The sequence below is a fragment of the Macrococcus sp. 19Msa1099 genome (assembly GCA_019357535.2).
In the GTDB taxonomy this organism is placed as follows: Bacteria; Bacillota; Bacilli; order Staphylococcales; family Staphylococcaceae; genus Macrococcoides; species Macrococcoides psychrotolerans.
This window is the reverse complement of record CP079955.1, coordinates 1,323,061-1,784,433: the sequence shown is the minus strand read 5'-3', so window position 1 is coordinate 1,784,433 and position 461,373 is coordinate 1,323,061. Positions and strand designations below refer to the sequence as shown.

Here is a 461,373-nt window from a genome sequence, read left to right as displayed (position 1 = left end):
CTCTATTTAATTCCATACTTCACTGCCTTTTTATTCTTACTGATTCACACGATTGCACATGTTAAAGTAAGTGCAGAGTGGATTGAAGTCAGAAAGATTAAACATAAAGTAACGTATACGTATCTATTGATTTCCAAAACGCTAATATGGCGTATTAAGTGTCTGTCCAGACAGTCCGATGAGGTAGCGGCATCTCCTATATATTAATTTCACATTAATATATAGGAGGACATAAATTGAAAAAATTCACAGTTTTACTCACAGCATTATTATTACTACTTACAGGGTGCGCGCCAAAAGAGGATGGTCTATTTCATCAGTCACTGGTGGAGCCATTTGCGCAGTTGATAAAATATTTTGCGAGTTTCTTTGATGGAAGCTACGGTATGGGGATTGTACTTGTTACGGTCTGTGTACGGCTTGTACTCATGCCGATGATGCTGAACGCAACGAAACGTCAGAAGGTTATGCAAGGCAATATGAAGCTTGCTCAGCCTGAGATTAAAAAATTGCAGGATCAGATCAAAGTTGCAAAAGATGAAGAGGAGAAAGCACGACTATCACAAGAACTTTTAAAAGTTTACAGCAAATATAATGTAAATCCATTAAACATGGGCTGTCTTCCGGTCATCGTACAGATGCCGATATTGATGGCGTTATATTTTGCGATAACGCATAGTAAGGATATTGCAACTCAAAGTTTTCTCTGGTTTAATCTGGGGAGTCCAGATATCATGATGATGGTGATTGCAGGCGCATTATATTTCTTGCAGTCTTGGATATCATTGCAATATATGCCGGAAGCAACGCGTAAACAAATGCGACCGATGATACTGATGAGTCCGATGATGATTATCTTCGTCAGCTTCCATTCACCAGCAGCACTGCCATTATATTGGTCTGTCGGTGCAGTCATCTTAATCACCCAGCAATATATATCGAATAAACTTTATAACTAAGTAACTTAAACGTCGTCTGATTCCATTTCTGGCGACGTGTCTCTTTGCTCAAAAAAGCATTTATATAATGGATGATGTATAATGAAATTATATTATGAGAATCAGGTGAGCGTATGAACAGTGCTATGACAATCAGTTATCAATTACAGTCAGAGCGGTTGATAATTGATGCTTTATGTGCACAAAATTTAGAAGAAGTGCTGTCGAACTATAAGTACGGTAGCAAATATATTCAAGAAGTTTACAAACAGCATATGATGCCAGGACGTATTGGTTATGGGACGTGGTTATTGAAGCTGGAGGATACTTTCATTGGTGAAATCTCCCTCAGTGGACCACCGAGCTGGCATCATGAGATAGAAATCGGCTACCACATACGCTGTAACTATAGACGTAACGGCTATGCTTATGAAGCGATAAGCTGTCTTATAGCGCATTTAACACAACATCATGACAAACTGACGATTAAAGCATCGGCACTAATCGATAATACAGCATCTCAGCGTTTACTTGAGACGTTAGACTTTATATGTACGAATATAGATGATAGCTATTATTATTATGAATATGAATTTAATGGAGTGATGACATGCGTATAGGAATCATTGGTGCGGGTATCGGTGGTTTAACCGCAGCGATATTACTAGAACGTCTTGGACATAGCGTAGAAGTACTAGAAAAGAGACACGTATTAAAACAAGAAGGTGTAGGTCTTGGTATCGGTGAAAACGCGATACGTGCACTTGAACGTTATGATATTGCTGAAGATATAAAAAGAGACGGCAATATTTTGATTGAAGCTCAGCTAAGAGATGCGAACGATACATATTTAAATCGTGTGATCTTTAATAAAGCTGGAGAAGATAATATTACGATACAGCGCAGTTCACTGCATAATATACTACGTTATCATTATAAAGGGAATGTAAGGTTGATTAAAGAGGTCGTCAAGATTACAGACTTTGATGCAGGAACAATTAAAGTGAATGATGGTACTAGCAACCAGTATGATCTCATTATTGCAGCGGACGGGCTGCACTCTCAAGTGCGCAGACAGATGTTTCCAGGTAGTGAGGCGAAGTATCAAGGATATACATGCTTTAGAGGAACGAGCGTGAATCCAGGGCTGAACGACAAGACAGCGTTAGAATACTGGGATGCGCGTGGCAGATTCGGGATTGTTCCTCTGGGAGATAATGAAGTCTACTGGTTTTTATGCATTAATGCCCTTGAACGGGATACAGAATTCAGAAACTATAATCTGAAGAAGTTAAAGCGATACTTTAAAGAATTTCCTCATGCAGTGACTAATGTTTTAGACAACACAGTCGGAGATCCATTACATCATGATATATATGATATTGAACCGCTTAAGACATTTGTAAAAGGACGTGTCGTATTACTAGGGGATGCAGCACATGCAGCGACACCTAATATGGGACAAGGTGCATCGCAGGCCATTGAAGATGCAGTATGTCTCGTCAACCAGTTAGAACAATACCCATTGAAAGAAGCACTTGCAAATTATGACCGATTAAGTGTTCCGCATACGAAGAAAGTCATACTGAAGTCCCGTAAGATAGGGAAAGCTGCTCAAAGTGAATCGCAGCTGTTTATTCAATTACGTAATAAAGTCGTAAAAAATATTCCTGAATATGTCTTGAATAAGCAGACAGAATTTCTGAATAGAAGACCATTAAATTGAAATAAGAACGTCGTGTTACAAAGATGTGAGCAACACTCCAGAAGTTAGATTTGAAAATCTTAACTCTGGAGTGTTTTGTTTGTAATCACACGTTATTTGTATAATAAATAAGGCTAATTAAACGATTACCGATTGAAATCTAAAAAATGATAACAGTTAATAATTTAGAAGATATTTTGAAATATTATATGTTTGAAAATATATCTGATGTAAGGACAGTATATCCTCTATCTATTTTGACTGAGCAAATAGTATTGAATTCCATGACATGGTTGGTAGCGTTTATTATTTTCATTTCAATTATATTGAAGGTGCAAATTATAATCTTTTCAAATTACATATAATTTTTTCAAGATTTTCTGTAGTTTTATTTTCACCTTTTTTTATGCTGAAAAATAAGGCCGTCTCTATCTCTTTCATATCTACGAGTGATAACAAATTAAGTTTCATTAAAGCAAAATATTTATAGAAAACTAGTTGAGGATAACAATAGGTATTATTATTCACGAAGACAAATTCTATAGCTGTGCATGAAATATCATACATCTCTTTGTATTCTTCAAGCTGAAAGAGAAGCCTTAGGTAATTATATGCAACCTTGAATAACAAATCCTCATATACATTACTTGTTATCGCAATTCTATAACCTTTCAAGAAATACTCTTTAGCTTTCTCTGGTTGATTATTTTCCATTGACATAATACCCAAGCTATTTAGAGTTCTTATCTTAAGATTATCCTCCATAGTGTCACTGTGTTCAGAGTAAAAAATATTTAATTTTTCTAATGAATTACTATTTCGTGTATAGTTTTCTGTTACTAATGATATATACATAATATATATAGAGTCATTAAAGCTTAATTTTTCTTTATCTATCACGCTAATAAGATTTTGTATTTTACCATATTCTCTAATTTTCAATAAATAGTCTATACGTTCCTTATCTATTAAAAATTCATTTTCTATTCTTTTTGTTCTATTTTCATAGACTAGATCATCTAAAGAAACTTCCAATTTCTCAGCAATCTTCACTAGAAGACTTGCTAAAGGTATAATCTCGTCTTTCTCTATCTTGCTGATTTGACTTTGAGTGCATATCCCATCTGATAGCTCATGTTGAGTCATATTAAGTTGTTGACGGCGATTTTTAATTCTTTTTCCTATTTTCATAAATTAACCCTTTCTTATTATATAGATATACATTATATTATATATTATATGAATATATACAATATTACTTAGAATTTTACTTTAAAATATTAGAAAGGAGAATAAAAATGAAAAAAGTCTTTAAAAATACAAGTTCTTTACTTATATTTGCAAGCAGCGTAATAATTTTAAACTTTGATAACCTTCCTGAGTGGCATCTTTGGTAGGAACCCTTTGGAAGAACTCTCTAATAATCTATTAGTTCTATTATAGAATTAATAGATTATTTTTTATATTCAAAAAATATATTGAAATATTCAAGTTTGAATATATAATAAAGTTAGTAATAAATTTTATAATTTAAAGAAGAGGTGTTTTTAATGAAAAAGAGTAAACTAGGTACTATTGTTCTTTCAACAGCAATAATTTCATCTGCTCTAGGCATCGCTGATACACATGAGGCTCAAGCTAAGAATCAAAGTTTTAAGCAACTTGACGTAAATGGAAATATTCAATCAAAGAAAGAAGTAAAAACAATTCTCAAAGATCTTCCGGGTTATAAAAATTTGAAGAAGAATTATAAACAATATGAAGTAACAAATGTAGAAAAAGATAATTTAGGTTATGTACATTACACTTTACATCCCAAATCAAAAGGAAGATTTGCTACAGACCAAGAGATTAAAGTACATACAAATGACAAAGGTGAGGTTGTACTTGTCAATGGTGCTATAGACGCTAAGACTATTGCACCTACAAATAATGTTAATATCGACAGTAAGACTGCTATCTCTGAAGCATTTAAATCACTTTCTATCAATGAAGATAAAGCAGATAACCTTGGAGATAAAGTCATTAAAAGCTCCAATGTTGTTATTGATGGAGATAAAAATAAACTAGTATATGATATAGAAATTACTACTGTATCTCCTAAAGTTGGACATTGGAAAGTGAAAATCGATGCAGATAACGGACAAGTATTAGAGAAGCTGAATCTAATTCAAGAAGCTGCTGCTGTAGGAACTGGTCGTGGCGTACTAGGAGATACTAAAAGTATCAATATCAATAGTATCAGTAAGGGTTATGCTTTACAGGATGTGACAAATAAAGGACAAATATCTGCTTATAGTCTGAATCAGTATAATGGTAGTGCCAATCTTATTACAGACTATGACAAGGTTTTCGATAGCAATAATCAGCGTGCGGGAGTAGATGCTAACTATTATGCTGCTCAGACCTATAAATTCTACAAAAATAGATTTAATCGTGAATCTTATGATAATAATGGTAGTCCAATTAATTCTATTGTCCATGTGAATAATTATGGTGGCCGAGATAATACAAATAATGCCGCTTGGATTGGCGATAAGATGATTTACGGTGATGGGGATGGTAGAACTTTCACAGCCTTATCAGGAGCAAACGATGTTGTTGCACATGAGATTACGCATGGTGTTACTCAACAAACTGCGAACCTTGAATATTATGGTCAGTCAGGTGCATTGAATGAAAGTTTCTCTGATATCTTTGGTTATTTTGTAGATCCTAACGACTGGTTGATGGGAGAAGACGTATATACTCCAGGACAATCAGGAGATGCATTGAGAAGTCTGTCAAATCCAGGTGCCTTTGGACAACCTGAAAATATGAGTCAATATGTCAATACGCAGTCAGATAATGGTGGTGTCCATATCAATTCAGGAATTCCAAATAAAATTGCATATAACACCATCCGACAACTAGGGAATCAAAAATCTGAACAAATATATTATCGTGCACTCACACAATACCTAACATCTAATTCTAATTTCTCTGATGCTAAAAATGCACTTGCACAGTCTGCATATGATCTTTATGGTCAGAATGATGCTGATATCGTTTGGAATGAGTGGAGTAAAGCTGGAGTACAGTAGGATAACAGTATTTTATCGAGTAGAAAAACACTTCATTTTTTTAAATAAAGTGTTTTTTTAGTTTAATTTTTCTAAACGTTGATTGTAAATTAAGCTAGATAACTAAAAAATCCTCTGTGCTAAACTCATTGTGTATTTCTGACCAAAGAAAACATAAGGAGTGAGTACAGAATGACCTCTAACCATCTTAACACGGATGAACTCGTGTTCATAGAATCATATTATCATCAAAATCTTTCGGCAAAAGAATTTGCAAATAGATTGAAACGCTCAAGACAGACGATTCATAGTATTGAAAATTATACAAAAATCACTTCAAAATTTTATAATCCCCCAAATTTTATTTGGGGGATTATTAGTTTCATTATTTCAACACTTCAAAGAATATCATCAGAAACTTAATCTTACCGCGATACTCATAGTCGTTAAAGATATAAGGCATCACTGTTTCTGGAGGCACTGGGTTTTGTTCGATTGCATAATCAATATTATCGAAATAGTTCTCGATATCGATAATGTTCAGTTTGGGTCCGTTCTCTTTAAATAAGTCATAATCACCAATCTGGTCCTTATATTGATCCAGTCCTTCGTGATATGCATATGCGATTTGCAGTAAGTTATATTTAATGCTCTTGAATTTGCTGCCGAAGTTATAGTTAAGTTCAGATGTACTAAGCTGTTTAGCTTGTTCTAATAGTTCGTTTCGTGAGTTTCTTACTTCATCATATAAATTATTCATAGCTTCACCTCTTTTAATATATATCTATATTCCTATATACCCTCGAATTCAGTATTTATTACACAAAAAAACAGTTTGAGTATTATTTTCTCAAACTGTTGTCGTGATTATAGATGAATGAGGCGTTCTACGATAGAGTTGTAGATTTCCTCCCAGAATTCTGGTGTGTTTTTATATTTTTCGTGGATTGTGTGGTGCACTGCTTTTTGTTTCTCTTCAAAGTCTGGTGCATCTTTACTAGGTAGGTCCTGGCGTACTTCTGTGACATAGTCCTGGACAACTTGTGCTCGTGGACCCCACACAGCATATTGATGGTCTGTAGCGTCAAGGAATACGAAGATTGGAATCGAACGTGCAGTGCCATTTGTTAAGTATTGATCCATGAGCTCAAGATTATCATCTCGTAATGAGAAACGCAGATCAATACTTGCTGCTTCAGCGATGCGCATGAGTACTGGAATATTGACCATTGCATCCCCGCACCAGTCTTCTGTAATGACGATTGCCTTTAAATCTTTATCTTTAATTTCTTGTAGACGTGCATCATCTGGTACTTGAAAAGCATTATATATCTCAAGCATTTCATCTTTATTGACCTGCATATGCGCTAAGTATTGTTCAAGTGTTAAACTATTATCGTAATGCGTTTTAAGTGTTGTCATGACGTTCATCCCCTTTAGTTATTATAATTGTATTATAACAATATAAGAATTGTCAGACAAAACTAACGCTCTAGAAGTCGAAAGAATAAACTAATATTTTATGTTATTATAAAGAAAATAAATGAGGAAAGTGGGCGCTCATGAAGAAATATATATTTACAATTATTGGACTGTTTATTATCTTCGTTTCCGGCATGCTCGTTTATAATTATTGCACGACTCCAGATAATGATCTAAGTCAGGAACGCATCGGAAACTATATGTTACATCAGCATCGTAATGTACTACTAGAAAGTTTTAAAGAAGATGATAATGCGAAAGTGGAAGGTAAATCATTTTATCGATCAGATGCATTGCCTGGTCTGATTATTAGCGTATCGAATAAGAAGCAGCAGATAAGTGCGCTTATCTTATATCGCAATGATAAATTGTACACGGAACGTAATATTGGCATCGGTGACTCGAAAGCACAAGTGATTGAGGCTTACGGTGCGACATATAAGAAATCAATACTGAATAACCGTCAAACACAGTATCATTATATGGATAAAGAAAATCACATAGGTATGAAGTTTATCTTTAAAGATAATAAGGTGAAACGTATCGAATTATTTGATGCTTAATATAAGTATACCGGAACAGCGGTTGGTGAAAAAACTCATAGTTGTTCCGGTATTTTTGTTAATGATCGATACTTTTCTTTTTTGTTTATCTTTCATTCGGAAACCGATATAATGGAAATAATAGAATGGAGGAGACAGGTTATGAATTATATTGAAACAGTAGAGAAATATGCACAGACCGTTGTGACAGTAGGTCTGAATGTACAACCAGGGCAGACATTGGTCATCAATTCAGATATCGATGCGATCGACTTTGTCAGAGCAGTAACGAAAGCGGCATATGAACGTGGGGCGCATAATGTTATTCAAAAGCTGACAGATGGACCATCACGTCAGCTAGACTTTGAATATGCACCTGTAGAAGTATTCGAAACGGTGAAGCAGTATAAGATAGACGAAGTAAACGACTTTATCGAGCAGAAGGTCGCACATCTACGTATTTATTCACAGACCCCTGAGTTATTGAAAGATGCAGCACCTGATAAGATTGCAGCACTTGCTAAAGCGAGTGGTGAGATGAACAAAGACTTCGCACGTGCAGTAGGGCGTTATGATTTCTCATGGTGTATCGTGGCATTCCCGAATGACAAGTGGGGAGAACTTGTATTTCCAAAAGAAAAAGGAGAGGCAGCAAAACTTAAGCTGCTTGATGCGATGATTAAAGCGGTACGTGTGGACAAAGAAGACCCTGTTCAGGCATGGAAAGAACATAATGATAATTTGAATGCACGTGCAGAAAGGTTAAATGAACTGAACTTCGATAAGCTTCATTATTATTCTGAACGTACGGATGTTGAAATTGGTTTGACGAAAGGACATCGATGGTTAGGTGCGAGCACGAAAAATGCAGATGGTGTTGAAATTCAAGTGAATATGCCGACAGAAGAAGTATTTACATCGCCGGATTATCGCCGTGTTAACGGGGTTATCGGAAATACTAGACCTCTTGCATATCAAGGTGCAATTATTGATGATTTTAAATTAACGTTTAAAGACGGTGTCGTGACAGACTTCGAAGCTGGACAAGGTTATGAAGTGCTGAAGAACTTATTGAATAACGATGAAGGTGCCAGACGATTAGGAGAAATTGCGCTTGTGCCAGATGATTCTCCAATCTCAAATTCTGGAATTCTGTATTATAATACGTTATATGATGAAAATGCATCGTGCCATGTTGCATTAGGACGATCATTTCCGAATGCGATAGAAGGCGGAAAAGATTTATCAAAAGATGAGTTATTTGATAAAGGATTGAATCACTCACTCGTACATGTAGACTTTATGATGGGCAGCAGTGATCTGAATATCGATGGTGTCTATGAAGATGGATCAACAATTCCTGTCTTTAAAGATGGGAACTGGGTTATCTAATACGAAGAACCCGAACATTGCATTATGCAGTGTTCGGGTTCTTTTTGGAATAACATTATTTAGTTTAGAGAAGCACATCCAGCAAGTAATCCACCGTTGCAATTGTGTGTGTTGGCTTTGCCGCCTTTATTTCTTCTGCACTCCCATAACCATAGAGGACACCGATACTATCGATATTATTTTGATGAGCACCATTGATATCATACATACGGTCACCAATCATCACCGTCTTATCTGGATTTAACTGATGGGTATTCATAACTGTCGCAATCACTTCTGCTTTATTCGTGCGTGTGCCATCCATATTGCTGCCGACAATTTCATTAAAGTAACCATCAAGTTTGAAGTGCTGTAATATCGGAATTGCGAAATCAGTCGGTTTACTTGTCGCGATGAAGAGTTGCTTCCCTTGTGCTTTAAGTGCCTGCAGCACAATTTCAATTCCTGCATATACTTCATTTTCGTACATGCCTTTATCGCTGAAATAAGTTCTATAATGCTTAATTGCAGTAGCGTTATCTTCATCTTGCAGGTTATAGACCGTTCTATAGCTTTCATGTAGAGGTGGTCCGATGAATGGGATAAGCGCACTGTTATCTGGCGCTTCAATATTCATCTGTTGTAAAGAATAGATGATGCTGTTCGTAATTCCGATATAAGGATCGGTTAATGTACCATCCAGATCAAAGAGTACATAATCGTACATTAATGAATCCCTCGTTCGTATTGTTTTGGAATTTCGACATCATCTCTTAAAGATTTCACCGCATGAATTGCCCAATAAGGATCATTTAGCATGCCACGTCCGATGGCAACCATATCGATATCATCATTGTTCAGCACCATTTCAGCAGTTTCTGCATTATCCAGCATGCCTACTGCGATGACAGGTATGTTGAATCTTTCTTTAAATGCACGTGCGAATGGCACTTGATATCCTGGATAGTTGCCTGGCTTTTCTTTGCCAGCGGGTGCCTCTCCACCTGTTGAAATATGGAAAACATCGACACCTGCTGCTTGATAAGCTTCAGAAATGTGCAGTGCATGTTCTAAGTCATAACCGCCATCCATATATTCACGAGCAGAAATTCTGAAGATGAGCGGCATTCCTTCAGGCATAACAGACTTAACCGCTTGTATTACTTCGCATCCGAATAGAGATAAGTCTTTACCGTATTCATCCGTTCGCTTGTTAATTGAAGGTGAGTGAAACTGGTGAATGAGGTATCCGTGTGCACCGTGAACCTCAATCGCATCAAATCCCGCTTCAACCGCACGTCTCGCACTTTCTTTATACTTATCCACCATAACCTTTACTTCTTCCGTTGAAAGCGCGCGAGGGTAACGTATTGGACCGAACTTTGTCGGTTCATCGAGCGGTGTTTCTGAGCTTGAGACAGGTGTCTCTATATGTGTCGCTTTACGTCCTGCATGTGCGATTTGAATTGCGGCTTTAGCACCATTATCATGAATTCCCTGGACGATACGTTGATAAGCTGGAATTTGAGCATCATCCCATAATCCAAGACAGTGATCGGTAATTCTGCCGTCGGGTTCAACATTTGTCATTTCCACAATAATCAGTCCTGTGCCTCCAACAGCACGAGAAGCATAATGTATATGGTGCCAATCTGTCGGTGTGCCATCTTTCTTTTCAACAGAATATTGGCACATCGGAGGCATAACGATACGATTTTTAAGTGTCAGATCTTTTATTTTTATATTTGTATTTAATTTTGTGTTCATTTGAATCACTCCTTATATGTGTATTTTATACTGAATAAATATAGAATTCGAATATTTGAACTGTTAAATATATATTTGATGCCGTAAAAATTTCACTTGTGAAATGAAATTTTATATGGATTAATGTATGATAATGGTAAACGAAGAAGCAGGTTAGGAAGTGTAGCGATGTTTGAAGTAAAGACTGAAATTAGAATTATTCCTGATGGTTATGAATCTACGAATGCTTATTTTCATAACCACGTACTTAACAATTATCTAGAACTCGGTGTCAAACTGATCGGTAGATGGGTGAATGATGATTATACTGTAATCACCGAAATATGGGGTTATATTGATGAGCAGCACTACCGTGAATTCTTTGAAATGCGCAAGAAAACAGTGCACTACAAAAACAGTCTTCCAGAAAAGCTTGCAAACGATAAGTGGATCATCTCTAAGAAGGAAATGATCATCCATCCTACAGGAGATTACAAACAAGATTTACATCTCGTATCAACCAATGTTTATGTAACAAATGATAAGAATGAAGTACTCCTTGTAAGAAGCTTACATCGTAGTGATACATTAGAATTACCAGGGGGACGTCTGGATAAGGGTGAAGATGTAATCCAAGGTGCAATACGGGAAGTCAAAGAAGAAACGGGACTCGATGTAGAGATTACAGCGTTGCTTTACACATCACATAACAAAACAACAGGTGTAATCAATTTTACATTTCAAGGGCGAGTGACAGGAGGCGTACTAAAAGACGCACCAGAAGAGACGGTAGACGTCGCGTTTTATCCTGTGACAGCAGCCAATATCGATCAGTATGTCACACTTCCATTTCAGAAGCAGCGTCTGCTGAAGGCGATGGACTTACGCCAGCAGCAATTTGATCTATTTGAGAATAGACCATTTAAGGTGCTTACAGCCTTTCAATAAAATCAAAAAGACACCCGGAAACAAACCCCGTTTCCTAGTGTCTTTTCATGATTTTATTCGTGTCTAAGCGCTCGTGTCACGACCTATTGACGGCGTTCCACGAGTAGACACTTCTAAAAATCAAAAAGACACCCGGAAACAAAAACCATTTCCTAGTGTCTTTTCATGATTTTATTTGTGTCTGAGCGCTCGTGTCACGACCTGTTGACGGCGTTCCACGAGCAGACACTTCTAAAAATCAAAAAGAACCCCGGAAACAAACCCCGTTTCCTAGTGTCTTTTCATGATTTTATTCGTGTCTAAGCGCTCGTGTCACGACCTATTATTCACTTGCGAATGTTAAATGCGTATCGATTTGTCCAGTTATCTCGTAGTGAGGTAACGGTTTGCCATCTAGCCAATCTTGCAAGTTAAGGGTCACGGGGGTTCCGTTACTGCCAAGCGTGATGTCGCATGCCATATCTTTCGGGTGATAACAGCTCGTATGAATCGTACCACTCCAGCTAGAATAGAGGTTGCTGAAGACACCTTGGCTGGGATCATTCATTAAGCGAAAGGCAGTGTGCGCATCAATGTGAGAAGTGAGCTGCTTCAAGTGCTTCATACGCATATGTGAATCATCAAGCACTCGTCTATTCTCGTGGGTGAGTACTTCGAAATGATTTGTGCAGTAATGATGATTACGCACCGTTTTTTCTCTCGGTGTTGCTTCGACAATCTTAGTGATACCTGATTTATCCAGCAATATGTAGCTGAAGCTGGAACGATGTGGAATTTCTTTCAAGAAGGCGACTGCTTCTTCAATGTCTTTACAATATTCTAAAATCATACGTCCGATCATATAGCAGACGAAGCCATCTCCAGGTGCCTTACGATGCATAAAGTTATAGCCCATTACAAGACCATGCTCATTCATTCCATCCATACGACCTGTAATACGTGAAACAGGTGCCATCGTTGCATAGCCGATATCACTCGGCTGATAGAACGTAAATCTACCATCATATGTTGCAGGATGATAATCATAGTTCCTTACCATATAATCTTCTGTTGTAAACACGCTGCATCCACTTGGCTTCGCATACACTCTATAGTGGCCGAAATTAAGCAGCACCTGTGTCATATCCATGTGGAGTCCATCCTGTAATCCGATGAGTTCCTCCCATATACCGGGTGCATACTTCATGAATGCATCCATTGATTCCTCGATATTAATATCAAATCGGGGACGACGAAGACGCCACTCTCTCGCTCTGTTTTCCATCATGAGTGTCGTCTTCAGCCATTCAGCCTGATGCCGCCCGAAGTCATAATGGTTACCTCTAAACTCCGTGATCATACTTTTAACTTGTTGCATGATTTCCCAGCTTTCCTAATTGTTTGTTACATTATCTTCAATATATGCATGAATAAGCCTTCTTGCATCACCATCATCATCAAATGTTAATATACATAACCTGGCTTTTTCTGATGATTCGAAGTTACCGCTACTCATAGAAATTTTTATCACAACAATATTCTCAGATCCACGTTCCGTTTTATGCATTACGTCAAACTGCCAGTCCCAGTCGTTTTTTTTAGCGACTTCAATTGCTTGTTGCATTAAGGCGATCAGTGTCTCATAATTCATTTCAATTGTTACACCATTTTCTTTAGTTAAGAAAACGTGCACACGTTTAGATATAAGCTGTTTTATTTTATCGATGTCGTTATGCTGCCAGGCAGCAAGTAAATGTACATGAGCCATCCTGTTCATCCTTTAAATGTATTTGTTTTATTATATATATAATCGTTTTAATTTGAAATAGTTAATGTCAAATATTTTTATGATGAAATTATTTATGATAAACTAAGGACAAAAGTAAACTTAGGAGTGGATATGGATGGAATTGATCAAAGGATTATTTAAAGCAGTATTTATCTTTGCCTTAGTATTAAGCGTTATTTTGACAGCAGGCGCTGCATTATTTTTCATCAGCTTTAAGAAAGATTTTGAAGATATCGAACGTCGTACGAAAGAAATCGTTTCACAAATTGAATCAGAACACGCGTAGAACTCAATTTTTTGAGTTCTTTTCTTTTTGAATAAATTAATAGACGAGGTGCTTATTTGAATACAGTTCAGCATGTTTTAGACATTAATCCGAGATTAGAATCCGAGATGCTTACATTGATTGCTTTAATGAAACAGAATAAACCTGCTATCCGCGATATTGTAATCGGGTGTAGCAGGCATGACTCTCATATCCGTACAGCATATCAGTTTAAAACATTATGGGAAGCATACGGCGGACCATTTGGTGATGGAGGACAAGTACTCGCTGTTGTGGACTGGAATGAACGCGCTAAGTCATTTAATAAATACATAAGAAGGATAAATAGACATAACCCTGATGCCTTTGTAGCGCTAGGTGCAACAGAAGGCTTTGAACAGGTGATGCGCAGATTACATCGTCTGACGGATATAAAGGCGCACCGCACATACGTCATGTCGACACTTGCTTCCCAAAGCATGATTAGTAGTGGTGGTATGTTTATATTTGAAGGGATGCGTGGCATAACACCTTTTGGTCATGACTTTGTTGTAGAAAGTGGCATGTTGCAGGTAAATGGTCATAGTCGTGCCGTATAGACGCTGTGATTCAAATTAATCGGCTGATATAAAGAATACAGCCGCCATACGCGGTAAATAATACAGATAATAATAGTGGATTAGTATATGCATCTCCTGTATCGGGCAGTGTTTTATCCACGGTCTGTTTTACTTTATATTCGGAGTCAATATGGTCTTCAGGGTGCATAGAGGTTGTTTCTTGAGTCGTTATTTCTTTCGTACCGCTTTCTTTTTGAATAGGTGATTCATATTGTTCTGCAACATTATAGGAAGAACTTTCGTCATCTTTTACAGGTGACACCGGAATCTGTGGCATTACGCCCTTATACGCTTTATTGTTGTTTTCTTGTGAGGTGACTGAGCGTTTCGTATACGTATATTTCTTTTGCACCTGCTGCTCTTTGTTTGATTGTTCCTCATCTGCCTCGTCGTTCAGCTTAATATTGAGCTTCTGTTTCTCAGGTGCGTTTTGTGGCATTACACGTGCTGCTCTTACTTTCGGAGGCGGGTCGTCTGTCTGCACTGTAATACGACGTGTTTCTCCTTGCTTGATACGAATGGGTTCTACTGCTTCGTCAGTAGTCGCCGTATATACCGTGTCACGCTTTAAGTTATCGAAATGAGCGGTCCCGTCTTTTGCTTCACTTGTCGCGATACGTTTATGTCCTTCGTTAAGATATACATGGACAGCTTCAGATGGAGTAAATGCAGGTGTGAATACTCTAACGGTTGTGTCGTTATTTGACGGTTGTTCGGTCTCATCATCATGTGGACGAGGGACTTCTTCAAGGATGCCATCTACCGGTTCATCTACATGAATGATATGCTTATGACCTACTTTAATAGGGATAATCTGCCCATCCACTTCAATTTCATTGACAGTATTATTGAAAATATAGTAACCATCGTCGTCTGTTTCGTAGTAGAGGTCATCATTTACTGTAAAGTGATATTTCAGCGGCTGGGCATGTTCATTTTCAAAGTACAAGATTGTAGGGGGTAACTCGTTAGCATATAGTGGCAATGGAATGATCAGCAACAATAATAGTATTATAATTGTTCGCATTATAGACTCCTTTAGTTGATTTGCTTATATTATGCCATGTGCTACGCGTTTGCTGTGATGAATTACCGAATCTTATCATTCATTTAGCTTCAGTTCACAATGCTTGTTTGAACTTTAATAAATTGTAATAAATCCATTACTTTATCAATATTATTATGCAAATTCTGGATATTAATTGTTAAATGATTTCTGTAATAATCTCAAGATTTACAATATCTAAAAATGACACAAAATACGTGTGCCCTTCGTTTACCGTCGTGCCGATAATAATGGCAGCCCACTGATCAACCTTCTCGATATACATCATTGTATGCTGAATTGTGCCGTCGATGTAATAATCAATGTAAACTGGCTGCTGCTTACTGAGTGCGCTATGTAGTATCTCATTAATTTCCTGTAAGCGGTCTTCTAATAGTTCTGGACGTTCAATCTTCGTTTGTGCATCAATCTGGCGCTTAACATCTAGAAATTGTTCGGGCATCGTCGCAAAGGGTGCCCACTTAATCATGCCACGTCCTTTCGGAATATTTCTGTTCAATTGTGCAGGATCGATTTTACGGTAATCTGTTTCACCATAGATCGGATGAATCATTTTTATCCCTACTTTCAAGCTTTTCTTTCATTATACGAACATACGTTCTGTTTTTCAACAAAAAAATAATCTGAAGTTGTGAAACCTTCAGATTATAAAATATTTTACTTCGTAATCGCAAGCATCAGTTCACGTGCAACTTTCGCTGCAACTGCATTAGAAACGCCACTATGGTCGTATGGTGGTGACAATTCTACGATATCTGCTGCAACAACGTTCAGTTGTTCGAATACTCTAAATGCGGGTTCAAGTTCTCTATAAGTTAATCCGCCGGGTTCAGGTGTTCCTGTACCAGGGAAGATAGATGGATCTAGGCAATCCAGGTCAATTGTGACATATACAGGCGTATTACCGATAATACCGGGTAAATTCTTTAATGTATCAATTGAAAACTTCTCAAGAATTGTATGTGTATCGCTCCAGTCAAACTCTTCTTTCGTACCTGAACGAATACCGTATTGATAGATTCTGTTATCACCAATAAGGTCATGTATGCGGCGTACGACTGTTGCGTGAGACAATGGTTCTCCCATATAGTCATCACGTAAGTCTGTATGTGCATCAAGCTGCACAAGCATCGCATCCGGATACTTTTCTAGGACGGCACGCATAGGGCCGAGCGTCACTAAATGTTCGCCACCGATCATAAACGGCAGTTTGCCTGCATTTAAGATTGTACGCGCAGTCTCTTCAAGTTCTTCTAATACTTTCACCTTATTACCGATTGTAATATCGACGTCGCCTGAATCCATAATGCGGACGTCTTCTAAGTCTTTGTTTAAGAATGGGCTATACGTTTCAAGGCCATATGATTCAGAACGAATAGCATCAGCTGCAAAGCGTGTACCAGGACGATTTGAAACCGTACCGTCAAATGGCGCACCGTATATCACTGTCGTGGCTTCTTCAAATGAAGATTCGCAGCTCATATACACATGTTTATTCGGTTGCATCATCGAGCATCTCCTTAACGAATGTTGGAAGGGCGAATGCACCTGTATGAATATCTGTGTTATAGTATTTAGTTTTTAAGCCAAGTTTGTTCCATGCATCTAAGTCGGCATCTTTTAATGGGTCGAATTTCTTAGAAGCAAATCCAAATAACCAGTGTCCTGATGGATAAGTCGGCATATGGAACTGATACACACGCGTAATCGGGAATAATCCTTTGATTTTAGAGTGTGCACGCTTCATTTCATGTGCGTAGCTTGGATAATAAGGAGATTCATGCTGATTGATTAATATACCGTCATCTGTTAACACACGGAAACAGTTGTTATAGAAATCATGTGAGAATAACCCTTCACCAGGACCGATTGGGTCAGTAGAGTCTACTAAGATAAGGTCATAGTAACCATCTTCTTTGTTCTTCACGTATGCCAAACCGTCTTCGAATAATAAAGTAACACGTGGATCTGAGAGCTTTCCTGCTGTAATCGGAAGATATTCTTGAGATAAACGTACAACGCGCTCATCAATTTCTACCATATCAATTTGTTCGATTGATGCATAACGTGTTAACTCACGTACAGTACCCCCATCACCACCACCGATAACGAGTACTTTCTTAATATTAGGGTTTGTTGCCATAGCAACATGCGTAATCATATCGTGATACACGAATTCATCTTTTTCGTTAACCATCATTAAACCATCTAAAGTAAAGAACGTACCAAATTCTTCAGACTTGAAGAAATCAATTTGCTGGAATGGTGTTTTTTCGGTTAAGATATGTTCCGTTGTTTTAATAGAAAATTTTACGTTATCCGTGTGATTCTCTGTATACCATAAGTCTAACATGTACAATTCCTCCTTATTTAGCTGCTACTTCCACAGGTTTGAATGATTCTACGACGATTTCACCATTAGAATATTTGTGGATCTTATCAGCCATACCACGACCGATTTCATATGAATCTGAAAGTTCAGCTTTCAATGCTTTTTGGAGATAATCTTCAGCACGCCAAGGGTCAACTGTATCTCCGCAAGTGAATACATCAACTGATGCATAGCCATATTCAGGCCATGTATGAATTGTTAAATGTGACTCTGAGATGATAACAGCACCACTTACACCGTACGGATTGAATGTATGGAAACAGCTTTCAACGATTGTCGCACCACTTACGCGGGCAGCTTCATTCATGATTGCTTCTACCTTATCATGGTCTTTTAAAATATCTTTGTCACAGTTATAGTATTCGATTAAAACGTGTCTTCCAAGTGTTGTTAACTTCATTATTAAGTATCTCCCTTATGATCAATTATAAATACTTCATTTTTGTTTTCTGCGCCAATCTTGATGATGGGCTGATCGTTAATAAATTTCCAGTAGTCGATGACTTCCTGGGTAATCATTTCACCGGCCATCAGGATTGGAATACCTGGTGGATAGATCATTAAACTTTCTGCACATATTTCATTAAGGGCATCTTCAATCTGGACAACTCTAGTCTCTGAATAGAAGACATCTCTTAAACCCATCTTCTGCATCGGAATCGACATCTGCTTCAGAATCGGTGGAACGAAAGGTTTGTCAGGATTAAAGTGTTTAATGCTGATGTGTGCGAGTGCATCATAGAGCTTATTGAGTTCAGCTTCATTATCCATAAATGAAACAATCCCCATCACTATATTAGGTTCTGCAAGTTCCATCTGAATATCGTAAACGCTACGCAGCGTGTGATACACTTCAAAACCTGATAAATCAAGACGATGATCAATATAGATTGTGAGTTTAGTTTCGTCTAACTGCTGCTGATATTTGTTGCTAAATTTCTCTGGTTCTAACATGTAGAATCCGGGAATTTTATTGATTCTTTCTCTGAATGACTGAACAAGTGACAATACATTGTTGATCTTCTCTGCACCGTGCAGCGCTAAATGCTGACGTGCAATATCAAGTGATGACATGAGCAGGAATGACGCCGATGTTGACGTCAGCATATTGATGATGCTCTTTACTTTATGCTTATCAATCAGCTGGCTGTTAAATAATAATGCGCTCGTCTGAGTGAACGAACCGCCTGTCTTATGTAAGCTCGTTGCTGCCATATCTGCACCAGCTTCCATACTGGACAATGGTAAGTGTTCTGAGAAGCGGTAATGTGCGCCATGTGCCTCATCCACAAGAACAGGTATCCCAGCGCTATGCGCAATAAAGACAATCTCCTTCAAGTCGCTTACTGCACCGAAATAAGTCGGATTCATAATGAATAGTGCCTTTGCATCAGGATGCGCAGCAATCGTTTTGCGTACTGTATCAACACTGATGTTGTGTGCAATCCCGTATTCTGTATCGAACTCAGGCACCATATATACAGGTGTGACATCAGCAAGTGCCATCGCATTCAGCACAGATTTATGAACGTTTCTAGGAAGTAGCAATTTATCTTTGGGTTTGAGTGCTGACAGAATCATCGCCTGAATGCCAGACGTTGTACCATTTAATAAAAAGTGTGCTTCATCTGCTAGAAACAGATCAGCCATTAAGGCTTGCGCATCATGTATCACGCTTGTCGGATGATCAAAGTTATCTAAAGTCGGCATAGAATTCACGTCATGACGTAAGGTGCGCATGCCATAATAGTTGAGTGCATAATCAGAATCGATGCCACGCTTATGACCAGGTACATCAAAGCTTGTGACGTTTTGTGCTTCATATTCTTTTAAGGCAGTAAATAAAGGCGTAACGTTATGTTTGCCTTTGTCGATACTGTGTAAAACCTTTTGGGAATGTGTATGAATCATTGGACACTCCTTAAAATTGGGAAAGATTTAAATATTAGTTTTACTTAACAAATAGTTATGTAAGACTGTCATTTATTAATACCAAACAAATTGTAATGTATTACTAAACTTAACGCAACAAAAATTTTTAGATTTTTGAAAGTTTTTTGTGTGTTCTCATGAGCAATGTTATATAGGATTTGTTAATATGACTATGAGGAGGCGTTAACATGACTAAAATTAAAGGGTTATTAGGTTCTTATACAAAAAATGATGGCAAAGGGATTTATACCTTTGAAATAGATACTGACCTGAAAAAGATTACATCAGTAGAAACAGGCTATGAAGTAGGGGCATCGACTTACATCCAAAAGCATGGTGATAAGTTATATGGCATTAAAAAAGACGAGCAAGGTGCAGGGATTCAAAGCTATCAGATCGGTGAAGAACTTACAGTAATCAATGATTTACTGGAATCTACAGACAGTGGTTGTCACTTATGGATCAGCCGTGATGGGAAGTATCTATTAGAAGCGGTGTATGGATCAGGAATAGTGAGACTTTATGCATTAGATGACAATGGAGCAGTAGTACAACTTATCGATACACATCAGCAGCAAGGTAGTGGACCGAACGAAGAACGTCAAGATAATGCACATACGCACTATATTCAGGAAACACCGGATGGATATGCAGTTGCTGTAGATTTAGGAACAGACGAAGTGATTACATTTACGTTCGGTGATGAAGGATTTAAGCAAGTCGGCGTATTAGATGTAGAACCGGGCATGGGGCCAAGACATTTAATCTTCCATGAGAACGGGAAGTATGCGTACTTATTCACTGAGTTAAGCAATGAAGTTGTGGTGTTGTCTTATAATGACGGCAAGTTTGAAATGAAAGAGAAATATTCGGCGTTACCTGAAGACTTTACAGGCCACTCACAAGGTGCAGCAATAAGAATGAGCCACGATCAGCAATTTGTTTACGCATCAAACCGCGGACATCAGTCTATTGCAGTGTATAAAGTACAAGGTGAAGGTGAAGCGCTAGAACTGGTTGAAATTATATCTACACAAGGCGATTGGCCACGTGACTTCAATATTGATAACAGCGATAAATATTTAGTATGTGCACATGAAAGAGACGGTGTGTTAAGTTTGTTCGAGCGTGACGAGCAGACAGGACGCTTAACATTATTGGATGATAGTGCACGTGCACCAGAAGCAGTATGCGTGCAATTTTTATAAGGAAGATGATACCGGATGAGAATGTCCGGTATTTTTTGCAGATGAAATTGGCATGGCGCCAACTTCGTGAGGGAAAAAGCAGATGAAATTGGCATGGCGCCAACTTCGTGAGGGAAAAAGCAGATGAAATTGGCACGGCGCCAAATTCGTGAGAGAAAAAGCAGATGAAATTGGCACGGCGCCAAATTCGCGAGAGAAAAAGCAGATGAAATTGGCACGGCGCCAAATTCGCGAGAGAAAAAGCAGATGAAATTGGCATGGCGCCAAATTCGCGAGGGAAAAAGCAGATGAAATTGGCATGGCGCCAAATTCGCGAGGGAAAAAGCAGATGAAATTGGCACGGCGCCAAATTCGCGAGAGAAAAAGCAGATGAAATTGGCATGGCGCCAATTTCACTCATAATAAATGATGCTTCCTAGCTGATGACGTCTATATCGCTTGTTTAAGAATAAGCGAATCTTCTCACGACTCACTAAACCTTTAGTCCACGCTTTTAATATATGTGTCGTGATACGTTCGTCAGGAAATATTAATTTAATCTCTTGAATCGCACTATCCAATAAGTGATCACAATCAATGATTTTATTACACGATGAGCATTTATATTTTCTGTTAGAATGTTTTGTGTAAAATGATTTCATACATTCGCACAAGACTCCTTTTTTAAAATTGTGAAAGTTGTGAGGAGTTCTGAAATTAAAGGGATCTGAAGTATCTTGTAAACTTAGTAGTTTTTCACAACACTCTATATCGTATGCACCAACAGGCATTTGACTGTTCTCGCTAATAAATTTACATATTCTAGCTTGTTCTAAAATCTTATCTGTTGCGTGATAGCCATATACTTTATGTGTGGGATTGATGAAAGCGTGATAATAGTGGAAGTTATAATGCAGTTGAGAATTTTTTAAAAGGAGAGTAAATAATTTAGGTGTTCGTTCCATCTGGTTATTGATTCGCTCACAAGGTGATTGATCTGCATAATAATATTGTCCATCAACATAGTATAAATCTGATGTAAAATCTTTAACTTCAAATATATATAAATCACCATTCATTAAAATTAAGCTGTCTATCTGAAATGTTTTATTGTTGACAATGTAATTCAAGTTCCTTAATGTGATGCCCTTATTCAAGGATTTATCCGATAATTTATCAAACGCCACTTCACCAAAATAACCTCTAAGGCTATATTCTAATTCTTTAAGTTTATTGTTGCTAACTTGAGTTCGACGAGCAATCTGTAATTTGTAGACAAGTTTGTTATCCATTTTGCGATGTTGTAATATCATTGTCTGCTCCTTGTATTGTGATATTTATATTATAATTGCTAAGTGTAAATGTGGTGTAAAAGGTAAATTTAGAACTGTAAAAATTAGTATTAATTATTTTTTATACATGGAATTACATAAAAAACGAGAGGAGTTTTAAGATGAAGTGTGCAATCTATCAAATGGAGATTATTCCTGGAAATCCTGATGAAAACATTGCAAAGATAAGAAAATGGATCAGCGCACTGGATGAAAGTATAGAGATTGTCATTCTTCCTGAGATGTGGAATACTTCTTATGTGCTGGATGAATTAAATGAGCTTGCGGATGAAGATGGAACTCGCGAGATTCGTGTGTTACAAGAGATGGCGAAGGTGCATCATGTGCATATTGTCGGGGGTTCAATAGCTGTAAAGTCTCACGGCCGTATCTTCAATAGGAGTGTTGTTATTGATCACGATGGCGAAATTGTGCACCAATATGATAAAGTGCATCTCGTACCGATGCTGGATGAACCGAAATATTTAACAGCGGGGAATCATATTCAAACCTTCACATTAGACGAGATAAAGATGGGTGTTATCATCTGTTATGACCTGCGTTTCCCTGAGATTTCAAGGAAGCTTGCTTTAGAAGGTATAGAAGTCCTCTTTGTCGTCGCCGAATGGCCAGCTTCACGCATTGATGCTTTCAATAAGCTGCTCTATGCACGTGCGATTGAGAATCAGGTCTATGTTATCGCGTGTAATAATGTCGGTTACTGTAGGGAAGAAAAGTTTGGTGGACAGTCGAAAGTAATCAATCCACTTGGCACGTTAGTAGAAACACTTGAAACAGCAGAGGCAACGTTAAAGGTATCTGTTGACCTGGATTATAGTAAAGAAGTGAAGTCGTCTATACCAGTGATGAACTCAAGACGTCCGGAACTATATTAAAAGCAGTCGGGAATTGATGTCCCGACTGCTTTTTATTTAAACAATTGTTTTACATATTTGAATTTTCCTTTGTAGGGTGGGAAGAGTAAACCAGATTCAAGCTTTGTACTCTTTGTAATATAGCTCTTTTCATGGCTGAATAATTCAAATGAATATTTCCCGTGATAGCTTCCGATACCTGAGTGCCCAACACCACCAAAAGGAAGGTTTGGATTTGCAAGATGCAAGATTGTGTCATTAACGCATCCTCCGCCAAATGACAGACGATTAAATACTGCTGTTATTTGATCACTGTCTTCAGTGAAGAGATAAAGTGCAAGCGGCTTCTCATACTGCTCAACGATATCATACACTTCATTGAACGTATCATAGCCGATAATCGGTAATATTGGACCGAAGATTTCCTGCTGCATCACGCTGTTGCTGAGCTCAGGATCAAGAATAATGGTAGGCGCAACAAACAGTTCATCAGCATTGCTCTCTCCACCATAAATGACTTGTTGACGACTGTCTTCTATTATATTGACTAAGCGGTTGAAGTGATTATCATTAACGATGCGACCGAAGTCTTCACTCTGTTCTATTTGAGCACCATAAAACTCCTGGATTGTTGTCTGTAATGCCTTCACGAACTTCATCTTCACTGTGTTATCTATTATAACGTAGTCTGGAGCGACGCACGTCTGACCCGCATTCATAAACTTACCGAATGCGATGCGTTCAGCAGCCACTTTAAGATTAGCAGTATCATCGATAATGACGGGGCTCTTGCCACCAAGTTCTAGTGTTACTGGTGTTAAATGTTTACTCGCTTTCTCATAGACGATTTGTCCGACTTTGGTGCTGCCTGTAAAGAAAATATAGTCGAAGCGCTCATCGAGTAACTGTGACGTTACTTCTTTCTCGCCTTGGACAACTTTTACGTAATCTTCAGGGAATACTTCTTCTAATATTTCCTGAACGACCATGCTTGTCTGTGGTGTCATTTCTGAAGGTTTCACGACTGCACAGTTCCCCGCAGCAAGTGCACCGATAAGCGGTGACATCACGAGCTGAAATGGATAGTTAAATGGACCGATAATAAGCACGGTGCCGTATGGTTCATATTTGATAAAGCTCTTTGCTGGAAACTGCATCATCGGGGTTGTAACAGACTTTGTCTTTGCCCAGTTTTTAAGTTCTTTAATAATATATGATAACTCTTTCATAACGAATCCAACTTCTGTTGCATATGCCTCCACCTTATTCTTTCCAAGGTCACTTTTCAGTGCGTCTAGAATATCAGGTTCATGTTTCTTTATAGATTTCTTCAAAGCTTTCAAATATTTCTTTCTGAATTTTATATCTTTTGTCGATTGTGTTTGAAAGAAATCGCGTACATTTTGAATTTCTGAATTTAACATAAATTTAGCCTCCATCTATTTAGAAATAGGGTATACTATAAAAAAACTTAATTACGAGGTGTTACTATGAAATTTGGAATTATCGGAACGAACTGGATAACGGATCGTTTTATCGAAGCGGGCAAAGTAACGGATGAATTCGAACTCCATAGCGTGTATTCTAGAACACTGGATAAAGCAGAGATGTTTAGCGAGCGCCACCATATTCCGAACTTTACTGATAACTTTGATGCATTTCTAGAAGATGAAGCACTCGATGCCGTATATATCGCTACCCCCAATATACTCCATCATCAACAGGCGATTCAAGCAATGAATCATAAAAAGCATGTGCTATGCGAAAAGCCAATAACAACTTCTTTAAAGAACTTCAATCTAATGGTGCAGGCACAAGAGAATAATGGCGTATACTTTATGGAAGCCATGAAAAGTATCTATTCTCCTGCCTATTTAAAACTAAAATCATGGATTGAAGAGATTGGCACGATTAGACGTGTTAACTTTCATTATAACCAATATTCATCACGATATGATAAGTACAAGGAAGGAATCATCGAAAATGCCTTTAAACCCGAACTTGGAAATGGTGCATTGATGGACCTTGGTGTGTACACAATCAGCCCACTCGTTGATTTATTTGGCTATCCTAAAAGCGTGCAGTCAACTGGGAAAATTTTATCGACTGGTGCAGATTGTCAAGGAACCGTAATTTGTAACTATCATGATATGACAGCGTTATTAAGCTTCTCAAAGATTATCGACAGCCACCAGCCTTCAGAAATCATAGGAGAAGAAGGTATTATTACTATAGATAAAATCTCCGCACCCTCTCAAATCGTAAAAATGAAGCGCAGTGGCGAAGTCATAGAGACATTTAGCTGTGATGGTCAGCCGATGCAATATGAGATTGAGCATTTTATTAAATGTGTCACTGCGCAGCAGGATGATATGAACAATAAGACATCACGTATGACGATGCAGTTAATTGATGAACTAAAAGCACAGATGGATTTATTATTTTAATAAAGATACAAAAATAATATTGATTATTCAGATAATTCAGTTTATAATAAATGCATACCATTTTTTCATTCTTTCAAATCGAAAGCGCGATTCGTATTTACGAATCGCGCTTTTGTGTTATTTAATGAGTGACTGCATCTCAGGGTCTCTTTCCATTACAACACGTGCATAAGGGCAGAGTGGTACAATCTTCAAGTTATGCTCGCGCGCGTAATCTACTGCACGTTCAACAAGCTGTTTCGCGATACCTTGTCCACGCAACTTAGGGTCTGTATATGTGTGATCAATTACAATCGCATCGCCTGAGGGCTGGAACGTAATTTCAGCGTCAGGTGATGCTTCATTACCAACATAGAACTTATTGTTTCCTTGTAATATTTCCATCATTATCACTCCTTATTCAGTAAGTGCTGCAGTTAATTGTGGTACAACTTGTTTCTTACGAGACACAACGCCTTCTAATAATGCTGTGTTTTGATCAAGTGCTACGTTAAACGCTTTCTCTACTGCAGGCTGTTGTTGTCCTAGTGCTAAAACTTTAGAGTTTGAGTTTAAGATATCAGTGACTACAAGAACGAATAATGCATAGCCTTCTTGTGCAGTTTCAGCGTTGATTGCTTGTTCTAATTCATCCTGACGTGCGAGTACTTCGTCGATATCAACAGTGTTAACTTGTGCTACGCGTACTTCGTGATTTCCCATCGCAAATGACTTCGCATCGATGTTTAATAATTCCTCAGCAGTTTTGTCTTTCGTAGATGCACCTGCTTTTAACATTTCAAGGCCGTATGACTGGAGGTCGATATTCGCGATCTCTGCTAACGCTTCAGCTGCTTTTACATCTTCATCTGTACAAGTTGGAGACTTGAATAATAAAGTATCTGAGATGATTGCAGAAAGCATTAAACCAGCGATTTCAGGTTTGATTTCTACATCGCTTTCTTTATACATCTTACGTAAGATCGTTGCAGTGCATCCTACGGGCTCAGCACGGTAGTGAAGTGGACCAGCAGTTTCAAAGTTCGCAATACGGTGGTGGTCTACTACCATTAAGATTGTTGCTTCTTCAATTCCCGGTGCTGATTGCTGGAATTCGTTATGGTCAACTAAAATAACTTCTTCTTTGTCTAGACTCTCGATTAATCTTGGTGCTTCTACGCCGAATTTGTTTAATGCATATTCAGTTTCACCGTTGATATCACCTAAACGTACAGCTTCGATATCTTTACCTAAAGCTTTTTGCAAATCAGCCATTACTAAAGCTGAAGTAATAGTATCTGTATCTGGATTTTGATGTCCGAATGTTAAAATTGTCATAGTTCTTCTCCTTTAATCATGTTTGTTATTAGTTTATCACGATTGTTATTCGCTATCTACAGTCATGCCCAGTACATTTTTGAAATGTTCCAGCGCATACGTATGACCGACGGGGTTAAACGACGCAACTGCACGTTCGTCAACGTACATTTCATAACCTAAGTTATAACCGTCCATTGCAGTATGTAATACACAAATATCTGTACATACGCCAGCGAGCTCAATATTGTTAATATGACGTTCTGTAAGCAGCTGATGTAATGGTGTACCACTGAATGCGCTATAACGACGTTTGTCTAACCAGTAGACATTGTCCTTCTCTTCATCTCTTTGATATAACGCATCAAGCTTTCCATATAGCTTTCTGCCATCCGTACCTTCAATGTTATGTGGCGGGAAGAGTTTCGATTCGGGGTGATGTATATCATTTTCAAAATGTAAATCCATCAGCACATATACCGGTTTTCCGGCATTCACATAGTGTTCCCACTTAGAAGCAAGTGATGATTCTAAAGTGATTGCGGGCTCACCACAAGTCAATTTACCATTAAGCGCAACGAAGTCATACGAATAATCTACAATAATTAAAGCATCCTCCAAAACAATCACTCCTTAACATAATTTACGTAAAACGGGTATACTCAACATTATAATATAAAAGAGATGTAGGTGGAATTATTGAAAAAAGTAAACGTGTTAAATTATGGCGCAAAAGGTAAAAATATTATCTTTGATACGATAGGATTTCAGCGCGCACTTAATATAGCAAAGCAACATCCCGTAAAAATATATGTTCCAGAAGGTAAGTATTACATATCAAAGGAACTTGTTATTTACAAACATACGCACTTACATCTGCATAAAGATGCAGAAATTATCAGGATGAGTCCGTTTGCACTGCTTAAGAATGGGAATAAAGGCGATCAGTTTAAAGGATATGATGGCAACAGTTTCATTACAATTGAAGGAGGCACATTCAACCAGAACGGCCACGTGCTGAACTTTAACAACACGATTATGTCGCTTGGGCATGCGCGAGAAATAACGATTAAAGATGTTACATTCAAAAACGTTGTACAAGGACATGCCATCGATGCGTGCGGCTTAGATGGATTTAAAGTAACAGGATGTAAGTTTCTCGGATTTCGCGATGACAGTGGAGCGCGTGCATTCAGTGAAGCGATTCAGATTGACCTGCAGCTGAAAGATTCGTTTCCAAAGTTTGGTGCATACGATGCAACGCCGACGAAAAATGTTATTATCGAAAATTGCTATTTCGGAAACTCTGGAGATCCCTTAATGAAACCATGGAACCGTGCGATCGGCTCACATGCGAGTCATCACGAAGTTTACTATGAAAACATAACAGTGCGAAATAATATATTCGAAGGTATGGGCGACTATGCACTGACATTCCTAAAATCAAAAGTACTGCATATTCACGACAATGAATTTATCGACTGTGCAGGCGGTATTCGATACCGTTCAACAAAAAGTGGTAAGTATACGACAGACTTAACCGGTCATGTGCATAAAGGAGCAGCGGGAGAGCTTACAGTTATTAGACGAAACACATTTAAAGGCATTAAAGAAAAACATGCAATACTCTTCCAAAGCTATGAAGGAACTAAAAATAAAGATATCTATATCGTCGACAATGACTTTGAAAACGACGCATGCTCTGTGAAAATAGGACACGCAACCCACGTTGTCTGTGCACAAAATAAGAATCTGAATAATATTAAGAAAGAAGCGGTAGATGACTTCTTTGATGTGATTGAAGTCGCATCAGAGAATGTAGGGGAGAAGTAATTATTATCTCGTTAGAAGTTTTAAAATACTTCAAATTTTCTTCTGCAAATAAGGCATTTTTATAGCTTTATAATGAAAGTCAAACGATCCCTCATTTGATTTATCCTTTAAATAATTTTTTAATTAATAAATATGATTGTTTTAATTACTTCGATTAAGTTTTTTAATATTGTATTCTTTAAAAATGTATAAGACAACTAAGAAAAATAAAGCAAATGGAATAACATTATGTGAAACTTCAGACCATTCCCATATTGAATTAGTTGTTATGTAGCTCATAAAGAATTGAACTAATAATGCACCTATAAATATACTTAAACTGATTAAAATAACATCTTTATTTGTTTTCATATTTAAGATCATCCTTTAAAAATTAAATTTTTAATTATATATAAATGTCGAAATAAAACAATTTATTTTTATAATTAACATTGATCTAGTCTATTGAAGATAAAAGAAAAAGGCAATTAAATTAGCGGTTAGATTGTTTGTGTGAATTATTGTTATTACCCAAGTTAAAAAGAATTAATAAATATAGTAGGAAATATGATATGAACCAAGTATCTAAATGATCTTGTTGAATTTGCATTGTTGCAAAAACTAACATAAGAATTCCGAAAATTAATTTTATTATCTGTTTTAAAGAATTTTTTAACATAATTATAGAATACCTCTTATTATTTATTTATAATTAATTATAAACATAAATGTAAAAAACATTACAATTACTATTAAATAATTTAATTATAGTTGTAATAGTCTTATAATATCCTGAGATATTTAATAAGGGTGGTGTCCAGAATGTTTGAAAAAGAAATTAGATATACAGATACAGGTGAAAGGATAAAACCAGGAGATAAAGTGATTATTGAATTTGTATATCCTGAAAAACTCAATTATGTCGGAAGAACTGATAAAGTACTAAAGCAAATAATTGAAGAAAACAATGGGACGATTAAAAAGAAGTAATGCAAAATGGATATGCTAAGATATCCTTAACAACTATATAAGGGGGTCCATATAATGAAACTAGATAAATTAATCAATTTATTATTTATTATATTTGTTATTGTTATCTTTATGCATATACCTAATAACATTTTTGATTGGCATATTAAAACTCAAATAAGAACAATACAAATTATTATCGCAATTGTTATCTTCATTTTATATTTTATTAATATATTTATTAAATATAATAAAGAGAAAAATCGTTAATTAAGGTATCTGTATGATATATAACTTCGATTAAAGGAGAGAGAACAATGAATTAGCACTGATGCTAATTCTTTTTCCGGTATTTGTGGCAATTTTATATATGAATAAGAAGAAAAAGGAGAAATGAATAATTCTGACATTATATAATAATATGTTAGAATTATATTAACGAATATAATAAATATCATCATAACATCAGAAAACCCCACGTTGGCCGTGTAGTGAACCCAAAAAGTTGAACTTTTTATTAAGCTACTTTCATTAAAGCAAGATTTCTGTATTCTACAGGAGTCTTGCTTTTTAATTTTCTCTTCTTTCTGACTAAATTATAATACTCCATATAGTCAATAATCTCCTCTTCTAGTTCATCATAAGAATCAAATGTTTCTCCATAAAACATTTCTTGTTTTAAAATACCAAAGAAATTCTCCATCGGAGAATTATCAAGACAATTACCTTTTCTAGACATGCTTTGAATAATTCTATTCTTTTTCAAAGATTGTACCCAAGATTTATGCTGATATTGCCACCCTTGATCGGAATGGATTGTAGTTCTATAGGGAAGGTCTGGAATTACATTAATTGCTTTTAACAATGATTCCATAACGAATTCCAATGTTGGACGCTTACTAATTGAATAAGAAATAATCTCTTTCGAACATACATCAAAAATTGTTGACAGATATAGCTTAGTTCCATTTTTAATGTTGAATTGTGTTACATCAGTAAGTAATTTTTGATATGGGCGATTAGTTACGAATCTGCGATTCAATTTATTCTTAGCTGTTTTGCCAACTTTCCCTTTGTACGACTTATATGTTCTATTTCTATGCTTAAACTTTGTACAAAGTAAATTATTTTCTCTCATTATTCTAAGAACTTTTTTATGGTTAACTACAAAACCTAACTCTCTTAGTTCGTCGGTTACTGTACGATAACCTATCCTATTTTTATGTTTGTTAATGATTTCTTTAATCAAAGTAATTAAATAATTGTCTTTATGTTTAGTGACACTAAGTCGTAATTTCCAATAATGGTATACACTTTTCGCTATCATAGCTACTGATAATATTTCTTTTAACTTATAGTTAGATTCATTCCTTAACTCAATAATAGCAGCTACTATTTCTTTGTTTGATTTTTTCGAGCTAAGGATTGTAACTTTTTTTCGAGAGCAATTGCGATTTCTAATCTCCTGTTTTCCTCACGTAAGCGTATTAATTCTTGTCGTTCACTTTCGTTTAAACTAGTGTTATCAACCTTTTTATTTTTCATAGTTTTAGACGCACGACCCTTCGGTTTTGATTCTAAACCTAGGATACCATATTGATTGTATTTCATCTGCCACTGAGCTATTAAAGTAGGATTAGTAATATCAAAGATTCTAGCAGTTTCTTTATATGAAAGTTGATTAGTAATTCTATACTGAATGATTCTTAATTTTTCATCTGTTGAATATTTCTTTCTGGTCATACTGGATATAAGACCGTCAATACCGAAGGTATCAAATTGGTAAGTCCATGTTTTTAGTTGTGAAGGATCGATATCATATTTGTTACTTAATGAATCATAACCAATATTTCCTTCTTTATATTCTTTGATTAGTTTTAATTTAAAATCAAGATCATGCTTTTTATTTAAAATAAACACCCCTAAAGTTGAATTTTAAGGTTCAACTTTAGGGGTGCACTTCAAAAGAAGGCACTCTCTTCGGGTTTTCGGTCTGTACTGAAATCAAGGTATTATTGGGAATCCCAGCTTAAATCATAGATACCGTAAGGGATTTTATTCTTTATTTAAAACTTTGCAACAGAACCTTTTTGTTTATATTATTTTATTTTTAAATTTGCTATTATTAAATGGAATTTAAAAACTCCAGGTAGAGAAGTAGAGGATGTTGTTATTTCTGGTACTGTTGAAAATACTACAGATTCTAAAGAGCTTTTAGAAGCGATCATTGTTGCTGTCGGTGGTAAAGATAATATTGAAAAAGTAGATGCTTGTTTTACACGTTTGAGAATAACTTTAAAAGAGCCAAGTAAAATTGAATCAAGTACTCATTTCACGGAAAAACTAGGGGCAAATGGTGTTGTTAATGTTCCATCTGGTATTCAAATTATTTATGGTAATAAAGCAGCAGTCTATAAGACAGAAATGAGAGAATTACTAGAAATGGAGTAATTGTTTCTTTGAAGGGAAGATAAAGTGTGAATTTATTTTAAAAATTTAAAAAGAAGACGAACCAATTAACCCTACATAGCATAAATACAGGGGTATTTGTTCCAATTACAGAGGTGAAAGATGATGTGTTTTCTCAGAAAATGTTAGGGGATGGTTTTGCTATTAGACCTAATATAAAAGAGGTATATTCACCGATTAGTGGTAGAAGCATTTAGAGGGTCAGGATACCCTGATATGCCAGAGTTAGAACTGGCTCCTCATTTAGATTGGTATAAAGATGTAGATATACGTAAAGAATACAATTGAGTTATATAATATCTGTAGAATCGAATAAACTAAAACGCATTTTAAGACTGTTTCGTGGAGAGTCATCCACTCGGAGATTCGAAACTGCCTTAAAATGCTTTTTTTTTTACTATTTTAAATATCGATAGAGTGTAGCTTTACTAATACCAGTCATTTCCGTAATTTCTTTTACACTATATTCCTGACTGTCATATAGTTTCACTGCTCTTTCAATATCTCGTTGATTAACGCGTGGGCGACCACCTTTTCTACCTCTAGCCCGCGCGCTTTTTAAACCTTCTTTCGTACGCTCTACAATCAAATCACGCTCAAACTGACTGAATGCTTGGAAAACGGTCATCATTAAGCGTCCTTGGGGTGTACTAGTATCGAAGTTTTCTTTCAGACTTACAAGCTTCACTTTATGCTCTTCAAAGTAAGTAACGAGATCAATTAAATCTTTAGTACTACGACCTAGACGCGAGAAACTTTCCACTATAACTGTGTCTCCAGGGCGTATCTTATCTTTTAGTCGGTTCAGCTGAGGCCGATCGGATTTTGTTCCAGTCATTTTTTCAGTAAGGATCTCATTGCAATTTTGTTCATTGAGTAAATCTAGTTGTCGGTTTAACTCTTGTGATCGTGTACTCACTCTAGCATAGCCATATATATATCCATTCATAAAACTCATCCTTTTTTTGATTTTATTGTATCATAAATGGTGGTTAAAGATTCATACATAAAGAAAAAAGTTTTGATACTGAAAAGGACTACTTTTTTAGTAAAAAAACAGTCCTTAAAAATCGTATCATAATCGATTATTTTTGAGACAAAGTAATTTATAAAAAATATGCCTCTAACGTTTTTAGAACGTTAAAGGCATATTAACTTCAGACAGTTATTACTATACCCTAGCTTTATGGGTTTTGATAGAATTAATTAGATTTTAATAAACGAAGTCCATTCAGAATAACGACCAACGTACTTCCTTCATGAAGGAAGACACTAATTGCAATATCCGTCAAACCTAAGAAACTAGCAATAATTAAAAAGACAACAACGGCCATTGAGAAAAAAATATTTTGCCAAATGACACGATTCATTTTGGTTGCAATATTATGAGATTGTACCAATTTGGATAAATTATTCTGCATTAAAACCAAATCAGACACTTCTACTGCTACATCTGTTCCTTCCCCCATGGCAATACCTACATCTGCATTAACAAGGGCAGGGGCATCATTTACACCATCACCCACCATTGCTGTTACGCCGTATTTCTCTTTTTGCTCGTCAATAATTCGAGATTTATCTTCTGGCATGACATTCGCGATTACTTCATCTATTCCTAATTGTTCTGCAACTGCTTTTCCTGTCATTTCTGAGTCACCAGTAATTAAAGTGGTGTGTATGCCGTGTTCTTTAAAGTAATTAATAGTTTCTTTTGCATGTTCACTTGGAATGTCCATGAGAGCTATAAGTCCAATGACATTCTCATCTTCTGCTACGTATACGACTGTCTTACCTTCTGATGCCCATTCCTTATTTAAACGAATATATTCATTTTCAACATTGTCAAACGAAGTTGGTTTTCCAATCCGATAATTTCTTCCGTTATAATCTCCCGTCAACCCTTTACCAATCTGATTTTCTACTTCAATGGTAAGCTTATTTTTTTGTTCAAACTTTCTTAGAATGGCATCTGCTAAAGGGTGATTGGATTCTTTTTCAAGAGCCACTACGATATCAATAATATTTTCTTCATTCACAGAATCGGCAAAATAATAATTGGTTACTTCTGGTTTTCCTTTGGTCAAAGTTCCCGTCTTATCAAACGCAATTGCTTGAGTATCAGCTAATTGAGACAGATAAGAACTACCTTTTGAAAGGACACCTTTTTTGGCCAGGTTAGAGGTTGTTGATAAGGTTACCGATACGGTAGCTGCTGCTAAAGCACAGGGTGAAGCTGCAACTAAAAGAACCAATCCCCTATAAATACTTTGTGACCATGTCCAATCAAGTAGAACAGGAGCCAATAACACGAACAGGGGAATGGCAATTAAAACAACTGTGACGTATTTCGGTTCGAATTTTTGGATAATACTCGCAGCTTTTGTTTGATTATCTTGGTTCTGGTTCACTAATTGTAAAATTTTTGAAAATACTGTATCTTCGTTTTCTTTGGTGACTTCCATTGTAAATGTGCCTGTCCCATTAATCGTACTCCCAAAAACGGTATCTCCTTTTGTTTTTTCATTGGGTATACTTTCACCATTAATAGACGATTCATCAATGGAAGTAGAGCCAGATAAAATGACTCCATCAATGGGTACTTGGTCACCGTTTAGTACTTGAAGTTGGTCCCCAACTGTTAATTCACTGACGTCAACAATCTTTGTATTCCCATCAGGCAAAATTAACCGAGCAGTTGTTGGGTTCATTTCGAGTAATTTCGTTATTTCTCGTCTACTTCTTCCTTCAGCGTAATCTTCCAGGAAATGTGCGCCTGAAAAAATGAGAATCAACAACGTTCCTTCCCAAAAATTCCCTATCGCTGAAGCTCCTATAGCCGCTAATCCCATTAAAATATGAGAATTAGGCGTAAACTTATTATTTGCTTTTGTATTCTCAATTGTCTCTCCAAGACCTTCCAGAACAATGACATGATAGCCCGCACTAATTGTGGCGAGTGAGAACATGATGTTTTTAGTTAATTGATATTCTCCACTTAAGAACAATGCAACAATTGCCAATGCCAAACCAATAAAGTATAGAATAATAGGCATCTTCCCGTGATTGTGATCATGGTCGTGGTTATGTTTCTCTTTTTCCTGTGAATGTTGCTCTTTGGTAGTTTCCATTTCTATCACCTTTCTATTAAATTTCTTTGATTTTTGTTGACTTTTTTGTGCCTTGCAAATTCTGAGCTCGTTTGTTTGCTTAAGTAAGGCAAGGATTCATATGGTTTGGGCTTATCCAGTCTCCATCTCCTTTTATTTGTAAATCGGAATGATTATGATAAAGATATGAAGTTACATTCATATGTTTACAAAATCATATTAACTCACTGTATGAGTTTTGTCAAGACAAGATGCTTCTTATTCAAATGGACTACTATTGCTGATACAAAAGTCTTAATTTTGTCTATAAACAAAAAACTAGCATCGTTTTACTCATGTGGTATTATATATATATGAATGGAAAATCATGTGAGAGGAATAAGATCATATGGATACATCAACAACTTCGCCAATCAATAAAGAGAAGATCCAATCAATAAGCAAAGTATTCAAAGTGATTAGTGACCCTACACGCTTGTCAATTCTCTTTCTTTTACAGAAAGAAGAGCTCAGTGTTGGAAACATTGTGCTTGCATTGGATATGGAACAGTCCGCGATTTCACACCAACTAAAAATATTGAAAGATTCACGTTTAGTGAAGGCAAGAAGAGAAGGGAAAAGCATGGTTTACAGTCTTGATGATCTTCATGTTTTCAGTATTCTCGAACAAGTCTTAACTCATATCAATGAACAAGAACAATAAAAGCTAATAAGGTATAAAAGGTTCTGTTGCAAAGTTTTAAATAAAGAATAAAATCCCTTACGGTATCTATGATTTAAGCTGGGATTCCCAATAATACCTTGATTTCAGTACAGACCGAAAACCCGAAGAGAGTGCCTTCTTTTGTAGTGAACCCAAAAAGTTGAACTTTTTATTAAGCTACTTTCATTAAAGCAAGATTTCTGTATTCTACAGGAGTCTTGCTTTTTAATTTTCTCTTCTTTCTGACTAAATTATAATACTCCATATAGTCAATAATCTCCTCTTCTAGTTCATCATAAGAATCAAATGTTTCTCCATAAAACATTTCTTGTTTTAAAATACCAAAGAAATTCTCCATCGGAGAATTATCAAGACAATTACCTTTTCTAGACATGCTTTGAATAATTCTATTCTTTTTCAAAGATTGTACCCAAGATTTATGCTGATATTGCCACCCTTGATCGGAATGGATTGTAGTTCTATAGGGAAGGTCTGGAATTACATTAATTGCTTTTAACAATGATTCCATAACGAATTCCAATGTTGGACGCTTACTAATTGAATAAGAAATAATCTCTTTCGAACATACATCAAAAATTGTTGACAGATATAGCTTAGTTCCATTTTTAATGTTGAATTGTGTTACATCAGTAAGTAATTTTTGATATGGGCGATTAGTTACGAATCTGCGATTCAATTTATTCTTAGCTGTTTTGCCAACTTTCCCTTTGTACGACTTATATGTTCTATTTCTATGCTTAAACTTTGTACAAAGTAAATTATTTTCTCTCATTATTCTAAGAACTTTTTTATGGTTAACTACAAAACCTAACTCTCTTAGTTCGTCGGTTACTGTACGATAACCTATCCTATTTTTATGTTTGTTAATGATTTCTTTAATCAAAGTAATTAAATAATTGTCTTTATGTTTAGTGACACTAAGTCGTAATTTCCAATAATGGTATACACTTTTCGCTATCATAGCTACTGATAATATTTCTTTTAACTTATAGTTAGATTCATTCCTTAACTCAATAATAGCAGCTACTATTTCTTTGTTTGATTTTTTCGAGCTAAGGATTGTAACTTTTTTTCGAGAGCAATTGCGATTTCTAATCTCCTGTTTTCCTCACGTAAGCGTATTAATTCTTGTCGTTCACTTTCGTTTAAACTAGTGTTATCAACCTTTTTATTTTTCATAGTTTTAGACGCACGACCCTTCGGTTTTGATTCTAAACCTAGGATACCATATTGATTGTATTTCATCTGCCACTGAGCTATTAAAGTAGGATTAGTAATATCAAAGATTCTAGCAGTTTCTTTATATGAAAGTTGATTAGTAATTCTATACTGAATGATTCTTAATTTTTCATCTGTTGAATATTTCTTTCTGGTCATACTGGATATAAGACCGTCAATACCGAAGGTATCAAATTGGTAAGTCCATGTTTTTAGTTGTGAAAGATCGATATCATATTTGTTACTTAATGAATCATAACCAATATTTCCTTCTTTATATTCTTTGATTAGTTTTAATTTAAAATCAAGATCATGCTTTTTATTCAAAATAAACACCCCTAAAGTTGAATTTTAAGGTTCAACTTTAGGGGTGCACTTCACCGACGTGGGGTTTTTGTCTATCCTTTTATCTTATCATAGATGTAGTTTACTGCTAGTCCTGTGATAATAGGACAGATCAGTGCTGTAAAACGAATATAACAACTTCAAACATGACACTAGCACCTTCTTTGCATATGAAAGGTGTGGTGCTTAAATAGACTATCACATATCTATTGATAAATTTATAAAGTTACAATGATTAAAACATAGAATAAACATAAATAGTGCTACGCATTGAGTATGTTGAGACACTAAATTTATATTCAAATCTCACATAAACGGGCATTTGCCAACCTTTTTCTTGTAATAGAAATTCGGGGTGTTGTATATATTCTTATAACCTTTATGGAAGTTGTGCACGATTGATGGAGAGATCGGTGGTATGAGCCAAGTCCAGTCTCCCGTTACACTTCTGCCTTCGTCCGCTTCATTTTGTTCGAAGCGTGCGAATTGTCTACTTGCGGTATAGTGATCCACAATTGAGACACCTTGCTGTTTGAATGAGTGATATACCGCATAGTTCATCTCTACAACGGTTCTGTCTCTCCAGTAACTTGTTGTTGTCGTCGTATCGAATCCGAATGCTTCTGCGATTTCTTTCATCTTGTCATAACGGTAGTCATCGAGGAAGTTCCTGCTTGCGATTTCGCTTTCCATATACCAACCATTAAATGGAACTAGCGGGTATGTGATTCCGCCAATTTTTAAGTCCATACTTGAAATAATCGGTACCGCATACCATGCGAGATTTAATTGATTGAATGCTTCGTGTTCCGGGTGTGTGATAGTAACTTCTTTAATGATGTCCGGGTTGATTTCATATGTCTTAAATGTGCCATCAATCGAATACAGAAGAGGTAAGAACTTACCGAAATTTGTATACCCTGTATGTTCGATGAGTGCTTTCGTCTCACGCACAATCGGGTCATCACTATAACGGATGAGCTGGTCGTTATAGAGGTTTATTCGCTGTTTATTTGCATCAGCAAATATTGTAATTGTCGGTATGATCATTCCATCGTTCGTTGCGCTATCAATATGATGTTCGATTGCTTCGATAAATGCTGCTTCACTTTCAATATGTCTGTTATCTATAACTTTCAACTTATCCCAGAATAGTCTGCCGATACAGCGATTGCTGTTACGCCATGCAACGCGTGCGCCGTATTCCAGTTCTTCAAATGTATGTGTATATGTACCTGTTTCTTCTATTTCTCTTTCTACTTCTTTAATACGTGCTTTCATTAATTGTTCGCTGAAGCACTGTTCTTTATAGAATTGTGTAATGAAAGCTTTTGCTTCATTGATGACCATGTCATCCCTCATTTCTAATTGTCAGTCGTTTTCTGTAATCATAAATTGTAGCCATACTGATGAGTAGGAGTATGACAGCAATAAAGCTGAAAAATTGTGTGTTGTGCGAGAACTGAATCGTCATCCCGCCGATAATCGGTCCTGTAATACTACCGACACTGAATATGAGCCCGCACATTAAATTTCCTGCTGGCAAGAGTACTTTCGGTGTGATTTCTGTCATCAATGTCACGCCTAGTGAATAAAGTGACCCGATAAAAATTCCGGCGATAAAGAAAAGAGCGAGTAATACATAACCATTACTTGTAAAGAATTGACATAATATAAAGATACACGCACCGATAAATGTCACGATGGATAACAGCACATTACGATTTACTTTATCTGAAATCATACCTAAGGGTATTTGAAACAGAATTGCACCTAAACTATACGCAGGAATGATTAAGATGATTAAGTTTACATCGACGCCATTTTTCATGGCGAACACCGGGAAATTGCTGTTTAAACATGCTTCCAGCACACCATACATCATAGGAAATAAGAATGCGACCCAGCTCGTCTTCATCACCTTGCCGAAGTTTGCAGTTGTGTTCTTTAGTGAAATGTTCGAGGTCTGAACTTCAGGATACTGGTTTTTCAGTAATAGTATTAAACTGCAGGCACATAACGTGAGTAAACTGCTTGCTACAAAAGGCAGTGCTTCATGTATGTCATACAGTTTAGATAATAACGGTCCGACCATAAAACCTGCTGAAAAACTAAGACCATAAATTGAAATGATACGTCCGAGTTTATGTCTCGGTGTTGATTCTGTAAGCCATGATTGCGTTGAGAAGTGCAGCATATTATCCCCCACCCCGACAAGCAATCTTAATATGAACCAGATCGTCATATTCTTAAGTATCGGAAAGAGTCCGAGCGACAAGAATATGATGGCTCCTCCTATAATAATAAGGTTCTTATAACCGAACTTTCTGAGTAATCCTTCTAAGAATAATGAGGCTAAAAAGACGCCGATGTATATGGATGAGGCATGAAGTCCGTTGACGAATGTCGATACATTATCGTGCTCGAAGATAATCGCGATGAGTGGCAACAGCATCCCTTGAGTCATGCCGGAAATTGATACGATGATAGATAAAATGATGAAATTTTTCTTGAACATATGATGCCTCCTTGCATTAATTGTAACAGAATGTTAAAGCGATGCCTAAATGAATTCACTATGGTAATATGAAATTAATATGAGCTTATTGAATAGGGGAGAAGAGGATGTACAACTACCAAGATGATAGCTTGATGTTACACACAGATCTATACCAGATTAATATGGGAGAAACATACTGGAATGATGGTATTCATGAGCAGACTGCAGTATTTGATGTCTATTTTCGTAGCATGCCGTTTGATAATGGATATGCAGTGTTTGCAGGTCTTGAACGCGTGATAGAGTATGTGAAAGGTTTCAAGTTCTCAGAAACAGATATCGCATATTTGAAGACTCTCGGCTACAAAGAGGACTATTTGTCTTATTTGAAGGATTTGAAGTTTACAGGTAATATCCGTGCGATGCAGGAAGGGGAAGTATGTTTCAACAATGAGCCGTTATTACGAATAGAAGCACCTTTAATTCAGGCGCAGCTACTTGAGACAGCGATATTGAACATCGTCAACTTCCAAGTATTGATTGCAACGAAGGCAAGCCGTATTAAACAGGTTGTTGGCGATGAAATCGTCATGGAGTTCGGAACACGCCGTGCTCAGGAATTAGATGCAGCAATCTGGGGAACACGTGCAGCGTATATCGCGGGGTTTGACTCAACAAGTAATGTGCGTGCGGGCAAATTGTTCGGTATTCCGGTTGCCGGAACACACGCACATGCGATGGTTCAAGCCTATGATGATGAGTATGTGGCGTTTAAGAAATATGCAGAACGTCATAAAAACTGTGTGTTCCTGGTGGATACTTTCCATACACTGAAATCAGGTATGCCGAATGCTATTCGTGTTGCTAAAGAGTTAGGCGATAAGATTAATTTCGTCGGAATTCGCCTTGACTCAGGTGACTTAGCATATCTTTCAAAGGAAGCACGTCGCATGCTCGATGAAGCAGGTTTTCCTGATGCTAAAATATTTGCATCTAATGATCTAGACGAAGAAACGATTATTGCACTCAAACAGCAAGGGGCTAAGATTACAGCGTGGGGTATCGGTACGAAACTCATTACAGCATTCGATCAGCCGGCACTTGGTGCAGTATACAAACTTGTTGCAATAGAGAATAAAGCAGGGCAACTAGAAGATCGTATCAAAATTTCAAATAATGCAGAAAAGGTGACGACTCCTGGTAAGAAGAAGGTATATCGTATTATCAACAATCAGACAAATAAGTCTGAAGGAGATTATATTACACTGGACTTTGAAGATCCCTCTAAAGAGAAACCATTAAAGATGTTCCATCCGATTCATACGTATAAGCAAAAGTGGATCAATGATTTTACTGCGAGAGACTTGCATCAGGACATCTTTGTAGGTGGAAAACTTGTATATGAAGTGCCATCACTGGAAGTGTCACGTAAGTACTTACAGGATAATTTGAATCTTCTGTGGGAAGAGGCGATTCGTTATTTGAATCCCGAAGAGTATCCAGTAGATCTGAGCTTATTATGCTGGGAAAATAAAAATCAGGAAATTTATGAAGTTTCCAATAAGGTGAAAGAAGTGAAATAGATGCTCCAACAACAAATTATTGAAATATTAAAGACAAAGCCATCCATTGATGCCGGAGAAGAAACGCGTGAAATCATTAACTTTATCAAGACATATGTTCAGCGCTATCCTTTTATAAAATCACTAGTGCTTGGAATTTCAGGAGGACAGGATTCAACACTTTGCGGTAAGCTTTGCCAGATGGCGGTGGATGAACTCAAGTCAGAGCGCGATATCGAATTTATTGCAGTGCGATTACCATACGGTGTTCAAAAAGACGAACAGGATTGCGAAGATGCAATAGCTTTTATTCAACCTGACAAAGTAATTACGATTAATATTAAAAAAGCTGTAGATGCTAGTATTGAAACATTGAAAAGAGCAGAAATTACGTTAACAGATTTCCAAAAAGGTAATGAAAAAGCACGTGAACGTATGAAGGCACAGTACTCGATCGCCGCTGCAACGGAAGGCATAGTTATCGGAACAGATCATGCGGCAGAAAGTATTACAGGGTTCTACACGAAATTTGGAGATGGCGGAGCCGACATATTCCCCCTTGCCGGCTTAAATAAGCGTCAAGGTAAATCTATCCTGAAGTATCTAGGTTGTCCGGTTCATCTATATGAAAAAGTTCCGACAGCTGACCTGGAAGAAGATAAACCACAATTGCCTGACGAAGTCGCACTCGGTGTGACTTATGAAGCAATCGATGACTACCTTGAAGGTAAGACAGTAGATGCTGAGTCTCGAGAAAAGATAGAAAGTCATTATATAAAAACTCAGCATAAGCGTATGCTTCCGATCACACGTTATTCAATCGAGGAACTCATAAAATAAATTACCATTGCAAACCCTTATCTTCAGTAGTAGAATTTAAGAATGATTTTTTATAGGGGGGATTACAGTGCCGGCAATAGATAACCCATGGATTACCGTGCTATTAATATTTGTTATCAATATTTTTTATGTATCGTTCTTAACGATGCGTATGATTCTGACACTTAAAGGTTATAGATATCTCGCAGCCTTTGTTTCAGTATTAGAAGTACTTGTCTATATCGTAGGATTAGGTATGGTAATGAATGGTCTAGATAAGATAGAAAACATCATCGCTTATGCATTAGGATTTGGTGCAGGGATTATTGTAGGGATGAAGATTGAAGAAATGATTGCATTAGGCTATATCGTTATCAATGTGACGACTGCGGAATATGACAAGGAAATTCCGAAAACTTTGCGTGACCTAGGTTACGGTGTAACGCACTATGCAGCACATGGTCGTGATGGTGATCGTCTTGTAATGCAAATTTTAACTCCACGTCGTTTTGAACTTAAATTAATGGACACAGTGAAGCAGCTTGATCCGAAAGCATTTATCATTGCATATGAGCCTAAGAATATTCATGGTGGATTCTGGGTTAAAGGTGTGCGCAGTAAAAAGTTAAAGGCGTATGATACAGATGAAGTTTGAAGTTAAAGACAATGAAACAATTACACAATGTTTAGAACGCATGAAGCAAGCAGGTTATGCACCAGTAAAAAGATTTCAAAAGCCAATTTTTCGTGAAAATGAAAAAGGTGAAATAGAAGTGTATAAAGAACAGATTATTTTTACTGGTAAAAAGATTCAATAATGAAAATCGGTCCGTTCAGGGCCGTTTTTTTTAATGAGAATTTTATCTCATCGAAATATCTGTTAAAATAGAAGGTGTAGCATAAAATACACGAACTTTATAAATGAATAAATAAAAAATGTACGGAATTTTAAAAGTTTGTTATACTGATTAAGATAAAACATTTACGGAGGAATCTATTCATGATTGAACGTTATTCAAGAGAAGAGATGTCAAACATCTGGACGGAACAAAACAGATTTGAGGCTTGGTTAGAAGTTGAGATACTTGCAAGTGAAGCTTGGGCAGAATTAGGATATATCCCTAAAGAAGATGTGAAGTTAATCCGTCAGAATGCTCGTGTTGATGTTGAACGCGCAAAAGAAATTGAGATGGAAACACGTCATGACGTTGTTGCTTTTACACGTCAAGTATCTGAAACATTAGGAGAAGAGAAGAAATGGGTGCACTACGGTTTAACGAGTACAGATGTAGTGGATACAGCGTTAAGCTATGTGATTAAACAAGCGAATGACATTATCGAGAAAGATCTTGAAAGGTTCATCGAAGTATTAAAACAAAAAGCATTAAAGCATAAAACAACACTCATGATGGGTAGAACGCACGGTGTACATGCTGAACCGACAACATTCGGTTTAAAGATGGCGTTATGGTACATGGAAATGCAGCGTAACTTAAAGCGTTTTAAAGAAGTGCGTAAAGAAATCGAAGTTGGTAAGATGAGTGGCGCAGTAGGTACGTTTGCAAACATTCCACCTGAAATTGAAAGCTATGTTTGTGAGAAATTAGGATTAGGATATGCTGAAATTTCAACACAGACGCTGCAACGTGACCGTCATGCTTACTACATTGCTACATTAAGCTTAATTGCTACATCAATTGAGAAGTTTGCAGTAGAAGTACGTGGTCTCCAAAAGACTGAAACACGTGAAGTTGAAGAAGCATTTGCTAAAGGTCAAAAAGGATCTTCTGCAATGCCGCATAAGCGTAATCCAATCGGTTCAGAGAATGTTACAGGTATCGCACGTGTTATTCGTGGCTACTTAACAACAGCTTACGAAAATGTACCATTATGGCATGAACGTGATATTTCACATTCATCTGCTGAACGTATTATGTTACCGGACGTAACGATTGCGTTAGACTACATGTTAAATCGTTTCACGAACATCATCGATAACTTAACAGTTTACGAAGATAACATGAAAGCAAATATGGAGAAGACATTCGGCTTAATCTACTCACAACGCGTCATGCTTACGTTAATCGATAAAGGTATGGTTCGTGAAGAAGCGTACGATACTGTTCAACCGAAAGCGATGGAATCATGGGCAACGAAGACGCCATTCCGTGAGCTAGTTGAGCAAGATAGCAAGATTACTGACTTATTATCGAAAGAAGAACTTGATGAGTGTTTCAACGAGAATCACCATTTAAATCAAATCGATACATTGTTCCGCCGCGCTGGATTAGAATAAATCACACTTTATTAAACCGCTTACGATTGTAGGCGGTTTTTTACTTTAAAGAATTAAAGTTTCGTGGTTTAATAAAGGTATATTGAAATACAATAGGATGTACGGCAATGTATAAGGAACTTGATTATATTAAAGATTGGATAATCGTATAAAAGGAATCGAAATCAATGATCAGTTTCGGAAAGCTAAATGTTTTATCTGTACTTCTATATATTGCTGATATAAAATTATACTATGAAAGAGTTTGAAGGGAGCTGAGTATTTTGCAAATTGACAAACTTAGAGGGAAGCAACTGGATGACTTATTTGATGCTATACTGACACTTAAGACACGCGAAGAATGTTATTTGTTCTTTGATGATTTATGTACAGTGAATGAATTACAGTCGTTATCCCAACGTCTGCTTGTTGCGAAAATGATTAAGCAAGGACATACGTATGCTTCTATTGAAAAGGAATCAGGTGCATCTACCGCTACTATTTCACGCGTGAAACGTTCACTTCAATGGGGGAACGATGCATATACGCTCGTCTTAAATCGATTGGATGAAGAAGAATAACGTAGACAATTAATATTTACAGGTACTGGGTCTTTATTGATTCGGTACTTTTTTCATCATATAATAGAAAAATGAAAAGAGGAGAATCTGTGAGAAAATTATTTGTAATACTGTTGTCGGCAATGCTGCTTACTGCTTGCCAAGAGGGTAAAGCACCTGTTGAAACTAAAGACAAGACTCAAAACAATAAAAAAGAAACGGTACAAGTTAAAGAAAAGCAAGGAGCAACGACACATCACAAAGAAATAAAAGACGGAATCACCTATATCGATGGAATTCTCATCGTAAATAAAGATATAGCACTTCCAAAAACGTATCATCCAGATGTGAGTCAGGTGGCAAATCAGCATTTAAATGAGTTGATCGCTGCAGGGAACGAAGACGGATTAAACTTCGTACTCCGTAGTGCCTTTAGAAGTTATGAGACGCAAGCATCACTATATAACCAGTATGTTACAAGAGATGGACAGAAGAAGGCAGACACCTATAGTGCACGCCCTGGTCATTCTGAACATCAGACGGGACTTGCATTTGATTTAGGTAATATTGAAGGCACAGACGATTTTATGGAATCTTTTGAGGATACAAAAGAAGGTAAGTGGCTGAAAAGTCATGCCCATGAATATGGGTTCATCATACGATATCCGAAAGGAAAAACTGATATTACGGGGTACCAGTATGAACCGTGGCATTTAAGATATCTAGGGCAACCTACAGCGGAGAAGGTATATGAAAGTGGCCTCACATTAGAAGAATATCTCGGTCTAAAATAAGGGGTTAAACAGCATGAAGAAATTACTCATCATCATTATTGTGTGTTTAGCTGCCTGTTCAAATGAACAAGTTGTCACACAGAAAGACACATATGTAGCATCACCGAAATATGAACGCATAACGCGTAATGGCGTTACATATATTAATGATATACTCATCGTTAATAAGAAAATTAGATTGCCTGCTGATTTCAATCCTGGAGAGAATCGATACGCGCGTATGAAATTAGATCAGATGATTAAAGATGCCAAGAAAGATAAAGAATATCTCGTTGTAAGAAGTGGCTATCGTTCTTATCAGATGCAGGAAAAACTATATAAAGAGTTTAAAGCACGAGATGCGAATGCAGACACTTATAGTGCACGCCCTGGTTACTCTGAACATCAGACAGGACTTTCCTTTGATATTGGCTCTGTTGACTCTGCGAAAGATTTAACGATTTCATTTGGTGATACGACTGAAGGAGAATGGCTGGCACAAAATGCACATAAATATGGATTTATCATCAGGTATCCTGAAGGTAAGTCAAATATTACAGGGTATCAGTATGAGTCATGGCATGTGCGATATGTTGGCACAAAGATTGCAAAAGATATATTTACTAAGAACATAACACTTGAAGAATATCTTGGATTATACCCGAAAGATCAGACAGTACAATAATAGAGAGCATGAGAAGAAATTGTAAAATCTCATCCTCTCTTTTTTTAATGTTATGAATGATAAATGATATAATATACAATAATAATATTTAAAGGAGAGACATTATGTACGAAGTGAAAGATTGGCAACATGTATTTAAGTTAGATCCAGCGAAAGAAATTAGCGATGCACACCTGGAGCTTATTTGCGAGTCAGGAACAGATGCCATCTTTATCGGTGGATCTGATAATGTAACGGTAGATAATGTACTCGATTTAATGAGCCGTGTAAGGAGATATACAGTCCCTTGCGTACTAGAATTATCGACTTTGGAAAGTGCGATACCAGGATTTGATCATTATATGATTCCTTCTGTACTTAATAGTTCGGATGTAGCGTTTCACAATGGAATACTGCACGAAGCAATTAAACAGTTCGGTCATATGATTGATTATGACCTGTTTACATTAGAGGGCTATATTGTACTTAACAAAGAGAGTAAAGTGGCGCAGCTAACGAAGGCGAATACAGTATTATCGACAGAGGATATTGAAGCCTATGCTGAGATGATTGAGGAAGTATATAAGCTGAAGACAATGTATATAGAATATAGCGGAACCTATGGTGATGTGGAAATGGTTAAGGCTGCAAAACGAAAACTGAAATCTACGCGTCTGATATATGGTGGAGGTATTGATTCACGCGCACGCGCACAAGAGATGCTTGAAGTCGCAGATACAATTGTCGTTGGGAACGTCATCTATACAGATATTAAGGCAGCATTACAAACAGTAAAGGTAGGATTATAATGAATGATTTATTAAAACATATGAATGAAGAGCAGCGTCAGGCAGTGATGACGACAGAAGGCCCACTTCTTATAATGGCAGGAGCAGGTTCTGGTAAGACACGCGTGCTGACACATCGCATCGCTTATTTAATTGACGAGAAAGATGTTTCACCTTATAAGATTCTAGCAATCACATTTACGAATAAAGCGGCGAAAGAAATGAAAGAACGTGTCAAGAAGATTATCGGTGACGAGAGTGATGTTATCTGGATATCAACATTCCACTCGATGTGTGTCCGTATATTAAGACGTGATATTGACCGTATCGGTATTGAGCGTAACTTTACGATATTAGACCCAACAGATCAGCGTTCTGTCGTTAAGGATATATTAAAGCGTGAGAATATCGATCCGAAGAAGTATGATCCACGTATGTTCGTTGCAGAAATTTCGAACTTAAAGAATGAAATGAAATCACCTGATGATGCGATTGAGGCAGCGAGTGACTTTATGAGTATGATGATCAGCAAAGTTTATGCAGAGTACCAGCGCGTGCTGCTTAAGAATCATGCACTGGACTTTGACGACCTCATTATGACGACGATTCAACTGTTTGAACGTGTCCCTGAAGTTCTGGATTATTACCAGTCGAAGTTTCAGTATATCCATGTCGACGAGTATCAGGATACAAATAGAGCGCAGTATCTGCTCGTGAAGATGCTTGCCGATAAATTTAAGAATATTTGTGTCGTCGGTGACTCGGATCAGTCGATATACGGATGGCGTGGGGCAGATATTTATAACATCTTAAGCTTTGAAGATGATTATAAAGATGCTAAGACGATCTTTTTAGAACGTAATTATCGCTCGACGAAAAATATTCTGTTTGCTGCAAATGAAGTGATCAAAAATAATACAGAACGCAAACCGAAAGCACTTTGGACAGACAACGACCATGGCTCTAAGATCAACTACTATAAAGCGATGTCAGAACGTGCAGAAGCGGAGTATATCGTTTCAGAGATATTGAAGAAAAAGCGTGAAAACTATGCGCTTAGTGATATGGCAATACTGTATCGAACGAATGCACAGTCTCGTGTTATCGAGGAAACGCTGATGAAATCAAACATCAGCTATACGATGGTCGGAGGCACAAAGTTCTATGACAGAAAAGAAATTAAAGACCTGCTTAGTTATCTTCGCCTTGTTGCTAATAGCAACGAAGATATCAGTTTTACGCGAATTATCAATACACCAAAACGCGGTATAGGGCCTGGTGCACTGGATAAGATTATCGCTTATGCAGAGCATAATGGTCTGAGTTACTTTGATGCACTAGCTGAAGTAGATTTTATCGGACTGCCGAAGAAGACGACAGAGAAACTCGTTGAATTCTATACAATGATGGACAACTTAATGAAGCAGCAGGAATTCTTATCTATTACGGAATTAACCCAGACACTGCTCGATAAATCGGGTTATATGAAGATGCTTGAAGCAGAGAATACTTTAGAATCACAGTCACGTATTGAGAACATTCAGGAGTTTATGAATGTGCCGAAAGATTATGAAAAGGACACGCCAGTTGAAGAACAGTCCTTAATTAATTTCCTGACAGATTTACAACTCGTTGCAGATGTTGACAATGCAGATTTAGAAGCGGGAGTTACGCTGATGACGATGCACTCAGCAAAGGGCTTAGAGTTTAAAGTCGTCTTTGTTGCAGGTCTTGAAGAGTCGATATTCCCGCATAGCCGTAGCTTGAATAGTGATAGCGAGATGGAAGAGGAACGTCGTTTAATGTACGTTGCAATTACAAGGGCAGAAGAACATCTTTATTTATCTCATGCTGAGATGCGTAACTTATTCGGCCGAACACAAGCGAATAAGAAGTCGAGATTTATCTCTGAAATTCCAGAGGATATTCTGGATATACCAGTAGCGAGAAAGTTTCCAGCAGGTGTTAAACGCGGACCAGCACGTAGAATGACGCAAGCGGCTTCTGCTGCTCAAGCTCAAGCTACCTATAAAGTTGGTGACAAAGTAATGCATAAATCATGGGGAGAAGGATTAATCAGCAATGTGACGGATAAAGGTGGTTCAACAGAACTGGATATCATCTTCAAATCTGTAGGGATGAAGCGACTGTTAAGCCAGTTTGCCCCAATTGAAAAGAAGGAGTAATGTATGAATATTGAACAGAGAGTAACAGAACTGCATCAGTTGCTACACCAGTATAACTATGAATACCATGTACAGGATAATCCTTCTGTACCTGATAGTGAATATGATAAGTTACTGCACGAACTGATTGATATTGAACGTGAGCATCCAGAACTGAAGACGGATGATTCTCCGACTGTGCGTGTAGGTGGGACACCGGTCTCTGCATTTGAGAAAGTTGATCATGATACACCGATGTTAAGTCTTGGCAACGCCTTCAGCGAAGAAGATTTGCTGGCATTTGATAAGCGTGTTAAAGATGAAGTCGGCGAAGTGGAATATATGGTTGAACTGAAAATTGATGGTCTTGCAGTATCACTGAAGTATGTCGATGGTGTATTCGTTCAAGGTTTAACGCGTGGTGATGGTACAACGGGTGAGAACATCACGCAGAATTTAAAGACCATTCATGCGATACCATTGACGTTATCTGTACCGCTCACTTTTGAAGTGCGTGGTGAAGCCTATATGCCTAGAAAGTCATTCCTTGCGCTTAATGCATATCGGGAAAAGGTTGGAGAACAGCTAGCTGCAAATCCACGAAATGCTGCAGCAGGTTCATTAAGACAGCTGGACTCTAAGCTTACTGCGAAACGTAAGTTAGATATCTTCCTATACAGTGTGAACGATTTAAGAGAGCTTGATGCACAAAGTCAAAGTGAAGCTTTAGACAAGTTAGACGAAATCGGCTTTAAAACGAATCATGAACGAAAGCTTTGTCGTAATATGAAAGAAGTGTTCGAGTATATTAAATACTGGACAGAAGCGCGCAATGATCTAGCCTATGATATTGACGGTATCGTCATTAAGGTAAACGATTTAAGTAAGCAGGATGAGCTCGGTTTTACGGCGAAAAGTCCGAAGTGGGCGATTGCCTATAAATTTCCTGCTGAAGAAGTCATAACGACATTAAAGGATATCGAGCTGTCTATCGGGCGTACTGGTGTTGTAACACCGACTGCAATTTTAGAGCCGGTGAAAGTAGCGGGTACTACTGTAGGACGTGCGTCGCTGCATAATGAGGATTTAATTCACGAGAAAGATATACGCATCGGTGATTCGGTCGTTATAAGAAAAGCAGGAGAGATTATACCTGAAGTAGTGCGCGTCGTATTGGACAGAAGACCTGACGATACTGAGCCGTACCATATGCCTGAAATTTGCCCGTCGTGTGGTCATGAACTGGTACGCATTGAAGGGGAAGTGGCTTTGCGCTGCATCAATCCGAAATGTGATGCGAAACTTGTAGAAGGTGTGATCCATTTCGTTTCCAGAACGGCGATGAACATTGATGGTTTAGGGGAACGTATCGTCGAAGTCTTATACAATGAAAATATTATAAATGACGTTGCAGATCTATATACGTTACAACGTGAACGACTCTTATCTTTAGAACGTATGGGAGAGAAGAAAGTCGATAAATTACTGGCAGCGATAGAAGCTTCTAAGGCCAATTCACTGGAACGGCTGCTCTTTGGATTAGGTATCAGACATCTAGGTGCAAAGGCGAGTATGGTGCTTGCACAGGAATTTGGAACGATGGATAATTTAAAGAATGCCACAGTTGAAACATTGACACAAATTGATGATATTGGTGAGAAGATGGCACAGTCTTTAGTCACTTACTTGCAAAATGAAGACATCATTCATCTGCTTGAAAAACTAGAACAATATGGTGTAAATATGCGCTATACTGGGGTTACGAAAGATGATATCGAAATTCATCCGGTATTCGGCGAGAAGACGATTGTTTTAACAGGTAAACTTACTATCATGTCTCGTAGCGAAGCAACGAAAGCATTAACGAACCTTGGTGCAAAGGTGACAAGTTCTGTAACGAAGAAGACAGATATTGTTATTGCAGGTAGTGATGCCGGTAGCAAGAGAGAAAAAGCAGAGTCACTCGGAATTCCTGTATGGACGGAGCAAATGATGGTGGATGCATTACGAAATTAAGAGGGGAAATCTATGAAGCGAATAGGGATATTAATGTTGTCTACAATTATTCTGGCAAGCTGTTCAAATGGTACACCAGAAAGTAACAACAAAGAGAAGGATAAACAAATTTCAACAGACGTACAGATATCAAATGATTATTATAGAACATTGTTACCATTCAAAGAGAGCCAGGCACGTGGACTTACAAGTTCGAATATGGTAAGCAGCTACAATGGCGAAGCATTTGAGGACGGTTTATTAAATATCAGCAAGAAAGTGTACACACCAGATAAATATTTATACCGTGATGGGCAATTATTATCGAAGAGTGCTGTTGAGAGCTATCTTGAACCGGAATATACAAAGCAGGAAATCGATAATATGGATAAAGACGAGCGAATCGAAAAAAACGCTTATGCCAATTTCGGTCTCAATCCATCACATAAAGGAGAAACAGATGGGGAAAAAATTGCCCGACAATCTCCAGCGTATTTGTCGCATCTATTAGAACAGAATTTCTATACTGAAGAAGATGCAAAAAAACAGAAACTTTCAGGTATGACAATTGGTCTTGCAATGAATAGTGTATACTATTATCAAAAAGAAGCGTTTGGAACTACTTATAATGTGAAACTCGATAAAAAAGAAATCGAGAAGCAAGCTAAGCAGATGTCTGATGAAATACTTTCTAGATTACGTGTAAAGCAGGAACTTAAAAATATTCCGATTACGTTTGCTGTGTTTGTACAGTCATCGGCCGAAAGCATCACACCTGGATCGTTTACTTCATATGGTACGAGTAAAGCTGGAAGCAGTAAGATTGATGATTGGAAGAAAATAAATGAAGATTACATCTTAGTGCCATCGGACGAAGTGGGAGAACTGGATGAAAAACTGAATAATGGATTTAAGCAGTTCAACGATCAGCTACAGAACTACTTCCCGAACTTTACACAGGCAATTGGAACAGGTTATTTCGTTGATGATAAGATACAGTCACTGAAAATTAATGTGCCATTAGATTACTATGGAAAAGCAGAAGTTATCGGTGTAACCCAATATATCGCAGACTTATCAATGAAAAGCTTTGCGCATGTCGATCGCTTTGAAATCTCCATCGTAGACAACACTAGACCTCGCGCATTAATAGTGAAAGAAAAAGGTGATAAAGCACCGTACATTCATGTATATGAATAGCGAACTTAGATATTAATCTGCACGCAAGAACATGCAACCGTGGAGAAAGAGTAAAAGGTCGAGACACGTTGTCTCGACCTTTTTATTATGAATTCACAATTTGTTTCATTTCATCGAACTCGTCAATAATACGTTGTTCAGGTTTCGGTGTAACCATACTTACAAGTACAGTTGACACAAAACTGATAAAGAACCCTGGAACAATTTCATATAACTCAAAGATACCACCGTGTGATTTCATCACAATCCAGAAGATTACTGTAATTGATCCAAGTACCATACCTGTAATCGCACCATGCTTCGTTAAACCTTTCCAATAAAGCGATAACAATACGAGCGGTCCGAATGCCGCACCGAATCCTGCCCATGCGTTACCAACTAAGTTTAAGATTGTATCGTTTGGGCTCCATGCAATTGCCATTGAAACAATTGCAACGAGTAATACTGATAGACGTCCAATCATAACGAACTCTTTCTCACGACTTGTGTCCTGAATGTTCGTTTTACGTAATAACATGTAGAAGTCTTGCGTTAAAGCACTGCTTGTAACAAGTAACTGTGAAGAAATCGTACTCATAATAGCTGCTAAGATTGCTGCTAGGAAGAATCCTGCAATTAGTGGATGGAATAACACTTGACTCATCATTACGAAGATTGTTTCAGGATTGTCTAACTTAGCATCTGATTTATTTACAAATGCAATACCAACAAGTCCTGTAACACAGGCACCGATTAATGAGATTGTCATCCATGAGATGCCGATGCGTCTTGCTGCAGGTAACTGTTTGTGTGACTTAATAGACATAAAGCGCACGATAATATGTGGTTGTCCAAAGTAACCTAAGCCCCATGCCAGTAAAGAGATAATACCAACTGTAGTCGTACCTTTGAAGAAGTCTAAGTTCGTCGGTTTAAGTTCAACGACAGTATCGAAAGCTTCCATACCATTTAATTTCATCAATGCTACGATTGGTACTAACACTAATGCGATTAACATGATTACCCCTTGGAAGAAGTCCGTAAGCGATACGGCAAGATATCCACCAAACAACGTGTAGATAATTACGATACTTGCAGTAAGTATAAGCCCGTAGTGATAATTTAATCCAAAGGAACTTTCGAATAATACGCCACCAGAAACCATTCCGGCATGCGTATATAATGTGAAGAACACGACGATAACAAGACCAGAGATAATCTTCAGTATACGTGTATGATCACTAACACGTTTCTCGAAGAAGTCAGGGATTGTAATGGCGTTATCTGCAAGCTCCGTATAAACACGTAATCTTGGTGCAACTAAGATATAGTTTAACCAAGCTCCTATCGTTAATCCGACTGCAATCCAAGTGGCAGAGAGTCCTGTAGCGTACACTGAACCTGGTAATCCCATCAGCATCCAGCCACTCATATCCGCTGCTCCAGCAGAAAGTGCTGTTACTAATGGTCCAAGGTTACGACCGCCAAGCATATATTCATCTAATGTACTTGTTGATTGTTTATATGCATAATAACCGATCCCTAACAGGATTAAGAAATATACAGCAATCATGACATACGTCATCCATGTTGCTTCAATTTTTACGTTTTGAAACGTATGACCTAATATCAAGCCCATTTGTTTATCCTCCTTTATTTTTACAATTAACGCTGAATTTTATTGTACTAGAGTGACAATATATCTATTATAATAGGGATTTAAGCGTTTTCATAGAATTATTTTTAGTATGCTTAGATTTTTTCGTTAAAATTTGATAAAATTTAAAGATGTTATATGTACATAAGGAGGACTCACATGTCAAAGATTACAAATGAGCAAGTTAAACACGTTGCACATTTAGCACGATTAGAAATTACTGAAGAAGAAGCAACAAAATTCAGTGCACAACTTGAAGCAATTCTTAACTTTGCGGATCAATTAGAAGAAGTGGATACTGAAGGTGTAGAACCGACATTCCACGTATTAGATTTGCAGAATGTATTGCGTGAAGATGTGGCAGAGACGAGCTTAACACAGGAAGAAATCTTAAAGAATGCTGCACATACAGAAGATGGACAATTTAAAGTGCCATCTATTTTAGGCGGAGGAGAATAATATGTCATTAAGATACGAATCAATCGAAAGCTTATCTCAAATGATTCAGAATAAAACGATTAAACCTTCTGAATTAGTTGAAGATACTTTTGTGAACATCGAAAAAGATGATACAGTCATCAATTCATTTTTAGCTTTAGATAAAGAAGCTGCGTTAGAGAAAGCAAAGACTATGGATAACGAAACACCATCAGGTAAATTATTTGGAATTCCGATGGGGATTAAAGATAACATCGTAACGAAAGATGTTGAAACAACTTGTGCGTCTAAAATTTTAGGTGGCTTTAATTCTGTATATGACGCTACTGTAATGAATAAATTAAATGCAGAAAATGGTATTCTTGTCGGTAAACTGAACATGGATGAGTTTGCGATGGGTGGTTCAACTGAAAATTCATTCTACAAGAAAACAGTTAATCCATTTGATCACACTGCAGTACCTGGTGGATCATCTGGTGGTTCTGCAGCTGCAGTTGCTGCAAGCTTAGTACCTTTCTCACTCGGTAGTGACACGGGTGGTTCTATTCGTCAACCAGCATCATACTGTGGTGTAGTAGGAATGAAGCCAACTTACGGTCGTGTATCACGTTTCGGTTTAGTTGCATTTGCATCGTCACTTGACCAAATTGGACCAATTACGCGTAACGTTAAAGATAACGCAACTGTATTAGAAGTGATTTCAGGACTTGATCCACATGACTCAACAAGTGCACCAGTCGATAATGTAGACTTCACTTCACAAATTGACAAGGATATTAAAGGTCTTCGCGTAGCAGTACCGAAAGAATATTTAGGTGAAGGTGTATCTGAAGAAGTTAAGGCAAGTGTACAGGCAGCGATTAAAGCATTAGAGAAGATGGGTGCAACAGTTGATGAAGTATCACTCCCTAATTCTAAATACGGTGTTGCAACGTATTACATTCTTTCTTCAAGTGAAGCAAGTGCGAACTTAGCACGTTTTGACGGTATTCGTTACGGATATCAGGCAGAAGGGGCACAAAACTTAGAAGAACTTTATAAGAAGACACGCCAGGAAGGTTTCGGTGACGAAGTGAAACGTCGTATTATGTTAGGAACTTATGCGCTGAGCTCTGGTTATTACGATGCATATTACAAAAAAGCACAAAAAGTACGTACATTAATTAAACAAGATTTTGAACGTGTATTTGAAAACTATGACATTATTGTTGGACCGACTGCACCAACTACAGCATTTGACATCGGTGCTCAAATTAATGATCCATTAACAATGTATGCGAATGACATCTTAACAATTCCAATCAACCTAGCAGGGTTACCATCGATGTCTATTCCATGCGGAGAGTCAAACGGCCGTCCAATCGGTTTACAGTTAATCGGTAAACCATTCGACGAGAAAACTTTATACAACGTTGCATATAACTATGAACAAAGCTTTAACATGCACGAACGTTATCAATCATTATAAGGAGACTTAAACTATGCATTTTGAAACAGTAATCGGACTAGAAGTCCACGTAGAATTAAAGACAGAATCGAAAATGTTCTCAGCTTCTCCTGCACATTTTGGCGCAGAGCCAAATACGAATGTTAACGTTGTAGATCTTGGATACCCTGGTGTATTACCGGTCGTAAACAAGACTGCCGTTGACTGGGCAATGCGTGCAGCGATGGCACTAAATATGGATATTCGAACTGAAACGAAGTTTGACCGTAAAAACTATTTCTATCCGGATAACCCGAAAGCTTACCAAATTTCACAGTTTGATGAGCCGATTGGTGAGAATGGTTATATCGATATTGAAGTGAATGGCGAAACGAAACGTATCGGTATTACGCGTCTTCATATGGAAGAAGATGCAGGGAAATTAACGCATAAAGATGGCTATTCATTAGTAGACTTAAACCGTCAAGGTACGCCATTAGTTGAGATTGTATCTGAACCAGATATTCGTACACCTGAAGAAGCGTATGCGTATTTAGAGAAGTTAAAAGCAATCATTCAGTACACAGGCGTATCTGACGTCCGTATGGAAGAAGGATCACTGCGTTGTGATGCGAACATCTCATTACGTCCTGTAGGTCAAGAGAAGTTTGGTACGAAAGCAGAACTTAAAAACTTAAACTCTTTCTCATTCGTTAAGAAAGGTTTAGAGCACGAAGTAAAACGCCAGGAAGAAGTACTATTAAATGGTGGAAAAATCTTACAGGAGACACGTCGCTTTGACGAGTCGACAGGTAAGACGATCCTTATGCGTGTTAAAGAAGGGTCTGACGACTACAGATACTTCCCAGAACCAGACTTAGTACCTTTATATATTGACGAAGCATGGAAAGAACGTGTGCGTGCATCAATTCCTGAACTTCCGGATGTACGTAAAGCGAAGTATGTATCAGAGTATGGATTACCTGAATACGATGCGCACGTATTAACATTAACGAAAGAAATGTCTGATTTCTTCGAAGCGATGATCGCACTTGACGCAGATGCAAAACTTTCATCAAACTGGTTGATGGGTGGCGTAAACGAATACTTAAACAAGAACCAGAAGGAGTTACATGAAACTGCATTAACGCCTGAGAACTTAAGTGAAATGGTGAAGTTGCTTGCAGATGGTACAATCTCTTCTAAAATTGCGAAAAAAGTGTTTGCTGATACAGTAGAAACAGGTAAAGCACCGAAAGTGATTATGGAAGAACAAGGTCTTGTTCAAATTTCTGATCCTGAACAACTGAAAGCGTTCGTAACTGAAGCGTTAGATAATAATCCTCAATCTATTGAAGACTTCAAGAACGGTAAAGGTAAAGCTACAGGCTTCTTAGTAGGTCAGATTATGAAGATTTCTAAAGGACAGGCAAATCCACAGCTTGTTAATAAAATTTTGCGTGAAGAATTAGAAAAAAGATAAATAAAACAGGAGCCTGGATGAGTATTCAGGCTCTTTGTCCTATACAGAGGTGAAAGTATGATAGATATTCATAACCATATATTGTACGGTGTCGATGATGGTGCTCAGACAGAAACAGAAACTCTTGATATGGCACGACAAGCCGTTGCAGAAGGGATTACAGATATTATTGCAACACCGCATCATAAAATTCAGTTATATGACAATTTCGGTCCGAAGATTAAAGAACTAACAGACAAGGTAAATCAGCTTATTAAAGAGAATAACATTCCACTTAATGTGCATGCCAGTCAGGAAATTAGGATCTACGGTGATGTCATCACAGATTTGAACAGTGGTAAAGCATTACCGCTTGCAGGGCCTTACGTATTAATAGAATTTCCATCTAATGAAGTGCCGATTTATACGGAGCAGTTATTTACACAACTTGCAATGGAAGGGTATGTTCCAATCATCGCTCATCCAGAACGTAATACTGAGCTTCAGAAGAACCCTAAGAAACTCGCTGAACTGATTGAACTCGGTGCACTCGCACAAGTTACAGCTGGGGTAGTTGTTGGCAATTTAGGTCATCATGCACAATCTATTGCAGACCTTATGATTGAACATCAATTGATTCATTTCGTCGCAAGTGATGCCCACAATGTAAATAACCGTAATTTCCATATGAAAGCAGCATACGAAACGATTGAACATAAGTTTGGCAGTGAAGTTGCTGATCGTTTCAAAGATAATGCGAAGAAAGTGCTGCTTAGTGAACAGATACCATATTTAAGCCCGAAAGAAATCATTAAGACTGAGAGTTCATCAGAGAGACACGCAAAGAAGAAGAAAGAAAAGAAAAAGAAATTTCTAGGCTTATTCTAAATTGACATAAGTGCAAAGTGATACGTTCATAAAAAAGACTATCGAGACAAAGTCCCGATAGTCTTATTTTAATATTTCGTCTGTAATGGCTTTACTCCATTTCGTCACGCCATCTTTCGTAAGGAGCTCTGTATCATTGTCATATTTATCTTTGACAGCTTCACTTACTGGGATGAAATACACGTCCTGGTTTTGCAGGAAGTTTGCTTCTTTTTGCTGGTAAGTATTAAATTCATCATCATTTATCCTACGTGTACCAGTAACGTAAATTTTTCGGTGTTCATTTTTAATGTTATTAAGGATTGCTTCAAGATTATTCAAATGGTCTTCGATAGTTACGCCTTCGATATAGTCATTAAGTGTAAGCGCATCTAAAATAACGACATCTGGATTTTTTTATTAATATCATCACTGTTTAATGTGTTAGAACTTGCATCAACATCAACAATATTATAATTTACATCTTCTTGTAAATTTGAAATAAATGTATTTGCGACATTCGTATCTTTATTTGATGTTTGATACGGTGTGCTTACAAACGTCAGCTGCATCCTTTTATTATCTTTCTTTTGTTCTTCATAAATCTTTTGGATTGCAGGTTCTTTGAAGACGTGTGGTAGAGATATTTTTTCTGATTCTTGCTCTTCTGATTGATGAGCAGCGCTTTTTAATTGTGCTTCCTTTGTTTCTCCGCCTTCAGTTACTTTACCTTGCCAGTATTTATAGCCGGCACCAATCAGTAGAATCGCTGCTAATATATATATCCAGAATAATATATTTTTCATTAATTTAACCTCCAGTTTCATAGATATTATTATTTTATCAAATAACAGATATAAATAATATATGATGATGAAAACTATTTTTGTGAAGAATGGGTAAAGTATATGAATAAATATTTTATTATTCTAAATATTATTAATATTCATAGATATATTACATTTAATATGATAAACTACTTTAAATTAGCACGAAATACGAAGTAACTTGCGGGGGATGGGGGAATTCTATGTTAGATTATAAATTATATAGTGATCTTGACTATCATCAAATATATATCAACGCTTCTAAGGAACTAATAGAAGTCTTTCGGAATGAAATTGTTGAATTACATCACATTGGTAGTACCTCCATTGAAGGTGTAAGTGTCATACCGTCAGTAGAAATATTACCGGTAGTCAAGGACTTAAACAAGCTTGATGGTTATGTCGCTCAGATGGAACGAATTGGTTATTCATTAACTCAAACGTCACTAGATAGAAATAACAAGTATCTACTGTTTACTGCACATAAGAACGATATAGAGATATGTGTACTTATTATTGAACGTACAGACTGTAATAGTCTTGAGAGAAAACTAGCAGTTAGAGATTATTTAAGGACACATCATAAAGAGCGTATCGCATACAGGCTGTTTAAGCAGGAGTTAAATCGCTTAACAAAAGCATCTCAAGAATTGCAACGTGCAGAAGATGAATATTTAAAAGAGATTGAAGCAAAAGCGATATACTGGTACCGATTAAATAATTAAGAGGAGTGGTCTCCACCCTCTATTTTTTTGTGTCAAAATTGCATATTCGTGCTGTTCATGTAAAATAAAAGTATTCAATAATACAAAATGAGGGGTAACAAATGATGAATAATATAAAGATAGCTAAAGCAGCTGATCATAACATATATTTAGATCTTCCTATGGCAAACCGTCATGGTTTGATAGCAGGTGCAACAGGTACGGGTAAGACTATCACACTAAAAGTTATGGCTGAACAGTTTTCTAAAGCCGGGGTGCCTGTATTCCTGGCTGATGTTAAGGGGGATCTGGCGAGCATTGCAGAAGCGATGACGATTAATGATAAGATTCAAGAACGATTAAACAACCTACAGATTGATGATTATACACCTCAAACCTTTCCTGTAAGGTTATGGGATATATTTGGAGAACAAGGCACACCTGTCAGAGCGACAATTACAGATATGGGGCCTATGCTTTTAGGTCGTCTGCTAGAATTGAATGATACACAGTCTGGCATATTAGATATTGCGTTTAAAATCAGTGATGAGCAAGGTCTGCTTCTACTGGACCTGAAAGATTTACAGGCATTATTAAAGGAAATGTATGAAAATACGACCGAATATAGTGGTGTTTATGGTAATATCACGAAGCAATCGATAGGTGCAATTCAACGTAAGTTATTATCATTAGAAACACAAGGTGCTGATCAGTTTTTCGGGGAGCCGGCATTAAAGTTATCGGACTTTATGGAAACAACGGAAGATAAGGGTGTCATCAACATCCTGATGGCCAACAATTTATATACAAAACCAGTATTGTACTCTACATTTCTACTTTGGTTATTAACAGAACTCTTTGAAACATTACCGGAAGTCGGAGATATAGAACAGCCGAAGCTTGTATTCTTTTTCGATGAAGCACATCTACTGTTTAAAGGTGCACCGAAGTCATTTGTGACACAAGTGGAGCAAGTAGTACGTCTCGTGCGTTCTAAAGGTGTCGGGGTATATTTTATTACTCAAAATCCAATCGACTTACCTGATGAAGTATTAGGTCAGCTTGGAAACCGTGTTCAACATGCTTTACGCTCATTTACACCACGTGATCAAAAAGCTGTTGCCAGTGCAGCTGAAACGTTCCGACAAAACCCTGAAATTGATGTCGCGTCCGTTATTGGAGAATTGAAGACAGGAGAAGCACTCATTTCCTGTTTGAATGAAGACGGACAGCCGAGTATTGTAGAACGTGCATTTATCCGTCCGCCGGAAAGTAAGATTGGCGTGATTGATGAACAAGTGAAAGTTAAGGTTATAGAAGGCAACCCATATCATGCACAGTATAATGAAACGGTTGATCGTGAGAGTGCGTATGAAATACTGCAGAAGAAAGTAGAAGCATCGAAAACAAAAGCACAAACTAAAGAAGCGAAAGCTGAAAAAGCAGCGCCTAAAAGAAAGCAAAAATCTGATTTCGAAAAGATTGCTTCAAGCGTACTTACAAGTGTGGGAAGACAAATTGGGCGTGAAATTGTAAGGAATATATTTGGAACGAGAAGACGTTAGGAGGAGTGTACGTGAGAAAACGTGCCAGAATTATCTATAATCCAACATCCGGTAGAGAGCTATTCAAAAAAGCATTACCCGATGTATTAATTAAGTTAGAAGATGCAGGATATGAAACAAGCGCTTATGCAACAAAGAGTGCAGGTGATGCAACAGCTGCTGCAGAACGTGCAGTGGAAGATAAGTTTGACTTGGTAATTGCAGCAGGTGGAGACGGTACGATTAATGAGGTGATTAACGGTATCGCAGAAAAAGACTATCGACCAGACATCGGTATTATACCGATGGGAACCGTGAATGACTTTGGTCGTGCGTTACTCATCCCAAAAGATATCGATGAAGCGGTTGATGTGATTGTCAGTGGGCAGACAGTATCAGTAGATGTCGGTAAAATGAATAATCGCTATTTTATTAATATCGCTGGAGGCGGAAAGATTACGGAAGTGAGCTATGAGGCGCCGAGCCGACTGAAGACAGTACTGGGACCGCTTGCTTATTATGTTAAAGGATTAGAGATGCTCCCAGAAATTAAAGCAAGTGATGTACGTATCGAATATGATGGTGAAGTATACAGCGGAGAAGCGATGATGTTTCTTATAGGCCTTACAAATTCGGTAGGTGGCTTTGAGAAGCTCGTGCCGGATGCATCGATTAATGATGGCTACTTTACGTTATTAATATTAGAGAAAGTGAACTTTGCGGAGTTCGGACATATATTTACGCTTGCTTCAAGAGGTGAACATATTAAGCATCCTAAAGTACGTTATGTTAAAGCTAAAGACATAAAAGTATCGTCATTTGATAAGGTGCAGTTAAATGTCGATGGCGAATTTGGAGGTATATTACCAGCTCACTTTATTAATCTTGAACGTCATATTAATGTCTTTAGTTTATTAGAACAGCTGAATACAGAGAAGAAGATTGAGATAGAAGAAGAATATCGTGAAATGACGAAAGTAGTACGTGATTAAAATGGAGAGGCAGAACACTTTTGTTCCGCCGTTTAGATAGTTATCGATATAGGATTAAATATTATCTTGTAATCATTTTATTTTGTCTTCACATTAATCTCATCAGTAAATTCATCGAGCAGTGCATCATGTTCAAAGTTTCGATGAGATGGATATAGACTCAGACCACCATCTGCTACAATCGTCTGGCCGGTAATATATTTACTTTCCTTACTTGCTAGAAATGCAGCGACACTTGCGATTTCTTCAGGTTCTGCAACATACCCCATCGGCACAAATAAATCTGCATCTTTCTTATCTTGTTCTGTCTTGAAATTCTCTGCATTAATTGGTGTATTGATACTGCCAGGTGCAATGTTATTAACGCGGATCTGTACACGTGCATATTCGAGAGCGAGACTTTGTGTAAGTAGTTTTACACCGCCTTTACTTGCACAGTAATGCGCATAATGTGGCCATGGTATAATTTCATGGACGCTTGATATATTGATGATCGTACCTTTATATTTATTTTCCATAAAGTGACGTAAGGCTAATTGACACCCAATGAAAGTTCCGCGTAAATTCACATCGATTACTTTATCGAATGTTTCTATCGACATCGTATGACTTGGAACGTCGGACTGGATGCCTGCATTATTAACAAAGATATGGAATTCACCGAAGTGTTTGATTGTCTCCTTTACGAGATGTTCCATATCATTCTTACTGGTTGTGTCTCCTTGAATCATCAGTGCCTCAACACCATATGACTGAAGTGCTTCGATTAATGCTTGTGCTTCACCTTCTCTAGAATGATAATTGATAACAACATTGATGCCTTCTTGTGCATAACGTAAAGCTGTAGCGCGTCCTATACCTGATGCTCCACCAGTGACTATTGCGACCTTACCTTTTAGATCAAGATACATAACAAAACTCCTTCAAATATGATGGTTTATATTACCCTCATTATGTTATATATAACCTTTTACGCACATCAAATTTTCCTATAAGATAACAGTGGAGTAGAAAAGTACTCAAGAAATGGGGCGAATGGAGTGTCTCTTATTTTAATAAGATAGACAAACCGTTCATATTGAAGGATAATAAGGCTACTGCCTCTGGATTCCCGAGCTATAATATGGATTTACTCTATGAACTGGCGTATAGCATCGATCTTATACAAGAAACGAGATATGGAACTACCAGGGAAGCAATCAATAACAGTCACTTTGTACAAATAAACTATAGGAGCAATTATGAAACAAATTAAATTTAACAAGAATGAAATACTTACTGGAACAGTCGTAGATTTAACACATGAAGGTGCGGGCGTTGTAAAGATTGACGATTATCCGTTCTTCGTTGAAGGGGCATTACCTGGCGAAGAAGTTTCGATCAAAGTTATGAAAGTCGGTAAAACATTTGGATTTGCAAGACTTGAGAATGTATTAACAAAAAGCACTGACCGTGTTGAAGAGAAAGATATTATCGGTAGACAAGTAGGTACGATGACGCTGCAGCACATGTCATATGATGCACAGCTTAAGTTTAAGCAGCATCTCGTTGAAAGTGCATTTATACGATTAGGGAAATTTAAAAAAGTAAAAGTATGGGAAACAGTCGGAATGGATTACCCATACGAATACCGTAATAAAGCGCAAATCCCAGTACGTTCAGTAAACGGCAATGTTGAAACTGGATTCTTCAGAAAGAACAGTCATCAGCTCGTCCCTGTAGAGAATTTCTATATTCAGCATAAAGCAATCGATGAAGCGATTGTGAAAGTAAGAGATATTCTGCGCAAATACGATATCGTACCTTATAACGAGCGCAACCATAACGGAGAAATCCGCCATATCGTCGTGAAACGAGGTCATTATACAGGTCAACTAATGATCATATTAGTAACGAATAAAAAACGTCTGCAAAACATTGAATCGATTACACATGATATCGTGAACACAATCGATAACGTTGAAAGCGTTGTATTAAACTTCAACAATCAAGAAGGTAACGTAATTCTTGGACGTAACAATACAGTATTACACGGAACGCCGTATTATACAGATAAGATGTTAGGACTAGAATTCAGAGTATCACCGAACTCATTCTTCCAGGTGAATACACCACAAGCAGAAGCATTATATAACCTTGCCCTTGAAGCGGCAAACTTAAAAGGACATGAAACGGTACTCGATGCATATTGTGGTATAGGAACAATCTCGCTCGCACTCGCACAGCATGCAGAACAAGTCTATGCGATGGAAATCGTGCATGAATCGATTAAAATGGCGAAGCAGAACGCGAAGATGAACGGTATTGATAACGTTCACTTTGAAACAGGTTCAGCAGATGAAATCTTACCGAAGTGGAGCGAACAAGGCGTGAAGTTTGACGTCGCAGTCGTAGATCCACCACGTAAAGGATTAGATGATGACTTTATTCAGACATTAATTAATCAAAGCCCTAAAACAATCGTCTATGTCAGCTGTAATCCAGGAACATGCGCACGTGACTGCCGTAAGTTTGCAGATGCAGGCTATAAATTAGAATACGTAAAGCCGGTGGACTTATTCCCGCAAACACCGCACGTTGAGACGGTAGTATTGATGTCAAGGGTGGATTAATAAGAGTGTAATAAGATAAGTAAATAAAGGCTTTCCGTGGTTTGAGGTCCGGTTTTGAAACGGAAGGATAATCACGGATTTTTGCTTTGAGGGAAGTTATCCAAGAATGATGAAATAAAAAAATATCAGCCGAAATAATTGTTGATGTGGTGAGTTGATAAGATGATTGGCAAAACAATGGTGAGTTGATAGAATTGCTGTCAAAAAGTCAGAAAATATTTACACTCTTCCACGGTTGGGAGCCTGTATCCATTAATGGTGGTGCGGAAAAGTACAGTGTATCCGTCCTTATTCCAAAGGAAGATAAGGAAACCATTAATGCCATCCATGCAGCGGTTGATGCAGCTATTGAGGAAGGTATCGCAAAGTTTGGTGGTAAGAAACCCAATAAGGCAGCCATTAAACTACCGTTGCGTGATGGAGATGTAGAGCGTGATGATGAGGCTTATAAAGGCCATTACTTCATCAATGCAAATAGCAAGACAGCGCCACAGATTGTAGACAAAAGTGTTAAGCCGATCATGGATCGCAGTGAAGTGTACAGCGGTTGTTATGGCAGGGTTTCACTTAACTTCTATGCCTTCAACTCAAATGGTAATAAAGGTGTAGCTTGTGGTCTTGGTAACATTCAAAAAATTAGAGACGGAGAACCTCTGGGTGGTAAGTCTTCTGCAGTAGATGATTTTACGACTCTTGTCGATGATGACTTCCTTGCCTAAAAGGAATAGAAAACTTGACGGTGGTGGAGGTCTTCCCTCTGTCACCTTTTTTCATTTAGGAAGGAGACCACTATGAAGAACTTAGAAATTGATATTGAAACCTATTCATCTACCAACCTACAAAAGAGTGGTGTTTATCGTTACGTACAAGCAGATGATTTTGAGGTGATGCTGTTTGGTTATGCGGTTGATGGTGGTGAAGTTAAGGTCGTTGATTTGATGAATGGAGAAAAGATTCCAAAAGAAATCCTAGATGCATTAACCGATGAAACCATTACGAAGTGGGCATTTAATGCTCAGTTTGAACGAGTATGCCTTTCACGTTATTTGGGCAATTCTACTGGAACTTATCTAAATCCTCACTCATGGAAATGCTCCATGGTTTGGTCTGCCTATATGGGGCTTCCTCTTTCTTTAGAAGGTGTAGGTGCAGTGCTAGGACTTGAGAAACAGAAGCTAACGGAGGGTAAAGACCTGATACGATATTTTTGTCTTCCATGTACTCCAACAAAAATAAATGGTGGTAGAACCCGTAACCTATCCACTGATGAAATCGATAAATGGCAGCAGTTTAAAGTATATAACAAACGTGATGTGGAGGCAGAAATACAGATACAACAAAGATTGATTAAGTTTCCAGTGCCAGAAGATATCTGGGAAGAGTATCATCTCGACCAAGAAATCAACGACCGTGGTATAAAGGTGGATATGGATTTTGTAAATCAAGCAATTGCTATGGATGAGATTTCTCGCAACAAACTGATGTCCGATATAAAGGAAATCACAGAACTCGATAACCCAAACTCCGTACAACAGATGAAAGGCTGGCTTTCGGATAACTGTCTAGAGATGGAGACTCTCGGTAAAAAAGCTGTCGCTGAGAAACTTAAGGAAACCGATGGTGAACTAAATGAAGTTCTTTCACTTCGTCAGCAACTGGCAAAATCCTCGGTAAAGAAATATACAGCAATGGAAAATGCGGTCTGTAGTGATTCTCGTGCCAGAGGGATGTTTCAATTTTATGGTGCTAACAGGACCGGACGCTTTGCCGGAAGGCTTGTGCAATTGCAAAACCTCCCTCAAAACCATATGCCAGACTTAAAAGAGGCACGAAACATCGTCAGAAATGGTAATGTTGAAACACTAGAACTGCTCTATGAAGATATACCAGATACCCTCTCACAACTGATTCGTACAGCCTTTGTACCTAGAGTTGGTCATAAGTTTATTGTCGCAGACTTCTCAGCAATTGAGGCTCGTGTGCTTTCATGGCTTGCAGGCGAAGCATGGCGAACAAAGGTATTTGCTAGTGGTGGCGATATCTACTGTGCATCTGCCTCTCAGATGTTTAAAGTTCCCGTTGAAAAGCATGGTGTGAACGGTCACTTGAGACAGAAGGGTAAAATTGCGGAACTGGCACTTGGATATGGTGGTTCTGTTGGTGCGCTAAAAGCCATGGGTGCATTAGAAATGGGACTTGAAGAGGAAGAGTTAAAACCGCTTGTGAATGCCTGGAGAATGTCTAATCCCAACATCACACAGTTCTGGTGGGATGTAGATCGGGCGGCTAAACAATGCGTGAAGGAAAACAAATCACAAGAAACCCATGGCATCGAGTTTCATTGTTTTAGTGGCATGCTTTTTATCGTTCTTCCCTCTGGCAGAAGGCTCGCCTATGTAAAACCTCGAATTGGTGAGAATCAGTTTGGTGGTGAGTCTGTTACCTATGAAGGAGTAGGTGGAACAAAGAAATGGGAGCGTCTTGAAAGTTACGGTCCTAAGTTTGTAGAGAATATTGTTCAAGCCATCTCCCGTGATATTTTGATGTATTCAATGAAGATGCTTAGTACTTATCGTATTGTGGCTCATGTCCATGATGAAGTCATTATTGAAGCCGATCCTCAAATATCTGTTACTGAAGTATGTAAACAGATGAGTCAAGTGCCACCTTGGGCAAAAGGGCTGCTCCTTGATGCCGATGGCTATGAATGTGACTTTTATCAAAAAGATTAAAGAAATCATCAGATTTCACCTCCTGCCATGGCTACTAGGTAGGAGGTGTTTTTCTATGAACATTTATGAAGTAAAAGACGGCTGTCCTTTAAAGGGCAAGACCGAGCAGATGACAGAGGAAGAATTACAAAAGGAATATGACTTTCATATAGCAGAGAGCATTGTCGCAAACCTATATAAAGAAGGCAAAATCACAGTGGATGAATTACACAAAATATCAGCCCTAAACAGGCAGAAATTCTCTCCCCGTTTAGCCGATATTATGTCCTAAAAAGCTTGCTATTAATAGCTTTTAGAGTGATGTATGTAATGGGCGAAAGCGAGGTGAGATGATGAAAAAGATAACAAAAATAGATGAACTGCCCCAGGGACAACTACCTACTACGAAACTTAGGGTCGCCGCTTATGCGAGGGTATCAACCGATAGTGATGAACAGCTTGAAAGCCTTAAGGCACAGCGAGAACACTATGAGCGATATATTAAGTCTAATCCAGAATGGGCGTTTGCTGGTCTTTATTATGACGAAGGGATCTCCGGCACCAAGATGGAGAAACGGACTGAACTGCTCCGCATGATACGAGATTGTAAGCAAGGTCGGATAGATTTTATTATCACCAAATCAATCAGCCGCTTTGCTCGTAATACAGTAGATTGCCTAGAGTTAGTAAGAAAGCTGATTGATATCGGTATTTACATTTATTTTGAAAAAGAGAATCTAAATACGGGTGATATGGAAAGTGAGCTGATGCTTTCTATCCTTTCTGGATTTGCTGCAGAAGAGTCTGCATCTATTTCACAAAATAGCCAATGGTCTATTCAAAAGAGATTTCAAAATGGCAGTTATGTCGGTACGCCACCTTTTGGATATTCCAAGGTGGATGGTGAGATGTTTATAGTTCCAGAGGAGGCTGAAATCATAAGACGTATTTTTTCCCAGTTCCTATCTGGCAAAGGTAGCAGTACTATAGCCAGAGGCTTGAACAAAGACAAAATCCCTGCAAGAAGAGGTAATCACTGGAGTGCAGGCACGGTGATAGACATGCTTCGAAACGAAAAATATATGGGTGATGTCCTACTACAAAAGACTTACACCGATAGTAACTACAATCGCCATCCGAATACAGGGGGAAAAGATCAGTATCACTACAAGGACGATCATGAACCTATTATAAGTAGAGAAGACTTTGCTAAGGTGCAAGACATCATTGATGAGAGAGCTAAGACGAGAAATAAAGGTATGAAAAAGAACGTTTATCTTAATCGATATGCTTTAAGTGGCAAGATTGTCTGTGGAGAGTGTGGTCGCAATTTTAGGAGAAAGACAAACTACTCAGCTGGTAGGAGTTACATTGCTTGGAGTTGCATTGGTCATATCGAAGACAAAGAGAGCTGTTCCATGTTGTTTCTGCGAGATGGGGAAATCAAAGCCACATTTACCACCATGATGAATAAACTTGCTTTCAGTAACAAACTAATCCTAGAACCACTTTTCAAATCAATTAGCCACATTGATGAGCAAAGCGACCGTGAAAGAATGGTTGCTATTGATAAGCGAATGGAGCAACTCATGGAAGAACGCAACACCCTTATTACACTGATGGCCAAAGGTTTCCTTGAGCCAGCTCTTTTTAATCAGGAACGAAATGTTTTAGATAGTGAGATGAAAAATCTTTCAACTGAAAAAACAAACCTTGTATCAAATTCCGCGAGTGGGGTTTTGCGAGCAAACGATATAAAGGACCTCATTGATTACGTGTCAGCAGATAATTTTAATGGTGATTACACGGAAGAATTATTTGAAGAATTTGTAGAGAACATCATTATAAACTCCAGGGATGAGCTGACATTCAATTTGAAATGCGGTCTTTCCCTGAAAGAAAAGGTGGTGAGATAAATGGCATATATTCCATATGGATACAAAATTCAAGACGGAGTGGTTACTGTCGATGAAAAGGCAGCAGGTCAAGTAAAGGTATTCTTTGAGAAATACATATCAGGACTATCCCTTACAGTGGCTGGCGAACAAGCAGGTATAGATAAGACACACTCTGTGATGGGACGCATTTTGAAAAACGTCAACTACCTTGGAAATGATACGTATCCAGCAATCATTGATAAAGAGATATTTGATAAAGCTGAAGAAGTTAGAGATAAGCGTGCAAAGGATTTAGGACGAGTGGTAGAGCTTGCCGCTTTCACCTCTCCCCCTCCCAAAGAACGATTTAAAATGAGAAAGGCAGATAATAAGATGCCAGTGGATCCTTTTGAACGAGCAGAATACTTATACAGTCTGATAGAAAGCGAGGAATAAAGTGACAGAGAAAAATATAATGGTTATTCCTGCTCGTAAAAGAGTAGGAAGTACAGCCGCAAAAGAAAAGATAAAGAAACTTCGTGTTGCTGCCTATTGCCGTGTTTCTACAGAAGCAGAAGAACAAAATTCTAGCTATGAGGTTCAGGTCGCACACTATACAGAGTTTATAAAGAAAAATAATGAATGGGAGTTTGCTGGCATCTTTGCAGATGATGGTATCTCCGGTACAAACACTAAAAAGCGTGACGAATTTAATCGTATGATTGCAGAGTGTATGGATGGTAACATCGACATGGTTATTACTAAATCCATCAGCCGATTTGCACGTAACACCCTAGACTGCCTTCAATATATTAGACAGCTCAAGGATAAGAACATATCCGTTTATTTTGAAAAAGAGAACATCAACACCATGGATGCCAAAGGTGAGGTTTTGCTGACTATTATGGCATCTTTGGCACAACAGGAAAGCCAAAGCCTTTCACAAAACGTTAAACTTGGGCTACAGTACCGATACCAACAAGGAAAGGTGCAGGTCAACCATAAGCGATTTATGGGCTACACCAAAGATGAAGATGGAAATTTAATCATTGTTCCCGAAGAAGCTGAGATTATCAAACGCATCTACCGAGAATACCTTGAAGGTCAGAGTCTAGTGGGCATTGGTCGAGCCCTTGAAAAGGATGGTATTTTAACAGCAGCGGGAAAACCAAGATGGCGACCAGAATCAGTTAAGAAGATCCTTCAAAACGAAAAATACATCGGAGATGCCCTTCTGCAAAAGACTGTCACAGTAGATTTTCTGACCAAAAAACGAGTGAAAAATGAAGGGCATGTTCCCCAATATTATGTTGAAAATAGCCATGAATCGATCATTCCCAAAGAATTATACTTGCAAGTTCAGGAGGAAATTCATCGAAGAAGCAATATCTACACGGGAGCAGGCAAGAACAAACGAATTTATAGTAGCAAGTACGCTTTAAGTGCCATCACCTTCTGTGGAGATTGTGGCGATATTTATAGGAGAACCTATTGGAATATTCATGGCAGAAAAGAATTTGTCTGGCGATGTGTGACTAGAATCGAGCAGGGTCCTGAGATATGTAAGAACCGAACCGTAAAAGAAGATGAACTCTATGATGCTGTAATGACTGCAATTAATAAACTGCTTGCAGGTGGCAACAATATAATAAAGACACTGGAAGAAAATATTCATGCGGTGATTGGTGAAACGACAGAATACCAAATTTCAGAGATTAACAACTTACTGGAGGAAAAGCAAAAAGAACTCATCAAGCTGGCTAATAAGGGTCAAGATTATGAACATCTAGCAGATGAGATTGATGAGCTGAGAGACAAGCGACAGCTCCTTTTAGTAGAAGATGCCTCCCTCAGTGGCGAGAACGAGCGAATCAATGAGCTGATTGAATTTATCCGCAAGAACAAATTCCGTACCTTAGAGTACGATGATAAGCTTGTAAGGAAGATAATCGAGAATGTCACAGTCTATGAAGAACACTTCGTCATATCCTTTAAATCTGGTATTGAAATTGAAATATGAAAACCAGAAGTAAATAGCCCATGACTCTGAAGTAGAGTTGTGGGTTTTCTTTTGCTTGCTGATTATAATAATATTTTAATAACTATTGTATTTATCAACCAAACGGTTTATAATATTCTTAGCGTAAACTTGGAGGTGCTGTATGACTACGGCAGAAATGATTAAAGAACTGTGTGAGCAAATGAATATAAGTGTTTCCGAACTTGCTAGACGTATTGGTCAGACTCCACAGAATTTTAATAAGAAATTAAAACGTGAAACTGTAACCTTGGATGAATTGAAAACCATAGCTGATGTTTTGGATATTAAATTTGAGCAGACTTTCATTCTGCCCGATGGCAATGAAATAAAGACAGGTAATGAGTAAAGGAACAATTATACCAAATACTACTAAATGAAGAGGAGCTGTGATATGAAACCAATTAGTCTGACAGAGCAACTAATGTTTAATACTGTAAGGATAGAAGCTCATGATGGTTCCTCAGGAACTGGATTTTTCTTTAATTTTAAGGAGGGTGAACTTACTATACCTGTTCTTATTACAAATAAACATGTTGTAAATTGCAATAGAAATGAAACCGTAAAGTTCTTTTTACATTTGAGTGAAGAAGATGGGACAACCACGGAAAACTATGCTATTACATTACAAACAGAGTGGTTTTTTCATTCTGAAAAAGATATGTGCTTCACATTTATTAACCCAATATTTGAGGAAGTAAGGAAGCGAACAGGAAAACAAGTATTTTATGTAGCTAATGAAGAAAGCTTGATTCCTAATAAAGTAAAACTAATGGAATTGAGTGCTTTAGAAGAAATTGTAATGATTGGATATCCTATTGGGTTATGGGACAGTAAAAACAATTATCCGATTTTTAGAAAAGGATATACAGCGTCTCACCCAGCGTACGATTTTAACACAAAAGGAATAGGACTAGCAGACATTGCCGCTTTTCCAGGATCATCTGGATCACCAATTTACATCTTAAATGAAAATGGCTATTCTGATAAAAAAGGTAATACTTATTTAGGTGCTAGAAGAATAATATTTTTAGGTATTTTATATGCTGGCCCAACGATGAATGCTAATGGAGAGATATCGGTTGTTGATATACCTACACAACAAAAGGTAATTAGCAGAACATCTGTAATGACTAATTTAGGTTATTATATTAAGTCAGAAGAATTATTTGAGTTTAAAAATCTAATTAGAGAAAAGATCAAGCAACAGAATGCCAATTAGAGATTGATGCCCTATTTCAGAAATAAGAATAGTATGCATTAGGAACCAGTTACCCCACTCTCATATGATTTTGTGCATGACGTATATTTACATATAAATCCAATGTTGGTGCATAGATAAGAATTTTATGTTTGGATCAAGCAAAGATGTTTAAAATTCTATTTAGAAGATGTAAGTTTGAACATTTTTTATGGTATGCGAATAGGTAGATTTTAAGTCAATACTGGTTCTTTTAGTGGCTTAATATATAAAAACAAATTTATGAGGAGATGACTTATGAAATTATACTCTGAAAGACATGGTATAAGAGCACCACAGGAAAAGACATATTCTATTAATAGAGATATGTATTCGTTGCTTTTAGATTGCTGCAAAAGATATCAAAAAAATTTAACACATATTTTCACTCTAAATTGTCATCACGACTTTACAGATAGCGACTATGTTGCATTTGATGAAAAAGGATTTACAACTAGAATTAAAATAAGAATACCATCTCTCTTTCGGGATGATTATGACAGGATTTGCACACCGCAATATGAAGATGAATACGACCAGTATGCACTTTTGGACCTTATTGAATTTTTTGCACAAAATATTGAGGATATCTCAGAACGATGGAATAATGACAGATACCGAAACTACCAAACGATAGATTGTCTTAATTCTTCAGATGTATTTGCAAATTTTCAAGAGACAATAAATGAAATATTCTCTGAGTCTGGGCTGCTATATGAACTTACGGACGAAAAGATTATTGAAAGAATTGTTGAGAACAGCCCACTTACAACAGAAATAGAAAATTCTTTTACATCGGTACATGAGCAAGGCACAAGAGAGTTGTTGAAAGATGCCGTTGCATTATATAAAACACCAAACCCTGCAGCTCGGCAAGATTCAGTCGAAAAGATATGGGATGCATTAGAACGCTTAAAAACTTATTATACAACATTAGATAAGAAACGTTCATCAGAAAAAATAGTGAATGATATGGCAAACGGGAATGATGGTTTTGTAGATTTATTTAGTGCTGAATTTAAGGCCTTGACGGACATTGGAAATAAATATCGCATACGTCATCATGAAACTAATAAAATTGATATCACTGATATCCGTTATTACGACTATCTTTTTAATCGGTGCTTATCATTAATTGCTTTAGCTATACAATATCTGTCACGAGAACAGTGCTGACATAAGTGCATTGCGTTTACTAAATTATTAGTATGTTCCACTAACTAGAGCCAACCTTCGATATGTTTCTCTGTATGGCTTCTAATAAAAAATAGACTGCAAGAATCTTGAAATAATAGAGTATTTATAAGGGATGATAAAAACTTAGGGAGGAATCGTAGAGAATGGAAGTTAAAATAATGGAGTGGAATATAAACCAAAGGGGTAGAACAGGGAAAACAATACCCTTATGGATATTAGATAAGGTTCCGGATGATATTAATATTATTATCCTAACAGAATTTAACTGCCGTGCAGAAAATATTAATGAATTTTATACAAGAATGGAATGCATGGGATTTTATTACGTCACTACTAATTATTCTTTTAAATACGCAAATGATATTTTTATTGCCATTAGGGATAAAGGAATTAGGGTAGAATCTATATCTTATTTCAAAGCATATCCAGACGAACCAAATAGCACTTGTTGTATAGACTGGGATAGTATTCCGGAAAATTTAAGAATTGATGTTATCATTGACAATAACCTCGTAACTATCCTAGGTATTAGAATTAAAGAGTTAAAAGTTGATTATGATTCCCGTCGAATCGAAATGGAAACCGTAATGAAATGGGTCAAAGAAATCTCAAATCCTATAGTTATATTAGGTGATTTCAATAACCTACGTGATAATACCCCAATAGCAGAGTGGAATTTAAATGTCTTGGATAATTTATTGGGTAGCGATTTTATTCGTACAACACCTACTAATCATTCGTGGGGATTGGCATATTTTAATGGACAATTTGATGGGTACATTAAAAACGATCATATAATCTGTAAAAATATTAGTCGATGCACAGTTGAACAATATGACTCGAATTTTGCTAAGCATTATCGACTAGACGTTATTGATAAATTTGGCAAACAAGAATTAATAATACCTGTTGGTGAGCCCGATCATGGAATTCTGTTTGCCAAAATAGAACTTTAGTTTAAGTTTATTGATATGTTCCCACAAACGACAGCCAATCTTGGATATGTTTCCAAGTACGAGCCTCAATAAAAAAAGAGATTTAAACGATAAGGTTGATAGCTATCAATTCAACTCCAAGCATGTTGAGTGTGTTGTGAAATTAACGAAATAATATAAAACGTATAGTCATTTGACTATACGTTTTATATTGATTGAAAGAATTAAATAAATATTTGAATGCACTAGTGATAAAGAAAAATATATATTCAAAGCATTTGTCATATAGATACTTTAACGAATATAATAAATATATTAGTAGATTAAAGAGTTGATATTATGAAAAGAATCATTCACATCGATATGGATGCGTTCTATGCGCAGGTGGAACAGCGGGATAATCCTGAACTTAAAGGTAAGCCTGTTATCGTTGGTGGTAAGAGTCGTAATCGTGGCGTTGTGGCGACAGCGAGTTATGAGGCGAGGAAGTTTGGTGTGCATAGCGCGATGCCGACGTCTCGCGCATATCAGTTATGTCCAGATGGTTATTATGTGAGTCCTCGGTTTGATGTGTACAAGTCTGTGTCACAGCAAATTATGAATGTCTTCAAGAGTTACACGGATATTGTGCAGCCGTTATCGTTAGATGAGGCATACCTCGATATCACGCATCTCGTACGTCCGGATCTTGGTGCCAGCCAAATTGCCGCGTCTATTAAACGTGATGTATATGAGGCAACACATTTGACGTGCAGTGCGGGTGTTTCTTATAATAAGTTTCTGGCTAAAATCGCTTCCGGTATGAATAAGCCGAACGGATTAACCGTCATCCATTATAATAACGTGCAGCAAATATTAGATGCGTTGCCGATTGGTGAGTTTCCGGGTGTCGGTAAAGTGACTGAACAGAAGATGCATAAGCTAAAGATAGCAACTGGCAAAGACTTACGTCAGTTATCCGAGATTGAACTTATTGAACAGTTCGGCAAGAAAGGGTCAAGCTTATATAACAAAGCACGTGGTATTGGCACTGATATTATAGAGGTCGAACGTGAACGCAAGTCAATCGGTAAGGAGACAACATTTGCGCATGATAAGAATGATGAATCCTATATTTTACGCGTAATGAATGAGCAGACGGAGAAAGTCGCAGCGAAGCTTCAAAGCATGAATAAAGTGACTGATACGATAACGGTAAAGATTAAGACAAGCGACTTTGAAAGCCATACGAAGCAGACGAAGCTGCTCGATTTTACTGATCAGGCAGATAAGATATATGCAACAGCTGTTTTGCTCTATACAGATTTAAAGCTAGAAAATGAAGAAATCCGTTTAGTCGGGGTTCAGGTAGGGAATATAAAAAATAAAGTGTACGAAAATCTAACGATATATGATTTTCTCTAGAAATGAGGAACAATTATGAAATTCAAATTTGCGATTATTGGAATAACCGCACTGCTTATCGTGATGTATGTGATGCATGTCATTGAAAGTGGTTTTGATATATTACCGTTACTCGGCATTATTGCTGTAGCGGTATTTTTATTCTGGGTCGACCACAAATTAGAGCGTCCTGTAACGAAGCAGAGTATTAAGAAATCAATTAAAGAAACAACGAAAAAGTAGCATTCGAACATGAATGCTACTTTTTATATGTCATAAAAGGCAATTAAGCTTTTCAGTTTATCATCATCGATGAGCATAATTTCTTTACCGAGCGCAATTTTATTACGTACGATGCCCTCTTTTTTTGAAACCCCTTGCTTAGATTTACCCATAATAAAGATATCTATTGTATCTATTTCTTCTGTATATATACCGCCGTTATTCACGATATACTGTACGATGTCTTTACGTTTCTTGTGCAGTGTACCTGTTATTGCGATGCGCTTGCTATAGAAGAGATGATCTTTATTTACTTTAGATGTATCAGGCGTGATATGATTTAAATCTGTCTGATAACGTGACATTTGTGCACGCTTTGACGTAAGCGACACGTTGCTAATGTATTTCTTGCGTCGCTTATAAGTTAAATATTGATTGAGTGACTCATAATTCTTCAACAATCGCACTGTAATCATGGCACATGCTTTTGCATCGTTTAATGCGTGATGATGACCGTGGAAATTCAGGTTATAATAGGCCATCATATTTTTTAAGCTGTAGCTGTGGTTTGTAATCGTATCTCTCGCCATAATGCAAGAACAGAAGTAGGGTAGCGTCGGCATTTCAAAGTGATAACGTTTGATCGATGCATGGAGGACTTTCATATCAAACTGTGCAAAGTGACACACGACTGGTAAGTCTCCGATGAATGACAGCATGTGAGGATAGACGGTTTCAAATGTAGGTGATGTAGCAACATCTTCAGGTTTTATATTATGGACGTTTATATTTGAAGTATTAAAGTTTGTTTCGGGATTTACGAGCGTATAGAAAGTTTCTGTCATCATATTATCTATAACTTTTACCATACCAACACTACAAATTGATGCAGCATTATGGTTTGCAGTCTCGAAATCTAATGCAATAAAAGAATTCATGTATACTCCTTTGAACTTATATTTTATTTATTCAGAGAATAAAGAGTTATCTTTATAATAAAAGGGAATAGATTAATGGATATGAAAGTAATATTACATGATTTCTGCTGGAATCTGTAATCATTTGACTTGTGAATAAACTGGGAGGATATTATGAAGAAGATTTTTTTAATCAGTAGTGCCTTTGTTGGTGTTATTGTAGGCGCTGGATTTGCATCAGGGCAAGAGATACTGCAGTACTTTACAAGCTTTGGAGCAATGGGGATATTCGGTGCGATTGTATCAACCATATTATTCGCGTACATCGGGATGATTCTCGTCTGGGCAGGTAGCAAGACAGAAGCAGATGACCATCAAATTGTGATTCAAAGATTGACAGATTATCCTGGAATCGGAAAAGTGTTAGCTTGGATAATAGATGTTGTACTGATTATTACGTTATTTAGTTTCGGTGTTGTGATGCTTGCCGGTGCTGGTTCTAACTTAGAACAGCAATTTGGCATACCGACAGCTTATGGAACAGCATTAATGGCATTAGTCGTAATTATCGCTGGAATGCTTAAAATTGACCATATCGTAAAGGTTATCGGTAACATTACACCATTTCTAGTTATTATGATTGTTATTATTTCGATTTATTGTATCGTGACATTAGACACACCCTATGCAGAACTAGATTACATTTCAAATACGGTAACTTCACCATTCCCACATTGGATTATTGCAGGTGTGAACTACGTATCGATGAACATAGGACTGGGTGCTGCAATGGCAATTGTTATCGGGGGTTCTGAAGGCAATAAACGTGCCGCTGCACTTGGAGGGTTAGTCGGAGGACTTGTATTAGGTTTACTGATTATACTTAGTCATCTTGCAATATTCTCTAAAATCGAAACTGTTAAAGACTTACCGTTACCGATGCTCGGTATTGTAAATGAAATCTCACCAATACTTGGTATTGCAATGTCGGTTATCGTGTTTACGATGATCTTTAACACGGCTCTTAGTATGTTCTATGCTTTCTCAGCACGTTTTACGACAGTAGGTACAGTGAAGTTTAGAGTGTTCTATATATTAGCAACACTTACAGGTTTCGGATTAAGTTTCGTAGGATTTACGAAACTTGTGAACAAAGTATATCCGATACTCGGCAACATGAACTATTTATTGATTATCATCATAATGCTCGCTCCGCTGAAATTAAGGATGAATAACAAGAATAAGCAGCAGGCTTAATAAGCTTGAAATGCACCCCAAAAGTCAGATCTAAAATCTAACGTTTGGGGTGCATTTCGTTGTTTACTGGTCGCTATATTATTCAGCCTGAAATTCTCGTTTACCAAGTTCCTTCTCATATAGATAAAGTGCATTTGCATCATCTTTAATACGACGAATATAGTCAATATGCTTCTTGAACATCGCTTCTTCTTCAACTTGCTCATCTAAGAACCAGTTTAAGAATGAAATTGTTGCATACTCATTATCATTTTTTGCGAGCTCAGCTAGGTTATAGAAATTCTTTGTCACTTGCTGCTCTTGTACAAGCCCTGCCTCAAAGGTATCAAGAATTGTAGCAAAGTCATTCTTTGGTGCTTTGATTTCTGAGAAGATGGCATGCTGATCACGGTCGTTTAAATAGTTATAAATCTTAGTTCCATGGAAACGCTCTTCTTCAGCTTGTTGTTCATAGAAGTTGGCAAATCCATCATAACTTTCTTTAGCACAGTATGCAGCCATTGCCATATAAGCATGTGCAGCCTGGAATTCTTCGTTCATCTGTTTGTTTAAAGCATCTGTTAATGTTTGAGATAACATAGTATGACCTCCTTTAGTTGTTACAGTTATTATAATATAGTTTAAATGGTAAATATAATAATATGGTATAACATTAATAATTATAAATACAAATGTAAATTGATATGCGAATAATTTGTATGATGATATAATAAAGTGTTGAATAAGGAGGTACGTATGAAAAAATTTGTTGCTATAAATGTTGCGAAAGTCGCAAGGAAATTAAGTATCATGGCGGGGAAGCGTGGTACGGATTTACCTGGTCAAGTCGCACGTAAAATTGACTCAGATATATTAAGAAAATTAAGTGCACAAGTTGACGAAGTTGTGTTCATTTCAGGTACGAATGGTAAGACGACGACGAGTAATCTGATTGGGCATACGCTAAAGACGAATGGTATACGCATTATACATAATACAGAAGGTGCCAATATGGCAGCAGGTATCACGTCGAGCTTTATCGTACAGTCTTCTAAAGATACGAAGTTAGCAATAATAGAAATTGATGAAGGTTCTATTCCACGCGTCTTAAATGAAATGACGCCGACGAAGATGGTGTTCACAAACTTCTTCCGCGATCAGATGGATCGTTTCGGTGAGATTGATATATTAGTAGATCGTATTGCTGACAATATTAAAGGTAAAGGCATTGAACTGATACTCAATGCAGATGATCCATTTGTATCACGGTTAAAGATTGCAAGTGACGACGTTGTATATTATGGCATGAAGAGTCATGCCCATACATTTGAAGAAAGTTCTATGATCGAAAGTAAGTACTGCCCGAACTGTGGAAAGATGCTGATATACGACTGGATTCATTACAACCAGATCGGACACTATCATTGTTCATGTGGTTTTAAACGTGAACAACCGAAATATGAAGTAGAATCATTGAATGAGAATCCATTTTTAAATCCTGTCATTAACGGCTATACATTTAATATGCAGATTGCCGGAGACTTTAATGTATTCAATATTATTGCAGCATACAGTGTGCTGCGTGAACTAGGATTAAATGATGAGTCGATTGATAAAGGATTTAGCACATATCAATCTGACAATGGTCGTATGCAGCGCTTTAATACAGGGAGTAAATCTGCAATTATCAATCTAGCGAAGAATCCGGCAGGACTTAATGCCAGCCTTTCTGTAGGTGAGAAGATAGAAGGCGCTAAAAGTTACATTATCAGCTTAAATGACAATGGTGCAGATGGCAGAGATATATCATGGATCTGGGATGCGGATTTCGAGAAGCTTGCGCGTCAGGACATTCCTTATATTATGTGTACAGGAAACCGTGCTGAAGAAATTGCATTAAGACTGAAATATGCAGAAGTGGATGCACAGATTGAAGTCGATCAAGATATTAGACGCGCAACAAAGACAATACTTGAACGACCGGAGTATACAGTATGTATTCCGAACTATACCTCTTTAGAACCGATGCATCAGACACTTACAGCATACTTTGAAGGAGGGCATAAATAATGAGTAAAGCGATAGAAATATTTCATTTTATGCCGGATAAACTCAATTTATATGGCGATATCGGAAATATTATTGCACTTAAAAAACGTGCAGCGTGGCATGGCATTGATGTAAATGTCACGGATATTAATACGACAGCAGGAATTAAGATCAGCGATGCAGATCTACTATTTATTGGTGGCGGAAGTGACCGCGAACAGAAAATTGCAACGGATGATCTATTCCGTGTGAAAGATGACTTTAAAGCAGCGATAGAAGATGGTATGCCCGCACTTACGATATGTGGGGGATATCAGTTCCTTGGTGAGAAGTATATCACACCAGACGGCCAGGAATTACGTGGACTGAATATATTAGATTTCTATACAGAATCTAAACCAGAACGTTTAGTAGGCGATATTGTTATTGAGTCTGAAACATTCGGACAGATTGTAGGATTTGAGAATCATGGCGGCAGAACATATCATAATTATGGAACACTAGGACATGTCGTCAGTGGATTTGGAAACAACGATGAAGATAAAGAAGAGGGTCTCCATTATAAGAATCTATTAGGGACGTATCTGCACGGACCAATATTACCGAAGAACCACGAAATTACTGATTATTTATTGCGCACAGCATGTGAACGTAAAAATATGCAGTTCCCTGAAATCAAGCTGGATAATACACGTGAAGAAGCAGCGAAGCAAGTCATTGTAAGAAGGTTACTCGAAGAAAAATAACTGAGATTAAGTAGTAGTGAGATGCTACTAATACACGCACGATGTGGAAATTATTATTTTCTGCATCGTGTTATTTATTTAAATTGAAATATCACTAACGAAGTGATTTTTGTGACAAATTAAAGAAGAATCTTAAAGATGTATTTTAAATATATCTTAAGGGTGTATAATAAAGGTGTATTAAATAATAAACCGGAGTGATGATCATGATTACAGCAAATATGAAAGTATCAGATATCGTTAAACAATTACCTAAAGCTGCGGACATATTCAGAAAAAATCGAATTGACTTTTGTTGCGGAGGTGATATTTCGCTGAGTGAAGCAATACATGAAAAGAGCGCGCCGATTGAAACATTACTTGAAGAAATTAACCAATTAGACAACGAATCAAGTGACGGATTAGGATTAGATGTACAATATTTAGATAACAGAAGTTTGATTAACTATATCCAGAATAAATATCATAAACCGCTCGAAGAAGAGTTCAGAAACTTAATGCCGTACATTACGAAAGTGGCGAAAGTACATGGGGAGCGTCATCCACATTTAATTGAAATGAAGACTTTAGTGATGAAGTTAAGAGATGAACTCATTGAACATACGAAAGACGAAGATGATACTGTATTCCCATTAATTATCGAATACAGTGACAATCCCACAGAAGAGTTGCGCGCTCAGCTAAAACCACATATTGATGAGCTTGAAAGTGAACATGACGGTGCAGGGGGTATGCTTAAACGACTACGTGAAATTACGAATGACTTTACACCGCCATTGGATGCATGTGGTACGTACAGAGTTGTTTATCAACGATTAGCCATGCTTGAACGAGAGACATTCCAGCATGTACACCTTGAGAATAATGTATTATTTGAAAGACTTTAGATTTGGTGCGTGTGCGAGTATGCGTGAGTGTCCGAAAAAGTGACACCCGCACATGAAGATAATGCCGAGTGTCCGAAAAAGTGACACCCGCACATGAAGATAATGCCGAGTGTCCGAAAAAGTGACACCCGCACATAAAAATAATGCCGAGTGTCCCAAAGAGTGACACCCGCACATAAAAATAATGCCGAGTGTCCCAAAGAGTGACACCCGCACATAAAAATAATGCCGAGTGTCCCAAAGAGTGACACCCACATATAAAAGTATCCGTGAGTGGCCAATCCTCGGCCATTCATATAATATTCTCCCAATAAAAATACGGAACGTCTACAACGAGACGTTCCGTGTTTTTATTTCACTCTATTTGGATGATCCATCAGTAATCTGTTAATCATCAATATTTCATAGATGTAATGGCTGCGCATTTGATTATCATCAAACTCTGTCAAATGCTTCACGCTCATCTTAAGCAGACTGAGTGCTTTTCTGTCTGGTGTGTACGTACGATTCTCTCCAAACTGTTTGAACGCATTAACTAAATGATTCAGCGCTTCTTTTTCCTGAACAGTTAACGTAAAATATGTCCCATCCGGTAATAAAATCATTTGATTCACATGAAGCTGAATGAGTCTATTAACATCAAGACGATGTTTCAACTGTGTAATTTCATATTTAATCGCTTTATCTTCATGAAATTGAAGTTCTTCTTTTTGATATTGCAGCAACGTATCGATTTTATTAATCAGTTTATTTGATTCTTCTACAAGTGGGGTAGCACTACTTAGATCAGACAATCCAGAATTAATTTCAGTTGCACGTAAAGATAGCATCTTCATTAGCTTGGACTCCAATGCATCGAGGAGTTGAGCGATTTGTATATGATATTTCGGTGGCATCACAAAGAAGTTAACGATACCCGCTGTCGTTAGACCGATTGTCGTTGTAGCAAGCCTGGAGAAGAAATTAAACGCAAAGTCCTGATGAATGTTTGGTACCATCGCTACAGCCGTAAGACTTGCTACAAGGAGACCGTCATAGAGTTTCAGTTTATAGCATACGAATATGGTTGCGGTTGCAGCGATACTATAGCTTAAAGGTGAATCGCCTAAGAAATATGTACTTGTAACTGCGATGAATGCTCCGAGTATTGATGCAGGAAATCTGACGAATGCCTTTTTCAATGAAGCGCGGGCAGTCGGTTCAATGGAAACGATAGATGTAATAACTGCAAAGATCGCAGGTAAATTTAATAATTGACATATTGATGCAGTCAAAAATGTCGCAAGTCCTGTCTTGATTGTTCTTGCGCCGATTAATTTCTTGAACCAGTTAATTTTCATTGTAATCATTCCAATTGTGTAATAGTTTGAGTCTGTTATAATAAACAGTGATGAATATATGATATTGAATTTATACATTATAATCAATACATATCCTTAAATTAAACTGAAAGAAGAGATTATTATGATCGTAAAATCAAAGCAAGACTTAGAAGGCTTACAAGCAATAGGTAAGATCTGTGCGGAAATCCGTGAAACATTGAAAGCGGCCGCAAAGCCTGGTATGACAACGAAAGAACTTGATAATATCGCAAAGGAATTATTTGAAAAGCATGATGCGAAGAGTGCTCCGATTACTGAATATGACTTCCCGGGATATACTTGTATCAGTGTGAATGAAGAAGTAGCACACGGCATACCAGGGACACGTATTATTAACGAAGGAGATCTTGTGAACGTCGATGTTTCAGGATGTAAAGATGGTTATTATGCGGACACAGGTATTTCATTCGTAGTTGGTGAATCTTCAGAGCCAATGAAACAAAAGGTGATTGATGTTGCAGAGATGGCATTTAATGAGGCGATGAAGAAGATTAAACCAGGAGCGAAGTTAAGTAATATAGGTCGTGCGGTGAATGCCACTGCACGTAAGAATGGTGTAACAGTGATTAAAAACTTAACAGGTCATGGCATTGGTAAGAGCTTGCACGAAGAACCACAGCACATTATGAATTACTATGATCCAATGGATAAAGTACTACTTAAAGAAGGAATGGTACTAGCGGTTGAGCCGTTCATTTCTTCTAAAGCGACAATCGTGACAGACGGTAAGGATGAATGGGCGTTTGAGACGAAAGATAAAAGTTTTGTCGCACAAATCGAACATACAATTGTCGTTACAGCTGAAGGCCCATTGTTTTTAACTAAATTAGAAGACTAGTCCTAAAGTCTGAGAAAAGAATCGTTCCAGAGCCGCTTTTTATGGCTTTGGAACTTTTTTATAATTAGAGTACTAACCGTAGGAGGAAGTACTATGCGAAAGATTAAAATGCATCTCAATAGAACTGTCAAACGATGTATAGAAAATACCTTTTACATACAAATTGCCGCGAGCTATAAGAAGATTTCAGATATTAACTTACTTAAAAGTATGAAGCTGAGTGAAGTTGTTAAGTTATCGTGTGAGAAAATACATGTACAAGAGGAACTTGACGCGCTTGAGTCCGCTGTTTCTAATAAGCTATTACACAATCGCACGCCACTAGTTCAGAGAATTAACGACCTTGATCATGATATTGATGAAATTGAACAATTGCTTGCAAATTTAGAGATTGAAAAGCAAAATATACAGTATGAAATATTATTGTTATCGAACGTAAAACCATAAGGATGTGACGCTTTGAAGCAAATTGTAAATTCTGAAATGTTAATCGCATTCTTCACATTAATACTGCTTTCAAATATTTATTATATCTTCTTCGTAAAAATCGGGATGCTGCTTGTTATCGTAGCAGGTTTGCTCATGATATACTTTAGCACGATGATGAAAGAGAATCTAAGGGGGCTCATCATACTTTGGATTGGCGTTATTATGCTGTTATTCGGCATGTTATCCAATCCATATACTTTAATTGTAATCTTTCTGTTTATCGTTATTGTAGCAATCCGTTATATCATCTATAAGAAACAACCGATGGAAGTTATCCAGACGAAGGATGACAGTATGTCGATTCATAAGCAGTCACTACTAAGCTTTCAATCGACACCTGATAAAGTATACAAGTTTGAAGATATGAACTTACAGCATTTTGTCGGAGATATGGACATCGATCTTACACAAGCTGCTAACTTAAAACAGTCGAATATCATTGTGATTCGCAACGCAATCGGAAAGACGACGATTACAGTACCACATCGTTATCAAGTGAAGGTGGATTACACAACGCTATACGGACAGCTCAACTTTAAAGAGCATTATGTGAAAAAAGCGCGTAACGAACGTGTAGTATACGAAACTGAGAAGTACCCAAATGGCATTGAAATTAAACTATTCGTATCGTCAATTGTAGGAGATCTCGAGGTGCAGTACCGATGAATAATTATACGAAGATGATCGGAACGATGCTCATACTTGTCTATAGTTTAGCGGTTGTGTTCTTTATTCTAGACCGAATATTCGTCAACATCATATACTTTCAAGGAATGCTATATACACAAATTGTCGGTGTACCCGCCTTTTTATTTTTAAATGTAACGGTTATACTTGCATGTATTATTATGGGCTCCATCGTTGCATATCGCCAGAACGAACAACTTATGCGTATTAAAAATGAAATTGAACAAATTGAAGACGGGATTCAAATTAATACCGCAATTAATCAGAATGTGGAAGTCATTGACGTACTGCATGCAATTAATGAAGTAAGCCTATCGATGGCTAATATTAAACGACAGAATCAGCTTGTTACTAACGATGTACATAAGATAAACGAAGAGACAGTGAAACAAATCGTTGAAGAAGAACGGCAGAGGCTCGCACGAGAGTTACACGATTCTGTGAGTCAGCAACTGTTCGCCGCATCTATGATGTTATCTGCCCTAAAAGCAGGCACGCATGAAGAGAAAGTGAAATCGCAGCTCGAATTACTGGATAAAATGTTACGAGAAACACAGCTTGAAATGCGTGCGTTGTTGCTACACTTACGACCAATCGGACTGAGGAACAGAACGCTCGAAGAAGGCATTCAGCAACTACTAAAAGAATTAAAACAGAAGATACCACTACATATCACATCAGATATCGAAGACATACAGCTCGAAAAAGGTGTGGAAGATCATCTGTTTAGGATTGCTCAGGAATCCATTTCTAATACATTAAGGCACGCTGAGGCGACGCAGATTGTTATCGAACTATTCAAAACGGGGAATAAAGTAATACTCAGGTTAAGCGACGATGGCAAAGGGTTCGATATTGAGCGTGTTGACGATTCAAGATACGGACTTAATACGATGAAAGAACGAGCGCTCGAAATTGGCGGCACATTTCAAATTATATCTGCACCACAGTCAGGCACTCGTATTGAAGTGAAAGTGCCATTAGAGGAGGCATAACATGCGCGTAATATTTGTAGACGATCATGAGATGGTCAGAATCGGAATATCAAGTTATTTATCGATGCAAGAAGGCATTGAAATTGTTGGAGAAGCATCAAACGGTAAAGAAGGGATAGAGAAGACGTTAAATCTTAAACCGGACGTTGTACTTATGGATATGGTAATGAATGAGATGGACGGGATTGAGGCGACAGCAAAAATTAAATGTCAAATGCCAAAGGTGAAGGTTGTAATGCTTACGAGCTTTATAGAAGATAAAGAAGTGTATCGAGCGCTAGATGCGGGTGTGGACAGTTACATATTAAAGACGAGCAGCGCTGAAGAAATAAGAGATGCGATTATTAAAACATATCAAGGTGAGTCTGTATTTGAAAAAGAAGTAATGATGAAAATGCGCGCACGTATGAACCAGAAGGCAGAACTACATGATATGTTGACAGAACGCGAGAAAGAGATATTATTACTGATTGCAAAAGGATATTCTAACCAGGAAATTGCAGATGCAAGCCATATTACGATTAAAACGGTGAAGACACATGTGAGCAATATACTGAGTAAACTTGAAGTACAGGATAGAACACAAGCAGTCATCTATGCATTTCAACATGATTTAATAGAATGAAAAAGAGTGAAATGCGGACATCCGCATTTCACTCTTTTCATTGTACATTATCATAACCATTAATCAGTAACTCTACTTCACCTGTAAGCGGTTCGATGACGAGCCCGTGTACCGGTACTGAACGATCGAATAATGGATGATTATAAACCATTTTAACGTTTTCACGTACGTTCTCGTTCACATCATTAAAGCCGCTTAAGAAATGGTCTACGTCGATACCAGAGTGAATAATCGTATCCATCACTTCTTGTTTGATACCGCGATTAATCATGGTTGATTTAACTTTATCAACATCAAGACCACCCATCCCACAATCTTTATGACCCATAATAATAATTTCTTCAGCTCCTAATGCATAAATGCCAACAAGTAAGCTACGCATCGTAGAACCATAAGGGTGTGTAATTGTAGCTCCAGCATTCTTAACGGTTTTCACATCGCCGTTTTTAAGCCCAAGTGCTTTCGTTGATAATTCTTGTAACCTTGTATCCATACATGTTAATAGTACAGCCTTCATGTCTGGCACTTTAGACGTTTCATATTGTGTGTAGTCTTTGTTTTCTACAAACTTTTTATTAAATTCAAGCATGTTTGATAATAAAGTCAACGTTATCCCTCTTTCACTATTATTGATTAGAACTTAGTTTCTTTTCATGAATTATAGCATTAATCTGTGAACCAATAATAATGATAAAACCTGTTAAATATAACCATAACATTAAGACGATGATTCCTCCGATACTACCGTAAGTCTTAGAGTAGTTACCAAAGTTACTTACATAGTATCCAAATAGGAAGCTTGCACCAATCCAGACAATCGTTGCAAACAAAGCACCTGGTATAACAGATTTAAATTGAAGTTTAATATTCGGGGCAATCGCATATAATGTCGTAAATACTATAAACGTAATAATCAGTGGAAGTGCGACTTTAACAAGCGAGAAGATCCATTTAAATTGTGATTCTAGCCCGAACTGACCAAATAAATAATTGCCAATTTGTTCACCGAATACAGGTAATGCTAATGCAACACCAAATACAAGCACCATCACCACTGTAAATAACACACTAAGTAACTTTGATACGATAGGATTACGGGCATCTTCAACTTCATAAGATACATTAAATGCATTCATTAGTGCTGTCATGCCGTTAGATGCTGACCAAAGTGCTGCGATTAAACCGAATGATAGTAATCCACCGTTTGCGTTGTTCATCACATCAGAGATTACATCGGTAATCATATTCGCTGCATCTCCAGGGGCATTCTTTGCAATCATATTCGTGATTGTTTCAGGGGACACTTTAAACAATGGGACTAATGTCAATAGGAAAATCAGCATTGGGAATAAAGACAGTAAGAAGTAATATGCGAGCTGCGCAGATAATCCTGCAGCATCGTCTTTACCGATTCTAAATAGTAACTTGTTAAAAAAATTACCGTTATGTTTATACTTTGCCGGTTTGTTAATCTTAGAAACGTATAATGTTTCGTCATCTTTCTTAGCTTGCTTTGATTTAAACCTTTGATTGCTTACATACTGCTCATTTTTATTAGATAGTTTATCTTTGTTTTCTACCTCTAAATTATGAGACTCAGGACCTTTTGCAGCCTGAGTCAGAAATTTAGAGGTACTCTTATTGTCCTTTGACATAATTTCACCTCTAAGTATATTAAGTTAACCGTTTGGTCCTGAGATTTTCTTTTGATTTTTCTTTTCGATGAAAGTATCTTTAGCATCTAATATTGCGCGTTCTAGTTCTGGATTGTTACGACGGATTTCATCGATTGTTTCTTTCCAGTATAATAATTCATCTTTTAAATTTGATACTTTGTTTTTTGTAGAACCTTGTGAAGTGATACCGTTTTGTTTCGATTTTGAAACTGAGGTTTTAACAGAGTTACGTGTCTTTCTATCAGCCATTGATACTGCAGCACCGATGACTGCACCGGCGATGACTGCTGGGACTAATTTGTTGTTCATAATATAATCTCCTCTCAAATATAAGAAATGTGCTATCTGCACTTATTAATTATTATATAGCCAAAATGTAGATAGAATAAACAATTAAGAGTAAGTTTTTGAAAATAATTAATTTTAAAGTTAAGAATAGTTTGATAAAATGTTTAGAGAATAAAAAAATTGAAGAGGTGTCCTATGAATAAAGCAGAAATGATCGATGAAATTGTTAAGAAATTAAAGCTCGTAAATATCGGAGTGATCAAGCCAGAATCTATAGATGATAACAAGGTGGATGAGCTGACAGAGATTTATGAGATGGTAAAGAAACGTGATACATTTTCACCGAGCGAAATGTCTGCGCTCACAGATGCACTAGGAAGTTTACGTAAATAAGGGGGATTACAATGTATAAAGAAGAACAATTAAAGCAGTATGCAGCATTACTCGTCAAGGTAGGTATGAACGTTCAACCTGAGCAACGCGTTTATATTCGCGCGACGGTGGACGCGCAAGATTTCGTTCATCTTGTTGTTGAAGCGGCTTATGAAGCGGGTGCCAGCGATGTTAAAGTGAATTATAGTGACGATAAGCTGGCGCAGTTAAACTTCAAGTATCGTAAACAGGAAAGTTTCGAAAGCGTACCACAATATTTAGTGGATGAGCGTATGGATTATGCGAATGACTATGCAGCTCAGCTTGCACTTATTTCATCAAGTCCAGAAAACTTAAAGGATGCCGATCCTAAGAAAGTCTCAGCGAATATGAAAGCATACGGTACTGCTTTTAAAGATTATATGAAGATGATGCAATCAGATCAGTTCAGCTGGACTGTTGCGGCCTATCCATCAATTGCATGGGCGAAGCTTGTATTCCCAGAACTTGATGAAACAGCAGCATTTGAAAAGTTATTAGATGCAATTTTAGATAGCGTACGTATGAATAGCGAGGATCCAGAAGCTGCATGGGCTACGCATAATCATAATCTTCATAGCAAAGCTGATTATTTAAACAATAAGAAGTATGTAGCACTGCGCTATAAAGCACCAGGGACAGACCTTGAAATTGGATTGCCAGAAGGTCATATTTGGTGTGGTGCATCAAGTATTAATAAAGACGGTATAGAGTTCATGGCGAATATGCCAACAGAAGAAGTATTTACTGTACCGCATAAAGATAGAGTAAATGGCTATGTTTCTAGCACTTTGCCACTGAGTTACGGCGGAAATATTATCGATAACTTTAAATTAACGTTTAAGGATGGGCAAGTAGTCGACTTTGAAGCGCAAACGGGTCAAGATATACTAGAAGGACTGCTAAATACAGATGACGCCGCGAAGTATTTAGGAGAAGTCGCGCTGGTACCACATGATTCACCAATCTCTAATTCTAAGATCTTATACTATAACACATTGTTTGATGAGAACGCATCATGTCATTTAGCATTAGGTTCAGCATACCCATTCTGTCTTGAAGGTGGTAAGGAGCTGGATGATGAAGGACTTGAAGCTGCAGGACTGAACAACTCGATTACACACGAAGACTTTATGATTGGCTCAGCACAAATGAACATTTATGGTGTAACATCTGAAGGAAACGAAGAAGAGATTTTCTTAAATGGAAATTGGGCATTTTAATTTAGAGAATTAAATGATAGAATAGGATTACTAATGGGTTAAGAGGAGGATGGACATGTCAGTAGCTATGATGTGGTTTGTACTTATTGCGTTTATCTTCGCAATCTTTGTATTTGGTGGCGTACTAATGATGTTTTTAATTAAAGCTTTTGATTCTAAAGAAGCAGATATCATCGACACACCAGAAGAAGCGTTAGAAAAGAAAGTCTTTGCTGATAACGTTCACTAATAATAATTGAGAGGATACGGATTAAGAATCCGCATCCTCTTTCTTTTTTTTTGATATAATATTGTCAACTATATATGATTGGGGAATAAATATGAGCGAACGATCAAAAAAATCAATGAGTGCATCAAGAACTGTGAAAACACAGCAGATCTTCCCATCGGATACGAATCATCATAATACATTGTTTGGTGGAAAGCTGATGGCGATGATTGATGACGTGGCGAGCATTGCAGCAACGAGACATTGTGGAAGATCCGTCGTCACTGCAAGTACAGATTCTGTAGATTTTCTGCAGCCGATAAGACCTGGAGAAATTGTGTCAATGGTTGCACTTGTGACCTATACCGGGACATCTTCATTAGAAGTTTGTGTGAAAATAGTTGCTGAAAATATATTGGAACAAAGAAAGCATCTGGCGGCGATCAGTTTCTTAACGTTTGTTGCATTGGATGAGCATAATCAGCCGGTTATGGTGCCAGAAGTTATAGCTGAGACTGAAGACCAGGTATGGCTGAATGAAACCGGGAAAGAACGTGCAAAAGTACGTAAAGAACGTCGAAGTAAGAGTAAGGATCTGCATCAGTTTTTCTCGAATAATTTGACGATATAGTATGGAGTGAGTGTCTAAAAAAGTGGCACTCGCGTATAAAAATAAGGCTGAGTGTCCAAAAAAGTGACACTCGCGTATAAAAATAAGGCTGGGTGTCCAAAAAAGTGACACTCGCGCATAAAAATAAGGCTGAGCGTCCAAAAAAGTGACACTCGCGCATAAAAATAAGGCTGAGTGTCCAAAAAAGTGACACTCGCGCAGAAATAACATCACGAGTGTCCGCCAAATGGACACTCATCAAAACAAGCTCAACAAAAAATCACGTAAGGCAGTTATAGCCTCGCGTGATATTTTTTATTTATTATTCATGCGTTTTTCGTTTACTTTAAAGTCGACATCTGGATAATACATGTTCTTCACGAGTAGATTCGGACCGAGACATTTCACTTTCGGGCAGTGACAGTTAATCGTCTGATTGAGAGCACTCTGCTTCCACTTATCGTATACATCCTGGAGTGGTGTATCAATAATATTCTCGATTGTGCCTGTTTCATCTCCAAAGTCTGTAACGATCACATCTCCAGTAAATACATTGACATTCAGTCGTGAACGTCCATCTGGATCATTACGAACTGTAACGTTCTTTGCACTATGGACCTCATCTAAAAATGATAAGTCATCTGCATTCATAGAACATGGTAATATCGGTAACGTACCAAATAACATCCATGTATCCTCATCTCTGAATGATAGTAATTGTCTGATTGCAGTTTTCGTTTCTTCTATTGTTAGCACATTCAAATCACTTGCAAAGTCTGATGGATACATCGGATGTACTTCGTGACGCGCACATTTCATATCGTTGACGATTTCCTTATGAATCTTCTCTAGGTGAGGTAACGTGCTTTTATTGAGCATTGTTTCTGCTGAGACAAACATTCCTGCCTCAGATAAGCGTCGTGCGTTCTCTACAATTTGTTCATATAATTTATAGCGTGCTTTAAGTGGTGGTTTCTTATCCATCACGTGAAAACCGACTTCCGCAAATTCATCGATCGTTCCCCAGTTATGAGAAATATGCATCACATCTATTAAATCTATTAGTGGTTCATAACGGTCGTAGTTTATCGTTAAGTTTGAGTTCATCTGTGTATAGATACCACGTGACTTAGCATATTCAAGTATAGGCGTTACCGTTTCTTTAATCGATTTTTTAGAGAACATCGGTTCTCCGCCTGTGATGCTTAATGTTGATAAGTGTTCTACTTCATCTAAACGTTTAAGTATCGTCGTCATATCAATTGTATCTGGATCCTTGAGTTGCAATGTATAACCGACAGCACAATGTGCACAACGCATATTACATAGTGTTGTCGTCGTAAATTCTATATTAGATAACTTCGTCTCACCAAATTTCTCCACTTCCTTGTATGCTTCCCATGGATCGTTGTGAATTGAAATTTTATCTTTTAAAGCGATCATAATTTGCCTTCTTTCCATTTATTGTCCGTTTACTATTATGAACGTGTAAGGAGTGTTGTCAATAAATACATTGAAAGTTTAAGAAATCTGTTACATAATGAATACATTCATAGAATAAAAAGGAGCACATTATGACTAAAGATTCTTTAGAAGAAATTAAAGTAAAATTAAATGATTTTATGGAGACGATTGATTCGGTAAATCCTGAAACAACAGACATCCATGATATTGATGAATGGTTAGCGTTGCTTGATCAGTTAGAACAGAAAGTAAAATCAATTAAACATTAAGGAGATTATATATGACAGATATACAAGTAAAAGTCGGTCAGCAGTTTCCTTTAACAATTAAGAGACTCGGTATCAACGGAGAAGGTATTGGTTATTTTAAACGCAAGATTACTTTTGTAAAAGGGGCATTGCCTGGAGAAGTCATCGTCGCACAAGTAACAGATATTAACCCGAAATACTTGCAGGCAAAGATGGTTAAGATTCGTGAAAAATCAAATGAACGTGTAAAACCGAAATGTAATGTATTCGATTTATGTGGAGGGTGTCAACTACAGCATCTTTCTTATCGTGGACAGTTAAAGTATAAGAAACAAATTGTTGAAGATGCGCTGACAAAATATGCACCGCACGTGAAGCTCGACAAAATTAAAGATGTTAAAGGTATGCATAATCCTTATACGTATAGAAACAAAAATCAATTCCCTGTAGAAAAGACCGGACGTAAAGTGCGTGCGGGGTTATATAAAGAGCATTCTAATACGTTAATTGATCTGCATGAATGTATCGTGCAGGATAACCGTACAATGCATACGACGAATGAAGTGAAGAAGATTATGAGCGAGCTTAATATCGATGCTTGTAAGAATCCGATGCGCGAAAAAGGTGTGCGCCATATCGTTACCCGTGTGGCACTTGCAACAGGTGAAATTCAAGTTGTGTTCGTCACAAATACAAGACACCTAAAAAAACAAGATCTATTAGCAGAACGTGTGATGCGTCTAGCTGGCGTGAAAAGTGTTGCATTAAACATTAACACGGAGAAAACATCTATTGTTATGGGTGATGAAACAATCGTTATCGCGGGTGAGGAAACAATTCGTGAACAACTACAAGATCATATTTATGACTTATCAGCGGAAAGCTTCTTCCAGCTTAATCCGAGACAGACTGTTGTACTTTATAATGAAGTACGCGATGCAGCAGCACTTACAGGTAAGGAGCATGTAGTAGACGCATTCTGTGGAACAGGTACGATTGGTATATGGCTAGCGGATAATGCAGGTGAAGTACGCGGTATGGATACGAATGAAGATGGTATCGTGAATGCAATATATAATGCTACATTAAATGGTGCAGATAACTGTAAGTTTGAAGTTGGCGATGCATCAGAGAAATTAAATGAATGGATTGAAGAAGGCTTCTATCCAGATGTAATAACAGTGGATCCACCAAGAACAGGATTATCTGAAGAAACGATTAAATTAATCAATGAAATCAAACCGAAGACATTCGTCTATACGAGCTGTAATCCTTCGACATTGGCGAAAGACTTAGCGCATTTAACGAAAGCATTTCAGGTGGAGTATATTCAGCCAGTAGATATGTTCCCCCAAACAGCGCAAGTGGAAGCGGTAGTGAAGCTTACACGTAAAAGAAAACTAGGGAAATAATAAATACATTCGTAATAATTCAATGTGGATGTTTTATCATTTCAAAGTGGGGTAAACAATACTATAACGATTTTAGGAGGAGTTTATCTTATGAGTAAGAAAATCGCAGTAGTACTAGATAATTTATTTGAAGACGTAGAATATACGAGCCCGGTTGAGGCCCTTAAGAACGAAGGACATGAAATTACTGTAATCGGTAAGGAAACAGGTATTGTAAAAGGTAAATCTGAAGATACAGAAGTTCAAGTCGACAAAGCAATCAGCGATGTAAAACCTGAAGACTTCGATGCGTTACTTATCCCTGGTGGCTTCTCACCTGATATGTTACGTGGAGATGAGCAAGGTCGTTTCGGTGAATTTACGAAACATTTCGTTCAAGCTGAAAAACCTGTATTTGCTATCTGTCATGGACCGCAATTATTAATCGATACAGATTTATTAAAAGGTAAGAAATTAACAAGTTTCTTATCAGTGCGTAAAGACCTCGAAAATGCAGGGGCTACAGTTGTAGATGAATCAGTAGTTGTGGATTCTAATATCGTAACATCTCGTACACCTGATGATTTAGAGGACTTCAATAGAGAATCATTAAATTTACTTAAATAATGGCATTATTAAAAGGTATCTCGTTAGAGATGCCTTTTTTGTTACGATTATCAGACCTATTTTACAGTTTTTAATCGAAGATTAACACTCAGGAGATATCCTTTCTCGGTCTTAAGATTGATTTTAACCTCTATTTATCAATAATAATTCCTATTCAATATGCGTGATGATATGATATTGACTAAGAGGTGACTGCATGAAAAGAAAAGGTTGTGGATGTTTATCCATTTTATTTATTCCGTTTTTATTATTAACATTTTATATTGGCTTTAATATATTTCAGGGCTATCGTGTTAATATTGATGATCTGCAATCAATTGAACAAAAACAGACGTTCGTTGCGGCAAATAATATGCCAAAACATTTAACGGGTGCATTTGTCGCATTAGAAGACAAAAGATTTTACAAACATACTGGCGTAGACTGGTTAGGTACGACGCGTGCAATAGTTGTCTCATTGAAAAATGGTGAAGCATCTCAAGGTGGCAGTACGATTACACAGCAGTTGGCGAAGACCTATTTCTTTAACAATGAGAAATCGATTTCCAGAAAGATTAAAGAAGTGGTAGTAGCTAAACGCATTGAGAACAATTATTCAAAGGATCAGATATTAAGTTATTATTTAAATACGATTTACTTTGGTGATAATCTGTACTCAGCTGAAGATGCTGCAAATTATTATTTTAATAGGAGTACACATGTGAGTAATGCGTACTATCCACCAGTAACCGTTCTGCAAAGTGCGCTGCTTGCAAGTGCAATTAATGCACCGTCTATTTATCAGATCGATGATTACCACAATGATGCAGCGCTCAAATCCAGAACAGAGTTCACGTTAAATAAAATGTTAGAGCAGAATGTAATAACTGAAATGCAATATAATGAAGCATTAACGGGTTTATAATATAATGAAATACGAGATACTGTCTCGTATTTTTTATTTTTGAGGGCGGTATGATGGAGGGTTATGATGGAACATAAGATTACGAAGATTGAAGTTCAAAAACATAACAAGGATAGATTTAACCTATACATAAACGGCAATTTCTTTGCCGGTATTGATGCAGCGACGTATGTCTATTTTAATTTGAGGAAAGATCTCATATTATCAGATGAAGATCTACGTAATATCGGTGAATATGATGGTTACCGAGTTGCGATTAACAATGCTTTAAACTATTTATCATATAAGAAACGCACAGAATCAGAAGTGAGAAATTATCTCGCAGGCGATGAAGTGCGTAGTGAAGTAATCGAGCGGGTCATTCAGTATTGTAAAGAAAATAAGTATATCGACCATGATGATTATGCGAAGAGTTATATGAATACATTGCTGAACACAACAGATAAAGGTCCTGCAATATTCGTGCAAAACTTAAAGCAGCTCGGCGTTGAACAAGCGATTATAGATAAATATAATGTACAGTTTGAAGGTCTGATCACTTCAGAGCGTATCGATAAGATTGCACAGAAAGTTATGAGAAAATATGAAAAGAAACAATCCGCTAAAATGATTGAACAGAAAATTATTCAAACTCTTATTCAAAAAGGGTATAATTTGGATATTGCAAATGATGTGATGAAAAATGTTAAACTTGAGACAAGTGACCTGGCATTAGATAAAGCATTCGAAAAAACGGTGACCAGACTCGCAAGAAAACATGAAGGTTTCATGCTTAATCAGAAAATTATTCAAAGTTTAATGCAAAAAGGATTTCAGTATGATGATATTATGACAAAGATAAAGGATAGTGGATTAAGTGGAAGAGAAGAAATTGATTGAAATGACGCCGCATGAGTTACAACAGATTACAGCAGATTACAGAGAGCAAGCACGTAAAGCTGAAATGATGGGTATTGTGAATGAATACGAAGTATGGATGCGTAAAGCACTTATTGCAGAAAGCTATTTAGTCGATGCACAGAAAGTACAGCCTGGCAAGGTATATGCGCTCGTAGGAAACGAGCCGGAATACTTTAAGGTAGACCGCGTTAAAGGTGTGTTTGCCTGGGGGTTCAGACTGGGTGGAACACTTGATGAAGAAGGTATCCCGCTTGCATTGCTACAATTATAAGGAGATTGAAAGATGACGAGTGAAATTTTGGTGAGGTTGCTTAATGTTACAAAGTATTTCAGACAAGTCAGTGGTTTTCAGAAGTTCAGAGATTTGATGCTGCCTGAATCAAAGAACCATGTTGTTGAAGTTAAGGATGTAACAATTCATCTCTATCGCGGGGAAATACTTGCTTTAGTCGGCTTACCGAATTCTGGTAAATCCATTATCGGAAAACTTATGGCTAAAGTTGTTGAACCTAACAGTGGTCGTGTTAAGAATGAATATTTAACATTTCTTGCAAGTCATAATCATATATTTGAAGGCAGTACTTCAGTCAGACAACTGATCGAGTCCGTTTTCCTTACGTACAATATGCCGCTTCAATCATACAATGAAAAGCGTAAACATGTGCTCGACTTTGCTGAGCTTGGTGGCAAGGAGAAGTGTTCGATCCAGCAATTAACGATAGAAGAACGTACGAAGCTGCTCGTAAGCCTTGCATATTTTATAAAGCCCGATGTGATTATCTTTGATGAACTTTATCAGTATATGGATAGGGACTTTAAGAAGAAGTTTCATATGGTCATCGATATGTTTAAGAAAGAAAGACGTGCTATCGTGCTGATTGATTCAAATATGGAATTGATTCGAACACGTGCAAACTACATTACATGGATGAGTCATGGGCAAGTAAAGCAATCGGGGGCTCCTGATGAAGTGCTGCCCTTATATCAATCTTATGTAAGTGATTATTATAGTTGCCGTACAGATGAAGAGCGTGAATTGTTTGATCTTCAGATGCGTATGTCACGTAGCCTTAATCACGACAAAGATGAACGGTTAAGTCGTATAAAAAAGTATGGCGGCGCAATCTTTGATGAAAAACTACAGCGTACATTAATATCGACATTGATGTTAATCGCAGGTATTGCAATGATGTTCCTATTGATGATCAATGACATCGGTATGAAGAAAACAGAAGTTGCAGCTGATGAAAAAGGGATTGTAGAGAAAACTGTGGATGAATTTCGTGAAAAGTATGCAATTGGTGTTACGAATAAACCGACCGAACTTCAAGGCGGACAAAAGGTGAAATTACCAGCTGGTAATACTATGACGATTTCTAGTATTGGTGATGAAACATATAAAGTGGATTATCAGAAGAGGACTATGGAAGTTAAGCAGCAGGACATTATATATATTAATCCGGCAGCACTGTATGATGAGTATACAATAAGTGAGCTTGAAGATTATATGTATGACAACTATTCGAACTTCAGGGAATTCTTCAATGGCTACCTCGGGAAGCATCATAGTGTTATCAATAAAGAACTGTACCCTGAAACCAACGATCGATTTAAAATTAAACTCACTAAAAATGAAATCTATCTTCACTTTAATGACTACGATATTATGAATGGCATTAGTTTTCCGATAGTCAATGAAGAAAAGCTGAGACAGAAATTCAATATTAGTACAGAACAATGGATTATTAAATTAGATGATGGCTACGCTATTGCTGACTTCAGCAAAGGCGAATGGCTGATTATACAGATGTAGGTGTTTACATGAATGAAATTTATCTTTCAATAAAATATATTCCGCACACATTAAAAAATGCGTTGCTTGAATTTTATTATAACCAGAAGCTCTATTTATCCTGGCTTGCCTTAAATATTTTTGTAATAGCTGCAACTTTCTTCTATATGAATGTTACGGAGAGTCTTCCGTTAGAACGTATCACAAAAATATGGCAGGTCAGTGGTTATTTAATGTTTATGTGTATCGGTTGCTCGATTTATTATGCGATGAAGATTCTACATACGAGAGGCTATGTACTTAATATAACGAATCTACCGAGTTATGTGCTTATTACAGTACAAATCATGAATTTTATTTTTATATTCATAATTTCTTATATCGTACTGCAGCTTGTTGCATTAGGAAATAAAATTGAATTAACGACAAATATATTTTGTATTCTTTACTTTGTACTGATGACCATTATTTTACTGATGCCTATCTGTACTATAGTCGCACTAGGAGGTCATTTAACCCGTAATATAAAATCGATGATTGTATTGCTCCTGCTTATTATTCTTATCACGTCGCCGATTCTCTGGGTTCCAGGAAACTTGCCAGACTTACTGATGAATATACTGAAACTCAACCCATTCAACTTTGTGATCAATGGAGTACAGGAATCTACGGTGTTTGGCACAAATGCATTTTTTAATCTGCCTTCACAAGTTATTTTTATTTTTGAACTTGTTATGCTCTATACGTGGTTTGATTATTTATTTACGATCTTGAAGGATGAAATTAATATTAATAAAAAAGTCAGTAAAAAAATTGAATCATAGAAAAACCCGAATATCGACGTGTTATTAATAACACGTCGATATTCGGGTTAAATTTTGCTCTTAACGAGCTTACGCTGTAATTTTTCTTCTGAGAATACCCATCCCGTGTAGCTATGTGTGACGCGGTATGCGCTATCCAGGCTGAGAATTGCAACGAATGAATAATGTCCGTTCTTTAAGTAACGTAAATCGATAAAGCGAAGTTCATATCCTGTACCCGTCTCTGTGATTGTATAGCGATATATAGAACTAAAGCTTAAGAATGCACGTAAGTTTCTGTCATGCTTTGCGTGCTGCATCACTACTTTATCTGGTAGTTTCTTACGTACGAACTTATCACTGAAGTGAACACTTCCCTTATAGCTTCTACCGATATAGTCATACTTATCAGTCTGGACAGCAATACGCCATTCAAAGAATCTTATTGTTGGAGCAACAAATGATTTAATGACTGTCTCATCTTTAGGAATACGTAACAGGACGTTCTTCTTAATCATTTGTTGCAGCATACGTCGAATGATATAGTAGACGATAAGGAGTAAGTAGAGACTACCAAACGTAGAGATGGGATTAAAGCCGATATACCATAACAATATTGCAATGATATGTGACATAAATATAATCGGATCAAATGTATTGATAATACCGATTTGTATCCATTTCTTAGTAAGTGGTCGTAACGCCTGAGTCCCATATGAATTAAAGATATCTACAAAGACATGCAGCAATACAGCAATTTGTGCCCACATCCATAGATGGAACGGGGCATCCACTTTAAAAATGAGCATCGCCATAACAGTAAGCACAATTGGCCAGAATAATGTAAATGGTATTGAGTGTGTTATCCCGCGGTGATGAGTGATATATACTGCATTATTACGTAACTTCAGTACGGTATCGATATCAGGTATTTGTGAACCGACCATAACAGTGGTCACAACCGCAGGATACATAGAAGTTACTGCAGGATCGATTGTTGCAAGGCCAGCAAGTGCAACGCCCATAACGACATGAGTGGCAGTATCCATAGTATCATTCCTTTCAAGTTTTATTATAGAACAAATAGAATATAATGATAAATTATTCATGCTTAGAATTTAAATTTTTTTAGAAAGAGGAAAGCAATGTTAAACAAACAGCAATTTTCGCAGCATCTCCTGGATTGGTTTTATAAAAATAAACGAGAGATGCCTTGGAGAGAAACGAAAGATCCATATAAAATCTGGTTATCAGAAGTGATGCTGCAGCAGACACAGGTCAATACGGTTAAACCTTATTATTTGAAGTTTACAGAACGATTTCCTGATATACGGACGCTGGCATCTGCAGAGATTGATGAAGTATCGAAATATTGGGAAGGGCTTGGGTATTATTCTCGTGTACGCAATTTCCATAGTGCAGTAAAAGAAGTACAGGAAAGCTATGATGGCGTGGTACCGAATAATCCTGAAGACTTCTTAAAGTTGAAAGGGGTTGGCCCTTATACGCAAGGTGCGGTAATGAGCATTGCATTTAATCATCAAATACCAGCAGTTGATGGCAATGTCTATCGTGTGTTCTCTAGATTGGATAATGATGATTTTGATATATCGAGCTCATCAGCACGACGTCATTTTGAAGACAAGGTGATGGATGTCATGCCAAAAGCAGCAGGTGACTTTAATGAAGCTTTGATGGAACTTGGCGCGACTGTATGTACACCTAAGGCACCATTATGTATGTTCTGTCCAGTTCAACAACATTGTGAAAGTTATAATGCAGGTACTGTACAGTTAAGACCTGTCAAACTAAAGAAGATTAAAAAGAAGATAGAACATTGGAAAGTGCTTGTGATTATGCATGACGATAAGATATATATTGAGCAGCGACCATCGACTGGATTACTGCAGTCGATGTGGCAGTTTCCGATGTTTAATATCGACACGCATCAAGACACGATTGAAGAACAGCTGAATATGTCGTTATATGTTGAAGATGATCCTTTTATGTCACTTAAGCATCAGTTTACGCATGTGACATGGGATATGGAAGTTTATCGTGCCGTGGCATTAGGTCGTGTAGATGACGCAAAATTTATAGATATAGAGGAGAAGGAACGTTTCAATTTCCCTGTATCGATGACAAAAATATTCAAAAAATATATTGATGAGTTGAAATAGGTTAAATGTGAAAAAAGTTATGTTATAATTTAAAATGCAAATACTAAATATAGGTGGTGTGGAACATGGTCAAAGAATCCATACCAAAAGAAGGCCAGAATGTGCAGATTCAAAGCTATAAACATAATGGGAAAATTCACAGAATCTGGTCCGAAACAACGATTTTAAAAGGAACAAATCATGTCATTATCGGAGGGAATAATCGTACTCTTGTAACTGAGAGTGATGGTCGAACTTGGGTTACACGTGAACCTGCAATCGTCTATTTTCATGCAGAATACTGGTTCAATGTCATCTGTATGTTCCGTGAAGATGGCGTTTATTATTACTGTAACTTATCCTCACCGTTCGTATGTGATAGTGAGGCTATTAAGTACATTGATTACGACCTGGATATTAAAGTATATCCAAATGGTAAGTATCATCTGCTTGATGAAGATGAATATCAGCAGCACATGAAACAGATGAACTATCCCGAAGAGATCGATTTGATCCTAAGGCGAAACGTTGACATTTTGCAACAATGGATTGAAAGAAAGAAAGGACCATTTGCTCCGGACTTTATCAAAGTCTGGCAGGAAAGATTTCATTTTCAAAAGAGAATCAAGGAAGATTAAGGATACGGGGCAGTAATCCTCTTTGTTAAATCCGGACAGTGTGAAGAAAATGTATGTCGTTTTCTGCATTGTTCGGTTTTTTGATTCATTAACAAACAAGAATAATATTGAAGGAGAATAATATGTTAAAGCGCTATATGCAATTTGTAAAACCCTATACGATGCTGATTATCTTGACGATTATTATAGGGATATTAAAGTTTGGAATTCCGTTATTAATTCCATTATTGATTAAATATGTTATCGATGATGTCATCAATAATACATCGATGTCAGTCGCAGAGAAAAAAGAAGCATTACTACAAGCCTTACTCTTATTCGGATTTATCTTCACGGTTATCCGTCCGCCTGTTGAGTATTTCAGACAGTATCTTGCTCAATGGACAAGCAACAAAATACTATACGATATTAGAAAGAAGCTCTATAAGCATCTTCAGGCACTGAGCGTGAGGTTTTATGCTAACAATAAAGTTGGAGAAGTCATCTCACGTGTTATCAATGATGTTGAATCGACGAAAGATTTCATCATCACAGGTCTGATGAATGTATGGCTGGACTTAGTTACGATTATTATTGCACTTGCTATTATGTTTACGATGGATGTCAAGCTGACGCTTGTGTCATTGATTGTCTTTCCATTTTATATGTTCAGCGTCTATTATTTCTTCGGCAACCTGCGTAAACTTACGCGTGAACGCAGTCAGTCGCTGGCAGAAGTGCAAGGATTCCTGCATGAACGTGTTCAAGGTATGACATTGATCAAGACATTTGCTATAGAAGAAGAGGAAAATAAGCGGTTCGATAGACGCAACAAGAATTTTTTGAATAAGGCGATGAATCATACGAGATGGAATGCCAAAAGTTTTGCTGTAATCAATACGATTACAGATGTCGGACCATTGCTTGTAGTAGGCTTTGGTGCATGGCAGGTCATTGGTGGCCACCTTTCAGTCGGTGCATTAGCGGCATTTATCGCGTATCTTGACAGATTGTATGGCCCTTTAAGAAGACTGGTCAGCTCATCAACGACATTAACACAAAGCATGGCGTCGATGGACCGAATGTTCCAGCTCTTTGATGAACCTTATGATATTAAAGATACGAAGAACGCACGTGATATTCAGATCCACCGAGGAGATATTTCATTTAACAATGTTGGATTTAAGTATAACGAAGATGATACAGAAGTATTGCACAATATTAATCTGGATATTAAAAGTGGTGAAACTATAGCGTTTGTTGGAATGAGCGGTGGGGGTAAATCGACGATGATCAGTCTGATACCGAGATTCTACGATGTTACGCAAGGTGAAATCATCGTAGATCATCATCCGATTAAAGATTATACACTGGAAAGCTTACGTACACAGATAGGCATGGTCATGCAGGATAATATTCTCTTCTCTGAATCGATTCGTAATAATATCTTGTTAGGAAAACCTGGTGCCACAGAAGAAGAGATGATTCAGGCTGCGAAACTCGCGAATGCCCACGACTTTATTATGAGTTTACCTGACGGCTACGATACAGAAGTAGGCGAACGTGGCGTTAAGTTATCAGGTGGTCAGAAGCAGCGTGTTGCAATTTCTCGTGTATTCCTGAAGAATCCACCGATTCTTATACTGGATGAAGCGACAAGTGCACTGGACCTTGAAAGTGAAGCGGTGATACAGGAAGCACTAGAGTCTCTATCTCAAGATAGAACAACAGTAATCGTCGCACATAGATTGTCGACAATTACACATGCAGATAAGATTGTAGTGGTTCAAGATGGTGAAATTGTTGAAATGGGTACACACCACGAATTGATGCAAAAGCACGAACATTATTATAATCTCTATTCTATTCAAAACTTAGAAAGTGTTGATTAAGAATTATTTATTTAAATCTATAGTGATTTCAACAAGGTCTATCTGCAAAATTCATTGTTTCCAAAAGAAATGAGTGAGCTGGAAATTGAACGGTCTCTAGTTATGGCAAAGTGATATAGAGTTCCGGAGGAGGCGATTTAATTGGATTTGTCATTTTTGGCATATGATACATTAACAGCAGCACAAGCCTTGCTCGGAAAGTATATCTACACTGAGCAGGATGGTGCTGTTACCGGTGGATATATTACTGAAGTAGAAGCATATCTTGGGGAACATGATAAAGCAGCACATGCATATCAGCTGCGTCGGACTAAGAAGAACGAAATGATGTATCGCGACTTTGGTACGATTTATGTATATACGATGCATGGACATCATTGTATGAACTTTATAACGAAAGATACAGCGCATCCTGAAGGGGTGCTTATCCGTGGAATCGAACCGGTAACAGGAATAGATACGATGATAAAGAGGCGAGGTCGTGAAAATCATCTGACAGACGGACCAGGAAAACTGACACAAAGTTTAGGAATTAAACGAGAACATTACAACGGAACGCGTCTAAATGACGACGGCGTATGTATAAGAGAAGGCAGAACACCGAGAGTAATTACAGCATCAAAGCGTATCGGAATCGATAATAAAGAAGAAGCGGTGGATTATCTCTATCGATTTACTGTAAAAGGAAATCCACACGTATCAAAAGATAAAGTCGTGGTAGAAGAGAATAATGGTTGGCAATGATAAAAGGGAGTGCGATTTCGCACTCCCTTTTATGTTGAACAAATTATAACTCTTCACTATGTTCGATTCTGAATTTCTTATCCTCTTTATGAAACTTATAGAAGCTATGTGTAATACGATCAAGGTGTTCGAGTTTATCACGATAATCAAATAGTGTCCCGATAATTACAAATATATGTTCCTTGCTATATGCATCACTTGGTGTCGTGTTGATCTCTTCAAGAAATGCATCCATGATATTGAGCTTATAAGGTTCGGTTATCCCGGTTTGACAGTCATGTTTTGTAGCGGGCACTTTCTTTGATATCCGCATAAGCAGCTCTTCATGTAGTGTCATTAATTCATCGAGTTCAAATTTAATCTGAACTTTTAGTTCTTCCGGCAAATTAATGACATCATTTTCGTATCTATGCATTTTGCGCAGTACATCATAGGCGCGACGCGTTGCCAGTACAGTCTCTTTAAAGATGATCTTTTTGCGTAGATTCCGAATACTGCCTTTTTTCGTGTATGCACGTTCTTCTTTGTACAAGTTATACTGTTCTTCAAGTTTCTCGATACGACTGCGGATGTTATCTATATCTCTTTTTACTGCATGGAATTCTGTTGAGCCATTAATTTCTAGACGAATCCACTTGAAAATATCACTCGAGATACTCAAACATTGATAATAAATCTTACTTTCGAATTTAGGTGGCAAAAATAATGTGTTCACGACAAACGCACTGATTACTCCAATCATAACGAACGTAAATCTTAAAACAGCAGATTCCAGGAACGCACCGTCCTGGTGGTCCATAATAATGAGCTGAGTGACTACAGCAAGACCTGTAACATGTGAAAGGTTGACTTTCTGTAATATTGAAATCAGCATGATAGAAGTAATGCCGATAATGACGATATGAAAACCAAATAAAGAAGCCATGATTATTGCAAGTACAGCACCTATTAAGTTTCCTTGAAATTGTTCAATAATCGTTTTAAATGATCTGTACACATTGGGTTGCATTGCAAATAATGCTGAGATGCCAGCAACGATAGCGCCTTGCCCATTGATTTGATGTGCGATTAACAAGGCAACGATAATAGCAATTCCAGTTTTGAATATACGTGCACCTAATTTCATATTTTGACCTCATTTATTTATTCGTTAGTACACTTATACATGACATTGCATATTTTTTCAAGCTACATTTGTTTGAAACTGTTTTCAACTGCGATTAGTGTATCTTGAATATCTTGCTCGGTATGCGCGATAGTAATGAACCATGCCTCGTATTTAGAAGGTGCAAGGTTGATTCCTTGATGCAGCATCAGTTTGAAGAATTTGGCGAAAGCTTCTCCATCGGTAGCTTCAGCTTGTTCATAATTCTCTACTTTTTCATCTGTAAAATAAATTGTCATTGCACCTTTAAGACGATTAATATTGGCTTTGATACTATATTTTTCAATCAGTTCATTCATGCCTGTCTCGAGCATCTCACCAAGCTTATCCAGATAATCATAAGTGCCTTCAGCCTTGATCACTTCAAGTAGAGCGATACCTGCCTGCATACTTAATGGATTGCCTGCCATCGTACCTGCCTGATAAGTTGGACCAAGAGGCGCAATATGTTCCATGATATCCTGACGTCCACCGTATGCCCCAATCGGTAAGCCGCCACCAATAACTTTACCGAAAGCTGTCAAGTCAGGTTTTACACCAAGCATGTCTTGTGCACCACCATAGCAGAAACGGAATGCAGTGATAACTTCATCATAGATAACAAGCGCCCCGTGACTATGTACCACTTCATTCACTGCTTCAAGAAATCCAGCGTATGGTTCTACAATACCGAAATTACCGACGATTGGCTCAACTAATACACCTGCAATCTGATCGCCGAAGTGATGGAATGCTTCTTTGAATTGTTCTATATCATTAAATGGAACCGTAATTACTTCTTGTGCCACACTCTTTGGTACGCCTGCCGAGTCCGGAGTACCAAGTTGTGATGGGCCACTGCCTGCTGCCACAAGTACTAAGTCTGAATGGCCATGATAGCATCCTGCAAATTTAATAATCTTATCTCTGCCAGTATATGCACGCGCAACACGAATCGTTGTCATCACAGCTTCCGTACCTGAGTTAACGAAGCGTACTTTTTCTAATGATGGGATTGCTTCTTGCAGCATTTCAGCAAACACAACTTCGTGTTCTGTTGGAGTACCATATAATACACCACTTTCAGCTGCACGCTTAATGGCTTCAGTAATGTGAGGATGCGCATGACCTGTAATAATTGGGCCATAAGCTGCAAGATAATCAATATATTTATTACCGTCCACATCATAGAAGTAAGCACCTTCACCACGCGCCATCACTACAGGCGCACCGCCACCAACTGCCTTATAAGAACGAGAAGGTGAGTTAACACCTCCAAGGATTGCCGCATTCGCACGATTTTGTATTGCTTCTGAATTACTAAAGTTCATTTTATCGACCTCTTTTGTTTTGTATTTTCGTCTACTATACTATCATATACTTATACAATATTTGAGGATGGAGTGTTATTTATGTTAGAAAAGGGAATGTTATTACCTGATTTTAAGATGGAGAATCAAGATGGGGAAATCATTACAAATCAAGATCTGTTCGGTAAAAAGACAGTTTTATACTTCTATCCGAGAGATAATACACCAACATGTACAACTCAAGCGTGTGATTTCAATGATAATCTAGATGTACTTAATGCACTGGATGCACAAGTATATGGTATAAGTGGAGATAGTAAAGTAAAGCATACGAATTTTATTAATAAGCATAATCTGAAATTCGATTTGCTAGTAGATGAAGACTATGGTTTTTCAAAGCAGCTAAGTATATATAGGCTCAAGAAGTCGTTCGGTAAGGAATCAATGGGCATTGTCAGAACAACGATTATTCTTGATGACGATACACGAATCATTGAAGTCTTTGACGGTGTTAAAGTGAAGACTCAGATGGAAGATATCAAAAAAGTATTGCAAGGAGAAAAATAGATGAACATTATTTCGAATGTAAAACTTGGAGAATTATTGAATAATCTTATAGCACAGTACCCTGAGCATTCATTTAAATCAATAGCGCTAAAAGATATGACTGACGAAGATAAGAAAAGTATGGATATATTAATCTCACATGACAGACAAGTGGATGAAGCATTTCTCTCACAATGCCCGAATTTAAAATGGATAGCATGGTATGCAGCTGGAGTTAACAAGCTGCCACTTAAAACAATTAAAGAGAGAAATATGATATTAACGAATGCACGTGGCGTTCATAAAGTACAAATCTCAGAGTATATATTCAGCTATATTATGACGGACTACAAAAATGTATTAGAATATTACAAATTACAACAGGATAAAGGCTTTAAAACAGACATTAGACACAAAGAACTGTTCGAGCAGACCATCTGCTTTATCGGTACAGGAGAAATCCCGTCGTATGCTGCACGTATTGCACAAGCATTCAATATGAAAGTAATTGGTATCAATACAACAGGGCAAGATATAGCGTATTTTGATGAAGTATATGCGATTGATGAACGCCTACACGCATTTGAACAATCAGATATAATTGTCAATGTATTACCGGAAACAGAAAGTACGATAGATCTACTTAAACAAGAAGATTTCCAGGCGATGGGGAGTGACGCACTGTTTATTAATGTAGGTAGAGGTACAGTAGTTAAAGAAGATATACTGATTCAGGCATTGACAGATAAAGTCATTAGATTCGCATGCCTAGATGTCTTTTATAACGAACCCCTTGAAGCGGAGCATCCACTATATAAATTAGACAACGTGATTATGACACCACATATAACTGGACTGAGTACCCATTACAATCAACGTGCTACAAATATCTTTGTTGATAATATGAATATGGGAATTGATAATAAACGTAACTTCAAGAATCTGGTAGACTTAGACAAAGGGTACTAAACTAGGTATTTGACAATAAGGAAAATTAAGATGTAAAATAGAATTACTATAAAGTAAAAAGAGGTGATCAAATGTCAGTTCATACGCAGAAAGACTTTCTGCAAGAAGCAATTAGCACGTTAAGAAAGACTGGCGTAAGGATTACACCTCAACGACAAGCTATTTTACAGTACCTTATTGCAACAGATAGTCACCCGTCAGCTGATGAAATTTATAAAGCGCTATCCCCGAATTTCCCTAATATGAGTGTGGCTACTGTCTATAATAACTTAAAGGTCTTCAAAGAGAGCGGTCTTGTAAAGGAACTCACATATGGTGATGCAGCGAGCAGATTTGATTTTGATACGCAGAATCATTACCACATTATCTGTACAGCTTGTGGTAAGATTAAAGATTTTCACTACCCGAGATTAGATGAAGTAGAGAATATTGCAGAACATATTACAGGTTATGCTGTTACCCATCATCGTATGGAGATTTATGGTGTATGTCCAGAATGTCAAAATAAAAACGGAAACTAATTAAAATTAGTTTCCGTTTTTATTTTGTTCTTCAAGTGCCTTGCTCTTTCTCTTATTATTGTAATCTTGATTGAACGCTTTACCTTCTAATGAAGGGTCAAGTGTCAATGGCTGGTTGCAGTTAGCACATATATCCGCTCTGCCAAGCATCTTTGTATAATGCTCACAGTTTGGACAGCGTACCTGTACAGTTCTTGTCGATAGCATACCAATCCAGAAATACATTACGAAACTAAATAAGAATAATAATGTACCAATCAATAAAAACAATGAAAACAGCAGTTTACTATGAGAGAAATAGAATATTGCCGCACCTATATACATTACAATCATTGCAATAAATATAATAGAAAGTGCCCAAGTGCGCATTCTGTTGATCTTACTCGTAGGTTTTCTATTGAATAACTTCAAATCATCATCTCCTATATATACTGACAAGAATTATAACATATTCTTTATATACTGTTATAATAACGCGCTATAATTAAAATGAGTGTTATAATATAAAGGATAATTATCAATAGAACTATAATATATAGAAGAAAGAATAATAAATAAAAAATAATTATAAAAAGGCTTGACGAATATGGGTTCACTTGTTAAGATATAAAAGTCGCAAAAACAAGCGACGCCAACGATTAAGCGTTTGAAAAACAAATTGAAAAAGTGTAAAAAAGACTATTGAAACTTTGTTCTCAAACATTTAATATTAATTGAGTAAGAACGGCGCACAAAACATTTCAAATAAGAAATCGTGAGTGTAAAACTTCTTCAAAATAAAGCTTGCAAACAAGAAAGAAACGTGTTAAACTTTTATCTTGTAGAAACAAAAATGAACATTGAAAACTGAATGACAATATGTCAACGTTAATTCCAATAATTTGAGTGATTAAGTTCACTCCCAAGAGTGATTGCCTCAAGCAATCAAAGAGCTTTATCAAGCAATCTATTATGGAGAGTTTGATCCTGGCTCAGGATGAACGCTGGCGGCGTGCCTAATACATGCAAGTCGAGCGAACGGACGAGAGTGCTTGCACTCTCTGATGTTAGCGGCGGACGGGTGAGTAACACGTGGGTAACCTACCTATAAGACTGGGATAACTTCGGGAAACCGGAGCTAATACCGGATAATATCTAGCTTCGCATGAAGCGATAGTGAAAGACGGTTCTGCTGTCACTTATAGATGGACCCGCGGTGTATTAGCTAGTTGGTGAGGTAACGGCTCACCAAGGCAACGATACATAGCCGACCTGAGAGGGTGATCGGCCACACTGGGACTGAGACACGGCCCAGACTCCTACGGGAGGCAGCAGTAGGGAATCTTCCGCAATGGACGAAAGTCTGACGGAGCAACGCCGCGTGAGTGAAGAAGGTTTTCGGATCGTAAAACTCTGTTGTAAGGGAAGAACAAGTACGTTAGTAACTGAACGTACCTTGACGGTACCTTACCAGAAAGCCACGGCTAACTACGTGCCAGCAGCCGCGGTAATACGTAGGTGGCAAGCGTTATCCGGAATTATTGGGCGTAAAGCGCGCGTAGGCGGTCTCTTAAGTCTGATGTGAAAGCCCCCGGCTCAACCGGGGAGGGTCATTGGAAACTGGGAGACTTGAGTGCAGAAGAGGAGAGTGGAATTCCATGTGTAGCGGTGAAATGCGCAGAGATATGGAGGAACACCAGTGGCGAAGGCGGCTCTCTGGTCTGTAACTGACGCTGAGGTGCGAAAGCGTGGGGATCAAACAGGATTAGATACCCTGGTAGTCCACGCCGTAAACGATGAGTGCTAAGTGTTGGGGGGTTTCCGCCCCTCAGTGCTGCAGCTAACGCATTAAGCACTCCGCCTGGGGAGTACGGTCGCAAGACTGAAACTCAAAGGAATTGACGGGGACCCGCACAAGCGGTGGAGCATGTGGTTTAATTCGAAGCAACGCGAAGAACCTTACCAAATCTTGACATCCTTTGACAACTCTAGAGATAGAGCTTTCCCCTTCGGGGGACAAAGTGACAGGTGGTGCATGGTTGTCGTCAGCTCGTGTCGTGAGATGTTGGGTTAAGTCCCGCAACGAGCGCAACCCTTATCTTTAGTTGCCATCATTAAGTTGGGCACTCTAGAGAGACTGCCGGTGACAAACCGGAGGAAGGTGGGGATGACGTCAAATCATCATGCCCCTTATGATTTGGGCTACACACGTGCTACAATGGATGGTACAAAGGGCAGCAAAACCGCGAGGTCAAGCAAATCCCATAAAACCATTCTCAGTTCGGATTGTAGTCTGCAACTCGACTACATGAAGCTGGAATCGCTAGTAATCGTAGATCAGCATGCTACGGTGAATACGTTCCCGGGTCTTGTACACACCGCCCGTCACACCACGAGAGTTTGTAACACCCGAAGCCGGTGGAGTAACCTTTTAGGAGCTAGCCGTCGAAGGTGGGACAGATGATTGGGGTGAAGTCGTAACAAGGTAGCCGTATCGGAAGGTGCGGCTGGATCACCTCCTTTCTAAGGATAATTACGGAAACAGACCCTCAGGTCTGTAGGAATTGACATTGACATATTGTATTCAGTTTTGAATGTTTATACATTCAGATTGTACTTTGAAAACTAGATAAAGTAAGAAGATATAAAGATTTTACCAAGCAAAACCGAGTGAGTTCATATTTGAATTCTTGAAAAAATCGCGCGTCTGCATTTATGCAGACATCACAATATTAATAACAGATTAAGTTATTAAGGGCGCACGGTGGATGCCTTGGCACTAGAAGCCGAAGAAGGACGTTACTAACGACGATATGCTCTGGGGAGCTGTAAGTAAGCTTTGATCCAGAGATTTCCGAATGGGGAAACCCAGCATGAGTTATGTCATGTTATCCATATGTGAATACATAGCATATGAGAAGGCACACCCGGAGAACTGAAACATCTAAGTACCCGGAGGAAGAGAAAGAAAATTCGATTCCCTTAGTAGCGGCGAGCGAAACGGGAAGAGCCCAAACCAGAGTGCTTGCACTCTGGGGTTGTAGGACACTCAACACGGAGTTACAAAGGAATAGTTTAGACGAATGACTTTGGAAAAGTCAGCCATAGAAGGTAAAGGCCCTGTAGTCGAAAAGTTATTCTCTCCTGAGTGGATCCTGAGTACGGCGGAACACGTGGAATTCCGTCGGAATCCGGGAGGACCATCTCCCAAGGCTAAATACTCTCTAGTGACCGATAGTGAACCAGTACCGTGAGGGAAAGGTGAAAAGCACCCCGGAAGGGGAGTGAAATAGAACCTGAAACCGTGTGCTTACAAGTAGTCAGAGCCCGTTAATGGGTGATGGCGTGCCTTTTGTAGAATGAACCGGCGAGTTACGATTTGATGCAAGGTTAAGCAGTATATGTGGAGCCGTAGCGAAAGCGAGTCTGAATAGGGCGAATGAGTATCAGGTCGTAGACCCGAAACCAGGTGATCTACCCATGTCCAGGTTGAAGTTCAGGTAACACTGAATGGAGGACCGAACCGACTTACGTTGAAAAGTGAGCGGATGAGGTGTGGGTAGCGGAGAAATTCCAATCGAACCTGGAGATAGCTGGTTCTCTCCGAAATAGCTTTAGGGCTAGCCTCGCATGATGATTACTGGAGGTAGAGCACTGTTTGGACTAGGGGCCCCCCTCGGGTTACCGAATTCAGACAAACTCCGAATGCCAGATAATTTAATGCGGGAGTCAGACTGCGGGTGATAAGGTCCGTAGTCGAGAGGGAAACAGCCCAGACCACCAGCTAAGGTCCCAAAATATATGTTAAGTGGAAAAGGATGTGGCGTTGCCCAGACAACTAGGATGTTGGCTTAGAAGCAGCCATCATTTAAAGAGTGCGTAATAGCTCACTAGTCGAGTGACGCTGCGCCGAAAATGTACCGGGGCTAAACATATTACCGAAGCTGTGGATTGTCCGTAGGACAATGGTAGGAGAGCGTTCTAAGGGCGTCGAAGCATGATCGTAAGGACATGTGGAGCGCTTAGAAGTGAGAATGCCGGTGTGAGTAGCGAAAGACGGGTGAGAATCCCGTCCACCGATTGACTAAGGTTTCCAGAGGAAGGCTCGTCCGCTCTGGGTTAGTCGGGACCTAAGCCGAGGCCGAATGGCGTAGGCGATGGACAACAGGTAGATATTCCTGTACCACCTAAGATTGTTTGAACGATGGGGGGACGCAGTAGGATAGGCGAAGCGTACTGTTGGTTATGTACGTCCAAGCACTGAGATTGAGTATCAGGCAAATCCGGTACTCACCAAGATCAAGGTGTGATGGGGAGCGAAATTATAGTAGCGAAGTCGTTGATTTCACACTGCCAAGAAAAGCCTCTAGTTAGAAATTAGGTGCCCGTACCGCAAACCGACACAGGTAGTCAAGATGAGAATTCTAAGGTGAGCGAGCGAACTCTCGTTAAGGAACTCGGCAAAATGACCCCGTAACTTCGGGAGAAGGGGTGCTTTTTAGGGTGCAAGCCTTGAAGAGCCGCAGTGAATAGGCCCAAGCGACTGTTTATCAAAAACACAGGTCTCTGCAAAACCGTAAGGTGAAGTATAGGGGCTGACGCCTGCCCGGTGCTGGAAGGTTAAAAGGAGTGGTTAGCGTATGCGAAGCTACGAATTGAAGCCCCAGTAAACGGCGGCCGTAACTATAACGGTCCTAAGGTAGCGAAATTCCTTGTCGGGTAAGTTCCGACCCGCACGAAAGGCGTAACGATTTGGGCACTGTCTCAACGAGAGACTCGGTGAAATCATAGTACCTGTGAAGATGCAGGTTACCCGCGACAGGACGGAAAGACCCCGTGGAGCTTTACTGCAGCCTGATATTGAAATTCGGCACAGCTTGTACAGGATAGGTAGGAGCCTTTGAAGCGTGAGCGTCAGCTTACGTGGAGGCGCTGGTGGGATACTACCCTGGCTGTGTTGACTTTCTAACCCGCGCCACTTATCGTGGCGGGAGACAGTGTCAGGCGGGCAGTTTGACTGGGGCGGTCGCCTCCTAAAGAGTAACGGAGGCGCTCAAAGGTTCCCTCAGAATGGTTGGAAATCATTCGCAGAGTGTAAAGGCACAAGGGAGCTTGACTGCGAGACCTACAAGTCGAGCAGGGTCGAAAGACGGACTTAGTGATCCGGTGGTTCCGCATGGAAGGGCCATCGCTCAACGGATAAAAGCTACCCCGGGGATAACAGGCTTATCTCCCCCAAGAGTTCACATCGACGGGGAGGTTTGGCACCTCGATGTCGGCTCATCGCATCCTGGGGCTGTAGTCGGTCCCAAGGGTTGGGCTGTTCGCCCATTAAAGCGGTACGCGAGCTGGGTTCAGAACGTCGTGAGACAGTTCGGTCCCTATCCGTCGTGGGCGTAGGAAATTTGAGAGGAGCTGTCCTTAGTACGAGAGGACCGGGATGGACATACCTCTGGTGTACCAGTTGTCGCGCCAGCGGCATAGCTGGGTAGCTATGTATGGACGGGATAAGTGCTGAAAGCATCTAAGCATGAAGCCCCCCTCAAGATGAGATTTCCCAACTTCGGTTATAAGATCCCTCAAAGATGATGAGGTTAATAGGTTCGAGGTGGAAGTACAGTGATGTATGGAGCTGACGAATACTAATCGATCGAAGACTTAATCAATTTTATAGATTTTTTATTCGGGATTGCCGGGTAGAATCTAATATATCTTACTTACTTTATCTAGTTTTGAAAGTATAAACTATTTATTCTTTCATTTGTCTGGTGACGATGGCAGAGAGGTCACACCTGTTCCCATACCGAACACAGAAGTTAAGCTCTCTAGCGCCGATGGTAGTTGGTCTTACGATCCGCGAGAGTAGGACGTTGCCGGGCAATATACCCAGGAGGATTAGCTCAGCTGGGAGAGCATCTGCCTTACAAGCAGAGGGTCGGCGGTTCGAGCCCGTCATCCTCCACCATTTAATATTATGCCGGAATAGCTCAACTGGTAGAGCAACTGACTTGTAATCAGTAGGTTGAGGGTTCAAGTCCTTTTTCCGGCACCATTTCTAGAGCCATTAGCTCAGTTGGTAGAGCATTTGACTTTTAATCAAAGGGTCAGAGGTTCGAATCCTCTATGGCTCACCATTTTAATAATTTTATATGCGGGTGTGGCGGAATTGGCAGACGCACTAGACTTAGGATCTAGCGCCTTTGGCGTGGGGGTTCGACTCCCTTCACCCGCACCATTTTTGCGAAAGTAGTTCAGTGGTAGAATACAACCTTGCCAAGGTTGGGGTCGCGGGTTCGAATCCCGTCTTTCGCTCCATTATTAAATTTTGAATGCCGGGGTGGCGGAACTGGCAGACGCACAGGACTTAAAATCCTGCGGTAAGTGATTACCGTACCGGTTCGATTCCGGTCCTCGGCACCATTTAATTTTTAATATGCGCCCGTAGCTCAATTGGATAGAGCGTTTGACTACGGATCAAAAGGTTAGGGGTTCGACTCCTCTCGGGCGCGCCATTTTTATTAGCTACGGGAAGTAGCTCAGCTTGGTAGAGCACTTGGTTTGGGACCAAGGGGTCGCAGGTTCGAATCCTGTCTTCCCGACTCGCTTTACATATATGGGGGCTTAGCTCAGCTGGGAGAGCGCCTGCTTTGCACGCAGGAGGTCAGCGGTTCGATCCCGCTAGTCTCCACCATAAACTTAATTATTATTTCGGCGGCGTAGCTCAGCTGGCTAGAGCGTACGGTTCATACCCGTGAGGTCGGGGGTTCGATCCCCTCTGCCGCCACTATTTATTTTAATAAGTGTTTACCTTTGGATTTAGGACCTTTAGCTCAGTTGGTTAGAGCAAACGGCTCATAACCGTTTGGTCGCAGGTTCGAGTCCTGCAAGGTCCACTTTATATATGGAGGAATACCCAAGTCCGGCTGAAGGGATCGGTCTTGAAAACCGACAGGGGCTTAACGGCTCGCGGGGGTTCGAATCCCTCTTCCTCCGCCATTATTTTTTACTTCAGCACTCAATAAAATATGGTTTTCAATTTATTTATTATTATCGCGGGATGGAGCAGTCTGGTAGCTCGTCGGGCTCATAACCCGAAGGTCGGTGGTTCAAATCCGCCTCCCGCAATTATTAGTGGTCCCGTGGTGTAGCGGTTAACATGCCTGCCTGTCACGCAGGAGATCGCGGGTTCGATTCCCGTCGGGACCGCCATGTATGGCTCAGTAGCTCAGTCGGTAGAGCAAAGGATTGAAAATCCTTGTGTCGGCGGTTCGATTCCGTCCTGAGCCATCTTTTTATTTTGTATTATGCCGGAATAGCTCAACTGGTAGAGCAACTGACTTGTAATCAGTAGGTTGAGGGTTCAAGTCCTTTTTCCGGCACCATTCCATCTGGAGGGGTAGCGAAGTGGCTAAACGCGGCGGACTGTAAATCCGCTCCTTCGGGTTCGGCAGTTCGAATCTGCCCCCCTCCACCATTTGATTCATACATATGCTATAATATTAATATAGGGGCATAGTTCAACGGTAGAATAGAGGTCTCCAAAACCTTTGGTGTGGGTTCGATTCCTACTGCCCCTGCCATGGCGATTGTGGCGAAGTGGTTAACGCATCGGATTGTGGTTCCGACATTCGTGGGTTCGATTCCCATCAGTCGCCCTTTATTATTAATGGGCTATAGCCAAGCGGTAAGGCAACGGACTTTGACTCCGTCACTCGTTGGTTCGAATCCAGCTAGCCCAGTTAAAGGCGCCATAGCCAAGTGGTAAGGCCGAGGTCTGCAAAACCTCTATCACCGGTTCAAATCCGGTTGGCGCCTCCATCTTTACTAATTTTATATTGCGGGAGTATTTCAACTTTTAGAATACAGATCTTCCTGATCTGAGGTGTAGGTGTAAGTCCTACCTTCCGCTCCATTTATAGTTACCATAGGGTAGCTTATTTTTTTCTTACACACTGTCATTGACTATCCTGGTAATTAGCACTATACTTAGTTTGCTACAATTAATTTAATATTTAGCCACCGTGGCGGAATTGGCAGACGCGCCGGACTCAAAATCCGGTTCCTCACGGAGTGTCGGTTCGACCCCGACCGGTGGTATACTAAAGCCTCTAAACATTGCGTTTAGAGGCTTTTATTTATGATACGTTCATATGTCTGTTCGGTTATTTGAGTGAAGTGATTCGATGGGATTGATTCAATCATATCCATCGCCTTAATAATGTAATCACATGCGCTTTTATCATTACCTAATCGCTCTTCATTTAAAGCAAGATATGTGTATTTCTGTGCATGTATACTTACGTCCGCAAGCGCCATAAATTTTGTATCAGCGTCATCGCTTTTCAAAATGGAAATTGCGCTGTCGTATTGTTGTAAGTTATAAAGTGCAATTGCTTTATATAAGCTCCAGAAGTCCTCGAAGTTATCGCTTACTTGCTGCTGATACTGATCGTGCTTTAACAGTGTATCTCTTTGATCCAGTAGGTATAACAGCTTATGATATTCCTCGTTAAAGAAGTAATAGATGATATCTGTTGTAAATATATCGAAGTTTGTCTGAAAATCATCTGGATTTAACAGCTTTATATTATCAAATTTTTTATATGTGTCTCTATAGTGTGTTTCATCCTGATTCAATATATACATGACGCACAATGATTTATATATTGGTGTCAGATGTTTGTAAGTCTTGTTCTCTATACATTTTTCTTCAGCAAGCTTAAAGTATTTAATACAGTCATCAATATCGTAGTTCTGATAGCAGAACGTTCCGATTGATACGAGTAAGTTAGGGATGATATTTGGATTTGTAACAGATAGGTCATCTTTATAAGTTTCATAAGTTGTAATCGCATGCTGCAATGCTTTATCGTAATCCCTTACAAGATAATATATGCTTGCGTAATCTTTTTCAACCTCTATTAATTCATTTATATCATCATTATCAGCATAGATTGATTTCGCTTTATTCATATATTTCACAGCATTATCAATATCATTAATGCGTGCTTTCGTATATGCATAATGCTTAAATATGAAGGCACCCTTTCTGTTATGCTGTATGTCATTAATAACAGGGGATAGGATTCCATCAATTTCTTTCTGATAAGAAATATTCGGTACTTTTAATATCTGTTGAATTTCGTTATAAATTAGGAGCTTTAATAAGAAAGTAAATATGCAGCATTAATAAGCTAGAGGTCATTACTTCACTAAATATTTGTTGCTTCTTTAATTCCAAAAAAATCTCAATGCAACGTAATGTGCATTGAGATTTTTTTAGATTTCTTTTTGGTTTTCAATAATTTTATTTACGATACCGTATTCTTTTGCTTCTTCTGTATTTAACCAGTAGTCACGGCCTGTATGCTGCTCGACTTCTTCTACAGATTTACCAGTTTCACGTGCGATTAATTCATTTAACTTTTGGCGTGTACGGATAATTTCTTTCGCTGTAATCTCCATATTTGACGCTTGTCCTTGAGTGCCCCCACTTGGCTGATGGATCATAAAGCGTGTATTTGGTAATGCGTAACGATTTTCTTTCTTACCTGATAAGTAAATTAATACGCCCGCACTCACTACCCAACCTGCACCAATAATCTTCACTTCTGATTCGACGAAATTAATCATATCGTGAATTAGATAACCAGAGTCTACATGTCCACCAGGAGATGAGATGATTAATTTAATTGGTTCATGATTGATTGAATCTAAAAGTAATAATTGATTGACAACTTCTTTCGCTGATTTGTCATCAATACCTCCAGAGATTAGGATTGTTCTTGATTCTATCATTTTTTCTAACATTAGATCTTTGTTTTCGTTTGTCATAATAAGCCTCCTATATGCTTGTTATTTTTATTTTATTGGTTTGGTCAATTTAAGTCAAACATAATACTCACGGATTTATAAGATTATAATTGCGTTATATTTTTCAAAAATTTATTGCTTTTAAGTAATGAAGTATGTTAAAAATATAATCAATACGAAAAAGGGTAGGTGTAACAATGAGGTTAACTCCAAAACAGTTTTTTATGAATATTCTTAATGGTATGGCGGCAGGTATTGTCGTTGCACTTGTACCGAATGCGATGCTTGGTGAATTGTTTAAGTATCTCGCACAATATAATGATATTTTTATAAATTTAGGGCACTTGCTGATGGTGTTCCAGTTTACGCTAAGCTTACTTGCTGGTATTACAATTGGTGCTCAGTTTAAGTTTAGTGCACTGCAGACAGCGATACTCTCAGGAGCATCGATGCTCGGTTCTGGTGCTGTTCAGTTTAATGGCAAAGGTTTTCAGTTCGTCGGTATTGGTGACTTGATTAATATGATGCTGACGATTGCTATCAGTGCAGCGATATTAATCTATGCCGGCAACAAGATGGGTAGTTTAAATATTGTATTTTTACCGTTACTTGCTGGAATTCTGCCTGGCTTCATTGGTACGCTGACTTTACCTTACGTAAAGCACGTTACGGGAGCGATTGGTCAGATGATTGAACGCTTCACAGAACTGAATCCATTGATGATGTGTATATTGATCGGTATTACATTCAGTTTACTGATGGCAACACCTATTTCTCTTGTGGCTATTGCTACTGTGATTAGTCTTTCAGGACTAGGAAGCGGGGCAGCGAATCTCGGAATTGTAGCATGTTGCTACACGTTTATCTTTGGTTCATTAAAGGTGAATGATCGCGGAACGGTACTGACTTTAATTATTGGTGCTGCGAAGATGATGATGCCTGTATACTTCAAGAACCCTTTAATTGCTTTACCGCTCTTTATTAACGGGATTGTGGCTGGACTATGTGCATATTTCTTTAATGTTCAAGGTACGCCGATGAGTGCAGGTTTCGGATATACAGGGCTCGTTGGTCCAATTAATGCGCTGAAGTTCATGGAAGGAAGTTTCGCTGCAAATATACTCAGCCTGCTTCTCGCATACGTGATCATTCCATTGCCGATCGCATTTGTTACACATATCGTTCTAAAGAAAGTTATGCCGAAATATCAGGATAGCTTGTATAAGTTTACGCCACAGCAGTAGTTTGTTTTAGATATTGATATCATGACAAAGAAATAACCCATGTGCAATGAAGATATGCAATCTTCGTAGCGCATGGGTTTATTTTTATATAAATTTATTTCGGTTGTTTTGGATAATTATTCAGGAATCGTTCAAGTCTTACACAGGCTTCTTTAATTTCTTCCATTGTTGATGCGAAAGACAGACGGATATGACCTTCTCCGTATTTAGAGAAAGCACTGCCAGGAACAACTGCAAGACGTTCGGATTCTAGTAAGTCTGTAGCAAACTGATATGAGTCTGAATTATAGGCAGAGATATCCGGGAAGATATAGAAAGCACCTTGAGGTTTTTCTACGGGTAATCCCATCTGGGTTAATTTGTCATAAAGATAGTCTCTACGCTCTTTATATGCTTTATTCATTGATATGATCTCTTTATTATCATGTGTGAACGCGCTAAGCGCCCCGTACTGACTTGGTGTTGCTACACAGATAGAGTTGTATAGATGAACGCTTGTAACGTGTGTAATGAGTTCAGGCGTAGATACAACATAGCCGACACGTGCGCCAGTGATTGCATGTGATTTCGATAACCCATTGATAACAAATAATCGATCACGAACACTGTCAAATTCGATAAATGAATGATGTTCTACATCATATATATTCTCTGAATAAATTTCATCTGTCACGATAAAGATATCTTCATCTTTCAGCACATCTACAAGACCTTTAATCTGGTCATACGTCAATGTCTTTCCGGTTGGATTTGTCGGATAGTTAAAAAGAATCGCTTTCGTATCTTTAGTGATTGCTCTTTTGACCGCTTCTGGTGTCGGAATTAAATGTGTATCGCGCGTGTCAATGTTCACGACTTTAGCACCGAGCAACTTCAGAATTGGTTCATATCCAAGATAACTTGGAGAAGGAATAATCACCTCATCTCCTGGATTAATGATGCTTCTAAAAATATCATCTATTGCTTCTGATCCTCCGTTTGTTACGACAATCTGATGCTCAGCATCATAGTCAACGTTGAAGTCAAGTTTTAACTTATCACTGATAGCCTGACGCAGTTCAATAAGACCACGGTTATGTGTATAGCGCAGTTTATTGTCATTGATTGCTTCAATCATCGCATCTTTAATATATTGTGGTGCGTCGAAACCGGACTGACCGAGCGTTAAATCAACAGCATCGTGTAGACCTGCTACTTTATTTGCGAATTCTCTTGTCCCTGGAATGGTTACTTCTAAGATATTGTTGTTTAATGTTGGCATATGTTTCACTCTTTCGTTAGTTTGTTCTATAAATTGTACAGTAATGATTATAAAGAATCAAAAAAATAAAAATTATTAGAACATTTGTAAAAATAAAAATCTTGTATAATTATTCTATATAATGTATAATTCGATTATAACAGAAAGGGGTACTCATATGAAAATAAGAAATGTCATGCAATTAACATTCGTGTTTATAGTATTACTATCCGTTTTTCCTTTTTCTACAGCGCGTAGTGCGACAGACCAATATGATGTGGTTAAGAAGAATGGAGTACTACGTGTGGGTCTGTCAGCAGATTACGCACCCTATGAATTCGAAAAGACAAAGAATGGTAAGCGAGTATATGCAGGGATTGATATAGAGCTCTCCAAAAAACTTGCCAAAGATTTAGGTGTGGAGCTCAAAATCGTCAATATGCAGTTTGATAGCTTGCTAGGGGCACTTAAAACAGGAAAGATTGATATGATTGCTTCGGGTATGAGTCCAACGCCTGAGCGTAAGAAAGAAGTAGATTTTACAGACTACTATATGCATGTACAGCAACGTATGATTATACAAAAGAAAGATAAAGATAAATTAAAGGCGATAGAAGATTTTACTGGTAAAGCGATCGGTGTACAGAAACAGACGACACAAGAAGAGCTAGCTAAGAAAGAAATACCAGAAGCAGAGGTGCAGTCATTAACACGTGTTCCAGAAATAATCATGTCGCTCAATACAGGAAAGATTGATGGTGTGATATTAGAAGGCCCAGTAGGAGAGGCGTATCTTTCTCAAAATAAAACCTTAGCATTCTCAGAGTTGCAGTTTGCAGATGCTGAAAAAGGAACAGCGATTGCTATTCCCAAAAATTCACCGAAACTGTTAAGTGAATTAAATAAACATATAAAGGAAGTAAATGATAAGAATTTAATTCAGGATTATAAAGATAAAGCAAATCAGGAGATGTTTGATGATGGCTCATTCTTTAGTAAATATGGAACATTCTTTATCCAGGGGATTGGTGGAACGATTGTTATTTCATTAATTGGTGTACTTCTTGGTTCATTATTTGGAGGTATCCTGGCATTTATGAAACTAAGCAAGAATATTATTGCCAGAACGATATCATGGATCTATATCGAGTTTATTCGTGGAACACCGTTACTCGTCCAAGTATTCTTGGTGTACTTCGGTACGACAGCAGTACTCGGCATCGATCTTTCAGCATTCATCTGCGGTGCGATTGCACTTGTGATCAACTGTGCAGCATATATAGCTGAGATTATTCGTGCAGGGATTAAAGCAGTGGACAAAGGACAGATGGAAGCGGCACGTTCACTTGGATTAAGCAATTCGCAGGCGATGAACAAAGTCATTATGCCACAAGCAATCAAGAAGATATTGCCAGCACTTGGTAATGAATTTATTACTGTGATTAAAGAGTCATCTATCGTTTCGGTGATCGGGGTATCTGAACTGATGTTCAATGCTCAAGTGGTGCAAGGTGCATCGTTTGATCCATTTACACCGTTATTGATAGCAGCAGTTGTGTACTTTATACTGACATTCGGATTGTCGCGTGTGATGAATGTCTTTGAAAGGAGGATGAGTGTAAGTGATTAGTGTGAATAAGCTATATAAAAGTTTTGGAGAAGTTGAAGTGTTAAAAGGCATTGACCTTGAAGTAAGTACCGGTGAGGTTGTTGCAATCATCGGACCTTCTGGAAGCGGAAAGTCAACATTATTACGTTGTTTGAACTTGCTTGAAACCCCAACGAGCGGAGAAATTATCTTCGAAGGCAATCAGCTTACAGCGAAAGGGACAAACATCAATAAACTAAGGCAGAAGATGGGGATGGTATTTCAGAGCTTTAACCTTTTTCCCCATAAGACGGTTATTGAGAATCTAATGCTTGCACCTTCCTTGCTTAATAAAGGAGATAAATCTGGGTTAAAGGCAACAGCTCTGGAATTGCTTGATAAAGTTGGATTACAGGATAGAGCAGAATATTATCCGTCGCAGCTTTCAGGTGGGCAGAAGCAGCGTGTTGCAATTGCACGTGCACTGGCGATGAACCCTGATGTGATGCTCTTTGATGAACCAACATCAGCACTGGATCCAGAAGTAGTAGGAGATGTACTGCAAGTTATGAAGAAGCTTGCACTTGAAGGGATGACGATGGTCGTTGTAACACATGAGATGGGTTTTGCCAGAGAAGTAGCAGATCGTGTCATCTTTATGGATAAAGGAGTGGTGCAAGAGGAAGGACCGCCTTCTGAACTTTTTACAAACCCTAAGCATGAAAGAACAAAGAGCTTTTTATCTAAAGTATTGTAAGCGTGTGGGATATCCACATGCTTTTTTGTGTTAAACTATAAATGTTTAGGAGGTGTACGATGAACGAACAGTTAAAACAGGAGATTATCGCATATAGTAAGACGGTCGGCATTGATGCGATTGGCTTTACGACGGCAGATCCTTTCCATGAGCTGCGACCGAAACTAGAATCTTATTACAACTCAGGCTATGCATCAGGATTTGAGAAAGGTTCTATTGAAGAGCGCATTGACCCGAAGCTATCATTACCAGAGGCACAGTCCATCATCGCGATTGCAGTAGGTTATCCGAATAAGTTACCGAACACTCCTAAAAGCATGCGCGGGGCGCGTCGTGGGATATTCGCACGGGCGTCGTGGGGTATAGATTATCATACACTTCTAAATCGACGCTTATCATTGCTTGAATCATTTATATTAGAACGTGTGCCCGATGCAAAAGTAATGAATATGGTGGATACAGGTGTGCTAAGTGATCGTGCGGTAGCAGAGCGTGCAGGACTTGGGTACGCAGCGAAGAATGGCTTTATATTAAATAAGACACTTGGGACTTGGACCTATTTAGGAGAGATGCTGATCTCTATTCCGTTTACACCTGACCATCCAGTTATCGATTCATGTCTCGACTGTACGATATGTATCGATCGATGCCCTACAGGTGCGCTGCTTGGTGATGGACAACTCGATTCCAATAAATGTATCAGTTTCTTAACGCAGACGAAAGGATTTATGCCGGATGAATACCGGGGGAAGATTGGTAACAGGTTATACGGTTGTGATACATGTCAGCAAGTATGTCCTAAAAATCGTGGCATCAATACGACGCACGATGATATTGAACTGGAACCACAAACTTTAAAGCCATTACTTGTGCCGCTTTTAAAGATGAATAACAAACAGTTTAAGAATGAATATGGTCATCTTGCTGGTGCATGGCGTGGTAAGAAGCCGATTCAGCGTAATGCTATCTTAGCGCTTGCGCACTTCAAGGAAATAGATGCCATTGATGACCTGAAAGAGGTCGCGGAAAATGATGTGCGACCAGAAATTAAAGGGACCGCATACTGGGCACTTGGAAAAATTAGTATGTCTACCCATGATTATTTAAGAGAAAGATATACGCAGGAAACAGATAATGATGTTAAAATAGAAATATTAAAAAGTTTAGGAAGTGTAGAATAGATGTCATCAATCAATATCGTATTATATCAACCAGAAATACCAGCAAATACAGGAAATATCGCGCGTAGTTGCGCAGCTACAGATACAGATCTGCATTTAATTCGACCGTTAGGGTTCTCGACCGACGACAAGATGTTGCGTCGCGCAGGTTTAGATTACTGGAAATTTGTCAATATTACGTACTATGACAGTATCGAAGAATTCTTTGAGAAGAATAAAGGACATTACTATTTACTGACGAAGTTCGGTAAGAAACCACATACAACATTTGATTACAGCAACACAGATGAGAAACATTACTTTATATTTGGTAAAGAAACGACAGGACTCCCTGACTGGGTAAAGGAAAAATATATGGATACAGCGCTTCGTATACCGATGAACGATAATGTACGTTCACTTAATCTGTCGAATACAGCAGCGATTTTAATATATGAGGCATTGCGTCAGCAGAACTATCCAGGATTAAAATAATTCGGAGGTGCACTATGGATACAATCGATTTACTACTCAATCATCGTTCAATACGCAAATTTAAGGATGAACCTTTATCCCAAGAACAAATTAAGACATTAGTAACTGCAGCACAGCATGCATCGACTTCAAGCTACGTTCAAAGCTACTCAATTATAGGAGTAACAGACCCTGAGCTAAAGGCACAGCTAAGGGCAGTTAGCACTCAGAGCTATGTCGAACATAACGGTCACCTGTTTGTGTTTGTCGTAGACTTTAATCGTCATCATCATCTTGGACAGCATTTTAATACGAGCGTCGATGATTACTTTGGAACAACGGAATCATTAATTGTAGGGACGGTAGATGCCGCACTTGCAGCTCAGAATATGGCAGTAGCAGCAGAAAGTATGGGTTTAGGGATATGTTATATCGGTTCATTAAGAAACGATATAGCGCGTGTGAGTGAATTGCTGAATTTACCGGAGTATACGTATCCGTTATTTGGTATGGTAGCAGGGGTGCCGGATCAGGCAGGTAGCCAGAAAGAACGTCTACCATTTGACGTCGTTTATCACGAAAACAAATATCAGCCATTTGATTTCAATGATTATAAAGATTATGATGCGCGTGTGAGTGCGTATTATAAAGAAAGAACGAACGGTGAGAGAGATGATGCCTGGAGTGCGCAAGTCATTGGTATGTTAAAGGGTAAACCGAGACTTGATGTCGATGAGGTATTAAAGTCAAAAGGGTTTTTAAAACAATAAAAAAAGCAGCCGAAGCTGCTTTTTACTTGTCTAGATCTTCTTCTTTTAAACCGTAACTAGATTCACGGCCAGCTGTTAAGATAGCAGTTAAGAACGCGATACATACCATACCGATTAATAAAGTATTCATTGGTACTCCCCCTAAATAACATTAATATACACATTATAACCTAAAGTTCGAATAAATTAAACATTATTTCTAACCGCCCTTTATAAATTATAAGGTTATGTATGCTAATTTTAGGGTAAGAGTAAAAGTAATCATGTATAATGAAAAAGAGATTAATTAGGAGGAAAACATCATGGCAATGAACTTTAAAGTATTTGAAGATAAATCAACAGCAGCAAATTATGTGGCAGACTTATTCCGTAAACAGATGAACAATAACCCAACTTCTATTATTGCAACAGCATTAGGCAATGAGGCTGATGCTGTACTTGCAGAACTTTCTGCGGATGTGGCAAAGACACCAGTAGATATGAGCCAGATTCACATCTTTGATTATGACAAGAAACAAGCAGAATATTTAAATATCGGTATTGTGGAAAGTCAGTATCATAAAGGTGGTAAAGGAAGTATTATGTCTTTGATCGATGAAGAAGCAAAGACTAAAGAGAATAAAGGAAAACTGACAACCTTATTTGCATCTGTAACAAGCAGTGGAGCAGTAGGCTATAAGGAGCTGGATCAAGACGATGACAAAGGTTTACGTGCCGCACGTGAAGTTGTTCTTATCTTAACAGGTCGTGATAAAGCGGATATAGTTCGTAATCTTTATAAAACTGAAGCGGGTGGACGCTTCGAAGCGGCTAATCTTAAGACGCATCGAATGGTTAACGTTATTATGGATAAAGAAGCAGCACAAGGTTTGCCAGAAGACGTGCGTGAATATTTCTATCAAATGTATAGCTAATTGAAGTAAAGGCCCGGATGAGGGTCTTTTTTTGTTGAGTGATGTTGAAGGAGTAGATGTGAATGTCCGAATAGTAGCCATTCGCAGGTGAAATTTAGTCCGGGTGTCCAAAAAAGTGACACTCGCGGGTGAAAATTGGTACGAGTGACCGAAAAAGTGACACTCTCGGGTGAAATTTAGTCCGAGTGACCAAAAAAGTGACGCTCATTATTTTTCTCTTTTAATGCTTAACTGAAATGGCTGCTTAATCTCTTGTTTATCCCAATACCTCCTTAAATTTCGTTCGCTCATCAGTCCACCGAACCAGTCATAGAGTAGTGCTGTCGTTATTACTATATTCGGAAACAGTATTGGCAGATCTTCGAAGCTTGCCCCGATAATCTCACGACTTGAAAATGTCGTCTTACAATACGTACATTGAAACTTCCGAGAAGATTGTTTGATTAATTCGTGATAACAACTCGGACAGTATGCTCCTTTGTCAACTTCGTGATATCGTATTTCTAATGGTCTATCAAAGTCATTTGGTTTTCTCATTTGAATAAGCTCAGCCGCAACGACCTGATTATAAAACTTTGGTCTCTCTATAGAATTAAAGAATGCTTTATAATTATGCATCGTTAAATAGTGATCGTGATGTTTAGAATAAATCATCTGATTTTTATTCGTAAAAAACGGCATGACAATAATGTTGTCGACTTTAAATTCAAATACAGAGCACATAAGCTTCTTTATCTTCTCAATCTGATTATTCAAGGAATGAAACACTTCGCCATTAGCGAGATAATAAAGCGCACCATCATAGGTCAAATCAAAGTTAAAGTATTTCACTTCAAAAATATATAAAGTATTTTCGATAATTAAGATAGAATCAATCTGAAATTGGGTATAATTAATAGTATAGTTTAAATCAGTTAAATAAATACATGAGTCATTACTGAAGTGTTCATGTATCAATTCATCAGCTATTACTTCACCGATATAGCCGAGTTCCTTCTTTTCAAGGTCGCGTACATTGGTGTCACTGAAATGATATCTGTGTTTAAGGTGCATAAAGCTGTAGACTTGTTGTGAGGGGATTCTTACGATGTATTGCATGAGGATTCTCCTTATAGTTTGGTATCAGATTATATTATAGTTAACAAATATTAACTTTTAGTTAAAGGAGTGTTAAATTATGTCAACTCATCGCTATGAAGATCAGGAAAATGAAATGGTTACTAACTTTGAAGATGTCGTAGAGCTCGGTAAAGAGATGGAACAAATATCAGAACAGAACGCCGAAGATCATGAAGAAAAGCAAGATGACGAAGCGTAATTAAGAATCAGAATACATGATATGTATTCTGATTTTTTTGTTAATTATTAATGAATGAAAGCGTTATTTAATGTAAAATATAAGTATAAAAGAGATAAGGGGAGAATAACATGTCATTTAGAATTGAACACGATACATTTGGAGAAATTGAAGTACCTGCAGATAAGTTCTGGGGTGCCCAGACACAGCGTAGTAAACAGAACTTTCCAGTAGGTAAAGAACAGATGCCAATTGAAGTGGTATATGGCTTTGCACATTTAAAGAAAGCGGCAGCAATTGTAAACAAAGGATTAGGGAAATTATCAGATGCTAAGAGTGACGCTATCGTTAAAGCATGTGATGATGTATTGAGCGGGAAATTAGATGCACACTTCCCATTAGTTGTCTGGCAGACAGGTAGTGGTACACAAAGCAATATGAACGTTAACGAGGTTGTAGCATTTGTTGCGAACAATTATTTAAAGGAAGCTAGAAGCGATGAAACAGTTCATCCGAACGATGATGTTAATAAATCACAAAGCTCTAATGACACGTATCCGACAGCGATGCATGTTGCATTATTCCACGAAATTGAAGCTAAATTATTACCTTCTTTAAATACATTGCGTAACACTTTAAAAGAAAAAGAAGAAAAGTTCGCGTCAATTATCAAGATTGGTCGTACGCATTTACAAGATGCAACACCTTTAACATTAGGACAAGAAGTTTCAGGTTGGCGCTTTATGTTAGATAAATGTGAGGAGCTACTCAATACTTCTAAGAAAGAATTATTAAACCTTGCGATTGGTGGCACTGCAGTTGGTACAGGAATTAATGCTCACCCTGAATTTGGTGACCGTGTTGCAAAACAAATTGGTGAACAAACAGGATATGACTTTATTTCATCTCCAAATAAGTTCCACGCACTAACTGCACATGATGAAGTAACGTTTGTTCACGGCGCATTAAAGGCGTTAGCAGCTGATTTAATGAAGATTGCAAATGACGTACGCTGGCTGTCATCAGGACCTCGTGCTGGTTTAGCTGAAATTTCTATTCCTGAAAACGAGCCAGGTTCTTCAATTATGCCAGGTAAAGTAAACCCGACGCAGTCTGAGATGTTAACGATGGTTGCGGTGCAAGTTATGGGGAACGATGCAGCGGTTGGTATTGCGGCAAGTCAAGGGAACTTCGAACTTAATGTATTTAAACCTGTGATTATGTATAACACGTTACAATCGATCTACTTATTAACGGATGGTATGCAATCATTTAATGATAATTGTGCTGTAGGCATCGAGCCGATTGAAGAGAATATTACGAAATATTTAAACGAATCTTTAATGTTAGTAACAGCATTGAACCCGCATATCGGATATGAGAAAGCAGCATATATTGCGAAGACTGCACATAAAGAAGGCCTAACATTAAAAGCATCTGCACTTAAGAGTGGTTATCTAACAGAAGAACAGTTTAACGAATGGATTAAACCAGAGGAAATGATTCATCCGAAATAAGAAGTGAAGGGCAGGTAATCATGAAGAGAATTGGATTAGTAGATATAGGATCAAATACAATCAGACTTGTAATCTTTGATTATTCAGTTGAAGCAGGATTACAGGAATTACAGAATATCAAGACGCCTGCACGACTGTATCAATATCTTGATGCAGATAAGGTAATGTCGGATAAAGGAATCGCTGTACTTTGTGATACGTTACAAAGCTTTCAGAAAGTTGCTGATAAGTTTAAAGTAGATGCACTTTACCCAGTAGCGACAGCAGCTGTACGTCAATCGTCTAATATTGAGGCAATTAGCGCACGCGTGAAGGAAGAAACTGCAATAGATGTGCGCATTATTACTGAACAGGAAGAAGCATTCTATGGCTACTATGCAGTGATTAATACACTGGACTATGCAGATGGTGTAACTGTAGATATCGGTGGGGGAAGTACAGAAGTAACTTATTTTGAAGATAAGGAACTTAAGTTTTCACATAGTTTTCCATTCGGTGTCGTAACGTTACAGAAACTGTTCTTTGACGGCAAGGAACATAATGATAAAGAAGCGATTAAAGCAGCGGGTGAATATATTAAGAATGAAATAGAAAGCTTAAAGTGGCTCGAAAAACGTAAATGTCCAATTATTGCAATTGGTGGTTCTGCGCGAAATATCGCACGTATTCACCAATCATTAACTGAATATCCGATTGCGGGTGTACATGGTTATGGTATGAAAGAGAAAGATCTTGAACTCGTATTTAAGACGTTAATTCATACCCCTAAAGACGAACTTGAAGACCTGGATGGCTTGAGTCGCGATCGTCAAGATATTATCGTACCATCTTGTGTGTTATTTAATACGCTGTTCGACGAAGTAGATGCGACGGAATTCATCTTTTCCCGTAAAGGATTACGTGAAGGTGTCATTATGAAAGTTCTTGAAAAAGAATACGTACTACCGTTTGATAAAGATAATGTATTTAAAGATTCATTACGTAACTTAGCGAGTGATTACAATATCAAGCACGATGAAGCAATGCAGCGTACCATGATTGCAGAGACGCTATATTACGAAATGGAAAAGCATGACTTGATCAAAGGAAATAAAAAGGACAAGACTTTCTTAAAGCATGCTGCGTACCTTTACTATTTAGGAAGCTATATCGATTCTGATGCAGCGAGCCAGCACACATATTATATTCTTTCAAACTCAAGTTTAAATGGTATCAGTCACAAAAATCGCGTGAAACTCGCTTTACTCTCCAGTTATAAGAATAAATCTTTACTGAAGTTCTATGAAGATGAAACGAAATGGTTTAACAGTGATGAGAAAGATGTCATCCAGATGCTTGGCAGCATTCTGAAGTTTTCACATGCATTAAATATCAGCAATACCAATATCGTCGAATCACTTTATTTTGAGAAGAATGACGATAAATATAATCTAATCATCGAATACAACGGAGATCCAATAGCTGAAGAATATCAGACAGAGAGACAGAAGAAACATATCGAAAAAATAATTAAATCTAAAATTAACCTCATATTTACAAAAGCTTTACATTAATTCGGTACAGTAGAATAGGCAGAATTATGAAAACATGAAAGTGGACGTGATGATGATGAAACAGAATTTAGATTTAGGGAATAAAGCATATTATAATAATCGCGAAGTGAGCTGGGTTGATTTTAACCGTAGAGTCATAGAAGAGGCATTTGATCAGAAGAACCCATTACTTGAACGTATTAAATTTTTAGCAATCGCCAGTTCAAACTTAGATGAATTTTTTATGGTTCGTGTGGGTGGCCTAAAAGATCAGGTAACGATGGGATTCAGTGAACCAGAGAATAAGACGCAGATGACACCGACAGAACAGCTGATTGCGATTGATAAGGCAAATAGAGATAATGTGAAGATGCAGTATGATCAATATCATGCGTTAATTCGTGATCTTGAAGGGTACAATGTGTACTTCAAATCGGTGGATGAATTATCACCAGAAAGTTATAGCATCATTGAAAAGAAGTTCAACTTCGAGATTCTTCCGACATTAACGCCGCTTGGAATTGATGCATACCGACCATTTCCAAAGTTATCTAATAAATCGTTAAACATATTTGTCGATGTAGTGACGGATAGTGGTGAGAAGAAATCAGCGATCGTCCAGATTCCAGCTTTACTTAACCGAATTATTGAATTGACAAATGGTGAAAAAACAGTATATGTTCTATTGGAAGATGTTATCACACATTTTATTCATAAGCTGTTTCACGGCTATCAAGTAACGCGTACATTTGCTTTCCGTATTACGCGTAACGCAGATCTAACAATTCATGAAGATGGAGCAGAGGATCTTCTGATTGAAATAGAGAAATTTCTTAAGAAGCGTAAAAGTGGTGCGGCTGTGCGTCTTGAGATTGATACGCGACAGGATATGTCAATCAATGCGTCATTTTTAAAGGATGAACTTGAAATTGAGGATCGTGATGTATATAAACTTGAAGGGCCACTAGATTTAACGATGTTATTCCAATTATCAGGAATGATAGAGAAACGCTACCCTCAACTTGCCTTTAAGCCATTTGAACCATGTCCGCCGAAGTATCTTGGAAATGGTGAGCTTTATGCTGAAGCTTTAAAGCGTGATATATTCTTTCATCATCCATATGAATCTTTCCAGCCGATTGTGGATTTTATTAAAGAAGCGTCTGAAGACCCGAATACATTGGCGATTAAACAGACGCTATACCGTGTATCAAGCGACTCACCGATTATTGATGCACTGAAAAATGCAGCTGAGGCGGGTAAACAAGTGACGGTGCTTGTTGAGCTGAAGGCACGTTTTGACGAAGAGAATAACGTACACTGGGCACGTATGCTTGAAGAAGCGGGATGTCACGTTATTTACGGTATGACACACCTTAAAACACACAGTAAAATTACGTTAGTCGTTAAGAAAGTAAATGATGAAATGGTATCATATGTTCATTTAGGAACAGGGAACTATAACGATAAAACAGCTAAAATCTATACAGATATGGGTATCATTACGACGAATAAAGAAATTGGAGAAGATGCGATGAACTTCTTCAATTACTTAAGTGGTTACTCTGAGAAACCGACTTATAAGCGATTACATGTTGCACCATTTGAGATTCGTGATGAATTTATTGAACATATCGATCGGGAGATTGAGTGTCAGAAACAGCACGGAAATGGACTGATCATTGCGAAGATGAACTCGTTAACGGATAAGACGGTAATTAAGAAGTTATATGAAGCGAGTAACGCCGGTGTTCAAGTAAAACTGATTATTCGAGGAATATGCTGCTTGAAACCAGGAATTCCTGGTGTAAGTGAGAACATTCGTGTCATCAGCATTGTAGGACGATTCCTTGAGCATTCAAGAATTTATTACTTCTATCATAATGGGGAAGAGAAGATGTACTTATCCTCAGCAGATATGATGACACGCAATATGATTAAACGTGTAGAAATCTTATTCCCAATTATTGATAGCAAGATTGTAGAGGAATTAAAAGATATATTAAATCTGCAGCTAGAAGATAATCAAAAAGCACGTGAGCAAGATTCAAATGGTATATATCATTATGTAAGGAATGATGCACGTGCGATTAATTCACAAGATGAATTGATATATCGAGCAGAGGAATTTAAACGTTCGTTTATCAGACCGAAAGAAGTCATGCATAAACCGATGATGAGTAAACGTGCAAAATTATTAGGGTTTGTGAAGAATAAACTAAAACGTAACTAAAGGTCGTGACAGAAGTGTTCTGCCACAAGCAAAACCAGAACGGTGCAAAGAAAATGTTCTTTGTTTTCTGCATTGTTCGGGTTTTGTCGTAGTGGCAACTTTTGGAACGCCGTCAAAAGGTCGTGACACGAGCGTTTAAGCATGAAAAATAGGCAGGAAACTTATAAGTTTCCTGCCTATTTTTTCGTGTCTTTTCTTTTTAATGAAATTCTGTAATAGTCTGTACGTCTCTTCTGTCTGTTTCACGCGGGGTCTTAATAGACTTTCCAACAGTGATTAGCATTGTTGGAACATAGCGCTCGTCGATATTGAACGATTCAATTAATTGTGTACGGTTGAATCCACCGATGGCACATGAGCCTAGATCGCGTAACGTTGCAAAGTTCATAATCTGCATTGCAGGGAATGTAGAGTTCATTACTGCTGCCTCATAAGCATAATGTTCATTTTGATACACATTGTTCACCTGACTTGCGAGACGTTCTTTAATCTCACTAGTCATGCGTCCTTTTTGGATATCTGGTGCGCAAATTTCATCGATATTCTTATTTGCCTCTTTATCACCTAAAATTACGATAACCGCACTTGCATCAACAATTTGTTGCTGGTTAAAGGCGATAGGAAGTAACTTCTGTTTACCTTCATCTGAGTGAACAACCATAAACTTCCAATGTTGTAGATTCCATGCTGACGGTGCTTTATTTGCAGCGTCGAGTAAGTTTAGTATTTCATCCTGAGAAAGTTTGAACGCTGGATCGTATTGTTTCACTGCGCGGCGTGTCAGTAATTTCTCTTGTATATCTGTGGCTATCATTTTGATCCTCCTAAATATTGATATCTATATCATAGTGAATCACTATACATTATGCAAAACTATTGCTCTAATGTTGCTGCAACAGTCTCTCCGGTAAATGGATGTACAAACTCTAGTTTATAGCTTTCTAGCGCGAGTTGACGTAGGTGTGAATCACTGTATAGTGGGTCTCCGATAACGGGATGTCCGATTTCAGCAAGATGTACTCTAATCTGGTGTGTACGTCCTGTTTCAAGCTGCAGTTCGACATCTGCAGTACCGTCGCCATTCGCTTTAGAGCTTACGATATGTGTAACTGCTCGGTCGCCTGTTTGCGAAACACGGCGTTTATTTGGATGGAACTTGTCTTTACCGATTGGCATATCGATCGTCTGATTCTTCAATGGTAGGTGACTCTTAACTTTCGCACGATATGTACGCTTGATTAATCGTTCTTCTAGCATACGGTCTAGTATCTTTTTGATAAATGGATTTTTAGCGACAAGTAATAAGCCGACAGTTTCCTGGTCGAGACGATGTATCGGTTCCACATATTCTGAATCGAGTGTATAAATTGCATGGTTTAACAACGTATTTGACTCACTCATATCATTTGGATGTGTCTTAACACCCTTTGGTTTAACGAGTATCGCTAAATAATCATCTTCATATTTCACTTCGCACATGCGATAGCTTGATTTATAATTGCTCTTTTCTTCTGCAACAGGTAAGTAGAGTTCATCTCCAGTACTTAACGTATCGCGAAATGTAGCAGCTGCACCATTTATCGTAATTGCTTTAGACATACGTAGCTCATGTGTCGGCTTCTTTGGTATTTGTAAATGTTTAAGCAATGCCTCAATCGTCATATTATTCCATTCTTCTATTACACGTAATTTCATATATTTTCTCCTATTCACTTTTATCGTCTATAATAATAGGGTATAAATTATAGACTAATAAAATGATTTGTCTATTTATTATTATAGAGCAAATAGAGGAGAATATACATGACAGAAGAAATAAATTTAGATAAGTTTAATAAATCAATCGAGGCGCGACAGATGACCAAAGATGATATCGACGAGATTATCGCCTTACAAAACATATGCTTCCCGGGGATGGAACCGTGGAAGAAAGAACATCTTGAGTCCCATATTAATTTATTTCCACGCGGACAGATGGTTATTGAGTATGATGGTAAAATTATCGGAAGTTGTTCAAGTTTAATCATTAATTTCGATGAGTATGATGACCGTCATACGTGGGATAGTATTACAGATAATGGTTATATTACGAACCACAATGACCACGGGCATAACTTATATGGTATAGAAGTGATGGTTCATCCTGATTATCGTGGGATGAGAGTAGGTCAACGTCTTTATGAGGCACGTCGAGAAATCGCTTATGAATTGAATTTAAAATCAATCATTATTGGTGGACGCATTCCAAATTATCATAAATATCAGGATGAACTCACACCAAGAGAATATGTTAACGATGTGATGAAGCATAAGATTAAAGACCCAGTATTGACATTCCAGTATATGAATGGATTTACTTTAATGCGTATCAACCCAAATTATCTAAAGGATGATGTGAATTCAAGTAAGTATGCAACATTAATGGAATGGAACAACCCGGATTACGTTGCTAAATCAAACATTCACTTTAAGACAAGTGACCCTGTCCGTATTTGTACGGTTAACTATATGATGCGTAAAATTGATTCGTTTGAAGAGTTTGCAAACCAGATTGAATACTTTGTTGATGTGGCATATGATGCTGAAAGTGACTTCGTTGTATTCCCTGAATTACTTACGACACAACTGATGAGTTTTGATGAGAAACGTAATCCAGCAGAATCCATTCGTCAACTTACGAAATATACTGAACAGTATATTGAGATGTTTAATGAATTTGCCGTACGTTACAATATTAATATTATTGGTGGTAGTCACTTCGTTGAAGAAGAGGATGAAATCTACAACATTTCATACTTATTCCGTCGTGACGGTTCAATCGAGAAACAGTACAAGATTCACGTTACACCAAATGAACGTAGATGGTGGGGGATTTCTCCAGGCAATGACGTAGAAGTATTTGATACAGATTGTGGTAAGATTGCGATTCAGATTTGTTATGATTCTGAGTTTCCTGAGATGGCGCGTATTGCTACAGAGAAAGGTGCTAAGATTATCTTCACTCCATTCTCAACTGAAGACAGACAAAGTTATTTACGCGTGAAGTATTGTTCGATGGCACGCGCGATTGAAAATCAGATCTACACAGTAACAAGTGGAACGTGCGGGAATTTACCACAAACTGAAAACATGGATATCCAGTATTCAGGTTCGGGTATTTATTCACCAAGTGACTTTGGCTTTGCAAGAGATGGTATTGTAGGTGAAACAGGTGAGAACGTAGAAATGGTTGTTATTGGTGATATTGACCTTGAAGTATTACGCCGTGGACGAGAGAATGGAACAGTAAGACAATTACGCGATAGACGACATGATTTATACAACGTTGAATATAAAAAATAGGTGATATGATGCAGAACAGTACAGCTTTACTGAAAGAAATCGCAGAATTTTTAAATGAAGAGACAGATATATATTCAATGATGAATGGTGCCTTGAACAGACTTGTTCAAGGGACCAATTTTTCTACTGGATGGATATTTTTCATCGATGATGATGGCAAACATACACTCGTATCTGATTATAAGCTCCCACAAGCACTGAAGATGGAGTCATGTCGCTATATGACAGAAGGCCCATGCTGGTGCGTATCACGTTATCATCAGAAGAAATTAACGAAAGCTTCGAACATCATCACTTGTTCTCGAATTGTAAAAGCAAATAAAAAATATAGTGATATGACAGATGATATTACACACCACGCGACCGTTCCTTTACAATCTGGAGAAGAACGTTTCGGATTGCTTAACGTTGCCACGCCTTTTACAAAAGTATATTCAGATGAAGACTTAGCATTGCTTGAATCCGTGGCTTTTCAAATCGGTAGCGCGATTAAGCGTATCTATCTTACAGCAAGAGAACGAGAGAATGCACTACAGGAAGAAAGAACTCGACTTGCACGAGACTTGCATGACTCAGTGAATCAAATGCTCTTTTCACTGAAACTTACAGCACATGCAGCTGAAAGTATGACTGATGATGAACGTGCAAAGACAGCATTTCAGATTATCGAGAAGACAAGCCAGGATGCAGTAAGTGAGATGCGCGCATTAATCTGGCAGTTGAAACCTTTAGGGCTTGAGCATGGATTTGTTGAAGCAGTGCAGAACTATGGCAACATACTCGGCCTCGATGTAACGATTGAAGTGGAAGGGTTCATCAATTTAGAGAATAAAATTGAAAACAGTGCATTTCGAATCGTTCAAGAAGCGCTGAATAACGTGAAGAAGCACGCAGAAACAGAAGAAGTAATGATATCAATGAAGCAGGATGATAAGCATTTTGTTCTGAGGATTAAAGATAACGGTAAAGGTTATAACAATGCACTGACGACAACGCTTCCGACACATGGGGTGAGGAATATGCAGCAACGTGCACAGGAGATTGGTGGTATACTTGAAATAAACAGTACATTAATGCATGGAACGACGGTACAATTCACCTACCCGAAAGGATGAAAGTCATGGATATTATACTCGTGGATGACCACCATATCGTAAGACAAGGGATGAAATTTCTACTATCAACTGAAGAAAGCTTTAATGTAATTGCTGATTTCAATAACGGCAGAGAGCTGCTTGAACATCTAGATGAAATGCAATTACCCAATCTCATAATTATGGACCTTGTGATGCCTGAGCTTAACGGCATTGAAGCGACGCGCCAAGTGAAAGCGAAATTCCCTGATGTGAAGGTGCTCGTACTATCCAGCTTTATCGATGAAGAACATGTCCTTGGCGTGATGGATGCAGGTGCAGACGGTTATGAAATGAAAGATAGTGAACCGAAAGCGCTGATCAATACGATAAAACAGATAGCAGCAGGTGAGCAGATATTTCATCCGGATGTTATGGAAGTCAGAAAAAGTGGCATGAATCTCGCACATTTAAGAAACCCATTATCAAAGAGAGAACTTGAAGTGTTAAAGGCGATGAGCGAAGGCTTAACCAACAAAGAAATCGCTGAACAACTCTTTGTCTCAGAAAAAACGGTGAAAACTCATGTTAGCCATATATTTGCGAAGCTAGAAGTCGGGGACCGTACACAAGCATCGATGTACGGCGTGAAATATAAGCTGATTTAATGCAGCATACACCTCATGTTTTTGTTATAATATGGTAAATGAGGTGAGACGATGATTGAAAAATGGTGGAATAATAGTTGGATAATCGCATTTGCGACAATTGCGATTACTGAACTGTTTAAATATATTTTTGGAGAGCATAAAGGTATCGTTTATTTTATGACACTCCTGATTGTATTTACAGTTATTAGAGTATGTATATCGATGTACAATCTTAAGCACGATATTGAAAGAATGGATTTAAGGCAGAGTCAATTTTATCGTGGCTATTATTTTGATAAATATTACGTAGTCTCCAGACCTTTTTTTATGCTGCTTATATTTTTATTATTTTATTATTGTCTGATGTATGTAATTTTTCCGTATAAATTTATAGGAATTGGGGTAACAGTGCTGATTGTCTGGATCCTGATTAAATTTGATAATCGATTTAATGAACAATCCGATATCGCTAAAATGATTGTAAAAGATGAAGAATGAAGAGAAAGTGGCACACCCTAACATGAGGGTGTGCCACTTTTTATTTAACTATTCCGGGTTCAAGGTGAACGATTGTTTCAACAGCGCCATATTCTTCTTTAATCGCATATTCAATGTGTTCTGTTATATCGTGGCTCTCAGCAACAGTGAAACTAGGGTTCACAGTAACGGTCACATCTACAAATGTCATAACTCCGTGATTTCTTCCTTTGATATCAACACAGCTTTCTACATTTTCTACCGACGACACGATACGTTTCATATGATCCAGTGTATCTGCATCGAATCCATCCGTTAATGTAATTGCTGTTTCAAAGAATATCTCAATAGCGGTCTTCATTATGAGTAAGCCGACGACAATCGCAGCAACGGTATCTAGAAATGTCAATCCGAAGAATACACCGATGATCCCTATAAATGCGCCAAGCGATACGAGCGCATCTGATAAATTATCTGCTGCTGCTGCTTTGAGTGCACTGGAATCCAGTTTCTTCGCAAGATTGCGATTATAAATGTATACGGCGAGCATCGCAAATGCTGATAGTATTGCTACAACTGCAGTCTCAATAGAAGGACTTGAATATTCCTGACGGATATAATTTTTAATTCCTTGCAATATAACTTGAACACTCACAGCAAACATAATAAATGATGCAATCAATGAACCGATATATTCTGAACGGTAATGGCCGTAGTTGTGGTTTTTGTCGGCAGGTTTCATGCTGATCGCAAGCCCAATAAGCAGTGCTACTGAGCTTACAATATCGGTGGCGTTATTAAGACCGTCTGCGACAAGTGCCTGAGATCCGTGAATGTAACCGAATAATAATTTGAAAGTTGTGAGCAGTACATACATGATGATACTCACCTTAGCTCCTTTTTGAGCTTGCTGTAACTGGTCTTTAACCTGCATCTTGTTCATCCTTTAAATAATTATTATCTCCATTATTAATCAAATGTCGATGAATGTATAGCAGTAGAAACGTATTTCTACTTTTTAGAAAATTAGGGGAACCTTATTTACTTATAGTGAATCTTTATTTATAATTATAGATATATTTATTAGAAAATTCAGTTAAAGAGGTGGGTTATGAAAATTAAAGGAAATATGACGCTTAAAATCATCATTGCATTGGTGGTCGGTATTATTGTAGGTTCTATCTTTAATTTATATCAGGATGCATCATGGGTGAAATGGTTTAATCAATACGTATTTAATGTTATCGGACAAATCTTCCTGAATCTAATCTTTATGCTTGTAGTACCAGTTGTATTTGTATCAATTGTACTTGGTGTCGTAGGCGTGGGGGATCCGAAGCATCTTGGGTCGATTGGTCTAAAGACACTTGGATTCTTTATAGTAACGACGGCACTCGCAATTACACTTGCGATGTGTTTAGCCCTTGTGTTTAAACCTGGTGCAGGCAAGGCAGATTTAATGAATAGTGACGACGTGAAGAAATATGCTTTAGAACAAAAACAAAAAGAAGAAGCAGCAAAAGCGGAAGGAACCTCTGTGAATCAGACTTTCGATCAGACTTTGATTAACTTGATTCCAAAAAATCCAGTACTTGCGATGAGTGAAACAAACATGCTGCAAGTAATTACTTTCGCCATTTTTATCGGTATCGGCATGATTGCACTGAGGGAGAAAGTAAGCGGAGTAAAGCTGCTCTTTGAACAGACGAACGATATATTGATGTTTATCGTTACAGCAATCATGCAATACTTTGCGCCAATTGGTACATTTGGTTTAGTTGCAACAGCATTTACTAATGCCGGGTTTGGTGCGATTAAACAGCTTGGAATGTATTTCTTTGTCGTATTACTAGCGCTTTTCCTACATATGATTTTAGTATATGGTGGGGCTATTAAGTTTTTAGCGAAACGTAGTCCGATATGGTTCTTTAAAGGTTTCGCACCTGCAATGACTGTAGGATTTAGCTCTTCGAGTTCCAATGCAACATTGCCAATCTCGTTAGAATGCGCTCAAGATAATTTAGGTGTACGTAAAGAAATCTCATCTTTCGTTCAACCACTTGGCGCCACGATTAATATGGACGGTACAGCCATTATGCAAGGGGTTGCAACCATCTTTATCGCTCAAATATCTGGTGTAGATTTAACTATTATGCAGATGGTCATGGTTGTCGCAATCGCTGTAATTGCCTCTATCGGTACAGCCGGTGTACCGGGTGTGGGACTTGTAATGCTTGCGATGGTCCTGACTTCAGTCGGGCTTAATCCAGCAGCAATCGGTATTATTCTAGGTATCGACCGATTACTTGATATGACACGTACCGCTATAAATATCTCTGGAGATGCTGCTTGTGCGGTCGTGATTAATGAGAGAGAAAAGCAAAAACTTGCTAAAAATGTTGCATAAATTTGTCTAAGAAATAAAATTTATAAGAAAAGAGGAAAATCATGAGGTTTTCCTCTTTTAATTTTTTGTAAATTATATTAAGATGGTAAAGTCCCTTAAATGAATAGTGTATTATTTCTATTTTATTAAATGAACAATCTAAAAATAATAATATATACAAGAAAGGTCGTAGAAGCATGGATAAGCAACAATTCACAGATTTATTACAAACAAAGTTTAAAATGGTTCGTATAGAAGCAGGATATACTCAAGATACAATGGCACAAACTATCGGACTATCTAAGAAAACATTAGTTCAGATTGAAAAAGAGCGTGTACTTCCAAACTGGACAACTTGCGTGTCACTATGTGCATTATTCAGAGATTCTGAAGTGCTGCAGAATACTTTAGGTGGAGATCCTTTAGAAGTCATTCAAGTAATCTCAAGAGGTGCGTGTGCATACCCTGACCAAGATAATAAAAATGAATTATGGTGGTCAACGATTGAAGCAGATCGTGATATCATTCTTCAGCAGAATAAAATTTCGAACCTTTATCGTGTATTAGATGGTTCTATGCAACCGTTATATGGTTCTAATAAAGCGCGTGAAGCAGAGATGTTCTATAATAAGAAGAGAAATGAACAGCTGATCACTGTATAATTAATTTATAGGCGAGACAAGGTGGCTTAATGACCCTTGTCTCGCTATTTTATTAGAACGATGTCTCTCGGTTTGTTTTTGGAACAGAGTGGTATAAACTATTGTAATGAAACATTATAGAAAAAGGTGATGAATTGTACGCATTAGGAATAATATTATTTATGGGCTTTATTGGCTCGTTGATTGGTGGATTTACGAATTTTATTGCGATTAAGATGTTGTTCAGACCGTTTGAACCGAAATTTCTGTTTGGGAAACAGCTCCCGTTTACACCAGGATTGATACCGAAACGACGTAATGAACTCTCGCTGAAGATTGGAGAGATGGTCACACATCATCTACTCACACCTGAAGTGTTTAAAGAGAAATTAATGACAAGGCAGACTGAAGCGCTGTTAAAAAGTATGCTGAATAAACAAGTTCAGGCTTTAAAAGAAGGACAGTACAGCATCGATGACTTTGCGCAGCGCTTTAATATTGATATTACAAATGTTGCTGAGAAAAAAGTTCACGATAAGGTGAATGAACTGCTTGAAGAGAAGATTCAGACATATCAGTCCCAATCAATCGATGCATTACTGCCACAAGATTTAAAGGATAAGATAGACAGTAAGGTTGAAGCAGCACCTACAATGATCATTGAAAAGCTTAGAGCTTACGTTAATAGCGAATCAGGTTACAACGATATTATGCAGATGATCGACCGCTTTTTTATGGAGAAAGGAAGATTTGTCAGCATGATTCAAATGTTTATGACACAGGAGATGATTGCAGACCGTGTTATAAAAGAAGCGAATGCTTTAAGTGAAGAGCCTAAAATCAAATCAATCATTGAAACTGAGCTTAAAAAAGAGTACGCACGTATAATGGCGATGACACCAGAAACTTTAGTTGCTGCACATGATATCGCTCATTTCAAAGGGGAGTTAAATACAAATATTGTGCGTGCAATGCATATAGATTATTATATGAAGACACCACTTTATACGCTTGTACCGAAGTTGTTTCATTACATTGAAACTGAAGGTGGAGATCGTTTAATCCATTATATAATGACGAAGACAGCTGACAATGTTGCAGTCATCTTAGAGAAGATTCGTATTGCTGAAATTATTAAGGACCAGATTGATAATTTTGAACTTTCATTCCTTGAACAGCTCGTTATTGAAATCTCGAATAAAGAATTGAAGTTAATCACAATGCTTGGCTTTATCTTAGGCGGTATCATCGGTATCTTGCAAGGGATAATCGCGATTTTTGTATAATGCCTGTATTCGTGGTATATTGATTAGGAACATTAAACATAAAGGAGAATGAATATGTCTGTTAATATTTATGATGAAGCGAATAAATTAGAAAGTTCATTACGTCAGAGTGATGAATATAATGCGATTAAGAATCATTATGAAGCAGTTAACAATAACCCTGAATCAAAGAAAATCTTCGATGAATTCAGAGAAATTCAATTAACACTTCAAGAAAAACAAATGTCAGGTCAAGAAATTACTGAAGAAGATTTAAATAAAGCACAAGCTTCAGCTGAATTAATCGAAAAAGATGAAAATATCTCAAAATTAATGGAAGCTGAACAACGTATGAGCTTTATTATTCAAGAATTAAACCGTATCATCATGAAACCTTTAGAAGAATTATATGGTGTTAAAGCTGAAGATTAATTCTTTATAGGGATAACAATATTTAATATATCCGAACAGTGCAGATATTTCGCACTGTTCGGTTTTTGCATAATGTAAGAGAGGTAGATTATGAAATTTTATTTAGAACACGATCAGTTTGAACAGCTGCAGCTCTATATTCGCAATATACTAAATCTCTATTTCGAGGATGCGTATTTATTCGAAGGTCAAGGGGATAACTGCATTACGATAAATATCAATCAGGAGCGCTGCACCATCGTGACAACAACGTTGACGATAGATGGCAATACTTATACACAGCGTGCCGAACGCAAACAGACAGACAAACGTGCAATGAAGCAGGCACTCGGTGAGACGTTGATTGAGATATTAACGGCACATACCGGTATAACACAGAGCTGGGGTACATTGACAGGAATCAGACCACTTAAGCTATATCATAAATATTTAAAACAAGGGCACTCAGACAATGCTATTAAACAAAGATTAAAGCGTGACTATTTGATTGCAGATGATAAGCTTGAACTGATGGAACGTATTACGAAGACGCAGCTCAATGCGATTCCAGACTTACATCAGCTAGAGCAGGAAGTCAGCATCTATATCGGCATTCCATTCTGTCCGACGAAGTGTGCATATTGTACGTTTCCGGCGTATGCAATTCAAGTCCATAAAAATGACGTGCCAGAGTTCCTCGTTGGATTATTATATGAAATTGAACATATCGGCGAGTGGCTTAAAGCACGTAATATTAAAGTGACGTCTATCTATTTCGGTGGAGGTACCCCCACTTCTATCAGTGCACAGGATTTAAAGTTGTTGCTTGAAGCAGTGTATATAAACTTTGACATGACACATGTGCGTGAGCTTACTGTTGAAGCAGGGCGTCCGGATACAATTGATGCAGCGACATTAGAAGTACTTAATACATTCGGTATCGATCGCATCAGTATAAATCCACAAAGCTTTACCGATGAAACTTTAAAGGCAATCGGCCGCCATCATAGCGTGCAGGAAACAATCGATAAATTCAAGTTATCTCGCGAATACCATATGAATAACATCAATATGGATCTGATTATCGGCTTACCGAATGAAACGCGTGAAGAAGTAATCCATTCGCTGAATGAAACGAAGAAGCTGAACCCTGAATCGCTTACAGTGCATACGTTAAGTTTTAAGACAGCGAGCGAGATGACACGTAATAAATCAAAGTATCCGGTTGCAGCACGAGATGAAATTATCTATATGATGAACTTGACAAAAACTTTCGCCGAACAGCATGACTATATTCCTTATTATTTATACCGTCAGAAGAATATTCTCGGTAATCTTGAGAACATCGGATATTCTAAAGCGGGAGAAGCGTCACTGTATAACATCTTGATTATGGAAGAAGTACAGACAATCATAGGATTAGGGTGCGGGGCATCTAGCAAGCTGATTCATCCTGAGACTGGTAAGATTGAAAACTATTTAAACCCTAAAGATCCAAAGAGCTATAATAAGACATATAAAGATTATACACATCAGAAAATTGATAAACTGAACCTTCTTTATGATCAAAAAGACAAATAAACAATATTTGAAACTCATCCGTAAGATATGGCGATAATGCATAATCTTACGGATGAGTTTTTTTATGAATAAAGATTATAAATATAGATGATTTTGTAGTTTCATTACATATATATACGATTTTGTTGTAAAATTAGAGTATCAATTAAAGTGAGGGTTATGATGATCAAATTTATACATTGCTCAGACATACGATTAGATGAACCGTTTCAGTTAGTTGGAGATGTTCCTGAATATATAATGAAGTCGATTCGTAATTCAAGCTTTCAAAGTTTAAAACGCGTTGTCGATGATGCGATTGAAAAACAAGTGGACTTTATTATTATAAGTGGAAATTTATTTTCAAGTAAAAATCGCAACATTAAGGCAGATGACTACGTAGTAAAGCAATTCGCACGATTAAAGGAAGAGAATATTTACGTTTATTATATACACGGTATAGAGGACAATATGTCCGTACAATCATTTTATAAGTTTCCTGATAATGTAATTGTTTTCTCTGATGAAGTTCAGACTTATGAACTTGTTACGAAAAACAAATCAAGTGTGTTCTTTCATGGGTTCAGTTATAAAGAACATTCTCACTATGAGTACAAGCTTGATCAGTATCCCGTAAATGAAGTTAATCAGACCATTCATATTGGCATACTGAATGGTTTACATCATAAGTTAAAAGGGGAAGACACACATACAGAATTCCATATCGAGGAATTAAACCGTAAATTATATCATTACTGGGCACTTGGCGGTTTTAATAGGCATATGACCTTAAACGAACTGCCACATATGCATTACCCCGGTACGCTTCAGGCTACAAACTTTATGGAAGGCGGAGATAGTGGATATATGTATGTTGAAGGGGACAGCAGTCAGCTGAATGCGACCTTTGTGCCAGTAAATATGATTACATTCCACGAGACAGTATTAAACTTAAAGAGTATTGAGCGTCACGCAATCTATCAGGATATCGAAGCATTTAAACAATCCGTGCGCCCAAACGGTAGACAACTTTATCGATTAACACTACAAAATGATGGTGAGACTTTAATAGATCAGCAAATGTTATCGCAAATAAAGGACCAGATCCAAATTGGCGAAATGGCAGAAGAACAGTTTGTATGGATCGATGATATTTACACAAATGAAAAGTACGCACCGCATACATTAAAAGATGAGTTCAGTGATGTCCTTCATGATTTGTCTTATTTAACAACATCGAAAGAACCTGTACAACAATCCTATATCCAGAAGTTTATCTCTTTTGATGAGGTTAATACAGAGCGGTTGATAGATTATGGAGAAGCGCATCTCAAAATGTTGATGAAAGGTGACCGCCATGAAGATTAAATCTTTAGAAATATACGGATATGGAAGATTGGAACATCGCAAGTTTCAGTTTAATCACGATTTCGTTCAGATATTTGGAGAAAATGAAGCAGGTAAATCTACAATGCAGGCGTTTATTCATGCGTTACTCTTCGGTTTTCCGAAAGATGGTGAGTACGAACCGCGTCTAGAACCGAGATTCGCACCACAATATGGCGGTAATATAGAACTCGAACATATAGATGGTACAACGATTATGATTGAACGTGTATTTGTTCATGGTAAAGAAAAAGTAAAAGTCATTCACGAGGGTGTAGAGAAATCGATTGAATGGCTCAACCAGTTGATGAATTATATGAAAAAAGATACATATAAATCAATATTTTCATTTGATGTACTCGGTTTGCAGGAAGTACATCGTAAACTGACACAAGAAAAGCTTGAAGCTTACTTACTTCAGGCAGGCTCATTCGGTTCGACGGAATTTACAGATTTACAAAGGACGATAAATGAGGAGCAGGTACGTTTATTTAATACAGATGAAGATACTGGTATCATTTTTGAGAAAGCAAGAGAATTGCAGCAGCTAGAAGCGGATATAAGAGCGCAGGATGATGTAAAAGCACATTATGCACAAATATATGATACGTATCAGAAGGATTCAAGAAGAGTTGAACATATTAAATTACAGATTAAAGAACTTGAAGAAGTTAAAGGACATAAAGAAAGAGAAATTAAATATCAGAGTCAAGCACAGGAATGGAAAGCATTAGAACTACAATTAAACATAGAGCCGCCGCAATTTCCTGAGCAAGGGATTAATCGATTTGAGGCGTTGAAGCATCAGGTCCAGAAATTAAGTAAAGATCTTGAACTACGTGAAGAGAAGTTAAGCCAGATAACATCAGAGATGGATAATATTCAACTATTGCCTGACCACTTAATTGAAGCCTCAAGAGACATTATCAAAAGAGAACATCCGATTAAACAGCTGCATGGTGATGTTCGAAGTGTAACACAGCAACGCGATGCACTGACGACTGAAATGAATACTTTAATGCAGGATATCGGATGGCAGAAGTTTGAAACCGTTGAACTGAATCAGAAAGTTCAATCTGATATCACTGAAGCACTCAACGAGCTTGAGAAACAAGAACTCGAACGTACACAAATTAACAGAGAGCTGCAATTTGTAACACTAAACGTAGATAGATTATCTGATGAATCTAAAGTATTGAATAAAGAAAAAGTGCATGACGAACGTTTTAATAAAGCACAGGAACTTCAAGAACAGCGCAAGGAACTTGAAAGTAAATCAAAGCTCTTTCATAAATTGAGTGAAGAAGCAACTGCTTATGAAGCGCGTGAGCTCAAGAAACATAAGCTGCAGCAGACAATCTATGCGATAACGGTAGTCATTAGTCTTGTAGCACTTGTCTATAGTTTTATGAATGCGCTATGGATTTCAGGTAGTATATTCTCATTCGTAAGCATCATTGTACTACTGATGCTTATTTTAAATAAGAAGCCGGATGTACGATTTAATGATGAATTAGCGGATGGAGTAAAACAATTAGAGGGTAATATTTATAAACTTGAACATGACTTTGATTTGTCGTTTGATTTGAATGAACAAAAGTTATTACGCCATAAATTATCAAATGTTATCACTCAGTTAAATCGTGAGCAATCTCAAAAAGAAGCTTTAAAGCAACATTTAGACATTTCACATAAAGAAATTGAAGCGACACACCAATTGCTCAAGCAATACAAAACAGCGCTTAAAATAGAGAGTAATTATCCGAATAACCGATTAGCTTCTGCATATCGTACGATACATAAATTAGTGCGCATCCATGATGAAATCTTAAAGTGTAATGCTAAAATCGAGGAAATGAAAGAGCGTCTTGCTACATTCGATCAGAGCATATTAACGCTTATTCCGAAATTACCTGTGAAAACAGAGGCATCATCGATATTCCATGATTTAAAGAATATGTTAACGACCGATGAGAAAGAGAAATTCCAGTACAGTAAAAATGCAAATCAACGAGATTTATTAAAGAAAGAAATCAAAATTATTAATGCATCGTTGCAGCAGAATATTGATGAGCAGCATGCTTTGTTTGAAGAAGCAGGGGTGGAGGATACTTCAAGTTATTATGCTAAAGAGGCTGAATATGCGAGTTATAACACAAACTTAGAGCGTTTTAATGTGTTAAGTGAACTGCTTAGAAATCAAGCATTCACGTACGAGGATAATACGCATCTTGCTGAAGTGCCAGAAGCCATACTGAATGAGCAGTTGATAGATATTAATGTACATATTAAATCGTTGGTTGATGAACGCAGTAATGTGCAGCAACAGTTAAGAGAACTAGAACATGCTATGCATCAAATATGTGACGATGATACGTTATCAAGACTGAAGTTTGAATATGAAATAAAGAAAAATCAATTTAACAAACTTGCGGAAACATATTTATCTGTAAATTATATCGATACTTTAATTCAGGCACATATTAAAGAGGTACGTGAAGAACGAATGCCATTCGTTATTGATGATGCGACAGAAATCTTTAACTATCTAACTGAAGGACGTTACACGAAGATTGTTTATGATGAACATCTGACAACTGTAGCTGCGGATGGACAAGTATATCATCCGACAGAATTGTCACAATCAACGAAAGAATTATTATATATTGCATTAAGACTGAGTTTAATTCATTCATTAAGAAGATATTACCCATTCCCGATCATTGTCGATGATGCGTTTGTTCACTTTGACAAAAACAGGCGTGAGCGTATACTTGAATATATGCTTAAACAACAGCATAATCAAATTATCTATTACACTTGCAACCGTTCTTCTACAATTAACAGTAAGCAGACAATTGTACTGGAACGCAATAAGAAGGAGGTTAAATAAGTGAGAACGATAGAAACATTAAAACCCGGATCTCAAGTGGATCATTACTTTTTAATTCATAAATCAATTCAAGGGGTAACAGGACAAGGTAAGCCATATTTAACACTTTATCTTAAAGATAAAAGTGGAGAAATCGAAGCAAAAGTATGGACGGTCTCTGAAGAAGATATAAAATTGTTACAACCTGAACAATTAATTCGTGTTAAAGGTGATGTGATTGATTACCGCGGTCGTAAACAGATGAAAGTAAATCAATTCAGACTTGTTACACCAGAAGACGGTGTGAAACTAGAAAATTTCTTAGAAAGTGCACCGGTGAATGAAGATGATATGATGGAGCAGCTGATGGATTATGTCATCGAAATCGAAAATGCAAATTTACAGCGTATTATTCGTCTGTTACTTAAGAAATATGCACATCAATTTATGGTATACCCTGCTGCCAGCAGCAACCATCATAACTTCGTCTCGGGATTATTATTCCATGTATTAACGATGTTGAAACAAGCGAAAGCATTATGTGATATTTATCCGACATTAAATCGAAGTCTGCTCTACGCAGGTATCATTGCACATGATATGGGGAAGGTTAAAGAATTATCCGGGCCTGTTGCAACAACGTATACAGTAGAAGGAAACTTACTCGGCCATATTTCGATTATGAGCGATGAAGTTGCGAGTATTGCACGTGAACATAATATTGAAGGGGAAGAAGTAATGTTACTGCGCCATATGATATTAAGTCATCATGGAAAGTATGAGTATGGATCACCGAAATTACCGATGTTAAAAGAAGCAGAGATGCTTCACTTTATTGATAATATTGATGCACGTATGCAGATGTTTGATAAGCATATGAAGAAAGTGGAGAAAGGACAATATACAGAGCGTATTTTTGCGTTAGAAAATCGTCAGTTTTATAAGCCGATTTCTCTGGACTAAAAAAAGAAATGAAGCAAAGGCTTCATTTCTTTTTTATTTTACTTTTAAGATTTGATCATCAACATACTTTTTGATGTCTTTATCTTTAAAGTCTACATCATATTCCTTGAATAATTTTTGTACTGCTTGTACGTATAGTTTCGGATTATCTTGTAACTTGTTCTGACGAATCGTCTGAGCGAGTTTGTCTTTTTCTTTAGCGATGTCTTTATCGTCTTCAGCCATAATGATGTGGTAACCAAATTCAGTTTTTACGATATCTGAAATTTCACCCGGCTTTAGTTTGAATAATGCCTTTTCGAATGCTTCAACAGTTTGACCTTTAACTACGTAGCCGAGCTCACCATTATTTTTCGCCGATTGTGTATCATCTGACTCTTTTTTAGCAATTTTCTTGAAATCATCTTTATTAGCTTTAACTTGTTTTAAGATATCTTCAGCTTTCGCTTTCGCTTCTTTGTCGCTTAATCCATCTTTATTAGACTCAGATTTCACTGCAACTAATATATGTGAAGCTTTCTTAGCGTTATCTTTAATATCTTTATCTGAAATTTTGATTGTGTCATTTAGAAACTGCTTCTGATATTCATCAGTAACGCGCTTTTTCTTATACTGTTCAACTGTCATTCCAGAACTTTGCTGCTGCAGAATTTGTTCGAATGTTTTCTCATCGCCATATTTCTTAATTTCTTTGTCTGTTTCTTTATTGATTTTATCTTCATCGATTTTCTTACCATATTTCTCTTTAAGAACGTCATTGAAAATTAATTGGAATGACGTTTTAGCGATTTGTTCATTACCGATCTCTTTCATGATGTCTGATTGTTTTATGTCACCAGCTTTAGATGAAACAAGTGTTTCTCCGCCACTATTTCCACATGCCGTTAATCCTAAGATTGATACAGAAAGTGCTGCTGGCATCATAATTTTCTTTAAGTTTGTCATAATACTACTCCTTTTAAGTGCACTGTTTAGTAAATGTTCTAACTAATGATAAATTCTAACATAAAATGATTTAGAATACATTTATCTTACATCTGAATGATAAAAGTCTGCTGGTAGATCGTGTTTGCTCAGGACTTCAAAGCCGTATTTACGTTCTTCAACATAGGAACACTGCGGAGTGTTGAACATATAACGTAAATATACAAAATCTATAAATGATAACCCGATATTCACCGCGAATATAAATAAGAAGTAATGGGCGAACATAGGGTGTGTAACTGCGCATATAAGTGTTGCCACTGTAATGATGACAACTGGGCAGACTAATGCAATTGCAAAATGTAGTTTATGAACCGGATGATTCACTCGTGTATTAATAAGTGGAAAGAATCTGGATTTCGTTGTTTTCTGTATGATTAATGATTTCGTATCATGTATAAATGGCAACATATGCAATAATTTATGAATAGGGTAGAGACAAATCAGACTGATCAAGAATAATAAAAAATTGTCATCTGAGAATTTTTTTCCGAATAAAGAGGAGAAAATTTCAAAGCTGACAATGTAAACGATAATTCCAAGTAATGCTGAAATGAGCATGATTCTCTGGATTCCGTATGTCGATCTGATATTAAAATTTTTGTTACATAAATACATGGCAATCTCCTTACTCGGTTAATTTACCTAGCAATTATGCATTATCTTTATTGTTTTCGTCAAGTAATATTTTTAATAGGTCGTCGTGACTCTTTTCAAGGTGCGTAATGAAGTCTGCTCCATAGATTTGTGCAACGATAAATTTCAGTTCAGTAAATGGCGGAAGATCAAACATTAATTCCTGGTAGTTGCTCGCAGCATCATAAATACGGTCATCAGACTCTTTGTATCCTTTGTATGTTTCATAGAGCACTTCTTTTCCTTTTTCAGTAAGTTCAAGATATGTATTACGTTTATCAAATTTACTCTTTGGCATCGTCAAATAGCCGCGCTTCTCTAGATTCTTTGCAAAGTTGAACACTGTAGATACGTGCATCACACCGTACTGGCTTACTTCTGAGATGGTTGCCTTCTCCAAGTTCCTTATAATGACTAGAATGTGATGTTCATTGATATTTAAATCGTATGGTTTAATCCAGTTCTGCCAGTCTTTTTCTACTGTTTTCCAAAGTGCTTTACTTAATTGAGACACTTTGTGCGTAAATAACATTTTATCGATAATTTCTTTTTCGCGTTCACGTTTCATGTCGGTTCCACCTTCCAGAATATTCATGCATTTTACATAATAATTATCATTTAACAATATACTAATAGTAATATAAAAAAAGTATGATGGTAACATCATACTCTAGTGATTAATAATATTATTTTAGCATAGTACAAAAACTTTATGAATATTTATTCTGAATTTTTAATATATTATTTTTCAGAGAGTTCCTGCGTAATTTCGTTCTTTCGATTGTTCAGGTTTTCTACATTATTCTTAATGTTATCGATATTCGGCGAGATATCTGCTTTGTAGTTGCTGATCATCGTTTTAATCTCATCAACCATGGTAGACATTGCCTCTTGAGAAGTATTTTTCGTGTTTAAGATTGAATCCTTCACTTCATTCGTTTCAGCCTTCAGTTGGTTGACTTGCGCTTTCGTATTATAAGCAGTGGATTTGAATCCTTGCTGAAGTTCTTTCCCTGACTTTGGTGCGTTCAGTATCGCAGTGGCACCTCCAGCAACGATGCCGACACCGAAACCAAGTACAATTCTAGATAATTTCATAATTATAGCCTCCTGTCTTTTTTATAGTATACCCATATTAATAAATATTATGTAGGGAAAGTTATTCGATTGCATCTTGAATATCGGTTTTTAATGATTCCATATCAAGTGCATCTGGATGCGTCTCCCAAACGTAACCGAAGCCATCTATATCATCTTTATAACGTGGGATGACATGGAAGTGCAGATGAAATACAGATTGATCTGCATAAGCTCTATTATTCTGGATGACATTGATTCCGTCTGGCTGGAATGCTTTATCGACGGCCTTGGCAACCTTCTGTACTGATGTGATGACATGCTGTAAGTCTGAAGGTGCAATTGACAGCATATCTGGTGCAGCATTTTTAGGTATAACAAGCGTGTGTCCTTTAGATACTTGCGAAATATCGAGGAATGCATACGTATATTCATCCTCGTAGACTTTGTATGATGGAATCTCACCTTTTAATATTTTACTGAATACTGTTTCTGACATTGTATGGCCTCCTATGCAATTTTCTCTATTATATAAGATTTTATTAAAATGTTCACAACATACGTTATAATTGTAGCAACAATCATACATTTGATACAATGATGAAAATAGTTTGTAGAATGGAGAATGAACGTGACAGTGAAAGTGACGAACTTGACAGGCGGCTATGGCAATCAGCCTGTCATACATGATATCGATTTTGAACTTCAAAATGGTGAGATCATCGGACTTATCGGACTTAACGGAGCGGGTAAGAGTACGACAATCAAACATATGCTTGGGTTACTGAGACCCATCTCAGGAACACTACAAATTGATGGTGTATCGTTAGCAGAACATCCTTATGAATATAGAAATAAGCTTTCTTATATTCCAGAATCTCCTGTCTTATACGAGGAACTGACATTAGCAGAGCATATAGATATGACTGCAATGGCTTATCATATCCCACTGGATGAAGCGATGGAACGCGCACGACCATTATTGAAAGTCTTTAGATTAGAAGATAAATTGAAAGCTTTTCCAGCACATTTCTCTAAAGGAATGAAGCAGAAAGTGATGATCATATGTGCATTTATCGTTCAGCCTGAACTATATATTATCGATGAGCCATTTCTCGGCCTCGATCCACTCGGTATTCAAACGATGCTGGAACTTATGGTTGAAGCACGTCAGAACAATCGGACTGTATTGATGAGTACACATATTCTTGCAACAGCTGAGAAATATTGTGACCGCTTCTTACTGATGCATCACGGCAGACTTATTGCTTATGGGACCCTTAATAATCTGCAAGGTCAGTTTGATATGCCGCATGCATCACTGGATGACATCTATATTCATGTGACAGGTGACGCACATGAATAAGGCACGCCAATTATTTTATGACAGGAAGGCAAGAAACGACAAAGAGGTCGCTTATTATAGTAAATTTATCTTTAATGGCCATTTTATTGTTTTCTTGACGATTGCATTTGGTGCATTGATGCTGCAATATTCTCAGCTGCTCAACAATCTTCCAGAGAATGTCAACTATAATCTGATCATCGCTGTAATACTTGCAGCGTTTACAGTTACCCCGCTCAGAACTTTTATGAAATCTGCAGATAGCATATTTCTGCTCAATTTCGAACGCGATATGGACCCTTACTTTAAACAGGCCATCATTAGGAGCGGTATATTACGCACACTATTATTTATCGTAATGGGTGGCCTATTAGCACCATTATATATGGAAAGAACAGCATCGGTGACAGGGTATGTATGCGCGATTGTTCTGGGGGTGTGGATGATCTATAGCGGACTTATTATGCGCCATTTGATGATGAAGCTAGGCATTATGAATGGCTATATCAGCTTCCTCATCTTTTTAATGGCGCTGTCTGGCATCTATACTGCACTGGAAGGATTACCGGTTACGATTATTTCTATTATTATGTTTACGTTAGGGTTAATCTATCTATTTAATAAGAATGCAGCACACCGTCTTCTCAACTTTGGACAGTATATAGATTATGAGCATCAGCTGTATCAAGCACAGAATAAGCTGATCAATATGTTTACAGATGTAAAAGGGATGAAGGATAAAGCAGTACGCAGACGATACTTTGATGCACTGCTTCCGAGAAAGTCTCACTATACAGAAGAGCATATGTTTGAATATTTATTCGTCAGAAATTTTGTGAGAAGTAATGATAGTATGTGGATTGTAGTGCGTCTGATTGTTGTCGGCTGCGTTCTTATGTGGCTCGTGCACCAATATATAGTAGGGCTTATCATCGGTTTATTCTTTAGCTATGCGATTATTATGCAAGCTTCACAGTTCTATAAGATGCAGGCGTTCAGTCTGTGGCCGAAAGTATGGCCGACACCTGAAGCGCTCGTTCTTCAAGGATTTAGAAAGTTTATGCGTAAACTTTCGATTGTAACGACGACAGTGATTGCTGTTTGTTATATCCTTATCTATCCAGCACACTTTTATTTCGCTATCATCCTTTATGTGATGATGTTCTTTGCATTGAATAGTGTTTCAGCGAAGATTGAGAAGCGTATGAATCTCTTAAGGGACTGATATATCCATATAAAAACCATCCTCTCCAACGTTCTGGAAAGGATGGTTTTATTGATATTCTAGTCTTCAAGCGGAAACAGATGCTTCGTATAATAAATATTATTGATAAAGTCCGCAGACTGATATTGTTTTAATGCTTCTTCGCTTAAATATTTACGGAAGAAACTACTTTTCTTAAAGTCTGTCATATGTGCTTTTGAATCAAATTGCAGCACGTAAGCGTAAGTTTCACCACGTACGGGTTTAAGTAATCGCAAAGCATGATAGCCTTCATATCGGTATAAGTCTTCAAGAGGTAGTTCATGAGTATCGAATACGTCTTGTCTTGCGTTACTGACAACAAAGTATATCATTAACATCGGCAGCTCAAGCAACACTGCATCTTGACGAATAACATCGAATGTCTGTGGTGCACTGAATAACGTTTCTTGATCTGTTTCTTCATATAAATACGTGTTATCTTCTTCAACAAAAGTAAAGATATCACGTGTTTTATTGTTATTAACAATTTGTTTAAGAAAATATTCTGTTCCATACGTAATATACGTTTTCATCACAATTCCTCCTTTATATACATTACCCGATTTTAAAGGATATATGTCAGTTTTATGACATTGTTTAATAATAGTTATTCTAATCTGTTTGTATGATAAAATCGAGTATATATTAATAGTAGGGGGAAATACGCTTGAATCAATTTAATGACACTATCTTAAGAACTGCACGTGGAGAGAAGACGGAGCATACACCGGTATGGTTTATGCGTCAGGCCGGGCGTAGTCAGCCGGAATACCGAAAGATTAAAGAGACGCATAGCTTATTTGAAATTACGCACGATCCGGAGCTGTGTGCTTATGTAACAAAACTTCCGGTTGATCAATATAATACAGATGCTGCAATTTTATATAAGGATATAATGAGTCCGCTTGGTGCTATTGGTGTGGATGTTGAAATCAAATCGGGTATCGGTCCTGTTATCGATAACCCAATCCGTTCAAAGAAGGATGTAGAAAAGTTAGGTGAAATACATCCAGAACAGGATGTGCCTTACATTCTTGATACGATTAAATTATTAACGACTGAACAGCTAAATGTTCCTTTGATCGGTTTTACAGGCGCACCGTTTACATTAGCGAGCTATATGATTGAAGGTGGCCCTTCTAAAAACTATAATAAGACGAAGGCAATGATGTATGAAGCACCTGAAGCATGGCATTTACTGATGGAGAAACTCGCAGATATGTGTATTACATATACACATGCACAAATTGATGCAGGATGTAAGATGATCCAAGTATTTGATTCATGGGTAGGTGCATTAAATCGCGCGGATTATCATACATTTATTGCACCACATATGGAACGCATATTTAAAGAAATTAAAGCGAAAGGTGTACCGGGCACAACGTTCGGAGTTGGTGCAAGTCACTTAATCCAAGAGTGGAACGCATTACCTGTAGATGTATTAGGGCTCGACTGGAGATTACAGATTGAAGAGGCACGTCAATTAGGTATTACAAAGACACTTCAAGGTAACTTAGATCCCGCGATCCTTATGGCGCCATGGGAAGTAATTGAGTCTCATCTTAAGCGTATTCTAGATCAAGGACTACAATCAGATAGCTACATCTTTAACTTAGGTCACGGCGTATTTCCAGAAGTACAACCAGATACGTTAAGACGTGTAAGTGCGTTTGTACATGATTATTCACGCGCTTATAAATCAAAATCATAAAGGGGAATTGACTTATGACAAAAAAAGGGCTACTTGTAATGGCATATGGTACGCCATATACAGAAGAAGATATTGAACCATACTATACACATATACGACGCGGTAGAAAGCCTAGTGAAGAAGCGCTGCAGGATTTAAAAGATCGTTACAAAGCAATCGGTGGAATCTCTCCTCTTGCAGGAACGACTGAACGTCAGGCTGAAGCACTTGTGCAGGCTTTAAATGAAAGAACAGGTGAAAATTATCAACTGTATATCGGTTTAAAGCATATCGCACCATTTATCGAGGATGCAGTGAACCAAATGGCGAAAGACGGAATTACAGAAGCGGTAACGATAGTACTTGCACCACATTATTCGAACTTTTCAGTCGGCAGCTACAATAAACGTGCACGTGAGATTGCAGAAACGAAAGATATTAAACTGTATCATGTAGACGCATTCTACAAACAGGAGAAGTTTATTCAGTACTGGACAGAACAAGTAAATCAGACGCTTTCACATATCCCTGAATCTGAGCAGGATGATACAGTACTTATCGTAAGTGCGCACAGTCTTCCAGAGAAGATTAAAGAGATGGGAGATCCTTACCCAGCTCAGCTAGAAGAAACGGCACAGCTGATTGAACAACAATCAGACATTAAACATGTAGAAACAGGCTGGCAGTCTGAAGGGAATACGCCTGATCCTTGGCTCGGTCCGGATGTTCAGGATTTAACCAGAGCAATCTATGAAGAGAAGCATTATCAGCATTTTATCTATACACCAGTGGGATTCGTATGTGAGCATCTGGAAGTGCTCTATGATAATGACTATGAATGTAAAGTCGTATGCGATGAACTCGGTGTCAAGTATCATAGGCCACATATGCCAGACACGCATCCATTATTTATCGGTGCGATGGTAGACGAAATAGTATCAGTAATTAATTCATAGAAAAGAGCTGTTATATTATGAAGAAGTGTGCAATTATCGGAGCGGGTATCACTGGACTGTCAGCTGCATATTATCTTGGACAGGAATCACCCGATTTTGAGATTGATATTATTGAAGCAAGTGATGTTCCAGGCGGTAAGATTAAAACATATCGCAAAGATGGTTATACGATTGAATTAGGACCAGAATCTTATTTAGGTCGAAAGAAAATCATGACAGAACTTGCCGCAGATATTGGAATGAAAGATGATCTTGTTGTCAACAATACAGGCCAGTCTTATATATATGCAAAGAATAAGCTCCATCCGATACCAGGAGGTGCTATTCTCGGCATCCCTACTGAACTGCGCCCTTTTATTACAACAAGATTGATTTCACCAATTGGGAAAGTTCGAGCAGCAATGGATTATATCATCAAACCGAAACCGATGAATCCGGATGTTTCAGTCGGAGCATTCTTTAGACGTCGTCTCGGCAATGAAACACTTGAGAATCTTATTGAACCCCTGATGTCCGGTATATACGGAGCGGATATTGATAAACTGAGCTTGAAGTCAACATTTCCGGACTTCAAGAAGACAGAAGAACGTCATGGCAGTTTAATAAAAGGGATGCGCCGTAATCGTAGAGAGACGAAATCAGCACCAAAACAAGGGCAGTTTCGTCAGTTCAAAAACGGCTTGCAAAGTTTTATAGAGCGTCTTGCTGAAGTGCTTGTCGACAAAGGGGTTACAATTAAATATAACCACAAAGTTGAAGCGATTAATAAGACTTCACAAGGCTATGAGATCACAATGAATGGTGAAACTCATTTTTATGACAGTGTTATTGTAACTGTACCACATACAGTGTTTAAAAACTGGTTTAAGGATGGACCGCTAGATTATTTCCAGACGATGAAAACGACAAGCGTAGCAACAGTCGTAATGGCCTTCGATGAATCACAGGTAAATAATAAGGAGAACGGCACTGGATTTGTTATCGCACGTAATTCAGATACAGTTATTACTGCATGTACTTGGACAGATAAGAAATGGTCTCATGCAGCACCTAAAGGTAAGACGTTACTGCGCGCCTATGTAGGGAGACCGGGAGACACTGTCGTTCAAGATCATGATGACGCAGCTATTGTTAAGCTTGCCCGTCAAGATCTAGACAAGATGATGGAAATTACTGGAGAACCAGAGTTCTCTATCGTTACGAGACTCTATAACAGTATGCCGCAATACGAAGTAGGACATATCGATAAGATCCATGCGATTCAGCACTACGTATCGACACATTATCCTGATTTAGTGATTACGGGTGCATCATTTGAAGCAGTTGGATTACCTGACTGTATCTCACAGGCACAAAAAGCGGCATTAAAGATTGCACATCGTTAAGAGGAGGGCAATATGAAATTCATTCATAACAACAATATAACAGACCCAACAATCAATCTTGCAATGGAAGAGTATGTATTAAAGCATCTGCCAAAAGATGACTCATATTTCTTATTCTATGTGAATGAACCTTCTATTATTATTGGTAAGAATCAGAATACATTTGCAGAGATTAATCAATCCTATGTCGATGAACACAACATTCATGTAGTACGCCGTATATCTGGCGGTGGTGCAGTGTATCATGACCTTGGTAATCTTAACTTTAGTTTCGTCACTAAAGCAGATGAAGATAGTTTCCATAACTTTAAGAAGTTTACGATACCAATCGTAGAAGCGTTAAACGGTCTAGGAATTGACGCTGAAATGAGTGGTCGTAATGACCTGCAAGTCGGTGAACGTAAAATATCCGGAAATGCAATGTTTCAGTCAGGAGATCGCATGTTCAGCCACGGAACGTTAATGCTGGATAGTGATATTGAAGAAGTTGTCAAGAGCTTGTCAGTTAACGAGAAGAAGCTGATTACAAAAGGTATTAAATCTATTCGTTCACGTGTGGCTAATATTCAGGAGTTTCTTGATGAACCAATGGATATGGAAACGTTTAAGAAGACGTTACTCCATTCAATATTCAAAGGTGAATCAGTAGAGCAATATTTTCTGACAGATGAAGACTGGAAGCAGATTGAAACACTCAGTAACGAAAAGTATCGTAACTTCGACTGGAATTATGGTAAGAATCCGAAATATAATTATGAAGTTAAACAGAAGTTTCCAGGCGGAATGCTGGAGCTTAAAATAGATGTAAGAAATGGTATTATGCAAGATGTTAAAATTTACGGAGATTTCTTCGGTGTCGGAGAGATTGCAGACGTAGAAGCGATGTTAAAAGGATTGCCGCACCAAAAGCAGGCTGTCGAAGCACAAATCGAGCAGATAGATTTTACTCATTATTTTGGCAGAGTGACAGCGGAAGAGTTTTTAAGTTTAATCGCAATATAATATAAGAGCGTATGTTCACATAATAACAGTGAATATACGCTCAATTTATTATTACGGTGTTCAATTATAGTTCCTCCAGCGCCTTTAGTTCATTTGTATAATTAAAGAAAGCTTCCTTGTCATCATGTATCAGCGCCTCATCAATCTTTACTTTCAGTTCTTTAATATGATGTGATTTCACTGCATCATCGATAATTAATTCAATGTAAAGTGAATTTAGATTTGATACGAATGTTTCCAGACCGCTTAGCTGTGCTTGATATTGGTTCATGTTAATGACCTCCTTAAGTGATTATAAATGAGTATAAAGTAGTAAAAACAAAATTGCAATATAATTCTGAAAATTTAAATTATTATATATAACACTATAGCCTGCTCGCAATAAATTTAAACGTTAACAATGATATATTTAAAAAAAATATAAGAAAAATAAAAAAATGTAAAGTTCTTTAAATTTTTTGACAATTTAACAAATGTTAAAAAAATTCACGTATAATAAAGCTAACATTCGTGAGATAAGGAGATTAATGATGGCGAAATATATTATTACAGAACGTACAATGTATATTAAAAGTCATTTTGAAAAGAAGAAGCATCTGTCGCTCGTCGGAGAATTTAATGAAACTCCATTTATCGTAGAAGAACGACCGCTCTCAATTATAGAGTCCTCATGTGTTTTCTACCATTCATCTTATAATAACCGTAAGCTTGCGACAAAGCTCATTGCCAATATTACGACGAAACCCCCTGTAGTTGTTGACCCCGTATGTAATGCCTATTTCTTCCCGACCCATAGCGATCGTTCTAAAGAACAAAGCTGGATTAACTTGCAATATGTCGATTATTATAAAGAAGGGGAGTTTCTAGATACAATCGTCTACTTTGATGATAAGTCGAATATCTCTGTACCAATCAGTAAGTATGTGTTTAATTCACAGTTCATCAATACCATTAAGCTGGAATACTCACTTAGGACAAAGCTTAAGAAACAAGATCGACTACATAAACTCAATATAGATGAACAAATGAACCCAAAACTCATCGAAATACTATCGATGTATTCATTACTGAGTTAATAGTGTAAAAGTAGCATAAAAAAATTTGCTAAAACTATTGACCAATTGCTTTGAATTGATATAATAGTATTTGTTGATTAATTAATCCACAGTAGCTCAGTGGTAGAGCTATCGGCTGTTAACCGATCGGTCGTAGGTTCGAGTCCTACCTGTGGAGCCATGGAGATGTACTCAAGTGGCTGAAGAGGCGCCCCTGCTAAGGGTGTAGGTCGGGTAACCGGCGCGAGAGTTCAAATCTCTCCATCTCCGTTATGAAGAACAAGGCGTTCGCCTTGTTCTTATTTTTATGTTTCGATGCATCTCACATTTAAAGATGCAGAAGAATATATTATTGTTTATAAAGATTTTATTATATTAATGCAAAATAAGAGGTTATTTACACTTTTTTAATATTGCATTCACAAAACTAAAGTGCTATATTATATAAGTACTCGTTTTTGAGACATTATTTATTATTATCGCGGGATGGAGCAGTCTGGTAGCTCGTCGGGCTCATAACCCGAAGGTCGGTGGTTCAAATCCGCCTCCCGCAATTATTAGTGGTCCCGTGGTGTAGCGGTTAACATGCCTGCCTGTCACGCAGGAGATCGCGGGTTCGATTCCCGTCGGGACCGCCATGTTTGGCTCAGTAGCTCAGTCGGTAGAGCAAAGGATTGAAAATCCTTGTGTCGGCGGTTCGATTCCGTCCTGAGCCATATTTTAATTTTATTATACAAGGCGATTGTGGCGAAGTGGTTAACGCATCGGATTGTGGTTCCGACATTCGTGGGTTCGATTCCCATCAGTCGCCCCATTGTTAAGCGGGTGTAGTTAAATGGTATAACCTCAGCCTTCCAAGCTGATGTTGTCGGTTCGATTCCGATCACCCGCTCCATTGATCCACAGTAGCTCAGTGGTAGAGCTATCGGCTGTTAACCGATCGGTCGTAGGTTCGAGTCCTACCTGTGGAGCCATAAGGCCCCTTGGTCAAGCGGTTAAGACACCGCCCTTTCACGGCGGTAACACGGGTTCGAATCCCGTAGGGGTCATATAATCAGAAGTGAAATATCGCTTCTGATTTTTTTATTAGGAAGGTTGTCCGAGCTGGCCGAAGGAGCACGCCTGGAAAGTGTGTAAACGCTAACCGCGTTTCAAGGGTTCGAATCCCTTACCTTCCGCTAACTGAGATTCTTTTTGCGAAAAGAGTCTCTTTTTTACTATAATTATTTAATGTGCAATACATTTAATGGATGTATAAATTATGAATAAACTAACGATAAAAGGTGGGCGTCATGCAAGATAAATTCTCAACACGAAAGGTTCTCGCGAATCTTACATATCCAGTACGATATAAAAGATTCTCTAAGATCTTTAAACGAATTAAAAAATCTGAACGTAGATTCTTTATAAAGTTGCTGAAAGTAATTTGTAAGGATATAAAGAATAAAGAAATGATCTATTTCGCTTCTTATAGTCAGATCAACTTAAATCAATCAGGATTAATTCTATTGCTTAATGACAGAATCGTGCTCATTCATAGTAAACCAAAATCAAAGCGTAAGTATTATGATATTATTCCATATCATAATGTCGAAGATGTAGATTTCGAGAAACAAGAAGATAGTTTTGGGAATTTATTCTTAAAGGTCAATCGTGAACATTTAAGTGATAAGTCTTATACGATTCGTATGATTAAGAACGATGACTTGCCTGAAATGACACAGTTTATTAGAATAAAAATATCAGAAACTAATTTTGGAGGATAATATGACAAATATCGATAAACTTGTATCATATGCAGAATTAAAATTAGGTCAAATTGGCATGGATTATAGAGAACATCATGGTGAAGAAGAAGCACATGAGATTGAGCCTTCTTCATACGAAGTGAGTGGAACAAACATTATTGTGCATTATCACTCAGATCAATATACAATCGATTTAAATCAAGCAGGTTTAAAAGATGCGGTAACAGAAAGCGATACACAAGAAGTTGTGGATCGTTTAAACGAATTCTTTGACCATGCGTAAAATGTTATTATAAGAAAGAGCGATGTTAGAAAAGAAATTTTCTAACATCGCTCTTTTTATTGATAATATTAAATTGCTGTCAGGCCGGCCAGGTAAAGACCAAGTGCAAACAGCAGACCAAATACTGTATTGAACTGTCCAGTTACTTTCATCGCTGGCATCAGTTCAATCGGTGTATTACCGTGTAAGAATCGACGTACTGCCTTAATCGGTAAGTTAAAGCTCAGAAGTACAAGTAACATAAATAGCGAACCGTATGGCTTCGTAAATACTAAGTAGAAGACTGCGAGAAAACTGACAAGGTAAAGTGCAGCCATCGTATAGATTGCAAGCGTCTTACCGACAAGAATAACGAATGTCTTTCTACCGCTTACTTTATCTTTCACGCGGTCACGAATGTTGTTTGCCATATTGATCATACCGATATTAATAGATACAGGGATGCTGGCGATTGCAGGATAGGCATGTAAGTGACCTGTCTGAATATAGAACGTAATCATAATGATGACATATCCCATAAAGAAGCCTGCGAAGATTTCTCCGAACGGTGTCCATGAAATTGGTACTGGTCCTCCTGTATAGAAGTAACCGACAGCCATACATAATATTCCGACAAACAGAATGAGCCATGATGAGTTTGCACAGATGTAGATACCGATGATTGCTGCAATAATATAGAATGCTACTGCGAGATTGTAGACCGATTTCGGAGACATTCCGTTACGTACAATCGCGCCTCCGATACCGACCGATGTATGATCATCTAAACCACGTTTATAATCAAAGTATTCATTGAACATATTTGTTGCTGCCTGAATTAAGAGACATGCGATGAGCATCAATATCAGCATATCCATGCGTATTTCTGTAAAATATCTGGCACAGGCCGTCCCCACTAATACAGGAACGAAGCTTGCAGTTAACGTGTGTGGACGCATAAGGTGATAGTACTTTTTTAGCCCGCTATGGGTTTGAAGATGTTCCGACATTTTATATACCTCATTTATTATGTGATGATTAAATTTTATGCATAAAATACGTTTCAGTCAATAAGTATATAAATTGTCATAAGTCTATAGAATAATGGTAAAATAGGAATTATATTATTTCGTTTAGAAAGAAGTGTTTTTTTGTGCCAGTAGATCTAACTTTGAAGGCGATATATCAATACCCTTATGAAGGTGTGACTCACGAAGCTGCAATCTTCCGTCACTTTGCCGAATATAAAGGGGAAAGATATCTATATATTAATAAAGAGAAATCATTAAAGATTATCGGTATCGGGGTTCAGTCATTGATTGCCCGCAGTACGATTGATCCAGTAGGTGTAGAAGCGGCGTTTCATAAACAAACCGCGGATGCGCAGCTTCACGGGGATTCCAAACTGCATTTGAAGCTGTTCGGAGGATTTTATTTCGATGAAGCAGAGAGTCCGCACTTCGATACGTTCTCTAAAAGCCATTTCGTAATCCCGAAGATACAGATTATCATAGAAGAAGCGGCGTCATGGATCATCTTTACGGACCCTGCACTTGACCGTGAGCGCATATGCAGTGATCTCATGTCGCTCCCTTCAGTGGATATTCAGCACAATGCGCTTGTTCACAGTGAAGATGTGGAATTAGACAAATTCCGATTGAATGCGATAGAGGCGATTCAAAAGATGCAGCAAAGTGCATTCGATAAAGTAGTGCTATCCCGTAAGCGACAACTGACGATGACGTCACCGATTGAAGTTGAGACGTTAATTGATGCAGCGTCACGTAATCACGAGCTGAGCTATACGATGGTGATGGAGTCAGGGAGTAAGACATTTATCTCTAAGACGCCAGAGCAGCTCGTCGCAGTTAAGGACGGTGTCATCTATACGAATGCAATCGCTGGAACGATGCCGAAGACAGTAAGTGATGCTAAAGATTTACTTCAGAGCGATGAGAAGAATCTTCATGAACATCGTATCGTCGTACAAAGTATTGAGCAGGACTTAGCGCCTTTTAGTCAGAATATTATCATGAAAGATTATCCTGAAATTCTCGAGAATCAATTTCTCTATCATCTTTATACTCCGATCAAAGCAAAGCTGAATAACGGCAGTACGCTACGTGTCACACGTGCACTGCATCCGACACCTGCGCTAGGCGGTTATCCGAAAATTGAGGCGATGGCATTTCTAGAAAAAGCAGGAGAGCACCGCGGTCTATATGGTGCACCAGTCGGCTATGTGGATGCTCAAGGTGACGGTGAGTTTATCGTTGCGATTCGTTCGATGGTTATTGAGGACAATCGTGCGATACTGTTTGCTGGATGTGGGATTGTTGAAGATAGTGAAGTTGAGAGTGAAGTGTATGAGACAGAGATTAAATTTAAACCGATGTTACAAATGTTAGGAGTGCCACATCATGAATGATGCATTGACGCAACAAGTATTTCATTTAGTTAAACGTATGCGTGATTACGGGATTGAAGAGGTTGTGATTTCACCGGGATCGCGTTCGACACCATTAGCCATCGCCTGTGAACTGCATGAGCAAATGACGACCTATATTCATCCGGATGAACGTAGTGCCGCTTTCTTTGCTCTTGGGCTGATTAAGGCAACAAATAAGCCTGTTGCGATATTATGCACTTCTGGTACTGCTGCAAGCAACTACGTACCGGCAGTTACAGAAGCGTTTATCAGTCATCTGCCGCTTGTTGTGCTGACGAGCGATCGTCCGCATGAACTGCGCAATGTCGGTGCACCACAAGCAATCAATCAAGTCGGAATGTTCCAGAACTTCATCATGTATGAACGTGACTTTCCAATCGCAGATGATACGACAGGCACTGTAAACTTCATCGAACACGTGATGCAGCAGGCAAGTGCACATTTCAAAGGGCCGATGCGTGGGCCTGTGCATTTTAATATACCTTTTAGAGAGCCACTGCTGCCAGACATAAAACAGAAGCATCTGCTCAGCTATATGCCTGTCCCAGAAGTGCTCTACCAAAAGTCCTTTAATGTACACCTCATGCGTCCAGTACTTTCGTTAGGTAATGGATTAATTATCGCAGGAGATGCACAGCAGGAAGATTTGACGCAGCTGCTTATCTTCTCGACGATACATCATATTCCGATAATTGCAGATCCGCTTAGTCAACTGCGTGATACACGACATCCGAACGTAATAACAACCGGTGATAGCGCGTTTAAAGCATTGGCCAATGTTCAGCCAGGCTACGTCATTCGTGTGGGGCACGCTGTCGTATCAAAGCCGATCAATCAGTGGCTGGCAGCGCTTGATGTCCCGCAAGTACTGGTGCAATCACGCACGACACCGGATACTTTCCCGAAAGTGCCGGATCTCTTTATTGAGATGACTGCTAATGATTTCTTCAGACAGCTGGCAGAGGAGCAGCCTGTTGATAACCGAGAATGGCTTAAATACTGGCAGACGCTGAATGACTTCATTACCAATCAGATTCATCAGCATACCCAGGTTGTGACGGACGAAGGTCGTGCCATCTATCATATCTTCAGTCAGATAGAAGACAATGAAGTGCTCTTTCTCGGCAACAGTATGCCGATACGTGACTGTGATACATTCTTTACCCAGTTTAACGGCAAACCCTTCTGTAATCGCGGTGCGAACGGTATTGATGGTGTTGTCAGTACGGCGATGGGGATGGCAGTTCACAAAAAGGTCACGCTCATTATCGGTGATATATCGTTCTACCATGATCTAAACGGCCTCATTATGAAGAAGCTTGAAGGCATCAATATTAATATCGTCGTGTTCAATAATAATGGTGGTGGCATCTTCAGCTACTTGCCACAAAAAGAGGACGGCACGTATTTCGAGCGATTGTTTGGTACACCGCTCGACATCGACTTTAAACATGCAGCGGCACTCTATGAATTTAACTACTATAAATATAATGTGTTCGATAACATTACACTGCCAAAAAGCGGGGCAAATATTATCGAAGTCATTACCGACCGAGAAGAGAACTTAAATGCACATAGACAGCTGCAGCATACCTTAAAGGAAAAGCTCAATGCTGAATTATAAACGCATTACGCATAACCACTCCGATGTCCTTGTCATGATTCATGGGTTTCTCGGTAATGTACATACCTTTGAACCTTACATTGACAAGCTTGAAGAACATGTTGATATCATACTGGTTGAATGTCCAGGGCATGGAGAAGGAAGTGACTTTAAAGCAACGTGGGACTTTCCATATATCAGTCAGGCGCTCATTGAAACTATCGCGCAGTTTCACTATAGCAACGTCTACTTATATGGTTACTCGATGGGTGGACGCATTGCACTGTATACAGCCATCCATTATAGAGACTATATTCATAAGCTCATATTAGAATCATCGACACCAGGACTGGAAACAACAGACGCACAAATAGCGCGCATTAAACAAGACTTACAGCAGTCAGCATCAATGATAACGGATTACGCAGCTTTCGTTAAACGCTGGGAACAGTTACCGCTGTTCAAGACATACCATCCATTATCACACGTTGCTGAAGTAAGACAGCGCAATACACGACTCAATCATGAACCATTAGCTGTCGCGAAAGCACTGATAGATTACGGAACAGGGAAGCAGCCAAATCTCTGGCCACATTTACCTGAGCTTAAACAACCCGTACTATTACTGACCGGTAGTCTTGACACGAAGTTCTGCACTATCGCAAAGCGCATGCATACAATGCTGCCAAACAGCACACATACAATAATTGACGCAGGTCATACAATTCATGTGGAGAATTCACAAATATTTGATACAATAATAGTATCGTTTATCAAGGAGGAAAATCATGACTAGAGTTTGGGAAACAATTAAAGAATATAACGAAATTAAATACGAATATTTCGAAGGAATCGGTAAGATTACAATTAACCGTCCTCATGTACGTAATGCATTTACACCGAACACAGTAATGGAAATGATCGATGCATTCTCACGTGCACGTGACGACCAAAGAATTGGTGCTATCATCTTAACAGGTGAAGGCGATATGGCATTCTGTTCAGGTGGAGACCAGAAAGTACGCGGACACGGCGGATACGTAGGAGACGACAACATTCCACGTCTAAACGTTTTAGATCTTCAACGTTTAATCCGAGTTATTCCTAAACCAGTTATTGCGATGGTACGTGGCTATGCAATTGGTGGTGGACACGTATTACACATCGTTTGTGACTTAACAATTGCAGCAGATAATGCACGCTTCGGACAAACTGGACCGAAAGTAGGATCATTTGATGCAGGATACGGTTCAGGTTACTTAGCACGTATTGTCGGACATAAGAAAGCACGTGAAATCTGGTACTTATGCCGTCAATATGATGCGCAAGAAGCACTAGATATGGGACTTGTGAATACAGTTGTACCATTAGCTGAAGTAGAAGATGAAACAGTGAAATGGTGTAAAGAAATCTTACAGCACTCACCAACAGCATTACGCTTCTTAAAAGCAGCGATGAACGCGGATACTGACGGATTAGCTGGACTTCAGCAGTTCGCAGGAGATGCGACATTACTTTACTACACAAGTGATGAAGCGAAAGAAGGCCGTGACGCATTCAAAGAAAAACGCGAGCCAAACTTCGATCAGTTCCCGAAATTCCCATAAAGAGAGGTTGGAACTAATGTGTTCTGACCCGAAGCAAAACCCGGATAATGCTAAGAAAATGCTTTTTGTTTTCTGCGTTATCCGGGTTTTGCCGCATGGGGCAACATTTGTTCCACCGTTTATTGGATTGCAAGTTTATATTTTAATCTTTATACAAAAGGATGATGGTCATGGAGTGGCTAAAGGATAGTGCGACTAAAGTGCCGCATAAGACAGCGATAATCTATAACGACGATACAATTACATATGCAATGTTATATAGACATGCACTGAAAGTTGCACATGCGCTACATCATTATAACCGTATCGCGTTAATTGCAGAGAATACACTGGTTAATGTCTATATGATTCACGGTGCGATGCTTGCCGGGACTGAAATTGTGATGATCAACAAACATCTGACTGCAGCTGAAGTTGTGCGACAAATGAAGTCGGTGCAAGTCGATACGTTGTTTACGACTAAAGAAATGAATATAGACGCTATAAATACGAATACTTTTGTAAACGATGCGCTGCGTGCACATACGACTTATACACCAGTTCAGAATAATAAAGATGATATATTATCGATTATGTTCACGTCCGGTACGACAGGGGTACAAAAAGCAGTGCCTCAAACTTACGGTAACCACGAGGCAAGTGCTGCACTATGCAAGCAGACGTTTACGTATTCTAGTCAGTCCGTATGGCTTGATACACTGCCACTCTTCCATATTAGTGGGCTCAGCATATTGCTGCGCGCGGTAATGGATCATTGTACGGTCGTACTGCATGATGGATTTCATGAGGCTCAGATCATAGACGATCTGAATACATATAAGGTGACTCATCTATCGCTCGTCCCTCAGACACTTGAACGATTATTACATCATGGCCTTGAGCCATCCTATTTACAAGGAATTCTGGTAGGGGGCGCGAAACTGGATGAACGTATATTAACACAATCGCTTAAACGCAATCTTCCAATCTATACGTCGTTTGGAATGACTGAAACATGCTCTCAAATGATCACAGCAACGCCTGATGATATCGCACAAGCCCGTAATAGTGTCGGACGCATCAATGATAACTTTAAACTGTTTGACTGTGTAGATGGCATCGGTGAAATTGGCGTGCGTGGTGAGCATGTGATGCACGGTTATTTATATCCTGAACAAGCAAACGTTCACGCCTTTCGTGACGGATTCTTTATGACAGGTGATATTGGCTATATTCAGGACGACTACTTATATATATTAGACCGCAGGAAAGATCTGATTATATCAGGTGGGGAGAATATATACCCGAGTGAGATAGAGCAAGTCATATTAAACAATACAGAAATTCATGCAATAGCTGTTATCCCAAAAAGTGATGCACAGTGGGGACAAGTACCGGTCTGTGTATATGAAGCGGATGACGATCTGGATGAGAAGATTATAAATGTCCTATGTGACCGTCTTGCGAAATATAAACATCCGAAACAATTTATCAGAACAGATTCACTCATACGCACATCAAACGGTAAAGTATCACGTCATAAAGTGAAGGAATGGTTTGATGGAATGTACTGAGCTTAATTTATATACATATGAAGCACCATTCAAAGTACCGATTAAGACAAATCTCGTTCAGATGAATGAACGTAAAGTGCTTGTAGTAGGCATTGTTATCGACGGTGTGGAATATTTTGCTGAAGTAAACAGCTTTGAGACACCATGGTATCATTACGAGACGATTGCAACATCGATTGATAACTGTAGAGATATCTTTAATAGCATAAAGCATATTGATATACCCTCGATCGAAGCATTGCAGCCTTACTTAAAAGTGGATGCCCCGAACGCAAGCAGTGCATTTGATGTCATTGCCTATCAATATTTCAATCCGTTAAAGAGTGTTACTGTACCAATCGGTGAGACACTGCATCAAGGGGTTTCTTCATTTAATCATGATTCAAAGCGCATAAAACTAAAGATGCATCATAATATTGCCGAACAGGTGCAAACGATACGTGAGTCCAGCAATATACCGATTGTAATCGATGCGAACGGACTGTTACAGGAAGATCACTTCGAATTACTTAATACACTATCACAATACGACATATCATATATCGAACAGCCGTTTAAGCACATTAAACTGTACGATGCATTACTGAAACGTCACCCGCATATTCCACTGGCCATCGACGAAAGTGCAACAGATCGTCAAACGATTCAAGCATTTAGAGATATCGGTGTGACGACAGCAGTCGTTAAATATAGTCGTATTGGCGGTATTACGAAAGTACAGTCATTACCGAAGCAAATGACTTACGTATCAGGAGGGATGTATGAATTTGGTCTCAGCAAATATGTTACAGCGATGCTTGGAGAACAGTTTGGCACAGTGCCTGACGTTACAAAGAGAGGCACTTATTTTGAGCATGATTTTACAACGTACGATGAAGCAGTATCAGACGGCTGTTTAACAATGACACCGCCCGTAGTACAGAAAGAACAATTAACACAACTATAAGAAACGCTCACTACAATGATGTAGTGAGCGTTTTACTCTAACGTTCTTTCTTCGGCGGTACCGGATCAAATCCTCCTGGATGGAAGGGATGACATTTGAGAATGCGCTTCACGGTTAAGTAGCCGCCTTTCATTGCACCATGTGTTTCTATTGCTTCTAATCCATATTGAGAACATGTTGGATGGAAGCGACACGCAGGGGGTGTCATCGGCGATATAAACTTACGATAAAACTTAATCAAGGTTAATAATAGTTGTTTCATAACATTCCTCTATTCTTCACTGTACATCTGCACATTCGTTTCATTAAGTTTCGAATATTCTGTCGTCTGCTCCATTATGATCTCAATAGGTTTATTCCCATGCTTGCCACTCACTTTCAATTTGAAGTTGAGGGTCTCTGGATCATATTGTGCATTATACGTTATGTCATAGCTGCCGCTCTCAACAGTCAAGTCAGTAATATCATTAAATACTTTAATCTGGTTCATACTTGATTGATGAAACCCATATTGATAAAGGGCTAACAGTGCTTTAGACTTACCCTTATAGGTTAATCTATTGTCCTCTTGCTTTACATTATCAATCGTTGGTTTTATGACATCCTGTAGTAGGTGCGTAATATTTACAATTTGTGACTGCACACCTGAGAAGTAATCATTATCTGCCTGACGTGCACGATAATTCAAATACTTCGCTTTCGGATATGTTGTAACATCTCCATTATCTAAATTAAAGATAACAGATTTCACATCATATTTCGCATGATTAGACTTAGCGTCTATCTTGAGCGCACTTTCATTGATGGAATCATATTCAGAGTCAGTCGTCTGTGTAAACTTTGTCGTGAACTTATCATACATCGCAATCGTTTCATTCTCAGAATGAAGTGTTAAGCTTTCTGTATTCTTAACACGCTGCTGAAGCTTTGTTAATAGTTCATCGTTCGTCAGCTTCTTTTCTTGTTCTTTCGTTGAACAACTTGCGAGAATTAATGCTAAAATAAATATAACTACAGAAAATTTCTTCATCAAATAACCTCTTAATAATAATAGATTGGAGACTGCTATGGAATTTCATGACCATGCCGGAAATAAAGTCTTACTGACTTTAAATGATCAGCCGGATAGCGATAATAAACATGTACTTATCATAACAAATTATAACGGGAAATACTTACTTACGCATAATAAATTTCGTGGTGTGGAGTTTCCAGGTGGCAAAGTTGAACAAGAGGAGACGTCACTAGAAGCGGCAAAGCGCGAACTGTATGAAGAGACAGGCGGAATAATCGATACGATACGCTATATTGGGACATACACTGTTTATGCAGGGAAGCCATTTAAGAAAGACGTGTACTATGCACAAATTAAACATATAGAAGAACAAGACGATTATATGGAAACGAACGGGCCAGTGATCGTGGCAAAACTTGATGAAGTGGCAGAGAGCGATAAAAGCTTTATATTAAAAGACGACTGCGTCAACTATATCGTAGGGGTATTACAGAAAGATGGGGAATATGATGTTCAATAGAACGAAGATTAACGCACAACTCGGTGGCATTCCTTTTGAGACGTTTGACTATCAATCAGATGACTATATCGTTAAAGCAATGATCTATGAACCGAAACACGTGAAACGCATCGTCATCTACTTAAGAGGCGGGAAAGGTGCAGTCGGAACGGTTAGACCAGCGAGACTGATGCAGTTTGCGTATAAGGACACACTGGTTGCAGCACCTTATTATCGCGGTACACACCAGAATGGTCAAGATGAATTCGCAGGTGCAGATAGAGAAGACGTCTATGCACTTGTAAGACTGTTAAGAGCACAGTACGACGTACCGATACACTTCGTTGGATTTTCGAGAGGCGGAATACAAGGGTTAGTAACGTATCAGGAAGCTGACGTGACATCCTTTATCACATGGGGAGGAGTGTCGAGTATCTACTATATGTATGATGAACGACAAGATCTTCGCAGTATGCTGAAACGCCTCGTCGGACCAATCAGTAACAAAGCGGCGTATGACCGACGAGAAGGGATTAATCTCGTAACGAAAGATAGCCCGCCAATCATGATTGTACATGGTACAGAAGACAAACTTGTCAGTATAGAGCATGCATATATGCTGATCGATAAATTAAAACAGCTCGGAATTAAGCATAAAGTGTTATTTATTGAAGGGGAGCAGCATGTGATGCGTCCAGACAATGAACGCTATGTATTACAGGAAATTGAAAAGTGGATGGAAGAAGTGGAAAGGGAAATAAAATCATAATATAGTAGATGAAAAAAACGCCACTTTAAAAAAAGCGACGTTTTTTTGTGCTATCCTCTAAAATTAAATCCACCTTTAGTTTCGATTTCAGCGGACTTCTCACCAAACTTCTTAAAGTTCTCCTGGAAGCGTAATGCCAAGTCTTTTGCTTTCTCATCATAAGCATCTTTGGATACCCATGCATGACGGGGATACAGAATCTCTGCCGGTACACCTGGTACATGCTTCGGAATATTAAGTCCGAAGATTTCATCCTGATGATACTCAACTGTCTTCAGTTCGCCGCTAATCGCACGTCGAATCATAGAACGTGTATGCGTTAAGTTCATGCGGCTACCGACACCATACTCTCCGCCAGTCCATCCTGTATTCACAAGATAAACTGCTGCATCATGTTTATCGATTAGATCCCCTAACATGTTCGCATATACTGTCGCATGTAACGGTAAGAACGGTGAGCCGAAGCATGTAGAGAATACCGGTTGTGGGCTTGTTACGCCACGTTCAGTTCCTGCTAATTTAGATGTAAATCCACTTAAGAAGTGATACATCGCTTGTTCTTTCGTTAATTTAGAGATTGGAGGTAACACACCGAACGCATCAGCAGTTAAGAAGATGATTGTATTCGCGTGTCCTGCAATTGATGGTAGAACGATATTATCGATATTATCGATTGGATAAGCTGCGCGAGTATTTTCAGTTAAAGATTTATCCGTGTAGTCCGGCACACCTTTTTCATCGACCTTAACGTTCTCGAGGATGGCACCGTAACGAATTGCGTCGTAGATCTGAGGTTCTTTCTCACGAGATAAGTCGATCGTCTTCGCATAGCAACCGCCTTCGATATTAAACACACCGTTGTCATTCCATCCGTGCTCATCATCACCGATAAGTTTACGCTGTGGATCTGCAGATAGTGTCGTCTTACCAGTACCAGATAATCCAAAGAATAACGCAACGTCCTTATTCTCACCGACGTTTGCTGAACAGTGCATGCTCATAATGCCTTGTGTCGGTAATAAGTAGTTCATCACACCGAAGATACCTTTTTTCATTTCGCCGGCGTATTCTGTACCACCAATTAAGATGATCTTATGACGGAAACTTGTAATGATGAATGTTTCAGATTTCGTTCCATCAACTGATGGATCAGCCTTAAAGTGTGGTGCAGAGATAATTGTGAAGTCAGGTGTAATGTTTAGTCCTTCTTCCGTTGTTTCAGGACGGATAAACATTGTACGTGCAAATAGGTTATGCCAAGCAAGTTCGTTCACAACGCGTAGTTGTAGTTGGGATGATTTATCAGCACCTGCATAGCCTTGGAATTCATAGATCTTTTCTTTTTTGCTTAAGTAGTCTGTCACTTTATCCAGTAAGTTTAAGAATACTTCTTCTTCGATAGGCTGGTTGATTGTACCCCAGTCGATGTTATCTTCAGTTTCAGCTTCACGCACGATGAACTTATCTTTCGGTGAGCGTCCAGTATATTTACCGGTTTCGCTGCGTACCGCACCGGATTCTGTTAACACACCTTCACCGTTGAATAGAATTTCCGTAATCAATTGTGTTCTTGATAATTGACGTTCTAGATTTCCAGTGTTTAATTTGCTCAGTTGCTCAATTACTTGAGTATTTTCCCCCATGGTCAGCCTCCAAAAAGTTATTGTTCTGCTTTTGTAAGCAGTTTCATGAAATAGTATAACATATCAATTTGAAGGTTTCATATAAATTATGTATAATCTTTATATTCGAAATTATTCAGAAAATTTCTGATATATGCGGTATTGTTGACAGTGAACATAAAGTTTAGTAATATCTAACTTGCGGATTCTCTTATCCAGAGTGGTGGAGGGACATGGACCCTTTGAAGCCCAGCAACCCTTAACAATGTGTTAAGTAAGGTGCCAAACCGTTTGCAGATTAATTTCTGAACGATAAGAGTAGAATGGTCGTTTATTGTGCCTTCTCTCTTACTAGGAGAGAAGGCTATTTTTTTTATAGTCCCGTAATTAAATTCAAGGAGTGTAATATATATGACAGACCGTAAATTATTTACATCAGAATCAGTAACAGAAGGACATCCGGATAAGATTGCTGACCAGATTAGTGATGCTATCTTAGACGAAATCCTAAAAGGAGATCCTAAAGCACGTGTTGCTTGTGAAACATCTGTAACAACAGGTATGGCGTTAATCGCAGGTGAAATCACAACGTCAACGTATGTTGATATTCCTAAAGTCGTGCGTGAAACAGTTAAAGAAATCGGTTATACACGTGCAAAGTTTGGTTATGACTTCCAGACGATGGCAGTGCTGACGGCAATCGATGAGCAGTCACCAGATATCGCTCAAGGTGTGGATAAAGCGTTAGAAGATCGTGATTCATTAACGGATTCTGATATTGAATCAATCGGTGCAGGTGACCAAGGTTTAATGTTCGGATTTGCTTGTAACGAAACAGAAAGCTTAATGCCATTACCAATTTCTTTATCACATGAACTTGCACGTCGTTTAACAGAAGTACGCAAAGACGGTACGTTAGATTATCTACGTCCAGACGGTAAGACACAAGTTACTGTTGAGTATGATGAAGCAGGGAAACCGAAACGTATCGATACGATCGTTATCTCATCTCAACACCATGAGAAGATTGAACTTGAACAAATTCAGGAAGATATTAAAGAACACGTGATCAAGCCGGTTGTTCCAGCGGATTTAATTGACGATGAAACAAAATACTTCATTAATCCAACGGGTCGTTTCGTAATCGGTGGTCCTCAAGGGGATGCGGGTCTTACAGGTCGTAAGATTATTGTAGATACGTACGGTGGTTATGCACGTCACGGTGGCGGTGCATTCAGTGGTAAGGATGCTACTAAAGTAGACCGTAGTGGTGCATATGCAGCACGTTACGTTGCGAAGAATATCGTAGCAGCAGGTCTTGCGGATAAGTGTGAAGTACAGTTAGCTTACGCTATCGGTGTAGCACAGCCTGTATCTATCTCTGTTGAAACTTATGGTACTTCAGACTACACGGAGCAGCAGCTTGTTGAAGCGGTACGTAAAACATTTGATTTACGTCCAGCAGGAATTATCCAGATGTTAGACTTACGTCGTCCAATCTACAAACAGACAGCAGCGTATGGTCACTTCGGTCGTACTGATGTTGACTTACCGTGGGAAGCGACAGATCGCGTCGATACATTAAAAGCCAATTTATCATAATAATAAAAGCTGTAAACCAATGAGGTTTACAGCTTTTATTATTATTCTTCGGTTGTCTCTTCTTCAGTAGATTCTTCAGTGCTTTCCTCTTTTGCTGCATCTTCAGTTTTAGCATCATCTGATTTCTCTTCATTACCACAAGCTCCTAGTAGTAGAGTTGACGCGAATGATCCTGCCAGTAACATTTGTTTGTACTTTGCCATTATCAAAACCTCCAATGTAGTTTGTCCGAGTATAGGTATGGACACTGCAAGTATTCCATTTAGATATTAAGGTATTGTTAATCTATTATAAAATAGTGTGAAATTTCTATTAAGATGTGAAAAGCAGTTTTATTTTTAAATTAATTTATCTAAAACAATGAAGTTGTGTCTCTTTTTCTTTATAATGAAACTATTAAACATTAGAAAGGTGAGAGCTATGTCTTTATCAAATTTACAACCCATGCATTATATCGCACTTGGATTAGCAGTAGCACTGTTGTTATTCATCGTGCTCTTTATATATGCACTATCGAGCAAGAAGAAAGCAATACGTGCAAAGGAAGAAGCACTGAACAAAGAACGTTCAGAAATGAAAAGTAACTACGAGGAATCTAGTGAAAAATCAAGATTAACGTTTAAGAAGGAACTTGCTGAACAGAAAGATACATACGAAGCACAGTTATCGACACAAAATGCACAGATTGATTCACTGAAATTATTTTCTAGAGATAAGGGAGAATATTTAACGGATTTAACATTGATTAACCTTAAAGATAATCTTGTCGCACAAGAACGCATCCGTCCAGAAGATATGCACGTATTAGCGAATATCTATATTCCAGGAAAACGTGTGAAAAGTACAGATAAGCTAGATCACGTTATTTTAACACGTACAGGAATTTACGTAATCGATTCTAACTACTGGACAGGACATCTATACCACGGTATTAGTGAGATGCAGTTTGATGGGGAACCGATATTTGAAACAGTATTCAACATATTAGAACTAGATTCGAAATCTGAACAGACAATCTGTCTCGATAAGGGAGAAGACGGTTCAGCACAGTTCAGGTCATACAAACATTCGATAGAAGAACTGAAGCTAAAGGCAGAACGATTAGAGAAAGTATTCGAATTACCGTATCCGGTTACACCGATTGCTTACTACAATGCAGAAGGAGTAGGAAGCGAGCATATTACGAACTACTCTCGCGATAATAGTGTGAAGGTAATTGTCGGTGAGAAAGAATTGGAACATTTCTTCGAGAAGTTTGTCTTCCACGGCAGATTCCAGTATAAAGTTGAAGAATTAGAAGAAGTACGTGCAGCAATTGAACATTTGAATCCGTAGAGTGAATTCAGATGCGCAAGTACCAGATTATTGCGTTTTCTGGTGCTTACGTAAAGAAACTTATAAAAAATAAAAGAAAGTACCAGATTATCGATTAATCTGGTACTTTCTTTCGTCAATGCTTCTATCATGTTTACTACTGTCTTCACAAAAAATTACAATTTTGTAATATGTATTAAAACATAGCCGACTGTAAACAGTAAGGGTCCGAATATATAGCTTGAAAGCGCATAAGTAAGACACTTTCGTTTATGCGACTGCCACAGTGCAACAAGTTCAAGATTAAGTGTAGAAAATGTCGTGAAACTGCCGAAAATACCGACACATATCCATAAACTCCAGCTATCGCTTAATGCCGCACATAGTCCGAGCAGCAATGACCCGAGCAGGTTCGCAATGAGCGTCCCTGTGGGATATGCATCGTTATATTTGCTGAGTAATAATCTTAAATAAGCCCCGATTGGAGCACCAAGCATTACAAGGATCATCGCGCACCTGCCTTTACACCGAGAAGGCAGAGCAGAAATCCACCAATGATGGTAAGCACTAGATAAAGCATTAGCATCCTATACGCGCCTGTTGACAATAATACATACGTCTCTTTACTCATCGTGGAAAATGTTGTGAAGCTGCCAAGGAACCCAGTCGTAATTGCTTTATAATGATGGGGCTCTAAGCGTGTTTTTAACGCAGTGGAACTATAACCCATTAAGAAAGCACCGATAACATTGACAATCAGTGTAGCCCATATATTTTCGAATATTAAGCTGAGCCCATATCTGCTCGCGGCACCGAGCATGCTCATCACGATAAATAGCATATTTCAACCTCCTATAATAAAAGGACAGGACCTCAGTCCTATCCTAGAATGCCGAATAATATCAAAATACTTAATAATTGTAATAAAATAACGATCAGTATGACAAATGGCCATACTTTTGCAACTTTACGAATGCCTGAAGAGAGTTCACTTTTTAACCCTTTATCAATCATTATGATACTGATGATCAGCATAATGCAGTTGGAGATACCTGTGAACAAGACGATAGACTTTAAAGAACCAAATAGCATAGACATCAAAGGATTGTAGCCATTGCAGATAATGCTTAAAAGGACGAAGAATATGGACAGATAGACGTATTTGTTCCCTTTCATAATAAACCTCCATATTTTAATTCTTATATTTTATCATATTTATATTGTTCCGTATTGTTTTTTTATAAGTTGTCAATGTAGCGTACACGAAAGAAATTGTTATAATAAAGATATCAATTAAGAGGAGGTCAATTATGACTAAGTTAAATGTTCAAGTATTCGCAGATGGTGCCGATATCAATCAGATGAAAGAGGCGTATCAGAACAAGACGGTAGATGGGTTTACGACAAACCCATCATTAATGGCTAAAGCAGGTGTAGAAGATTATAATTCATTTGCAAAGGCTGCAGTAGAAGCAATTCCTGATGCATCGATTTCATTTGAAGTGTTCGGTGATGATATGGAGATGATGGAGAAAGAAGCAGCCATCATCCAGTCATTCGGCGAAAATGTATTTGTTAAGATTCCTGTAGTGAACACAAAGGGAGAGTCAATGATTCCGCTTATCAAACGCTTATCTGAACAAGATATTAAACTGAATATCACTGCAGTATATACGATTGAACAAGTAGAAGCGATTGTGGATGCGATTAAACCGGGCGTTGAGTCATACGTATCAGTATTTGCTGGACGTATCGCGGATACAGGTGTAGATCCGATGCCTTTAATGAAACAGTCGGTTGAAGTTTGTCACAGTAAAGACGGCGTGAAGTTATTATGGGCAAGCTGTCGTGAGTTATACAATGTTATTCAGGCAGATGAAATCGGCTGTGATATTATTACGTGTCCGGCAGATGTTGTAAACAAGATCCCGAACATCGGGCGTGACATTAATGAACTTTCAGTAGATACTGTAAAAGGATTCGAAAAAGATATTAAAGCGAGCGGCTTGAGTATTTTATAATTGATTTGTGATGAGTAGGTGATGTGGTGAGTGTCCAAAAAACGGCCACTCGCACACCCAAATACATCTGAGTGTCCAAAAAACGGCCACTCGCACAAAATAACAGTAGTCTGAGACATTCTCCGTCTCAGACTTTTTTTACAAGTGAGGTGATTTTATGAAATATTTAGTGCAGCTCCATCCTGACGCACAAGACTCTTTTTTTGAAGAAGCACATATAGACGTCATTCGTCATTACGAAATGATGCAGCAATATTTAGTAGAGTTGAATGAGGAAGACCATAGCCTCCTTATTCAAAATCCTTATGTTCTGCATATTGAACGTGATCATGATGACAACACAATTTTATAAAATAAAAAAAAGGTATTGCTTTCTTTCGAAAATCGATATAATATAATAAACATACAAAATTTTCAGACTATTATATGATTCGGAGGAATTTCATTGACCAAGAAGTTTAAGCTAAAAGCGGCATTATTATCGATCGGACTTGTAACAACACTGGTGTCACCTGTTCAAGGTGCAGAATTTGACACCAAGAAACCTCGAGCACCAAAGTTAAATAGTACAAGCATTGCCCAAAATAAAGCGATTGACAGTCAGCTGAAAGTATTGAGCCAACAAGGGGCAATTGATAATGACTTAAAGGGGATTTCCGGACAAGTCAATGTTATCGTACACTATGATGAACCCTCTGTCGGACTGGAACGAGGGTTAAAACAGACCAAGAGCAAGAAATGGTCAAAGCTCTCAGATGAAAAGGTTAAAGAAAAGATTGCAAAACAGCAGCAGAAGGCAAACAGCAAGATGCAGAATAAAGGCATCAAATATAAGAAGAATCATTCATATCAAACGGTAATTAACGCTGAGGCAATGACGGTTGATGCTAAAGATATTGAAAAGATTGCTCAAATTGAAGATGTCGCACTCGTCGAAAAAGATGATGTCATCCAAATCGATCCTTCTGAAATGCAGGCTTCAAAACAACAAGATGTGGCCAAAGATACGATGGGAGATGAGCTGAACTTAAAGCTGATTCCGAGTATCACACATTTGAAGGTAGATAAAGTATGGGAGCTAGGTAATAAAGGTAAGGGTGTTAAAGTCGGAGTAATTGATACAGGAATCGACTATAACCATCCAGATTTAAAGGATGTCTATAAGGGTGGCCGCAACTATGTTGGTGGTGGTGACTACAATACGAAGCGTAATGCAGATGACCCTTATGAAACGAAACCGGAAGAACGTCCAGGCCACCTGCCGGAAGTCAATGAAAGTGGCAGCGAATATTATACAACTCATGGAACACACGTTGCAGGGACGATTGCTGCACAAGGTAAGAATGAATTCGGAATGTATGGTATCGCACCGAATGTCGATTTATATGCATATCGTGTGCTTGGAGCGTACGGTCGTGGAAGTACGTCATGGATTGTTGGTGGCATTGAAGATGCGGTGAAGGATGATATGGATGTCATCAACTTATCGCTAGGTAATTCAAGTCCAGAAGAAAATCAAGCGAACTCGATGGCAGTGAACAATGCGATGCTCCTTGGTGTAACGGCGAACGTTGCAACAGGAAACTCCGGACCAGAGCGTTCAACAATTGGTGGACCGGCAACGAGTCCGTTAGGAATCGGCGTAGGTAATACAACACTACCTGAAGAACGTATAGATGTTGATTTAAAGCTAGGTGAAGAAACAAAGAATTACAAGTTGATGGCGTATGAGTTTGGAAATAATCCAGAAACAACGTTAAAGGATCAATATGAACTTGTAAATATACCAGGACTTGGAAAGAAAGAAGATTTTGCGCAAGTGAATGTGAAAGATAAAGTTGCACTTGTAGAACGTGGTGAAATTGCATTTGTAGAGAAGATTAAAAATGCAAAAGATGCAGGTGCAAAGGCGGTTATTGTTTACAATTCAGAGACAGGGTCAAATAGCCCAGGACCGGCAGATATTTTCGTGGGTGCTTCATTCGATTATATCCCGACTGTTGATATGGACCGCACACAAGGTTTAGCACTGAAAGCGAAGCTTGAAAAAGAGAAGGTGATGATTGATTTCACTAAATTCAACGTTACGACGACACCAGGAGATGACGTGAATGACTCATCTTCTCGTGGACCATCATTGCCAAACTTTGATATTAAGCCTGACGTGAGTGCACCTGGAACAAATATTTTGTCGACAATTCCTTCGTTTGCAGTAGGCGATAACTATAGTAAGGCATACGCACAATACACAGGAACATCGATGGCTACACCACATATCTCTGGGGTGAGTGCCCTATTGAAAGAATTACATCCAGAATGGACACCATTTGATATTAAGAGTGCACTGAGCAATACAGCGAAACATCTTGATAAATCTAAATTTGACGTCTTCAGTCAAGGTGCGGGTCTAGTTCAGCCACTTGAAGCTGCAACTGCAACATCACTTTTCAAAGTGGCGCATGAAACAGAAGTAAATGGCGTGAAACAAACACATACACGTGGAACGATTGCATTTGGCAACCAAGTTCCGACAAGTAAAGCACAAGTAATTACGAAGACTATTGATGTACAGAAATTATCATCTGATGATAACTATGCAATTGAAGTTGAAACAACACGACCTTCAAAATCTGGTGCAACAGTAACTACAGATGTGCAATCAATCCAGTCAGGTAAGGTTACTGTAAACTTAAATATTCCAGCAGGCACACCTGTTCAAGGTGACGAAATTCAAGGATATATTCACTTTAAAGGCAATCGTTCCTATGCTCTGCCATTTGCAGCGAACTTATCTGAAGTGAAGAAGAAAGGCTTTGAAAAATTTGCCCTGACAAACTACCATATGTCACCAAACGGTGATGGTAATAATGACGCTTCTTCAGTACACATGAAAGTATATAATAAACAAAACTTAACGCTGTTAAAATATTATGATTTACTGAATGAGAAGAGTGGACCAGCAGGTGACGGTTACGTAGGAAGTATTGATCTATTCCCTGGTTTAGATGGAGAGAAAGAAGTTGTGCTGGATGGTAAGCTGTACAATATTGAAGGCTCAAATCGCGTTGAAGGGAAGCTTGCAGACGGTGTATATGCAGTAGATGCTATTACGACGAGTGATAATGGAAATGCCACAGCAGATGACTATCCATTATTTGTTAAGACGAAACCAGCAGAAATAAAATCATTAGCTTTAAATAATGGAAAGCTATCATTTAAACTTGATGACCTGTACATCAATGCTAAAGAAACACTTGCAAGTTATGATATTAACTATAATGTTTCTGAATTTCTAAAAGCTAGCTATGAACTAAGCAATAATAAAACAGGTGAAGTCGTAATATCTGATGGTGGTGAAGGAACGATCGATATCAACGATAAAGGTGAATATCATCTCACATTAAACGTTGAGGATGTTGCAGGAAATAAAGCCAGCTTTAAGTATACGGTGAACACGAATACGAATGAGGTCTCAGAAGGACACAAAGACATCAAAGATAACACTGGGACACCAGTTGATGAAGCTAAGACGTTAACAGACAGCGAAGTCAATCAATTTGTTAACGGAAAGCAAAAAGTATTAACAGTGGAAGGTGACAAAGCTGTAACCTTTACTAAATCACAGCTTGCTAAACTTTCACAGATGAAGAAGAATAAAAGTATCGTATTAAATACATCGCTGCACGCTGTCAGTTTAAATTCAGCAAACATGAATGAACTGAGCAAATATGGAGATGTAACGATACAGATTAAAAAAGTAGACAGCACATATCAGAATGCAGTTCAAGTACTGGTTAAAGCTGGAGATTCAGAAGTGAAATCATTAGTACGACCTTATGCATTATATATTAAAGGAAACAGAGGACTGAATGTATATAATGCAGACGCTAACCAACGCGTCGCAAGTAAGTACGATAAGAAGCTTGGACAATATGGTATCCAGGTTACACAATTTAATACATTTGGATTGAAGTAATATGAGCTCTCCCGAATTTATGTCGGGAGGGTTTTTTGTTTTAAAGGGGAGAGAATTGATGTATGAAATTGGCATGGTGCCAAATTCGCATTCCCCTTGTGCCTCTATATAGTCGCCTTAACGCGTTAAATGATAGAAAATAGTTTCTAATAATCAGAAAATTATGGTAACATATTAATGTTGTAAAGAAAGGGGTTACATGATGAAATTTTTCGATGTTAGTGAAAATTGTATTAGCTGCGTATTTAACGAAAAAATCGCACCTGATATTAACACATCTGTGATTGCTCTAAGTCGAGCGATCGAACAGGCACAGATTGAAGGGATAACTGAACTGGTCAATTCATATAATACTTTAGTAATATATTTTAATGATGATATAACAACACATGATGAACTAAAGAAGCACATTTCAGAATTAAAGATAGCTGACAGTAATACTGAAAAGAAGCGTACGTTTGTAATACCTGTATGTTATGACAAAAAGTATGCGCTTGATCTAGAAGAACTTGCAGCAGCACATGAATTAACGACAGAAGAAGTGATTCAGATTCATTCTGAAAATGAATACTTAGTCTATATGCTAGGATTTATGCCGGGGTTCCCGTATCTTGGTGGTCTGGATGAGCGTATCGCGACGCCGCGTAGGTCATCTCCTAGAAAAGCGATTCCAGCAGGTTCTGTCGGTATCGCTGCGAATCAGACAGGAATGTATCCACTTCAGTCACCAGGAGGCTGGAATATTATCGGGCAGACACCACTGAAGCTCTATGACCCAAATAGAAATCCTGTCGTTTATTATGAAGCGGGTGATTATATTAAGTACGAACCGATTACGCTTGAACAGTTTGACGAGATTAAGCGTCAAGTTGAAGCGGGTACGTATGAGATACAAGTGAAGGAGGAGAAATGATGGGATTACAGGTTATTAATCCAGGGTTGTTCACGACCATTCAAGATCTCGGTCGATTCGGCTATCAGAATATCGGTCTTAGTCCTTCTGGCGGAATGGATTATCGTGCAGTCATGCTTGGTAATTTACTCCTAGGCAATGATGAATTTATGAGTATCGAGATGACGATGCAAGGGGGGATATTTAAGTTTGAAGAAGCATGTGCATTTGTGATTACAGGAGGTAATATGCTTGCGGAACTTAATGATACACCTGTAGAAAATCGTGCTGTACATAACGCTGAAGCCGGAGATATCTTAACATTCAAAGCAGTGAAGAACGGCTATAGAACGTATTTAACAGTAAAGAATGGCTTTAAGCTGGACAAGGTGAATAATAGTTATGCAACACACACTAAGATTGGTATCGGTGGTGTTGAAGGGCGTACATTACGTAAAGATGATATTCTCGAGTTCAATAAGCCTGAGCATAGCAAGACGCAGCGCTTAGCGACACATTTTATCGATAAGGTGAGTACGATCCGTTTTATACCTGGTCGTCAGTATAAACGTTTTAAAGATGTTCATGAAACATTGCTGAACACTTATGAAATTTCAAATACATCTGACCGTATGGGTATGCGTCTAGAAGGTGAACCGCTTCAAGTGAAGACGAACTATGACATTATTTCAGAACCTGTCCAATTGGGTAGCATACAAGTTGCATCTGACGGGCAGCCGATTATTTTATTGAATGATCGTCAGACTGTCGGTGGTTATGCGAAGATTGGGACGGTATACTTTGCAGATATCCCGACACTTGTACAAAAAGCACCTGGCAGTGAAGTACGCCTTGTAGAAGGAACGCTTGAAGAAGCGATTGAAGAGAAGAAGAAAATGATGAGCATTATTAATGAAGTTGGCCTACATGCGTATGATGTAAGACATACGAGTGGCAGAATCCAAAAATTAATACAAAGGGCGGAGTAAAATGAATTCAGAAAAGTTACAGCAGTTAATCGATATGATGAACGACAATGATTTAAAGATCATTAAAGTAAAGTCAGGGAAAGATGAGTATTACGTAGAAAAAGCGGTGCAAGAAGTACAATACGTACCACAAGCACCTGTTGCAGGAGTACCACAATCACAAGTTCAAGCTGAACGAGAAACGCCAGGCGATCATGTACAAAAATCTCAGCTTGTCGGAACATACTATAATATGCAGGATGAAACATCGAAGGAACCTTTTATTCGTGTAGGAGATAAAGTGGAAAAAGGTGATCGCATCGGTATTATTGAAGCAATGAAAGTGATGAATGATGTCTTTGCAGATGTTGACGGTACAATCGAAGAAATCTTCGTACAAAATGGTACTGCTGTTGCATATGACGAGCCACTTGTACGTATTAAAGAGAAGTAAGGGGGAAATACGTTGAAGAAAGTTCTTATCGCGAATCGCGGGGAAATCGCGATTCGTATTATCAGATCATGTAAGAAACTCGGCATCAAGACGGTTGCAGTTTATTCTAATACCGACGCTGACAGCTTACATGTTGCACTTGCAGATGAAGCAGTTTGTATAGGCCCTGCGAGTTCAACAGAAAGTTATCTTAATATGAATAATATTATTGCCGCTGCAGAAATTACACATGCAGATGCCATCCATCCAGGATATGGATTCTTAGCGGAAAACTCTAGGTTTGCACGCCTTTGTGCTGAGCATGACATCGTCTTTATCGGACCGACGCCTGAGACTATCGACAAGATGGGTGATAAAGCAGAGGCACGTAAGACAATGATTGTTGCAGGTGTCCCAGTTATTCCAGGTTCTAAAGATGTCATTCCAACGATCGAAGAAGCCCGTGAAAAAGCGCGTGAAATCGGAGTGCCACTTGTGATTAAAGCGGTTGCCGGTGGTGGTGGTAAAGGGATGCGTATCGTGAGTCGTGAAGAAGATTTCGATAACTTATTCCATGCTGCAAAGAACGAAGCAAAGAAAGCATTCGGTGATGACCGTGTATATATCGAGAAATTCATTCGTACAGCACGTCATATCGAAGTTCAGGTCATTGGTGACGGCCATGGAGATGCTGTACATCTCTATGATCGTGACTGTTCGATTCAGCGTAACAACCAGAAGCTAATTGAAGAAGCACCTGCTGTTATCGTGCCGGACGAAGTACGCGTACGCATGACGACAGATGCTGTTAACGCTGCGAAAAATATTAGCTATCGCGGCGCAGGTACGCTTGAATTCTTATATGTAGAAGAAATACAAGAATACTACTTCCTTGAGATGAATACGCGTGTTCAAGTAGAACATACCGTAACGGAAATGGTCACTGGCGTTGATATCATTGAGGCACAGCTCAAGATTGCATTATATGATGAATTTGATCTGAAACAAGAAGACATTCAAATCATGGGCTTTAGTATGGAATGCCGTATCAATGCCGAAGATCCGAATCATGGCTTTAGACCGAGTCCAGGGAAAGTAACTGCATTACATCTTCCTGCAGGACCAGGGGTACGTATCGATACATTCTTATATCCTGACTGTATGGTATCTCCATTTTATGATTCGATGATCGGTAAATTCATTACATTCGATAAGACACGTGACCGCGCAATCAAGAAGATGCTTGCCGCACTTGATGAAACAGTTATTGCGGGATTCGAGACAAATTTAGATTACCAGTATCGTATCGTACAGCATCCAAGATATCATGAAAACTTAGTTGATATTAAATTCTTAGAGAAAAATCACTTCCTGGAGGGATAATATGTTCATTGACTTAAATGCGGATTTAGGCGAAAGTTTCGGTAACTATAAGATAGGCAATGATGAAGCGATTATTCCGTTGATTACTTCAGCAAATATTGCTTGTGGGATGCATGCAGGTGACTTTAATGTATTAAATCAGACGATAGAACGTTGTAAAGCACATGGTACAGGTATCGGTGCACATCCAGGATATCCAGACCTGCAAGGGTTCGGTCGACGTAACCTAGATATGACGTATGATGAAGTAGAAAACTTAATCACCTATCAACTCGGTGCCATCGACGCATTCTGTAAGAAACATGGTGTTACTATTAACCATGTTAAACCCCATGGTGCACTCTATAATGCGACAAGTGGTGATGAAGGACTGGCAAATGCTATCGTCAATGCCATCTACAACTTTAACCCGGAACTTAAGGTCATGGGCATCTCAGGTGGTACGCTCGTTAAAGCAGCAGAAAAGAAAGACATGACTGCAATCAATGAAGTATTCGCAGATCGTAATTATACAGATAAAGGGACATTAGTTTCACGCAAACAAGATAATGCGATGATTCATGAGCAATCTGAAGCGGTGGCACATGTATTACGTATGGTACGTGATAAACAAGTCAAAACAGTATCAGGTAAACTTATTGACCTTAAAGCAGATTCTATTTGTGTGCATGGTGACGGACCAGAAGCATTAGCCTTCGTAAAGGCAATTATCGAAGCATTACAGACCGAAGGAATCAAGATTCAAACCATATAACATAATCAAAGGGGAAATACTATGGAAAAACAAAAAATGACAGCAGCACAGAAGCGTCTGCTCTTCGGTGCAATCTTCCTGATGGCAACATCAGCAATCGGGCCGGCATTCTTAACGCAGACAACTGTATTTACTGAAAAGCATCTTGCAAGCTTTGCCTTTGCCATCTTGATCAGTATTGTCATTGACATCGGTGCGCAGCTTAACATTTGGCGCGTCTTAACTGTGACAGGGAAACGTGGCCAGGATATTGCAAACGAAGTATTTAAAGGACTCGGAAGTTTCATTGCAATCTTGATTGTGATGGGTGGACTTGCGTTCAACATCGGGAATGTCGCTGGAGCAGGTCTTGGGTTCAATGCTTTATTTGGCATTGATGTACGTCTCGGTGCAGTGATTACGGCAATCCTTGCAATTATCATCTTCTCAAGTAAGAGTGGCGCTAAAATCATGGACGTCATCACTCAAATTCTGGGTGTACTCATGTTACTGACAGTAGCATTCGTAATGATTAAGACACAACCGCCATATGGAGAAGCAGTGACAAAGATGGTGATGCCGGATAATCCAGCAGCACTTATTATGCCGATCATTACAATCGTTGGTGGAACAGTAGGAGGATATATTACATTCGCCGGTGCCCATCGCCTGATTGATGATGGCATGGTGGGACAGAAGAACTTACCATTCGTATCACGTGCAGCAAACTTAGGGATTATTACAACAGGTGTGATGCGTTTCTTCTTATTCTTAGCAGTATTAGGTGTAGTGGCAACAGGTGTATCATTAAACCCTGATAACCCACTGGCATCAGCATTCCAGCATGCATTAGGACCAATTGGACCACGTATATTCGGATTAGTATTATTAGCAGCCGCATTAACATCGGTAATTGGTGCTGCTTATACGAGTGCATCATTCTTGAAAGGATTTCATCCGGTATTCTCGAAATATAACAATATTGTAATCATTATCTTTATCGTATTCTCGACAATCGTATTTGTAACAATCGGTAAACCTGTTAAATTATTAATCTTAGCAGGCGCATTCAATGGACTAATCTTACCGATTACATTATCAGCAATCTTGATTGCATCTAAAAATAAACGTATCGTTGGTGATTACAAACATCCAACGTGGCTACTTGTCCTCGGTGTAATTGCAGTACTTGCAACAATCGGCGCTGGGTTCTTCTCAATCCAGGCATTGATTGATCTATGGAATAGCTAATACTTACACCTCACATCAGTGAGGTGTTTTTTTGTCGTACGAAATGGACGCTATACCAATCTTGTAGGGTACAAATTCAAAAAATAGACTAACCTAAGAAAATAACATAACAACTATAAACTTACAAGAATATAATTTTGTTGACTCAGACTGTTGTGGCGAAAAAAATATACATGTATAATCTCAAATCTAAGACTTATTATTTCGAAATTAAAGGAGATGACCATGGAAAAAAGAAAAAAGCAAAAAATGACAGCAGCTCAAAGAAGATTACTATTAGGCGCAATTTTCCTGATGGCAACTTCAGCGATTGGGCCTGCTTTCTTAACACAAACCACAATATTTACAGAAAAATATTTAGCAAGCTTTGCGTTTGCGATTTTAGTAAGTATCATCATTGATATTGGTGCACAGTTAAATGTATGGCGTGTACTGACGGTAACCGGAAAACGAGGACAGGTGATTGCCAATGAAGTAATGCCAGGACTCGGAACTGTAATTTCAATACTCATTGTTCTTGGTGGTCTTGCATTTAATATCGGAAATGTCGCAGGTGCAGGACTCGGGTTTAATGCCTTACTTGGCATGGATGTGAAGGTTGGCGCGATCATTACAGGGATTGTAGCAATTCTTGTATTCTCTAGTCGACATGCACAAAAAGCAATGGATATTGTGACACAAGTATTAGGGATTTCTATGATATTGATTGTTGCCTTCGTTATGTTTAAAGTGAATCCACCATATGCTGAAGCAGCAACAAAAATGGTCTTGCCTGATAATCCATTTGCACTTGTGATGCCGATCATTACAATCGTAGGTGGTACAGTCGGTGGATATATAACATTTGCAGGAGCGCATAGATTGATTCATGCTGGAATGACAGGAAAAGAGAACCTACCGTTTATCACAAAAGCAGCAAACACGGGTATTGTGACAACAGGTGTGATGCGTATGTTACTATTTCTAGCTGTGTTAGGCGTAGTATCCACAGGGGTTAAATTGAATCCGGATAATCCACCAGCATCGGTATTCTATCATGCGCTTGGTGATATTGGCCCACGCATATTTGGATTAGTGTTACTAGCGGCTGCAATGTCTTCTGTAATCGGAGCAGCGTATACAAGTGCATCATTCTTAAAAGGATTCCACCCATGGTTTCTAAAGCATAACAATATCGTCGTCATATTATTTATCGTGATATCTACAACAATATTTTCATTTGTAGGGAAACCTGTTGAGCTACTGGTACTTGCAGGTGCGTTCAATGGACTCATCTTACCGGTGTCACTGACAGCGATACTCATTGCATCAAGAAAGAAATCGATTGTTGGGGACTATGAACATCCGAAATGGATATTCTGGCTCGGTGTATTTGCAGTCATCGTAACGATATTCGCAGGACTTTTCTCAATCCAAAGCATGGCTGAATATTTTGGATAATATAGATATGAACACAAGTAGTTGATTTTGCTACTTGTGTTTTTATAATGATTAAATCACTAAAGTTGATAGAAAAAAGAATTCAATAGATTCATTTTTATCTATTGAATTCTATATATTAAATATAATTTTCTATAAACATTTTGCAAGGGAAGTTTAGATATAAAATGACTGTGCTTGTAACAAGCACAGTCATTTTGCTATCTTAATTTAAATTGTTCGATTGCGTGACCAATCTCATCTCTGACACGTTGGAATTCTGACCATGCTTTACCAGCAGGGTCATCAAATCCCCAGTGTTCTTTCTTTACATTCGGTGGCAGAACTGGACAATTATTATCCGCATCACTACATAAAGTAACGACGAGGTCTGAGTTGTTTAGAATATCCTGATCGATCAAGTCTGATGTATGATGAGAGATATCAATTCCCACCTCTTTCATTGCTTCAATGGCTTTAGGATTCACACCATGTGTTTCAATTCCTGCTGAATAAACGTTCCATGTATCTCCTAGAATGTGCTTTCCCCATCCTTCAGCCATCTGACTGCGACAGGAGTTTCCTGTACAAATAAAATAAAGTGTCTTCTTCTCCATAAAAATCCCTCAAATCTTTAAAATAATATTAATGTTAAATAAAGTCCGAACAATGTAACGAATAAAACTGGAATCGTGATGACAATCCCTGTTTTAAAATATGTTCCCCATGAAATCTTCACACCTTTTTGTGAGAGTACATGTAGCCATAACAGTGTGGCAAGTGAGCCAATCGGTGTAATCTTAGGACCTAGATCTGAACCGATAATGTTCGCATAGATCATACCTTCCTTTAATAATCCAGTTGCATCGGACTGACCAATTGCAATGGCATCAATTAACACAGTGGGCATATTGTTCATCACAGATGATAGGAATGCAGCGATAAAGCCCATACCCATGATGCTGCTGAACAAGCCATATGTAGAAATCGTAGAAAGCACATCTGCTAGCACGGTCGTGATACCGACGTTCTTAAGACCGAAGACGACGAGATACATCCCGATAGAGAAGAAGACGATGTTCCACGGTGCCCCTTTAATAACTTGTCTCGTGTCAACAGCAGGGGATTTGCTTGCTAATACAATAAAGATAATTGTAATGACTCCTGCAATCAGTGAAACAGGGATATTGATAAATTCACTGCTTAAGTAACCGATGAAGAGAATAAATAGCACGATCCATGACATCTTGAAGAGTTTCATATCTTTGATCGCACTTTCAGGTGTCCCAATATTATCCGTATTAAATGTACGTGGTATCGATTGCCTGAAATATAACCACAGAACAACGATGCTTGCAACAAGCGAGAAGAGATTCGGAATAATCATACGGCTGACATATTCAACAAATCCGATGTTAAAGTAATCCGCAGAGACGATATTCACGAGATTGCTGACGATTAAAGGCAGTGATGTCGTATCTGCGATAAAACCACTCGCAATAATAAACGGGAAGATAACCTTCTGATTGAACCCGAGACGTCTCACCATGGCCAGAACAATCGGTGTTAATATCAGTGCCGCACCATCATTAGCAAAGAATGCAGCAACAATAGCACCAAGCAGCATAATATAGACGAACATCTTGAAACCATTACCGTGTGAGGCGCGGACCATATGGATGGCTGCCCATTCAAAGAAACCAATCTCATCTAATATAAGCGAGATGATGATCACTGCGATAAACGTAAGCGTAGCATTCCACACGATTCCTGTGACCTCAAGTACGTCAGAGAAACTGACGACACCTGTAATAATTGCAATAATCGCACCGACAACTGCTGTAATACCGATGTCTAGACCTTTCGGCTGCCAGATAATAAAGACTAACGTAATAAGAAATATAGCAATTGCGACTGCTGTCATCACTGGCACGCACCTCTTTTCATCGTGTTACAAATACATGCTTCTTGCGATACACTCAGTGAAGATAAGTGATCGTTAATATCCTTCAGCTTATCGTGGTTCAGCTGATACATGCGTTTGTTACCATCTTTAAATGTCGTTACGAAACCTTGATCCACGAGTGTTTTCATATGATGGCTGAGTGTGGGTTGTGAAAACTGGAAGTGTTCGAGTAGATCACAAGCACAACGTTCACCACAAGAAAGTATATCCAATATTTCAAGACGACTCGCGTCAGACAATACTTTCAGTGTTGCTGCTAAAGCTTTATAAGTCATAATAAACCTCCTTGATTTAATACAAACATAGATTAACATCTATATAGATGAATGTCTATACAAATCTAGAAAATTGTTCGTATGACTAGGGATTAGCTGTGAACGGCGCTAATTTCAAAAACTCTTTATTAAATTTGAAATATTCTGAAAACTAAAGTAAACTAAAAGTGTAATTTTAAAAATTAAGGGGGATTTTGTATGGCGAAAAAGGTTTTTGAAATTGACTTGAAGAAGAAGATGCATGAGCAAAAACATCCGGGGCATAACAGATGGCATCCTGATATTCCGGCAGCATTCTCGGTAGAGCCTGGTGAGGTCTTCAAGATGGAATGTCTGGACTGGACAGATGGACAGATAAGCAATAACGATGATCCATCTGATATCGAAAAGGTAAACTTAAAGCGTGTCCATGTATTGAGTGGACCTGTTCATGTCAATGGGGTGGAGCCTGGCGACTTACTTGTCGTAGATATCCTGGACATTGGAACATTCAGTGCACATGAGTGGGGATTCAATGGAATATTCGCGAAAGAAAATGGGGGAAGCTTCTTAGTCGAACACTATCCGAAAGCTGCAAAGTCTATCTGGGATTTTGAAGGTATCTATGCAACGAGTCGTCACGTACCGAACGTTAAGTTCGCAGGAATTATACATCCAGGATTAATGGGTGTTGCACCAAGTCAGGAGATGCTAGATGAATGGAATCGCCGTGAAAAAGCATTAGTAGACACTAACCCGAATCGTGTACCAGCGCTTGCAGAGCTGCCAGATCCAGATTCATGTGTGCTCGGAACACTTAAAGGAGCGGACTTCGATCGCGTAGCAAAAGAAGGTGCGAGAACAGTGCCGCCTCGTGAAAACGGTGGGAACTGTGATATTAAGAACTTATCAAAAGGTTCACGCGTCTATTTCCCAGTATTCGTTGATGGGGCTAAGCTATCAGTAGGAGATCTACATTTCTCACAAGGTGATGGAGAGATTACATTCTGTGGAGGAATTGAAATTCCTGGATGGATTGAACTTAAAGTCCATGTGATTAAAGGTGGCATGGAGAAATATAAGATTAAGAAGAACCCGGCATTCCAACCAGGGCCAGTAATGCCGCATTATAATGAATATCTCGTATTCGAAGGGATCTCTGTTAATGAATTCTCTGGAGACCAGCTTTACCTTGATGCCAACACTGCATACCGTAATGCCTGCTTAAATGCGATTGAATTCTTGAAGACATGCGGCTATACAGGAGAACAAGCATATATGTTACTCGGGTCAGCACCTGTACAAGGGAATATTGGTGGCATAGTAGATATTCCAAATGCATGCTGTACGTTATCTCTACCTAAGGAAATCTTTACAAATAATATTATTCCAAAGATTGATGAATAATGCCGAAGTATACATTTGAGTGTCCAGCATGCGGACAATATGATACGTGGAAATCAATGAACAGTAACTTAAAAGAGGATGAATGTCCGGAATGCTCACGAGTGACATCGAGAGTATTCAAGAGTTTCAGAACAAACCATATGGACCCGAAGTTATATAATCGAATTAACGCAGGCATGACACCGAAAGTCGTTAAAAGAGAAAACTTACCGACGAGTAATATTAAAAGTTTGAATAAGAATAAGAATCCAATGTCTTGGACAGTATAATTGTGACACCTCACACATGTGGGGTGTTTTTTTGGTAAGGAATTAAGGTGTGAATTTGGCACGACGCTAATTTCAAGATAGAAAACAATTTCAACCGATCTTCCATTAATTCCTAGTGTTGTTCTAAGTTTTACAAATGTCCATAGACAAATCATGAATTTACACGCGATGATTTTAATTTTTAAAATTTTGACTTACTTTCATCATGATTTATTCACATTTATATACAAATAAGGCATCTCCCTTCCTATAAAATTATCATTGTAATTATTGATTAGGGGGAATACAGATGAAAAAGACAACAGTGCTACTTGCAACATCATTACTACTTGCGGCGTGTGGTAATGCAGAAACGAAACAATCGGAACAGACGAAAGAGAAGACGGCGGCTAAGACTGAGCAGATTAAAGCGGACCAGCAGACGACTAAAGTAGACGGCTATTCTTTAAAAGAGCCGAAAGAAGATACAAAATGTGCTGCGTGTGATATGAAAGTCTATCAAAAGTCTGATGCTATGGGTAAATATTCAGCACAAGCGATAGGAGAAGATGGTAAGAACTATTTCTTCGATGACCTGTTCTGTCTCTTAAACTATGAGCGTAAGTCGGACAAGAAGATGAAAGCGAAGTTTGTACGTGACCACAAGACATCAGAATGGATCAATGTCAGCGATGCGAAGTTTGTTAAAGGTGAGATTAAGACACCGATGAATGTGGGTATCGCGAGCTTTAAAGAAGATAAGGATGCACAGGCATTCGCACATGAGCATCATACTGAAGTAGAGCAGCTTGCTGCTGTTGATCAGAAAGCGATGATGCGCTTTATGGAGAAGCACAAAAAGATGAAAGATATGAATGAAAGTCACGAAAGTCATGAACATCACAGTGAATAGAACAACGAAGGGACAGATAATCTTTATTTGTCTCTTTCTTGCGATTATTCTGTGTCATATGGATGCACATGCGAACGTGCATAGCGAGAAAATTGTGACAGAACCAATTCATATTACTAAGGATCATACGACGATTAAAGATGTAACGATACGTTATTCTGGTTCTGCACCACCGATCACCATTTCGAATAGCCGCGACGTTACACTAAAAAATATTAAGATAATCGGCAATGGAAAAGCAAATGGAATTCATATTGAGAATTCATCACAAATAAAACTGGATAATATAGATATCTCTCATACAAAGGATGGCGTCTACCTTGAACATGTTGAACGCGTTAATATGCGCAATATATCTTCTAGAAATAATCGGTATGGCATCCATTTCATGTATGTAAATCATGGTGAACTAGAGCGCAGTGTCGTACGCAATAACGTTACAGGTATTATGCTGATGGTATCTGACAACATTAAGATTACACATAATAAGATTGTGGATCAGCAAGTATTGAACGCAACAGGGATGACGCTCTATAAGAGTACGGATATACACGTAAAGAACAATCAGTTCATTCAAAACAGTACGGCTCTGAGCGTACAAGAGATGACAAAGAGTCATATTACTAAAAATGATTTCGAACGTAATCTCAATAGTATCGAAATTTATCAGTCGGATATCCCGATACAGGACAATCGTTTCAGCAATAATATATCGATTGCGAATATCGATGAACAGCAGCATCAGTTCCGCAATAATATGTATGACGACCCATCCATAATGGATCTGGATGGTGATGGCATAGGAGATACACCGAAGCGTTTCAGCAACTTATTAGGAGAGGCGATGGTGAAGGATACAACATTAAATTTCTTTCAGAATGGCCCGCTTCACATTCTGCTGCAATGGATAGAAGATAAGAGTATTACGTTAGAATCCGGCTATCAGGATACAAGTCCACAAATGCTATCTCGCAATATACAACTTAACATTTGGCTCCCCATTCTATTATGCAGCTTAGCAATCATTCTATTAACATTAAGGAGGATACGATGAAATATATCATTACATTATTGATTACAGCAATTCTGCTCGCAGGTTGTGGCAAACCTGACTTAAGTCCACGTGACATCAATCAGAAGACAGATAAATGTGTCGTATGCAATATGATGATCGATCATCCGGAGCAGGCAGCGCAGATGATCTACAACAACGAAGATCATCTGATCTTTGATGATATCGGCTGTATGATGGAACATTATAATAAAGAGAATAAAGACGATATCGGTATGATGTATGTGAAAGACTACAAGAAAGATAAATGGATAGACGCAACGAAAGCATTCTATATCTACAATAAAGATATCTGGACTCCGATGAACTATGGTGTAGCAGCATTTGAAACAGAAGCGAATAGAAATACTTTTATGAAAAAGTATAAAAATAGCAAACAGCTGCAATTCAATGATCTGAAATCATTTAAGTGGGGCATTCACGCATGATCTGGATGGAACTGAAACAAAGTCTGCGTAATCCGGTGTTCTATATCACAGCAATCATCTATATCATTACATTTATACTCGCAAGCTTATTTCAAACAGGGACAGAGCACTCCAATCTATTTCAGATGAACTATGCGCTCAGTATTGAACTGCTGATCGTCCCATTATTCATTCTATCTATCGGCAGTATGACCGTAGCACATCATAATGAAACAGGATGGCTGAAGTTACTAAAGACTTATCCGATGCGTTATAGAAGCTATATATTCGGCCACTATATTACTATCGTACTGCTCTATACAATGATGCTCGCCATCAGTATCGTGATGGGTATCATTATCGGTGTACATATGGAATTCGTCTTCATATTACTATCATTCATCATGATTCTCATATTCTCAAGTATCGCAGTATGGATTGGCATCATCTCAAGAAATCGACTCAGTGCAATTGGTATTGCACTCTGTTTCTGGACGCTGTGGCTACTCATCATCCCATTTACAATCATTGCATTGAATGATCAATTGAACCGACAGATGCTCTTTCAAGCATTAGTAGCAAATATTCATCTCAATCCAGTCGACCTTATCCGCATGCTGTACTATTACTGGACAGAGCAACTCGCATTACTTGGACCAGGATTCTACAATTACAGTAACTGGCTGAAAGGCATTGGTCACTACATCCTATATATCAATATTATGTTATTTATCGGTGTACCGCTCGTATTGAGCTATATTACGATGTTAAGGGTGAGGAGAAGTAAATGATAGACATACAGCAATTACAATTCAAATATAATAAACAGAAGACATTCGGGCCAGTCACAATGCATCTTGACGCAGGGAAAGTGCACGTGATGATAGGAGAGAATGGTGCTGGAAAGAGTACACTCATCAAACTCATGCTCGGTGAACTAAAAGCGAAGGCAGGCTCATTGCAAGCACCAGAACAAATCAACTATATGCCTGATGACCTGCAGTTTCCACCATACTTGAAAATCAGCGAAATCATTAAGATGCTTCAAAGAATTAAAGGAAGCACATCAAATGATGCATTAGCACAAGTTGGACTAGATGATAATCGAGAACAATTTGTTAAATCATTATCTAAAGGCATGCGACAACGCCTCAACCTCGCACAAAGCTTAATTGGAGACGCAACATTTATTATTATGGATGAACCGACAAATGGTTTAGATCCATTATGGATATTCAAGCTGCAGGATATAATTCGTGAGCAAAAGGCACAAGGGAAGACGCTATTCATAACGACACATCAACTCAATTTTGCGCAGGCAATCGCAGATGAACTGTATGTTCTGAGAGATGGACTGATTGTCCATCAATCTGAGAATCACTTTGAGGATGTCGAATCGCTGATTAAGCTCTATCGTGGCATATGATAGGGGAGCGAAATTGACATGGCGCCAATTTCGAGGCGGAAAATGAGCGTGAATTTGGCATGGGGACAATTTCGAAGCGGAAAATGAGCGTGAAATTGGCACGGCGCCAATTTCAAGGCGGAAAATGAGCATGAATTTGGCACGGCGCCAATTTCAAGGCAGAAAACATACGCGAATTTGGCACGACGCCAATTTCAAAAATAGAGAAACCCACCACAATTAGTGATGAGTTTCTCTTATTTTAATACAACAATTCACTTTCTTTAATATCCGTGATAAACATATATCCTGGTGCATGAGTAATCATCATTTCAGGCTTAACATTCAGACACACTGACTGAGGTGTTACGCCGCATCCCCAGAATACAGGAACCTCGCCGTCGCGTATCTCTACAGCTTCCCCGAAGTCAGGGTTATTAATATCTTTGATGCCGATTGCAGCAGGATCGCCGATATGAAGCGGAGCACCATGTGCACCTTTGAAATGCGTTGTAATCTCAGACGCTCGAATCGCCTGAGCCATTGTCATCGGACGCATGCTCACTGTTGTAGGTCCGTGGAAGACACCACTTTGTTCAGTAGGAATATTCGTAATATACATCGGCACATTATGACCTTCCTCTATATGACGCACGGGAATATCAGCATCAAGCAATGCATGTTCAAATGTAAAGCTACAGCCAATAATGAAAGCTACCATATCGTCGCGATATAAATCTTTAATATCATGACGCGTCTCAACATGCACGCCATCACGGTAGACATAGTATTCACCCACATCCGTACGAATATCCGCACCAGGACCATACTTCGGAAAAGAAAATTCCCCAACCTCAGTAATATCAAGTAAAGGACAAGACTTTGGATTACGGTAACAGAACTTAAGGAAATCATAAGCATAACGTTCAGGCAATATCACAACATTCGCCTGGATGTACCCCTTAGCCATGCCAGACGTATGCTGGATGAGTTTGTTGTCGCGAATCAAAGCGCGAATTTCAGATGGTAGAGCAGATTGTAAATTCATAGTAAAATCCCCTTTGTGAATAGTTTATAATAAGTGTATAAAAACTTTTAATATCTGAAAAATTAAATAACTTATTTAAATTATATTAAAATATTAGTATCTATTCATCAAGGGGGATAAAATGAAATATTTAAATAACAGTAATCACACATATATTTATGAAAGTTTAGAAAATTATAATTTATTTTCAAAAGACGTATTACTACATAAAAATAATCTTTCTAAAGAAGATTCGGTTAAGTATTTTTTAAATAAAAATGAATTAGAAATGTATAGAGATTTAAGTGAAGAACTTAAAATTAACTATAATAATTTTTCTAAATATATAACAAAGATATCAAATACTAAGTATGATAGGTTTCCATTTCAAATTTCTTTAATCGGAGATAAGAAATTAGAAAAATATAAATATGAAATTCGAAAAAACTTTTCATTATTAGAAACAAAACTAATTACCAACGATCATAACACTTATAATTATATGATAGATCAGTTAAAGAATGAGTTACTTACATGTGACAGTTTTGATATAATTGTTAGTTTTATTAGAGGTTCAGGTCTTAATATGTTAGTTAATACGCTTAATATTTTAAGAGAATTAGGAATAAAAGGGAGAATAATAACATCAACATATATGAATGTTACACAGCCAGAAGCTTTAAGAAAATTATTAGAGTATAAAAATATCGATGTGAAAATTTATCAAAGTTCAAAAATTGATGATAGTTTCCATACGAAAGCTTATTTATTTCATAGAAAGAATAATATGAACTCAGTGATAGTAGGTTCATCTAACATTACAAAAGCTGCTTTAAAAACAGGTGAGGAATGGAATATTAGAACTTATGAGAAAGCTAGTGATTCTGTGTATATAAGCACTCAAGAAAGATATGATATTTTATGGAATTCAGATAAAGTTGTTAAGTTAAGTGATGAATTGATTTCAAAATATGAAAACTTTATTGAAGTAAACAAAGTAATATATCCAATTAGCCAGTCATTCAACATAAAGAAAACGAATAATAATATAATTCAACCAAACTCTATGCAGAAAGAAGCCATTAAAAATCTACTAATATCAATTGATAAAGGTCATAAACGTGGAATTGCTATTGCTGCTACAGGGACAGGAAAAACTTATTTATCCGCAATGGCTGCACAAAAACTTAATCCAAGAAATGTACTATTTATTGCTCATCGTAATGAGTTATTAGAAAGTGGTATGAAAACTTTTAAAAAAATATTTAATGATCAAAAAGATGATGAGTTTGCCAAATATAAAGGTGAGCAAAGAATAATCAAAAAATATACCTTCGCTTCTATAAAAACACTTGTCAAAGATATTGGAAAAATGGAACCTGAGACTTTTGACATAATAATAATTGATGAGTTTCATCATGCAACAGCTAGTAACTATATGAAAGTTATCAATCATTTTTCACCACGATTTTTATTAGGTTTAACTGCTACTCCTGAAAGAACAGATGGTGGAGATGTTTACGAACTAGCAGAATACAACGTTATTAGTGATGTTAGATTGAAACACGCCTTAGAAAGTGAATTACTAGTTCCGTTTCAATACTACGGTATAAGTGATGATACAGTCGATTTGGCAGATAGAGATGGAATTAGTGTAGAAGAAATCACGAAAAAGCTAAGTACTAATAAACGTGTAGAATTTATTATTAAGAAAATGAATCAATTTACTTTAAGCGGTCCGATGAAAGCAATAGGATTTTGTCAAAATATAGTACATGCACAATATATGAATGAGGAATTTAAAAAAAGAGGATATTATTCAACTATATTAACTGGTAATAATACTGATGAAGAACGTCAAGAAGCAATAAATGATTTACAGTCTAATAAAAATTCATTGGAAATCATTTTTACAGTTGATCTATTTAATGAAGGTGTAGATATCCCTCAAATTAATTTAATTCTATTCTTGAGACCAACTGAATCTTCAATAATATTTACGCAACAATTAGGAAGAGGCTTGAGAACATATGCAAATAAAGAATATTTAACTGTACTTGATTTTGTTACAAATGATCGAAAGAATTATCTCGTACCGATAGCATTATCTGGTGATCCTACTTTTATGGGAAGAGGTAAGTTGAAATCTATAGTTGAAAACAATTTTAATAACTTATCGAACCAAGTGCATATTGAATTAGATTATAAATCTAAAGAAGACATTTTAAAAAATATAGATAATACAACATTTTATAGTGCAGAAAATATTAAAAGGATAGTTAAATCATTTCTTGAAGAAGTAAGAATAATTCAAAGAGATAATGACTACACATTAAATATATTAGATTTTTATAATTTTGAGAATGCGCCCGATCTGTTTACTGTTTTTAGCGGAAGCTATAATAACTTGTCACAATTAAATAAATCAATAAAATCTCAATCTGTAATTGATGATAAAATAAATAATGATAGCTTTTATACATTTATATTTAATGAAGTAACGAAAATATTACCTTTAAGAAGAATTTTTGATTATATAATTTTATTAGATGTACTTATAAATAATAAATCATCTACAAAAAATATAAAATATTTATTTAAAGAAATGCTTTCAATTGAATTAGATAAATCATCTATTGAAAAGATAGAATATTCTATCGAAAGGTTAACAAAATTAAAGTATAAAAAACAACCTTTTTTACATTTAACAAATTACGAAATAACTCTAGATAAAAATTTTAAAGTTGATGATGATGTAAGGTTGATATTAAAAGATTATCTACAATATGGATTTTTTACATACAAGAAAGAATTTGAGCCTAAATTAATTAATAGAGAAATAGATTTATATTTGTATGAGCAGTATAAGAGGACAGATGTTCTAGCTTTAATTGGATATAATAAGGCAATTGATTCATTACGTGAAGGAGTTCTGCAGTATAAAGGTAACTATTATTTATTTGTTAATTTATTTAAGGATGAAGAAGCGAAAGAAAATAAGTTAAACTATCAAGATTATTTTATTAATAATTCTAAGTTTCATTGGCAATCTCAAAATCAAACAAGTCAGAGTTCTCCAACAGGACAAAATTTAATACATCATGTAAAAAATAATAAGAAAGTTCATTTGTTTGTTAGAAGAGAAAAGAAAGAAGAAGGAGTAGTAATGCCATTTTACTACGTAGGGGAATTAGAATTTGTAAGTGCGTCAGGGAATAAGCCCATTTCTATCGAATGGAACTTAAAAAAAGAAATTCCAATGAAATTACTTAATGAATTCACTGTAAATAATGAAGTACGCTATTAAGCGTTCTTCATTATTTTTTTCACTGCTTCAACATCAGCAGGCGCCCATTTAATTGTATCTAATTCACTTGGCGTTAACCATTTCATATCAACGTGTTCTTCTAATACAATCTGGTCATTTAACATTTCAGCATAGAATGTTGTTAATTCTATAGTTGCAAAGTCATATTCGTGCACAGTTGTTACAATTTTCTTACCAACAGAGATCTCACATTGCATTTCTTCCATCAATTCACGTATCAATGCCTCTTCTGATGTTTCATTCCCTTCAATTTTTCCACCTGGGAATTCCCACATTAGAGGTAGCGATGTATGTTCATTTCTTTGAGCACATAAGATTTTACCGTCTTTTACAATTACAGCGCCGACAACTTTAATATACTTTTTCATTAATATCATCCAATCCTAGTTATTTATTAATATTTTAACAAAAATAAAGTGAAATATTAACTATGGTAATTATTACGAAGGGGAGAGGGTGTTATGCAATTAATTTCAACTTTATTTATGCATATCATTGACTTTTTCGTTTTAATTTTTGAGAAAAAACGTAAAAGATAAACTCATTTTTGAAAGTAGGTGTGTATATGAAGAAAATTCTATTATTCATGGTTTCAGCATTTATTATAATAGCTATAGGTATTGGTGGATATATCGCATATGAACGTTTCACTTTACATCAAACAGTAGATAAATTCCTTGAAAAAAAGAGAAGCAATAGAAGAAGTGAAAACACGAGAAACGCATTATGATTTGAAATTGAATAAATTTTACGAAGAGATTGTCTTTAAAGATGAACCAGGTTTAGAATATGAAATGTGAATGAGAGATGTGAAGGATAAAGTTTTATCTATTGCATATGGTAAACATAGTGAAGAACGAGGTAAGTATTCGAAGTGATATCGAAAATTAAGAAGAGACAGTCCTAATCAAGGCTGTCTCTTTGTCATTTCTATCTCAATCTTTCATCTAATCCATATTGATACGGGATGTCCATATTCTCGCGTAATGTCGCGCCTTCATAGTCTTTATGGAAGACGTCACGTGCTTGGAGGATTGGTACGACTTCGTCTACGAATCGTTTGAAGTCTGTCTCATAGGCATCAGGTAGTATCCAGAAGCCATCTGCTGCGCCTGATTCAAACCATTCAGTTAAGAAGTCAGCTGTCTCTTTGGCATCGCCTAGCGTTGCTGGGTGATAGTCGATAACGGAATGATAGATGATATCGCGTAATGTCCATCCTTCTCGTGCGACTTTCAGTACGTTCTCGATACGTGGGTCAGAGTAGCTATCGATCACAACTGTGTCTAATAGTTCTTTAGAGATTGGTCTTTCTAGGTCAGCTGGTGTTAATCTGATTCCTAACACCATTCCGATATGGTAAGCACGTTGCTGCACGATATTTTCATCCATGAAGCTAGCGTGTCTATCCAGTGCTTCACGTCTAGAGTCTGCGATGACGGGCATGAGTCCTGCGATGAATTTAATTTCATCTGGATTTCTTCCGGCATCTATCGCCGCTTGTCTTAGCGCATTGCGCGTTGCCACACCTTGCTCGATTGTCCACACTTCACCAATCATTGCGCTTGCATATCGTCCAGCAAAAGCAATGCTGTCTGGTGATCCTCCAGAGTGGAAGATCACCGGTTGTCCTTGTGGAGAAGGGGGGATGGCGAGGGCACCATTTGCTTGTACATGTTTTCCTGAAATATAAGCAGGGTTTACTTTTCTGTAATCTGCAAACACGCCTGAAGCTTTATCTGCTTTCAGTGCATCTTCACCCCAAGTTCCCCAGAATTGTTGAACGGCTTCAACGAATTCATAATGATTTTCGTATCTTGATTTTCTGTCCATCAAGTTTACGCCGAAGTTATCTGCAACATCCTGACTAGAACCTGTCACGGCATTCCATGCTATACGACCCCCGCTCATCAGATCGATTCCTTTAAACTGACGTGCTACTGTATATGGATAATTCCACTGGGTATGGACTGTAGATGCCACCCCGATATGCTTTGTCTGTTGTAAGATTGCTGTAGATGTGATGATAGGTTCTAATGACATTGAAGGGACTTGTGCATGATCATTTGGCACAGCTCCTGGGAAATCTCCGACGAAGATAAATTGAAACTTTCCTTGCTCGGCCATTTGGGCATAGCGAATATCGGCTTGAATATCGGGATATGTGTGAATATCAACACCTTCGCTTTTCCAGGCTTTCGCGTTTGCTCCGAAAGCACCTGTAAATCCTAAACCTAATAGCATTTGTTTATTTGTATTTTTCATCGTAAGCTCCTTAATATTTTTATATATCGTCATTTGACGATATGTTGATTAAAAAAATATAGACATGCTATATTTCTTTTGAGACAAAATCAGCGAACTGCTGGATTATCGTTTCATTCCTTTTAAAGTAAGTATATTTCCCGATCTTTGTTGAAGTTAAGAGGCCGGCATCGTGCAATATTGAAAGGTGCTGTGATGTCGTCGACTGAGAAATATTTAAAACGATTGTCATTTCTTGCACACAGATGCCCACTGCATCTTTATCTAGATTGTTACAAGCAGTAAATGACTGCGCTGGCGATTTTAAGAGCGACAAGATGTGTAGGCGCGTAGGGTGAGCTAGCGCTTTTAATATTTTTACATTTTCCATAGTGTTATTATATCGTGAATTCACGATGCGTCAATTTATAGGCTCAAAAAAAGAGATAGGGAACCTATCTCTTCTTTCTGCTTGGTATTACACATAGTTCTTCCATCGTCATGCCAAACAATTCTGCTATACGCTTAAACTCTGGGACCGTCACGAGGCGATTGCCGCTTTCAATCTTCGAATAGATCGACGGGGTCACATTGATATGCGCGGCAACTTCCTTCGCACTATAGTCTAGGTTCTCTCTATGCCACCTTAGTGCCTCAGCAACTGTAATATTGTCCATCTGATCACCTTCACTTTACGTGAAAGTATCAATATTTGTTATGTGTTTGGGGATAGTTGCGATGTTGGCAATAAATGACGCAATACATTTCATTTGTTATATAATATAAGGTTTATTATGTGTATGTTTTTTATTCACAATAAATCATTATATCGTGCATACATATGATTTAGTGAAAACTTTCCAAATTCGCAACTTCTTACTTATATTTCAACAACCGAAATATTATAAAATTACACCACGGCATAGGGAGGACATCCATGGACGATACGCTGCATCACATACATATGCTATTAATTGAAATGAAATCCAATGTACACCGTAATTACTTCAACGCACAGATGGATATTGAGCTTATTAGTCTCCTTGTTGAACTGTGTATGATCGAACTGCACATCGATTATTTCATCGGTACAGAACTATCTCCGTCTATGCGCATCTCTGTTACGCGCAAAGGGGAGCTGTTTGTCACTGCTTTCCTGGATGGTACGGCTTAGTTTTAAGCAGGGTGGGAGACTAAGTGAATTCGCTAAGCAGAAGTTACTATTTATCCTTAACTATAGCCACAAGAGGAATGCAGTTATCTAGAAATTGTATACAAAAAAACATCACCGAGAATTATGTTCTCAGTGATGTTTACATGTTATTTTAACTAAACTTCCTTTAAAAACTATCCTTCTTTAATTTCAATTGACTTTTTAATAGTCTTTTCTATCTTAGGTAATGTTATTTTTAAGACACCGTCTTTAAAGGAAGCTTGGATATTGTCGCTATCGACATTACTTAGTGCATACGCACGTTGCATGTTGCTGTATGATCTTTCTTTCTGGATCATCTTACCTTCTTCATCTGTTGATTCATTTATAATGTTATTTTCTGCTTTGATTGTTAGATAACCATTATTATACGAAATATCAAGTGAGTCCTTTGTATAACCAGGTAATTCGACTGTCATTTCATATTGATCATCTTTTTCTTCGATGTCAGTCTTCATACTTTGCATATCTGGTAGAGTATTAAAGAATTGCTTGCTAAAATCTCTGAATAATGAGCTTGGTGTCATATCTAATAAACTGTTATTAAAACGATCTAATTCATAAGCCATAGAAAACCACTCCTTGTAATTTTTTATTTTACTTTTAAATTAATTGATTTAATCAGTTCCAAAGATTTGAGGTACTCATTCCAGCTATTATGTGTTTCAAACTCAACAAAATTCATAGGGTCATTCAATGCATGTTTAAAACTAACACCGTTTGTGCGTTTGTGCACCGCCTTGATGATTAATTTGATTAAGATTTAATGTCATATAATCGCCTCCTAAACAAACTATATATCTTACACTTATATTTATATCAAATTGGTCAAAAAAGGTCAATAGTTTTTGTGTAATTTTTATTCATAATTTTAGTGTGTTTATATCACACTAAAATTATGTTATATGACAAACTCCAAAACCAATGGGAATAACTCTATAGAATTTAGTCAATTAACTATGGATTAAATTCTTTTTTTCATTAGTATTGTCCTCATTGATATCTGCTAATATATCTCCTATATAAATATTTTTGTAATATTCTTTTAATAGATCGTATTCTTTTACAGAAAAATTATACATTGTTGTTCTCATACTTCTTGATATTTTACAGTCACTATCTTCTTTTCCAGTAAAAATACGAGTGTCATTATCTACATCTCTAAATATCATGAATAATTTAGCTAAGGATATATTTAAACAATCATCTATAGCTCTATACCCACCTTTTTTACCGTATCTTGTTTCTACTAATTTGTTAAAACTTAATAAACGCATCACCTTGCGTAACTGAACAGGATGTACACAGACTGATTCACATAGCTCCAGGCTCGAGAACTGTTCATTACTATGTTTACCTAGAAATACTAATACATGAATAGCTATATTAAACTGTTGATTGATAAAAGCCACCTCTTTTTTTCATTTAACGCTATCTACATTCAAATAATATATTTCCACGGGAAAATCCTGTGATTAAGCGTAGAGGATTCATCATAACACTTGTTCAGGAAATGGGAATTTTTGATGCTATTGATTTGATAATCAATTATAAATTAAACATTGAATAGATCATTAAACGACTCAATCATGGTTGGGTGAGTATATATATTATCTCTTAAAACTGAATAATCAAGGTTTTGATCAATTGCTAACTTTATTATATTAATGATCTCCTCGGATTGAGAACCATATAATGTAGCGCCAAGTATTTTATTAGTTGTTTCATCTATCACAACTTTGAATAAACCTCTAGCATCATCGTTAACTTTATGGCGCGGTATACTATTTACTGGAAGTCTGCCTACTTTAATATTATAGCCTCTATCCTTTGCTTCTTTAGCAGTCAATCCCACACGAGATAGAGGTGGATCTATAAATACAGTATAGGGTACAGCACCTCTATTTTCAGTAGTACGGGTACCTGTACCGTATAATTTATCTTTAACAATTCTAAAATCATCTAGTGAAATATAAGTGAATTGCATTCCACCTTTAACATCTCCAATAGCATAGATATCTTCAACAGATGTTTGTAACTGACTGTTAACTTTTATTTCTCCGCGTTCTCCTAATGTAATATCTGTATTTTCTAAATTTAAATCTGTGTTTGGTGTTCTGCCAACTGCAAGCAGTACCGCATCAGCTTCAAAGTCTCCTTTGTTTGTTTTGACGACTGTATAATTATCTTTATCTTCAAATTTTTTGGTTTGAACACTAAGCTCGAATTTTATACCCTTATCCTCTAAATCTTTAATTACATGTGATACGATTTCCTCATCTTCTTTTACCATTAGTTTGTCACTAGCTTCTAACACGGTAACTTCTGTGCCGAAATTAGAAAACATAGAAGCAAATTCCAATGAAATATAGCCGCCACCGATAATGATTAGTCGTTTCGGTTGTTTGCTTAGATTCATAATTCCTGTGGAATCATATAAGTATTTCGATTCTTTAATCCCCTGAATATCAGGAATAACAGGAGTTGCACCGGTATTTATGACAATTTTGTCTGCTGTTAATGTATCTACAACGTTATCTTGATTATCTAATAAATATACTTCAGTATTGGATTTAAATTTAGCCGTGTAATCTAATATTGTTATATTTTCATCATCTGCTAAATTATGATAATTTTTTTCATTAAGGGCAGATACAACTTCGTCCTTGCGCTCAAATGCCTGATTGAATGATTTATGATGTAAACCTTCGTGTACCAATGTTTTAGATGGTATACATCCGATATTGATACATGTGCCACCATACATTTTTTTTGACTGCTCAACAACTGCCACTTTTTTTCCTAGAGATGAAGCTGCTTTTGCGAGTGTTTTACCACCTTTACCAAAACCTAAAATTAATAAATCATAATTTTTCATTTTATCCCTCCGTCAATAAGTAAGTTCATGTAAATCAAAAATAAATATTTTGATGATAATCCATTGTTTAAATGTAACTTTAATGGTTACATTTAAACATATAAGTTCTTTAAATTCAACTAAAAACTCATCTCTGTGAATTGCCTGCACTTTCTAATTCCAGTGTATTTTAATAAAAATGATAAATTAGATGATAATTGTAATTTAGCTTCTATTCAAATTTTTACATTGTATAGGGAGGATAGAAGTTTAAAGTATAAGGAACATATATAGGCATTGGCAGAAGCTTTTATAGAACATAGAGAAGTAATGTAAGAGGAGTTAATATTCAAAAAATAAAATTGTGATATTTTAACAAATGTGTTTATAATTATATATAAAAATATAAAGGAATGTTTATTAAGTATGAAAACAAATAAAGATGTTGTTTACACTGGTTTAGGAGGATTTTTCAGTATTATACTCATTCAATTTTTAATGAGCTATTTAACTACAGGAAATGTGTGGGAATGGTATGAAATATCTAATAATGTTATTCCCTTTTTAGTGTTTTTCATAATAGTTTTAATTATTATTAAAGAATATAATGTTAGGAAAATAAATCGATAGAAAAGTTTAATTCATTAGCTAATGCATATAGTATATATAATAGTTTTACTTTTATTCTAGGATATTATGTCTCGTCAGAATTATACGGGACAACCTCTAGTTTGCGCATAGGAAATCTCCAACTTAAAATTGATTCAAATTAATATATATGTAATAACATAACAGGCATTGGAGGCTTTATGGATTACTATCAACTTATGTCCAGAGATATTATCGAACAAAATTTAGATTTCGAACATATTGAACTCGTAAAAAATCAAAGTCGTTTTATAGATAATGATAAACTCAATCACGCTGTATTTGAACAGGTAAGATTTGAAATGGCGGATTATTTTCATGTTTTATTCAAAGATGTTGAACAGATAAAGATAATATTTTGTGTTGCATATAAAGATAGGTATTATCGTTTAAATTTAATAAAGTATTTTAAGCAATTTGAACGATTTAATTTTAGTCTCTATCATAATGAACTAAGTGATAATTGTCATCAATATGCATATATTATTAACAAACGTGATTTGAATTTACAAAAATTAGTTAAAGATATTTGTTATCAAGATTTTGCGTATGAATCTCAAACCTTTAGAAAAGCATCTGTTTTAACAATAATTACAAATTTAGATGAAGATATATTTTACTACCCCTATGATGATCGGGGCGTTGTCATATATAAGAAATGAAAAGAAGGTATCTGAAAATTACTCAGATACCTTCTTTTCATTGACAATAATATCACCAGGCTGACAATCAAGATAGTCGCATATTGCTTCTAAAGTGCTAAAACGAACTGCCTTTGCTTTTCCAGTCTTTAATATGGATAGATTTGCGATTGTAACATCAACCGCCTTTGATAATTCAGTTAAAGAAACACCTCGCTCTTTTAATACTTCATCTAACTTTATTTTGATCATAGTATACACCTATATTGTTAAGTCGTTTTCTTCTTTAATTTTTTTTGATTCTTCGTATATAAATAGTGAAGAAAGAATTACTATACCTAAAATAAATAATAACAGATTTGTTTCTACTGTAGTATTTAATAATGTTGAATATTCTACAGATGCATTAAGATATTTCTTAGCTAAGTTAAGACCTCCATAGCCAATCGTTAATATCGCAATGAGCATTAATTTATCATGATTGATTGTATTAAAATAATCTGCAATATCCACTTTTTGCATAAGTTGAAAAGTGAATATTAAAATCATTAATAAAATTATGCATTGAATAATATAGATTCCAAAGTAATATAAACCTCGATTTGAAAAATGCCATAGATCATTACTAATTGAATTTGAGAAGAATTCTGAAATCGTCACTATAGAAGTAAGTAGTGTGACAATAAATGCTAAAATTACAAAGTACTTTGTGAACTTTAAAGATGTGATACTTTTATTCATTAAAATCTCTCCTTTATCGTTTATCAATAAAAATATAACATTATATTTATCGAAAAACAATAAATTTATTGTTTTTCGATAAAAAATTATATATGTGATATCGAAAGCGGGAATATTTTTATGGGACTATCTATTTAGGTGGACTGTACAAATGGCTGATAAATCATTGTTGTAGATTGAAAATTATCGTATAATATGAAATTTATTTTAATGTAATAAATATAGGATAGTTACAATTTGTGTTTTAATTTTTACTTTCAATACAATATATGAAATTTAAATTTTAAATGCAAAGGAGAAAATATTATGACCGAGAGAAATAATAACTGGCCACCAAAGCACCATGGTGAACATAATCCTGCTGGCCGCACGGGTAATACTGATTTTGATGCACCGGGTCTAAAGGGGAGAGAAGACGAAACTTATGAAAAAGCGGCCTTTGGTGGAGCGGATTTTAATGATGCTAGGAATTTAAAGAAATAAAGATATTATGATAGTAACAGTAATCCTTACTTTTAAATTTTCTTACTTACTCCGCCACCGTCTCTCTTCTATTGTATGCTTGCTTAGGCATACACTTTCATAAAATACATGTTTTGAAATATGTAAAAGAGGTATATAGTAACAGATTCAAAATTTGTACTAGATGGGGGTTTCTATATATGAAAGCAGTAACTTATCAAGGACACAAGAAGATGGTAACGAAAGAAGTCGAAGATGCTAAGATTATCGAATCCACTGATGCGATTATTAAGATAACAGCTTCAGGTATTTGTGGATCAGATTTACATTTATATCACCAAGGTGACTTATTCATGGAACCTGGTTTTGTTATCGGACATGAACCTATGGGGATTGTCGAAGAAGTAGGTAAGGATGTAAAGAACCTGAAGAAGGGTGATCGTGTCGTTATTCCTTTTAATATTGGCTGTGGTGAATGTTTCTACTGTCAGCATGACATGGAATCTCAATGTGATAATTCTAATGAGACGCCTGCTAACTGGAAGTTAGATAACGGCGGATTATTTGGTTTCGGTAACCTTCATGGCAATCATTGGGGTGGACAGGCAGAGTATTTAAGAGTACCACATGCTGACTTCTCTTCATTTAAGGTACCAGATAATAACTTAAAGGATGAGCAGGTATTATTCTTATCAGACGTTGCACCTACTGCATACTGGAGTGTAGAACATGCAGGCGTTAAACCAGGAGACACTGTAATTGTGTTAGGTTGTGGTCCTATTGGATTAATGGCACAGAAGTTCGCAAAATTAAAAGGTGCTGAAAGAGTTATTGCAATCGATAATGTACAACACCGTCTTGATCATGCGAAAAAGTATAACGGTGCTGAAGTGTATAACTTTGATGAAGAGAAAGAAATTGGAAAGTTGCTTAAAGAAAAGACACAAGGTGGCGCAGATGTTGTCATTGACTGTGTAGGTATGGACGGGCAACAATCAAGTCCAGAACCGAAGTTATCAAGACGTTCTCAGCAACGTGGCACAATTAGCCCGATCATTACAGCTGCTGAATCTGTAAGAAAATTTGGTACAATCCAGCTTACCGGAATCTACGGTACTCCTGCAGATAATTTCCCGCTTGATCTGATCTTTAACCGTAACGTTAGGGTGACAAGTGGACAAGCACCTGTAATTCACTTGATGCCTAAACTCTATCAGATGATTAAAGACGAAGTATTTGATCCTACAGAGATCATCACCCATACTTTCCCGCTAGAAAAAGCTGATGAAGCTTATAAAGTATTCGATAAGAAGAAAGACAACAATATCAAAGTTATACTTAAGCCTGAATAGATGATAGCAAGCGTTTAAATATAGAAGGAAATCTCAGTGATGATCAATCACTGAGATTTCCTTTTTCTATATATGCTCTATCGTAATCTTTAGGCCCTCTACGACAAACTCTATTTTCTTCTCTCGTTCTTTACTGACGGAAGGAAGCTGGTGCTCTGTTTCGATTTCTCTAAGTTCACGTTCCAGCTCATTGATCTTGCCGACCTTATGCATATTAGAAGCATAGGAATTCGGCTTTCTCTTTCTTACCTCATACAATTCTGCTAATACATCTGCTCTTGTTCTCATACAAAACACTCCTTATAAAATGATTACAATAAAAATAAGCTCATCTTAAAGTAAGAAGAGCTTTGTTAAGAACTTCTTATCTTTCAAGATTACATCTTGTTGGAATTAGCACAGTGCATAAGCCTGCTGCTGAGGTTTCATAGGGCCAAGTCCCTCCACCTACTCTAAATAAGATACGAGCTATTTTTTTGTATATTTATTATAACATACTTTGCTAAAGTTGAAAAATATATATATTATTAAAATATGGATTATAGTGGAAGGAGTGACACCATGTCATCTATTATTAGTGCTGGATATGATATTTTAAATAAACAGTTGTCGCCATTCATGCAGTTTAAGAATCAACATCGCGTGAGGTTTTACGAATCGCGTTTAACGTATTTTAAATATCGAAGATTAGTGGGTCATATCTTTGGTGGAGATGTTAATTTATTATATTTATCAAGTGCCTACAATAAATGTAATTTCAGGTTATGGACAGTATTGAATATTTCAAATTATCAGGAATATAAGATAGAACAGAAGCACTATGATCTAGTAGTGATGATGGCGAATATTAATCATCTGAGTCAATCAGATGCGGTAAACTATATCAAATATACGAAAGTTAAAGAAAACCATCCATTTATCAGTTATTTGTATAACGAGCAGACTTTCATTAGACTCAGTCCATTCTATATTGATATCATCTCTGAAGATACATCAGTCATTGAATGGATCAAGCGTGAGTTTGAACGAGAATATGCACACGACTTCGATATAAATGAAGTGATATCGGAAGCAGAGTGGTATGGTAAGTAACGAATAAGACAATTAAAATTATAATCGCATAGAGTATAATTGTACTCTATATCGTGTCTGGCATTATTGCGTGGATATATGTGAAAAATAACCATCCCATAAATAATTTATGGGATGGTTATTTTAATTCATACGTTGTGTAAATATTAATATAAATATTAAAAGTAACAGCAATGAATATAAAAAGGCTTTACCTGTATGTTTTTCCAGCGTTGCTTTATAAAGCAGTGTAGTCACTAAACCAACTGCTGCAATGTCCATAACATATTCAAATACAGGGATAAATATTTTAATTATTAAACCAAGTCCTAATAACCCTAGGAATATATTTTGTACCATTTCAATTTTATTTTTCTTTTGCTCTTCAATCATTCCGGAACCTTCTTTCTAATATAGAATATATATACAAACACGCTTAAGAAGAAGTAGTAAAATGCACATACACCGAGCCCATCGACATATGCTTCTGATAAACTTCTATTTCCTATCGCTGCAAATATCAAGCTGCCAGCGACCCAAACGATGGGTATGATAATAAAGTTGAACAAGAATAAGACTTTAATCGCCATTATGAAGCCTCCTAACAGTATTTTCTATATTTTAACAAAAAAATAAAAAATATTAAATTTTAGTCTATCTTTTTCGTACAAGTTGATTATAATAATAGTAAAATAAATTATTCTGGAGGAAAAAATGAAGCGTATTAAAATTTTTACTATTTTATTATTATTGTTTTCTTTTTACCCAGCTACTCAATCACACGCCATTTAAAAGAAAATTCCGGTGAAGTTTGTATCAGTAGTTGATGGTGATACTGTACGCGTTAAGCAAGGTAATAAAGCAATCACACTTCGTTTGTTGCTTATTGATACACCTGAATCGAAGGATCCAAAGAAACCTGTCCAGCCATATGCGGTAGAAGCGGGGAAGTATTTGGATAGCTACTTACGTTATGCGAATCTTTCGATGCAGTATGATAACAATCAAAAGACAGACCGTTATGGCCGTCATCTTGTATATCTATATGCCAACAATCGTTTAGTCAATGATGAAATGGTACGTTCAGGATATGCACGTATAGGCTACGTCTATTCTCAGAAGTATTATCTAAATGCACTTAAGAAAACCGAGTCGGTTGCGAAGGCTAAGAAACTTCGTATCTGGTCGATTCCTGGGTATGTGAATACACGTGGTGAAGGATTTATCTATAATCCGAAGAAGCCCGTCGTTAAACAAGCACCAAAACCAGCACCAAAGCCAGCTGCAAAACCAGTTGCGAAACAGCCTACAACAAAAGCTGGTTATCCAACTTCAAAATATCGTAAAGGTGCACCGAAGACATTTAAAAATTGTACGGCAATGAAAAAATACTATCCATATGGCGTGACAATTCATCATATCTCTTATAACAAGAAACATGATCGTGATAAAGACAAACTCGCTTGTGAAGCATCAAACGTAGCATACCAGCCATGGATGAAGAATAACTAAAAGCAATCCTGATGGGATTGCTTTTTTTGTACAATCAGAATTGAAGAATATTATAGAATGTGAGCTACTACAGGAAATTCTTCCGCTTTTTTAGTAGGTCGTAGACGAAGCGCGCCATATCTTTGTTTTATAACAATACTAATAAACTACGTCTTACAGGAAATCTGTAAGACGTTTTAAGTTTAGTTAATCATTTGTGACTTCGACTTCTATATAGAAACAATGTGTTATAAGTATAATTGTTCTATTTATACAATGTGTTTTTAGAGAATAAAAAAGACAATATACTCTCGAAAGTTTCATTATAAAAATTCACCGTATGAAAACATTCACAAAATACAGTGATTTATGTCACAAAATAGCAAAATTTTTAGAGTATAATTACATATATTTTTATTATGTGAATATAACAAAAATATATGTAAAAAACCTATTATAAACCCTTATTAAAGAGTTTTATTAGATTTTAAAGAGTTTGAAGTTTTATTATATAATAACTTCCTTTTTGTAATAATTAAAAATAGGTAAAGTATATTTCTATATTTTGTGAATTTTTTCTTGTTTTTATTTATTTTTTTTGTATAATTCAAATAGTGTTCAAAAAATGAGTAGGGGAAGATTTAAAATGAAAAAAATATTGTTTATTTTTGTTGTATTGTCCATGATTATATCTTTGGCAACTCCAAATGTAACGTTAGCTCAAGATTTAACTCAAAATATAATAAAAGATATCAAGATAGAAAATGAAAAAACTACATTCACAAATCGAGATCGTGTTAAAATTACAGTGGATTTTGATGCGTCAGGTAGAAAGATTGAACCAGGAGATATGATGCTTGTTCAGTTGCCGGATGAACTGAAAGGATTTGAAACGAGTATGAACCTTTCAAACGCTGATGGTAAAGTTCTAGGAAATTGTAATGTCACTACAAATAATATTTCATGCACATTCAATGAAAACGTAAAGGATCTCACAAACATTAAAGGCCAGTTCTATTTCACGACTGAATTTAATGATGATGAGCAAGGCACGAAACAAAAGAACTTAAACTTTGGTAACACTGCAATTACAAAGTCAATCACAGTTGACAATCCAGTATATGGAGAAGCAGGCGTCTCCAACGAAACTTTCTTTAAAGGCGGCCAGATTCTGCCCGATGCTCCTAATCAAGTGAGCTGGGCGATTCGCTTCAACAATAAGCAGGATTATTTCCGTCAAGGGGATCCTGCTATGATAACAGATAAGTTAGGCGAAGGTCAGGCATATGATGTAGATTCGTTTCAGTTCACAGTAACCACGAAGGGTCAGTCAACTATCTCTTTGTCAAAAGCAGATTTTGAGGCTCAATACGGAGAAGTGTATATCAATAAAGATAGCTTCAATATTCGCTTCAATCAGCCGAATTACACGCAGCTGATGGTATATTACAATACAAAGATTGTTGATAGCTCATTAGACGAATTTAGTAATGGAGCTACAACCAATTACATTGATAAGAATGGCGTGCAACAAAATGAAGTAAGTAATGCCACTGTTAAAAATATTAGCGCCGGAGGAAATATTGAAGGAGAGCTAGCGAAATATAATGGTAAGCTGACGATCAACAAAGTTGGAGTAGATAAAGAAGGCAATAAGACTCCCTTAGCAGGTGCAAAGTTCTCGCTTACGAACAAAGCAGAGGAGGTTGTTGCTGAAGGTACGACGGATGACAACGGACAACTCTCGTTTAACGAAATTAAAGGTGGCACATATTCAGTTAAAGAGATTGTATTTCCAGATGGATATAAAGCAGACGTAAGTGGGGATACGCAGGAAATTGTGCTCGACTTCAGAAATCAAGCAGAAGTTATACATGAGATTACAAATATTAAAGAAGAACTAGAACCAACAACTGAAGAACCAACAACGGAAGCACCAACAACAGAAGCGCCAACGACAGAAATACCGACAACAGAAGCACCAACGACAGAAGCACCGACAACGGAAGCACCAACGACAGAAGTACCAACGACAGAAGCGCCGACAACAGAAGCGCCGACAACAGAAGCACCGACGACAGAAGTACCAACAACGGAAGCGCCGACGACAGAAGCACCGACAACGGAAGCGCCGACAACGGAAGCACCGACGACAGAAGCACCGACGACAGAAGCACCGACGACAGAAGCACCGACGACAGAAGCACCGACGACAGAAGCACCGACGACAGAAGCACCAACAACAGAAGCACCAACAACAGAAGCACCAACAACAGAAGCGCCGACAACAGAAGCGCCGACAACAGAAGTACCAACAACAGAAGTACCGACAACGGAAGCGCCGACAACGGAAGTACCGACGACAGAAGCACCGACGACAGAAGCACCGACGACAGAAGCACCAACAACAGAAGCACCAACGACAGAAGTACCAACAAATGATAATCAGATTCCACAAATTCCTGTTCCTGAGGAGGACACAGCATCAGTAATCGAATCTGATGAACCTCTTGTACCAGAAGAAGTTTTAACACCGAAAGAGGATATAGATACTGATAATCAGATTCCACAAATTCCTGTTCCTGAGGAGGACACAGCATCAGTAATCGAACCTGATGAACCTCTTGTATCAGAAGAAGTTTTAACACCGAAAGAGGAGACAGCAGAGCAAGTAACACCGTCTGTTGATCAGAAGTTTCTTGTATTTAATCCTGAACCTGCTCTGGGTGTGAGCATTACTGGACAAAAGAAAGATCTTATTATCAATACAGATTCTGTTGCTAAGGATAATGAGACTAAAGCGCTACCTTTAACAGGTGAAGATCAAGATTATAAAAAAGAGTTTTTATCACTATTAATGATGATTCTTGGTTTATTCTTAATCAAACGTAAAACAAAATAAAAAAGATTTAATATACTTTCGATTAAGGGACAGATAAGTATATAAGGTAGATAACTTTGAGTTATCTACCTTTTTCATTGTAGGAGGACTAGAATAAGAAAGTGAACTTGAAGCTGACGAAGTGATTACAGGAGTGTGTTGAGTTTTTTATGAGTTATATTAATGAATGCTAAAGTTTTTGTATATTGATCCAGTAACGGTCTACATCAATATCATCATGTGTATCATGTATGCTATTCTCACAGATGCCACCACAAGCTAGAATGGTGTTCTTACTGGCAATATTATTATGGTCACAAGTCACAAGGGCCTTTTTCACACCTTTAGTTTCAAGGAATAACAGTGCTTGATGCAACATCCATTTTGCAATACCTTGTCGTCTTTCATCAGGTCTTACTGAATAACCGATATGCCCCCCGACATTATTTAAATAGTCATTTAAATAATGTCTGATATGAATCATACCCACAATCTTCTGATCTTCATTGATACATAGAAATTGTGTAGAAGGTACAAATCCTTCTGGGAGTCGATCTAGAATCTCCTCATCTTGAAGACGTTCAAACCAGTGATCAAAGGTATCAAAATTATGAAGTGACGATGAACCATGAATGATCTCATTATTTACTACGAAATCTGCACGATATCGCATGATGTCTGTCTTGTATTCAATTGACGGTTTTACGAGCTGAAGTTCTGGCAATTGACATCCCTCCTTCTTTTTTATGATTATACATTAACAGAAAGGAAGAAGTAAATTTGTAATCACATAAGAGATTTTATAGCTACAGTGTCGCTGTTAAATGTTATTCTATCCTTTAAGAGGGTAATCTAAAGTAATTAAATATTAAAGGGTGATTTATATGTTTGGGAATAAAGAGGAAAAACGATTTACTAACTATAACGCTGCATCTGGTAAACCATCTAAGATGATGTCTAATTATATTGTCGTCGATGAACAAACAGGTGTACAATATCTATTTTCGGCGATGGGAGGTATGACAGTATTGGTCGACAAAGACGGGAAGCCGCTACTTGCTGATGGTTATAAATAGATGAATGATAAGAATAAATCATTAGTTGGACTGGGGTTATGCGCTACGATTATTTTAGGGTTTATCGCGCTTATGATCAGTGAGAAGACAGAAGACAATGCACTTAAAAATTGTCACATTGATGTGTCGCATACTTATAAAGAAGCACTTGATAAACAGATGAAAGCACAGGCGATGTATTCAAATGGAGTCGTATGGAAAGCTGCTACACGTAAACAGATTGACACGTATATGAATATCGATAAATTAAAAGACGACAGCGCCCAGCAATATCAGTTCTTAAATCTGAGTAAGACGCAGAAGATTCATCCCGCCACATTGGATAAGCTGTTAAAAGGCAAGGAGATTCTTAATAACGAAGGAACAAGTTTCGCAAGAGCTTCCAGGCTGCATGATGTTAACGAGATCTATCTGATCAACCATGCACTACTGGAAACAGGTAAGGGTAAGAGTAAGCTTGCCAAAGGTGTCGCTGTTGACGCCAAAGGAAGGGTTGGTAAAGGGAATAAGAAATATTATAATTTCTTTGGTATCGGAGCCTACGACCATGATCCTGTGAATGAAGCGGCTAAATATGCATTTAGACATGGTTGGGACACACCAGAAAAAGCAATAGTCGGTGGGGCAAAGTTTATCAAGACAGAGTTCTTAAATGATGAAGCACAGGCCACATTATATGGTATGCGCTTTAACCCTGTAAATCCAGGACATCACCAGTATGCAACAGACGTCAGATGGGCACATCATAATGCACGCAGCATTGCAGACGATTATAAGAAGCTGAAGCTTAAAGGAAAATACTTTACAACTTATGAATATAAAGAATAATCCAGACGATTAATCGTCTGGATTATCTTTATGATGCTTTTTCAGTTGAAGTTTCTTCAGATTTTTGTAGTTCTTCGATAGATTGTGCATTCTTCGCACCTTCTGGAATTTCAATTGCTTTTACTTGATTGTACTTATCATATGTTGCTGTTGTCTTCGTGTTCATCTTCTTATCTTTCACTGTCATATTAATATCAGTAATTGTCTTAGTCATCATCAAGTCTCTATCAAATGTGATAGTTGCTTTCCCATCAATATCCTTTAACTGACCTTCAAGTGCTTTAACGGCATCCTCTGAATCCGTTGCTTCACTGAGTTTTTTATATTCATCGAGACCTTTAAATGACTTAGTGATTTCGTAGCCATTGTCTACTGATTTGAACTCACCATCTTTATAGGCGTCTAGTGTTTTAAGCGCTGAGTTATAATCAAGCTGATCAAGCTGATTCTTTACTTGATCTTCCATTACACTCGTAGCATCGATATAGTTCTGACCATCTTGCGTAATAATGACTTTCTTATCGAATATATACATATCCATCGATCGATTCTGCATATCTGTACTGATCTTAGTCTTGTTTGCATCATCTACAGACATTTCCATCTTTACATTGCTTGTATCACTACCTGATTTTAACTGTGTATCAAGGTTTGCATGGTAACTTTTTATAGTTTTCCCTTTTTCCTGAGCCTTTATAACTAATGCTTCTGCATCTTTAACTTCGGTTGCTTTATTTTCAGATGCTGTTTCAGAAGATTTAGATTCAGTAGAGGTTTCAGCTTTCTTTTCTTCAGATTTAGTATCTTCTGTTTTCTTTGTATCTTGTCCGCAAGCAGTAAAGATCAAGGTAGAACCGAGTAATAGTGATAATAACTGTTTAGATTTCATAAAATTCCTCCGATTGATTTAATTAACCTTAGAGTACCATAATTATATTGGGGTTCATAATAACTACTCGTTCTCTGCACTCGGTGCAGTCTGACTTAATTTCTTGCGTTTTGTCGGGTCCAGTCTACGTTCGATAAGACCCAGTATAATGTCTGCAAGCACAGCCATCAGCGCAGTCGGTAACGCACCGGCCAGGATGATTGATGTACCATCTGTGGCGTTTGTTCCGCGGATGATGATGTCACCTAAGCTTTGTGCCCCGATAAATGAGCCGATAGCAGTGACTCCGATTGCGATAACGAGCGCGATACGGATACCTGCGATGATGACTGAGAGGCTGAGGGGTAACTCTACCATGGTCAGCAGTTGGCGTTTTGTCATCCCCATGCCACGGCCAGCATCAACGATATGTTCGTCAACCGCTTTGAGACCTGTATATGTGTTCTTAATAATAGGCAATAAGGCATAGAGGAATACGGCCATGATCACAGTCTTCTTACCAAGCCCCATCGCCAGCATGAGTAGTGCAAGTAAAGCGATGGCAGGGATTGTTTGTATGATATTCGCAATCGAGATTACAGGTGTTACAAGACGTCTATGTCTGGCGATCCATATACCGATCGGTATTCCTACTATAGCTGCTAGCAGTACACCGTATATACTGATTAGAAAGTGCCCAAGGAAAAGCTGGAAGACGTATCCTGCATTATCCTGGAAGTAATGGATGAACTGTTCGAATGTATTAAGATTCTCCATTATTTCGCACCTCCTTTGAAGTAATTATGTGATTTTAAGTAGGCTTCTGCTACTACTGCAGGTTCTTTCAGGTTATTATCAACTTCATAGTTGAGCTTTTGCATTTGTTCTGTTGAAATCTGATCTTTCATCGATTCTAGCAGCTTTTTAATCTTTGGATCTTTCTTAAGTAGTTCATTAGTCGCCACTGGATTCGCATCATAAGGGGGGAAGAACTGCAGGTCATCTTTTAGTACGACAAGGTTATAACTCTGGATACGTCCATCCGTTGTATATCCAAGGACGACGTCCATCTTGCCTGCATTCACTGCCTCATAGACAAGTCCAATCTGCATCGGCTTAGTGTCTTTAAAGTCAAAGCCGTAAGTTTTTTTGAATGCATCAAACCCATCACCTTTACGTTTCATCCACGATGAATCTACGCCAGCACGTAAGTTTTGTGCAACTTTTTTCATATCACTGACTGTCTTCAGGTTATACTTCTTCGCTGTCTCTTTTGTCACCATGAAAGCGTATGTATTCTCGAAGCCGTAAGAATCAAAGTAGTGCTGGTCAAACATTTCTTCGAACCCTTTGACGACAACACTTCTTGCTTTGTCTGGATCTGTGATCGGCTCTTTACCGAGTGGACCTGTTAAATCTGTGCCGGTATAACGGGCAGAAGAGACGTTTGCATCGCCACGCATCATCGCCTGGTGTACTACTGTTCCTGAACCGAGGTTATTGATCAGTTCTACAGGATGATCGGTCTCTTTTTCTATAAGAAGCTTGATCATGTTCGCAAGGATCTGACTTTCGGTCGTATATACTGAGGCGATCTTGACAGTTTCTTTTTGGGTGTTCTGTCCACAGCCGCTAAGCACGAGTAGACAGGATAATAGTATGAGTAATTTCTTCATTTATTTTTCCCCCTTCGACACAACTAATCCACGTGGGGTCGTAATCTTTTCTATATATGCTAATGCGAAGTCTGTAACGAGCGCGAGAAGTGTTACAACGACAGCACCCGCGATAATCAGTTTCGGCTGGTAGAGATTGAGCCCATTAAAGATAAAGTCTCCAAGTCCCCCGGCGCCAATATATGAAGCAAGCGTCGCCCAACTAATGGCATAGACAGCAGAAAGTCTGATACCGCTCATAATGACCGGGACTGCAAGCGGTAGCTCAACCATACGTAATAGCTGGTTCTGAGTCATGCCCATTGCACGACCTGCTTCTCGTGCATTTTTGTTAACAGACTGTATGCCGAGATAAGTGTTATTGAGTATCGGAAGCAGCACATAGAGAAACAGTGCGATAACAGCGGGTAGTGTACCTATCCCAAAGAAGGGGATCATCATCGCAAGTATCGCTAGCGAAGGTACGGTTTGTAGCACGCTCGTTATAGAGAGTACAACCTTTGCTAGCTTATCAGATTTTGTCAGCACAATGCCGAGCGGTACTGCAACGATGATTGCTGCAAGTAGGCTGAGCAGTGAAATGGAGATATGCTCCCACGTCTTCTCGAGTAGTTCGGCCTGGTTTTCCTGTAAGAATGCTAACATATTATACCTCCTCTAACTCTTCGCCCCAGATAGTGTCATAGACGATATCTACTAAGTTGGCACGAGTAATGACGCCGAGCAGTCTATCGTGCTTATCAAGCACTGGGATAAGACGAATATTACGCTTAAGGATGGTACGCACTGTATCTTGAAGATACACACCAGAACGCACGAAATAGACATTATGGTTCATGATGCGAGACAGGCTTAATGATTTCTTTGCTGCTTCAGATAAGTCTTCAATGTCGACGTAGCCGACTAAGACATTATCATTGTCTGTGATGAGCAATGTATCTACACGACGCTCACGCATAATCTGTATCGCTTCACCTATTGACTTCTCAGCTGTAACAGAGATGGGTTTGACCATTGCTTCATCAACTGTTTTAACGTTAGGCGTCGTCTGGATCAGACGGTTTTCGCCGATGAAATCGCGCACAAAATCATTTGCTGGACGTCTTAATATATTGTTCGGTGTATCAAGCTGTACGACTTCACCATTACTCATAATGACGATGCGATCTGCTAATTTGATAGCCTCGTCCATATCATGCGTGACCATGATGAAAGTCTTATTGAATTTGACCTGTAGCTCTTTCACTAGATCCTGCAAAGTATCACGTGTAAGTGGATCCAGTGCACCAAAAGGTTCGTCCATCAGAATGATATCCTGATCTGCAGCAAGTGCACGTACGACACCGATACGTTGCTGTTGTCCACCTGAGAGCTGAGAGGGATAGAGGTCAAGATAGGATAATGGAAGATCGACGAGCTGAATCAGTTCTTCAGCTTTCTTGTTCTTGTCCACTTCTGACCATTTCAGCAATTTCGGTACAAGCGTGATGTTGTCACGAATAGTCATATGAGGCAGTAATCCAATCTGCTGGATGACGTAGCCGATTTTACGGCGAAGCTGTACGGGGTTCAGTTCTTTGATATTCTTCCCGTCCAGAGTGATCGTCCCGCTAGTTGGCTCAATCATACGGTTGATCATACGCATCGCAGTTGTCTTACCAGAGCCGCTCGTACCGATGAACGCGATAAACTCTCCTTGCTTGATTGAAATATTTAAATCTGATACTGCTTTTTTACCGCCTTTATAAACTTTCGAGACGTTATTCATTTCTAACATGTCTTCACCTCATAAAATATTTTTTGTGAATAAGTCTTATATAAATATAAAAATTATATACTATAAGTTTGTTTACCCAATTTTTTGATAATATATAGGTAAGGGAGTGGATATAATGAGAATTGCAATTATAGGTGCAGGCGTTGGTGGCATATCTGTGTTGAAGTATCTGCATAAAGAAAAAAAACTGAAAGCTGAGATTACAGTTTTTGATGATAAGAAGTATATGGGGAGTGGACGTGCATTTCAGTACGACGACCCCGAACTGCTGATGAATTATCCTGGAAATCTCATCAGTATGAAACCTAATAAGCAACAAGACTTCATCGACTGGATTCAAAAAAGCAACGTAAACAAAGAGATTCATCTCGATGAAGCGGAGAATACTTCAGCCAATCGTTATTATTCTCGACAATTATTCGGTAAATACATGCAAGAACACTTTGAGAAATTTGCGAACAAGAAGAACGTATCTATTATAACAGACCATGCACGAAATGTTGAGTTTATTAGTCAGGAATATGTCGTTTCCACTCAGCATGAGAAATATTATTTTGATGCTATATTTTTATCTCCAGGCCAGTTTGGACCGATGGATCCTTATCAGCTTGAAGGAACAACGGGCTATTATAAATGGCCGTATCCACTGCATGAGAAGAGCATTGAAGCGAACAAAGATTATGCGGTTATTGGGACAGGCCTTTCGAGTCTCGATATTGTGCGTTACTTTATCGCACATAGCACGAACAAGTTAGCACTTATCAGCCGTGATGGTAAGGTACAGTCGGTCCGTGGTAAGATGCAGAAGGTCAAGTTTAAATATATAACGCATAAGAAACTTGAGAAAATTAAAATGGCGCATCATGGTTATATTCCATTGGAGGAATTGGTAGAAAGGTTCAAAAAAGAGCTTGATGGACTCGGCTTAGATGTAGAGAAGCTACGTATTAATCGTTCAAATCCAGTACGAGCATTAAAATTTGACTTGAGTCATCCAGAAGAGGTCGGGCTGATGCAGTCATTCGTCCTTGAAATAGTCCATATCGCATCTTATATATGGCCATTTATGACACGAGAAGATAAAGCAGCATATCGCAAACACTATGCACCGATACTAGATGATTATGCGAATCCAATGCCTGAAGGAACGGCAGAGGAACTGCTCGATGCCCTTTCTAGTGGACGCGTAGAGATCTATAGCGGAATAACAGACATTGAGTATAAATATAATAAGTTCCGCATTCACACAAAGGATAAAGAGCTACGTGTACATTATGTGTTTAATGCGACAGGCCCAGCAAAAGCTTACAAGGATGCAACTGAACCTAATCCTTTGATTGAAAACCTTGTGAATCAGGACTTGCTGATTGAGCATCCAGATGGAGGTTTCTATGTAACGCCGATCCGCAATCAGGTTATTATGAGAGATGGTGTCATGTCACGCTTCTTTATGCTTGGACAGAAGACATCTGGTGTCAACTACTTAGATAACGGTATAATGGAACTGATTGATGAAGCAAAACGAACAGTTAAAGCTCTAGCTGAAGAGGAGGGATTGGATGTATAGTAAAGCAGATGCTGCATTATGGAGTGGCAGAATAGATGATAATGATAATCGTGCACATTTTAGAAATTTTCAAGTAGCACAAGTAGTAGATGCAGAAGGTGAGCTTACAGAACGATTTGATGTTGGTATACTCGGGTATGCGGTTGATCGTGGTGTCTATCTGAATCAAGGCAGGGTGGGTACGAAGCAAGGGCCTGATGCGATACGTACAAAGTTTGGTAACCTGCCACTGATACATGATTTATCAATTGCTGACTTCGGGAATGTGACGACTGAAGAGAAGTTTGTTGAGAATGTGCAGCATGAATATGCTGAACTCATTGATAAGACGAATGACTATGCTAAGTTCCACCTGTTAATCGGTGGAGGACACGATATTTCTTATGCGCATTTTAAAGGATTGAAAGCTTTATATCCGGAGCAGTCAATCGGTGTCATCAATATTGATGCGCATTTCGATCTGCGCGATAGTGAAAGTGCAACGAGCGGTACAGGATTTAAACAGATACTTGATGAAGATGCAGATGCCGGCTACCTCGTGCTTGGGCTGCAGGAAGCGGGGAACACACAGCATTTATTTGAAGTGGCGGAACAGTATGACGTGAAATATGTGCTCGCTGAAGATATCGACTATGATACGACAGATGAAATCATCCAGTCATTTATCGAGCAGTATGACATTATTATGCTGACGCTATGTCTCGATGTGATTGACAGTGCATATGCACCAGGTGTCAGTGCACCGTGCAGCTTCGGACTTACACCTCAGCAAGTAGAGCGTCTTATAAGAGAAATACTCTCATATGGCAAGACGCGTCACCTAAGCATTGCTGAGATGAATCCAGAATATGATATAGATGGCCGCACTGCAAAGCTTGTCGGCAACATCATGTTTTTTGCAGTGCACCGAAATCCCAATATTTTATAAAGCCATCTATTAAAGAAAGTACTCTCGTGGAGTGCTTTCTTTTTTTGTGGTAATTGATATAGATTGTGCGACTGATGTTCGGACGAATCGTAATCGCATTAAGATGAGATGCATTATGAGACTGATAGTATATTTTAGGGATGACTGCATAACCGATACGCTCATGCACATAGTTAAGCGCCGTTTCAAAACGATCCACTTCAAGCACGATATGGGGCCTGATATTATGCCTTAAGAAATAATCATTTAGATGTTTACGGACTTGAAAGGAGTCATTCGGCAGAATCAGCGGCAGATCGCCTAGATTGACGCTTCTTTTATTATTAAATGTATCGTTTGGTGCAGTGAGGATATAGTCCTCTGAATATAACGGCAGTGAAATAATGTCATCATGGATAAGCTGTTCATTTGATAATGCGATATGGACATCATAATTGGTGATGGCCTGTGTGATCGCATCTGTCGTCAATATTTCTCTGATCATATAATGCTGATCTGTATCATGCTCTTTATGCTGCGCGATAACAGTGCTTACCCATTTACTTGCAGACTCTAATATACCGATTTTAATTTTAGGGTTATTGCTGTAATTTAAGTCATACATCTGTTCGACCGTCTGCTGATATTTATGTACAATATCTTTTGCATACTGATAGAACAGAATACCACGCTCCGTAATCTTGATTTCCTTCGTACTTCTCGTCAATAGCTTGTATCCTATTTCCGCTTCCAGCTTCTTGATTGCAGCCGTTAACGATGGCTGACTAATATGCAGATACGCACTCGCTTTCGTGAAACTTTGATGTTCAACAACCGCAATATAATATTCGAAATGTAGAATTTTCACAGTTCACGCTCCTTTTATAGTTAAATTCTATTAATAATTAGTTTATTTATATTAGATAACTATATAATAGCAGATTATAATAAGTAACGAGTACAATAAACTGAAAATTTAAATAAATGGAGGCGATTATAATGAGAAATATTAGAGCAAAGAAAGGTTTAGAAATCGAATGTAAAGGCTGGGAGCAAGAAGCGGTATTACGTATGCTCTATAACAACCTAGATCCAGAAGTTGCAGAGCACCCTGAAGACTTAGTTGTCTATGGGGGTATCGGTAAAGCAGCACGTAACTGGGAAAGCTTCGATGCGATTGTTGAAAGCTTGCGTAATTTAGAAAAGGATGAAACGTTACTTGTTCAGTCTGGTAAACCCGTCGCAGTGTTTAAGACGCACGACCAGGCACCACGTGTATTATTATCTAACTCTGTATTAGTTCCGAAATGGGCAAACTGGGAGCATTTCAATGAATTAGATAAAAAAGGCTTGATGATGTACGGGCAGATGACTGCAGGAAGCTGGATCTATATCGGTTCCCAAGGGATTGTGCAAGGAACGTACGAAACATTCGGAGAACTTGCAAATCAGCATTTCAATGGAGACTTAGCAGGTACGATTACATTAACTGCAGGACTTGGTGGTATGGGCGGAGCTCAACCGCTTGCTGTCACGATGAATGGTGGGGTAGTTATCGGTATAGATGTCGATGAAAGCCGTATCGATAAACGTATTGAAACGTGTTACTGTGATGTGAAGACGCATAGTGTAGACGAAGCGATTCGCCTGGCGACTGAAGCGAAAGACAAGAAGGAGGCATTATCAATCGGACTTGTTGGTAATGCTGTCGATGTCTATAAAGAACTATTAGATAAAGACTTTAAAGTTGATATCGTAACAGATCAGACAAGTGCCCATGACCCATTAAACGGTTATGTACCAGTTGAATACACGTTCGAAGAAACAGTGAGGATGCGTAAGGAAAATCCTGAAGAAGTTGTTCGTCTAGCGAAGAAATCGATGGCGAAACACGTTGAATACATGCTTGAGTACAAAAAACGTGGCGCAGTTGCATTCGATTACGGAAATAATATCCGTCAAGTTGCATTTGACGAAGGTGTTACAGATGCATTCAGCTTCCCAGGATTCGTACCAGCATACATTCGTCCGCTATTCTGCGAAGGAAAAGGACCGTTCCGCTTTGCAGCATTAAGCGGGGATCCAAAAGATATTGAACGCGCAGATGAAGAGATGCGTAAATTATTCCCTGATAATAAGAAATTAATGCGCTGGTTAGACTTAGCAAGTGAGAAGATTGCATTCCAGGGATTACCATCTCGTATCGCTTGGCTCGGATACGGTGAACGCGCTAAGATGGGGTTAGCACTAAATAAACTTGTTGAAACTGGAGAGATTTCTGCGCCTATCGTTATCGGTCGTGATCACTTAGATGCAGGAAGTGTTGCAAGTCCGAACCGTGAAACAGAAAGCATGCAAGATGGCAGTGATGCAGTGGGAGACTGGGCAGTATTGAACGCACTGATCAACACTGCAGCTGGTGGATCATGGATTTCATTTCACCACGGTGGCGGCGTAGGTATGGGATATTCATTACATGCTGGCATGGTTGTTGTAGCAGATGGCACGAAAAACGCTGAAGAACGATTACAACGTGTGCTCACAACGGACCCAGGTATGGGTGTAGTGCGTCATGTTGACGCGGGATATGATATTGCGGTTAATGTTGCGAAAGAAAAAGGCATCAATGTACCAATGCTTGACAAATAATAGATGGGGATGGTTATGATGAATGATTTAATAATTCAGAACATTAGTGAACTAATCTTACCGAAGAAGACAGACAAACCTTTGAAGGGTGCGGAACTTGCAGACCTTAAAATTATAGAGAACGGAACGGTCGTTATTAAAGATGGCAAGATTGTTTATGCCGGAGAATTTAATGATGAGTATGTAGCAAGTGAAACGATTGATGCGAAAGGAAAGACAGTATCACCAGCACTCGTCGATGCGCATACACATTTAGTGCACGGCGGCTCACGTGAACACGAAATGAGCTTGAAACGCCAAGGTGTGTCATATCTTGAAATTCTTGAGCAAGGTGGGGGCATTCACTCTACAGTGAAAGCAACACGTGAAGCGAGTGAAGATGAGTTGTTCGAAAAAGCAGAGCATGAATTACTGCGCATGATTCATCACGGTGTACTCAGTGTTGAAAGTAAAAGTGGATATGGTTTAAGTTTAGAGCATGAGTTAAAACAGTTACGCGTTTCAAAAAGATTACAGGAAAAGTACGGCATCAACATGAAACATACGTACCTTGGACCACACGCTGTACCGAAAGATAAAGACAGCGACGTGTTTATTAAAGAATGTATCAATGATTTAGAGCAAGTGAACGATTTAGCAGACTTTGCGGATATCTTCTGTGAAACAGGCGTGTTCACAATCGATCAGTCTCGTGAATACATGCAGGCAGCGAAAGAGCATGGCTTACCAGTGAAAATCCATGCCGATGAAATCGACCCGCTTGGTGGATTAGAACTTGCTATCGAAGAGAATGCCATCAGTGCGGACCACTTAGTAGCAGCAAGTGAAAAAGGAAAAGAGATGCTAAAAGATAGCGATACAGTCGCAGTATTATTACCGGGAACAACGTTCTACCTCGATAAAAATGAATACGCAGACGCACGTGGTATGTTAGACAATAACGGTGCCATTGCAATTGCGACGGACTACAATCCAGGAAGCTGCGTAACGAGTAACTTACAGATGGTGATGAGCATTGCTGCACTGAAACTCAAGTTATCACCGAAAGAAATCTGGAATGCCGTTACAGTCAATGCTGCGAAAGCTATTGGGTTAGACGCTGGAACAATCGATGTAGGTGATGAAGCGAATATAGTGGTGTGGCATGCGAAGAACCATGAGTATATACCATATCAATATGGTGTTAACCATGCCGAGAAAGTGATTCATAAAGGGAAAGTCATTGTTGAGAATGAATTTAAGTTGAAATAGTACGATGTATCACCCTCAATTTTAAGTTGAGGGTGATTTTTTTATAGGGAGTATCGGATAGGGGAGCGAATTGAGTTGGCTCACAAAAAATAAACATGAGCCAAGATGCTGCTCACTGCGTATAGAGAACCACCAAGTTGGCTCACAAAAAATAAACATGAGCCAAGATGACGTTCACCGCGTATAGAGAACCGCCAAGTTGGCTCATAAAAAATAAACATGAGCCAAGATGCTGCTCACTGCGTATAGAGAACCACCAAGTTGGCTCACAAAAAATAAACATGAGCCAAGATGCTGCTCACTGCGTATAGAGAACCACCAAGTTGGCTCATAAAAAATAAACATGAGCCAAGATGACGTTCACTGCGTATAGAGAACCACCAAGTTGGCTCATAAAAAATAAACATGAGCCAAGATGACGTTCACCGCGTATAGAGAACCGCCAAGTTGGCTCATAAAAAATAAACATGAGCCAAGATGACGTTCACTGCGTATAGAGAACCACCAAGTTGGCTCATAAAAAATAAACATGAGCCAAGATGACGTTCACTGCGTATAGAGAACCACCAAGTTGGCTCATAAAAAATAAACATGAGCCAAGATGACGTTCACCGCGTATAGAGAACCGCCAAGTTGGCTCATAAAAAATAAACATGAGCCAAGATGACGTTCACTGCGTATCAAGGACACTTCTCAGCTATCACACCTCAGCATCGCCACCTAAAACATCCGAAATCTTTCCATTGATTTTTCGGTCAAACTTCGATACGATTAACTTGTCGTAATTGACAGACAAGTTAATAACATTCTTTCGGGGCAGGGTGAAATTCCCAACCGGCGGTGATAGCCCGCGACCCTTATGCACTGCATAAGGCTGACTCTTTGAAAATCAGAGGCCGACAGTTAAAGTCTGGATGGGAGAAAGAATAAGGATACCATTAATCGATGGTTTATTTGTTGATAACTTAAAACTCGACGATATCCATTTTATGGTCTTATTTGTTGAACCTAAATTTCCAATCTCCCGAGCATATTTTGTTCGGGAGATTTTTTTATAGGAGGAACAGATGTATATTAACAAAGCATTTGAATTAGTGAAATGGACAGAAGGACAGACAGGTATGAATCCGACAGTCGGCTGTGTCATCGTGAAAGATGATCGCATTGTTGGCATCGGTGCGCATCTGACTGAAGGTGAGGCACATGCTGAAGTGAATGCGATTCATATGGCAGGGACTCATGCGCAAGGTGCGACACTTTATTGCACGCTTGAGCCGTGCAGTCATCATGGGAAGACGCCACCTTGTACTGAAAAGATCGTCGCTGCTGGCATAAGCAAGGTTGTCTATGCAGCGTCAGATGTAACGTTATCATCAGGTGTAAGCTATATGCAGTCTAAAGGCATTGAAGTTGAAAAGGTAGAAGATGACGCAATCGCTGCGTTTTACGCGCCATTTTTCACGAGTAAAACATCTTCACTACCATATGTCACAATTAAGATGGCAACAACGATTGATGGTAAAACTGCCGATGATGAAAGTATAAGCAAATGGATTACGAACGATAAATCTCGTGCACATGCGCATCAAGTGCGCTACGGGATGGATGCGATTATGGTTGGGTACAATACATATAAAAAGGATACGCCGACCCTTGATGCGAGACTTTACAAAGATAAACGCATTAAAAAAGTCATCGTTACAAATGGTCCGTTTGTATTAAATACACAAGACGATAACGATTATGATAGGTCGCGTTTAATCATCGTTTCAGCCATCGATCAGCATATCGATGGTATTACGGTCATCCATGTCCCGCGCTTAAGTCCAGAAGATATATTAAAAGCGCTTTATAATGAGCGCATCCGTAATTTATTAATTGAAGGCGGAATGCAGACCATCCGCACATTTATAGAAGCAAAGTGTTATAACGAAATACACCACTACATTGCCCCGAAACTGTTAGGTGGAACTTCAAAACATCAGTTTTTAACGACTGATACTCTTTCCTCAATGCGTGATATGACGCATTTTAATCTTGTCTCTGTAAATCAGTTCGACGACGACGTACTCCTTATTTACAGAAAGGCGTGATCTCTTGTTTACAGGTATCGTAGAAGAAGTCGGTACAATTTCTCAGATAAAGCAGCAAAGTGATACGACAGTGATGATGATTAACTGTCAGGAAATATTATCCGATATACATATCGGTGATTCAATCAGCGTGAACGGTGTATGTTTAACGGTAACGTCATTTAATGCGCAATCGTTTACCGTAGACATCGTGCGTGGAACTAGTGCGATTACGCTTTTTCATACGATGAAAGCCGGCACTCAAGTAAATCTTGAACGTGCATTACTGCCGACGACGCGTCTTGGTGGCCACTTCGTCAGTGGACATATCGACACTAGTGTCTCAGTAAAACGTATCCAGCATAATGAAAAGACATATATTATCGAACTGGAACTACCACCACAGTTTAAGAACAACGTCATTCCGAAAGGTTCTATTGCAGTGAACGGCGTTTCACTCACGATCTTTGAACTGACGAATTCAATCACATTAAATATTATTCCTGAAACGGTACGCAGCACGATGCTTAATACACTTAAGACTGGCGATAAAGTGCATATCGAATTTGATATGCTTGGCAAATATATTCTAAATCAGACGAAGTCGAGTGATACACTCACTTTATCTAAACTGGAGATGATGATGTAATGTTTGATTCCATTGAAGAAGCACTGCAAGATTTGAAACTTGGTAAACCTATAATCGTAGTTGACGATGAAGACCGTGAAAACGAAGGGGATTTGATTGCAATCACAGACTTTATGTCTGAAGAGACGATTAACTTTATGATCACACATGCGAGAGGTCTTGTCTGTGCGCCGATTTCTCACGCACTTAACGACACACTAGGACTGCTACCGATGACCATGAACAACCAGGATCCGAATAAGACGGCATTCACAATCAGTATCGATCATAAAGATACGACGACAGGTATCAGTGCGAAGGAACGTTTTATGACAGTGAAAGCACTGGCAGATAATAATGTCACGTTAGCTCAATTTAACCAGCCGGGTCATATCTTCCCGCTCATTGCACAGCAAGGTGGCGTACTTAAACGAAAAGGTCATACAGAAGCTTGTGTGGATCTGGCAAAGCTCTCTGGTGCAAGCGAGACGGGCGTCATCTGTGAAATTATTAAAGATGATGGGACGATGGCAAGACGTGATGACTTAGTCATTTACAAAGAAAATCATGACCTGAAGATGATTACAATCGATGCCATCATTGACTATATTAAGTCAACGAAGCCACTTGTCACACGAGAAGCGAAAGTACGTATGCCGACAGATTTCGGTACATTTCAGATGTATGGCTATAAAGAAATTTACTCGGATAAAGAACATGTCGCTTATGTGAAACCTTACAAAGGCATCCCTCATATACGCATCCATTCAGAATGCTTAACAGGTGATGTCTTCCATAGTAAACGTTGTGATTGCGGCAAGCAGCTTGAAGAAGCGATGCAGCATATTGATAAGCACGGCGGTATACTACTTTATTTAAGACAGGAAGGCCGCGGTATCGGACTTATTAATAAATTGAAAGCATATGAAAAAATAGAAGCGGGCATGGATACGGTAGAAGCAAATCACGCGCTAGGATTTGGGAGCGACTTGCGCGACTATGCAGTTGCAGCATCAATGTTACGTGATCTCGGTGTTCATAAAGTGGAGTTACTGACGAATAATCCACGCAAAATTGATGGATTAAAACGCTATGGCATTGAAGTGATTGAACGTATTCCCCATCAATTTCAAAGTGTTGATGAAAATAAAGATTATCTAGAAACAAAAAAACAAAAACTAGGACATTTACTAAAGGAGAATTTAATATGAACTATAGTGCAAAGTTAACAGGTGAAGGTTTAAAGATTGCAGTCATTACATCACGTTTTAATCATTTTATTACAGACCGCCTGACTGAAGGTGCAATCGATACTTTAGAACGACACGGTGTAGTTAAAGAGGATATCGATACATTTTTAGTGCCAGGTGCCTTTGAACTTCCTTTTGTAGCGTCTAAGCTTGCACAAAAGAAAAAGTACGATGCAGTTATAACGTTAGGTTGTGTTATACGCGGGGCAACGACACATTATGATTATGTATGTAATGAAGCGGCAAAAGGTATTGCAAAAGCCGGAGAATACGGTACACCGGTCATCTTCGGAGTAGTAACAACTGAAAGTATTGAACAGGCGATTGAAAGAGCAGGAACAAAAGCAGGGAATAAAGGTGGAGATGCTGCAATCAGTGCGATTGAAATGGCAAACTTGAATAAGATGATGGATGAATTATAAAACGAACCCCATGTGATATTTCACATGGGGTCTATTTTATTTTCTTTTTAATAATTTCGATAATGCGATGATACCAACTGCAGCACCTGCTGCAATACCAGCATTCTTCTTCACTTCAGGTGTTGCGACGGATTTGTACACAAGCTGTAAGTTTTGCGGACGCTCAGCTAAGCGACGCATGAAGTAACCGTACCAGTCTTGTCCGTAAGGTACGTATGTACAGAAATTATATCCTGAATTTGCTATCTCTACTTGAAGCTCAGAGCGGAAACCATACAGCATCTGGAATTCGATTAAGTCTTTGTTTAAGTTATGCTGTGCAATAAATTTCTTCACGTGATCGATAATGTTATGATCATGTGTTGCGATTGAAGTCATTGCTTTCGCATTTAATAGACGTTGCTCGATGATCTTGATATAGTTCGCATCGATCTCTTCTTTTGATTGGTATGCTATTGATGCATCTTCTTTATATGCACCTTTTACAAGGCGTAGACGTACGTCCTGATATTTATCAATTTCTTCAGAAGCACGGAAAAGGTAAGCCTGAATGACAGTACCGACATTTTTAAATTCACCTTTTAAACGATCTAACATTTCGAATGTCTGTACAGTGTGACTGTAATCTTCAGTGTCCATATTCACATGCATATTGCCGCATTCATAAGCTTTCATTAAGATCTCACGAACGTTTTCATAGCAGAACTCAGGGTCAACATCCAATCCAATCTGTGTTAACTTAATCGACATATGTGCATCAACACCTGTGTCATAAATCGCCTGGATCATTTCTAGAATATTATTCTTAGCAGCTGTCGCTTCTTCTTTTGAGAAGACGAATTCTCCTAAGTTATCCACCGTAGCAGAGATATTTTTTGCGTTTAATGCGCGGATAGATTCGATTGTCGTCTCAATATCTGTTCCGGCAACAACTTTATGTGCCCCTAATGCTAAACCATATTTCTTAGCTGCTGTATTCAATGTTTCGTTCTCACTTAGTTTGATGAAAAAATCTCTTGTTAAACCCATTTTACATCCTCCTTGTAGTCTTTCATTATTTTAATAATAATGAAAACGCTTTAAAAGGTCAAAAGAATTTTGTGGATTATTTATTAATTTGTGTAAAAATTCCTTTAATAAATATTGTGAATTATTGAAAATATTATTAACTCGTGTAAAATGAGTATTGCTATGAACCACAAGCGGTGCCTATTGTGCTGAGATGATACGCTTGAACCTGTAAGGTAATGCTTGCGCAGGAATGTGGCTTCTGGTTCATAAGCAATGAAAGGAGATTGGTTATGAACAGAGAGAGAACGGTCATATTGCTAGAAATTGCCATGATGGCAGCATTTGCAATGGTGCTGGACTTTATTGATTCACAGATTAAAGGGATATTCTTCGGGTTAAGCTTGAGCTTCTCGATGGTACCCGTGTTATTACTGTCATTCAGAAGAGGTGTTAAAGCAGGGATGACGGCAGGATTCTTATGGGGATTACTGCAGATTGCAGTTGGAGATGCAGCAGGTAGTATCGTACATCCCCTACAGGGCTTTCTTGATTATGCGTTCGCATTTACATTGATTGGACTCGCAGGACTTGCTGGACAGCCAGTCAATAAAATGAAGATTGTAATCTTTACGGCACTTGCAGTTTTCGCGCGCTACTTCATTCATTTCTTGTCGGGATGGGTATATTTTGGAGCTTATGCGCCAAAAGGGCAGCCGGCATGGTTGTATTCATTGCTCTATAACGGACAAATTGCACTTATTAACGGTATCACATGTATTATTATTCTGGTAATCCTGTTCACTGTAGCCCCGAGATTATTTAGTGTGGCAAATTATAACAAATATTAAGCTCTAGTCTTCGGACGGAGCTTTTTTATGTTCCGTGATAAAATCAGATTGGACAGGTTCAGAGCTTATTTCTATAAAGAATGGTAATGAGATAATTGTTAAAAATGCGATAACAACCTTTTTCAGTAGTTTCATCATGAGCCCCCTCTTAAATTAATTTAATTGTAGCGAAATATTGTAAATATCCGTTAAAAGAAAGATTAATTTATTGTATAGGATTGTAAATCTTCTTTATTGAGTACAATCTAAAGTGAAATTGTTATAATAAGTAGAAATAAATTAAAGGAGTATTGGGATGAGAGATCTAGGGGTATATTTCGGAACATTTGCACCATGTCATGTAGGACATCTTGAACAGATTATTCGCGCAAAACGTGAGAATAAAAATGCACTTGTCATCGTTTCTGGTTATGATGATGACAGAGGAGATAAAGTAGGAATGAGCTTGATGAATCGTGTGAAGGCAATGCGTGAACTGCTAAAGGACGATGAAAATGTAACCGTGGTCACACTCGATGAAACGAATATTCCAAGGTATCCGGCTGGATGGGCACCATGACTTGATTTATTACGAGATAAGATTCAGTCACAAGCAGTAAGCCTGGATTTACCGATGGAATCTGTAACGTTTTATGTGGGAGAAGAGGAGTATATTGAACCACTGGATACATATTTCACGGAAGCGTTTCTAGAAAGTGAGATACAAATTACAAAGGTAGATCGCAGAATTACCGGTATCAGCGGAACGTCGATACGTGAGAATCCGATTTTAAACTGGGATTTTGTAACACGCCCTTTCCGAAGATTCTTCGTTAAAAATATATTGATAATCGGAACGGCAAGTACAGGAAAGACAACGCTCGTGAGAGACTTAGCAAGACGCTATTCAACCTCATATTCTTTGGAATATTCAAGAGAGTATCAGACAACAAGACAAGTCCGCGATGATGAACTGGATATAAAGGACTTACACACAATTGGAATTGGTCAGTTTGAGTTGAATCGTAAACACATTCATTCTCCAGGAACGCGTAAAGTATTCTTCGCAGATACAGATGTGATGACGACGAAGCTTTATACGAAACTCTATGCACCTAAAGAAGATTATGAGAAGATTGCACCCGTATTTGATTACTATATCTCACTTCAGACATGGGCGCTCATTATCGTATTACCACCAACAACGAATTATGTAGATGACGGTTTCAGAGATATGTCGATGGCAGACGAAAAGGCACGCCTTGATATGCATCAAATGTTTCTGGATGAAATTAAATATCATGGTCTGGAAGATAAGATGGTCGTATTAAAAGGGGACAGTTTCCAGGAGAAGTACGAAGAAGCACACTGTCTTGTTGACGCAATACTTGCAGATGGCAAAGATAACTAAGGAGATGGGATATGTTTTTAGTTAAGGACTTTAGAGGTTTCACAACTTATGAGAAAGTGTTCTTCGGTTTATTCATGCTCGTACAAGTAGCGATACTGGTTTACTTCAGAATCGTAGATGGTACGACAGACTGGCTGAATGTAGTAGCGAGTGTGACATTGGTACTATGTCTTATCATGAGCGCAAAAGGAAGATTATCAACATTCGTATATGGTTTAATCAGTGTCTCTTTGTATGGATGGATTAGTTACCAACATGGTCTATATGGAGAAGTTGGATTACAAGTTGTCTTTATTGTGTTTCAATTCTTAGGTTTCGCAACTTGGGTTAAAAATAGACACTCAGATCACATTACCGACGATCCGGAAGTAATGGATGTCGATACTAAAGGACTTGATTCTAAAGGATGGATATCAACAGCAATTTTTACAGTAATATTGTATGCAGCAATATCAACAGTGTTAACGATGATACATGCAAAACAGCCATATTTAGATAGTCTGAATGTAAGTTTAAACATTATTGGACAAACATTGATGACATTAAGATTTAAAGAGCAATGGTTCTTCTGGATGGCAGTTAATGTAGTATCTATTTCATTATGGGTTAGAGCAATGATGTTAAATGGTGAAGTAGATGCAACGAGTGTAACTATGGCAGTTATGTGGCTTGCTTCATTAATTAACAGTGTGTATGGATATTACAACTGGAAAAAATTACAGAACATTCATGTTGTATCTTAAAAATGAAACCGGCAGATGCCGGTTTTTTTATTTTGCTGGGAATTTGAGTGAGTTGGCTCATAAAAAATAAACATGAGCCAAGATGGCAGTGCAAGGAGCAGGAAGCACTTCAAGTTGGCTCATAAAAAATAAACATGAGCCAAGATGGCAGTGGGAGGAGCAGGAAGCACTTCAAGTTGGCTCATAAAAAATAAACATGAGCCAAGATGGCAGTGGGAGGAGCAGGAAGCACTTCAAGTTGGCTCATAAAAAATAAACATGGGCCAAGATGGCAGTGGGAGGAGCAGGAAGCACTTCAAGTTGGCTCATAAAAAATAAACATGAGCCAAGATGACAGGAATATCATATAAGTTATTACGAACCTTAAGAAAGTTCGCCGGACCGTGAAGAGAAATAAGGTATACGAATATGTTACAATATCAACAATTACGTTTACTATTTTGAACATCTTTATTGGAACGATCGCAATTTTATATTTCAAGATAATATTCGACAAGGAGAAAAAGAATGCAGATCATTAATAATCCAAAACAGTTGGAAATTCTTAATATTTTATTTTCAAAAGGTAAATCATTAAAAGTAAAATTTCAAGAGATTATGAACGTTATCTCACAATAAAGTCAATCAGGAGTTTACAATGTACAAATATATTTTATGTGATTTAGATAATACGATCCTCGATTTCAAAAAAGGTGAAGAAACTGCGATTAGGCGTGTGTTTGAGTCGGAAGGTGTGACTTTTTCTGATGAATTATACGCACGTTATCATGATATTAATGTCGGGCTTTGGCGTGAGCTTGAAGCGGGTAGAGTTGATAAGCGTCATGTACTGACACATCGCTTTAAAGTTTTCTTTAAGACGCTTGGTATTGATGTGGACGGTGCAGTGAAGGAACAGATTTTTAGAGAGCATATTAATAACAGCCATGATCTTGTGGATGGCGCATTGCAGTTTCTGGATTATTTGAAGCGTAAGGGCTACATCCTTTGTACTGCAACCAATGGGGTGTTCTATACCCAGATGAAGCGCATGAAAGATGCTGGTATTCTGGAATATTTCACGCATCACTTTATATCTGAGGAGATTGGCTATGAAAAGCCTCATCACAATTTCTTTAAACATTGTATCGAAACACTTGAAGTCAGAGATTTATCGGAAGTTCTGATGATTGGAGATACATATACGTCAGATATCATCGGGGCACATCAATTCGGGATAGATAGCTGCTACTATGGCGTAAAACAAGTAGATGCCACGTATCGCATTGAAGAATTAGAAGAAATTAAGAGTATCTTATAAGGGGAGATAGCGATGTTTGAGATTAGAAGTGTCAATATTAATGATGCTGAAGGGATTCTTGAGTATTGCAAGATTGTTGGCGGGGAAACAGATAATCTATTGTTCGGCAGTGAAGGACTAGGTTTCTCGGTTGAAACAGAACGTACGATTATAGCGAATATTGCAGCGAAAGAGAAGGATATTATGCTTGTTGCAATGGATGAGGATAACGTTGTAGGTATTGGAAATATAATGGGAAATGGTCGTATGAGAATAGAACATCAAGCACGACTTGCAATATCGGTGCGTAAAGATTACTGGGGACAAGGCGTTGGAAGTCGAATAATGCAGTCATTGATTGATTTTGCAAAAGAAAGGTCAATCGAAGTTATTACACTTGAAGTTTATCATGCCAATGAATCAGCGATAAACTTGTATCAGAAGTTCGGTTTTAAAGAAATCGGTTATTTTAAGAATTATTCTAAAGTGAATGATGAATATAAAGATGCTGTATTGATGAATCTATATCTTTAAATTACTGTAGTTTGTGAATGTCCACATAGCGGTCACTCATACAAACTTAAACTTCATCCTCGAGTTCATTCTGCTTTACATCAAGCGCTATATTCCCTATTATCTAATTGAAAGAAGGGATAATATGAATAAAGAACAATTAAAAGCACAGATTTTAGAAGCGCATAACTTTCGCTTCGCTACGAAAGTATTCGATAAGGATAAACCTGTTGACGAAAGTGATATGAAATTTATCTTAGAAGTGGGTCGATTAAGTCCATCTTCTATCGGATTAGAGCCGTGGCGCTTCGTAATTCTAGAAAATGAAGCGGTGAAAGAAGAGATTAAACAGGTGGGCTGGGGCGCAGCGAAAGGTCAGTTAGATACTGCAAGTCACTTTGTTTTAATTTTGGCGAAACGTAATGCACGATATGATTCAGAACTGTTTAAAAATCATTTCGGGCCACGTGTAAACAATGATGAGATCCTACAGAAGATGATCCGCATTTACGAAAGTTTCCAGACGACAGATATTGATGTTGCAAATGATGAACGTACATTATTTGACTGGGCAGGTAAACAGACATATATCGCATTAGGTAATATGATGACAGCAGCAGCAGAAATCGGTATCGATTCATGTCCGATTGAAGGATTTAACTATGAAGCGGTTAACGATATATTAGCTAAACATGGCGTGATGAACCCTGAAGAAGAGGGGATCTCAGTTATGGTGGCTTTCGGTTATCGTGCACAAGGTCCAAAACGTCCGAAAGCACGTCGTCCATACGATGATGTAGTTAGTCGTTTTTAATTGTTAATTTAATGTAAATAAATACGTCAATCTTTAAGAAATCTTAACATCGCACTGCGTATATTGATGTTAAGATATAGATGTCTTAGATTTATTAATGAAGAGGTGTCTATATGTTTAGAGATATGGCGTTTTATATTTTCGGTGGTACACTTGACCCATTTTTTCAATTGTTCGTGTTTGAGCCGATTGTCATCACGATTATCGCTTTAATTGCTGCAATAATTACAAAGAAAGCATGGACGATGGCGCTTGTTATTATTGTGCTGAACATTATCGACAATGCAATCGATGTGAATTACTTGTATGGTGCTGAAGGTATCGGTTCGATTTTATATCATAATGTAACATTCTTCTTTATGAACTTCTTCTCGATGTTCTATGAATTTCTATTAAGCTTTATTATTGCGGGCTTACCGTTTATGCATAAAAGGTTCGGAATCGCATAATAAAAATGGGTGAGAGATATTTCTCTCGCCCATTTTTATTGTTCATGCATCTTTTTGTACTGTTTTCCTTTGGAGATATAACGTTCAATATTCGCGGCCATTTCCGCTTTATCTTCTTCTGTCAGCTCTCGAATGACTTTAGCCGGGCGTCCGAATGCTAATGTATTCGGTGGAATCTTCTTCCCGGGCGGAACAAGAGAACCAGCACCAATAAATGCGTTTTCGCCAATTTCAGCCCCATCAAGAATGGTAGAGTCCATCCCGATCAATGCATTTTTACGAATAATTGGTGAATGAAGAGTGACGCGGTGACCGATTGTTACGTTGTCTTCGATAATAAGTGGTTTTCCACCTGACTGGTGTAAACAACATAAATCCTGTACATTTGTTCCGTTACCGATAGATACAGGTGCTACATCTCCTCGAATTACTGTGCCATACCATATTGTAGCGTCACGCCCGACTGTAACATCTCCTGTAACTACAGCATTTGGAGCTACAAACGCTGAGTCATCGAGTTGAGGAAGCTTACCATCATATTCATATAACATACATTTCCCTCCATGAAATAAAATTATTTGGTATAATAATTTTATCATTAATAACAAGTAGTATGAAATATAAAGGAGCATCATTATGTGGAAGTGGGAAACAGAGGGAACACCAAAAGGGGTTGTCGTCATCGTACATAATTTACTTGAACATCATGGACGTTACGCATGGTTTATAACGAGGTTGCGTAGAGATGGGTATCATGTGATTATGGGAGACCTTCCTGGCCAGGGACAGACATCGCGTGTGAACCGTGGGCATATCGAATCGTTCGATGTTTATGGTGAAAAAGTATTGGAATGGATAGAGGTCGCAGAAGAATATCATATGCCGGTGTTCTTGATAGGTGTGGGTTTAGGCGGACTCATCGTAACAAATCTTCTGGAGAACGTTGATTTAAAATTAGAAGGCGTAGTATTATTATCTCCATTATTTGGCTTTCAAAATACAGTGACGACACGTAAGAATTTCCTGGTATCTGGTCTGAGTTCAATTTCGAAGGAAGCAAAGTTCGATATGAATATCCCGCTTGAGGACTTGACGCGTGTACAGGCGAATATTGATGAACTGAAAAAAGATACATTAATGGTACAGAAAGTAAGCTTTAATCTATATAAATCGATTATCGAATCTATGAAAGCAACAATGGAACATATTCATAAGATCGGGGATGTACCGTTGATGATTATGTTCAGTGATGCAGATAGGGTTGCAGATGTTGATCAAATTAAATTGTTTACTAAAGAGGTTAAGACATCAGAAATCTACATTAAAAACTGGCGTACGCTATACCATGAACTGCATAACGAACCAGAACGTGATAACGTCTTATACTATGTCGAATCATTTATGAATAACAGGATGAATTATGTAGGATTGATTACAGAAGATTCGGGTATACAGTAAGATATGTTTGATGTGAGGTGGGAATATGTCTAAATATAAACATGAAGTGAGTGATATGGTATTACTGAACGAACTTCAGCAGGAGATTGATGAAATATTTGATCTCATCAGTGATAATTTTAATTTATCGAAAGAAGAATATATTGTTATGGTTACATTATGGGAGAAAGGTCCAATGCCGATGAAGGCTCTGGATGAATACTTAAATATTAAACCCTATAAACGCACGCGCTTTTATAATACGTTAGTTGAAAATGGCTGGATAAAAAAGGTGCGTCCAGCAGACGATGAACGTACGGTCATGATTTATTATAACGAAGAAAAACTTCCGATAAAGGAAGAGATTGTCAACTGTGCGTGTGAGTCTCTTAAAGGAAAAAAAGAACAGATGAAGGCACACTTTGATGCAATTATGGAAATATGCGGATAAAAAAACGCTGATCAGAAGATCAGCGTTTTTCTATTGCGCATATAAATGGCGGATTGTTTTTCTGATTAATAAATTCATACTTAAAGATATGAGCATCTTCTTGATTGAATTGTTGCAGATAGTTTAATACAACCTCTTTTTCAATCTGACCTTCAGCATGCCCTGGATATATGACTAATATGATGATGCCTTCTTTTTCCAGTATAGAAAATATGCGCTCAATGGCCTGAATTGTTGTCTGTGGCAATGTTACGATCGATTTATCTCCTTTAGGTAGGTAGCCTAAGTTGAAGATTGAAAGACGCACAGGAGAATCGACGTAATCCAGAACGTTTTGATGACCATCCAAGTGGTATTCAATATTATTGAATGCTGCTGTTTTATCCTTTGTATTATTAATCGCTGACTGCTGTATATCAAATGCATGGATAACGCCAGTGCCCTGGAGCTGCTGTGCTAGATAGAGCGTATCGTTGCCATTACCGCACGTCGCATCGATTACTGTTGCGCCTTGTTCGATATATGTGTCGATAAGTTTTCTTGCAAATGGAAGGATGCCGAGTGCTTTCATTGTTCAATCCCAAAATATTTACCTTGATAACTGTCACGTTTTTTCAGTTCGTCATCAATGCCGTTTAACACTTCCCACTTGTTTACGCTCCACATTGGTCCAATCATTAAATCGATTGGCCCATCCCCTGTTATGCGATGGATAATCATTTCCTCTGGGAGTATTTCAAGCTGATCCGCAACGAGTTTTACGTATGTTTCCTGATCCATAAATTCAAGCATTCCTTTTTCATACTGCTTGACCATCGGCGTCCCTTTTAATAGATGAAGCAGGTGAATCTTAATACCTTGAACATCCATCTGTGAAACAACGCGTGCCGTTTCCATCATCATATCATAATCTTCAAGCGGCAGACCGTTAATAATGTGCGTACAAATGTTAATATTATGTTTACGTAGTTTAGCGACGCCGTCATAGTAACATTGCATATCGTGGGCGCGATTGATAATATTAGAAGTCTTCTCATGAACGGTCTGCAGTCCAAGTTCGACCCAAAGGTAAGTACGCTCATTCAGTTCTGCTAAATATTCAACAACATCATCCGGCAGGCAGTCTGGTCGTGTAGCGATTGACAAGCCGACAACACCGGGAATTGCAAGCGCTGCTTCGTATTTTTCCTTTAACACTTCAAGTGGTGCGTGTGTATTGGTAAATGCCTGGAAGTAAGCGATATATTCACCATCCTGCCATTTCTCGTGCATCTTATTCTTAATCTTTTCAAACTGAACTGGAATTGGATCTACGCGATCTCCAGCAAAATCACCGCTTCCAGCAGCAGAGCAGAACGTACAACCGCCAAATGCGACAGTGCCGTCTCTATTCGGACAGTCAAAGCCACCTTCCAGCGCAACTTTAAATATTTTCTTGCCAAATTTATTGCGGAGATGGTAGTTCCATGTATGGTATCTTTTTTCATCAAATGCATATTTAAATGGTTTCATAATCTTCCCTCTTTCTTAATATATGGATTTTAACATATAATAGAGTTGTTTGGGATAAATTAATATAGAAGGTGAGGTAAATTAATGAAAATGCCAAAAATTGTGTGGCTGCTTGTTATCGGTATGGCCGTGAACGTTACAGGAGCAAGCTTAATCTGGCCACTGAATACAATTTATCTACATAATGAACTCGGTAAAAGCTTAAGTCTTGCAGGATTTGTCTTGATGCTTAATTCTGGTGCATCCGTTCTTGGTAATTTATTAGGGGGCACATTGTTCGATAAGATAGGAGGATACCGCTCAATCTTGATTGGTATCGTTATTTCAGCAATCAGCCTTCTCGGCATTATATTCTTACATGGCTGGCCTTGGTACGCGGTATGGCTCGTTATACTTGGCTTTGGCTCAGGTATCGTCTTTCCTTCCATCTATGCGATGGCAGGTAGCGCATGGCCTGAAGGGGGGCGCAAAACATTTAATGCAATCTATATCTCTCAAAACCTTGGTGTGGCGCTTGGAGCGGCATTAGGTGGATTTATCGCTGACCTTAGTTTCACGTATATCTTCATTCTGAACTTCTTGATGTATGCGGTCTTCTTCTTTATCGCATTCTTCGGTTATCGTTCAGCTGAACCGATTGCCGCGGGTAGCAATGTGATGCGTGACGTCGGAAACATTAAAGACAAAACTAAATTCAACGCACTGTTAATGGTCTGTACAGCCTACTGTTTGTGCTGGATTGGATACGTGCAATGGCAGTCGACGATTTCAAGTTATACGCAGGACTTAGGCATACCGCTTAAAGCATATAGCTCATTATGGGCAATGAATGGTGTGCTGATTATTGCTGGCCAGCCACTGATTGCTCCTATTATCAATCGACTGTCAACACGTATAAAAACGCAGATTGCTATTGGATTTGTCATCTTTATCGTATCGTATATTGTGACAAGCTTTGCCGATACATTTCTTATGTTTATGCTTGGAATGGTGATATTAACAATCGGTGAGATGTTTGTGTGGCCGGCAGTTCCGACTATTGCGAATATGCTTGCACCGAAAGGACGAACAGGCGTCTATCAAGGCATCGTCAATTCAACTGCAACATTAGGTCGTGCAATTGGGCCGTTGCTTGGTGGGTTCTTAGTCGATGCATATAATATGGATATTATGTTTACAGCGATGATCTTCTTTATCGCAATCGGCTTTTTCTTTCTCTTCGTATTTGACCGCAAGATCAATCTCTATGAATAAGAGTAAAGATACACTGATTTTTTAAAATATTTGCATAATTCAAAATAATGGTGTGAAATTAAAAAATGTAACTTTTTCTGAAAGGGTTGCGCAAATATAAAATAACCCTTATTATAGATTTAACTAGAGTAGTAACGTGAATCGTTTTCAAGGAAGCCAGTGGGTGCTGTGAACTGGTAAACGTGAAATGTGAACTTGCTGGGGTTTAAACTGAATCAACTAAAGCTGCACTATTAAAGTGAATTGCGGGTGGTACCGCGGTTGTCTATATGACAGTCGTCCCTATTTTTGGGATGACTGTCTTTTTATTTTAAAGGAGGAATCATAATGAGCTTTAATCATCAAACAATTGAGAAGAAATGGCAGAAGTACTGGTTAGATAACCATACATTTAAAACGACTGAAGACAAGGATAAGAATTTCTATGCATTGGATATGTTCCCATATCCATCAGGTGCTGGTCTTCACGTTGGACATCCTGAAGGTTATACAGCAACGGATATCATTTCTCGTTTTAAGCGTATGCAAGGTTATAACGTATTACATCCAATGGGATGGGACGCGTTCGGACTGCCAGCAGAGCAATATGCAATCGATACAGGGAATGATCCGGCAGAATTCACCGAGAAGAATATTGCGACATTCAAACGTCAAATTCAAGAACTTGGCTTCAGCTATGACTGGGAGCGTGAAATTAATACGACAGACCCAGAATATTATAAATGGACACAGTGGATCTTCATACAGCTGTATAAAAAAGGTTTAGCATATGTGGATGAAGTAGCAGTAAACTGGTGCCCTGCACTCGGTACCGTATTATCAAATGAAGAGGTAATCGATGGTGTATCAGAGCGTGGTGGACATCCTGTTATTCGTAAACCGATGCGTCAGTGGGTCCTTAAAATCACTGAATATGCAGATCGCTTACTAGAAGATCTAGAAGAGCTGGACTGGCCGGAATCTCTAAAAGATATGCAGCGTAATTGGATTGGTCGTTCAGAAGGTGCCGAAGTTGCTTTCGAAGTTGAAGATTCAGAACATACATTTAAAGTATTTACAACACGTCCAGACACAATTTACGGTGCGACATATGCCGTATTATCACCTGAGCATGAATTAGTTGCGGCAATTACATCAGAAGAACAAGCAGAAGCGGTAAAAGCATATCAGGAACAGGCAGCAAGAAAATCTGACCTGGAACGTACGGATCTTGCGAAAGACAAGACTGGGGTCTTTACAGGACGTTATGCAGTCAATCCATTCAACGGTGAACGTATGCCAATCTGGATTTCTGATTACGTATTAGCATCATATGGAACAGGTGCTATTATGGCAGTACCCGCACACGATGAGCGTGACTTTGAGTTTGCAAATCAGTTCGGATTAGACATTAAACCAGTGATTGAAGGTGGCGATAACACGTCAGCTTACACAGGTGATGGTGTTCATATCAACTCAGGTGAACTTGATGGCCTGAACAAAGAGGAAGGAATCAGACGTGCAATCGAGCTATTAGAAGCTAAAGGTATCGGTGAAAAGAAAGTATCTTACAAACTACGTGACTGGTTATTCTCTCGTCAACGTTACTGGGGTGAACCAATTCCTGTAATTACATGGGAAGATGGTTCAATGACGACTGTACCTGAAGAAGAATTGCCACTCATGCTGCCGAAGACAGAACACATCAAGCCATCAGGGACAGGGGAATCACCACTTGCCAATATTGATGAATTTGTCAATGTCACAGATCCTGTAACAGGGATGAAAGGACGCCGTGAGACGAACACGATGCCACAATGGGCGGGTAGCTGCTGGTATTACTTGCGTTATATCGATCCGAAAAATTCTGACATGATTGCAGATCCTGAGCTTCTTAAGAAATGGTTGCCAGTAGATTTATATATCGGTGGTGCAGAACACGCCGTGCTTCATTTACTCTATGCACGTTTCTGGCATAAGGTGTTGTACGATCTAGGCGTTGTACACACGAAAGAACCATTCCAGAAACTATTCAACCAAGGGATGATTCTCGGTGAAGGAAACGAGAAGATGAGTAAATCAAAAGGAAATGTCGTGAATCCGGATGACGTCGTTGCAAGTCACGGAGCAGACACACTGCGTCTATACGAAATGTTCATGGGACCACTAGATGCATCAATTGCCTGGAGTACAAATGGGTTAGACGGTGCAAGACGATTCTTAGACCGTGTGTATCGCCTGCTTGTAAATGAAGATGGCACACTCACTGAGAAGATTACAGAACAACCAGTAGAAGCTATGGATAAAGTGTATCATCAAACTGTGAAGAAAGTGACAGATGACTATGAAACATTAGGCTTCAATACAGCAATCTCACAGATGATGGTATTTATCAATGAAGGATACAAAGCAGAGCAATTAAACATCGACCATATCCGTGGATTCGTGAAGTTATTGAATCCGATTGCACCACACATCACAGAAGAACTTTGGGAAAAACTTGGCGGTACGGAATCAATAACGTATGAAGCATGGCCGGTATATGACGAAAGTAAGCTTGTGGACAGCGAAGTTGAGATCGTAATTCAAGTGAACGGTAAGCTTAAACAAAAAGCAACAATCGCGAAAGATATGGATAAAGCAGAAATGGAGACATTCGCGTTATCACTTGAAGCGGTACAGACAGCGATTGAAGGCAAAACAGTAAGAAAAGTAATCGCCGTTCCAAATAAACTTGTCAATATCGTGGCGAACTAGGAGGACCTATGCTAGAAATCAGTAGTAAAGCATTTATCGACAAACTGCAGCATGAGCCGCTGAACATCATCGATATACGAGAAGACTTCGAAGTACAGATGGGAATGCTGGAAGGTGCATTGCATATCCCGATGAATACAATACCTGAACATCTGAACGAACTTGATAGTGATAAAACGTATTATATCGTCTGTGCACATGGTGTTAGAAGTGAACATGTCACACAGTATTTATCAGAACAAAATTATAAAGTGGTGAATGTTCAAGGTGGCATGGCGGAAATAGAACAATTAATCGAAAGAAGCTAGAGACATAAGTCTCTAGCTTCTTTCGATTAATAGACTAAACACACATGTGACAACTTGATAGACGGTGTCACATGCACAGTCACTTCGATAAAATCAAAAAGATGCCAGAAACAAAGAACGTTTCTTAGGCATCTTTTCGTGATTTTACTCGTGACTAAACACACATGTGACAACCTTATCTGCAACTCAATCCTGCGATATACCCAGTTACGAGAGCGCTCGTAATGTTATAGCCGCCTGTATATCCATGAATATCTAATACTTCACCGCAGAAATACAGGTTGTCGTGCAGCTTCGACTGCATCGTTGCAGGACCGACCTCTTTTACGGATACGCCGCCGCCTGTGACGAATGCTTTTTCTATTGATTGTGTACCGTTTACTGGGAACTTAAATCCTTTCAGTAGTTCGCAAAACTGTTCTACCGCTTCTTTCTTTAAGTGATGGCCGTTATCTTCCAGGTTCAGTCCAGCTTGTTCCAGTAAGAATAATAAATAGCGTTCAGATACGAGTCCTTTTAAGCTGTTTTTAATAGCTTTATCTTTATTCGTATCGATCATTTTTGTAATTCTGTTTTTCAGCGTGCCGATACTTTCTTGTGGAAAACAGTCGATCATCATTGTAATGTCCTGTTTCTTCTGGCTCTTTTGTTCTTTATATACAAACTGTGAGCAGCGTAATGCCGCAGGACCGGAGATACCGAAATGTGTAAATATCATATCCATCTGATGTGTGATGCGTGGTTTGCCGTTCTTACGCAGGACGCTGAGTGCAACATCACGCAAGCTTAATCCTTGCAGCGTCTTTGCTTTAATGAATGGCGCGTTCGAAATTATGGGTACTTCAGTAGGGAAGAGTTCTGTAATGGTATGTCCTGCCTGTTTCGCAAATTCATAGCCGTCTCCTGTTGATCCCGTATGCGGTACGCTTTTTCCTCCTGTTGCGATAATAACATTATCAGCATAGATTTCAGTGTCGTCTTCAAGCCTGACCCCTTTAACCGTGTCCTGCACGAGAAGAGACGCGACCTTCTGGTTCGTGCGGATATCGACGTTATTTTTGGCGAGCTGTTGTTTCAGTGCGTTAACTACGTCCTTCGCATTATCAGACACTGGGAACATGCGGCCGTGATCTTCTTCCTTTAAGTGGACGCCGAGGTTCTCAAAGTAATCGATAATGGCGAAGTTATCAAATGTATTGAATGCACTATAGAGAAACTTTCCGTTTCCTGGTAAGTGCTGTATCAGCTCTTCGTGAGAAACGCGGTTTGTAACGTTACAGCGTCCGCCACCAGAAATCTGGAGTTTACGTCCTAATTTATCTTTCTTATCAATTAAAAGAACGGATTTCCCATTTTCTGATGCGCTGATTGCAGCCATCAGGCCACTTGGTCCGCCTCCGATAACTATGGTATTAAACATATTTGACCTCCTATTTCTAAATATTATACATTTATTTTATGGTAAAATATATGAATTCAGTAGTTAATATTTTTGAATGGTGTTATGATAATAAACATTCAAATAATAGAAAATATATAAAGATAGGGATGAACATATGTCACAAGGGAATTCGCTTGTCAGAAGTACTTTCATATTGACAGCAAGCATTTTTATTACGAAGATTTTAGGGATTCTTTACATTATTCCGTTCTATGCAATTATCGGTGGTGAAGCGAACTTATCACCATATAATATGGCATACCCCCCATATACGGTAATGCTTGTCATTTCAGCAGGTGGGGTGCCACTAGCCGTTGCGAAGTATGTATCAAAATATAATGCAGTAGGGGCGTATAAGGTCAGCTATAAATTATATAAGTCATCACTTGTCGTGATGGGAATCACCGGATTACTTGGTTTTTTAATATTGTATATGATCAGTCCGCTGATTGCTGAGGCTTCTGTATCAAAGGCTGATGGTACGTGGAGTGTGGAACAGATTACGGAGATTATCCGCGTTGTATCATTCGCGGTCATCTTTATTCCATTTCTAGCGACGTGGCGCGGCATCTTTCAAGGATATGATTCCATGGGACCGACCGCTGTTTCTACAGTAATAGAACAGATTGCACGTATCGCATTCTTATTGATCGGCTCTTATCTTGTATTAAATGTTATGCATAAATCTGTGCTGCTTGCAAATGAGATTGCTGTATTTGCTGCAGCAGTAGGTGCATTCAGTGCAATTTTAACGTTATGGTATTATTGGAGAAAGCGTCGTCCTTTCATTTCTGAGATGGTGAATAACGATACGACAGAAACAGATGTATCATATAAAGCAATGTATAAGGAGATTCTTCTATATAGTATTCCGTTTGTTATCGTCAGTCTCTGTATTCCGCTCTACCAGATTATTGATCAGTTTACGCATAACCGTGCATTAACAGCTGCTGGTGTGCCAGGTGAAACGCATGATATGCTGTTAACGATGCTTAATACGACGACAAATAAGCTCGTTATGATACCGACGTCACTTGCAGCAGGGTTTGCAATTAGTCTTGTTCCTTCGATTACGAGAACGCATGCGTCTGGACAGATACGTGAGATGCATCATCAGATTAAGACTTCTCTCGGTGTGCTGATGTTTTTAACAGTGCCTGCTTCGCTAGGTATCATGATTCTTGCAACACCGTTATACACGGTATTCTATAGCTACAATGTAGTGGCGAGTCATCTGCTGTTCTATTATGCACCTGTTGCTATCCTGCTTGCATTGGTCAGTGTGTCATCTGCGATGCTTCAAGGTATCGATAAACAAGCGTTGACTGTATATATCGTTGTTGCATCACTCTTAGTAAAGCTTGCCATCAATTTTCCGCTCATCTATCTGTTCCATACAGAGGGTGCTGTCCTTGCGACTGCAATTGCACTGACGGTCAATATATTATGTAATTTCTATGTCATTAAGAAACATGCTGGATTTAAGTTCAGAACGACTTATAAGCAGATGCTGCAGATCTTGCTTTACAGCTTGATCATGGTCGTTATCGTAGAGATTGCTGTATTGATTATGATCCAATTTCTTGATGTGAGCCAGAAATTTGATGCATTAATCATTTTGGTTATCGGTGCTCTGATCGGTGGCATGGTCTATGCATATCTATCGATGAAATCTCGTTTAGCAGATGCGTTCTTTGGTTCACGCATACAAATTTTGAGAGAGAAGTTCGGGCGATGAGATTAGATAAATTTCTCGGGAACCATGGATTTGGTACACGTAAGGAAGTGAAGCTACTTGTCAAACGTGGTGCAGTGAAGATAAATGACGTTTTAGTCAAGAAGGCGGATATCAAAATTGTACCGGAGAATGACACTGTTACAGTTTATGATGAAGCAGTTGTGTATGAACCTTTTGTCTATATTATGCTGAACAAGCCGGCAGGGTATATTTCAAGTACGAAAGATTACAAAGATGAAACCGTACTTGAACTCATTGACGGATTGGAACATTACGATCTGCATCCGGTCGGCAGGCTGGATAAAGATACAGAAGGCTTATTGATACTAACGAATGACGGTCAATTTTCTCATGATGTACTGAGCCCTAGAAAGCATGTGAATAAGACGTATTTTGCACGTGTTGACGGCTATGTAACAGATGAGACCGTAGAGTTATTTAAAGCAGGTGTTACCTTGGACGATGGCTATAAAGCGATGCCTGCTGAACTTCAGATTGTAAGAGCAGGAGAGATTTCAGAAATCGAGCTTGTCATTCAGGAGGGAAAGTTTCATCAAGTAAAACGAATGTTTAAAGCTGTAGATATGACCGTAATCTATTTGAAGCGTATTAAGATGGGCGGATTACCTTTAGATGAAAGTTTAGCGCCAGGTGCATATCGTAAACTGACACTTGAAGAAATAAATTTCGTGAAAATGTAAGTCATATGTTTAACATGTTTCTGCTAGGGTATAGATAAAGTACAAATTAAACGAAGAGGTGTTATGATTATGGCTAACAACAATAAAGCAGGTTTATTAAGAGCAGCATTAGTTATCGGGGGAACTGCAGTAGCAGCAGTCCTATCAAAGAAAGAAAATAGAGACAAATTATTAGATGAGTATAATAAAGCGAAGCAAGACCCGAAAAGTTACGCAGATACTGCCAAAGAAAAAGCAACGAACTTACAGCAAGTAGCGAAAGAAGAAATTAACAAAGTAAAAGAAGATCCAGAAAGCTACAAAGCAAACTTAACACAAAAAGTTCAGGAAAAAGCAGCACCTTTAGCTGATAAGCTTTCAAAAAAAGATAGCGTCGAAGAAGAAAAGCAGAACTTCGATGACGAAGGTGGCGCAAACAATATCCATATCGTAACGGATAAAGATGTCGCTGATCAAAACCCTAATGCAGTAAGCAAAAATGATCTAAAATAATTTTGTTGTGAGAACACATCACTTGTGATGTGTTCTTTTTTTCAATATTCTGTATAATAGAACTGTTAATATGATAGGAGGAATTATTATGTGGAGAGAAAAAGTAGCACAATATGAAGACAAGATAATTGAAGACTTAACAGGACTTCTCAATATTCGCAGTGTTCGCGATGATAGTCTGGCAGATGAAGAGCATCCTGTTGGTCCGGGACCACGTGAGGCGCTGGATTACATGTACAAATTAGCACAGCGCGATGGATTCAATACGCATGATGTTGATCATATCGCTGGACGTATTGAAGCGGGTAAAGGAGAAAGAATCTTCGGTATCTTAGGGCATGTCGATGTTGTACCTGAAGGCAGTGGCTGGGATACAGATCCATTTAATGCAACGGTTACTGAAGACCGAATCATTGCACGTGGAACTTTAGATGATAAAGGACCGACAATTGCTGCTTACTATGCAGTGAAGATCTTAGAAGATATGCAAGTAGACTGGAAGAAACGTATACATATCATTATCGGTACGGATGAAGAATCAGAGTGGAAATGTACAGATCGCTATTTTGAAACTGAGCCGATGCCTGATTTAGGTATCGCACCTGACGCGGACTTTCCGTTAATCCATGGTGAAAAAGGGTTCTCATCATTTGATATCATTCAGACAAGTGATGAGGAAAGTGAAAAGACACCAGAAGTCGTATTGAAAGCTTTAAAATCAGGTGAACGTTACAATATGGTACCTGATCATGCTGAGGCGCAGTTAAGTGTCAATGAACAGATGGCATATGTTATACAGAGCTTCGAAGGATTCCTAAAGGACTACAGCCTTGAAGGAAAGCATTATGTAGATAATGGTCAGCTGAAATTAGAAATAGAAGGGAAATCTGTGCATGGTATGGAGCCGTTCAAAGGTATCAATGCAGGATTGTATTTAATCCACTTCTTAAATACGCTGGATCTGGATAAGAAAGCGAAAGCATTCGTGGCATTAGGTGATGATAAATTATTTGATTCTCACTTTGGAGAAAAGCTGGATGTTGCAATCGAGACAGAAGAATTAGGGAAGTTAACAACGAATATCGGTATCATCAGCTATACTGATGTGGATGGTGGTGTATATGGTGTCAACTTACGCTATCCTAATGGTTTTGAATTCGACCAAGAGATTGATAAACTTTCACAGACATTGGCACCATACTTTGAAATTGAAGTGACAAAACATCAAGTACCGCATTATGTCGATAAAAACGATCCATTTGTAATGAAGCTACTACAAGCTTATCGCAATCAGACAGGGGATATGACAGAACCTTATACGATTGGTGGCGGAACGTATGCCCGTACAATGGAAAAAGGTGTTGCGTTTGGTGCTATGTTTAAAGATTCAGAAGATCTGATGCACCAGAAAAATGAATACATCACTAAAAAGCAATTATTCGATGCTACAGCAATTTATCTGGAAGCAATACATTCAGTTTGTGTAGAAGAGGCATAGTCAGCTTAAGTAAAAGTTCATCATATGACTTAAAGTAATACTTGAATTAATAGAGAAAAGGATATAAAATTTAAGTAAGACATTAATTTGATCGGAATGAATAAGGCAAGAGATTTTTTCTCGTGCCTTTTCTTTTTTCTTGAAACAGGAGGTGAAACACGTTGGAACATTTCTATCAGCTAGGTTGGACATTAGATTCCGCTGGCGGCGCATCTGGAGAAGCATACATGGCAGAACAAGACGGCAGAAAGCTTTTCTTAAAGCGTAACTCCTCTCCGTTTCTTGCTGCACTTTCTGCTGAAGGTATCGTACCGAAACTTGTATGGACGAAGAGAATAGAGACAGGTGAAGTCGTAACAGCACAGCACTGGAAGAATGGGCGAAGTCTGACGCACATGGAAATGAAATCCGAACGTGTTGCACTACTGCTGAAGAAGATTCATCGTTCGAAACCATTACTTAATATGCTCAAGCGACTTGAGATGAAACCGATGGATCCAGAGCTATTGCTTAATAAGATCAATTCCTCATTATCTCGCAACGTATTAACACATCATACTGTCCGTAAAGCGCTGATCTATCTGGAAGAGCATATGCCGCAGCTAGAGCGCAAGTTCTATACAGTATGTCATGGGGATGTCAATCATAATAACTGGCTCTTATCAGATCAGGATGAACTCTTTCTTGTTGACTGGGAAGGTGCGATGATTGCAGATCCGGCGATAGATATCGGTATGATTCTTTATACTTATGGTGATACCATCGACTGGCAATCTTGGCTTGCAACTTATGGTATTGAATACACACTGGATCTGGAAAAGCGCATGAAGTGGTATACCATCATTCAGGCGATTGCAATGATTGAATGGTACGAAGAGAAGAGTCGCTATCATGATTTGAATGACTGGCTGAAATTTTTAGATGATGTATTAAATTTGAATCGTTTTATTTAAAGGAGTAGCACTATGAGAATGAGAAATAAACCGTGGGCTGAAGATTTTCTTCTGCAGCACGAGGATATTGTAAGTATCGACCTTGCTCGAAAAGATCACATCGTTGACTGGTTTGAACAAGTGCAGCCGATACATATCGAAGTCGGAAGCGGTATGGGCCGTTTTATTACGGAGATGGCTAAAGCGCACCCGGAGATTAATTATATTGGTATCGAACGTGATAAGAATGTCATGATTCGTATCGTAGAAAAAGCAGTGGAACAAAATATTAGAAACTTACGCCTGTTAACAGTAGATGCCGAAAAGCTGACAGAAATCTTTAATGCGGGTGAGATTGATAGAATCTATCTTAACTTCTCAGATCCATGGCCTAAAGTACGTCACGCAAAGCGCAGACTGACGCATGAGAATTTTCTTAAAGTTTATGAAACTATTTTAAATAAAGATGGTGAAATTCATTTCAAGACTGATAATCAGGCGTTATTTGAATATTCGATCGAGAGTATGAGCCATTACGGCATGAAGCTGAAAAATATTAATTTGAATCTGCATGATAATGAACCTGTTGATAATATTCGTACGGAATATGAAGATAAGTTCTCGAATAAAGGATTTAGAATTAATCGATTAGAAGCTCGATTTTAAGAAGCATTAGTAAGATGACTTTATAGCGCATCTTACTAATGTTTCTTTTTTTATTGTTACATTTCATGTAGACTATTATTAAGGAATTCGAATTAACAGGAGGAGATGTTATGGATTTTAATAGAGTGATTGACCGTAGTACAACGAATGCAGTTGCTCATGAAATGCTGTCTAAAGTTTATCAGCGTAAAGATTTAATGCCGTTTTGGATAGCGGATATGGATATTGCTGTTCCAGAAACAATAATACATGCGTTACAGGAGCGATTAAGTCATCCGATATACGGCTATACAAACTGGAATAACGATCAGTTCTATCAGCCGGTTCGTCATTGGTACAAGACACGTTTTGATCTCAATGTATTAAAGCAGGATCTCGCATATGCCCCAAGCGTGTTATTCACAGTTACTGAAGTGATTCGCAGTGTAACAAATGAAGGGGATGGTGTTATCGTTAACATCCCCTCATATAATAACTTCTTAAATTTAATCAATGGAAATAAACGTATGATCGTTGGCTGTGATCTGTATGATGATGAAGATCAATATTCGATGGATTTTGTTCAGTTTGAATATTTATGTCAGATGCCTCAGAACAAAGTGTTCCTGTTCTGTAATCCACATAATCCGACAGGTAAGGTGTTTACCGAAGAAGAGATTTTAAAGATCATCGAGATTTGTGAGAAGCATAATGTCTATATTATATCTGACGAAATTCATATGGACTTCGTTCGTCATGGTAAACATCAGTCACTGGTTAAGTATATGTCTCAGTATGACAAGATGGTTGTTACAACGTGTCTCGGGAAGACATTTAATATTTCAGGCATTCCTCATGCCTATTATATAACGAAGGACAGCTATATGCGTGAATTGCTGCAGACGAAGATAGGAAGTGTCTATGGTATAAGTTCTCCGAATATACTAGGGCTCACTGCAATTCGTACAGCTTATATGGAATGTGGCCCGTGGGTAGATGCACTTAATGAACATATTGAATCAAATATGATTAAAGTAGAGACATTCATTAACGAGCGATTGAGTGACGTCCTTGTATTCCGTAGACCACATAGTACGTTTCTTGCATGGATTAACTTTGAAGCGAGTGGGTTCAGTGAAATGGACGTTCAGGATGCGCTGCAGAATATCGGGCGTATCGCTGTAGGTATCGGGAACACCTATGAACTGACCGAGAGCACGCACTTCAGACTAAATGTTGCGTGTAGCGAAGAGAAGCTTGAACAGGGGTTAGCAGCAATAGAAAAAGCATTCTCATATTTAAAGGAGAATGCTGTAGATTAAAGCGACTGAATTTCAAACACATCTATGAGTTCACCACTATAACAATCAGCGATAAATTCATAAGTCGTGGTCTTCGTATTGATCATCCCCCGATAGACGTGTGTGATAGATCCAAACTTATGAATCTTTTCAGGGGTATAGTTGATTGCTGAACCTGTCACATCCTTATATGCATGTTTCGTCTGGTCGAGTACCTTTTTAGGATGCTTCATTGTCATACGATCTTTCGACATATAAAGTAAAGCGATGATTACAGGAATGATAAGCAGATAACGTTTTTTCATAATATCCCTCCATTTATAAAATATTTTAACATAAAGGAGAACAATCATGACAAAGATAATGGAAACGATCAAAACATTAACAGAATTACATGGGGCACCTGGACATGAATATCAAGTGCGCGACTATTTAAAGGAAAGACTGACAGCATATGCAGATGAAGTACTGCAGGACGGGCTCGGTGGTGTGTATTTCTTAAAGAAGAGTGCAAATCCAGATGCTAAGAAAGTAATGATTGCTGCACATATGGATGAAGTTGGATTTATGGTGACACATATTACCGATAATGGCATGCTTAAGTTCACACCGCTTGGCGGATGGCCTGAAGATGTACTGCAGGCACAGCGTATGAAAGTATTAGCTCGAGATGGGAAAGAATATACTGGAATCATTGGAAGCCTGCCGAAACACTTCAGAACAGGAAATGAAGGGACACCACAAATTTCAGATATGATGCTGGATATCGGTGCTGAGAATAAAGAGATGGTCAATGAAATGGGGATAGCGCCCGGGGATACGATTGTACCTGAAGTTGAATTTAAGCAGTTAACGGATCACCGTTTCTTATGTAAAGCGTGGGATAATCGTTATGGATGTACCATAATTATAGATGTGATGGAACGGTTGAAGGACGTTGCGCTTCCTTTTGATCTATATATCGGGGCGAATGTGCAGGAAGAAGTAGGTTTACGTGGCGCAGGACCTGCAGCAAATATGATTCAGCCGGATGTTGCATTTGTTGTAGACTGTTCGCCCGCAAATGATATGGCTGGAAGTAGCAGCGATAATGGACGACTTGGAGCTGGCACGTTACTGAGAATCATCGACCGCACAATGATATTAAAGCCATCATTCAAGACATTGATGCAAGAAACATATGAAGCACATAATATCAATTACCAATATTATCAGTCTCCGGGTGGAACAGACGGGGGTCAGATTCATATTTCGAATGAAGGTGTGCCGACAGCGGTAGTAGGAGTCCCTGCACGTTATATTCATTCCAATCATACGATATTTGATATTCGTGATTATGAAGCGGCGCGCGATGGTATGCTTGCGCTACTGAGTAGACTTGATGATGAAACGATTCAGTGTTTAAAACAGAATTAATCCGAGTAGTTCGGTAGCTATTTGTTGACTTAAATTATAAATAGTATAAAATAAAATTTATTCTGAGTAAATTGATATGAATAGGAGGATGGAAATGAAAAAATTATTTATAGTATTGACGGCGTTGTTATTTGTGCTTGCCGCATGTGGCAGCAGTGAAGAGGGTTCAAAGAAAGATGGTAAGACACTGACAGTGGGCACTGAAGGAACATATGCACCATTTACATACCATGACAAAGATGGAAAGTTAACGGGATATGATGTAGAAGTTACTGAAGCAGTAGCGAAAAAAGCGGGTTATAAGGTTAAGTTCGTTGAAACACAGTGGGATTCAATGTTCTCGGGATTAAATTCAGGGCGTTTTGATACGATAGCAAACCAAGTCGGAATCAATGCAGAACGTAAAGATAAATACAACTTCTCTAAACCATATACGTATTCTGAGGGCGTATTAGTCGTTCGTAAAAATAACGATTCAATCCAGTCATTTGATGACGTTAAAGGAAAGAAACTTGCTCAGACGTTGACTTCAAACTACGGTAAGCTAGCGAAAGATAAAGGCGCTGAAATTACTTCAGTAGAAGGATTTAACCAGGCGATAGAAATGGTATTATCAAATCGTGTGGAAGGAACTTTCAATGATAAATTATCAGTCCTTGATTATCAGCAACAAAAGAAAACAGCTGATATTAAGCTGATTACGGGTGATGCTGAGAAGAGCCAGTCAGGATTTGTATTCACTAAGAAGACAGATAAGACAGTAATAGAGGATGTTAATAAAGCATTAGATGAATTGCATAAAGATGGTACATTAACAAAAATAAGTAAGAAATGGTTTGGTGAAGATGTTTCTAAAGCTTAATGAAGAACAGCTCCACGCATTAGATGCAGCGAAACAAGCTTTCGAACCGATGTTATGGGGATTGATAAAATACTCAATCCCTATTACTATTGCAACGTTTATAATCGGGCTAATCATAGCGATCATCACTGCATTGATGCGTGTGTCACGTAACAAGTTCGCGCGAAGTATTTCCAGAATCTATGTCTCGATTATTCGTGGTACACCTATGCTTGTACAGTTGTTCATTATCTTCTATGGTATTCCAGAAGTTGGACGACTTATTACGGGAAATCCTGATATTAAGCTGAATATTGCACCTGTTGTTGCTGCAATAATTGGACTCAGTTTAAACGTTGGAGCTTATGCCTCTGAAATTATTCGGGGTGGTATTCTATCGATTCCAGAGGGTCAAAAAGAAGCTGCATATTCTATCGGTATGAGTGAATGGATGACGATGAAACGCATCGTTTTACCACAGGCGATACGTGTATCTATTCCTGCACTTGGTAATACATTTTTAAGTCTGATTAAAGATACATCGCTGCTAGGGTTCATTCTTGTCGCAGAGATGTTTCGTAAGGCACAGGAAGTTGCTGCGACAACGTATGAGTTCCTTTCAATCTACGTGCTTGTCGGCTTAATGTACTGGGTTGTATGTTTCATTATCTCTGTTGTACAAGGGCAGTATGAGTCTCGTATAGAAAGGAAGTATCAGCGATGATCTCAGTGAAGAATGTGGTAAAGAAGTTCGGCGATAAGACAGTGCTTAAAGATGTAGATCTAGAAGTGCAAGATGGTGAAGTGGTCGTACTGATTGGTCGAAGCGGTTCAGGTAAGACGACGCTGCTACGTATGATGAATGCATTGGAACTGCCGACATCAGGCACGGTAACAGTAGACGGTTTAACATATGATAGTAACAACCGCAAATCACAGATTGAAGTCCGTAAAAAGTCAGGTATGGTGTTCCAGAACTTTCAATTGTTCCCGCATATGACAGCGCTAGAAAATGTGATGGAAGGTCTTGTACAAGTCAAGAAGATGAAACAGTCAGATGCGCGAGAAACCGCATTGAACCTGCTTGAAAAAGTGGATTTAACGCATGTCAAGGAGCAGTATCCGATATCATTAAGTGGGGGACAGCAGCAACGTGTCGGTATCGCACGTGCGCTTGCAATGAATCCAAAGGTGATGCTCTTTGATGAACCAACATCTGCACTTGACCCAGAACTTGTACAGGATGTGCTACGTGTTATTAAAGATCTGCGTGATGAAGGCATGACGATGGTCATAGTGACACACGAGATGAACTTTGCGCGCAATGTTGCAGATAAAGTCGCTTTTGTTCATGATGGACGTATCGAGGAAATCGAAACGCCAGAACAACTATTCAATGCACCTCAATCAGAACATTTAAGACGCTTCTTGAATGTGATTGCAGAATAAATTATAAGCACTATATCATTCGATAGCATCAATAGGTAATAAATTTTCCGGATAAATATATCCGGAAAATTTTTATATGAAAATACGTCTATGTAATAAGTAATATGCTATTATAATTGTAATATGTGGGATTATAAATAGAGGGTAAGGGGATAGTATATTGAAGAATCTACTTAAGAGGTGGTTCATAGATGGCATGAGTTACATGGCACTCGGACTATTTTGTTCATTGATTATCGGATTGATATTAGAAACACTGGGGACAGAATTGAAACCGTTCTTCGATACATCATTACTCATTGAAATCGGCCAGCTTGCAAAGAATTGTACGGGTGCAGCAGTTGGTGTTGCGGTAGCATATGGACTTGGAGCTAAACCGATGGTCATCTTTGCTAGTGCAGTGACTGGGATGTATGGTTATGAACTTGGAGGCGCAGCAGGTACATATATTGTGAGTCTGGCAACAAGTGAAGCGGGACGTTTCTATAGTGGGAAGACGAAGATTGATATCATTCTGACGCCGCTTCTAACGCTACTTATCGGCGGCAGTATCGCAAAGCTTATAGGACCGTTGATACAGCAGCTGATGCTATCGCTCGGAGAATTTATTTCATTTTCGACAGGACAGCAGCCGTTATTGATGGGCGTTCTCGTGTCACTCGTGTTCGGTTTGACACTTTCTAGCCCTGTTTCTAGTGCTGCGCTCGCTTTAATGCTTAACATCGATGGAACAGCGGCAGCTGCTGCAACAATTGGCTGCTGCTGTCATATGATTGGATTTGCTGTCACTGCTTATCGTGATAATGGGATTCAAAGTCTCGTAGCCCATGGTATTGGAACTAGTAAAATACAGATTCCTAACTATATGTTAAGACCAATGATCTTAATTCCGCCTGTGATTGCGAGTATCATTATCGCACCGATAATGACCACACTATGGCCAATGCAAAATGTAGCAGCAGGTGCAGGTATGGGAACAAGTGGATTTGTCGGGCAGATAATGACAATTAAGACGATGGGTTCCTCGCTTGAAACATGGTTGCAAGTTGGAGTGTTTCATTTCATATTACCAGGTATTATCAGTTATATTATATATATGATGTTGTTACGAGCGAATATCATTAAACCAGGAGATCAGAAGATCTCGACAGGAGGAGAACGATGAAGGAAATCACATCAGTAGAAATGTTTAGAGAAAGTATCGAACAGCCGACGATAGCTATGTTTACTGCAGGATGGTGCCCAGACTGTCATTTTATTGCACCATTATTGCCGGAAATAGAAAGTGAAAATGAAGCGTATCATTTTGTTTCCATCGACAGAGATGAATTTATTGACCTTGCTGTAGAATATGATGTGATGGGGATACCAAGCTTTATCGCATTTGATAAAGGTACTGAAATTGGAAGATTCGTATCAAAAGACAGAAAGACAAAAGATGAAATCAACGCATTTATAAAAGGATTGTAGTTTAATATCTATTAGTCCGTAGCTCTAAACTGATTACCTTTTAATATAACCTTAGTAACCACTGCTTTTATATGCGGTGGTTTTATTGTACAATGAAAGTTATGTGAGGAGTGTTACAAGTGAATGTTTTTGAAATTAGAGATTACTTAAAAGATGCAATGAAAGAGGAAGCAGTAACCTTTCATTTCGATCGTAAAGAAGAGACTTTAAGGATTGAGCGAAATGATAATCATAAAGGGTTAACGATAAAGCTAGCACCCGTTGCAGCAAAATATAAAGAGAAGAAAGAGAAAATTCTTGACGAAGTACTGTATTATATCAAAGAGACGATTCAAGCGTTTGGGGATGCACAACCTTTTGATGGCCAACCGATAATAATGCCTGTTGTTCGTGCGACGAGTTTCCAGAAAGAACAAAATGGAGTTCCTTTTTTAATTACAGAACATACTGCTGAGACGAATATTTATTACGCAGTGGATCTCGGCAACACTTATCGTCTAATTGATACTGAAGTACAGGAAGCGTTGAATCTATCTGAAGCGCATATTAAGGAGCAGGCTTTATTTAATTTAAATGGTCTGAATAACCCTTATAAAACTGATGTAGTGAATGACAATACATATTATTTCTTTAACTCAAATGATGGATATGATGCAAGTCGTCTGTTAAATAAACAACTGTTGAAGTCGTTTCGTGAGAAGATTACAGGGGAGATGCTTGTCGCTGTACCACATGGCGATGTTTTGATTATTGCTGATATTCAGAACGAGACAGGGTATGATGTGCTCGCTCAGCTGACGATGCAATTTTTCGCAAATGGTCTTGTACCGATTACTTCTTTATCGTTCCAATATGAAGAAGGTAACTTAACACCTGTGTTTATACTAGGTAAGAATAATGCAAAGCGTAATCAAGAAGCAATTCAGCGTATTGAAGCAAACCGCAAAAAATTTGAACAAGAAAAAAACAATAAGGAGTAATCATATGAATCTATTTTATAACGAAATTGTTGGAGATTATTTATTTATCACATTGGAACCTATCGATGGTCCGTTTACGTATGAAACAAACGGGGATATTATCACGATAAAAAAAGACGACCGTGTCGTTGGATATAATGTTAAGGGTGTACAATCATTAAACCTTAAATCTCAAGGTGAGGTTAAATTAACAGAAAGTCTTGTAGATGAAATCAACGCATTACTTAGAGAGAAGGGGCTTGAAACGCCACTCGAAGTTGATTTATCACCGAAGTTTGTTGTTGGCTATGTAGAATCATGTGAGAAGCATCCAGATGCAGATAAATTAAACATTACAAAAGTGGATGTTGGAACAGAAAAATTACAGATTGTTTGTGGTGCAAAAAATATTGCACAAGGGCAAAAGGTAGTAGTAGCTAAAGTAGGTGCGGTGATGCCGAGTGGAATGATGATCAAAGATGCAGAGTTACGCGGTGTGCCATCAAAAGGAATGATATGTTCTGAACGTGAACTTGGTCTGACTGACTCTGAAGAGAAAAAAGGTATTCTAGTGCTAGATGATCACTATACAATCGGCGAAGATTTCTTCAAAGAGAAGTAGGGTGATAAGATGAGCTGGTTTGATAAATTATTCGGAGAATCAAAAGAAAATACTGAAGATATCAGAACAGAAAGACTGGATACCTCAGAAAATGACGTATATAGGCGCCCTCGTGGAAAGTTTCGTTTTCCGGTTGATGTGGACACTGTTAAGACGAAAGATAGTGATCATAAGACGAGCAAGACAAAACTTGAAAAAAATGATGACCCCTTTATCCCTGTACAAGCGCAGTATGATCATCAAAAGACTTCGTTTGATGAAACATACGTTTCTAGAAGACAGAGAAAAGCAGCTCGTAACCAACACCCAGGCTATAAGGTTGAAACCTCTCCATTAGGAAAGAAACAAGGAGATGATGCTCAAATAGAAAAAGCATCTCGTGTGCATCAGCCCAAGTTTAAAGCTTCAGAAGTACCTTCGGCAATATATGGAACAAAAAGTCGTAAAGATCCTTCAATGTTAAAGGGTCGAGCATCTATTGTCCCTAAGAAAAGTACAGCTACACGTCCTGCGACACCGACACATCGCAAAGAAGATAATACGGTCAATATTGAGAATGTATATGCCTCTCAAATAGTTGCTGAAATCAGAAAAGAGCGTGACAAGAAAATTCAGCGTCAAAAAGATTTTCAGGAAGAGCGTAGAAAACTTGCTGACCAGCAAGAAGCGTTAAAATCTATGATTAACCACGAAACGGTTGAACAAGAAGCTGAAGAGAAGAATGTTTTAGAGGATAATGTGCTTGCAGTTGATGATGTCGTGCAATTATCAGAGGATGTTATAACGTTATCTGAAGAAGCATTAGTCACTGATATTGAGGTTCAAGCGCTTAGTGAGACGCCAATTAAAGTGAATATCAGCGATGAGGACACAGAGGTTAAACTGAACTCCGGTGAATCGTATACTTTCAGTTCACGTGAAGATGAGACTTTCATGGAAGAAAATATTACTTTTGAAAGTACTGAAGAGGCAGCAGAGGCTATACAGGTAGATGAGGAAGTATTTGACGATGTATCTTTTGAGACGGAAGATGAGATGACTGAAACGATTGAAGTTGAAGATGAAACCGATAGCGAAACAGATGAAACTGTTGAAATATCAGAAGAGGATGAAGGTCCTGTTTCGTTAGAACCTGTGCTATCACCTGACACTAAGAAAGAGAAAGTCACTCCATTTAATGTAGTCATGACACCAAGTGATAAGAAGCGTTTAATGCAGCAACGAGAAGAATCGAAATTATCGCCAGCAGAAGTAAAAATCAAAAGCAATGAACCGCTAGAAGAAGTACTAGAGGAGCATCCTGAGACACCTGCTGAGCTACAGGAAGCTGAGGATGAAAGGAAGCTAAGACAGTTCAAGCGCAAAGGACCAAAGTATCTTCTTCCACCTGTCAGCTTACTGAATCCTGCAGATAATATGGAACGAGATGAATCATGGGTTGAAGAACATAAAGCGCAGCTTGATGATGCGTTCTATCATTTTAATGTGCCGGCAAAAGTAGAGAATGTCGTCGTCGGTCCTTCGGTTACACGATTTGAACTTTCGGTAGAGAAAGGTGTAAAGGTTTCGCGCATCACGAATCTTCAGGACGATATTAAAATGGCGTTAGCAGCCAAAGATATCCGAATAGAGGCACCGATTCCTGGTACTTCGCTTGTCGGTGTTGAAGTACCGAATGTTGAAACGCGTAGCGTCAACTTAAGTGAAATTGTCTTCAGCAAGAAGATGAAATTCTCTGATAGTAATCTGTCTGTCGCGCTCGGAGCTAGAATTAATAACGAACCGATGATTATGGATCTTGCGAAGATGCCGCATGGTTTAATTGCCGGTGCTACAGGCTCTGGTAAATCTGTGTGTATCAACTCAATTCTTATTTCACTGCTATATCGTAATAATCCTAATGAATTGAAATTATTACTGATTGATCCTAAAATGGTCGAGCTTGCGCCATATAATGATTTGCCGCACTTAATTGCACCTGTTATTACTGATGTTAAAGCAGCTACAGAGAGCTTAAAATGGGTTGTCGGTGAGATGGAACGCAGATATCAGATGTTTGCAGATGTCCATGTACGTAACATTACTGCTTATAACCAGAAAGTAGTCTATCAGGAGAGAATTCCGAAGATCGTTGTCGTGATTGATGAATTAGCAGACTTAATGATGATGGCGCCACAAGATGTGGAGCATTCCATTGCACGAATTGCTCAAAAAGCACGTGCAGCAGGTATTCATCTGATACTTGCTACACAACGTCCTTCAGTCAACGTAATCACAGGATTAATCAAAGCGAATGTGCCGACACGCATCGCATTTATGGTATCTTCTTCTGTTGACTCCAGAACAATACTTGATTCTGGTGGCGCTGAGAAATTGTTAGGAAACGGTGATATGCTGTATCTTGGGAATGGGATGAATAAGCCGATTCGAATACAGGGAAGCTATATTTCCGATAGTGAGATTGATGAAGTTGTAGGCTATATTAAGTCTCAAGGGAAACCAAACTATCTCTTCCATGAGAAGACTTTGCTGAAGAAGTTATCAGAGCAGCCGAAAGATGAACTGTTCAATGATATTTGCAACTTTATGGTCGAAGAAGGGCATATTTCGACTTCTCAAATACAAAGACGCTTCCAGATAGGCTATAATAGAGCAGCGCGAATTATCGATCAACTGGAAGAAATGGGTTATGTCAGTGGTCAGAATGGCTCTAAACCAAGAGATGTGCTGATAACAGAAAAACAAGAAGAATATTAGGAGATGAATTTATGACTTTATATCATTTTGTTGGTATTAAAGGTTCAGGAATGAGTGCGTTAGCTCAAATACTATTTGATATGGGTGAAACGGTACAAGGATCAGATATCGAGAAAGAATTTTTTACAGAGAAATCTTTAAGAGAAAAAGGAATAACAATACTGCCATTTAATCAGGAGAATATTAAAGAAGGTATGACAATCATTGCCGGTAACGCATTTAATGATGACCATGAAGAAATTGTGCGTGCACATGAACTTGGACTTACTGTAACTCGTTATCATGACTTTCTAGGCAACTTCATGGGTCAATATACATCTGTGGCAGTTACTGGTTCTCACGGTAAGACGTCGACAACTGGACTGTTATCTCATGTGATGAATGGTGACAAGAAGACTTCTTACCTTATTGGTGATGGTACAGGGATGGGGATGCCTGGTAGTGAGTATTTTGCATTTGAAGCCTGCGAATATCGCAGACATTTCTTAAGCTATTCACCGGATTATGCGATTATTACAAATATCGACTTTGATCATCCCGACTACTTTGCATCGATGAGCGATGTGTTCAATGCATTCCAGGAGATGACGAAGAAGGTTAAGAAAGCAATTGTAGCTTGTGGTGACGATGAGAATTTAAGAGATATCGTAGCAGATATCCCGATTTATTACTATGGCTTTAAAGAAGATAATAAAGTCGTTGCAAAGAATATGAAGACGACCCCACAAGGGACACAGTTTGAAGTGTATATTGACGGAGAATTGTTTGATACGTTTGTTACTCCAATGTATGGAGATCATCAAGTACTGAATGCACTTGCTGTCATAACAATCTGTCACCTAGAAGGACTGGATAACGCAGCTGTAAAACATGCTTTAAGCACATTTGGTGGCGTTAAACGTCGTTTTAGTGAAAAGGTACAGGACGAACAGATTCTTATCGATGATTATGCACATCATCCAACTGAGATTAAAGCGACGCTACAATCTGCACATCTGAAATATCCTGAGCGTAAAGTCATCGCAGTATTTCAGCCGCATACATTTTCACGTACAAGTGCATTTCTTGAAGATTTCGCAAATAGTTTAAAGCTTGCAGATAAAGTATATCTCTGTGATATCTTCGGTTCAGCACGTGAAGATAGTGGGGAGCTGACAATCGGTGACTTGCAAATATTGATTCCAGGTGCTGAACTGATAAACGAATCCAACGTCAATCTGCTGAAACAATATAAAGATGCAGTGGTTATCTTTATGGGTGCAGGAGATATACAGAAAATTCAAGTCGCATATGAAAATTTAAAATAGTATGATATGATGTTTATTAATAAGGTATAAGGGTAATTTAGAGTATAACAAGTTAATAATTTTAGGAGGCGTTTTTATGGAATGGATTTTACCGATTGCAGGTCTAATCGCTGCGATTGCATTTTTAATTCTATGTGTATTCATCGGAATCACTTTATTATCAGTGAAGAAGAATTTAGATCATGTAGCTAAAACTTTAGATGGTGTTGAAGGACAAATTCAAGGAATCACTCGTGAATCAACAGATTTACTTCACAAAACTAATCGTTTAGCAGAAGATGTTCAGGATAAATCTCAACGTTTAAATTCAGTTGTAGATGCAGTGAAAGGTATTGGTGATTCAGTACAGAACTTAAACAGTTCAGTTAATAATGTTACATCATCAATTACGCATAACATCTCGCAGAACGAAGATAAGATTTCTCAAGTTGTTCAGTGGTCAAACGTTGCAATGGAAGTTGCTGATAAATGGCAGATGAGAAAGCAACGTCGTGGTACTGTAAATTTTAATGATGATATTTATCGTACACCACAAAATAACTTTAATGAAACACATACAACAGGTGATCATTTAGATCAGGATAAAATTAATGCAGGTTTAAAGTAAACCGCTAAGGGAATGTACATTATGTACATTCTTTTTTTAGGAGGGAATAAGATGGAAACTTATAATAGAGATTTACATACACATACAGTTAAAGAATACGAAGTGAAAAAGGATACAACAGCACGTGACTTTTCATTAGGACTTGTCGCAGGACTTGCAGTGGGGTCATTTATCGGTTTACTCGTTGCTCCAAAATCAGGTAAAGTACTGCAAGAAGAACTTGGAGAAAAGGTAGAAGTATTAAAATCAAAATCTATACAATCATATACTGATCAAATTAAAAATGCTGAAAGCTTTAAAGAGAAAGCTGTTACATTTAACGCAGATCTTTCTAAGGAGAATCAAAGCGATCTAGAGCTTCAGAAGAGAGCGATTAAAGCTGAGGTGAACGATGATACTTTGAAGCAGCCAGATGCAGTTGTGGATAAAGCATTAACGCCAAACAAGGACGAAGCATTGTTAGAAAACAAAAAAACTAAGCATATTGCTGACAATCTATCCCCTAAAAACAAATAATCACAAAATATCTTTGTAATATGATAAAATAGTAGGCCTAAAGTCTACTATTTTTTTAATTTTAAAATAAAAGAGGTCAAACGATGAACGATTTAAATGCATTACGCGAAAACATTGAAACATTAAACATTGAAATATTAAAGCTGTTAAGCGAACGTGGTGAAATTGCAAAGCAGATCGGACAAGAAAAACGTAAGCAAGGCACTGCAATCTATGATCCCGAACGCGAAAAACAAATGATTAATAAATTGCTGGATTTAAATGATGGTCCATTTGATGACAATGTTATCAAGCAGTTATTTAAGGAAATATTTAAAGCTTCAACAGAATTACAGAAGTCTGAAAGTGAGAAGCATCTTTTAGTCTCACGTAAGTTAAAACAAGAAGATACTATTGTTACATTCGATAACGGGGGCATCATCGGTGCAGGTACAAAGTCATATGTATTTGGACCATGTTCGGTAGAATCTGCAGAACAAGTTGAAGCAGTCGCTAAAAATCTCCATGACAAAGGTGAAAAATTTATTCGTGGTGGCGCATTTAAGCCAAGAACTTCTCCGTATGATTTCCAAGGACTAGGAGAAGAAGGATTACAAATTCTTCACGATGCGGGTAAGAAATATAACCTCAACGTTGTCAGTGAAATTGTCAATCCAGCGCATTTTGAACTTGCAGACCAGTATGTTGATGTATTCCAGATCGGTGCGCGAAATATGCAGAACTTTGAACTCCTTAAAGAAGCAGGACGTACAAATAAACCCGTACTTCTTAAGCGTGGACTGAGCGCAACGATAGAAGAGTTTGTCTATGCAGCCGAATACATCTATGCACAAGGCAATTCAAAGATTATTTTATGTGAGCGTGGTATTCGCACGTATGAAAAAGCAACAAGAAATACATTAGATATTTCTGCCGTACCAATATTAAAGCAAGGTACACACCTTCCTGTATTGGTAGATGTTACACATTCAACGGGACGTAAGGATATTATGCTGCCGGTAGCTCGTGCTGCACTCGCAGTTGGTGCAGATGGGGTGATGGCTGAAGTACATCCAAATCCAGCCGTTGCATTAAGTGATGCCGGTCAGCAGATGGATTTTGAAGAGTTCGAAAATTTCTATAAAGCGTTAAATGAATTTAAAAGTAAATTTTAACAATAAAAAATTTGCTTAAAATAATCATTTAGAATGAAAAGTCTTTGAAAACGTGTTAGAATAATAAATAAAACGTTTTCAGGAGGAAAAAATGACCGTAACAATATATGACGTAGCACGCGAAGCGAAAGTATCTATGGCCACTGTATCTCGTGTCGTAAATGGCAATCCAAATGTGAAGCCTGCGACAAGAGATCGCGTAAATGAAGTGATTGAACGTCTGAACTATCGTCCAAATGCAGTCGCACGTGGGCTAGCAAGCAAGAAGACTACAACAGTTGGGGTAATCATCCCGGATATTTCTAATATGTATTATTCAGAACTTGCACGTGGATTAGAAGATATCGCTAAGATGTATAAATATCAGACAATCATTTCAAATTCTGATAATGATGCATTAAAAGAACAAGAAATCTTTAATAACTTACTGTCAAAGCAAGTTGATGGCATCATATTCTTAGGGGGGACACTCTCTGAGAAGACAGCAGAGATGATACGTAAATCGAGTGTACCTGTGGTATTATCAGGGACACTCGATCAAGATGAAAGCTTACCTTCAGTGAATATCGATTATGTGGATGCGAGTAGAAAAATTACCCATAAATTCATAGAAGCAGGTGTGAAACGATTTGCATTTGTTGGTGGAGGATATTCTGAAAAAGCACAGATCGATGTATTAAGTGGAATGAAATCATTGCTCGGCGAACATGCGATTGAATTACCGGAATCAGCTCAATATATAGGGGCTGAACAATATTTAGATGGTGAGAAGGCATATAGAGTGATTAAAGAGACGAATCCTGAAGTTATACTATGCATTAGTGATGAGCAGGCGATTGGTATCGTACATGCAGCACAGGATGACGGAAGAGTTATACCTGATGATTTACAGGTCATCAGTTTTAACAATACTCGATTAGTGAAAATGGTACGCCCGAAGCTTTCAAGTGTAATGCAGCCATTATATGATATTGGTGCTGTGGGGATGCGTCTTTTGACTAAATATATGAACGATGAGCCGATTGAAGATCAGAAAGTCGTTCTACCTTATAGAATAGAATATCGTGGAACGACGAAATAGAAATTAAGGACCTTGCGTATGCGAGGTCCTTAATTTATGGGTTGGTAAAGTGGCTCGTAAAATAAAAACACGAGCACCTAGTAATGCTGTACGATACGTGCCATCATCATTTTATTTTTTTCTTCGATATCGCGTCTTCTAGGTATGACTCGATACCCTTGTAGATCTTCATTCCATGTTTTTGGCATCTTTACTTGTGTTTTACTTTGCCACATCGTAATCCAGTCATCTGGTATTGCACCTTCTAAATAACTGCGTCCGAGCATCGCATTATATACTTGTGCCCAGGCGAGTGGTGCGACTTGAAAGATATTATAACCGCCACCTCCGACAGCAATCCACTTTCCATTTGTATATTCATTTGCTAATCGAAGGACGATTTGTGGGATGTGCTGATATGTCCTGTGTGTACAAGAGAGGTGTGTCAATGGATCAAGATAATGTGCATCCGCACCATTTTGACTTAATATAATATCCGGTTTAAAGAATTCACATGCTGCGCGTAAACTTTCTTCAAAACATTCTAGAAATGAATCATCTTCAGTATAGGCATCAACAGGTATATTCATACTGTATAAATAACCATCACCTTCACCTTTTTCAGTAATGGCACCAGTTCCTGGGAACAAGTACCGACCTGTCTCATGAATAGAGTAGGTCATCACCTGATTATCGCTGTAGAAAGCAAACTGTACGCCATCACCATGATGTGCGTCGGTATCGATATAGAGCACACGTTGTTTATATTTACGTTTCATATATTCTATAGCGACTGCAGAATCATTATAGATACAAAATCCTGAAGCACGTCCAGTGAAGCCGTGATGGAGCCCACCACCAAAGTTACATGCGGTATGATCGATACCAGTCATAACAATATCGCATGCAGTAAGCGTTGCGCCTACTAACAACGCGCTCATTTCATGCATATCTTTAAAGTTCGGTGTATCATTTGAGTTAAGTCCAAATTTATCACAATCACCGGCACTCAGTTCTCCGCGTCCTGCCTTTTTTACAGCTTCAATGTATTCTGGCTGATGAATGAGCATCAGTTCTTCATCTGTTGCAGTACGGGGCTCAACGATATCTTCTGCGCGCAGCAGTGATAAGCTTTCAAGCAGTGATTTCGTAAGTAACAGGCGCATCTGATTAAACGGGTGATCATCACGAAAGCGGTATTTCAGCAAGTTCTTTGAGTAGACGAATTTTGTCATAGGCCGCTTTCGAAAGGATCAAGTACTGTGAATCCTTTCTTCTCCAGATCAAATATCGCAATATTTGGATTCATTGCAAGCATGCGTAACGTCACAATTTTCTTACCGACCTGTGCTGTATCCCGGAATACGAGAATACTCTCGATACTGATCTTATGTCTATGAAATACTTCCGTGACTTCGTGCATAATACCCGGTTCATCAGGAATGCTAATCTGTATTGTTGTACCTGGACGTGTTACACCGGTAAGCTCAATAAATGTATTGAGCATATCTTTACTGGTTACAATGCCCACAACTTTCTCGTTTTGTACAACTGGAATGCTGGCGATAGATGCATCATAAAAATCAACTGCAATATCTGCCACAAAATCAAGAGGGTGGCATGTAATCACATTTTTTTTCATAATCTGTGAAATCGGGACATTATAATCAATTGCTTCATCATGTTTTAATAGTGACGGCAATACTTCTTTTATTTCACGATCTGAAATAATACCTTGCAAATGCTGTTCATCGTCTACAACCGGTAAATGGCGAATGTTCTTATCATTCATCAATGCGATGGCCTGAGCGATAGAACCTTCTGTATTGAATGTAATACATGGTGATGTCATAATGCGTTCTACTAACATAATTACCCTCCTATAAGAAAAAGCGATTCTGGAATCTAATATTATCGAATGTCTGTATCTGATCATTTGTAATGCGTTTGCCTATTCTTGCCATCAAGCAGTTGGCCGGATGACTTGTAATTTCAGGATCATCTGTAGAGAATACTTCCATGCCACCAGCAGCCATCATCTTCTGCATAATTTTTTTATATTCGAATACATCCAGGCCACTGTTCTTTAAATCCCAATGCCAATAATATTCGGTCGTAATAATGATATAATCTTCCATCGCATCATCTTGCATTGACAGTTCAAGCATGGCCTTACCAAGGCCCATTGCACGATACTGTTCACTAATTTCTATCGCGCCAAGCTCTAATAGATAAGGTAAGTTTCCATCACTCCATCGTTCTAATGGATCTGGATATAGATAAGTTGTATATCCGATAATATTGTCACCATCTCGGCATATAATGATACGTCCTTCCTCGAGGTCTGCAATTTCCTGAATTGCTACAAATTGTTCTTTCGGAATTCTGAATGCAACGAGACCCTCATCAAATGTATATTTCTTTAAGGTATCACTGTCTATTGGGCCTTCGACGATAATTGATTTTCCGTTAGCTTCAACTGTGCGTTTATAGTAAGTTTTAGTATGCTCCATAGTCACTCCTTGAGAAATAATTTTATATTTTGAAAAATCAGTCAACTTTATTATATAATATAAGAGTAATAATGAAAACGATTACATAGGGGGATTTTAAAATGAAGACAGAAATTTTTGAAGCAGTTCAAGGTGATCACAATCTATCTAACTACGAGGAAGTGTATAACAACTTTGACTGGAAGGAAGTTGAGAAGAACTTCTCATGGCATAATACAGGAAAAGTTAATATGGCTTATGAATGCATTGATAAACATGTCGATAATGGTAAAGGGGATAAAGTAGCGTTACACTACAAAGATGCAAATCGCGAGGAATCATATACTTTTGAAGAGATGCAGCGCAATTCAAATAAGGCTGCGAATGTGCTCGTTCAGGAAGCGGGTGTTAAAAAAGGAGACCGTGTATTTATCTTTATGCCACGCTCTCCCGAACTTTACTTTGCCTTTTTAGGCGTTCTTAAGATTGGTGCTATCGTAGGGCCATTATTTGAAGCATTCATGGAGAAAGCAGTACGTGACCGTTTAGAGAATAGTGAAGCGAGTGTCATCATTACAACGAAAAGTCTACTCGGGCGTATACCAAAAGACGAATTACCACACTTAAAACATATTGTTGTAGTAGATAAAGATGTAGAGGAAGGATATATCGATTTCAATGCTAAGTTTGAGTCTGCATCAGATGAATTTGAAATTGAATGGCTGACACTGGATGATGGTTTAATTCTTCATTATACTTCTGGTTCAACTGGACAGCCAAAAGGAGTGCTTCATGTACAGAATGCAATGATCCAGCACTATATTTCTGGATACTACGTATTAGACTTAAAAGAAGATGACATCTACTGGTGTACAGCAGATCCAGGATGGGTTACAGGGACGAGCTACGGTATATTTGCACCATGGTTGAACGGTGTGACAAATGTAATCGCAGGTGGAAGGTTCTCTCCAGAAGGATGGTATAAGACGATACAGCAATTTAAAGTGACAGTGTGGTATTCTGCACCGACAGCATTCCGTATGTTAATGGGTGCAGGGGATGAAGTGATTAACAAATTTGACCTTTCGAGCTTACGTCATATACTGTCTGTCGGTGAACCTTTGAATCCTGAAGTAATTAAATGGGGGCACAATGTATTTAAACTGCGTATTCATGATACGTGGTGGATGACAGAAACAGGAGGTCATATGATTGTGAACTATCCTGCGATGGATATTAAATCTGGTTCGATGGGTAAACCATTACCTGGCGTTATTGCAGCAATCGTTGATAATGAAGGAAACGAGCTTCCGCCAAACCGTATGGGAAACTTAGCGATGAAATCAGGATGGCCATCGATGATGAAAGAAATTTGGAATAATGAAGCGAAGTATAAATCATATTTCTTACCAGGAGACTGGTATATTTCAGGTGATTCTGCATATATGGATGAAGATGGCTACTTCTGGTTCCAGGGACGTGTAGATGATGTTATTATGACGGCGGGAGAACGTGTAGGCCCATTTGAAGTAGAATCTAAGCTTGTAGAACATCCAGCGGTACAAGAGGCGGGTGTTATCGGAAAGCCGGATCCGGTTCGCGGAGAAATCATTAAGGCATTTATTGCACTTCGTGAAGGGTATGAAGCAACAGATGAACTGAAAGAAGAAATTCGCGTGTTTGTAAAAGAAGGACTTGCAGCACATGCCGCACCTAGAGAAATCGAGTTTAAAGATAAGCTGCCGAAGACACGTTCAGGTAAGATTATGAGACGTGTACTTAAGGCATGGGAACTAGATTTGCCGACGGGTGATTTAAGTACGATGGAAGATTAATATTTGAAGGTCAGAACGATGATGTTCTGACCTTTTTTAGTGTGGTAACACAGACACAGAACGCGTGCGGTATTTTATTATAATTTTAAGAATTAATAATAGAAAACATTCGACAATGTGAAAGCGTTATCTTATTATTAGGATGTAAAGACACTTTAAATGATTAGGAGAATGTTAAAATGACGAAATATTTATCAGATTTAGAAATTGCTAATCAGGCAACGATTAAACCGATTGCTGAAATCGCTGAAGCTGCAGGTATTCCTGATGATGCGGTTGAGCAATACGGGCATTATAAAGCAAAGATTGACACTTCTAAAGTGACTACAGATAAGCAAGGTAAAGTAGTACTTGTGACTGCGATGAGTCCAACACCGGCTGGTGAAGGTAAATCAACAGTCACTGTAGGTATTTCAGATGCATTTAAAGCGTTAGGTAAGAACGTTATGGTAGCTTTGCGTGAGCCGAGTTTAGGTCCGGTATTTGGTATGAAAGGTGGAGCGACTGGTGGGGGTCGTGCACAAGTCTTACCGATGGAAGAAATTAATCTGCACTTCAATGGAGATTTACACGCCATCACAACAGCAAATAATGCATTAGCAGCATTTATCGATAATCATATTTATCAAGGGAATAGATTAAATATTGATCCACGTCGCGTTGAGTGGAAGCGTGTCATCGATATGAATGACCGTGCATTACGTCAAGTGGTTGTTGGTCTTGGTGGTCCTTTCAAAGGAGTACCCCGTGAAGATGGTTTCGATATCACGGTAGCAAGTGAAATCATGGCTGTATTCTGTCTTTCAAACAATATTGAAGATCTAAAAGAAAACCTAGGAAAAATGACAATCGGTTATACTTATGACCGCAAACCAGTTACTGTTAAAGAATTAGGAGTAGAAGGTGCCTTAGCATTAATCCTTAAAGATGCATTAAAACCAAACTTAGTACAAACAATCGAAGGTACACCTGCGCTTATTCACGGTGGACCGTTCGCTAATATTGCTCACGGATGTAACTCAATCATCGCAACGAAGACTGCACGTAAATTAGCAGATATCGTTGTTACTGAATCAGGATTTGGTTCAGATTTAGGTGCTGAGAAGTTCATGGATATTAAAGCGCGTAAAGCAGGTATACAACCAGATGCAATCGTTGTAGTTGCTACTATCCGTGCGCTTAAGATGCATGGTGAAGTTGCAAAGAATGAGCTTGGAGCTGAAAATGTAGAAGCATTAAAATCCGGTATTCAGAACCTAGAGAAACATATCGAAAACTTAAATCAATTTGGTGTTGAACCAGTTATCGCTTTAAATAATTTCGTTACGGATACAGATGCTGAACGTGAATTTGTTATTAACTGGGCAAAAGAACATGGTGTGAAATTAGCATTAACTGAAGTATGGGAACATGGTGGTGAAGGTGGTAAAGATTTGGCGAACTTAGTATTAGAAGTGCTGGAACAACCACAAAACTTTAAACCATTATATGACCTATCGTTACCAGTTGAAGAGAAAATCCGTACAATCGTTCAAAAGATCTACGGTGCAGATGATGTAGTATTCACTGATAAAGCGAAGAAACAATTAAAAACAATCGCTGACAATGGCTGGAATGAATATCCAGTATGTATGGCGAAGACGCAATACTCATTCTCTGATGATCCTAAGAAACTAGGTCGTCCATCTGGATTTGAAATTACAATCCGTGAATTAATTCCTAAGACAGGTGCAGGATTCATCGTTGCATTAACAGGGGACATTATGACCATGCCTGGTCTTCCAAAAGAACCGGCAGCACTGCGTATGGATGTAGATAAAGAGGGTAATGCAGTAGGTTTATTCTAATAGAATATTACTCAAGTGATGATAAATAATAAGAAGAACCGATCAGTATAGAAAGCAATACGTTTCTATACCGACCGGTTCTTTTTTAGTTTCTCTTTTTCTTTTGCGTATTTTGTTTCGATTTCGTAAAGATCTTACTTTTTGTTGCAGGGTCTAGCTTAATACCAAGTCTATTCAATACATCAGGAGTATCTAGTGTTTTCTGAGTTAAATCAGTTTTGTCAGATACGAGACTTTCTTTTGTAGATTCACCAGATACACAGCCGGATGTGCTATTCGTAAATTGACAGATGCTTTGTTTTGTTACGCTCTTTGGCTGGTTAAATCGTTCACCGACACCCATCTGGGATTGATCGATTGATGAAATCTGATTGGCGATATCACGCCATAACTTGAGCTGGTAATGATTTTCTTCATCAAATGTAGTTGGAACATCATAGCCCATCCAGATACCCATTGTTACTTTAGGGTTATAAGCAACAAACAGACTGTCTTTTGCATCTTGAGTCGTACCTGTCTTGCCGGCCCAGTCCTGATTATATAGGAAGGTACCTTTCAATGAATAAGCACTACCAGTATCGAGTACGCCACGTAACATATCAGTCGTCATATAAGCGGTAGATGCACTATAAATACGCTCTGGTTTTGCTTCATGCTGATAGATGACTTTGCCATCTTTAGCTTTAATACGTTCGATCATATAGCTTTCTTGATAGTTTCCTCCATTGGCTAAAGTCGAGAAACCATCCACATTATTTTTAAGCGTGATATCTGTCGCACCGAGTGCTAATGATAAGTTTTCCTGTTCAGATCCTGGAATATTAAAGTCCATCTTGTTTAATAATTCCCATGGCTTCTTATCCTGAATACTAGAATATAGTCTTAAAGTACTTAAGTTTAAAGAATTCTCTAACGCATAACGTGTTGTCACATTCCCGTATTCCATACGAGCATAGTTTTCTGGTTCATAACCATTGTAATTAAACTTTTTATCGAGCAGCATCGTCTCTGGCGCCGTAATGCCATACTCCATTGCAGGAGCATAGGTTAATAATGGTTTGATTGTAGATCCTGGAGAACGTTTCGTTTTCATTGCGTGGTTATTTTGTGACTTATCGTGATCTCGGCCACCAATAAACGCGATAATTTTACCTGTCTTATTTTCTTTTAAAAGGACACCGACTTCTTGGCTCAATGTCTTTGTTTTTCCGCCTGCCTCTACTTGTCGGTCATAAGAATAATAGTTAGGATTATCTTTAACTGCATTCATTGCATCGAAAATGGGTTTATTAATTGTAGTTTCTACGATATACCCATCGTTACGTACAGCACGTTCTGCGATACCCTTATACTTTTCTTGAAGAACGGGTGTTTCATCAAGTTCTGTCTTTGAAACATTATCCTTTGAAGCAAAGTGGTATTTCAGAATATCTATAGCTTCATCTTCAACTTCTTGGGTCAGGAAAGGATATTTTTCGTTTGGCGTCTCTACATCTTTCGTAAATGACTTAACGATGTTAAATGATTTTGCTTTATCATATTCTGTTTTACTGATCTTATTTTCCTGATACATACGTGACAGAACATATTGCTGTCTTGTCAGCCCATATGCAAGATCATCTTTAGACTTGACTGAACCGTCCTGCAAAAAGGGTGTATATGTATAAGGATTTTGTGGAAGGCCTGCGATATATGCAGCTTGAGCGATGTTAAGCTCGTTTGCTTTAACACCGAAAATCCCTTGAGCAGCCGCTTCGATTCCAGCGATGTTCTGACCATTCGTGTTGCGACCAAAACTGACGACATTTAAATAAGCTTCAATAATTTCATCTTTCGTCAGTGCTTTTTCTACTTTAAAAGAAAGCATCATTTCTTTGGCTTTTCTTTGGAAGGAAGTTTCATTTGTTAACAGCTGATTCTTGATAAGCTGCTGTGTTAAAGTACTGCCGCCACTCGTCGCGCCAGTGTTAAGAAATTCTTGAGCAGTTGCTCGTATAAAAGCTTTCGGTACGATACCTCTATGGCGATAGAAACTTTCATCTTCAGTAGCGATCAATGCATCTTTCACATGAGGGCTCATATCTTTAAGCTTAATAACTTGTCGCTGTGTATCAGCGTTTAAATTACCAAGTGATTCTCCCGAACCGAAATATACAGTTGTACTTTGTGTCATCTCATAAAGTGATTTCTTCAGTTCACTGTTAGACTTTACCGGCTCATCTTTTACTAGTGCCAGGAAATAGCCGCTACCGATCCCAAGCATGAGCGTAGCGAATAAAATGCCTGCTGTGATTAGAAAGAGCAGTGTTTTTGAAACAGTTTCATAAAGGCCATTAAAGATAACGTAGGGGGTAAATTTAATGTTTTTGAATCCTTCCTTATAGCCTATAAGCTGACGCTTAAATTTATCTTTGTATGAAGTTTTGTTTGCCATATTTTTTCCTCCTGAATATTTTTTTAGTATATCATAATTTCAGGTTCTTGACTTCACTCATCCAATTTTATACACTAGTATCATAATTGATTTGAAACTAAATATAAAGACTTTTCGGGACAAGTAATGATTGAACTTGAATTTAGAGACTTAGTGGGTGGTGAAAACTAAGCATGTTCTTTGATGAATACACCTGATATGTGGAGTCTACGTCATAATGAGCGTTTTCATTAATAAAGTGATGAGTAATCATAAGTTTGGTGGTACCGTGCATTCAAGCACCCTTACATTTGTAGGGGGGCTTTTTTATTTTAATTAAGAGGAGGAAATTAATATGACAAGTGCATTATTAGAAGATTTAAGATGGAGAGGTTTAATCTATCAGGAGACGAATCCTGAAGAAATGGAAGCTTTGCTGAATAAGGAATCGGTAAGCGTATACTGTGGAACGGACCCGACTGCAGATAGCCTGCATATCGGCCATCTCCTTCCTTTCATGACTTTAAAACGATTCCAGGCACATGGACATCGCCCTGTCGTTCTCATTGGGGGCGCTACAGGAATGATTGGCGATCCATCTGGGAGAACAGATGAGCGTACACTGCAGACATTAGCGCAAGTTCAGCATAATGTCGACGGTATCAGCAAACAGATGGAGCAGTTATTTGATTTCGGTACTGAAAATGGTGCAATTCGTGTAGACAATAAAGACTGGCTTGGTGAAATTGATCTGTTGACGTTCTTAAGAGATTACGGAAAGCATGTCGGTGTAAACTATTTATTAAATAAAGACAGTATCGCATCTCGTCTTGAAACAGGGATTTCTTTCACAGAGTTTACTTATACAATTCTGCAGGCCATTGACTTTGGACATTTAAATAAAACATTGAACGTTAAGCTCCAGATCGGTGGCAGTGACCAGTGGGGTAATATCACAAGTGGGATGGAACTCATGCGACGTATGTATGGCGAAGTTGAAGCTTATGGTATGACAGTTCCTTTAGTTGTAAAATCTGACGGCAAGAAGTTTGGTAAATCGGAAGGAGGGGCCATTTGGTTAGATCGCACGAAGACGACACCTTATGAGTTCTACCAGTTCTGGATCAATACACCAGATAGCGATGTTATCAAGTTTTTAAAATACTTTACCTTCTTAAGTAAAGAAGAGATAGATGCTTTAGAAGCATCCGTTGAAAACGAACCGCACTTGCGTCTTGCACAAAAACGATTAGCCGAAGAGGTAACGAAATATGTCCATGATGAATCTGCATTAGAAGAAGCAGTTAATATTACAAACGCTTTATTCAAAGGGGATTTAAAGGCTTTAACAGCGGATCAGTTACGCACAAGCTTTAAAGATGTGCCACAGGCAAAAGTTACAACAACAAATCTCGTTGAATTATTAATAGAAGCGGGCATCTCTCCAAGTAAACGTCAGGCAAGAGAAGATATTACAAACGGTGCGATATCGATTAACGGAGAGAAGGTTCAGGATGTTGCGTATGAAATCGTAGCGACTGACAAGATTGAGGGTGAGTTTACGATTATTAGACGTGGCAAAAAGAAATACTTTATGATTATTCACTAATACACTGACTATGTTTACAGTCCATGTATTTAGGGTAAAATTAAGTAATTTAAGGTAAAGGAGAAATGCAATGAAAAAGTTATTAGTACCGGTGATCGGTCTCATCGTATTATTATTAGTAATCGGTAGTATGTTGATCGGTCCCTATAATAAACTTGTTGATTTAGATACAGAAGTTGAAAAATCTCAAGCGAAGATTGATACGCAGTTACAACGTCGTCTTGATTTAATTCCTAATTTAGTTGAAACAGTTAAAGGTTACGCAAAACATGAGGAAAAAGTATTCAAAGATGTCTCTGATGCACGTGCGAAATTAGCAGGTGCAAATACAATGGAAGAAAAAGCAGAAGCGAACGCACAAGTAAGCTCAGCTTTAAGTCGACTAATCGCAATTCAGGAGAACTATCCAGAACTTAAAGCAGATACACAGTTCACAGGGCTTCGTGATGAACTTGCAGGTACAGAAAATCGTATCGCAGTAGCACGTAATGACTATAATGATATTGTTACGGAATATAACAAAGTCGTTAAACGTTTCCCAGGTAGTGTCGTTGCCGGATTATTTGGATTTGAAAAGAAAGAGTTCTTTAAAGCTGATAGTGCTGCAAAAGATGCACCAAATGTAGATTTTAATTCTGATAAGGATTCTGAGTAATGAAGAGATTCACGATATTTTTCGCGAGTCTTATAATCTTTCTTACAGCACTTCCGGTTAGTGCAGCTGAACCATTACCGAAACTTGAGCAGCCGAGGTTCGTGCAGGATCATATCGGTATTTTTAAGCAGCAGGAAAAAGATGCATTAAACCAAAAAGGTGAGACGCTTCACAGTGGTACGACTGCTGAAATCTTGCTGATGACAATGCCAAGTATCGGACAGGAAGTTAAAGAAGATTATGCACTACGCGCAGGTCGTGAATATGGGGTAGGAGATAAGGATAAAGATAATGGTATCGTTATTTTGCTGAATCTCGACAATAATAATGAAAATAACAATCGTGGTATAGAAGTGATGGTAGGCCCCGGCCTACAAGGTGTGCTGAACGACGCTAAAGTAGGACGTATGATTGATACATATGCGATGCCTGATATTCAAAAAGCGATGCAGGCAGACCCAGATGCTAGCAATGAAACGTCTCGACGCTATTATGCGCAGGCGATGACTAAACTTTATAATGCAATATTTGATGAAATCAGTAAGAGCTACGGCTTTGATGGTGAAAAGTATACACGTGATACACCCATTGCTACACAAGACGATAGTGTTGGTGATATCAGTGTGTTTGAAATTATCATCGCAATATTCTTCTTATACTTGATTCTCTCTATGTTCTTCGGTGGTGGAGGACGTGGCGGTGGTGGCGGTGGACGTCGATCCACTGGCCCTGTCATCTTCTTTCCGACTGGTGGAGGTTTCTCATCTGGAGGCTTCTCTGGTGGAGGTTTCTCAGGCGGAGGATTTGGCGGTGGCGGTTTTGACGGCGGTGGCGCTGGTCGAAACTTCTAAATAAAAAATTCGGAAATGTTATGAACCCTAAAAAATTCAACTTTAGGGATACACTACATTTCCGGATTTTTTTATTTGCTATTTGTACTTCTTAAAGTCATCGTAACTTCTGTTTTCTTATCTTCTCTATAAACAGTAAATTTCACTTTGTCGCCTGCTTTATGATGTGTATAAATATAATTTCTAACGTCGCTATCACTTTCAACCTTATGTCCATCGATAGCAGTGATGACATCGCCTTTATTGAACTTTGTACGAGAAACGCTGTCAGTTTGTGCTACAACAACACCTTCAGTTTGTGTTATTTTAAGTTCTTTCAGATACTCAGCTGGAACATCATTGATTCCTACCAGTCCAAGCCCCATATATGGACGTTCAACTTTACCGTTCTTAACAAGCTGTTCAATAATCGTCTTAGTGTCATTTGATGGAATAGCAAATCCAATCCCTTCCACTTGATTGGCAGATATCTTCATGCTGTTGATACCGATCAGCTGACCACTTGTATTAATTAAAGCACCACCAGAATTCCCGGGATTAATTGCTGCATCCGTCTGAATAACTTTGACGCTAGCGTTACCGGCAGAAGTTTCTACTTTCATTGTACGTTCCTTTGAGCTCACGATACCTTCTGTTACTGTACCAGCAAGTTCAAGACCTAATGGATTACCAATCGCATAGACAGGTTCGCCAATTCGAATCTTAGAAGAGTCGGCAAAGGCCACGGGTTTAATATTTAGCTGACCTGTTACTTTGAGTACAGCGATATCGGTCAAAGCGTCTGTACCCATTAGTTCAGCATCTATCGTTTTCCCGTTTGATAATTTAACCTTCAATTCTTTAGCGCCTTCAACAACGTGGTTGTTTGTAACAATATATGTATTGTTCCCATCAACTTGATATATTACACCTGAACCTGTTCCTGCAGGTGTAATATCGGTAGATCGATTGCCTGATAGGATATCATAGATACTGCTAGGTGCCTGCTGCATATTGATAACGCCGACAATTGCAGGAGAAACTTGTTCCAGCATTTGAGAGAGATTTGAAGTTGATTTGGAAGTTGTTGTATTATCAACTGTGACTGGAGAAATTGTTTCTGTTTCATCGTGTGAGAAATACTCTGGTAATTCAGTCACACCAAGCGTGAGTACAGATCCAACGACACCAGCAAGCACCATCTTTAAGAAGCCGGCTTTTTGTTTCTTTGGGTGTTGTGTTTGTAGATGAGAGTTTTCATTGTAATATTCATGATTTTGTTCCATAGCTACCTCCATTTGCTGCGATACAAAAAGTATAATCCCATTAAAATCAGAGTTCAAGCAAATGCACTCTTCAAAATATATTAGGTTATGATAAAATATAAATATTCTATGTAAAAGGAGTGCCATATGTATCAATTCATTTCTCGTATCATCTTCTTCTTTGTTAAAATATTAAACAAGTTAAAGGTTTCAGACAAACATCATCTTCCTGAAGATGAAGCATTTATCGTGACATGTAACCATGAGAGTATGGTGGAGATTATAATGCTCGCGATGAGTCTATATCCGTTAGAAGTTCATTATATGGCGAAGCAGGAACTATTTAAGACACCGCTATTAAATCGATTTTTTAGATCAGTTAATGCATTTCCTGTGAATAGAGAAAACCCAGGACCATCTACGTTAAAGATACCTGTTAAGCTGATAAAAGAAGGTAAGGTTGTTGGTATCTTCCCGAGTGGACAACGCAATAATGCAGCACCGATGAAAAAAGGAGCGGCGACGATTGCTGTACTATCAAAAAGTAAGATTGTTCCTGCGGCTTATACAGGACCACTTAAATTTCGTGATGTTATATTTAAGAGAAGAAAGTGCTGGATTAAGTTTGGAGCACCCATTGATAGCACTACATATTTATCCCAGTACAATAAAACTGAAGCAATAGAAAAGATTACTCAGCAACTTGAAAACAGCACAAAATCGATTATAGCAACAATGAAATAACACAAAAGCGGAATGATCTATAGATCATTCCGCTTTTGTGTTACGACCTAAGCTTTATAATAATAAGTTTCAACATCATCTGGATAAATAAATTCTAGCTTAATCACCTGTTCGTCATCTGATCTATGCATTCGTTTATAGAATTCATTTCTCGCTTGATTGATATAACGAACCTTCTCACACTCGTTCTGGATTATTTTATATTCTGCATGTTCTTGAGATGTGTCAGGATAAGAAGTTTTAAGCAATATAACTCCCATGATTCACACCTTCTTCCTTTTTGTATCTATAATAAGAACATACCCGTTAAACAAAATAATCAAACAAAAAAAGAAACAAGCTATGCAGTTGTTTCTCCTGTTCTATGGTCGTTATTGAAAAGTTCATCTTCTAATTGTTTTAATGTAAGATATGTGGCTTCATCCAATGATGAAACAGCTGCTTCATCTTCAAAAAGGGATTCAATCGTTGCAATATCAATATCTGTTGCCGTAGAAATCTGATACGCAGTTAATTTACCTTTAAAAAGTTGTGGCAATATTTGCATAAAATCACCCTCATTGTTTATATTAATTCATTATATAATACTTTTGCATATAAATAAAGATGTTTTAGAGTATTCAAATATAATTGGCGTCGTTACTTTATTTATTTAAAGAGATAACATATTAAATTGGTAGCTTGATACCTAAGCATAACTTTCAGAAAATCTATTGTGCTCCTAATGTTTATTGGATATAATTCATTTGTTAGAATTATTAGAAAATTATAACAAAGGGGATGGTGTAATGAATTTAGTTTTAAATGGCCGAAATCTAACGATTGAATCAATTAAGGCTTTAATTGCTGGAAATCAGAATGTTGAAATTTGTGAAGAAGCGTTATCACGCGTTAAACAAAGCAGGAAAATTGTTGATGATATTATTGCCAATGAAGAGACGATCTATGGTATTACTACGGGGTTTGGATTGTTTAGCGATGTTCTTATTGATCAGGATAAATACGAGGATTTACAGCTAAATTTAATACGGTCACATGCATGTGGGGTAGGGGAACCGTTTAATGACGACGTAGCGCTCGTGATGATGATCTTAAGATTAAATACGATGTTAAAAGGGCATTCCGGAGTAAGCACTGAACTTGTCGAACAGCTTGTCTTTTTCATCAATCAACGTATTATCCCAGTTATACCAGCACAAGGTTCTTTAGGAGCTTCGGGAGACTTAGCCCCCTTATCACATTTAGCATTAGCATTAGTCGGTGAAGGAGAAGTAATCTATAAAGGGGTAAGACAAGAAAGTAGTAAAGTCTTACAATCATTGAATCGTGCACCGCATACATTACGAGCGAAAGAAGGTCTTGCACTGATTAATGGGACACAGGCGATGACGAGCCAAGGCGTGATTAGTTATATTGAAGCGGAACAATTAGCGTATGATGCTGAATGGATTGCTGCTCTCACGCACCAAGCATTGAATGGCATTGTCGATGCATATAATGAACACGTGCATATCGTTAGAAATTCAGAAGAACAGTTAGGTGTTGCAAATAGAATGCTAGACTGGCTGGAAGGCTCATCATTAACAACGCGTCAAGGCGAATTAAGAGTCCAGGATGCCTATTCGTTAAGGTGTATCCCTCAAATCCATGGTGCGAGTTTTCAAGTACTGAACTATGCTAAAGAAAAGCTGGAATGTGAAATGAATGCTGCGAATGATAATCCGCTCATCTTTGATAAAGGTGATGAAACGCTTGTTATTTCAGGAGGGAACTTCCACGGTCAGCCCGTTGCATTTGCACTAGATTTCTTGAAAATAGGTGTAAGTGAGCTCTCAAATGTATCAGAACGTCGTATAGAAAGGCTTGTTAATCCACAGTTAAATGGCGATCTTCCTGCATTTTTAAGTCCACAGCCAGGTCTGCAGAGTGGTGCGATGATTATGCAATATGCTGCTGCAAGTTTAGTTTCTGAAAATAAGACATTGGCGCATCCTGCAAGTGTAGATTCTATTCCTTCATCTGCCAATCAGGAGGATCATGTGTCAATGGGTACGATTGCTTCACGCCATGGGTATCAGATTGTAGAGAATGTCAGGAATGTACTTGCCATAGAATGTGTGATTGCACTGCAGGCAGTAGAATTAAAAGGTGTAGACAAGCTATCACCGAAAACGAAGAAGAAATACGAAGAATATCGAGAGTTTGTACCATCGATAACAGAAGATAGACAGTTCCATAAAGATATCAAAGTCGTGTCCGATTACTTGAAACAATCAGCATATAAAAAATAGTTCAAGAGTACCTTGAACTATTTTTTATATAATTAGACTTTATTTATTTAAATATGTTTCGTAATATTTACGGCCTTTTTCATAATCAAGACGATTTTCCCATCTTGCAATGACAAGTGTTGATAAAGAGTTGCCGACTACGTTAACAACTGTACGCATCATATCTAAGATACGGTCAATACCAATGATAAGTGCTAGGCCCTCAGGGTGAATATTCATTGCTGTTAAAGTCGTAATCAAAACGACGATTGATGTACCTGGTACAGCAGCCATACCTTTAGATGTCAGCATCAATGTTAATAATAATACAAGTTGCTCAGTCACCGATAAATGAACACCGTACATTTGAGCGATTGTAAGTGCTGCAATAGATTGATACAATGCTGAACCATCAAGGTTGAATGTATAACCTGTCGGTATAACAAAAGATACGATTTCTTTCGGTGCACCAAATTTCTCCATCTTGTCCATGATGGTAGGTAATACAGTCTCTGAACTTGACGTTGAGAATGCAAGCAGTAACTCGTCCTTTAATATGCGCAATAGGTGGAAGATATTGATCTTACACATTGCTGCAACAGCACCGAGCACGACAATAATGAAGAATACCATTGATCCTGCAACAACAAGTGCTAACTTCCCAAGTGGAATCAATGCACCTAACCCTAAATTGATGATTGTTACTGCCATAAATGCAAATACACCAATTGGTGCATATTTCATGATTTGATTCGTCATCCAGAAGATAACATCTAAGAAGCCGTCAAAGAAAGCGCGTACTGGATCACCTTTTTTACCAATTGCAGCTAACCCAAGACCGAAGAATACCGAGAAGAAGATAACCGGTAATAATTGACCTTGTGCCATAGAATCAATAATATTCGTCGGAATAATATTAACGATTGTATCAATCATATGATTACCATATGTGGACTCTGCAGCAGCTTCTGCATTTGTCGTATACTTTGTTACATCACCTTTAGGTAATAGATCTTTGTTGATACCGGCACCTGGTTTAAAGACATTTGCAAATATAATTCCGAGACCAATGGCTAATGTCGTAATAATTTCAAAGTACAGTAACGTCTTCCAGCCGTAACGGCCAACAGTTTTCATATCGCCTGTACCAGCAATAGAAATTACGAGTGAACAGAATACAATCGGTACAACAATCATTTTAATAAGATGTAAGAAGACATCACCTAGTGGCTGAAAGTAGTTAACGTATTCTTTCTGACCATTAAGTAGGGCGCCGACGACAACGCCTAATATTAATGCAAGTAATATTTGCATCGGTAAACTTATAAACTTTTTCTTTTTTGTTTTTTTAATTTCTGTAACTGAACTCATATCATACCTCTTTTCTTTCGTACTCATGTATTTTATTTGTTATTGATAAGTCTGTCAATTTAATTATTTACAAATTGTCAGAAAAATTAAGTAGTCATTATGTTTTAATAATGATGTAATTGCGTGCTCTGTGAATTTTAAGGATATTCGCTGAAAGTAGAGTACATATACATTTGACAATGTTTTTGAAAAAACCTGTAAACGATATCATAAATTATATTATTTGTTTAATATAATTTATCTTAGATTAAATGCTATAAAAAACTATTCCGGCTACCGAAATAGTTTTATACGTAAATTATTATATTACTATATTATTATTTAAATAAATATTTTCAATTGAAACTTCAACATTACCTTTTAGAGCACGTGTAATCATACAAGTTTCTTCGGATTTATTAACATATCTTACTATTCTTTGCTCATCCATTTGTGCTGTGCTGATCAAATAGACATTGTAAGTAATGCTTTCATATGTTAATACTTGTTTTTCACTATTGATCGTCGCGCTAGCATGCACATAATCTATTTCAACCGGAATATTATTACGTTCAAACATAGAACTTAATGTTATTGTAAAGCATGTAACTGCAGATGATAAAAGCATCTCATCTGGATTGGTACCGATATCAGGTCCATTCATTTCTTTCGGTATTGATATTTCAGTCTTAAGATTTCTGTTTTCTATCGTACCCACACCGTGATAGCCGCCGTTAAATTTAGCAGTACAGTTAAATGTATGTTTCATTTTATATTCTCCTTATCTATCCATATAAAACAAAAAACGAACACTTCAGAAACAATGATTCTGAAGTGTTCGGAATAATAGAAAGACGAAAGTCTTTCAAAGCACTTATTAACGTGAGTAGTACTCAACGTCTGTATAATATCCTTATTTATCAAGGCTTAGTGCTTATTTAATCCGAATGTTCCACCAAAAGTTCCACCACTTTTAGTTTTTCATCAAAAACTTCTACAAGTTGAGTCTCCATTTCTTCAGTTACATGTGCATAATTACTAATCACCACTTCAGGAGTATTCCCTAATCTTTTCGCGATAGTCATGAATGACATATTTTCTCCAGCAAGAATAGTAGCATGTGTATGTCTGAACCCATGGGGAGTTATACTTATACCAGTTCTTTTTTTAACTCGCTTAAGAAGATATGTGATGGTTGTGTGCCCTATACGAGTACCTTTCTGATCACTGATGAATACATAATCATTATTATTAAGTGCTTTACCGTTATTAAATAATCTCTGTATGCACCATGATCTATACTTCTTTAAATCTGAAATAACTTGTTCTGATATAGGAATTCTTCTCATCTTCTTATTTTTGGTGGACGAAATCTTACTGTGTTTTCTAGATGCCTTAATTGTAATCATTCTGTTTTCAAAGTCTATATCATTCCAGGTTAAAGCGAGTAGTTCACCAACTCGACAACCTGTAAAAGATAAGAACAGAATTATGATATAATTTGATATAGGTTCATTAGCATGAACATCTTCTATAATTCTATTCAGATCATTGAGGGTAACATATTTGACTCGTTTATCCTCGATGATTGGTAGATTAGCATCTACAATCTTATTAGATGGTATTAATGCACGTTTAACGGCTGCATTTATACAAACATTCATATAAGTATGATATAAACCAATTGTTGACGGCTGCATGAAGCGGTCTTTAGATATATATGTCTTCTCAAGTTGCTTAATAAAAAGTATTTCATACTTCATTAAGTCTAAATCCTTAAGCTTGATGTGTCCAATTAATGGTTTAATATAATCTCTTCCAGCTGAAATCCTACTAGTTTTTGTATTGTCGCTCCATTGAGTATTAATTTCAATCCACTTATCATACCATTGTCCGACCGTTAAATTTGTGGGATTAATCTTTGATAGTTCATTATCATCAATATTTATTAACATCTCCAATGATTTTCTATAAGCTGTTTTTTCATCTTTAAATCCAGATTCACTTTTTTCTTTTCTCTTGCCTGATTCATCATAGTATCTAATCTTATACATATAAAACAAACCTTTTTTCGTCTTATATGAATAGACATTTTCATAACGTTTAGATTTGATATATTGATATTTACTCATTGTTATTCCTCCTGTGTTTGCGGGCACAGTAGAATATAGCAGTAATATCATTGCAATACCTTACTTATATCACCACCTTTCAAAGGAACATATGTTCTGATATAATTAAAAATAAAATGGCATAAAGCCGAGGAGGTAAAATGGATATTAAAATATTATTATCTGTTATAGCAGCAGGAATACCTGGTTTATTTTCATATTCTATATTAGATAAATTTAGTCTAGTAAATTATACAGACAAAAATAATTATGAAAAAACATTATTAGTAACATCTTTATCAGGATTCAATGTAGTAATGAGTTTTATCACGTTATTATATTTGAAAATAAATTTATCTTTAATATCTCCAGAGAATTTACTAAAGATATTAGTTATCTCATTTTTTATAACTATTATTTTAAGTATTATTGTATATCCATTGATATTTTGGCTTTTACGTTTTTTTACCAAAAAATTAGAAAATAGAATTAATATGCAATCAAACTTAAAAACATTCCCTAGATTATTAGAAAATGCACCAGAGGATACAAAAAATATTTATGTATATATCTATGATTTAAACGATAAATATATTTCATCTGGTGCAATAGGTATTTACAGTAAATTTGATTTAGAATTTAGTTTAATAGGTCAACCAGATAGAAAAGAATTACAAGAAGTTTTAAGTTTATATACAGAGTACGAATACAAATATAGACACAATTATATAAATTTAGAAAAAAACTTTAATATGTTTATTTTTTATCAGGTTTAGGACTAGGTGGGGTAGGTTCAATTTGTGGATTAAACCTACCTGTTTCACCACTTCTAAATTCTTTTTTGGGTTTATTTTCTGCCATAACTTCCTCCTTTGCACATAGCGCTTGCTATGTGTTCTTTTTATTTTTTTATACTATTAATCAAACTTTGCTAATTCTGCTTCCATCTCTTCTTCAGTCATTAAACCTGAATCAACCCATGATTGATAACGTTGTGCCATTTGTTCTTTTTTACCGACTCCGTTTTGAATAGCTACTGAGCTTTCATATGCTGCAATTGCTGGGCCTTCCATTACTGTACCTTGTGGTATTACGCCATTACGTACAGCGCTATTGTATGCTGCTACTTTATCAACTTCTGAAATTGAAGGGCTGTATATAATAGTTTCAAGTTGTGTTTGGGAAGTTATGTTATTATAATTTGCTGCTACTGGAGCTTCAGTTGTCACTATTTCTGTAGTAGGAGCTTCTGTTATAGGTTTTTCTGTAGTAGGAGCTTCTGTAGTAGGGGCTTCTGTAGTAGGTGTTTCTGTAGTAGGAGCCTCAGTTGTTGGTTTTTCTTTTACTTTGTTTGTTTCTTCAGTTTTATTTTCTTTCTTTTCTTCGCCATTTCCACATGCAGCAAGTAATACGCTAGAAGCTAATAGTGTACCTGTTAATAATTTATAATTCATAATTATCTCTCCTTAAAGAATTTTTATTTCCATAGCTTATTCAACTCAGGATTCTTAAAATCTAACGTAAGTTCCTCTTTTTTATGATCTGCATCAAGTTTCCAGGCATAATCATCACTAGATTTTGTGATTAAATTACCATCAGAAGTATATTTATATTCAATTAATCCAAGAGTAATAAATGTATTGTCACTAGAATGTCTGCATATAATTATTGTTTTATCGTCTGAGTACAATGCAATGTTAGGTGAGTTGAAATTTTTAAGGTCCCATTCTTTTATATGCTTCATAGTATTAACCGTCCTTTACGTTATTACAATACAAAGTATTCCTTATTAAATTTATGAGGATGTGTTATATTTTTTGTATAGGATATCGGGCGCTCGTGGTCAGGTTATTGCTCTCATACTCACTGACTATGCGTTGCACTTTCTGACTACTTAAATGAGTTCGTCAGCTTAGCTCAAAGTTACCATATCATATGACTTAGGTTTCCTTTGAATTCACCCGATTCACTCCATACATTACTGTATAGAGGGGCAATTTATTACCTGATAATTTAAACGGCTCAGTAGCTTTTAGCGTTGTTAAAGGTCTGTCGAACGAGATAGATGAACCTAGTTTCATATTCTTAATAGAGTCTTCCATCCCTTCAAAATTAATTAATGTTGATTTACCCTTATCATTGCCAAGTGGGTTAGATAACTTATCTATTCCCATAGTAGCTGAGTCGGCGATTGTTCCAAGATCCAATTTTGTTAACGCTACGGTTTTTTATCCGTAGCTTCTTTATGTTTCCATAAAGTTCAGCATATGTTTTTATCCTATTTTTTATTTACTATTTTTGGTGGAAATTCATTATTTTCAGATTGTAATATTATCTGCTTATCTTGTTTAAATACTCTTTTAAGAAGTGTTTCACCATTTAAAAAAACATCTCCTAATTCGTTTATATAATAAAAAAGGCTGTATATATTATCTATGCACTATCCCATAGATTACTTTGCATTAATTGTTCAACTCTTTTTAAGGCGAATTCCTCTGAAACTTTAAATTTTCTACTCAAGTGTTTATAGTCAACATCCAATTCATCAACCATAAATTCTGGAATAGCCAACTCATACATTAGCTTATTTGCTTGTCCCTCACAATAACGTCTATAGTGATTATTTATATGAGTGTGTCCATGTCTTAAAACATGTGCTAATTCATGAAAAAACTTCTCATTTAATGTATAAGGATCATGTTCTCTTAGCATGATGATATCTATATCATTTGACTTTATACGAACATCAGCATCCCAATTTTTAAATAAAGCAACGTTAAATGCTTCAGCAACATTATCAATATTGAGATCTTCAGGAGTTTTTATTCCACGTTCGTAATACATTTCTTTGATCTCCATTAAACAAAACTCCTTACTTACCTTGGTTACGTTTAAATAACTCGAATTGGACTGCTTCTTCAATTTTCTTTTGGAACTCTAATTTTTCTTCGTCAGAAAGTTTTTCAAATCCCTCGTAATCTGCAAAGTTTATGATTATTCCTTGTTCTTCTAAATTTTTAACTATATCGATTGACTGTGAAGTCTCTTTATCGTCCCAACCCATTAAAAAAGAAGGGCTAATATTTAATGCTTTTGCGATTGATTCGATAGTATCATTTTTTAAGTTTTTAATATTACCACTTTCATAACGTTGAACTGTTGCTTCAGTTTTATTAATAAGCTTTCCTAATTCTGCTAGTGTGATACCTTTATTTTCTCTAGCCATTTTTAATCGCTTTGAAAAAGTCATAATCTCATCTCCTATTAATTGTATTATAATGAATACTTTCAGCATACGCAACTAATTAATTAAGTTTTATACGGAAAAACTTACGTAAAATGCTTGCTAATTTTTTAGTGTTTATATATACTTAACTTACGTATTGAGAAAGGTGTGGTGAAAATGACTATAAATACGAATTTACTTAAATCTAAAATGGCTTTACATGGTATGACAATAAATGACTTATCAAATGAGACAGGATTGCATCGTGACACAGTTTCTAATATTATTAACAACAAAACAGCGCCCTCATATCCAGCTATTAATGCATTATATTATGCATTGAATTTATCTCCTGAAGATGGAAAAGATATTTTTTTTGGATCAGACTTACGTAATAAGAAAGTTTAATTACATACAGTTGCTTGTTAATAGTTATCAAATGAGTTTGAAAAATAATGGAGGTGTATTGCATGGCTAGAAGTGAATTAACGGAAAAGTTTTATAAAGTAACCTTCCTCATCACAATTGCAGTTGTGACATGGAAGGTTAGCAAGATAGCTAGAGTTTTAGAAAAAATGCAATCAGACTATTCTTCGACTATGCCATCATTAGATTTTTTGAAGCTATAAGCATACTTTAAAGTTTTTAAGTATTCGTGAAAATACATGCTGCGTCTATCATCTAAATATTTTTCAAACGCTTCATCGTTTTCAAATTCTTCAGCTTTCATAGCATGTGGAAGCGTTTGGATATATGCAGCTGCAAATTCACTAGGGTTATAACGAAGACCTTCGAACATTTTATTCCTCCTCTCTATATGAGATGAGTAAATTATAACCTAAAAACAAAGGAAGTGTATTGCATGGCTAGAGGCGATTTCTTTCTAGATAAAAAAGAGATATGTAACAAGCTATGCATATCTCCTGAATTCTTCGATTTGCATTTCAAAAAGGATCCACGTTTAAGAGTTATAGAAGTTAAAAGAAAAAGAAAATCTTGGTGGGAAACAGAAAAAGCAAAAAGTGTATTAACAGAAATAATGTATGAATTAAGTGAATAAAATATGCGGGCACAGTAGAAAAATGAGGAGTGAGGATATGAGACTTTTAACAGTATTAGCATTACAGGGATTAATTACTTTAGCAGCCCTAGTAATTAGCTTAATCTATTGCATGGCTGTTAACTCATCGATAGATCCATTGACTTTAACGATTACAATCATATTTTTATTAATGCTAATCATCTATGGAGGTACTGATGCAGGCAAGCTATTACAAGACAAATAAAAAACCGCATCTAAATTCTCAGTTTAGAAGCGGTTTAAGAAAAACGGTTATGAAAATGAACAACTTAATTATAACACATGGAGGTTATGAAAATGAACGAAATTAAAGTGATTAGTAATGAAAATATTTTAGGCAATGATTTTCAAATATACGGAACGAATGAAGAACCATTATTTTTAGCGAAAGATGTGGCTAATTGGATTGAGCATTCAAAAGTTAATATGATGCTTCAATCTATAGATGAAGATGAAAAGCTGATGGAAACATTGTTTACTTCAGGTCAGAAACGTCAAATGTGGTTTTTAACTGAAGACGGACTTTATGAAATTTTAATGCAATCAAGAAAACCTATCGCAAAGCAATTTAAAAAACAAGTGAAGCATATTCTTAAGGAATTAAGAAAAAAAGGCGAATACAAAGTACCATCTAATCCGATGGAAGCACTTGAATTGATGTTTCAGGAACAAAAAAACACAAATGAAGAAGTAGCAAATATTAAAAGTGAAGTCATTGATTTAAAAGAAAATCAGAAGCTTGCATCTGATGAATATGATCATCTACGTAGAACGATTAATAAACGTGTGATGTCAGTGATTGATATTCAAAAGTTATATGGACAGACGAAAGAAGAAAATAAGCAGATTAAAGATTTGCTATATAAAGACATCAACAACGAAGTAAATAGTTCATGCTATGTAACTACAAGAACACAAATACGTCAGAAATACTCAGATAGAGCGTTACAGACGGCATTTAATTGGCATCCTAATCAATCTACTCTGAATAGAATCAAAGACATTCAAGACGGTTCTGTAGAAGTGAGAGGTGTATCGAATGGCTACTAGATTCGGAGATGTAGACTTATTAAAACTAGAAGGGTTCCAGGAATCAACTTCACATAATCTTGAATGGATTAAATCATTCGATAATTACAAAGCATTTATATATTTAAAAGACTCATGCTGGTATCTGCAAGTTGCTAAGTACGGTGTAGATGGAGTAGGTAAAACAAAAATGACAGTACATAAGCAGTTTGCAGATCTAGAAGGATTACTTAATTACTTTAGAAAGATTGAGGGTGAATTTAATGTCAGAACAAATAATTGAATCAAATATACAAGGATATGGCCTTGTATTTAAAAGTGTAATGAAAGATACAAGTATCGACATAGAGGCGAAAGCACTCTATGCATACTTGTCATCATATGCAGGATCATCTAGTACAGCTTTTCCTGGTGTTGAATTAATATGTGGTGAGTTAAATATAAGTGAAAGAAGATTCAAGAAATACAGAAAGCAATTAGAAGATGCAGGATATCTTACTGTAACTAGAAAGAGAACATCAAATGGATTCAGCAACAATATCTATCACATTAATCATGCATTAGTATCAGGTCAAAATAGTATCGGTACAAAACAACACGATAACAATATCGTATCGGGTCAAAACGTAACCTTACAAAATGTACCGGTACAAAACGTATCGACACAAAACGTATCGGAACAAAATGTAGGGACTAAGAATAACAGTCTTAAGAATAACAGTCTTAAGAATAACAATATAACAAATAACAGTACCACCAATGATAAAGATGTGAATATCGATAAAGAAGAGCAAGTGGTGGTGGAGCAAGATGATAAAGAATTTGCATCGGTTTATAAATTCTACACAGAAAATATTAATCCGATTGTTAACAATACAACTGTAACTTTCATGTCAGATGATCTAAAAGAGTTTGGAATGGATTTAGTAATGTATGCCATGGAACAAGCAGCATTAAATAACATCACAAGATATGCCTACATCCAAAGCATATTAAAACGCTGTAAAGCAGAAAATATTAAGACAAGAGAGCAAGCAGAATTCAAAGCATTAGAAAAGGCTCGACAACGTGGAAATTACAAGAATAATAACCAATCCAAAGAAATGACACCTGAATGGATTAACAAACCATCTGATGAAGTACCAGCACACAACAACTCAAATGAACTGAGCGATGATGAGCTTGAAAAGGAACGTGAGAAGTTAAGAAAAGAACTCGAAGAAAGTGCAAGAGAGTTCGAAGGTGAAGGTGGTATCGAACGTCATGCATAAAGAAGTGATATTCACTAAAAAACAGTTACTAGATATCATAGACGGTCATGTAATCGAAGAAAGAGATATAGACGGTGTAGTGCACCGCTTCATGATTGATAAGTCCTCCAGGTCCACAAAGTACTTCAAAGTGTATTACGACTTGCTGAGCAAAAGGAAAAATACAGTAATTACAAACTTAAGTCAGATTGTTAAAGCTGAATCAGTTGAAAAAGCAGTCGAAGAAGTAAAGAAGAAGTATGAAGGTCAGACATTGAGTATAGCAGTTAATAAAATTAGCGAAAGGAGAATGTGATATGAGAAAGTTACAAGCATTAAAAATAGCCCTCTTAATCGTCATCTTGGCGGAGGAGATTAAGAGAGCAAAAGAGTCCAAAAAAGTGTTAGTAGAAAGAGATGGATTTAAGCAAAATTATGTTGATTTAGTGACTAAAGAATTATCTAAACAGTATGACATTCGTTAGAGCAATGATAACAACCATCATATTCTAAGAAAGGATAAAGAGCCTTCGCTTCTTTTATAGCATCTTTACAGTTACTAAAATGACCTAAATAAATTTTATTTAAAGGAAGATATGAACATGATGCTGTATGGACTTCATGCTTGTTATTCTTATCGGAAAACTTATTGAAATAATATTGTTGGGACATAATTTCACCACCTTTCTTAATTGGATTAAGAAAATTATACAGTAAAAAGTTACAAAACATAATAAATTATAAAACGAAAAGAGGAGAACCAATGAATAAAACTATTGAAGCGGCATTAAAAAACCAAAAAGAAGCATACAGCAATAATGTAGAGAAAGCCTTTGCTGTAGTTGAACAAAAGATTATAACATCCTCAAAAGAAGGCGCGTCATCTACATTGATTGCGTTTGATGATCTTTTAAGCGTGGATGTAAGTCTTAAATATATTATTACGCACAACTCAAATAGTTTTATCGACGATCTCGCTGAACATTTAGAAATTGATAAAGAGTTAATCAAGAGAGTGCACTCACCTAAGTCACCTAACGATAATCTCATTACTGGCATTTATATTAACTGGGGTGAATCAGATGTTGAATAGAGTAGTCCTAGTAGGCCGTTTAACAAAGGATCCAGAATATAGGGTTACACAGTCAGGAGTTGCTATTGCAAGTTTTACTCTAGCTGTAAACAGAACATTTACAAATGCCAATGGTGAAAGACAAGCAGACTTTATAAACTGTATCGTCTTTCGCAAGCAAGCAGAAAACGTAAATACTTATCTACACAAAGGAAGTTTAGCTGGAGTCGATGGAAGATTACAATCACGTAGCTATGACAATCAAGAAGGTAGACGAGTATATGTAACTGAAGTTGTATGTGAATCAGTTCAATTCCTAGAACCGAAGAATTCAAGAAATGGTACAGACCACTATGATGATTATCCGCAAGCACAAAAAACAAATGATTATGCAGAACGAGAGAAAAAGGCGCAGGAAACAATGCCAGGTAATAACCCCTTTGCTAATGCCGATGGGCCAATAGATATTAGCGATGACGATTTACCGTTTTAAAGAGGTGATTTAAATGTCTAGAGTATATCAAATCGTTTACGACAGACAATATTTTAAATATTTAGAAGTAGCAAAGGCAAACGGAATTAGTGAAATAAAGTATAGGCAAAGATTAAGAAGTGGCCATACACATGAAAATGCAGCAAGTCAATGGGATGGTACAGTACCGCAAAAGAGAGATAGCAAAGAAACTGATATCAGAAATTACTTTAGATATAATATGCCGATGAAAAGAGAGTATCTCGAATATTTAAATCAAAATCAAGAATTCTATCAAGACATGGTCGAAATATTCGGATATACAGACCAGATTAAAGGCATCTTAAATAAAACATATATTTCAGCAGGATATTGAGGTGTGAACAATGAATAAAATAATCAGCAGAGTATCAACAAACAACAAAAGTTTAGAAATTGGAGTAAACAACGTTGCAGTCATTGAGTTTAGACAAAGTGAAAAGGGCGGAACTACGGGACCTTTCGATATATATAACGCTTACGATAGCAAAGGAAAATTACTAGCAGTTGAAGGCTTTTTCCTAAAAGACGGATTGCACATTGAATACAAGAACGTAAGGCCTGAAAGACAACCTACATTATTCGATTATATGTGAAGGAGATAAGTTATGGACAGATATGCGAAAGCTATAATCAGTCAATTCACTGGATTGATTGATAGCAAAGTAGTGACAGAGGATGAAATGACAAAAGAGTTACGTTGCGTGATTAGAGACAAAAGCGGTAGAGAAAGCAGAAAGTATTTTAGGGGACATACCTGGAACGCAGTAGCATATGAAGTAAATGGATTTATGAATACGAAGGAATTTAAAGAGGTCTATGTATGGCCACTTCAACCAATATATAACTAAGGTGGGGAAAACATGATTTACAAAATTACTTTCGAAATAATGCAAGGAGCAGTCTTCTTTCATCCGTTCTGTGTTGTTGAGGCGCAGGATATAGAACATGCTAAAGATAGAGCTATGCAAGTGATAAATAGCCATCCTAACAACGTAAAAATTAAAAAAGAAATAGTGGACGTTCAAGAAGTGAGTAAAGAAGAATATCCAAGCTATATAAGAATAAATGAAGTAATGCCATGGCAACCTGAAAAAGAAATAAAGGAGAATGAATAATGACAAATGAATTAATTAAATATGCAGAACTGATTAGAGAGTGGTCTACAGAACGAGGACTACATGATAAAGATCCACGTAAGCAGATATTGAAGCTTGGTGAAGAAGCGGGAGAATTATTTGCTGGTATTGCTAAAAAGAAGATTGATTTAGTGAAGGATGCAGTTGGTGATGTGTTTGTTGTAATCATCATCTACTGTCAGCAAAAAGGAATAAAAATTGATGAAGTACTAGAAGCATTTAATGTTACTCAAAGAAGTTATGAAGAAAATGACAACGATTCAACGCTATACAGTATAAAGCTGATGCAGAAAATTGGAATGTTAGCAGCAGACACTATATACAGCGATAACAACAGTAATATTCGCCTACAAGTGACATGGGTGCTGGAAGACCTGCTTACAGTATGCCAGGTTAAAAACTTAGATTTTATCGAGTGCATAGAAATGGCATATAACGAAATCAAAGACAGAAAGGGCGAGATGAAAGATGGAACATTTGTTAAAGCATCAGATCTCGAAAACCACCATTAAGTCTAAGAAGTATTTGAAACAGTTTCAGAGGACAGTTAAGCAATCAGTAAAATTAATTGAAAGTAGAAATAAGGATGAACAAGAACAACGATAAAGAAAAGAAGGACATTTTAGAACGAGTAAGAGAACTACTAAATAAATGATTTGAAGCGGTTGGCCGCTTCTTATCTTTATTTACATACAAGAGGTGTTAAATGGTAGCACATTATAACAAGCAAGGTTTCAGAGGGCGATGGTTAGAAGATAGAATCGTTCAGACTAATAATATATATCGACATAGAAATATAGCATTAGTGACTAAAGTTCCTACACCAACAGCAGTAACGAGAAAAGGTGGCCAACTTGTAGGCGCTAAATATACAGAGAAGTCCATAGTCGATTTTGTAGGCATATATCATACGGGACAGTTTATAGCATTCGATACTAAAGAATGTCAGCAGACGAGCTTTCCTTTCAAGAACGTTAAGAAGCACCAGGAAGACTATTTGAACGATGTGAAGCGGTTGAATGGCATAGCATTCATTCTCATACTCTTTCGTAACTTTAATGAGATGTACCTAGTCCATATTGATGAATATATGACTTTAAAAGAATCGTTAGGGCGTAAGAGTATTCCTTATCAGTGGTTTAAAGAAAATAAAGTAAAAGTGAAGGCACAGAATGGTTATTATTTTGATTACTTGAATGCGAAAGGCACAAACATATAGGAGTGATCATATGTTTAAGGAAGGTAAGTATATAAAATGCAAATCTACAGGTAATTTATATGTAATCACAGGATGCAGTAAATCTCACGTTTATTTTAAAGGTTGGGGTATTTCAGGTGGAATACCTAAAACTGCATTTAGTGATGATTTTACATTGATTTAGGAGGAGAGAGTATGACACCGAAGTATAGAATGTGGCTTAAATGTGCTGAATTAATGCAACGAGTACACGCAATTAATTTTTACCAAGAAACTGCAGAATGGATATTTCATGATTTGGTAAATCAGAAGGAAGTAATCGAAGAAGAACTATTTGAGAACATCATCCTTATGCAATCAACGGGAATGATTGACGAAAATAAAGCAGAAGTATTCCAAGATGACATTGTATGGCATGACCAAAACGAAGATTATGGAGTTGTTGAAATTGATGAAGCAAAGTTTGTAATCAGATGGCAAGATGGCTACGTCGAAGATTTATTTGAACGTATCGATTTATTAGAAGTGGTTGGCAACATTCACGAGCATTCTGGATTACTAAAGGAGAATGGCGAATGAAGTCAAGAAGACATAGAGCAAAAACAGACACTTGAAGCAGTCATGAAAAAAGAGCCTTCATGGCTCTGAGATAATATACTCGACACCTATATTATATCAGAATCATGGAGGTTACTAAATGACTTTATTATTAGAGATTAAGAACCTGGACTTTATCAAAACAAGAAAGAATGTATACAAGCTATTTAACAAATACAACAGATTACTTTGTCTAATGCCAGTAAGAAGTTATCCATCTGTTACTCAGTCATTTAGTTTAGAACCACCAACGACAGTTAAGGATCTAAATAAGATTGAGTTGAGTGTATCGAAAAATATTGAGCGTGAGCAGATGATGTTAGAAAGACAGCAATTAATGGATAATCTTCACAATGCTATCGATAATCTAAAGCCTGATGAAAAGTATATTATCGTTAATAAGTATCTACAGGAAGAGCGAGGTATAGATATTGATATTTATACAGAATTAGGTATAGGGAAGACGAAGTACTATGAGATTAAGAATGATGCTATTATACGACTTGCTTTTTATTTAGGGATGGAAGAGTATTCGGAGGTGACAGAGTAATGAACTTTGTAGAACCTATTCGTAATCCAGATATGATAAAAGCGATTGAGAGACATTTAAAAGAGAAGAATGAACGTAACTATATACTATTCCTTATCGGGATATATTGCGGGCTAAGAATATCAGACATTCTACAATTAAGGGTTTCATCAGTGCAAGGCAACACAATAAGGTTAAGAGAACAAAAGACAGGTAAGCAAAGAAAGATAGTAATCCATAAAAATTTAAAAGGACCGCTCAATGATTTTATAAAAGGGAAACCACCTGAAGAATTTATTATAAAGTCACGTCAGGGATTTAATAAACCAATATCAAGAGATATGGCATATAAGATATTAAGAGATCTAACAGATTATTTTGACCTGGAATCAATCGGTACTCACTCGATGCGAAAAACATTTGGATATCATTATTACAAAGGAACGAAAGATGTAGCTACGCTGCAGAAGATATTTAATCATAGCAGTGAAGCAATCACATTGAAGTACATAGGAATAACACAAGATAGCATTGATGAAGCTATGACTAACTTTGAATTTGTATATTAAATAAACCCACAGTTTAAACTGTGGGTTTATGCATTATTACGCAATAAATCTATGTTTTTATTAAGATCTTTAAACTTAATAAATGAAACTCCTGAATCCTCTAAAAGATTTTCAGATGAGCTTGATATTTCTTTTTCTTTATCATTTAATATAGCGATAATTTTATTCGGCTTTTCTCTTTTAACTAATTTAGCTTGATTGACATCAGTTACAAGAGCTTTGATAACCATAGAGTTATTCGGACTTGATATAGTTTTTATAAACTTTTCAGGTTTGTTCTTTGTTGAAGATATCAAGAAATCAAATTTATGAGTCATACCTGATCTACCAATGATACTTAAATCTTTAGTATAAATTATTTCGTTATTATCTAGTACTCTTTCAACATCTTCAGCGAAAATATGCTTAACATTACCCTCACTTAATAAATACATATCATTCACAAAAATTAAACATTGCAGGAATCTATGTTTAACTTCGCTAAATTCTTTTATTTTACAAGTAGTATATATTTCTTCGGTTTTTTGATTAAAGTTTACACCATAAGAACTTAGATTATCAAAGAAGATTTTCTTTCTTCTTTTGCTGCCTTTTATATTTAAGCCTGAAGATTCTAAGTTGAATAATGTATAGCCATCATCAGTTAATATAATAGTGTCTGTATTGCTATCTAGTTCAGCATAAAAAACTATATCATCATTCATGTTGTCTTGGAAAGGTACGTCAATTCTAACTAAGTTCTCTTCAAGATTTTTAAATTCAATTTTCTTTGAAAACCATTCAATATAATCTTTCTTTAATACATCTGCTTTTAGCATTGACGTACCTCCTTTCAAATGAATTATTTAATATTAGTATACTTTAAAAAACTCTTATACACATCAAAAAGATTATCGACCACCGGAAAATTTTTTATATCGATAGGTATACCAACAGAATCTTTTTTTTCATATCTATTATCGTATATATGCATATGAGATTTGGGTGCTAGACTACCATCTGGATTCACATGTCTGCCTGCTTGTGTATCGATTCTTACTAAGCAATGTTTAGTTTCTTTAAAAAAAATGTAGACGGTAAATCTTTCTGGCTCTCTATTGCCTCTGTAAATTTTTAAAGTATATTCTATTTTGTTATTATCACTTAAAATAGAACACCTTTCATCAACACGACCAAAGTGAGATTGAAGTATATTAGGATCAATTATATTATTTCTATCTTTCAATTCTTTAATTAAGTTATGGATTGTTAAGTCATCTAAATCATTTAAATCTAAGTTATGTGGCATAACATTACCTCACAGATTTTTACTTTATTATAGTACAGAGTTATACATAAATAAACCATGTATAACTAATTTTCAGAAAACTTGTGGAAGTATTGATATATAAAGGGTTATAATATGTTTGTGAGTTATACACAATATTAGATATGAATAACTGAAAGGTGAATAATTTATATGGAAAATGATAGCGAAAAAAATATTAAAGAAGAGAAGTCTGACGAGAAAATTTCAAATAATCATATTCTAATATTGATAGTCTTGATTGTGGCAATACTGTTTCCTTTATTCGTAGTCGTTTTAATGAAAGTCATTCCTAGTCCTTTATCAGGAACAGGAAATATAGAATGGTTATCATTCTGGGCTTCTTATGGTGGAAATATTATAGGATTGCTAGGTTTAATATCGGTTACCTGGTTTCAATATAAATACCAAGAGAAGCAATTGCAAAACCAAATGGAAAAACAACATATACAATTTATGAAAGATATGAAACAACAAAAGGAATTTTTTAAAAATCAGAATAAATTAGATGATGATAGAATGAAGGTAGAATTAGTTACAAATACTTTGAAGGAAAATAATATTTATCTTAGAAAAGAAATAGAGGACTTATATCAAACAATAAGAAAAATAGATTTACAGTTTAACGATAATAAAATAGTGGCTGCTAAATTATTGGATGTAATAGACAATATAATAAGTAATACAAAAAATATTAAGGAAGCAATACATATATCTGATAATATAAATAAAGTTGATAACTCAAATGAAATAATTGAAGGATTAGATATTTTGATTATGCTACTTTACAAATTATATGATTACGAAAAAAATCATAGAACTTCTGATCAGATAGAGGTAGATAATATTCATTTAATAGTTGGTACTACAAATACAGTAAAAAGTAAAATAGATAAACATGTTAATCATCAAACAAAGTATTATATTTCTTTAATTAAGTTAAACTAAATATATTTTAACGAACTTTTCGCGAACTTTTCACGAACAAAAAATGAACACTTTTATGATTAGAACGTGGTAATATTATATTGTAGAGAAATATATCAAGGGCGCGGGCTATATGCTTGTGTCCTTTTTATTTGGTGGTGAAGCAATGGCGAGCAAGTCTGAGAGTGTATGTGCTTATCCTGGATGCAGTAGAACTACGAGTGGGAGATACTGTGAGGTACATAGTGATACTGCTAAACAGAAACATAAGGATTATGATCGTGAACGTACAGACCAGCAAGAGGTAAGCTTCTATAACTCGAAGCAATGGAAAGATGTTAGAGCTGCTGTACTTCAACGTGACTTCTATTTATGTCAGCAATGTAAACGTCAGGGCATTACAACCTTTGGCAACATAGTGCATCACATAGTAGAGCTTAAGGATGACTGGTCACTGAGACTAGACATGAACAACCTAGAGACTGTGTGCAGTGCATGTCACAACCAAGAGCATACCAAGACAAAGAAGGGCCTTCATACAAGTACTAAGAATCATGTAATAGTCGTTGTTGGATTGCCTGGAAGTGGTAAGAGTACCTTTGTTTATAATAACTGTGATAAAGAGAAAGACATAGTTATAGATATGGACGAAATAATCTCAACAATGACATTTAAACCAATTCATGATAGAACTCTAAATGCATATGATTCAATCGAAATGGTAAACGATATGATTAAAGCTGTTATAGATAATCTAACATTAGAAAAATACAAGTTCAAAAGGATTTGGTTGATTAGATCAACACTAAGCACATCAGAATCGAATAAGCTTAAACGTATCAACTGTAAATTTGTACACATTATCAGACAAAGAAGTTTGTGTGAACATACAGTAGAAGTTGCAGGCAGAACGATTCAAAGCAATGTATTTACTCAGATTGAAGACAACATAAACAAAATGAAACAGATTTTAAAAGTGGAAGAGTATGAAGCTTATGAAAAAATAAAATTTTAATTCACACCCCCCACCTTAAATCTCTGAGAAAAACCGTCAAAACAACGGCGCCCCAGTCAAACGCACACAAAATTCGCTCAAAAAAATCTCAGTATAGCAAAAAAGGGAGGTGCATTACATGGGAAATCAAGCACAACCAATCGATTTACAATTAATACATGGCAATAAGAATCGAAGAACTAAAGCAGAAATAGAAAAGCGTAAAAAAGCTGAAGAAGCATTGAAAGCTGCAAAAGATAAACTGAAACCTCCTACCTGGTTAGATAAGTTGGCCAAGAAAGAATTCAAATATATTGTGGATCAGATGTCAGAGCTAGACGTATTAAATAATCTTGATGCTCATGCATTGTCAATGTACTGTGATGCATACTCTAACTATGTTGAGATAACTAAGCTTATTAATGAAACAGGTTTAGCTAGACGTGTCGTTGTTGATTACACAGAGGACAATGAGCCTATCTATGAATTGGTGATGGATAAAGAAGCGATACTAAGGAAAAAGCAATTCTATGATCAGGTAAGACAGTTAGGTATTCAGTTTGGTTTTACACCTTCTGCAAGAGCAAAAATGGCACTTGCACAAGCAAAGGCAGAAATTGAAAAAGAAGATGATGACTTTGAGGATGTGTAATGATGGAATTAAAAAACTATCTTATTAAATACTCAAATGATGTATTAAGCGGAGATATAATCGCTTGTGAAAAACACAAGTGGGCATGTCTTCGCTTTTTAAGTGACCTAGAAAGAGAAAAACTTAAGCAATTTCCATATGTATTTAACGAAGAAAAGGCATTGAGATTTTTAAAGTGGATGACAAAGTTCAAGCATACTAAAGGCCCATTACGTGGGACACCAATCGTACCTAATCCAATTCAAATATTCATATTTTCAAATATATATGGCTGGGTTCATTATCAGACTGGATATAGACGATTTTCGTTAGCATACTGGCAAGTCGCCCGTAAAAATGCAAAATCACAATCATTATCTTGTGTAGGATCATATGAAGCTAGTGCGCTTGGTGAAGGTATGTCGGAAGTATATATCGGTGCTACGAAAAAAGAGCAAGCAAACATTATTTATAATGAGCTATCTAAACAAATAAAGCAATCTGAATTCAGAGATAAGTTTGAAGCTAAATATGGCCGTATTGTTCATTTAAAATCAGACTCAACAATAAAATCATTATCAAAAGAGGATAATAAAAAAGGTGATGGATTTAACCCGCAATGTGGATTGATAGATGAGTATCATCTTCACGATACGACAGAAGTATATGACGTAATCCTAACTGGTATGGGAGCTCGTTCTCAACCTTTAATGTTTATCATTACAACTGCTGGTAATGATTTGAATAAACCATGTTATACAGTTGAATATGATTATGTCTCAAAAATATTAAATCCTAATATCCCTATAGAAAATGATAACTACTTTGTGATGATAAACGAGTTAGATAAAGGTGACGATATACGTGATGAAAAGAATTGGCCAAAAGCGAATCCGATTGCAGCATCTCACGAAGAAGGTATGAACTACTTAAGAAAAATGTTGAAGCGGGCATTAGATGTACCTTCATACATGAAGACATATCTTACTAAGAATATGAATATATGGGTAGATGCAAAAGATAACGGATATATGAAGATGGATAAGTGGAACGCTTGTGGCCAAGAAGTGCCGAATAATTTAGAAGGAAGAGAATGTTATGTCGGTGTCGATTTATCGAAGAAAATTGACTTAACCTCTGTTAGCTTTGTATTTCCTAATCCAGACGGGACATATGACGTTAGATCACATTCATTCTTACCTGAAGAAGCGTTAAAAGAAAGAGAAAATACTGATAAAGTACCTTATTCAATGTGGGTAGAAGATGGTTATTTGACAGCGACACCAGGGGACGTAGTCGATTATAACTATATAGAACACTATGTAGATATAATTGCTAAAGAAAATGGTTGGAAAGTATTAGAGATAGATTTTGACCCATACAATGCAACGCATTTCTCCTCTAATATGCAATATAAAGGCTATAAGACGGTTGAAATATCTCAGACTATGAAAGTGTTAAGCGAGCCGACTTCGTTCTTTAGGGAGTGTGTTTTTGAAAGAAAAGTAAGACATGATAATAACCCAGTTTTAACTTGGGCTGTTTCAAATGCGATTGAAAAATCAGATGCACAAGGAAATATTATGTTGGATAAACAGAAGTCAAAAGACAGAATTGATCCGATTGCTTCAACAATATTCGCATTTGTCAGAGCAATGGTTGATGAGGGACCTTCAATTAATGATCATATCGCTAGTCAGGAATTTACCTTTTAGGTGGTGGCCAGATGTTAGAAAAATTATTAAGAATTATATTGCTATTTTTAGATGACATGTTGCTTATTGCAGGCATGTCATTAATTGTTTCTGCTGCATTTATTATTGGAATCGTATATGGATTAGTTATTGCTGGAGTAATGCTGATTACTCTAGCTTATTTGATAGGTAGAAAGAGGTGAGTAAATGTTATTTAGCAGTAGAAAATCATTAAATGTAAATAATGAAATATATACTGGCAGTCAAAATTGGTTCAATACAATGTTTAATTCTGATATATCTTCAAAGATTACTGAAGATACAGCAATTAAAACAAGTGAAGTTTATACATGTATTAAAGTTCTTGCTGATGATATTGCAAAATATCCCATATCAGTTAAGCAAAAAGCGAATAATAAGTTAACAACAGAATATACGCATCCAGTTCATATTTGCTTGAATAAGCAACCGAATAAGAATATGACACCATTTGTATGGAAACGTCTTATGATTTTTCACATGATGTTATATGGTAACGCATATAACGTGATCATGAGAAATAATAAAGGTGAAGTGACTGAGATATTACCTCTAAGCCCATTAACGACTTCTAAACAATACGATAGAGATAATGCGAAATACGTATATTTCACAACGTTAAATGGTAAGCATTACAAAATAGATACGGATGATGTGCTGCACTTTTTAGAACTTAGTTTTGATGGTCATGTTGGTCTCTCACCTATAGAGGTCATTAGAGAGAATTTAGCAACGAATATTGGCGGAAATAAGCACCAAGCAAAATTTTATCAAAAGAGTGCTATTCCAAGAGGTATCTTAAAAAGTACTGAAATTGTTAGCCCTGAAAACAAAAAGAAATTACGTGAAGCCTGGTACGAAGTAAACAATGAAGAAGATGTTGCGATTGTTGATGGTGGATTAGATTTCAGTACAATCACAATTCCACAAAAAGATGCACAATTCATTGAGTCAATGAAATTTAACAAGCTACAGATTGCTGGTATCTATAAAGTGCCACCGCATAAAATTGGTGAGTTAGATCGTGCGACATTCTCTAATATTGAACAACAGTCATTACAATACGTTATTAATACGATTCTTCCTATAGTAACCAACTTTGAACAGGAATGTAACGTTAAATTGCTGAATATCGTTGATGAAACAGAAAATCGTTACTGTAAGTTCAATCTTGAAGCGGAACTACGTGGAGACAGTGAGTCAAGAGCGAAGATGTATGAAACAATGCAACGCATTGGAGCCTATAATATAAATAACATATTAGATCTTGAAGATATGCCTTTACTTGAAGATGAATTAGGTGACATGCATTTTGGTAACTTGAACTTAGTTCCACTAGATATTATGCGAGAGTACCAGTTATCTAAAGCTAAAGGCAGCAAATCTGATAGTAAAGGAGGTGATAATCAAAATGCCGACTAAATTCTATTCGATGAAAGTATTAAACGAAAGTACAGCAGAAATTGATATTTATGGTGCGATTGAGTCTGAAGGATGGTTTAGTGAAAGTTCAGCAAAAAGATTCAACAACGAATTAAAGGAACTTGGAGATGTAAGTAAGATTTACTTAAACATTAACAGTCCAGGTGGTGACGTATTTGAGGGACAAGCGATTTATTCAATGCTTAAAAGACATAAAGCTCATATTGTTGCTCGTATTGATGGATGCGCTGCCTCCATAGCAAGCGTAATCGCAATGGCTGGTGATACTGTTTCGATGCCGAACAACGCAATGTTAATGATTCATGATCCTTGGACGTTTGCGATTGGGAACAGTCGTGAAATGCGAAAAGTTGCAGATGACTTAGATAAGATTAATGAATCTATCGTGAATACTTATCTAAACAAGACAGATGGTAAAACAACTGAAAGTAATATCAGAACGATGATGCAAGAAGAAACGTGGTTAAGTGCGGATGATGCACTTAAATATGGATTTATCGATGAAATTACAGAAGAAGTTAAAGTTGCTGCATCTATTGATAAATCATTTGCAGAGCGTTATAAGAATGTCCCTAAAAACCTAATGAGAAACGATGAATTAGAATCTGAAAAAGCTAAGGCATACGCTCAAATTATTGAGTTAGCCAAACGATAGCTACGAGGTGATCTAAATATCTCGACACAAGTTACGTCGTTAAATAATTACTCAATGGCATGTCATTTTTGACGATGCTTATTTTTTATGCAATTTACATCAAAAAACAATATAAATTGGAGGAAAAGAGATGAAATTAAAAGATTTACAAGCATTACGTGCTAAAGCTTTAGATGAAGCAACTGAAGCAGTAGACAGTGGAGATATGGAAACTTATAAAGCGAAGTATGAAGAAGCAGAGAGTTATTTAGCGCAAATTAATGCTTTAAACGATTTAGAACAAGCTAAAAATATTAATACAGTAGTAGATTTCAATGTGATGCCGGGTTCTGAATCAAAAAAAGAAGTACAAAATGAACTTAAAGCATTTGCTAACTATATGAGATCTGGAGAAGTTTCTGCCGCAATGGTAGAAAAGACTGATGAAGATGGTGGATATATCGTACCTGAAGACATCAGCATGAAGATTAATGAATATAAACGTAACTTCGAGTCTTTAGAAAACTTGGTTAATGTAGAACCGGTAAGACGTCCTAAAGGTTCACGTTTATATGAAAAGTTAGGAGACATGACTCCATTTGTTGCGGTTGAAGAAATGGGTGAGATCCCTGAAATTGATGGTCCTAAATTTGAACGTATCGTGTATGACATCAAAAACTACGCTGGTATCTTACCGATGTCGAACGACTTAATCCAAGATAGCGATGAAAATGTTATTGATTATGCTGCTCGTTGGGGTGCACGTAAATCTGTAGTGACTCGTAACTCACTTATCTTAAATGTTATTAAGACTTTAAGTGCAGTAACACTTAAAACAACAGATGATATTAAGAAAGCAATGAATGTAACGTTAGATCCTTTATTCTTAACAACTTCTGTTATCGTTACAAACCAAGACGGTTTTAATTATTTAGACACTTTGAAAGATAAAGATGGAAAATACTTAATGCAACCACTTGTTACTGATCCAAGTAAACAACAAATCTTTGGTAAAGAAGTGAAAGTAATCGGTAATAAATTCTTACCTTCAGAAGGTACTGTAGCACCTTTAATTATCGGTGACCTTAAAGAAGCGGTAACGTTATTTGACCGTCAGCAACAGTCTATTTTAACAACAAATGTCGGTGGTAAAGCATTCACTCGTAACTCTACGGATATGCGATTCATCGAACGTGAAGACGTTAAATTAGTAGATAAAGCAGCTGTTGTATACGGTAAGCTTGATACTGCTGTAATTGAAACAGTTTAGGAGTGAATAATTATGGAAGTGACATTGCTTGAAGAAGTTAAAGAATTTTGCAAAATTGACGGAGATGAAGAGGATGTCACTCTCAATTCATTGATTGAAGCGGCTAAACTCTTCATCTTGTCAAAAACAAATTATCGTTTCGGATTTTTCAAAGATGTTATGGAACAACCTATGGAAAATCAACAAGCTATACTTGCTTTAAAAATGTTAGTGATGCACTGGTATGAGAATAGGGAGCCTACAGGACAAGCAGAATTAATTACTTATTCGCTCAATGCTTTAATCATTCATTTATCCATTGAATATGGTGGGTTTAAATATGAAACCATATAGAAAAGTAAATGAAAAAGTAGGTAGATTAGATAAAAGAATTACTATCATCACTACTAACGATGTATCAGAAGATGGTTGGAATAATAACGAAGAAACTGTATTTCACAAGTGCTGGGCGCAATTAGTCGATATTCGAACGAGAGATTATAATTCTGCAGTTCAAGTTGGTACTGAAAATCAAATCTATTTTAGGATTAGGTTTAAAGAAGGTATCACAACTGATATGAGTATTCGTTACAAAGATGAACATTACTCAATCGTTGATATGTTAGATAAGGATGAACGATTATCATACATGTATATCGTTGCAAAGCGTACAACGTTATGAGTTTAAAGACATCTGGCTTTGATAATGCTAACTTGAATAAGTTGCTAATGAATATCAATGGCGCACGTAACAAAGTGGTTCAAGCAGGCGCAGAAGTACAGTTTAAAGCTATTAAGAAAGATATCTTTGTCGATACAGGTAAAGCGAGAGATAGACTTGTAATAGGTAAACCACATCAAAGAAATGGTGAAACGATAATTAAAATTGGTTGGCCAGAAGGTAGTAAGGTTGAATATAGGGCTCATTTTGTCGAATGGGGTACAGTTCATCAGAAACCACAAATGAAAATAACGAATGCAGTAAAAATCTCAATGGAAGATAAAAAAAGAGCAATGAATACTGTTATGAGAAGGGAGTATGGTTTGAATGGATGATCCATATAAATTTATTAGGGATATTATCGTTTCCAATAGTGAAATCATTAAAATGATTCCGTCAAGTAATATCAGAAATGTAGATATTCCTGAAACTTTGAAAAGTTCTCCGCCATACATCAGAATAACATTATTAGATGCTCCTGATTTATCTTTCGGAGATGGTGAAATTAGAGCAGCAGGATATTATTTTCAAGTTGATATATGGCAAAAAACAGGTTTATTAACTTTAGGTAATAAGATTAAGAAATTGCTTAAGCAAAATGACTTTAGTTGTGTTGATTTTTTAGAAGCACACACAGAAAAGGTATCAGATAACGTCACGCTATATAGAGATGCGAGACGTTATTTTTATGCATACGAATTAAAAGAAGAAGAAATTTATTAAAAAATAGGAGGATTTATATATGCCATTAGTAAAAATTACAGAAACATTAGGTTCAACAGTAAACATTAGCGGTTTTCACTTTGCAGAATTAACGACAGATGAAGCAGGTAAAGCACCAGTATATGGTGAAATTAACCATATTCGCGGAGCACAAGATATCAAAGTAAACCCTAGTGAAGATATGATTGAGAACTGGGGAGATGGAGAAGTTCAAGAGTCTGCAGTATCTCAAGGTAAGACTAAAGTAGATTTACAAGCATTTGCGATTCCGTTGGAAACACGTGCATTTCTTGCAGGTTTAGAAGTAGATGAAGATGGATTGGTTACAAAACATGGTGGTGTTTTGAATCCACCTACAGTTGGAGCAGTATTCTATAAAGAACGTAAAAACAAAGACATCGAATGTGTTGCGCTATTGCGTGGAGTATTCCAAGTAGAAGGAGACCAAGGAAAAACTGCTGACGATAAGATTGAATTTGGTAATCAATCAATCACAGGTGAGTTCTCTGGACGTATTTCAGATGGTTTAGTTGAACATCGTAAATATATCAAGAAAGATGATTACGAAAAATTAGACGCATTCTTTACTAAAATATTTGGAAAAGCTGCACCAGTTACAGCAACGCCTAAGGGTTGGAAAGCACGTACTATTTAATAGTTAGGAGGAAAATTTTATGACGACTAAGAAAACTGAAACAGAATCGACAACAACTAAAACTGAAAAGAAAGATGAATATGTTGTTGTTATTCCATTTTACGATGCTGAAGACAAACGTAAGGAATATTTAATTAATGATCCATATCCTAAACCAGCAAGTAAAAAAGCAACTCAAAAACGCATTGATCAATTATTAAAGCATGAAAATGGTAAATCATATATTCGTAAGAAGTAAAACATCAGGGGACTTGTTCCCCTTTTATTTTGGCCAAAATAAAAGGAAAAGAGGAATTTATAATGACAGAAGAATTAAATTTAGAACAAGAAGTAGAAAAGGACTTTTTAAAGGAGATTACATTAGTTAATTCAGCAGGTGCAGAGCGTACAATTACAGCACCTAAAGTTATCCCAGGGCGCGTGTATCGTAAAGCAATTTCACTAGGATATAAAGAACGTAAATTAACTTATAAGAATGATGGAAAAGGGAAATACGAATTAGACGAAGAAGGTAACTTTATTCCAGAACGATTCACTGAAGAAAAAGAACTTGAATTACTAAATATTTACGAAGAATTTATTGTTGAATACTTTAACAATCAATTCACTGTAGAAGATTTACAAGATGGATTAGATGCACGTGTTTATCAAGAAACATTGTTACATGCATATCATAGTGCGTTGGGAAACCGTACGGTACCAGTGAAGAAATAAGCGATGAAGATATTGAAGATGTAAATCTTGATGATGTTGTGAGGATGTTTGATAAAAATATTGCAGTCATTGCTAAATATTTTAACACTTCTCCATTAGAGATTATGAATGGTGATTATCATTACTACATGTATCAATATAATCTAGCGATAGAAGATGAAGTTAATGCTTCAACTTCAAATAATAAAAAAGTCGAAAGCCTATTCGATGCATTCTAGTGAGTGCATTGAATAGGTTTATTTTTTTGAGAAAGGAGGATAAATATGAGCGTAATTGGTGAACCAATTGGTAAATCGGTTGTTGAAGTTGGTCTTGATGATAGTAAGTTAGTCAAAGGATTATCAAATTTAAATGCTCAAATGCGTTTAGCAGATAATACCTGGAAACAATCACTTTCAACATTTAAACAATCAGATAGATCAATTGAAAAATTATCTGTAAGTGTTAAAGGTATGAGTGATAAGTTAAAGGCACAATCTCAGATTGTTGAAGCACATAAGCAGAAAGTTGCTAAATTAACGAGTGAGTATGGCGAAACACATACTAAAGTAATTAAAGCGAATGCTGAATTAAAAAAACAAGAGGCGACATTTGGTAATTTAAAACGTTCTATCAGTGAAGTTACTAGTGAGATTGAGCAACTAAAGAAAGCAGAACAAATCAATAGTTCTCCATGGGGAAAAAGAAGTCAAGAACTACAACTTTATAGTGATAGACTTTCTGCTGTTGGAGATAAGATGACGAGTATCGGACAAAATATGTCTATGACTGTAACTGCTCCGATTGCTGCTGGATTTGGTGCAGCTGTTAAAACATCTATGGACTTTGAAGCACAGATGGATAGAGTTGGTGCTATTTCAGATACTACAGGTAGTAAATTTAATAATATGACAAAACTTGCTATGGAACTTGGTGCAAGTACTACGAAGTCAGCATCTGAAGTAGCAAAAGGTATGGAAGAAATGGCTGCAAAAGGCTATAATGCTAACCAAATTATGCAAGCTATGCCTGGTATTATTTCTGCTGCTGAAGCTTCTGGAAGTGATATGGCGCAAACTGCAGAAGTAATGGCTAGTGCTATGAATGCTTTTGGTATTGAAGCAGGGAAATCAGGACATGTTGCTGACGTTCTCGCTCAAACTGCAAATCAATCAGCAGCCGATATCACAGACATGCAATATGCACTTAAATATGCTGCAGCACCTGCACATTCTTTAGGCATGAGTTTAGAAGAAACAAGTGCATCTATTGGAATGATGGTCGATGCAGGTCTTAAGGGTGAGCAAGCAGGTACTACATTGCGTGGTGCGTTATTAGGTCTATTAGATCCGTCTGAGCAAAACTCAAAGACGATGGATAAAATGGGAATTGCAATCACTGATAATGAAGGTAACTTCGTTGGAATGTCTAAGCTTATTGGTAATTTACAAGAATCAATGGAAGGTATGACAGATACTCAAAAAGCAGCGACTTTATCTCAGCTCGTTGGAAAAGAAGCAGTTTCAGGTATGTTGGTCATGATGCAAAAGAGTCCTGAACAAATCGACAAAATGACAAATGCTTTAGAACAGTCAGATGGAGCATCTAAGAAAGCTGCAGATGCAATGATGGACAACTTAAAAGGCGCAGTCGAAGAGATGAAGGGTGCCTTTGAAACGTTAGGTATTCAAGTTGGCCAAGATTTAACTCCCATGATTAAAGGCCTTGCAGACGGTTTACAACGGGCAGCAACTAACTTCTCTGAAATGCCTAGTTGGGCTCGTAAAACTGCAGTTGGAATTGGCCTAGTTGCAGGTGCAACAGGTCCAGTTATATTAGGACTAGGAATTGTTGCAAAATCTGCAAGTACTGCAGCATCTGGTTTATCAAGGTTAACAGGAACATTTGCAAAGAATACTGTAGCAGCAGAAGTTAATGCAGCGGCAAATTTAGCAGCTGGAGCATCTATTGAAAAACAGGGTGGAAAACTTGGGAAGGTTACAGGATTATTCACTAATCTTAGTAAAGGTGCAACTGGTGCAGCAGGTTCTGTTGGTTTATTAGGTAGAGCAGGAAGTATTGCATCTAAAGGTATAGGGTTATTTGCTTCTGGTCCAGTGGGTATTGCAATTGGAGTTGTTGCAACTTTAGGAACAACCTTTAAATTTGCTTATGATCATATTGGATGGTTCCATGATGGTGTTGAAAATACAAAGAAATTGCTTGATGAAGTCGCATCAACAACAGACTTTGGTTGGGTTGGTGACTTAGGTAATGGTATAAAAGACGCAGGTAAATGGTTAGCTGATTCTACAGGTAAATTAGCTCGTTTTGGGTTTGAAATCAGTCCTATAGGCATGATTTCGAAAAATACTTTTAAAGTAGTAGATGAATCTGTAAAGAAAGCGACGGATACAGTAGATATTTATGGTAAAGGTGTAAGCAAGTCAACAAAGAAAGTGCTACAAGAATATACAGATCTCTCAATGAAAGCTTCTAAAAAACTTGAAGACCTTAAGATTAATCACAAGACAATCGGTGATCAACAATATAAAGAAGTTGTTTCTATTTATTCAAAGATTAATGATGATGTTACAAAAAAACTTGGTGAACGTCATAAAAGAGAAACTGATGGACTTAGAAAACTTTTGGTTGATACTAAAGGTATCTCTAATCAAGAAAAGCAAAGAATTGTTATTGAAGCGCAATCTGGGAATGCTGCAGAAGTTAAAGCTGCTAAAACGATAAATAAACAGATAATGGATATCTACAAAAAAGCTAAAACTGAAAAGCGTGCATTAACTCGTACTGAAGAAAATAAGATAGCTAACTTACAGAAACAAATGGATCAGAAAGTTGTTGCTTCATTAAGTAATAGTGAGAAAGAGCAAAGAATTATATTAGGAAGATTAAAGAGCAATAAGAAAACTCTTTCTATTCAAGCTGCATCTGAAGTGATTAAAGCGTCAGCTAAAGAACGTGATGAATCTATTAAGAATGCACGTAAAAAACGTGATAAAACGATAGATGAAGCAATATATCAACGAGATATTACAAAAAATATATCTAAAGAGCAGGCAGATAAAATTATTAAGGATGCTGAAAGACAGTATTCAGGTTCAAAGAAGAATGCAGAAAAGCAACATAAAAGTGTCGTAGATGAAGCTAAAAAGCAAAATAAAGGTGTTAGAACAGAAATTGATTCTCAAACTGGACGTGTATTAACTCAGTGGGAAAAAACAAAGAAAAATGTAAGTTTATCAGCTTCGTTTTTGACATCATATGTGAATAAGCAATTCAAGAAGTCTTATGAGAACACTTCGAAATGGATGTCTGAAACTAAGAATTCAATTGGTAAAAAGTGGTCAGAGATTAAGACGAATGTGTCAAACTTTGCAGAAGATACAAAAAAAGCTGCAGTAGATAAATTTGAATCTATGTATGATGGAGCAACAAAATGGGTAAGTAACATCGGTAAATTTATTACAGATTCAAAAAAGGGGATCACTGATAAAGCGTCTAGCATGGGTAAAAGTGTTGCGAATGGAGCGATCGGTGGACTTAATGGCATGATTGATGGAATTAACTCAATTTCATCAAAGATTATGGACAAAAACTTATTAAGTAAAATTCCAAAACTATCAACAGGAACAGTTAAAGATGGTGCTATTGCCAAACCAACACTCGCAGTTGTGGGAGATAGAGGGCCTGGAAATGGTCCTGGTGGATTTAAGAGAGAAATCATACATCGTGCTAACGGTGATATGGAACTCACACCTGCAACTGATACATTAGTACATCTTAATAAAGGTGATAAAGTTTATAACGGAACACAGACGCATAGCTTAATGCAAAAAGGTTTGATTCCAAGATTTAGTATCGGTACTGCTATTAAAAGTGGATGGGAAAATACTATGGAGTTCGGTTCCACAGTAAAAGAATCTGTAGTAGATGCATCAAAAATGGTAGGAAAGATTGCTGGAGACGTTTTCGAATATATCGAGAATCCAAGTAAACTCGTAGATATAGTATTAGGTAAGTTAGGAAGCGTTTTTGATAACGTGGGGGGTATAACTGGAGATCTCGGAAAGTCTGCATTTACATCAATTAAAAATTCATTAGTTAGTAAAGTTAAAGAATGGCTTGAAGAATTTAGTGGCGGGGATGTAGATGGTAGTGAGATTCTTAATTGGCCGAAAACAACACCGTATAGTCCGAATAGTCCAGTGCCAGGATATCCTGCATCTTTTAACGGAGGACGACATTACGGTATCGACTTAGGTATACCATCAGGAACAACAATTCATGCGCCGACAAGTGGTACTGTTTCACAACAATATAACTACGGTGGTGGTATTGTAGCACGCCTGATATCTGGTAAAATCGCTCAATACTTTCTGCATTTAAGTAAAGTATTGAAAAAAGGGCCAGTTAAACAAGGTGATGCAATCGCTAAGTCTGGTAACTCAGGAGCATGGACAACTGGTGATCACTTGCACTATCAAGTAGAAAATCCAGCTTCTTCAGAACTGACGAATAGAAATACTATGGATCCAGTAGCATTCCTAAAATCAAAAGTTTCTAGTGGAAAAGATACTGCGAGTAAAAGTTGGGCAAGCGAGATAAGAAGAGCAGCAAGTCAGATGAAAGTTAAAATAACAGATGGTGATGTTCGAAATATTTCAGCTCAAATTAATAGAGAGTCAAGTGGTAATCAGAATATTGTTCAATCATCATCAGTGTGGGATAAAAATACTGCAAGTGGTAATCCTGCTCAAGGTTTATTACAGTATATCCCTCAAACATTTAGAGCATACGCTGTACCAGGTCACACCAACATTAGAAGTGGTTATGATCAATTATTAGCATTCTTCAATAATTCAAATTGGAAAAGTGATAATCCTGGAGGAAGAAGTGGATGGAGCCCAAGTGGTGTAAAGCGTTTTGCAAATGGTGGATTTGTAAAAGATGAAAGTTATATTGCAGGTGAAGAGTATGAAGAAGCTATCATACCAATGGACCCAAAGAGAAGAAATAGAGCTAATCAACTATTAGCAGAAGCTAATTATAAAGTGAATGGACCTATTAAGCTTTCAAAAGGTACTTCCAATAAAACGCATAGAGTTAAGTGGGGAGACACACTTTGGGATATATCGCGTAAGAATGGTACGACTGTTAAAGCGTTACAGCTTTTAAATGGAATTAAAAATCATTTGATTTATCCTGGCCAAATCATCAAACTAACGGGTTCTATTACTAATTTAAGTAACAATGTATCTAAACAGACTAAAGCACAAACGAAGTCGAAAGTTTCAACTTCTTATATCAGTAGAGCACAAGCACTTTATAATACCGGTAGATTTATTCTTAATAGAGGTAAATCAAGTAATAAAGTTACTGGTAAAGATGATGTTAATCTTGGTACTTTGATAATGAATAACACTAAGAATTTAGGTTCATTATCGCTTGAAGCTGCACAAAAGAATATAGATACCATTGTTAAAAAGATAAATTCTATGATTACTTCAAGCACCGGTAAGATTTCTAGTTTAAATAATAAGATTAGTAAATCTACAAACAAGAAGACGATCGCTAATGCTAGAAATGATATACAGTCATATAAAGCGCAGATTGCTAGTCTTAAAAAATTAAAGCAGAATGAAGTATTAAAAACGAATTATCTTAAAAATTTAATTAAAGAAAAATCAAGTTTAACTGCTAAACTTAATCAACGAACAGAAGAAGGAAAGGCATTACAAGAAGAAAAAACAAATTATCGTTCTTCTATAGCGAGTAACTTACAAAACTATGCAGGGTTCGGTGTTGCAAAAGGGCATACATCAAGGGACTTTGTTTCTTTCATGAAGTACAGATTAAGTAAGATGAAAGAATACGCTTCTAATGTTCGCAAACTTAAAAGTATGGGATTAGATCCAATTCTTTTAAGAGAGTTATTAGCTGGTGGTATCGAGAACTCTATGCCTCGTGTATCAGCATTAGTAAAAGGTGGCAAAGGATATATTGGTCAGATTAATACATTACAAAAATCTATTAATACTGAAGTAAATAAAATATCTAGTGAGCAAGCTAACTTTGGATATAACAGTGATGTTAATGCTAATAATAAACAAATTCAAACATTGAAGAATCAACAAAAGAAAATCGACAAAAAGAAAGTCGTTTATCTGAATGAGCGTAAACGTATTACTAAGTCTAATGTAAAAGCTAATCCGAAGAAACCTATAGGTAATACTTCACGTACTGTAACTACAATGCGAACACATAATATCAAGTGGGGAGATACTTTGGGGCATATTGCTCAAAGGTATGGCACTACAGTAAATGAACTTAAGAAAGCTAATAACCTTAAGTCAGATATGATTTATGCAGGCAGAACGCTTAAAGTACCAACGAAAAAAGTAGTTCAGTTACCGAAAACGCAAACGGCATTAGATAAATCTACTAAATATATCATGGACACTGCAAAGCGTTATCAGTTAGTTAATAACTCTAGCAAGCTGAATAATCTGCAGAAACAACTCAACAAGATTAAGTCAGATAAAGATAAGAAAAATGATGTAGTGATTACGAAGTTAGAAAAAACGCTGCGAGACTTAACTAAAAAATATGACAAGCAAGACGATGTAGTTAAATTACTTCAACAACTTGTCAATAAAAACCCTGATATCCTTTTAAATGGTGTCAAGCTTACGAAAGAAATGGATAAATTGTTAGCAACTAATTCAAAGATTAATGCAAGGAGGAAAGCACGATGAGAATAAAATCAACAGGATTCACTTATAATAATAAACATTCATCAGCATTTGATATCCGTATTACGGATATCAATCTTCCTTTGCCTGAATCTAAAGAAATAAGAGAGACAGTTCCTCATATGGATGGAGATTATGATTTCACTAATGCATATGGTCCTACAAAGTTTAATAATCGTAAAATCACAATTGATGGTTTTGTAATACCTGAAATCAATCAACGTATGATGCAATTGAAACGTGAAATTGAAACCTGGCTTTATAATGTTGGATGGCTAGAACTAACCGTTGATTATGATGAAGAGCATTACTATATTGCAAAATGTAATTCTTGTACATGTAAACTGAATGTTAAAGAAAAACGTTTAGATATAAACATCGACTTTGAAGCTAAACCAAAAGCGATAAGTAAGTTAGATGGTAAGGCGGTGCTTTAATGTATACTGTGAATTTAAAACGATTTGATAATACGGATAAAGTGACAATTTGGGACTATAGAAGAGATGATAATATTATGAAGTCTGGAACGCTTGATAAAAGTGTGGATCAGATAGATGAGTTTAAATTTGAGCTTATTAATGATAGTCGTCAATTCGAGTCATTTTTAACACTCGTTGAAATAAAGAATGAATTAAAGAATAACATCGTATTCCGAGGGAGAATTTTAATACCGTCTCAGCATATGGCTGAGGATGGTATTTTTAATTCTGATTATACGGTTGAAGGTGCTGCTGCTTATATGCATGACAGTTATCCCTCTTATAAGTTTTTTGAGAGTGCGACTCCAAAATCATATATCACGTTTTTAGTTAATGAACATAATAAGCAAGTTGAATCATATAAACAGATAAAACTTGGTGCTGTAAATTTTACTATGAAAGAGCAGGTATCAGAAGCTGTAGAGTATGATACAACAAAATATGCATTCACTTATCTAGAGAAGACGATATGGCAGCATATTGTTGATGATTGTATTGGGCGCTGGGGTGGTGAAATATTAGTAAGATATGAAGCGGATGGAACTTATATTGATTGGTTAGATCCATTAGGCACAAAGAAAGATGCTGCTTTAAGAATTGGAAAGAATATTAAATCATTCTCTAAATCTATTGATCCAACAAATGTTGTGACACGTTTAATCCCATTGGGACCCGCAGAAGAAAGTGCTGCTGGGCAGTCGCAAAGATTAACCATAGTTGAAGACTCGCGAAGCGGCGGTAAGAATTACATTGATATACCTGAATTACAGAAGATATATGGTATTCAAAATGGTATAGAGATATTTGAAGACGAGTATACGCCAGACACATTATATAATGCTGCAAAAAGGAAGGTTGATGATATAAAGAAGAATTTAGTAAAGCAGCAAATGCAGATTAACTTACTTGATTTATCATATATCGGTATAGATCCAGATGAGTATGAACGAGGTCATCAATATGAAGTTTTCTTTGAACCTTTTGATGTTAAAGAGTGGGTGCGAATTATATCAACAAATGAAGATATCACCAATCCACATAATAAGTCAGTCGTTATAGGTGAAAAACCATTATCTATTGACGATGTGCAGAAATCTATAGCAGAACAAAGAACAAAGTTGTTACAAAGAAAACTCGATAACTTTAATCAGAAGTTAAATGACAGTATTTCAAATGTAAATACGATTGTACAAGACACATTAGACACTGAGTTACAGTATTATGAGAAAAAGATAATTAAAGGCGACATACCACCAACTAATGCAGTTAATGATGTATTTTGGTTAGATACCTCTAATCCTAACGTGCCTATTTTGAAAAGATACTGGGAAGGACAATGGATAAAAGCATCTGTAGATAATGTTGAGGATATTGGTGGTATCACAAGAGAGAAAGCCTTATTTAGTGAGTTAAGTAATACATTCATCAACTTAACAATTCAACATAGTAAGTTACTTAATGAAATGCACGAAGTAATGAACAGTGAGTATTTAGTTGATGAGGATATAAAGACATTATTAAACAGTAATCTTGATAAGACGGTAACAGTGTTCAATAACATCAAGACTAATCTTGAAAGTATGAATGAAGACACTGCAACAATCGGTAAATTGATAGATACACAAGCATTATTCTTAAAATATCGTGAACAGTTGCAGGCACTGTACAAAGTGATTGAACAGGCTAAACTATCAATCGATGCTAGATTCAAGTTATTACAGACACAATACACTGAAGAAAAATGGAACGATGCTTTAGATCAGTTAGTATCAATTGCTGCTGGATTAGAGCGTGATGAAAATGGTCGTGTCATAGGCAAGATTGATACGACAGAACAAATCAACAAAGTATTACAAGACGTAAAAGAAGACTATCTCAAAGACACTGTTCAACGTACAGAATACACATCTGACAAAGAAGGCATCGTTAATAAGATAGATGAAACCAAGTCTGAAGTGCTGAAAGAGAGTAATCAGATAGCTCAATCTGTATCAAAGAAAGTCTATGATAATGAAAGTAAGACGTTGAATCAAACATTATCACAATACATCAACAGTATCTCGACAGGGCATCAATTTACGTATGATGAAAACGGAAATATATCAGACTTCACAGTAGGTTCAAGTGGGATTAAGTTGAACGGTAGAGTAATCGACATGAACGATGGAGATGTCATTATCAAAAACGGTGTAACTACAATCACTGATGCCTATATTCCTAAGCTATTTAGTAAGAAAGCAACTATTGAATATCTTGATGCAATCGGAATTACAGCGAGAACGCTACAAGCTAGGGATAAACAGGCTAGTGTCAATATCGAGAACGGATCAATCACAATGAATCGTGATAATGGTGCCAGAATGGATGTTGGTTTAGATGGCATCCAAAGCTTTAACAGTGGCGGGTCGTTGCGTTTTAGTTTAACGCAAACATTAGTAACAACTTCCGCTGTAGGGACATCTGTAAGCAATGTCTATTTAGGTACAGCACCTACAGGAGAAGCTCGTGTTGTTGATATGAATGGCATACCGGGCGATGGTGCTATCGGAAGTTATGCTTACAGACCAATACGAACTTTAGCGATTAAATTCCCTTTGAAAGCGAATGGATATATAGGGCTTGATGGTGATGAATTAAGGGTAATGTCTGACGGTTTATTAGACGGTGGATATAAAGACGTAAGGGCTGCTGGTTTCTTTGGGAATACTTTAGATGTAAATACCTATGCAAATGGTACGCATTTGTATTTGAGACCAACCAGAGATGGTGAGGTTAAATTTACAAATATAGGAACGACTGATGTTTATACTAATACAAGAGCAGGTGGTACTTATACTACATTTGTAGATTTCAATGGACATGCTACAGGTGGACATTTATATTTAAGACCAAAAGGTGGTCATGAAGTTAAATTAACTTATACAGGAACGACTGATCAATTCGCTAGTCTACGCTCGAATGGTATTTACGTACCATGGATAGACTTCAATGGTCAAATTCCAGGATCACATTTGTATATTAGACCAGGTTCGGGTGGGGAAGTGAGATTCACCAGGACCGGAACGACTGACCAATTTATTAATATTAAGGCAAATGATGGTGACTTCAACCAGATTTCCTATAATAAATGGGTGCAAAAATCTAGAGAAGAATGGAAAACAGGCATTCGTAAGTGGGAAGTGAATGCTTCTGAAGTTCTTACTAATGAAGTAGATATTTATGAATTCTATTATAAGAATGACCTAGACTACCTTACTAGAGGTTCGGTTATTGGTGATGGTTATAAAGTTCCTGATTTCTGGCTCTCAAAAAGTAAGAACGGAATAGACAACACTTCTGTGATCTGGACATTAGCAAAAGCGTTACAGGAACAGATTGAAAAGAATAATAAACTAGAGAATAAAATAAATATTATTATGGAGATGATATAAGATGGAAATCAATGAAGTAAAACTAATAGCTAAGATTAATATACAATATGATAATCATAAGGAGAATAAATATTTATATAAATCAGCAGACCTAATATTCATATCTAATAACCTGGATGATTCATTATCTCTAACTGACTTGAAGACTGATTTTAATGGTTATGGGGAATTCGATGCAACGATAAAAACGATATATAGTATGCCTAAAAAAGATAGCTATAAAAATGAGAGTATTATCATCTTTTCTGTTGATGAACTTAATATCGAGTTCTATTTTTACTATGAAAGCAGGGAGTATCCTTTTGGAGAGGAAGAAAAATATTTTAGTTTAAAAAGTGAATACCATATAAACGCTAATAAATTAAATTCGGGAGGACAAAATAATGAATCAACAAAATAAAAAACCACAACGTAATTTAGAAAAAGAAGTGTCATTACTACAACAACAGCTTATGATAGCGTTATCTGATAAAGTAATGATTCAAGCAATGTTGGACGATGCTTTAGAAGAATTAGATCAAATTAAAAACGGTAATCAAGAAGTTGCAGAATAATCTGTAGCTTCTTTTTTATAAATAAAAACAGGAGGTCAAGTGGTAGAGGAAATGACAGAAGAAACATTATAAGAGGTGGTAAAAATGTGGATAACAATCGGAGGAATGGATTTGGAAAATATAGAGATGCTTAAAATTTATTTATATGGAGGGGATATCAGATTACTACACTTCTTATGTATATTGATGCTAGTAGACATCGTGACAGGTATCGCTAAAGCGGTGTATAACAAGAACTTATGGTCGAGAAAGTCATTATTCGGCTTTGCTAGAAAATTGATGGTATTCTGTATCATCGTATTAGCTAACGTGATTGATCAGATACTTCAATTGAATGGTGGATTGGTCATCGTCACGATTATGTTCTATATCGCAAATGAGGGACTATCTATTGTTGAAAACTGTGCACAGATGGGCGTATTGATCCCGACCAATATTTCGGAGAAGTTAGCCGTTATATTAAGCAATAACGATAAACAGTCAATCACAACTGAAGTGAAAGAAGAATTTACAGCTAAACATTCTAAAGACTTGCCAGGTGGACAGGTTGACGTAAGTGTTAAGGTTCAAGCTGAGAAGAACGAAGAAATACATTAAGGACAGCTCACTATGGGTTGTCTTTTTTAATACGAAATTAGAGGGAGAGATAATTATGGCTAAAACATATAATCAGATGAGAGAACGTTTAAATTGGTACGTAGGACGTAAGATTGACTTCGATGGCTATTACGGTATGCAGTGCATGGACTTGGCAGTAGACTTCGTTTATTGGGCGACAGGTATCAGAATGTGGGGAGATGCTAAAGATGCGCCTAATAACGCATTTAATGGCAAAGCTACAGTATATAGAAACACACCCGATTTTCAACAAGAAGTAGGAGACGTTGCGGTGTTTACTAGAGGGCGTTTCGATAATAGGTACGGTCACATTGGTATCGTGTATGATAAAGGCAATCTTAACGGATGTACTATCCTAGAGCAAAATTGGGACGGTATGGCGAATACAGGTGCAGCGTTACGTTGGGACGATTGCTCAGGTATCGGTTACTTCATCAGAATTAATTTCGATGGTACATGTATCAAACAAACAGCAGCAGTTACTGTTAATCAAACATCAGTTAATTCAGCACCATTACTAAAAGTTGGTAGCATTCCACCTAAAAATCTTAAATGGTCAACAGGCGCTTATTACATGGCAACTATCGATGATTTAGGAGCAACGTCAGCACGTCGAACAGGTCCCGCAGGAAAGTATAAATTCCACCTTAACAATTATAGTTATGGAGCAGGGGAACAAGTCTATGTATTTGAATCAATCGATGGTTGGTGTCGTATCTATTGGAATAACCATAACGAATGGATCTGGCACGAACGATTAAGAGTAAGAGAAATTTATAAGTAAGAAATCAACCCTGCACTCAAATTATCGAGTACAGGGCTTTTTATTTGCAATAATTGTTGACAATCGTCTACAAAGATGATATATTATATATATGGAGGTGATACAAATGCAATCTCGTAATTCTCGCAGAAAAGAGCGAGAACAAGAAAAAAGAGATAAAACAAACACGTTACTCGCCTGGACAGCGCTATTAGTAGCAGTGCTTGATTATCTCAAAGGTTAAAGGCCTTCCCGAAAGGGAACCTTTACCTCATTATATATGGAGGTGTTGATAATGACAAGAAGACAAACATCAACAGTTATAAGTTTATTATTAATTACGTTTATTATTATTAAATTATTAAGCTTACTATCATAATAAAATACGAGATTGCATTTGATTAAATATGCGAGAAAAAATAGAATGGTTATTAAAAAGTGACATAAAGGGAACAACCATTGAAAAAAATACAGGAGTAAGTCGAGCAGTGATTAGTAAGTTGAGAAAAGAGCAGCGTGATATTGGTGGACTCACATTAGACACTTGTGAAAAGTTATATAATTATGTAATTGCACTTGAGCAAAAGAAGTAGTTTATATCCCTACACTCATATCGAGTGTGGGGGTTTTTTTAATCCGGTCATATACCCGAATATTTGATAATTCGGTTATATAGACGAAAGCACCTATCATTTAAGATAAGGTGCTTTCTACTGTGCCCGCATTATTAAAAAGTTCCACCAAAGTTCCACCAGTTTGGCATGATAATATACGATAATATACGAATTGTGTTTAAGAATAAATCAAACAAAAAACGCTGAAACCCTTTGATAATAAAGGATTTACAGCGTTTTAGTTTTAATAAGTTGTTAAACAACTTATTAACGTGAGTAGTACTCAACGATTAATTGTTCGTTAATTTCAGCAGATAATTCGCTACGTTCTGGAACGCGTACAAATGTACCTTCTAATTTTTCAGCGTCGAATGTTAAGTATTCAGGAACGTGGTTTGATAACTCAACTGATTCAGCGATGATGTTTAATTTTTGTGATTTTTCACGAACTGAAATTACTTGACCAGGTTTTAATTGGTATGATGGGATGTCTACGCGAGCGCCATCTACCATGATGTGACCGTGGTTAACTAATTGACGTGCTTGACGACGTGTACGTGCTAAACCTAATTGGTATACTACTGCATCTAAACGAGATGCTAAAAGTGCCATGAAGTTAGCACCGTGGATACCTTTCATTTTACCAGCACGATCAAAGATTGTGCGGAATTGACGTTCGTTGATTCCGTACATATAACGTAATTTTTGTTTCTCTTGTAATTGTAAACCATACTCAGATAATTTTTTACGTTGGTTAGGACCGTGTTGTCCTGGTGCGTAAGGGCGTCTTTCTAATTCTTTACCAGTGCCGCTTAAAGAAATTCCTAAACGACGAGATTTTTTCCAAGTTGAACCTGTAAAACGAGCCATAATGTGACTCCTCCTCTGTTTTTGTTTTTTATGTAAAAAACAAAAATATGATAAATGCCTAATACGATATAGTATCATTCCGTGCCTTCGCCTTATAGCTTCAGTTACACAACACGCCAACATAGGGGATACTATAGCGCGTATTAATATTTATCTGCTATCTTCGTTTATTCACATAGATTTCATTATAGTGACTTTAGTGTAAGAAGTCAATATTAATATAAATGTTTTTCGAGAATCTTTACGAATTGTTCGATACCTGCTTGATCTTCTTCTGTAAATCTAGATTTAATCGGCGCATCGATATCGAGCACACCGAATATTTCTCCATCTTTAATAATAGGTACGACAATTTCTGATTGAGAATTTGCATCACATGCAATATGACCAGGGAACTGATGTACGTCAGAGACAACCATCGTTTTGCGCTCGCTGACTGCACTCCCGCATACACCTTTTCCAACCGGAATTTGAACACATGCCGGTAATCCCTGGAAAGGTCCTAACTGTAATTGGCCATCTTTCATCAAATAGAACCCAACCCAGTTTACTTCCTGTAGAAATGTATTAAGAAGTGCACTTGCATTGGCAAGATTGCTGATATTATCCTGTTCATCAGTGAGTAATCCGTCCAGCATTTGTGCGAGCATCGTATAATCTTTAATCGGTGTTTGATCGAACATAGTATTCCCTCCGTAGTTATCAATTTTTATGAATAAAAATAGTTTAACTGATTTGATAAAGAATTAACAAGAAATTGTTTTTGAAAAGTACATTTTACGTTATAATGATGAGTAGTACTTTGGAGGGAATGAATTTACATAATGATATATATCATAGTTGGAATCATTGTAGTGATATTGATTGCTGTCGGTGTGCTGTTTTATATGAGAAATCAAAGACGCACACATATCGAAAGCATTGAAGCAAGAAAGAATGAAGTGAAACATTTACCGTTTCAAGATGAACTTGTAAAAGTAAAATCATTAAACTTAAAAGGTCAGGCTGCGCTGCACTTCGAGAAGTGGAAGAAAGAGTGGCAGACTGTATTAAATGAAGATATTAAGACTTGTGAGCTTATTATAAATGATGCGGATGAAGCGCTTGATAAATTTAAATTTAAAGAAAGTGAAACTAAGGTTCAAGAAGCGGACCACTTGCTTGATCATATAGAGAAAAAGTATGGACAGTCTGTAGAAGAGATTAAAGCGTTTATGAATAAGACTGAAGATGATAAGCGCAAGTATGATGCATGTAAGGTTATCTATAGAGAGTCAAAGCGCGACGTTCTTGCTAACCGTCATCAGTATGGTGAATCGGCTGAGCCGCTTGAAGCACAGATCGAAACGTACGAACCTCAAATTAATGTATATCAGACGCTCATTGATGAGGGGAATTATGACGATGCACATACGCATATTAATAGTTTACATGAAGAAATGTCGCTACTGAAAGAAGATATGGAAGAAATTCCAGAACTTATTCGTGATGTACAAAAAGAATTACCTGCACAATTTCAGGATATTAAGTTCGGATGCAGAGACCTTAAGATTGAAGGTTATAACATTGAACATGTTAAAGTAGACAGTACGCTTCAGACGTTAAAAGGGAAGCTGAACCTAGTTGAGCCCTTGATTGCAAGACTGGAACTTGACAAAGCAGAAGAGATTATCGATGAAATTAATGATGCTATCGATGAAATGGTTGAACTCGTTGAACTTGAAGTGAAAGCGAAGAACAATGTAGAATTAACAAAAGAAGAGATAACAGATCATCTGTTTCACGCAAAAGATACGAACTATATAATTCGTACAGAGATAGAATATGTTAAAGATACCTATTATATTGATGAAGAAGCGGTGCAGAATGTGCGTAGCTACGACAATGAGATTCAAAGTTTGATAACAGTGTATGATGAAATATTGATGGAAACTGCGAAATCAAGCATTCGTTATACAGAGGTTGAGGACAATCTAAAATATATTGAATCCCATGTTAAGGTGATCAATGAAAAACAAGAGAAGATACAGAACTACTTGATGAATTTACGTGAAGATGAGCAGGAAGCGCAGCATAATGTATTGCATATTCAATGTAAGAAAGAAGAAGTGTACAGAAAACTGCTTGCTTCAAATCTGTCAAGTGTACCTGAACGCTTTATTATTATGAAAAATGAAATTGATGTTGAGATGCGTGAAGTGCATCAACTTTTTAATAAGCGTCCAATGAATGTAACGCAAGTAAGAGATAAAGTGAATAAAGTACTGACAACCATGAATACATTTGAGTCAGAAGCGATGGAAGTACTGGAGCATGCGCTTTATGCAGAAAAACTGATACAATATGGAAACCGTTATCGCAAAGATTCTTCAGAGGTTAATAAAGAGTTAATTGAAGCAGAACGCCTGTTTAGTAACAATAGATATAAACGCGCAGTAGAAGTTGCTGAGGCGGCGATTGAACGTGTAGAACCAGGAGTGACTGAGCGTATCGAGCAAAATATTCTTCATACAAAGCGCAGATAGAGTATAATGAAACGAATGATAAACCCGAGCCAACTTCAATGTGAAGTTTGCCGGGTTTTGCTTATTGAGGTGAAAGAATGATCTATTTAGATAATTGTGCAACAACAAAGCCGGATCCAGAAGTGTTAAAGACATTTCATACGGTAAATGAAAAGTATTATTTTAATCCATCAAGTCCACATCATAAAGGGCTTGAAACAAATAAATTATTAGAACAGGCGAGAAGTCAGATAAGAGATATATTGAAGCTTAAGAATCAATCTATTATTTTTACGAGTGGTGCCACTGAATCGAACAACCTACTTATTACAGGTATGGCAAGAAGTAAGAAACCGTTCGGACAGACGATTATTACTTCGCATCTAGAGCATCCTTCAGTACTAGAAACAGTACGTGCGCTAGAAAGTGAGGGATTCACAGTTAAGTATGTAGAGTTTAAGGACGGGCGATTAGATTTAGAACACTTTAAATCTCTATTAAACAGTGATGTGACTTTAGTCTGTTTAATGCATGTGAATAATGTCATGGGTGCAATATTACCGATCACATCTATCAAAGAAGTATTAAAGAATTATCCGAAAGTGCATTTTCATGTTGATTGTGTACAATCTTTTGGGAAGCTCGAACTTCCAGTTGATGCGATGGATAGCTTTGTACTTAGTGGTCATAAGTTCAATGGTCTGAAAGGTCAGGGTTTACTGGTCTTCAATCAACTGAAGACCATCACACATACTGTATTTGGCGGGGGTCAGGAGTATGGATTTAGAAGCGGAACGGTGAATGTTGCGAATGATGTTGCTTTAAGTCGCGCAGTACGTATTGCCGAAAGTGAGAGGACAGAATTATACTCACGCACGCAGCATTTTAAAGAACAGCTAGAACATGCAGTGCAGCAACTTCCGGGATTATATGTGAATTCACTTGAAGAGGGTGTGCCGCATATAGTAAATATCGGTTTCCCTGGCGTAAAAGGGGAGGTCATCGTGAATGCCTTTTCGAAAGAAGATATCTGCGTTTCGACGACGAGTGCCTGTTCGTCAAAGCGAGCAAAGTTCAATGAAGCACTGAATGCGCTCCATGTACCTGAAACTGTCATAGCGGGTAGTGTCAGAGTATCATTTGATAAATATACAACACAAAGTGATATCAATCGATTCATCACAGTACTACAACAAATCTATCGTGAAATGAAGGAGTTAATCAAAGATGCAGTATGATCATATATTAGTCAGATATGGAGAATTAACATTAAAATCGGGTAATCGTAATACATTTGTAAATCAGCTTAAATCCAATATTAAATACGCGCTAATTCCGCTAACAGGTTATAAAGTAAATGCCAATAGAGACAGAATGTACGTAGAAGTCACTGAAGATGCTGATGTAGAAGAGATTATGAAACGAATTAGCAAAGTATTCGGTGTACATTCAGTGAGTCCGGTAGTGAAAGTAGAGAAAGATATCGACCAGATAAAATCGAGTGCAGTGAAGCTTGCGCGTGATATTGACGCACCGGGTGTTACATTTAAGGTAGATGCGAAACGTTCGGATAAAGGATTCCCTTATGATACATTCGCCTTACAGCAAGAGCTCGGGGGAGAAATCTTATCGAATATCGAACATTTAACGGTAGACGTTAAAAAACCAGGTTATAAATTGCTCGTGGAAATTAGAAGTGATGCAGCATATCTATATTCTCGCGTGATTAAAGGCGCTGGAGGCCTACCGGTTGGAACGGGAGGAAAGACGCTCTTGATGCTATCAGGTGGTATTGATTCACCTGTCGCTGGAATTGAAGTGATGAAGCGCGGGGTTACGATTGAAGCGATTCATTTCCATTCACCACCCTTTACAAGTGAAGAAGCGAAACAGAAGGTCATTGATCTCACAAGGATTATGGCAGAAACTACTGGAGAGATTAAACTGCATCTTGTTCCGTTTACAGACATCCAGAAGATGATTCATAAGAAAGTGCCTGAAAACTTAACGATGACGTCGACACGTCGAATGATGCTTAAGATTGCAGATAAATTTGCTCGTCAAATTGATGCTAAAGCACTTGTCAACGGAGAAAATTTAGGACAAGTTGCGAGTCAGACACTTGGAAGCATGTATGCGATAAATGCAGTTACAAATTTACCAATATTACGTCCGTTACTAACATTGGACAAAGATGAGATTATTATTAAAGCAAAGGAAATCGGAACATTTGAAACGTCGATTCAACCGTTTGAGGACTGCTGCACAATCTTCACACCGAAAAATCCAAAGACCAATCCTAGACTTGATAAGGTTGAGAGCTTCGAAGCGGGCACTGATTTTGATGCGATGATTGAAGAGGCAATCGCGAATATTGAGACATTAACAATTTCTAAGCATACAGATACGAAACAAGAATTCGACGAGCTGTTATAGGAGGCGTTCTTATGCTTGATAAAAATGTCGTTATAGCGCATCGTGGAGCGAGTGGTTATGCGCCTGAACATACTTTTGCATCGTACGATAAAAGTCATTACGATATGCATGCAGACTATATTGAGCTCGATGTTCATATGACATTAGATGGAGAAATCATTGTCATGCATGATGAATCAATCGAACGCACTGCACTGACGCCAGGGATTATTAAAGAGATGACCCTTCAAGAAATTAAACAGCTGACAATTGGGAAATGGTTCAATGAAAAGTTCCCTGAATTAAAGGCAGACTATTATGCTGAACAGATTGTACCGACACTGAAAGACATATTTGAACGTTATAAAGATGCAAATTATTATATAGAAACGAAATCCCCGGACATCTATCCGGGGATGGAATCAATATTAATCGATACGCTAGATGCATACGGCCTGATCAGTGACACGCGCCTAAAGAATCGTCAGACGGTTATACAGTCATTTAGTTTAGAAAGTTTAATCAAAGTGAATCAGCTCGTTCCCGATATGCCGCTCTTACTGCTCGCTAAAAAAGGTGTGCTGCGTGAAATGCCGGATGAAGATTTAAAGCAGATTCATGCATTCGTATATGCTGTCGGACCGAGTATCGCCGATCTGGATGAAACATTAATCAGCAGAATGCATGACCTTGGATATTTAGTCTTTCCATATACGCTCAATAAAGAAGCGGATATGGAACGCTTAATCAATGCAGGTATTGACGGAGCATTTACAAATTTCCCTGATCTGCTTCGTAAGCAGTTTAGAATAGATAACGGAGAAATATTTGAATAACTAATTATAGGACACCACAAAGTGTATCATAGCAACTTATAAGGAGGGCAACATGGATTTAAATATATTACTCATTTTAATATTTTTCGGATTCTTAGCGGCATTTATAGATTCAGTTGTTGGTGGTGGCGGACTCATCAGTATTCCCGCTCTACTTGCAACTGGTATGCCGCCATCCATCGCGCTTGGAACGAATAAGCTTGCTTCTTCTTTCGGATCATTTACATCAACGTTATCATTTTTACGTTCGAAGAAAGTCGATTTAAATATTGTTGGTAAATTATTTCCGTTATCATTTTTCGGTTCGATTCTCGGTGCATTTATTGCCACGAAGATGCCGCCTGAATATCTGAAGCCTATTGCGATCATCTGTCTGAGTCTGGTACTTGTGTATACGCTATTTAAGAAAGACTGGGGAAGCATTTCGACCTATAAGAAGTTAGATAAGAAAAAGTCGGCATTATTTATTTTTGCGATTACATTTATCGGCTTTTACGATGGGTTCTTAGGGGGAGGGACAGGAAGTTTCCTGCTATTCACCTTACTTATCATCGGTTTTGATTTCTTAAGAGCAGCAGGTAATGCAAAATTTCTTAACTTTGCAAGCAACTTAGGAGCTCTGCTCTTATTCATGGCACTCGGACAAGTAAATTATATGTATGGGCTGAGTATGGGAGCGGCAATGATAGCGGGAAGTTACACTGGTAGCCAATTTGCGATTAAGCATGGTGTATCATATGTGCGTATACTCTTTATCGTAGTGACGGTGCTGTTGATTGGAAAAAATATTGTGGACTACGTTCAGAATTATTTTATGAAATAGTCTGAACGATCAAATGATTTTAAATATGTGAAATGACCTGAAAAAGAACTGCACCGTAGTTATACGGTGCAGTTCTTTATATCTTATAGAAATGTGCGCTCAACTTTATTCCAGAATGAGTTTTCTTTCACTTTGACAGTTTTAATGATCTGTTTACTTAATGTAATATCGATTGTATCTGTATTCTGTATGGATAATGCCTCGTTATCTAGTCCCATTATCGGATAATAGTCTTCTAATTTATCTAGTATTAAAGAAAGCTTACGACCTTCATTTAAAATAATCGCATTACCAATAGTTCTGTAGTTGTTGTTGTTGAAAGATGCGATTTCAGTCATCTGGAAGCAACGTGTAAGCGGATCGATAATGGCGCCATCCAGTGATTTGCTATATCCAGTTGATCCGGTTGGTGTAGAAATCAGCATACCATCGCCGCGGAATGTCTCGAATTTCTGATCATCGATTAATACGTCCAGAGACATCGATTTAATAATTGAAGATTTAATATAGAAATCATTTAAACATAAGTAGCGCATCTCGTTATTAATATTTACATCTAACAAAGGATATTTGCGTACTTCGATGGAATCATCCTCGCTATTTAAAGCTTTATTTAGCAGTTCTGGATTATCAATATGGAAATCAGTATAGAAGTGTTTCTTATTATCTGTCGCAATGCCAACATATATTGCATCTTGACGAAATTTTGTTTTACGTACTGCTTGGAGAAACTCCCCGTCACCACCGATAGAAGCGATGATATTTGCAGTTTGGTGATTATCAGTTACTTCAAAGTCATAATGTTGAATTAACGTTTCAATTTGTGCCTTAGAGTTTAATCCAGCAGGTTCTCTGTTTGTGAAAAAGTAAATTTTATTTCTTTTTTCCATTTTCTTACCCCTCCTTATTGTTCACTGATAGATATTTTTGATACTATATATTATAAGGTCTAACTATTATATTTGAAAGGAAGATACGATGAGTAAAAGAGTGATAGCAATATTATTGGCTTTAGGATTATTTATTGTTGGGTCTACATTAAGCTTCTTCACAAACGTGTTATCTACAGATTTCGCTTCAAGCATGAAGGCACTAGACGAAGAAGGACTTACTTCATCTACTGTTGATGGCAGCGACACGACAAATCAAATTGCACGTATTGAAATAGACGGAACAATTATGGACACGGGGACGCCTTCGCCCTTCTCGGGTGAAAGTTACAATCACCAGCTGATACTGGATTCATTAGATGAGGTGAAAGACAACGGTAATATTAAAGCATTGATGTTAGTTGTGAATTCGCCGGGTGGTGGTGTTTATGAGAGTGCAGAAATTCACGATAAGATTGAAGCGGTCAAAAAAGCAGGTAAAAAAGTTTTTGTAACGATGAAAAATACGGCGGCTTCTGGAGGTTATTATATTTCAGCACCAGCTGATAAAATTTATGCTTCTAAAGAAACGTTGACGGGATCATTAGGCGTAATCATGCAATCTATGAATTATAAAGAGCTTGCGGATAAGTACGGGGTTAAATTCAACACAATTAAGAGTGGACCCCATAAAGACATTATGAGCCCTACAAAAGAGATGGATGAAACAGAACGTGCAATCTTGCAAAAGTTTGTCGATGAAAGCTATGAAGGTTTTGTAAATGTGATTAGTAATGGAAGACATATGGATAAAGCTCAAGTGAAAAAGATTGCTGACGGTAGAATCTATTCGGGTCAACAAGCGCAAAAATTGGATCTTGTAGATGAGATAGGCACTGAGGCAGATGCGATGAATGCACTGAAGAAAGAAATTAAAGCAAAAAACGCTGAAGTCATTGAATTTTCAGTGACAGATGACTTCTTTAATTCTAAATTCTTTGCAGCAGATTCTTTTGTAGGTCACTTAATGGGCAAGAACGATGTAGCTGCAATAAAAGAATTATTGAGTAAACGTCAAGGCATTCAACCAATGTACTTGTATGGGGAGTAGGTGGATGTAATGTATGAAGAAAAATATGATCAACATATTGAAAGTGACTTAGCTGTTCCAATGAATTCGCACAATGTGAATGATAAACTTACACAGCAGTTAATTCATGCGACAGAAGCTGGATTTGGTATTCGGTTTGTAGCATTTATCATTGATTTAATCGTTATTGGTTCGATTAAAAACATTGCATTAAATCCATTTGATGCATCATACGGTTTAAGTGATATGTATATTATGACACCGCTCTTTTCGGTCTATAATGTACTTAGTGCATTAATCTACTTTGGCTATTTTATTTTACTTACGTATTTCTTTAATGCAACACTTGGTAAGATGATCTTAAAATTAAAAGTAGTTCATGAAGATGGCCGCAAACTTTCTATAGGAACGGTTATTACCCGAGAATTCTTTGGACGATATATTTCTAACTTCTTCGCTTATTTACTTTATCTCGTTATACTATTTAATCCAAATAAGCGTGGTATACATGATCTGTTAAGTGATACACTCGTTGTTAAGGAAGAGAGTGCGTTATTAAGAGAAAAGCTTGTGAAGCAAGAAATCAGAATTTAATCAGTCAAATTAATTCGTTTTCTCTTATAAACATGTTAAATTAATAGTGTAAAACAATTTAGGAGGTATCATAATGGCACAAGTTACATTTAAGAACAATCCAATGAAATTATCAGGCGAGCCTGTCACAGTTGGGACGGCAGCTCCGGATTTTTCCGTATTAGCAAATGATTTAACGGTAAGAACATTAGCCGATTACGAAGGTAAGAAGAAATTAATCAGCGTTGTTCCATCTATTGATACAGGTGTATGTAGTACACAAACACGTAAATTTAATGAAGAAGCAGCAGGTATTGATAATGCTGTTGTTCTAACTATCTCTGCTGATTTACCATTTGCTCAGGCAAAATGGTGTGCAGCAGAAGGATTAGAGAACGTGATTACTTTAAGTGATCATAAAGACCTATCATTTGGTACGAACTATGGTGTCGTAATGGAAGACCTACGTTTACTTGCACGTTCGGTATTTGTTCTCAGCGATACAAACGAAGTAGTCTATACTGAAGTTGTTCCAGAAGGTACAGATCATCCCGATTATGATAAAGCGATTGAAGCATTAAAATCAATTTAATTACACGTATTAACTACTGCCCTTAATTTGGGGCAGTTTTTATTTGAAAGGATCATATATGATAGAAGAATTATTTAAAGTTATTGATAGTAAGGCGAAAGCACTCCAAAAAGAAAATGGACATAGTTTTATTGAGAATTTAGGATTAAGTCTTGAAGATATTTATATCAACCAAAGAGATCTACTTGAAAGAAGTACGAGTATTGATCGCAGAAAGGCATTCCAGTTCAGTTATTTAAGCTTATTGAAAGAAGAGATGATACAGCCGAATCACCAGATGACACCAGATAGTATTGGATATATGACTGCGTATGTAATGAATTTGTTTGTTCAAGATGAACAGCTTAAGATATTAGATCTTACGAGTGGTACAGGACATCTCTCGGCTACAATACATGAACAGAATCCAGGCAAGACTTTTGACCATGTACTTGTAGAAGTCGATCCTGTATTATCAAGACTCAGCATCCATTTAGCAAACTTTTTAGAGATACCCTTTGATGTCTTTCCTCAAGATGCAATTATGCCATTACCAGAAGGCGATTTCGATGTTGTTACTGGTGATTTTCCGGTAGGCTACTATCCAAATGATGTAAGAAGTCACGAAATGAAACTCGGATTTAAAGAAGGACATAGTTTTAGTCATCATTTATTAATTGAACAAGCGATAAATAGCCTAAAGCCAGGAGGTCTCGCATTTTTAATTGTTCCGACCCAACTCTTTGAAGGTGACAATGTGGAACAGTTACAAAAATTTGTTGCTACAGAAACAATAATGCAAGCCTTTTTGAATTTCCCTTCAAGTTTGTTCAAGACTGAAGCACGTCGAAAAAGCTTACTCGTATTAGAGCGAAAAAATGGTTCAAAATCCAAAGCAGTTGAAGTTTTACTTGCAAATATTCCCGATTTCAAAGATGAGAGAAATATGAAGACATTTATCGATGAATTAGAAGTGTGGCATTCAGAAAATCGTAACAAATAATTCTGTATTATTCTTGATAATAATCTGTAATAATGATTAAATATAAGTATTCAATTACTTAGGAGGAAGACCATGAAAAAAATTATGGCAATTAATGCAGGTAGTTCATCTTTAAAATTTCAGTTATTTGAAATGCCTGAAGAGAAAGTATTGACTAAAGGATTAGTAGAAAGAATTGGATTACCGAATTCAATCTTTACAATTTCAGTCAATGGTGAGAAGATTACTCAAACTTTAGATATTAAAAATCATGAGCAAGCGGTTGATATGATGCTTGATGAAATGAAAAAACACGGTATCATCCAAGATATTAATGATTTAGATGGTACAGGTCACCGTGTCGTACAAGGTGGAGACATCTTTGAAACAAGCGCGCTTGTAACAGATGAAGTAGAAAAGCAAATTGAAGAATTATGTGAGTTAGCACCATTACATAACCCTGCAAACTTAATGGGTATCCGTGCATTCCGTAAGATGCTACCAAATATTCCGCACGTAGCAATCTTTGATACTTCATTCCATACAACAATGCCTGAAGAAGCATTTCTTTACAGCTTACCTTACAAATATTATCAAGATTATGGTATTCGTAAATATGGTGCACACGGTACGAGCCATAAATTCGTAGCAGAACGTGCTGCAGAATTATTAGATCGTCCTATTGAACAATTACGTATTATTACTTGCCATATCGGTAATGGGGCTTCAATCGCTGCAGTAGAAGGTGGTAAATCTGTAGATACATCTATGGGGTTCACACCACTTGCTGGTGTTACGATGGGAACACGTTCAGGTAACCTTGATCCTGCAATCATTCCGTTCCTGATGGAGAAGACAGGTAAGACAGCTCAGGAAGTTATTAATGTATTAAATAAAGAATCTGGATTATTAGGAATTTCAGGGATTTCTAGTGACTTACGTGACATTGAACAAAAAGCTGAAGAAGGTGACGAACGTGCCATCTTAGCACTAGATGTATTTGCAAGTCGTATCCATAAATACATCGGGTCATATGCAACACGTATGAAAGGTCTGGATGCAATCGTGTTCACTGCAGGTGTTGGTGAAAACTCTGACGTCGTGCGTGCACGTGTATTAGAAGGATTAGAATTCATGGGCGTTTACTGGGATCCAAAATTAAATGCGGGTCTTCGTGGAAAAGAAGCATTTATCAACTATCCACATTCACCAGTTAAAGTTATGGTAATACCAACTGATGAAGAAGTTATGATCGCACGTGATACGATGACTTTCGGTAACTTAAAATAATATGAAAAAAAGGTCGGAACTATTGTTCTGACCTTTTTCCTTTTCAATAATAAATTACCTTATCGAGTATGATATGAACTCCCGGGTTTCTCTACTGTTTATGTTCTTCTAGCAGTTCTTTCGTAGCAACTTCTGGCTGGAAGTTATGTGGCATTGTTTCAGTTCTGACAACTAATACGTCACATTCTGCATGACGTACGATGGCCTCTGATACTGATCCGATGATGAAACGTTCAACCGCATTAAGCCCAGTTGAACCACACATGATTAAGTCTGCACCTAATTTTTGTGCGATTTTCTTAGGAATAATCGTCTTAGGTGAACCGTATTCAATTAAAGTATCCACGTTTGATACACCACGACTTTGTGCTACTCTTTTGTAGCCATCAAGCAATGACTCTGCAAACTGTGTTGCGCGTTCTGAAATAGAGCGGTCATACGCTTCGACGCTTGCATAGCTTCTTGTATCGATAACATTGATGATTGAGAGTGTTGCATTATTACGCTTAGCAACTTCGACTGCCTTATTGAAGGCCCATTCCGCTTCACTTGATCCATCGACTGCGATTAAGATATTTTTATACACTAACATAAAAATCCCTCCATTTACGATCTTTATTACACTTTTATTATATCACTAATGTTTAGAATGTAATAATAGAATTGTAAACATTTTATATATTCTGAATACTCTTACTAAATTAAATGATTGCGTTTTCATTTGTAAATGTTACTATATTCTTGTAAGGATAAATTAAGGGGAGTGTATGACATGTTAATAGGTATTCCAAAAGAAATTAAAAACAACGAGAATCGTGTCGCATTGACACCTGGTGGGGTTCATGCATTAGTTGATAACGGACATGAGGTTATCGTCGAAAAAGGTGCAGGACTTGGTTCTTACTTCACAGATGAGGATTACATCGAAGTAGGCGGACGCATTGGTTCAGTTGAAGAAGCATGGAATGTAGATATGGTAATGAAGGTTAAAGAACCTTTAGCGCCTGAATTTAAATATTTTAAAGAAGGCTTAATTTTATTCACATATTTACATTTAGCTCCAGAACCAGCATTAACGAAAGCTTTATTAGATAATAAAGTGGTAGGGATAGCGTATGAAACAGTTCAGTTACCGACAGGTGGGCTACCATTATTATCTCCGATGAGTGAGGTTGCAGGTCGTATGGCAACACAAATCGGTGCACAGTTCTTACAGAAGATTCATGGTGGTAAAGGAATCTTATTAGCAGGTGTACCCGGCGTTCAAAAAGGTCGTGTAACAATTATCGGTGGAGGACAAGCTGGAACAAACGCTGCGAAAATGGCAGTCGGTCTAGGTGCTGAAGTTACAATCTTAGACTTAAGCCCAGTACGTTTACAGCAGTTAGATGATTTATTCGGAAATCAAGTTCAGACTTTAATGTCTACACCATTAAACATTGCTGACAGTGTACGTGAAAGTGATCTTGTGATTGGCGCAGTATTAATTCCAGGTGCGAAAGCTCCAAAACTTGTAACTGAAGAAATGATCAAGTCAATGAGCCCAGGTTCAGTAGTCATTGATATTGCAATTGACCAAGGTGGTATTTTCGAAACTTCAGACCGTATCACAACGCATGATGAACCAACATTCGTGAAACATGATGTTGTGCATTATTCAGTTGCGAATATGCCAGGTGCTGTACCACGCACATCAACGATGGCATTATCAAATGCAACGATTCCTTATGCAATCCAGATTGCAAATAAAGGGTATAAGCAAGCAGCTTTAGATAACGAAGCAATCCTAAAAGGTTTCAATACGCTTGATGGACATGTTACTTTTGAGGCTGTAGCACAGGACCAAGGCTTAGAATACTTTGATGCAAAATCATTGTTGAATAATTAATGAAAGAATAAAATCGAGGCCCGCATATTGATGGGGGCCTCGATTTTTGTATATTAATGATAGATTTCTCTGCCATATGCATGCTGAAATGGAATCCATTTTTTCAGCTCAGTGAATTCATTGCTGTCTGCTACTTCCGGAATAATCTCAATTTTACCTTTGGAATGTCGTAACAGACGACCAAGCTGCTGCGTATTATCAACGATAGGTTTCAAGTAAGAAACATCCCCATGTGTGATGATTGCTGATACATTTATCTCAATTAATGCATCCATCGCTTTTAGTTGTGTGCGGAGCGGAATCTTATCAAATTGAGAATGCATGATCACTGGTGTTGATTCAGCAGCTTGAATTAATGTCCGCATCACTGGAATATCAAGGTTATTATCAGAGTCCAGTGCACCGAATATAAAGCCATCTATCTTCAACCGATTCAACTGTCTAATATCTTCCCGCATGATTTCGACATCAAATAAAGTGTAACGATAACTTTGGAATGATGGATTGATGAGTGCGTATACTCTGACGTTTAGGGGATGGCAGTATTCTATCGCTATTTTTGCGAATCCGTAACTTGCTGTCATCCCGGTCTGATTGATAACAATATGTGTTCCTCCATGATTTACTGCTTCGTATAGATCATGGAAAGTTTCGACGACATTATATGTGGTCATTTTACATAGCTCGTGAGTACTTCGTATCCATCTTCTGTTACTAGAATATCGTCTTCAACGCGAACGCCGACTGTTTCAGGATAGTAAATACCGGGTTCGATTGTAAATACCATACCAGCTTGTAATGTGTTTTCATTTGATGAAGAGATATCTGGGAATTCATGTACACTGATGCCGAGACCGTGACCTAGACGGTGTGGGAAATAGTCTCCATAACCTTTAGAGGTGATATAATCACGTGCAGCTGCGTCGATGTCTTTAATAGGTACACCGGGCTTTACAAGTGCTATCGCACGTTTATTTGCTTCTGTAACGATACTGTGAATATCTTGATGGAGTTGAGGAGGCGTACCGAATGCTACTGTACGTGTAATATCAGAACAATAACCTTTGTATATAACACCAAGATCAAAGAGTACATATTCGTCCTCATTCAACGTTCTTCCTCCAGGTGTGCCGTGTGGACTTGCTGCGTGATCACCAAAGAGTACCATCGTACTGAAACTCATATCAGAAATACCTTCAATACGTTTCATTTCATTTTCAATAATCTGCACAACTTCCGCTTCAGTAATACCGATTTTTAATGCTGCTACTCCGGTTTCAACTGCTTGGTCTGCGTAGCGTGCAGCTTGTTTTAATAAAGCGATCTCATCTTCTGATTTAATGTTTCGCATGTCTTTAATGATCTGATCGATTGACTGTAATGCACTTGGTTTGAAGTGCAGCTGAATTGCTTTCTCACGCTTTACTGTTACATGTTCCTCTTCGATAAACATCACAGCTCCATCTGGAATCTCAAGCTGATGTTTCGCTACTTGAAAGGCATCTTCTGTATCTGAATAGCCAATTGTATTTAAGTTTGACGCATTTATCGCATCGTTCACTTCCATTGCAGGCACGATTAATGATGCTTCGTGCTGCGTTACGTATAAAGCCGTAAGTCGTTCGTGTGGGTCAGAAAGGAAGCCACTGAAGTAATTAATATTTTCTGGTGTTGTAATAAAAGCATGTGTAATATTCTGTTCAGTCATATAAGCTGTCAATTTTTCTAGATTTTTCATATCATTGCTCCTTTTTCATAGTACTACTAGTGTAAATTAGATTAATTGATTATTCAATTTTCATGTGTCGGCTTTTTAAATACACTTTAATTCATGTATAATAGAACCTAACAATAGGAGAGAGGTGTTATAATGGAAATCTTTTTTCACGGTCAATCTTGTATTACATTCGAACATAATGGAAAGAAAATCATTGTAGATCCTTTTATTAATGGGAATAATCTGTCAGACTTAGATAGTGAAACACTTGAAGTGGATTATATTGTACTTACACATGGACATGGCGACCATCTAGGAGATACTGAAGCAATTGCAAAGCGCACAGGAGCAAAGGTAATTGGAACACCAGAACTTTGTGATTATTTAGCAGGTAAAGGTGTTGAAAATACACATCCGATGAATATCGGTGGGAACGTAGCATTTGATTTTGGTAAGGTAAAATATGTGCAGGCATTCCATAGTAATTCTATTACTGAAGCGGGTGACATCATTTATTTAGGTATGCCTTGCGGTCTGGTCTTTACACTAGGAGAAAAGGTTATTTACCATTGTGGTGACACTGGATTATTCTCTGATATGAAATTAATCGCAGAGCGTCATCCTGCTGATGTCTGCTTTGTTCCGATCGGCGATAATTTTACGATGGGTATTGACGATGCAGCTTATGCTATTAATGAATTGATCAAACCGACTATTGCTGTTCCAATTCATTACAATACATTTCCGTATATTGAAGTTGATGTGAATGCGTTTGCTGATAAGGTACATACGAAGGTTAAAATATTGCAGAGCGGTCAATCTGTTTCAATTTAATAATAAGTAAGAGAATGGGTGGAACATTGACAAAACATGAACAAATCATAGAACATATCACCAATTTACCCGTGGGGTCAAAGATATCTGTAAGACAAATCGCAAAGATACTCCGTGTATCTGAAGGTACTGCATATCGTGCAATTAAAGAGGCTGAGAATAATGGTATCGTTTCAACGATTGAACGTGTTGGAACGATTCGTATCGAAAAGAAGAAGCGCAATGCAATAGATAATCTGACGTTTGCAGAGATTGTTAATATTATTGACGGTCATGTTATTGGTGGGCGTGAGGGCCTGCATAAATCATTGACCAAGTTTGCAATTGGTGCCATGGAACTAAACGAAGTGGAGAAGTATATCGGTGAGAATACCTTGCTTATTGTCGGTAACCGTTCAGAAGTACAGAAGCTTGCCTTGTCAAAAGGCTCTGCCGTACTCGTTACAGGTGGTTTTGATACTACTGAGGAAGTTAAAAAAATGGCAGACAGCTTAGAATTGCCGATTATCTCTTCTAATTTTGATACCTTTGCTGTCGCAAACATGATCAATCGCGCTATCTATGATCAGCTGATAAAAAAAGAAGTGCTCACAGCACAAGATATATTGATAAAGATAGAGAATACAATCTGTTTAAGAGAAAACGATACTGTCAGTGAATGGAATCATCTTTCAGAATCATCGAAGCACACGAGATTTCCAGTGCTGGATGATAATAATAAACTGAGTGGAATCGTAACAAGTAAAGATGTACTAGGGAAGAATCCTAATGAGAAGATTAAAAAGGTGATGACGAAAAATCCCGTATCAGTGAACTTAAATTCTACTGTCGCAAGTTGTGCGCATATTATGATCTGGGAAAGCATTGAACTGCTGCCAGTTGTTTCTAGATACAATAATCTACTTGGTATCGTATCGCGAGAAGATGTGTTGAAGGCGATGCAGGTTGTCGATCGTCAGCCTCATATTGGTGATACGATTAATGATCAGGTGCTTAAGAAGATGACATTTAAAGAAGGTGAAATTTCAGTGAAAATCTCACCTCAAATGTCCAATCAGTTTGGCATGCTGAGTAAATCTGTTTATTTAGCGATTATAGAAGAGACAATAAATCATGAAATGAAAAAGCATATTAAAGGCGATATACTAATAGATAATATCGATATTATATTTATTAAGATCGTACAGATGGACAGTGAAGTGAATGTGACATTTACGTTGCTCGATCTTGGTAGAAAAGCAGCGAAAGTAGAGGTGGCGTTATCTGTCCGCAATCAAACCGTTGCCAAATCACTTTGTGCGGTACAGGTGATTGAACATTTCTATTAAATAACAAAACCCATACGTGTATATGCGTACGGGTTTTGTTATTAATGAAGCTATCGTTGGCGCTGTTTCTTTTCAAGTTCAGCCCATGCAGCGTCTTCATCTGCAAAGTGAGACTCAAAATGATGCTTTGCTCTAATCGCATATTGATAGTTAACTACTGCAAAGACGATCAGTATCGCGCATACTACAAAAGTAAACCACTGTGGAAATAACAGCATCTGGTTCAAAGCGAAGGCAAACATAAAGATAGCGAAACATTGACGTGCTCGAGCGCGATACCAGGCGCGACGAACGTCTTTCACTGTTCTGAAGTACTTAGCGATATTAAATATAGTAAATATAAATGAAAACAACATAACAGCAACAAGTGCTGATATAATATAAGGAAAAATAACTTCCATTTGAATTAACCTCCAGTCTTATCGATTATATCAACGAAATGAATTTTAGTAAATAAAGGAGAATATATGAATAAACAAGAAATAAATGCACTGATTAATGAAATCAATGCTTACGAGACAATTATTATTTTTAGACATGTCCGACCGGATCCAGATGCATTAGGTTCACAAATAGGATTAAAACATGCAATTAAGCGTTTATATCCCAATAAACGTGTATATGCGGTGGGTACTGAAGTTGAAAATTTAAAGTTTATCGGTGACATGGATACTTTAACTGATAAACAGTTTGAAAGGGCGTTAGCGCTCGTTTTGGATACTGCAAATGCACCGCGTATTGATGATAGCAGATACACGCTTTGTGATAAGGTAATAAAAATCGATCATCATCCCCCTGAAGATCAATATGGAGAACTTAACATTGTGGATACGACTGCATCGTCAACAAGTGAAATCATCTATGAAATATTGACTTCTCTAGGATATGGAAGTGATTATATCGATACCGCAGCAGCAAAGTGTCTTTATATCGGGATTGTTGGAGATACTGGAAGATTTCTCTTCAATAATACAACATCGCGAACGATGGAAGTTGCTGCTGAACTACTTAAGTTTGATATAGATCATACGAAGATGATTAATCAAATGCAGCAACGAGAGGCTTCAAGTATGAAGTTTCAAGGCTTTGTGCTGCAAAACTTTAACTTTGATAATGGAGTCGGCAATATTTTCATTTCTAAGGAAATACTAGAAAGATTTAATATTACCGCTTCAGAGGCTTCGTTATTTGTCAATGCCTTTTCCGATATGAAAGGAATCAAAGCATGGGCTTATGCTGTAGATGAAGGCGATGCTATTCGCGTGAGACTTAGAAGTAAAGAAGTTGTGATTAACACGCTCGCTGCTAAATATAATGGCGGAGGTCATCCATTGGCAAGTGGTGCTTCTGTATATAGCATATCGGAATACGAGCAGTTGTTAAGTGAACTAAAGAAACTTGTAAATGGGTAGGTGAAACGAATGGTTGTTCATTTAAATGTGCATTCGGCATATGATCTTTTACATTCTACAGTTGAAATCGATAAGTTAGTGACACGTGTCACAGAATTAAAAGAACATGCAGTTGCCCTGACGGACTTTAATGTATTATTTGGTGTGCAATCATTTTATAAGGCATGTATTGCTGCTGATATTAAACCGATAATTGGAATGGAGATACGTGTGACGGATGGCCTGAAACAAATTCATGCCGTATGTCTTGCACGCAACAATACAGGATATGTGAACCTGATCAAACTTTCATCGAGAATACAGCTTAAAGGTGTAACGCTCACACCTTTAAAATGGCTGACACAATATCAATCTGGACTAATCGTAATCTTCAAGTCGATTACGGAGTCAGAATCACATTTTACACAGGGTATCGAATCTTATTATATTTGCCATAACAGTTCTCTTGCTGCAAAAAAAGTATATATAGAAGATGTACTTTATCTAGAATCCAGTGGTGTACAGCATCTGGAAGTACTCAATGCGATAGAGGAGAATAAGAAGCTGCCATTAGAAATGGTACAAATCAAAGCGGGCACAGCGTATATGAAGGGTGAAGCGCAACTCGTTGATTTGAAGATTCCGCAGGACTATATAGACCGCACGCATGAAATTGCAGAACAATGTAATGTAGATATTACAAAGCATCATGCATCTATGCCGAAATTTCCTATCGATGGTTATTCGAGTGATGCATATCTAATGAAGCTGCTTCAAGATAAAAAGAAAGAGATTCCACATTTTGATGAACGCTATGAGCAACGTCTGCGTTATGAATATGATGTCATAACGCAGATGGGGTATGCCGATTACTTTCTGATTGTCGGTGATTTAATTCAGTATGCAAAGGAAAATGATATTCTTGTTGGCCCGGGGCGTGGTTCTTCAGGTGGCTCACTAATCAGCTATGTGCTTGGAATCACTGAAGTAGATCCTGTTCAATACAATCTGCTCTTCGAACGGTTCTTAAATCCAGAACGTGTGACGATGCCAGATATTGATATTGATTTTGAAGATACGAAGCGTGATCAGGTGATTCAGTATGCGGTTGACAAATACGGTAAATACAATGTCAGTGGCATCGTGACATTCGGACATTTAAATGCCCGTGCTGTAATGCGTGATACAGGGCGTATATTACAGTTTTCAGATGCCGAATTAAAAGAAATCAGTACTTTGATTCCAAAACGTGTCGGTATCACACTTGATGATATGAAGACGGATGAGGATTTTGTGCGGTTCATCAATAAGAGTGATCGTCGAAAGCAATGGTTTGACATTGCTTATGCGCTCGAAGGACTCCCGCGTAACACATCGACACATGCTGCTGGCGTAATTATTCATGATCAGCTACTGACAGATTACGTGCCGATTATAGAAGGAGATTCAGTGTCACTTACGCAGTGGACGATGACAGAAGTTGAATCTATCGGTTTACTGAAAATCGACTTTTTAGGACTAAGGAATCTGTCAATCATACATAATGTGATGGATCAGGTTAAGATACAGTTTAATCAGCAGCTTGACCTGAATACATTGCCGCTTGATGACCCTAAAGTCTATGCATTACTGGCGCAAGGTGACACCACTGGTATATTCCAGCTCGAATCGGATGGTATTCGAAATGTACTGCGTAATCTGAAACCCAGTCATTTCAACGACATTGTTGCCGTGCTGGCACTTTATCGACCAGGCCCTATGGAACAGATTCCAGTCTATATTGAAAGAAGGCACGGTGCTCAATCTGTAGATTATATTCATGACGATCTAAAAGCGATATTGAAAGATACATTTGGTGTCATCATTTATCAAGAACAAATTATGCAGATTGCAAATCAATTTGCAGGATTCAGTTACGGAGAAGCGGATATATTAAGGCGAGCCATGAGCAAGAAGGACATGTCGGTGCTACTGACGGAAAAAGAACATTTTATTTTAGGAAGCGTCAATAAAGGTTATGATAAACAAACCGCAGAAGCGATATATGAATTAATACTGAAGTTCGCGAACTATGGATTTCCGAAAGCGCATGCAGTTGCATATGCGAAAATCGCTTACTGTATGTTATACCTGAAAGTACATTATCCAAATATCTTCTATACAGCTATCCTGAGTAATCAAATCGGCAGTGAGCACAAGACTAAAGAGATTATCGATGAAGTCAAGAAACGTGGTATACCGATATATGCTGCCGATATCAATAAGGCACATTGGTATTATCGCACATATAAGGACGGTATATTAAACGCTCTAGGTGTCATTAAAGGACTCGGCTACAAAAGTGTTCAGGATATTATTGATGCAAGAAAACAAGGTTCATTTAAAGATATCTATGATTTCTGTGCACGTATCCCCTCACGAATTGTTAGTAAACCTTTATTAGAAGCTCTAATCCATGCCGGCAGTTTTGATTCCTTTGGACACACGCGCGCAACATTACTTGCATCACTTGATATGATAATCGATGTTGAAAGGACAAACGAAGGAGAAGGAAGCTTTCTAGAGTCGCTTGGTTTAAATAAGAAGAAAGATTATATCATTCACGAAGAAATGTCAGATATGAAAAAAGCAGAATATGAAAAAGCATATCTTGGCTTTTATTTAACGAATCATCCGGTCGAATCACGTTTTAAAGCACTTCAATATTTGCCGTTATATAAAATTGCGCAACGACTGAATCAGCATTACATGCTGATATTCATTGATGAAGTGAGAAGGATTAGAACAAAGAAAGGTCAACCGATGGCATTTATCAAAGGCTTTGATGGTACAGATAATATCGATATCGTATGTTTTCCAGATACTTATCGTAAGTTTGAGACAGCGATTCAATCTCATCAAATGGTTGTGATCAATGGGAAATTTGATAATAACAGAGGGAAAGATAACTATATCGCTGAAACGATTGAAACTGTCGAATCATTTATAAAAAGAATATACGAGCAAGCTCGATTTATTTATATACGCGAACCGTTGCCAGAGACTTTTATTCTAGATGAAGGGGAGATACAGGTCATCTATTTTGATCGTGCACAACATGTAATTGGCACAGTGTCCAAAGATAAAATTAAAGAACTGGTTGAATATTTCAATCCTGAAGACATTCGCATAATATAAACTTTATTAAAAATTAAACATGTGATATATTAATCCTTAGTGGTCAGACCACTAAGGATTCTTTTGGAGGTGCAACTGTGAATACCCCGCATAAAGGTTTTAATCATGTTTTAGATGAAATCGACCGTATGATAAAGAATGATGGACTGAAGTCTGGTGATAAACTTCCATCTGAAAGACATTTGAGCGAATTACTCAATATTAGTCGCTCAAGCATAAGAGAAGCATTACGCGCACTTGAGATTCTTGGCGTTATCGAGACAAGACGGGGCGAAGGAACTTATTTATCTGATATGGATAATAACCAGTTCTTCGAGCTGATAGGTGGATATTTGATCACGTCAAGGGCACAAACAGGTGAAATAAAGGATTTTATACATATGATTGAAAGCAGTATAACAATTGAAGAGAACAAGACGATTGAAGAATGTATCAATACAAGCAACACAATCATGTTTAGAGTTTGGAAATTATTAAAGCGCTATGAAGCGACTTATGATGAGAAGGCGTGAGCATATGTTTAAGGATATCTTTAAAAAGAATAAGAAGAAAAAATATGTAACCGTTAAAAATATGACAGATACAGAAGTACCTGAAGGTATAATGGCGAAATGTCCAAAATGTCAAAAAATCATGTATACAAAAGAGCTGCAAGAAAATCTAAATGTCTGTTTTAACTGTGATCATCACATGGCGATGAACGCCTATGACCGCATTGATGCTTTGATGGATAAAGATACATTTAAGGAACTGGATAAACATGTTGAACCAGTCAATCCGCTTAACTTTCCGAATTATGAAGAGAAAATAGAGAAAGATAGAATGAAGACGGAGATTGATGAAGCAGTCGTAACCGGATGGGGTACTATCAACGGCTATGAAACGGGTATCGCTGTAATGGATTCAAGGTTTCGTATGGGCTCTATGGGAACGGTTGTTGGAGAGAAGATTACACGTGTAATTGAATATGCGACGAAACAGCAGATGCCTTTTATTATCTTTACAGCAAGTGGTGGTGCGAGAATGCAGGAAGGAATACTATCGCTGATGCAAATGGCCAAAGTGAGTGTGGCTTTGAACCGACATCGTGAAGCAGGGTTATTATACATTGCATTCATGACACATCCTACGACAGGTGGTGTATCTGCAAGTTTTGCATCTGTCGGAGATATTAATCTTGCGGAACCAGAAAGTTTGATTGGATTTGCAGGACGACGTATCATCGAACAGACGATTAATGAGAAATTACCTGATGATTTCCAGACCGCTGAATTTCTACTGGATCATGGACAGCTTGATAAAGTTGTCCATCGTAATGAGATGAAAGAGGTCCTTACTACAATCTTGAAATTACATCAAAGGGGTGAAAATTAATGGTGCTGGATTTTGAACAACCTATTAGAGATATCGAAAAGAAAATTCAAGATATAGAGCAGTATATGAAAGCATCTGATGTTGATTTAACACATGAGGTAGAATTACTGAAGGCAAAGAAAGAAAACCTATTTAAATCAATCTATGCCGATCTGTCCCCTTGGCAAAGAGTGCAGATTGCACGTCTAGGTGAAAGACCGACAACTTTAGATTATATTGCGCATCTATTTGATGAGTTTATGGAATTTCATGGAGATAGAAACTTTAGAGATGATCCTGCAATCGTCGGAGGTATTGCTTCTTTCCAAGGCCGTCCTGTTACTGTCATTGGTCACCAAAGAGGAAAAGAGACGAAAGATAATATATACAGAAATTTCGGTATGGCGCATCCAGAAGGTTATCGTAAAGCGATGCGATTGATGAAGCAAGCTGAAAAGTTCAACCGTCCGATTATATGCTTTATCGATACGAAAGGAGCATATCCTGGTAAAGCAGCTGAAGAACGCGGGCAGAGTGAATCGATTGCACGCAATCTAGTAGAGATGGCTGCACTTAAAGTACCGGTTATCTCGATTGTCATCGGGGAAGGTGGGAGTGGTGGAGCACTTGGTTTAGGTGTATGTAATACATTGTTAATGTTAGAAAATGCAACGTATTCCGTCATTTCTCCAGAAGGTGCGGCAGCGTTACTGTGGAAAGATAGTACACTGGCCCAGTTGTCGGCAGAAACGATGAAGATTACTGCACCTGACTTACTTGAACTTGGCGTCGTAGATGAAGTGATTCATGAAATACCTGGTGGTGCACATCGAGATATCGCACAACAAAGTCAGTTGATCAATAAAGCATTAACTCCGTATATTCGTGAACTTTCACAACGCTCTGCAGAGGACATTGTGCAGCAACGTTATGATAAGTTTAGAGCAATCGGTGAAATCAAATAAAAAGATATTAACATAATATGAAAAGATAGTTGAAAACGTTGTCTAAATAATGAGTTGGCGACGTTTTTTTTTGAATGTTTTTTTAAAACGTTTTCATTGTTACGAACATGTGATATTGATGGATAATGTGAAAGTAATGTGTTAATTTAAAGATAAAGAATACACAAAGTGAGGAATTGATATGAAAAAGATAGCTGTATTAACGAGTGGTGGCGATGCACCTGGAATGAATGCTGCTGTTCGTGCTGTTGTGCGTAAAGCAATGTATTATGGCATAGAAGTTTATGGCGTATATCAAGGGTATCAAGGATTAATCAATAATAATATTAAGAAGATGGAACGTGGTACTGTAGGGGATAAGATACAGCGTGGGGGGACGTTTCTGCAGTCGGCACGTTGTCCAGAATTTAAAGATCCAGAAGTACGTAAGCAGGCGATTGCCAATTTAAATAATCTTGGTATCGAAGGTCTAGTGGTTATTGGTGGCGATGGAAGTTATCGTGGTGCTCAAAGACTGAATGAAGAAGGCATAAAGACAATCGGTATTCCAGGAACAATCGATAATGATATCAACGGCACAGACTTTACGATAGGATTTGATACGGCTTTAAATACGATTGTAGAAGCAATTGATAAGATTAGAGATACAGCGTCGAGTCATGAACGTACATTCATCGTAGAAGTCATGGGGAGAGATGCCGGAGACTTAGCGCTATGGTCTGGTCTTGCAGGAGGTGCTGAGACAGTATTGTGTCCAGAGCACCGTAAAGATGTCAAGGTCATTGCAGATAAAATTCAACAAGGGATCGAACGTGGCAAGAAACATTCTATCATCGTTGTTGCTGAAGGCGTTATGACCGGTGAAGAATGTGGTCAGGAACTAAAGAAATATATTAATGTTGATACTCGTATCTCGGTACTTGGTCATATGCAGCGTGGAGGCTCACCTTCTGGAATGGATAGAGTACTTGCAAGTCGTCTAGGTGGCTATGCTGTAGAACTGCTGATGAATAATGAAACTGGTCTTGCAGTTGGCATTCAGAATAATAGTTTATCTAAGACTAAGTTTGAAGATATCTTCACATCTGTCCATCATTTAGATGAGAAGATGTATGATTTATCTAATGAATTATCGATATAATGCAATAAGTGTCGCAACAAATATAATGGAGGCTCATAAAATGAGAAAAACTAAAATAGTATGTACAATCGGACCGGCTTCAGAATCTCCTGAAATGTTAGAGAAATTGATGAATGCGGGTATGAACGTTGCTCGACTTAATTTCTCGCATGGTTCACACGAGGAACATCAGGCACGTATCGAGACAATTCGCTCTGTAGCGCAACGTTTAAATAAGACGGTAGCAATCTTGCTTGATACGAAAGGTCCTGAAATTAGAACACATAATATGGGAAACGATAAGATTGAACTTGTCAAAGGTTCAACTGTTACAGTCAATATGGAACAAGTATTGGGCACGCCTGCAGAGTTCTCGGTCACGTATCCTGAACTAATCAATGATATTCATATAGGTTCTACAATTTTGTTAGACGATGGATTGATCGAACTTAAGGTCAAAGATATCCTGCATGACGAAGGTAAGATTGTATGTGACGTCATCAATGCAGGTGAACTAAAGAATAAGAAAGGTGTAAATTTACCTGGTGTCAAAGTAAACTTGCCTGGAATTACAGATAAAGATGCTTCAGATATTCTATTCGGTATCGAACAGAAAGTAGACTTCATTGCGGCATCATTTGTACGTCGTGCGAGTGATGTATTAGAAATTCGTGAAATATTAGAGAAAAATCAATGCGACTTTATTCATATTATCCCTAAAATTGAAAATGAAGAAGGGATAGAGAATATCGATCAGATTCTGGAAGTTTCTGATGGACTGATGATTGCACGTGGAGATATGGGGGTTGAAATACCCGCTGAGCAAGTACCGCTAGTACAGAAAGAATTGATTCAGAAGTGTAATATTCTCGGAAAACCTGTAATCACTGCCACACAGATGCTCGATTCTATGCAGCGTAACCCACGTTGTACACGTGCAGAAGCAAGTGACGTTGCCAACGCCATCTATGATGGAAGTGACGCAGTGATGTTATCAGGTGAAACGGCTGCAGGATTATATCCGGAAGAATCGGTTAAGACGATGCACAATATTGCATTTGCTGCAGAAGAAGCACAAGATTATAAGCGCATGCTTTCAGACCGTACGAAATTAAATCAGCCATCTATGGTAAATGCGATTGGTGTGTCTGTAGCTCATACTGCTTTAAATTTAGACGTACAGACGATTGTCGCTGCAACTGAAAGTGGTACAACAGCACAGATAATCTCTAAATATCGCCCACATGCACATATTATCGCAGTAACACCTTATGAAGAAACAGCGAGACATCTTTCTTTAGTATGGGGCGTAATACCTATAGTGAAGACTGGTAAATCTACAACAGATGAATTATTAGATAAATCTGTACAGGCAGCAATTGAAATAGGAACTGTCGAAAATGGAGATTTAATCATTATTACAGCAGGTATCCCAACAGGTGAAGCAGGAACTACGAACTTAATGAAGATTCATCTGATTGGTGATGTGATTGCAGCAGGAACAGGTATAGGTAGAACTGCAGCACACGGCAAGGTCATTAAAGCAAATAGTGCAGAAGAACTACAAGGTATTGATATGACGGACAAAGTTGTCGTATCACCGCAGACAGATGCAGATATGGTACCTTATCTTGAACAGGCAGTTGCGATTGTAACTGAAGAAGGTGGATTAACATCACATGCGGCAGTCGTTGGGCTTAATCTCGGTAAACCGACAATCGTAGGTGTCCAGGATGTGATGAATACATTAGAAAACGGTACACTTGTAACAGTAGATGCACAGCATAATAAAGTATATATCGGGCACGCAAAAGTAAACTAAAATAAGGATGAGCATTTGCTCATCCTTATTTTTGATTTCTGTAAACTTTTTTGATTATAATTGAAGCTAAATGCCCTTGATACTTTCTTTATCTATAATTATGTTTTTCGAAGTTGTCTTTCTTAAATCCACCCTGCACATAATACATAACTGCTAATAGGATAAACCATAATGGTGAAACGAATAATCCCAAACGTGTGTCTTCTGCTATAAATAAGAGCATGAACACAAAGGCAAAGAATGCAAGTACAATGTAGGCTGCTATTTTTCCGCCAGGCATTTTATAAGTACTATGTTCATGAAGTTCTGGTCGTGTTTTTAAATATTTCAAATAAGCGAACATAATAATTGACCATACAACGATAAAGAATACAGTAGCAACTGTAGTTACGAGTGTAAATACAGCATTTGCATTCGGAATAATATAGTTCAATAATACGGATATTAATAGAAGTACACTTGAGAACACAACTGCATTCGCTGGTACGCCAGCTTTATTCGTTCTTTGAAAGAAGCTGTCATCTCCCTTTGAGAAGTTTTTACTTAATCCGAATAGCATACGGCTGTTTGAAAAGATTCCGCTGTTACATGAAGATGATGCGGATGTGATAACTACAAAATTGATTAAACTTGCTGCAAATCCGATACCGATCAGTCCAAAGAACTTAACGAATGGACTTTCGTTCGGATCGATTTTGTCCCATGGTGTAACACTCATGATGATGATTAAAGAACCAATATAAAATAAAACGATACGAATAGGTACACTGTTTATTGCACGAGGTAATGTTTTCTCTGGATCTTGAGCTTCGCCCGCTGTAACACCGATAAGCTCGATTCCTACGAAACTAAATATTGCCATCTGGAAGCTCAGCAGAAAACCATTCATTCCATTCGGGAAAAAACCGTTATGTGACCATAGATTAGTAAGTGATGCATGTCCAAACTTCGTTTCAAACCCGATTACAATTAGGATAATACCAACAAGTATAAGTGCGATGATTGTAATTACTTTAATGATAGCAAACCAGAATTCAAGTTCTCCGAAGAGTTTGGCTGTAAGTAAATTCAGTCCCATCAATACAACGATACAGATTAAAGAAGATGCCCATGTCGGGAAGTCCGGCCACCAAAATTGAACGTACTTCGCAACGGCAGTCACTTCTGCCATTCCAGTTACAACCCAGCAGAACCAATATGTCCAGCCTGTAATATACCCCATGAAATCTCCAAGATAATCTCTTGCAATATCAGTAAATGAATGATAATTCGTATTGGATAATAATAATTCTCCAAGCCCTCGCATAAATAAGAATAAGAACAATCCTATAACGAGGTATGTCAATAATATCGAAGGTCCTGCGAAATTGATAGATTTACCAGCTCCTAAAAATAGTCCGGTACCTATAGCTCCACCAATTGCAATAAGCTGAATATGTCTGTTTGAAAGCGCACGCTGTAAACCATTTTGACTGTTACTATTTGATTGAGTATTCACATTTTTTCCTTCTTTCCTTAGTATTTTTCTATTATGTTATGAATTATCAAAAACTTCAAACTTTTTTTGAAATATATCTATAACTAAAACTTATGACCCTCAATAATAAACTACTATAATTCATAATCATTCACAAAATAAAGACAATTAGCTATAATATGAAGTGTGAAAGCCGTTACATTGGGCATAGCAAAATTTTGTTGTAAAGGGGAAATAGAAATGGCAGAATTAGTTAAAGGGCTTGAAGGTATTATAGCTTCGAACACAAAAGTGAGTTCGATTGTTGGGGATCAACTGACATATGCAGGTTATGAAATTGATGACTTAACTGAAAATGCATCGTTTGAAGAAGTAATCTTCTTACTTTGGAATTTCAGATTACCGAATAAAGAAGAACTAGAAAATTTAAAATCTCAGCTTATCGAATATATGAATCTACACCCAAGAATGTATAGTCATTTCGAAGATTATACTGCGGATGCTGTGCATCCAATGACAGGACTTCGTACTTCATTGTCATACCTTGCTCATTTCGATCCACGTGCTGATGAGTTCAATGAAGATGCACATATGGATAAAGCGATTCGTATTCAGGCAAAAGTAGCATCGCTTGTTGCTGCATTTGCACGAGTTCGTCAAGGAAAAGAAGTGGTTAAACCAAAGAAAGAATTAAGCTATGCAGCGAACTTCCTTTATATGTTATTTGGTGAGGAACCAACAGCAATTCAGGAGGAAGGCTTCAACAAAGCATTGATTCTTCATGCCGATCATGAACTGAATGCGTCTACGTTTACGGCACGTGTCGCTGTATCTACATTATCTGATATGTATTCAGGTGTCGTTGCTGCAGCTGGTGCACTAAAGGGGCCGCTTCACGGTGGTGCAAACGAACAAGTTATGAAGATGTTGAGTGAAATCGGTTCAATCGATAATGTTGAAGACTATATCAATAAAAAAATTGAGAATAAAGAAAAGATTATGGGATTTGGTCACCGTGTGTATAAAAACGGAGATCCACGTGCTAAATATTTAAAAGAGATGTCTTGTAAGATTACAGACGAAACTGGGCATAAAGAACTTTTCGAAATGTCAGTTAAAATTGCTGATTTATTAAAGGAGAAAAAAGGGTTATTACCAAACGTTGATTTCTACTCAGCAACGGTTTATCACTCAATGGGTATCGAACATGATCTATTTACACCAATCTTTGCAGTAAGTCGTACATCTGGCTGGATTGCTCATATTCTTGAGCAATATAATGATAACCGTATCATTCGTCCGCGTGCAAACTATATCGGTGAAGTTGGCCGTAAGTATGTACCAGTTGAGGAACGATAAAATACAAATATGGAGGAATATATAATGGCAGATAAAATTACAAATTCTAATGGAGTATTAAACGTACCAAATCATCCTGTAGTTCCATTTATCATTGGTGATGGAACAGGTCCAGATATATGGAATGCAGCGAGCCGCGTGTTAGATGCAGCAGTTGAAAAAGCATACAACGGAGAAAAGAAGATTGAATGGAAAGAAGTACTTGCTGGTCAAAAAGCATTTGATGCAACGGGTGAATGGTTACCACAAGAAACGTTAGATGTGATTGATGAGTACTTAATTGCAATTAAAGGGCCTTTAACAACGCCAATCGGCGGAGGTATTCGTTCTTTAAATGTTGCTTTACGTCAAGAGCTTGATCTTTTCACTTGTCTTCGTCCGGTGCGTTACTTTGAAGGTGTACCTTCACCAGTTAAGCGTCCAGAAGATACAGATATGGTTATCTTCCGTGAAAACACTGAAGATATCTATGCAGGTATTGAATTCAAGGAAGGTTCAGAAGAAGTTAAGAAAGTTATTGATTTCTTACAAAATGAAATGGGTGCGAAAAATATTCGTTTCCCAGAAACATCAGGTATTGGTATTAAACCTGTTTCTAAAGAAGGTACAGAACGTCTAGTACGTGCTGCAATCAATTATGCAATTACTGAAGGACGTAAGTCTGTAACATTAGTCCATAAAGGGAATATCATGAAATTTACTGAAGGTGCGTTTAAACAGTGGGGTTATGATTTAGCAGAGCGTGAATTCGGTGATAAAGTATTTACTTGGTCTGAATATGACAAGATTAAAGAAGCAGATGGTACAGAAGCGGCTGATAAAGCACAGGAAGCGGCTTTAGATGCAGGTAAAATATTAATTAAAGATTCTATCGCTGATATCTTCTTACAACAAATTTTAACGCGCCCAGCGGAATTTGATGTTGTTGCAACGATGAACTTAAACGGTGATTATATTTCTGATGCGCTTGCTGCTCAAGTAGGTGGTATCGGAATTGCACCTGGTGCGAATATTAACTATGAATCAGGACATGCAATATTTGAAGCTACGCACGGAACAGCACCTAAGTATGCTGGATTAGATAAAGTTAATCCATCGTCTGTGATTTTAAGCGGAGTATTGATGCTTGAGCATTTAGGATGGAAAGAAGCAGGAGACCTCATTACGAAATCTATGGAGAAAACGATTGCTTCTAAAGTAGTTACTTATGACTTTGCGCGATTAATGGAAGGTGCAACAGAAGTTAAATGTGGTGCCTTTGCAGACGAACTGATTAAAAATATGTAATCAACAGAAGCAGTTATTTGAATTTATTCATTTAACTGCTTTTTTTAGGAGGACATCATATGAGAAAGAAAATCAGCATAATTGGAAGTGGATTCACCGGAGCTACAGCAGCATTTATCGTAGCACAAAAAGGATTTGCAGATGTTATGCTTGTAGATCTTGCACGTAATCTGGATAAAGGAAAAGGGAAAGCGCTAGATATACTTCAGTCAGCTGCCATTTTCAACAGTAGTATTTCAGTCTCTGCAACAAGTCATTACGAAGATATTAAAGACTCGGATATCATTATGGTTACTGCAGGGGTCGCACGTAAGCCAGGTATGACACGTGATGACCTTGTACAGACTAATCAGCAGGTGATGACAGAGGTTGGAGAGCAGATAAAAGTATATGCCCCTAATGCAATTGTTATCGTGCTCACAAATCCAGTAGATGCGATGACTTACACAGTACAACAAGTGACTGGCTTTCCGCATGAACGTGTCATAGGCCAGTCTGGTGTCCTTGATACTGCAAGATTCAGAACATTTGTTGCTTCTGAACTTAACATTTCAATAGAAGACGTGCATGGCGTCGTACTCGGAGGTCACGGAGATACGATGGTTCCTTTAATATAGCATGCTGATGCAGGTGGAGTTCCGCTTACTGAAATTATGGATAAGGTTACAATTGATTCTATTGTCGATAGAACACGCAAAGGAGGAGCTGAAATTGTTCAGCTTTTAGGCGATGGTTCAGCATATTATGCTCCTGCAGCTGCTATGGTTGAAATGGCTGAGGCAATAATTCTTGATAAGAAACGCATTCTGCCTGCGATTGCATATTTAAACGGCGAGTACAATGAAAGTGATGTGTATATCGGAGTGCCTGTATTACTTGGGGAGAATGGTGTTGAACGCATCGTAACGTTTGAATTAACTGCTGAAGAACAGTCCGCATTTCATCAGTCTGCTGAGGCAGTGAGAGATGTCATGCGCGTCTTGAAGTGATTTATTAATTTATTGTAAACTTTTATACGAGTTTGTGAAGTTTGTTGATCAGGTGTAGCCATATATATTTACTGTAATATATAATATAGTTGTATATATGGTCTTGGAGGGATAGGATGAGTCAGAAAGTATTAGTAGTAGATGATGAACAGTCGATTGTGATGTTATTACAATATAATCTTGAGCAATCAGGTTTTGAAGTGATAACAGCTTTCGATGGGGAAGAAGGTTTAAGTAAAATATTTTCTGAAGATCCGGATATTGTTGTTCTTGATCTTATGTTACCTAAGATGGACGGTGTAGAAGTCTGTAAAGCAGTCCGTAGTGAAAAGAATCAAGTGCCTATTCTGATGCTTACAGCAAAGGATGATGAATTTGATAAGGTACTTGGTTTAGAGCTTGGCGCGGATGATTATATGACGAAACCATTTTCTCCTAGGGAAGTCACAGCAAGGTTAAAGGCAATTTTGAGACGATCTCAGGCATTAAGACAACACGAGTCTGAAAAAGAAAACAAAGAAATAATCATTGGTAAGCTTAAAATATTGCCAGAACATTTTGAAGCGTATCGTAATGGCGAACTGATTGATCTGACGCCAAAGGAATTCGAATTATTAATCTATTTGATAGAACGACAAGGGCGTGTGATTACACGTGAACATATGCTGAATTCAGTATGGAACTATGAATTTGCTGGTGATTCACGTATCGTTGATGTTCATATCAGTCATTTGAGAGAGAAAATAGAAGAAAATCCAAAGCAGCCACAATACATTAAAACTGTACGTGGTCTAGGCTATAAACTGGATTACCCGAAACGAAATGATTAGTTTTCAAAGAAAGTTACTCATCATGCTTACAACAATGATTGTTGTAAGCTTTCTTTTAGTCGGCATGTTTATTACGACCTCTATCTCAAATGATATGAAAGTATCGATGAAACGTACGATGGCACAAGATGCAAAAATAATACAGTCTTTGGCTGAACATCAAGATTTCAACATGATCGCAGCCACTTTTGATGACGAGCGAAGTTATCAAATATTAGTCATGCAAGGTAATAAACCGCTGTATGTTACACAAGGTTTTTCTCCCGACCACTTTGAAGCTGCACTATCGAGATATACGACAGGTGAAAGTGAAGCGAATGAGTTTCGATACGATTCTGAAGATAAACAGAGCATCCTTAAAACGACAACAAAAGATACTGTCATCTATTTAATACAGGAAAACCGAATTCTGACCATTTTAAACAGAAGTATATGGAAATATATCGGGTTAATGTTATTGATGTTGCTTCCTATTCTCTATTTTATCGTGAGGTACATCAATAAAAGCTATATTCAACCAATAAAAGAAGTGACTTACGCTTCTAAATTACTGGCAAGCGGAAACTACAAAGTACGTGTTCCAGAGAGTAATGTCACTGAGACTAAGGACCTGTTTATCAGTATGAATATATTGGCTAGAACATTGCAAGACTTTATGAATGAACAGAAGCTTCAGCGTAATCGTCTGGAGACGACATTACAGAATATTCCTTCCGCTACTTTGCTTGTCAATAGCTACGGTGAAGTTGTTATAGCCAATGAAACATTTTTAAATTTCTTTAATCGTGGTAATAAAATAAAGAAAGCTCATTATGACACTGTAATAGAGCATAAAGATGTAAAACGTATGATTAAAGAAGCGATTGCAACAGAGAAACCCATCAATGAAACAATTGAACATAATGTGAACGTCCATAAAAAATATTTTGACGCGGCAGTTGTGCCTGTATTATCCAAGAAACGTAAAAGGATTGAAGGGATTGTCATTGTGCTGCATGATATTACACAGTTAAAGACACTAGAACAGATGAGGAAGGATTTCGTTGCAAATGTTTCGCATGAACTAAAAACACCGATTACGAGTATAAAAGGATTTACAGAGACATTACTAGACGGTGCAAAAGAAGATAAGAATACGCTCGAGATGTTTTTAGATATTATTCTGAAAGAATCTAATCGAATCCAGGTGCTTGTAAGTGAGCTGCTCGAACTGTCTAAAATTGAGCAGGCAAATCACTTTAATATGGTGAAAGTAAATTTACCTCAGAAAGTATTTAATAGTGTGGAAGTTGTATATCCGCTTGCTGAGAAGAAGAATATTAAATTTAATCTCGAGCTTGAAAAAAATCTTTTTGTCCTGGCAGAACCGAGCAAGCTTAAGCAGGTTATGATCAATCTACTTTCAAATGCAATCAATTACTCGCCAGAGGATGCAGAAATTACAGTAAAGGTATATCTCAAGGCGGATGAATGTATCGTTGAAATTATTGATCAGGGGATTGGTATTGCACCTGAGGAAATAACAAGAATATTTGAGAGGTTCTATCGCGTAGATAAAGCAAGAAGCAGGGACTCTGGCGGAACAGGGTTAGGTCTTGCAATTGTTAAACATATCATTGAAGTGTTTAATGGTGAAATCGATGTAGAAAGCGAGCTTGGAAAAGGTTCGACTTTCAGAATAAAATTAAAGCAGTTTATTTATTAATATAAGATTTATTTTTGTTTACTCTAGTTTAACTATTATCACATATAATATAAAAAGACGCTTTCATTTTGAAGCTTGAACGCTTGGTACATATGTGTCGGGCGTTTTTGTGCGTGATTTATGTTAAACTATGATTACTACAGTTCAGGAGGATATTATGGCTGATAAACTAATATTGATTGATGGTAACAGCATTGCTTTTCGTGCATTCTATGCCTTACCTCTATTAAAAAATCAATCCAATTTACATACGAATGCAATATATGGTTTCACGCTTATTTTAGATAAGTTGATTAAGGAAGAACAACCTACACATTTTTTAATCGCATTTGATGCGGGTAAGACAACGTTTCGCCATGAGATGTATAAAGACTATAAAGGAGGACGTCAAAAGACACCTTCAGAATTAAGTGAACAGTTTCCTTATATTCGTAAACTCGCAGAGGCTTATCAAATCAAGCATTATGAGCAGGATATGTATGAAGCAGACGATATTATCGGAACGCTTGCAAAACAAGCAACAGAAAATAAGTTAGAGACAGTCATCGTTACTGGGGACCGAGATCTAACGCAGCTTGCAAGTGATTATGTGACAGTCTACTATACAAAAAAAGGAGTTACAGATATTGATAAATATACACCGCAGTTTATTCAGGAGCTATATGGATTTGAACCAGAGAAAATAATCGATTTAAAAGGGTTGATGGGGGATAAGTCAGATAACATTCCCGGTGTCCCTGGCGTAGGAGAAAAGACTGCACTTAAATTACTACATGAATATGGTACGGTTGAAGCGGTGCTTGATAATCTGGAACATATTAAAGGTAAGAAATTAAATGAGAACTTAACAAATCATAAAGATGACGCATTAATGAGTAAGCAGCTGGCGACGATTAATACTGATGCACCGATTGCAGTAAATTTAAATGATACACTGCTCCCTGAAAAAGATGACAGTAAGAAGATCGCACTATTTCAGGAGCTAGACTTTAAGCAAAAGTTAGATAATATTGACGCTGAAACTCAAATTACTGAAGAGAAAACAATTGAAATAAGCAATCAGTTTAGTACATTTGATTTCTCGAATGTTGAATCTATGGATATTCGTATTCGATGTTTTCAGGATAATTATTTAAAGAATGAAATTATTGGGGTAGGGATATTGGTAGAAGGACATACATTTGTTATTCACCCTGATGAAATCACCCAAAATGAAACATTCATCAATGCACTGCAAAATGAAGCTACAAAAAAATATGTCTATGATGCAAAGGAAACAAAAGTTTTATTCAATAGACTGGATATAGAGATTAAAGGGATTGAGCACTGTGTGATGCTCGCATCTTATTTACTCGATCCAGCTTTGAAAATAATAGATGTTGCTCAAAGTGCGCAAATGCAAGGTATTAATTATGTGGAATCAGATGAAATGATCTTCGGAAAAGGTGCTAAGATGCACATACCTGAACGCATGGATTTATTTAAACATATTGCATCTGAAGTAAATGCAATCCATGAGGTATCAGCGCTTCAGATTAGAAAATTAAATGAACTTAAGCAGCTTGAACTGTTAACAACGCTCGAACTGCCACTTTCACTTGTTCTCGCAGATATGGAGATGCAGGGAATTAAAGTAAATAAGCAGACACTTCAGGAGATGCAGCAGGAAATTCAAAGCCGCTTAGATGAACTGATCACGCGTATTCATGAACATGCAGGCAGCACATTTAATATCAATTCTCCAAAGCAGCTTGGTGTCGTATTATTTGAAGATTTAAAGCTAGATTCACCGAAGAAGAAAAAGACGAAGACAGGATATTCTACAGCTGTGGATGTTCTTGAGTCATTAGCAGGAAAACATCCGATCATTGAAGATATATTACTCTATAGAACGCTATCTAAACTGCAGTCAACTTATGTAGAAGGATTGCAGAAGTTGATTGGAGACGACGATAAGATCCATACACGCTTCAACCAGGTTATTGCTCAAACTGGACGTCTGTCATCTATTGACCCTAACTTGCAGAACATTCCTGTAAGACTAGATGAAGGTAGAAAAATAAGAAAAGCATTCGTACCAAGTGAACCGAACTCTGTAATATTTGCTGCAGACTATTCTCAGATTGAACTTCGAGTACTCGCACATATTACTGGAGATAAAGGTATGCTTGAAGCTTTCAATCAAGGCATTGATATTCATACGAAGACTGCGATGAAAGTCTTTAATGTTGAAAAAGAAGAAGTAACAAGCGATATGAGGCGTCAGGCAAAAGCTGTAAACTTCGGGATTGTGTATGGAATCAGTGATTATGGACTAAGTCAAAGTTTAGGTATTACTCGAAAAGACGCACAAGCATTTATTGATAACTATCTTGAAAGTTTTCCGGAAGTTAAAGCGTATATGCATGATATTATTCAGGAAGCTAAGCAGCAGGGTTACGTTACGACATTGCTTAATCGACGTCGCTATATCCCAGATATTACGAGCAGAAACTTTAATTTAAGAGGATTTGCTGAACGTACTGCGATGAATACACCGATTCAAGGAAGTGCAGCAGATATCATTAAACTCGCAATGGTACATTATAACGAACAAGTGAAAGAAACTGACTTTAAAGCTAAATTGTTACTACAAGTACACGATGAGCTTATTTTTGAAGTGCCAAAAGATGAGCTTGATGCTTTCAGCTTATTTGTAAAACATGTAATGGAAAATGCATTGGAATTAAAAGTACCGCTTGAAGTTGAATATGATTCAGGTGAAAGCTGGTACGAAGCAAAGTAGGAGGAGTTATGCCGGAATTACCAGAAGTTGAACATGTGAAGCGTGGTATTGAACCACATATCACAGGAGAACAAATTATTGATGTCCACTTTTCAGATGCTGTATTAAATGGAAAGACACAGGGTAAAGAGACGATTATTAAAGGGCTTTCCCTAGATGCATTTAAGGAACGATGTATTGACACTCATATCGAAAGTGTGATGCGTCGCAGTAAATATATTATCTTCAAGTTAAAAGGAAAGGATGGGAACCGTTATATGGTCGGTCATCTTGGAATGACCGGCGCATACTTTGTCGTACCGTCTATCGATGACATTACGGTACCGAACTACAAAAAACATTGGCATGTCACTTTTACATTGAGCAGTTCGATGAAGCTGGTATATTCAGATATTAGAAGGTTTGGTGAACTGAGAATGTTAGATGAATCACAGTTTGCACACTTCGATGCAGCGATTGCACCAGAACCATTTAATGAAGAAGGTCGAGCACATTATATCAGTGCACTGCACTTGCAGAAATATCAGGATAAACCGATTAAGCAAGTCATCATGCTGCATTCGGTTGTCAGTGGATGTGGAAATATCTATGCATGTGAAGCACTGCGTAATGCACGGATTAATCCGAATATAAAAGTGAAATCATTAAGCGAAAAAAGACGTACATTACTGTATGAACATATTGTCGATGTGCTGAATGAAGGCATTCTATATGGGGGCTCGACCATCTCAGATTACCGAAATGCACAAGGTGAAAGTGGAATGATGCAAAATAGGTTTAAAGTTTATGGTAAAAAAATTTGTGGAACATGCGGTAATGAAATTAAGACGAAAGTGATAGCTACACGTAATACACATTATTGTACACATTGCCAGAAATAGGAGGAGCTATGACAGTTATAGGTTTAACAGGTGGTATTGCCAGTGGTAAGTCAACAGTAGCAAATTATCTGAAAGAGAATGGATTCGCTGTAATTGATGCAGATATTGCGGCAAGGCAGGCTGTAGAAAAAGGAACCGAAGGATTAAGAAGAGTTGCTGAAACATTTCCAGGAGTGCTGAATGAAGATGGGACATTAAATCGTAAAGCACTAGGTACGATCATCTTTAACGATAAGGCACAGCGTGATAATTTAAATCAAATTGTTCACCCAATCGTACGACGTCTGATGGATGAAGAGAAAGCTGCCGCACTTTCCGAAGGCAAGGTGGTAGTTATGGATATACCACTTTTATATGAAAATAAGCTCGAACATACTATCGATGAAGTATGGGTTGTATATGTGTCATACGATATACAAAAAATGCGTCTGATGAAACGAAATGAACTTTCAGAGTCAGAAGCAGATGCACGTATCAGTAGTCAGATGTCGATGGATGAAAAGCGAAATAAAGCGGATATCGTCATTGATAATTGTCGTGATTTAGAGGCACTATATCAACAGTTAGATACGTTAATCAAACACTATAAATAGATATAAATTTTCGAAAAATTCAAATTTTTTAATTTGCAGAAAATGCTCTTCACAAGCGCTTTCATTGTGTTATACTATTTCTAAGTATTAGTATAACACTTTGAAGGGGAGATTATTTAATGAAAACAAGAGTAGCGATTAATGGGCTAGGAAGAATTGGCAGAATGGTATTTCGTGCAGCATTATTAGATGATAATTTAGAGGTAGTAGCAATCAATGCGAGCTACCCGCCTGAAACATTAGCTCATTTAACGAAATATGATACTACTCATGGTAAGTTTGAACTTGATATTGAACCAACTGAAAATGGTTTACTTGTGGATGGTAAGAAGATTGAACTCGTATCTGAACGTAATCCGGAATTATTACCATGGAAAGATATGAATATTGATATCGTTATCGAAGCGACTGGTAAGTTTAACGATGCAGAGAAAGCTGCTGCACATATTAAAGCTGGCGCTAAGAAAGTACTACTTACTGCTCCGGGTAAAGGTAATGTTCAGACCATCGTGCGTGGAGTGAACTGTGCACAGTTAGATGTTGAGAAATATGATGTTATTTCGAACGCTTCATGTACAACAAACTGTCTAGCACCAGTTGCTAAAGTATTGAATGATAAATTCGGTATTAAGAATGGTTTAATGACGACAGTTCATGCATATACGAATGACCAGAAGAATTTAGATAACCCACATAAAGATTTACGTCGTGCCCGTGCATGTGCCCAAAGTATTATTCCAACTTCTACAGGGGCTGCAAAAGCATTGTCTCTAGTATTACCGGAACTACAAGGTAAACTTCATGGAATGGCGTTACGTGTACCAACAACGAATGTTTCGTTAGTCGACTTAGTTGTAGATTTAGAAAAAGAAGTCACAGTCGAAGAATTAAATAAAGCATTTAAAGATGCAGCTGATAATGAACTTAAAGGCATCTTAGATGTAACATACGAGCCGTTAGTATCAGTGGATTTCAATACGAATCCACATAGCTCTATCGTAGATGGGCTCTCAACGATCGTTATGGAAGGTTCAAAGGTTAAAGTATTATCATGGTATGACAACGAATGGGGTTACTCTACTCGCGTTGTAGAACTTGCAGGATTAATGGGTGAACAGTTAAATAAATAGTTTCCTTGAATAACGCCGTCCAATTTAATTGGGCGGCGTTTTATGTTATGTTAGGTAGGTGTTGAATCAAGGAGGTATTTATGAACTGGATAAAATTAATAATTGCAGCACTGTTTGAGACAGGATGGGTTATAGGACTTGCACACGCAGACAGTGCGGTCGAATGGATACTCACTCTAGTGAGTGTGACATGCAGTTTTTATTTATTGCTAAATGCAACTAAATATTTACCTGTGGGCACAGCTTATGCGATATTCGTCGGACTTGGTGCGACGCTTGTCACGATTGTTGATGTAGCGGTGTATGAAGTGCCATTTGGCTGGCCGAAAGTAGTGCTGATTACAATGCTTATCATAGGTGTTATCGGCTTAAAGGTTGCTACTGAGGAGGAGAGCGTATGATGTACTGGATATTTCTTATCATTGCAGGATTGTGTGAGATGCTCGGCGTATTATGGATGAATATGTACAGTAAGTCTGGTAAGCGTCTCTATATTTTATTGCTGGTTATTACGTTTGGAATTAGTCTTTACTTCCTGTCCTTATCTTTAGCAGGGATTACGATGAGTACAGCATACGCGATATGGACTGGTATCGGTGCTGTTGGCGGGACATTGCTCGGCATTATCTTTTACAATGAATCAAGACATCCGCTTAGAATATTATGTATCGCGATTATACTAGGGTGTACCATTGGACTTAAATTATTAAATTAAGGAGAAACAGGTATGATACCTATTTCTCCTTTTTATTAGTTTTCAATTGTATTGGATATGGCAATGTCTTTACGAGCGTGTCCGCCATCCTATCATAACCGAGTACGTGAGGGTGGAGACCGTCATCAGTAAGTTCATTGCGTAAGTAGTCGATACCTTCTTTAGTTTCAGTCATCATTGTGTAGTAATCAATAAATTGTGCATCATGTTTTATGCACAGCCGAACTATTTCCAGGTTGATTGCCTTAACAAGTTTAGAACGCGTAATAAATCCGTCGAGCTGTGGACGATTCGTTGAAGTGAGTGTTGCTACAGCAATATTAATATTCTTGGCTTTAGCCATAATAACCATTGCTTCAATATCTTCTAAAATACGTGTCTTGATGTGTATCTGGTTGGCTTCAGTTTGATCATCATCAAGTTCTTTCGTGTTATTGATACCGATGGCTAATACAATCCAGTTAGGTTTCAGCTGAATGGCATCCGCAACAAAACGTTCGCGTACCCACTGAGAACGATCATTACCGATACCGCGGTTAATAATACGTTTACCATTATGTAACGCGAAATAGCTATCAAGGTCCCAGTAATCTGTAATGGAATCTCCGATGAATACAATGCCGACCGGATCTTTAAGGTAAAGAATCGTTTCATTTCTGTGGTTGAAACTTTCTCTCAGCTTATTTACAGGGTTTCCTTCTTCTCGTTTTGACAGATGAATATAATGAGGTCTCATTTGTTCATTCCTTTCTTTGGTTTATTGGTAGATTATCCAATTGTAGCAAGTGTAAACTTAAATGTTTAGTAAATAAACATGATAATGTATAATTGAGAAATAAATATAAATGAGGTGAGTGTCTTGAAATGTCCAAAATGCAGCTTTAATCAATCGAAGGTCGTTGATTCAAGACATGCAGACGATATGAATGCGATCAGAAGACGTCGTGAATGTGAACAGTGTGGTACACGTTTCACAACGTTTGAACGCATAGAACTACAGCCTTTGATTGTCGTGAAAAAAGATGGAACAAGACAAGCCTTTAATCGTGATAAAATTGTACATGGTCTTGTGCGTGCATGTGAAAAGCGTCCTGTTCCGTACGAATCTCTCGAACAGATTACGGATGCAGTGGAGAATGCATTAAGAGAAAAAGGGCAGTCTGAAATTTCATCTGTCGATATCGGTGAAATTGTAATGGAGCACCTGATGCAACTGGATCAAGTGTCTTACGTACGCTTTGCCTCTGTCTACAAAGAATTTAAAGACGTCGATCAGTTGCTCCGTACGATGAGTGATATACTCAATGAAAAGAATAAAAAGTAGGTGCAAAGATGGAGCGTTATTTTACTGAATTGAATGGAACCGATGAGTTTATCGTTATCAGCAACTATGTTGCAACACAAGTTACTGAAGATGTACTAACTACATTATATACACCCCTAATCGGAGTTGAATGTATTGGCGTCTATCAGTTTATGCGTCAGTTTCTCACAGGTTATGATCAGACAAGCGACGTCATCAATCATTATGTTATTTTAAGTGAATTAAAGATGAACTTAGCGCACTTTGAAGTAATACGTAAACGTTTAGAAGCAATTGGACTACTGAAAACATATATGCGTATTGAAGATAATCAGAAGTTTGTCTATAAACTCATTGCACCCGTCATGCCATCTCAGTTCTTTAATGATCCAATGCTCTCTGTATTCTTGTTCCAGCAAGTAGGTAAGCCGAGATATCAGCAGCTAAAGTCAAGGTTCTGTAATGAAACGTTAAATCTGGACGGTTATCAAGATGTGTCAAGTAAGTACATGGATGTATTTGGTACACCGAAATCTCCGGAAAAGGCTATTTTTGAAGGAAATGAATATCTGGTAAAGCAGCATGAATCGCTCGGAATACCCGTTCACCAGCATACGTTTGATTTTGATTTACTGGAGATGCTGCTCGCACAGAATTTAATCACGAAAAGTCAACTGCCGAAAGCGACGCGTAACTTAATTGTTCAGCTAGCGACACTGTACGATATCGCAGCACATGATATGCGCGGCATCATTTTGAAATCACTGACGAGTGACCAGCAAATTTCACATGAAGATTTACGTAAGAATGCCCGGGACTTCTATCAGATTGAACATGACGGCCAATTACCGCAGTTAACACCTCAGCAGGTAAAAGATGACGCGCCAGAAACGAAACTGACCTGGTTTGAATTGATGGACACGACAAGTCCGATAGATATGCTTACTTCATTTAGTAAGTCTGAACCGACAATTAAACAAAAGCGTATGATTGAATCAATATTAGAACGCGAGCAACTGCCATTTGGTGTAATGAATATATTATTGCAGTATGTCATGTTTACAAATGATATGAAACTGCCGCAGAGTTATATCGAAGAGATTGCTTCAAACTGGAAGAAACAGAAGCTATCGAACAGTGAAGCAGCCTACAAGTATGTGAAGTCATTTGAACAGAAGAAGCAGGAGAAATTGTATAATAAAGCAAATCACTATAAAAAGAATAATACGGTGCAAAGAGAACTGACACCGAAATGGCTGCTTGAAGAACAACAGCCAGCAGTTAAAGAGGATACAGATAATATTGACCTGGAAAAGGAAAGACAGAAGTTATTAGAAGAATTAAATCAATCATGGGAGGAGGATAAATGATGAAACATATGGGTTCGATACTGCATACGAACAGCGATATATTTAAACGTATTGAGGCAATAAAAGAAGAAACGATTAAAGAACCTGATATTAAGCAGTTTATTAAAGAGAATCACATAACAGATAAGATGATCGATAATGATTTATCTGTACTACAAGAATATAAAGATTCTTCAAAGATGTGCGATGCATGCGAATCTTACAGTAAGTGTAAGAACTTTGTACCAGGACATACGCCTGAACTGTATGTTGAAAACAATAAAATTAAGATTAAGCACCTCCCTTGTCCATCTAAACTCGCTCATGATGAAGCTCAGAAGATGAAACAGTTTATTACTGCAATCCACATGCCGAAGGACGTACTAAATGCAAAGCTTGCACAGATACATTTAGATGATAAAACGCGTATCGATATCGTGCGTCAAGCAAACATCATTTGTCGTGATATCGCAAGAGGTAATGATACGAAAGGGATGTATATTCACGGTCCTTTCGGCACAGGTAAGTCGTTTATACTGGGTGCGATTGCCAACGAACTGAAGGAACGCTATATTTATACGACGCTCCTGTATTTTCCTGAGTTTATTCGAGAACTTAAAAATGGCTTCAGTGATGGTACATATAACGAACGGCTTAACCGTGTGAAAAATACGCCTGTACTTATGCTGGATGATATCGGTGCAGAAGATTTGACGCCATGGGTACGTGATGAAGTGCTTGGACCTATTCTCAACCACCGTATGATGAACAATATGCCGACATTCTTTAGTTCAAATTTCGATTTCAAAGAATTATCTCATCATTTATCAATGACAAAGCATGGTGCTGAACAGACGAAAGCAATGCGTATTATGGAGCGCATCGAGACATTAAGTGATGCTTATATGTTATCAGGTAAAAACTATAGACGTGAAAAATAAAATTTGAAAATCCCGACAATATGTGTATAATATTAGGTAACAAACAACAGAAATGTTCGTCTATATGAATAACATCATAAGGATAAGACGATGATTCCTTAATTTATAGAGAGCTGATGGTGGTGAGAATCAGCATTTAAGATCATTTGTTACTCCCTTATGTTCATGATAGTTAATCGCTATCCGGCTCAAGACCGTTATCTTATGTAGAGTTGCTGAGCAATCAGTAATTAGGGTGGTACCGCGAATAGACTTCGTCCCTTTTGGGATGGGGTCTTTTTGTTGTTTAAAATAAAATAAAAAAGTGAGGCGTTTTGAATGAGTGAAATTAATATTAAATTTCCAGATGGTAATGTAAAAAGTTTTGAGGCTGGCGTTACAACTGAAGATATTGCAGGTTCAATCAGTCCTGGTTTAAAGAAGAAAGCTTTAGCAGGAAAATTTAATGGACAAATGGTTGATTTATCAACAGCACTTGAAACAGATGGAGACATCGAAATCATCACGCCTGAGTCTCCTGAAGGTATTGAAGTATTACGTCATTCAACTGCCCATTTAATGGCTCAAGCGCTAAAGCGTATGTATGGTAATGTGCATTTCGGTGTAGGTCCTGTTATTGAAGAAGGTTTCTACTATGATATCGATACAGAGCATAAGATCTCTAGTGAAGACCTACTTGAAATTGAAAAGACGATGCGACAAATTGTCGGAGAGAATATCAAGATTGAGAGACGTGTTGTCAGTCGTGAAGAAGCGAAGAAGATTTTCGCTGATGATCCATACAAACAGGAACTAATCGATGCAATCCCTGAAGATGAGAATGTCACTATCTATTCGCAAGGAGAGTTTACAGATCTTTGTCGAGGTGTGCATGTGCCTTCAACTGCTAAGATAAAAGAATTCAAGCTATTATCAACTGCTGGTGCGTATTGGAGAGGTGATGCAGATAACAAGATGCTGCAGCGTATTTATGGTACTGCATTCTTCGATAAAAAAGCGCTGAAAGCACATCTGAAGATTCTTGAAGAACGCAAAGAACGTGATCATCGTAAAATCGGTAAGGAGCTGGAGCTCTTTACAACAAATCAGCTTGTAGGTGCAGGTTTACCGTTATGGTTACCAAATGGTGCAACAATTCGACGTGAATTAGAGCGTTATATCGTGGATAAAGAAGTTGCACTTGGTTATGATCATGTATACACACCGATTATGGGATCGGTTGATCTGTATAAGACGAGTGGTCACTGGGATCATTATCAAGAAGATATGTTCCCTCCGATGGAAATGGACAACGAAGCGCTTGTACTACGCCCGATGAACTGTCCACACCATATGATGGTATACAAGAATAAACCACATTCATATCGTGAATTACCAATACGTATCGCAGAACTTGGTATGATGCATCGCTATGAAGCGAGTGGAGCGGTAAGCGGGTTACAGCGTGTGCGTGGTATGACATTGAATGATGCGCATATATTCGTTCGTCCTGACCAGATTAAAGAAGAATTTATTCGCGTCGTTCAGCTTGTTATCGATGTGTATAAAGACTTTAAGTTCCAAGACTATAAGTTCCGTCTAAGTTATCGTGATCCAGAAGATACTGAAAAGTACTTCCAGGATGATGAAATGTGGGAACGTGCACAATTGATGCTTAAAGAAGCGGTAGATGAAATGGGACTGGATTATGAGGAGGCGCCAGGAGAAGCCGCATTCTATGGTCCTAAATTAGATGTACAGGTTAAAACAGCTTTAGGTAAAGAGGAGACACTTTCAACTGTACAGCTGGATTTCTTATTACCAGAACGATTTGATCTGGAATATATCGGTAGTGATGGTGAGAAACATCGTCCAGTAGTAATCCACCGTGGTGTGATCTCTACGATGGAGCGCTTCGTTGCTTTCTTAACTGAGGAGTATAAAGGAGCCTATCCATTATGGTTAGCGCCTAATCAGCTTGAGATTATCCCAGTTTCAAATGAGGTACATTATGACTACGCGCGTAAACTCTATGATGAACTGAAATCACAAGGTGTCCGTTGTCATATCGATGACCGCGAAGAAAAGATGGGATACAAGATTCGTGAAGCTCAGATGCATAAAGTTCCTTATCAGATTGTTGTAGGAGATAAAGAAATTGAGCATAATGAAGTGAACGTTCGTCAATATGGTAAGAAAGAATCTAAGACAATCGATCGTGATGATTTCATCTGGTCTATTGTAGATGAGATTCGTCTAAAAAAATAAGCTTGAAAAATTATGATAAGTAATGTATATTTATCATTAACTTAATATTCCTCGTTGAGGTAGAGGTCGCATTGTTTAAGAGTATACTGATGGATACGTCATACACGTAATTGAAACCAGTAGAAAGGAAACGATGCCGAAGAAGCTAAGTGTATGAGCTTAAATTCTGGGCTGTTACTGAATAAGTAACAGACTGTCACACATATTGTGATGCGCTACTAAATGGTAAGAAGAATCATTTATGGATGCATACAATTGTGTGCATCCATTTTTATTTATAGAAGGGAAGTTATTACTTTGTCAGAAAGTACAAATCAAGTACAAAGAAAATTGAAGCAGCGTCATATATCTATGATTGCCATCGGTGGATGTATTGGTACAGGATTATTTATGACCAGTGGAGGAGCTATCCGTGATGCTGGACCCGGTGGGGCGTTACTTGCATTTACAATTATCGGAATTATGGTCTTCTTCTTAATGACATCACTTGGAGAAATGGCAACGTATCTTCCGATTTCAGGAAGTTTTTCAACTTATGCAACACGATTCGTTGATCCGTCACTTGGATTTGCATTAGGCTGGAACTATTGGTTTAACTGGGTGATTACTGTAGCGGCGGATGTGAGTATTGCTGCAAGTGTAATTAAATACTGGGCACCGATGGACTTCTTACCAGGCTGGGCATGGAGTTTAGTCTTTTTAGCCATCATTTTATTTTTGAACACATTATCAGTGCGCGTATATGGTGAAAGTGAGTATTGGTTCGCGATTGTTAAAGTAGTAACAGTTATCTTATTTTTAGGGATTGGTGTACTGACAATCTTCGGAATAATCGGAGGAGAGTATTTAGGGTTCAAAAATTTCACGACTGGTGAAGCACCGTTTCTAGGTCATGGATTAACCGGAAGCTTCTTAACGATTCTTGGTGTATTTTTAGTTGCAGGCTTTAGTTTCCAAGGTACAGAGCTTGTAGGAATTACTGCAGGTGAGTCTGAAGAACCAGAAAAAACGATTCCAAAAGCAATCAAACAAGTATTCTGGAGAATATTAATTTTCTATGTTTTATCTATTCTAGTCATTGGTTTAATCATTCCTTACACAAATCCGAACTTAATGGGAGGAGACAGTGTTGCGAAGTCGCCATTTACATTAGTTTTTGAAAATGCTGGACTTGCGTTTGCAGCGTCATTTATGAATGCTGTTATCTTAACGTCAATTCTCTCAGCGGGTAACAGTGGTATGTATGCTTCAACACGTATGTTATACGCGATGGGTAAAGACGGATTAGCATCCCGTAAATTTTCTGAGACCAATCAGAAAGGGGTTCCGATTCCGAGTTTATTAGCGACCTTCATAGTTGTGCTGATTATCTTCTTAGTTGAACGTGTGGCCAGTGGTGCATATGAATATATCGTTGCGGCAAGTGGATTAACTGGCTTTATCGCCTGGCTCGGTATCGCTATTAGTCATTATAGATTCCGTCGTGCATTTTATGCGCAGAACAAAGATTTATCAGTATTGAAGTATAAAGCAATGTGGTTCCCATTCGGTCCAATCTTTGCATTCATACTATGTCTCTTTGTAATTATTGGTCAGGATACGGACCTGATTATAAATAGAAACTTTGACATGAATGGCTTTATGATTACATATATGGGAATTCCTATTTTCTTAGTATTTTTCTTCTATCATAAACTGAGATATAAAACAAAGAAGATCCCATTAGAAAAAGTTGATTTATCACAAGATACAGATATGAGTAAATATGAAAAAATAGATGTTGACATTGATGCATAACCCTGTTATTATTAAGTCTGTTGAATACGAAACGGACAAGTAGAAGCATCCCGCTTCTCGCCCTGAAGACGCAATAGCAGTTACAGGGTTAAATAACATGGTTAGACATGTCTATTTTTTAGCGGGTGCATAATGCATTCGCTTTTTTGTTTGTCTTCGTAAATCATATAGGAGGTGTCAACCATAGCTAAAGATCAAACTCAAATCAATGACAAAATTCGCGCGAAGGAATTACGTTTAATTGGACATGATGGTGAACAACTCGGTGTTAAAACTAAGTTTGAAGCAATCGAAATTGCAGAACGCGTAAATCTTGATGTTGTTCTTGTTGCACCAAACGCTAAACCACCCGTTGCCAAAATTATGGATTACGGTAAGTTCAAGTTTGAGCAGCAGAAGAAAGATAAAGAAGCACGCAAAAAGCAGAAAGTTGTTACGGTTAAAGAAATTCGTTTAAGTCCTACAATCGAAGATCATGACTTTAATACGAAACTTAAGAATGCACGTAAGTTCTTAGAGAAAGAAGATAAAGTCAAAGTATCTATTCGTTTCCGTGGACGTGCCATTACGCACAAAGAATTCGGTCAGCGTGTATTAGAGAAATTTGCAGAAGAATGTAAAGATCTTGCGACTGTTGAACAAAAACCAAAGATGGATGGACGCTCAATGTTCTTAATGTTAGCGCCTATCGTCGATAAAAAACAAAACTAGGAGGATAAAAACATGCCTAAAATGAAAACTCACCGTGGTGGAGCAAAACGTGTTAAAAGAACTGGTTCAGGGAAATTAAAACGTTCAAGAGCTTACACTTCACATTTATTTGCTAACAAATCAACAAAACAAAAACGTGGATTACGTAAAGCATCTTTAGTTTCTAAAGGTGACCAAAAACGCGTAGCACAAATGTTAACGTACGTAAAATAATAATAGGAATTTTAAGGAGGAATTATAATGCCACGAGTTAAAGGTGGAACAGTAACACGCGCCCGTCGTAAAAAAACGATCAAATTAGCTAAAGGTTACTTTGGTTCTAAACATACATTATATAAAGTAGCAAAACAACAAGTAATGAAGTCAGGTCAATATGCATACCGTGACCGTCGTCAAAAGAAACGTGAATTCCGTAAATTATGGATCGCACGTATCAATGCAGCAGCACGTCAACACGATATCAGCTACAGCCGTTTAATGAACGGATTAAAAGTTGCTGGCATTGATGTTAACCGTAAAATGTTATCAGAGATCGCTATCTCTGACGAAAAAGCATTTGCTGAGATAGTAAACCAAGCGAAAGCAGCTTTAAAATAATAGTAATTAAAACCGTTCAATGATGATATTTCATCATTGAACGGTTTTTTTGTTTTTTCTTGCAAAATAAATTATATAGGGAAATCCCTATTCATCTACTTATGTGAACATATTCACAACTAATTAAGCTATAATAAAAATATATCTAATAAAGAGGTGGACACCTATGAAAGGAATCATATATATTGCACATGGATCAAAGATGCCGGATAAAAATGAGCGCTTTAGAGCATTTATTGACCATATTATTTCTAAGCGTCCCGAGAGAGTGCAACAGCTAGCTTTTCTGGAAAAAGATGCTGAGAATGTACCCATTGTTACACGTCGTATGATAGCACTTGGTGTTACAGAATTATTGGTGATGCCGATGCTCTTATTTCCGGCGATGCATGCAAGAGAAGATATTCCAGAACAGCTTGATGAAGTGTTGAAGGACTTTCCTTACATAACATATCGCATTGCCGACTGTTTCGGTGATGAACCGAGCGTGTACCAGGTGTGTGAGCGCATCCTCTCTGAGTTTAGCGACGAAACAATTTTGATTACAGCCCATGGTAACAAAAGATTTACTGAACCCGATGAGCGTCTTACTGCTATGGTACAAGTAATGCAGCAATCGACAGACCAGACGCTAGTTCCGGCAATGTTATATGGTAATTTAAGTCTTGAAGAAAAACTAAAGACGATGGATAAGCATCAGAAGATTGTAATTATGCCGTATTTCTTATTCGATGGTCATCTCGTGCACAAGATTAAAAGACTAAGTCAGCCATTCATTGAAGCGGGATATGATATTTCTTTTACTGAAACATTAGATTTAGATTTTAATATGGCTCAAGGCGTATTAAATAAGCTCAAAGCGCTTGAGGAGTGTACCCATGTATCCGGTCATGCTTAATTTAGAAGGGAAAAATATTCTTATTGTTGGTGGAGGCAGAATTGCAAAGCGCAAAGTAAATGGTTTACAAGGTGAAGGGGCACATATCACTGTCATAGCACCAGAGATAGATGCTGAAATAGAGCGCATGGATGTTGCATGCATCCAACATCCATTTATAAAGCAGGACATCAGTCAATATGACATCGTGTTTATTACAACAAATGATGACGATGTCAATAAGCAGGTGATGGAATGTGTATATGATAATCAGCTTGTTAATGATTGCTCAAATAAGAGTAACTCAAACTTCTTTAATGTAGCGTCTTTCAAGCATGAGGATATGCGTATTATGATTTCAAGCGAAGGTGTAAGTCCAGAGAAAAGTAAAGCACTTAAACATAAAATTAAAGCGTTATTAAAATAAACCATTGAATTGAAGAGGAGAAAAAATATGAAACAAAAATTAGTGATGATTGGTAATGGTATGGCAGGAATACGTACGATCGAAGAAATTTTGGAGCGTAATCCAGATCTATTTGAAATTACAGTTATCGGTGAAGAACCATATCCGAACTATAATCGTATTATGCTGTCAAATATTTTACAGAAGAAGATGGATGTTCAGGAAACAATTCTAAATGATTATGAATGGTATAAAGAACAAGGCATCACATTAATCAATGATGATAAAGCTGAATCAATCGACAGAACAAATAAGAGAGTAACAACGAAAAAGGGAATTACAGTTTCATATGATAAACTCATCATTGCAACAGGTTCTACTGCCTTCATGTTACCGATTGATGGTGTGAAACTTGAAGGTGTAATCGGCTGGAGAACGATTAAAGATACAGAATACATCATTGAGCAGGCGCGTCATTACAAAAAAGCTGTCGTAATCGGTGGTGGATTGCTTGGATTAGAATGTGCGCGTGGATTGCTTGACCAGGGCATGGATGTTACTGTTGTACATTTAGGCGAATGGTTAATGGAAATGCAGCTAGACCGTAAAGCTGGAGAAATGTTGAAAGCAGATTTAGAGAAACAAGGTATGAAATTTAAATTACAAGGGAATACACAGGAAATTATCGGTAAAGAACGCGTTGAAGCAATCCGTTTAAGTGACGGTTCAGTAATTGAAACGGATTTAGTTGTTATGGCTGTTGGTATTCGTCCCGTAACAAAGCAAGCACGTGCCGCTGAACTTGAAATCGGTCGTGGTATCGTTGTTAATGACTTTATGCAGACAAGTGACCCAGATATATACGCAGTTGGTGAATGTGTTGAGCATAACGCAAAAGTTTATGGCTTAGTAGCGCCACTTTACGAACAAGGGAAAGTATTAGCTGACCACATTACTGGCAATCCAACAGATGGATATCACGGTTCAACTACATTTACTTCACTTAAAGTATCTGGTTGTGACTTATTCTCTGCGGGTAAGATTTATGAAGGTGAAAAGACACGCGGTATTGAAGTGTACAACGGTTTAGATAATGTCTATAAAAAAGTGTATGTAGAAGAAGGTAAAGTTGTAGGAGCAGTACTGTACGGTGATACCGAAGAAGGTAACCGCTTCTACAATATGATGAAAAAAGAAGAAGCAATCGAAGAATTTACATTAGTGTCATTACTGCATAAAGCTGGTGAAGTTGATGCAATCAGTGTGGAAACGATGGCAGACGATGAAACAATTTGTGGATGTAACGGTATATCTAAAGGGCAGATCGTTAAAGCTGTACATGAAAAAGGATTGACGACGGTTGGTGAAGTTACAGCGCATACTAAAGCGGGTGGATCATGTGGTAAATGTAAAGGTCAAATCGCTGATTTACTTAGCTTTACTTTAGGAGATAAATTTGAAGCAGGGGGACCGGCTGGAATATGTGGTTGTACTGATCTTTCGCGTGATCAGATTGTGACACAAATTCGTGCAAAAGGATTAAAGACATCTAAAGAAGTTCGTCACGTATTAGGATTTAAAAACTTAGGTGGATGTCCGAAATGTCGTCCTGCAGTCAACTACTACTTAAATATGTGCTGGCCACATGAACATGAAGATGAAAAAGACTCGCGCTATGCAAATGAACGTTTCCATGCAAACATTCAAAATGATGGTACTTTCTCAGTTATTCCACAGATGCAGGGTGGAGTAACGAATCCTGATCAGTTAATTAAATTAGGTGAAGTGGCGAAGAAATATGATGTGCCATTAGTGAAGATCACTGGTGCACAACGCATCGGTCTATATGGTATTAAGAAAGAGGAATTGCCTCAAGTATGGGAAGATCTAGGTATGCGTTCGGCATCTGCATACGGTAAAAAACTACGTTCTGTTAAATCATGTGTCGGTAAAGAATTCTGTCGATTCGGTACACAGTTAACGACGCAACTTGCAATTCGTCTCGAGTCAACATTTGAATATATTGATACACCGCATAAATTTAAGATTGGGGTATCAGGCTGTCCACGTAGCTGTGTAGAATCTGGTGTGAAAGATTTCGGTGTTATCGGTGTCGAGAATGGCTTCCAGATCTTTGTTGGTGGTAATGGTGGTACAGAAGTTAAAGCTGCAACGTTACTTACGACAGTAGCAACTGAAGATGAAGTTGTACGTTTATGTGGCGCGATGATGCAATACTACCGTGAAACAGGAATTTACGCTGAACGTACTGCACCGTGGATGGAGCGCTTAGGTTTCGACAAGGTGAAAGAAGTACTGCTGGATGAAGCGAAACAACAGGAATTATACGATCGTTTGATGGATGCTAATAAAGCACGTCAGGAAGAACCATGGAAAGCAATTGCATCAGATGAAGAGAAACGAAAAATGTATGAAGTGGAGCGCGTATAGTCATGGAAAAAATTAAACTATTCAATGTATCTGAATTAGAACCTCAAATTGGTAAAAAAGTATTTGTGAAAGACGAAGAGATTGGTATATTCTTATTAGAATCTGGAGATATTAGAGCGATCGGTAATCGCTGTCCTCATAAAAATGGTCCTTTATCAGAAGGTACGGTAAGTGAGCATTACGTATTCTGTCCGCTGCATGATCGAAAGATTAATTTAAACGATGGACAAATTCAGGCACCAGATGAAGCAGACGGATGTGTTGAGACTTATAAAACAGAAGTCGAAGATGGTGTACTTTATATATGGATCTAGGTAAAGTTTACTTTATCGGTGCAGGACCAGGTGACCCAGGTCTTGTTACTTATAAGGCAATACGTAAAATCGAGCAGGCAGATGTGATTATATATGATCGTCTTGTAAATCCAATATTACTGCAGCTCAGCAAGCGCGAATGCAAACTGATATACGTTGGTAAGAATCCTGACGTAAAATATAAGAAGCAGGATGAAATCAATACAATCATTAATCATTGTGCGCAGCAGTATAAGACTATTGTCCGTCTAAAAGGTGGGGACCCAGGTATATTCGGTCGCCTGACTGAAGAAGTAGAAAGTCTGGACGACCATACGCCATACGAGATTGTTCCAGGGATTACAAGCGCATCGGCTGCAGCGCTCTATTCAGGCTTCCCACTGACGGACCGTGCATATTCACCGCATGTTACGTTTTCAACGGGTCATCTGCAAAAAGACAGCGTCAGAGAAATTGATTTTGAAGCACTCGCGAAAGGTGGAACACTTGCACTGTATATGGGGATGAAAGCATTACCTGAAATCGTAGAAGTATTATCTAAAAATGAAGCTCATCTAAAAATAGCAGTAATTGGACATGCAAGTTATGGCTTCCAGAAGACGGTTACAGGAGATTTAACAAATATTATCCAGAAAGTTCAGGAAGAAGAGGTTACACATCCGGCAATGATTATTATTGGTGACGTTGTGAACTGCAGAAAAGGGGTATCATGGTTTGAATCCCTACCTGAATTTAATGAAGCCCATCTCTATATAAGTACAGATGAAATCAATAAGCATGAACTTATCGAACGATTTGAGCAAGGTGGATTTTATTACGCAATCGACCAGATGAATGACGCATTAGTACAGGAAAAGTACAGAAACGTACATGTTGATGTATTAAGCGAAAGAACTTTTACGCAAGTATTTGCATTCAGTACTCAAGCGCTACAATTATTTGAAGAAACGTATGGCATACAATTTAATCGCAATATCATTAATATTAAAGGCTGAAGTAGTTCAGCCTTTTTATAGATAGGAGCAATATATGACAATTACTAAATCAATAATTCACCAAGTGATTCCAAATTTAAATGAAACAGAGCACCTCTATTTAACATTGCTCGCCGCAAACGGCAACCGTATCAATAAAGATAGTATACAGACGGAATATGTATTACCTAACTTAGTTGAAGCAGGACTGATTGAAGCAAGTAGCGGTAAAATCTTTGAAATTCCAAATGAAATGATCAACTATTATAATGAACTGCACCTAAATAGTGAACATGAATGGATTGAAGCACCGACTGATGAAGAAACTGCATATGAAAGCGATGTGCTAAAAGCCAATCTCGAACAATATCAATCACAGCTTGAAATTGAAACAAACATTCATACGATGATTGATAACTGGTCGAACAAAGATTTGAAGACACATTTACAAACATTAAGTGATGAAGATATCATCGGGATTGTACGCTTTTATCAGTTAGAAGAAAAATCAGATAAAAATTCAAATATTAACATGATTCATCAGGCATTCTTTAAAGACTTCACGATGATTCAGAAGATGATGAAGTATATGGACTTTGAGCTGCAACTGAATATTGAGAATGCATTGCAGTTCGGCTATGACAATTTCACATATATGAAAGGGGCAACGAGAGAAATCTTTGCGTTCAGTCATGATTTTAATGAAATCCTCTTCGTACCGAAAGATGTGCTTGAACATTTTAAAAAATTGAAAGCATCAGGCATAATTAATCCGGAAATCGAGAAGATTAAGTTTTACTGTGGAATGATGAACCTATACGGATTTGTACGTCTGGATTTTATGCAGCAAGTGTATAAGAAAGTATATCGCAAGGATATTACGAGTGATGACATCAAGCAGGATATAACGACCTACTTTCCAAATCTCGTACCGAATATTAAAGGCAACTGGGTGAAACATGAAATATATTCACATCAGCAGATGGATTTAGATGTAATGTTCAGCAATATGGAATACTATACACCAGTGAACGCTCAGCAAATCTATAAATATGTACAGAACTCACATGTAGAGAATAATAAATTAAAAGAAGACTTAAAGACAGAATTGAAGCACAATATGAAAGGTGAACATATTTATCCACAGCAAGTAGAAGCACTGTTCAACGAAATTATAGAGACATTTCGTGTGACAGATAGCTTTGAAACAGCATTTGAATTTGTCGCAGATCTTGGTGCAAGACAGATGATCTCTATAGTACCGACAGAGAACTTAACGAAGTTGTTAAAGACGATGTACACAGAAGTAAGGTTATGGCGTATCGGTGGACATAAAGTTATCGAAATGCCGGAATATCGTCAGCAGAAGAAGTCACGCGTTGTGTCATATAAGAAACGTAATAAGAAAAGATAGTTAACGATAGAAACCGAAACATAAAGATATTATTATGTTTCGGTTTTATGTTGATTTATTATTGAACTAAAGCTTGCGCATTACTTTGATCTTTTTAATTATACCGTGTTCAGTAAAAAGAAATTAAATTTATATCAGCAGCTGCTCATTTGAGTAGCTGATTTTTAATTTACTTATTTAATCGATAATAATACACTTGAAATAACACAATTGAAGAGGTGAGGACATGCAGTATGAAGTGAAAAGAATTTGTATCGGTAGTATAGAAAAGATTAATGTAAAAGGTAAAGAGAAGAAAACTGCTTATTATAAATATCCTGTTGAGAATGCAGTACAACTCACTTTTATGGGGTTTGTAGGAGATCAACATGTCTATAAAGGGCATGGCGGTATAAATAAAGCGGTTTGCTTATATGATCTTAATGATTATGATTTATGGTCAGATTACATAGAGATTGACACGGAATTTAGTTTGTTCGGTGAGAATATAACAACCGTCGGATTAGATAAAGATACAATTAGCATTGGTGACATTTATAAACTTGGAGAGGCGCTTATTCAAGTGACTGAAGGACGTGGACCATGTAATACAATCGCCCAGATACACAATGTACCAAATATCGTAAAGATGATGGCCGCAAGTCGAGCAACAGGGTGTTACTTTAGAGTACTTGCTGAAGGTATGGTAGCACCTGATTGTCAGTTAGAACTTGTGAAAAAAGATGAAACAGGGTTTACATTACATGAGTTTAATGAATTAGTATACGGTGATAAGAAGAATAAAGCATTGATTGATAAAGCATTGAAGGTGGAGGCTTTACCTGCTGAACATAAAGAAAAGTTTGCAAAGCGCTTATGAGATGTGAGTGGTTCATCAATATTATAAAGCATTCTGATAAATAAGAAATATAATGTTTATTGATGAGATTAACAATGAAGCCACTTTTTGCAGGGCAGGAGGATTATATTAGTAGAAAAGAAATCTCGTTGCTCGAACTTGTGTTAAATTTTGATGCAGAGTTCTTTATTATGGCTGTATCATTTAGAAGCTCAGTATCTAAGACTGATATATTACCGAAAGCTGGAGGGAATATTATTTTCAAGTAATGCAAATATAGGATGACCGAAGACTGCTGCATTAGCAATTGCTAAAGGATGGCATAAATTAATTGGACCAGCGATGGTATATTTTTGGAACAATATATGTAATAATATCCTATAATAACATAAAATATAAGTTTACGGTGGAATAGGAGATGTATTTATGGACAAGCAACTAGCACTACTTAAACAAATGACCGACTGTAATGCACCGGCTGGATTTGAACTGCCGATGACAAAGCTGATGCAGGAACTATTTGATGAAGAAAGTATAGAAACGGTGCACGATAATACAGGAGGCATCTTTGGGGTTAAAAAGATGGCTTCAAACCATTCAATAATGTTACTGGGCCACCTAGATGAAATTGGCTTCATGGTAACAGAAGTTACTGAAGATGGATTTATTAAATTTACGAATTTAGGCAGCTGGTCTGGAACTGTAATGACAAGTCAGAAGGTTACGATTTTAACGCAACAAGGGGAAGTGCGAGGTGTCATCGGTAGTAAACCACCGCATGTCTTACCACAAGCAGAACGTAATAAAGTTGATCCAGATGCGATGTTTATCGATATCGGTACAGATAATCGTGAAGAGACATTGGATGCAGGTGTACGTGTTGGCGATCCAATCACCCCGTATTCAGAGTTTGAAGTGATGGCTAATCCTAATTATTTACTTGCTAAAGCATTTGATAACCGCTTTGGATGTGCTGCAGCATACGAAGTTATTAAAGCAGTTGATAATCATGTTACTTTGTATGCAGGCGCTGTTACGCAGGAAGAGACTTTATCTCGTGGTGCAATCACTGCAGCAAATAAGATACGTCCGAGCCTGGCAATAGCTATTGATGTATGTATATGTTCAAAGACACCGGGTATGGAGAACGCCGGACAAACTAAGATGGGAGATGGCCCTGTAATTTTGTTATCAGACGCCTGGAATATTGGACATGTATCCTTTAGACGATATGTTGAACAGGTGGCAGAGGAGAATGGTATTAAATATCAAATTGATCATCTTACAGGAGGATATACGGACGCAGGGCACGTTGCAGTGAGTAATAACGGTGTACCAGCGATTACAATATCTGTGCCAACACGTTATATCCATAGTAATGTTTCGATGATGCATCGTGAAGATTATAATGGTGCAGTGAAATTGCTTAAGAAAGTTGTAGAAAGTATTGATGATGAAGCGGTGGAACGAATTATTAAGCAGGAGATTTAGGAATGGTTTTGTAGATGGCGAATTATTGGAAAGTACGCCACCTAAAGCGTTGAGATAGTGAGATTCGAGATGTATGTGTCGAACTATGTTGAAGTACGCCACCTAAAGCGTTGAGATAGTGAGATTCGAGATGTATGTGTCGAACTATGTTGAAGTACGCCACCTAGAGCGTTGAGATAGTGAAATTTGAGATGTATGTGTCGAACTATATTGAAGTACGCCACCTAGAACGTTGAGATATTGAAATTTGAGATGTATGTGTCGAACTATCTTAAAGTACGCCACCTAGAGCGTTGAGATAGTGAGATTCGAGAATGTATGTGTCGAACTATCTTAAAGTACGCCACCTATGAAACGTACTGTATTCCTTACACTAAGAGGAGAATCCATATGCACAACATTTATGATAACCACGACTTCTTTAATCGTTATAAAGAAGTCAGATTAAATCCAACGAGTTATAACGAAATGATAGAAGTACCGAGAATCAAAGAACTTCTGCCGAATCTGTATAATAAGACAATACTCGATATCGGTTGTGGAATGGGACAGCTCGTCCAGTATATGCTTGAGCAGTCTCCGATTCAGATCACGGGCATCGATATTTCTAGCAACATGATACAGGAAGCAAAGGAAAATATACAGGATCAGCATGTTACTTTCTTGAATACTGATTTTATGGAATTTGATTCTGTCGCGGATTATGATGTTATCGTTTCATCCCTTGCATTTCACTATATTGAAGATTATAAAGGTGCTGTTCAAAAGGTTTATAATCATTTGAAAAATACTGGTGTGTTTATCTTCTCAATTGAGCATCCTGTCGCAACTGCAACACGTTCAGACGATTTATGGTCACATGTGCCTGATATGTATGATCATTATAAGCTGGATCATTACTTCGAGAGTGGTATGCGTAGTACAAGATGGTTGCAACAAGACGTAATAAAATATCATCGAACGATGGAGGAGCTGCTGAATACATTACTTGAAGCAGGATTTAAATTAGAGCGTATCATCGAAACCGGAAATACCGAGTTATCCAATGAATATATGAGCCATGTCGATATCGAAAAAATTAATCATCGCCCGTCATTTGTCATCTTTAAAGCTGTGAAGGAATAATAAAACGCCTTGTCTATTTGACAGGGCGTTCTTTTTTCGCTTTTAATTTCGCAAGTTCTTTCTGAATGCTCAGATGTAGTTTCTTACTTGCGATGATATATAATATGTCGTTTGTCTGTATCTCAAAATTACCATCAGGCACGTACAACTTGTCGTCTCTTACAACCGCATTAATATTGGATTGTCTCGGTAGACCAAGTTCATGTATTTTTTTATTTGCCCATGGTGATCCTAATTTTACAAGGTATTCACGTATATCAACTTCTGTAACTTCGCTTGCAACCATATCAAAGTGGTAAGGACTTGTATGTGCCTCTCCTTTATTAAGTCCGAGTTTATTCGCAAGAGGGACAAGTGTCATACCTTGCAGTAATGCGCTTAGTAACACGACAAAGAAGACGACGTTAAAGATAATTTCTGAATTTTCAACTTCTGCTAACAGTGCATATGTTGCAAGAATAATTGGTACTGCACCCCGTAATCCTGCCCATGAGATAAAGGTAAGTTCTTTCTTCGATAGATCCGTCCAGAAGAGTGTTAGCCAGACACTTATAGGCCTTGCCACGAACATCAGGACGATTGCGATGAGTAATCCTTGAATCATTATGCCTGGCAGCTGACTAGGGAATACGAGTAATCCTAATAGTATAAACATTGTCATCTGAGCCATCCATGCAAAGCTTTCGCCGAATCTGATGATATTTGCACGGTAGCTGAGCGGATGGTTACCTAAATATAATGCAAAGACATATACAGCAAGGAGTCCACTGACTTTCAGTGGAGAAGATAGTCCGTATGTAAGAAAGGCTAAAGTAAGTGCAAGGATAGGATAGAGTCCAGTCGCTTCAAGCTCTACAAAGTTTATGAGTTTAACTGTAATATATCCGATGAGCAGGCCTAGTAATGCGCCGCCTACCATTTGCCATACAAATAGTAATGCACTTGTTAGAAGTGATGCATCTGGCATTGTTAGTAGATTGATCATCGTAACAGTTAAAAATAACGCCATAGGGTCATTTGTTCCAGATTCAACCTCAAGTATGCTTTTAATCTTCTGTTTAATTTGCTTGTTACCAAGAATACTGAATACAGCAGCAGCATCCGTAGATCCGACAATGGCTCCAAATAACAGCCCCTGTTTCCAGGATAAATCTAATATAAAAACTGTGGCTACACCTACAATGAAACTTGTAATGAGAACACCGATTGTTGCTAGTATAGATGCATAAGAGATTGCATTTTTCACCGTTAATTTAGTTGTTTGAATACCACCATCGAACAGAATGATGACAAGTGCGATTGTTCCAATAAGTTGTGCGAGGAAAGCATTATCAAACATAATGAATGAATTCAGTGCCATACCTACAGCGAGAAAGACGATTAATGAGGGAAGTCCGAGTTTACTGGATAATGTTGTGGTCATGACTGCAGTAAAAAGTAGCAAACCAAGAATTAAAATAATAATTTCAGTATTAATGAGATCACTCCTAAATGATATTTCATAATAATTATATCAAAAATTCAAATTATTATGAAATATCATTCACTATAAAAGAGCCAGGAACAACGTAATGTGTCCTGGCTACAATAAATATACTATTTATTCGCATCAGAGAAAGCTTTTGCGATATCGATTAATTTCTTCGGAGCATCTTCTACAGCCATATGTACTTCAATAAAGTGCATGTGGTCTTTGTCTGCTTTAACGCTGTCCATAACTGTCTTTAATTCATTTGAAGTCTTAGCATCGTGGACTTTAACGGTGTCTTTACCACCAAATACTTCTGGTAACTGTTTGTAGTTCCACATCTGGATGTCATTGTATGGTTCTTCCATACCATGTATCAGACGTTCAACAGTATAGCCATCGTTATTGATTACGAAGATAATCGGCTTAATGTCTTTTCTGATCATCGTAGATAGGGCCTGAACAGTTAATTGTAATGAACCGTCACCGATGAGCAGAATATTACGTCTATTCACATCAGCAAGCTGGGAACCTAATAGAGATGGGAATGTATAGCCGATAGATCCCCATAACGGCTGACCGATAAATTGATTCCCTTTATATAAAGATAGATCATAAGCACCAAAGAATGATGTGCCTTGCTCTGCAAGTAAAATATCATCTTTTTCTAAGAATGCATTCATCATTTTGAAGTAGTTGCTTTGTGTTAAAGGTGCGTCGTTCAACTCATACTTCATATCCGAACGTTGATATGATGGGTAGTGTGTTTCATTCTTGTAGTCGATGCTGTTCAATCCGTTTACTAGATCAATCAGCGAGACATTATCGCTTATCACATCCTCAGCTTTAAAGTCATTATGGTTAATATAGATAATATTATTAGTATCGAATTTGTATGAGAAACCTGCTGTTGCAGAGTCTGTCAGTTTTGCACCGATATTTAAGATGACATCTGCATTATCCACATACTCACGCACATTTTCTTTCGCAATCTTACCGTCATAAATCCCTAGGTAATGCTCATTTTCTTCATTAAATGCAGATTTACCAAGAGAAAGCTGTGCAACAGGTATATTTGTTTGATTTACGAACTGCTCTAGCTGTTCATGTAGTTTAAAGCTGTTGATCTCATGTCCCGCTATAATTACAGGTTGTTTTGCAGACATGAGCTTCTCCTCTACCGCCTGGATATATGCATCAACATTTTGTGACTTATGTGTATATACTTTAGGTGCATGGGGAATCTCAATTTCTGTCAAAGCAACATCTATTGGTAGGTGTATGTGTACAGGACGCTTTTCTTTGAGCGCGCTATGAATGACGCGGTCAATCTCACCCACTGCATTGTCGACAGAAAGTATTGTTGTCGTCGCAGTGATATGTGCATACATTTTCGAATAGGAATCGAAAATACCTTCACCAAGTGAATGATGGACGTAGCGTCCCTCTTGTTGAGCGACAGATGAAGGACCGCCCGAAATTTTTATGACAGGCACACGTTCAGCATAACTTCCAGCAATTCCGTTTACGGCACTTAGTTCTCCTACGCCAAATGTTGTACTTACTGCTGCAAGTCCGTTAACTCTCGCATAGCCGTCAGCAGCATAGGCTGCATTGAGTTCATTTGTATTGCCTATCCATTCGACACTGTCATGACGAATGACATCGTCAAGGAATGCTAACGTAAAGTCACCTGGTACTCCAAAAATTTTATCGACACCGTTAACATGAAGTGCATCGATTAAGTATTGACCGATTCTTTGTTTCATATCTCTCATCCTTTCTTTAGTAACAATTTAAATATATAGCTAAAATAATATTAAGTCAACTGCATTGACCTATTTGTTGTAATCTTAATTTTTCACTGTATAATATAAGTAATACGTTGAAGGGATAGAGACAATGTATATGGATAAAGACTATGAACATATGTTATTTTACTTTGCATATAAGACGTTCATTGGAGCAGCAGATGAAATTATTGAACAACACGGTATGTTAAGACAGCATCATCGATTTCTGTTTTTTATTTGTAAGAAACCAGGGATAACTATGAAAGAATTGCTGACAGTACTTGAGATTTCTAAGCAAGGTTCACAAAGTACACTGAAAGTATTAAAAGAAAAAGTGCTGATTACTGAACAACCATCACCCCAGGATAAACGTCTGAAAGAACTCTATCCTACTGATCAAGGGATACAGCTGATAGATACGTTAAACGAAGCACAGCGTCATCTATTTGAAACAACTTTTAAAGAGGCTGGTAACCAGTGGATTGATGTGATGGAGTCATTAGCAGAAATGAGACCAGGATTCTCATTGATAAAGGAAGAGGGACAATAATGGAAATAATTGAATCAATACAAAATCAGAAGATCAAACAGATAGCTAAACTGCATAACAGGAAAGATAGAAAGAAAATGCAGCAGTTTATAATTGAAGGAGAACATCTCGTTGAAGAGGCAGTAAACAGTAATGTTGATATTGAAATAATCCTTACTGTTAATCCGGATAAATTGACAGAAGCTATGGTTGCAGGTAGCAAACAACAGTATGAAATCACTTTTAAAGTTGCTGAGAAGTTATCTCAGACAGAAGCACCTCAAGGAATATACGCCGTATGCAATATGAAAGATGGGAAAGACGCTGAACTGAACCGTGTTATTTATTTAGACCGTATTCAGGATCCTGGGAACGTTGGAACGATTATTCGTACAGCTGATGCAGCAGGGTTGGACGCCGTTATTATAGCAAAAGGGACTGTTGATATTTATAACGACAAAGTTCTGCGTGCATCTCAAGGTAGTGTGTTTCATATACCGGTCATTGAGATGGATTTTGATGAAGCAAGCTCAAAGTCTAACGGTACAATCTATGGTACGAGTTTAGAGAAGGCACGTGATTATAAAGAAGTCATACCAAGTGATAATTTTATGATTGTATTAGGAAATGAAGGGCAAGGTGTGAACCCTGAAATACTATCCGCTACAGATGAAAATTTATATATACCCATTTATGGTAGGGCTGAAAGTCTGAACGTTGCCGTTTGTGCAGGAATATTGATGTATCATTTTGTGAAGTAGAACCGGGTAATCGGTTCTACTTTTTTATTGCAATTAAATGGGTCGTAAAGTAATTTTTGAAGTGATTAACAAACGGAGAAAACGTAATAGTGAGATTGTCATAGTAAAAGTTTCTCGTAAAAATGCTTTCGTTTTTTTTACAGTAATAAAACACATCAATTTAATGATGTGTTTTATTATTTGAGTTATTTTCTTTTACGTGAACGATATAGTATCAATGCACCAACAATGAGTACAACAATTGCAGCTACCATCAAGGGTTTGCTAGCTGCTTCACCTGATTCAGGTAGCGTGTTTGTGCTTGATTTCATGCTCATAGGTTCTGCTTTTACAGGAGCTGATAAGTTGTCGACAAATCCGCTAGCAAGCGAGTCCTTAATATCATTAGTTCCAATTTTATTATTGAGTGTGGCGAGTTTTTGATTTCCTTCCTGAAGATGGTCGTGAAGGAGGTCGAAAACTTTTCCGTTATATTCATGCTGTGTAAATTGGCCGGCATCTTTTAAAGATGAGAGATCATTTAATCTTGATTGATATTTCTGAGTAAGCTCATCTGTGTTAAAATCATGTGCCAGCAGGTCGTCAAAGTTAAAATGTAAGCGATCTGTCTGATTCAGATAGTTGCTTAGTGTCTCATTAAGTATTTTAAGTACTTTGGTTTTATATTCTAACTCGCTGATTTCCTGTTTATACTTTAAAGTTTCTAATTTTAATAGTGTATCGATATTTTCTCTATTCAGCCATTTATCAGAAAGAGAGATTGCTTTCCCGTCTATTTCAGGTGAAATATTATTTAGATTGATGTGTTGTTTCTCGGCGCTGCTCTTTTCGGTATCATCTAAAGGTGCTGTTACACTATTTTTAGGCACTTCATTAAAGTTTACTGCACTTTCTGATGATTTAACTTCCTGAAGTTGAGTTGAAATTGTATCACGCACTTTTGCTGAGTCATCTCTTAAGGTTTGAATCTCTTCTTTTTTTATTTTAGTTTTCTCAGTCACTTTATCACGTACTTCTGCTGCATCATCTCTTAAGGTTTGGATCTCTTCTTTTTTTATTTTAGCTTCCTCAGTTATTGTATTAACATTCTCCTTAATTTCGCTTTTGCTTGATTCGATTTGAGGCTTAATTAAATCGATTTTTGAAGTTTCGGATGTATTAGCAAATGCTTGTGCAGGAACGATAAAGAAGGAAGTTGCAAATACCATCGTCAAAATTTTTTTATTTTTCATGATAAGACTCCTTAGTTAATATATTTTAGTATAATAAATAATAATAAGGTACTTAATTTAAATGATAATACATATGACAATTTTTATCTATATTTTTACTTAAAGTTTTTCTGATATATTGATTTATGTATATACACACTATGATCTATGGACTTGAATAACGTGCATACATTCTATATAATTAAAATAATGAAATACATCGCCGTTTATCAGCCGGGATATGTATGTGTTGTCAAGAGAGTTTCACATTGGTGAGAGTGAAATCTTCAGATACCTATCTTTTCAGCTGACAGGCAGTCTAATAAGAAGTTAGACCGGTTGTTCCGTTATCGCTTAATGAGCTGTGTGCATATGCACAAATTTGGGTGGTACCGCGGAGTCTTTCGTCCCTTGTATAGGGAATGAAGGCTTTTTTTATTGTTTAAAATTAAGGAGGAAGAACATGGAACTTAAAGAAAGATTACAGGCGTTAAAGTCTGAGGCAGTAGACAAAGTAAGTCAGATTACAGATAAGAAAGCATTACAAGATATCAAAGTTTCTTACATCGGTAAAAAAGGTGTGATCACTGGTCTGATGAAAGAGATGAAATCTCTGCCAAACGAAGAGAAACCGATGTTTGGTCAGCTTGTTAATGATGCCAAACAAACCGTAGAAAGTGCAATTGCAGAAGTTGAAGTTCGTATTGAAGCGGAACTTGTGAACAAACGACTTGAAAGTGAAACAATAGATATTACTTTACCAGGTAAAAAGTTAAGTTCAGGGAGCAGTCATCCGCTCGACCGTATCGTTGAGGATATTGAAGATTTATTCATCGGTTTGGGCTATGAAATTGTAGAAGGATTCGAAGTAGAAAGCGATCATTATAACTTTGAAGCGTTAAATCTTCCAAAATCTCATCCTGCACGTGATATGCAGGATAGTTTCTACATTTCTGAAGAAGTATTAATGCGTACGCATACATCTCCTGTTCAAGCTCGTACGTTGGAATCACGTAAAGGTGAAGGACCTGTAAAAATTATTTGTCCAGGTAAAGTCTACCGTCGTGATTCTGATGATGCGACGCATTCACATCAGTTTACACAAATCGAAGGATTAGTTGTTGATGAGAATATTAAAATGAGCGACCTTAAAGGAACGCTTGAATACTTTGCGAAGAAGATGTTCGGTGAAGATCGTGAGATTCGTCTGCGTCCAAGTTTCTTCCCGTTTACTGAGCCTTCTGTAGAAGTGGATATTTCATGCTTCAAATGTAAAGGTAAAGGCTGCAACGTTTGTAAAGGGACAGGATGGATTGAAATTCTCGGTGCCGGTATGGTACATCCGAATGTTTTAGAGATGGCTGGTTTTGATTCTAATAAATATTCTGGATTCGCATTCGGTATGGGACCAGATCGTATTGCGATGTTAAAGTATGGTATTGAAGATATTCGTCATTTCTATACGAACGATCTAAGATTTATTCGTCAGTTTTTACGTTTAGAAGATGGAGGAGAACCGAATGTTAGTAAGTAAAGAATGGTTAGATGAATATGTAAAAGTTGATGTTTCGGTAGAAGCGCTTGCTGAGAAGATTACAAGAAGCGGAATTGAGATTGAAGAAATTATCGATTATACAAAAGATATTAAGAACTTAGTGGTTGGACATGTAGAATCGATCGAGAAGCATCCTGATGCAGATAAATTAAATGTCTGCCAGGTGAATGTTGGCGAAGAAGTGAAACAAATTGTCTGTGGTGCACCGAACGTCGCAGCTGGTCAGACAGTAATCGTCTGCTTACCTGGTGGACGTCTGCCTGGTGGTGTTAAGATAAAAAAAGCGAAACTACGCGGAGTAGAATCTAACGGTATGATTTGTTCGTTAGGTGAACTAGGTATCTCTTCAAACTTGATTCCAGAAGCGTACGAAAAAGGGATATACGTATTTGAAGAAGCTATCGCGCCAGGTACAGATGCACTTGCTGCATTATCGCTAGATGATGCCGTGATGGAATTCGGTCTAACACCTAATCGAAGCGACTGTATGAGCATGATTGGTTCTGCATTTGAGACAAGTGCATTATATGAAGAACCATTGAAGCTACCTGCAACGCATATTAATGAAACGAGTGAACAAGTATCAGACTTAATCAGTATTGAAATTGAAGAAGCGACGTTATCACCGTATTATGCTGCACGTATCGTGAAGAACGTAAAGATCGGACCTTCACCTGCACATATTCAAGGCCGCTTAATTAAAGCGGGTATCCGCCCGATTAATAACGTTGTTGACGTATCGAATTACGTTATGCTGGAATATGGACAGCCGCTGCATATGTTTGACTATGATAAGATTGGCAGCACAACGATTAAAGTTCGTCCAGCAACTGATGGCGAAAAGATGACAACATTAGACGATAAAGAGCGCACATTAACTGCAGAAGATATCGTGATTACAAACGGTACAACACCAGTAGCGCTTGCTGGGGTGATGGGAGGAGATTTCTCTGAAGTAACGGATAGTACAGTGAATGTACTGATTGAGTCTGCGATGTTTGCGCCGCTAAACATACGTAAAACTGCGAACCGTCTGAACTTGCGCTCTGAATCATCAAGTCGCTTTGAAAAAGGTGTTGCAGCAGAATTTGTACTTGATGCATTAGACCGTGCAGCGTATCTCCTGCAGGAAAATGCGCAAGGAGAAGTATTAAGTGGTGTTGCTTCAGCTGGAGCATTACCAGAGTTTACAACGAACGTTCAAATTACAACGGATGATATTAATCGATTGATTGGATTTGATATCTCTAATACAGAAATTAAAAACATATTCGAACGTCTTGGCTTTGAAACGAAGATAGATGGTGATTCATTCAACGTCATCGTACCATCTCGTCGTGGTGACATTACTATTAAAGAAGATTTAGTCGAAGAAGTTGCGCGTATTTATGGTTATGATGCACTACCTGCGACATTACCAGAAACGAAGACGAACAAACAAGTAGGACTGACTGATTATCAGGCGAAACGTCGTGCAGTGAAGGCGTTGCTTCAAGGGTTAGGATTAAATCAGGCAATCACCTATGCACTTGTCTCAAATGAAAAATCGAAACAGTTCGCACTAAAAGAAGCTGAAACGACAGCGCTCTTAATGCCGATGAGTGAAGATCATGCAGTGCTACGTCAATCATTATTGCCTCACTTAATTGATGTCGTAAGCTATAATAATGCACGTCAAATGAAAGATGTCGCGTTCTATGAAATTGGAAATACATTCTTTAAACAAGAAGACTTATTACCTTCAGAAGAAGAACATGTTGCTGGGATTATTACTGGACTTGTCACACCAACGATGCATCAAGGGAAAAAGGAGCAAGTTGACTTTTTCCATGTGAAAGGGATAGTGGAGGCGTTAAGTGAAAGATTAGGTCTAGTGTTCCGATATGTTAGAAGTGATGAGCCGATGTTGCATCCTGGTCGCAGTGCAGATATCTATGTGAATGAAACGAAGATCGGCATCATTGGTCAATTGCACCCGACAGTAGAGAAAGCAAATGACTTAAAGGAAACGTATGTGTTTGAATTAGATTTAAAAGTCTTGCTTTCAATTCAGCAAGGTCAGATTATCTACAATATGATTCCGAAGTTCCCTGGAACTAGCCGTGATATCGCACTTGAAGTTGAACGTAAACAGGATACGGGCGAACTGATTGCAGAAATTCTTAAAGTGGATTCTAAGTACTTGAAGTCAGCTGAAGTATTCGACGTATACGAAGGTGAGCATATTGCACAGGATAAGAAATCGGTAGCGATTCGAATGGAATTCCTGAATCCGGAACAGACGCTGACAGATGAAGAGATTAAACCGATATACGATGCGGTTATTGAAAGATTAGAGTCAATTGGCGCTAAACTTAGAGGTTAAAAAATAAGCTGACAATCGTCAGCTTATTTTTTTATGAGCTTCAATGCTTTTTCTCTGTTTTTAAAGTCTTTTTTCGTTATCGTATCTAAATAATCAAGGCCTCTAAGTTTAATAATTTTTGCAGCTTCAGCATCTACTTTAGCGCCTGCTCCTTTTGTGATTGAGATGCCGGTTTCTTTAATTATTTGTTCGAAATGTTTTACAAACGCATATCTTGCAATAATGGAGCTTGCGGCGATGGCAATCGCTTTGGATTCGCCTTTCGTTTCGAACTTAGTTTTATTGCGCTCAGGTATTGCGCTGAGTGCATAATTTTCATATACACCTTGAACTGCAAACTGGTCGATTACAATGTAATCCACAGGTTCATCTATTTTGTTCAGCACGTTTTTAATCGCTTCATTATGCAGCACCGCCTTCATCTTAACTTGTGACCAGCCCATCTGTTTACGTTCATTATATTTGATGTTATCTAGGACGAGTAGTGAATGTGGGATTATCGGGATGATTTGTTCTGCAAGTTCTATAATTTGTCTGTCTTTGAGATTCTTAGAGTCCATGACACCAAGCACTTTCAGAATTTCAGCATTTTTCTTTGATACATAGCTCGCGACAACGGTCATCGGTCCGAAGTAATCCCCAGAACCTGCTTCATCGCTACCGATACAGTTGAAATGATCATACTGGATACTTTCAATGGATACGTTATGCTTAGAGGTAGAATTACTGTCTGGAAGTTGCTGAGTGAGTTGAATACCAGCTTTAGAAAGAATTTGTTCACCGATTACTTCACTATTTGAACCTTGAATCATCAACTTATTGGAGTTGTAGAGTGTTACTGTATGACCGGATAGTTTTGTTCGATATTTTGTACCTTGTGGAAGGCTTGTAGTACTGGGTACAGGTAATATATCTTCTATTCTTTTTGCTTGTTCAGCATTTAATAGGTATACTTTATTGCTCATTTTTGCCTGCTTTCTTACATGATAGTATGTTTTTATTGTTAATTATCCTATAAAAATGGTAACATAAACTAAAATAAATGACGATGTCGGAGTGTTGATATGGGAGAGTTTAAGAATCGTATTACTGTAAACATATATGATCAGTTCTATACTATTCTCGGCGAAGAAGAGCCGAGCCATATCCGTCACGTTGCGAGTCTTGTTGATGAACGTATTCGGGAGATTGCGAAGTACAATGCAGGTCTCGACACTTCACGAAAGGCTGTGCTTGCAGCAGTTAACGTGATGGATGATTATGTGAAACTAAAGAAAGAACACGATTTACTGTTAGATAAGTTGAATCGTCTAGAGGGTAATAACAGTCATGATTAATATTTTATTGATATTCTTTTTGTGTCTAGGAACGATTATCGGTTTTAGAAGAGGATTGATCTTACAATCACTACATTTGATCGGTACACTCGGATCGTTCATTATTGCACAGCTATTTTATAAGGACCTGGCACAAAAGCTCGTGCTTATGATTCCGTTTCCATCGACAGAAGGAAATTATGAGTCGAAGTTTTTGAATATGATCACTAATGAAATGACATTTTATAACGTTGTAAGTTTTGTAATATTATTTTTATTGAGTAAGGTAATCCTTCAATTTATTGCAACTGTTTTTGATTATATTGCACAGTTACCATTACTGAAACAGTTCAATCGTTTGTTTGGAGCGATATTAGGATTTATTGAGTCGCATCTTCTCATATTTATCGTGCTATTTCTATTGTCAATGATTCCGATAACAGCAATACAAACGAAATTAGAAGGAAGCATTATTGCAAATTTAATTGCGAACCATACCCCGGTATTAAGTAATTTTGCGAAACATCTGTTTGAATATGCAGGGTTTATCATTTAATAAAGTCATAGGCTACTTGTCTATGGCTTTTATTTTGGAGGGTATTATGAGTATTACAAAAAAAGATTATATAAAGCAGTTAGAACGTATTGCGACATTACTTGAACTTTCAGCTGAGAATCCATTCAAAGTTTCTGCATATCGTAAAGCAGCAGCGAATCTAGAGACATTCGAAGACGACATCAACGCAGTATCTGATTTCACACAAATTAAAGGCATCGGTAAAGGTGTTGCTGAAGTGCTGGAAGATATTAGAGCTCATCATGAATCATCGCTACTTAAAACGTTAAAGGAACAAGTTCCTGAAGGATTTATACAGATGCTGAAGATTCGTAATCTAGGTGCTAAAAAGATTGTGAAGATTAATGATGCTCTTGGAATTACAACTGTCGATGAATTAAAAGCGGCGTGTCTGAATAATGAAATCAGTGCCCTTGCGGGATTTGGTAAAAAGTCTGAAGAGAATATACTGTCAGGTATAGAAGAAATGTTAACGATGACAGAGAAACTCAGTATTTATCAAGTGCATCAGTTTACGCAGATGATTGATGCAGCGCTCGCTCAAATTGAGGAAATCAACCGTTTCAGTGTAGCTGGCAGCTTTAGACGCCGCAATGAATTTTCGAAGGATATTGACTATATTGTTGAAACAAGTGATCGTGAAACTGTAAAAGCACAGTTAACAGCACTACCTTTTATCAAGAAAGTTGAACTTGCTGGTGATGAGAAAGTTACGATACAGGCTGAAAGAGAAGATTTAATTACGACGGTTGATTTCAGGTTTACAGATTCCGACGGCTATGCGCATATGTTACAGCATTTCACTGGGAGTAAGGAACATAACATTAGAATTCGTCAGCTTGCAAAAGAAAGAAATGAGAAGATAAGTGAATATGGCATTACAACTGATGATGGAAATCTGATTCAGATGCAATCAGAAGCTGAAATTTATCAACATTTTGATCAAACATTTATTCCTCCTGAAATGCGCCAGGACGGTTCCGAATTTGAATTTAAAGAATTTGGTGAGATTATTCAGCCTGAAGACATTCGTGGTGATATACATATGCATACTACATATAGTGATGGTGCGCATACGTTAGAACAGATGATCGAAGCATGTATCGCTAAAGGATACGAATATATGATGATTACGGATCACTCGAAAAGTTTACATGTCGCAAATGGATTGTCAGAAGAACGTTTGTTAGAACAGCATGCACGTATTAAAGCCTTGAATGAACAATATTCAGAAATTGATATTTATTCAGGCGTTGAGATGGATATACTAGCAGATGGTGAAATGGATTACAGCAATGATGTACTAGCACAGCTTGACTATTGTATCGGTGCTATTCATCAGTCGTTGAATCAAAGTGAAGATGAGATTATGAAACGCCTGATCAATGCCTGTAACAACCCATACGTCAGACATATTGCTCATCCAACGGGCAGGTTGATTGGTCGCCGTAATGGTTATCATGTAAACATGTCAAAGCTCATCGAAACTGCACAGAAGACAAATACCATCCTTGAAATTAACGCGCATCCGATGCGTCTTGACTTATCGAGTGACGTATTAAAGCAATACTCAGATATTAAACTTGTGATCAATACAGACGCGCATGCAATCGATCAGCTTGATTTAATGAAATATGGTGTGAGTACAGCAATAAAAGGCTATGTGAAAAAAGAACAGGTAATAAATACTTTGCCACGTGAAGCCTTTAAATCTTGGATACAGAATGGGAAGTAATCATATGAATAAAAAAGCATTAAATATATTAGAATATAACAAAATTATTGAGCGTGTTGACGCATTTACTCAAAATGAACTTTCAAGCCAAAAAGTGAGGATGACACAACCTATCAGCGACAAAGCTGAAATAGATAGCATGCTTGCACATCTTGAAGAAGCACGTCTAATAGAAATGACACAAACAGAACCTGGCATGAGTATGCTGAGCGATATTCAGTCGCTCGTACGCCGTGCAGTAATCGGATCAGTACTTTCGGTTGTTGAATTAAATAAAATTAAGAACAATATTAAAGTCGTCAATCGTTATAAAACATATATCGCGAACTTATATGAAGAGCGTGAACTGGAAATTCCGGTGACATATCATAAGTTCCAAAAGTTACCTCAAGTGACGGAACTTGCTGAAAGTATACAGTCTAAGTGTGATGAAACGACATTGTTTGACCATGCGTCTCCAAAACTCTCGGAGATACGTCAAGAGATGAACCGTATCAACCGTCGTATAAAAGAGCGATTAGAAAGCATCGTTCGCAGCTCGAATAACCAGAAGAAGTTATCAGATGCGATTGTGACGATTCGTAATGGACGACAAGTAATTCCGGTGCGCAGTGAATATAAACAGGATTTTCCTGGTATCGTTCATGATACATCGAGTAGCGGCCAGACATTTTACATTGAACCTAACAGTATTGTACAGTTATCAACAGAACTGAGTGCAGTAACGCATCGTGAACAAGAAGAAGTTGAGCGTATTCTGTATGAACTGATGAATGAAGTCGCAGAATATGATAATGCACTGACATATTCGATGGATGTGTTATCTGATTTAGACGTACTTATGGCTAAAGCGAAATATGGAAACCGTAACAAGATGGTCATGCCGAATGTTGTAAAAGCACGTACTGTAGATTTACCAGGGGCATGGCATCCATTATTACCAGCTCATACGGTCGTAAAAAATAATATTAGTTTTATCGGTGACACACAGACCGTCATCATTACTGGACCAAATACAGGTGGTAAGACAGTAACATTAAAAACAACTGGGCTGATTATCTTGATGACACAAAGTGGTATGATGATACCTGCTGCTGAAGGTGCAGCGATCAGTATCTTTGATGAAGTATTCTGTGATATCGGAGATGAACAGTCAATTGAGCAGTCACTGTCAACGTTCTCAAGCCATATGACAAATATTGTATCGATATTAACAGATATGACAAGTAACAGTTTCGTTATGTTTGATGAACTTGGTGCAGGAACAGATCCGAGTGAAGGTGCAGCACTGGCGATGAGTATATTAGATAAGTGTCTCGAGCAGAACATTATGACGATGGCGACAACGCATTATCCAGAACTCAAAGCTTATAGTTATAATCGTGATCGTGTTATGAATGCGAGCGTGGAGTTTGACATTGAAACATTAAGTCCAACTTATCGCTTGCTGATGGGAGTACCAGGTAAAAGTAATGCGTTTGATATCGCGAAGAAGTTAGGACTGAGTCCTTCGATCATAAAGCATGCACGACAAATGATTCAAATGGATGATGTTGAGATAGATAATATGATCAAAAGCTTAGAAAGTAATGCAAAGCAGATGGAAGATGATCGCATCTTCACAGAACAGCTGAAGTTAGAAGTTCAGTCATTGCATAGTGACTTAAAGAAGAACTTTGATAGTTATTTAGCACAAAAAGAAAACTTAATTGAACGTGCGAAACAAGATGCGAATAAGATTGTTAAAGATGCTGAAAAAGAAGCGGATGAACTATTAAAAACATTACGTAACTTAAAATCAAATGCAGATATAAAAGAAAACGAATTGATTGAAAAACGTTCAAAACTCGGTAAAATGTATCATGAAACAAAGATTAAAGCAGATAAAAAATCAACGAAGAATGAAGTGATAGAAAAAGGTGACCACGTAAAAGTGTTAAGCTACGGTCAAAAAGGAGTCATTCTTGACGTAGATGGCAAGGAAGCAATTGTACAGATGGGAATTATCAAGATGAAATTACCGCTTGATGAACTCGAAAAAGAAGCACCGCCTAAAGAGGATAAGATTCGTGTAGTACCGCGAAGTAATCGTCAGACAATTAAGATGGAACTGGACCTGCGCGGTGAACGCTATGAAGATGCACTAATAAAACTAGAGCAATATCTGGATCAGGCGCTTCTCAGTAATTATGAACAGGTGACAATCATTCACGGTAAAGGGACCGGTGCCCTTCAAAAAGGAGTGCAACAATATTTAAGACGTTCAAAAGCTGTATCAAGTTTCCGTGGAGGTACACCTTCAGAAGGTGGATTTGGCGTTACAGTTGCTGAACTGAAGTAAGGAGGAGCTATGGATAATTTCGATATGTATAAGCTCGCAAAGGTGCTGATTGTAATTTCAGTACTGATGCTTTTAGGTGGCATCATTTATTTATTTGTAGTTTAATAAATGAGCAAAAGGAATGACCATCAGATATTTATTTGATATACTCCTTTTATAAATGAAATAGATATGGAGGAATAAATTATGGCTTTAATTAATGCAACTGATAGTAACTTTGAAGATAATATTAAAGAAGGTGTGACTTTAGTAGACTTCTGGGCACCTTGGTGTGGGCCTTGTAAAATGATTGCACCTGTATTAGAAGATTTAGCAAAAGACATCGAAGGTAAAGCAAACATCGTTAAAGTTGATGTTGATGAAAACCAGGCAACAGCAGCTAAATTTGAAGTGATGAGCATCCCAACTTTAATCGTATTTAAAGATGGTCAAGCAGTAGACAAAGTTGTAGGGTTCCAACCTAAAGAACAATTACAAGCTGTGCTTGCGAAACATTACTAATCAATAATACTTGCGGGCGGGACTCTAGTCTCTGCCCTTTTTTTTATGACTGAATGAATGTGTGGTGAATGTCGTGGAAGATTATGAAATACAAATAAAGAATAAATTATCCGTGTTACCATCTGAACCTGGATGTTACTTGATGAAAGACAGGAATAACCAAGTCATCTATGTCGGCAAGGCAAAGAACTTAAGAAACCGTGTACGCAGTTATTTTACGGGGAGTCACGATGAGAAGACGACGCGTCTTGTAATGGAAATACGTGATTTTGAATATATTGTGACTAGTACAGAGATTGAGTCATTATTGCTCGAACTGACACTCATTAAAAAGCACTATCCAAGATATAATATCTTACTGAAAGATGATAAGAGTTATCCATTTATCAAGATTACAAATGAAAAGCATCCGAGACTTCTTGTTACAAGAACAGTAAAGAAAAATAGCGGAAAATATTTCGGTCCGTATCCAAATGCGTATGCTGCTCATGAAACGAAGAAGCTGCTGGATAGAATTATTCCGTTTAGAAAATGCACGCACCTGCCTGATAAATTGTGTCTATATTACCATATCGGTCAGTGCCTCGGTCCGTGCGTGTATGATGTTGATCAAGCAGAATATCAGAGATACATACAGATTGTTACTAATTTTTTAAACGGACAGGATACGACCATTGTCGAAGAACTTAAAGAGAAGATGAATGAGAAAGCAGAAAATCTTGAGTTTGAAGAGGCAAAAGAATATCGGGATCTCATACAGCATGTAGAATCATTGATGTTTAAACAGAAGATGATGACCAGTGATATGACGACACGTGATATATTCGGTTTCAATGTAGATAAAGGCTGGATGTGTGTACAAGTATTCTTTATCCGTCAAGGAAACTTAATTGAGCGTAAGGTGCAGATGATTCCGTTGATGGATGACGCGAAGAGTCACTTTTATAATTTTATTGGACAGTTCTACCAATTAGAAGAGAATATATTGCCAGGTGAAGTGCATATACCCCTGGGATTGGATATAGAGATGGTCCGCTCAGTTGTAGACACCAAAGTGATTCAGCCTAAAAAAGGCAAGAAAAAAGAGATGGTCGACCTGGCAGTGAAAAATGCGACAATTGCATTGGCAAATAAATTTGACATAATCGAGCGTGACGAATCTAGAACGATAAAAGCGATAGAAGAGCTTGGGAATGCAATGGGTATTGAAACACCGATTAGAATTGAAGCTTTCGATAACTCAAATATTCAAGGTGTGGATCCCGTTGCGGCGATGATTACTTTTGTTGATGGCAGACCAAGTAAACGTGATTATCGTAAGTATAAGATTAAGACGGTGTCCGGACCAGATGATTATGCAAGTATGCGAGAAGTTGTCCGACGTCGTTACACGAGGGTGCTTAAAGAAAATCTGCCGTTACCAGACTTGATTATCGTCGATGGCGGGAAAGGCCATATGACAAGTGTTCAGGATGTTCTTATCAATGAGCTTAATCTTGATATTCCAGTTGCAGGTCTTAAGAAGAATGATAAACATATGACAAGTGAACTCATCTATGGTGATGATTTTAATATCATTCCACTGAATAAGAAGAGTCAGAGCTTCTATTTACTACAGCGTATTCAAGATGAAGTGCATCGTTTTGCAATCAGTTTTCATCGCAATACTAGACGTAAGACAGGCCTATCTTCACAGCTCGATCAAATAGAAGGTATGGGTCCAAAACGCAAGCAGAAGCTGATGAAACATTTCGGTTCTGTTAAGCGCATCAAAGAAGCTTCGGTTGAAGAAATTAGTGCTGCTGGATTGCCGGAGAAGCTTGCAATTGAAGTAAAGACAAAATTAAATCTTGAATAAATCGTTTTAAATGTTTGTGAAATCATATAATTGAGAATCATTTTCATATCCCAAAACGTATGAATAAATGATACAATAAGAACAACAATTGATTTCACAAACTTTTTTTTAATATTAAATGTAATCGGTTTCTTGATTTCGATACATAAGAGGCGTATTATTGAATTTGTGAAATTACTAATAGTTTATAGGGGGGACCTCACTTGGCAAGTTCAGACAAATCTTTTGCACTACGCAGACTACATTCATTACTTGGTGTAATTCCGCTCGGTGTCTTTTTGATTCAGCATTTAGTCATCAACCATTTTGCAGTAGCAGGGCCGGAAAGTTTCAATAAAGCTTCTGACTTTATGTGGAATTTACCATTTAAGATTGTATTAGAAACTTTGGTAATCTATTTACCGATTCTATTCCATGCAATTTATGGTGTTTTCATTGCTTTTACTGCGAAAAATAATGTACAGCGTTATTCAACATTCCGTAATTGGATGTTTTTATTGCAGCGTGTAACGGGGGTTATTGCATTTATCTTTATCGCGGTACACGTTTGGCAGACGCGTGTTCAGGCAGCACTTGGACATCATGTTAATTATGATATGATGGCGGATTTATTTAGTAATCCGATTACGTTAATCTTATATGTAATTGGAATTGTAAGCGTAATCTTCCACTTTGCTAATGGACTATGGTCGTTTGCAGTGAGCTGGGGTATTACACAATCTCAGAAGTCACAGAACGTTATGGCATACGTGTCATTATTAGTGTTTATCGTCGTTACGTTTATCGGTTTAAGAGCGTTATTCGCATTCGTATAATTTATAGATATTTAGGGGAGTGACATATCAATGGCAAAAAGTAACGTTATCGTTGTCGGTGGGGGACTAGCCGGTCTTATGGCAACAATTAAAGCGGCAGAATCAGGTACACCGGTTGATCTATTCTCACTTGTACCGGTGAAGCGTTCACACTCTGTTTGTGCACAAGGCGGTATTAATGGGGCAGTTAATACAAAAGGTGAAGGTGACTCACCATATATTCACTTTGACGATACAGTTTACGGAGGGGATTTCTTAGCGAATCAACCTCCAGTTAAAGCAATGACAGAAGCGGCACCTGGAATCATTCATTTATTAGACCGTATGGGTGTGATGTTCAACAGAACACCTGAAGGCCTACTTGATTTCCGTCGTTTCGGTGGCACTTTACACCACCGTACTGCATATGCAGGTGCGACAACTGGTCAGCAATTATTATATGCATTAGATGAACAAGTACGTAAATTTGAAGTAGAAGGTTTAGTTACGAAGTATGAAGGATGGGAATTCCTTGGTGCGGTTATTGATGATGAAGGTGCTGCGCGTGGTATCATTGCACAGAACTTAACAACATCTGAAATTAAGTCATTCAAATCTGATGCTGTAATTATGGCGACAGGTGGTCCTGGAATTATCTTCGGTAAATCAACAAACTCTATGATCAACACAGGTTCAGCGGCGTCTGTTGTTTATCAGCAAGGTGCAATCTACGCAAATGGCGAATTCATCCAGATTCATCCAACAGCGATTCCTGGAGACGATAAACTACGTCTGATGAGTGAATCAGCTCGTGGTGAAGGTGGACGTGTATGGACGTATAAAGATGGTAAACCTTGGTACTTCTTAGAAGAAAAATATCCTGACTATGGCAACTTAGTACCTCGTGATATCGCAACGCGTGAAATCTTCGACGTATGTGTCAACCAGAAGCTTGGTATTAACGGAGAAAATATGGTGTACCTTGATCTATCACATAAGGATGCTCATGAACTTGATGTTAAACTTGGTGGTATTATTGAGATTTATGAGAAATTTACAGGGGATGATCCACGCAAAGTGCCAATGAAGATCTTCCCGGCAGTACATTACTCAATGGGTGGATTATGGGTCGACTACGATCAGATGACCAACATTCCTGGATTATTTGCAGCTGGTGAATGTGATTACTCACAGCACGGGGGTAACCGTTTAGGTGCGAACTCATTACTATCTGCAATTTACGGCGGTATGGTTGCCGGACCTAACGCAATTAAATATATTAAAGGTCTAGAAAAATCATATGAAGACGTATCAGAAGAAATTTATACGCAGCATGTTGAAAAAGAACAGAAACGCTTTGATGCATTGCTGAATATGAAAGGAACTGAAAATGCGTATAAACTGCACAAAGAACTTGGAGAAATCATGACGGCCAACGTTACTGTAGTGCGTCATAACGATCGTCTGCTTGAAACAGATAAGAAGATCGTTGAGCTTATGGGACGTTATCATGATATTGATATGGAGGATACAGCATTGTGGAGCAACCAGGCTGTCTTCTTTACGCGCCAGCTTTGGAATATGTTAGTGTTAGCACGTGTCATGACCATTGGTGCATACAATCGTAATGAATCTCGTGGCGCCCATTATAAACCGGAATTCCCTGAGCGTAACGATGAAGAGTGGTTAAAGACAACGATGGCGAAGTACAGGGGTCCGAAAGAGGCACCCGAATTTTCATATGAGCCAGTGGACGTATCTTTAATCCCGCCACGTGTTCGTGACTACTCTAAATCAAGTAAAGGAGGTAAATAATCATGGCAGAAAAATCAATCAAACTGATTATTAAACGTCAAAAAGATGCAAATAGTGCACCTTATGATGAAACTTTCGTGATTCCTTATCGCCCGAATATGAATGTGATTGCTGCATTAATGGAAATTCAGCGTAATCCAATCAATGACAAAGGTGAAAAGACAACGCCGGTAACCTGGGATATGAATTGTCTTGAGGAAGTGTGTGGCGCATGCTCTATGGTGATTAATGGGAAAGCACGTCAATCATGTTCAGCGATTATTGATACGCTGGAGCAGCCAATTCGTTTAGAACCAATGGCTACATTCCCGATTATTCGTGACTTACAGGTTGACCGTACAAAGATGTTCGACAACTTGAAACGTGTAAAAGCTTGGGTACCGATTGACGGCACATACGACTTAGGTGCTGGGCCGCGTATGCCAGAAAAGAAACGTCAAACTGCATATGAATTATCGAAATGTATGACGTGTGGTGTCTGCTTAGAAGTATGTCCTAATGTGAACAAAAATTCTAAGTTTATGGGTGCTCAGCCAATTTCTCAGGTGCGTTTGTTTAACTTACATCCAACAGGAAGTATGAACAAGGATGAGAGACTCCATGCACTGATGGGAGAAGGTGGTCTTGCTGAATGTGGAAACTCACAAAACTGTGTGACAGCATGCCCTAAAGGTATTCCTTTAACAACATCTATCGCGGCAATGAACCGTGAAACAACATTCCAGATGTTCAAATCATTCTTTGGTTCTGACCACCAAGTTCAATAATTTGTAAGATGATAGCTTTCAGAAATTTAAATTTCTGAAAGCTATTTTTTTAAAATAATATATTTGAATTATATATTTACTGAAACTTAGGGTAATTATTTGTTATGATAAGAGTATATATGTAAAAGGAGACGCCTATGAACCAGGATATTATTGCTTTAGAATATGAACTTAGGAGACTTGCAGATATCATCAAGAATGAAGGTCGGCAAGAATTGATAGCGTATAACATCTCTGATGTCCAGTTTATAGCTGTTCAGTGGATTAAAGAGACGGACGCGATGACGATTGGCGCATTGTCTAAACATCTGAATCTCGCTATATCTTCTACATCAGAACTAGTGGATCAGCTTGTTCAGAAAGAGTTTGCTGTGCGCAGAAAGGATGATGAGGATAAACGTAAAGTGAATATTCATCTAACGGAGCGTGGACAGCAGCTTATTGATGATGTCATTATTAAACGCCAGCGTTATCTGCAGTCACTCGTTAAAGCGTCCGAATACAGTGTTAAAGATTACTACAAGCATACCCATGCTTTATATAAAGGAACAGAAGAAGGTGAACGTATTGAATCAAGCGATAGGAGTAATTGATTCAGGCGTTGGTGGATTAACTGTAGCGAAAGAAATTATGCGACAGCTTCCAAATGAAACAATCTACTATCTTGGCGATGAGGCGCGTTGTCCTTATGGTCCGCGTACACAAGAGGAAGTAAGACGATTCACAATACAGCTGGCAGAATTCCTTATTAATAAACATATAAAGATGCTTGTCATTGCTTGTAACACTGCAACTGCCGCCGCGCTTGAGTCTCTGCGTGCGACATTTGACATACCGATTATCGGTGTAATCGAACCCGGAGCCAGAACAGCGATTATGACGACTGAAAATAATCACGTGCTTGTGCTGGGAACAGAAGGAACAATACGCTCGCATGCATATAAAGAGAAGATACATATGATCAATCCTCATATTGAAGTTGCTGGGAAAAGTTGTCCGGAATTCGTACCATTAGTAGAAAGCAGAAGATATAAGGATGAAGCAGAAAGTATGCGAATCATCTCTCAGGCTTTGCAGGAATTCAAGACGCATAAAAGTGATACTGTAATTCTCGGTTGCACACATTATCCGTTATTACAGGAATATATCAATCGATTTTTCGATGATCAGAAGAAAGTGATTTCATCAGGACTAGAAACGGCACGTGAGGTGAGTGCGCTTCTTACGTTTAGAAATGATCATGTGACACAGCCTGCTGCTACGGCACACCGTTTCTTTGTTAATGGTGATGCAGAACATTTTACTGAGATTGCAAGAGAATGGTTAAAAGACCCAGATATACATGTCGAATCAATTCAACTGGAGGATATATGAAAGAAATCGTAATCGCTACTGGAAACAAAGGAAAGATCAATGACTTTAAGCATATTTTTAAATCACATAAAGTGATTGGAATTAAAGAATTAATAAAAGATTTTGATGTTGAAGAGACCGGAACGACATTTGAAGAGAATGCAGCATTAAAGTCAGAACATGCCTGTCAATTACTGAACAAGATCGTGATAAGTGATGACTCTGGATTAGAAGTAGAGGCACTGAATAATGCACCGGGAATATATTCAGCACGTTATTCTGGAGAAGATGCTACTGATGAATCAAATCTGGATCTTGTTCTGCAGCAGATGGAAGGTCAGAACAATCGAAAGGCACGTTTTGTATGCGTGATTGCAGTGAGTATCCCTGGAGAAAAGACGAAAACTTTCAGAGGTGAAGTTGAAGGTGAATTACTGACTGAACGTCGTGGAAATAAGGGCTTTGGATATGATCCAATCTTCTATGTTCCAGAACTCGGGAAAACAACAGCTGAGCTTACAGATGAAGAAAAAGCAAGAATCTCACATCGTGGTAAAGCAATTGAACAATTACTTGATTCACAAATTATATAAGGGGTGTTCTTATGAAGTGGGTAATCGTAAGTGATAATCATCGTATGAAAGGCATTTTGACGGATATTGTATCTGTTCATGACGATGCAGATATATTTATCCATCTCGGTGATTCTGAATTTGATTATAGTGACCCTGAATTAAAGCCGTATATCAGAGTCGCAGGCAACTGTGATTATGGTCATCAATTCCAATCTTCTACACGAATACAGATGCATCATATAAATGCCTTTGTAACACACGGGCATTTATATGATGTTGGTAGAAGTCTTGTGAAACTTGCAGAAGCAGCAGCTGAAGCAAATTGTAACCTTGCTTTCTATGGACATACTCACGTCAAGCATATTGAAACAGTGCAAGGTGTCGTATGTATCAACCCTGGATCGATTGCTCAGTCAAGAAGTGAGGACGTGGAGACCTATGCAGTATTAACGGTTGAAGAAGAGAATCAGATGATAACGTATTATAATCAGAATCATGAAATTACAGATAAAGAAATCATTTTATTGTAGAACAGTAAGGCAGAGTACTTGGATAGGACTCTGCTTTATAATGTATTTATCTTTTTATTGTGTAATTAGAAATTATTGATGTGATTATTAGTCAATTTATTTTCCGATTGTTGTTGACTTTACCTCTTAAAGTTGATTATAATTAATCTTGTGTTAAATATTGTCCTGGTAGCTCAGCTGGATAGAGCAACGGCCTTCTAAGCCGTCGGTCGGGGGTTCGAATCCCTCCCAGGACGCTAATGAGATGAGAACTTAAATGTTCTCTCAAAATCAAAAAGAACGCTATAGAAAATTTCTTTATTTTCTATAGCGTTCTTTTTATAATTTTATAGCATTGAGGACTTCTCCAATATAATCTTCAAAGATTAATGCATCGCTGCGTACTGTTCGTAGCGATGTTTTGTTGATTACTGCAAGTGTTTCACCATTAAAGAAATCTACAAAGGTTGATGCAGGATATACGACTAGCGATGTCCCGGCGATAATCATCATATCAGCATTCTGTATGGCAGTGATTGCTTCTGTAATTACCGATGAATTAAGTGCTTCTCCATACATCACGATATCAGGTCGTACGATATGATCATCGTGTGGACATCTGGGTATACCGTCTTTATCCATTGAAAGTTCTTCTAATTGAAATACTTTCTTGCAGTGTGTGCAATAATTTGTCTGAACGTTGCCGTGCAATTCTAGTACTTTACTGTTGCCGGCTGATTGGTGTAGTCCATCGATATTTTGTGTTACGACGGTCACATCTTTGCCTTGTTGTTCGAGTTTCGTGATAAAACGATGAGCAATATTCGGCTGTGCATGTGGATACACGAGTTTATCAAAGTGAAACTTGAAATATTGTTTTGGATATTTGTTAAAGAAATCAATAGAAATAATTTCTTCTGGTGAATGTTCAATGCTAGTTTCCTGCATGAAGATTCCATCAGCGCTTCTAAAGTCAGGGATACCGCTTTCAGTTGATACTCCTGCACCTCCGAAAAATACTATTTTTTCGCTCTTTTTTATTGCTTTTTCAAGCATACTAATTTTCTCCATTGTCAATTACTCCTTGTTATCCGTCGTTCTTCTATTTTAACATGTTCGAATACGGATATTAAAATATTGTTTTACCTCCTTTGCACAATAAATGAATTTAGATTATAATCATCACTTGTACAGAAAATATCGATTGAAAGCATTGTCTGATTTCGATAAAATCAAAGTAACCTATAAATCTGTTGTGAGGAGAAATACTATGAATAAATTGGATGAGCAAATAATCGTCGTTGATCGTGAAACGATATTTAGTCATGAGAAGAATCATTTCAATGGTTTTATCTCGATGGAAGATCAACGTGCGCTTGAAATATATGAGACACTAACGAAGTATGAAGTGAAACGCCGCGGAGATATGGAAGAAGATGAACGATATAAACAGTTGATTTCATATTGTATCCTGGAAAATGAAAACGATGAAATTTTAGTGTATGAACGTCTTGCTGGTGGGGGCGAAGGGAGACTCCACGGTCTATCTTCTATCGGAATCGGCGGCCATATGAATCGTATCGATAACGCACAAATTGAAGATGTTCTACTTGAGAACGCAGGTCGTGAACTGGAGGAAGAAGTAGGTGTTCGTGATGTTTCAGCAAATGTATTGCAGCTCATTGGATTTATTAATGATGATGACACAGAAGTTGGCCGTGTGCATATCGGGCTTGTGTTCAAATTGAAAGTTGCTTCTTCTGATGTATTTGTAAATGAAACAGATACCCTTAAAATTGACTGGAAGAAAGAACATACACTGATGCAGAACGCAGAATATGAATCATGGTCCAGGTTAATTATCGAGTCTATTTATAACGTAGGTCATTAATATGTCAGATATCATAATCTTCCCGAAACTAAAGGAAAATTTAAGCCGTCAAATTCGTCATGCAATGAAAAGTAGTCGCTATGAAGATGCATACGATGTGTTTATGACATTCGAAAGGCACTTTGAACTGAGTGCTGATGAGCAGTTGTTAAAGCTTGAATGTCTCTATCAGCTTGAAAGCTTCCTTGAGCTTAAAGAAGAATCAAGTATTCTTCTGAACCAAGGGCATCAGGCGTATAACGAGATTATTCCTTATTTTTTGGAAAGTTTAATGTATTATAAGCAATATCAGACAGTTGTAGAATTAATAGAGAGGCTCCGTCAAGAAAATGTCGATCAGAAATTATTGATAACGCTTATGCCATTGTATGATGAAGCAGCCCAAGCTTTAGAAATGAAAAGACGTGTGAGCAGAAATTTTATCGTGACGTTCCAAAGTTCTGATAGTAATGCACAATGTGAATTAATCTTAAAGTTGATTGATGAAGGCGACTTCGCCTATCAGATGTCGTTTATACATATATTAGAATCGAATACATTACATCCAAAAGTCATTTCATTTATTCTGCAGTATTTGCTGATGGCGCAGTGCGATAAGCATGTGACGATAACGAAATTTAACCTCACCATGCAAATAGAGGTATCAAAACTACCGCGTCTTGAAACATCAGAATTTCAAGAAGTAATCGATGGAGTTTATTCTTATCTGCAGCGTGAAATGCCATCAGCTGCAGATCATGCAGTGTTATTAATGAAGCAGCACCATCTTTTACTATACCCACTGGAATTCGAATATTTTGATAAACAGCAGCTGGATTTAATTATACAGACGTATGCGCATTATTTTCTGCAGTTGTTTACAGACAATAAGACGGATGATTTGGGTAATCAACATACAATTGATATAATGAACAAAATAAATCAACTTGAAAAGTATAACCGATAAAAAATAATAGTTGTAGATTGTTGAAGCTATCATGTATTATGTTATAATGAGAGAGTTGAAAAAATTAGAAATTCGTGGAGGAATATCACATGTCAGTAAAATGGGAAAAACAAGAAGGTAACGAAGGTGTATTAACAGTAACAGTTCCAGCTGAAGAAGTTAATGCAGGATTAGATAAAGCATTTAAGAAAGTTGTTAAACAAGTAAACGTACCAGGTTTCCGTAAAGGGAAAATGCCACGTCCAATGTTCGAACAACGTTTCGGTGCAGAAGCATTATACCAGGATGCATTAGATTTCATCTTACCAGATGCATATGCTGCAGCTGTTGAAGAAGCTGGAATCAACCCGGTTGATCGCCCAGAAATCGATATCGAGCAAATGGAAAAGGGTAAAGAATTAATCTTTACTGCTAAAGTTACAGTTGAACCTGAAGTAGAACTTGGAGATTACAAAGGTCTTGAAGTGGAAAAAGAAGATACAGAAGTAACTGAAGAAGATTTAAATAAAGCAATCGAAGCTGATTTAGCACGTAAAGCTGAATTAGTCGTTAAAGAAGATGGCGAAGTTGCTGAAGGCGACGTTGTTAACTTAGACTTTGATGGTTATGTTAATGATGAAGCATTTGAAGGTGGAAAAGCTGAAGGATACGATCTTGAAATCGGATCAGGTCAATTCATCCCTGGGTTTGAAGAACAATTAGCAGGAACTAAAGTTGGTGACGAAAAAGATGTTACAGTAACGTTCCCTGAAGAATACCACGCTGAAGAATTAGCTGGTAAAGAAGCAGTATTTAAAGTGAAAATCAACGAAGTAAAATCTAAAGAAGTACCTGAATTAGATGATGAAATGGCGAAAGAACTAGATGAGTCAGTTGATTCAGTAGATGCTTACAAAGAGAAATACAAAAAAGATCTTCAAGAACAAAAAACATTACAAGCAGAAAACAACATGAAAGAGAGTTTAATTGCTCAAGCTGTTGAAAATGCTAAAGTTGATATTCCTGAAGCGATGATCAATACAGAATTAGACCGTATGATGCAGGAGTTTGAACAACGTATTGCGCAACAAGGTTTAAACTTAGAACTTTACTATCAATTCTCAGGTCAAACTGAAGAGCAACTTAAAGAAAGCATGAAAGCTGATGCTGAAGCACGTGTTAAAACTAACTTAACATTAGCAGCAATTGCTAAGGCTGAAAACATCGAAATATCTGATGCAGATGTAGATGCTGAACTTTCTAAGATGAGCGAACAGTTCGGATTATCAGTAGATGACATTAAAGCTGCTCTTGGTAACGGTGAAGTTTTAAAAGACGACTTACGTATCCAAAAAGCAATCGATGTTCTTGTTAAAGAATCAAAAGAGAAATAAATTGTAAAGTGATACATTACCGTTAAAAGACACGGCGACTCCTGCTTTTAAGGAATTTCGTCCGTGTTTTTTAATTTTAGTTTAATCATTTGCAATCATTGTAAATGTTTAGTATATTCTTTTAAGAATAGGGGTGTTAAGAGTGTATAATAATGAAGAAGAAAACTTAAAATGTTCTTTCTGCGGAAAAGATCAAGATCAGGTTAAGAAATTAGTCGCAGGAAGTGGCGTATATATATGTAATGAATGTATTGAATTATGCTCAGAGATTGTAGCTGAAGAGCTAAAGACTGTTGAACACGAAGAGATTACTGAAATTCCAAAACCACACGAAATGATGGCGTTACTGGATGCTTATGTTATTGGACAAGACAAAGCGAAAAAAGCCCTGGCAGTGGCGGTTTATAATCATTACAAACGTATATTTAATCCATTGAATGATGAAGATGGTGTGGAAATACAAAAGAGTAATATCGCATTAATCGGACCAACAGGTAGCGGAAAGACTTTACTTGCTCAAACGCTAGCACGTTCTCTTAATGTACCATTTGCAATTGCAGATGCAACCAGTCTTACAGAAGCAGGTTATGTAGGTGAAGATGTAGAGAACATCTTACTGCGCTTAATTCAGGCAGCTGACTTTGATGTTGAACGCGCAGAAAAAGGTATTATCTATGTCGATGAGATCGATAAGATTGCCCGTAAATCTGAAAATACATCCATCACACGTGATGTCAGTGGTGAAGGGGTACAACAAGCATTGCTGAAAATTTTAGAAGGTACTGTTGCAAGTGTACCGCCACAAGGTGGAAGAAAGCATCCAAATCAGGAGTTCATACAAATTGATACAACGAATATTCTGTTTATTTTAGGTGGCGCATTTGATGGTATCGACGAAGTGATTAAGCGTCGCTTAGGGGAAAAAGTAATTGGTTTTACTGGTATTAAAGAACAAGGTATTGACGAGGCGACGCTGTTATCACAGATAAAACCTGAAGACTTACAAAGCTATGGTCTTATTCCGGAGTTCATTGGTCGTATACCAGTTGTTGCGAATCTAGAGCAGTTAGATGTTGATGCACTGAAGAATATATTGACTCAGCCTAAAAATGCATTAGTCAAACAATATAAGAAGATGCTTGAAATTGATGGGGTTTCCCTGGAGTTTACAGATGAAGCATTAACTGCAATCAGCGAACTTGCAATCGAGCGTAAGACTGGTGCACGTGGTTTAAGATCGATTATCGAAGAAAGTATGCTTGAAGTTATGTTCAGTATTCCGTCAAGAACAGATGTCAAAAAAGTAGTTATTACTAAAGAGACAATAGAAGATGGCGCGTCTCCAGAACTTTATAATACTGAAGATGAACTTATAAATATCGAAGTTACGTCAGCATAAACAATGAAGAGAATGTAAACAGTACATTCTCTTTTTTGTATGATTTCATGTATAATAGATGAGATGAAAGAAGAGGAGACGACAATGAATATAAATCCAAATAATGTAGAAATAATTATTAGTGCGGTGAAACCTGACCAATATCCTGATACAGGATTGAAAGAGGTTGCATTAGCGGGACGCTCAAATGTTGGGAAGTCATCGTTTATCAATACGATGATCGGTCGAAAGAGTATGGCGAGAATTTCTTCAAAGCCTGGTAAGACTCAGACGTTAAACTTCTTTAATATTGATGAACAACTTGTTTTTGTAGATGTACCAGGGTATGGTTATGCCAAAGTTTCTAAAACGGAAAGAGAACGCTGGGGCAAGATGATCGAGACGTATATTACTACTCGTGATAATCTTGCATGTGTGATACAGCTTGTGGATATACGTCATAATCCTACTGAAGATGATCGTTTGATGTATGACTTTTTGAAGCATTATGATATACCGACAATCGTCATTGCGACTAAAGAAGATAAAATACCTAAAGGTAAAATTCAAAAACACCTAAAGGTAATCAAACAGGATCTCGATATGGATCCATCAGATACGTTAATCAGCTATACAGCTTTAAGTAAAGATAAAAATCCGATGATTTTTAATGCAATCGAGAAATATCTATAAATGTGAATTTTTTATGAAATCGGGCAGAATTAAAGCATAAAGGGAACGAAATGTTATAATAGTAACAATGGCAAAAATGGGGGCGTTAATATGCATATTGTTGTTGTGAGTGTTAATCACAAGACAGCAGATGTCAGCTTGAGGGAGAAGCTGGCATTTAGTGAATCATCAATTCAGCAGGCATTATCTGCTTTGATTAATCAAAAATCAATACTAGAAGGTGTCATTCTTTCTACATGTAACCGCACAGAAATCTATGCTGTTACTGACCAGGTTCATACAGGTAGATACTACGTAAAATCATTTATGTCTGAATGGTTTGATGTTGATATCGAAACGATTAAGTCTGTGACGGATGTAAAGGTTGGCAATGAAGCAATCCATCACCTTTTCAAAGTGATCACAGGACTGGATTCAATTGTACTTGGTGAAACACAGATTCTTGGACAAATTCGAGATAGTTTTCTGCTTGCACAAAGTGAAGGTACGACCGGAACTGTTTTTAATAAGTTATTTAAAGATGCAATTACGCTTGCAAAGCGTGCACATGCTGAGACAGATATTTCTTCAAAAGCAGTATCGGTAAGTTATGCAGCTGTGGAATTAAGTAAGAAAATATTAGGTAAGCTTGAAAATAAGAAAATATTGATTGTTGGTGCGGGTGAAATGGCTGAGCTGGCACTACAAAACTTAGTCGGCTCGGGAGCAACAGATATTACGGTCATCAACCGTACAGCTGAGAAAGCGAAATCACTTGCAGATCAGTATGGCGGTCGTCAAGTATCGTTGCAAGAACTTCAATGTGCGCTTATTGAAAGTGATATCGTCATCTCTTCAACGAGTTCACAGGAATTTATTATCACGAAACCGATGATGCAGGATATTATGAAGTTACGTAAGAATAAGTCGCTCGTCTTAATTGATATCGCAGTACCACGTGATATTGATCCTAAAGTAAATGATATCGATCTTATCTTTAATTATGATGTAGATGACCTAAAGGGTCTAGTCGATGCCAATCTAGCAGAACGTGAACGTGCAGCGCAAGTAATCTATACGATGATTGATAAACAAGTGATGTCTTTTGTAGACTGGATCAATATGCTGGGTGTCGTACCTGTTATTACTGCTTTACGTGAGAAAGCATTAAGAATTCAGGAAACAACGATGGAGAGTATCGACCGTAAGATGCCTGACCTTTCTGAGCGCGATCGTAAGGTAATCTCAAAGCATATGAAGAGTATAATTAACCAGATTCTTAAAGATCCAATTTCACAGGCAAAAGAAGTGAGTGGTTCTGAGAACAGAGCAGCGGAACTGCAGTTCTTCCAGGAGATTTTCAATATTACGAATGAAGTTGAAAGTATAAAGAACAATGAACCGGAAGTTCGTCGTTCAAAAAACAGTTTTGTCTTTAATCCCGAGCAATAGGTGATGGAATGAGTGAATTACTATTAATGCGTATGCACGAAGCAATACTTATCATCTATATGATAAGTATTGCTTGTTATTTCCTTGATTTCGTCCAGAAATCAAATCGGATTAAACAAATAGGCTACATACTTTTATGGCTAGTATTCGTCCTGCAAACAGGCTCAATTTTATTGTTTAGAGTCGTCGTAGGGCGGATGCCTTTTGAAACTTTAACAGAAGGTTTTTATTTTTACACGTGGCTGATTATATTACTTTCTATCATACTTTCACGTTTCATCAAAACGGAATTTTTTGTGTTTATGATGAACTTAATTGGTTTTATCTTTATGATGATCCATACGTTTCATCCAGCTGAATTCTATCAAGATACGACGGTCTCACATATGATGAATGAACTCTTATGGATACATGTCACGCTTGCAATTATCAGCTATGTAATGTTTTTAGTTTCATCTTTACATGCAGTACTATATATTGTGCAGATGAACTATTTAAAGAAGAAGAAGTTTAATCAGAAATTCTTTAGAATTAGTGATCTTTCAAGCCTAAGCCAACTGGCGTTTTTGTTTGCAATTATTGGTTCGGTCCTTTTGCTGATTTCTTTAATATTAGGCATCTACTGGGGGTTATCCTTTGAAGGTAATGCCATATGGTATGATTCGAAAGTGATCGGCTCTCTTATATTACTGACTGGATACTTTATCTATATTTATCTCCATCAGCAAACACTCCTGCAGATGCGCTTGCTGATGGACATCAATGTTATGCTTTTTTTGATGTTGCTAATCAATTATATGGTCGCTTCAAGATTTTCTGGTTTTCATCAGCTATTCTATTAGGAGGCAGTTATGAGAAAAATTATTGTGGGTTCAAGAAGAAGTAAACTAGCACTGACACAAAGTCAGCAATTTATTGATCAGTTAAAGCGCAAGCATCCGAATCTTGAAATAGAGATTAAGGAGATTGTGACTAAAGGAGATCAGATTGTGAATGTTCAGCTCTCTAAAGTTGGAGGTAAAGGTTTGTTCGTTAAAGAAATTGAACAGGCACTTTATGATGGTACAATCGATTTTGCGATTCATTCACTGAAAGATGTTCCAAGTGTGTTACCTGAAGGGTTAACACTAGGCTGTATTCCAGTACGAGAAGATGCGCGTGATGCATATATTGCAAAGAACCATATTCCGTTACATGAATTAAAGCCGGGAAGTATTGTAGGGACATCTTCTTTAAGACGTGGTGCCCAATTGTTAGATCAATATCCACATCTAGAAATTAAATGGATAAGAGGCAATATTGATACACGCCTTGCAAAACTTCGTGATGAAGACTATGATGCAATTATTTTAGCTGCAGCAGGACTTAACCGAATGGGATGGGATAAGTCGATTGTTACTGAATATCTAAATCCTGAACTGATGTTACCTGCGATTGGCCAAGGTGCATTAGGTATTGAATGCAGAAGTGATGATGCAGAAGTTTTAGCATTATTAAAATCAGTGCATGATGAAGAGACTGAAATCTGCACAGAAGCTGAAAGAACATTCTTGAGATTGATGGATGGTAGTTGCCAAGTACCAATTGCAGGTCATGCAACGATGGTTGGCGAGTCAATTGAATTTACAGGTCTTATCATGAGTCCAGACGGGAAAGAAAAATACAAAGTTACACATAGTGGCAGTAATCCGGTAGAAATCGGTACCCAGGTGGCAAAAGCGATGGAACAAAACGGAGCAAAAGCAATTATTGAAACTTTGAATCAAGACGTATAAAAAGGATTGATTAAAATGAAGCCGGTTGTATTGAACACAGGAAGTCGTAATGAAACATATAAAGGATTGACAGTACTGCATAAACCATTGATTAAAATTTGTGCGCTGCCTTTAGATGAAACGATCCGTGCACAATATGACTGGCTTATTTTTACGAGTAAAAATGCGGTTACTTTATTCTTTGAAATGTATCCATATATAAAATATAAACAAGTTGCAGCGATAGGGACGAAAACAGAAGAGGCTCTTTCCAATCTGAATATTAAGGTAGATTATGTTCCGAGTCGCTTTCAGCAGGAATATTTCTTAGAAGATATGGACACGCGCTTTCAAGATAAAACAGTTTGTCTACCCATTTCAAAAAAAGCAAGGCCCTTGATGTTTGAAACTTTGAAAAATATCGCTACTGTCGATAAAATAGAATTATATGAACCACAGCCGCATCTTGATAATGTCATGTGTGTTCATCAGATGATTCGTAGCAGAACTATCGACTGGATATTGTTTTTAAGTCCATCATCTGTTCATGCATATTTTCAGCACTTTTCTTTATCGGAAGATATACGTGTTATGGCGATTGGACAAGTTACGAGTGAAGCGTTACAAAAGTACAATGTGTCCCACGTAATTAGTGAGCAAGAAACATTGTACGCTATGTATGAAACAATTAAAAAATTAAATTAAAGGCAGGTATAAATAATGAATTTTGATCGTCACAGAAGATTAAGAAGCTCAGTCAATATGCGTAATATGGTTAGAGAAACAGCGTTACATAAACGTGACCTTATTTATCCGATATTTGTAATAGAAAAAGATGATGTAAAGAAAGAAATCTCGTCTATGCCAGGTATCTATCAACTGAGCCTTAATATTATGGATGAAGAAGTGCACGAAGCATACAAGCTCGGAATCCGCGCTGTTATTCTGTTTGGTATTCCTAACCGTAAGGATGCATGCGGAACAGGTGCTTATGATGATGAAGGAATCATTCAAAAAGCAACCCGTAAGGTAAAATCTCTATATCCAGATATGCTTGTACTTGCTGATACATGTCTATGTGAATACACAGATCATGGTCATTGTGGTGTATTAGATGAACATACACATGATGTCATCAATGATGAAACGCTACCATTACTCGTTCAAACTGCAGTTTCTCAAGCAAAAGCGGGTGCCGATATTATTGCACCAAGCAACATGATGGATGGCTTTGTTACAGAAATACGTAAAGGATTAGATGAGGCAGGTTTTGTTAATGTCCCAATTATGAGTTATGGTATTAAGTACGCTTCAGCATTCTATGGACCTTTCCGTGATGCAGCAGAAAGTGCACCGAGTCATGGTGACCGTAAGAGCTATCAAATGGATCCGGCGAATCGTCTTGAAGCAATGCTTGAACTTGAAAGTGATTTAAAAGAAGGCTGCGATATGATGATCGTTAAGCCCGCACTATCTTATTTAGATATTATTCGTGATGTGCGTAACAACTCAAATGTACCGATTGTAGCATATAATGTTAGTGGTGAATATTCAATGACAAAAGCAGCTAGTATGAATGGCTGGGTTGATGAAGAGCGTATCGTAATGGAACAGATGCTTTCTATGAAGCGTGCAGGTGCAGATATGATTATAACGTACTTTGCAAAAGACATTTGTAAATACTTAGACGAAGGAGAATACTAATGGATTATTCAAAATCAAAGCAAGCATTTAATGAAGCAGTCAATTTGATGCCAGGTGGTGTAAATAGTCCGGTTCGCGCATTCAAAAGTGTAGACATGGATCCTATATTTATGGAGCGTGGGAAAGGTTCTAAAATATATGATATTGATGGCAATGAATACATCGATTACGTTCTAAGCTGGGGGCCGTTAATTTTAGGTCATGCAAACGACACTGTAACGGGCGCGTTAAATAAAGCTGTACTAAATGGTACAAGCTTTGGTGCGCCTACAGAACTTGAGAACAAAATGGCAGAACTTGTAATTGAACGTGTACCTTCAATTGAAATGGTTCGTATGGTTTCAAGTGGTACTGAGGCAACACTAGCAGCACTTCGCTTAGCAAGAGGATTTACAGGTAAGAATAAAATTTTAAAATTCATCGGATGTTACCACGGGCATAGTGACTCATTATTAATAAAAGCAGGGAGTGGTGTGGCTACGTTAGGATTACCAGATTCTCCTGGAGTTCCTAAAGGTACTGCAGAGAACACGATTACGGTTCACTATAATGATTTAGATGCTGTTAAGCTTGCATTTGAACAATTTGGTGATGATATCGCTGGTGTCATTGTAGAACCTGTGGCTGGCAATATGGGAGTAGTACCTCCAGTTGAAGGGTTTTTAGAAGGTTTACGTGAGATTACATCTGAATACGGTGCATTATTAATATTTGATGAAGTAATGACAGGTTTCCGTGTAGGTTATAACTGTGCTCAAGGTTACTTCGGCGTTACTCCGGATTTAACGTGTTTAGGTAAAGTTATCGGTGGTGGATTACCAGTAGGTGCATTTGGTGGGCGCAAAGACATTATGGAACATATTGCGCCAAGTGGTGCGGTATATCAGGCAGGAACATTAAGTGGAAATCCGCTTGCGATGACTGGTGGTTACTATACATTAAGTCAACTAACACCTGAAAGTTATGAATACTTTAACCATTTAGGGGATATGTTAGAAGCAGGCTTAACGGATGTATTTGCAAAACATAACGTACCGATCACGATTAATCGTGCTGGTAGTATGATAGGATTTTTCTTAAATGAAGAAAAAGTGACAAATTTTGAAATTGCTTCTAAGTCTGACTTAAAACTATTTGCAGCTATGTACAAAGAGATGGCCAATAATGGTGTGTTCCTACCTCCTTCACAATTCGAAGGGATGTTCCTGTCGACTGAACATACTGAAGAAGATATTCAGAGAACAATCAATGCTTTTGATAAATCTTTAACTGTCATTTTATAAAATAAAAATTAAAATAATGTTTCGAGTTGTGATTAATAGGATATAGATTGATATGTAGTTGAAATAAGCTGCATAATCTAATCTGGAGGTCGTTATTATGACAAACAACAAAAACAGCAACAGCAACGACAAAGAAAATGAAGTCATCTATGATTCATCTAAGAATAGACATGAAAATGTAACCCATCAAGCAGATGGAGATACATACAAAAACGGTCAAAAAGTTCGTGAAGGTGAACATCACGATAAAGTGGTTGGAGACCGAGATAATGTAGACCATGCGAAGAAAAGTAATCCGTTGAAATGGATTTTACCTTTATTACTTCTTCTGATTTTAATACCTTTATTATTTAAGTTCTGTAATGATAATAAAGATGCTGAAGAAGATGTAAAGACAGAAGAAAAAGCAACAACTGAAGCTCCTACAACAGAAAAAGCTACAGAAGAAAAAACGTCTGATGCACAAGTAAAATCATTTGATTTAGCATCAATCGTCAACTTTGATTTAGTAGCTTAAAAATGTTGCTTAAAGTCTAAGACATATGTCTTAGACTTTTTTTGAGCATGTTAGTATAATTATTATACCTAAATATGGTATGATTTGTATGAAAAAGGCAGGTGATCCTTTGAATTACATCATTATTTTTATCGTGAGCTTACTCATGGGGCTGATCCTAAGTACTGTTCATCTTATTTTACCATGGTTATTCGGTCCGATTATTGCCACAGTGCTACTGAGAAAGTTTACTTCAAGAGAATATCAATGGCCGAAGTGGTTAAGCGAAATCGGACTATATATTCTAGGAGCTCAGATTGGAGCATCTTTTACGAAAGAAATTGTAGCTGATATTCACGATGAATTAATGTACATCATATTAATAAGTATCTTCGTTATTTTGTTAGCTATAATGATATCTTTTGTGTTAAAGCATTTTTTAAACTGTTCTCTCGAAACAGCAATTTTAGCGTCGATACCAGGTGCACTTAATCAAATGATCGTGATGGCAGAAGAGAATAAACATGCCAATCTATTGGTCGTCACATTAGCACAGACTTCGCGAATACTGATTGTTGTGTTGATTGTACCTTTCATTTCTTCTTTGCTTCCAGAAGGCGGGCATCATGCGACAATATCCCAGACGCCTTCCATGATGGAGGCTATAAATCTGCAAACCATGTTGTTGTTAATAGGTGCGATGGTAATTGCAGGTTATCTTTATAGACGCATACATTTTCCTGTACCGGATATGATAGGTCCGATAACTGTCCTGATGATCTGGAATTTAACGACCGGAATAAATTTCATGATTCCTACACCGCTAATTATTCTGGCTCAAATGTTTTTTGGCATTCGTATTGGATTACAGCTCTATGACCTTTCTTATCAAATTAATCGACAGCTATTTATTGGCGTGCTGATTCAGAATTTACTATTGATTATAGGGACATTTATAATTGTGTATTTAATGAATCTTTTTATGCATGAGAGTTTTAATGATCTTTTTTTAAGTGCAGCGCCAGGCGGTATGGCTCAGATTATTATTGTCGGACTGGAAACAGGAGCGAACGTAGCGATGATTTCAAGTTATCATATTTTTAGGATTTTTATTATTTTGCTGGTGGTAACACCATTACTATCCATCTACCTTAAATATAGAGCACGTCATATTTGAATATAAATTGACAATATATCATGAATCTAATACAATTATTTTAAGTTCATATTATATTAGGAAGAGTAGCGGATGCGTATTTATAGAGAGTGCATGGTTGGTGAGAATGCATAATGCAATTTTGTGAAGGTAGCCTGGAGCGTTTATTTGCTGAATAAAGTAGGTTAATACGTGTAAGAGCGTTAATCTTTTGAGTGCAGTAGCAATACTGAATTTAGGTGGTACCGCGGTAAATCCGTCCTATAGTTATAGGATGGATTTTTTTATTTGAAATTATTGAGTGGAGGTATAATAATGGAAACGAAATATAATCCAAATACAGTTGAAACAGGTAGATATAAAGAGTGGGTTGAGAAAGAATTATTTAAAGCAGAAAGTAAAAGCGACAAAAAACCGTATACAATTGTGATTCCACCACCAAACGTAACAGGAAAACTACATATCGGACACGCGTGGGATACAACATTACAGGATATCATTACACGTATGAAACGTATGCAAGGTTATAATACGTTATATTTACCTGGAATGGACCATGCCGGTATTGCGACGCAAGCGAAGGTAGAAGCAAAATTACGTGAAGAGGGTGTCAGTCGTCACGACATCGGACGTACTAAATTTTTAGAGCATACGATGGAATGGAAGGAAGAATATGCAGGATTTATTCGTCAACAGTGGGCAAAGCTCGGTCTTGGACTAGACTATTCACGTGAGCGCTTTACATTAGACGAAGGATTAAGTGAAGCGGTTAAAGAAGTGTTCGTTAAGATGTACGAAAAAGGTTTAATCTATCGTGGGGAACGTATCATTAACTGGGACCCTGCAGCACGTACAGCATTAAGTGATATTGAAGTTATTCATGAAGAAGTTGAAGGTGCGTTCTATCATATTAACTATCCTTTAGCTGATGGTTCAGGATTTATCGAAATTGCGACGACACGTCCTGAGACGATGTTAGGTGATACTGCGGTTGTGGTACATCCAGAAGATGAACGTTATAAAGAAATGATCGGTAAAAATGTAATCTTACCGATTATGAATCGAGAAATTCCTGTACTTGCAGATGAGTATGTTGAGATGGACTTTGGTACTGGAGCAATGAAAGTTACCCCTGCACATGATCCAAATGACTTTGAGATCGGGAACCGCCATAATTTAGAGCGCATCAATGTGATGAATACTGATGCCTCGATTAATAAGTTAGGTGGTAAATATGAAGGATTGGACCGTTTCGAATGCCGCAAACAGCTTATCGCTGACTTGAAGGAAAGCGGAGAACTTGTGAAAGTGGAACGTCATATGCATCAAGTCGGCCATTCTGAACGTAGTGGCGCAGTTGTAGAGCCTTATCTTTCAACGCAATGGTTTGTTAAGATGGCACCGCTTGCTGAGCAGGCATTAAACAACCAGAAAACAGAGGGACGCATTGAATTCGTTCCGAATCGTTTCGAAGGCACATTTAACCGCTGGATGGAAGGCATTCATGATTGGTGTATTTCTCGTCAGTTATGGTGGGGACATCAAATTCCAGCATGGTATCATAAAGAAACAGGTGAACTTTACGTAGGTAAAGAAGCGCCTGCAGACATAGAGAACTGGACCCAGGATGAAGACGTACTAGATACATGGTTCTCAAGTGCGCTTTGGCCATTTTCAACACTTGGCTGGCCAGATACTGAGACGATTGACTATAAAACGTTTTATCCGACGAATGTCCTCGTAACGGGATATGATATTATATTCTTCTGGGTAGCACGTATGATCTTCCAAGGATTAGAATTCACAGGAAAACGTCCATTTGATGATGTGTTAATCCATGGATTAGTACGTGCAGAAGATGGTCGCAAAATGAGTAAGTCTCTAGGTAATGGTGTTGATCCAATGGATGTTATCGATCAGTACGGTGCAGATAGCTTACGTTATTTCTTAGCGACAGGTTCTTCACCAGGACAAGATTTACGTTACTCAACTGAAAAGGTTGAAGCGGCATGGAACTTCATCAACAAAATCTGGAATGCTTCACGCTTTAGCTTAATGAACATTGGTGATGATTTTAAAGCTGAACATATTGACCTATCTGGTAAGAAATCACTAGCTGATGAGTGGATTTTAACACGCTTAAATGAAACTATTGCAGACGTTACGCGTCTTGCTGAGAAGTATGAATTCGGTGAAGTAGGTCGTATACTGTATAACTTTATCTGGGATGAATTCTGTGACTGGTACATCGAAATGAGTAAGATTCCGATGAACGGTGAGGATGAAGTACAAAAACAAATGACGCGATCAGTATTAGCATATACGTTAGATTCAATCATGCGTATGTTACATCCGTTTATGCCGTTTGTAACTGAACATATCTGGCAGAACTTACCGGTAACAGGTGATTCAATTGTTACTGCAAGCTGGCCAGTGGTGAAACCTGAACTATCAAATGAACAATCTAAACGTGATATGGAGCAGTTGATGGAAATTATTCGTGCTGTGCGTAATACGCGTAGCGAAGTGAATACGCCGATGAGTAAACAAATTCCGATGATGATTAAGACAAATTCTGAAGCCATTTCAAATCGTCTAGAAACAGAACGTCCATTTATTGAGCGATTCTGTAATCCATCTACATTAACGATTTCAACGGATGTAGAAATTCCAGAAGAAGTAATCACAACTGCGGTGACAGGAGGTTCTGTCATTCTGCCATTAGAAGGTCTGATTGATATGGAAAAAGAAATTGCACGTCTTGAAAAAGAACTTGAAAAATGGCAGAAAGAACTAGAACGTGTCGATAAGAAGCTAAGTAATGAAAAGTTTGTCGCTAAAGCGCCAGAGAAAATTATCAATGAAGAAAAAGAAAAGCAGGCACTATATACAGAGAAATATAATAGTGTTCAGGAACGTCTAAACCAATTGAATAGGAAGTAATGACTATGAATTATTTAGAGAGTTTATATTGGATACATGAACGCTATAAATTCGGTATTAAACCTGGTGTAAAACGAATGGAATGGATGCTCGACAAACTCGATAATCCTCAGCACAAGATAAAAGGTATTCATGTTGTAGGTACGAATGGAAAAGGGTCGACTGTAAGCTATCTTAAAGATGCACTTATAGCTAACCATTATGAAGTCGGTACATTTACAAGTCCATATATTGAAACGTTTAACGAGCGTATCAGTTTAAACGGTCAGCCGATATCTGATGAGGAAATCGTGCAACTCGTTGACATTGTGAAGCCAGTAAGCGAACAGCTGGAAGTAGAAACAGATCTTGGTACTGCAACAGAATTCGAGATTATTACGATGATGATGTTTGTCTATTTTGGTGAAGTTCATCCTGTAGACTTTGTAATTGTTGAAGCAGGACTGGGAGCAAAGAATGACTCTACAAATGTATTTACACCGGTCATGTCGATATTAACATCGATTGGGTTAGATCATACAAATATCATCGGAGATACTTATTTAGATATCGCTAAAGAAAAAGCGGGTGTCATTAAAGTTGGCGTACCGTTAGTCTATGCGGCAAAGAATGAAGATGCACAGGAGTATATCGATGGTGTCGTCGCTGAAAAGCATATCAAAGGGATTAAGCTTGGTTGTGACATTCAACTCATTCAAAATGGAAATGAATTTACATTCCGATATAAATCTTACGAACTTGAGGCGATTGAACTGAAGATGATCGGCGCGCATCAGCAGGAAAATGCAGCGCTCGCGATTGCTACATTGCTTGAAATGTACGATAGAGGTATGCTTCTTCTGGACTTTAATAAAATGATTCAAGCCATTGAAGATACAACGTGGACTGGTCGTATAGAGAAAATTCAGGAGGGTCCGACAATTATATTGGATGGCGCACATAATGTTGAATCAATTGAAGTATTAGTCGATACGATGAAATCTCATTATGCAGGTCATAAGATTGATGTGTTGTTCTCCGCAATCGATGGAAAACCAATCGGTCGCATGTTAAAGTCGCTTGAAGAAATAAGCGAGCATTTCTATGTGACAACATTTGATTTTCCTAAAGCGCTGCCGCTCGACACTTTATATGAACATGTCGAACATGATAAACGAATTAAGGTAAAAGATTACGCAGATTTTATCAGAAACTATGAAGGTGATGTACTGCTTGTAACAGGAAGCCTGTATTTTATTAGTGCCGTTAAAGATAAATTAAGACAATAAATTTTGTTAAAAAAATAAACTTTCGGAAAATGTAGGAATTAAGAGATTCGTACATTGCCGAAAGTTTTTTGTATTCTGAAGAATAAATGCATTTAAAATCTGAAATTTTTGAATGTACTTTATAAATTAGGGAATGCTAACAAAAAGGGGGAATTGTATGAATTTTAAATTAAAGATGCCGCATACATATTTACTACTGCTTATAATTGTCTGTCTCGCAGCTTTCATGACATATATCATACCTGCTGGAGAATTTGAACGTCAGAAAGTAGAAGACCGAACAGAAGTTATCAATGGTTCCTATCATCATGTAACGCAATCACCAGTTGCACCAATTGAGATATTTAGGTCTATTCCGAACGGTCTAATAGAAGGTGGAGAGATTATCTTCTATATATTTATCGTCGGTGGAGCTTTCGGTATTATCCATCGCACCGATGCCATTACTACTGGCGTTAACGCATTAATGGAACGTGTCGGTCGTCATGGAAGATGGCTGATTCCGATTACGATGACTATGTTTAGTATTCTTGGGTTTTCAATTGGTCTTAGTGAAGAGACAATTATATTTGTACCCATTGGAATTGCATTAGCGACAGCACTAGGATATGATGCCATGGTTGGAGCTGCAATGATCGCTCTAGGTGCAGGGATTGGATTCTTAGGTGGCATGATTAATCCATTCACGGTCGGAATCGCACAAAGTATAGCGGAAGTACCGTTATTTTCTGGTTGGGGCTATCGTACTTTGATCTATCTACTTGTCTTATTTACTGGCATTCTTTATGTAATGCATTATGCTAAGAAAGTTAAGGCGCATCCCGAAAAAAGTTTATTATATGATGTGAACGTAGAAGAGAGAAGAACAATGAGTGATGATGTGCTCGATACTAAATTTGATTCTTTTAAAAAGCGTCATGCTGTTATCTTAGTGATTCTAGCTGCAACGATAATTATCAATGTTTATGGTATATTCAAGTTTGGCTGGTTTTTAACACAGATGAGTGCAAACTTTCTAATTATGGGTATTGTTGTCGGAATCATTGGAGGACTCGGGGTTAACGGGACATTCGATGCATTGCTTGAAGGTATGAAGGATATTCTGTTTGGTGCGATGATTGTCGGTTTTGCTAAGGCTATTGTTGTCGTACTCACTTCTGGTAAGATTATTGATACAATTGTTTTTCATATGACAGATTTTATAGACCATCTACCCGCTGCCTTTTCAGTAGTCGCAATGTTCCTGACACAGCTTATATTGAACTTCTTTATCCCTTCTGGTTCAGGCCAGGCGATGACTACAATGCCGATTATGGTGCCTATCAGTGACCTTCTGGGGATTAATCGACAGGTTGCCGTTATGGCATTCCAATATGGGGATGCAATCAGCAACAATATCATTCCGACAAGTGCCAGTCTTATGGGCTTATTAGCAGTCGCTGGTATTCCATATAATAAGTGGTTGAAATTTGTCTGGAGAATTTCTGCAATATGGATTTTGATATGTCTTGGAGGACTGATACTTTATATGTATCTTTAAAAAATAAAATATTACTAAAATTAAAAAACTGCATAAATTATATGCAGTTTTTTAATTTTAGTCTAGAAATTTTTTAATAGATGTATCAAAATCACGGTTATTTTTAAAAAATGCACTTTTTACAGGATTTACTTTTTGTTATATATTATAAGCGAAAGTGAGGTGAATTATGACAGTCATCATTTTTTTGCTCGGTGCGTGCTTTAGTTCGTTTATAAGTTGCGTCAATGACCAGAACGGTTTATTTCGTCGTTCTAGGTGTCTTAAGTGTCATCATAAACTATCAGCTAAAGATTTGATTCCAGTCATTTCATATTTCATGCTAAAGGGACGATGTAAATATTGCAGCATACATATACCGACTGAATTGTTATGGGGTGAATTATTAATGGGTGCTGCTTTTGTATATATATTTTCCTTAAATAGTATAATTCATAATAATATTGCGCTTACAATCACAATTTTTTTAATCCCACTTTCGATCATTGATATTGAAACATATACTATTCCTAATCAATTACTTACGTTATTCTTTTTTTGCTTAATGACAGGTTATACGTATCTATTTATCTTTCATAGCGAAACAATTTCCGAGATAAGATTTGAACATATTATAATCAAATTACTGATTATTATTCTTCTGCATATTTTCTTCTTCTTAACGAAAAGTATCGGATATGGAGATATCAAACTTTTCGTAATTTTACTTATTTTTCTGCCAATCCCTTATTACATTGCAATGTTCTTTATGACATATCTAATTGGAGGTTTTGCCAGCATGATATTTTTATCCTATAAAAGAAATTTAAAGAAGATTCCGCTTATCCCATTTATTGCTGCAAGTTTCTTTGTGGTGATGTATTTGTACCAGGATATTAAATATATTTATTTTGGAGGGTTTATTTAATGCAGACGGTTGCACTGGAATCTGATAAACCGAGAGAACGTCTTCTGACTTATGGTGCTGCACAGTTAACAAATCAAGAACTACTATCTCTTATTATTGGTAGCGGTGTTCGAGATGAAAGTGTTTATACGGTGGCACAGCGTTTGCTGGAACATATAGGTCATATTGGAGATTTAAGATATACGACGTTTCAGGAGCTGATTACAATTAAAGGCATAGGCGAGAAGAAAGCAGCGATGATTCTTGCCATTATTGAACTTGCCATAAGAATGCATACGCATACGAAAGAAGCAAGAATCAAAGTGAAATCACCTGCATGTGCAGCAAATTTATTGATGGAACGTCTGCGTTATATGACACAGGAGCATTTTATCGTATTATCACTGAATACAAAGAATATCGTGATGCACGAATCAACGATATTCATCGGTTCACTGAATGCATCTATCGTACATCCGAGAGAAGTATTTAAAGAGGCGGTTAAAAGAAGTGCAGCAGCAATCATCGTTGTGCATAATCATCCTTCTGGAGATCCAGAACCGAGCTATGAGGATATAGAAGCTACAAAACGTCTGATTAAATGTGGAGAGATCTTCGGGATAGACGTACTGGATCATATTATTATAGGAGATGGTTATTATGTCAGTATAAAAGAAAAGGGGATACTTTAATGGGACTTGATATGTATTTCTATGTTGAAGATAAAGCAACACGTGAACGTATAGAACTTGCCTACTATAGAAAGTTCAATGCATTGCACGGATATTTTGATAAGAAATATCAGCTGGATAATCCTGGGCAATGTGAAGTGACCTCTCAGGACCTTCTTTATTTATTGAGCGCAGTAAAAGCTATACAGTCTCGTCCTGATGATGCACCTATGAGACTCCCGTATTATACAGGGCCGTTCTTTGGTTCATATGAATACGAAACGATATATTTCGGCCACATCTCTCAGCTTCATAAAGACTTAAAACGCTTAATATCAATAGATAAAGAAAAATATCAAATACTGTATTTAGCAGATTACTAATCTTCGATTTTCGAAATTTATTCATATAAACTATTGAAATTTTCAGAAGATTAAATTATGATGGAGATAACTTATAGAGAAAGGAGGAAAATAAGATGAACAAATTAATACATTTTGTATTGATACAACAAGAAATTCAATATTTTCCTCGTGCAGTGCATAAATTTATGTGATTGCAGGGAGATCTCTCTAGATATAAAAGCGCACATGCTTTCATTTTATGGGAGTGTGTGCTTTTTTGTGTTTAAGGAGAAAGGAGATGGAATATGTTTGATGTTTTAAGTAAGTTAAGCTGGTTTTTTAAACAGGAGAAGAAACGTTATATTATTGCGATCATCGTTTTGTTAATAGCAAATGTAATTGAAGTCATTCCACCATGGTTAATTGGTCAGACGATAGATGCAGTTAACTTGAAGACGTTGAACGCATCAAAGTTTAACTGGATAATGCTTGTCTTCCTAATTACGATTATCCTTAGTTATATCATCAATTTCTTATGGCGTTATCTACTCTTTAATGGATCTCAACTGCTTGAGAGTATGATGCGCAGAAAGTTGATGGCAAAGTTTCTGACGATGAGTCCGGGATTCTATGAGAAAAACAGAACAGGAGACTTGATGGCCAAAGCGACAAATGACTTAAGTGCAATTCGTATGACTGTTGGTTTCGGAATATTGACATTAGTCGATAGTACGACTTACATGATTACAATTATTGCAACAATGGCAGTCCTTGTATCCTGGAAATTAACGTTAGCTGCATTATTACCGCTTCCATTTTTAGCGATAATCGAGCAGAAACTCGGTAAGATGATTCATGAACGCTATACAGTGAGTCAAGATGCATTCGGTGAAATGAATGACAGTGTACTTGAGTCTATAGAAGGAGTTAGGGTATCGAAAGCATTTGCTCAGGAAGAAAATTTAAACGAACGTTTCCGTCATATGACCACAGATGTAGTAAATAAATTTATCCACGTAGAGAAACTTGATGCGTTATTCAAGCCTCTAACTATTATTATTACGGCTTTAAGTTTTATGATTGCGCTAGGGTATGGAAGCTTTCTGGTCAATCAAGGTGAAATTACGGTCGGTGCATTAATATCATTTAACGTCTATTTGAATATGCTTGTATGGCCAATGTTTGCAATCGGCATGCTCTTTAATATTATGCAGCGTGGCAATGCATCATTGGATCGTGTAATGGAAACGCTAGATGCTCAGGATGCCTTACTGGAACCGATTGACCACGTTGTACCTGACGACCATAATGTTGCATTTGAAGCTGTGACGTTCCAATATCCATCGAGCGAAACAGTCAATCTATCGAATGTTTCGATCCACCTGGACTCGGGAGATACTTTAGGGATTGTTGGTCCGACTGGAAGCGGAAAGACGACATTAATTAAGCAGATACTAAAAGAATATCCACTTGGACGAGGTGAGATAACTTTAGGAAATGTTGCTCTGGATCGACTAACAAAAAAAGAAGTAAGAGATAAAATTGGTTACGTATCCCAGGAAAATATCTTATTCTCAAGGACAATTCGAGAAAATATTAAGTTTGGTAAAGACGATGCGACCGAGGAAGAGATCGCTGAAGCTATACGCCTTGCAAACTTTGATGAAGATATCAAAAGACTGCCATCTGGTCTGGATACATTGGTAGGAGAAAAAGGGATAGCGATATCTGGAGGTCAAAAACAGCGTATCTCGATTGCGCGTGCGATGATTAAAAACCCAGATATTCTTATACTTGATGATTCTTTAAGTGCCGTAGATGCAAAGACGGAAACAGCGATTATCGAGAATATAGAATCTTCACGTAAAGGCAAGACAACCATTATTTCCACGCATAGACTTTCTGCTGTACAGCATGCCGATCATATTGTCGTGCTCTCTGAAGGAATCATTGTACAAGAAGGTACACATGATGAACTAATTGCACAGGATGGATGGTATAAAGAACAGTTTAATCGACAACAACTAGGAGGTGAGTCGTCATGAGTACGACGAAACGTCTCTATCATGAAGCAGTAAAAGAAAAGAAATTATTTATCGCAGGTTTTATCATTCTTTTCTTTGCAGTCGTTACTGAATTATCAGGTCCGATAATAGGAATGTATATTATCGATCATCATATCAAAGATGCCGGTGAAATAATCAATATGCAGCCTATATTTCAGCTGCTTGGATTATATTTCCTTATTGCTTTAATCTATGCAATTATGAGTTATTATCAGACAATTGCCTTTCAGACAGCGGGTTCGAATGTTATAAAGCATCTACGAACAAACTTGTTTGAACATATTCAGAAATTACCGATAAAATACTTTGATAACTTGCCTGCTGGAAAAGTTGTTGCAAGAATTACGAATGATACTCAGACGATTCTTGAACTTTTCACAGTGATGCTTCCGACATATATCGCAGGTTTTGCAAATATCTTAGGGATTATTATTGTCATATTCTATTTTAATGCAAAAGTAGGACTGCTGGCATTGATTGTTGTACCATTATTGTTTTTCTGGCTGTTGATCTATCGTAAGGTTTCCGATAAATATAATCATATCGTTCGTGAACGAAACAGTGATATGAATGCGATGCTGAATGAATCGATCAATGGGATGGCGATTATTCAGGCTTTCAATCAAGAAGCGAAGATACAGCAGGAATACGAAGAGCTGAATAAAGAGTATTTAAAGAACTATGAACGAATTATTAAGCTAGATTCATTAACAAGTCATAATTTGATGGGAATTATACGTTCTGCGGTGTTTTTAATCATGATCTATATATTTGGTCAGTCATTCTTATCGAATGAAGCGACATTAACAGCAGGAATGATGTATATTCTTGTAGATTATTTGACGCGATTATTTAATCCAATGTTCAATATCGTTAATCAGCTAAGCGTATTGGAACAAGCACGTGTATCAAGCAATCGTGTGTTTGAAATGATGGATGAAACGCCAGAAATCATTGAGCAGGACGAACTGGTGATAACACGTGGAGAAGTGAAGTTTCAAGATGTATCGTTTGGCTATAAAAAAGATGAACTTGTCCTTAAAAATATTAATATCCAGGCAGCACCTGGAGAGACAGTTGGTTTAGTCGGTCATACAGGTTCTGGTAAAAGCTCCATTATGAATCTGCTCTTTAGGTTCTATGACCCAACAAAAGGGCAGATTCTAATCGATGGAGTAGATACGAAGTCGGTGACAAAAGCTTCTATGAGAAGTCGTATGGGTATCGTCTTACAGGATCCATACTTATATACAGGTACAATTCTAAGCAACATTACTTTAGGTGATGAAAGTATATCACGCCAAACTGCAGAGCATGCCTTAATGCGCGTAGGCGGTCACCGCGTACTGCAGTCGCTTGAGGCAGGGATTGATACTGAAGTTGTAGAACGTGGTGCCACTTTATCGAGCGGACAGCGTCAGTTAATTTCATTTGCACGTGCACTTGCATTTGATCCAAAAATACTGATTCTCGATGAAGCAACAGCTAGCATAGATTCAGAAACTGAAGCGATGATTCAGCAGGCGATGGATGTATTAAAGAGTGGACGTACAACATTTGTTATCGCACATCGACTGTCTACAATTAAGAATGCAGATCAGATTATCGTGCTGGATAAGGGTGAGATTATTGAGCATGGCACACATGAAGAATTAATTGCACTTCGAGGTCAATATGCTAAAATGTATGCATTACAGTCAGGTAGGTAATGAGATGCTTATTATTAGGGATATGGATGAAGACAGTGCACAGGCAATCAGTCTATGGAATTTTGGAGAGGCATATGCACACTATAACCTGAATGGCGAACAAAGCGCTATTCAGGAATTTTTGCATGGACATTATTATGTTGTATATAAGGATGATGATATATTTGGTTTTTTTTGTGACGGTGATAGCGCCCAAGTCGATTTTATGTCGACAAATTTGTATGAGATAGACTTTGGTTTCGCGCTGAATCCAAAATTTATCGGTCAAGGGTATGGCAGGTCCTTTATTAAGATGATCATGCACTTTTATCATGCGTATCAAGATGTCTGTCATTTCAGACTCACTGTTGCATCATTTAACACGAGAGCGATCTATTTATACCATCGCATTGGATTTGAATTTAATAAGGAAATATCGATGATTGAAGATGGAGTACTCACGAAATTTTACGTAATGTCCCGTGATTTCCATCTTAAGACGGATGAAGCTATCCCTGTTTTACATTATAGTTATGTAAGAAGGTAGGGGGTCCGAATGTTTAAGTTTTTGAAAGCAATAATAAAATTAACACTGATTGTGACTGTATGTATCATGATATATTTAATTATACAGCTCAATCCGTTTGCAAATAATCCGAATCAACCAGAGAATGAAAGAGAAGCAGTCACATACAACCTCGAAGATAATGCATTATTTAGAAATATTCCTTTATCTCAAGTTAAAAATGCATTTAATTTCATGGACAAGCAGGAGTTTATGGCAGTTTCAGGTTTAAGTTTAATGGGATATAACGATGAATATCTGGCTGGTAAGCGTGGTAATGATTATATTCTCTATCGATTTGGGGAACAGCAAGTACAAGTTTATGCTGATGAGTATGCGCTGGATCAAGCATTAACAAAACGCAGTCAAAGAATTGAATTAAAGGATATTTCAGCCTATTAATGGTATGATAAATACACCAATAATATAACTTGAACTATGCATAGAAAATGTATGTTATTTTCTGTATAGTTCTTGTTTTTTTATAAACAACTTGAAATATAACTTAGAATGTTATCATTCATAAGTCCCACACTATGAACTAGGAGAATATATGAAACACAATCACTTTATTTTAATTCTACTTATTCCTGTCTTTTTAATATTAACTGCATGCAATAATCATAAAATAGCTAAAGTACAACATCCTATCGTTGAAATACAGAAGTTATCACATGTTGATCTGACCACTTATTACGCAAGTTCAATGACACTTGAAGAAAAGATAGCGCAACAGCTCGTGCTGGGCTTTAACGGTACGGATTATAATGCAGCCTTAAAAAGATACTCTGCTCGCAAAATTGGTGGTGTTATTTTGTTTAAGAGAAATATAGTGAATGAATCTCAAGTAACGCAACTGAATCGGGATATCTTTCACAATGCCACTGACATACCGATGTTTATCGGAATAGATCAAGAAGGCGGCAGAGTGAATCGATTGCCAGCTTCTATAAAAAATATTGAATCCGCCTACACAATAGGTTTATCGCATGATAAACAGTATGCATATCAGCAGGGGAGATATATTGGAGAAAATGTGAAACGTATGGGATTTAATCTGGACTTTGCACCTGTACTGGATATTTGGAGCAATCCAGTGAATAAAGTAATTGGAGACAGAAGTTTTGGTCACGATGCAAATACAGTGTCGGACATGAGTCGTTCGTTTCGTCGAGGCATAAACGATAGCGGAATCATTACGAGTGGCAAACACTTTCCAGGGCATGGAGATACGGTTGCAGATAGTCACGTGACACTACCTGTGAGCAATAAATCACTTGATGAGCTTATGAAGTTCGAACTGCTTCCATTTAAACGACATATTGATGATGGAATCGATATGATAATGGTCAGCCATATTTCATTTCCGAGCATCGATAGTAACTACCCGGCATCTATCAGTAAAGAAATTGTGACAAATATATTAAAGAAAAGGCTCGGGTATAAAGGCGTTATCATTTCAGATGATCTAAATATGGGTGCAATCAGTAATCGCTATTCTTTGAATGAGGCAGTTGTTCGTGGGCTTCAGTCAGGTGAGACAATCATGCTCATCGGAAGTGATGCTGTAGATGTTGATACACTGATTCAATATGTTAAATCGAATGTTGAAAACGGCAATATAGATAAAAAAATAATTGATGAAAATAATGAAAAAATAATCAGATTAAAGCTTAAATATGGTATCTTATAATATATTGAATATTCTATAATGAGGTGTTAATGTTGCCTAATTTCTACAAAAGAAATAAACTGGTCTTTATTTTATTCGGGCTGATTGTCTTTATCGTATTCGTCGGTGTATCTTTAAAAGAGCGCGCAACTTCTACAGCAGAAGCATTTGCTGGAGATACCGTTGCAGCTGGTCAGCGTATTGTATCCTATCCTGCTATGTTTGTAACATCGAACTTCAGCAATGTAATACATATGTGGGATGCTAATGAAGAAAATAAGAAGCTCAAACAAAAGATAAAGGGGTTTGAGCAGGTGGAAGCTGATAACTATAGGCTTGATAAAGAGAACCAAGAATTACGTCATGCCTTAAAGACAGAAAGTATTTCCATCTATGAGCCTGAAATTTCAACTGTCATCAGTAGAAATCATGATCAGTGGATGAATACGATGATCATTAATAAAGGGAAATCTTCCGGTTTCAAAGAGAATATGGCTGTAATTACGACTGAAGGATTGGTCGGTCGACTAAAGAAAGTAAATAGCTACTCATCACAAGTGGAAATGATTACTTCAAATGTTAAAGCAAGTAAAATTAGTGTCACGCTTCAGCAGGGTGATGAAGAAATCTTCGGTATGGTAGACCATTTTGATGATAAGAAGAACTTGCTGGTAATTTCTGACATTGATAATAACGTTAAAGTTAAAGTTGGAACGAGAGTTGTGACAAGTGGACTTGGAGGTCAGTTTCCTAAAGGAATTCTTATAGGGAAAGTTAAAAAAGTAGAAAATGATGAGTATGGTCTTAGCCAGATTGCGTATGTTGAAACTTCTGCAGATTTAAAAGGTCTTTCCCAAGTATATATCGCGAAGAAAAGTCCCAAAGCTGTTACGCTTGAAGGAAGTGGAGAATAATGCAAATCATTATTTTTCCTGCTATCGCATTGTTGCTGTTACTTATAAATAATTTAATAACGACATTTATGCCTATAAACTTCTTTGGATATGAGCTCTACTTTATACCCCACCTCGTATTAATATACTTGCTGATACTAACGGTATATAAGAATCCGAAAATTGCACTGATCTTAGCCATTTTATTTGGTATTCTATGTGACATTTACATTGGCAATATATACGGGCTCTATACATTTGGATTTATTATTGCAGTGTTGCTGATGGACCAGCTCTTTAAAGTTTTTTATAAAGACTTAAAGATGATGATTGCTTTATTGCTGTTATTTGTATTGTTATTCGAAAGCTTTAAGTTTATAACAGTTAAGGTACTTGGGCTGGCCACAACAGGTGGTTTTGGATTTGTTTTCACGCATTTAATTCCGACATTACTTATTAATTTCCTGTTTATTATCATTGTGTTTCCGATACTTCTTAAAATATTAGATAAATATACAATTTAAAATTGACTATTTACAATTCTGATGATATCATATTGAAGTTGAGTAGTTTCAAGCTACATACAACCGCACAACTTTAGGTTTAAGTGAGTGATCCACCTAAAGATGGCGTGACTTATAAATAATAGGAGGTGCAAGTATGTTTGCAATTATTGAAACTGGTGGAAAACAATTAAAAGTTGAGCAAGGTCAAGAAATCTGGGTTGAGAAATTAAACGCAGAAGAAGGTTCAACATTCACGTTTGATCAAGTATTAATGGTTGGTGGAGAAACAGTTAAAGTTGGTTCACCTGTAGTTGAAGGTGCTACTGTTACAGCGAAGGTTGAAAAACACGGTCGCGGTAAAAAAATCACTGTATTCAAATACAAACCAAAGAAAAACTACAAACGTAAACAAGGTCATCGTCAACCTTACACAAAATTAGTTATTGAAGCGATTAACGCGTAATGATTAATGTTACCGTCTTGGTCAATGAAGATGGACAAGTAACTGAGTTTACTATGGAAGGCCATGCGGATAGCGCACCTCATGGGCAGGATCTTGTGTGTGCGGGCGCATCAGCAGTTGTATTTGGTAGTATGAATGCAGTTATGGGTTTGACAGATGAAAGACCCGATATTGATTATGCAGATGATGGCGGTTATTTTACTGCTAGAGTTGTAGACCTTAATAATAAGGAAGCGCAACTGATCATACAGTCAATGCTCGTGTCGCTACAGACAATTGAAGCTGAATACGGACAGTATATAAAATTAAATTATAAGTGAGGTGTAACTCATGTTAAAATTAAACTTACAATTCTTCGCATCGAAAAAAGGGGTAGGTTCTACACGTAACGGTCGTGACTCTGAATCAAAACGTTTAGGTGCTAAACGTGCTGACGGTCAATTCGTAACTGGTGGTTCAATTTTATACCGTCAACGCGGTACTAAAATTTTTGCTGGTGAGAACGTAGGTCGTGGTGGAGATGATACGCTTTACGCTAAAATTGATGGCGTTGTTAAATTCGAACGTTTCGGACGCGACAAAAAGAAAGTATCAGTATACGCTGAAGCGAAATAATGTGAATCGTGGGACTTGGGACAGTTGTCTCAAGTCCTTTTTCATTTTATTTAATACCGGACATGTACAAAATCCTCAATGATTTTGTATGCTGTCCTTTTTTTATCACACATAATAGTGTTCGTCTGACGTATACAAAGTGTTATTCCATGTTATACTATATAAGAGGTGAGGAAATGAATCGCCGAGATATATACTTTAAGATGAAACATGATTTTGCAAACCAATTGCAGTTGATAGATACATATACACAGCTCGGAGAACATGAGAAAAGAGATAGACTTATACAAAGCGTTGTCATGTCATTTAAAGATGAACAAGACTTTTTAAAGTTGCCATTAAATCAGACGATTGATTGTTACATACGATACAAAATAGAACAGCATAAATTTGACTTCGCATTTGAAATAGGTACGCTATCAAGTGCAATTGGCTTATATGATAGGCGTGTTTCGTCAATATTTAATGATGTGTTTGCAGATGCCGGACATCGTATTGAAGAAAAGGGACTGATAACGATCAGTATCTTTGAAACTGAAGCTGCATTTGAACTGTTATTTGTTTTAACAGGGAGGATTATGGATAAAGCGATACATCCGGCAATAACTGAAATGAATCAGAATTTAGTAGAATATGAATATGAAATAAATAAAAGAGGTGTCTAAATGTTTATAGATCAGGTAAAGATTAATTTAAAAGCAGGAGATGGTGGTAACGGAATCGTTGCTTATCGTCGTGAAAAATATGTTCCACTCGGTGGACCATCAGGTGGGGATGGTGGAAAGGGTGCCTCAATTGTATTTGAAGTAGATGAGGGTCTCAGAACACTGCTTGATTTCAGATTTCAACGTATGTTTAAAGCGGAACAAGGTGAAAATGGACAGTCGAGCAATATGCATGGTCGCGGAGCGAAAGATCTAGTGTTAAAAGTTCCGCCTGGCACAGTTATCAAAAATGCAGAGACGGGTGAAATTATTGCAGATTTGGTGACACATGAACAGCGTGCAGTAGTTGCACGTGGCGGTCGTGGTGGACGAGGAAATTCCCGCTTCGCATCTGCAAGTAACCCTGCACCTGACTTCTGTGAGAATGGTGAACCGGGTGAGGAAATAGAAGTTTCACTCGAATTAAAGTTACTGGCAGATGTTGGCCTCGTTGGGTATCCAAGTGTAGGTAAATCTACTTTACTATCGATTGTTTCTAAAGCAAAGCCTAAGATCGGTGCCTATCACTTTACTACGATTAAACCAAATCTTGGTGTAGTTCAGACGAAAGATCAACGTAGTTTTGTGATGGCGGATCTTCCAGGGTTAATAGAAGGAGCATCAGAAGGTGTTGGGCTTGGACATCAGTTTCTTAAACATGTTGAGCGTACGCGTGTTATTATCCACATGATCGATATGGGACGTACGGATGGTCGTGATCCATTTGAAGACTATACAACGATAAACAAAGAATTGAAGCAATATAATGAAAAGCTTGCGCGTCGTCCTCAAATTATTGTAGCGAACAAGATGGATATGCCAAATGCTGAGGAATATTTACAGGAATTTAAATCTAAATTGGAAGAAGACGTTGAAATCATCGAACTGAGTGCGGCAACGTATCAAAATATTGATACATTACTATATAAAACCGCCGATATATTAGATGAAACGAAAGATATCGATTATGATCTAGATGAAGAAGCGAGTGCAGTTCATCGTGTCATGTATAAACATGAGAAATCAGTGGATCATTTTGAAATTACGCGTGATGACGACGGTGCATATGTCGTAAGCGGTAACTCGATAGAACGTCTGTTCAAGATGACAGACTTCACAAGAGATGCGTCGGTGCGCCGTTTTGCTAGACAAATGCGTACGATGGGTATCGATGATGCACTGCGTGAACGTGGGGCAAAAAATGGAGATACAGTACGTATTCTGCGTGGTGAATTTGAATTTATTGAATAGAAGGTGTATTTAATGACGACACAAAAGAAATTTTATTTAATACGTGAAGATGTACTGCCTGAATCTGTAAAGAAGACACTATTGATCAAGGATCTACTCGATAAGAATCCTAAACTATCTATCTTTGATGCCGTTAAAAAACATGATTTATCACGAAGCGCTTATTATAAATATAAGGATACGATCTTCCCGGTTGATGAAAAGGCGCGTGAGAAGAATTTGACGATAATGGTACAAGTGGATGATAAGGTCGGACTTTTAAGTAAGATACTATCCTTTATTGCGTTACAGAATGGGTCAGTATTAACGATACATCAGACCATTCCGATTAAAGAGAAGACGACCATTACGATTTCATTGAATGCTACAAATATCGACATGACAATTAACGAACTTATTGAAGCAATTGGTTCGATAGAGCATGTTAATGATGTAAAGCTCCTTGGAATGAGCTTATAGGAGGAACTATGTACGCATATTTAAAAGGTAAAGTAATAACAGTACTGCCAACGCATCTTGTAATTGAAGTGAGTGGGATAGGATATGAATGTCTAACTCCGAACCCTTACCGGTTTAATCATCAGTTAAATCAGATGATTACACTTCATACACAGCTTGTTGTAAGAGAAGATGCACAGTTACTCTATGGTTTTAAAGATGAGGAAGAGAAAGCGATGTTTAACGCTTTGAATAAAGTAACAGGAATTGGACCAAAATCAGCGCTTGCAATATTAGCTACAAGTACTCCTCAAGAGATTATTAGAGCAATTGAGTCGGAGAGTGAAAGTTATTTAATTAAATTCCCAGGAATAGGGAAGAAGACGGCAAGACAAATCATTCTAGATTTAAAAGGTAAATTGACGATTGCGGATGAAAGTGAATTATTTAAAGAAGTAAATGATACACTATTAAACGAAGCATTGCTTGCATTTGAAGCATTAGGATATTCAAAGCGAGAGATTTCTAAGATTGAAAAAGAGCTCAAGAAAAAACAGTTTAGTAGTGTGGATGAGTATGTAAAGCAAGGATTGCAGATGTTTGTGTCATAAAAAGGATGTGTTATTTTGGACGATAGAATCGTTGATAACAATTTAATTGATCATGATGAAGTTGAAGAAGAACTCTCTCTTAGACCAGAGCGACTTTCCCAATATATTGGACAGCATAAGATAAAGGAGAATCTTGATGTTTTTATTCAAGCTGCAAAGCTCAGAAATGAAGCGCTTGATCATGTACTACTCTATGGGCCGCCAGGATTAGGTAAGACGACGCTCGCGAATATTATTGCGCATGAACTCGATGTCAATATCAAAATTACATCTGGTCCTTCAATTGAAAGACCAGGAGATTTAGCAGCAATCTTGTCGAGCCTAAATGCGGGTGACGTTTTGTTCATTGATGAAATTCATAGAATATCACGTGTTGTAGAAGAAGTACTCTATCCTGCGATGGAAGATTTCTGCTTAGATATTGTAGTTGGAAAAGGAGAGGAAGCGCGAAGTATCAGAATCGATCTTCCTCCATTTACGCTTGTTGGAGCCACTACGCGGGCAGGAAGTTTGTCAGCACCGCTTAGGGATCGATTTGGCGTCCATCTGAGATTGGATTACTATGAGATAAAAGACTTGTCCCATATTGTGTCAAGAACAGCAGATGTGTTTGAGGTTTCAATAGATGCACAATCTGTACAGGAAATTGCGCTAAGAAGTCGAGGTACTCCAAGAATAGCGAATCGACTGTTAAAGCGTGTAAGAGATTTTGCACAAGTTAGAAATAATGGACTAATTGATATTGAAATGACGACGCATGCATTGAACCTATTACAAGTGGATCAATATGGACTTGACCATATCGATCACAAGATTTTACGTGCCATCATCGAACGTTACAATGGTGGACCAGTAGGATTAGATACGATTGCAGTCTCCATAGGAGAAGAACGCATAACTTTAGAAGATGTTTATGAACCTTACTTGATTCAAAAAGGCTTACTAGAAAGAACTGCACGAGGGCGTGTTGCAACTGTACATGCCTATGAACATCTGAATGTGCCATACGTTAATGAAAAGAGGAAATAATTGTGGATGTAAATGAATTCGATTTTAACTTACCGGAGTCTCTTATTGCTCAGACACCATTACAAGACCGTACAGCAAGTCGACTCCTTACACTGAATAAGCATACCGGTGAAATCAAGCATACAAACTTTAGATCGATAATCGATTACTTGAATGCAGGAGATACTTTAGTACTGAATGATACGAAGGTTATGCCAGCACGATTGTTCGGTTTAAAGGAAGATACAGGTGCGAAGATTGAAATGCTGATGCTGACAGAACATGATAACGGCTGGGAAGTTCTGATCAAGCCGGCAAAGCGTGTTATGATTGGAACGCGCATATCATTCGGTGAGGGTAAGATTATTGCAACTTGCGTGGAGGAACTTGATCAGGGCGGCCGAATTATGCAGCTGAGCTATGATGGGATACTTCAGGAGCGTCTGGATGAGCTTGGGTTGATGCCTTTACCCCCTTATATTAAAGAAACACTAGAAGACCAAAGCCGATATCAGACAGTCTATGCACGTGCTACGGGAAGTGCAGCTGCGCCTACTGCAGGATTACATTTTACAGAATCTTTGCTTGAAGATATTAAAGCTCAAGGTATTAATATCGCATATATCACGCTGCATGTAGGTCTCGGTACATTTCGTCCGGTGAGTGTCGATGATGTTGAAAGTCATAAGATGCATAGTGAATATTACGAGATGAGCGAAGAAACAGCAAAGCTATTAAATGACACACGTAATGGTGGAAACCGAATTATTACAGTAGGTACAACCTCAACACGTACGTTAGAGACAATTGTGGATGATTCCGGTCATTTTACAGCACAGAGTGGCTGGACGGATATCTTTATTTATCCAGGTTATTCGTTTAAAGCAGTGGATGCGATGATTACAAATTTCCATCTCCCAAAGTCAACATTAGTGATGCTTGTTTCAAGTCTTGCAACGAAAGAATTTATAATGAATGCATATCATGAAGCTGTGAACGAAAAATATCGATTTTTCAGCTTCGGAGATGCAATGTTTATCTATTAAAGGAGAGAACTATGAACGCAGTAACATATGAACATATAAAAACTTGTAAGCAATCTGGCGCACGCCTTGGTATTGTGCATACACCACACGGTTCATTTGAAACACCGATGTTTATGCCAGTAGGTACGCAAGCTACAGTTAAGACGATGAGCCCGGAAGAATTAAAAGCGATGAATGCAAAAATTATTTTAAGTAATACGTATCATTTATGGTTACGTCCTGGGAATGATGTTATCCGTGAGGCGGGAGGATTACATAAGTTTATGAACTGGGACGGTCCGATTCTTACAGATAGTGGCGGTTTTCAGGTATTCAGCTTAAGCGATATGCGTAAGATTGAAGAAGAAGGTGTGCATTTCAGGCATCATCTGAATGGTTCTAAATTATTTTTAAGCCCTGAAAAAGCAATGCATATTCAAAATGATCTTGGCTCAGATATTATGATGGCTTTTGATGAGTGTCCACCGATGCCGGCAACCTATGAATACGTTAAAGCGAGTATCGAAAGAACTTCACGCTGGGCAGAACGTTGCTTAGAAGCGCACCAGCGTCCCCAGGACCAAGCGCTATTTGGTATTATTCAAGGTGGAGAATATGAGGATTTACGCACACAGTCTGCAAAGGATCTTGTTTCGATGGACTTCCCGGGTTATGCTATTGGTGGTCTGTCTGTAGGTGAACCAAAACCAATAATGTACCGAATACTTGAACATACGACGCCACTTATGCCATTTAATAAACCAAGATATCTAATGGGCGTTGGTTCTCCGGATGCGTTAATTGAAGGTGCGATTCGTGGTATTGATATGTTTGACTGTGTATTGCCGACACGAATTGCAAGAAACGGAACATGTATGACATCTAAAGGACGCGTCGTTGTGAAAAATGCTAAATATGAAAGAGATTTCACACCGTTAGATGAAAAATGTGACTGCTATACATGCAAAAATTATACGAAAGCCTATTTACGCCATCTGATTAAAGCGGATGAAACATTTGGTATTCGTTTAACGACAATTCATAATCTGCATTTCTTGCTTAATTTAATGGAACAAGTGCGTGAAGCGATTCGAAATGACCGTTTATTAGATTTTAAGGAAGAATTTTTTGAAGAATACGGATTAAACGTTGAAAATCCGAAAAACTTTTAGGAGGTACAGAGATGAGCCCAGAAACACAAGCATTGTTAATCAATTTATTACCATTAGTCGCAATTTTTGCAGTTGCTTACTTTTTTATGATTAAACCCCAGCAAAAGCGTACGAAAGAACAGCAGCAGCTGATCAGAAATTTAAAGCGTGGAGATAAAGTCGCTACAATCGGAGGATTACAAGGAACTGTTAAATCTGTAGATAATCAATTTGTTACTTTAATCGTCAATAATAAAGGTACTGAAATGACATTCGAAAAACAAGCGATAAAAGGAGTATCTAATAAATAATTTTGATTCCTTCAGAATTTAGATGTATACTTTTTACATCAAAAGGATTATAGAGGTGAAAGTGTGAAGAAACGTAGCAGAATCGTTGCCCTTTTGCTGCTGACTATATTATTGTTCAGTACAATGGGTGTAACAGCAAAAGACATTATGAATAAAGTAAATCTCGGCTTAGATCTGCAAGGTGGCTTTGAAGTACTTTATAAAGTTGATAAACTTGAAAAAGAAGATAAGATCACACCAGAAGTTGTTAAAGCCACGAGCAAGACCCTTGAATCTCGTGTTAACGTACTTGGAGTAAGCGAACCTAAAATTCAGATTGAGAATAAAGATAGAATTCGAGTACAGTTAGCAGGCGTTAAAAATCAGAATGAAGCGAGAAAGATATTATCGACAAGTGCCAATCTGACAATTCGTGATGCAAATGACAAATTGTTATTAAGCGGTAAGGATCTTGTTCAAGGCGGTGCAAAGCAAAGCTTTGATCAGACAAACAATGCACCTGTTGTTACTTTAAAATTAAAATCAGCTGAAAAATTTGCTAAAATCACTAGAAAAATCTCTCAACAAGATCCAAATATAATGGTTATCTGGATGGATTTTGAAGAAGGTAAGGATAGCTACGAGAAAGAAGCAAAAAAAGAACAGCAGGGAAAACAACCAAAATATGTGAGTGCAGCAGGTGTATCACAGGAAATCAACTCCCAAAATGTTGAAATTTCAGGTGGATTTAATGGAGAAGATGGTTTAATTCGTGCAAAACAAATTGCTGATCTATTAAATTCTGGTTCACTTCCAGTGAAATTAACAGAAGTATATTCAACATCTGTTGGTGCACAGTTTGGCCAGGATGCACTACATGATACTGTATTGGCATCTGCAATTGGTGTCGGATTAATCTTCTTGTTCATGATACTCTATTACAGATTACCAGGAACTATTGCCGTAATTTCATTGTCGGTCTACATCTGGTTAACGATGATCGCCTTTAATTTGATTTCAGGTGTTTTGACATTACCAGGCATTGCCGCGCTCGTTCTAGGTGTAGGTATGGCAGTCGATGCAAATATCATAATGTATGAACGTATTAAGGATGAAATTAGAATCGGAAGAAGTATCAAACAAGCCTTCAAAAAAGGCTCGAATTCATCTTTCTTAACAATATTGGATGCCAACTTGACAACTGTACTGGCTGCATTAGTGCTATTCTTCCTTGGAACGAGTAGTGTAAAAGGGTTTGCAACGATGTTACTGCTTGGTATAATAATGATCTTTGTTACGCAAGTATTCTTATCACGTTTCTTACTCAAACTTGCTGTAAACTCCGGAATGTTTGACAATAAGTTTTCATTCTTTGGTGTCAACAGAGCGCATCGTCATGATATTGCAGAAGGTATGGATGTTCAGGATTTAAAATCAGCCTGGGAACGTATTGATTTTGTGAAGTTAGCAAAACCATTGCTAGGCTTATCATTAGCATCAATTATCATTGGAAGTATCATTGTTACGATGATGGGATTAAATTTAGGTATCGACTTTAAGAGTGGTTCACGTGTAGACATTAAAAGTGAACAAGTATTAAAAGAAGATGGACTTAAAAAAGAGCTAGAAACGTTAAAGATGCCAAGTGAAAATGTTGTCGTAAATGCTGAAAATCCAAAAATGGCATCTGTACAATATAAAGATCCGTTAACGAAGGAACAAATCAATGATTTAAAATCAACATTCTCTAAAAAATATGGACATGAGCCAAACGTAAACACGGTATCAAGTGAAATTGGTAAAGAATTAGCGAAAAATGCGATTAAATCCGTGATTATCGCTTCAATCGGAATCATCATCTACGTTACATTCCGTTTTGAATGGCGTATGGGACTGACATCCGTATTATCTTTATTACATGATGCATTTTTAATCATTGCATTCTTCACTATATTCCGCCTGGAAGTAGACGTTACATTCATTGCAGCAGTTCTGACCATTATAGGTTATTCAATTAACGATACGATCGTTACATTTGACCGTGTCCGTGAGAATCTACATAAGATTAAAGTTATCACAACACCAGAACAAATCGATCATATCGTAAACAGTTCGATTCGTCAGACGATGACGCGTTCAATCAATACGGTGTTGACAGTATTAATCGTAGTTATCGCATTAATGTTACTCGGTGCAACAAGTATCTTTAACTTCTCGGTTGCATTGCTTGTCGGATTAATTTCAGGCGTCTTCAGTTCAGTCTTTATTGCAGTACCACTTTGGGGAATGCTAAAGAAACAACAACTGAAAAAATCAAACGGCAAACTTATTGTTTATGAAGAGAAGAAACCGAACGAAGAAAAAATCTACGTCTAATAGCTGACTATTGATCGGCAAACTAAGCCCGGGGAACTGTATACAACTACAGTTCCCCGGGCTTTGTTAAATAAATAAATGCGTATATCCTGTTTTCTATTTTTGTGTAAAAAATGATATGATAAATAGTAAAGTCAAAGGGGGATGAACTTGAAAATAACTAAGATAACAGGCTATCAAATTGAATTGCCGTTAAAAGAACCATTCGTTATTAATTATGCTACGTATCCTTATATGCCGGCATTTATTTTAGCAATAGAAACAGACGAAGGCATTACAGGATATGGTGAAGCTGTACCTGATGAACATGTAAATGGGGAACATGTGAATGCAGCTTTTGAAATTATGCAGCATGTCATTGCACCAGCATTGATTAACAGAAATCCGCTGAACATTAATGCGATACTGAATAGATTAGATGACTTAATCATTCATAACCCTTCAATAAAAGCAGCTGTAGATATTGCATTACATGATATTCTTGGGAAGAAGGCTGGACTCCCATTATATGAATTACTAGGTGGTAAAACGAAAGACAGACTATCATATGCAAAAGTGTTAAGCGTTAAACCATTTGAGCAACTAAAGGATGATATCGATGTTTTAATAGAACAGGGATACAATGTTATTAAAGTCAAGCTTGGTGGAGATGTGGTATCGGACTGCAGAAAGTTAGAACAGATTCTGGATTATGTAGACGAATCGATTGAAGTTCGTGTCGATTGTAATCAAGCGTGGTCTTCGCCGAAACGTGTTGCACAAATGGTCAATCAATTAGATTATCCGAATTTAATGTGGATAGAACAACCGTTAAGTTATAAGGAAATTGAAGGGCTAAATTACTTATATGACCATATGAAAGTACCGTTGATGGTTGATGAGAGTATATTAAATGTTAAGCAGCTTGTACAACTTAATATTAATACAGATTTAATCAACGTTAAATTAATGAAGTGTGGGGGTATAAAAGCAGCAGTTCATATTATTAATTACGCTGAGGCACATGATATTCCATGCCAAATAGGTTCTATGGTCGAATCTTCTATCGGCAGTGCTGCGGGGTATCATGTTGCAATGAGCCATCATAATGTACAGTCTACTGAACTGACAGGACCCCTGTTATTCAGTAAGGAAATCGGAAATTTAAAATATGAAATTCCATATGTCTACTTAAGTGAGGCACCAGGACTTGGAATAGAAATAGATCAGCAAAGTTTAAATGCAATAACGACACGACAATTCGAAATGAGTGAAATAAATGAATAGCACCACCTTTAAAAATGAAATGCAAGAAATTAATACAGAATTGAACAGTATTGCAGAAGTAAGCTGGAAGGAACAGAAGACGACAGAGTATTTAACCACGTATTTAAAGGACTATACCATTGAACGCTTCAACAAAACCGGTTTTTTGCTGCAAATTGATGGTAAGATTAAAGATGCAATTGCATTTCGTACGGATATCGATGCGCTTCCATACCGTTTAAATAATGAATTGAAAGTGCTGCATGCATGTGGACATGATGTTCATATGACGATATTAACAGGCTTCATCTTAAAGCTAAAAGAGATGAACTATAAACCGAAACATACGTTAAAGTTTATTTTTCAGCCTGCTGAAGAACTAGGAGAAGGCGCGAAGTATGTTGTGGAACATGAACAAGGAGCTCTCGAACATGTACACTATTTATTTGGTATGCATGTACGTCCTTTAAATGAACTTAAAAAAGGTCAGTTTTCTGCAAGTATACAGCATGGTGCAAGTGGTACAATCTATATGGATGTAATTACTAAAGCAGGGCATGCGGGACGACCGTGGGAATCAATTAACAGTATTGATATCGTAATGGAGATATATGAACATATAAAGCGTATCAACATGGGAAGTAACCGTAATTATTCTGTTAAGATGACAAAGATTAATACGATGAACGGACAAGATAATTCCATTCCTGGGCACGTAAGCGTAACTTTTGATATTAGAGCCAATTATAATGATACGATGGATGAACTGATCGCAGTTTTTAATAAGATACTTGATGATAGTAAAGTTCAATATGCTGAACAAGATGTATTGATCAATACTAGGATTGACGGTTATACAGTAGCTGCACAAATAGATCCAGATGCGAAGGAACTTCTGAAAAAAGCGATAAAAAGCAAAAGATTTGAATATGTTGATACCATCTATACTCCAGGTGCAGAAGATTTCCATAACTATACGTATGCACTGCCGGATATCAAGTCGACAATGCTAGGGATTGGGTGTAATATGGAACATGGATTGCATCATCCTGATATGAATCTGGATAAATCAGTCATCTTTGATGCGATAGAAATATTTTATCAACTTTTATTAGATATCGATAAATAATAGGCAAACTTATATAGGGGGATTGTTGTGGATAAAACTGTATGGACAGTCAAACAACCTGTAGATACAATTCCTGCAGCGTTAATTAAAAAATATCACATCACTGAAATTAATAAGAAAATATTAGAATCTCGTCATATTGTGACGGACGCAGCATTACATGATATTTTTGCAGCAGATGACATTCATGATCCATTTGCTATGCATGACATGAGTAAGGCGGTTAAGCGTATTCAAACCGCAATAGATAATAACGAAATGATACTCGTTTATGGAGACTATGATGCAGATGGTGTGACGAGCGTCACTGTTCTCGTTGATAGCTTGAAGTCTATCGGTGCAAACGTAGGCTGGTACATTCCGAATCGTTTTACAGAAGGCTACGGACCAAATGAGCAGGCTTTTCGTGAAGCGAGTGATGCGGGTGTATCTTTAATCATTACGGTTGATAACGGGATACAAGGTCATCATGAAGTAAATATTGTGAACGAACTAGGGATAGATGTAATTATTACAGATCATCATGAGATTGGTCAGACGCTTCCAGATGCTTATGCAATTCTGCATCCGATGCATCCAGACGGCAGCTATCCCTTTCATCATCTTGCAGGGGTTGGGGTGAGCTATAAGCTTGCATGTGCATTAAACGGACAGATGAATGAGCACTTACTTGGATTTGTTGCGATTGGTACAATCAGTGATCTTGTATCATTGACGGGTGAGAATCGAGCGCTCGTAAAGCGTGGACTTAAAGCCTTAAATGTGCATACACCGATGGGCTTGAAGGCATTACTTAAGCAAGCGGCTTTTAATGGTGAAATCACAGAAGAAACAGTCGGATTTATTATAGGTCCGAGACTGAATGCAGTCGGTAGATTAGATGATGCACGATTAGCATGCGAATTACTGCAGATAGATAATGAAGATGAAGCAGAATGGATGAGCGAACAAGTCGATCAGTTCAATATTGAACGTAAGGAGATTGTAAGCTCAATTACTGAACAAGCATTGATAGATGTTGAAGAAAAAATTGCGAAGGGCAATCGTTTTATCGTTGTTGCAAAGGAAGGCTGGAACGAAGGTGTACTTGGTATTGTCGCAAGTAGAATTACGGAGCAGTATCATTTACCCGCAATCGTATTGAACATTGATTATGATAATGGCTACGCGAAAGGCTCTGCAAGAAGTATTGCGCAAGTATCGATGTATGACAGTCTTGATGCATCGAGAAATCTTATTACTAAATTTGGTGGACATCATATGGCAGCAGGGATGACATTGCCCATTGAAAATATTGAACAGCTCGAAAAAGCTTTGAATGACTATTTAGATACACGTATTCATGGTGAAATCATTCAGGAAATAGAAATTGATGCTGCTATTGAAATGTCAGATATTACAGTGAAGAATATTAATGATATGGATAAACTCCGACCGTTCGGAACAGACTTCAGTGCGCCGTTACTCTCATTAATGAATGCTGAACTAACAGATGTGAAGCAGATTGGGCAGAACCAGGCACATCTAAAGATGACTGTTCAAAACACCCTGAATGCACTTATGTGGAATGAAGGGGCAAGAATGTCAGAACTTCCAGTAGGCAGTCAAGTGAAATTGGCAGGTACGCTGCAGCTGAACGAATGGAATGGTAACGTTCAGCCTCAGATGATTGTGCGTCATATAAAGCAGGACGCTATGCAGATGATTGATTTTAGAAATGTACACCCAAATTCATACAAGTTTTTAAAGGACGAGCGTGCTGCATTGATTATTCATCCACGTAAAAATAAATTAAATGAACATTATTTTCACTATGGCGAAACGATATCGGGTTATGACAAAGTTATCTTCCGTGATCTTCCGGATAGTGAAGAAAAGTTTTTAGATACGTATAACAGTGTGGATGCGACATTAATCTATTTTATATTTCACACACCAAGACAATTATATTTTGAAGGTATGCCGACAGCAGAAAAATTTAAGCTGCTATATAAATGTATCATGATAAAGCCAGAGATTGATCTGGAAAAAGAAGGCGGTTATTTACTACAGACAATAAATGTGTCACCGGATACTTTGTTGTTTATGCTGGATGTGTATCATGAACTTGGCCTTATTATTAAAGAAGGTCAACTTATAAAAAAGCAGGAAGTTGATAAAAAGGTCGATTTATCGAGCTCAAGTACTTATCAAGCACGATTAAATCAGTTAAAATTAGAAAGTAAGCTATTGTTTTCATCATTCGATGAATTAAAACAATTTATCTTATCGAATAACTCATTGTCCTAGGAGGCATATTATGGATCTAAAGCAATATATTACTCAGGTTAAAGACTGGCCAAAACCAGGCGTAAATTTCAAAGATATTACAACAATCATGGATAACGGTACGGCATATAAATATGCAACGGATCAGATTGTGGAATATGCAAAAGAAAAACAAGTTGATATCGTTGTAGGTCCTGAAGCGCGTGGATTTATTATTGGGTGTCCGGTTGCCTATGCGATGAATATTGGCTTTGCACCTGTCCGCAAAAAAGGAAAACTTCCCCGTGAAGTCATTAGCTATGAATATGAACTTGAATATGGCACGAATGTACTTACAATGCATAAAGATGCAATAAAACCGGGTCAGCGTGTACTAATAACAGATGATCTACTTGCTACAGGTGGAACAATTGAAGCGACAATTAAGCTAGTTGAATCTCTTGGTGGTATCGTTGCAGGGATTGCATTTATCATCGATCTTAAATACTTGAACGGTATGGACAAGTTAAAAGGATATGATGTGATTTCGCTCGTTGCGTATGAAGAAGAATAATTATGTTTAAAAAGGATAAGTATGTACTTATTCTTTTTTTATATTATTTATTTTATATATAGATTGTAGTATTATTAATACATTATAGCTTAGGAGGTGATAGGATGAATAACGAATATCCATACACTAAAGATGATGTGCTTG

Annotated in this window: 477 protein-coding genes, 34 tRNA genes, 3 rRNA genes, 3 pseudogenes, 5 riboswitches and 4 other annotated features (2 of these 526 cut by a window edge); of the genes and pseudogenes, 390 read left to right on the top strand and 127 right to left on the bottom strand. The window is 37.6% G+C overall.

From position 1 onward, the window contains the following. The 4 genes from KYI10_09485 to KYI10_09470 form a co-directional block, all read left to right on the top strand. A protein-coding gene (locus tag KYI10_09485) for a hypothetical protein (protein ID QYA32563.1) crosses the window boundary here: on the top strand, positions 1-207 show its 3' portion. 63 nt of this gene lie to the left of the window's left edge; only the last 207 of its 270 coding nucleotides appear in the window; its start codon lies off the left edge, out of view; its stop codon occupies positions 205-207. A gap of 29 nt (positions 208-236) precedes the next feature. Continuing rightward, positions 237-959 (top strand): membrane protein insertase YidC, encoded by a 723-nt coding sequence (gene yidC / locus KYI10_09480; protein ID QYA32562.1) that lies wholly within the window; start codon positions 237-239, stop codon positions 957-959. A 113-nt stretch (positions 960-1,072) separates the two neighbouring features. Beyond that, the gene (locus KYI10_09475; protein ID QYA32561.1) at positions 1,073-1,558 is read left to right on the top strand and encodes a GNAT family N-acetyltransferase; all 486 of its coding nucleotides are present in this window, start codon (positions 1,073-1,075) and stop codon (positions 1,556-1,558) included. After that, entirely contained in the window at positions 1,549-2,664 is a 1,116-nt protein-coding gene (locus KYI10_09470; protein QYA32560.1) for an FAD-dependent monooxygenase, read from the top strand. Before KYI10_09475 ends, KYI10_09470 begins: the two co-directional genes overlap by 10 nt. Before the next feature lie 318 nt (positions 2,665-2,982). On the opposite strand, the gene KYI10_09465 is transcribed toward KYI10_09470, so the two are convergent. After that, positions 2,983-3,834, bottom strand: a complete 852-nt coding sequence (locus KYI10_09465; GenBank protein ID QYA32559.1) for a helix-turn-helix domain-containing protein — start codon at positions 3,832-3,834, stop codon at positions 2,983-2,985. Between the two features lie 359 nt (positions 3,835-4,193). Between KYI10_09465 and KYI10_09460 the strand changes: the two genes are divergently transcribed. Further along, positions 4,194-5,726, top strand: coding sequence for a M4 family metallopeptidase (locus tag KYI10_09460; protein ID QYA32558.1), 1,533 nt, complete (start codon positions 4,194-4,196; stop codon positions 5,724-5,726). A gap of 364 nt (positions 5,727-6,090) precedes the next feature. On the opposite strand, the gene KYI10_09455 is transcribed toward KYI10_09460, so the two are convergent. Both KYI10_09455 and KYI10_09450 read right to left on the bottom strand, forming a co-directional pair. Continuing rightward, positions 6,091-6,465, bottom strand: a complete 375-nt coding sequence (locus KYI10_09455) for a hypothetical protein (protein QYA32557.1) — start codon at positions 6,463-6,465, stop codon at positions 6,091-6,093. A gap of 107 nt (positions 6,466-6,572) precedes the next feature. Next, positions 6,573-7,127 (bottom strand): thioredoxin family protein, encoded by a 555-nt coding sequence (locus KYI10_09450; GenBank protein ID QYA32556.1) that lies wholly within the window; start codon positions 7,125-7,127, stop codon positions 6,573-6,575. 140 nt (positions 7,128-7,267) lie between these two features. Between KYI10_09450 and KYI10_09445 the strand changes: the two genes are divergently transcribed. Both KYI10_09445 and KYI10_09440 read left to right on the top strand, forming a co-directional pair. After that, positions 7,268-7,750 carry a hypothetical protein gene (locus KYI10_09445; protein QYA32555.1) on the top strand — a complete coding sequence of 161 codons (483 nt, stop codon included), beginning with the start codon at positions 7,268-7,270 and terminating at the stop codon, positions 7,748-7,750. A gap of 141 nt (positions 7,751-7,891) precedes the next feature. After that, positions 7,892-9,121 carry an aminopeptidase gene (locus KYI10_09440; protein ID QYA32554.1) on the top strand — a complete coding sequence of 410 codons (1,230 nt, stop codon included), beginning with the start codon at positions 7,892-7,894 and terminating at the stop codon, positions 9,119-9,121. A 64-nt stretch (positions 9,122-9,185) separates the two neighbouring features. Here KYI10_09440 and KYI10_09435 read toward each other — a convergent pair whose 3' ends face one another. After that, a complete protein-coding gene (locus KYI10_09435; protein ID QYA32553.1) occupies positions 9,186-9,827 on the bottom strand; it encodes an HAD family hydrolase in 642 nt (213 codons plus the stop codon). Continuing rightward, on the bottom strand, positions 9,827-10,867 hold the full coding sequence (locus KYI10_09430) for an NADH:flavin oxidoreductase/NADH oxidase (GenBank protein QYA32552.1): 1,041 nt from the start codon (positions 10,865-10,867) through the stop codon (positions 9,827-9,829). Before KYI10_09430 ends, KYI10_09435 begins: the two co-directional genes overlap by 1 nt. A gap of 168 nt (positions 10,868-11,035) precedes the next feature. Between KYI10_09430 and KYI10_09425 the strand changes: the two genes are divergently transcribed. Then, positions 11,036-11,794, top strand: a complete 759-nt coding sequence (locus KYI10_09425; GenBank protein ID QYA32551.1) for an NUDIX hydrolase — start codon at positions 11,036-11,038, stop codon at positions 11,792-11,794. Positions 11,795-12,116: 322 nt separating this feature from the next. Here KYI10_09425 and KYI10_09420 read toward each other — a convergent pair whose 3' ends face one another. Together KYI10_09420 and KYI10_09415 are read right to left on the bottom strand one after the other, a co-directional pair. Continuing rightward, positions 12,117-13,151 (bottom strand): C45 family autoproteolytic acyltransferase/hydrolase, encoded by a 1,035-nt coding sequence (locus KYI10_09420; protein QYA32550.1) that lies wholly within the window; start codon positions 13,149-13,151, stop codon positions 12,117-12,119. A 15-nt stretch (positions 13,152-13,166) separates the two neighbouring features. Then, a complete protein-coding gene (locus KYI10_09415) occupies positions 13,167-13,541 on the bottom strand; it encodes a hypothetical protein (protein ID QYA32549.1) in 375 nt (124 codons plus the stop codon). A 136-nt stretch (positions 13,542-13,677) separates the two neighbouring features. Here KYI10_09415 and KYI10_09410 point away from each other — a divergent pair, with 136 nt between their 5' ends. Both KYI10_09410 and KYI10_09405 read left to right on the top strand, forming a co-directional pair. Continuing rightward, a complete protein-coding gene (locus KYI10_09410; GenBank protein ID QYA32548.1) occupies positions 13,678-13,848 on the top strand; it encodes a hypothetical protein in 171 nt (56 codons plus the stop codon). A 56-nt stretch (positions 13,849-13,904) separates the two neighbouring features. Next, complete coding sequence (locus tag KYI10_09405) at positions 13,905-14,426, top strand: hypothetical protein (protein QYA32547.1); 522 nt, start codon at positions 13,905-13,907, stop codon at positions 14,424-14,426. Positions 14,427-14,436: 10 nt separating this feature from the next. Here KYI10_09405 and KYI10_09400 read toward each other — a convergent pair whose 3' ends face one another. The 6 genes from KYI10_09400 to KYI10_09375 all read right to left on the bottom strand — a co-directional run bounded on the left by KYI10_09400 (position 14,437) and on the right by KYI10_09375 (position 19,816). Continuing rightward, positions 14,437-15,474: a hypothetical protein gene (locus KYI10_09400; protein QYA32546.1), complete on the bottom strand. Its 1,038-nt coding sequence runs from the start codon at positions 15,472-15,474 to the stop codon at positions 14,437-14,439. A 178-nt stretch (positions 15,475-15,652) separates the two neighbouring features. After that, positions 15,653-16,084, bottom strand: coding sequence for a YolD-like family protein (locus KYI10_09395; protein ID QYA32545.2), 432 nt, complete (start codon positions 16,082-16,084; stop codon positions 15,653-15,655). Between the two features lie 86 nt (positions 16,085-16,170). After that, on the bottom strand, positions 16,171-17,022 hold the full coding sequence (gene speB / locus KYI10_09390; protein ID QYA32544.1) for an agmatinase: 852 nt from the start codon (positions 17,020-17,022) through the stop codon (positions 16,171-16,173). After that, complete coding sequence (speE, locus tag KYI10_09385; GenBank protein QYA32543.1) at positions 17,006-17,866, bottom strand: polyamine aminopropyltransferase; 861 nt, start codon at positions 17,864-17,866, stop codon at positions 17,006-17,008. Before speE ends, speB begins: the two co-directional genes overlap by 17 nt. A 13-nt stretch (positions 17,867-17,879) precedes the next feature. Next, positions 17,880-18,305: an adenosylmethionine decarboxylase gene (speD, locus tag KYI10_09380; GenBank protein ID QYA33959.2), complete on the bottom strand. Its 426-nt coding sequence runs from the start codon at positions 18,303-18,305 to the stop codon at positions 17,880-17,882. A 2-nt stretch (positions 18,306-18,307) separates the two neighbouring features. Continuing rightward, complete coding sequence (locus KYI10_09375; GenBank protein ID QYA32542.1) at positions 18,308-19,816, bottom strand: aminotransferase class V-fold PLP-dependent enzyme; 1,509 nt, start codon at positions 19,814-19,816, stop codon at positions 18,308-18,310. Positions 19,817-20,025: 209 nt separating this feature from the next. On the opposite strand from KYI10_09375, the gene KYI10_09370 reads away from it, so the two are divergent. Continuing rightward, positions 20,026-21,045: a lactonase family protein gene (locus KYI10_09370; protein ID QYA32541.1), complete on the top strand. Its 1,020-nt coding sequence runs from the start codon at positions 20,026-20,028 to the stop codon at positions 21,043-21,045. Between the two features lie 392 nt (positions 21,046-21,437). On the opposite strand, the gene KYI10_09365 is transcribed toward KYI10_09370, so the two are convergent. Beyond that, positions 21,438-22,337 (bottom strand): nuclease-related domain-containing protein, encoded by a 900-nt coding sequence (locus tag KYI10_09365; protein ID QYA32540.1) that lies wholly within the window; start codon positions 22,335-22,337, stop codon positions 21,438-21,440. 140 nt (positions 22,338-22,477) lie between these two features. On the opposite strand from KYI10_09365, the gene KYI10_09360 reads away from it, so the two are divergent. Then, positions 22,478-23,251, top strand: coding sequence for a carbon-nitrogen family hydrolase (locus KYI10_09360; protein ID QYA32539.1), 774 nt, complete (start codon positions 22,478-22,480; stop codon positions 23,249-23,251). A gap of 32 nt (positions 23,252-23,283) precedes the next feature. On the opposite strand, the gene KYI10_09355 is transcribed toward KYI10_09360, so the two are convergent. Next, complete coding sequence (locus tag KYI10_09355) at positions 23,284-24,654, bottom strand: aldehyde dehydrogenase (GenBank protein QYA32538.1); 1,371 nt, start codon at positions 24,652-24,654, stop codon at positions 23,284-23,286. A 66-nt stretch (positions 24,655-24,720) separates the two neighbouring features. On the opposite strand from KYI10_09355, the gene KYI10_09350 reads away from it, so the two are divergent. Next, a complete protein-coding gene (locus KYI10_09350) occupies positions 24,721-25,677 on the top strand; it encodes a Gfo/Idh/MocA family oxidoreductase (protein QYA32537.1) in 957 nt (318 codons plus the stop codon). 117 nt (positions 25,678-25,794) lie between these two features. On the opposite strand, the gene KYI10_09345 is transcribed toward KYI10_09350, so the two are convergent. The 3 genes from KYI10_09345 to KYI10_09335 are packed head-to-tail and all read right to left on the bottom strand — an operon-like array spanning position 25,795 to position 27,594. Then, complete coding sequence (locus KYI10_09345; protein ID QYA32536.1) at positions 25,795-26,064, bottom strand: GNAT family N-acetyltransferase; 270 nt, start codon at positions 26,062-26,064, stop codon at positions 25,795-25,797. Positions 26,065-26,073: 9 nt separating this feature from the next. Further along, the gene (locus KYI10_09340; protein QYA32535.1) at positions 26,074-26,994 is read right to left on the bottom strand and encodes a manganese-dependent inorganic pyrophosphatase; all 921 of its coding nucleotides are present in this window, start codon (positions 26,992-26,994) and stop codon (positions 26,074-26,076) included. A gap of 45 nt (positions 26,995-27,039) precedes the next feature. Further along, positions 27,040-27,594, bottom strand: a complete 555-nt coding sequence (locus KYI10_09335) for an isochorismatase family cysteine hydrolase (protein QYA32534.1) — start codon at positions 27,592-27,594, stop codon at positions 27,040-27,042. 69 nt (positions 27,595-27,663) lie between these two features. Here KYI10_09335 and KYI10_09330 point away from each other — a divergent pair, with 69 nt between their 5' ends. Beyond that, positions 27,664-28,806, top strand: a complete 1,143-nt coding sequence (locus KYI10_09330; GenBank protein QYA33958.2) for a glycosyl hydrolase family 28-related protein — start codon at positions 27,664-27,666, stop codon at positions 28,804-28,806. 141 nt (positions 28,807-28,947) lie between these two features. On the opposite strand, the gene KYI10_12655 is transcribed toward KYI10_09330, so the two are convergent. After that, complete coding sequence (locus KYI10_12655; protein ID XBW67564.1) at positions 28,948-29,157, bottom strand: hypothetical protein; 210 nt, start codon at positions 29,155-29,157, stop codon at positions 28,948-28,950. Positions 29,158-29,607: 450 nt separating this feature from the next. On the opposite strand from KYI10_12655, the gene KYI10_09325 reads away from it, so the two are divergent. Both KYI10_09325 and KYI10_12650 read left to right on the top strand, forming a co-directional pair. After that, positions 29,608-29,775, top strand: a complete 168-nt coding sequence (locus tag KYI10_09325; GenBank protein QYA32533.1) for a hypothetical protein — start codon at positions 29,608-29,610, stop codon at positions 29,773-29,775. A 54-nt stretch (positions 29,776-29,829) separates the two neighbouring features. Beyond that, positions 29,830-30,024 carry a hypothetical protein gene (locus KYI10_12650; GenBank protein ID XBW67563.1) on the top strand — a complete coding sequence of 65 codons (195 nt, stop codon included), beginning with the start codon at positions 29,830-29,832 and terminating at the stop codon, positions 30,022-30,024. A 247-nt stretch (positions 30,025-30,271) separates the two neighbouring features. Here KYI10_12650 and KYI10_09320 read toward each other — a convergent pair whose 3' ends face one another. Beyond that, the gene (locus KYI10_09320) at positions 30,272-31,135 is read right to left on the bottom strand and encodes an IS3 family transposase (protein QYA33957.2); all 864 of its coding nucleotides are present in this window, start codon (positions 31,133-31,135) and stop codon (positions 30,272-30,274) included. Between the two features lie 11 nt (positions 31,136-31,146). Then, positions 31,147-31,674, bottom strand: coding sequence for a transposase (locus KYI10_09315; GenBank protein ID QYA32532.1), 528 nt, complete (start codon positions 31,672-31,674; stop codon positions 31,147-31,149). 38 nt (positions 31,675-31,712) lie between these two features. Between KYI10_09315 and KYI10_09310 the strand changes: the two are divergent. The 3 genes and pseudogenes from KYI10_09310 to KYI10_09300 all read left to right on the top strand — a co-directional run bounded on the left by KYI10_09310 (position 31,713) and on the right by KYI10_09300 (position 32,420). Next, positions 31,713-31,787 (top strand): annotated as a pseudogene (locus KYI10_09310) (IS6 family transposase). 73 nt (positions 31,788-31,860) lie between these two features. Further along, positions 31,861-32,205, top strand: a complete 345-nt coding sequence (locus tag KYI10_09305; GenBank protein QYA33956.1) for a glucose PTS transporter subunit EIIB — start codon at positions 31,861-31,863, stop codon at positions 32,203-32,205. An 80-nt stretch (positions 32,206-32,285) separates the two neighbouring features. Continuing rightward, positions 32,286-32,420, top strand: coding sequence for a PTS glucose transporter subunit IIA (locus KYI10_09300; protein QYA33955.1), 135 nt, complete (start codon positions 32,286-32,288; stop codon positions 32,418-32,420). A 200-nt stretch (positions 32,421-32,620) separates the two neighbouring features. Here KYI10_09300 and KYI10_09295 read toward each other — a convergent pair whose 3' ends face one another. Together KYI10_09295 and KYI10_09290 are read right to left on the bottom strand one after the other, a co-directional pair. After that, entirely contained in the window at positions 32,621-33,172 is a 552-nt protein-coding gene (locus KYI10_09295; GenBank protein QYA32531.1) for a recombinase family protein, read from the bottom strand. Between the two features lie 253 nt (positions 33,173-33,425). Further along, positions 33,426-35,351 carry a heavy metal translocating P-type ATPase gene (locus KYI10_09290; protein ID QYA32530.1) on the bottom strand — a complete coding sequence of 642 codons (1,926 nt, stop codon included), beginning with the start codon at positions 35,349-35,351 and terminating at the stop codon, positions 33,426-33,428. 367 nt (positions 35,352-35,718) lie between these two features. On the opposite strand from KYI10_09290, the gene KYI10_09285 reads away from it, so the two are divergent. Further along, positions 35,719-36,033, top strand: a complete 315-nt coding sequence (locus KYI10_09285) for a metalloregulator ArsR/SmtB family transcription factor (protein ID QYA32529.1) — start codon at positions 35,719-35,721, stop codon at positions 36,031-36,033. Between the two features lie 73 nt (positions 36,034-36,106). Here KYI10_09285 and KYI10_09280 read toward each other — a convergent pair. The 5 genes and pseudogenes from KYI10_09280 to KYI10_09260 form a co-directional block, all read right to left on the bottom strand. Continuing rightward, positions 36,107-36,193, bottom strand: a pseudogene (locus KYI10_09280) (IS6 family transposase). A gap of 12 nt (positions 36,194-36,205) precedes the next feature. Next, positions 36,206-37,069: an IS3 family transposase gene (locus KYI10_09275; GenBank protein ID QYA33954.2), complete on the bottom strand. Its 864-nt coding sequence runs from the start codon at positions 37,067-37,069 to the stop codon at positions 36,206-36,208. Between the two features lie 11 nt (positions 37,070-37,080). After that, on the bottom strand, positions 37,081-37,608 hold the full coding sequence (locus KYI10_09270) for a transposase (GenBank protein ID QYA32528.1): 528 nt from the start codon (positions 37,606-37,608) through the stop codon (positions 37,081-37,083). A 315-nt stretch (positions 37,609-37,923) separates the two neighbouring features. Continuing rightward, a complete protein-coding gene (locus tag KYI10_09265) occupies positions 37,924-38,967 on the bottom strand; it encodes a nitric oxide synthase oxygenase (protein QYA32527.1) in 1,044 nt (347 codons plus the stop codon). A 1-nt stretch (position 38,968) separates the two neighbouring features. Beyond that, entirely contained in the window at positions 38,969-40,135 is a 1,167-nt protein-coding gene (locus KYI10_09260) for an MFS transporter (GenBank protein ID QYA32526.1), read from the bottom strand. Between the two features lie 107 nt (positions 40,136-40,242). On the opposite strand from KYI10_09260, the gene KYI10_09255 reads away from it, so the two are divergent. The 12 genes from KYI10_09255 to KYI10_09200 all read left to right on the top strand — a co-directional run bounded on the left by KYI10_09255 (position 40,243) and on the right by KYI10_09200 (position 52,918). Continuing rightward, positions 40,243-41,700: a nicotinate phosphoribosyltransferase gene (locus KYI10_09255; GenBank protein QYA32525.1), complete on the top strand. Its 1,458-nt coding sequence runs from the start codon at positions 40,243-40,245 to the stop codon at positions 41,698-41,700. After that, positions 41,701-42,519 carry an ammonia-dependent NAD(+) synthetase gene (gene nadE, locus KYI10_09250; GenBank protein ID QYA32524.1) on the top strand — a complete coding sequence of 273 codons (819 nt, stop codon included), beginning with the start codon at positions 41,701-41,703 and terminating at the stop codon, positions 42,517-42,519. 67 nt (positions 42,520-42,586) lie between these two features. Continuing rightward, a complete protein-coding gene (locus tag KYI10_09245) occupies positions 42,587-43,153 on the top strand; it encodes a DUF2179 domain-containing protein (protein QYA32523.1) in 567 nt (188 codons plus the stop codon). Beyond that, positions 43,143-43,316, top strand: coding sequence for an NETI motif-containing protein (locus KYI10_09240; GenBank protein ID QYA33953.1), 174 nt, complete (start codon positions 43,143-43,145; stop codon positions 43,314-43,316). The genes KYI10_09245 and KYI10_09240 overlap by 11 nt, the downstream gene beginning before the upstream one ends. Positions 43,317-43,498: 182 nt before the next feature. Then, positions 43,499-44,794, top strand: a complete 1,296-nt coding sequence (purB, locus tag KYI10_09235; protein ID QYA32522.1) for an adenylosuccinate lyase — start codon at positions 43,499-43,501, stop codon at positions 44,792-44,794. A gap of 263 nt (positions 44,795-45,057) precedes the next feature. Next, complete coding sequence (locus KYI10_09230; protein QYA32521.1) at positions 45,058-45,354, top strand: YerC/YecD family TrpR-related protein; 297 nt, start codon at positions 45,058-45,060, stop codon at positions 45,352-45,354. A gap of 89 nt (positions 45,355-45,443) precedes the next feature. Next, positions 45,444-46,127: a M15 family metallopeptidase gene (locus KYI10_09225; GenBank protein ID QYA32520.1), complete on the top strand. Its 684-nt coding sequence runs from the start codon at positions 45,444-45,446 to the stop codon at positions 46,125-46,127. A 13-nt stretch (positions 46,128-46,140) separates the two neighbouring features. After that, entirely contained in the window at positions 46,141-46,791 is a 651-nt protein-coding gene (locus tag KYI10_09220) for a M15 family metallopeptidase (protein QYA32519.1), read from the top strand. A gap of 104 nt (positions 46,792-46,895) precedes the next feature. Further along, entirely contained in the window at positions 46,896-47,579 is a 684-nt protein-coding gene (locus tag KYI10_09215) for a heptaprenylglyceryl phosphate synthase (protein ID QYA32518.1), read from the top strand. Then, positions 47,579-49,744, top strand: coding sequence for a DNA helicase PcrA (gene pcrA / locus KYI10_09210; protein QYA32517.1), 2,166 nt, complete (start codon positions 47,579-47,581; stop codon positions 49,742-49,744). Before KYI10_09215 ends, pcrA begins: the two co-directional genes overlap by 1 nt. Positions 49,745-49,747: 3 nt before the next feature. Continuing rightward, complete coding sequence (ligA, locus tag KYI10_09205) at positions 49,748-51,739, top strand: NAD-dependent DNA ligase LigA (GenBank protein QYA32516.1); 1,992 nt, start codon at positions 49,748-49,750, stop codon at positions 51,737-51,739. A 12-nt stretch (positions 51,740-51,751) separates the two neighbouring features. After that, entirely contained in the window at positions 51,752-52,918 is a 1,167-nt protein-coding gene (locus tag KYI10_09200) for a CamS family sex pheromone protein (protein ID QYA32515.1), read from the top strand. Positions 52,919-53,003: 85 nt separating this feature from the next. On the opposite strand, the gene putP is transcribed toward KYI10_09200, so the two are convergent. Then, positions 53,004-54,536 (bottom strand): sodium/proline symporter PutP, encoded by a 1,533-nt coding sequence (gene putP / locus KYI10_09195; GenBank protein ID QYA33952.2) that lies wholly within the window; start codon positions 54,534-54,536, stop codon positions 53,004-53,006. A gap of 177 nt (positions 54,537-54,713) precedes the next feature. On the opposite strand from putP, the gene gatC reads away from it, so the two are divergent. From gatC to KYI10_09175, 4 genes are read left to right on the top strand one after another with little or no spacing between them, the layout of a single operon-like run. Next, positions 54,714-55,013, top strand: coding sequence for an Asp-tRNA(Asn)/Glu-tRNA(Gln) amidotransferase subunit GatC (gatC, locus tag KYI10_09190; protein QYA32514.1), 300 nt, complete (start codon positions 54,714-54,716; stop codon positions 55,011-55,013). A gap of 1 nt (position 55,014) precedes the next feature. After that, the gene (gene gatA / locus KYI10_09185; GenBank protein ID QYA32513.1) at positions 55,015-56,460 is read left to right on the top strand and encodes an Asp-tRNA(Asn)/Glu-tRNA(Gln) amidotransferase subunit GatA; all 1,446 of its coding nucleotides are present in this window, start codon (positions 55,015-55,017) and stop codon (positions 56,458-56,460) included. A gap of 13 nt (positions 56,461-56,473) precedes the next feature. Further along, a complete protein-coding gene (gene gatB / locus KYI10_09180) occupies positions 56,474-57,901 on the top strand; it encodes an Asp-tRNA(Asn)/Glu-tRNA(Gln) amidotransferase subunit GatB (GenBank protein ID QYA32512.1) in 1,428 nt (475 codons plus the stop codon). Between the two features lie 57 nt (positions 57,902-57,958). Further along, a complete protein-coding gene (locus KYI10_09175) occupies positions 57,959-58,768 on the top strand; it encodes a CpsB/CapC family capsule biosynthesis tyrosine phosphatase (GenBank protein QYA32511.1) in 810 nt (269 codons plus the stop codon). Between the two features lie 63 nt (positions 58,769-58,831). Here the strand turns inward: KYI10_09175 and KYI10_09170 are convergent, their stop codons facing one another. Continuing rightward, positions 58,832-59,089: a hypothetical protein gene (locus tag KYI10_09170; GenBank protein ID QYA32510.1), complete on the bottom strand. Its 258-nt coding sequence runs from the start codon at positions 59,087-59,089 to the stop codon at positions 58,832-58,834. A 50-nt stretch (positions 59,090-59,139) separates the two neighbouring features. Then, a complete protein-coding gene (locus KYI10_09165; protein ID QYA32509.1) occupies positions 59,140-59,553 on the bottom strand; it encodes a hypothetical protein in 414 nt (137 codons plus the stop codon). Between the two features lie 224 nt (positions 59,554-59,777). Between KYI10_09165 and KYI10_09160 the strand changes: the two genes are divergently transcribed. From KYI10_09160 to KYI10_09150, 3 genes are all read left to right on the top strand, one after another. Beyond that, positions 59,778-60,299: a GrpB family protein gene (locus tag KYI10_09160; protein ID QYA32508.1), complete on the top strand. Its 522-nt coding sequence runs from the start codon at positions 59,778-59,780 to the stop codon at positions 60,297-60,299. A 101-nt stretch (positions 60,300-60,400) separates the two neighbouring features. Continuing rightward, positions 60,401-61,843 carry a helicase HerA-like domain-containing protein gene (locus tag KYI10_09155; protein QYA32507.1) on the top strand — a complete coding sequence of 481 codons (1,443 nt, stop codon included), beginning with the start codon at positions 60,401-60,403 and terminating at the stop codon, positions 61,841-61,843. Between the two features lie 11 nt (positions 61,844-61,854). Further along, positions 61,855-62,814: a diacylglycerol kinase gene (locus KYI10_09150; protein ID QYA32506.1), complete on the top strand. Its 960-nt coding sequence runs from the start codon at positions 61,855-61,857 to the stop codon at positions 62,812-62,814. Between the two features lie 77 nt (positions 62,815-62,891). Here KYI10_09150 and KYI10_09145 read toward each other — a convergent pair whose 3' ends face one another. Next, the gene (locus KYI10_09145) at positions 62,892-63,725 is read right to left on the bottom strand and encodes a glucose 1-dehydrogenase (protein QYA32505.1); all 834 of its coding nucleotides are present in this window, start codon (positions 63,723-63,725) and stop codon (positions 62,892-62,894) included. A gap of 330 nt (positions 63,726-64,055) precedes the next feature. Between KYI10_09145 and rlmD (KYI10_09140) the strand changes: the two genes are divergently transcribed. The 13 genes from rlmD (KYI10_09140) to KYI10_09080 all read left to right on the top strand — a co-directional run bounded on the left by rlmD (KYI10_09140) (position 64,056) and on the right by KYI10_09080 (position 77,050). Next, complete coding sequence (rlmD, locus tag KYI10_09140; protein ID QYA32504.1) at positions 64,056-65,426, top strand: 23S rRNA (uracil(1939)-C(5))-methyltransferase RlmD; 1,371 nt, start codon at positions 64,056-64,058, stop codon at positions 65,424-65,426. Positions 65,427-65,611: 185 nt separating this feature from the next. Continuing rightward, positions 65,612-66,145 carry a DUF2815 family protein gene (locus KYI10_09135; protein QYA32503.1) on the top strand — a complete coding sequence of 178 codons (534 nt, stop codon included), beginning with the start codon at positions 65,612-65,614 and terminating at the stop codon, positions 66,143-66,145. A gap of 72 nt (positions 66,146-66,217) precedes the next feature. Beyond that, entirely contained in the window at positions 66,218-68,158 is a 1,941-nt protein-coding gene (locus KYI10_09130; protein ID QYA32502.1) for a DNA polymerase, read from the top strand. Between the two features lie 55 nt (positions 68,159-68,213). Next, on the top strand, positions 68,214-68,429 hold the full coding sequence (locus KYI10_09125) for an SHOCT domain-containing protein (GenBank protein QYA32501.1): 216 nt from the start codon (positions 68,214-68,216) through the stop codon (positions 68,427-68,429). Between the two features lie 58 nt (positions 68,430-68,487). After that, positions 68,488-70,053 carry a recombinase family protein gene (locus tag KYI10_09120; protein QYA32500.2) on the top strand — a complete coding sequence of 522 codons (1,566 nt, stop codon included), beginning with the start codon at positions 68,488-68,490 and terminating at the stop codon, positions 70,051-70,053. After that, entirely contained in the window at positions 70,054-70,470 is a 417-nt protein-coding gene (locus tag KYI10_09115; protein QYA32499.1) for a recombinase, read from the top strand. Between the two features lie 19 nt (positions 70,471-70,489). After that, on the top strand, positions 70,490-72,034 hold the full coding sequence (locus KYI10_09110) for a recombinase family protein (GenBank protein QYA33951.1): 1,545 nt from the start codon (positions 70,490-70,492) through the stop codon (positions 72,032-72,034). A 142-nt stretch (positions 72,035-72,176) separates the two neighbouring features. Beyond that, on the top strand, positions 72,177-72,401 hold the full coding sequence (locus KYI10_09105; protein QYA32498.1) for a helix-turn-helix transcriptional regulator: 225 nt from the start codon (positions 72,177-72,179) through the stop codon (positions 72,399-72,401). A 45-nt stretch (positions 72,402-72,446) separates the two neighbouring features. Beyond that, complete coding sequence (locus KYI10_09100; protein ID QYA32497.1) at positions 72,447-73,274, top strand: serine protease; 828 nt, start codon at positions 72,447-72,449, stop codon at positions 73,272-73,274. A gap of 276 nt (positions 73,275-73,550) precedes the next feature. Continuing rightward, positions 73,551-74,468 (top strand): hypothetical protein, encoded by a 918-nt coding sequence (locus tag KYI10_09095; protein QYA32496.1) that lies wholly within the window; start codon positions 73,551-73,553, stop codon positions 74,466-74,468. A 164-nt stretch (positions 74,469-74,632) separates the two neighbouring features. Then, on the top strand, positions 74,633-75,445 hold the full coding sequence (locus KYI10_09090) for a hypothetical protein (GenBank protein ID QYA32495.1): 813 nt from the start codon (positions 74,633-74,635) through the stop codon (positions 75,443-75,445). Between the two features lie 318 nt (positions 75,446-75,763). Continuing rightward, positions 75,764-76,828, top strand: a complete 1,065-nt coding sequence (gene dinB / locus KYI10_09085; protein QYA32494.1) for a DNA polymerase IV — start codon at positions 75,764-75,766, stop codon at positions 76,826-76,828. A gap of 15 nt (positions 76,829-76,843) precedes the next feature. Further along, entirely contained in the window at positions 76,844-77,050 is a 207-nt protein-coding gene (locus KYI10_09080; protein QYA32493.1) for a hypothetical protein, read from the top strand. Positions 77,051-77,073: 23 nt separating this feature from the next. Here KYI10_09080 and KYI10_09075 read toward each other — a convergent pair whose 3' ends face one another. After that, entirely contained in the window at positions 77,074-77,967 is an 894-nt protein-coding gene (locus tag KYI10_09075) for an exonuclease domain-containing protein (protein QYA32492.1), read from the bottom strand. Positions 77,968-78,120: 153 nt separating this feature from the next. On the opposite strand from KYI10_09075, the gene KYI10_09070 reads away from it, so the two are divergent. Continuing rightward, positions 78,121-79,203 carry a hypothetical protein gene (locus KYI10_09070; GenBank protein ID QYA32491.1) on the top strand — a complete coding sequence of 361 codons (1,083 nt, stop codon included), beginning with the start codon at positions 78,121-78,123 and terminating at the stop codon, positions 79,201-79,203. A gap of 78 nt (positions 79,204-79,281) precedes the next feature. On the opposite strand, the gene KYI10_09065 is transcribed toward KYI10_09070, so the two are convergent. Then, on the bottom strand, positions 79,282-79,782 hold the full coding sequence (locus KYI10_09065; protein ID QYA32490.1) for a ferritin-like domain-containing protein: 501 nt from the start codon (positions 79,780-79,782) through the stop codon (positions 79,282-79,284). 156 nt (positions 79,783-79,938) lie between these two features. Between KYI10_09065 and KYI10_09060 the strand changes: the two genes are divergently transcribed. From KYI10_09060 to scdA, 3 genes are all read left to right on the top strand, one after another. After that, the gene (locus tag KYI10_09060; GenBank protein ID QYA32489.1) at positions 79,939-81,252 is read left to right on the top strand and encodes a Mur ligase family protein; all 1,314 of its coding nucleotides are present in this window, start codon (positions 79,939-79,941) and stop codon (positions 81,250-81,252) included. Beyond that, a complete protein-coding gene (locus tag KYI10_09055; GenBank protein QYA32488.1) occupies positions 81,252-81,977 on the top strand; it encodes a glutamine amidotransferase in 726 nt (241 codons plus the stop codon). The genes KYI10_09060 and KYI10_09055 overlap by 1 nt, the downstream gene beginning before the upstream one ends. A gap of 206 nt (positions 81,978-82,183) precedes the next feature. Further along, a complete protein-coding gene (gene scdA / locus KYI10_09050; GenBank protein ID QYA32487.1) occupies positions 82,184-82,864 on the top strand; it encodes an iron-sulfur cluster repair di-iron protein ScdA in 681 nt (226 codons plus the stop codon). 350 nt (positions 82,865-83,214) lie between these two features. Here the strand turns inward: scdA and KYI10_09045 are convergent, their stop codons facing one another. Next, positions 83,215-84,213 (bottom strand): aromatic acid exporter family protein, encoded by a 999-nt coding sequence (locus KYI10_09045; protein ID QYA33950.2) that lies wholly within the window; start codon positions 84,211-84,213, stop codon positions 83,215-83,217. Between the two features lie 115 nt (positions 84,214-84,328). Between KYI10_09045 and map the strand changes: the two genes are divergently transcribed. From map to KYI10_09020, 5 genes are all read left to right on the top strand, one after another. Next, a complete protein-coding gene (map, locus tag KYI10_09040; protein ID QYA32486.1) occupies positions 84,329-85,084 on the top strand; it encodes a type I methionyl aminopeptidase in 756 nt (251 codons plus the stop codon). A 93-nt stretch (positions 85,085-85,177) separates the two neighbouring features. Then, positions 85,178-85,531 (top strand): hypothetical protein, encoded by a 354-nt coding sequence (locus tag KYI10_09035; protein QYA32485.1) that lies wholly within the window; start codon positions 85,178-85,180, stop codon positions 85,529-85,531. A gap of 12 nt (positions 85,532-85,543) precedes the next feature. Then, the gene (gene liaF / locus KYI10_09030; GenBank protein ID QYA32484.1) at positions 85,544-86,239 is read left to right on the top strand and encodes a cell wall-active antibiotics response protein LiaF; all 696 of its coding nucleotides are present in this window, start codon (positions 85,544-85,546) and stop codon (positions 86,237-86,239) included. Beyond that, positions 86,236-87,255, top strand: a complete 1,020-nt coding sequence (locus KYI10_09025) for a sensor histidine kinase (protein ID QYA32483.1) — start codon at positions 86,236-86,238, stop codon at positions 87,253-87,255. Before liaF ends, KYI10_09025 begins: the two co-directional genes overlap by 4 nt. A gap of 1 nt (position 87,256) precedes the next feature. Further along, positions 87,257-87,880: a response regulator transcription factor gene (locus tag KYI10_09020; GenBank protein ID QYA32482.1), complete on the top strand. Its 624-nt coding sequence runs from the start codon at positions 87,257-87,259 to the stop codon at positions 87,878-87,880. A 37-nt stretch (positions 87,881-87,917) separates the two neighbouring features. Here the strand turns inward: KYI10_09020 and KYI10_09015 are convergent, their stop codons facing one another. Genes KYI10_09015 through KYI10_09005 form a run of 3 tightly spaced genes read right to left on the bottom strand, consistent with a single transcriptional unit; the run spans position 87,918 to position 89,865 of the window. Continuing rightward, the gene (locus KYI10_09015; GenBank protein ID QYA32481.1) at positions 87,918-88,487 is read right to left on the bottom strand and encodes a carbonic anhydrase; all 570 of its coding nucleotides are present in this window, start codon (positions 88,485-88,487) and stop codon (positions 87,918-87,920) included. A gap of 19 nt (positions 88,488-88,506) precedes the next feature. Then, entirely contained in the window at positions 88,507-89,535 is a 1,029-nt protein-coding gene (locus KYI10_09010; GenBank protein QYA32480.1) for a YihY/virulence factor BrkB family protein, read from the bottom strand. Positions 89,536-89,559: 24 nt separating this feature from the next. Next, entirely contained in the window at positions 89,560-89,865 is a 306-nt protein-coding gene (locus tag KYI10_09005) for a YtxH domain-containing protein (GenBank protein QYA32479.1), read from the bottom strand. A 174-nt stretch (positions 89,866-90,039) separates the two neighbouring features. Between KYI10_09005 and KYI10_09000 the strand changes: the two genes are divergently transcribed. The 4 genes from KYI10_09000 to KYI10_08985 all read left to right on the top strand — a co-directional run bounded on the left by KYI10_09000 (position 90,040) and on the right by KYI10_08985 (position 92,317). Next, the gene (locus KYI10_09000) at positions 90,040-90,237 is read left to right on the top strand and encodes a DUF1128 domain-containing protein (GenBank protein ID QYA32478.1); all 198 of its coding nucleotides are present in this window, start codon (positions 90,040-90,042) and stop codon (positions 90,235-90,237) included. 11 nt (positions 90,238-90,248) lie between these two features. Beyond that, on the top strand, positions 90,249-91,478 hold the full coding sequence (locus KYI10_08995) for an aminopeptidase (GenBank protein QYA32477.1): 1,230 nt from the start codon (positions 90,249-90,251) through the stop codon (positions 91,476-91,478). A 55-nt stretch (positions 91,479-91,533) separates the two neighbouring features. Then, the gene (locus KYI10_08990) at positions 91,534-91,707 is read left to right on the top strand and encodes a hypothetical protein (GenBank protein ID QYA32476.1); all 174 of its coding nucleotides are present in this window, start codon (positions 91,534-91,536) and stop codon (positions 91,705-91,707) included. Between the two features lie 91 nt (positions 91,708-91,798). Further along, complete coding sequence (locus tag KYI10_08985; protein ID QYA32475.1) at positions 91,799-92,317, top strand: acyl-CoA thioesterase; 519 nt, start codon at positions 91,799-91,801, stop codon at positions 92,315-92,317. 294 nt (positions 92,318-92,611) lie between these two features. Here KYI10_08985 and yfkAB read toward each other — a convergent pair whose 3' ends face one another. Next, on the bottom strand, positions 92,612-93,739 hold the full coding sequence (yfkAB, locus tag KYI10_08980; GenBank protein QYA32474.1) for a radical SAM/CxCxxxxC motif protein YfkAB: 1,128 nt from the start codon (positions 93,737-93,739) through the stop codon (positions 92,612-92,614). A gap of 128 nt (positions 93,740-93,867) precedes the next feature. On the opposite strand from yfkAB, the gene KYI10_08975 reads away from it, so the two are divergent. The 8 genes from KYI10_08975 (at position 93,868) to KYI10_08940 (ending at position 100,446) form a co-directional block, all read left to right on the top strand. Continuing rightward, positions 93,868-94,029: an SE1561 family protein gene (locus tag KYI10_08975; GenBank protein ID QYA32473.2), complete on the top strand. Its 162-nt coding sequence runs from the start codon at positions 93,868-93,870 to the stop codon at positions 94,027-94,029. Between the two features lie 11 nt (positions 94,030-94,040). Next, entirely contained in the window at positions 94,041-95,420 is a 1,380-nt protein-coding gene (rlmD, locus tag KYI10_08970; GenBank protein QYA32472.1) for a 23S rRNA (uracil(1939)-C(5))-methyltransferase RlmD, read from the top strand. A gap of 90 nt (positions 95,421-95,510) precedes the next feature. Continuing rightward, positions 95,511-96,026, top strand: a complete 516-nt coding sequence (locus KYI10_08965; GenBank protein ID QYA32471.1) for a type 1 glutamine amidotransferase domain-containing protein — start codon at positions 95,511-95,513, stop codon at positions 96,024-96,026. Between the two features lie 196 nt (positions 96,027-96,222). Further along, positions 96,223-96,930, top strand: a complete 708-nt coding sequence (locus KYI10_08960; protein ID QYA32470.1) for a glycosyltransferase — start codon at positions 96,223-96,225, stop codon at positions 96,928-96,930. Between the two features lie 66 nt (positions 96,931-96,996). Further along, positions 96,997-97,809 carry a recombination regulator RecX gene (gene recX / locus KYI10_08955; GenBank protein ID QYA32469.1) on the top strand — a complete coding sequence of 271 codons (813 nt, stop codon included), beginning with the start codon at positions 96,997-96,999 and terminating at the stop codon, positions 97,807-97,809. After that, complete coding sequence (locus KYI10_08950) at positions 97,787-98,101, top strand: YfhH family protein (GenBank protein QYA32468.1); 315 nt, start codon at positions 97,787-97,789, stop codon at positions 98,099-98,101. Before recX ends, KYI10_08950 begins: the two co-directional genes overlap by 23 nt. A gap of 12 nt (positions 98,102-98,113) precedes the next feature. After that, the gene (locus KYI10_08945) at positions 98,114-99,643 is read left to right on the top strand and encodes an ATP-binding cassette domain-containing protein (GenBank protein ID QYA32467.1); all 1,530 of its coding nucleotides are present in this window, start codon (positions 98,114-98,116) and stop codon (positions 99,641-99,643) included. Between the two features lie 8 nt (positions 99,644-99,651). Beyond that, positions 99,652-100,446 (top strand): hypothetical protein, encoded by a 795-nt coding sequence (locus tag KYI10_08940; protein ID QYA32466.1) that lies wholly within the window; start codon positions 99,652-99,654, stop codon positions 100,444-100,446. A 47-nt stretch (positions 100,447-100,493) separates the two neighbouring features. Here the strand turns inward: KYI10_08940 and KYI10_08935 are convergent, their stop codons facing one another. After that, complete coding sequence (locus KYI10_08935) at positions 100,494-101,474, bottom strand: metal-dependent hydrolase (protein ID QYA32465.1); 981 nt, start codon at positions 101,472-101,474, stop codon at positions 100,494-100,496. Positions 101,475-101,570: 96 nt separating this feature from the next. Here KYI10_08935 and mutY point away from each other — a divergent pair, with 96 nt between their 5' ends. The 4 genes from mutY (at position 101,571) to KYI10_08915 (ending at position 105,837) form a co-directional block, all read left to right on the top strand. Further along, on the top strand, positions 101,571-102,605 hold the full coding sequence (gene mutY / locus KYI10_08930) for an A/G-specific adenine glycosylase (GenBank protein QYA32464.1): 1,035 nt from the start codon (positions 101,571-101,573) through the stop codon (positions 102,603-102,605). 65 nt (positions 102,606-102,670) lie between these two features. After that, positions 102,671-103,222, top strand: a complete 552-nt coding sequence (locus KYI10_08925; protein ID QYA32463.1) for a DUF402 domain-containing protein — start codon at positions 102,671-102,673, stop codon at positions 103,220-103,222. Positions 103,223-103,344: 122 nt separating this feature from the next. Next, positions 103,345-105,093, top strand: coding sequence for an ABC transporter ATP-binding protein (locus KYI10_08920; protein ID QYA32462.1), 1,749 nt, complete (start codon positions 103,345-103,347; stop codon positions 105,091-105,093). A 141-nt stretch (positions 105,094-105,234) separates the two neighbouring features. After that, positions 105,235-105,837 carry a DNA-3-methyladenine glycosylase gene (locus KYI10_08915; GenBank protein QYA32461.1) on the top strand — a complete coding sequence of 201 codons (603 nt, stop codon included), beginning with the start codon at positions 105,235-105,237 and terminating at the stop codon, positions 105,835-105,837. A 43-nt stretch (positions 105,838-105,880) separates the two neighbouring features. Here the strand turns inward: KYI10_08915 and KYI10_08910 are convergent, their stop codons facing one another. Both KYI10_08910 and KYI10_08905 read right to left on the bottom strand, forming a co-directional pair. Next, the gene (locus KYI10_08910; protein ID QYA32460.1) at positions 105,881-106,963 is read right to left on the bottom strand and encodes an aromatic acid exporter family protein; all 1,083 of its coding nucleotides are present in this window, start codon (positions 106,961-106,963) and stop codon (positions 105,881-105,883) included. Between the two features lie 62 nt (positions 106,964-107,025). Beyond that, positions 107,026-108,312, bottom strand: a complete 1,287-nt coding sequence (locus tag KYI10_08905; GenBank protein ID QYA32459.1) for a glutamate-1-semialdehyde 2,1-aminomutase — start codon at positions 108,310-108,312, stop codon at positions 107,026-107,028. 81 nt (positions 108,313-108,393) lie between these two features. On the opposite strand from KYI10_08905, the gene KYI10_08900 reads away from it, so the two are divergent. The 3 genes from KYI10_08900 (at position 108,394) to perR (ending at position 110,327) form a co-directional block, all read left to right on the top strand. Next, positions 108,394-108,858: a peroxiredoxin gene (locus tag KYI10_08900; GenBank protein ID QYA32458.1), complete on the top strand. Its 465-nt coding sequence runs from the start codon at positions 108,394-108,396 to the stop codon at positions 108,856-108,858. Then, positions 108,859-109,806 carry a phosphoglycerate dehydrogenase gene (locus KYI10_08895; protein QYA32457.1) on the top strand — a complete coding sequence of 316 codons (948 nt, stop codon included), beginning with the start codon at positions 108,859-108,861 and terminating at the stop codon, positions 109,804-109,806. Between the two features lie 71 nt (positions 109,807-109,877). After that, the gene (gene perR / locus KYI10_08890; GenBank protein ID QYA32456.1) at positions 109,878-110,327 is read left to right on the top strand and encodes a peroxide-responsive transcriptional repressor PerR; all 450 of its coding nucleotides are present in this window, start codon (positions 109,878-109,880) and stop codon (positions 110,325-110,327) included. 6 nt (positions 110,328-110,333) lie between these two features. Here the strand turns inward: perR and KYI10_08885 are convergent, their stop codons facing one another. Continuing rightward, entirely contained in the window at positions 110,334-110,738 is a 405-nt protein-coding gene (locus KYI10_08885; GenBank protein QYA33949.1) for a YgzB family protein, read from the bottom strand. A gap of 537 nt (positions 110,739-111,275) precedes the next feature. On the opposite strand from KYI10_08885, the gene KYI10_08880 reads away from it, so the two are divergent. The 26 genes from KYI10_08880 to KYI10_08755 all read left to right on the top strand — a co-directional run bounded on the left by KYI10_08880 (position 111,276) and on the right by KYI10_08755 (position 118,403). Then, positions 111,276-112,829: ribosomal RNA gene (locus KYI10_08880) — 16S ribosomal RNA — on the top strand. A gap of 218 nt (positions 112,830-113,047) precedes the next feature. Further along, positions 113,048-115,972: ribosomal RNA gene (locus tag KYI10_08875) — 23S ribosomal RNA — on the top strand. Between the two features lie 98 nt (positions 115,973-116,070). Continuing rightward, positions 116,071-116,185, top strand: a 5S ribosomal RNA gene (gene rrf, locus KYI10_08870). Together the 16S, 23S and 5S rRNA genes with 23 tRNA genes alongside form the textbook arrangement of a ribosomal RNA operon. 10 nt (positions 116,186-116,195) lie before the next feature. After that, positions 116,196-116,271 (top strand) — tRNA-Val (locus tag KYI10_08865). A gap of 11 nt (positions 116,272-116,282) precedes the next feature. Next, positions 116,283-116,358, top strand: a tRNA-Thr gene (locus KYI10_08860). A gap of 6 nt (positions 116,359-116,364) precedes the next feature. Further along, positions 116,365-116,440 (top strand) — tRNA-Lys (locus KYI10_08855). 17 nt (positions 116,441-116,457) lie between these two features. Continuing rightward, a tRNA-Leu gene (locus KYI10_08850) sits at positions 116,458-116,541 on the top strand. A 5-nt stretch (positions 116,542-116,546) separates the two neighbouring features. Continuing rightward, a tRNA-Gly gene (locus KYI10_08845) sits at positions 116,547-116,621 on the top strand. 16 nt (positions 116,622-116,637) lie between these two features. Beyond that, positions 116,638-116,726: transfer RNA gene (locus KYI10_08840), tRNA-Leu, on the top strand. A gap of 15 nt (positions 116,727-116,741) precedes the next feature. Beyond that, positions 116,742-116,818: transfer RNA gene (locus KYI10_08835), tRNA-Arg, on the top strand. Between the two features lie 13 nt (positions 116,819-116,831). Beyond that, positions 116,832-116,905 (top strand) — tRNA-Pro (locus tag KYI10_08830). Positions 116,906-116,921: 16 nt separating this feature from the next. After that, a tRNA-Ala gene (locus KYI10_08825) sits at positions 116,922-116,997 on the top strand. Between the two features lie 19 nt (positions 116,998-117,016). After that, positions 117,017-117,090, top strand: a tRNA-Met gene (locus tag KYI10_08820). A gap of 35 nt (positions 117,091-117,125) precedes the next feature. Next, positions 117,126-117,199, top strand: a tRNA-Ile gene (locus KYI10_08815). A 10-nt stretch (positions 117,200-117,209) separates the two neighbouring features. Further along, a tRNA-Ser gene (locus KYI10_08810) sits at positions 117,210-117,302 on the top strand. Between the two features lie 55 nt (positions 117,303-117,357). Then, positions 117,358-117,431: transfer RNA gene (locus KYI10_08805), tRNA-Met, on the top strand. Positions 117,432-117,439: 8 nt separating this feature from the next. Next, positions 117,440-117,515 (top strand) — tRNA-Asp (locus KYI10_08800). Between the two features lie 5 nt (positions 117,516-117,520). Further along, a tRNA-Phe gene (locus tag KYI10_08795) sits at positions 117,521-117,593 on the top strand. A gap of 19 nt (positions 117,594-117,612) precedes the next feature. Further along, positions 117,613-117,688, top strand: a tRNA-Thr gene (locus KYI10_08790). An 8-nt stretch (positions 117,689-117,696) separates the two neighbouring features. Continuing rightward, a tRNA-Tyr gene (locus KYI10_08785) sits at positions 117,697-117,780 on the top strand. 32 nt (positions 117,781-117,812) lie between these two features. After that, positions 117,813-117,886: transfer RNA gene (locus KYI10_08780), tRNA-Trp, on the top strand. A gap of 2 nt (positions 117,887-117,888) precedes the next feature. Next, a tRNA-His gene (locus KYI10_08775) sits at positions 117,889-117,961 on the top strand. A gap of 12 nt (positions 117,962-117,973) precedes the next feature. Then, a tRNA-Gln gene (locus KYI10_08770) sits at positions 117,974-118,045 on the top strand. Between the two features lie 5 nt (positions 118,046-118,050). Then, positions 118,051-118,124, top strand: a tRNA-Cys gene (locus tag KYI10_08765). 19 nt (positions 118,125-118,143) lie between these two features. Further along, positions 118,144-118,218, top strand: a tRNA-Gly gene (locus KYI10_08760). Positions 118,219-118,321: 103 nt separating this feature from the next. Further along, positions 118,322-118,403, top strand: a tRNA-Leu gene (locus tag KYI10_08755). A gap of 24 nt (positions 118,404-118,427) precedes the next feature. Here KYI10_08755 and KYI10_08750 read toward each other — a convergent pair. Both KYI10_08750 and KYI10_08745 read right to left on the bottom strand, forming a co-directional pair. After that, complete coding sequence (locus KYI10_08750; GenBank protein ID QYA32455.1) at positions 118,428-119,279, bottom strand: hypothetical protein; 852 nt, start codon at positions 119,277-119,279, stop codon at positions 118,428-118,430. A 306-nt stretch (positions 119,280-119,585) separates the two neighbouring features. After that, on the bottom strand, positions 119,586-120,140 hold the full coding sequence (locus tag KYI10_08745; GenBank protein QYA32454.1) for an ATP-dependent Clp protease proteolytic subunit: 555 nt from the start codon (positions 120,138-120,140) through the stop codon (positions 119,586-119,588). Positions 120,141-120,316: 176 nt separating this feature from the next. Here KYI10_08745 and KYI10_08740 point away from each other — a divergent pair, with 176 nt between their 5' ends. Then, positions 120,317-121,363, top strand: a complete 1,047-nt coding sequence (locus KYI10_08740; GenBank protein ID QYA32453.1) for a PTS sugar transporter subunit IIC — start codon at positions 120,317-120,319, stop codon at positions 121,361-121,363. Positions 121,364-121,457: 94 nt separating this feature from the next. Here the strand turns inward: KYI10_08740 and KYI10_08735 are convergent, their stop codons facing one another. Continuing rightward, positions 121,458-122,624 carry an aminotransferase class I/II-fold pyridoxal phosphate-dependent enzyme gene (locus KYI10_08735; protein ID QYA32452.1) on the bottom strand — a complete coding sequence of 389 codons (1,167 nt, stop codon included), beginning with the start codon at positions 122,622-122,624 and terminating at the stop codon, positions 121,458-121,460. Positions 122,625-122,799: 175 nt separating this feature from the next. Between KYI10_08735 and KYI10_08730 the strand changes: the two genes are divergently transcribed. The 6 genes from KYI10_08730 (at position 122,800) to KYI10_08705 (ending at position 128,266) form a co-directional block, all read left to right on the top strand. Then, positions 122,800-124,233, top strand: coding sequence for an ABC transporter substrate-binding protein/permease (locus tag KYI10_08730; protein QYA33948.2), 1,434 nt, complete (start codon positions 122,800-122,802; stop codon positions 124,231-124,233). Continuing rightward, positions 124,226-124,948 carry an amino acid ABC transporter ATP-binding protein gene (locus KYI10_08725; protein ID QYA32451.1) on the top strand — a complete coding sequence of 241 codons (723 nt, stop codon included), beginning with the start codon at positions 124,226-124,228 and terminating at the stop codon, positions 124,946-124,948. Before KYI10_08730 ends, KYI10_08725 begins: the two co-directional genes overlap by 8 nt. A gap of 59 nt (positions 124,949-125,007) precedes the next feature. Next, positions 125,008-126,129 (top strand): tRNA epoxyqueuosine(34) reductase QueG, encoded by a 1,122-nt coding sequence (gene queG, locus KYI10_08720; GenBank protein ID QYA32450.1) that lies wholly within the window; start codon positions 125,008-125,010, stop codon positions 126,127-126,129. Beyond that, positions 126,130-126,603, top strand: coding sequence for a tRNA (uridine(34)/cytosine(34)/5-carboxymethylaminomethyluridine(34)-2'-O)-methyltransferase TrmL (trmL, locus tag KYI10_08715; GenBank protein QYA32449.1), 474 nt, complete (start codon positions 126,130-126,132; stop codon positions 126,601-126,603). Positions 126,604-126,617: 14 nt separating this feature from the next. Further along, positions 126,618-127,352: an oxygen-insensitive NADPH nitroreductase gene (gene nfsA, locus KYI10_08710; GenBank protein QYA32448.1), complete on the top strand. Its 735-nt coding sequence runs from the start codon at positions 126,618-126,620 to the stop codon at positions 127,350-127,352. Between the two features lie 302 nt (positions 127,353-127,654). Further along, on the top strand, positions 127,655-128,266 hold the full coding sequence (locus tag KYI10_08705) for a glucosamine-6-phosphate isomerase (protein QYA32447.1): 612 nt from the start codon (positions 127,655-127,657) through the stop codon (positions 128,264-128,266). A 207-nt stretch (positions 128,267-128,473) separates the two neighbouring features. On the opposite strand, the gene KYI10_08700 is transcribed toward KYI10_08705, so the two are convergent. Continuing rightward, complete coding sequence (locus KYI10_08700; protein ID QYA32446.1) at positions 128,474-129,364, bottom strand: nuclease-related domain-containing protein; 891 nt, start codon at positions 129,362-129,364, stop codon at positions 128,474-128,476. Positions 129,365-129,443: 79 nt separating this feature from the next. On the opposite strand from KYI10_08700, the gene KYI10_08695 reads away from it, so the two are divergent. From KYI10_08695 to KYI10_08680, 4 genes are all read left to right on the top strand, one after another. Then, the gene (locus KYI10_08695) at positions 129,444-129,584 is read left to right on the top strand and encodes an SAS053 family protein (protein QYA32445.1); all 141 of its coding nucleotides are present in this window, start codon (positions 129,444-129,446) and stop codon (positions 129,582-129,584) included. 110 nt (positions 129,585-129,694) lie between these two features. Beyond that, complete coding sequence (gene fumC, locus KYI10_08690; GenBank protein ID QYA32444.1) at positions 129,695-131,080, top strand: class II fumarate hydratase; 1,386 nt, start codon at positions 129,695-129,697, stop codon at positions 131,078-131,080. Between the two features lie 17 nt (positions 131,081-131,097). Next, on the top strand, positions 131,098-132,633 hold the full coding sequence (gene ppx, locus KYI10_08685; protein ID QYA33947.1) for an exopolyphosphatase: 1,536 nt from the start codon (positions 131,098-131,100) through the stop codon (positions 132,631-132,633). 49 nt (positions 132,634-132,682) lie between these two features. Further along, a complete protein-coding gene (locus tag KYI10_08680) occupies positions 132,683-134,845 on the top strand; it encodes an RNA degradosome polyphosphate kinase (protein QYA32443.2) in 2,163 nt (720 codons plus the stop codon). Between the two features lie 199 nt (positions 134,846-135,044). Here the strand turns inward: KYI10_08680 and KYI10_08675 are convergent, their stop codons facing one another. Further along, positions 135,045-135,659, bottom strand: coding sequence for a nitroreductase family protein (locus tag KYI10_08675; GenBank protein ID QYA32442.1), 615 nt, complete (start codon positions 135,657-135,659; stop codon positions 135,045-135,047). Between the two features lie 59 nt (positions 135,660-135,718). Then, positions 135,719-136,540 carry an RluA family pseudouridine synthase gene (locus tag KYI10_08670; GenBank protein QYA32441.1) on the bottom strand — a complete coding sequence of 274 codons (822 nt, stop codon included), beginning with the start codon at positions 136,538-136,540 and terminating at the stop codon, positions 135,719-135,721. A gap of 108 nt (positions 136,541-136,648) precedes the next feature. Here KYI10_08670 and KYI10_08665 point away from each other — a divergent pair, with 108 nt between their 5' ends. Genes KYI10_08665 through KYI10_08650 form a run of 4 tightly spaced genes read left to right on the top strand, consistent with a single transcriptional unit; the run spans position 136,649 to position 140,408 of the window. Next, positions 136,649-138,187 carry a bifunctional GNAT family N-acetyltransferase/carbon-nitrogen hydrolase family protein gene (locus tag KYI10_08665; GenBank protein ID QYA32440.1) on the top strand — a complete coding sequence of 513 codons (1,539 nt, stop codon included), beginning with the start codon at positions 136,649-136,651 and terminating at the stop codon, positions 138,185-138,187. An 8-nt stretch (positions 138,188-138,195) separates the two neighbouring features. Continuing rightward, positions 138,196-139,302, top strand: coding sequence for a GAF domain-containing sensor histidine kinase (locus KYI10_08660; GenBank protein ID QYA32439.1), 1,107 nt, complete (start codon positions 138,196-138,198; stop codon positions 139,300-139,302). After that, positions 139,299-139,928 carry a response regulator transcription factor gene (locus KYI10_08655; protein QYA32438.1) on the top strand — a complete coding sequence of 210 codons (630 nt, stop codon included), beginning with the start codon at positions 139,299-139,301 and terminating at the stop codon, positions 139,926-139,928. Before KYI10_08660 ends, KYI10_08655 begins: the two co-directional genes overlap by 4 nt. Before the next feature lie 51 nt (positions 139,929-139,979). After that, positions 139,980-140,408 carry a hypothetical protein gene (locus KYI10_08650; protein ID QYA32437.1) on the top strand — a complete coding sequence of 143 codons (429 nt, stop codon included), beginning with the start codon at positions 139,980-139,982 and terminating at the stop codon, positions 140,406-140,408. Between the two features lie 40 nt (positions 140,409-140,448). On the opposite strand, the gene KYI10_08645 is transcribed toward KYI10_08650, so the two are convergent. Further along, positions 140,449-141,330 carry a cation diffusion facilitator family transporter gene (locus KYI10_08645; GenBank protein QYA32436.1) on the bottom strand — a complete coding sequence of 294 codons (882 nt, stop codon included), beginning with the start codon at positions 141,328-141,330 and terminating at the stop codon, positions 140,449-140,451. A gap of 168 nt (positions 141,331-141,498) precedes the next feature. Here KYI10_08645 and KYI10_08640 point away from each other — a divergent pair, with 168 nt between their 5' ends. From KYI10_08640 to yhaM, 8 genes are all read left to right on the top strand, one after another. Then, on the top strand, positions 141,499-142,794 hold the full coding sequence (locus KYI10_08640; GenBank protein QYA32435.1) for a dicarboxylate/amino acid:cation symporter: 1,296 nt from the start codon (positions 141,499-141,501) through the stop codon (positions 142,792-142,794). Positions 142,795-142,970: 176 nt separating this feature from the next. Then, positions 142,971-143,435 (top strand): helix-turn-helix domain-containing protein, encoded by a 465-nt coding sequence (locus tag KYI10_08635; protein QYA32434.1) that lies wholly within the window; start codon positions 142,971-142,973, stop codon positions 143,433-143,435. Between the two features lie 134 nt (positions 143,436-143,569). Then, positions 143,570-144,700, top strand: a complete 1,131-nt coding sequence (locus tag KYI10_08630) for a DUF445 family protein (GenBank protein ID QYA32433.1) — start codon at positions 143,570-143,572, stop codon at positions 144,698-144,700. Between the two features lie 54 nt (positions 144,701-144,754). Next, positions 144,755-145,111, top strand: coding sequence for a YlbF family regulator (locus KYI10_08625; protein ID QYA32432.1), 357 nt, complete (start codon positions 144,755-144,757; stop codon positions 145,109-145,111). Between the two features lie 90 nt (positions 145,112-145,201). Then, positions 145,202-146,671: a coproporphyrinogen III oxidase gene (locus tag KYI10_08620; GenBank protein ID QYA32431.1), complete on the top strand. Its 1,470-nt coding sequence runs from the start codon at positions 145,202-145,204 to the stop codon at positions 146,669-146,671. 159 nt (positions 146,672-146,830) lie between these two features. Beyond that, positions 146,831-148,018 carry a DNA repair exonuclease gene (locus KYI10_08615; protein ID QYA32430.2) on the top strand — a complete coding sequence of 396 codons (1,188 nt, stop codon included), beginning with the start codon at positions 146,831-146,833 and terminating at the stop codon, positions 148,016-148,018. Next, positions 148,008-150,929 carry an AAA family ATPase gene (locus KYI10_08610; GenBank protein ID QYA32429.1) on the top strand — a complete coding sequence of 974 codons (2,922 nt, stop codon included), beginning with the start codon at positions 148,008-148,010 and terminating at the stop codon, positions 150,927-150,929. The genes KYI10_08615 and KYI10_08610 overlap by 11 nt, the downstream gene beginning before the upstream one ends. Next, positions 150,930-151,871, top strand: coding sequence for a 3'-5' exoribonuclease YhaM (gene yhaM, locus KYI10_08605; GenBank protein QYA32428.1), 942 nt, complete (start codon positions 150,930-150,932; stop codon positions 151,869-151,871). A gap of 33 nt (positions 151,872-151,904) precedes the next feature. Here the strand turns inward: yhaM and KYI10_08600 are convergent, their stop codons facing one another. The 5 genes from KYI10_08600 to KYI10_08580 all read right to left on the bottom strand — a co-directional run bounded on the left by KYI10_08600 (position 151,905) and on the right by KYI10_08580 (position 155,067). Next, positions 151,905-152,816 carry a peptidylprolyl isomerase gene (locus tag KYI10_08600; protein ID QYA32427.1) on the bottom strand — a complete coding sequence of 304 codons (912 nt, stop codon included), beginning with the start codon at positions 152,814-152,816 and terminating at the stop codon, positions 151,905-151,907. 81 nt (positions 152,817-152,897) lie between these two features. Next, the gene (locus tag KYI10_08595) at positions 152,898-153,473 is read right to left on the bottom strand and encodes a DUF3267 domain-containing protein (protein QYA32426.1); all 576 of its coding nucleotides are present in this window, start codon (positions 153,471-153,473) and stop codon (positions 152,898-152,900) included. Positions 153,474-153,507: 34 nt separating this feature from the next. Beyond that, the gene (locus KYI10_08590; protein ID QYA32425.2) at positions 153,508-154,059 is read right to left on the bottom strand and encodes an HTH-type transcriptional regulator Hpr; all 552 of its coding nucleotides are present in this window, start codon (positions 154,057-154,059) and stop codon (positions 153,508-153,510) included. A 173-nt stretch (positions 154,060-154,232) separates the two neighbouring features. Continuing rightward, positions 154,233-154,589: a YtxH domain-containing protein gene (locus KYI10_08585; protein ID QYA32424.1), complete on the bottom strand. Its 357-nt coding sequence runs from the start codon at positions 154,587-154,589 to the stop codon at positions 154,233-154,235. A gap of 61 nt (positions 154,590-154,650) precedes the next feature. Further along, complete coding sequence (locus KYI10_08580; GenBank protein ID QYA32423.1) at positions 154,651-155,067, bottom strand: HIT family protein; 417 nt, start codon at positions 155,065-155,067, stop codon at positions 154,651-154,653. Between the two features lie 132 nt (positions 155,068-155,199). Here KYI10_08580 and KYI10_08575 point away from each other — a divergent pair, with 132 nt between their 5' ends. Continuing rightward, on the top strand, positions 155,200-155,934 hold the full coding sequence (locus KYI10_08575; GenBank protein ID QYA32422.2) for an ABC transporter ATP-binding protein: 735 nt from the start codon (positions 155,200-155,202) through the stop codon (positions 155,932-155,934). Further along, on the top strand, positions 155,927-157,138 hold the full coding sequence (locus KYI10_08570) for an ABC transporter permease (GenBank protein ID QYA32421.1): 1,212 nt from the start codon (positions 155,927-155,929) through the stop codon (positions 157,136-157,138). Before KYI10_08575 ends, KYI10_08570 begins: the two co-directional genes overlap by 8 nt. 59 nt (positions 157,139-157,197) lie before the next feature. On the opposite strand, the gene KYI10_08565 is transcribed toward KYI10_08570, so the two are convergent. After that, on the bottom strand, positions 157,198-157,692 hold the full coding sequence (locus tag KYI10_08565; protein ID QYA32420.1) for a hypothetical protein: 495 nt from the start codon (positions 157,690-157,692) through the stop codon (positions 157,198-157,200). 134 nt (positions 157,693-157,826) lie between these two features. Between KYI10_08565 and hemE the strand changes: the two genes are divergently transcribed. Genes hemE through KYI10_08545 form a run of 4 tightly spaced genes read left to right on the top strand, consistent with a single transcriptional unit; the run spans position 157,827 to position 162,195 of the window. Next, on the top strand, positions 157,827-158,873 hold the full coding sequence (gene hemE / locus KYI10_08560; GenBank protein ID QYA32419.1) for a uroporphyrinogen decarboxylase: 1,047 nt from the start codon (positions 157,827-157,829) through the stop codon (positions 158,871-158,873). A gap of 14 nt (positions 158,874-158,887) precedes the next feature. Further along, on the top strand, positions 158,888-159,808 hold the full coding sequence (gene hemH / locus KYI10_08555; protein QYA32418.1) for a ferrochelatase: 921 nt from the start codon (positions 158,888-158,890) through the stop codon (positions 159,806-159,808). Positions 159,809-159,822: 14 nt separating this feature from the next. Next, complete coding sequence (hemY, locus tag KYI10_08550; protein QYA33946.1) at positions 159,823-161,193, top strand: protoporphyrinogen oxidase; 1,371 nt, start codon at positions 159,823-159,825, stop codon at positions 161,191-161,193. A 12-nt stretch (positions 161,194-161,205) separates the two neighbouring features. Beyond that, positions 161,206-162,195, top strand: coding sequence for a lipoate--protein ligase (locus KYI10_08545; protein QYA32417.1), 990 nt, complete (start codon positions 161,206-161,208; stop codon positions 162,193-162,195). A gap of 64 nt (positions 162,196-162,259) precedes the next feature. Here KYI10_08545 and KYI10_08540 read toward each other — a convergent pair whose 3' ends face one another. Next, positions 162,260-162,466 (bottom strand): IDEAL domain-containing protein, encoded by a 207-nt coding sequence (locus KYI10_08540; protein ID QYA32416.1) that lies wholly within the window; start codon positions 162,464-162,466, stop codon positions 162,260-162,262. A 259-nt stretch (positions 162,467-162,725) separates the two neighbouring features. Between KYI10_08540 and KYI10_08535 the strand changes: the two genes are divergently transcribed. The 13 genes from KYI10_08535 to KYI10_08475 all read left to right on the top strand — a co-directional run bounded on the left by KYI10_08535 (position 162,726) and on the right by KYI10_08475 (position 165,281). After that, positions 162,726-163,271 carry a competence protein ComK gene (locus KYI10_08535; GenBank protein ID QYA32415.1) on the top strand — a complete coding sequence of 182 codons (546 nt, stop codon included), beginning with the start codon at positions 162,726-162,728 and terminating at the stop codon, positions 163,269-163,271. Positions 163,272-163,356: 85 nt separating this feature from the next. Beyond that, positions 163,357-163,431, top strand: a tRNA-Asn gene (locus KYI10_08530). A gap of 1 nt (position 163,432) precedes the next feature. Beyond that, positions 163,433-163,520: transfer RNA gene (locus KYI10_08525), tRNA-Ser, on the top strand. Positions 163,521-163,730: 210 nt separating this feature from the next. Continuing rightward, positions 163,731-163,804: transfer RNA gene (locus KYI10_08520), tRNA-Met, on the top strand. Between the two features lie 8 nt (positions 163,805-163,812). Continuing rightward, positions 163,813-163,888, top strand: a tRNA-Asp gene (locus tag KYI10_08515). Positions 163,889-163,893: 5 nt separating this feature from the next. Continuing rightward, positions 163,894-163,966, top strand: a tRNA-Phe gene (locus KYI10_08510). Positions 163,967-163,988: 22 nt separating this feature from the next. Beyond that, a tRNA-His gene (locus tag KYI10_08505) sits at positions 163,989-164,064 on the top strand. Positions 164,065-164,071: 7 nt separating this feature from the next. Beyond that, positions 164,072-164,145 (top strand) — tRNA-Gly (locus KYI10_08500). A gap of 4 nt (positions 164,146-164,149) precedes the next feature. Beyond that, positions 164,150-164,224 (top strand) — tRNA-Asn (locus KYI10_08495). A gap of 3 nt (positions 164,225-164,227) precedes the next feature. Continuing rightward, positions 164,228-164,299 (top strand) — tRNA-Glu (locus KYI10_08490). Positions 164,300-164,339: 40 nt separating this feature from the next. Next, positions 164,340-164,428: transfer RNA gene (locus KYI10_08485), tRNA-Ser, on the top strand. A gap of 114 nt (positions 164,429-164,542) precedes the next feature. Beyond that, a complete protein-coding gene (locus tag KYI10_08480; GenBank protein ID QYA32414.1) occupies positions 164,543-165,016 on the top strand; it encodes a PH domain-containing protein in 474 nt (157 codons plus the stop codon). A 1-nt stretch (position 165,017) separates the two neighbouring features. After that, positions 165,018-165,281 (top strand): hypothetical protein, encoded by a 264-nt coding sequence (locus KYI10_08475; protein QYA32413.1) that lies wholly within the window; start codon positions 165,018-165,020, stop codon positions 165,279-165,281. Positions 165,282-165,349: 68 nt separating this feature from the next. Here KYI10_08475 and KYI10_08470 read toward each other — a convergent pair whose 3' ends face one another. Next, a complete protein-coding gene (locus KYI10_08470) occupies positions 165,350-166,270 on the bottom strand; it encodes a 1,4-dihydroxy-2-naphthoate polyprenyltransferase (GenBank protein QYA32412.1) in 921 nt (306 codons plus the stop codon). 143 nt (positions 166,271-166,413) lie between these two features. Here KYI10_08470 and KYI10_08465 point away from each other — a divergent pair, with 143 nt between their 5' ends. The 6 genes from KYI10_08465 (at position 166,414) to KYI10_08440 (ending at position 173,418) form a co-directional block, all read left to right on the top strand. Next, on the top strand, positions 166,414-167,688 hold the full coding sequence (locus KYI10_08465; protein ID QYA32411.1) for an isochorismate synthase: 1,275 nt from the start codon (positions 166,414-166,416) through the stop codon (positions 167,686-167,688). Then, positions 167,681-169,333, top strand: a complete 1,653-nt coding sequence (gene menD, locus KYI10_08460; protein ID QYA33945.2) for a 2-succinyl-5-enolpyruvyl-6-hydroxy-3-cyclohexene-1-carboxylic-acid synthase — start codon at positions 167,681-167,683, stop codon at positions 169,331-169,333. Before KYI10_08465 ends, menD begins: the two co-directional genes overlap by 8 nt. Continuing rightward, the gene (menH, locus tag KYI10_08455) at positions 169,320-170,108 is read left to right on the top strand and encodes a 2-succinyl-6-hydroxy-2,4-cyclohexadiene-1-carboxylate synthase (protein ID QYA32410.1); all 789 of its coding nucleotides are present in this window, start codon (positions 169,320-169,322) and stop codon (positions 170,106-170,108) included. The genes menD and menH overlap by 14 nt, the downstream gene beginning before the upstream one ends. Then, on the top strand, positions 170,098-170,919 hold the full coding sequence (gene menB, locus KYI10_08450; protein ID QYA33944.1) for a 1,4-dihydroxy-2-naphthoyl-CoA synthase: 822 nt from the start codon (positions 170,098-170,100) through the stop codon (positions 170,917-170,919). The genes menH and menB overlap by 11 nt, the downstream gene beginning before the upstream one ends. Positions 170,920-171,089: 170 nt before the next feature. Next, positions 171,090-172,472, top strand: a complete 1,383-nt coding sequence (gene menE, locus KYI10_08445) for an o-succinylbenzoate--CoA ligase (GenBank protein ID QYA32409.1) — start codon at positions 171,090-171,092, stop codon at positions 172,470-172,472. Then, positions 172,459-173,418, top strand: coding sequence for an enolase C-terminal domain-like protein (locus KYI10_08440; protein QYA32408.2), 960 nt, complete (start codon positions 172,459-172,461; stop codon positions 173,416-173,418). The genes menE and KYI10_08440 overlap by 14 nt, the downstream gene beginning before the upstream one ends. A gap of 37 nt (positions 173,419-173,455) precedes the next feature. On the opposite strand, the gene yidD is transcribed toward KYI10_08440, so the two are convergent. Next, complete coding sequence (yidD, locus tag KYI10_08435) at positions 173,456-173,680, bottom strand: membrane protein insertion efficiency factor YidD (protein ID QYA32407.1); 225 nt, start codon at positions 173,678-173,680, stop codon at positions 173,456-173,458. A 9-nt stretch (positions 173,681-173,689) separates the two neighbouring features. Next, positions 173,690-174,448, bottom strand: coding sequence for a hypothetical protein (locus tag KYI10_08430; GenBank protein ID QYA32406.1), 759 nt, complete (start codon positions 174,446-174,448; stop codon positions 173,690-173,692). Positions 174,449-174,485: 37 nt separating this feature from the next. Here KYI10_08430 and ytkD point away from each other — a divergent pair, with 37 nt between their 5' ends. Both ytkD and KYI10_08420 read left to right on the top strand, forming a co-directional pair. Beyond that, positions 174,486-174,953, top strand: coding sequence for an RNA deprotection pyrophosphohydrolase (gene ytkD / locus KYI10_08425; protein QYA32405.1), 468 nt, complete (start codon positions 174,486-174,488; stop codon positions 174,951-174,953). Further along, on the top strand, positions 174,931-175,701 hold the full coding sequence (locus tag KYI10_08420; GenBank protein QYA32404.2) for a prolyl oligopeptidase family serine peptidase: 771 nt from the start codon (positions 174,931-174,933) through the stop codon (positions 175,699-175,701). Before ytkD ends, KYI10_08420 begins: the two co-directional genes overlap by 23 nt. A gap of 50 nt (positions 175,702-175,751) precedes the next feature. Here KYI10_08420 and pckA read toward each other — a convergent pair whose 3' ends face one another. Further along, positions 175,752-177,344 (bottom strand): phosphoenolpyruvate carboxykinase (ATP), encoded by a 1,593-nt coding sequence (gene pckA, locus KYI10_08415; protein QYA32403.1) that lies wholly within the window; start codon positions 177,342-177,344, stop codon positions 175,752-175,754. Between the two features lie 187 nt (positions 177,345-177,531). Continuing rightward, positions 177,532-177,642, top strand: a riboswitch (SAM riboswitch). Between the two features lie 92 nt (positions 177,643-177,734). Between pckA and metK the strand changes: the two genes are divergently transcribed. Further along, positions 177,735-178,925, top strand: a complete 1,191-nt coding sequence (gene metK / locus KYI10_08410) for a methionine adenosyltransferase (GenBank protein QYA32402.1) — start codon at positions 177,735-177,737, stop codon at positions 178,923-178,925. Positions 178,926-178,966: 41 nt separating this feature from the next. On the opposite strand, the gene KYI10_08405 is transcribed toward metK, so the two are convergent. Continuing rightward, complete coding sequence (locus KYI10_08405) at positions 178,967-179,128, bottom strand: hypothetical protein (GenBank protein ID QYA32401.1); 162 nt, start codon at positions 179,126-179,128, stop codon at positions 178,967-178,969. Positions 179,129-179,345: 217 nt separating this feature from the next. Between KYI10_08405 and KYI10_08400 the strand changes: the two genes are divergently transcribed. Then, positions 179,346-180,260 carry a nuclease-related domain-containing protein gene (locus tag KYI10_08400; protein QYA32400.1) on the top strand — a complete coding sequence of 305 codons (915 nt, stop codon included), beginning with the start codon at positions 179,346-179,348 and terminating at the stop codon, positions 180,258-180,260. A gap of 155 nt (positions 180,261-180,415) precedes the next feature. On the opposite strand, the gene KYI10_08395 is transcribed toward KYI10_08400, so the two are convergent. The 3 genes from KYI10_08395 to KYI10_08385 are packed head-to-tail and all read right to left on the bottom strand — an operon-like array spanning position 180,416 to position 181,415. After that, positions 180,416-180,748 (bottom strand): CrcB family protein, encoded by a 333-nt coding sequence (locus KYI10_08395; GenBank protein ID QYA32399.1) that lies wholly within the window; start codon positions 180,746-180,748, stop codon positions 180,416-180,418. Next, positions 180,745-181,080 carry a CrcB family protein gene (locus KYI10_08390; GenBank protein QYA32398.1) on the bottom strand — a complete coding sequence of 112 codons (336 nt, stop codon included), beginning with the start codon at positions 181,078-181,080 and terminating at the stop codon, positions 180,745-180,747. The genes KYI10_08395 and KYI10_08390 overlap by 4 nt, the downstream gene beginning before the upstream one ends. A 38-nt stretch (positions 181,081-181,118) precedes the next feature. Next, positions 181,119-181,415, bottom strand: a complete 297-nt coding sequence (locus KYI10_08385; GenBank protein ID QYA32397.1) for a hypothetical protein — start codon at positions 181,413-181,415, stop codon at positions 181,119-181,121. Positions 181,416-181,549: 134 nt separating this feature from the next. Here KYI10_08385 and KYI10_08380 point away from each other — a divergent pair, with 134 nt between their 5' ends. The 10 genes from KYI10_08380 (at position 181,550) to KYI10_08335 (ending at position 193,336) form a co-directional block, all read left to right on the top strand. After that, on the top strand, positions 181,550-182,260 hold the full coding sequence (locus tag KYI10_08380; GenBank protein QYA32396.1) for a transaldolase: 711 nt from the start codon (positions 181,550-181,552) through the stop codon (positions 182,258-182,260). A 157-nt stretch (positions 182,261-182,417) separates the two neighbouring features. After that, complete coding sequence (locus KYI10_08375) at positions 182,418-182,612, top strand: hypothetical protein (protein ID QYA32395.1); 195 nt, start codon at positions 182,418-182,420, stop codon at positions 182,610-182,612. Between the two features lie 93 nt (positions 182,613-182,705). Then, entirely contained in the window at positions 182,706-186,236 is a 3,531-nt protein-coding gene (locus KYI10_08370; GenBank protein QYA32394.1) for a S8 family serine peptidase, read from the top strand. Between the two features lie 199 nt (positions 186,237-186,435). Then, entirely contained in the window at positions 186,436-187,149 is a 714-nt protein-coding gene (gene pxpB, locus KYI10_08365) for a 5-oxoprolinase subunit PxpB (protein QYA32393.2), read from the top strand. Then, the gene (locus tag KYI10_08360) at positions 187,146-188,117 is read left to right on the top strand and encodes a biotin-dependent carboxyltransferase family protein (protein QYA32392.1); all 972 of its coding nucleotides are present in this window, start codon (positions 187,146-187,148) and stop codon (positions 188,115-188,117) included. The genes pxpB and KYI10_08360 overlap by 4 nt, the downstream gene beginning before the upstream one ends. Before the next feature lies 1 nt (position 188,118). Continuing rightward, positions 188,119-188,550 (top strand): acetyl-CoA carboxylase biotin carboxyl carrier protein subunit, encoded by a 432-nt coding sequence (locus KYI10_08355; GenBank protein ID QYA32391.1) that lies wholly within the window; start codon positions 188,119-188,121, stop codon positions 188,548-188,550. A gap of 12 nt (positions 188,551-188,562) precedes the next feature. Then, entirely contained in the window at positions 188,563-189,912 is a 1,350-nt protein-coding gene (gene accC / locus KYI10_08350) for an acetyl-CoA carboxylase biotin carboxylase subunit (GenBank protein QYA32390.1), read from the top strand. 1 nt (position 189,913) lies between these two features. Then, positions 189,914-190,666, top strand: a complete 753-nt coding sequence (locus KYI10_08345) for a 5-oxoprolinase subunit PxpA (protein QYA32389.1) — start codon at positions 189,914-189,916, stop codon at positions 190,664-190,666. 21 nt (positions 190,667-190,687) lie between these two features. Next, complete coding sequence (locus tag KYI10_08340; GenBank protein QYA32388.1) at positions 190,688-191,896, top strand: NRAMP family divalent metal transporter; 1,209 nt, start codon at positions 190,688-190,690, stop codon at positions 191,894-191,896. Between the two features lie 225 nt (positions 191,897-192,121). Continuing rightward, a complete protein-coding gene (locus KYI10_08335; GenBank protein ID QYA32387.2) occupies positions 192,122-193,336 on the top strand; it encodes an NRAMP family divalent metal transporter in 1,215 nt (404 codons plus the stop codon). A gap of 200 nt (positions 193,337-193,536) precedes the next feature. On the opposite strand, the gene arsC is transcribed toward KYI10_08335, so the two are convergent. The 3 genes from arsC to KYI10_08320 are packed head-to-tail and all read right to left on the bottom strand — an operon-like array spanning position 193,537 to position 195,556. Continuing rightward, positions 193,537-193,932, bottom strand: a complete 396-nt coding sequence (gene arsC / locus KYI10_08330) for an arsenate reductase (thioredoxin) (GenBank protein QYA32386.1) — start codon at positions 193,930-193,932, stop codon at positions 193,537-193,539. A gap of 17 nt (positions 193,933-193,949) precedes the next feature. Next, positions 193,950-195,239 carry an arsenite efflux transporter membrane subunit ArsB gene (gene arsB / locus KYI10_08325; protein QYA33943.1) on the bottom strand — a complete coding sequence of 430 codons (1,290 nt, stop codon included), beginning with the start codon at positions 195,237-195,239 and terminating at the stop codon, positions 193,950-193,952. Then, complete coding sequence (locus tag KYI10_08320; protein ID QYA32385.1) at positions 195,239-195,556, bottom strand: metalloregulator ArsR/SmtB family transcription factor; 318 nt, start codon at positions 195,554-195,556, stop codon at positions 195,239-195,241. Before KYI10_08320 ends, arsB begins: the two co-directional genes overlap by 1 nt. A gap of 198 nt (positions 195,557-195,754) precedes the next feature. Here KYI10_08320 and fmdA point away from each other — a divergent pair, with 198 nt between their 5' ends. The 7 genes from fmdA (at position 195,755) to KYI10_08285 (ending at position 201,008) form a co-directional block, all read left to right on the top strand. Continuing rightward, the gene (fmdA, locus tag KYI10_08315; GenBank protein QYA32384.1) at positions 195,755-196,942 is read left to right on the top strand and encodes a formamidase; all 1,188 of its coding nucleotides are present in this window, start codon (positions 195,755-195,757) and stop codon (positions 196,940-196,942) included. Further along, positions 196,942-197,211: a zinc ribbon domain-containing protein gene (locus KYI10_08310; protein ID QYA32383.1), complete on the top strand. Its 270-nt coding sequence runs from the start codon at positions 196,942-196,944 to the stop codon at positions 197,209-197,211. The genes fmdA and KYI10_08310 overlap by 1 nt, the downstream gene beginning before the upstream one ends. 289 nt (positions 197,212-197,500) lie before the next feature. Then, positions 197,501-198,103, top strand: a complete 603-nt coding sequence (locus KYI10_08305) for a nitrous oxide reductase accessory protein NosL (GenBank protein ID QYA32382.1) — start codon at positions 197,501-197,503, stop codon at positions 198,101-198,103. After that, positions 198,066-199,157, top strand: coding sequence for a NosD domain-containing protein (locus KYI10_08300; GenBank protein ID QYA32381.1), 1,092 nt, complete (start codon positions 198,066-198,068; stop codon positions 199,155-199,157). Before KYI10_08305 ends, KYI10_08300 begins: the two co-directional genes overlap by 38 nt. Next, positions 199,154-199,603, top strand: coding sequence for a nitrous oxide reductase accessory protein NosL (locus KYI10_08295; GenBank protein ID QYA32380.1), 450 nt, complete (start codon positions 199,154-199,156; stop codon positions 199,601-199,603). Before KYI10_08300 ends, KYI10_08295 begins: the two co-directional genes overlap by 4 nt. Beyond that, positions 199,600-200,373: an ABC transporter permease gene (locus tag KYI10_08290; GenBank protein QYA32379.2), complete on the top strand. Its 774-nt coding sequence runs from the start codon at positions 199,600-199,602 to the stop codon at positions 200,371-200,373. The genes KYI10_08295 and KYI10_08290 overlap by 4 nt, the downstream gene beginning before the upstream one ends. Continuing rightward, positions 200,370-201,008 carry an ABC transporter ATP-binding protein gene (locus tag KYI10_08285; GenBank protein ID QYA32378.1) on the top strand — a complete coding sequence of 213 codons (639 nt, stop codon included), beginning with the start codon at positions 200,370-200,372 and terminating at the stop codon, positions 201,006-201,008. Before KYI10_08290 ends, KYI10_08285 begins: the two co-directional genes overlap by 4 nt. 241 nt (positions 201,009-201,249) lie before the next feature. Here the strand turns inward: KYI10_08285 and KYI10_08280 are convergent, their stop codons facing one another. After that, a complete protein-coding gene (locus tag KYI10_08280; GenBank protein QYA32377.1) occupies positions 201,250-202,035 on the bottom strand; it encodes a putative hydro-lyase in 786 nt (261 codons plus the stop codon). Positions 202,036-202,156: 121 nt separating this feature from the next. Here KYI10_08280 and KYI10_08275 point away from each other — a divergent pair, with 121 nt between their 5' ends. After that, entirely contained in the window at positions 202,157-205,321 is a 3,165-nt protein-coding gene (locus tag KYI10_08275; GenBank protein QYA32376.1) for a DUF3427 domain-containing protein, read from the top strand. Here the strand turns inward: KYI10_08275 and KYI10_08270 are convergent. Further along, the gene (locus KYI10_08270; protein QYA32375.1) at positions 205,318-205,710 is read right to left on the bottom strand and encodes a (deoxy)nucleoside triphosphate pyrophosphohydrolase; all 393 of its coding nucleotides are present in this window, start codon (positions 205,708-205,710) and stop codon (positions 205,318-205,320) included. The two genes, KYI10_08275 and KYI10_08270, sit on opposite strands and share 4 nt — an antisense overlap. A 309-nt stretch (positions 205,711-206,019) precedes the next feature. Between KYI10_08270 and KYI10_08265 the strand changes: the two genes are divergently transcribed. Then, positions 206,020-206,142 (top strand): DUF3139 domain-containing protein, encoded by a 123-nt coding sequence (locus KYI10_08265; protein QYA32374.1) that lies wholly within the window; start codon positions 206,020-206,022, stop codon positions 206,140-206,142. 130 nt (positions 206,143-206,272) lie between these two features. On the opposite strand, the gene KYI10_08260 is transcribed toward KYI10_08265, so the two are convergent. The 3 genes from KYI10_08260 to KYI10_08250 all read right to left on the bottom strand — a co-directional run bounded on the left by KYI10_08260 (position 206,273) and on the right by KYI10_08250 (position 208,263). Then, on the bottom strand, positions 206,273-207,607 hold the full coding sequence (locus KYI10_08260; GenBank protein QYA32373.1) for an NtaA/DmoA family FMN-dependent monooxygenase: 1,335 nt from the start codon (positions 207,605-207,607) through the stop codon (positions 206,273-206,275). Positions 207,608-207,674: 67 nt separating this feature from the next. Beyond that, positions 207,675-207,977 carry a metalloregulator ArsR/SmtB family transcription factor gene (locus KYI10_08255; protein QYA32372.1) on the bottom strand — a complete coding sequence of 101 codons (303 nt, stop codon included), beginning with the start codon at positions 207,975-207,977 and terminating at the stop codon, positions 207,675-207,677. A 64-nt stretch (positions 207,978-208,041) separates the two neighbouring features. Next, positions 208,042-208,263: a helix-turn-helix transcriptional regulator gene (locus KYI10_08250; protein QYA32371.1), complete on the bottom strand. Its 222-nt coding sequence runs from the start codon at positions 208,261-208,263 to the stop codon at positions 208,042-208,044. Between the two features lie 260 nt (positions 208,264-208,523). Here KYI10_08250 and KYI10_08245 point away from each other — a divergent pair, with 260 nt between their 5' ends. Continuing rightward, complete coding sequence (locus KYI10_08245; GenBank protein QYA32370.1) at positions 208,524-208,760, top strand: hypothetical protein; 237 nt, start codon at positions 208,524-208,526, stop codon at positions 208,758-208,760. Positions 208,761-208,933: 173 nt separating this feature from the next. Here KYI10_08245 and KYI10_08240 read toward each other — a convergent pair whose 3' ends face one another. The 3 genes from KYI10_08240 to merA form a co-directional block, all read right to left on the bottom strand. Further along, complete coding sequence (locus KYI10_08240; GenBank protein ID QYA32369.1) at positions 208,934-209,368, bottom strand: Hsp20/alpha crystallin family protein; 435 nt, start codon at positions 209,366-209,368, stop codon at positions 208,934-208,936. 384 nt (positions 209,369-209,752) lie between these two features. Continuing rightward, positions 209,753-210,211, bottom strand: a complete 459-nt coding sequence (locus KYI10_08235) for an Rrf2 family transcriptional regulator (protein ID QYA33942.2) — start codon at positions 210,209-210,211, stop codon at positions 209,753-209,755. 143 nt (positions 210,212-210,354) lie between these two features. Further along, the gene (gene merA, locus KYI10_08230; protein ID QYA32368.1) at positions 210,355-211,677 is read right to left on the bottom strand and encodes a hypothiocyanous acid reductase MerA; all 1,323 of its coding nucleotides are present in this window, start codon (positions 211,675-211,677) and stop codon (positions 210,355-210,357) included. Positions 211,678-212,465: 788 nt separating this feature from the next. On the opposite strand from merA, the gene KYI10_08225 reads away from it, so the two are divergent. Further along, positions 212,466-212,966: a hypothetical protein gene (locus KYI10_08225; GenBank protein QYA32367.1), complete on the top strand. Its 501-nt coding sequence runs from the start codon at positions 212,466-212,468 to the stop codon at positions 212,964-212,966. An 18-nt stretch (positions 212,967-212,984) separates the two neighbouring features. On the opposite strand, the gene KYI10_08220 is transcribed toward KYI10_08225, so the two are convergent. After that, a complete protein-coding gene (locus KYI10_08220) occupies positions 212,985-213,197 on the bottom strand; it encodes a helix-turn-helix transcriptional regulator (GenBank protein QYA32366.1) in 213 nt (70 codons plus the stop codon). Positions 213,198-213,206: 9 nt separating this feature from the next. Beyond that, complete coding sequence (locus tag KYI10_08215) at positions 213,207-213,686, bottom strand: hypothetical protein (protein ID QYA32365.1); 480 nt, start codon at positions 213,684-213,686, stop codon at positions 213,207-213,209. A gap of 306 nt (positions 213,687-213,992) precedes the next feature. On the opposite strand from KYI10_08215, the gene KYI10_08210 reads away from it, so the two are divergent. Together KYI10_08210 and KYI10_08205 are read left to right on the top strand one after the other, a co-directional pair. Then, positions 213,993-214,169 (top strand): hypothetical protein, encoded by a 177-nt coding sequence (locus tag KYI10_08210; GenBank protein ID QYA32364.1) that lies wholly within the window; start codon positions 213,993-213,995, stop codon positions 214,167-214,169. Between the two features lie 179 nt (positions 214,170-214,348). After that, a complete protein-coding gene (locus tag KYI10_08205; protein QYA32363.1) occupies positions 214,349-215,500 on the top strand; it encodes a zinc-dependent alcohol dehydrogenase in 1,152 nt (383 codons plus the stop codon). Positions 215,501-215,566: 66 nt separating this feature from the next. Here the strand turns inward: KYI10_08205 and KYI10_08200 are convergent, their stop codons facing one another. Next, positions 215,567-215,788, bottom strand: coding sequence for a hypothetical protein (locus KYI10_08200; protein QYA32362.1), 222 nt, complete (start codon positions 215,786-215,788; stop codon positions 215,567-215,569). Positions 215,789-215,861: 73 nt separating this feature from the next. After that, positions 215,862-215,963, bottom strand: a riboswitch (SAM riboswitch). Positions 215,964-216,061: 98 nt separating this feature from the next. Here KYI10_08200 and KYI10_08195 point away from each other — a divergent pair. Then, positions 216,062-216,592: a hypothetical protein gene (locus KYI10_08195; protein QYA32361.1), complete on the top strand. Its 531-nt coding sequence runs from the start codon at positions 216,062-216,064 to the stop codon at positions 216,590-216,592. Between the two features lie 123 nt (positions 216,593-216,715). On the opposite strand, the gene KYI10_08190 is transcribed toward KYI10_08195, so the two are convergent. Together KYI10_08190 and KYI10_08185 are read right to left on the bottom strand one after the other, a co-directional pair. Next, positions 216,716-216,964 (bottom strand): hypothetical protein, encoded by a 249-nt coding sequence (locus KYI10_08190; protein QYA32360.1) that lies wholly within the window; start codon positions 216,962-216,964, stop codon positions 216,716-216,718. Continuing rightward, entirely contained in the window at positions 216,961-217,161 is a 201-nt protein-coding gene (locus KYI10_08185) for a hypothetical protein (GenBank protein ID QYA32359.1), read from the bottom strand. Before KYI10_08185 ends, KYI10_08190 begins: the two co-directional genes overlap by 4 nt. A 214-nt stretch (positions 217,162-217,375) precedes the next feature. Between KYI10_08185 and KYI10_08180 the strand changes: the two genes are divergently transcribed. Both KYI10_08180 and KYI10_08175 read left to right on the top strand, forming a co-directional pair. Next, a complete protein-coding gene (locus KYI10_08180) occupies positions 217,376-218,083 on the top strand; it encodes a thermonuclease family protein (GenBank protein QYA32358.1) in 708 nt (235 codons plus the stop codon). 625 nt (positions 218,084-218,708) lie between these two features. Further along, on the top strand, positions 218,709-220,964 hold the full coding sequence (locus KYI10_08175) for an Ig-like domain-containing protein (protein ID QYA32357.1): 2,256 nt from the start codon (positions 218,709-218,711) through the stop codon (positions 220,962-220,964). Between the two features lie 169 nt (positions 220,965-221,133). Here the strand turns inward: KYI10_08175 and KYI10_08170 are convergent, their stop codons facing one another. Continuing rightward, the gene (locus tag KYI10_08170) at positions 221,134-221,667 is read right to left on the bottom strand and encodes a GNAT family N-acetyltransferase (protein QYA32356.1); all 534 of its coding nucleotides are present in this window, start codon (positions 221,665-221,667) and stop codon (positions 221,134-221,136) included. A gap of 160 nt (positions 221,668-221,827) precedes the next feature. Between KYI10_08170 and KYI10_08165 the strand changes: the two genes are divergently transcribed. Continuing rightward, positions 221,828-222,019, top strand: a complete 192-nt coding sequence (locus KYI10_08165) for a DUF6440 family protein (GenBank protein ID QYA33978.1) — start codon at positions 221,828-221,830, stop codon at positions 222,017-222,019. After that, on the top strand, positions 222,020-222,847 hold the full coding sequence (locus KYI10_08160; protein ID QYA32355.1) for an N-acetylglucosaminidase: 828 nt from the start codon (positions 222,020-222,022) through the stop codon (positions 222,845-222,847). It begins immediately after the preceding gene. 28 nt (positions 222,848-222,875) lie between these two features. On the opposite strand, the gene KYI10_08155 is transcribed toward KYI10_08160, so the two are convergent. The 5 genes from KYI10_08155 to KYI10_08135 form a co-directional block, all read right to left on the bottom strand. Further along, positions 222,876-223,736, bottom strand: a complete 861-nt coding sequence (locus KYI10_08155; GenBank protein QYA32354.1) for a DUF6612 family protein — start codon at positions 223,734-223,736, stop codon at positions 222,876-222,878. Positions 223,737-223,799: 63 nt separating this feature from the next. Beyond that, complete coding sequence (locus KYI10_08150) at positions 223,800-224,492, bottom strand: ABC transporter permease (protein ID QYA32353.1); 693 nt, start codon at positions 224,490-224,492, stop codon at positions 223,800-223,802. Further along, positions 224,492-225,391 carry an osmoprotectant ABC transporter substrate-binding protein gene (locus KYI10_08145; GenBank protein ID QYA32352.1) on the bottom strand — a complete coding sequence of 300 codons (900 nt, stop codon included), beginning with the start codon at positions 225,389-225,391 and terminating at the stop codon, positions 224,492-224,494. The genes KYI10_08150 and KYI10_08145 overlap by 1 nt, the downstream gene beginning before the upstream one ends. Beyond that, positions 225,392-226,036 carry an ABC transporter permease gene (locus tag KYI10_08140; GenBank protein ID QYA32351.1) on the bottom strand — a complete coding sequence of 215 codons (645 nt, stop codon included), beginning with the start codon at positions 226,034-226,036 and terminating at the stop codon, positions 225,392-225,394. A gap of 1 nt (position 226,037) precedes the next feature. After that, entirely contained in the window at positions 226,038-227,168 is a 1,131-nt protein-coding gene (locus KYI10_08135; protein QYA32350.1) for a betaine/proline/choline family ABC transporter ATP-binding protein, read from the bottom strand. A 115-nt stretch (positions 227,169-227,283) separates the two neighbouring features. Here KYI10_08135 and KYI10_08130 point away from each other — a divergent pair, with 115 nt between their 5' ends. Next, complete coding sequence (locus tag KYI10_08130) at positions 227,284-228,735, top strand: FAD/NAD(P)-binding protein (GenBank protein QYA32349.1); 1,452 nt, start codon at positions 227,284-227,286, stop codon at positions 228,733-228,735. Next, entirely contained in the window at positions 228,728-229,663 is a 936-nt protein-coding gene (gene hutG, locus KYI10_08125) for a formimidoylglutamase (protein ID QYA32348.1), read from the top strand. Before KYI10_08130 ends, hutG begins: the two co-directional genes overlap by 8 nt. Here hutG and KYI10_08120 read toward each other — a convergent pair. Beyond that, a complete protein-coding gene (locus KYI10_08120) occupies positions 229,623-230,510 on the bottom strand; it encodes a LysR family transcriptional regulator (protein QYA32347.1) in 888 nt (295 codons plus the stop codon). The genes hutG and KYI10_08120 overlap by 41 nt on opposite strands. A 131-nt stretch (positions 230,511-230,641) precedes the next feature. Here KYI10_08120 and hutU point away from each other — a divergent pair, with 131 nt between their 5' ends. The 6 genes from hutU to ribE all read left to right on the top strand — a co-directional run bounded on the left by hutU (position 230,642) and on the right by ribE (position 237,914). Then, positions 230,642-232,291 carry a urocanate hydratase gene (hutU, locus tag KYI10_08115; protein ID QYA32346.1) on the top strand — a complete coding sequence of 550 codons (1,650 nt, stop codon included), beginning with the start codon at positions 230,642-230,644 and terminating at the stop codon, positions 232,289-232,291. An 18-nt stretch (positions 232,292-232,309) separates the two neighbouring features. Continuing rightward, on the top strand, positions 232,310-233,542 hold the full coding sequence (gene hutI / locus KYI10_08110) for an imidazolonepropionase (GenBank protein ID QYA32345.1): 1,233 nt from the start codon (positions 232,310-232,312) through the stop codon (positions 233,540-233,542). A gap of 803 nt (positions 233,543-234,345) precedes the next feature. Next, positions 234,346-234,472, top strand: a riboswitch (FMN riboswitch). A 137-nt stretch (positions 234,473-234,609) separates the two neighbouring features. Then, positions 234,610-235,635 carry a bifunctional diaminohydroxyphosphoribosylaminopyrimidine deaminase/5-amino-6-(5-phosphoribosylamino)uracil reductase RibD gene (gene ribD, locus KYI10_08105; protein QYA32344.1) on the top strand — a complete coding sequence of 342 codons (1,026 nt, stop codon included), beginning with the start codon at positions 234,610-234,612 and terminating at the stop codon, positions 235,633-235,635. A 4-nt stretch (positions 235,636-235,639) separates the two neighbouring features. Beyond that, complete coding sequence (locus KYI10_08100; GenBank protein ID QYA32343.1) at positions 235,640-236,263, top strand: riboflavin synthase; 624 nt, start codon at positions 235,640-235,642, stop codon at positions 236,261-236,263. After that, positions 236,263-237,453, top strand: coding sequence for a 3,4-dihydroxy-2-butanone-4-phosphate synthase (ribB, locus tag KYI10_08095; protein ID QYA32342.1), 1,191 nt, complete (start codon positions 236,263-236,265; stop codon positions 237,451-237,453). Before KYI10_08100 ends, ribB begins: the two co-directional genes overlap by 1 nt. Continuing rightward, positions 237,450-237,914 (top strand): 6,7-dimethyl-8-ribityllumazine synthase, encoded by a 465-nt coding sequence (gene ribE / locus KYI10_08090; GenBank protein ID QYA32341.1) that lies wholly within the window; start codon positions 237,450-237,452, stop codon positions 237,912-237,914. Before ribB ends, ribE begins: the two co-directional genes overlap by 4 nt. Before the next feature lie 36 nt (positions 237,915-237,950). On the opposite strand, the gene KYI10_08085 is transcribed toward ribE, so the two are convergent. Continuing rightward, the gene (locus KYI10_08085) at positions 237,951-238,943 is read right to left on the bottom strand and encodes a proline dehydrogenase family protein (protein ID QYA32340.1); all 993 of its coding nucleotides are present in this window, start codon (positions 238,941-238,943) and stop codon (positions 237,951-237,953) included. 162 nt (positions 238,944-239,105) lie between these two features. Then, positions 239,106-239,193: riboswitch (TPP riboswitch) on the top strand. Positions 239,194-239,215: 22 nt separating this feature from the next. Between KYI10_08085 and thiT the strand changes: the two genes are divergently transcribed. Then, complete coding sequence (gene thiT, locus KYI10_08080) at positions 239,216-239,773, top strand: energy-coupled thiamine transporter ThiT (protein QYA32339.1); 558 nt, start codon at positions 239,216-239,218, stop codon at positions 239,771-239,773. A gap of 3 nt (positions 239,774-239,776) precedes the next feature. Here the strand turns inward: thiT and KYI10_12645 are convergent, their stop codons facing one another. Further along, positions 239,777-239,911, bottom strand: a complete 135-nt coding sequence (locus tag KYI10_12645) for a hypothetical protein (GenBank protein ID XBW67562.1) — start codon at positions 239,909-239,911, stop codon at positions 239,777-239,779. Positions 239,912-240,068: 157 nt separating this feature from the next. Between KYI10_12645 and KYI10_12640 the strand changes: the two genes are divergently transcribed. The 7 genes from KYI10_12640 to KYI10_08050 all read left to right on the top strand — a co-directional run bounded on the left by KYI10_12640 (position 240,069) and on the right by KYI10_08050 (position 244,961). After that, entirely contained in the window at positions 240,069-240,332 is a 264-nt protein-coding gene (locus KYI10_12640; protein ID XBW67561.1) for an adenylyltransferase/cytidyltransferase family protein, read from the top strand. Between the two features lie 54 nt (positions 240,333-240,386). Continuing rightward, complete coding sequence (locus KYI10_08075) at positions 240,387-241,163, top strand: AAA family ATPase (GenBank protein XBW67560.1); 777 nt, start codon at positions 240,387-240,389, stop codon at positions 241,161-241,163. A gap of 11 nt (positions 241,164-241,174) precedes the next feature. Further along, on the top strand, positions 241,175-241,906 hold the full coding sequence (pnuC, locus tag KYI10_08070; GenBank protein ID QYA32338.1) for a nicotinamide riboside transporter PnuC: 732 nt from the start codon (positions 241,175-241,177) through the stop codon (positions 241,904-241,906). Between the two features lie 637 nt (positions 241,907-242,543). Then, positions 242,544-243,206, top strand: coding sequence for a YjjG family noncanonical pyrimidine nucleotidase (locus KYI10_08065; protein ID QYA32337.1), 663 nt, complete (start codon positions 242,544-242,546; stop codon positions 243,204-243,206). Between the two features lie 12 nt (positions 243,207-243,218). Then, the gene (locus KYI10_08060; GenBank protein QYA32336.1) at positions 243,219-243,719 is read left to right on the top strand and encodes a GNAT family N-acetyltransferase; all 501 of its coding nucleotides are present in this window, start codon (positions 243,219-243,221) and stop codon (positions 243,717-243,719) included. A gap of 124 nt (positions 243,720-243,843) precedes the next feature. After that, positions 243,844-244,512, top strand: a complete 669-nt coding sequence (locus tag KYI10_08055) for an NAD(P)H-dependent oxidoreductase (GenBank protein QYA32335.1) — start codon at positions 243,844-243,846, stop codon at positions 244,510-244,512. A 113-nt stretch (positions 244,513-244,625) separates the two neighbouring features. Next, positions 244,626-244,961, top strand: a complete 336-nt coding sequence (locus KYI10_08050; protein QYA32334.1) for a hypothetical protein — start codon at positions 244,626-244,628, stop codon at positions 244,959-244,961. Positions 244,962-244,996: 35 nt separating this feature from the next. On the opposite strand, the gene KYI10_08045 is transcribed toward KYI10_08050, so the two are convergent. Next, positions 244,997-245,512, bottom strand: coding sequence for a gamma carbonic anhydrase family protein (locus KYI10_08045; GenBank protein QYA32333.1), 516 nt, complete (start codon positions 245,510-245,512; stop codon positions 244,997-244,999). An 85-nt stretch (positions 245,513-245,597) separates the two neighbouring features. Here KYI10_08045 and KYI10_08040 point away from each other — a divergent pair, with 85 nt between their 5' ends. Together KYI10_08040 and KYI10_08035 are read left to right on the top strand one after the other, a co-directional pair. Further along, on the top strand, positions 245,598-246,419 hold the full coding sequence (locus KYI10_08040) for an alpha/beta hydrolase (protein QYA32332.1): 822 nt from the start codon (positions 245,598-245,600) through the stop codon (positions 246,417-246,419). 25 nt (positions 246,420-246,444) lie between these two features. Then, positions 246,445-246,849, top strand: a complete 405-nt coding sequence (locus tag KYI10_08035; protein ID QYA32331.1) for a MarR family transcriptional regulator — start codon at positions 246,445-246,447, stop codon at positions 246,847-246,849. A gap of 19 nt (positions 246,850-246,868) precedes the next feature. Here the strand turns inward: KYI10_08035 and KYI10_08030 are convergent, their stop codons facing one another. Both KYI10_08030 and KYI10_08025 read right to left on the bottom strand, forming a co-directional pair. Continuing rightward, entirely contained in the window at positions 246,869-247,420 is a 552-nt protein-coding gene (locus KYI10_08030) for a class I SAM-dependent methyltransferase (protein ID QYA32330.1), read from the bottom strand. Then, entirely contained in the window at positions 247,417-248,364 is a 948-nt protein-coding gene (locus KYI10_08025; GenBank protein ID QYA33941.1) for a TIGR01212 family radical SAM protein, read from the bottom strand. Before KYI10_08025 ends, KYI10_08030 begins: the two co-directional genes overlap by 4 nt. Before the next feature lie 81 nt (positions 248,365-248,445). Between KYI10_08025 and KYI10_08020 the strand changes: the two genes are divergently transcribed. The 3 genes from KYI10_08020 (at position 248,446) to KYI10_08010 (ending at position 252,659) form a co-directional block, all read left to right on the top strand. After that, positions 248,446-249,615 (top strand): MFS transporter, encoded by a 1,170-nt coding sequence (locus KYI10_08020; GenBank protein QYA32329.1) that lies wholly within the window; start codon positions 248,446-248,448, stop codon positions 249,613-249,615. Between the two features lie 324 nt (positions 249,616-249,939). Continuing rightward, positions 249,940-252,351, top strand: a complete 2,412-nt coding sequence (gene leuS, locus KYI10_08015) for a leucine--tRNA ligase (protein QYA32328.2) — start codon at positions 249,940-249,942, stop codon at positions 252,349-252,351. 8 nt (positions 252,352-252,359) lie between these two features. Further along, on the top strand, positions 252,360-252,659 hold the full coding sequence (locus KYI10_08010; GenBank protein QYA32327.1) for a rhodanese-like domain-containing protein: 300 nt from the start codon (positions 252,360-252,362) through the stop codon (positions 252,657-252,659). Between the two features lie 175 nt (positions 252,660-252,834). On the opposite strand, the gene KYI10_08005 is transcribed toward KYI10_08010, so the two are convergent. Next, the gene (locus KYI10_08005) at positions 252,835-254,079 is read right to left on the bottom strand and encodes an NAD(P)/FAD-dependent oxidoreductase (GenBank protein ID QYA32326.1); all 1,245 of its coding nucleotides are present in this window, start codon (positions 254,077-254,079) and stop codon (positions 252,835-252,837) included. 136 nt (positions 254,080-254,215) lie between these two features. Between KYI10_08005 and KYI10_08000 the strand changes: the two genes are divergently transcribed. The 7 genes from KYI10_08000 to KYI10_07970 all read left to right on the top strand — a co-directional run bounded on the left by KYI10_08000 (position 254,216) and on the right by KYI10_07970 (position 261,428). Further along, on the top strand, positions 254,216-255,838 hold the full coding sequence (locus KYI10_08000) for a polysaccharide biosynthesis protein (GenBank protein ID QYA32325.1): 1,623 nt from the start codon (positions 254,216-254,218) through the stop codon (positions 255,836-255,838). Beyond that, positions 255,835-256,539, top strand: coding sequence for a pseudouridine synthase (locus KYI10_07995; GenBank protein QYA32324.1), 705 nt, complete (start codon positions 255,835-255,837; stop codon positions 256,537-256,539). Before KYI10_08000 ends, KYI10_07995 begins: the two co-directional genes overlap by 4 nt. A gap of 69 nt (positions 256,540-256,608) precedes the next feature. Beyond that, positions 256,609-257,031, top strand: a complete 423-nt coding sequence (locus tag KYI10_07990; protein QYA32323.1) for a YtxH domain-containing protein — start codon at positions 256,609-256,611, stop codon at positions 257,029-257,031. A gap of 88 nt (positions 257,032-257,119) precedes the next feature. Further along, positions 257,120-258,529, top strand: a complete 1,410-nt coding sequence (gene pepV, locus KYI10_07985; protein ID QYA32322.1) for a dipeptidase PepV — start codon at positions 257,120-257,122, stop codon at positions 258,527-258,529. Between the two features lie 161 nt (positions 258,530-258,690). Continuing rightward, positions 258,691-259,482, top strand: a complete 792-nt coding sequence (locus KYI10_07980; GenBank protein ID QYA32321.1) for a phosphotransferase family protein — start codon at positions 258,691-258,693, stop codon at positions 259,480-259,482. A gap of 12 nt (positions 259,483-259,494) precedes the next feature. After that, positions 259,495-260,127 carry a tRNA (guanosine(46)-N7)-methyltransferase TrmB gene (gene trmB / locus KYI10_07975; GenBank protein QYA32320.1) on the top strand — a complete coding sequence of 211 codons (633 nt, stop codon included), beginning with the start codon at positions 259,495-259,497 and terminating at the stop codon, positions 260,125-260,127. A gap of 110 nt (positions 260,128-260,237) precedes the next feature. Next, positions 260,238-261,428 (top strand): aminotransferase class I/II-fold pyridoxal phosphate-dependent enzyme, encoded by a 1,191-nt coding sequence (locus KYI10_07970; protein ID QYA32319.1) that lies wholly within the window; start codon positions 260,238-260,240, stop codon positions 261,426-261,428. Here KYI10_07970 and KYI10_07965 read toward each other — a convergent pair. Then, on the bottom strand, positions 261,425-261,712 hold the full coding sequence (locus KYI10_07965) for a hypothetical protein (GenBank protein ID QYA32318.1): 288 nt from the start codon (positions 261,710-261,712) through the stop codon (positions 261,425-261,427). The genes KYI10_07970 and KYI10_07965 overlap by 4 nt on opposite strands. A 46-nt stretch (positions 261,713-261,758) precedes the next feature. Here KYI10_07965 and KYI10_07960 point away from each other — a divergent pair, with 46 nt between their 5' ends. The 14 genes from KYI10_07960 to ccpA all read left to right on the top strand — a co-directional run bounded on the left by KYI10_07960 (position 261,759) and on the right by ccpA (position 275,586). After that, on the top strand, positions 261,759-262,823 hold the full coding sequence (locus tag KYI10_07960; GenBank protein ID QYA33940.2) for a M42 family metallopeptidase: 1,065 nt from the start codon (positions 261,759-261,761) through the stop codon (positions 262,821-262,823). Positions 262,824-262,917: 94 nt separating this feature from the next. Further along, positions 262,918-263,685 carry an amino acid ABC transporter substrate-binding protein gene (locus KYI10_07955; GenBank protein ID QYA32317.1) on the top strand — a complete coding sequence of 256 codons (768 nt, stop codon included), beginning with the start codon at positions 262,918-262,920 and terminating at the stop codon, positions 263,683-263,685. Then, positions 263,669-264,388, top strand: a complete 720-nt coding sequence (locus KYI10_07950; GenBank protein ID QYA32316.1) for an amino acid ABC transporter permease — start codon at positions 263,669-263,671, stop codon at positions 264,386-264,388. The genes KYI10_07955 and KYI10_07950 overlap by 17 nt, the downstream gene beginning before the upstream one ends. Further along, positions 264,385-265,113, top strand: coding sequence for an amino acid ABC transporter ATP-binding protein (locus KYI10_07945; GenBank protein ID QYA32315.1), 729 nt, complete (start codon positions 264,385-264,387; stop codon positions 265,111-265,113). The genes KYI10_07950 and KYI10_07945 overlap by 4 nt, the downstream gene beginning before the upstream one ends. Before the next feature lie 160 nt (positions 265,114-265,273). After that, positions 265,274-266,278, top strand: a complete 1,005-nt coding sequence (locus tag KYI10_07940; protein ID QYA32314.1) for a PTS sugar transporter subunit IIC — start codon at positions 265,274-265,276, stop codon at positions 266,276-266,278. Further along, the gene (locus tag KYI10_07935; protein ID QYA32313.1) at positions 266,275-266,583 is read left to right on the top strand and encodes a thioredoxin family protein; all 309 of its coding nucleotides are present in this window, start codon (positions 266,275-266,277) and stop codon (positions 266,581-266,583) included. The genes KYI10_07940 and KYI10_07935 overlap by 4 nt, the downstream gene beginning before the upstream one ends. Before the next feature lie 119 nt (positions 266,584-266,702). Continuing rightward, positions 266,703-267,563 (top strand): DUF1444 domain-containing protein, encoded by an 861-nt coding sequence (locus KYI10_07930; GenBank protein QYA32312.1) that lies wholly within the window; start codon positions 266,703-266,705, stop codon positions 267,561-267,563. Between the two features lie 4 nt (positions 267,564-267,567). Further along, on the top strand, positions 267,568-268,164 hold the full coding sequence (ytpR, locus tag KYI10_07925; protein QYA32311.1) for a YtpR family tRNA-binding protein: 597 nt from the start codon (positions 267,568-267,570) through the stop codon (positions 268,162-268,164). Positions 268,165-268,173: 9 nt separating this feature from the next. Further along, the gene (locus KYI10_07920; protein QYA32310.1) at positions 268,174-270,921 is read left to right on the top strand and encodes a DNA translocase FtsK; all 2,748 of its coding nucleotides are present in this window, start codon (positions 268,174-268,176) and stop codon (positions 270,919-270,921) included. Positions 270,922-270,932: 11 nt separating this feature from the next. Further along, positions 270,933-272,228 (top strand): UDP-N-acetylmuramate--L-alanine ligase, encoded by a 1,296-nt coding sequence (gene murC / locus KYI10_07915; GenBank protein ID QYA32309.1) that lies wholly within the window; start codon positions 270,933-270,935, stop codon positions 272,226-272,228. A gap of 76 nt (positions 272,229-272,304) precedes the next feature. Further along, entirely contained in the window at positions 272,305-272,835 is a 531-nt protein-coding gene (locus KYI10_07910; GenBank protein ID QYA32308.1) for a DUF948 domain-containing protein, read from the top strand. Positions 272,836-272,886: 51 nt separating this feature from the next. Further along, on the top strand, positions 272,887-273,351 hold the full coding sequence (locus tag KYI10_07905) for a YtxH domain-containing protein (GenBank protein ID QYA32307.1): 465 nt from the start codon (positions 272,887-272,889) through the stop codon (positions 273,349-273,351). An 83-nt stretch (positions 273,352-273,434) separates the two neighbouring features. Continuing rightward, positions 273,435-274,505, top strand: coding sequence for a bifunctional 3-deoxy-7-phosphoheptulonate synthase/chorismate mutase (locus KYI10_07900; protein QYA32306.1), 1,071 nt, complete (start codon positions 273,435-273,437; stop codon positions 274,503-274,505). A gap of 91 nt (positions 274,506-274,596) precedes the next feature. Beyond that, positions 274,597-275,586, top strand: coding sequence for a catabolite control protein A (ccpA, locus tag KYI10_07895; GenBank protein QYA32305.1), 990 nt, complete (start codon positions 274,597-274,599; stop codon positions 275,584-275,586). Between the two features lie 77 nt (positions 275,587-275,663). Here ccpA and KYI10_07890 read toward each other — a convergent pair whose 3' ends face one another. The 3 genes from KYI10_07890 to KYI10_07880 are packed head-to-tail and all read right to left on the bottom strand — an operon-like array spanning position 275,664 to position 278,078. Beyond that, the gene (locus KYI10_07890) at positions 275,664-276,800 is read right to left on the bottom strand and encodes an acetoin utilization protein AcuC (GenBank protein ID QYA32304.1); all 1,137 of its coding nucleotides are present in this window, start codon (positions 276,798-276,800) and stop codon (positions 275,664-275,666) included. Continuing rightward, positions 276,797-277,435, bottom strand: coding sequence for a CBS and ACT domain-containing protein (locus KYI10_07885; GenBank protein ID QYA32303.1), 639 nt, complete (start codon positions 277,433-277,435; stop codon positions 276,797-276,799). Before KYI10_07885 ends, KYI10_07890 begins: the two co-directional genes overlap by 4 nt. A 10-nt stretch (positions 277,436-277,445) precedes the next feature. Next, positions 277,446-278,078: a GNAT family N-acetyltransferase gene (locus KYI10_07880; protein ID QYA32302.1), complete on the bottom strand. Its 633-nt coding sequence runs from the start codon at positions 278,076-278,078 to the stop codon at positions 277,446-277,448. 101 nt (positions 278,079-278,179) lie between these two features. On the opposite strand from KYI10_07880, the gene acsA reads away from it, so the two are divergent. Both acsA and KYI10_07870 read left to right on the top strand, forming a co-directional pair. Beyond that, entirely contained in the window at positions 278,180-279,892 is a 1,713-nt protein-coding gene (gene acsA / locus KYI10_07875; GenBank protein QYA32301.1) for an acetate--CoA ligase, read from the top strand. Between the two features lie 179 nt (positions 279,893-280,071). Beyond that, entirely contained in the window at positions 280,072-281,739 is a 1,668-nt protein-coding gene (locus KYI10_07870) for a formate--tetrahydrofolate ligase (GenBank protein QYA32300.1), read from the top strand. A gap of 85 nt (positions 281,740-281,824) precedes the next feature. Here KYI10_07870 and KYI10_07865 read toward each other — a convergent pair whose 3' ends face one another. Further along, on the bottom strand, positions 281,825-284,173 hold the full coding sequence (locus tag KYI10_07865) for a transglycosylase domain-containing protein (protein ID QYA32299.1): 2,349 nt from the start codon (positions 284,171-284,173) through the stop codon (positions 281,825-281,827). Positions 284,174-284,507: 334 nt separating this feature from the next. On the opposite strand from KYI10_07865, the gene tyrS reads away from it, so the two are divergent. The 3 genes from tyrS to KYI10_07850 all read left to right on the top strand — a co-directional run bounded on the left by tyrS (position 284,508) and on the right by KYI10_07850 (position 287,267). Then, the gene (tyrS, locus tag KYI10_07860) at positions 284,508-285,761 is read left to right on the top strand and encodes a tyrosine--tRNA ligase (protein ID QYA32298.1); all 1,254 of its coding nucleotides are present in this window, start codon (positions 284,508-284,510) and stop codon (positions 285,759-285,761) included. A 70-nt stretch (positions 285,762-285,831) separates the two neighbouring features. Beyond that, the gene (locus KYI10_07855; protein QYA32297.1) at positions 285,832-286,416 is read left to right on the top strand and encodes a LemA family protein; all 585 of its coding nucleotides are present in this window, start codon (positions 285,832-285,834) and stop codon (positions 286,414-286,416) included. After that, positions 286,416-287,267 carry a TPM domain-containing protein gene (locus KYI10_07850; protein QYA32296.1) on the top strand — a complete coding sequence of 284 codons (852 nt, stop codon included), beginning with the start codon at positions 286,416-286,418 and terminating at the stop codon, positions 287,265-287,267. Before KYI10_07855 ends, KYI10_07850 begins: the two co-directional genes overlap by 1 nt. 71 nt (positions 287,268-287,338) lie before the next feature. Here KYI10_07850 and KYI10_07845 read toward each other — a convergent pair whose 3' ends face one another. Beyond that, entirely contained in the window at positions 287,339-288,532 is a 1,194-nt protein-coding gene (locus KYI10_07845) for a trypsin-like peptidase domain-containing protein (GenBank protein ID QYA32295.2), read from the bottom strand. A 126-nt stretch (positions 288,533-288,658) separates the two neighbouring features. Between KYI10_07845 and KYI10_07840 the strand changes: the two genes are divergently transcribed. Further along, a complete protein-coding gene (locus tag KYI10_07840) occupies positions 288,659-289,255 on the top strand; it encodes a lysophospholipid acyltransferase family protein (GenBank protein QYA32294.1) in 597 nt (198 codons plus the stop codon). Between the two features lie 47 nt (positions 289,256-289,302). Here KYI10_07840 and KYI10_07835 read toward each other — a convergent pair whose 3' ends face one another. Next, positions 289,303-289,515, bottom strand: a complete 213-nt coding sequence (locus KYI10_07835) for a hypothetical protein (GenBank protein ID QYA32293.1) — start codon at positions 289,513-289,515, stop codon at positions 289,303-289,305. An 80-nt stretch (positions 289,516-289,595) separates the two neighbouring features. Next, complete coding sequence (locus KYI10_07830) at positions 289,596-289,802, bottom strand: hypothetical protein (GenBank protein QYA32292.1); 207 nt, start codon at positions 289,800-289,802, stop codon at positions 289,596-289,598. A gap of 241 nt (positions 289,803-290,043) precedes the next feature. On the opposite strand from KYI10_07830, the gene hutH reads away from it, so the two are divergent. After that, a complete protein-coding gene (hutH, locus tag KYI10_07825; protein QYA33939.1) occupies positions 290,044-291,546 on the top strand; it encodes a histidine ammonia-lyase in 1,503 nt (500 codons plus the stop codon). A gap of 39 nt (positions 291,547-291,585) precedes the next feature. Here hutH and KYI10_07820 read toward each other — a convergent pair whose 3' ends face one another. The 3 genes from KYI10_07820 to KYI10_07810 all read right to left on the bottom strand — a co-directional run bounded on the left by KYI10_07820 (position 291,586) and on the right by KYI10_07810 (position 295,007). After that, positions 291,586-292,896 (bottom strand): cation:dicarboxylase symporter family transporter, encoded by a 1,311-nt coding sequence (locus tag KYI10_07820; protein ID QYA32291.1) that lies wholly within the window; start codon positions 292,894-292,896, stop codon positions 291,586-291,588. A 301-nt stretch (positions 292,897-293,197) separates the two neighbouring features. Continuing rightward, a complete protein-coding gene (locus KYI10_07815) occupies positions 293,198-293,644 on the bottom strand; it encodes an OsmC family protein (GenBank protein ID QYA32290.1) in 447 nt (148 codons plus the stop codon). A gap of 169 nt (positions 293,645-293,813) precedes the next feature. After that, on the bottom strand, positions 293,814-295,007 hold the full coding sequence (locus tag KYI10_07810) for a site-specific integrase (GenBank protein QYA32289.1): 1,194 nt from the start codon (positions 295,005-295,007) through the stop codon (positions 293,814-293,816). 140 nt (positions 295,008-295,147) lie between these two features. Here KYI10_07810 and KYI10_07805 point away from each other — a divergent pair, with 140 nt between their 5' ends. Continuing rightward, positions 295,148-295,762 (top strand): hypothetical protein, encoded by a 615-nt coding sequence (locus KYI10_07805; protein ID QYA32288.1) that lies wholly within the window; start codon positions 295,148-295,150, stop codon positions 295,760-295,762. Between the two features lie 141 nt (positions 295,763-295,903). On the opposite strand, the gene KYI10_07800 is transcribed toward KYI10_07805, so the two are convergent. From KYI10_07800 to KYI10_07780, 5 genes are all read right to left on the bottom strand, one after another. Next, positions 295,904-296,440, bottom strand: coding sequence for a hypothetical protein (locus tag KYI10_07800; GenBank protein ID QYA32287.1), 537 nt, complete (start codon positions 296,438-296,440; stop codon positions 295,904-295,906). 23 nt (positions 296,441-296,463) lie between these two features. Continuing rightward, positions 296,464-296,730, bottom strand: coding sequence for a hypothetical protein (locus KYI10_07795; protein ID QYA32286.1), 267 nt, complete (start codon positions 296,728-296,730; stop codon positions 296,464-296,466). A gap of 196 nt (positions 296,731-296,926) precedes the next feature. Beyond that, a complete protein-coding gene (locus KYI10_07790) occupies positions 296,927-297,160 on the bottom strand; it encodes a hypothetical protein (protein ID QYA32285.1) in 234 nt (77 codons plus the stop codon). Positions 297,161-297,419: 259 nt separating this feature from the next. After that, on the bottom strand, positions 297,420-297,845 hold the full coding sequence (locus KYI10_07785) for an ImmA/IrrE family metallo-endopeptidase (GenBank protein QYA32284.1): 426 nt from the start codon (positions 297,843-297,845) through the stop codon (positions 297,420-297,422). A 13-nt stretch (positions 297,846-297,858) separates the two neighbouring features. Then, complete coding sequence (locus KYI10_07780) at positions 297,859-298,236, bottom strand: helix-turn-helix transcriptional regulator (GenBank protein ID QYA32283.1); 378 nt, start codon at positions 298,234-298,236, stop codon at positions 297,859-297,861. A 153-nt stretch (positions 298,237-298,389) separates the two neighbouring features. Here KYI10_07780 and KYI10_07775 point away from each other — a divergent pair, with 153 nt between their 5' ends. Further along, positions 298,390-298,620 (top strand): helix-turn-helix transcriptional regulator, encoded by a 231-nt coding sequence (locus tag KYI10_07775; GenBank protein QYA32282.1) that lies wholly within the window; start codon positions 298,390-298,392, stop codon positions 298,618-298,620. Between the two features lie 178 nt (positions 298,621-298,798). Here KYI10_07775 and KYI10_07770 read toward each other — a convergent pair whose 3' ends face one another. Then, complete coding sequence (locus KYI10_07770) at positions 298,799-299,011, bottom strand: hypothetical protein (protein ID QYA32281.1); 213 nt, start codon at positions 299,009-299,011, stop codon at positions 298,799-298,801. A 63-nt stretch (positions 299,012-299,074) separates the two neighbouring features. Between KYI10_07770 and KYI10_07765 the strand changes: the two genes are divergently transcribed. The 19 genes from KYI10_07765 to KYI10_07675 all read left to right on the top strand — a co-directional run bounded on the left by KYI10_07765 (position 299,075) and on the right by KYI10_07675 (position 307,187). Next, positions 299,075-299,272 (top strand): hypothetical protein, encoded by a 198-nt coding sequence (locus KYI10_07765; GenBank protein QYA32280.1) that lies wholly within the window; start codon positions 299,075-299,077, stop codon positions 299,270-299,272. 22 nt (positions 299,273-299,294) lie between these two features. Beyond that, a complete protein-coding gene (locus tag KYI10_07760; protein ID QYA32279.1) occupies positions 299,295-299,498 on the top strand; it encodes a hypothetical protein in 204 nt (67 codons plus the stop codon). Between the two features lie 92 nt (positions 299,499-299,590). Then, on the top strand, positions 299,591-300,343 hold the full coding sequence (locus KYI10_07755; protein QYA32278.1) for a BRO family protein: 753 nt from the start codon (positions 299,591-299,593) through the stop codon (positions 300,341-300,343). Further along, the gene (locus tag KYI10_07750) at positions 300,333-300,605 is read left to right on the top strand and encodes a hypothetical protein (protein ID QYA32277.1); all 273 of its coding nucleotides are present in this window, start codon (positions 300,333-300,335) and stop codon (positions 300,603-300,605) included. The genes KYI10_07755 and KYI10_07750 overlap by 11 nt, the downstream gene beginning before the upstream one ends. After that, entirely contained in the window at positions 300,586-301,593 is a 1,008-nt protein-coding gene (locus KYI10_07745) for a DnaD domain protein (protein ID QYA32276.1), read from the top strand. Before KYI10_07750 ends, KYI10_07745 begins: the two co-directional genes overlap by 20 nt. Continuing rightward, positions 301,586-301,888, top strand: coding sequence for a hypothetical protein (locus tag KYI10_07740; GenBank protein ID QYA32275.1), 303 nt, complete (start codon positions 301,586-301,588; stop codon positions 301,886-301,888). The genes KYI10_07745 and KYI10_07740 overlap by 8 nt, the downstream gene beginning before the upstream one ends. 1 nt (position 301,889) lies before the next feature. Then, positions 301,890-302,057 (top strand): hypothetical protein, encoded by a 168-nt coding sequence (locus tag KYI10_07735; protein ID QYA32274.1) that lies wholly within the window; start codon positions 301,890-301,892, stop codon positions 302,055-302,057. A gap of 278 nt (positions 302,058-302,335) precedes the next feature. Beyond that, positions 302,336-302,665: a hypothetical protein gene (locus KYI10_07730; protein ID QYA32273.1), complete on the top strand. Its 330-nt coding sequence runs from the start codon at positions 302,336-302,338 to the stop codon at positions 302,663-302,665. Beyond that, complete coding sequence (gene ssb / locus KYI10_07725) at positions 302,655-303,137, top strand: single-stranded DNA-binding protein (protein ID QYA32272.1); 483 nt, start codon at positions 302,655-302,657, stop codon at positions 303,135-303,137. The genes KYI10_07730 and ssb overlap by 11 nt, the downstream gene beginning before the upstream one ends. A gap of 13 nt (positions 303,138-303,150) precedes the next feature. Then, positions 303,151-303,492: a hypothetical protein gene (locus tag KYI10_07720; protein ID QYA32271.1), complete on the top strand. Its 342-nt coding sequence runs from the start codon at positions 303,151-303,153 to the stop codon at positions 303,490-303,492. Positions 303,493-303,502: 10 nt separating this feature from the next. After that, entirely contained in the window at positions 303,503-303,751 is a 249-nt protein-coding gene (locus KYI10_07715; protein QYA32270.1) for a hypothetical protein, read from the top strand. 12 nt (positions 303,752-303,763) lie between these two features. Next, on the top strand, positions 303,764-304,006 hold the full coding sequence (locus KYI10_07710) for a hypothetical protein (protein QYA32269.1): 243 nt from the start codon (positions 303,764-303,766) through the stop codon (positions 304,004-304,006). Between the two features lie 12 nt (positions 304,007-304,018). After that, positions 304,019-304,273 (top strand): hypothetical protein, encoded by a 255-nt coding sequence (locus KYI10_07705; protein ID QYA32268.1) that lies wholly within the window; start codon positions 304,019-304,021, stop codon positions 304,271-304,273. After that, the gene (locus KYI10_12635) at positions 304,273-304,806 is read left to right on the top strand and encodes a MazG-like family protein (GenBank protein ID XBW67559.1); all 534 of its coding nucleotides are present in this window, start codon (positions 304,273-304,275) and stop codon (positions 304,804-304,806) included. Before KYI10_07705 ends, KYI10_12635 begins: the two co-directional genes overlap by 1 nt. Positions 304,807-305,000: 194 nt before the next feature. Then, positions 305,001-305,513, top strand: a complete 513-nt coding sequence (locus KYI10_07695) for a Holliday junction resolvase RecU (protein ID QYA32267.1) — start codon at positions 305,001-305,003, stop codon at positions 305,511-305,513. A gap of 10 nt (positions 305,514-305,523) precedes the next feature. After that, positions 305,524-305,676: a hypothetical protein gene (locus KYI10_07690; protein QYA32266.1), complete on the top strand. Its 153-nt coding sequence runs from the start codon at positions 305,524-305,526 to the stop codon at positions 305,674-305,676. 11 nt (positions 305,677-305,687) lie between these two features. Next, positions 305,688-306,071 (top strand): YopX family protein, encoded by a 384-nt coding sequence (locus KYI10_07685; protein QYA33938.2) that lies wholly within the window; start codon positions 305,688-305,690, stop codon positions 306,069-306,071. A gap of 118 nt (positions 306,072-306,189) precedes the next feature. Further along, entirely contained in the window at positions 306,190-306,639 is a 450-nt protein-coding gene (locus tag KYI10_07680) for an ArpU family phage packaging/lysis transcriptional regulator (GenBank protein ID QYA32265.1), read from the top strand. Then, entirely contained in the window at positions 306,639-307,187 is a 549-nt protein-coding gene (locus tag KYI10_07675) for a site-specific integrase (protein ID QYA32264.1), read from the top strand. The genes KYI10_07680 and KYI10_07675 overlap by 1 nt, the downstream gene beginning before the upstream one ends. 26 nt (positions 307,188-307,213) lie before the next feature. Here KYI10_07675 and KYI10_07670 read toward each other — a convergent pair whose 3' ends face one another. Together KYI10_07670 and KYI10_07665 are read right to left on the bottom strand one after the other, a co-directional pair. Then, entirely contained in the window at positions 307,214-308,005 is a 792-nt protein-coding gene (locus tag KYI10_07670; protein ID QYA32263.1) for a DUF1829 domain-containing protein, read from the bottom strand. Between the two features lie 23 nt (positions 308,006-308,028). Continuing rightward, positions 308,029-308,475, bottom strand: coding sequence for a hypothetical protein (locus KYI10_07665; GenBank protein QYA32262.1), 447 nt, complete (start codon positions 308,473-308,475; stop codon positions 308,029-308,031). A 171-nt stretch (positions 308,476-308,646) separates the two neighbouring features. Here KYI10_07665 and KYI10_07660 point away from each other — a divergent pair, with 171 nt between their 5' ends. From KYI10_07660 to KYI10_07545, 24 genes are all read left to right on the top strand, one after another. Next, positions 308,647-309,441, top strand: a complete 795-nt coding sequence (locus KYI10_07660) for a hypothetical protein (protein QYA32261.1) — start codon at positions 308,647-308,649, stop codon at positions 309,439-309,441. Positions 309,442-309,553: 112 nt separating this feature from the next. After that, positions 309,554-310,435, top strand: a complete 882-nt coding sequence (locus tag KYI10_07655; protein ID QYA32260.2) for an HNH endonuclease — start codon at positions 309,554-309,556, stop codon at positions 310,433-310,435. 109 nt (positions 310,436-310,544) lie between these two features. Beyond that, complete coding sequence (locus KYI10_07650; protein QYA32259.1) at positions 310,545-311,066, top strand: phage terminase small subunit P27 family; 522 nt, start codon at positions 310,545-310,547, stop codon at positions 311,064-311,066. Next, on the top strand, positions 311,066-312,760 hold the full coding sequence (locus KYI10_07645; GenBank protein ID QYA32258.1) for a terminase TerL endonuclease subunit: 1,695 nt from the start codon (positions 311,066-311,068) through the stop codon (positions 312,758-312,760). The genes KYI10_07650 and KYI10_07645 overlap by 1 nt, the downstream gene beginning before the upstream one ends. A gap of 11 nt (positions 312,761-312,771) precedes the next feature. Continuing rightward, complete coding sequence (locus KYI10_07640; GenBank protein QYA32257.1) at positions 312,772-312,942, top strand: hypothetical protein; 171 nt, start codon at positions 312,772-312,774, stop codon at positions 312,940-312,942. Between the two features lie 4 nt (positions 312,943-312,946). Next, a complete protein-coding gene (locus KYI10_07635) occupies positions 312,947-314,200 on the top strand; it encodes a phage portal protein (GenBank protein QYA32256.1) in 1,254 nt (417 codons plus the stop codon). Beyond that, on the top strand, positions 314,190-314,876 hold the full coding sequence (locus KYI10_07630; protein ID QYA33937.2) for a head maturation protease, ClpP-related: 687 nt from the start codon (positions 314,190-314,192) through the stop codon (positions 314,874-314,876). The genes KYI10_07635 and KYI10_07630 overlap by 11 nt, the downstream gene beginning before the upstream one ends. A gap of 130 nt (positions 314,877-315,006) precedes the next feature. Next, on the top strand, positions 315,007-316,125 hold the full coding sequence (locus KYI10_07625; GenBank protein ID QYA32255.1) for a phage major capsid protein: 1,119 nt from the start codon (positions 315,007-315,009) through the stop codon (positions 316,123-316,125). A 12-nt stretch (positions 316,126-316,137) separates the two neighbouring features. After that, positions 316,138-316,458: a head-tail connector protein gene (locus KYI10_07620; GenBank protein QYA32254.1), complete on the top strand. Its 321-nt coding sequence runs from the start codon at positions 316,138-316,140 to the stop codon at positions 316,456-316,458. Then, positions 316,445-316,786 carry a phage head closure protein gene (locus tag KYI10_07615; protein ID QYA32253.1) on the top strand — a complete coding sequence of 114 codons (342 nt, stop codon included), beginning with the start codon at positions 316,445-316,447 and terminating at the stop codon, positions 316,784-316,786. The genes KYI10_07620 and KYI10_07615 overlap by 14 nt, the downstream gene beginning before the upstream one ends. A 32-nt stretch (positions 316,787-316,818) precedes the next feature. Continuing rightward, positions 316,819-317,160, top strand: coding sequence for an HK97-gp10 family putative phage morphogenesis protein (locus tag KYI10_07610; protein ID QYA32252.2), 342 nt, complete (start codon positions 316,819-316,821; stop codon positions 317,158-317,160). Then, positions 317,153-317,548 carry a hypothetical protein gene (locus tag KYI10_07605; protein QYA32251.1) on the top strand — a complete coding sequence of 132 codons (396 nt, stop codon included), beginning with the start codon at positions 317,153-317,155 and terminating at the stop codon, positions 317,546-317,548. Before KYI10_07610 ends, KYI10_07605 begins: the two co-directional genes overlap by 8 nt. A 19-nt stretch (positions 317,549-317,567) precedes the next feature. Beyond that, positions 317,568-318,203 (top strand): major tail protein, encoded by a 636-nt coding sequence (locus tag KYI10_07600; protein ID QYA32250.1) that lies wholly within the window; start codon positions 317,568-317,570, stop codon positions 318,201-318,203. A gap of 19 nt (positions 318,204-318,222) precedes the next feature. Then, positions 318,223-318,441 carry a hypothetical protein gene (locus tag KYI10_07595; protein QYA32249.1) on the top strand — a complete coding sequence of 73 codons (219 nt, stop codon included), beginning with the start codon at positions 318,223-318,225 and terminating at the stop codon, positions 318,439-318,441. A 62-nt stretch (positions 318,442-318,503) separates the two neighbouring features. Continuing rightward, entirely contained in the window at positions 318,504-318,917 is a 414-nt protein-coding gene (locus KYI10_07590; protein ID QYA32248.1) for a hypothetical protein, read from the top strand. 44 nt (positions 318,918-318,961) lie between these two features. Further along, the gene (locus KYI10_07585) at positions 318,962-319,135 is read left to right on the top strand and encodes a hypothetical protein (GenBank protein QYA32247.1); all 174 of its coding nucleotides are present in this window, start codon (positions 318,962-318,964) and stop codon (positions 319,133-319,135) included. A 45-nt stretch (positions 319,136-319,180) separates the two neighbouring features. Next, on the top strand, positions 319,181-325,672 hold the full coding sequence (locus tag KYI10_07580) for a phage tail tape measure protein (protein QYA32246.1): 6,492 nt from the start codon (positions 319,181-319,183) through the stop codon (positions 325,670-325,672). Next, the gene (locus KYI10_07575) at positions 325,669-326,106 is read left to right on the top strand and encodes a hypothetical protein (GenBank protein ID QYA32245.1); all 438 of its coding nucleotides are present in this window, start codon (positions 325,669-325,671) and stop codon (positions 326,104-326,106) included. Before KYI10_07580 ends, KYI10_07575 begins: the two co-directional genes overlap by 4 nt. Next, complete coding sequence (locus tag KYI10_07570; GenBank protein ID QYA32244.1) at positions 326,106-329,579, top strand: phage tail spike protein; 3,474 nt, start codon at positions 326,106-326,108, stop codon at positions 329,577-329,579. Before KYI10_07575 ends, KYI10_07570 begins: the two co-directional genes overlap by 1 nt. 1 nt (position 329,580) lies before the next feature. Further along, the gene (locus tag KYI10_07565; protein QYA32243.1) at positions 329,581-329,979 is read left to right on the top strand and encodes a hypothetical protein; all 399 of its coding nucleotides are present in this window, start codon (positions 329,581-329,583) and stop codon (positions 329,977-329,979) included. Continuing rightward, positions 329,963-330,133 carry a hypothetical protein gene (locus KYI10_07560; protein ID QYA32242.1) on the top strand — a complete coding sequence of 57 codons (171 nt, stop codon included), beginning with the start codon at positions 329,963-329,965 and terminating at the stop codon, positions 330,131-330,133. The genes KYI10_07565 and KYI10_07560 overlap by 17 nt, the downstream gene beginning before the upstream one ends. An 84-nt stretch (positions 330,134-330,217) precedes the next feature. Continuing rightward, entirely contained in the window at positions 330,218-330,730 is a 513-nt protein-coding gene (locus KYI10_07555; protein ID QYA32241.1) for a phage holin family protein, read from the top strand. Between the two features lie 55 nt (positions 330,731-330,785). Continuing rightward, entirely contained in the window at positions 330,786-331,535 is a 750-nt protein-coding gene (locus KYI10_07550) for a CHAP domain-containing protein (GenBank protein ID QYA32240.1), read from the top strand. Between the two features lie 386 nt (positions 331,536-331,921). Beyond that, positions 331,922-332,107, top strand: coding sequence for a hypothetical protein (locus KYI10_07545; protein ID QYA32239.1), 186 nt, complete (start codon positions 331,922-331,924; stop codon positions 332,105-332,107). A 288-nt stretch (positions 332,108-332,395) separates the two neighbouring features. Here KYI10_07545 and rpsD read toward each other — a convergent pair whose 3' ends face one another. Together rpsD and KYI10_07535 are read right to left on the bottom strand one after the other, a co-directional pair. Next, positions 332,396-332,998, bottom strand: coding sequence for a 30S ribosomal protein S4 (gene rpsD, locus KYI10_07540; protein ID QYA32238.1), 603 nt, complete (start codon positions 332,996-332,998; stop codon positions 332,396-332,398). Positions 332,999-333,213: 215 nt separating this feature from the next. Beyond that, positions 333,214-333,681, bottom strand: coding sequence for a GAF domain-containing protein (locus KYI10_07535; protein QYA32237.1), 468 nt, complete (start codon positions 333,679-333,681; stop codon positions 333,214-333,216). A 138-nt stretch (positions 333,682-333,819) separates the two neighbouring features. Here KYI10_07535 and ezrA point away from each other — a divergent pair, with 138 nt between their 5' ends. From ezrA to KYI10_07510, 5 genes are all read left to right on the top strand, one after another. Further along, entirely contained in the window at positions 333,820-335,523 is a 1,704-nt protein-coding gene (ezrA, locus tag KYI10_07530; protein ID QYA33936.1) for a septation ring formation regulator EzrA, read from the top strand. Positions 335,524-335,600: 77 nt separating this feature from the next. Next, positions 335,601-336,740 carry a cysteine desulfurase family protein gene (locus KYI10_07525; protein ID QYA32236.1) on the top strand — a complete coding sequence of 380 codons (1,140 nt, stop codon included), beginning with the start codon at positions 335,601-335,603 and terminating at the stop codon, positions 336,738-336,740. After that, positions 336,730-337,938, top strand: a complete 1,209-nt coding sequence (gene thiI, locus KYI10_07520) for a tRNA uracil 4-sulfurtransferase ThiI (protein ID QYA32235.1) — start codon at positions 336,730-336,732, stop codon at positions 337,936-337,938. Before KYI10_07525 ends, thiI begins: the two co-directional genes overlap by 11 nt. 11 nt (positions 337,939-337,949) lie before the next feature. Further along, positions 337,950-338,753, top strand: coding sequence for a glycerophosphodiester phosphodiesterase (locus tag KYI10_07515; protein ID QYA32234.1), 804 nt, complete (start codon positions 337,950-337,952; stop codon positions 338,751-338,753). A gap of 52 nt (positions 338,754-338,805) precedes the next feature. Then, positions 338,806-339,576, top strand: a complete 771-nt coding sequence (locus tag KYI10_07510; protein ID QYA32233.1) for a TSUP family transporter — start codon at positions 338,806-338,808, stop codon at positions 339,574-339,576. An 83-nt stretch (positions 339,577-339,659) separates the two neighbouring features. Here the strand turns inward: KYI10_07510 and KYI10_07505 are convergent, their stop codons facing one another. Further along, complete coding sequence (locus tag KYI10_07505; GenBank protein ID QYA32232.1) at positions 339,660-340,466, bottom strand: NAD kinase; 807 nt, start codon at positions 340,464-340,466, stop codon at positions 339,660-339,662. Positions 340,467-340,554: 88 nt separating this feature from the next. Between KYI10_07505 and sppA the strand changes: the two genes are divergently transcribed. From sppA to KYI10_07480, 5 genes are all read left to right on the top strand, one after another. Then, complete coding sequence (gene sppA / locus KYI10_07500) at positions 340,555-341,556, top strand: signal peptide peptidase SppA (GenBank protein QYA32231.1); 1,002 nt, start codon at positions 340,555-340,557, stop codon at positions 341,554-341,556. A 9-nt stretch (positions 341,557-341,565) separates the two neighbouring features. Continuing rightward, the gene (locus KYI10_07495; GenBank protein ID QYA32230.1) at positions 341,566-342,129 is read left to right on the top strand and encodes an RDD family protein; all 564 of its coding nucleotides are present in this window, start codon (positions 341,566-341,568) and stop codon (positions 342,127-342,129) included. Between the two features lie 73 nt (positions 342,130-342,202). Then, positions 342,203-342,700 (top strand): thiol peroxidase, encoded by a 498-nt coding sequence (gene tpx / locus KYI10_07490; GenBank protein QYA32229.1) that lies wholly within the window; start codon positions 342,203-342,205, stop codon positions 342,698-342,700. 58 nt (positions 342,701-342,758) lie between these two features. Further along, the gene (locus KYI10_07485; protein QYA32228.1) at positions 342,759-343,682 is read left to right on the top strand and encodes a class I SAM-dependent methyltransferase; all 924 of its coding nucleotides are present in this window, start codon (positions 342,759-342,761) and stop codon (positions 343,680-343,682) included. A gap of 72 nt (positions 343,683-343,754) precedes the next feature. Next, positions 343,755-344,951 (top strand): acetate kinase, encoded by a 1,197-nt coding sequence (locus KYI10_07480; GenBank protein QYA32227.1) that lies wholly within the window; start codon positions 343,755-343,757, stop codon positions 344,949-344,951. A 91-nt stretch (positions 344,952-345,042) separates the two neighbouring features. Here the strand turns inward: KYI10_07480 and KYI10_07475 are convergent, their stop codons facing one another. Then, complete coding sequence (locus tag KYI10_07475) at positions 345,043-345,543, bottom strand: universal stress protein (GenBank protein ID QYA32226.1); 501 nt, start codon at positions 345,541-345,543, stop codon at positions 345,043-345,045. A gap of 180 nt (positions 345,544-345,723) precedes the next feature. On the opposite strand from KYI10_07475, the gene ald reads away from it, so the two are divergent. Further along, a complete protein-coding gene (ald, locus tag KYI10_07470) occupies positions 345,724-346,839 on the top strand; it encodes an alanine dehydrogenase (GenBank protein ID QYA32225.1) in 1,116 nt (371 codons plus the stop codon). Between the two features lie 53 nt (positions 346,840-346,892). Here ald and KYI10_07465 read toward each other — a convergent pair whose 3' ends face one another. Both KYI10_07465 and KYI10_07460 read right to left on the bottom strand, forming a co-directional pair. Beyond that, positions 346,893-347,513, bottom strand: a complete 621-nt coding sequence (locus tag KYI10_07465; protein QYA32224.1) for a copper homeostasis protein CutC — start codon at positions 347,511-347,513, stop codon at positions 346,893-346,895. Further along, positions 347,510-348,577 (bottom strand): Xaa-Pro peptidase family protein, encoded by a 1,068-nt coding sequence (locus KYI10_07460; GenBank protein ID QYA32223.1) that lies wholly within the window; start codon positions 348,575-348,577, stop codon positions 347,510-347,512. The genes KYI10_07465 and KYI10_07460 overlap by 4 nt, the downstream gene beginning before the upstream one ends. Before the next feature lie 132 nt (positions 348,578-348,709). On the opposite strand from KYI10_07460, the gene KYI10_07455 reads away from it, so the two are divergent. Together KYI10_07455 and KYI10_07450 are read left to right on the top strand one after the other, a co-directional pair. Then, positions 348,710-349,390, top strand: coding sequence for a metal-dependent hydrolase (locus KYI10_07455; GenBank protein QYA32222.1), 681 nt, complete (start codon positions 348,710-348,712; stop codon positions 349,388-349,390). A gap of 26 nt (positions 349,391-349,416) precedes the next feature. Further along, on the top strand, positions 349,417-350,718 hold the full coding sequence (locus KYI10_07450; GenBank protein QYA32221.2) for a DRTGG domain-containing protein: 1,302 nt from the start codon (positions 349,417-349,419) through the stop codon (positions 350,716-350,718). Positions 350,719-350,768: 50 nt separating this feature from the next. Here KYI10_07450 and KYI10_07445 read toward each other — a convergent pair whose 3' ends face one another. After that, complete coding sequence (locus tag KYI10_07445) at positions 350,769-351,119, bottom strand: YtpI family protein (GenBank protein ID QYA32220.1); 351 nt, start codon at positions 351,117-351,119, stop codon at positions 350,769-350,771. Positions 351,120-351,185: 66 nt separating this feature from the next. On the opposite strand from KYI10_07445, the gene KYI10_07440 reads away from it, so the two are divergent. The 7 genes from KYI10_07440 to pyk all read left to right on the top strand — a co-directional run bounded on the left by KYI10_07440 (position 351,186) and on the right by pyk (position 360,546). Next, a complete protein-coding gene (locus KYI10_07440) occupies positions 351,186-352,130 on the top strand; it encodes a bifunctional oligoribonuclease/PAP phosphatase NrnA (protein QYA32219.1) in 945 nt (314 codons plus the stop codon). Between the two features lie 9 nt (positions 352,131-352,139). Continuing rightward, positions 352,140-355,286, top strand: coding sequence for a DNA polymerase III subunit alpha (locus KYI10_07435; GenBank protein QYA32218.1), 3,147 nt, complete (start codon positions 352,140-352,142; stop codon positions 355,284-355,286). A gap of 77 nt (positions 355,287-355,363) precedes the next feature. Continuing rightward, complete coding sequence (locus KYI10_07430; protein QYA33935.2) at positions 355,364-355,798, top strand: GntR family transcriptional regulator; 435 nt, start codon at positions 355,364-355,366, stop codon at positions 355,796-355,798. 4 nt (positions 355,799-355,802) lie between these two features. Continuing rightward, positions 355,803-356,660, top strand: coding sequence for an acetyl-CoA carboxylase, carboxyltransferase subunit beta (gene accD, locus KYI10_07425; GenBank protein QYA32217.1), 858 nt, complete (start codon positions 355,803-355,805; stop codon positions 356,658-356,660). Positions 356,661-356,662: 2 nt separating this feature from the next. Beyond that, complete coding sequence (gene accA, locus KYI10_07420; GenBank protein QYA33934.1) at positions 356,663-357,604, top strand: acetyl-CoA carboxylase carboxyl transferase subunit alpha; 942 nt, start codon at positions 356,663-356,665, stop codon at positions 357,602-357,604. Positions 357,605-357,785: 181 nt separating this feature from the next. Continuing rightward, the gene (gene pfkA / locus KYI10_07415) at positions 357,786-358,745 is read left to right on the top strand and encodes a 6-phosphofructokinase (protein QYA32216.1); all 960 of its coding nucleotides are present in this window, start codon (positions 357,786-357,788) and stop codon (positions 358,743-358,745) included. A 40-nt stretch (positions 358,746-358,785) separates the two neighbouring features. Next, a complete protein-coding gene (pyk, locus tag KYI10_07410; GenBank protein QYA32215.1) occupies positions 358,786-360,546 on the top strand; it encodes a pyruvate kinase in 1,761 nt (586 codons plus the stop codon). Positions 360,547-360,634: 88 nt separating this feature from the next. On the opposite strand, the gene KYI10_07405 is transcribed toward pyk, so the two are convergent. Next, positions 360,635-362,044: an amino acid permease gene (locus tag KYI10_07405; GenBank protein ID QYA32214.1), complete on the bottom strand. Its 1,410-nt coding sequence runs from the start codon at positions 362,042-362,044 to the stop codon at positions 360,635-360,637. Between the two features lie 219 nt (positions 362,045-362,263). Between KYI10_07405 and KYI10_07400 the strand changes: the two genes are divergently transcribed. The 11 genes and pseudogenes from KYI10_07400 to KYI10_07350 all read left to right on the top strand — a co-directional run bounded on the left by KYI10_07400 (position 362,264) and on the right by KYI10_07350 (position 374,297). Further along, a complete protein-coding gene (locus KYI10_07400; protein ID QYA32213.1) occupies positions 362,264-363,382 on the top strand; it encodes a citrate synthase in 1,119 nt (372 codons plus the stop codon). Positions 363,383-363,406: 24 nt separating this feature from the next. Continuing rightward, positions 363,407-364,669 (top strand): NADP-dependent isocitrate dehydrogenase, encoded by a 1,263-nt coding sequence (gene icd, locus KYI10_07395; GenBank protein QYA32212.1) that lies wholly within the window; start codon positions 363,407-363,409, stop codon positions 364,667-364,669. 59 nt (positions 364,670-364,728) lie between these two features. Further along, positions 364,729-365,658: pseudogene (gene mdh, locus KYI10_07390) on the top strand (malate dehydrogenase). Positions 365,659-365,774: 116 nt separating this feature from the next. After that, positions 365,775-366,488: a response regulator transcription factor gene (locus KYI10_07385; protein ID QYA32211.1), complete on the top strand. Its 714-nt coding sequence runs from the start codon at positions 365,775-365,777 to the stop codon at positions 366,486-366,488. Continuing rightward, positions 366,481-368,193 (top strand): ATP-binding protein, encoded by a 1,713-nt coding sequence (locus KYI10_07380; protein ID QYA32210.1) that lies wholly within the window; start codon positions 366,481-366,483, stop codon positions 368,191-368,193. Before KYI10_07385 ends, KYI10_07380 begins: the two co-directional genes overlap by 8 nt. Before the next feature lie 157 nt (positions 368,194-368,350). Continuing rightward, the gene (gene polA, locus KYI10_07375; GenBank protein QYA32209.1) at positions 368,351-370,978 is read left to right on the top strand and encodes a DNA polymerase I; all 2,628 of its coding nucleotides are present in this window, start codon (positions 368,351-368,353) and stop codon (positions 370,976-370,978) included. A gap of 8 nt (positions 370,979-370,986) precedes the next feature. Next, the gene (mutM, locus tag KYI10_07370; GenBank protein ID QYA32208.1) at positions 370,987-371,859 is read left to right on the top strand and encodes a bifunctional DNA-formamidopyrimidine glycosylase/DNA-(apurinic or apyrimidinic site) lyase; all 873 of its coding nucleotides are present in this window, start codon (positions 370,987-370,989) and stop codon (positions 371,857-371,859) included. A gap of 8 nt (positions 371,860-371,867) precedes the next feature. After that, positions 371,868-372,452, top strand: a complete 585-nt coding sequence (gene coaE / locus KYI10_07365; GenBank protein QYA32207.2) for a dephospho-CoA kinase — start codon at positions 371,868-371,870, stop codon at positions 372,450-372,452. A gap of 119 nt (positions 372,453-372,571) precedes the next feature. Next, positions 372,572-373,582, top strand: coding sequence for a glyceraldehyde-3-phosphate dehydrogenase (locus tag KYI10_07360; protein ID QYA32206.1), 1,011 nt, complete (start codon positions 372,572-372,574; stop codon positions 373,580-373,582). An 80-nt stretch (positions 373,583-373,662) separates the two neighbouring features. Then, the gene (locus KYI10_07355) at positions 373,663-373,983 is read left to right on the top strand and encodes a multidrug efflux SMR transporter (GenBank protein ID QYA32205.1); all 321 of its coding nucleotides are present in this window, start codon (positions 373,663-373,665) and stop codon (positions 373,981-373,983) included. Next, complete coding sequence (locus tag KYI10_07350; protein QYA33933.1) at positions 373,983-374,297, top strand: multidrug efflux SMR transporter; 315 nt, start codon at positions 373,983-373,985, stop codon at positions 374,295-374,297. The genes KYI10_07355 and KYI10_07350 overlap by 1 nt, the downstream gene beginning before the upstream one ends. A 19-nt stretch (positions 374,298-374,316) precedes the next feature. On the opposite strand, the gene KYI10_07345 is transcribed toward KYI10_07350, so the two are convergent. Further along, entirely contained in the window at positions 374,317-375,033 is a 717-nt protein-coding gene (locus KYI10_07345; GenBank protein ID QYA32204.1) for a GDSL-type esterase/lipase family protein, read from the bottom strand. A gap of 123 nt (positions 375,034-375,156) precedes the next feature. Here KYI10_07345 and nrdR point away from each other — a divergent pair, with 123 nt between their 5' ends. From nrdR to KYI10_07255, 18 genes are all read left to right on the top strand, one after another. Then, positions 375,157-375,621 (top strand): transcriptional regulator NrdR, encoded by a 465-nt coding sequence (gene nrdR / locus KYI10_07340; protein ID QYA32203.1) that lies wholly within the window; start codon positions 375,157-375,159, stop codon positions 375,619-375,621. A gap of 8 nt (positions 375,622-375,629) precedes the next feature. Beyond that, positions 375,630-376,970, top strand: coding sequence for a DnaD domain protein (locus tag KYI10_07335; protein ID QYA32202.1), 1,341 nt, complete (start codon positions 375,630-375,632; stop codon positions 376,968-376,970). After that, a complete protein-coding gene (dnaI, locus tag KYI10_07330; protein QYA33932.1) occupies positions 376,970-377,890 on the top strand; it encodes a primosomal protein DnaI in 921 nt (306 codons plus the stop codon). The genes KYI10_07335 and dnaI overlap by 1 nt, the downstream gene beginning before the upstream one ends. Before the next feature lie 64 nt (positions 377,891-377,954). After that, positions 377,955-378,155, top strand: a binding site (T-box leader). 53 nt (positions 378,156-378,208) lie between these two features. Continuing rightward, positions 378,209-380,137: a threonine--tRNA ligase gene (gene thrS, locus KYI10_07325; protein ID QYA32201.1), complete on the top strand. Its 1,929-nt coding sequence runs from the start codon at positions 378,209-378,211 to the stop codon at positions 380,135-380,137. A 52-nt stretch (positions 380,138-380,189) separates the two neighbouring features. Beyond that, a riboswitch (Lysine riboswitch) is annotated at positions 380,190-380,363 on the top strand. Positions 380,364-380,488: 125 nt separating this feature from the next. Beyond that, a complete protein-coding gene (locus KYI10_07320) occupies positions 380,489-381,934 on the top strand; it encodes an amino acid permease (GenBank protein QYA32200.2) in 1,446 nt (481 codons plus the stop codon). A gap of 31 nt (positions 381,935-381,965) precedes the next feature. After that, positions 381,966-382,090: a sequence feature (ribosomal protein L20 leader region), on the top strand. A gap of 18 nt (positions 382,091-382,108) precedes the next feature. Beyond that, entirely contained in the window at positions 382,109-382,645 is a 537-nt protein-coding gene (infC, locus tag KYI10_07315; GenBank protein QYA32199.1) for a translation initiation factor IF-3, read from the top strand. Positions 382,646-382,657: 12 nt separating this feature from the next. Then, positions 382,658-382,858, top strand: coding sequence for a 50S ribosomal protein L35 (gene rpmI / locus KYI10_07310; GenBank protein QYA32198.1), 201 nt, complete (start codon positions 382,658-382,660; stop codon positions 382,856-382,858). A 27-nt stretch (positions 382,859-382,885) separates the two neighbouring features. Next, positions 382,886-383,242, top strand: a complete 357-nt coding sequence (gene rplT / locus KYI10_07305; protein ID QYA32197.1) for a 50S ribosomal protein L20 — start codon at positions 382,886-382,888, stop codon at positions 383,240-383,242. Positions 383,243-383,408: 166 nt separating this feature from the next. Then, the gene (locus KYI10_07300; GenBank protein QYA32196.1) at positions 383,409-384,140 is read left to right on the top strand and encodes a CbiX/SirB N-terminal domain-containing protein; all 732 of its coding nucleotides are present in this window, start codon (positions 383,409-383,411) and stop codon (positions 384,138-384,140) included. Beyond that, complete coding sequence (locus tag KYI10_07295; GenBank protein QYA32195.1) at positions 384,121-384,546, top strand: bifunctional precorrin-2 dehydrogenase/sirohydrochlorin ferrochelatase; 426 nt, start codon at positions 384,121-384,123, stop codon at positions 384,544-384,546. The genes KYI10_07300 and KYI10_07295 overlap by 20 nt, the downstream gene beginning before the upstream one ends. Before the next feature lie 27 nt (positions 384,547-384,573). Further along, complete coding sequence (nirB, locus tag KYI10_07290; GenBank protein QYA32194.1) at positions 384,574-386,976, top strand: nitrite reductase large subunit NirB; 2,403 nt, start codon at positions 384,574-384,576, stop codon at positions 386,974-386,976. Positions 386,977-386,978: 2 nt separating this feature from the next. Then, positions 386,979-387,290 carry a nitrite reductase small subunit NirD gene (gene nirD, locus KYI10_07285; protein ID QYA32193.1) on the top strand — a complete coding sequence of 104 codons (312 nt, stop codon included), beginning with the start codon at positions 386,979-386,981 and terminating at the stop codon, positions 387,288-387,290. Next, complete coding sequence (cobA, locus tag KYI10_07280; protein ID QYA32192.1) at positions 387,281-388,285, top strand: uroporphyrinogen-III C-methyltransferase; 1,005 nt, start codon at positions 387,281-387,283, stop codon at positions 388,283-388,285. Before nirD ends, cobA begins: the two co-directional genes overlap by 10 nt. 34 nt (positions 388,286-388,319) lie before the next feature. Beyond that, positions 388,320-389,678, top strand: a complete 1,359-nt coding sequence (locus tag KYI10_07275) for a hypothetical protein (GenBank protein QYA32191.1) — start codon at positions 388,320-388,322, stop codon at positions 389,676-389,678. Positions 389,679-389,904: 226 nt separating this feature from the next. Continuing rightward, on the top strand, positions 389,905-390,537 hold the full coding sequence (locus KYI10_07270; protein ID QYA32190.1) for an MOSC domain-containing protein: 633 nt from the start codon (positions 389,905-389,907) through the stop codon (positions 390,535-390,537). 59 nt (positions 390,538-390,596) lie between these two features. After that, entirely contained in the window at positions 390,597-390,785 is a 189-nt protein-coding gene (locus tag KYI10_07265) for a hypothetical protein (GenBank protein QYA32189.2), read from the top strand. 157 nt (positions 390,786-390,942) lie between these two features. Further along, on the top strand, positions 390,943-392,007 hold the full coding sequence (locus KYI10_07260; GenBank protein ID QYA32188.1) for a M42 family metallopeptidase: 1,065 nt from the start codon (positions 390,943-390,945) through the stop codon (positions 392,005-392,007). Positions 392,008-392,397: 390 nt separating this feature from the next. After that, a complete protein-coding gene (locus tag KYI10_07255) occupies positions 392,398-393,132 on the top strand; it encodes a methyltransferase domain-containing protein (protein QYA32187.1) in 735 nt (244 codons plus the stop codon). Between the two features lie 13 nt (positions 393,133-393,145). On the opposite strand, the gene KYI10_07250 is transcribed toward KYI10_07255, so the two are convergent. Both KYI10_07250 and KYI10_07245 read right to left on the bottom strand, forming a co-directional pair. Beyond that, the gene (locus tag KYI10_07250; protein QYA33931.2) at positions 393,146-394,594 is read right to left on the bottom strand and encodes a potassium/proton antiporter; all 1,449 of its coding nucleotides are present in this window, start codon (positions 394,592-394,594) and stop codon (positions 393,146-393,148) included. 134 nt (positions 394,595-394,728) lie between these two features. Further along, entirely contained in the window at positions 394,729-396,369 is a 1,641-nt protein-coding gene (locus tag KYI10_07245; GenBank protein ID QYA32186.1) for an alpha-keto acid decarboxylase family protein, read from the bottom strand. 133 nt (positions 396,370-396,502) lie between these two features. Between KYI10_07245 and KYI10_07240 the strand changes: the two genes are divergently transcribed. Both KYI10_07240 and KYI10_07235 read left to right on the top strand, forming a co-directional pair. Beyond that, entirely contained in the window at positions 396,503-396,943 is a 441-nt protein-coding gene (locus KYI10_07240) for a helix-turn-helix domain-containing protein (GenBank protein QYA32185.1), read from the top strand. Next, positions 396,943-397,683, top strand: a complete 741-nt coding sequence (locus KYI10_07235) for an RNA methyltransferase (GenBank protein QYA32184.1) — start codon at positions 396,943-396,945, stop codon at positions 397,681-397,683. Before KYI10_07240 ends, KYI10_07235 begins: the two co-directional genes overlap by 1 nt. 185 nt (positions 397,684-397,868) lie before the next feature. On the opposite strand, the gene KYI10_07230 is transcribed toward KYI10_07235, so the two are convergent. Further along, positions 397,869-398,915 (bottom strand): LPXTG cell wall anchor domain-containing protein, encoded by a 1,047-nt coding sequence (locus tag KYI10_07230; protein ID QYA32183.1) that lies wholly within the window; start codon positions 398,913-398,915, stop codon positions 397,869-397,871. Between the two features lie 442 nt (positions 398,916-399,357). On the opposite strand from KYI10_07230, the gene pheS reads away from it, so the two are divergent. Both pheS and pheT read left to right on the top strand, forming a co-directional pair. After that, the gene (pheS, locus tag KYI10_07225) at positions 399,358-400,428 is read left to right on the top strand and encodes a phenylalanine--tRNA ligase subunit alpha (protein ID QYA32182.1); all 1,071 of its coding nucleotides are present in this window, start codon (positions 399,358-399,360) and stop codon (positions 400,426-400,428) included. After that, positions 400,415-402,814 carry a phenylalanine--tRNA ligase subunit beta gene (gene pheT / locus KYI10_07220; protein QYA32181.1) on the top strand — a complete coding sequence of 800 codons (2,400 nt, stop codon included), beginning with the start codon at positions 400,415-400,417 and terminating at the stop codon, positions 402,812-402,814. The genes pheS and pheT overlap by 14 nt, the downstream gene beginning before the upstream one ends. 23 nt (positions 402,815-402,837) lie before the next feature. Here the strand turns inward: pheT and rnhC are convergent, their stop codons facing one another. Then, on the bottom strand, positions 402,838-403,779 hold the full coding sequence (gene rnhC, locus KYI10_07215) for a ribonuclease HIII (protein ID QYA32180.1): 942 nt from the start codon (positions 403,777-403,779) through the stop codon (positions 402,838-402,840). 99 nt (positions 403,780-403,878) lie between these two features. Here rnhC and zapA point away from each other — a divergent pair, with 99 nt between their 5' ends. The 14 genes from zapA to KYI10_07145 all read left to right on the top strand — a co-directional run bounded on the left by zapA (position 403,879) and on the right by KYI10_07145 (position 417,212). After that, positions 403,879-404,151 carry a cell division protein ZapA gene (gene zapA, locus KYI10_07210; protein QYA32179.1) on the top strand — a complete coding sequence of 91 codons (273 nt, stop codon included), beginning with the start codon at positions 403,879-403,881 and terminating at the stop codon, positions 404,149-404,151. Further along, entirely contained in the window at positions 404,144-404,686 is a 543-nt protein-coding gene (locus tag KYI10_07205; GenBank protein ID QYA32178.1) for a CvpA family protein, read from the top strand. The genes zapA and KYI10_07205 overlap by 8 nt, the downstream gene beginning before the upstream one ends. Before the next feature lie 52 nt (positions 404,687-404,738). Then, complete coding sequence (gene polX, locus KYI10_07200) at positions 404,739-406,442, top strand: DNA polymerase/3'-5' exonuclease PolX (GenBank protein QYA32177.2); 1,704 nt, start codon at positions 404,739-404,741, stop codon at positions 406,440-406,442. Between the two features lie 4 nt (positions 406,443-406,446). Next, positions 406,447-408,783 carry an endonuclease MutS2 gene (locus KYI10_07195; GenBank protein ID QYA32176.1) on the top strand — a complete coding sequence of 779 codons (2,337 nt, stop codon included), beginning with the start codon at positions 406,447-406,449 and terminating at the stop codon, positions 408,781-408,783. Positions 408,784-408,969: 186 nt separating this feature from the next. Then, positions 408,970-409,284, top strand: a complete 315-nt coding sequence (gene trxA, locus KYI10_07190) for a thioredoxin (GenBank protein ID QYA32175.1) — start codon at positions 408,970-408,972, stop codon at positions 409,282-409,284. A 73-nt stretch (positions 409,285-409,357) separates the two neighbouring features. Further along, positions 409,358-411,142: an excinuclease ABC subunit UvrC gene (uvrC, locus tag KYI10_07185; protein ID QYA32174.1), complete on the top strand. Its 1,785-nt coding sequence runs from the start codon at positions 409,358-409,360 to the stop codon at positions 411,140-411,142. A gap of 203 nt (positions 411,143-411,345) precedes the next feature. Beyond that, entirely contained in the window at positions 411,346-411,957 is a 612-nt protein-coding gene (locus KYI10_07180; protein QYA32173.1) for a succinate dehydrogenase cytochrome b558 subunit, read from the top strand. 30 nt (positions 411,958-411,987) lie between these two features. After that, a complete protein-coding gene (gene sdhA / locus KYI10_07175) occupies positions 411,988-413,751 on the top strand; it encodes a succinate dehydrogenase flavoprotein subunit (GenBank protein QYA32172.1) in 1,764 nt (587 codons plus the stop codon). A 2-nt stretch (positions 413,752-413,753) separates the two neighbouring features. Further along, a complete protein-coding gene (sdhB, locus tag KYI10_07170; protein QYA32171.1) occupies positions 413,754-414,518 on the top strand; it encodes a succinate dehydrogenase iron-sulfur subunit in 765 nt (254 codons plus the stop codon). Positions 414,519-414,655: 137 nt separating this feature from the next. Beyond that, complete coding sequence (locus KYI10_07165; protein ID QYA32170.1) at positions 414,656-415,111, top strand: MarR family transcriptional regulator; 456 nt, start codon at positions 414,656-414,658, stop codon at positions 415,109-415,111. Further along, positions 415,086-415,892, top strand: a complete 807-nt coding sequence (gene racE / locus KYI10_07160; protein ID QYA32169.2) for a glutamate racemase — start codon at positions 415,086-415,088, stop codon at positions 415,890-415,892. Before KYI10_07165 ends, racE begins: the two co-directional genes overlap by 26 nt. After that, positions 415,889-416,464: an XTP/dITP diphosphatase gene (locus tag KYI10_07155; GenBank protein ID QYA32168.1), complete on the top strand. Its 576-nt coding sequence runs from the start codon at positions 415,889-415,891 to the stop codon at positions 416,462-416,464. The genes racE and KYI10_07155 overlap by 4 nt, the downstream gene beginning before the upstream one ends. 11 nt (positions 416,465-416,475) lie before the next feature. Beyond that, positions 416,476-416,976, top strand: coding sequence for a YfcE family phosphodiesterase (locus KYI10_07150; GenBank protein ID QYA32167.1), 501 nt, complete (start codon positions 416,476-416,478; stop codon positions 416,974-416,976). 162 nt (positions 416,977-417,138) lie between these two features. After that, positions 417,139-417,212, top strand: a tRNA-Arg gene (locus KYI10_07145). A gap of 82 nt (positions 417,213-417,294) precedes the next feature. On the opposite strand, the gene KYI10_07140 is transcribed toward KYI10_07145, so the two are convergent. Continuing rightward, entirely contained in the window at positions 417,295-418,026 is a 732-nt protein-coding gene (locus tag KYI10_07140) for an NAD-dependent protein deacylase (protein QYA32166.1), read from the bottom strand. Positions 418,027-418,225: 199 nt separating this feature from the next. Here KYI10_07140 and KYI10_07135 point away from each other — a divergent pair, with 199 nt between their 5' ends. The 43 genes from KYI10_07135 to KYI10_06925 form a co-directional block, all read left to right on the top strand. Then, the gene (locus KYI10_07135; protein ID QYA32165.1) at positions 418,226-418,846 is read left to right on the top strand and encodes an NUDIX domain-containing protein; all 621 of its coding nucleotides are present in this window, start codon (positions 418,226-418,228) and stop codon (positions 418,844-418,846) included. 1 nt (position 418,847) lies between these two features. Further along, the gene (locus tag KYI10_07130) at positions 418,848-419,792 is read left to right on the top strand and encodes a hypothetical protein (protein ID QYA32164.1); all 945 of its coding nucleotides are present in this window, start codon (positions 418,848-418,850) and stop codon (positions 419,790-419,792) included. Positions 419,793-419,881: 89 nt separating this feature from the next. Continuing rightward, on the top strand, positions 419,882-421,165 hold the full coding sequence (tig, locus tag KYI10_07125) for a trigger factor (protein ID QYA32163.1): 1,284 nt from the start codon (positions 419,882-419,884) through the stop codon (positions 421,163-421,165). Positions 421,166-421,298: 133 nt separating this feature from the next. Further along, positions 421,299-422,564 carry an ATP-dependent Clp protease ATP-binding subunit ClpX gene (gene clpX, locus KYI10_07120; GenBank protein QYA32162.1) on the top strand — a complete coding sequence of 422 codons (1,266 nt, stop codon included), beginning with the start codon at positions 421,299-421,301 and terminating at the stop codon, positions 422,562-422,564. Between the two features lie 84 nt (positions 422,565-422,648). Next, positions 422,649-423,236: a ribosome biogenesis GTP-binding protein YihA/YsxC gene (yihA, locus tag KYI10_07115; GenBank protein QYA33930.1), complete on the top strand. Its 588-nt coding sequence runs from the start codon at positions 422,649-422,651 to the stop codon at positions 423,234-423,236. Between the two features lie 90 nt (positions 423,237-423,326). After that, complete coding sequence (gene hemA, locus KYI10_07110; GenBank protein QYA32161.1) at positions 423,327-424,667, top strand: glutamyl-tRNA reductase; 1,341 nt, start codon at positions 423,327-423,329, stop codon at positions 424,665-424,667. Between the two features lie 8 nt (positions 424,668-424,675). Then, entirely contained in the window at positions 424,676-425,509 is an 834-nt protein-coding gene (gene ccsA, locus KYI10_07105) for a cytochrome c biogenesis protein CcsA (protein QYA32160.1), read from the top strand. A gap of 9 nt (positions 425,510-425,518) precedes the next feature. Next, the gene (gene hemC / locus KYI10_07100) at positions 425,519-426,442 is read left to right on the top strand and encodes a hydroxymethylbilane synthase (protein ID QYA32159.1); all 924 of its coding nucleotides are present in this window, start codon (positions 425,519-425,521) and stop codon (positions 426,440-426,442) included. 15 nt (positions 426,443-426,457) lie between these two features. After that, positions 426,458-427,126, top strand: coding sequence for a uroporphyrinogen-III synthase (locus tag KYI10_07095; GenBank protein QYA32158.2), 669 nt, complete (start codon positions 426,458-426,460; stop codon positions 427,124-427,126). A 15-nt stretch (positions 427,127-427,141) separates the two neighbouring features. Continuing rightward, a complete protein-coding gene (gene hemB / locus KYI10_07090; protein QYA32157.1) occupies positions 427,142-428,125 on the top strand; it encodes a porphobilinogen synthase in 984 nt (327 codons plus the stop codon). Then, positions 428,125-429,408, top strand: coding sequence for a glutamate-1-semialdehyde 2,1-aminomutase (gene hemL / locus KYI10_07085; GenBank protein QYA32156.1), 1,284 nt, complete (start codon positions 428,125-428,127; stop codon positions 429,406-429,408). The genes hemB and hemL overlap by 1 nt, the downstream gene beginning before the upstream one ends. 97 nt (positions 429,409-429,505) lie before the next feature. Then, complete coding sequence (locus KYI10_07080; GenBank protein QYA32155.1) at positions 429,506-429,925, top strand: hypothetical protein; 420 nt, start codon at positions 429,506-429,508, stop codon at positions 429,923-429,925. An 88-nt stretch (positions 429,926-430,013) separates the two neighbouring features. Further along, a complete protein-coding gene (locus KYI10_07075; protein ID QYA32154.1) occupies positions 430,014-431,081 on the top strand; it encodes an AbrB family transcriptional regulator in 1,068 nt (355 codons plus the stop codon). A 44-nt stretch (positions 431,082-431,125) separates the two neighbouring features. Next, positions 431,126-431,327, top strand: a binding site (T-box leader). Between the two features lie 42 nt (positions 431,328-431,369). Next, positions 431,370-434,003: a valine--tRNA ligase gene (locus KYI10_07070; protein QYA33929.1), complete on the top strand. Its 2,634-nt coding sequence runs from the start codon at positions 431,370-431,372 to the stop codon at positions 434,001-434,003. 5 nt (positions 434,004-434,008) lie between these two features. Then, positions 434,009-435,271: a folylpolyglutamate synthase/dihydrofolate synthase family protein gene (locus KYI10_07065; GenBank protein ID QYA32153.1), complete on the top strand. Its 1,263-nt coding sequence runs from the start codon at positions 434,009-434,011 to the stop codon at positions 435,269-435,271. A gap of 157 nt (positions 435,272-435,428) precedes the next feature. After that, entirely contained in the window at positions 435,429-436,811 is a 1,383-nt protein-coding gene (locus KYI10_07060; GenBank protein ID QYA32152.1) for a TIGR00366 family protein, read from the top strand. A 169-nt stretch (positions 436,812-436,980) separates the two neighbouring features. Then, positions 436,981-437,718 (top strand): prepilin peptidase, encoded by a 738-nt coding sequence (locus KYI10_07055; protein ID QYA32151.1) that lies wholly within the window; start codon positions 436,981-436,983, stop codon positions 437,716-437,718. Beyond that, positions 437,718-438,389 carry a DNA repair protein RadC gene (radC, locus tag KYI10_07050; protein QYA32150.1) on the top strand — a complete coding sequence of 224 codons (672 nt, stop codon included), beginning with the start codon at positions 437,718-437,720 and terminating at the stop codon, positions 438,387-438,389. Before KYI10_07055 ends, radC begins: the two co-directional genes overlap by 1 nt. Next, positions 438,389-438,751 carry a hypothetical protein gene (locus tag KYI10_07045; GenBank protein ID QYA32149.1) on the top strand — a complete coding sequence of 121 codons (363 nt, stop codon included), beginning with the start codon at positions 438,389-438,391 and terminating at the stop codon, positions 438,749-438,751. Before radC ends, KYI10_07045 begins: the two co-directional genes overlap by 1 nt. 266 nt (positions 438,752-439,017) lie before the next feature. After that, positions 439,018-440,757: an ABC transporter ATP-binding protein gene (locus KYI10_07040; GenBank protein QYA32148.1), complete on the top strand. Its 1,740-nt coding sequence runs from the start codon at positions 439,018-439,020 to the stop codon at positions 440,755-440,757. Then, on the top strand, positions 440,754-442,487 hold the full coding sequence (locus KYI10_07035) for an ABC transporter ATP-binding protein (protein QYA32147.1): 1,734 nt from the start codon (positions 440,754-440,756) through the stop codon (positions 442,485-442,487). The genes KYI10_07040 and KYI10_07035 overlap by 4 nt, the downstream gene beginning before the upstream one ends. Continuing rightward, positions 442,465-443,013 (top strand): GNAT family N-acetyltransferase, encoded by a 549-nt coding sequence (locus tag KYI10_07030; protein QYA32146.2) that lies wholly within the window; start codon positions 442,465-442,467, stop codon positions 443,011-443,013. Before KYI10_07035 ends, KYI10_07030 begins: the two co-directional genes overlap by 23 nt. A gap of 9 nt (positions 443,014-443,022) precedes the next feature. After that, the gene (locus KYI10_07025; protein ID QYA32145.1) at positions 443,023-443,433 is read left to right on the top strand and encodes a DUF4930 family protein; all 411 of its coding nucleotides are present in this window, start codon (positions 443,023-443,025) and stop codon (positions 443,431-443,433) included. Positions 443,434-443,584: 151 nt separating this feature from the next. Beyond that, a complete protein-coding gene (gene nagZ / locus KYI10_07020) occupies positions 443,585-444,724 on the top strand; it encodes a beta-N-acetylhexosaminidase (GenBank protein ID QYA32144.1) in 1,140 nt (379 codons plus the stop codon). 29 nt (positions 444,725-444,753) lie between these two features. Beyond that, the gene (mreC, locus tag KYI10_07015) at positions 444,754-445,617 is read left to right on the top strand and encodes a rod shape-determining protein MreC (protein QYA32143.1); all 864 of its coding nucleotides are present in this window, start codon (positions 444,754-444,756) and stop codon (positions 445,615-445,617) included. Further along, positions 445,617-446,120 (top strand): rod shape-determining protein MreD, encoded by a 504-nt coding sequence (gene mreD / locus KYI10_07010; protein QYA32142.1) that lies wholly within the window; start codon positions 445,617-445,619, stop codon positions 446,118-446,120. The genes mreC and mreD overlap by 1 nt, the downstream gene beginning before the upstream one ends. A 51-nt stretch (positions 446,121-446,171) precedes the next feature. Beyond that, positions 446,172-446,243: a sequence feature (ribosomal protein L21 leader region), on the top strand. Between the two features lie 13 nt (positions 446,244-446,256). Next, positions 446,257-446,565, top strand: coding sequence for a 50S ribosomal protein L21 (gene rplU / locus KYI10_07005; GenBank protein ID QYA32141.1), 309 nt, complete (start codon positions 446,257-446,259; stop codon positions 446,563-446,565). Beyond that, positions 446,565-446,885, top strand: coding sequence for a ribosomal-processing cysteine protease Prp (locus tag KYI10_07000; protein QYA32140.1), 321 nt, complete (start codon positions 446,565-446,567; stop codon positions 446,883-446,885). Before rplU ends, KYI10_07000 begins: the two co-directional genes overlap by 1 nt. 10 nt (positions 446,886-446,895) lie before the next feature. After that, entirely contained in the window at positions 446,896-447,180 is a 285-nt protein-coding gene (gene rpmA, locus KYI10_06995) for a 50S ribosomal protein L27 (GenBank protein QYA32139.1), read from the top strand. A gap of 176 nt (positions 447,181-447,356) precedes the next feature. Beyond that, positions 447,357-447,845: a Spo0B domain-containing protein gene (locus KYI10_06990; protein ID QYA32138.1), complete on the top strand. Its 489-nt coding sequence runs from the start codon at positions 447,357-447,359 to the stop codon at positions 447,843-447,845. Next, positions 447,846-449,135, top strand: a complete 1,290-nt coding sequence (obgE, locus tag KYI10_06985) for a GTPase ObgE (GenBank protein QYA32137.1) — start codon at positions 447,846-447,848, stop codon at positions 449,133-449,135. 12 nt (positions 449,136-449,147) lie between these two features. Then, on the top strand, positions 449,148-449,594 hold the full coding sequence (locus KYI10_06980) for an ACT domain-containing protein (GenBank protein QYA32136.1): 447 nt from the start codon (positions 449,148-449,150) through the stop codon (positions 449,592-449,594). Between the two features lie 8 nt (positions 449,595-449,602). Further along, positions 449,603-450,184: a Holliday junction branch migration protein RuvA gene (ruvA, locus tag KYI10_06975; protein ID QYA32135.1), complete on the top strand. Its 582-nt coding sequence runs from the start codon at positions 449,603-449,605 to the stop codon at positions 450,182-450,184. Between the two features lie 15 nt (positions 450,185-450,199). Then, complete coding sequence (ruvB, locus tag KYI10_06970) at positions 450,200-451,213, top strand: Holliday junction branch migration DNA helicase RuvB (protein QYA32134.1); 1,014 nt, start codon at positions 450,200-450,202, stop codon at positions 451,211-451,213. 2 nt (positions 451,214-451,215) lie between these two features. Further along, on the top strand, positions 451,216-452,238 hold the full coding sequence (gene queA / locus KYI10_06965) for a tRNA preQ1(34) S-adenosylmethionine ribosyltransferase-isomerase QueA (GenBank protein ID QYA32133.1): 1,023 nt from the start codon (positions 451,216-451,218) through the stop codon (positions 452,236-452,238). 11 nt (positions 452,239-452,249) lie between these two features. Further along, on the top strand, positions 452,250-453,389 hold the full coding sequence (tgt, locus tag KYI10_06960) for a tRNA guanosine(34) transglycosylase Tgt (GenBank protein QYA32132.1): 1,140 nt from the start codon (positions 452,250-452,252) through the stop codon (positions 453,387-453,389). Between the two features lie 11 nt (positions 453,390-453,400). Then, on the top strand, positions 453,401-453,679 hold the full coding sequence (gene yajC, locus KYI10_06955; GenBank protein ID QYA32131.1) for a preprotein translocase subunit YajC: 279 nt from the start codon (positions 453,401-453,403) through the stop codon (positions 453,677-453,679). Positions 453,680-453,742: 63 nt separating this feature from the next. Beyond that, entirely contained in the window at positions 453,743-456,034 is a 2,292-nt protein-coding gene (gene secDF, locus KYI10_06950; protein ID QYA32130.1) for a protein translocase subunit SecDF, read from the top strand. 150 nt (positions 456,035-456,184) lie between these two features. Further along, positions 456,185-457,300: a dipeptide epimerase gene (locus tag KYI10_06945; GenBank protein ID QYA32129.1), complete on the top strand. Its 1,116-nt coding sequence runs from the start codon at positions 456,185-456,187 to the stop codon at positions 457,298-457,300. A 19-nt stretch (positions 457,301-457,319) separates the two neighbouring features. Beyond that, positions 457,320-458,408: an amidohydrolase gene (locus tag KYI10_06940; GenBank protein QYA32128.1), complete on the top strand. Its 1,089-nt coding sequence runs from the start codon at positions 457,320-457,322 to the stop codon at positions 458,406-458,408. A gap of 27 nt (positions 458,409-458,435) precedes the next feature. After that, entirely contained in the window at positions 458,436-460,697 is a 2,262-nt protein-coding gene (recJ, locus tag KYI10_06935) for a single-stranded-DNA-specific exonuclease RecJ (GenBank protein ID QYA32127.1), read from the top strand. 10 nt (positions 460,698-460,707) lie between these two features. Further along, positions 460,708-461,229: an adenine phosphoribosyltransferase gene (locus KYI10_06930; GenBank protein QYA32126.1), complete on the top strand. Its 522-nt coding sequence runs from the start codon at positions 460,708-460,710 to the stop codon at positions 461,227-461,229. Between the two features lie 104 nt (positions 461,230-461,333). Further along, positions 461,334-461,373, top strand: partial view of a bifunctional (p)ppGpp synthetase/guanosine-3',5'-bis(diphosphate) 3'-pyrophosphohydrolase gene (locus tag KYI10_06925; GenBank protein ID QYA32125.1) — the 5' portion only. The gene runs 2,153 nt beyond the window's last position; only the first 40 of its 2,193 coding nucleotides appear in the window; its start codon is at positions 461,334-461,336; its stop codon lies beyond the right edge, outside the window.

Coding starts and splice junctions, on each gene's coding strand:
- KYI10_09475 (QYA32561.1), top strand. CDS start 1,073: ATGAACAGTGCTATGACAATCAGTTATCAATTACAGTCAGAGCGGTTG.
- KYI10_09470 (QYA32560.1), top strand. CDS start 1,549: ATGCGTATAGGAATCATTGGTGCGGGTATCGGTGGTTTAACCGCAGCG.
- KYI10_09465 (QYA32559.1), bottom strand. CDS start 3,834: ATGAAAATAGGAAAAAGAATTAAAAATCGCCGTCAACAACTTAATATG.
- KYI10_09460 (QYA32558.1), top strand. CDS start 4,194: ATGAAAAAGAGTAAACTAGGTACTATTGTTCTTTCAACAGCAATAATT.
- KYI10_09455 (QYA32557.1), bottom strand. CDS start 6,465: ATGAATAATTTATATGATGAAGTAAGAAACTCACGAAACGAACTATTA.
- KYI10_09450 (QYA32556.1), bottom strand. CDS start 7,127: ATGACAACACTTAAAACGCATTACGATAATAGTTTAACACTTGAACAA.
- KYI10_09445 (QYA32555.1), top strand. CDS start 7,268: ATGAAGAAATATATATTTACAATTATTGGACTGTTTATTATCTTCGTT.
- KYI10_09440 (QYA32554.1), top strand. CDS start 7,892: ATGAATTATATTGAAACAGTAGAGAAATATGCACAGACCGTTGTGACA.
- KYI10_09435 (QYA32553.1), bottom strand. CDS start 9,827: ATGTACGATTATGTACTCTTTGATCTGGATGGTACATTAACCGATCCT.
- KYI10_09430 (QYA32552.1), bottom strand. CDS start 10,867: ATGAACACAAAATTAAATACAAATATAAAAATAAAAGATCTGACACTT.
- KYI10_09425 (QYA32551.1), top strand. CDS start 11,036: ATGTTTGAAGTAAAGACTGAAATTAGAATTATTCCTGATGGTTATGAA.
- KYI10_09420 (QYA32550.1), bottom strand. CDS start 13,151: ATGCAACAAGTTAAAAGTATGATCACGGAGTTTAGAGGTAACCATTAT.
- KYI10_09415 (QYA32549.1), bottom strand. CDS start 13,541: ATGGCTCATGTACATTTACTTGCTGCCTGGCAGCATAACGACATCGAT.
- KYI10_09410 (QYA32548.1), top strand. CDS start 13,678: ATGGAATTGATCAAAGGATTATTTAAAGCAGTATTTATCTTTGCCTTA.
- KYI10_09400 (QYA32546.1), bottom strand. CDS start 15,474: ATGCGAACAATTATAATACTATTATTGTTGCTGATCATTCCATTGCCA.
- speB (QYA32544.1), bottom strand. CDS start 17,022: ATGATGCAACCGAATAAACATGTGTATATGAGCTGCGAATCTTCATTT.
- speE (QYA32543.1), bottom strand. CDS start 17,866: ATGTTAGACTTATGGTATACAGAGAATCACACGGATAACGTAAAATTT.
- speD (QYA33959.2), bottom strand. CDS start 18,305: ATGAAGTTAACAACACTTGGAAGACACGTTTTAATCGAATACTATAAC.
- KYI10_09375 (QYA32542.1), bottom strand. CDS start 19,816: ATGATTCATACACATTCCCAAAAGGTTTTACACAGTATCGACAAAGGC.
- KYI10_09370 (QYA32541.1), top strand. CDS start 20,026: ATGACTAAAATTAAAGGGTTATTAGGTTCTTATACAAAAAATGATGGC.
- KYI10_09365 (QYA32540.1), bottom strand. CDS start 22,337: ATGATATTACAACATCGCAAAATGGATAACAAACTTGTCTACAAATTA.
- KYI10_09360 (QYA32539.1), top strand. CDS start 22,478: ATGAAGTGTGCAATCTATCAAATGGAGATTATTCCTGGAAATCCTGAT.
- KYI10_09355 (QYA32538.1), bottom strand. CDS start 24,654: ATGTTAAATTCAGAAATTCAAAATGTACGCGATTTCTTTCAAACACAA.
- KYI10_09350 (QYA32537.1), top strand. CDS start 24,721: ATGAAATTTGGAATTATCGGAACGAACTGGATAACGGATCGTTTTATC.
- KYI10_09345 (QYA32536.1), bottom strand. CDS start 26,064: ATGATGGAAATATTACAAGGAAACAATAAGTTCTATGTTGGTAATGAA.
- KYI10_09340 (QYA32535.1), bottom strand. CDS start 26,994: ATGACAATTTTAACATTCGGACATCAAAATCCAGATACAGATACTATT.
- KYI10_12655 (XBW67564.1), bottom strand. CDS start 29,157: ATGAAAACAAATAAAGATGTTATTTTAATCAGTTTAAGTATATTTATA.
- KYI10_09325 (QYA32533.1), top strand. CDS start 29,608: ATGTTTGAAAAAGAAATTAGATATACAGATACAGGTGAAAGGATAAAA.
- KYI10_12650 (XBW67563.1), top strand. CDS start 29,830: ATGAAACTAGATAAATTAATCAATTTATTATTTATTATATTTGTTATT.
- KYI10_09295 (QYA32531.1), bottom strand. CDS start 33,172: ATGAATGGATATATATATGGCTATGCTAGAGTGAGTACACGATCACAA.
- KYI10_09290 (QYA32530.1), bottom strand. CDS start 35,351: ATGGAAACTACCAAAGAGCAACATTCACAGGAAAAAGAGAAACATAAC.
- KYI10_09285 (QYA32529.1), top strand. CDS start 35,719: ATGGATACATCAACAACTTCGCCAATCAATAAAGAGAAGATCCAATCA.
- KYI10_09265 (QYA32527.1), bottom strand. CDS start 38,967: ATGGTCATCAATGAAGCAAAAGCTTTCATTACACAATTCTATAAAGAA.
- KYI10_09260 (QYA32526.1), bottom strand. CDS start 40,135: ATGTTCAAGAAAAATTTCATCATTTTATCTATCATCGTATCAATTTCC.
- KYI10_09255 (QYA32525.1), top strand. CDS start 40,243: ATGTACAACTACCAAGATGATAGCTTGATGTTACACACAGATCTATAC.
- nadE (QYA32524.1), top strand. CDS start 41,701: ATGCTCCAACAACAAATTATTGAAATATTAAAGACAAAGCCATCCATT.
- KYI10_09240 (QYA33953.1), top strand. CDS start 43,143: ATGAAGTTTGAAGTTAAAGACAATGAAACAATTACACAATGTTTAGAA.
- purB (QYA32522.1), top strand. CDS start 43,499: ATGATTGAACGTTATTCAAGAGAAGAGATGTCAAACATCTGGACGGAA.
- KYI10_09220 (QYA32519.1), top strand. CDS start 46,141: ATGAAGAAATTACTCATCATCATTATTGTGTGTTTAGCTGCCTGTTCA.
- KYI10_09215 (QYA32518.1), top strand. CDS start 46,896: ATGTACGAAGTGAAAGATTGGCAACATGTATTTAAGTTAGATCCAGCG.
- pcrA (QYA32517.1), top strand. CDS start 47,579: ATGAATGATTTATTAAAACATATGAATGAAGAGCAGCGTCAGGCAGTG.
- ligA (QYA32516.1), top strand. CDS start 49,748: ATGAATATTGAACAGAGAGTAACAGAACTGCATCAGTTGCTACACCAG.
- KYI10_09200 (QYA32515.1), top strand. CDS start 51,752: ATGAAGCGAATAGGGATATTAATGTTGTCTACAATTATTCTGGCAAGC.
- putP (QYA33952.2), bottom strand. CDS start 54,536: ATGGGCTTGATATTAGGTCATACGTTTCAAAACGTAAAAATTGAAGCA.
- gatC (QYA32514.1), top strand. CDS start 54,714: ATGTCAAAGATTACAAATGAGCAAGTTAAACACGTTGCACATTTAGCA.
- gatA (QYA32513.1), top strand. CDS start 55,015: ATGTCATTAAGATACGAATCAATCGAAAGCTTATCTCAAATGATTCAG.
- gatB (QYA32512.1), top strand. CDS start 56,474: ATGCATTTTGAAACAGTAATCGGACTAGAAGTCCACGTAGAATTAAAG.
- KYI10_09175 (QYA32511.1), top strand. CDS start 57,959: ATGATAGATATTCATAACCATATATTGTACGGTGTCGATGATGGTGCT.
- KYI10_09165 (QYA32509.1), bottom strand. CDS start 59,553: ATGAAAAATATATTATTCTGGATATATATATTAGCAGCGATTCTACTG.
- KYI10_09160 (QYA32508.1), top strand. CDS start 59,778: ATGTTAGATTATAAATTATATAGTGATCTTGACTATCATCAAATATAT.
- KYI10_09155 (QYA32507.1), top strand. CDS start 60,401: ATGATGAATAATATAAAGATAGCTAAAGCAGCTGATCATAACATATAT.
- KYI10_09145 (QYA32505.1), bottom strand. CDS start 63,725: ATGTATCTTGATCTAAAAGGTAAGGTCGCAATAGTCACTGGTGGAGCA.
- rlmD (QYA32504.1), top strand. CDS start 64,056: ATGAAACAAATTAAATTTAACAAGAATGAAATACTTACTGGAACAGTC.
- KYI10_09130 (QYA32502.1), top strand. CDS start 66,218: ATGAAGAACTTAGAAATTGATATTGAAACCTATTCATCTACCAACCTA.
- KYI10_09125 (QYA32501.1), top strand. CDS start 68,214: ATGAACATTTATGAAGTAAAAGACGGCTGTCCTTTAAAGGGCAAGACC.
- KYI10_09120 (QYA32500.2), top strand. CDS start 68,488: ATGATGAAAAAGATAACAAAAATAGATGAACTGCCCCAGGGACAACTA.
- KYI10_09115 (QYA32499.1), top strand. CDS start 70,054: ATGGCATATATTCCATATGGATACAAAATTCAAGACGGAGTGGTTACT.
- KYI10_09110 (QYA33951.1), top strand. CDS start 70,490: ATGGTTATTCCTGCTCGTAAAAGAGTAGGAAGTACAGCCGCAAAAGAA.
- KYI10_09105 (QYA32498.1), top strand. CDS start 72,177: ATGACTACGGCAGAAATGATTAAAGAACTGTGTGAGCAAATGAATATA.
- KYI10_09100 (QYA32497.1), top strand. CDS start 72,447: ATGAAACCAATTAGTCTGACAGAGCAACTAATGTTTAATACTGTAAGG.
- KYI10_09095 (QYA32496.1), top strand. CDS start 73,551: ATGAAATTATACTCTGAAAGACATGGTATAAGAGCACCACAGGAAAAG.
- KYI10_09090 (QYA32495.1), top strand. CDS start 74,633: ATGGAAGTTAAAATAATGGAGTGGAATATAAACCAAAGGGGTAGAACA.
- dinB (QYA32494.1), top strand. CDS start 75,764: ATGAAAAGAATCATTCACATCGATATGGATGCGTTCTATGCGCAGGTG.
- KYI10_09080 (QYA32493.1), top strand. CDS start 76,844: ATGAAATTCAAATTTGCGATTATTGGAATAACCGCACTGCTTATCGTG.
- KYI10_09075 (QYA32492.1), bottom strand. CDS start 77,967: ATGAATTCTTTTATTGCATTAGATTTCGAGACTGCAAACCATAATGCT.
- KYI10_09070 (QYA32491.1), top strand. CDS start 78,121: ATGAAGAAGATTTTTTTAATCAGTAGTGCCTTTGTTGGTGTTATTGTA.
- KYI10_09065 (QYA32490.1), bottom strand. CDS start 79,782: ATGTTATCTCAAACATTAACAGATGCTTTAAACAAACAGATGAACGAA.
- KYI10_09060 (QYA32489.1), top strand. CDS start 79,939: ATGAAAAAATTTGTTGCTATAAATGTTGCGAAAGTCGCAAGGAAATTA.
- KYI10_09055 (QYA32488.1), top strand. CDS start 81,252: ATGAGTAAAGCGATAGAAATATTTCATTTTATGCCGGATAAACTCAAT.
- scdA (QYA32487.1), top strand. CDS start 82,184: ATGATTACAGCAAATATGAAAGTATCAGATATCGTTAAACAATTACCT.
- KYI10_09045 (QYA33950.2), bottom strand. CDS start 84,213: ATGATTACAATGAAAATTAACTGGTTCAAGAAATTAATCGGCGCAAGA.
- map (QYA32486.1), top strand. CDS start 84,329: ATGATCGTAAAATCAAAGCAAGACTTAGAAGGCTTACAAGCAATAGGT.
- KYI10_09035 (QYA32485.1), top strand. CDS start 85,178: ATGCGAAAGATTAAAATGCATCTCAATAGAACTGTCAAACGATGTATA.
- KYI10_09025 (QYA32483.1), top strand. CDS start 86,236: ATGAATAATTATACGAAGATGATCGGAACGATGCTCATACTTGTCTAT.
- KYI10_09020 (QYA32482.1), top strand. CDS start 87,257: ATGCGCGTAATATTTGTAGACGATCATGAGATGGTCAGAATCGGAATA.
- KYI10_09010 (QYA32480.1), bottom strand. CDS start 89,535: ATGTCAAAGGACAATAAGAGTACCTCTAAATTTCTGACTCAGGCTGCA.
- KYI10_09005 (QYA32479.1), bottom strand. CDS start 89,865: ATGAACAACAAATTAGTCCCAGCAGTCATCGCCGGTGCAGTCATCGGT.
- KYI10_09000 (QYA32478.1), top strand. CDS start 90,040: ATGAATAAAGCAGAAATGATCGATGAAATTGTTAAGAAATTAAAGCTC.
- KYI10_08995 (QYA32477.1), top strand. CDS start 90,249: ATGTATAAAGAAGAACAATTAAAGCAGTATGCAGCATTACTCGTCAAG.
- KYI10_08990 (QYA32476.1), top strand. CDS start 91,534: ATGTCAGTAGCTATGATGTGGTTTGTACTTATTGCGTTTATCTTCGCA.
- KYI10_08985 (QYA32475.1), top strand. CDS start 91,799: ATGAGCGAACGATCAAAAAAATCAATGAGTGCATCAAGAACTGTGAAA.
- yfkAB (QYA32474.1), bottom strand. CDS start 93,739: ATGATCGCTTTAAAAGATAAAATTTCAATTCACAACGATCCATGGGAA.
- rlmD (QYA32472.1), top strand. CDS start 94,041: ATGACAGATATACAAGTAAAAGTCGGTCAGCAGTTTCCTTTAACAATT.
- KYI10_08965 (QYA32471.1), top strand. CDS start 95,511: ATGAGTAAGAAAATCGCAGTAGTACTAGATAATTTATTTGAAGACGTA.
- KYI10_08960 (QYA32470.1), top strand. CDS start 96,223: ATGAAAAGAAAAGGTTGTGGATGTTTATCCATTTTATTTATTCCGTTT.
- recX (QYA32469.1), top strand. CDS start 96,997: ATGGAACATAAGATTACGAAGATTGAAGTTCAAAAACATAACAAGGAT.
- KYI10_08945 (QYA32467.1), top strand. CDS start 98,114: ATGACGAGTGAAATTTTGGTGAGGTTGCTTAATGTTACAAAGTATTTC.
- KYI10_08940 (QYA32466.1), top strand. CDS start 99,652: ATGAATGAAATTTATCTTTCAATAAAATATATTCCGCACACATTAAAA.
- KYI10_08935 (QYA32465.1), bottom strand. CDS start 101,474: ATGGATACTGCCACTCATGTCGTTATGGGCGTTGCACTTGCTGGCCTT.
- mutY (QYA32464.1), top strand. CDS start 101,571: ATGTTAAACAAACAGCAATTTTCGCAGCATCTCCTGGATTGGTTTTAT.
- KYI10_08925 (QYA32463.1), top strand. CDS start 102,671: ATGGTCAAAGAATCCATACCAAAAGAAGGCCAGAATGTGCAGATTCAA.
- KYI10_08920 (QYA32462.1), top strand. CDS start 103,345: ATGTTAAAGCGCTATATGCAATTTGTAAAACCCTATACGATGCTGATT.
- KYI10_08910 (QYA32460.1), bottom strand. CDS start 106,963: ATGAAATTAGGTGCACGTATATTCAAAACTGGAATTGCTATTATCGTT.
- KYI10_08905 (QYA32459.1), bottom strand. CDS start 108,312: ATGAACTTTAGTAATTCAGAAGCAATACAAAATCGTGCGAATGCGGCA.
- KYI10_08900 (QYA32458.1), top strand. CDS start 108,394: ATGTTAGAAAAGGGAATGTTATTACCTGATTTTAAGATGGAGAATCAA.
- KYI10_08895 (QYA32457.1), top strand. CDS start 108,859: ATGAACATTATTTCGAATGTAAAACTTGGAGAATTATTGAATAATCTT.
- perR (QYA32456.1), top strand. CDS start 109,878: ATGTCAGTTCATACGCAGAAAGACTTTCTGCAAGAAGCAATTAGCACG.
- KYI10_08750 (QYA32455.1), bottom strand. CDS start 119,279: ATGAATAAAGCGAAATCAATCTATGCTGATAATGATGATATAAATGAA.
- KYI10_08745 (QYA32454.1), bottom strand. CDS start 120,140: ATGACAAACGAAAACAAAGATCTAATGTTAGAAAAAATGATAGAATCA.
- KYI10_08740 (QYA32453.1), top strand. CDS start 120,317: ATGAGGTTAACTCCAAAACAGTTTTTTATGAATATTCTTAATGGTATG.
- KYI10_08735 (QYA32452.1), bottom strand. CDS start 122,624: ATGCCAACATTAAACAACAATATCTTAGAAGTAACCATTCCAGGGACA.
- KYI10_08730 (QYA33948.2), top strand. CDS start 122,800: ATGCAATTAACATTCGTGTTTATAGTATTACTATCCGTTTTTCCTTTT.
- queG (QYA32450.1), top strand. CDS start 125,008: ATGAACGAACAGTTAAAACAGGAGATTATCGCATATAGTAAGACGGTC.
- trmL (QYA32449.1), top strand. CDS start 126,130: ATGTCATCAATCAATATCGTATTATATCAACCAGAAATACCAGCAAAT.
- nfsA (QYA32448.1), top strand. CDS start 126,618: ATGGATACAATCGATTTACTACTCAATCATCGTTCAATACGCAAATTT.
- KYI10_08705 (QYA32447.1), top strand. CDS start 127,655: ATGGCAATGAACTTTAAAGTATTTGAAGATAAATCAACAGCAGCAAAT.
- KYI10_08700 (QYA32446.1), bottom strand. CDS start 129,364: ATGCAATACATCGTAAGAATCCCCTCACAACAAGTCTACAGCTTTATG.
- KYI10_08695 (QYA32445.1), top strand. CDS start 129,444: ATGTCAACTCATCGCTATGAAGATCAGGAAAATGAAATGGTTACTAAC.
- fumC (QYA32444.1), top strand. CDS start 129,695: ATGTCATTTAGAATTGAACACGATACATTTGGAGAAATTGAAGTACCT.
- KYI10_08680 (QYA32443.2), top strand. CDS start 132,683: ATGATGATGAAACAGAATTTAGATTTAGGGAATAAAGCATATTATAAT.
- KYI10_08675 (QYA32442.1), bottom strand. CDS start 135,659: ATGATAGCCACAGATATACAAGAGAAATTACTGACACGCCGCGCAGTG.
- KYI10_08670 (QYA32441.1), bottom strand. CDS start 136,540: ATGAAATTACGTGTAATAGAAGAATGGAATAATATGACGATTGAGGCA.
- KYI10_08665 (QYA32440.1), top strand. CDS start 136,649: ATGACAGAAGAAATAAATTTAGATAAGTTTAATAAATCAATCGAGGCG.
- KYI10_08660 (QYA32439.1), top strand. CDS start 138,196: ATGCAGAACAGTACAGCTTTACTGAAAGAAATCGCAGAATTTTTAAAT.
- KYI10_08655 (QYA32438.1), top strand. CDS start 139,299: ATGAAAGTCATGGATATTATACTCGTGGATGACCACCATATCGTAAGA.
- KYI10_08650 (QYA32437.1), top strand. CDS start 139,980: ATGATTGAAAAATGGTGGAATAATAGTTGGATAATCGCATTTGCGACA.
- KYI10_08645 (QYA32436.1), bottom strand. CDS start 141,330: ATGAACAAGATGCAGGTTAAAGACCAGTTACAGCAAGCTCAAAAAGGA.
- KYI10_08640 (QYA32435.1), top strand. CDS start 141,499: ATGAAAATTAAAGGAAATATGACGCTTAAAATCATCATTGCATTGGTG.
- KYI10_08635 (QYA32434.1), top strand. CDS start 142,971: ATGGATAAGCAACAATTCACAGATTTATTACAAACAAAGTTTAAAATG.
- KYI10_08625 (QYA32432.1), top strand. CDS start 144,755: ATGTCTGTTAATATTTATGATGAAGCGAATAAATTAGAAAGTTCATTA.
- KYI10_08620 (QYA32431.1), top strand. CDS start 145,202: ATGAAATTTTATTTAGAACACGATCAGTTTGAACAGCTGCAGCTCTAT.
- KYI10_08615 (QYA32430.2), top strand. CDS start 146,831: ATGATGATCAAATTTATACATTGCTCAGACATACGATTAGATGAACCG.
- KYI10_08610 (QYA32429.1), top strand. CDS start 148,008: ATGAAGATTAAATCTTTAGAAATATACGGATATGGAAGATTGGAACAT.
- KYI10_08600 (QYA32427.1), bottom strand. CDS start 152,816: ATGACAAACTTAAAGAAAATTATGATGCCAGCAGCACTTTCTGTATCA.
- KYI10_08595 (QYA32426.1), bottom strand. CDS start 153,473: ATGTATTTATGTAACAAAAATTTTAATATCAGATCGACATACGGAATC.
- KYI10_08590 (QYA32425.2), bottom strand. CDS start 154,059: ATGAAACGTGAACGCGAAAAAGAAATTATCGATAAAATGTTATTTACG.
- KYI10_08585 (QYA32424.1), bottom strand. CDS start 154,589: ATGAAATTATCTAGAATTGTACTTGGTTTCGGTGTCGGCATCGTTGCT.
- KYI10_08580 (QYA32423.1), bottom strand. CDS start 155,067: ATGTCAGAAACAGTATTCAGTAAAATATTAAAAGGTGAGATTCCATCA.
- KYI10_08570 (QYA32421.1), top strand. CDS start 155,927: ATGAATAAGGCACGCCAATTATTTTATGACAGGAAGGCAAGAAACGAC.
- KYI10_08565 (QYA32420.1), bottom strand. CDS start 157,692: ATGAAAACGTATATTACGTATGGAACAGAATATTTTCTTAAACAAATT.
- hemH (QYA32418.1), top strand. CDS start 158,888: ATGACAAAAAAAGGGCTACTTGTAATGGCATATGGTACGCCATATACA.
- KYI10_08545 (QYA32417.1), top strand. CDS start 161,206: ATGAAATTCATTCATAACAACAATATAACAGACCCAACAATCAATCTT.
- KYI10_08540 (QYA32416.1), bottom strand. CDS start 162,466: ATGAACCAATATCAAGCACAGCTAAGCGGTCTGGAAACATTCGTATCA.
- KYI10_08535 (QYA32415.1), top strand. CDS start 162,726: ATGGCGAAATATATTATTACAGAACGTACAATGTATATTAAAAGTCAT.
- KYI10_08480 (QYA32414.1), top strand. CDS start 164,543: ATGCAAGATAAATTCTCAACACGAAAGGTTCTCGCGAATCTTACATAT.
- KYI10_08475 (QYA32413.1), top strand. CDS start 165,018: ATGACAAATATCGATAAACTTGTATCATATGCAGAATTAAAATTAGGT.
- KYI10_08470 (QYA32412.1), bottom strand. CDS start 166,270: ATGTCGGAACATCTTCAAACCCATAGCGGGCTAAAAAAGTACTATCAC.
- menD (QYA33945.2), top strand. CDS start 167,681: ATGAATGATGCATTGACGCAACAAGTATTTCATTTAGTTAAACGTATG.
- menH (QYA32410.1), top strand. CDS start 169,320: ATGCTGAATTATAAACGCATTACGCATAACCACTCCGATGTCCTTGTC.
- menE (QYA32409.1), top strand. CDS start 171,090: ATGGAGTGGCTAAAGGATAGTGCGACTAAAGTGCCGCATAAGACAGCG.
- KYI10_08440 (QYA32408.2), top strand. CDS start 172,459: ATGGAATGTACTGAGCTTAATTTATATACATATGAAGCACCATTCAAA.
- yidD (QYA32407.1), bottom strand. CDS start 173,680: ATGAAACAACTATTATTAACCTTGATTAAGTTTTATCGTAAGTTTATA.
- KYI10_08430 (QYA32406.1), bottom strand. CDS start 174,448: ATGAAGAAATTTTCTGTAGTTATATTTATTTTAGCATTAATTCTCGCA.
- ytkD (QYA32405.1), top strand. CDS start 174,486: ATGGAATTTCATGACCATGCCGGAAATAAAGTCTTACTGACTTTAAAT.
- KYI10_08420 (QYA32404.2), top strand. CDS start 174,931: ATGGGGAATATGATGTTCAATAGAACGAAGATTAACGCACAACTCGGT.
- pckA (QYA32403.1), bottom strand. CDS start 177,344: ATGGGGGAAAATACTCAAGTAATTGAGCAACTGAGCAAATTAAACACT.
- metK (QYA32402.1), top strand. CDS start 177,735: ATGACAGACCGTAAATTATTTACATCAGAATCAGTAACAGAAGGACAT.
- KYI10_08405 (QYA32401.1), bottom strand. CDS start 179,128: ATGGCAAAGTACAAACAAATGTTACTGGCAGGATCATTCGCGTCAACT.
- KYI10_08400 (QYA32400.1), top strand. CDS start 179,346: ATGTCTTTATCAAATTTACAACCCATGCATTATATCGCACTTGGATTA.
- KYI10_08395 (QYA32399.1), bottom strand. CDS start 180,748: ATGATCCTTGTAATGCTTGGTGCTCCAATCGGGGCTTATTTAAGATTA.
- KYI10_08390 (QYA32398.1), bottom strand. CDS start 181,080: ATGCTATTTATCGTGATGAGCATGCTCGGTGCCGCGAGCAGATATGGG.
- KYI10_08385 (QYA32397.1), bottom strand. CDS start 181,415: ATGAAAGGGAACAAATACGTCTATCTGTCCATATTCTTCGTCCTTTTA.
- KYI10_08380 (QYA32396.1), top strand. CDS start 181,550: ATGACTAAGTTAAATGTTCAAGTATTCGCAGATGGTGCCGATATCAAT.
- KYI10_08375 (QYA32395.1), top strand. CDS start 182,418: ATGAAATATTTAGTGCAGCTCCATCCTGACGCACAAGACTCTTTTTTT.
- pxpB (QYA32393.2), top strand. CDS start 186,436: ATGATGAAATTTTTCGATGTTAGTGAAAATTGTATTAGCTGCGTATTT.
- KYI10_08360 (QYA32392.1), top strand. CDS start 187,146: ATGATGGGATTACAGGTTATTAATCCAGGGTTGTTCACGACCATTCAA.
- KYI10_08355 (QYA32391.1), top strand. CDS start 188,119: ATGAATTCAGAAAAGTTACAGCAGTTAATCGATATGATGAACGACAAT.
- KYI10_08345 (QYA32389.1), top strand. CDS start 189,914: ATGTTCATTGACTTAAATGCGGATTTAGGCGAAAGTTTCGGTAACTAT.
- KYI10_08340 (QYA32388.1), top strand. CDS start 190,688: ATGGAAAAACAAAAAATGACAGCAGCACAGAAGCGTCTGCTCTTCGGT.
- KYI10_08335 (QYA32387.2), top strand. CDS start 192,122: ATGGAAAAAAGAAAAAAGCAAAAAATGACAGCAGCTCAAAGAAGATTA.
- arsC (QYA32386.1), bottom strand. CDS start 193,932: ATGGAGAAGAAGACACTTTATTTTATTTGTACAGGAAACTCCTGTCGC.
- arsB (QYA33943.1), bottom strand. CDS start 195,239: ATGACAGCAGTCGCAATTGCTATATTTCTTATTACGTTAGTCTTTATT.
- KYI10_08320 (QYA32385.1), bottom strand. CDS start 195,556: ATGACTTATAAAGCTTTAGCAGCAACACTGAAAGTATTGTCTGACGCG.
- fmdA (QYA32384.1), top strand. CDS start 195,755: ATGGCGAAAAAGGTTTTTGAAATTGACTTGAAGAAGAAGATGCATGAG.
- KYI10_08310 (QYA32383.1), top strand. CDS start 196,942: ATGCCGAAGTATACATTTGAGTGTCCAGCATGCGGACAATATGATACG.
- KYI10_08305 (QYA32382.1), top strand. CDS start 197,501: ATGAAAAAGACAACAGTGCTACTTGCAACATCATTACTACTTGCGGCG.
- KYI10_08300 (QYA32381.1), top strand. CDS start 198,066: ATGAAAGTCACGAAAGTCATGAACATCACAGTGAATAGAACAACGAAG.
- KYI10_08295 (QYA32380.1), top strand. CDS start 199,154: ATGAAATATATCATTACATTATTGATTACAGCAATTCTGCTCGCAGGT.
- KYI10_08290 (QYA32379.2), top strand. CDS start 199,600: ATGATCTGGATGGAACTGAAACAAAGTCTGCGTAATCCGGTGTTCTAT.
- KYI10_08285 (QYA32378.1), top strand. CDS start 200,370: ATGATAGACATACAGCAATTACAATTCAAATATAATAAACAGAAGACA.
- KYI10_08280 (QYA32377.1), bottom strand. CDS start 202,035: ATGAATTTACAATCTGCTCTACCATCTGAAATTCGCGCTTTGATTCGC.
- KYI10_08275 (QYA32376.1), top strand. CDS start 202,157: ATGAAATATTTAAATAACAGTAATCACACATATATTTATGAAAGTTTA.
- KYI10_08270 (QYA32375.1), bottom strand. CDS start 205,710: ATGAAAAAGTATATTAAAGTTGTCGGCGCTGTAATTGTAAAAGACGGT.
- KYI10_08260 (QYA32373.1), bottom strand. CDS start 207,607: ATGAAAAATACAAATAAACAAATGCTATTAGGTTTAGGATTTACAGGT.
- KYI10_08255 (QYA32372.1), bottom strand. CDS start 207,977: ATGGAAAATGTAAAAATATTAAAAGCGCTAGCTCACCCTACGCGCCTA.
- KYI10_08250 (QYA32371.1), bottom strand. CDS start 208,263: ATGGACAATATTACAGTTGCTGAGGCACTAAGGTGGCATAGAGAGAAC.
- KYI10_08245 (QYA32370.1), top strand. CDS start 208,524: ATGGACGATACGCTGCATCACATACATATGCTATTAATTGAAATGAAA.
- KYI10_08240 (QYA32369.1), bottom strand. CDS start 209,368: ATGGCTTATGAATTAGATCGTTTTAATAACAGTTTATTAGATATGACA.
- merA (QYA32368.1), bottom strand. CDS start 211,677: ATGAAAAATTATGATTTATTAATTTTAGGTTTTGGTAAAGGTGGTAAA.
- KYI10_08225 (QYA32367.1), top strand. CDS start 212,466: ATGGATTACTATCAACTTATGTCCAGAGATATTATCGAACAAAATTTA.
- KYI10_08220 (QYA32366.1), bottom strand. CDS start 213,197: ATGATCAAAATAAAGTTAGATGAAGTATTAAAAGAGCGAGGTGTTTCT.
- KYI10_08215 (QYA32365.1), bottom strand. CDS start 213,686: ATGAATAAAAGTATCACATCTTTAAAGTTCACAAAGTACTTTGTAATT.
- KYI10_08210 (QYA32364.1), top strand. CDS start 213,993: ATGACCGAGAGAAATAATAACTGGCCACCAAAGCACCATGGTGAACAT.
- KYI10_08205 (QYA32363.1), top strand. CDS start 214,349: ATGAAAGCAGTAACTTATCAAGGACACAAGAAGATGGTAACGAAAGAA.
- KYI10_08200 (QYA32362.1), bottom strand. CDS start 215,788: ATGAGAACAAGAGCAGATGTATTAGCAGAATTGTATGAGGTAAGAAAG.
- KYI10_08195 (QYA32361.1), top strand. CDS start 216,062: ATGTCATCTATTATTAGTGCTGGATATGATATTTTAAATAAACAGTTG.
- KYI10_08190 (QYA32360.1), bottom strand. CDS start 216,964: ATGATTGAAGAGCAAAAGAAAAATAAAATTGAAATGGTACAAAATATA.
- KYI10_08185 (QYA32359.1), bottom strand. CDS start 217,161: ATGGCGATTAAAGTCTTATTCTTGTTCAACTTTATTATCATACCCATC.
- KYI10_08175 (QYA32357.1), top strand. CDS start 218,709: ATGAAAAAAATATTGTTTATTTTTGTTGTATTGTCCATGATTATATCT.
- KYI10_08165 (QYA33978.1), top strand. CDS start 221,828: ATGTTTGGGAATAAAGAGGAAAAACGATTTACTAACTATAACGCTGCA.
- KYI10_08160 (QYA32355.1), top strand. CDS start 222,020: ATGAATGATAAGAATAAATCATTAGTTGGACTGGGGTTATGCGCTACG.
- KYI10_08155 (QYA32354.1), bottom strand. CDS start 223,736: ATGAAATCTAAACAGTTATTATCACTATTACTCGGTTCTACCTTGATC.
- KYI10_08150 (QYA32353.1), bottom strand. CDS start 224,492: ATGGAGAATCTTAATACATTCGAACAGTTCATCCATTACTTCCAGGAT.
- KYI10_08145 (QYA32352.1), bottom strand. CDS start 225,391: ATGAAGAAATTACTCATACTATTATCCTGTCTACTCGTGCTTAGCGGC.
- KYI10_08140 (QYA32351.1), bottom strand. CDS start 226,036: ATGTTAGCATTCTTACAGGAAAACCAGGCCGAACTACTCGAGAAGACG.
- KYI10_08135 (QYA32350.1), bottom strand. CDS start 227,168: ATGTTAGAAATGAATAACGTCTCGAAAGTTTATAAAGGCGGTAAAAAA.
- KYI10_08130 (QYA32349.1), top strand. CDS start 227,284: ATGAGAATTGCAATTATAGGTGCAGGCGTTGGTGGCATATCTGTGTTG.
- hutG (QYA32348.1), top strand. CDS start 228,728: ATGTATAGTAAAGCAGATGCTGCATTATGGAGTGGCAGAATAGATGAT.
- hutU (QYA32346.1), top strand. CDS start 230,642: ATGAGAAATATTAGAGCAAAGAAAGGTTTAGAAATCGAATGTAAAGGC.
- hutI (QYA32345.1), top strand. CDS start 232,310: ATGAATGATTTAATAATTCAGAACATTAGTGAACTAATCTTACCGAAG.
- ribD (QYA32344.1), top strand. CDS start 234,610: ATGTATATTAACAAAGCATTTGAATTAGTGAAATGGACAGAAGGACAG.
- ribB (QYA32342.1), top strand. CDS start 236,263: ATGTTTGATTCCATTGAAGAAGCACTGCAAGATTTGAAACTTGGTAAA.
- ribE (QYA32341.1), top strand. CDS start 237,450: ATGAACTATAGTGCAAAGTTAACAGGTGAAGGTTTAAAGATTGCAGTC.
- KYI10_08085 (QYA32340.1), bottom strand. CDS start 238,943: ATGGGTTTAACAAGAGATTTTTTCATCAAACTAAGTGAGAACGAAACA.
- thiT (QYA32339.1), top strand. CDS start 239,216: ATGAACAGAGAGAGAACGGTCATATTGCTAGAAATTGCCATGATGGCA.
- KYI10_12645 (XBW67562.1), bottom strand. CDS start 239,911: ATGATGAAACTACTGAAAAAGGTTGTTATCGCATTTTTAACAATTATC.
- KYI10_12640 (XBW67561.1), top strand. CDS start 240,069: ATGAGAGATCTAGGGGTATATTTCGGAACATTTGCACCATGTCATGTA.
- KYI10_08075 (XBW67560.1), top strand. CDS start 240,387: ATGGAATCTGTAACGTTTTATGTGGGAGAAGAGGAGTATATTGAACCA.
- pnuC (QYA32338.1), top strand. CDS start 241,175: ATGTTTTTAGTTAAGGACTTTAGAGGTTTCACAACTTATGAGAAAGTG.
- KYI10_08065 (QYA32337.1), top strand. CDS start 242,544: ATGTACAAATATATTTTATGTGATTTAGATAATACGATCCTCGATTTC.
- KYI10_08060 (QYA32336.1), top strand. CDS start 243,219: ATGTTTGAGATTAGAAGTGTCAATATTAATGATGCTGAAGGGATTCTT.
- KYI10_08055 (QYA32335.1), top strand. CDS start 243,844: ATGAATAAAGAACAATTAAAAGCACAGATTTTAGAAGCGCATAACTTT.
- KYI10_08050 (QYA32334.1), top strand. CDS start 244,626: ATGTTTAGAGATATGGCGTTTTATATTTTCGGTGGTACACTTGACCCA.
- KYI10_08045 (QYA32333.1), bottom strand. CDS start 245,512: ATGTTATATGAATATGATGGTAAGCTTCCTCAACTCGATGACTCAGCG.
- KYI10_08040 (QYA32332.1), top strand. CDS start 245,598: ATGTGGAAGTGGGAAACAGAGGGAACACCAAAAGGGGTTGTCGTCATC.
- KYI10_08035 (QYA32331.1), top strand. CDS start 246,445: ATGTCTAAATATAAACATGAAGTGAGTGATATGGTATTACTGAACGAA.
- KYI10_08030 (QYA32330.1), bottom strand. CDS start 247,420: ATGAAAGCACTCGGCATCCTTCCATTTGCAAGAAAACTTATCGACACA.
- KYI10_08020 (QYA32329.1), top strand. CDS start 248,446: ATGAAAATGCCAAAAATTGTGTGGCTGCTTGTTATCGGTATGGCCGTG.
- KYI10_08010 (QYA32327.1), top strand. CDS start 252,360: ATGCTAGAAATCAGTAGTAAAGCATTTATCGACAAACTGCAGCATGAG.
- KYI10_08005 (QYA32326.1), bottom strand. CDS start 254,079: ATGTTTAATACCATAGTTATCGGAGGCGGACCAAGTGGCCTGATGGCT.
- KYI10_08000 (QYA32325.1), top strand. CDS start 254,216: ATGTCACAAGGGAATTCGCTTGTCAGAAGTACTTTCATATTGACAGCA.
- KYI10_07995 (QYA32324.1), top strand. CDS start 255,835: ATGAGATTAGATAAATTTCTCGGGAACCATGGATTTGGTACACGTAAG.
- KYI10_07990 (QYA32323.1), top strand. CDS start 256,609: ATGGCTAACAACAATAAAGCAGGTTTATTAAGAGCAGCATTAGTTATC.
- pepV (QYA32322.1), top strand. CDS start 257,120: ATGTGGAGAGAAAAAGTAGCACAATATGAAGACAAGATAATTGAAGAC.
- trmB (QYA32320.1), top strand. CDS start 259,495: ATGAGAATGAGAAATAAACCGTGGGCTGAAGATTTTCTTCTGCAGCAC.
- KYI10_07970 (QYA32319.1), top strand. CDS start 260,238: ATGGATTTTAATAGAGTGATTGACCGTAGTACAACGAATGCAGTTGCT.
- KYI10_07965 (QYA32318.1), bottom strand. CDS start 261,712: ATGAAAAAACGTTATCTGCTTATCATTCCTGTAATCATCGCTTTACTT.
- KYI10_07960 (QYA33940.2), top strand. CDS start 261,759: ATGACAAAGATAATGGAAACGATCAAAACATTAACAGAATTACATGGG.
- KYI10_07955 (QYA32317.1), top strand. CDS start 262,918: ATGAAAAAATTATTTATAGTATTGACGGCGTTGTTATTTGTGCTTGCC.
- KYI10_07950 (QYA32316.1), top strand. CDS start 263,669: ATGTTTCTAAAGCTTAATGAAGAACAGCTCCACGCATTAGATGCAGCG.
- KYI10_07945 (QYA32315.1), top strand. CDS start 264,385: ATGATCTCAGTGAAGAATGTGGTAAAGAAGTTCGGCGATAAGACAGTG.
- KYI10_07935 (QYA32313.1), top strand. CDS start 266,275: ATGAAGGAAATCACATCAGTAGAAATGTTTAGAGAAAGTATCGAACAG.
- ytpR (QYA32311.1), top strand. CDS start 267,568: ATGAATCTATTTTATAACGAAATTGTTGGAGATTATTTATTTATCACA.
- KYI10_07920 (QYA32310.1), top strand. CDS start 268,174: ATGAGCTGGTTTGATAAATTATTCGGAGAATCAAAAGAAAATACTGAA.
- murC (QYA32309.1), top strand. CDS start 270,933: ATGACTTTATATCATTTTGTTGGTATTAAAGGTTCAGGAATGAGTGCG.
- KYI10_07910 (QYA32308.1), top strand. CDS start 272,305: ATGGAATGGATTTTACCGATTGCAGGTCTAATCGCTGCGATTGCATTT.
- KYI10_07905 (QYA32307.1), top strand. CDS start 272,887: ATGGAAACTTATAATAGAGATTTACATACACATACAGTTAAAGAATAC.
- KYI10_07900 (QYA32306.1), top strand. CDS start 273,435: ATGAACGATTTAAATGCATTACGCGAAAACATTGAAACATTAAACATT.
- ccpA (QYA32305.1), top strand. CDS start 274,597: ATGACCGTAACAATATATGACGTAGCACGCGAAGCGAAAGTATCTATG.
- KYI10_07890 (QYA32304.1), bottom strand. CDS start 276,800: ATGACAAAATTCGTCTACTCAAAGAACTTGCTGAAATACCGCTTTCGT.
- KYI10_07885 (QYA32303.1), bottom strand. CDS start 277,435: ATGTTAGTAGAACGCATTATGACATCACCATGTATTACATTCAATACA.
- KYI10_07880 (QYA32302.1), bottom strand. CDS start 278,078: ATGGAGCATACTAAAACTTACTATAAACGCACAGTTGAAGCTAACGGA.
- acsA (QYA32301.1), top strand. CDS start 278,180: ATGAAGACAGAAATTTTTGAAGCAGTTCAAGGTGATCACAATCTATCT.
- KYI10_07870 (QYA32300.1), top strand. CDS start 280,072: ATGACGAAATATTTATCAGATTTAGAAATTGCTAATCAGGCAACGATT.
- KYI10_07865 (QYA32299.1), bottom strand. CDS start 284,173: ATGGCAAACAAAACTTCATACAAAGATAAATTTAAGCGTCAGCTTATA.
- tyrS (QYA32298.1), top strand. CDS start 284,508: ATGACAAGTGCATTATTAGAAGATTTAAGATGGAGAGGTTTAATCTAT.
- KYI10_07855 (QYA32297.1), top strand. CDS start 285,832: ATGAAAAAGTTATTAGTACCGGTGATCGGTCTCATCGTATTATTATTA.
- KYI10_07850 (QYA32296.1), top strand. CDS start 286,416: ATGAAGAGATTCACGATATTTTTCGCGAGTCTTATAATCTTTCTTACA.
- KYI10_07845 (QYA32295.2), bottom strand. CDS start 288,532: ATGGAACAAAATCATGAATATTACAATGAAAACTCTCATCTACAAACA.
- KYI10_07840 (QYA32294.1), top strand. CDS start 288,659: ATGTATCAATTCATTTCTCGTATCATCTTCTTCTTTGTTAAAATATTA.
- KYI10_07835 (QYA32293.1), bottom strand. CDS start 289,515: ATGGGAGTTATATTGCTTAAAACTTCTTATCCTGACACATCTCAAGAA.
- KYI10_07830 (QYA32292.1), bottom strand. CDS start 289,802: ATGCAAATATTGCCACAACTTTTTAAAGGTAAATTAACTGCGTATCAG.
- hutH (QYA33939.1), top strand. CDS start 290,044: ATGAATTTAGTTTTAAATGGCCGAAATCTAACGATTGAATCAATTAAG.
- KYI10_07820 (QYA32291.1), bottom strand. CDS start 292,896: ATGAGTTCAGTTACAGAAATTAAAAAAACAAAAAAGAAAAAGTTTATA.
- KYI10_07815 (QYA32290.1), bottom strand. CDS start 293,644: ATGAAACATACATTTAACTGTACTGCTAAATTTAACGGCGGCTATCAC.
- KYI10_07810 (QYA32289.1), bottom strand. CDS start 295,007: ATGAGTAAATATCAATATATCAAATCTAAACGTTATGAAAATGTCTAT.
- KYI10_07805 (QYA32288.1), top strand. CDS start 295,148: ATGGATATTAAAATATTATTATCTGTTATAGCAGCAGGAATACCTGGT.
- KYI10_07800 (QYA32287.1), bottom strand. CDS start 296,440: ATGAATTATAAATTATTAACAGGTACACTATTAGCTTCTAGCGTATTA.
- KYI10_07795 (QYA32286.1), bottom strand. CDS start 296,730: ATGAAGCATATAAAAGAATGGGACCTTAAAAATTTCAACTCACCTAAC.
- KYI10_07790 (QYA32285.1), bottom strand. CDS start 297,160: ATGGGAATAGATAAGTTATCTAACCCACTTGGCAATGATAAGGGTAAA.
- KYI10_07785 (QYA32284.1), bottom strand. CDS start 297,845: ATGGAGATCAAAGAAATGTATTACGAACGTGGAATAAAAACTCCTGAA.
- KYI10_07780 (QYA32283.1), bottom strand. CDS start 298,236: ATGACTTTTTCAAAGCGATTAAAAATGGCTAGAGAAAATAAAGGTATC.
- KYI10_07775 (QYA32282.1), top strand. CDS start 298,390: ATGACTATAAATACGAATTTACTTAAATCTAAAATGGCTTTACATGGT.
- KYI10_07770 (QYA32281.1), bottom strand. CDS start 299,011: ATGTTCGAAGGTCTTCGTTATAACCCTAGTGAATTTGCAGCTGCATAT.
- KYI10_07765 (QYA32280.1), top strand. CDS start 299,075: ATGGCTAGAGGCGATTTCTTTCTAGATAAAAAAGAGATATGTAACAAG.
- KYI10_07760 (QYA32279.1), top strand. CDS start 299,295: ATGAGGAGTGAGGATATGAGACTTTTAACAGTATTAGCATTACAGGGA.
- KYI10_07755 (QYA32278.1), top strand. CDS start 299,591: ATGAACGAAATTAAAGTGATTAGTAATGAAAATATTTTAGGCAATGAT.
- KYI10_07750 (QYA32277.1), top strand. CDS start 300,333: ATGGCTACTAGATTCGGAGATGTAGACTTATTAAAACTAGAAGGGTTC.
- KYI10_07745 (QYA32276.1), top strand. CDS start 300,586: ATGTCAGAACAAATAATTGAATCAAATATACAAGGATATGGCCTTGTA.
- KYI10_07740 (QYA32275.1), top strand. CDS start 301,586: ATGCATAAAGAAGTGATATTCACTAAAAAACAGTTACTAGATATCATA.
- KYI10_07735 (QYA32274.1), top strand. CDS start 301,890: ATGAGAAAGTTACAAGCATTAAAAATAGCCCTCTTAATCGTCATCTTG.
- KYI10_07730 (QYA32273.1), top strand. CDS start 302,336: ATGAATAAAACTATTGAAGCGGCATTAAAAAACCAAAAAGAAGCATAC.
- ssb (QYA32272.1), top strand. CDS start 302,655: ATGTTGAATAGAGTAGTCCTAGTAGGCCGTTTAACAAAGGATCCAGAA.
- KYI10_07720 (QYA32271.1), top strand. CDS start 303,151: ATGTCTAGAGTATATCAAATCGTTTACGACAGACAATATTTTAAATAT.
- KYI10_07715 (QYA32270.1), top strand. CDS start 303,503: ATGAATAAAATAATCAGCAGAGTATCAACAAACAACAAAAGTTTAGAA.
- KYI10_07710 (QYA32269.1), top strand. CDS start 303,764: ATGGACAGATATGCGAAAGCTATAATCAGTCAATTCACTGGATTGATT.
- KYI10_07705 (QYA32268.1), top strand. CDS start 304,019: ATGATTTACAAAATTACTTTCGAAATAATGCAAGGAGCAGTCTTCTTT.
- KYI10_12635 (XBW67559.1), top strand. CDS start 304,273: ATGACAAATGAATTAATTAAATATGCAGAACTGATTAGAGAGTGGTCT.
- KYI10_07695 (QYA32267.1), top strand. CDS start 305,001: ATGGTAGCACATTATAACAAGCAAGGTTTCAGAGGGCGATGGTTAGAA.
- KYI10_07690 (QYA32266.1), top strand. CDS start 305,524: ATGTTTAAGGAAGGTAAGTATATAAAATGCAAATCTACAGGTAATTTA.
- KYI10_07685 (QYA33938.2), top strand. CDS start 305,688: ATGACACCGAAGTATAGAATGTGGCTTAAATGTGCTGAATTAATGCAA.
- KYI10_07680 (QYA32265.1), top strand. CDS start 306,190: ATGACTTTATTATTAGAGATTAAGAACCTGGACTTTATCAAAACAAGA.
- KYI10_07675 (QYA32264.1), top strand. CDS start 306,639: ATGAACTTTGTAGAACCTATTCGTAATCCAGATATGATAAAAGCGATT.
- KYI10_07670 (QYA32263.1), bottom strand. CDS start 308,005: ATGCTAAAAGCAGATGTATTAAAGAAAGATTATATTGAATGGTTTTCA.
- KYI10_07665 (QYA32262.1), bottom strand. CDS start 308,475: ATGCCACATAACTTAGATTTAAATGATTTAGATGACTTAACAATCCAT.
- KYI10_07660 (QYA32261.1), top strand. CDS start 308,647: ATGGAAAATGATAGCGAAAAAAATATTAAAGAAGAGAAGTCTGACGAG.
- KYI10_07655 (QYA32260.2), top strand. CDS start 309,554: ATGCTTGTGTCCTTTTTATTTGGTGGTGAAGCAATGGCGAGCAAGTCT.
- KYI10_07645 (QYA32258.1), top strand. CDS start 311,066: ATGATGGAATTAAAAAACTATCTTATTAAATACTCAAATGATGTATTA.
- KYI10_07640 (QYA32257.1), top strand. CDS start 312,772: ATGTTAGAAAAATTATTAAGAATTATATTGCTATTTTTAGATGACATG.
- KYI10_07635 (QYA32256.1), top strand. CDS start 312,947: ATGTTATTTAGCAGTAGAAAATCATTAAATGTAAATAATGAAATATAT.
- KYI10_07630 (QYA33937.2), top strand. CDS start 314,190: ATGCCGACTAAATTCTATTCGATGAAAGTATTAAACGAAAGTACAGCA.
- KYI10_07625 (QYA32255.1), top strand. CDS start 315,007: ATGAAATTAAAAGATTTACAAGCATTACGTGCTAAAGCTTTAGATGAA.
- KYI10_07620 (QYA32254.1), top strand. CDS start 316,138: ATGGAAGTGACATTGCTTGAAGAAGTTAAAGAATTTTGCAAAATTGAC.
- KYI10_07615 (QYA32253.1), top strand. CDS start 316,445: ATGAAACCATATAGAAAAGTAAATGAAAAAGTAGGTAGATTAGATAAA.
- KYI10_07605 (QYA32251.1), top strand. CDS start 317,153: ATGGATGATCCATATAAATTTATTAGGGATATTATCGTTTCCAATAGT.
- KYI10_07600 (QYA32250.1), top strand. CDS start 317,568: ATGCCATTAGTAAAAATTACAGAAACATTAGGTTCAACAGTAAACATT.
- KYI10_07595 (QYA32249.1), top strand. CDS start 318,223: ATGACGACTAAGAAAACTGAAACAGAATCGACAACAACTAAAACTGAA.
- KYI10_07590 (QYA32248.1), top strand. CDS start 318,504: ATGACAGAAGAATTAAATTTAGAACAAGAAGTAGAAAAGGACTTTTTA.
- KYI10_07585 (QYA32247.1), top strand. CDS start 318,962: ATGTTTGATAAAAATATTGCAGTCATTGCTAAATATTTTAACACTTCT.
- KYI10_07580 (QYA32246.1), top strand. CDS start 319,181: ATGAGCGTAATTGGTGAACCAATTGGTAAATCGGTTGTTGAAGTTGGT.
- KYI10_07575 (QYA32245.1), top strand. CDS start 325,669: ATGAGAATAAAATCAACAGGATTCACTTATAATAATAAACATTCATCA.
- KYI10_07570 (QYA32244.1), top strand. CDS start 326,106: ATGTATACTGTGAATTTAAAACGATTTGATAATACGGATAAAGTGACA.
- KYI10_07565 (QYA32243.1), top strand. CDS start 329,581: ATGGAAATCAATGAAGTAAAACTAATAGCTAAGATTAATATACAATAT.
- KYI10_07560 (QYA32242.1), top strand. CDS start 329,963: ATGAATCAACAAAATAAAAAACCACAACGTAATTTAGAAAAAGAAGTG.
- KYI10_07555 (QYA32241.1), top strand. CDS start 330,218: ATGTGGATAACAATCGGAGGAATGGATTTGGAAAATATAGAGATGCTT.
- KYI10_07550 (QYA32240.1), top strand. CDS start 330,786: ATGGCTAAAACATATAATCAGATGAGAGAACGTTTAAATTGGTACGTA.
- KYI10_07545 (QYA32239.1), top strand. CDS start 331,922: ATGCGAGAAAAAATAGAATGGTTATTAAAAAGTGACATAAAGGGAACA.
- rpsD (QYA32238.1), bottom strand. CDS start 332,998: ATGGCTCGTTTTACAGGTTCAACTTGGAAAAAATCTCGTCGTTTAGGA.
- KYI10_07535 (QYA32237.1), bottom strand. CDS start 333,681: ATGTTCGATCAAACACCGATTAAAGATTATACGATGCTCGCACAAATG.
- KYI10_07525 (QYA32236.1), top strand. CDS start 335,601: ATGATCTATTTAGATAATTGTGCAACAACAAAGCCGGATCCAGAAGTG.
- thiI (QYA32235.1), top strand. CDS start 336,730: ATGCAGTATGATCATATATTAGTCAGATATGGAGAATTAACATTAAAA.
- KYI10_07515 (QYA32234.1), top strand. CDS start 337,950: ATGCTTGATAAAAATGTCGTTATAGCGCATCGTGGAGCGAGTGGTTAT.
- KYI10_07510 (QYA32233.1), top strand. CDS start 338,806: ATGGATTTAAATATATTACTCATTTTAATATTTTTCGGATTCTTAGCG.
- KYI10_07505 (QYA32232.1), bottom strand. CDS start 340,466: ATGGAAAAAAGAAATAAAATTTACTTTTTCACAAACAGAGAACCTGCT.
- sppA (QYA32231.1), top strand. CDS start 340,555: ATGAGTAAAAGAGTGATAGCAATATTATTGGCTTTAGGATTATTTATT.
- KYI10_07495 (QYA32230.1), top strand. CDS start 341,566: ATGTATGAAGAAAAATATGATCAACATATTGAAAGTGACTTAGCTGTT.
- tpx (QYA32229.1), top strand. CDS start 342,203: ATGGCACAAGTTACATTTAAGAACAATCCAATGAAATTATCAGGCGAG.
- KYI10_07485 (QYA32228.1), top strand. CDS start 342,759: ATGATAGAAGAATTATTTAAAGTTATTGATAGTAAGGCGAAAGCACTC.
- KYI10_07480 (QYA32227.1), top strand. CDS start 343,755: ATGAAAAAAATTATGGCAATTAATGCAGGTAGTTCATCTTTAAAATTT.
- KYI10_07475 (QYA32226.1), bottom strand. CDS start 345,543: ATGTTAGTGTATAAAAATATCTTAATCGCAGTCGATGGATCAAGTGAA.
- ald (QYA32225.1), top strand. CDS start 345,724: ATGTTAATAGGTATTCCAAAAGAAATTAAAAACAACGAGAATCGTGTC.
- KYI10_07465 (QYA32224.1), bottom strand. CDS start 347,513: ATGACCACATATAATGTCGTCGAAACTTTCCATGATCTATACGAAGCA.
- KYI10_07460 (QYA32223.1), bottom strand. CDS start 348,577: ATGAAAAATCTAGAAAAATTGACAGCTTATATGACTGAACAGAATATT.
- KYI10_07455 (QYA32222.1), top strand. CDS start 348,710: ATGGAAATCTTTTTTCACGGTCAATCTTGTATTACATTCGAACATAAT.
- KYI10_07445 (QYA32220.1), bottom strand. CDS start 351,119: ATGGAAGTTATTTTTCCTTATATTATATCAGCACTTGTTGCTGTTATG.
- KYI10_07440 (QYA32219.1), top strand. CDS start 351,186: ATGAATAAACAAGAAATAAATGCACTGATTAATGAAATCAATGCTTAC.
- KYI10_07435 (QYA32218.1), top strand. CDS start 352,140: ATGGTTGTTCATTTAAATGTGCATTCGGCATATGATCTTTTACATTCT.
- accD (QYA32217.1), top strand. CDS start 355,803: ATGTTTAAGGATATCTTTAAAAAGAATAAGAAGAAAAAATATGTAACC.
- pfkA (QYA32216.1), top strand. CDS start 357,786: ATGAAAAAGATAGCTGTATTAACGAGTGGTGGCGATGCACCTGGAATG.
- pyk (QYA32215.1), top strand. CDS start 358,786: ATGAGAAAAACTAAAATAGTATGTACAATCGGACCGGCTTCAGAATCT.
- KYI10_07400 (QYA32213.1), top strand. CDS start 362,264: ATGGCAGAATTAGTTAAAGGGCTTGAAGGTATTATAGCTTCGAACACA.
- icd (QYA32212.1), top strand. CDS start 363,407: ATGGCAGATAAAATTACAAATTCTAATGGAGTATTAAACGTACCAAAT.
- KYI10_07385 (QYA32211.1), top strand. CDS start 365,775: ATGAGTCAGAAAGTATTAGTAGTAGATGATGAACAGTCGATTGTGATG.
- KYI10_07380 (QYA32210.1), top strand. CDS start 366,481: ATGATTAGTTTTCAAAGAAAGTTACTCATCATGCTTACAACAATGATT.
- polA (QYA32209.1), top strand. CDS start 368,351: ATGGCTGATAAACTAATATTGATTGATGGTAACAGCATTGCTTTTCGT.
- mutM (QYA32208.1), top strand. CDS start 370,987: ATGCCGGAATTACCAGAAGTTGAACATGTGAAGCGTGGTATTGAACCA.
- coaE (QYA32207.2), top strand. CDS start 371,868: ATGACAGTTATAGGTTTAACAGGTGGTATTGCCAGTGGTAAGTCAACA.
- KYI10_07360 (QYA32206.1), top strand. CDS start 372,572: ATGAAAACAAGAGTAGCGATTAATGGGCTAGGAAGAATTGGCAGAATG.
- KYI10_07355 (QYA32205.1), top strand. CDS start 373,663: ATGAACTGGATAAAATTAATAATTGCAGCACTGTTTGAGACAGGATGG.
- KYI10_07350 (QYA33933.1), top strand. CDS start 373,983: ATGTACTGGATATTTCTTATCATTGCAGGATTGTGTGAGATGCTCGGC.
- KYI10_07345 (QYA32204.1), bottom strand. CDS start 375,033: ATGAGACCTCATTATATTCATCTGTCAAAACGAGAAGAAGGAAACCCT.
- KYI10_07335 (QYA32202.1), top strand. CDS start 375,630: ATGGAGCGTTATTTTACTGAATTGAATGGAACCGATGAGTTTATCGTT.
- dnaI (QYA33932.1), top strand. CDS start 376,970: ATGAAACATATGGGTTCGATACTGCATACGAACAGCGATATATTTAAA.
- thrS (QYA32201.1), top strand. CDS start 378,209: ATGAGTGAAATTAATATTAAATTTCCAGATGGTAATGTAAAAAGTTTT.
- KYI10_07320 (QYA32200.2), top strand. CDS start 380,489: ATGATTGCCATCGGTGGATGTATTGGTACAGGATTATTTATGACCAGT.
- rpmI (QYA32198.1), top strand. CDS start 382,658: ATGCCTAAAATGAAAACTCACCGTGGTGGAGCAAAACGTGTTAAAAGA.
- rplT (QYA32197.1), top strand. CDS start 382,886: ATGCCACGAGTTAAAGGTGGAACAGTAACACGCGCCCGTCGTAAAAAA.
- KYI10_07300 (QYA32196.1), top strand. CDS start 383,409: ATGAAAGGAATCATATATATTGCACATGGATCAAAGATGCCGGATAAA.
- KYI10_07295 (QYA32195.1), top strand. CDS start 384,121: ATGTATCCGGTCATGCTTAATTTAGAAGGGAAAAATATTCTTATTGTT.
- nirB (QYA32194.1), top strand. CDS start 384,574: ATGAAACAAAAATTAGTGATGATTGGTAATGGTATGGCAGGAATACGT.
- nirD (QYA32193.1), top strand. CDS start 386,979: ATGGAAAAAATTAAACTATTCAATGTATCTGAATTAGAACCTCAAATT.
- cobA (QYA32192.1), top strand. CDS start 387,281: ATGGATCTAGGTAAAGTTTACTTTATCGGTGCAGGACCAGGTGACCCA.
- KYI10_07275 (QYA32191.1), top strand. CDS start 388,320: ATGACAATTACTAAATCAATAATTCACCAAGTGATTCCAAATTTAAAT.
- KYI10_07270 (QYA32190.1), top strand. CDS start 389,905: ATGCAGTATGAAGTGAAAAGAATTTGTATCGGTAGTATAGAAAAGATT.
- KYI10_07260 (QYA32188.1), top strand. CDS start 390,943: ATGGACAAGCAACTAGCACTACTTAAACAAATGACCGACTGTAATGCA.
- KYI10_07255 (QYA32187.1), top strand. CDS start 392,398: ATGCACAACATTTATGATAACCACGACTTCTTTAATCGTTATAAAGAA.
- KYI10_07245 (QYA32186.1), bottom strand. CDS start 396,369: ATGAAACAAAGAATCGGTCAATACTTAATCGATGCACTTCATGTTAAC.
- KYI10_07240 (QYA32185.1), top strand. CDS start 396,503: ATGTATATGGATAAAGACTATGAACATATGTTATTTTACTTTGCATAT.
- KYI10_07235 (QYA32184.1), top strand. CDS start 396,943: ATGGAAATAATTGAATCAATACAAAATCAGAAGATCAAACAGATAGCT.
- KYI10_07230 (QYA32183.1), bottom strand. CDS start 398,915: ATGAAAAATAAAAAAATTTTGACGATGGTATTTGCAACTTCCTTCTTT.
- pheS (QYA32182.1), top strand. CDS start 399,358: ATGGAACTTAAAGAAAGATTACAGGCGTTAAAGTCTGAGGCAGTAGAC.
- pheT (QYA32181.1), top strand. CDS start 400,415: ATGTTAGTAAGTAAAGAATGGTTAGATGAATATGTAAAAGTTGATGTT.
- rnhC (QYA32180.1), bottom strand. CDS start 403,779: ATGAGCAATAAAGTATACCTATTAAATGCTGAACAAGCAAAAAGAATA.
- zapA (QYA32179.1), top strand. CDS start 403,879: ATGGGAGAGTTTAAGAATCGTATTACTGTAAACATATATGATCAGTTC.
- KYI10_07205 (QYA32178.1), top strand. CDS start 404,144: ATGATTAATATTTTATTGATATTCTTTTTGTGTCTAGGAACGATTATC.
- KYI10_07195 (QYA32176.1), top strand. CDS start 406,447: ATGAATAAAAAAGCATTAAATATATTAGAATATAACAAAATTATTGAG.
- trxA (QYA32175.1), top strand. CDS start 408,970: ATGGCTTTAATTAATGCAACTGATAGTAACTTTGAAGATAATATTAAA.
- sdhA (QYA32172.1), top strand. CDS start 411,988: ATGGCAAAAAGTAACGTTATCGTTGTCGGTGGGGGACTAGCCGGTCTT.
- sdhB (QYA32171.1), top strand. CDS start 413,754: ATGGCAGAAAAATCAATCAAACTGATTATTAAACGTCAAAAAGATGCA.
- KYI10_07165 (QYA32170.1), top strand. CDS start 414,656: ATGAACCAGGATATTATTGCTTTAGAATATGAACTTAGGAGACTTGCA.
- KYI10_07155 (QYA32168.1), top strand. CDS start 415,889: ATGAAAGAAATCGTAATCGCTACTGGAAACAAAGGAAAGATCAATGAC.
- KYI10_07150 (QYA32167.1), top strand. CDS start 416,476: ATGAAGTGGGTAATCGTAAGTGATAATCATCGTATGAAAGGCATTTTG.
- KYI10_07140 (QYA32166.1), bottom strand. CDS start 418,026: ATGGAGAAAATTAGTATGCTTGAAAAAGCAATAAAAAAGAGCGAAAAA.
- KYI10_07135 (QYA32165.1), top strand. CDS start 418,226: ATGAATAAATTGGATGAGCAAATAATCGTCGTTGATCGTGAAACGATA.
- KYI10_07130 (QYA32164.1), top strand. CDS start 418,848: ATGTCAGATATCATAATCTTCCCGAAACTAAAGGAAAATTTAAGCCGT.
- tig (QYA32163.1), top strand. CDS start 419,882: ATGTCAGTAAAATGGGAAAAACAAGAAGGTAACGAAGGTGTATTAACA.
- yihA (QYA33930.1), top strand. CDS start 422,649: ATGAATATAAATCCAAATAATGTAGAAATAATTATTAGTGCGGTGAAA.
- hemA (QYA32161.1), top strand. CDS start 423,327: ATGCATATTGTTGTTGTGAGTGTTAATCACAAGACAGCAGATGTCAGC.
- ccsA (QYA32160.1), top strand. CDS start 424,676: ATGAGTGAATTACTATTAATGCGTATGCACGAAGCAATACTTATCATC.
- hemC (QYA32159.1), top strand. CDS start 425,519: ATGAGAAAAATTATTGTGGGTTCAAGAAGAAGTAAACTAGCACTGACA.
- KYI10_07095 (QYA32158.2), top strand. CDS start 426,458: ATGAAGCCGGTTGTATTGAACACAGGAAGTCGTAATGAAACATATAAA.
- hemB (QYA32157.1), top strand. CDS start 427,142: ATGAATTTTGATCGTCACAGAAGATTAAGAAGCTCAGTCAATATGCGT.
- hemL (QYA32156.1), top strand. CDS start 428,125: ATGGATTATTCAAAATCAAAGCAAGCATTTAATGAAGCAGTCAATTTG.
- KYI10_07080 (QYA32155.1), top strand. CDS start 429,506: ATGACAAACAACAAAAACAGCAACAGCAACGACAAAGAAAATGAAGTC.
- KYI10_07075 (QYA32154.1), top strand. CDS start 430,014: ATGAAAAAGGCAGGTGATCCTTTGAATTACATCATTATTTTTATCGTG.
- KYI10_07065 (QYA32153.1), top strand. CDS start 434,009: ATGAATTATTTAGAGAGTTTATATTGGATACATGAACGCTATAAATTC.
- KYI10_07060 (QYA32152.1), top strand. CDS start 435,429: ATGAATTTTAAATTAAAGATGCCGCATACATATTTACTACTGCTTATA.
- KYI10_07055 (QYA32151.1), top strand. CDS start 436,981: ATGACAGTCATCATTTTTTTGCTCGGTGCGTGCTTTAGTTCGTTTATA.
- radC (QYA32150.1), top strand. CDS start 437,718: ATGCAGACGGTTGCACTGGAATCTGATAAACCGAGAGAACGTCTTCTG.
- KYI10_07045 (QYA32149.1), top strand. CDS start 438,389: ATGGGACTTGATATGTATTTCTATGTTGAAGATAAAGCAACACGTGAA.
- KYI10_07040 (QYA32148.1), top strand. CDS start 439,018: ATGTTTGATGTTTTAAGTAAGTTAAGCTGGTTTTTTAAACAGGAGAAG.
- KYI10_07035 (QYA32147.1), top strand. CDS start 440,754: ATGAGTACGACGAAACGTCTCTATCATGAAGCAGTAAAAGAAAAGAAA.
- KYI10_07030 (QYA32146.2), top strand. CDS start 442,465: ATGCATTACAGTCAGGTAGGTAATGAGATGCTTATTATTAGGGATATG.
- KYI10_07025 (QYA32145.1), top strand. CDS start 443,023: ATGTTTAAGTTTTTGAAAGCAATAATAAAATTAACACTGATTGTGACT.
- nagZ (QYA32144.1), top strand. CDS start 443,585: ATGAAACACAATCACTTTATTTTAATTCTACTTATTCCTGTCTTTTTA.
- mreC (QYA32143.1), top strand. CDS start 444,754: ATGTTGCCTAATTTCTACAAAAGAAATAAACTGGTCTTTATTTTATTC.
- mreD (QYA32142.1), top strand. CDS start 445,617: ATGCAAATCATTATTTTTCCTGCTATCGCATTGTTGCTGTTACTTATA.
- rplU (QYA32141.1), top strand. CDS start 446,257: ATGTTTGCAATTATTGAAACTGGTGGAAAACAATTAAAAGTTGAGCAA.
- KYI10_07000 (QYA32140.1), top strand. CDS start 446,565: ATGATTAATGTTACCGTCTTGGTCAATGAAGATGGACAAGTAACTGAG.
- rpmA (QYA32139.1), top strand. CDS start 446,896: ATGTTAAAATTAAACTTACAATTCTTCGCATCGAAAAAAGGGGTAGGT.
- KYI10_06990 (QYA32138.1), top strand. CDS start 447,357: ATGAATCGCCGAGATATATACTTTAAGATGAAACATGATTTTGCAAAC.
- obgE (QYA32137.1), top strand. CDS start 447,846: ATGTTTATAGATCAGGTAAAGATTAATTTAAAAGCAGGAGATGGTGGT.
- KYI10_06980 (QYA32136.1), top strand. CDS start 449,148: ATGACGACACAAAAGAAATTTTATTTAATACGTGAAGATGTACTGCCT.
- ruvA (QYA32135.1), top strand. CDS start 449,603: ATGTACGCATATTTAAAAGGTAAAGTAATAACAGTACTGCCAACGCAT.
- tgt (QYA32132.1), top strand. CDS start 452,250: ATGAACGCAGTAACATATGAACATATAAAAACTTGTAAGCAATCTGGC.
- yajC (QYA32131.1), top strand. CDS start 453,401: ATGAGCCCAGAAACACAAGCATTGTTAATCAATTTATTACCATTAGTC.
- KYI10_06940 (QYA32128.1), top strand. CDS start 457,320: ATGCAAGAAATTAATACAGAATTGAACAGTATTGCAGAAGTAAGCTGG.
- KYI10_06930 (QYA32126.1), top strand. CDS start 460,708: ATGGATCTAAAGCAATATATTACTCAGGTTAAAGACTGGCCAAAACCA.